Annotated in this window: 438 protein-coding genes, 5 tRNA genes, 4 pseudogenes and 1 riboswitch (1 of these 448 cut by a window edge); of the genes and pseudogenes, 241 read left to right on the top strand and 206 right to left on the bottom strand. The window is 67.0% G+C overall.

Annotated elements, in window-relative coordinates; all coding sequences use genetic code 11:
- The first annotated feature begins 74 nt into the window (after positions 1-74).
- The 6 genes from hslO to A6W98_RS03265 all read left to right on the top strand — a co-directional run bounded on the left by hslO (position 75) and on the right by A6W98_RS03265 (position 6515).
- Positions 75-1079, top strand: a complete 1005-nt coding sequence (gene hslO / locus A6W98_RS03290) for an Hsp33 family molecular chaperone HslO (protein ID WP_042457881.1) — start codon at positions 75-77, stop codon at positions 1077-1079.
- The gene (locus A6W98_RS03285; protein ID WP_042457878.1) at positions 1069-1665 is read left to right on the top strand and encodes an NUDIX hydrolase; all 597 of its coding nucleotides are present in this window, start codon (positions 1069-1071) and stop codon (positions 1663-1665) included. The genes hslO and A6W98_RS03285 overlap by 11 nt, the downstream gene beginning before the upstream one ends.
- Positions 1662-2831 (top strand): CCA tRNA nucleotidyltransferase, encoded by a 1170-nt coding sequence (locus A6W98_RS03280; protein WP_042457875.1) that lies wholly within the window; start codon positions 1662-1664, stop codon positions 2829-2831. Before A6W98_RS03285 ends, A6W98_RS03280 begins: the two co-directional genes overlap by 4 nt.
- Positions 2832-2902: 71 nt before the next feature.
- Entirely contained in the window at positions 2903-4744 is a 1842-nt protein-coding gene (locus tag A6W98_RS03275) for an ABC transporter ATP-binding protein (RefSeq protein WP_042457872.1), read from the top strand.
- Positions 4741-5952 (top strand): class I SAM-dependent RNA methyltransferase, encoded by a 1212-nt coding sequence (locus A6W98_RS03270; protein WP_042457869.1) that lies wholly within the window; start codon positions 4741-4743, stop codon positions 5950-5952. Before A6W98_RS03275 ends, A6W98_RS03270 begins: the two co-directional genes overlap by 4 nt.
- 68 nt (positions 5953-6020) lie before the next feature.
- Positions 6021-6515: a L,D-transpeptidase family protein gene (locus A6W98_RS03265; protein ID WP_155734702.1), complete on the top strand. Its 495-nt coding sequence runs from the start codon at positions 6021-6023 to the stop codon at positions 6513-6515.
- Positions 6516-6554: 39 nt separating this feature from the next.
- Here the strand turns inward: A6W98_RS03265 and dalA are convergent, their stop codons facing one another.
- Positions 6555-7091, bottom strand: coding sequence for a divisome-associated lipoprotein DalA (gene dalA / locus A6W98_RS03260; protein WP_042457866.1), 537 nt, complete (start codon positions 7089-7091; stop codon positions 6555-6557).
- A gap of 171 nt (positions 7092-7262) precedes the next feature.
- On the opposite strand from dalA, the gene A6W98_RS03255 reads away from it, so the two are divergent.
- Entirely contained in the window at positions 7263-7850 is a 588-nt protein-coding gene (locus A6W98_RS03255; RefSeq protein ID WP_042464462.1) for a L,D-transpeptidase, read from the top strand.
- 135 nt (positions 7851-7985) lie between these two features.
- Positions 7986-8174, top strand: coding sequence for a hypothetical protein (locus A6W98_RS03250; protein WP_042457864.1), 189 nt, complete (start codon positions 7986-7988; stop codon positions 8172-8174).
- 109 nt (positions 8175-8283) lie between these two features.
- Here A6W98_RS03250 and hemH read toward each other — a convergent pair whose 3' ends face one another.
- Both hemH and A6W98_RS03240 read right to left on the bottom strand, forming a co-directional pair.
- Positions 8284-9375, bottom strand: a complete 1092-nt coding sequence (gene hemH, locus A6W98_RS03245; protein WP_143540815.1) for a ferrochelatase — start codon at positions 9373-9375, stop codon at positions 8284-8286.
- A gap of 76 nt (positions 9376-9451) precedes the next feature.
- Positions 9452-10297, bottom strand: coding sequence for a methyltransferase domain-containing protein (locus tag A6W98_RS03240; RefSeq protein WP_042457861.1), 846 nt, complete (start codon positions 10295-10297; stop codon positions 9452-9454).
- A gap of 60 nt (positions 10298-10357) precedes the next feature.
- Here A6W98_RS03240 and A6W98_RS03235 point away from each other — a divergent pair, with 60 nt between their 5' ends.
- Genes A6W98_RS03235 through A6W98_RS03220 form a run of 4 tightly spaced genes read left to right on the top strand, consistent with a single transcriptional unit; the run spans position 10358 to position 12624 of the window.
- Positions 10358-11062 carry a double zinc ribbon domain-containing protein gene (locus A6W98_RS03235; protein ID WP_231098357.1) on the top strand — a complete coding sequence of 235 codons (705 nt, stop codon included), beginning with the start codon at positions 10358-10360 and terminating at the stop codon, positions 11060-11062.
- Positions 11063-11097: 35 nt separating this feature from the next.
- Positions 11098-11355 carry a glutaredoxin 3 gene (grxC, locus tag A6W98_RS03230; RefSeq protein ID WP_042457855.1) on the top strand — a complete coding sequence of 86 codons (258 nt, stop codon included), beginning with the start codon at positions 11098-11100 and terminating at the stop codon, positions 11353-11355.
- 4 nt (positions 11356-11359) lie between these two features.
- Positions 11360-12190 (top strand): carbon-nitrogen hydrolase family protein, encoded by an 831-nt coding sequence (locus A6W98_RS03225; protein ID WP_042457850.1) that lies wholly within the window; start codon positions 11360-11362, stop codon positions 12188-12190.
- Positions 12191-12237: 47 nt separating this feature from the next.
- Complete coding sequence (locus tag A6W98_RS03220; protein ID WP_202923993.1) at positions 12238-12624, top strand: MarR family winged helix-turn-helix transcriptional regulator; 387 nt, start codon at positions 12238-12240, stop codon at positions 12622-12624.
- A gap of 41 nt (positions 12625-12665) precedes the next feature.
- On the opposite strand, the gene ubiG is transcribed toward A6W98_RS03220, so the two are convergent.
- The gene (gene ubiG, locus A6W98_RS03215) at positions 12666-13412 is read right to left on the bottom strand and encodes a bifunctional 2-polyprenyl-6-hydroxyphenol methylase/3-demethylubiquinol 3-O-methyltransferase UbiG (protein ID WP_042457843.1); all 747 of its coding nucleotides are present in this window, start codon (positions 13410-13412) and stop codon (positions 12666-12668) included.
- 71 nt (positions 13413-13483) lie between these two features.
- On the opposite strand from ubiG, the gene pip reads away from it, so the two are divergent.
- The 6 genes from pip to infB all read left to right on the top strand — a co-directional run bounded on the left by pip (position 13484) and on the right by infB (position 20644).
- Entirely contained in the window at positions 13484-14473 is a 990-nt protein-coding gene (gene pip / locus A6W98_RS03210; protein ID WP_042457840.1) for a prolyl aminopeptidase, read from the top strand.
- A 2-nt stretch (positions 14474-14475) separates the two neighbouring features.
- A complete protein-coding gene (locus A6W98_RS03205) occupies positions 14476-15105 on the top strand; it encodes a class I SAM-dependent methyltransferase (protein ID WP_042457837.1) in 630 nt (209 codons plus the stop codon).
- A 149-nt stretch (positions 15106-15254) separates the two neighbouring features.
- Positions 15255-15848 carry a ribosome maturation factor RimP gene (gene rimP, locus A6W98_RS03200; protein ID WP_042464457.1) on the top strand — a complete coding sequence of 198 codons (594 nt, stop codon included), beginning with the start codon at positions 15255-15257 and terminating at the stop codon, positions 15846-15848.
- Between the two features lie 3 nt (positions 15849-15851).
- Positions 15852-17471: a transcription termination factor NusA gene (gene nusA, locus A6W98_RS03195; RefSeq protein WP_042457835.1), complete on the top strand. Its 1620-nt coding sequence runs from the start codon at positions 15852-15854 to the stop codon at positions 17469-17471.
- Between the two features lie 22 nt (positions 17472-17493).
- Positions 17494-18114: an RNA-binding protein gene (locus A6W98_RS03190; protein ID WP_042457833.1), complete on the top strand. Its 621-nt coding sequence runs from the start codon at positions 17494-17496 to the stop codon at positions 18112-18114.
- Between the two features lie 7 nt (positions 18115-18121).
- Positions 18122-20644 (top strand): translation initiation factor IF-2, encoded by a 2523-nt coding sequence (gene infB / locus A6W98_RS03185; protein ID WP_042457831.1) that lies wholly within the window; start codon positions 18122-18124, stop codon positions 20642-20644.
- 175 nt (positions 20645-20819) lie between these two features.
- On the opposite strand, the gene mutT is transcribed toward infB, so the two are convergent.
- The 3 genes from mutT to A6W98_RS03170 all read right to left on the bottom strand — a co-directional run bounded on the left by mutT (position 20820) and on the right by A6W98_RS03170 (position 23473).
- Positions 20820-21218: an 8-oxo-dGTP diphosphatase MutT gene (gene mutT, locus A6W98_RS03180; protein WP_042457829.1), complete on the bottom strand. Its 399-nt coding sequence runs from the start codon at positions 21216-21218 to the stop codon at positions 20820-20822.
- Positions 21215-22504 (bottom strand): bifunctional glutamate N-acetyltransferase/amino-acid acetyltransferase ArgJ, encoded by a 1290-nt coding sequence (gene argJ / locus A6W98_RS03175; RefSeq protein WP_042464456.1) that lies wholly within the window; start codon positions 22502-22504, stop codon positions 21215-21217. Before argJ ends, mutT begins: the two co-directional genes overlap by 4 nt.
- 123 nt (positions 22505-22627) lie before the next feature.
- A complete protein-coding gene (locus A6W98_RS03170; RefSeq protein WP_042457826.1) occupies positions 22628-23473 on the bottom strand; it encodes a peptidylprolyl isomerase in 846 nt (281 codons plus the stop codon).
- 177 nt (positions 23474-23650) lie between these two features.
- Between A6W98_RS03170 and secA the strand changes: the two genes are divergently transcribed.
- Positions 23651-26392 carry a preprotein translocase subunit SecA gene (secA, locus tag A6W98_RS03165; protein ID WP_042457823.1) on the top strand — a complete coding sequence of 914 codons (2742 nt, stop codon included), beginning with the start codon at positions 23651-23653 and terminating at the stop codon, positions 26390-26392.
- A gap of 91 nt (positions 26393-26483) precedes the next feature.
- A complete protein-coding gene (locus A6W98_RS03160; RefSeq protein WP_042457820.1) occupies positions 26484-28088 on the top strand; it encodes a substrate-binding domain-containing protein in 1605 nt (534 codons plus the stop codon).
- A gap of 13 nt (positions 28089-28101) precedes the next feature.
- Here A6W98_RS03160 and radC read toward each other — a convergent pair whose 3' ends face one another.
- The 3 genes from radC to dnaK all read right to left on the bottom strand — a co-directional run bounded on the left by radC (position 28102) and on the right by dnaK (position 32120).
- On the bottom strand, positions 28102-28869 hold the full coding sequence (gene radC / locus A6W98_RS03155) for a RadC family protein (RefSeq protein ID WP_081251741.1): 768 nt from the start codon (positions 28867-28869) through the stop codon (positions 28102-28104).
- A gap of 85 nt (positions 28870-28954) precedes the next feature.
- Entirely contained in the window at positions 28955-30118 is a 1164-nt protein-coding gene (dnaJ, locus tag A6W98_RS03150) for a molecular chaperone DnaJ (protein ID WP_042457817.1), read from the bottom strand.
- 73 nt (positions 30119-30191) lie between these two features.
- On the bottom strand, positions 30192-32120 hold the full coding sequence (gene dnaK / locus A6W98_RS03145; RefSeq protein ID WP_042457814.1) for a molecular chaperone DnaK: 1929 nt from the start codon (positions 32118-32120) through the stop codon (positions 30192-30194).
- 170 nt (positions 32121-32290) lie between these two features.
- On the opposite strand from dnaK, the gene A6W98_RS03140 reads away from it, so the two are divergent.
- From A6W98_RS03140 to galE (A6W98_RS03120), 5 genes are all read left to right on the top strand, one after another.
- Positions 32291-32923 (top strand): alpha-ketoglutarate-dependent dioxygenase AlkB family protein, encoded by a 633-nt coding sequence (locus A6W98_RS03140; RefSeq protein WP_042457811.1) that lies wholly within the window; start codon positions 32291-32293, stop codon positions 32921-32923.
- A 165-nt stretch (positions 32924-33088) separates the two neighbouring features.
- On the top strand, positions 33089-33886 hold the full coding sequence (gene cysQ / locus A6W98_RS03135; protein WP_042457808.1) for a 3'(2'),5'-bisphosphate nucleotidase CysQ: 798 nt from the start codon (positions 33089-33091) through the stop codon (positions 33884-33886).
- Entirely contained in the window at positions 33886-34686 is an 801-nt protein-coding gene (locus A6W98_RS03130; RefSeq protein WP_042457805.1) for a 3-deoxy-manno-octulosonate cytidylyltransferase, read from the top strand. Before cysQ ends, A6W98_RS03130 begins: the two co-directional genes overlap by 1 nt.
- A gap of 236 nt (positions 34687-34922) precedes the next feature.
- Positions 34923-35825, top strand: coding sequence for a UTP--glucose-1-phosphate uridylyltransferase (locus tag A6W98_RS03125; RefSeq protein ID WP_042457799.1), 903 nt, complete (start codon positions 34923-34925; stop codon positions 35823-35825).
- Positions 35826-35829: 4 nt separating this feature from the next.
- Positions 35830-36813: a UDP-glucose 4-epimerase GalE gene (galE, locus tag A6W98_RS03120; protein WP_042457796.1), complete on the top strand. Its 984-nt coding sequence runs from the start codon at positions 35830-35832 to the stop codon at positions 36811-36813.
- 330 nt (positions 36814-37143) lie between these two features.
- On the opposite strand, the gene A6W98_RS03115 is transcribed toward galE (A6W98_RS03120), so the two are convergent.
- From A6W98_RS03115 to A6W98_RS03080, 8 genes are all read right to left on the bottom strand, one after another.
- Positions 37144-37608 carry a PTS sugar transporter subunit IIA gene (locus A6W98_RS03115; protein WP_042457793.1) on the bottom strand — a complete coding sequence of 155 codons (465 nt, stop codon included), beginning with the start codon at positions 37606-37608 and terminating at the stop codon, positions 37144-37146.
- Positions 37609-37668: 60 nt separating this feature from the next.
- Positions 37669-38226: a ribosome hibernation-promoting factor, HPF/YfiA family gene (gene hpf, locus A6W98_RS03110; RefSeq protein WP_042457790.1), complete on the bottom strand. Its 558-nt coding sequence runs from the start codon at positions 38224-38226 to the stop codon at positions 37669-37671.
- 333 nt (positions 38227-38559) lie between these two features.
- The gene (gene lptB / locus A6W98_RS03105) at positions 38560-39324 is read right to left on the bottom strand and encodes an LPS export ABC transporter ATP-binding protein (protein ID WP_042457788.1); all 765 of its coding nucleotides are present in this window, start codon (positions 39322-39324) and stop codon (positions 38560-38562) included.
- A complete protein-coding gene (locus A6W98_RS03100) occupies positions 39324-39860 on the bottom strand; it encodes an LptA/OstA family protein (protein ID WP_042457786.1) in 537 nt (178 codons plus the stop codon). The genes lptB and A6W98_RS03100 overlap by 1 nt, the downstream gene beginning before the upstream one ends.
- The gene (lptC, locus tag A6W98_RS03095; RefSeq protein WP_042457783.1) at positions 39844-40458 is read right to left on the bottom strand and encodes an LPS export ABC transporter periplasmic protein LptC; all 615 of its coding nucleotides are present in this window, start codon (positions 40456-40458) and stop codon (positions 39844-39846) included. Before lptC ends, A6W98_RS03100 begins: the two co-directional genes overlap by 17 nt.
- A 3-nt stretch (positions 40459-40461) precedes the next feature.
- Positions 40462-41421, bottom strand: coding sequence for a KpsF/GutQ family sugar-phosphate isomerase (locus A6W98_RS03090; RefSeq protein ID WP_042457780.1), 960 nt, complete (start codon positions 41419-41421; stop codon positions 40462-40464).
- A 4-nt stretch (positions 41422-41425) separates the two neighbouring features.
- Positions 41426-42037, bottom strand: a complete 612-nt coding sequence (locus tag A6W98_RS03085) for a ribonuclease D (protein WP_042457776.1) — start codon at positions 42035-42037, stop codon at positions 41426-41428.
- Between the two features lie 42 nt (positions 42038-42079).
- Positions 42080-42166: transfer RNA gene (locus A6W98_RS03080), tRNA-Leu, on the bottom strand.
- A 140-nt stretch (positions 42167-42306) separates the two neighbouring features.
- Here A6W98_RS03080 and A6W98_RS03075 point away from each other — a divergent pair.
- A complete protein-coding gene (locus A6W98_RS03075) occupies positions 42307-43293 on the top strand; it encodes a complex I NDUFA9 subunit family protein (RefSeq protein WP_042457773.1) in 987 nt (328 codons plus the stop codon).
- On the opposite strand, the gene A6W98_RS03070 is transcribed toward A6W98_RS03075, so the two are convergent.
- Complete coding sequence (locus A6W98_RS03070; protein ID WP_042457770.1) at positions 43294-44097, bottom strand: undecaprenyl-diphosphate phosphatase; 804 nt, start codon at positions 44095-44097, stop codon at positions 43294-43296.
- Between the two features lie 229 nt (positions 44098-44326).
- Here A6W98_RS03070 and A6W98_RS03065 point away from each other — a divergent pair, with 229 nt between their 5' ends.
- From A6W98_RS03065 to A6W98_RS03030, 8 genes are all read left to right on the top strand, one after another.
- Positions 44327-45760: an NAD(P)-dependent oxidoreductase gene (locus tag A6W98_RS03065; RefSeq protein ID WP_042457767.1), complete on the top strand. Its 1434-nt coding sequence runs from the start codon at positions 44327-44329 to the stop codon at positions 45758-45760.
- Between the two features lie 11 nt (positions 45761-45771).
- Positions 45772-46236 carry a GFA family protein gene (locus A6W98_RS03060; protein WP_042457764.1) on the top strand — a complete coding sequence of 155 codons (465 nt, stop codon included), beginning with the start codon at positions 45772-45774 and terminating at the stop codon, positions 46234-46236.
- Positions 46233-50774, top strand: a complete 4542-nt coding sequence (gene gltB, locus A6W98_RS03055; RefSeq protein ID WP_042457761.1) for a glutamate synthase large subunit — start codon at positions 46233-46235, stop codon at positions 50772-50774. Before A6W98_RS03060 ends, gltB begins: the two co-directional genes overlap by 4 nt.
- A 141-nt stretch (positions 50775-50915) precedes the next feature.
- Positions 50916-51422: a DUF1269 domain-containing protein gene (locus tag A6W98_RS03050; protein WP_042457759.1), complete on the top strand. Its 507-nt coding sequence runs from the start codon at positions 50916-50918 to the stop codon at positions 51420-51422.
- A 98-nt stretch (positions 51423-51520) separates the two neighbouring features.
- Entirely contained in the window at positions 51521-52312 is a 792-nt protein-coding gene (gene mtgA / locus A6W98_RS03045) for a monofunctional biosynthetic peptidoglycan transglycosylase (RefSeq protein ID WP_081252019.1), read from the top strand.
- Positions 52313-52367: 55 nt separating this feature from the next.
- Entirely contained in the window at positions 52368-53033 is a 666-nt protein-coding gene (gene fzlA / locus A6W98_RS03040) for an FtsZ-binding protein FzlA (protein ID WP_042457756.1), read from the top strand.
- A complete protein-coding gene (gene queG, locus A6W98_RS03035; RefSeq protein ID WP_072071639.1) occupies positions 53030-54070 on the top strand; it encodes a tRNA epoxyqueuosine(34) reductase QueG in 1041 nt (346 codons plus the stop codon). The genes fzlA and queG overlap by 4 nt, the downstream gene beginning before the upstream one ends.
- A gap of 76 nt (positions 54071-54146) precedes the next feature.
- Positions 54147-55073 carry a DMT family transporter gene (locus A6W98_RS03030; protein ID WP_042457752.1) on the top strand — a complete coding sequence of 309 codons (927 nt, stop codon included), beginning with the start codon at positions 54147-54149 and terminating at the stop codon, positions 55071-55073.
- Between the two features lie 33 nt (positions 55074-55106).
- On the opposite strand, the gene A6W98_RS03025 is transcribed toward A6W98_RS03030, so the two are convergent.
- Positions 55107-55973, bottom strand: a complete 867-nt coding sequence (locus tag A6W98_RS03025; protein WP_042457750.1) for a branched-chain amino acid aminotransferase — start codon at positions 55971-55973, stop codon at positions 55107-55109.
- Positions 55974-56157: 184 nt separating this feature from the next.
- Between A6W98_RS03025 and A6W98_RS03020 the strand changes: the two genes are divergently transcribed.
- The 6 genes from A6W98_RS03020 (at position 56158) to dxs (ending at position 61488) form a co-directional block, all read left to right on the top strand.
- Complete coding sequence (locus tag A6W98_RS03020) at positions 56158-56673, top strand: MarR family winged helix-turn-helix transcriptional regulator (protein ID WP_042457747.1); 516 nt, start codon at positions 56158-56160, stop codon at positions 56671-56673.
- The gene (locus A6W98_RS03015; protein WP_042457744.1) at positions 56670-57374 is read left to right on the top strand and encodes a response regulator; all 705 of its coding nucleotides are present in this window, start codon (positions 56670-56672) and stop codon (positions 57372-57374) included. Before A6W98_RS03020 ends, A6W98_RS03015 begins: the two co-directional genes overlap by 4 nt.
- A 103-nt stretch (positions 57375-57477) precedes the next feature.
- A complete protein-coding gene (locus A6W98_RS03010; protein WP_042457741.1) occupies positions 57478-58413 on the top strand; it encodes a histone deacetylase family protein in 936 nt (311 codons plus the stop codon).
- Positions 58410-58652: an exodeoxyribonuclease VII small subunit gene (locus A6W98_RS03005; protein ID WP_042457738.1), complete on the top strand. Its 243-nt coding sequence runs from the start codon at positions 58410-58412 to the stop codon at positions 58650-58652. Before A6W98_RS03010 ends, A6W98_RS03005 begins: the two co-directional genes overlap by 4 nt.
- A gap of 5 nt (positions 58653-58657) precedes the next feature.
- Entirely contained in the window at positions 58658-59527 is an 870-nt protein-coding gene (locus A6W98_RS03000) for a polyprenyl synthetase family protein (protein WP_042457735.1), read from the top strand.
- A 29-nt stretch (positions 59528-59556) separates the two neighbouring features.
- Positions 59557-61488: a 1-deoxy-D-xylulose-5-phosphate synthase gene (dxs, locus tag A6W98_RS02995; protein WP_042457724.1), complete on the top strand. Its 1932-nt coding sequence runs from the start codon at positions 59557-59559 to the stop codon at positions 61486-61488.
- Positions 61489-61587: 99 nt separating this feature from the next.
- On the opposite strand, the gene A6W98_RS02990 is transcribed toward dxs, so the two are convergent.
- Positions 61588-62448: an SDR family oxidoreductase gene (locus A6W98_RS02990; protein WP_042457720.1), complete on the bottom strand. Its 861-nt coding sequence runs from the start codon at positions 62446-62448 to the stop codon at positions 61588-61590.
- Positions 62449-62670: 222 nt separating this feature from the next.
- Here A6W98_RS02990 and A6W98_RS02985 point away from each other — a divergent pair, with 222 nt between their 5' ends.
- Positions 62671-64149 (top strand): AMP nucleosidase, encoded by a 1479-nt coding sequence (locus A6W98_RS02985; RefSeq protein ID WP_042457717.1) that lies wholly within the window; start codon positions 62671-62673, stop codon positions 64147-64149.
- Positions 64150-64495: 346 nt separating this feature from the next.
- Complete coding sequence (locus A6W98_RS02980) at positions 64496-64783, top strand: HU family DNA-binding protein (protein ID WP_042457714.1); 288 nt, start codon at positions 64496-64498, stop codon at positions 64781-64783.
- Between the two features lie 239 nt (positions 64784-65022).
- Here the strand turns inward: A6W98_RS02980 and A6W98_RS02975 are convergent, their stop codons facing one another.
- Entirely contained in the window at positions 65023-65793 is a 771-nt protein-coding gene (locus A6W98_RS02975; RefSeq protein WP_042457711.1) for a DeoR/GlpR family DNA-binding transcription regulator, read from the bottom strand.
- Positions 65794-66066: 273 nt separating this feature from the next.
- Here A6W98_RS02975 and hisN point away from each other — a divergent pair, with 273 nt between their 5' ends.
- From hisN to eutC, 10 genes are all read left to right on the top strand, one after another.
- Positions 66067-66861 carry a histidinol-phosphatase gene (gene hisN / locus A6W98_RS02970; RefSeq protein WP_042457708.1) on the top strand — a complete coding sequence of 265 codons (795 nt, stop codon included), beginning with the start codon at positions 66067-66069 and terminating at the stop codon, positions 66859-66861.
- A 72-nt stretch (positions 66862-66933) separates the two neighbouring features.
- Positions 66934-68508, top strand: a complete 1575-nt coding sequence (locus A6W98_RS02965) for an ABC transporter substrate-binding protein (protein ID WP_042457705.1) — start codon at positions 66934-66936, stop codon at positions 68506-68508.
- Positions 68509-68585: 77 nt separating this feature from the next.
- A complete protein-coding gene (locus A6W98_RS02960; protein ID WP_042457701.1) occupies positions 68586-69566 on the top strand; it encodes an ABC transporter permease in 981 nt (326 codons plus the stop codon).
- The gene (locus A6W98_RS02955; RefSeq protein ID WP_042457699.1) at positions 69566-70477 is read left to right on the top strand and encodes an ABC transporter permease; all 912 of its coding nucleotides are present in this window, start codon (positions 69566-69568) and stop codon (positions 70475-70477) included. The genes A6W98_RS02960 and A6W98_RS02955 overlap by 1 nt, the downstream gene beginning before the upstream one ends.
- A 1-nt stretch (position 70478) precedes the next feature.
- On the top strand, positions 70479-72362 hold the full coding sequence (locus A6W98_RS02950) for an ABC transporter ATP-binding protein (protein ID WP_042457698.1): 1884 nt from the start codon (positions 70479-70481) through the stop codon (positions 72360-72362).
- Positions 72355-73629: a Zn-dependent hydrolase gene (locus A6W98_RS02945; protein ID WP_042457696.1), complete on the top strand. Its 1275-nt coding sequence runs from the start codon at positions 72355-72357 to the stop codon at positions 73627-73629. The genes A6W98_RS02950 and A6W98_RS02945 overlap by 8 nt, the downstream gene beginning before the upstream one ends.
- Positions 73626-74570 carry a phosphotransferase gene (locus A6W98_RS02940; protein ID WP_042457694.1) on the top strand — a complete coding sequence of 315 codons (945 nt, stop codon included), beginning with the start codon at positions 73626-73628 and terminating at the stop codon, positions 74568-74570. The genes A6W98_RS02945 and A6W98_RS02940 overlap by 4 nt, the downstream gene beginning before the upstream one ends.
- The gene (locus A6W98_RS02935; RefSeq protein WP_081251740.1) at positions 74567-75511 is read left to right on the top strand and encodes a choline/ethanolamine kinase family protein; all 945 of its coding nucleotides are present in this window, start codon (positions 74567-74569) and stop codon (positions 75509-75511) included. The genes A6W98_RS02940 and A6W98_RS02935 overlap by 4 nt, the downstream gene beginning before the upstream one ends.
- A gap of 17 nt (positions 75512-75528) precedes the next feature.
- Positions 75529-76908 (top strand): ethanolamine ammonia-lyase subunit EutB, encoded by a 1380-nt coding sequence (locus tag A6W98_RS02930; protein ID WP_042457691.1) that lies wholly within the window; start codon positions 75529-75531, stop codon positions 76906-76908.
- Positions 76905-77642 carry an ethanolamine ammonia-lyase subunit EutC gene (gene eutC / locus A6W98_RS02925; RefSeq protein ID WP_042457689.1) on the top strand — a complete coding sequence of 246 codons (738 nt, stop codon included), beginning with the start codon at positions 76905-76907 and terminating at the stop codon, positions 77640-77642. The genes A6W98_RS02930 and eutC overlap by 4 nt, the downstream gene beginning before the upstream one ends.
- Positions 77643-78062: 420 nt before the next feature.
- On the opposite strand, the gene nikE is transcribed toward eutC, so the two are convergent.
- The 6 genes from nikE to A6W98_RS02895 form a co-directional block, all read right to left on the bottom strand.
- On the bottom strand, positions 78063-78947 hold the full coding sequence (gene nikE, locus A6W98_RS02920) for a nickel import ATP-binding protein NikE (protein WP_081251739.1): 885 nt from the start codon (positions 78945-78947) through the stop codon (positions 78063-78065).
- A complete protein-coding gene (locus tag A6W98_RS02915) occupies positions 78944-79708 on the bottom strand; it encodes an ATP-binding cassette domain-containing protein (RefSeq protein ID WP_042457681.1) in 765 nt (254 codons plus the stop codon). The genes nikE and A6W98_RS02915 overlap by 4 nt, the downstream gene beginning before the upstream one ends.
- On the bottom strand, positions 79705-80562 hold the full coding sequence (gene nikC, locus A6W98_RS02910; RefSeq protein WP_042457675.1) for a nickel ABC transporter permease subunit NikC: 858 nt from the start codon (positions 80560-80562) through the stop codon (positions 79705-79707). Before nikC ends, A6W98_RS02915 begins: the two co-directional genes overlap by 4 nt.
- Complete coding sequence (gene nikB, locus A6W98_RS02905) at positions 80559-81503, bottom strand: nickel ABC transporter permease subunit NikB (RefSeq protein WP_042457672.1); 945 nt, start codon at positions 81501-81503, stop codon at positions 80559-80561. Before nikB ends, nikC begins: the two co-directional genes overlap by 4 nt.
- A 4-nt stretch (positions 81504-81507) precedes the next feature.
- Positions 81508-83097 carry a nickel ABC transporter substrate-binding protein gene (gene nikA, locus A6W98_RS02900; RefSeq protein ID WP_081251738.1) on the bottom strand — a complete coding sequence of 530 codons (1590 nt, stop codon included), beginning with the start codon at positions 83095-83097 and terminating at the stop codon, positions 81508-81510.
- Between the two features lie 772 nt (positions 83098-83869).
- On the bottom strand, positions 83870-84358 hold the full coding sequence (locus A6W98_RS02895) for a MarR family winged helix-turn-helix transcriptional regulator (protein WP_042457669.1): 489 nt from the start codon (positions 84356-84358) through the stop codon (positions 83870-83872).
- A gap of 95 nt (positions 84359-84453) precedes the next feature.
- On the opposite strand from A6W98_RS02895, the gene A6W98_RS02890 reads away from it, so the two are divergent.
- From A6W98_RS02890 to A6W98_RS02855, 8 genes are all read left to right on the top strand, one after another.
- Positions 84454-85614 carry an MFS transporter gene (locus tag A6W98_RS02890; protein ID WP_196760235.1) on the top strand — a complete coding sequence of 387 codons (1161 nt, stop codon included), beginning with the start codon at positions 84454-84456 and terminating at the stop codon, positions 85612-85614.
- A gap of 23 nt (positions 85615-85637) precedes the next feature.
- Positions 85638-86444 carry an alpha/beta fold hydrolase gene (locus A6W98_RS02885; RefSeq protein WP_042457663.1) on the top strand — a complete coding sequence of 269 codons (807 nt, stop codon included), beginning with the start codon at positions 85638-85640 and terminating at the stop codon, positions 86442-86444.
- 473 nt (positions 86445-86917) lie between these two features.
- A complete protein-coding gene (galE, locus tag A6W98_RS02880) occupies positions 86918-87919 on the top strand; it encodes a UDP-glucose 4-epimerase GalE (protein WP_042457658.1) in 1002 nt (333 codons plus the stop codon).
- The gene (locus A6W98_RS02875) at positions 87903-89768 is read left to right on the top strand and encodes a glycosyltransferase family 2 protein (RefSeq protein ID WP_081251737.1); all 1866 of its coding nucleotides are present in this window, start codon (positions 87903-87905) and stop codon (positions 89766-89768) included. Before galE (A6W98_RS02880) ends, A6W98_RS02875 begins: the two co-directional genes overlap by 17 nt.
- A gap of 12 nt (positions 89769-89780) precedes the next feature.
- Complete coding sequence (locus tag A6W98_RS02870) at positions 89781-90707, top strand: glycoside hydrolase family 26 protein (RefSeq protein WP_042457655.1); 927 nt, start codon at positions 89781-89783, stop codon at positions 90705-90707.
- Between the two features lie 779 nt (positions 90708-91486).
- On the top strand, positions 91487-92614 hold the full coding sequence (locus A6W98_RS02865) for a capsular polysaccharide export protein, LipB/KpsS family (RefSeq protein ID WP_042457652.1): 1128 nt from the start codon (positions 91487-91489) through the stop codon (positions 92612-92614).
- A gap of 78 nt (positions 92615-92692) precedes the next feature.
- Positions 92693-93715 carry an aspartate-semialdehyde dehydrogenase gene (locus A6W98_RS02860; RefSeq protein ID WP_042457649.1) on the top strand — a complete coding sequence of 341 codons (1023 nt, stop codon included), beginning with the start codon at positions 92693-92695 and terminating at the stop codon, positions 93713-93715.
- A gap of 382 nt (positions 93716-94097) precedes the next feature.
- On the top strand, positions 94098-95738 hold the full coding sequence (locus A6W98_RS02855; protein ID WP_042457647.1) for a DUF4139 domain-containing protein: 1641 nt from the start codon (positions 94098-94100) through the stop codon (positions 95736-95738).
- A gap of 51 nt (positions 95739-95789) precedes the next feature.
- On the opposite strand, the gene A6W98_RS02850 is transcribed toward A6W98_RS02855, so the two are convergent.
- Complete coding sequence (locus A6W98_RS02850) at positions 95790-96440, bottom strand: carbonic anhydrase (RefSeq protein ID WP_042457645.1); 651 nt, start codon at positions 96438-96440, stop codon at positions 95790-95792.
- A 148-nt stretch (positions 96441-96588) separates the two neighbouring features.
- Between A6W98_RS02850 and A6W98_RS02845 the strand changes: the two genes are divergently transcribed.
- From A6W98_RS02845 to A6W98_RS02835, 3 genes are all read left to right on the top strand, one after another.
- A complete protein-coding gene (locus A6W98_RS02845; protein ID WP_143540293.1) occupies positions 96589-96969 on the top strand; it encodes a hypothetical protein in 381 nt (126 codons plus the stop codon).
- Positions 96970-97039: 70 nt separating this feature from the next.
- Positions 97040-98425 (top strand): leucyl aminopeptidase family protein, encoded by a 1386-nt coding sequence (locus tag A6W98_RS02840; protein ID WP_042457640.1) that lies wholly within the window; start codon positions 97040-97042, stop codon positions 98423-98425.
- Positions 98422-99282 carry a C40 family peptidase gene (locus A6W98_RS02835; RefSeq protein WP_042457637.1) on the top strand — a complete coding sequence of 287 codons (861 nt, stop codon included), beginning with the start codon at positions 98422-98424 and terminating at the stop codon, positions 99280-99282. Before A6W98_RS02840 ends, A6W98_RS02835 begins: the two co-directional genes overlap by 4 nt.
- On the opposite strand, the gene A6W98_RS02830 is transcribed toward A6W98_RS02835, so the two are convergent.
- Complete coding sequence (locus A6W98_RS02830; protein ID WP_042457634.1) at positions 99279-99623, bottom strand: DUF2794 domain-containing protein; 345 nt, start codon at positions 99621-99623, stop codon at positions 99279-99281. The genes A6W98_RS02835 and A6W98_RS02830 overlap by 4 nt on opposite strands.
- 612 nt (positions 99624-100235) lie before the next feature.
- On the opposite strand from A6W98_RS02830, the gene A6W98_RS02825 reads away from it, so the two are divergent.
- Complete coding sequence (locus tag A6W98_RS02825) at positions 100236-100682, top strand: c-type cytochrome (RefSeq protein WP_081251736.1); 447 nt, start codon at positions 100236-100238, stop codon at positions 100680-100682.
- A gap of 111 nt (positions 100683-100793) precedes the next feature.
- Complete coding sequence (locus A6W98_RS02820; RefSeq protein ID WP_042457628.1) at positions 100794-101522, top strand: NYN domain-containing protein; 729 nt, start codon at positions 100794-100796, stop codon at positions 101520-101522.
- A gap of 355 nt (positions 101523-101877) precedes the next feature.
- Here A6W98_RS02820 and A6W98_RS02815 read toward each other — a convergent pair whose 3' ends face one another.
- Positions 101878-102117, bottom strand: a complete 240-nt coding sequence (locus A6W98_RS02815; protein WP_052677894.1) for a TetR/AcrR family transcriptional regulator — start codon at positions 102115-102117, stop codon at positions 101878-101880.
- Between the two features lie 133 nt (positions 102118-102250).
- Between A6W98_RS02815 and mbfA the strand changes: the two genes are divergently transcribed.
- The 7 genes from mbfA (at position 102251) to zapE (ending at position 108333) form a co-directional block, all read left to right on the top strand.
- Positions 102251-103228, top strand: coding sequence for an iron exporter MbfA (gene mbfA / locus A6W98_RS02810; RefSeq protein WP_042457625.1), 978 nt, complete (start codon positions 102251-102253; stop codon positions 103226-103228).
- 140 nt (positions 103229-103368) lie between these two features.
- Positions 103369-104199, top strand: a complete 831-nt coding sequence (gene fghA, locus A6W98_RS02805) for an S-formylglutathione hydrolase (RefSeq protein ID WP_042457621.1) — start codon at positions 103369-103371, stop codon at positions 104197-104199.
- An 18-nt stretch (positions 104200-104217) separates the two neighbouring features.
- Positions 104218-104667, top strand: coding sequence for a YaiI/YqxD family protein (locus A6W98_RS02800; protein WP_042457618.1), 450 nt, complete (start codon positions 104218-104220; stop codon positions 104665-104667).
- A 73-nt stretch (positions 104668-104740) separates the two neighbouring features.
- The gene (locus A6W98_RS02795; RefSeq protein WP_042457615.1) at positions 104741-105382 is read left to right on the top strand and encodes an HAD family hydrolase; all 642 of its coding nucleotides are present in this window, start codon (positions 104741-104743) and stop codon (positions 105380-105382) included.
- A complete protein-coding gene (locus tag A6W98_RS02790) occupies positions 105375-106289 on the top strand; it encodes an ornithine cyclodeaminase family protein (protein WP_042464440.1) in 915 nt (304 codons plus the stop codon). The genes A6W98_RS02795 and A6W98_RS02790 overlap by 8 nt, the downstream gene beginning before the upstream one ends.
- Positions 106286-107203: an alpha/beta fold hydrolase gene (locus tag A6W98_RS02785; protein ID WP_042457612.1), complete on the top strand. Its 918-nt coding sequence runs from the start codon at positions 106286-106288 to the stop codon at positions 107201-107203. The genes A6W98_RS02790 and A6W98_RS02785 overlap by 4 nt, the downstream gene beginning before the upstream one ends.
- A gap of 50 nt (positions 107204-107253) precedes the next feature.
- On the top strand, positions 107254-108333 hold the full coding sequence (gene zapE, locus A6W98_RS02780; RefSeq protein WP_042457610.1) for a cell division protein ZapE: 1080 nt from the start codon (positions 107254-107256) through the stop codon (positions 108331-108333).
- Positions 108334-108373: 40 nt separating this feature from the next.
- Here the strand turns inward: zapE and A6W98_RS02775 are convergent, their stop codons facing one another.
- From A6W98_RS02775 to A6W98_RS02760, 4 genes are all read right to left on the bottom strand, one after another.
- Entirely contained in the window at positions 108374-109648 is a 1275-nt protein-coding gene (locus tag A6W98_RS02775) for a bifunctional folylpolyglutamate synthase/dihydrofolate synthase (RefSeq protein WP_042457608.1), read from the bottom strand.
- On the bottom strand, positions 109645-110649 hold the full coding sequence (gene accD, locus A6W98_RS02770) for an acetyl-CoA carboxylase, carboxyltransferase subunit beta (RefSeq protein WP_042457605.1): 1005 nt from the start codon (positions 110647-110649) through the stop codon (positions 109645-109647). The genes A6W98_RS02775 and accD overlap by 4 nt, the downstream gene beginning before the upstream one ends.
- 81 nt (positions 110650-110730) lie before the next feature.
- Positions 110731-111606: a CPBP family intramembrane glutamic endopeptidase gene (locus A6W98_RS02765; protein WP_042457602.1), complete on the bottom strand. Its 876-nt coding sequence runs from the start codon at positions 111604-111606 to the stop codon at positions 110731-110733.
- 116 nt (positions 111607-111722) lie between these two features.
- Complete coding sequence (locus A6W98_RS02760; RefSeq protein ID WP_042457599.1) at positions 111723-112607, bottom strand: CPBP family intramembrane glutamic endopeptidase; 885 nt, start codon at positions 112605-112607, stop codon at positions 111723-111725.
- 111 nt (positions 112608-112718) lie between these two features.
- Here A6W98_RS02760 and A6W98_RS02755 point away from each other — a divergent pair, with 111 nt between their 5' ends.
- The 4 genes from A6W98_RS02755 (at position 112719) to A6W98_RS02740 (ending at position 118217) form a co-directional block, all read left to right on the top strand.
- Positions 112719-113414, top strand: coding sequence for a hypothetical protein (locus A6W98_RS02755; protein WP_155734700.1), 696 nt, complete (start codon positions 112719-112721; stop codon positions 113412-113414).
- A 129-nt stretch (positions 113415-113543) separates the two neighbouring features.
- Complete coding sequence (locus A6W98_RS02750) at positions 113544-114338, top strand: DUF6478 family protein (RefSeq protein WP_042457593.1); 795 nt, start codon at positions 113544-113546, stop codon at positions 114336-114338.
- An 808-nt stretch (positions 114339-115146) separates the two neighbouring features.
- On the top strand, positions 115147-117171 hold the full coding sequence (locus A6W98_RS02745) for an NADPH-dependent 2,4-dienoyl-CoA reductase (RefSeq protein WP_042457590.1): 2025 nt from the start codon (positions 115147-115149) through the stop codon (positions 117169-117171).
- A 143-nt stretch (positions 117172-117314) separates the two neighbouring features.
- Positions 117315-118217 (top strand): LysR family transcriptional regulator, encoded by a 903-nt coding sequence (locus A6W98_RS02740; protein WP_042457587.1) that lies wholly within the window; start codon positions 117315-117317, stop codon positions 118215-118217.
- 29 nt (positions 118218-118246) lie between these two features.
- Here the strand turns inward: A6W98_RS02740 and A6W98_RS02735 are convergent, their stop codons facing one another.
- From A6W98_RS02735 to A6W98_RS02720, 4 genes are read right to left on the bottom strand one after another with little or no spacing between them, the layout of a single operon-like run.
- Complete coding sequence (locus A6W98_RS02735) at positions 118247-119230, bottom strand: OmpA family protein (protein WP_052677893.1); 984 nt, start codon at positions 119228-119230, stop codon at positions 118247-118249.
- Positions 119227-119802 carry a peroxidase-related enzyme gene (locus A6W98_RS02730; protein WP_042457584.1) on the bottom strand — a complete coding sequence of 192 codons (576 nt, stop codon included), beginning with the start codon at positions 119800-119802 and terminating at the stop codon, positions 119227-119229. Before A6W98_RS02730 ends, A6W98_RS02735 begins: the two co-directional genes overlap by 4 nt.
- Positions 119803-119805: 3 nt before the next feature.
- Positions 119806-120531 (bottom strand): GNAT family N-acetyltransferase, encoded by a 726-nt coding sequence (locus tag A6W98_RS02725; RefSeq protein ID WP_042457581.1) that lies wholly within the window; start codon positions 120529-120531, stop codon positions 119806-119808.
- Positions 120528-121259 (bottom strand): competence/damage-inducible protein A, encoded by a 732-nt coding sequence (locus A6W98_RS02720; protein WP_042457578.1) that lies wholly within the window; start codon positions 121257-121259, stop codon positions 120528-120530. The genes A6W98_RS02725 and A6W98_RS02720 overlap by 4 nt, the downstream gene beginning before the upstream one ends.
- Positions 121260-121434: 175 nt before the next feature.
- Between A6W98_RS02720 and map the strand changes: the two genes are divergently transcribed.
- Entirely contained in the window at positions 121435-122298 is an 864-nt protein-coding gene (gene map, locus A6W98_RS02715; RefSeq protein WP_143540295.1) for a type I methionyl aminopeptidase, read from the top strand.
- Between the two features lie 79 nt (positions 122299-122377).
- On the top strand, positions 122378-123910 hold the full coding sequence (locus A6W98_RS02710; protein ID WP_052677892.1) for a dienelactone hydrolase family protein: 1533 nt from the start codon (positions 122378-122380) through the stop codon (positions 123908-123910).
- Between the two features lie 128 nt (positions 123911-124038).
- Here A6W98_RS02710 and A6W98_RS02705 read toward each other — a convergent pair whose 3' ends face one another.
- From A6W98_RS02705 to A6W98_RS02695, 3 genes are read right to left on the bottom strand one after another with little or no spacing between them, the layout of a single operon-like run.
- Positions 124039-124983, bottom strand: a complete 945-nt coding sequence (locus A6W98_RS02705) for a DUF6635 family protein (protein ID WP_042457572.1) — start codon at positions 124981-124983, stop codon at positions 124039-124041.
- A gap of 41 nt (positions 124984-125024) precedes the next feature.
- A complete protein-coding gene (gene rsmD / locus A6W98_RS02700) occupies positions 125025-125585 on the bottom strand; it encodes a 16S rRNA (guanine(966)-N(2))-methyltransferase RsmD (RefSeq protein ID WP_042457570.1) in 561 nt (186 codons plus the stop codon).
- Complete coding sequence (locus tag A6W98_RS02695; protein WP_042457567.1) at positions 125582-126787, bottom strand: NAD(P)/FAD-dependent oxidoreductase; 1206 nt, start codon at positions 126785-126787, stop codon at positions 125582-125584. The genes rsmD and A6W98_RS02695 overlap by 4 nt, the downstream gene beginning before the upstream one ends.
- Before the next feature lie 81 nt (positions 126788-126868).
- On the opposite strand from A6W98_RS02695, the gene A6W98_RS02690 reads away from it, so the two are divergent.
- Complete coding sequence (locus tag A6W98_RS02690; RefSeq protein WP_042457564.1) at positions 126869-127357, top strand: peroxiredoxin; 489 nt, start codon at positions 126869-126871, stop codon at positions 127355-127357.
- A 148-nt stretch (positions 127358-127505) separates the two neighbouring features.
- Here the strand turns inward: A6W98_RS02690 and A6W98_RS02685 are convergent, their stop codons facing one another.
- The 4 genes from A6W98_RS02685 to A6W98_RS02670 form a co-directional block, all read right to left on the bottom strand.
- Positions 127506-127799: a 4a-hydroxytetrahydrobiopterin dehydratase gene (locus tag A6W98_RS02685; protein ID WP_042457561.1), complete on the bottom strand. Its 294-nt coding sequence runs from the start codon at positions 127797-127799 to the stop codon at positions 127506-127508.
- A complete protein-coding gene (locus A6W98_RS02680) occupies positions 127796-128962 on the bottom strand; it encodes a GNAT family N-acetyltransferase (RefSeq protein WP_231098424.1) in 1167 nt (388 codons plus the stop codon). Before A6W98_RS02680 ends, A6W98_RS02685 begins: the two co-directional genes overlap by 4 nt.
- Before the next feature lie 93 nt (positions 128963-129055).
- Positions 129056-129835, bottom strand: coding sequence for a glycerophosphodiester phosphodiesterase family protein (locus A6W98_RS02675; protein ID WP_042457556.1), 780 nt, complete (start codon positions 129833-129835; stop codon positions 129056-129058).
- A complete protein-coding gene (locus A6W98_RS02670; protein WP_042457553.1) occupies positions 129832-130296 on the bottom strand; it encodes a RidA family protein in 465 nt (154 codons plus the stop codon). The genes A6W98_RS02675 and A6W98_RS02670 overlap by 4 nt, the downstream gene beginning before the upstream one ends.
- 185 nt (positions 130297-130481) lie before the next feature.
- On the opposite strand from A6W98_RS02670, the gene A6W98_RS02665 reads away from it, so the two are divergent.
- Both A6W98_RS02665 and A6W98_RS02660 read left to right on the top strand, forming a co-directional pair.
- Positions 130482-131249 (top strand): MlaA family lipoprotein, encoded by a 768-nt coding sequence (locus tag A6W98_RS02665; RefSeq protein ID WP_052678132.1) that lies wholly within the window; start codon positions 130482-130484, stop codon positions 131247-131249.
- Positions 131239-131871, top strand: coding sequence for an MlaC/ttg2D family ABC transporter substrate-binding protein (locus A6W98_RS02660; RefSeq protein WP_042457548.1), 633 nt, complete (start codon positions 131239-131241; stop codon positions 131869-131871). The genes A6W98_RS02665 and A6W98_RS02660 overlap by 11 nt, the downstream gene beginning before the upstream one ends.
- Before the next feature lie 93 nt (positions 131872-131964).
- On the opposite strand, the gene A6W98_RS02655 is transcribed toward A6W98_RS02660, so the two are convergent.
- On the bottom strand, positions 131965-134127 hold the full coding sequence (locus tag A6W98_RS02655; RefSeq protein WP_042457544.1) for a transglycosylase domain-containing protein: 2163 nt from the start codon (positions 134125-134127) through the stop codon (positions 131965-131967).
- Positions 134128-134388: 261 nt separating this feature from the next.
- Here A6W98_RS02655 and A6W98_RS02650 point away from each other — a divergent pair, with 261 nt between their 5' ends.
- Positions 134389-134727, top strand: coding sequence for a P-II family nitrogen regulator (locus A6W98_RS02650; RefSeq protein WP_042457541.1), 339 nt, complete (start codon positions 134389-134391; stop codon positions 134725-134727).
- Positions 134728-134760: 33 nt separating this feature from the next.
- Complete coding sequence (locus A6W98_RS02645; RefSeq protein WP_042457537.1) at positions 134761-136092, top strand: ammonium transporter; 1332 nt, start codon at positions 134761-134763, stop codon at positions 136090-136092.
- A 99-nt stretch (positions 136093-136191) separates the two neighbouring features.
- Here the strand turns inward: A6W98_RS02645 and A6W98_RS02640 are convergent, their stop codons facing one another.
- From A6W98_RS02640 to smpB, 3 genes are all read right to left on the bottom strand, one after another.
- Positions 136192-137376: an amino acid aminotransferase gene (locus tag A6W98_RS02640; RefSeq protein WP_042457534.1), complete on the bottom strand. Its 1185-nt coding sequence runs from the start codon at positions 137374-137376 to the stop codon at positions 136192-136194.
- Positions 137370-138242 (bottom strand): 3-mercaptopyruvate sulfurtransferase, encoded by an 873-nt coding sequence (sseA, locus tag A6W98_RS02635; protein ID WP_042457531.1) that lies wholly within the window; start codon positions 138240-138242, stop codon positions 137370-137372. The genes A6W98_RS02640 and sseA overlap by 7 nt, the downstream gene beginning before the upstream one ends.
- Positions 138243-138309: 67 nt before the next feature.
- Positions 138310-138786 (bottom strand): SsrA-binding protein SmpB, encoded by a 477-nt coding sequence (gene smpB / locus A6W98_RS02630; protein WP_042464435.1) that lies wholly within the window; start codon positions 138784-138786, stop codon positions 138310-138312.
- 630 nt (positions 138787-139416) lie between these two features.
- Between smpB and A6W98_RS02625 the strand changes: the two genes are divergently transcribed.
- The gene (locus tag A6W98_RS02625; RefSeq protein ID WP_042457528.1) at positions 139417-139869 is read left to right on the top strand and encodes a DUF4399 domain-containing protein; all 453 of its coding nucleotides are present in this window, start codon (positions 139417-139419) and stop codon (positions 139867-139869) included.
- A 2-nt stretch (positions 139870-139871) separates the two neighbouring features.
- Here the strand turns inward: A6W98_RS02625 and A6W98_RS02620 are convergent, their stop codons facing one another.
- Together A6W98_RS02620 and dapA are read right to left on the bottom strand one after the other, a co-directional pair.
- Positions 139872-140357 carry a TrmO family methyltransferase domain-containing protein gene (locus tag A6W98_RS02620; RefSeq protein WP_063490868.1) on the bottom strand — a complete coding sequence of 162 codons (486 nt, stop codon included), beginning with the start codon at positions 140355-140357 and terminating at the stop codon, positions 139872-139874.
- Positions 140358-140371: 14 nt separating this feature from the next.
- Positions 140372-141247: a 4-hydroxy-tetrahydrodipicolinate synthase gene (gene dapA / locus A6W98_RS02615; protein WP_042457521.1), complete on the bottom strand. Its 876-nt coding sequence runs from the start codon at positions 141245-141247 to the stop codon at positions 140372-140374.
- 164 nt (positions 141248-141411) lie between these two features.
- Here dapA and A6W98_RS02610 point away from each other — a divergent pair, with 164 nt between their 5' ends.
- Entirely contained in the window at positions 141412-143337 is a 1926-nt protein-coding gene (locus tag A6W98_RS02610) for a lytic transglycosylase domain-containing protein (protein ID WP_042457517.1), read from the top strand.
- Positions 143338-143627: 290 nt separating this feature from the next.
- Here A6W98_RS02610 and A6W98_RS02605 read toward each other — a convergent pair whose 3' ends face one another.
- Both A6W98_RS02605 and mnmC2 read right to left on the bottom strand, forming a co-directional pair.
- Positions 143628-144521 carry a DMT family transporter gene (locus A6W98_RS02605; protein WP_042457514.1) on the bottom strand — a complete coding sequence of 298 codons (894 nt, stop codon included), beginning with the start codon at positions 144519-144521 and terminating at the stop codon, positions 143628-143630.
- Between the two features lie 10 nt (positions 144522-144531).
- Positions 144532-145182 (bottom strand): tRNA (5-methylaminomethyl-2-thiouridine)(34)-methyltransferase MnmC2, encoded by a 651-nt coding sequence (gene mnmC2, locus A6W98_RS02600; RefSeq protein WP_042464432.1) that lies wholly within the window; start codon positions 145180-145182, stop codon positions 144532-144534.
- A gap of 74 nt (positions 145183-145256) precedes the next feature.
- On the opposite strand from mnmC2, the gene A6W98_RS02595 reads away from it, so the two are divergent.
- Positions 145257-146303 (top strand): NAD(P)/FAD-dependent oxidoreductase, encoded by a 1047-nt coding sequence (locus A6W98_RS02595; RefSeq protein WP_042457511.1) that lies wholly within the window; start codon positions 145257-145259, stop codon positions 146301-146303.
- Positions 146304-146306: 3 nt separating this feature from the next.
- On the opposite strand, the gene A6W98_RS02590 is transcribed toward A6W98_RS02595, so the two are convergent.
- The 6 genes from A6W98_RS02590 to phnD form a co-directional block, all read right to left on the bottom strand.
- Positions 146307-146546, bottom strand: coding sequence for a GlsB/YeaQ/YmgE family stress response membrane protein (locus tag A6W98_RS02590; RefSeq protein WP_042457507.1), 240 nt, complete (start codon positions 146544-146546; stop codon positions 146307-146309).
- 619 nt (positions 146547-147165) lie between these two features.
- Positions 147166-148110 (bottom strand): HAD-IIA family hydrolase, encoded by a 945-nt coding sequence (locus A6W98_RS02585; protein WP_231098354.1) that lies wholly within the window; start codon positions 148108-148110, stop codon positions 147166-147168.
- Positions 148107-148940 (bottom strand): phosphonate ABC transporter, permease protein PhnE, encoded by an 834-nt coding sequence (gene phnE / locus A6W98_RS02580; RefSeq protein WP_042457504.1) that lies wholly within the window; start codon positions 148938-148940, stop codon positions 148107-148109. The genes A6W98_RS02585 and phnE (A6W98_RS02580) overlap by 4 nt, the downstream gene beginning before the upstream one ends.
- Positions 148937-149746, bottom strand: a complete 810-nt coding sequence (gene phnE / locus A6W98_RS02575; RefSeq protein WP_042457502.1) for a phosphonate ABC transporter, permease protein PhnE — start codon at positions 149744-149746, stop codon at positions 148937-148939. Before phnE (A6W98_RS02575) ends, phnE (A6W98_RS02580) begins: the two co-directional genes overlap by 4 nt.
- Positions 149743-150543: a phosphonate ABC transporter ATP-binding protein gene (gene phnC, locus A6W98_RS02570; protein WP_042457498.1), complete on the bottom strand. Its 801-nt coding sequence runs from the start codon at positions 150541-150543 to the stop codon at positions 149743-149745. Before phnC ends, phnE (A6W98_RS02575) begins: the two co-directional genes overlap by 4 nt.
- A 76-nt stretch (positions 150544-150619) precedes the next feature.
- Positions 150620-151591, bottom strand: coding sequence for a phosphate/phosphite/phosphonate ABC transporter substrate-binding protein (gene phnD, locus A6W98_RS02565; RefSeq protein ID WP_155734699.1), 972 nt, complete (start codon positions 151589-151591; stop codon positions 150620-150622).
- Between the two features lie 108 nt (positions 151592-151699).
- Between phnD and A6W98_RS02560 the strand changes: the two genes are divergently transcribed.
- Positions 151700-152500, top strand: coding sequence for a DeoR/GlpR family DNA-binding transcription regulator (locus A6W98_RS02560; RefSeq protein ID WP_331250186.1), 801 nt, complete (start codon positions 151700-151702; stop codon positions 152498-152500).
- A gap of 355 nt (positions 152501-152855) precedes the next feature.
- On the opposite strand, the gene fmt is transcribed toward A6W98_RS02560, so the two are convergent.
- From fmt to def (A6W98_RS02540), 4 genes are read right to left on the bottom strand one after another with little or no spacing between them, the layout of a single operon-like run.
- The gene (gene fmt, locus A6W98_RS02555) at positions 152856-153770 is read right to left on the bottom strand and encodes a methionyl-tRNA formyltransferase (RefSeq protein WP_042457489.1); all 915 of its coding nucleotides are present in this window, start codon (positions 153768-153770) and stop codon (positions 152856-152858) included.
- Positions 153761-154273, bottom strand: a complete 513-nt coding sequence (gene def, locus A6W98_RS02550) for a peptide deformylase (RefSeq protein WP_042457484.1) — start codon at positions 154271-154273, stop codon at positions 153761-153763. Before def (A6W98_RS02550) ends, fmt begins: the two co-directional genes overlap by 10 nt.
- Positions 154270-154764, bottom strand: a complete 495-nt coding sequence (gene def, locus A6W98_RS02545; protein WP_042457481.1) for a peptide deformylase — start codon at positions 154762-154764, stop codon at positions 154270-154272. The genes def (A6W98_RS02550) and def (A6W98_RS02545) overlap by 4 nt, the downstream gene beginning before the upstream one ends.
- Positions 154761-155282 carry a peptide deformylase gene (gene def / locus A6W98_RS02540; RefSeq protein ID WP_042457478.1) on the bottom strand — a complete coding sequence of 174 codons (522 nt, stop codon included), beginning with the start codon at positions 155280-155282 and terminating at the stop codon, positions 154761-154763. Before def (A6W98_RS02540) ends, def (A6W98_RS02545) begins: the two co-directional genes overlap by 4 nt.
- Before the next feature lie 102 nt (positions 155283-155384).
- Here def (A6W98_RS02540) and A6W98_RS02535 point away from each other — a divergent pair, with 102 nt between their 5' ends.
- From A6W98_RS02535 to A6W98_RS02525, 3 genes are all read left to right on the top strand, one after another.
- Positions 155385-156557: a MalY/PatB family protein gene (locus A6W98_RS02535; protein ID WP_042457476.1), complete on the top strand. Its 1173-nt coding sequence runs from the start codon at positions 155385-155387 to the stop codon at positions 156555-156557.
- Between the two features lie 91 nt (positions 156558-156648).
- Positions 156649-157638 carry a glutathione S-transferase family protein gene (locus tag A6W98_RS02530; RefSeq protein WP_042464428.1) on the top strand — a complete coding sequence of 330 codons (990 nt, stop codon included), beginning with the start codon at positions 156649-156651 and terminating at the stop codon, positions 157636-157638.
- Between the two features lie 78 nt (positions 157639-157716).
- A complete protein-coding gene (locus A6W98_RS02525; RefSeq protein WP_042457473.1) occupies positions 157717-158910 on the top strand; it encodes a lytic murein transglycosylase in 1194 nt (397 codons plus the stop codon).
- A gap of 15 nt (positions 158911-158925) precedes the next feature.
- On the opposite strand, the gene A6W98_RS02520 is transcribed toward A6W98_RS02525, so the two are convergent.
- From A6W98_RS02520 to A6W98_RS02510, 3 genes are all read right to left on the bottom strand, one after another.
- A complete protein-coding gene (locus tag A6W98_RS02520) occupies positions 158926-159396 on the bottom strand; it encodes a YbjN domain-containing protein (RefSeq protein ID WP_042457470.1) in 471 nt (156 codons plus the stop codon).
- Between the two features lie 107 nt (positions 159397-159503).
- On the bottom strand, positions 159504-162962 hold the full coding sequence (smc, locus tag A6W98_RS02515; protein ID WP_042457468.1) for a chromosome segregation protein SMC: 3459 nt from the start codon (positions 162960-162962) through the stop codon (positions 159504-159506).
- Between the two features lie 598 nt (positions 162963-163560).
- A complete protein-coding gene (locus A6W98_RS02510; protein WP_052677891.1) occupies positions 163561-163854 on the bottom strand; it encodes a hypothetical protein in 294 nt (97 codons plus the stop codon).
- A 158-nt stretch (positions 163855-164012) separates the two neighbouring features.
- Here A6W98_RS02510 and A6W98_RS02505 point away from each other — a divergent pair, with 158 nt between their 5' ends.
- On the top strand, positions 164013-164705 hold the full coding sequence (locus A6W98_RS02505) for an aspartate/glutamate racemase family protein (protein ID WP_042457465.1): 693 nt from the start codon (positions 164013-164015) through the stop codon (positions 164703-164705).
- A gap of 33 nt (positions 164706-164738) precedes the next feature.
- Here the strand turns inward: A6W98_RS02505 and A6W98_RS02500 are convergent, their stop codons facing one another.
- Positions 164739-166412 carry a thiamine pyrophosphate-binding protein gene (locus A6W98_RS02500; RefSeq protein WP_042457462.1) on the bottom strand — a complete coding sequence of 558 codons (1674 nt, stop codon included), beginning with the start codon at positions 166410-166412 and terminating at the stop codon, positions 164739-164741.
- Between the two features lie 124 nt (positions 166413-166536).
- Here A6W98_RS02500 and A6W98_RS02495 point away from each other — a divergent pair, with 124 nt between their 5' ends.
- Both A6W98_RS02495 and A6W98_RS02490 read left to right on the top strand, forming a co-directional pair.
- A complete protein-coding gene (locus A6W98_RS02495) occupies positions 166537-167079 on the top strand; it encodes an NADPH-dependent FMN reductase (protein WP_042457459.1) in 543 nt (180 codons plus the stop codon).
- Between the two features lie 86 nt (positions 167080-167165).
- On the top strand, positions 167166-168032 hold the full coding sequence (locus A6W98_RS02490) for an HTD2 family dehydratase (RefSeq protein WP_231098351.1): 867 nt from the start codon (positions 167166-167168) through the stop codon (positions 168030-168032).
- Positions 168033-168199: 167 nt separating this feature from the next.
- Here A6W98_RS02490 and rnhA read toward each other — a convergent pair whose 3' ends face one another.
- The 7 genes from rnhA to A6W98_RS02455 form a co-directional block, all read right to left on the bottom strand.
- Positions 168200-168652 carry a ribonuclease HI gene (gene rnhA / locus A6W98_RS02485; RefSeq protein WP_042457456.1) on the bottom strand — a complete coding sequence of 151 codons (453 nt, stop codon included), beginning with the start codon at positions 168650-168652 and terminating at the stop codon, positions 168200-168202.
- A 113-nt stretch (positions 168653-168765) separates the two neighbouring features.
- Positions 168766-169362, bottom strand: a complete 597-nt coding sequence (locus A6W98_RS02480; protein WP_042457453.1) for a class I SAM-dependent DNA methyltransferase — start codon at positions 169360-169362, stop codon at positions 168766-168768.
- Positions 169359-169811 (bottom strand): DUF3429 domain-containing protein, encoded by a 453-nt coding sequence (locus A6W98_RS02475; protein ID WP_042457450.1) that lies wholly within the window; start codon positions 169809-169811, stop codon positions 169359-169361. The genes A6W98_RS02480 and A6W98_RS02475 overlap by 4 nt, the downstream gene beginning before the upstream one ends.
- Positions 169808-170422, bottom strand: a complete 615-nt coding sequence (locus A6W98_RS02470) for a LysE family translocator (RefSeq protein ID WP_042457447.1) — start codon at positions 170420-170422, stop codon at positions 169808-169810. Before A6W98_RS02470 ends, A6W98_RS02475 begins: the two co-directional genes overlap by 4 nt.
- Positions 170422-171372, bottom strand: a complete 951-nt coding sequence (gene ispH, locus A6W98_RS02465; RefSeq protein WP_042457444.1) for a 4-hydroxy-3-methylbut-2-enyl diphosphate reductase — start codon at positions 171370-171372, stop codon at positions 170422-170424. Before ispH ends, A6W98_RS02470 begins: the two co-directional genes overlap by 1 nt.
- A gap of 64 nt (positions 171373-171436) precedes the next feature.
- A complete protein-coding gene (locus A6W98_RS02460) occupies positions 171437-171883 on the bottom strand; it encodes a YqaA family protein (protein ID WP_042457442.1) in 447 nt (148 codons plus the stop codon).
- A gap of 108 nt (positions 171884-171991) precedes the next feature.
- On the bottom strand, positions 171992-172564 hold the full coding sequence (locus A6W98_RS02455; protein WP_042457440.1) for a LabA-like NYN domain-containing protein: 573 nt from the start codon (positions 172562-172564) through the stop codon (positions 171992-171994).
- Positions 172565-172682: 118 nt separating this feature from the next.
- On the opposite strand from A6W98_RS02455, the gene folK reads away from it, so the two are divergent.
- The 5 genes from folK to A6W98_RS02430 all read left to right on the top strand — a co-directional run bounded on the left by folK (position 172683) and on the right by A6W98_RS02430 (position 177375).
- Positions 172683-173321 carry a 2-amino-4-hydroxy-6-hydroxymethyldihydropteridine diphosphokinase gene (folK, locus tag A6W98_RS02450; protein WP_042457437.1) on the top strand — a complete coding sequence of 213 codons (639 nt, stop codon included), beginning with the start codon at positions 172683-172685 and terminating at the stop codon, positions 173319-173321.
- A 37-nt stretch (positions 173322-173358) separates the two neighbouring features.
- Complete coding sequence (gene rpoZ, locus A6W98_RS02445) at positions 173359-173721, top strand: DNA-directed RNA polymerase subunit omega (protein WP_042457434.1); 363 nt, start codon at positions 173359-173361, stop codon at positions 173719-173721.
- Positions 173722-173784: 63 nt separating this feature from the next.
- Positions 173785-175914, top strand: a complete 2130-nt coding sequence (locus tag A6W98_RS02440) for a RelA/SpoT family protein (protein WP_042457431.1) — start codon at positions 173785-173787, stop codon at positions 175912-175914.
- Between the two features lie 32 nt (positions 175915-175946).
- On the top strand, positions 175947-176591 hold the full coding sequence (locus tag A6W98_RS02435) for a DUF2062 domain-containing protein (protein ID WP_305954939.1): 645 nt from the start codon (positions 175947-175949) through the stop codon (positions 176589-176591).
- Between the two features lie 31 nt (positions 176592-176622).
- Positions 176623-177375 carry a pyridoxine 5'-phosphate synthase gene (locus A6W98_RS02430; RefSeq protein ID WP_042457425.1) on the top strand — a complete coding sequence of 251 codons (753 nt, stop codon included), beginning with the start codon at positions 176623-176625 and terminating at the stop codon, positions 177373-177375.
- A gap of 281 nt (positions 177376-177656) precedes the next feature.
- On the opposite strand, the gene era is transcribed toward A6W98_RS02430, so the two are convergent.
- The 5 genes from era to acpS form a co-directional block, all read right to left on the bottom strand.
- The gene (era, locus tag A6W98_RS02425; protein ID WP_042457422.1) at positions 177657-178565 is read right to left on the bottom strand and encodes a GTPase Era; all 909 of its coding nucleotides are present in this window, start codon (positions 178563-178565) and stop codon (positions 177657-177659) included.
- A gap of 77 nt (positions 178566-178642) precedes the next feature.
- Entirely contained in the window at positions 178643-179128 is a 486-nt protein-coding gene (locus A6W98_RS02420; RefSeq protein ID WP_042457418.1) for a bacterioferritin, read from the bottom strand.
- A 211-nt stretch (positions 179129-179339) separates the two neighbouring features.
- On the bottom strand, positions 179340-180029 hold the full coding sequence (gene rnc / locus A6W98_RS02415) for a ribonuclease III (RefSeq protein WP_042464422.1): 690 nt from the start codon (positions 180027-180029) through the stop codon (positions 179340-179342).
- Between the two features lie 2 nt (positions 180030-180031).
- A complete protein-coding gene (lepB, locus tag A6W98_RS02410) occupies positions 180032-180823 on the bottom strand; it encodes a signal peptidase I (protein ID WP_042457415.1) in 792 nt (263 codons plus the stop codon).
- A 364-nt stretch (positions 180824-181187) separates the two neighbouring features.
- Complete coding sequence (acpS, locus tag A6W98_RS02405; protein WP_042457412.1) at positions 181188-181607, bottom strand: holo-ACP synthase; 420 nt, start codon at positions 181605-181607, stop codon at positions 181188-181190.
- A 598-nt stretch (positions 181608-182205) separates the two neighbouring features.
- On the opposite strand from acpS, the gene A6W98_RS02400 reads away from it, so the two are divergent.
- Complete coding sequence (locus tag A6W98_RS02400; protein ID WP_042457409.1) at positions 182206-183309, top strand: alkene reductase; 1104 nt, start codon at positions 182206-182208, stop codon at positions 183307-183309.
- Positions 183310-183360: 51 nt separating this feature from the next.
- On the opposite strand, the gene A6W98_RS02395 is transcribed toward A6W98_RS02400, so the two are convergent.
- The 5 genes from A6W98_RS02395 to A6W98_RS02375 all read right to left on the bottom strand — a co-directional run bounded on the left by A6W98_RS02395 (position 183361) and on the right by A6W98_RS02375 (position 191211).
- The gene (locus A6W98_RS02395) at positions 183361-184422 is read right to left on the bottom strand and encodes a glycerophosphodiester phosphodiesterase family protein (protein WP_052677890.1); all 1062 of its coding nucleotides are present in this window, start codon (positions 184420-184422) and stop codon (positions 183361-183363) included.
- 406 nt (positions 184423-184828) lie between these two features.
- Positions 184829-186727, bottom strand: a complete 1899-nt coding sequence (locus A6W98_RS02390; protein ID WP_042457406.1) for an acyl-CoA synthetase — start codon at positions 186725-186727, stop codon at positions 184829-184831.
- Between the two features lie 260 nt (positions 186728-186987).
- Positions 186988-188781, bottom strand: a complete 1794-nt coding sequence (locus tag A6W98_RS02385) for an ABC transporter transmembrane domain-containing protein (protein WP_042457404.1) — start codon at positions 188779-188781, stop codon at positions 186988-186990.
- A gap of 166 nt (positions 188782-188947) precedes the next feature.
- Positions 188948-189802 carry a DUF4172 domain-containing protein gene (locus tag A6W98_RS02380; protein WP_231098349.1) on the bottom strand — a complete coding sequence of 285 codons (855 nt, stop codon included), beginning with the start codon at positions 189800-189802 and terminating at the stop codon, positions 188948-188950.
- A gap of 185 nt (positions 189803-189987) precedes the next feature.
- Positions 189988-191211, bottom strand: a complete 1224-nt coding sequence (locus A6W98_RS02375; protein ID WP_042457398.1) for a hypothetical protein — start codon at positions 191209-191211, stop codon at positions 189988-189990.
- A 547-nt stretch (positions 191212-191758) separates the two neighbouring features.
- Between A6W98_RS02375 and A6W98_RS02370 the strand changes: the two genes are divergently transcribed.
- Entirely contained in the window at positions 191759-192226 is a 468-nt protein-coding gene (locus A6W98_RS02370) for a hypothetical protein (RefSeq protein ID WP_042457394.1), read from the top strand.
- An 80-nt stretch (positions 192227-192306) separates the two neighbouring features.
- Positions 192307-192750, top strand: coding sequence for a nucleoside diphosphate kinase regulator (rnk, locus tag A6W98_RS02365; RefSeq protein WP_042457391.1), 444 nt, complete (start codon positions 192307-192309; stop codon positions 192748-192750).
- Positions 192751-193608: 858 nt separating this feature from the next.
- On the opposite strand, the gene A6W98_RS20100 is transcribed toward rnk, so the two are convergent.
- Positions 193609-193992, bottom strand: coding sequence for a tyrosine-type recombinase/integrase (locus A6W98_RS20100; protein WP_231098348.1), 384 nt, complete (start codon positions 193990-193992; stop codon positions 193609-193611).
- A gap of 56 nt (positions 193993-194048) precedes the next feature.
- On the opposite strand from A6W98_RS20100, the pseudogene A6W98_RS22260 reads away from it, so the two are divergent.
- Positions 194049-194213: pseudogene (locus A6W98_RS22260) on the top strand (IS5/IS1182 family transposase); the annotation flags it as partial.
- 194 nt (positions 194214-194407) lie between these two features.
- Here A6W98_RS22260 and A6W98_RS21785 read toward each other — a convergent pair.
- The 18 genes from A6W98_RS21785 to A6W98_RS02280 all read right to left on the bottom strand — a co-directional run bounded on the left by A6W98_RS21785 (position 194408) and on the right by A6W98_RS02280 (position 210238).
- On the bottom strand, positions 194408-194728 hold the full coding sequence (locus A6W98_RS21785) for a hypothetical protein (protein ID WP_231098347.1): 321 nt from the start codon (positions 194726-194728) through the stop codon (positions 194408-194410).
- Between the two features lie 247 nt (positions 194729-194975).
- A complete protein-coding gene (locus A6W98_RS21780; protein ID WP_231098345.1) occupies positions 194976-195230 on the bottom strand; it encodes a hypothetical protein in 255 nt (84 codons plus the stop codon).
- A 154-nt stretch (positions 195231-195384) separates the two neighbouring features.
- A complete protein-coding gene (locus A6W98_RS02355; protein ID WP_042457388.1) occupies positions 195385-196608 on the bottom strand; it encodes a phenylacetate--CoA ligase family protein in 1224 nt (407 codons plus the stop codon).
- Between the two features lie 37 nt (positions 196609-196645).
- Positions 196646-197470, bottom strand: coding sequence for an ABC transporter ATP-binding protein (locus tag A6W98_RS02350; RefSeq protein ID WP_042457385.1), 825 nt, complete (start codon positions 197468-197470; stop codon positions 196646-196648).
- A gap of 59 nt (positions 197471-197529) precedes the next feature.
- Entirely contained in the window at positions 197530-198810 is a 1281-nt protein-coding gene (locus A6W98_RS02345; RefSeq protein WP_042457382.1) for an ABC transporter substrate-binding protein, read from the bottom strand.
- Positions 198811-198874: 64 nt separating this feature from the next.
- Positions 198875-199951, bottom strand: a complete 1077-nt coding sequence (locus tag A6W98_RS02340) for a branched-chain amino acid ABC transporter permease (protein WP_042457380.1) — start codon at positions 199949-199951, stop codon at positions 198875-198877.
- A complete protein-coding gene (locus A6W98_RS02335; protein WP_042457377.1) occupies positions 199952-200323 on the bottom strand; it encodes a VOC family protein in 372 nt (123 codons plus the stop codon).
- Positions 200320-200553 (bottom strand): hypothetical protein, encoded by a 234-nt coding sequence (locus A6W98_RS21630; protein WP_042457374.1) that lies wholly within the window; start codon positions 200551-200553, stop codon positions 200320-200322. The genes A6W98_RS02335 and A6W98_RS21630 overlap by 4 nt, the downstream gene beginning before the upstream one ends.
- Before the next feature lies 1 nt (position 200554).
- Positions 200555-201547, bottom strand: a complete 993-nt coding sequence (locus A6W98_RS02325) for a branched-chain amino acid ABC transporter permease (RefSeq protein ID WP_042457371.1) — start codon at positions 201545-201547, stop codon at positions 200555-200557.
- Entirely contained in the window at positions 201540-202364 is an 825-nt protein-coding gene (locus A6W98_RS02320; protein WP_406678826.1) for an ABC transporter ATP-binding protein, read from the bottom strand. Before A6W98_RS02320 ends, A6W98_RS02325 begins: the two co-directional genes overlap by 8 nt.
- Before the next feature lie 5 nt (positions 202365-202369).
- Positions 202370-202723, bottom strand: coding sequence for a hypothetical protein (locus tag A6W98_RS02315; RefSeq protein ID WP_042457364.1), 354 nt, complete (start codon positions 202721-202723; stop codon positions 202370-202372).
- Positions 202720-204885, bottom strand: coding sequence for an AMP-binding protein (locus tag A6W98_RS02310; RefSeq protein ID WP_042457361.1), 2166 nt, complete (start codon positions 204883-204885; stop codon positions 202720-202722). The genes A6W98_RS02315 and A6W98_RS02310 overlap by 4 nt, the downstream gene beginning before the upstream one ends.
- 371 nt (positions 204886-205256) lie before the next feature.
- A complete protein-coding gene (locus tag A6W98_RS02305; RefSeq protein ID WP_042457358.1) occupies positions 205257-205589 on the bottom strand; it encodes a DUF3775 domain-containing protein in 333 nt (110 codons plus the stop codon).
- Positions 205590-205658: 69 nt separating this feature from the next.
- The gene (locus tag A6W98_RS02300) at positions 205659-206402 is read right to left on the bottom strand and encodes an SDR family NAD(P)-dependent oxidoreductase (RefSeq protein ID WP_042457355.1); all 744 of its coding nucleotides are present in this window, start codon (positions 206400-206402) and stop codon (positions 205659-205661) included.
- A complete protein-coding gene (locus A6W98_RS02295) occupies positions 206399-206953 on the bottom strand; it encodes a DUF3833 family protein (RefSeq protein ID WP_042457352.1) in 555 nt (184 codons plus the stop codon). The genes A6W98_RS02300 and A6W98_RS02295 overlap by 4 nt, the downstream gene beginning before the upstream one ends.
- Complete coding sequence (locus A6W98_RS02290) at positions 206950-208185, bottom strand: MFS transporter (RefSeq protein WP_042457348.1); 1236 nt, start codon at positions 208183-208185, stop codon at positions 206950-206952. Before A6W98_RS02290 ends, A6W98_RS02295 begins: the two co-directional genes overlap by 4 nt.
- Complete coding sequence (locus A6W98_RS02285; RefSeq protein WP_042457345.1) at positions 208185-208949, bottom strand: DUF1365 domain-containing protein; 765 nt, start codon at positions 208947-208949, stop codon at positions 208185-208187. Before A6W98_RS02285 ends, A6W98_RS02290 begins: the two co-directional genes overlap by 1 nt.
- Positions 208946-210238, bottom strand: a complete 1293-nt coding sequence (locus A6W98_RS02280) for an NAD(P)/FAD-dependent oxidoreductase (RefSeq protein WP_042457343.1) — start codon at positions 210236-210238, stop codon at positions 208946-208948. Before A6W98_RS02280 ends, A6W98_RS02285 begins: the two co-directional genes overlap by 4 nt.
- 321 nt (positions 210239-210559) lie before the next feature.
- Here A6W98_RS02280 and A6W98_RS02275 point away from each other — a divergent pair, with 321 nt between their 5' ends.
- Together A6W98_RS02275 and A6W98_RS02270 are read left to right on the top strand one after the other, a co-directional pair.
- Positions 210560-211075 carry a sigma-70 family RNA polymerase sigma factor gene (locus A6W98_RS02275; protein ID WP_231098422.1) on the top strand — a complete coding sequence of 172 codons (516 nt, stop codon included), beginning with the start codon at positions 210560-210562 and terminating at the stop codon, positions 211073-211075.
- 17 nt (positions 211076-211092) lie between these two features.
- Positions 211093-211758, top strand: a complete 666-nt coding sequence (locus A6W98_RS02270; RefSeq protein WP_042457340.1) for a ChrR family anti-sigma-E factor — start codon at positions 211093-211095, stop codon at positions 211756-211758.
- Positions 211759-211771: 13 nt separating this feature from the next.
- Here the strand turns inward: A6W98_RS02270 and A6W98_RS02265 are convergent, their stop codons facing one another.
- The 9 genes from A6W98_RS02265 to A6W98_RS02225 all read right to left on the bottom strand — a co-directional run bounded on the left by A6W98_RS02265 (position 211772) and on the right by A6W98_RS02225 (position 223489).
- Positions 211772-212944, bottom strand: coding sequence for a DNA recombination protein RmuC (locus tag A6W98_RS02265; protein ID WP_042457338.1), 1173 nt, complete (start codon positions 212942-212944; stop codon positions 211772-211774).
- On the bottom strand, positions 212941-214815 hold the full coding sequence (gene mutL, locus A6W98_RS02260; RefSeq protein WP_042457334.1) for a DNA mismatch repair endonuclease MutL: 1875 nt from the start codon (positions 214813-214815) through the stop codon (positions 212941-212943). The genes A6W98_RS02265 and mutL overlap by 4 nt, the downstream gene beginning before the upstream one ends.
- Positions 214816-214857: 42 nt before the next feature.
- Entirely contained in the window at positions 214858-216174 is a 1317-nt protein-coding gene (locus A6W98_RS02255; protein WP_042457331.1) for a M16 family metallopeptidase, read from the bottom strand.
- A complete protein-coding gene (locus A6W98_RS02250; RefSeq protein WP_052678130.1) occupies positions 216171-217550 on the bottom strand; it encodes a M16 family metallopeptidase in 1380 nt (459 codons plus the stop codon). Before A6W98_RS02250 ends, A6W98_RS02255 begins: the two co-directional genes overlap by 4 nt.
- A gap of 123 nt (positions 217551-217673) precedes the next feature.
- Complete coding sequence (locus A6W98_RS02245) at positions 217674-218189, bottom strand: DUF3035 domain-containing protein (protein ID WP_042457328.1); 516 nt, start codon at positions 218187-218189, stop codon at positions 217674-217676.
- Positions 218190-218242: 53 nt separating this feature from the next.
- Positions 218243-218713, bottom strand: coding sequence for a signal peptidase II (lspA, locus tag A6W98_RS02240; protein ID WP_042457324.1), 471 nt, complete (start codon positions 218711-218713; stop codon positions 218243-218245).
- 3 nt (positions 218714-218716) lie between these two features.
- Entirely contained in the window at positions 218717-220306 is a 1590-nt protein-coding gene (gene purH / locus A6W98_RS02235; protein ID WP_042457321.1) for a bifunctional phosphoribosylaminoimidazolecarboxamide formyltransferase/IMP cyclohydrolase, read from the bottom strand.
- A 4-nt stretch (positions 220307-220310) separates the two neighbouring features.
- Positions 220311-222098, bottom strand: a complete 1788-nt coding sequence (locus A6W98_RS02230; protein ID WP_042457318.1) for a heparinase II/III family protein — start codon at positions 222096-222098, stop codon at positions 220311-220313.
- A gap of 98 nt (positions 222099-222196) precedes the next feature.
- Positions 222197-223489 (bottom strand): RsmB/NOP family class I SAM-dependent RNA methyltransferase, encoded by a 1293-nt coding sequence (locus A6W98_RS02225; RefSeq protein WP_042457316.1) that lies wholly within the window; start codon positions 223487-223489, stop codon positions 222197-222199.
- A gap of 70 nt (positions 223490-223559) precedes the next feature.
- Between A6W98_RS02225 and A6W98_RS02220 the strand changes: the two genes are divergently transcribed.
- Entirely contained in the window at positions 223560-223757 is a 198-nt protein-coding gene (locus A6W98_RS02220) for a DUF1674 domain-containing protein (protein WP_042457314.1), read from the top strand.
- 160 nt (positions 223758-223917) lie between these two features.
- Here A6W98_RS02220 and A6W98_RS02215 read toward each other — a convergent pair whose 3' ends face one another.
- Together A6W98_RS02215 and dapB are read right to left on the bottom strand one after the other, a co-directional pair.
- A complete protein-coding gene (locus A6W98_RS02215) occupies positions 223918-224148 on the bottom strand; it encodes a YrhK family protein (protein WP_042457311.1) in 231 nt (76 codons plus the stop codon).
- A 425-nt stretch (positions 224149-224573) separates the two neighbouring features.
- Positions 224574-225383 (bottom strand): 4-hydroxy-tetrahydrodipicolinate reductase, encoded by an 810-nt coding sequence (gene dapB / locus A6W98_RS02210; RefSeq protein WP_042464416.1) that lies wholly within the window; start codon positions 225381-225383, stop codon positions 224574-224576.
- Positions 225384-225484: 101 nt separating this feature from the next.
- Here dapB and rbfA point away from each other — a divergent pair, with 101 nt between their 5' ends.
- The 3 genes from rbfA (at position 225485) to truB (ending at position 227637) form a co-directional block, all read left to right on the top strand.
- Positions 225485-225883: a 30S ribosome-binding factor RbfA gene (gene rbfA, locus A6W98_RS02205; protein WP_081251730.1), complete on the top strand. Its 399-nt coding sequence runs from the start codon at positions 225485-225487 to the stop codon at positions 225881-225883.
- Positions 225867-226616, top strand: coding sequence for a phosphodiester glycosidase family protein (locus A6W98_RS02200; RefSeq protein ID WP_042457307.1), 750 nt, complete (start codon positions 225867-225869; stop codon positions 226614-226616). Before rbfA ends, A6W98_RS02200 begins: the two co-directional genes overlap by 17 nt.
- 112 nt (positions 226617-226728) lie before the next feature.
- A complete protein-coding gene (gene truB / locus A6W98_RS02195) occupies positions 226729-227637 on the top strand; it encodes a tRNA pseudouridine(55) synthase TruB (protein ID WP_042457304.1) in 909 nt (302 codons plus the stop codon).
- Positions 227638-227646: 9 nt separating this feature from the next.
- On the opposite strand, the gene A6W98_RS02190 is transcribed toward truB, so the two are convergent.
- Positions 227647-228969, bottom strand: coding sequence for an ABC1 kinase family protein (locus tag A6W98_RS02190; RefSeq protein ID WP_042457301.1), 1323 nt, complete (start codon positions 228967-228969; stop codon positions 227647-227649).
- A gap of 612 nt (positions 228970-229581) precedes the next feature.
- On the opposite strand from A6W98_RS02190, the gene A6W98_RS02185 reads away from it, so the two are divergent.
- The 3 genes from A6W98_RS02185 (at position 229582) to A6W98_RS02175 (ending at position 233693) form a co-directional block, all read left to right on the top strand.
- Positions 229582-230793 (top strand): hypothetical protein, encoded by a 1212-nt coding sequence (locus A6W98_RS02185; RefSeq protein ID WP_052677889.1) that lies wholly within the window; start codon positions 229582-229584, stop codon positions 230791-230793.
- Positions 230794-231193: 400 nt separating this feature from the next.
- Positions 231194-232309: an AAA family ATPase gene (locus A6W98_RS02180; RefSeq protein ID WP_042457294.1), complete on the top strand. Its 1116-nt coding sequence runs from the start codon at positions 231194-231196 to the stop codon at positions 232307-232309.
- Between the two features lies 1 nt (position 232310).
- Complete coding sequence (locus A6W98_RS02175) at positions 232311-233693, top strand: vWA domain-containing protein (protein ID WP_042457291.1); 1383 nt, start codon at positions 232311-232313, stop codon at positions 233691-233693.
- A gap of 3 nt (positions 233694-233696) precedes the next feature.
- Here A6W98_RS02175 and A6W98_RS02170 read toward each other — a convergent pair whose 3' ends face one another.
- The 4 genes from A6W98_RS02170 to A6W98_RS02155 all read right to left on the bottom strand — a co-directional run bounded on the left by A6W98_RS02170 (position 233697) and on the right by A6W98_RS02155 (position 238039).
- The gene (locus A6W98_RS02170; protein ID WP_052677888.1) at positions 233697-234254 is read right to left on the bottom strand and encodes a DUF1643 domain-containing protein; all 558 of its coding nucleotides are present in this window, start codon (positions 234252-234254) and stop codon (positions 233697-233699) included.
- Positions 234255-234368: 114 nt separating this feature from the next.
- Complete coding sequence (locus tag A6W98_RS02165; protein WP_042457288.1) at positions 234369-235136, bottom strand: metallophosphoesterase; 768 nt, start codon at positions 235134-235136, stop codon at positions 234369-234371.
- A gap of 74 nt (positions 235137-235210) precedes the next feature.
- Positions 235211-236806 (bottom strand): phosphoglycerate dehydrogenase, encoded by a 1596-nt coding sequence (serA, locus tag A6W98_RS02160; protein WP_042457286.1) that lies wholly within the window; start codon positions 236804-236806, stop codon positions 235211-235213.
- A 78-nt stretch (positions 236807-236884) separates the two neighbouring features.
- A complete protein-coding gene (locus A6W98_RS02155) occupies positions 236885-238039 on the bottom strand; it encodes a phosphoserine transaminase (protein WP_042457283.1) in 1155 nt (384 codons plus the stop codon).
- A gap of 198 nt (positions 238040-238237) precedes the next feature.
- Between A6W98_RS02155 and A6W98_RS02150 the strand changes: the two genes are divergently transcribed.
- On the top strand, positions 238238-238729 hold the full coding sequence (locus A6W98_RS02150; protein ID WP_155734698.1) for a hypothetical protein: 492 nt from the start codon (positions 238238-238240) through the stop codon (positions 238727-238729).
- Between the two features lie 115 nt (positions 238730-238844).
- Positions 238845-239045 (top strand): hypothetical protein, encoded by a 201-nt coding sequence (locus tag A6W98_RS21425; RefSeq protein ID WP_168161795.1) that lies wholly within the window; start codon positions 238845-238847, stop codon positions 239043-239045.
- On the opposite strand, the pseudogene A6W98_RS20095 reads toward A6W98_RS21425, so the two are convergent.
- The 4 genes and pseudogenes from A6W98_RS20095 to A6W98_RS02135 all read right to left on the bottom strand — a co-directional run bounded on the left by A6W98_RS20095 (position 239003) and on the right by A6W98_RS02135 (position 242215).
- A pseudogene (locus A6W98_RS20095) lies at positions 239003-239819 on the bottom strand (transposase). The gene A6W98_RS21425 and the pseudogene A6W98_RS20095 overlap by 43 nt on opposite strands.
- A 179-nt stretch (positions 239820-239998) precedes the next feature.
- Entirely contained in the window at positions 239999-241741 is a 1743-nt protein-coding gene (locus A6W98_RS02145) for a PHA/PHB synthase family protein (RefSeq protein ID WP_231098344.1), read from the bottom strand.
- A 183-nt stretch (positions 241742-241924) separates the two neighbouring features.
- Complete coding sequence (ykgO, locus tag A6W98_RS02140) at positions 241925-242050, bottom strand: type B 50S ribosomal protein L36 (protein WP_010141322.1); 126 nt, start codon at positions 242048-242050, stop codon at positions 241925-241927.
- A 90-nt stretch (positions 242051-242140) separates the two neighbouring features.
- Positions 242141-242215, bottom strand: a tRNA-Val gene (locus A6W98_RS02135).
- 148 nt (positions 242216-242363) lie between these two features.
- Between A6W98_RS02135 and A6W98_RS02130 the strand changes: the two genes are divergently transcribed.
- Complete coding sequence (locus A6W98_RS02130) at positions 242364-243245, top strand: N-formylglutamate amidohydrolase (RefSeq protein WP_042457271.1); 882 nt, start codon at positions 242364-242366, stop codon at positions 243243-243245.
- A 181-nt stretch (positions 243246-243426) separates the two neighbouring features.
- On the opposite strand, the gene A6W98_RS21775 is transcribed toward A6W98_RS02130, so the two are convergent.
- Complete coding sequence (locus A6W98_RS21775; protein ID WP_063490867.1) at positions 243427-244704, bottom strand: threonine/serine exporter family protein; 1278 nt, start codon at positions 244702-244704, stop codon at positions 243427-243429.
- 247 nt (positions 244705-244951) lie between these two features.
- On the opposite strand from A6W98_RS21775, the gene A6W98_RS02120 reads away from it, so the two are divergent.
- Positions 244952-246847, top strand: coding sequence for a glycosyl hydrolase (locus tag A6W98_RS02120; protein ID WP_063490866.1), 1896 nt, complete (start codon positions 244952-244954; stop codon positions 246845-246847).
- Positions 246848-246865: 18 nt separating this feature from the next.
- Here A6W98_RS02120 and A6W98_RS02115 read toward each other — a convergent pair whose 3' ends face one another.
- From A6W98_RS02115 to A6W98_RS02095, 5 genes are all read right to left on the bottom strand, one after another.
- The gene (locus A6W98_RS02115) at positions 246866-248461 is read right to left on the bottom strand and encodes an OpgD/OpgG family glucan biosynthesis protein (RefSeq protein WP_042457268.1); all 1596 of its coding nucleotides are present in this window, start codon (positions 248459-248461) and stop codon (positions 246866-246868) included.
- 242 nt (positions 248462-248703) lie between these two features.
- Entirely contained in the window at positions 248704-250275 is a 1572-nt protein-coding gene (locus A6W98_RS02110) for a GMC family oxidoreductase (RefSeq protein WP_042457265.1), read from the bottom strand.
- A gap of 27 nt (positions 250276-250302) precedes the next feature.
- The gene (locus tag A6W98_RS02105; protein WP_042457262.1) at positions 250303-250827 is read right to left on the bottom strand and encodes a twin-arginine translocation pathway signal; all 525 of its coding nucleotides are present in this window, start codon (positions 250825-250827) and stop codon (positions 250303-250305) included.
- Positions 250828-250889: 62 nt separating this feature from the next.
- The gene (locus A6W98_RS02100; protein ID WP_042457259.1) at positions 250890-251285 is read right to left on the bottom strand and encodes a VOC family protein; all 396 of its coding nucleotides are present in this window, start codon (positions 251283-251285) and stop codon (positions 250890-250892) included.
- Between the two features lie 105 nt (positions 251286-251390).
- On the bottom strand, positions 251391-251684 hold the full coding sequence (locus A6W98_RS02095; RefSeq protein WP_042457257.1) for a ribbon-helix-helix domain-containing protein: 294 nt from the start codon (positions 251682-251684) through the stop codon (positions 251391-251393).
- 189 nt (positions 251685-251873) lie between these two features.
- On the opposite strand from A6W98_RS02095, the gene cobU reads away from it, so the two are divergent.
- A complete protein-coding gene (gene cobU, locus A6W98_RS02090) occupies positions 251874-252380 on the top strand; it encodes a bifunctional adenosylcobinamide kinase/adenosylcobinamide-phosphate guanylyltransferase (protein ID WP_042457256.1) in 507 nt (168 codons plus the stop codon).
- 23 nt (positions 252381-252403) lie between these two features.
- Here the strand turns inward: cobU and mntR are convergent, their stop codons facing one another.
- A complete protein-coding gene (mntR, locus tag A6W98_RS02085; RefSeq protein WP_042457254.1) occupies positions 252404-252829 on the bottom strand; it encodes a manganese-binding transcriptional regulator MntR in 426 nt (141 codons plus the stop codon).
- 205 nt (positions 252830-253034) lie between these two features.
- Between mntR and A6W98_RS02080 the strand changes: the two genes are divergently transcribed.
- Positions 253035-254336 carry an Nramp family divalent metal transporter gene (locus A6W98_RS02080; RefSeq protein WP_063491301.1) on the top strand — a complete coding sequence of 434 codons (1302 nt, stop codon included), beginning with the start codon at positions 253035-253037 and terminating at the stop codon, positions 254334-254336.
- Positions 254337-254368: 32 nt separating this feature from the next.
- Here A6W98_RS02080 and A6W98_RS02075 read toward each other — a convergent pair whose 3' ends face one another.
- From A6W98_RS02075 to A6W98_RS02005, 15 genes and pseudogenes are all read right to left on the bottom strand, one after another.
- A complete protein-coding gene (locus A6W98_RS02075) occupies positions 254369-254632 on the bottom strand; it encodes a hypothetical protein (RefSeq protein WP_042457249.1) in 264 nt (87 codons plus the stop codon).
- Positions 254633-255388: 756 nt separating this feature from the next.
- Positions 255389-256153, bottom strand: a complete 765-nt coding sequence (locus tag A6W98_RS02070; protein ID WP_042457246.1) for an ATP-binding cassette domain-containing protein — start codon at positions 256151-256153, stop codon at positions 255389-255391.
- Positions 256153-257448 (bottom strand): sugar ABC transporter permease, encoded by a 1296-nt coding sequence (locus A6W98_RS02065; protein ID WP_042457243.1) that lies wholly within the window; start codon positions 257446-257448, stop codon positions 256153-256155. The genes A6W98_RS02070 and A6W98_RS02065 overlap by 1 nt, the downstream gene beginning before the upstream one ends.
- Positions 257449-257535: 87 nt before the next feature.
- Positions 257536-258552, bottom strand: coding sequence for a D-xylose ABC transporter substrate-binding protein (xylF, locus tag A6W98_RS02060; RefSeq protein ID WP_042457240.1), 1017 nt, complete (start codon positions 258550-258552; stop codon positions 257536-257538).
- A gap of 835 nt (positions 258553-259387) precedes the next feature.
- A complete protein-coding gene (gene xylA / locus A6W98_RS02055; protein WP_042457237.1) occupies positions 259388-260695 on the bottom strand; it encodes a xylose isomerase in 1308 nt (435 codons plus the stop codon).
- 127 nt (positions 260696-260822) lie between these two features.
- Positions 260823-262280 (bottom strand): mannitol dehydrogenase family protein, encoded by a 1458-nt coding sequence (locus tag A6W98_RS02050; protein ID WP_081251727.1) that lies wholly within the window; start codon positions 262278-262280, stop codon positions 260823-260825.
- An 890-nt stretch (positions 262281-263170) separates the two neighbouring features.
- Positions 263171-264184, bottom strand: a pseudogene (locus A6W98_RS02045) (IS110 family RNA-guided transposase).
- 487 nt (positions 264185-264671) lie between these two features.
- A complete protein-coding gene (locus tag A6W98_RS02040; protein ID WP_042457233.1) occupies positions 264672-265175 on the bottom strand; it encodes an RNA pyrophosphohydrolase in 504 nt (167 codons plus the stop codon).
- A 44-nt stretch (positions 265176-265219) separates the two neighbouring features.
- The gene (locus A6W98_RS02035; RefSeq protein ID WP_042464404.1) at positions 265220-266569 is read right to left on the bottom strand and encodes a S41 family peptidase; all 1350 of its coding nucleotides are present in this window, start codon (positions 266567-266569) and stop codon (positions 265220-265222) included.
- 15 nt (positions 266570-266584) lie between these two features.
- Positions 266585-267706: a murein hydrolase activator EnvC family protein gene (locus A6W98_RS02030; RefSeq protein WP_042464402.1), complete on the bottom strand. Its 1122-nt coding sequence runs from the start codon at positions 267704-267706 to the stop codon at positions 266585-266587.
- Between the two features lie 56 nt (positions 267707-267762).
- A complete protein-coding gene (gpmI, locus tag A6W98_RS02025; RefSeq protein ID WP_042457231.1) occupies positions 267763-269283 on the bottom strand; it encodes a 2,3-bisphosphoglycerate-independent phosphoglycerate mutase in 1521 nt (506 codons plus the stop codon).
- 176 nt (positions 269284-269459) lie between these two features.
- Positions 269460-269930 carry a 23S rRNA (pseudouridine(1915)-N(3))-methyltransferase RlmH gene (rlmH, locus tag A6W98_RS02020; protein WP_042464400.1) on the bottom strand — a complete coding sequence of 157 codons (471 nt, stop codon included), beginning with the start codon at positions 269928-269930 and terminating at the stop codon, positions 269460-269462.
- Positions 269930-270298, bottom strand: a complete 369-nt coding sequence (gene rsfS / locus A6W98_RS02015) for a ribosome silencing factor (protein ID WP_042457228.1) — start codon at positions 270296-270298, stop codon at positions 269930-269932. The genes rlmH and rsfS overlap by 1 nt, the downstream gene beginning before the upstream one ends.
- A gap of 157 nt (positions 270299-270455) precedes the next feature.
- A complete protein-coding gene (locus A6W98_RS02010) occupies positions 270456-271049 on the bottom strand; it encodes an SOUL family heme-binding protein (RefSeq protein WP_052677887.1) in 594 nt (197 codons plus the stop codon).
- Positions 271050-271062: 13 nt separating this feature from the next.
- The gene (locus A6W98_RS02005) at positions 271063-272418 is read right to left on the bottom strand and encodes a mechanosensitive ion channel family protein (protein ID WP_042457225.1); all 1356 of its coding nucleotides are present in this window, start codon (positions 272416-272418) and stop codon (positions 271063-271065) included.
- Between the two features lie 737 nt (positions 272419-273155).
- On the opposite strand from A6W98_RS02005, the gene leuC reads away from it, so the two are divergent.
- From leuC to A6W98_RS01950, 12 genes are all read left to right on the top strand, one after another.
- Complete coding sequence (gene leuC, locus A6W98_RS02000; protein WP_042457222.1) at positions 273156-274571, top strand: 3-isopropylmalate dehydratase large subunit; 1416 nt, start codon at positions 273156-273158, stop codon at positions 274569-274571.
- Between the two features lie 147 nt (positions 274572-274718).
- Complete coding sequence (locus A6W98_RS01995) at positions 274719-275252, top strand: HdeD family acid-resistance protein (RefSeq protein WP_042457220.1); 534 nt, start codon at positions 274719-274721, stop codon at positions 275250-275252.
- 48 nt (positions 275253-275300) lie between these two features.
- Positions 275301-275906, top strand: coding sequence for a 3-isopropylmalate dehydratase small subunit (gene leuD, locus A6W98_RS01990; RefSeq protein WP_042457217.1), 606 nt, complete (start codon positions 275301-275303; stop codon positions 275904-275906).
- An 80-nt stretch (positions 275907-275986) separates the two neighbouring features.
- Positions 275987-277024: an endonuclease/exonuclease/phosphatase family protein gene (locus A6W98_RS01985; RefSeq protein WP_319801168.1), complete on the top strand. Its 1038-nt coding sequence runs from the start codon at positions 275987-275989 to the stop codon at positions 277022-277024.
- A 58-nt stretch (positions 277025-277082) separates the two neighbouring features.
- Complete coding sequence (gene leuB, locus A6W98_RS01980; RefSeq protein ID WP_042457211.1) at positions 277083-278186, top strand: 3-isopropylmalate dehydrogenase; 1104 nt, start codon at positions 277083-277085, stop codon at positions 278184-278186.
- Between the two features lie 144 nt (positions 278187-278330).
- Complete coding sequence (locus A6W98_RS01975; protein WP_042457208.1) at positions 278331-279281, top strand: DMT family transporter; 951 nt, start codon at positions 278331-278333, stop codon at positions 279279-279281.
- Positions 279282-279328: 47 nt separating this feature from the next.
- Positions 279329-279405: transfer RNA gene (locus tag A6W98_RS01970), tRNA-Pro, on the top strand.
- 134 nt (positions 279406-279539) lie between these two features.
- Positions 279540-279890, top strand: coding sequence for a hypothetical protein (locus tag A6W98_RS01965; protein ID WP_042457204.1), 351 nt, complete (start codon positions 279540-279542; stop codon positions 279888-279890).
- Positions 279891-279990: 100 nt separating this feature from the next.
- Positions 279991-280290 carry an ATP-dependent Clp protease proteolytic subunit gene (locus A6W98_RS01960; RefSeq protein ID WP_052677886.1) on the top strand — a complete coding sequence of 100 codons (300 nt, stop codon included), beginning with the start codon at positions 279991-279993 and terminating at the stop codon, positions 280288-280290.
- Positions 280291-280340: 50 nt separating this feature from the next.
- Positions 280341-280838: a hypothetical protein gene (locus tag A6W98_RS20765; RefSeq protein ID WP_042457203.1), complete on the top strand. Its 498-nt coding sequence runs from the start codon at positions 280341-280343 to the stop codon at positions 280836-280838.
- 158 nt (positions 280839-280996) lie between these two features.
- The gene (locus A6W98_RS01955) at positions 280997-282094 is read left to right on the top strand and encodes an integrase (RefSeq protein ID WP_042457200.1); all 1098 of its coding nucleotides are present in this window, start codon (positions 280997-280999) and stop codon (positions 282092-282094) included.
- A gap of 60 nt (positions 282095-282154) precedes the next feature.
- Positions 282155-282234: transfer RNA gene (locus A6W98_RS01950), tRNA-Ser, on the top strand.
- A gap of 52 nt (positions 282235-282286) precedes the next feature.
- On the opposite strand, the gene A6W98_RS21770 is transcribed toward A6W98_RS01950, so the two are convergent.
- The 14 genes from A6W98_RS21770 to A6W98_RS01880 form a co-directional block, all read right to left on the bottom strand.
- Positions 282287-282523, bottom strand: a complete 237-nt coding sequence (locus tag A6W98_RS21770) for a hypothetical protein (RefSeq protein WP_231098343.1) — start codon at positions 282521-282523, stop codon at positions 282287-282289.
- A gap of 405 nt (positions 282524-282928) precedes the next feature.
- Complete coding sequence (prpB, locus tag A6W98_RS01940) at positions 282929-283840, bottom strand: methylisocitrate lyase (protein WP_042457195.1); 912 nt, start codon at positions 283838-283840, stop codon at positions 282929-282931.
- Positions 283841-285013: a bifunctional 2-methylcitrate synthase/citrate synthase gene (gene prpC, locus A6W98_RS01935; RefSeq protein ID WP_042457193.1), complete on the bottom strand. Its 1173-nt coding sequence runs from the start codon at positions 285011-285013 to the stop codon at positions 283841-283843.
- Between the two features lie 3 nt (positions 285014-285016).
- Positions 285017-286549, bottom strand: coding sequence for an MmgE/PrpD family protein (locus tag A6W98_RS01930; RefSeq protein ID WP_231098342.1), 1533 nt, complete (start codon positions 286547-286549; stop codon positions 285017-285019).
- Positions 286546-286914: an acyl-CoA thioesterase gene (locus A6W98_RS01925; RefSeq protein ID WP_042457191.1), complete on the bottom strand. Its 369-nt coding sequence runs from the start codon at positions 286912-286914 to the stop codon at positions 286546-286548. Before A6W98_RS01925 ends, A6W98_RS01930 begins: the two co-directional genes overlap by 4 nt.
- 450 nt (positions 286915-287364) lie before the next feature.
- Positions 287365-287829: a pseudoazurin gene (locus tag A6W98_RS01920; protein WP_042457190.1), complete on the bottom strand. Its 465-nt coding sequence runs from the start codon at positions 287827-287829 to the stop codon at positions 287365-287367.
- Positions 287830-287844: 15 nt separating this feature from the next.
- On the bottom strand, positions 287845-288606 hold the full coding sequence (locus tag A6W98_RS01915; protein WP_042457188.1) for an ABC transporter ATP-binding protein: 762 nt from the start codon (positions 288604-288606) through the stop codon (positions 287845-287847).
- Positions 288603-289643 carry a FecCD family ABC transporter permease gene (locus A6W98_RS01910; protein WP_042457186.1) on the bottom strand — a complete coding sequence of 347 codons (1041 nt, stop codon included), beginning with the start codon at positions 289641-289643 and terminating at the stop codon, positions 288603-288605. Before A6W98_RS01910 ends, A6W98_RS01915 begins: the two co-directional genes overlap by 4 nt.
- Positions 289640-290650 (bottom strand): ABC transporter substrate-binding protein, encoded by a 1011-nt coding sequence (locus tag A6W98_RS01905; RefSeq protein WP_042457183.1) that lies wholly within the window; start codon positions 290648-290650, stop codon positions 289640-289642. Before A6W98_RS01905 ends, A6W98_RS01910 begins: the two co-directional genes overlap by 4 nt.
- A gap of 148 nt (positions 290651-290798) precedes the next feature.
- Positions 290799-290998: riboswitch (cobalamin riboswitch) on the bottom strand.
- A gap of 521 nt (positions 290999-291519) precedes the next feature.
- Positions 291520-292428 carry a DMT family transporter gene (locus A6W98_RS01900; RefSeq protein WP_042457180.1) on the bottom strand — a complete coding sequence of 303 codons (909 nt, stop codon included), beginning with the start codon at positions 292426-292428 and terminating at the stop codon, positions 291520-291522.
- 50 nt (positions 292429-292478) lie between these two features.
- Positions 292479-293243, bottom strand: coding sequence for an ABC transporter ATP-binding protein (locus A6W98_RS01895; protein ID WP_042457177.1), 765 nt, complete (start codon positions 293241-293243; stop codon positions 292479-292481).
- Complete coding sequence (locus A6W98_RS01890; RefSeq protein ID WP_042457174.1) at positions 293240-294277, bottom strand: FecCD family ABC transporter permease; 1038 nt, start codon at positions 294275-294277, stop codon at positions 293240-293242. The genes A6W98_RS01895 and A6W98_RS01890 overlap by 4 nt, the downstream gene beginning before the upstream one ends.
- Positions 294277-295284 (bottom strand): ABC transporter substrate-binding protein, encoded by a 1008-nt coding sequence (locus A6W98_RS01885; RefSeq protein ID WP_042457170.1) that lies wholly within the window; start codon positions 295282-295284, stop codon positions 294277-294279. Before A6W98_RS01885 ends, A6W98_RS01890 begins: the two co-directional genes overlap by 1 nt.
- 403 nt (positions 295285-295687) lie before the next feature.
- On the bottom strand, positions 295688-296557 hold the full coding sequence (locus A6W98_RS01880) for a LysR family transcriptional regulator (protein WP_042457167.1): 870 nt from the start codon (positions 296555-296557) through the stop codon (positions 295688-295690).
- A gap of 138 nt (positions 296558-296695) precedes the next feature.
- Between A6W98_RS01880 and bla the strand changes: the two genes are divergently transcribed.
- Complete coding sequence (bla, locus tag A6W98_RS01875; protein WP_042457165.1) at positions 296696-297577, top strand: class A beta-lactamase; 882 nt, start codon at positions 296696-296698, stop codon at positions 297575-297577.
- A 939-nt stretch (positions 297578-298516) separates the two neighbouring features.
- Here bla and A6W98_RS01870 read toward each other — a convergent pair.
- A complete protein-coding gene (locus tag A6W98_RS01870; RefSeq protein WP_052677885.1) occupies positions 298517-299035 on the bottom strand; it encodes an ATP-binding protein in 519 nt (172 codons plus the stop codon).
- Positions 299032-299376, bottom strand: a complete 345-nt coding sequence (locus A6W98_RS01865; RefSeq protein ID WP_042457164.1) for an STAS domain-containing protein — start codon at positions 299374-299376, stop codon at positions 299032-299034. Before A6W98_RS01865 ends, A6W98_RS01870 begins: the two co-directional genes overlap by 4 nt.
- A gap of 350 nt (positions 299377-299726) precedes the next feature.
- On the opposite strand from A6W98_RS01865, the gene pheT reads away from it, so the two are divergent.
- Both pheT and A6W98_RS01855 read left to right on the top strand, forming a co-directional pair.
- The gene (gene pheT / locus A6W98_RS01860; RefSeq protein ID WP_042457162.1) at positions 299727-302126 is read left to right on the top strand and encodes a phenylalanine--tRNA ligase subunit beta; all 2400 of its coding nucleotides are present in this window, start codon (positions 299727-299729) and stop codon (positions 302124-302126) included.
- 29 nt (positions 302127-302155) lie between these two features.
- Positions 302156-302800 carry a phosphoribosyltransferase gene (locus tag A6W98_RS01855; RefSeq protein ID WP_042457160.1) on the top strand — a complete coding sequence of 215 codons (645 nt, stop codon included), beginning with the start codon at positions 302156-302158 and terminating at the stop codon, positions 302798-302800.
- Positions 302801-302816: 16 nt separating this feature from the next.
- On the opposite strand, the gene pheS is transcribed toward A6W98_RS01855, so the two are convergent.
- The 3 genes from pheS to A6W98_RS01840 all read right to left on the bottom strand — a co-directional run bounded on the left by pheS (position 302817) and on the right by A6W98_RS01840 (position 305077).
- Positions 302817-303890 carry a phenylalanine--tRNA ligase subunit alpha gene (pheS, locus tag A6W98_RS01850; protein WP_042457157.1) on the bottom strand — a complete coding sequence of 358 codons (1074 nt, stop codon included), beginning with the start codon at positions 303888-303890 and terminating at the stop codon, positions 302817-302819.
- 69 nt (positions 303891-303959) lie between these two features.
- Positions 303960-304688: a DNA repair protein RecO gene (gene recO / locus A6W98_RS01845; RefSeq protein WP_042464392.1), complete on the bottom strand. Its 729-nt coding sequence runs from the start codon at positions 304686-304688 to the stop codon at positions 303960-303962.
- Positions 304689-304750: 62 nt separating this feature from the next.
- Entirely contained in the window at positions 304751-305077 is a 327-nt protein-coding gene (locus tag A6W98_RS01840) for a DUF1491 family protein (protein WP_042457155.1), read from the bottom strand.
- A gap of 72 nt (positions 305078-305149) precedes the next feature.
- Between A6W98_RS01840 and A6W98_RS01835 the strand changes: the two genes are divergently transcribed.
- From A6W98_RS01835 to A6W98_RS01820, 4 genes are all read left to right on the top strand, one after another.
- Complete coding sequence (locus tag A6W98_RS01835) at positions 305150-305371, top strand: hypothetical protein (RefSeq protein WP_042457152.1); 222 nt, start codon at positions 305150-305152, stop codon at positions 305369-305371.
- A gap of 263 nt (positions 305372-305634) precedes the next feature.
- Positions 305635-306279: a pseudouridine synthase gene (locus tag A6W98_RS01830; RefSeq protein ID WP_042457149.1), complete on the top strand. Its 645-nt coding sequence runs from the start codon at positions 305635-305637 to the stop codon at positions 306277-306279.
- A gap of 113 nt (positions 306280-306392) precedes the next feature.
- The gene (locus A6W98_RS01825) at positions 306393-307046 is read left to right on the top strand and encodes a peroxiredoxin (protein ID WP_042457146.1); all 654 of its coding nucleotides are present in this window, start codon (positions 306393-306395) and stop codon (positions 307044-307046) included.
- Positions 307047-307121: 75 nt separating this feature from the next.
- Positions 307122-307976 (top strand): glycosyltransferase, encoded by an 855-nt coding sequence (locus A6W98_RS01820; protein ID WP_042457143.1) that lies wholly within the window; start codon positions 307122-307124, stop codon positions 307974-307976.
- A 56-nt stretch (positions 307977-308032) separates the two neighbouring features.
- Here the strand turns inward: A6W98_RS01820 and A6W98_RS01815 are convergent, their stop codons facing one another.
- The 3 genes from A6W98_RS01815 to pnp all read right to left on the bottom strand — a co-directional run bounded on the left by A6W98_RS01815 (position 308033) and on the right by pnp (position 311922).
- Positions 308033-308641: a LysE family translocator gene (locus A6W98_RS01815; RefSeq protein ID WP_042457140.1), complete on the bottom strand. Its 609-nt coding sequence runs from the start codon at positions 308639-308641 to the stop codon at positions 308033-308035.
- On the bottom strand, positions 308638-309090 hold the full coding sequence (locus A6W98_RS01810) for a GAF domain-containing protein (protein WP_042457137.1): 453 nt from the start codon (positions 309088-309090) through the stop codon (positions 308638-308640). The genes A6W98_RS01815 and A6W98_RS01810 overlap by 4 nt, the downstream gene beginning before the upstream one ends.
- 690 nt (positions 309091-309780) lie before the next feature.
- Entirely contained in the window at positions 309781-311922 is a 2142-nt protein-coding gene (pnp, locus tag A6W98_RS01805; protein WP_042457134.1) for a polyribonucleotide nucleotidyltransferase, read from the bottom strand.
- A 369-nt stretch (positions 311923-312291) separates the two neighbouring features.
- Between pnp and A6W98_RS01800 the strand changes: the two genes are divergently transcribed.
- The gene (locus A6W98_RS01800; RefSeq protein ID WP_042457131.1) at positions 312292-312750 is read left to right on the top strand and encodes a hypothetical protein; all 459 of its coding nucleotides are present in this window, start codon (positions 312292-312294) and stop codon (positions 312748-312750) included.
- Between the two features lie 84 nt (positions 312751-312834).
- On the opposite strand, the gene rpsO is transcribed toward A6W98_RS01800, so the two are convergent.
- From rpsO to A6W98_RS01785, 3 genes are all read right to left on the bottom strand, one after another.
- Entirely contained in the window at positions 312835-313104 is a 270-nt protein-coding gene (gene rpsO, locus A6W98_RS01795; protein WP_042457129.1) for a 30S ribosomal protein S15, read from the bottom strand.
- Between the two features lie 198 nt (positions 313105-313302).
- On the bottom strand, positions 313303-313941 hold the full coding sequence (locus tag A6W98_RS01790; protein ID WP_042457127.1) for a hypothetical protein: 639 nt from the start codon (positions 313939-313941) through the stop codon (positions 313303-313305).
- Between the two features lie 304 nt (positions 313942-314245).
- Complete coding sequence (locus tag A6W98_RS01785) at positions 314246-314932, bottom strand: hypothetical protein (protein ID WP_042457124.1); 687 nt, start codon at positions 314930-314932, stop codon at positions 314246-314248.
- 233 nt (positions 314933-315165) lie between these two features.
- On the opposite strand from A6W98_RS01785, the gene pncA reads away from it, so the two are divergent.
- A complete protein-coding gene (pncA, locus tag A6W98_RS01780) occupies positions 315166-315774 on the top strand; it encodes a bifunctional nicotinamidase/pyrazinamidase (RefSeq protein WP_042457121.1) in 609 nt (202 codons plus the stop codon).
- Positions 315775-315777: 3 nt separating this feature from the next.
- Positions 315778-317070, top strand: a complete 1293-nt coding sequence (pncB, locus tag A6W98_RS01775; RefSeq protein WP_042457118.1) for a nicotinate phosphoribosyltransferase — start codon at positions 315778-315780, stop codon at positions 317068-317070.
- 136 nt (positions 317071-317206) lie between these two features.
- Here the strand turns inward: pncB and A6W98_RS01770 are convergent, their stop codons facing one another.
- From A6W98_RS01770 to A6W98_RS01760, 3 genes are all read right to left on the bottom strand, one after another.
- Positions 317207-318193 carry a phosphotransferase enzyme family protein gene (locus A6W98_RS01770; RefSeq protein WP_042457115.1) on the bottom strand — a complete coding sequence of 329 codons (987 nt, stop codon included), beginning with the start codon at positions 318191-318193 and terminating at the stop codon, positions 317207-317209.
- Positions 318190-319464, bottom strand: coding sequence for an aspartate aminotransferase family protein (locus A6W98_RS01765; RefSeq protein ID WP_042457112.1), 1275 nt, complete (start codon positions 319462-319464; stop codon positions 318190-318192). Before A6W98_RS01765 ends, A6W98_RS01770 begins: the two co-directional genes overlap by 4 nt.
- A 66-nt stretch (positions 319465-319530) precedes the next feature.
- A complete protein-coding gene (locus A6W98_RS01760; RefSeq protein WP_042457109.1) occupies positions 319531-320526 on the bottom strand; it encodes an asparaginase in 996 nt (331 codons plus the stop codon).
- Positions 320527-320690: 164 nt separating this feature from the next.
- Between A6W98_RS01760 and A6W98_RS01755 the strand changes: the two genes are divergently transcribed.
- Positions 320691-321224 carry an invasion associated locus B family protein gene (locus tag A6W98_RS01755; protein ID WP_042457106.1) on the top strand — a complete coding sequence of 178 codons (534 nt, stop codon included), beginning with the start codon at positions 320691-320693 and terminating at the stop codon, positions 321222-321224.
- 60 nt (positions 321225-321284) lie between these two features.
- Here the strand turns inward: A6W98_RS01755 and A6W98_RS01750 are convergent, their stop codons facing one another.
- Complete coding sequence (locus A6W98_RS01750) at positions 321285-322271, bottom strand: hypothetical protein (protein WP_042457104.1); 987 nt, start codon at positions 322269-322271, stop codon at positions 321285-321287.
- Positions 322272-322491: 220 nt separating this feature from the next.
- On the opposite strand from A6W98_RS01750, the gene rlmN reads away from it, so the two are divergent.
- Both rlmN and A6W98_RS01740 read left to right on the top strand, forming a co-directional pair.
- On the top strand, positions 322492-323715 hold the full coding sequence (gene rlmN, locus A6W98_RS01745) for a dual-specificity RNA methyltransferase RlmN (protein WP_042457100.1): 1224 nt from the start codon (positions 322492-322494) through the stop codon (positions 323713-323715).
- A gap of 109 nt (positions 323716-323824) precedes the next feature.
- Complete coding sequence (locus tag A6W98_RS01740) at positions 323825-324745, top strand: DMT family transporter (RefSeq protein WP_042457098.1); 921 nt, start codon at positions 323825-323827, stop codon at positions 324743-324745.
- On the opposite strand, the gene A6W98_RS01735 is transcribed toward A6W98_RS01740, so the two are convergent.
- Positions 324742-325560, bottom strand: coding sequence for an LOG family protein (locus A6W98_RS01735; RefSeq protein WP_042457095.1), 819 nt, complete (start codon positions 325558-325560; stop codon positions 324742-324744). The genes A6W98_RS01740 and A6W98_RS01735 overlap by 4 nt on opposite strands.
- 91 nt (positions 325561-325651) lie before the next feature.
- On the opposite strand from A6W98_RS01735, the gene dapD reads away from it, so the two are divergent.
- The 5 genes from dapD to A6W98_RS01710 all read left to right on the top strand — a co-directional run bounded on the left by dapD (position 325652) and on the right by A6W98_RS01710 (position 331953).
- Positions 325652-326479, top strand: a complete 828-nt coding sequence (dapD, locus tag A6W98_RS01730; protein WP_042457093.1) for a 2,3,4,5-tetrahydropyridine-2,6-dicarboxylate N-succinyltransferase — start codon at positions 325652-325654, stop codon at positions 326477-326479.
- Positions 326472-326816 (top strand): hypothetical protein, encoded by a 345-nt coding sequence (locus A6W98_RS01725; protein ID WP_042457091.1) that lies wholly within the window; start codon positions 326472-326474, stop codon positions 326814-326816. The genes dapD and A6W98_RS01725 overlap by 8 nt, the downstream gene beginning before the upstream one ends.
- 225 nt (positions 326817-327041) lie before the next feature.
- Entirely contained in the window at positions 327042-328190 is a 1149-nt protein-coding gene (dapE, locus tag A6W98_RS01720) for a succinyl-diaminopimelate desuccinylase (RefSeq protein ID WP_042457090.1), read from the top strand.
- Between the two features lie 67 nt (positions 328191-328257).
- Positions 328258-330513: a ribonuclease R gene (gene rnr / locus A6W98_RS01715; protein WP_042457088.1), complete on the top strand. Its 2256-nt coding sequence runs from the start codon at positions 328258-328260 to the stop codon at positions 330511-330513.
- Between the two features lie 105 nt (positions 330514-330618).
- On the top strand, positions 330619-331953 hold the full coding sequence (locus A6W98_RS01710; RefSeq protein ID WP_042457086.1) for a lytic murein transglycosylase: 1335 nt from the start codon (positions 330619-330621) through the stop codon (positions 331951-331953).
- Between the two features lie 336 nt (positions 331954-332289).
- Here the strand turns inward: A6W98_RS01710 and A6W98_RS01705 are convergent, their stop codons facing one another.
- Positions 332290-333198: a LysR family transcriptional regulator gene (locus A6W98_RS01705; RefSeq protein WP_042457083.1), complete on the bottom strand. Its 909-nt coding sequence runs from the start codon at positions 333196-333198 to the stop codon at positions 332290-332292.
- 174 nt (positions 333199-333372) lie between these two features.
- Between A6W98_RS01705 and A6W98_RS01700 the strand changes: the two genes are divergently transcribed.
- The 5 genes from A6W98_RS01700 (at position 333373) to ggpS (ending at position 338311) form a co-directional block, all read left to right on the top strand.
- Complete coding sequence (locus tag A6W98_RS01700; protein WP_196760232.1) at positions 333373-333738, top strand: CidA/LrgA family protein; 366 nt, start codon at positions 333373-333375, stop codon at positions 333736-333738.
- Positions 333713-334435, top strand: coding sequence for an LrgB family protein (locus A6W98_RS01695; protein WP_042457079.1), 723 nt, complete (start codon positions 333713-333715; stop codon positions 334433-334435). Before A6W98_RS01700 ends, A6W98_RS01695 begins: the two co-directional genes overlap by 26 nt.
- Before the next feature lie 466 nt (positions 334436-334901).
- Positions 334902-336026 (top strand): NAD(P)H-dependent glycerol-3-phosphate dehydrogenase, encoded by a 1125-nt coding sequence (locus A6W98_RS01690; RefSeq protein ID WP_081251726.1) that lies wholly within the window; start codon positions 334902-334904, stop codon positions 336024-336026.
- On the top strand, positions 336023-336805 hold the full coding sequence (locus tag A6W98_RS01685; protein ID WP_042457076.1) for an HAD-IIB family hydrolase: 783 nt from the start codon (positions 336023-336025) through the stop codon (positions 336803-336805). The genes A6W98_RS01690 and A6W98_RS01685 overlap by 4 nt, the downstream gene beginning before the upstream one ends.
- A gap of 3 nt (positions 336806-336808) precedes the next feature.
- On the top strand, positions 336809-338311 hold the full coding sequence (ggpS, locus tag A6W98_RS01680) for a glucosylglycerol-phosphate synthase (protein ID WP_063491298.1): 1503 nt from the start codon (positions 336809-336811) through the stop codon (positions 338309-338311).
- 211 nt (positions 338312-338522) lie between these two features.
- On the opposite strand, the gene gyrB is transcribed toward ggpS, so the two are convergent.
- From gyrB to mutM, 8 genes are all read right to left on the bottom strand, one after another.
- Positions 338523-340940, bottom strand: a complete 2418-nt coding sequence (gene gyrB / locus A6W98_RS01675) for a DNA topoisomerase (ATP-hydrolyzing) subunit B (protein WP_042457070.1) — start codon at positions 340938-340940, stop codon at positions 338523-338525.
- 78 nt (positions 340941-341018) lie between these two features.
- On the bottom strand, positions 341019-341615 hold the full coding sequence (locus A6W98_RS20760) for a hypothetical protein (RefSeq protein WP_155735148.1): 597 nt from the start codon (positions 341613-341615) through the stop codon (positions 341019-341021).
- Positions 341616-342003: 388 nt separating this feature from the next.
- Positions 342004-343131 (bottom strand): DNA replication/repair protein RecF, encoded by a 1128-nt coding sequence (gene recF, locus A6W98_RS01665; protein ID WP_042457067.1) that lies wholly within the window; start codon positions 343129-343131, stop codon positions 342004-342006.
- Positions 343132-343210: 79 nt separating this feature from the next.
- Positions 343211-344329, bottom strand: a complete 1119-nt coding sequence (gene dnaN / locus A6W98_RS01660) for a DNA polymerase III subunit beta (RefSeq protein ID WP_042457064.1) — start codon at positions 344327-344329, stop codon at positions 343211-343213.
- A gap of 123 nt (positions 344330-344452) precedes the next feature.
- Positions 344453-345826 (bottom strand): chromosomal replication initiator protein DnaA, encoded by a 1374-nt coding sequence (dnaA, locus tag A6W98_RS01655; protein WP_042457061.1) that lies wholly within the window; start codon positions 345824-345826, stop codon positions 344453-344455.
- 588 nt (positions 345827-346414) lie between these two features.
- Positions 346415-346681 carry a 30S ribosomal protein S20 gene (gene rpsT, locus A6W98_RS01650; protein ID WP_042457058.1) on the bottom strand — a complete coding sequence of 89 codons (267 nt, stop codon included), beginning with the start codon at positions 346679-346681 and terminating at the stop codon, positions 346415-346417.
- Positions 346682-346863: 182 nt separating this feature from the next.
- Positions 346864-347640, bottom strand: coding sequence for an enoyl-CoA hydratase (locus A6W98_RS01645; RefSeq protein ID WP_042457055.1), 777 nt, complete (start codon positions 347638-347640; stop codon positions 346864-346866).
- A gap of 62 nt (positions 347641-347702) precedes the next feature.
- On the bottom strand, positions 347703-348554 hold the full coding sequence (mutM, locus tag A6W98_RS01640; protein ID WP_042457052.1) for a bifunctional DNA-formamidopyrimidine glycosylase/DNA-(apurinic or apyrimidinic site) lyase: 852 nt from the start codon (positions 348552-348554) through the stop codon (positions 347703-347705).
- Between the two features lie 87 nt (positions 348555-348641).
- Here mutM and ubiE point away from each other — a divergent pair, with 87 nt between their 5' ends.
- Together ubiE and ubiB are read left to right on the top strand one after the other, a co-directional pair.
- Positions 348642-349394, top strand: coding sequence for a bifunctional demethylmenaquinone methyltransferase/2-methoxy-6-polyprenyl-1,4-benzoquinol methylase UbiE (gene ubiE, locus A6W98_RS01635; protein WP_042457049.1), 753 nt, complete (start codon positions 348642-348644; stop codon positions 349392-349394).
- Positions 349395-350927 (top strand): 2-polyprenylphenol 6-hydroxylase, encoded by a 1533-nt coding sequence (ubiB, locus tag A6W98_RS01630; protein ID WP_072071636.1) that lies wholly within the window; start codon positions 349395-349397, stop codon positions 350925-350927. It abuts the gene before it with no gap.
- A 30-nt stretch (positions 350928-350957) separates the two neighbouring features.
- Here the strand turns inward: ubiB and A6W98_RS01625 are convergent, their stop codons facing one another.
- A complete protein-coding gene (locus tag A6W98_RS01625) occupies positions 350958-351620 on the bottom strand; it encodes a flagellar hook capping FlgD N-terminal domain-containing protein (protein ID WP_042457043.1) in 663 nt (220 codons plus the stop codon).
- 12 nt (positions 351621-351632) lie between these two features.
- Entirely contained in the window at positions 351633-353324 is a 1692-nt protein-coding gene (locus tag A6W98_RS01620) for a flagellar hook-length control protein FliK (protein ID WP_168161801.1), read from the bottom strand.
- Positions 353325-353441: 117 nt separating this feature from the next.
- On the opposite strand from A6W98_RS01620, the gene A6W98_RS01615 reads away from it, so the two are divergent.
- The 6 genes from A6W98_RS01615 (at position 353442) to A6W98_RS01590 (ending at position 357673) form a co-directional block, all read left to right on the top strand.
- The gene (locus tag A6W98_RS01615; RefSeq protein WP_081251725.1) at positions 353442-353750 is read left to right on the top strand and encodes a rod-binding protein; all 309 of its coding nucleotides are present in this window, start codon (positions 353442-353444) and stop codon (positions 353748-353750) included.
- On the top strand, positions 353737-354075 hold the full coding sequence (locus tag A6W98_RS01610) for a hypothetical protein (protein ID WP_042457037.1): 339 nt from the start codon (positions 353737-353739) through the stop codon (positions 354073-354075). Before A6W98_RS01615 ends, A6W98_RS01610 begins: the two co-directional genes overlap by 14 nt.
- Positions 354076-354283: 208 nt before the next feature.
- Positions 354284-355483 carry a flagellin gene (locus tag A6W98_RS01605; RefSeq protein ID WP_042457034.1) on the top strand — a complete coding sequence of 400 codons (1200 nt, stop codon included), beginning with the start codon at positions 354284-354286 and terminating at the stop codon, positions 355481-355483.
- 80 nt (positions 355484-355563) lie between these two features.
- Positions 355564-355944: a flagellar biosynthesis regulator FlaF gene (flaF, locus tag A6W98_RS01600; protein WP_042464387.1), complete on the top strand. Its 381-nt coding sequence runs from the start codon at positions 355564-355566 to the stop codon at positions 355942-355944.
- Positions 355941-356351 (top strand): flagellar biosynthesis repressor FlbT, encoded by a 411-nt coding sequence (gene flbT, locus A6W98_RS01595; protein ID WP_042457031.1) that lies wholly within the window; start codon positions 355941-355943, stop codon positions 356349-356351. The genes flaF and flbT overlap by 4 nt, the downstream gene beginning before the upstream one ends.
- Positions 356348-357673, top strand: a complete 1326-nt coding sequence (locus A6W98_RS01590; protein WP_052677884.1) for a DUF1217 domain-containing protein — start codon at positions 356348-356350, stop codon at positions 357671-357673. Before flbT ends, A6W98_RS01590 begins: the two co-directional genes overlap by 4 nt.
- Before the next feature lie 45 nt (positions 357674-357718).
- Here A6W98_RS01590 and A6W98_RS01585 read toward each other — a convergent pair whose 3' ends face one another.
- Positions 357719-359086: a FliI/YscN family ATPase gene (locus A6W98_RS01585; RefSeq protein ID WP_042457028.1), complete on the bottom strand. Its 1368-nt coding sequence runs from the start codon at positions 359084-359086 to the stop codon at positions 357719-357721.
- Positions 359087-359170: 84 nt separating this feature from the next.
- On the opposite strand from A6W98_RS01585, the gene A6W98_RS01580 reads away from it, so the two are divergent.
- From A6W98_RS01580 to A6W98_RS01540, 9 genes are read left to right on the top strand one after another with little or no spacing between them, the layout of a single operon-like run.
- Complete coding sequence (locus A6W98_RS01580; protein WP_042457025.1) at positions 359171-359560, top strand: FlgB family protein; 390 nt, start codon at positions 359171-359173, stop codon at positions 359558-359560.
- Positions 359561-359581: 21 nt separating this feature from the next.
- On the top strand, positions 359582-359974 hold the full coding sequence (flgC, locus tag A6W98_RS01575; protein ID WP_042457022.1) for a flagellar basal body rod protein FlgC: 393 nt from the start codon (positions 359582-359584) through the stop codon (positions 359972-359974).
- A gap of 12 nt (positions 359975-359986) precedes the next feature.
- The gene (gene fliE / locus A6W98_RS01570) at positions 359987-360277 is read left to right on the top strand and encodes a flagellar hook-basal body complex protein FliE (protein ID WP_042457019.1); all 291 of its coding nucleotides are present in this window, start codon (positions 359987-359989) and stop codon (positions 360275-360277) included.
- Between the two features lie 4 nt (positions 360278-360281).
- A complete protein-coding gene (locus A6W98_RS01565) occupies positions 360282-360548 on the top strand; it encodes a flagellar biosynthetic protein FliQ (RefSeq protein WP_042457015.1) in 267 nt (88 codons plus the stop codon).
- A 3-nt stretch (positions 360549-360551) separates the two neighbouring features.
- Entirely contained in the window at positions 360552-361274 is a 723-nt protein-coding gene (locus A6W98_RS01560; RefSeq protein WP_042457012.1) for a flagellar hook-basal body complex protein, read from the top strand.
- Between the two features lie 19 nt (positions 361275-361293).
- Positions 361294-362079, top strand: a complete 786-nt coding sequence (flgG, locus tag A6W98_RS01555) for a flagellar basal-body rod protein FlgG (RefSeq protein ID WP_042457010.1) — start codon at positions 361294-361296, stop codon at positions 362077-362079.
- The gene (gene flgA / locus A6W98_RS01550; protein ID WP_042457007.1) at positions 362079-362516 is read left to right on the top strand and encodes a flagellar basal body P-ring formation chaperone FlgA; all 438 of its coding nucleotides are present in this window, start codon (positions 362079-362081) and stop codon (positions 362514-362516) included. Before flgG ends, flgA begins: the two co-directional genes overlap by 1 nt.
- A 15-nt stretch (positions 362517-362531) precedes the next feature.
- Entirely contained in the window at positions 362532-363269 is a 738-nt protein-coding gene (gene flgH, locus A6W98_RS01545) for a flagellar basal body L-ring protein FlgH (RefSeq protein ID WP_042457004.1), read from the top strand.
- An 8-nt stretch (positions 363270-363277) separates the two neighbouring features.
- Entirely contained in the window at positions 363278-363811 is a 534-nt protein-coding gene (locus tag A6W98_RS01540; protein ID WP_042457002.1) for a flagellar basal body-associated FliL family protein, read from the top strand.
- A 267-nt stretch (positions 363812-364078) separates the two neighbouring features.
- On the opposite strand, the gene A6W98_RS01535 is transcribed toward A6W98_RS01540, so the two are convergent.
- From A6W98_RS01535 to A6W98_RS01475, 12 genes and pseudogenes are all read right to left on the bottom strand, one after another.
- A complete protein-coding gene (locus A6W98_RS01535; protein ID WP_042456999.1) occupies positions 364079-364900 on the bottom strand; it encodes an IS3 family transposase in 822 nt (273 codons plus the stop codon).
- On the bottom strand, positions 364897-365214 hold the full coding sequence (locus A6W98_RS01530) for a DUF1153 domain-containing protein (protein WP_042456997.1): 318 nt from the start codon (positions 365212-365214) through the stop codon (positions 364897-364899). The genes A6W98_RS01535 and A6W98_RS01530 overlap by 4 nt, the downstream gene beginning before the upstream one ends.
- 2 nt (positions 365215-365216) lie before the next feature.
- Positions 365217-366435, bottom strand: a pseudogene (locus A6W98_RS21420) (IS3 family transposase).
- Between the two features lie 136 nt (positions 366436-366571).
- On the bottom strand, positions 366572-366916 hold the full coding sequence (locus A6W98_RS01515) for a hypothetical protein (protein WP_042456990.1): 345 nt from the start codon (positions 366914-366916) through the stop codon (positions 366572-366574).
- Positions 366916-367995 carry an EscU/YscU/HrcU family type III secretion system export apparatus switch protein gene (locus A6W98_RS01510; protein ID WP_042456986.1) on the bottom strand — a complete coding sequence of 360 codons (1080 nt, stop codon included), beginning with the start codon at positions 367993-367995 and terminating at the stop codon, positions 366916-366918. The genes A6W98_RS01515 and A6W98_RS01510 overlap by 1 nt, the downstream gene beginning before the upstream one ends.
- Positions 367992-368762, bottom strand: a complete 771-nt coding sequence (locus A6W98_RS01505) for a flagellar biosynthetic protein FliR (protein ID WP_042456983.1) — start codon at positions 368760-368762, stop codon at positions 367992-367994. The genes A6W98_RS01510 and A6W98_RS01505 overlap by 4 nt, the downstream gene beginning before the upstream one ends.
- Entirely contained in the window at positions 368759-370846 is a 2088-nt protein-coding gene (gene flhA, locus A6W98_RS01500; protein WP_042456980.1) for a flagellar biosynthesis protein FlhA, read from the bottom strand. Before flhA ends, A6W98_RS01505 begins: the two co-directional genes overlap by 4 nt.
- A gap of 355 nt (positions 370847-371201) precedes the next feature.
- Positions 371202-373586: a hypothetical protein gene (locus A6W98_RS01495; protein WP_042456978.1), complete on the bottom strand. Its 2385-nt coding sequence runs from the start codon at positions 373584-373586 to the stop codon at positions 371202-371204.
- The gene (gene motA / locus A6W98_RS01490; protein WP_042456976.1) at positions 373583-374452 is read right to left on the bottom strand and encodes a flagellar motor stator protein MotA; all 870 of its coding nucleotides are present in this window, start codon (positions 374450-374452) and stop codon (positions 373583-373585) included. The genes A6W98_RS01495 and motA overlap by 4 nt, the downstream gene beginning before the upstream one ends.
- Before the next feature lie 64 nt (positions 374453-374516).
- The gene (locus A6W98_RS01485; protein WP_042456974.1) at positions 374517-375128 is read right to left on the bottom strand and encodes a MotE family protein; all 612 of its coding nucleotides are present in this window, start codon (positions 375126-375128) and stop codon (positions 374517-374519) included.
- The gene (locus A6W98_RS01480) at positions 375125-375559 is read right to left on the bottom strand and encodes a hypothetical protein (protein ID WP_042456971.1); all 435 of its coding nucleotides are present in this window, start codon (positions 375557-375559) and stop codon (positions 375125-375127) included. Before A6W98_RS01480 ends, A6W98_RS01485 begins: the two co-directional genes overlap by 4 nt.
- A 10-nt stretch (positions 375560-375569) precedes the next feature.
- On the bottom strand, positions 375570-376076 hold the full coding sequence (locus A6W98_RS01475; protein WP_042456968.1) for a flagellar basal body-associated FliL family protein: 507 nt from the start codon (positions 376074-376076) through the stop codon (positions 375570-375572).
- 143 nt (positions 376077-376219) lie between these two features.
- On the opposite strand from A6W98_RS01475, the gene fliF reads away from it, so the two are divergent.
- The 12 genes from fliF to A6W98_RS01410 all read left to right on the top strand — a co-directional run bounded on the left by fliF (position 376220) and on the right by A6W98_RS01410 (position 388459).
- The gene (gene fliF, locus A6W98_RS01470) at positions 376220-377842 is read left to right on the top strand and encodes a flagellar basal-body MS-ring/collar protein FliF (RefSeq protein WP_231098420.1); all 1623 of its coding nucleotides are present in this window, start codon (positions 376220-376222) and stop codon (positions 377840-377842) included.
- The gene (locus A6W98_RS01465) at positions 377842-378438 is read left to right on the top strand and encodes a FliH/SctL family protein (RefSeq protein ID WP_052677883.1); all 597 of its coding nucleotides are present in this window, start codon (positions 377842-377844) and stop codon (positions 378436-378438) included. Before fliF ends, A6W98_RS01465 begins: the two co-directional genes overlap by 1 nt.
- Entirely contained in the window at positions 378431-378724 is a 294-nt protein-coding gene (locus tag A6W98_RS01460) for a FliM/FliN family flagellar motor switch protein (RefSeq protein ID WP_042456962.1), read from the top strand. Before A6W98_RS01465 ends, A6W98_RS01460 begins: the two co-directional genes overlap by 8 nt.
- 5 nt (positions 378725-378729) lie before the next feature.
- Complete coding sequence (gene fliP, locus A6W98_RS01455) at positions 378730-379467, top strand: flagellar type III secretion system pore protein FliP (RefSeq protein ID WP_042456959.1); 738 nt, start codon at positions 378730-378732, stop codon at positions 379465-379467.
- Positions 379468-380163: 696 nt separating this feature from the next.
- Positions 380164-381276 (top strand): S-(hydroxymethyl)glutathione dehydrogenase/class III alcohol dehydrogenase, encoded by a 1113-nt coding sequence (locus A6W98_RS01450; RefSeq protein ID WP_042456957.1) that lies wholly within the window; start codon positions 380164-380166, stop codon positions 381274-381276.
- Between the two features lie 974 nt (positions 381277-382250).
- Positions 382251-383051 carry a S49 family peptidase gene (locus A6W98_RS01445; RefSeq protein WP_042456952.1) on the top strand — a complete coding sequence of 267 codons (801 nt, stop codon included), beginning with the start codon at positions 382251-382253 and terminating at the stop codon, positions 383049-383051.
- Between the two features lie 189 nt (positions 383052-383240).
- A complete protein-coding gene (locus A6W98_RS01435) occupies positions 383241-384215 on the top strand; it encodes a calcium/sodium antiporter (RefSeq protein WP_042456946.1) in 975 nt (324 codons plus the stop codon).
- Positions 384212-384994, top strand: coding sequence for an SDR family oxidoreductase (locus tag A6W98_RS01430; protein WP_072071635.1), 783 nt, complete (start codon positions 384212-384214; stop codon positions 384992-384994). Before A6W98_RS01435 ends, A6W98_RS01430 begins: the two co-directional genes overlap by 4 nt.
- Before the next feature lie 310 nt (positions 384995-385304).
- Positions 385305-387182, top strand: a complete 1878-nt coding sequence (gene uvrC, locus A6W98_RS01425) for an excinuclease ABC subunit UvrC (protein WP_042456941.1) — start codon at positions 385305-385307, stop codon at positions 387180-387182.
- Positions 387183-387199: 17 nt separating this feature from the next.
- Complete coding sequence (gene pgsA / locus A6W98_RS01420) at positions 387200-387766, top strand: CDP-diacylglycerol--glycerol-3-phosphate 3-phosphatidyltransferase (protein WP_042456938.1); 567 nt, start codon at positions 387200-387202, stop codon at positions 387764-387766.
- A complete protein-coding gene (gene moaD, locus A6W98_RS01415; RefSeq protein ID WP_081251724.1) occupies positions 387763-388011 on the top strand; it encodes a molybdopterin converting factor subunit 1 in 249 nt (82 codons plus the stop codon). Before pgsA ends, moaD begins: the two co-directional genes overlap by 4 nt.
- Before the next feature lies 1 nt (position 388012).
- On the top strand, positions 388013-388459 hold the full coding sequence (locus tag A6W98_RS01410) for a molybdenum cofactor biosynthesis protein MoaE (protein ID WP_042456935.1): 447 nt from the start codon (positions 388013-388015) through the stop codon (positions 388457-388459).
- Positions 388460-388567: 108 nt separating this feature from the next.
- On the opposite strand, the gene A6W98_RS01405 is transcribed toward A6W98_RS01410, so the two are convergent.
- Positions 388568-390166, bottom strand: a complete 1599-nt coding sequence (locus A6W98_RS01405; protein WP_042456932.1) for a phosphoenolpyruvate carboxykinase — start codon at positions 390164-390166, stop codon at positions 388568-388570.
- 331 nt (positions 390167-390497) lie between these two features.
- On the opposite strand from A6W98_RS01405, the gene A6W98_RS01400 reads away from it, so the two are divergent.
- Genes A6W98_RS01400 through A6W98_RS01370 form a run of 7 tightly spaced genes read left to right on the top strand, consistent with a single transcriptional unit; the run spans position 390498 to position 395837 of the window.
- Complete coding sequence (locus tag A6W98_RS01400; protein WP_042456929.1) at positions 390498-391199, top strand: response regulator transcription factor; 702 nt, start codon at positions 390498-390500, stop codon at positions 391197-391199.
- A gap of 24 nt (positions 391200-391223) precedes the next feature.
- Complete coding sequence (locus A6W98_RS01395; RefSeq protein WP_042456927.1) at positions 391224-392918, top strand: sensor histidine kinase; 1695 nt, start codon at positions 391224-391226, stop codon at positions 392916-392918.
- A 10-nt stretch (positions 392919-392928) separates the two neighbouring features.
- Positions 392929-393381, top strand: a complete 453-nt coding sequence (locus A6W98_RS01390; protein ID WP_406678832.1) for an HPr kinase/phosphorylase — start codon at positions 392929-392931, stop codon at positions 393379-393381.
- Positions 393381-394307: an RNase adapter RapZ gene (gene rapZ / locus A6W98_RS01385; protein ID WP_042456922.1), complete on the top strand. Its 927-nt coding sequence runs from the start codon at positions 393381-393383 to the stop codon at positions 394305-394307. Before A6W98_RS01390 ends, rapZ begins: the two co-directional genes overlap by 1 nt.
- The gene (locus A6W98_RS01380) at positions 394304-394696 is read left to right on the top strand and encodes a PTS sugar transporter subunit IIA (protein ID WP_042456919.1); all 393 of its coding nucleotides are present in this window, start codon (positions 394304-394306) and stop codon (positions 394694-394696) included. The genes rapZ and A6W98_RS01380 overlap by 4 nt, the downstream gene beginning before the upstream one ends.
- Positions 394697-394703: 7 nt before the next feature.
- On the top strand, positions 394704-394985 hold the full coding sequence (locus A6W98_RS01375) for an HPr family phosphocarrier protein (RefSeq protein ID WP_042456915.1): 282 nt from the start codon (positions 394704-394706) through the stop codon (positions 394983-394985).
- A gap of 12 nt (positions 394986-394997) precedes the next feature.
- Positions 394998-395837, top strand: coding sequence for a lysophospholipid acyltransferase family protein (locus A6W98_RS01370; RefSeq protein WP_042456912.1), 840 nt, complete (start codon positions 394998-395000; stop codon positions 395835-395837).
- 89 nt (positions 395838-395926) lie between these two features.
- Here the strand turns inward: A6W98_RS01370 and A6W98_RS01365 are convergent, their stop codons facing one another.
- Positions 395927-396802, bottom strand: coding sequence for a 3-hydroxybutyryl-CoA dehydrogenase (locus A6W98_RS01365; protein ID WP_042456909.1), 876 nt, complete (start codon positions 396800-396802; stop codon positions 395927-395929).
- Between the two features lie 151 nt (positions 396803-396953).
- On the opposite strand from A6W98_RS01365, the gene A6W98_RS01360 reads away from it, so the two are divergent.
- Positions 396954-397787, top strand: coding sequence for a DUF6473 family protein (locus A6W98_RS01360; protein ID WP_042456907.1), 834 nt, complete (start codon positions 396954-396956; stop codon positions 397785-397787).
- 82 nt (positions 397788-397869) lie between these two features.
- Here A6W98_RS01360 and A6W98_RS01355 read toward each other — a convergent pair whose 3' ends face one another.
- From A6W98_RS01355 to A6W98_RS01345, 3 genes are all read right to left on the bottom strand, one after another.
- Positions 397870-398796 carry an electron transfer flavoprotein subunit alpha/FixB family protein gene (locus A6W98_RS01355; RefSeq protein ID WP_042456904.1) on the bottom strand — a complete coding sequence of 309 codons (927 nt, stop codon included), beginning with the start codon at positions 398794-398796 and terminating at the stop codon, positions 397870-397872.
- A gap of 1 nt (position 398797) precedes the next feature.
- Complete coding sequence (locus A6W98_RS01350) at positions 398798-399559, bottom strand: electron transfer flavoprotein subunit beta/FixA family protein (protein WP_042456901.1); 762 nt, start codon at positions 399557-399559, stop codon at positions 398798-398800.
- Positions 399560-399750: 191 nt separating this feature from the next.
- A complete protein-coding gene (locus A6W98_RS01345; RefSeq protein WP_042456896.1) occupies positions 399751-400581 on the bottom strand; it encodes an SDR family NAD(P)-dependent oxidoreductase in 831 nt (276 codons plus the stop codon).
- Between the two features lie 53 nt (positions 400582-400634).
- Here A6W98_RS01345 and A6W98_RS01340 point away from each other — a divergent pair, with 53 nt between their 5' ends.
- The 3 genes from A6W98_RS01340 to tuf (A6W98_RS01330) all read left to right on the top strand — a co-directional run bounded on the left by A6W98_RS01340 (position 400635) and on the right by tuf (A6W98_RS01330) (position 404997).
- Positions 400635-402938, top strand: a complete 2304-nt coding sequence (locus tag A6W98_RS01340; protein ID WP_042456893.1) for a DNA topoisomerase IV subunit A — start codon at positions 400635-400637, stop codon at positions 402936-402938.
- 69 nt (positions 402939-403007) lie between these two features.
- Positions 403008-403733 (top strand): hypothetical protein, encoded by a 726-nt coding sequence (locus tag A6W98_RS01335; protein WP_063490865.1) that lies wholly within the window; start codon positions 403008-403010, stop codon positions 403731-403733.
- An 88-nt stretch (positions 403734-403821) separates the two neighbouring features.
- Positions 403822-404997: an elongation factor Tu gene (tuf, locus tag A6W98_RS01330; protein ID WP_042456853.1), complete on the top strand. Its 1176-nt coding sequence runs from the start codon at positions 403822-403824 to the stop codon at positions 404995-404997.
- Between the two features lie 221 nt (positions 404998-405218).
- Here the strand turns inward: tuf (A6W98_RS01330) and A6W98_RS01325 are convergent, their stop codons facing one another.
- Positions 405219-405665: an Lrp/AsnC family transcriptional regulator gene (locus A6W98_RS01325; protein ID WP_042456889.1), complete on the bottom strand. Its 447-nt coding sequence runs from the start codon at positions 405663-405665 to the stop codon at positions 405219-405221.
- A 106-nt stretch (positions 405666-405771) separates the two neighbouring features.
- Here A6W98_RS01325 and A6W98_RS01320 point away from each other — a divergent pair, with 106 nt between their 5' ends.
- The 49 genes from A6W98_RS01320 to A6W98_RS01075 form a co-directional block, all read left to right on the top strand.
- The gene (locus tag A6W98_RS01320) at positions 405772-406371 is read left to right on the top strand and encodes a LysE family translocator (RefSeq protein WP_042456885.1); all 600 of its coding nucleotides are present in this window, start codon (positions 405772-405774) and stop codon (positions 406369-406371) included.
- A gap of 247 nt (positions 406372-406618) precedes the next feature.
- Positions 406619-406694: transfer RNA gene (locus A6W98_RS01315), tRNA-Trp, on the top strand.
- 467 nt (positions 406695-407161) lie between these two features.
- The gene (gene secE / locus A6W98_RS01310) at positions 407162-407353 is read left to right on the top strand and encodes a preprotein translocase subunit SecE (RefSeq protein WP_042456882.1); all 192 of its coding nucleotides are present in this window, start codon (positions 407162-407164) and stop codon (positions 407351-407353) included.
- A gap of 173 nt (positions 407354-407526) precedes the next feature.
- Positions 407527-408063, top strand: a complete 537-nt coding sequence (gene nusG / locus A6W98_RS01305) for a transcription termination/antitermination protein NusG (protein WP_042464377.1) — start codon at positions 407527-407529, stop codon at positions 408061-408063.
- Between the two features lie 106 nt (positions 408064-408169).
- Entirely contained in the window at positions 408170-408622 is a 453-nt protein-coding gene (rplK, locus tag A6W98_RS01300; protein ID WP_042456880.1) for a 50S ribosomal protein L11, read from the top strand.
- Positions 408623-408627: 5 nt separating this feature from the next.
- Complete coding sequence (gene rplA, locus A6W98_RS01295; protein WP_042456877.1) at positions 408628-409326, top strand: 50S ribosomal protein L1; 699 nt, start codon at positions 408628-408630, stop codon at positions 409324-409326.
- Between the two features lie 265 nt (positions 409327-409591).
- A complete protein-coding gene (rplJ, locus tag A6W98_RS01290; protein WP_042456874.1) occupies positions 409592-410110 on the top strand; it encodes a 50S ribosomal protein L10 in 519 nt (172 codons plus the stop codon).
- A 72-nt stretch (positions 410111-410182) separates the two neighbouring features.
- Complete coding sequence (rplL, locus tag A6W98_RS01285) at positions 410183-410563, top strand: 50S ribosomal protein L7/L12 (protein ID WP_042456871.1); 381 nt, start codon at positions 410183-410185, stop codon at positions 410561-410563.
- Positions 410564-410812: 249 nt separating this feature from the next.
- On the top strand, positions 410813-414949 hold the full coding sequence (gene rpoB / locus A6W98_RS01280; RefSeq protein ID WP_042456869.1) for a DNA-directed RNA polymerase subunit beta: 4137 nt from the start codon (positions 410813-410815) through the stop codon (positions 414947-414949).
- Between the two features lie 94 nt (positions 414950-415043).
- Positions 415044-419288 (top strand): DNA-directed RNA polymerase subunit beta', encoded by a 4245-nt coding sequence (rpoC, locus tag A6W98_RS01275; RefSeq protein WP_042456865.1) that lies wholly within the window; start codon positions 415044-415046, stop codon positions 419286-419288.
- A 985-nt stretch (positions 419289-420273) separates the two neighbouring features.
- The gene (gene rpsL / locus A6W98_RS01270) at positions 420274-420645 is read left to right on the top strand and encodes a 30S ribosomal protein S12 (RefSeq protein ID WP_042456862.1); all 372 of its coding nucleotides are present in this window, start codon (positions 420274-420276) and stop codon (positions 420643-420645) included.
- A 12-nt stretch (positions 420646-420657) separates the two neighbouring features.
- On the top strand, positions 420658-421128 hold the full coding sequence (rpsG, locus tag A6W98_RS01265; protein ID WP_042456859.1) for a 30S ribosomal protein S7: 471 nt from the start codon (positions 420658-420660) through the stop codon (positions 421126-421128).
- Positions 421129-421154: 26 nt separating this feature from the next.
- Positions 421155-423278, top strand: coding sequence for an elongation factor G (fusA, locus tag A6W98_RS01260; RefSeq protein WP_042456856.1), 2124 nt, complete (start codon positions 421155-421157; stop codon positions 423276-423278).
- Positions 423279-423344: 66 nt separating this feature from the next.
- Positions 423345-424520, top strand: coding sequence for an elongation factor Tu (tuf, locus tag A6W98_RS01255; protein WP_042456853.1), 1176 nt, complete (start codon positions 423345-423347; stop codon positions 424518-424520).
- A 57-nt stretch (positions 424521-424577) separates the two neighbouring features.
- On the top strand, positions 424578-424886 hold the full coding sequence (gene rpsJ / locus A6W98_RS01250) for a 30S ribosomal protein S10 (protein WP_042456850.1): 309 nt from the start codon (positions 424578-424580) through the stop codon (positions 424884-424886).
- Between the two features lie 14 nt (positions 424887-424900).
- On the top strand, positions 424901-425626 hold the full coding sequence (rplC, locus tag A6W98_RS01245; RefSeq protein ID WP_042456847.1) for a 50S ribosomal protein L3: 726 nt from the start codon (positions 424901-424903) through the stop codon (positions 425624-425626).
- Positions 425623-426243: a 50S ribosomal protein L4 gene (gene rplD / locus A6W98_RS01240; RefSeq protein WP_042456844.1), complete on the top strand. Its 621-nt coding sequence runs from the start codon at positions 425623-425625 to the stop codon at positions 426241-426243. The genes rplC and rplD overlap by 4 nt, the downstream gene beginning before the upstream one ends.
- A complete protein-coding gene (locus A6W98_RS01235; RefSeq protein WP_042456841.1) occupies positions 426240-426536 on the top strand; it encodes a 50S ribosomal protein L23 in 297 nt (98 codons plus the stop codon). The genes rplD and A6W98_RS01235 overlap by 4 nt, the downstream gene beginning before the upstream one ends.
- A gap of 125 nt (positions 426537-426661) precedes the next feature.
- Entirely contained in the window at positions 426662-427501 is an 840-nt protein-coding gene (gene rplB / locus A6W98_RS01230) for a 50S ribosomal protein L2 (RefSeq protein WP_042456838.1), read from the top strand.
- A gap of 3 nt (positions 427502-427504) precedes the next feature.
- The gene (gene rpsS / locus A6W98_RS01225; RefSeq protein WP_042456835.1) at positions 427505-427783 is read left to right on the top strand and encodes a 30S ribosomal protein S19; all 279 of its coding nucleotides are present in this window, start codon (positions 427505-427507) and stop codon (positions 427781-427783) included.
- Positions 427784-427788: 5 nt separating this feature from the next.
- Positions 427789-428169 (top strand): 50S ribosomal protein L22, encoded by a 381-nt coding sequence (gene rplV, locus A6W98_RS01220; RefSeq protein WP_042456831.1) that lies wholly within the window; start codon positions 427789-427791, stop codon positions 428167-428169.
- On the top strand, positions 428169-428873 hold the full coding sequence (rpsC, locus tag A6W98_RS01215) for a 30S ribosomal protein S3 (protein ID WP_042456829.1): 705 nt from the start codon (positions 428169-428171) through the stop codon (positions 428871-428873). The genes rplV and rpsC overlap by 1 nt, the downstream gene beginning before the upstream one ends.
- A 19-nt stretch (positions 428874-428892) precedes the next feature.
- The gene (gene rplP / locus A6W98_RS01210) at positions 428893-429306 is read left to right on the top strand and encodes a 50S ribosomal protein L16 (RefSeq protein ID WP_042456826.1); all 414 of its coding nucleotides are present in this window, start codon (positions 428893-428895) and stop codon (positions 429304-429306) included.
- Between the two features lie 223 nt (positions 429307-429529).
- Positions 429530-429730 (top strand): 50S ribosomal protein L29, encoded by a 201-nt coding sequence (gene rpmC / locus A6W98_RS01205; RefSeq protein WP_042456823.1) that lies wholly within the window; start codon positions 429530-429532, stop codon positions 429728-429730.
- A 14-nt stretch (positions 429731-429744) separates the two neighbouring features.
- The gene (gene rpsQ / locus A6W98_RS01200) at positions 429745-429975 is read left to right on the top strand and encodes a 30S ribosomal protein S17 (protein WP_042456821.1); all 231 of its coding nucleotides are present in this window, start codon (positions 429745-429747) and stop codon (positions 429973-429975) included.
- A 64-nt stretch (positions 429976-430039) separates the two neighbouring features.
- Positions 430040-430408 carry a 50S ribosomal protein L14 gene (gene rplN, locus A6W98_RS01195; protein WP_042456818.1) on the top strand — a complete coding sequence of 123 codons (369 nt, stop codon included), beginning with the start codon at positions 430040-430042 and terminating at the stop codon, positions 430406-430408.
- Complete coding sequence (gene rplX / locus A6W98_RS01190; protein ID WP_042456815.1) at positions 430408-430722, top strand: 50S ribosomal protein L24; 315 nt, start codon at positions 430408-430410, stop codon at positions 430720-430722. Before rplN ends, rplX begins: the two co-directional genes overlap by 1 nt.
- Positions 430715-431278, top strand: coding sequence for a 50S ribosomal protein L5 (gene rplE, locus A6W98_RS01185; protein ID WP_042456812.1), 564 nt, complete (start codon positions 430715-430717; stop codon positions 431276-431278). The genes rplX and rplE overlap by 8 nt, the downstream gene beginning before the upstream one ends.
- A gap of 21 nt (positions 431279-431299) precedes the next feature.
- On the top strand, positions 431300-431605 hold the full coding sequence (gene rpsN / locus A6W98_RS01180; RefSeq protein WP_042456809.1) for a 30S ribosomal protein S14: 306 nt from the start codon (positions 431300-431302) through the stop codon (positions 431603-431605).
- 12 nt (positions 431606-431617) lie between these two features.
- Positions 431618-432016, top strand: a complete 399-nt coding sequence (gene rpsH / locus A6W98_RS01175; RefSeq protein WP_143540306.1) for a 30S ribosomal protein S8 — start codon at positions 431618-431620, stop codon at positions 432014-432016.
- Positions 432017-432028: 12 nt separating this feature from the next.
- Positions 432029-432562, top strand: coding sequence for a 50S ribosomal protein L6 (gene rplF / locus A6W98_RS01170; protein ID WP_042456806.1), 534 nt, complete (start codon positions 432029-432031; stop codon positions 432560-432562).
- Positions 432563-432573: 11 nt separating this feature from the next.
- A complete protein-coding gene (rplR, locus tag A6W98_RS01165; RefSeq protein ID WP_042456803.1) occupies positions 432574-432933 on the top strand; it encodes a 50S ribosomal protein L18 in 360 nt (119 codons plus the stop codon).
- Positions 432934-432944: 11 nt separating this feature from the next.
- A complete protein-coding gene (gene rpsE, locus A6W98_RS01160; RefSeq protein WP_042456799.1) occupies positions 432945-433508 on the top strand; it encodes a 30S ribosomal protein S5 in 564 nt (187 codons plus the stop codon).
- 12 nt (positions 433509-433520) lie between these two features.
- Positions 433521-433709: a 50S ribosomal protein L30 gene (rpmD, locus tag A6W98_RS01155; RefSeq protein ID WP_042456796.1), complete on the top strand. Its 189-nt coding sequence runs from the start codon at positions 433521-433523 to the stop codon at positions 433707-433709.
- Between the two features lie 227 nt (positions 433710-433936).
- Positions 433937-434413, top strand: a complete 477-nt coding sequence (gene rplO / locus A6W98_RS01150) for a 50S ribosomal protein L15 (RefSeq protein ID WP_042456793.1) — start codon at positions 433937-433939, stop codon at positions 434411-434413.
- Between the two features lie 118 nt (positions 434414-434531).
- Entirely contained in the window at positions 434532-435890 is a 1359-nt protein-coding gene (gene secY / locus A6W98_RS01145; RefSeq protein WP_042456791.1) for a preprotein translocase subunit SecY, read from the top strand.
- Complete coding sequence (locus A6W98_RS01140) at positions 435887-436531, top strand: adenylate kinase (protein ID WP_042456788.1); 645 nt, start codon at positions 435887-435889, stop codon at positions 436529-436531. The genes secY and A6W98_RS01140 overlap by 4 nt, the downstream gene beginning before the upstream one ends.
- A 404-nt stretch (positions 436532-436935) precedes the next feature.
- Complete coding sequence (rpsM, locus tag A6W98_RS01135) at positions 436936-437304, top strand: 30S ribosomal protein S13 (protein WP_042456785.1); 369 nt, start codon at positions 436936-436938, stop codon at positions 437302-437304.
- Between the two features lie 15 nt (positions 437305-437319).
- Positions 437320-437709, top strand: coding sequence for a 30S ribosomal protein S11 (gene rpsK, locus A6W98_RS01130; protein ID WP_042456782.1), 390 nt, complete (start codon positions 437320-437322; stop codon positions 437707-437709).
- Positions 437710-437825: 116 nt separating this feature from the next.
- Entirely contained in the window at positions 437826-438842 is a 1017-nt protein-coding gene (locus tag A6W98_RS01125; protein ID WP_042456779.1) for a DNA-directed RNA polymerase subunit alpha, read from the top strand.
- 122 nt (positions 438843-438964) lie between these two features.
- Positions 438965-439384 (top strand): 50S ribosomal protein L17, encoded by a 420-nt coding sequence (rplQ, locus tag A6W98_RS01120; protein WP_042456775.1) that lies wholly within the window; start codon positions 438965-438967, stop codon positions 439382-439384.
- A gap of 392 nt (positions 439385-439776) precedes the next feature.
- The gene (locus A6W98_RS01110) at positions 439777-440388 is read left to right on the top strand and encodes an autoinducer binding domain-containing protein (RefSeq protein WP_042456769.1); all 612 of its coding nucleotides are present in this window, start codon (positions 439777-439779) and stop codon (positions 440386-440388) included.
- Between the two features lie 55 nt (positions 440389-440443).
- Entirely contained in the window at positions 440444-441034 is a 591-nt protein-coding gene (locus tag A6W98_RS01105; protein WP_042456767.1) for an acyl-homoserine-lactone synthase, read from the top strand.
- A gap of 135 nt (positions 441035-441169) precedes the next feature.
- Entirely contained in the window at positions 441170-442558 is a 1389-nt protein-coding gene (locus A6W98_RS01100; RefSeq protein ID WP_042456765.1) for a trypsin-like peptidase domain-containing protein, read from the top strand.
- Between the two features lie 23 nt (positions 442559-442581).
- The gene (locus A6W98_RS01095; RefSeq protein ID WP_042456763.1) at positions 442582-443898 is read left to right on the top strand and encodes a replication-associated recombination protein A; all 1317 of its coding nucleotides are present in this window, start codon (positions 442582-442584) and stop codon (positions 443896-443898) included.
- Positions 443899-443929: 31 nt separating this feature from the next.
- Positions 443930-444310, top strand: a complete 381-nt coding sequence (gene crcB, locus A6W98_RS01090) for a fluoride efflux transporter CrcB (protein ID WP_042456760.1) — start codon at positions 443930-443932, stop codon at positions 444308-444310.
- On the top strand, positions 444307-445350 hold the full coding sequence (locus A6W98_RS01085; RefSeq protein WP_042456756.1) for an RluA family pseudouridine synthase: 1044 nt from the start codon (positions 444307-444309) through the stop codon (positions 445348-445350). Before crcB ends, A6W98_RS01085 begins: the two co-directional genes overlap by 4 nt.
- The gene (locus A6W98_RS01080) at positions 445347-446018 is read left to right on the top strand and encodes an HAD-IA family hydrolase (protein ID WP_042456754.1); all 672 of its coding nucleotides are present in this window, start codon (positions 445347-445349) and stop codon (positions 446016-446018) included. Before A6W98_RS01085 ends, A6W98_RS01080 begins: the two co-directional genes overlap by 4 nt.
- A protein-coding gene (locus A6W98_RS01075) for an ATP12 family chaperone protein (RefSeq protein ID WP_042456751.1) crosses the window boundary here: on the top strand, positions 446015-446242 show its start. Its footprint extends 489 nt past the window's final position; the window shows 228 of its 717 coding nt (coding positions 1-228); the start codon lies at positions 446015-446017; its stop codon lies off the right edge, out of view. The genes A6W98_RS01080 and A6W98_RS01075 overlap by 4 nt, the downstream gene beginning before the upstream one ends.

The raw sequence follows: 446242 nt of genomic DNA, 5'->3' as shown, positions 1-446242 counted from the left end.
GCCGCCTCTTTGTGCTTGCCTTTCCGCCTCTATATAAGGCGGGTATGGCAAGGCCCAGACCCCAAGGAAACCCCATGTCCATCGGATCGCAGATCGCCTGGGACGATACCGTCCTGCCCTTCCAGCTTGACCGCAGCGATGTGCGCGGACGGGTCGCCCGTCTGGACGGCGTGCTCGACCGCGTGCTGGCGCAACATGACTACCCGCCCGCCATCGAGGCGCTGGTGGCCGAGACCGCCTTGCTGACCGCGCTGATCGGCCAGACCATCAAGCTGCGCTGGAAGCTCAGCCTGCAGGTGCGCGGCGACGGTCCCGCGCGGCTGATCGCGACGGATTACTACGCGCCCACCGAAGACGGTGCCCCGGCGCGGATCCGCGCCTATGCCAGTTTCGACGAGGATCGGCTGGATGCTGGGGCCGACCCGTTTTCGCAGATCGGTCAGGGTTATTTCGCCGTGCTGCTCGACCAGGGCGCGGGGACGGTGCCTTATCAGGGCATCACGCCGATTTCCGGGGGCTCGCTTTCGGCCTGTGCAGAGACCTATTTCGCGCAGTCCGAACAGCTTCCCACCCGTTTCGCGCTCAGTTTCGGCCGCGCGATCCTGCCCGGGGCGGACAAGGACGAACACTGGCGCGCGGGCGGGGTGATGCTGCAGATGATGCCCAAGGCCTCGATCCCGCAGACCCCCGAGGGCGGCAGCGGCGACGAGGGTCTGCTGCAGGCCGAGGACATGCTGGAAGGCGATCAGGCCGAGAACTGGAGCCGCGCCAATATCCTGCTCGACACGGTCGAGGAGATCGAGCTGGTCGGCCCGCGCGTGCATCCGACCGATCTGCTGGTGCGGCTGTTTCACGAGGAACGGCCCCGCGTCTTCGACCCGCAGCGGGTGCAGTTCGGCTGTACCTGCTCCGAGGACCGGGTGCGGCAGAGCCTGTCGATCTATTCGGCCAAGGATATCGGTCACATGACGACGCCCGAGGGTATCGTCACCGCCGATTGCCAGTTCTGCGGCGCGCATTACGAGCTTGACCCCGCGACGCTCGGCTTCGAGGCGGAGAAGGACCCCGATGCCGAGTGATCCGTTCGACGGGCTCGCCGCGGCGCTGGCCCGGCCGGGATGCGAGACCTCGGATCATGACCTGAACCCCGGTTTCGTCCTGCCCGAGGGCCGGGTGCTGCGCCCGGCGGCGGTGCTGGTGGCGTTCTGGCCCGCGCCGGGCGGGACCCGGCTGGTGCTGACGAAACGCTCGTCCCGGCTCAAGCATCATCCCGGCCAGATCGCCTTTCCCGGCGGCAAGCTCGAGCCGGGCGAGGATGCGCCCCGGGCGGCGCTCCGCGAGGCCCGCGAAGAGATCGGCCTGCCCGAGGCCGGCGTCGAGATCCTCGGCACGATGCCGCCGCATGAGACCGTGACCGGCTTTACCGTCACCCCCGTTCTGGGCCGGATCGCCGAGGATTTCCCGCGTATCCCCGAGGCGGGCGAGGTCGACGAGGTGTTCGACGTGCCTTTCGCGCATGTCAGCGACCCGGCCCGCTTTTCGATCCAGTCCCGGATGTGGCGCGGCCAGCGGCGCTATTATTACACGGTGCCCTACGGCCCCTATTACATCTGGGGCGCGACCGCGCGCATCCTGCGCGCGCTGGCCGAGCGGGTCTCTGCGTGACCCGGGTCTCGGGCGACCCATTCTTCGCCGATCACACCCAGGCGGTCTGTGCGCTGCTGACGGATGCCGGATACCGGGCGCTGTTCGTCGGTGGCTGCGTGCGCAACGCGCTGCTCGGCGTCGCCGTGAGCGATATCGACATCGCCACCGATGCCCGTCCCGGCAAGGTGATGGAGCTGGCCCAGGCGGCCGGTCTGAAGGCGGTGCCGACCGGGTTCGACCATGGCACGGTGACGGTGGTGGCAGCGCATGTCCCGCATGAGGTGACGACCTTCCGCCGCGATGTCGAAACCTTCGGGCGTCGGGCGGTGGTGGCCTTTGCCGACAGCCCCGAGGAAGACGCCCGGCGCCGCGACTTCACCATGAACGCGCTTTACGCCACCCCCGCGGGCGAGGTGCTGGACCCGCTGGGCGGCATGCCCGACCTGCGGGCGCGGCGGCTGCGCTTCATCGACGATGCCGATGCCCGCATCCGCGAGGATTATCTGCGGATCCTGCGTTTCTTCCGGTTCCATGCCTGGTATGGCGATCCGTCGAACGGGCTCGACCCCGAGGGGCTGGCCGCCTGCGCCACGAATTCGGCCGGAATAGAGACGCTTTCCTGCGAAAGGATTGGCGCCGAACTGAAGAAGCTGCTGGCCGCGGCCGATCCGGGGCCGAGCATCGCGGCGATGGCCGCGACGGGCGTTCTGGCGCGGACCCTTCCCGGAGCCGATCCGCGGGTGTTGCCGGTCCTGATCCATTTCGAAGCGGCGCTGGCGCTCGCCCCCGATCCGATCCGGCGGCTGGCGGCGCTGGGCGGCGAGGACGTGGCCGGGCGGCTGCGGCTGAGCAAGGCCGAGGCCAGGCGGCTCGGCCGTATTGTCGAGGGCGCGGCGGCGGGCGAGGGACCGGCGGTGCTGGCCTATCGTGTCGGGCCCGAGGTGGCACGGGACGCGGCCCTGCTGCGTGCGGCTTCGCTGGGTTTGGACTTGCCCGAAGGTCTCGGGGCCGAGATCGCGCGTGGCGCCCAAGCGCGCTTTCCGGTCGCGGCCGCCGATCTGATGCCGCGGTTTTCCGGACCCGCGCTGGGACAGATGCTGAAGCGTCTTGAGGCGGACTGGATCGCGTCGGACTTCCGGCTCGACCGCGCGGCGCTGATCGCCCTGGCGGGGCGCGGCGACTAGGACCGGGAACCTGGTTTCCCGGGGGCGGGGGCGGCGCTAGAGTGCGGCGAGTTTCCGCGAGGCGTGATCCCATGTTCCGGTATTTCGAAAACCTGATCGACCCCTATGCGCCGCATGCGCAGACGGACACCCCGCCCAACCGGTTATGGCCGTTCCTGGCGGCCTATATGCGGCCCTTCCGCAAGGTCTTCGCGATCGCCGCGGTGCTGTCGCTGCTGAGCGCCTTCGTCGAGATATGGCTGATCGACGTGATGGGGCGGCTGGTCGACATTCTGTCCTCGGGCGCGCCCGAGCAGGTCTGGCACGAGCACGGGGCGGCCCTGATCGGTCTGGCGCTGTTCATCCTGATCCTCCGGCCCTTGATACAGGCCCTGGACGCGGCGGTGCTGAACAACGCGATCATGCCGAATTTCGGCGCGCTGATCCGCTGGCGGGCGCATTCCCATGTGTTGCGTCAGTCGGTCGGCTGGTTCGAGAACGACTTTGCCGGTCGCATCGCCAACCGGCAGATGCAGACCCCGCCCGCGGCGGGCGAGGCGGTGTTTCAGGTCTTCGACGCGATTGCCTATGCGCTGGCCTATTTCGGCGGCGCGCTGGTTCTGCTGGGCCAGGCCGATCCGCGGCTGATGCTGCCCTTGCTGATCTGGCTGGGGCTTTACGCGGCGCTGGTGCGCTGGACGATGAAAAATGTCGGCGTGGCCTCGAAGGCTTCGTCGGATGCCCGAAGCACCCTGACCGGGCGGGTGGTCGATGCCTATACCAACATCCATTCGGTCAAGATGTTCGCCCATCACGACCGCGAACTGACCTATGCCCGCGAGGCGATCGAAGGGTTGCGCAAGGCCTTCGGCACCGAGATGCGGATCATCACCACCATGGATGTGGCGCTGGTGGTGCTGAACGGGCTCTTGATCGTGGGGGTCGTGGGCTGGGCCATCGCGCTGTGGATGCAGGGGCAGGCCAGCGTCGGCGTGGTGGCGGCGGCGACGGCTCTGACGCTCCGGCTGAATTCGATGACCGGCTGGATCATGTGGGCGATGTCGAGCTTCTTCCGCTCGCTCGGTGTCGTCGCCGAGGGGATGGAGACCATCGCCCAGCCGATCGCTCTGGTCGACGCCCCCGACGCGACCGACCTGGAATTCCGCGAGGGGCGGGTCGAGTTCCGGTCCCTGACCCATCATTACGGGCGCGGCTCGGGCGGGCTCGAGGGGGTCGAGCTGGCGCTGAAACCGGGCGAGAAGGTGGGGCTGGTGGGCCGCTCGGGCGCCGGTAAATCGACCCTCGTCAAGCTGCTTTTGCGGTTCTACGATCCCGAGGCCGGGCAGATCCTGATCGACGGTCAGGACATCTCCCGCGTCACCCAGGAAAGCCTGCGCCGACAGATCGGCATGGTCGGTCAGGATGCCAGCCTGATGCATCGCTCGGTGCGCGAGAACATCCTCTATGGCCGCCCCGAGGCCGGCGAGGAGGAGATGATCGCGGCGGCGAAACGGGCCGAGGCGCATGACTTCATCCTCGATCTGAAGGATCCCGAGGGGCGCCGCGGCTATGACGCCCATGTCGGCGAGCGGGGCGTCAAGCTTTCGGGCGGCCAGCGGCAGCGGGTGGCGCTGGCCCGGGCGATCCTGAAGGACGCGCCGATCCTGGTGCTGGACGAGGCGACCTCGGCGCTCGATTCCGAGGTCGAGGCGGTGATTCAGCAGACGCTGTACCGGGTGATGGAGGGCAAGACCGTGATCGCCATCGCGCACCGGCTGTCGACCATCGCCCATATGGACCGGATCGTGGTGCTGGAGGACGGTCGCATCGCCGAGGATGGCAGCCATTCCGAGTTGCTGGCGAAAGACGGGCTTTACGCACGGTTCTGGGCACGGCAATCGGGGGGCTTCATCGGCACGGAGGCGGCGGAATGAGTCATCTGGTGGAGCGGTTGTCGCTGCGGGGAGAGGGGCTGACCGGCGACGGTCTGACCGTGGCGCTGGCCTTGCCCGGCGAAGAGATCGAGGGCGTGCCCGAGGAGGGCCGCATCGCCCGGCCGCGGATCGTGACGCCGGTCGTCGAGCGGGTGCGGCCGCCCTGTCGCCATTTCGCCTCCTGCGGTGGTTGTGCGCTGCAGCATGGCTCGGACGCCTTCGTTGCGGGCTGGAAGACGCAGGTGGTGGAACGGGCGCTGACCGGGCAGGGGCTCGGGGCATCCGTGCGGCCGATCCTGACCTCGCCCCCCGCCAGTCGGCGGCGCGCGGTGCTGTCCGGGCGGCGGACCAAGAAGGGTACGCTGGTGGGGTTTCATGCCCGCGCCTCGGAGGTGCTGGTCGAGATCCCCGATTGCCGCCTGCTGCATCCCGACCTGATGGCCGCTCTGCCTGCCTGCGAGGCCGCGACCCTGCTGGGCGCCTCGCGCAAGGGCGCGCTGAGCATCGCACTGACCCGGTCGGAGGACGGGGTCGACATGGCGGTCGAGGAGGCCAGGCCGCTCGATACCGGGCTGCGGATGGATCTGGCGGCGCTGGCCGAGACCCACGATCTGGCACGGCTGAGCTGGAATGGCGAGCAGCTGGCCGAGCGGCGCCCGCCGCGGCAGGCAATGGGGCGCGCCCATGTGGTGCCGCCCGCGGGCGCCTTCCTGCAGGCGACCGAGGCCGGGCAGGCGGCGCTGACCGACGCGGTCGGCACGGCGCTGGGCGGGGTGCGGTCGGTGGCCGATCTGTTCGCGGGCTGCGGAACCTTCACCCTGCCGCTGGCCGCGACCGCCGAGGTTCATGCGGTCGAGGGATCGGCGCCGATGCTGGCCGCGCTCGACCGTGGCTGGCGCGGCACGCCGGGGCTGAAACGGGTGACGACCGAGGCCCGCGACCTCTTCCGCCGCCCGCTGCTGGCCTCGGAACTGGCCCGGTTCGAGGCGGTGGCGATCGATCCGCCGCGCGCCGGGGCCGAGGCGCAATGCGCCGAGATCGCCCGGTCGGACCTGGCCCGGGTGGCGATGGTTTCGTGCAATCCGGTGACCTTCGCCCGCGACGCGAAACGGCTCTGTTCCGGCGGGTTCCGGATCGACTGGGTGCAGCCGGTCGACCAGTTCCGCTGGTCGGGCCATGTCGAGCTGGTGGCGCAGTTCTCGCGCTGAACCCGCTTTCTGCCGAGGGCCGTATCGGCTAGACTATGGCAAAACACCAAGGGCGCGAGCAGAGCCACATGATCGACCGACGCGCGTTTCTGACGCTGACCGCCATGGCGGCCCTTGCGGGCTGCGGTTCGAAATTCAAGACCTATCGCGGCCCCGAGGTCACCCGTGTCGTGGTGATGAAGGGCCAGCGGATGATGTACCTGCTGCATCACGATCAGGTGCTCAAGGCCTATCCGATTTCGCTGGGATATGCGCCCGCGGGACCGAAACAGGTCGAGGGAGACGGCAAGACGCCGGAGGGGCGCTATCATATCGACCGCCGTAATCCCGACAGCCAGTATCACCTCTCGGTCGGGATCTCCTACCCGAACGAGGCCGATATCGAGACCGCCAAGGCGCTTGGCATGAAGCCGGGCGGCGACATCTTCATCCATGGCCGGGCGAAGGAAAACCGCCGCCGCACGGATGACTGGACGGCGGGCTGCATCGCGGTCAGCGACAGCGAGATGGAAGACATCTATGCGATGGTGCGCGACGGCACGGTGATCGACATCTTCCCGTGAAAGACGCCCGGGGACGGAACAGGCCTGTCCCCGCCGCGATCAGGCGTCGGGGGCGGCCGCGTCGCGCTGGCCGGTGACCAGCGTCCACCAGATCTTGCCGTTCATTTCCTGATAGAAGGCGAAGCCCAGATCGGTCGCCTGCGGATCGAGGATGATGTTCCGGGTGTCGGATTCCTCCATCCAGGCGGCCAGCGTCTCGAGTTCGGTCTCGTAGGTCTCCGAGATGTTCTCGCCGCGCAGATGGCCCTGATAACCGGCCCGGGCCACACGCTCGAGCGGCGAGGAGCCGTCCGATCCGAAATGCCAGGGCCTGTTCTGCACCGACATGTCGCGCGAATGGGTGGCAGCGGCCGCGTTCAGCCGCGAGTCGAGTTCGAGCGGCGCGATCCCGCGAGCCTGGCGAAGCGCGTTGACCGAGTCGAGCATCCGGTACTGGATCTTGCCCTGGTCGGCGCGCGAGATCCGGTAGACCTGCGGCAGGGGTTTTCCATCCGGTCCGATCCGGACCTCGTTTCCGGTCGAGCAGGCGGAGAGCGCGAAGAGAACGGCCAAGAGGCCCAGAGCCGATCGTATCATAAGAAAAACCCCAACAGACGTTCCTTCGGTCTTTAGCGGCTTAGGGGTGTGTGTTCAAACGCTTCGCGCGGCGATCCGCCGGAAGTGATGCCGGATTGAATTGCTCTGCCCGGTGCGTGATCCTATGGTCTGACCGGACTGCCAGAAATGATGCGACATGCGGAGCGCAAGATGACGACCCGTTCGACCCGCGGCCTCAGCCGCCGCAATTTCCTTGCCGGGACGGCCCTGGCCGTAACCGCCGGACCTGCCCTGGCCAATACCACCGAGATCGAGCCCGAGCTCACCGACATGGTGCGCCGCAACATCTCGAGCTTCAGGGCGCTTGACTGGCGGCCCTATTTCGCGAGCCTGAAGAACGGCGCGATCCTCGTCGACGTCAAGTCGCGGGCGCTGCATTTCTGGTCGGAGGACGGCACGATCTACAAGCTGTACCCGACCTCGGTGCCGCTGTCCGAGGACCTGACCCGGCTCGGGCGCACCAGCGTCGTGCGCAAGGTCGAGGGCCCCAGCTGGCGGCCGACCCCGGCGATGAAGAAGCGCAATCCCGAATGGCCCGACTTCGTGCCGCCGGGCCCGGAAAACCCGCTGGGAACGCATGCGCTCTATCTCGGCTGGACCTATTACCGGATCCATGGAACCCACGACACCCGCAAGATCGGGCGGCGCTCGTCGAACGGCTGCATCGGCCTTTTCAACGAGGACATCGCCGAGCTCTTCGGCCTGGCCAAGGTGGGCACGCAGGTGTTGCTAATTTGACGACATCGGCCGGTGTCTTGCGGGCAAGCCGTTCGGGCCGATTGCTAAAATCCGGGCCCATCCCTTACAGAGAAATTACATGTGTAGGATGCCGCGCAGGGAAGAGCCTTTGCGCTGCTGTTACAGGAGAGACAGATGAAGAAACTCGCCCTCGCCGCTGCTTTTGCCGCGACCGCCGCGACCGCCTCGACCGCCTTCGCCGGCAGCTATGCCGAGCCCGTGATCGAACCGGAAGTGATCGTCCAGGACACCTCGTCCTCGGCCCAAGGCGTGATCGTGCCGCTTCTGGCCCTGATCCTCGTCGCCGCCGTCGCGTCGAACTGAGATCTGTCCGAAAGGACGGGAAAAGGCGGTGGCCGCGTGCCACCGCCTTTTTCTTTGCCCATTAACTTGTTTTGCCGTTCCTATGCCCGGCCGTCGGGCCGGGCGCGCCTCAGTCGGCCCAGCCGCGCAGGTTGACCTTCACGATCTCGCTCAGCGCCCGGATATGGGCGTCGTCATCGTTGAGGCAGGGAATATAGGTGAACTTCTCGCCACCGGCCTCCTCGAAGCTCTCGCAGATCTCCTCGTTGATCTCTTCGAGCGTCTCGATGCAGTCGGCCGAGAAGGCAGGCGCGATCACCGCGATCCGCTTCTTGCCGGACTTTGCCAGCCGCGCCACTTCCTCGACGGTATAGGGCTGAAGCCATTCCTCGGGACCGAAGCGTGACTGGAAGGTCGTGGTGATGCGGCTGTCATCCCAGCCGAGCCGTTCCTTCAGCAGCCGCGTCGTCTTCAGGCAGTGACAGTGATAGGGGTCGCCCTCGGTCAGATAGCGCTGCGGCACGCCGTGATAGGAACAGACCAGGATGTCGGGTTCCTGCTCGGCCGCGGCATAGGCCCGCTCGACCGAGGCGGCCAGCGCCGAGATGTAATGCGGGTTGTCGAAATAGGTGCTGACGGTACGCGCGTCGGGTTGCCATTTCTCGTCCATCAGCGCCTCGAAGAAGCTGTCGCAGGCGGTGGCCGAGGTGGTGCCGGAATATTGCGGGTAGAGCGGGAAGAACAGGATCTTCTGGCAGCCCTTCTTCAGCATCGAGCGGACCTTGGCCCGGGTCGAGGGATTGCCGTAGCGCATGCAGAAATCGACCACGATCTTCTCGCCATAGGCTGCCTTCAGCTCGGCCTCGAGCTTGGCGGTCTGGGCCTTGGTGATCGTCATCAGCGGGCTTTCGTCGGCCTCGTGATTCCAGATCGAGCGGTAGTTCTCGCCCGAGGCGAAGGGCCGTTTGGTCAGCACCACCAGCTGCAGGAGCGGCTGCCAGATCCAGCGCGAATAGTCGATCACCCGCTTGTCCGAGAGGAATTCGTTCAGGTAACGGCGCATCGACCAGTAATCATAGCCGTCGGGCGTGCCGAGATTGGCCAGCAGAACGCCGATCCGCTCGGGGGGAACCGGCGGATGGTCTTCGGGCCCGTGCTCGGGCCGGGCCCCTGTCAGGCCGGAGGTCGCGGAGCTGGCTCCGCCCTCTTTGGAATCGAACATCTTTTCGGTCCCGGTATCGCTTCTGTCGAGCCTCAAACTCTGAATCCTCCCGGAAATATACAGATTCCAACGCGGGTCAATCGGAACCACCGTCGTTGCGCTCGCCGGGCTGCGGCGCGGCCCTGTTCAGCGCATCGGCCAGACGCATGCGCGCCGAACCGGGTTTCAAAGCCTGCGGTTGGGTTTCGGCGGGCGCCCACCCGGTAAGGTAGATCATTTCGACCGTTGCGGGGATGCGGCCATCCGGCATGGTATGGAATTCCGCATAGCGCCTGGCGGCCTCGGAAAACAGCCGGCGCGGCGCGGTGCGGCGGTGGCGCGCGGCCAGGGCATTGGTCTCTCCCATCGCGCGGAGATCGCGCATCAGGTGATAGGCGCTTTGATAAGTCACGGAAAATTCGGCGCAATCCGCAACCGGAAGGGCAAGGCCCGCGCGTTGCAGCAGGGCACCGAGATCGCGGATCTCGGCCATGGGCAGCACCCGGGGCGAGAGCCCGCCCAGCGTGGCGGCCTCGGCCTCGGCAAGCACCGCGCGCAGTTCCTGCAGGCTGCGGCCGCCGAACATGACCCCGAGGAAAAGCCCGTCGGGCTTCAAGGCGCGGCGGCACTGGATCAGCTGACCGACCGGGTCATTGGCCCAGTGCAGGGTCAGGGCATGGATCACGAGATCGTGCGCGCCGGGGGCCAGGTCGAGCGTCTCTTCGGCCGGAACCATGCGTGCTTCGGGCAGGAGCCCCTGCCAGGCTTCGGCGAAAGGGGTGACCACGGCGGGTGCCGTAAAGGTTCTGTTAACCTCGATCAGCCTCTCCTTGATCTCGTCGGCCGCCGCCTCGTGCAGGAACAGCGCGGGCCCTGCCTTCAGGGCCCGGGCGCGGTGAAGCGCAAGGGCCTGGCGGTCGGTAAGGTCGGGCGGTCGGGTCATCTTGGCTCCGGCAGGTTGCCCGGCGCTATGTAGGGGACCGGGACGATGTTGCAAAGCGCGATGCGACTCATCTACCCGCCGCGCTGTGTGGCCTGTGGCGAGCCGGTCGAGCGTGACCACGCGCTTTGCGCCCGCTGCTGGGGCGAGCTGGACTTCGTGACCGGGCTGGTCTGCGACGCCTGCGGGCTGCCGCTGCCCGGCGAGGAGGCGGATGATCCGGTCTGGTGCGACGACTGTCTGTCGGCGCCCCGGCCCTGGGCGCGGGGGCGGGCGGCGTTGCTGTATCGCGGCCGGGCGCGGGGGCTGGTGCTGGCCTTCAAGCATGGCGACCGCACCGATCTGGCCCGGGCCGCCTCGGGCTGGATGCTGCGCGCCGGGCGGCCGATCCTCGGGCCCGGCATGCTGGTCGCGCCGGTGCCGCTGCATCGCTGGCGGCTTTTGCGGCGGCGCTACAACCAGTCGGCGCTGTTGTCGCGGGGCGTGGCCGAGGGCGCCGGCGCCGAGCATTGCCCCGACCTGCTGGTCCGGCTGCGCGCCACCCGCCCCCAGGAAGGCATGAATGCCGAGGCCCGCGCCGCCAACCAGGCCGGGGCGATCGCGGTCGGGCTGCGCCACCGCGGGCGGGTTGCCGGGCGCACGGTCCTGCTGATCGACGACGTGATGACCTCGGGGGCGACGCTCGGCGCCGCGGCCGGGGCCTGTCTGGCCGCCGGCGCCGCCGAGGTGCGGGTGCTGGTTCTGGCCCGCGTTGCGAAAGCCGACTGAAAACCTATAGTCTCGGCAAAACTTCAGGAGCCTTCATGCAAACGGTTGAAATCTACACGACGTCCAGCTGCGGCTATTGCCATGCCGCCAAGCGGCTGCTCGACGGCAAGGGCGTATCCTATGCCGAATTCGACGTGACCGCCGATCCGGGCCTGCGCCAGCAGATGATGGAACGGGCCGATGGCGGCTATACCGTGCCGCAGATCTTCATCGGCGAGACCCATGTCGGTGGCTGCGACGACCTCTACGACCTTGAGCGGGCGGGTAAACTCGACCCGCTCCTGGCGGGATAGGCCGATGCGCGCGGCGCTGATCCAGATGACGTCCTCGGACCTGCCGGAAGAGAATATCGGCCAGGTGCGCGAGCTGGTGCGCGAGGCGGCGGCGGGCGGCGCCGGGATGGTCCTGACCCCCGAGGTGACCAACTGCCTTTCGACGAGCCGGGACTGGCAGCGGAATGTGCTGACGGAAGAGGCCGAGGATCCGACCCTGGCGGCGCTGCGGCAAGAGGCCGCGTCGCTGGGGATCTGGCTGCTGATCGGTTCGCTCGGGCTGAAGACGACGGATCCGGACGGTCGCTTTGCCAACCGCTCGATCCTGATCGAGCCCGGCGGCGGCATCGTCGCCCGCTATGACAAGATCCACATGTTCGATGTCGAGATCAGCGCGACCGAGACCTTCCGCGAATCCGACGGCTACCGCCCCGGCGCGCGCGCGGTCCTGGCGCCGACGCCGTTCGGGGCGGTCGGCATGGCGATCTGCTACGACCTGCGCTTCGCGCATCTGTTCCGGGCGCTGGCCAAGGCGGGGGCCGAGATCCTGACCGTGCCCGCCGCCTTTTCGCCGGTGACGGGCGCCGCCCATTGGGAGCCGCTGCTGCGCGCCCGCGCGATCGAGACCGGCTGCTATGTGCTGGCGCCTGCGCAATGCGGGCTGCATCCGGCCTCGCAGGGGCAGTCGCGGCGGACCCATGGCCACAGCCTGGCGGTCTCGCCTTGGGGCGAGGTGCTGGCCGATGGCGGCGAGGCGCCGGGGATCTCCTATGTCGAGCTCGACCGCGAGGAGGTGGCGCGGGCCCGGGCGCGGGTGCCCTCGATCACCCATGACCGGGGTTTCGAGGGGCCGTGAACGAGATCAGCGAGAGCCTGCTCGTGACGCTGTTCAGCGAGATCTTCATGGCCGATCAGCTGGCGCGGAACCGGATTTCGAAGGCCCTGCCCAAGGGGATGGAGATCAGTCACTTTTCCGTGCTGAACCATCTGGCGCGGCTGAACGAAGAGCGCAGCCCGGCGCAGCTGGCGGCGGCCTTCCACGTCACCCGGGGCGCGATGACCAACACGCTGACCCGGCTGGAATGGGCGGGGCATGTGCATATCCGGCCCGACTGGGACGATGCGCGGCGCAAGATGGTCTCGATCAGCCCGTCCGGGCGCTCGGCGCGGGAGGTCGCGATCCAGGCGGTGGCGCCGGTCCTGGCCGAGGCGGTGGCCGATATCGGCGAGGACCGGCTGAAGGCGGCGCTGACGGTGTTGCGGATGCTTCGGCAGAAGCTGGAAGGCTAGGGGCGGCGGCCAGGCAGGTCGGGCCGCCCCTGCACAAGGCGTCAGGCGGGCTTGCGGGCGGCGGTGACGTAGTTCACCGACAGGTCGCGGCTCGAGATCGACCAGTCCCAGGTCAGCGGGTTGAACACGAAGCCGCTGCGGTCCAGCAGTTTCAGCCCGGCCTGTTCCAGAAGGCTGCAAAGCTCGTCGGGGGTGATGAACTTCTGGTATTCATGGGTGCCCTTCGGCAGCCAGCGCATCACGTATTCGGCGCCCAGAATGGTCATCATGAAGGCCTTCGGGTTGCGGTTGATGGTCGAGCACAGATGCAGCCCGCCCGGTTTCAGAAGCGCGCGGCAGGCGGTCAGATAGGCCAGCGGATCGGCCACATGTTCGACCACCTCCATGTTCAGCACCACGTCGAACTGCTCGCCGGCCTCGGCCAGCGCCTCGGCGGTGGTGTGGCGATAGTCGATCTCCAGCCCCGACTGCTCGGCATGGATCCGCGCGACCGGGATGTTGCGCTCGGCCGCATCCGCGCCCACGACCTCGGCGCCGAGGCGCGCCATCGGTTCGGACAGAAGCCCGCCGCCGCAGCCGATATCGAGCAGGCGAAGCCCCTTGAACGGCGCCTCGGCGGCCAGGTCGCGGTCGAATTCCGCGGCAATCTGGCGCGTGATATAGTCCAGCCGGCAGGGGTTCAGCATGTGCAGCGGCTTGAATTTCCCGGCCGGGTCCCACCATTCGGCGGCCATGGCCTCGAATTTCGCAACTTCGGAAGGGTCGACGGTTGTCTCTGCAGCTTGCATCGCGGGCTCCGTTCCTGTCTTCTGTCTGCACCCCCTTGGGGGGCCGCTTTCGGGGGTTATATAGACGGGTCATGGACAAATCCGCAGGCCAAAAGCGCGCATCGCAGCATCTTTACCCGCCGATCGATCCTTTCGACCAGCGCATGCTGGACGTGGGCGACGGTCACCGGATCTATGTCGAGCAATGCGGGCATCCGCAGGGCATTCCGGTGATCGTGCTGCATGGCGGTCCGGGCGGCGGCTGCAGCCCGGCGATGCGGCGCTATTTCGACCCGACGGAATACCGGATCGTGCTGTTCGACCAGCGCGGCTGCGGCCGGTCGCGGCCCCATGCCAGCGTCGAGAACAACACCACCTGGCATCTGATCGCCGATATCGAGAAGATCCGCGAGATGCTGGGCATCGACCGCTGGGTGCTGTTCGGCGGCAGCTGGGGGGCGACGCTGGCGCTGGCCTATGCCGAGACCCATCCCGACCGCGTCGCCTATATGGCGCTGCGCGGCGTCTTTTTGATGACCGGGGCCGAGCTCGACTGGTTCTATGGCGGTGGCGCCGGGCAGTTCTGGCCCGATCTCTGGGCGCGGTTCTCGGCCCCGATCCCGGCTGACGAGCGGTCCGACATGATCGCGGCCTATCACCGGCGGCTGTTTTCCGGAGACCTGCTGACCGAGACCCGCCATGCCCGGGCCTGGGCCGCCTGGGAAAACGCGCTGGCCTCGATCCAGCATGAGGGCCCGGCCGGAGAGGCGCCCGCCGATTACGCCCGCGCCTTTGCCCGGCTCGAGAACCACTATTTCATGAATCGCGGTTTTCTCGAACGCGACGGCCAGCTCATCGAGGATGTGCCGCGGATCTCGCATGTGCCCGCGACCATCGTGCAGGGCCGCTATGACATGGTCTGCCCGCCCGGCTCGGCCTACCGGCTGGCCGAGCGCTGGGGCCGGGCCGAGCTGAAGATGGTGCCGATGGCCGGGCATGCCCTGTCTGAACCGGGAATCAGTGCCGAGCTGGTGCGCACCATGCGCGGCGTCCAGCGTCTGGCCGTGGCGCTGGGGCTTTAGCCATGCATGTCAATGCCCGCTTCTGGGACCGGCTGGCGCCGCGCTATGCCCGGATGCAGCTGCGCGATCCCGAGGCCTATGAGAAGAAGCTGGCGATGACGCGGGCCTGGCTGGGGCCCGGGGCGCAGGTCTTCGAATTCGGCTGCGGCACCGGCACGACGGCCCTGAAGCACGCGCCCCATGCCGGCCATGTCACCGCCATCGACTGCGCCCCCGCGATGATCGGGATCGCGCGGCAGAAGGCGGCCGAGGCGGGCATCGGCAATGTCGCGTTCCGGGTCGGCGATCTGGCCGACATGCCGGACAGCCCCGCGGCCTTTGACATGGTGATGGCGCATAACGTCCTGCATCTGCTGCCGGATCGGGCCGAGGCGCTGGCCCGCGTTCACCGCATGCTGAAGCCCGGCGGTGTCTTCGTGTCCTCCACCGCCTGCGCGGCCGGGGCGCCGCGGCTGTTTCGCTGGGTGCTCGCGGCCGGGCATGCGCTGCGGCTTCTGCCGCTTTTCAACCCGCTGACGGCCGACGCGCTCCGGGCCGAGATCGCGGCGACGGGGTTCGGGATCGTCGAGGACTGGCGCCCCGAGGGCGGCCGGGTGCCGGTGCTGTTCCTGATCGCGCAGAAACCGGGATAAGCGGGCGCCTGCGCGACTACCCTTGCCTTTCGCCCGGTCGGGGCGTATATGACCGATCAACAACGGTGGTTCGGCGTCCAAACCCGAACCTCCACCGGATAGCTATGTGCGGGCCGTTGGCCCGCTTTTTTGTTTTTGGAACGCTGCCCATGTCCGAACTCATCGCCAAGACCGCCATCGACCGGCGCCTGGCCGAGATCCTCACCCCCGCCATCGAGGGGATGGGCTTCGAGCTGGTGCGCGTCCGTCTGATGGGCGGCAAGACCAAGACCCTGCAGGTGATGGCCGAGCGGCCCGATGGCGGGATCGAGGTCGATGACTGCGCGAAGATCTCGACCGCGATCTCGGCGCTGCTCGATGTCGAGGACCCGGTCGAAGAGGCCTATACGCTGGAGGTCTCGTCGCCCGGCATCGACCGCCCGCTGACCCGGCTGAAGGATTTCGGCACCTGGGAGGGCTACGAGGCCAAGCTGGAAACCGTCGAGCTGATCGACGGCCGCCGCCGCTTCAAGGGAATGCTGCAGGGGGTAGAGGATGAAGAGGTGCTGATCGAGATCGACGGCCCCGAAGGCGATCCGGTGATCATCGGGCTCAAATATGACTGGCTTTCGGATGCCAAGCTGGTGCTGACCGAAGAGCTGATTCGCGAGATGCTGAAGGCGCGCAAGGATGCGGGCCTCATCGACGAGAGCGACTTTGACGAGATCGAGGCGGACGACGGGTCCGCCCCGCAGGAGGACTGAGACATGGCGATTACCTCTGCCAACCAGCTCGAACTGTTGCAGACCGCCGAGGCGGTGGCGCGCGAGAAGATGATCGACCCCGATCTGGTCGTGCAGGCGATGGAGGAATCCCTCGCCCGGGCCGCCAAGTCCCGCTACGGCGCGGAAATGGACATCCGCGTGGCGATCGACCGCAAGACCGGCCGCGCCACCTTCACCCGGGTCCGGACCGTGGTCGAGGACGAGCTGCTGGAAAACTATCAGGCCGAGCTGACCGTCAAGCAGGCCAAACAGTATCTGGCCGATCCGCAGATCGGCGACACGGTGGTCGACGAGGTGCCGCCGGTCGAGCTGGGGCGGATCGCCGCGCAGTCGGCCAAGCAGGTGATCCTGCAGAAGGTCCGCGAGGCCGAGCGCGACCGCCAGTACGAGGAATTCAAGGACCGCGCGGGCACGATCATCAACGGTCAGGTCAAGCGCGAGGAATACGGCAACGTCATCGTCGATATCGGCCGGGGCGAGGGCATCCTTCGCCGGAACGAGAAGATCGGCCGCGAAAGCTACCGCCCGAACGACCGCATCCGCTGCTACATCAAGGATGTGCGCCGCGAGACCCGCGGCCCGCAGATCTTCCTCAGCCGCACCGCGCCGGAATTCATGGCCGAGCTGTTCAAGATGGAAGTGCCGGAAATCTACGACGGCATCATCGAGATCAAGGCGGTCGCGCGCGACCCCGGCTCGCGCGCGAAGATCGCGGTCATTTCCTATGACAACTCGATCGACCCCGTCGGCGCCTGCGTCGGCATGCGCGGTTCGCGCGTGCAGGCGGTGGTGAACGAGCTGCAGGGCGAGAAGATCGACATCATCCCGTGGAACGAGGATCAGGCGACCTTCCTCGTGAACGCGCTGCAGCCGGCCGAGGTCTCGAAGGTCGTGATCGACGAGGAGGCCGGCAAGATCGAGGTGGTGGTGCCGGACGAGCAGCTTTCGCTCGCGATCGGGCGCCGCGGCCAGAACGTGCGGCTGGCCTCGCAACTGACGGCGCTCGACATCGACATCATGACCGAGGCCGAGGAAAGCCAGCGTCGTCAGGCCGAGTTCGAGCAACGCACCAAGCTGTTCATGGATACGCTCGATCTCGACGAGTTCTTCGCCCAGCTTCTGGTCTCGGAGGGTTTCACCAATCTCGAGGAGGTGGCCTATGTCGATCTCGACGAGCTTCTGGTGATCGACGGGGTCGACGAGGACACCGCCGGCGAGCTGCAGGCCCGGGCCCGCGACCATATCGAGGCGATGAACCGCAAGGCGCTGGAACATGCGCGCGAGCTTGGCGTCGAGGACAGCCTGGTTGACTTTGGGGGTCTGACCCCCCAAATGATCGAGGCACTGGCCGAAGATGGCGTGAAGACGCTGGAAGATTTTGCGACCTGCGCCGACTGGGAGCTTGCCGGTGGCTGGACCACCGTCAATGGCGAGCGTCAGAAAGACGAAGGCCTCCTCGAGAAATTCGATGTTTCGCTCGAAGAGGCCCAGACGCTGGTGATGACGGCGCGCGTCCAGCTTGGCTGGGTCGACCCGTCCGAGCTGGAGCCGGAAGCCGAGCCCGAGGAAGACGAAGGCGGCGAGGAGGAGGCCGGGGCCTGAGGCCCGGCCCCGGAGAGCGGCCATGGCCCGAGGAGGCGCAGGCAGACCGGCGGACGAGCCGGAGAGGCGGTGCATCGCCACGGGCGAGGTGACGCCGAAAGCGGGGCTGATCCGGTTCGTGGTCGGCCCTGACGACGCGGCGGTGCCCGACCTGTTGGGCAAGTTGCCGGGCCGCGGCATGTGGGTCGCGGCCGACCGCGACGCATTGGAGAAGGCGGTGAAGAAGCGCCTGTTCTCGCGTGCGGCAAAACGGCCGGTGACGGTGCCCGAGGACCTGCTGGAGCAGGTCGAGGCGGGGCTCCTGCGCCGGGTGGTCGACAGCCTGTCGCTGGCCCGCAAGGCGGGTCGCGCGGTGGTCGGCTACGAGAAGGCAAAAGGCTGGCTGGACAGCGGGCAGGCGGCAGTCCTGATCCAGGCCAGCGACGGGTCGGAGCGGGGCAAGGCCAAGCTCCGCCCGCCCCGCGAAGACGATGGATTCATCGGCTGTCTGACGGCCCGGGAATTGGGTTTGGCTTTCGGCCGGGAACATGTGATACATGGCGCGCTTGCGGCTGGCGGACTCACTGAACGTGTAGTAGAGGATGCCGCCAAGCTTTCGGGCGTGCGCAAGAAGGACGGGGGAGGGACCCCCGGAAAGGGTTGAAGACCTTATGGACGATACTGACGGCAAAAAGACTTTGGGTTTGCGCGGGGGTTCGCGGTCCGGCCAGGTGAAGCAGAGCTTCTCGCATGGACGGACCAAGAATGTGGTCGTCGAGACCAAGCGCAAGCGCGTTGTCGTGCCCAAGCCAGGAGCCGCGAAATCTGGCGGGGCTGGGGGCGGGCGTGCCGGAGGCGATCCGTCCAGGCGCCCGGCCGGGATTTCCGATTCCGAGATGGAGCGTCGGCTGAAGGCGCTGCAGGCCGCGAAGCTGCGTGAGGCCGACGAGGCCCGGCAACGCGAGGAACACGAGCGTCAGCGCGAGGCAGAGCGCCAGCGCCGCCGCGATGAAGCCGAGGCGAAGGAGCGCGAGCAGCGCGAGATCGAAGAGGCCGCCCGCCGCAAGGCCGAAGAGGAAGAGCGCAAGAAGCGCGAGGAAGAGGACGCCGCCAAGAAGAAGGCGGCCGCCGCCGAACGCGCTGCCTCGGCCCCTGCCAAGCCCGCGCCCTCGGCCGGGCCCGAAGAGACCCGTGGCCCTGCCAAGACCTCTTCGCCGCGCAAGGTTGATCGCGAACGCGAGGGCGGCGCCGACCGTCCGAACCGCGGCAAGACCTCGCCCGGCAAGGGCGACCGTCGCTCGGGCAAGCTGACCGTCAGCCAGGCGCTGACCGGTGGCGAGGGCGGACGCCAGCGCTCGCTCGCGGCGATGAAGCGCAAGCAGGAGCGGATGCGCCAGAAGGCGATGGGCGGTGCCGACAAGCACGAGAAGGTCGTGCGCGACGTGCAGGTGCCCGAAACCATCCTGGTGCAGGAACTGGCCAACCGGATGGCGGAACGTTCTGCCGATGTGGTCAAGTCGCTGATGCAGATGGGCTTGATGGTCACGCAGAACCAGCCGATCGATGCCGATACCGCCGAGCTGATCGTCGAGGAATTCGGCCACAAGGTCGTGCGCGTGTCCGATGCCGATGTCGAACAGGTGATCGACTCGGTCGAGGACAAGGCCGAAGATCTCAAGCCGCGCCCGCCGGTCATCACCATCATGGGCCATGTCGACCACGGCAAGACCTCGCTGCTGGACGCGATTCGCAACGCCAAGGTCGTGGCGGGCGAGGCCGGTGGCATCACCCAGCATATCGGCGCCTATCAGGTGAAAACCGATAGCGGAGCCGTGCTGAGCTTCCTCGACACGCCCGGTCACGCGGCCTTCACCTCGATGCGGGCGCGTGGCGCCCAGGTGACGGATATCGTGGTTCTGGTGGTGGCGGCCGACGACTCGGTCATGCCGCAGACGATCGAAGCCATCAACCATGCCAAGGCCGCGGGCGTTCCGATGATCGTGGCGATCAACAAATGCGACAAGCCCGCCGCCGACGCACAGCGTGTCCGGACGGAACTGCTTCAGCATGAGGTGGTCGTCGAGGCGATGTCGGGTGAAGTGCAGGATGTCGAGGTCTCGGCCAAGACTGGTCAGGGGCTCGACACGCTGCTCGAGGCGATCGCGCTGCAGGCCGAGATCCTGGAACTCAAGGCGAACCCCGAACGCGCCGCCATGGGCGCCGTGATCGAGGCGCAGCTGGATGTGGGCCGCGGCCCGGTCGCGACGGTTCTGGTGCAGAACGGCACGCTGAAGCAGGGCGACATCTTCGTCGTCGGCGAACAGTGGGGCAAGGTCCGCGCGCTGGTCAACGACAAGGGCGAGCGGGTGCAATCCGCCGGTCCGTCGGTGCCGGTCGAGGTGCTTGGCCTGAACGGCACGCCCGAGGCGGGCGACGTCCTGAACGTGGTCGATACCGAGGCCCAGGCCCGCGAGATCGCCGAATATCGCGAGCATGCCGCCAAGGACAAGCGCGCCGCCGCCGGTGCCGCGACCACGCTTGACCAGCTTCTGGCCAAGGCCAAGGAAGACGCCAATGTGGCCGAGCTTCCGATCCTGATGAAGGCCGACGTGCAGGGTTCTGCCGAGGCCATCGTCCAGGCGATGGAGAAGATCGGCAACGACGAGGTGCGCGTGCGCGTGCTGCATGCCGGGGTCGGTGCCATCACCGAAACCGATGTGGGCCTCGCCGAAGCCTCCGGCGCGCCGATCATCGGCTTCAACGTCCGGGCCAATGCCCCGGCGCGGAATGCGGCGAACCAGAAAGGTGTCGAGATCCGCTATTACAGCGTGATCTACGACCTCGTGGACGATGTGAAGGCGGCGGCCTCGGGCCTCCTGTCGAACGAGATCCGCGAGAACTTCATCGGCTATGCCCAGATCAAGGAGGTCTTCAAGGTCTCCGGCGTCGGCAAGGTCGCGGGTTGTCTGGTTACCGAGGGCGTTGCCCGTCGCTCGGCCGGGGTGCGTCTGCTGCGCGACGACGTGGTGGTCCACGAAGGCACGCTGAAGACGCTCAAGCGCTTCAAGGACGAAGTGGCCGAGGTCCAGTCGGGCCAGGAATGCGGCATGGCCTTCGAGAATTACGACGACATCCGTGCCGGCGATGTCATCGAGATCTTCGAGCGTCAGGAAGTCGTCCGGACCCTCACCTGATCGGGCCGGGACCGACCGAAACGCAAAAGAGGCGCCTGCGGTAGCAGGCGCCTCTTTTCATTCCGGCGCGCAAGATCGGCGCCTGGGCGCCCCGCTAAAACCGTCGTTACGGACCCGGGCCCCCGTTTCCCCGGAAGCCGGATGGACCGGTTCCGGGGTCAGGAGGGCGCCGGGATCAAAGCAGGTCCTGCAGGACCGGGATCAGCGGAATATCGGCCGGCGGCATCGGGAAATCGCGCAGATCCCTTGCATGGGCCCATTTCAGCACCTGGCCCTCGCGGGGCTGCGGCTGGCCCTGCCATTTGCGGCAGGCATAAAGCGGCATCAGCAGGTGGAAATCGTCATAGGAGTGACTGGCGAAGGTCAGCGGCGCCATGCAGCTTTCCCAGGTGTCGATGCCCAGCTCTTCCTTCAGCTCGCGCTTCAGCGCGGCTTCCGGGGTCTCGCCCGGCTCGATCTTGCCGCCGGGAAATTCCCAGAGGCCCGCCATCGACTTGCCCGCCGGGCGTTGGGCGAGAAGAACCCGCCCATCCGCGTCGATCAGGGCAACGGCTGCCACGAGAACGATCTTCACGACCGGTAATCCGCGTTGATCTCGATGTAGCGCTTGGTGAAATCGCAGGTCCAGACCGTCGAGCTGCCCTTGCCAAGGCCCAGATCGACGCGGATCGCCAGTTCTTCGCGCTTCATGTAGGCCGCGCCCACCTCTTCGGCATAGCTTTCGGCGACCCAGCCCTTCTCGGCGACGAGGATGTCGCCGAAGCGGATCGAGATCAGGTCGCGGTCGGCCTTCGCGCCCGACTTGCCGATCGCCATCACGATCCGGCCCCAGTTCGGGTCCTCGCCCGCGACCGCGGTCTTGACCAGCGGCGAATTGGCGATGGCCATGGCGACCTTGCGGGCATCGGCCGGGCTGGCCGCGCCGGTCACCGCGACCTCGACGAACTTGGTCGCGCCCTCGCCATCCTTCACCACCTGCTGCGCCAGATCCAGCATCACGCCCCTCAGCGCCTCCTGGAAGGCGCGTCCGGCGGCGCTGCGCAGATCGGTGATCTCGGGCGCTTCGGACTTGCCGGTCGCGGCCAGGATCAGCGTGTCCGAGGTCGATGTGTCGCCGTCGACGGTGATGCTGTTGAAGGTTTCGTCGGACAGCTTGCCCAGCATCCGCTGCAGAAGCGGCTGCGCGATCTTCGCATCGGTGAAGACATAGGCCAGCATCGTCGCCATGTCGGGCGCGATCATGCCCGAGCCCTTGGCAATGCCCGCGATCCGGATCGGCTGGCCCTCGACCTCGATCACCGCCGCCGCGCCCTTGGGGAAGGTGTCGGTGGTCATGATCGCGCGCGCGGCCATCGGCAGCGCCTCGGGCGAGAGCCGCTCGGTCAGATCGCCAAGCACGGCCGTGATCCTCTCATGGGGCAGCGGCTCGCCGATGACGCCGGTCGAGGCGGTGAAGATCCGCGCCTCGGGCACGCCCGCGGCCTCGGCCAGGCCGGCCGAAATCGCCTTGACCGCCTCGGCGCCCGACGCCCCGGTGAAGGCGTTGGAATTGCCGGAATTCACCACGATCGCCGCCCCGGCCTCGGGGTCGGGCGTGGCCGCAAGCTTGGCCTCGCAGTCGAGCACCGGCGCCGAGCGCGTGGCCGAGCGGGTGAAGACGCCCGCAATCGCCGTGCCGGGCGCAAGCCGGGCCAGCATCACGTCGGGGCGCCCCCGATAGCGCACGCCCGCCTCGGCGGCGGCGAATTCGGCGCCCTCGATCACCGGCAGCGCCGGGAAGCCGGCCGCCGGGGCGAGGGGCGAGATGACCGGCGTCTTGGCCGGCACCTTCTCGGAAAGCGCCACGATCTGCGACCGCATGCGCTTGACCTCGCGCTTGAGCGACTTGATCCTGGCCTTCTTCTTTTTCTTCTTGCCGGGCTCTTCCACCTCGACCTTTTTCTTCTTCTTGTCCTTGGCCATCTGTCCCTCTTCGCTTGGCTCTTACCGGTCGAGCACCGACTGGTCCTTCAGGATCGCGGGGTCGACCTCGATCTCGGGGCGGGAGACATCGGCCTCCTCGGTATATTTCTCGAGCGCCTCTTCCATCGCGTCGCGCTGGATCTGCTGCACCAGTTCGCCGCGCACATCCGCAAGCCGCGGTGCATCCTTCAGCCGGGTCTCGTAAAGCTTGATCACATGCCAGCCGAACTGGGTCTGGACCGGGGCCGAGACCTCGCCGGGTTCAAGCACGGTCACGGCCTCCTCGAAGGGCTTGACCATCATGCCTTCCGAGAACCAGCCCAGATCGCCGCCATTGGGGCCGGAGGGGCCGGTGGATTTCTCCTTCGCGAGCTGGGCGAAATCGGCGCCGTCCCTGAGCTGGGCCTCGATCGCCTGGGCCTCGTCCTCGGTTTCGACGAGGATATGGGCGGCGTGATATTCGTTTGTCGGATCGGCTTCGCCATAGGTGGCGTTATAGGCGGCCTCGACCGCCTCGTCGGTCACCGCGGCCTCGGCCAGCCGCGACAGCGCCTCGCCCGCCACGAAGGAGCGGCGCTCGTTCTCCAGCGCCAGCCGGGCGCCGGTCGAAAGCTCCTTGCCGATGGCCTCGCCGACGGCGGTCTGGCGGATCAGCTGGTCGAGCACGGCCTGATACAGCACGTCATCGGGAAGCTGCTGGTATTCGGCCGGCAGCTGGGCGCGCAGGACGATCATGTGACCGATCGTGATCTCCTGGTCTCCCACCCGCGCGACGACCGTGTCGGGTCCGATCTCGTCGGCCAGCGCGGGCAGCGCGAGCGTCGCCCCGAGGGCAAGAACGGCAAGCGGTCTGAGGGCAAATGACATGGGCACTCCTTTCGGCGGGCGCTCGGCGGCGTTGACACCATTCCGGCCTCCCCTTACATCGCAACTGGTTCTCGGGGTCGGCCTTATTTCCTTGGCCACTTCTATTGCCGCATTCTCAGGCGGGCAAGCGGTCCGTCGTACAACATCCTGTCAGATACGCATCCGCGCGGAGAGAACATGCTGGGCATCGGAACACTCACCCGTAAGGTCTTCGGGACCCGGAACGACCGGCTGGTCAAGAAGGTGCGCCCGCTGGTCGCCCGGATCAATGCGCTGGAGCCCGAATTCCAGGCGCTGGACGATGACGGACTGAAGGCCAAGACCGTGGAATTCAGGCGCCGTATCGCCGAGGGCGAGGCGCTGGACGACATCCTGCCCGAGGCCTTTGCCAACTGCCGCGAGGGCGCGCGCCGGGCGCTGGGGCTGAGGGCCTTCGATACCCAGCTGGTGGGCGGCATCTTCCTGCACCGCGGCAATATCGCCGAGATGAAGACCGGCGAGGGCAAGACGCTGGTCGCGACCTTCCCGGCCTATCTGAACGCGCTGACCGGCCTGGGCGTGCATATCGTCACCGTCAACGACTACCTGGCCAAGCGCGACGCCGAATGGATGGGCAAGGTCTATGGCATGCTCGGCATGACCACCGGCGTCGTCTATCCCTGGCAGCCCGAACCCGAAAAACGCGCCGCCTACCGTGCCGACATCACCTACGGCACCAATAACGAGCTGGGCTTCGACTATCTGCGCGACAACATGAAGTCCGAGCTCAAGGACATGGCGCAGCGCGGTCACTATTACGCCATCGTCGACGAGGTCGACTCGATCCTGATCGACGAGGCGCGCACGCCCCTGATCATCTCGGGGCCGAGCCAGGACCGGTCCGAGCTGTACATGACCCTCGACAAGGTCGTGCCCGATCTGACCGACGAGCATTACACGCTCGACGAGAAGATGCGCAACGTGACCTTCACCGAGGAAGGCAACGAGTTCATGGAGAAGCGGCTCCATGAGATGGGCATCCTGCCCGAGGGCCAGTCGCTTTACGATCCCGAAAGCACGACCATCGTCCACCATGCCCAGCAGGCGCTGAAGGCGCATACGATGTTCCTGAAGGACAAGGAATACATCGTGCGCGACGGCGAGGTGATGCTGATCGACGAATTCACCGGCCGGATGATGCGCGGCCGGCGGCTTTCCGACGGGCTGCACCAGGCCATCGAGGCCAAGGAAGGCGTGCAGATCCAGCCCGAGAACGTGACCCTGGCCTCGGTCACCTTCCAGAACTATTTCCGGCTTTACGACAAGCTTGCGGGCATGACCGGGACGGCGGCGACCGAGGCCGAGGAATTCATGCAGATCTACGGGCTCGGCGTGGTCGAGATCCCGACCAACCGTCCCATCGCCCGGATCGACGAGCATGACGCCGTCTACCGGACCGCGGCCGAGAAATACGCCGCCATCGTCGAGTCGATCAAGGAGGCCCATGATCGCGGCCAGCCGGTTCTGGTCGGCACCACCTCGATCGAGAAATCCGAGATGCTGTCGGAGATGCTCAAGAAACAGGGCATCCCGCATAACGTCCTGAACGCGCGTCACCACGAGCAGGAAGCCCAGATCGTGGCGGATGCGGGCCGCTTCGGCGCCGTGACCATCGCCACCAACATGGCCGGGCGCGGCACCGACATCCAGCTGGGCGGCAATGCCGAGATCAAGGTGATGGAGGCGCTCGACGCCGATCCGACCGCCAATCCCGACGAGGTGCGTGCCCGGATCGAGGCCGAGCATGCCGAGGAGAAACAGAAGGTGCTCGAGGCCGGGGGGCTTTACGTCCTGGCCACGGAACGCCACGAATCCCGCCGCATCGACAACCAGCTGCGCGGCCGCTCGGGCCGTCAGGGCGACCCGGGCCGGTCCTATTTCTTCCTGTCGCTGGAAGATGACCTGATGCGGATCTTCGGCTCCGAGCGGCTCGACAAGGTGCTGTCATCGCTGGGGATGAAGGAAGGCGAGGCGATCATCCACCCCTGGGTGAACAAGTCGCTTGAAAAGGCCCAGGCCAAGGTCGAGGGCCGCAACTTCGACATCCGCAAGCAGCTGCTGAAATTCGACGACGTGATGAACGACCAGCGCAAGGTCATCTTCGGCCAGCGCCGCGAGATCATGGAGGCGGACGACCTGTCGGATATCGTGCAGGACATGCGCCATGAGGTGATCGAGGATCTGGTCGAGGCTCATATTCCGCCGCGCTCCTATGCCGATCAGTGGGATGCCGAGGGGCTGCAGCGCGCGGTGGCCGAGACCCTCAGCCTCGACCTGCCGGTCGTGGAATGGGCCGAGGAAGAGGGCGTCGACGACGAGATCATCTCGGAGCGGATCGAAAAGGCCTCGGATGAGGCGATGGCCGCGAAGGCGGCGCAGTTCGGCCCCGAGGCGATGCGCAACATCGAGAAACAGATGCTGTTGCAGACCATCGACACCAAATGGCGCGAACATCTGCTCAAGCTCGAACATCTGCGCTCGGTCATCGGGTTCCGCGGCTATGCGCAGCGCGATCCGCTGAACGAATACAAGACCGAAAGCTTCGCGCTGTTCGAATCGATGCTGAACAGCCTGCGCGAGGACGTGACCCAGAAGCTGGCGCAGATCCGGCCTCTGACCGAGGACGAGCGCAACGACATGATCCGCCAGCTCGCCGAACAGCAGGCCCAGCTGGCCGAGGCGACCGCCAAGGCCCAGCCGTCGCATGCCGAGGCCCCCGCAGACGGGACCGAGGCCGCCCCGGCAGCCGCGCCACTGGCGGCGGCGCAGTCTGGTTTCGACGAATCCCGGCCCGAGACCTGGGGCAATCCAAGCCGCAACGATCCCTGCCCCTGCGGCTCGGGCAAGAAATTCAAGCATTGCCACGGTCAGCTGGTCTAAGCCGGGCGGCCGTTCGCCCGGACGGTTGAAATCGGCGCGGCCAGGTCGGACACTTGCTTCGAACAGAGGCAATCACTCCGGTCCGGTCGCGATGCGCTTTCTCACCGGCGCCGTGCTCTTCTGCGCGGCGCTCTTCCTTTCCGCCGCCCGGCCCGCTTCGGCCGGAGAGGTGACGCTGGTGCCGCGCGAGGATGGCGCGGTCGAGATCGGCGGTCGCCTGCTCGGCTTCGACGGCGAGGTCTACCGGCTCGACACCATCTACGGCCCGCTGGCGGTCAACGCGGCCGGTGTGACCTGCGCGGGCGCGGCCTGTCCGGGAGAGCAGGTCACGCGGATCGCGCTGTCGGGCAGCCCGGCGCTGGGCGACATGCTGATACCGGCGCTGATCGAGGGCTTCGCCGCCGCGCGCGGGCTGGTCGTCGAGCGCGGGGCCGAGGGCCGGGACCGGCTGTTCCGCCTGCGCCTGCCGGATGGCGGCCCGCTGCGCGCCGAGATCGCGCTGGCCTCGGGCAGCACCGGCGAGGGCTTTGCCGACCTGCTGACCGGCGCGGCCCAGATCGTGGTGGCCGACCGCGAGATCCTGCCCGAAGAGATCGACCGCGCCCGCGAGGCGGGTCTCGGCGACCTGTCAGCGCCGTTTCGGCGCCGGATCGTCGCGCTTGACGCCATCGTGCCGGTGGTGGCCCCCGATACCCGGCTGGGCGACCCGGCGGACGGGCTTTCGCAGGCGGCGCTGCTGGGGCTTCTGACCGGCGAGATCGCCGACCGGTCCGTGCCTGGCGGGCCTGAGGCACCGGTCACCGTCCATCTGCCGGAGCAGGCCGGTCAGGGGCTGCGCCAGCTGCCCGAGGCGCGGGTCCTGGGTGGGCGGAGGCCGGTGGCGTCCGCGCGGCGCCATGGCCGCGCTGCGGCTGTCGCGACGGCGGTGGCCGCCGACCCTGCGGGTCTTGGCCTGGCGCGGGTCTCGGCGCTGGGGGACGCGGTGCAGGTGCCGCTGGCGGATGGCTGCGGCACGCGGCTGCTGGCGTCGCACCAAAGCGTGAAGACCGGCGACTACCCGTATGTGGCGCCGCTTTCGCTGTATCTCGGCAGGCCCCGGCTGCCCCGGCTCTCGCGGGATTTTCTCGACTATCTCGCGACGCCCGCCGCCCAGATCGCGATCCGCCGGGCAGGGTTCGTCGATCTCTTGCGCGACGAGATCCCGCTTGGCCGGCAGGGCGACCGGCTGGCTCTGGCCGTCGCCGAGGCCCGGCCCGGGAACGGTCTGCGGGAATTGAAACGGCTGGTTGCGACGCTGGGCGGGGCGGTCCGCCTGTCCGAGACCTTTCGCAGCGGTCCCCGCGGGCCTGATGCGCGCTGGCGGGCCAATGTCGCGGCGCTGGCCGAGGCGCTGGAGGCGGGCCATTTCGACGGCCGCAGGCTGATCCTGGCCGGATTTGCCGAGGGATCGGGCGGTTCGGAGGCCAGTGCGGCGCGGGCCCGGCGCGAGGCCGAGGCGGTGCGCGATGCGATCCGCACCGCCGCGACCGCCGCCGATTACGACCGGGTCCGCCTCGAGGTCGCCGGGTTCGGCGATCTGCTGCCGGTGATGTGCGACGGCGGCAGCGGCAAAGCCGGGCCCGAGCAGAGCCGCGACCGGCTGTCGGGCGACTGGGCGCGGCGGCTCAACAGCCGGGTCGAGGTCTGGCTGCGCTGAGCCGCAGCAGCGTCTAAAGATAGCCTTCGGACCGGAAGCTGAGATCGCGCGCCTTGCCGACGATCAGGTGGTCGTGCAGCACCAGCCCCAGCGCGGCGCAGGCGGCCTCGATCTGGGTCGTCATGACGATGTCGGATTGCGAGGGTGTCGGATCGCCGGAGGGGTGATTGTGGACCAGGATCAGGGCCGAGGCGTTCAGTTCCAGCGCGCGCTTGACCACCTCGCGCGGATAGACCGGCACATGATCGACGGTGCCGCTTGCCTGTTCCTCATCGGCGATCAGCACGTTCTTGCGGTCGAGAAATAGCACCCGGAACTGTTCGGTCTCGCGATGGGCCATGGCGGTGCGGCAATAGTCCAGAAGCGCGTCCCAGCTTGACAGCACGGGCCGGTGCATGACCCGGGTCCGGGCCAGCCGCTGCGCCGCCGCCTCGACCAGCTTCAGCTCGACGATGACCGAGGGGCCCACGCCGCGTACCTCCTGCAACCGCGCGACCGGGGCCGAAAGCACGCCGTTGAAGTCGCGGAAGCGATCAAGCAGCAGCCGGGCCAGCGGCTTGACATCCTGCCGCGGCAGGGCGCGGAACAGCACCATTTCAAGCAACTCGTAATCGGGCATCGCCGCCGCGCCGCCCGCCATGAAGCGGTCGCGAAGCCGCCGGCGGTGGTCGCGCAGATAGGAGGGCAGCCGCTCGCCCGGGGCGAGGGCGCGAACCGGCGCCTCGGCGAACAGCGGCAGGGCCGGTTCTTCGGGGGAGGGCGGAGGCGTCGGGCGCGGCATGGCCCCAGGGTAACGGGGCCAAGGTGAATGAAAGGTTAAGGCGACAGTCGAGCCTGAAGGGGAAACGCGGGCCGGGGGGCCCGCGTCAGCTCTTCATCCCGTCCCAGAAGCTTTTCACCTTCGTGAAGAAGGACGATCCTTCCGGATTGTTCTCTTCGCTCAGTTCCTCGAATTCGCGCAGAAGTTCCTTCTGGCGGGTGGTGAGGTTGACCGGCGTCTCGACCGCGAGTTCGATGAACATGTCGCCCTGGGCATTGCCGCGAAGCGCGGGCATCCCCTTGCTGCGCAGCCGCATCTGCTTGCCGGACTGGCTGCCGCCGGGCACCTTCACCCGCGACCGGCCGCCATCGATGGTCGGGACCTCGATCTCGCCGCCAAGCGCCGCGGCGGTCATCGAAACCGGCACCCGGCAGAACAGGTTCAGCCCGTCACGCTCGAATAGCGGATGACCACCCACCTCGATGAAGATATAGAGATCGCCCGCAGGCCCGCCCCTGAGCCCTGCCTCGCCCTCGCCCGCAAGCCGGATCCGGGTGCCGGTCTCGACACCCGCGGGGATGTTGACCGACAGCGAGCGCTCGCGCTCGACCCGGCCCGCGCCGCCACAGGACTTGCACGGGTTCTTGACGATCTGGCCCATGCCGCCGCAGGTCGGACAGGTCCGTTCCACGGTGAAAAAGCCCTGCTGCGCCCGGACCTTGCCCATGCCCGAACAGGTCGGGCAGGTGGCCGGTTCGGCGCCGCCCGCAGCCCCGGTGCCGTTGCAGACATCGCAGGCCACCGAGCTTGGCACCTTGATCGTCTTCTGCAGGCCCGAATAGGCTTCCTCGAGCGTTATGCGCAGATTGTAGCGCAGATCCGAGCCGCGCGTGGCGCGCTGGCGCCCGCCGCCGGGACCCGCCCCGCCCATGAAGTCGCCGAAAAGGTCGTCGAAGACGTTGGAGAAGGCCGAGGCGAAATCGCCCTGACCGCCGAAGCCACCGCCCATGCCGCCCATGCCGCCCGGGCCGCGACCGCCGCCCTGTTCGAAGGCGGCATGGCCGAAGCGGTCATAGGCGGCCTTCTTGTCGGGGTCCTTCAGCGTCTCGTAGGCCTCGTTGACTTCCTTGAACTGCCCTTCCGCCTTGGGATTGTCCGCATTGCGGTCGGGATGCAGTTCCTTGGCCTTCTTGCGATAGGCCTTCTTGATCTCTTCGGCCGAGGCGCCGCGGGCTATCCCGAGAACCTCGTAGAAATCGCGCTTTGCCATCAGCTAACCCTCTTCCCGAAACACGCTGGCCGGCCCGGTTTCCCGGACCGGCCGCCTTGGGTCTGGTCGCGCGTCACGAGCGCTTGCGATCGTCGTCCAGGTCCTCGAACTCGGCATCGACGATCTCGTCGTCCACACCGCTCGGTTCGTCGCGCTGGTCCTCGGGCTCGCTGCCGCTGTCCGGGGCGTCCTCCTGCTGGGCCTTGTAGATCGCCTCGCCCAGCTTCATCGCGGCCTCGGACACGTTCTGGATGCCGCCCTTGATCTTGCCGGCATCTTCGGTTTCGAGCACGTCCTTCAGCGCGGCGACGGCCAGTTCGATCGCCTCGACGGTCGAGGGGTCGACCTTGTCGCCATGCTCCTCGATCGATTTCTCGGTCGAGTGGATCAGGCTTTCGGCCTGGTTCTTGGTCTCGACCAGTTCGCGGCGCTGCTTGTCGGCCTCGGCATTGGTCTCGGCCTCGCGCACCATCTTGTCGATCTCGTCATCCGAGAGGCCACCCGAGGCCTGGATGGTGATCTTCTGTTCGCGACCGGTGCCCTTGTCCTTGGCCGAGACCGAGACGATGCCGTTGGCGTCGATGTCGAAGGTCACCTCGATCTGGGGCATGCCGCGCGGCGCGGGCGGGATTTCCTCGAGGTTGAACTGGCCGAGCATCTTGTTGTCGGCCGCCATCTCGCGTTCGCCCTGGAAGACCCGGATCGTCACGGCGCTCTGGTTGTCCTCGGCGGTCGAGAAGATCTGGCTCTTCTTGGTCGGGATCGTGGTGTTGCGGTCGATCAGCCGGGTGAAGACGCCGCCCAGGGTCTCGATGCCCAGGGACAGCGGGGTGACGTCAAGCAGCACCACGTCCTTGACGTCGCCCTGCAGAACGCCGGCCTGGATCGCCGCGCCCATGGCCACGACCTCGTCGGGGTTCACGCCCTTGTGCGGCTCCTTGCCGAAGAACTTGGTCACTTCCTGGATCACTCGCGGCATCCGGGTCATGCCGCCGACCAGCACCACCTCGTCGATATCCGAGGTCGAGAGCCCGGCATCCTTCAGCGCGTCCTGACAGGGCTTGATCGATTTCTTGATCAGCTCGCCGACGAGGCTTTCCAGCTTGGCGCGGGTCAGCTTCATCACCAGGTGCAGCGGCGTGCCGGCCTGCGGGTCCATCGAGATGAACGGCTGGTTGATTTCGGTCTGGCTGGAGGAGGACAGCTCGATCTTGGCCTTCTCGGCGGCTTCCTTCAGCCGTTGCAGGGCCATCTTGTCCTTGGACAGATCGACGCCGTGTTCCTTTTTGAACTCGTCGGCCAGGTAGGCGACGATGCGCATGTCGAAATCCTCGCCGCCGAGGAAGGTGTCCCCGTTGGTCGATTTCACCTCGAACAGGCCGTCGTCGATTTCCAGGATGGTGATGTCGAAGGTACCGCCGCCGAGGTCATAGACCGCGATGGTGCGGGTTTCCTTCTTGTCGAGCCCGTAGGCCAGCGCGGCGGCCGTCGGCTCGTTGATGATCCGCAGCACCTCGAGGCCGGCGATCTTGCCCGCATCCTTGGTGGCCTGACGCTGGGCGTCGTTGAAATAGGCCGGAACGGTGATGACCGCCTGCGTCACGTCCTCGCCGAGATAGCTTTCGGCGGTTTCCTTCATCTTCTGCAGGATGAAGGCCGAGATCTGGCTGGGCGAGTATTTCTCGCCGCGGACACTGACCCAGGCATCGCCATTGCCGCCATCGACAATGGAATAGGGGACGTGCTTCTTGTCCTTCTCGACTTCGGCATCGTCGACGCGGCGGCCGATCAGCCGCTTGACCGCAAAGACGGTGTTCTCGGGATTGGTGACAGCCTGACGCTTGGCAGGCTGACCGGCCAGACGCTCGTTGTCGGTGAAGGCCACGATCGACGGGGTCGTCCTTGCGCCTTCGGCATTCTCGATGACCCGGGGCTGCGCCCCGTCCATGATGGCGACGCAGGAGTTGGTGGTCCCGAGGTCGATCCCGATGACTTTACCCATGATATCTTACCTCTTCATTCGGCGATGTTGTGGGGAGCAGACCCTCAGGAGGCCTCTGCGCCCCGATCCCAGGGGCCACGGTAGCCCGGGCCCGTTTCTCGGGCGTATATAAGGAGGGGTGTGGGACCCTGCAAGCGCAGCCTATTGCAGAAATGTGAGTGTGGTGAACGATGTCTGAGACGGAAAGACCGGGCCGGCCGGTGCCGGGGCTGGTGGTGCGGGGGGTCGAGATCTTTCCCGGCCTGCTCGATTCCGCGGCCCAGGCCGGGATCATGGCCGAGATCGAGGCGGTGATGTCGGCGGCGCCGCCGGTACAGCCCGAAACCCGGTTCGGGCGCAAGATGAGCGTTCGGATGACCTCGGCCGGAAAATACGGCTGGGTGTCGGACCGCCGCGGCTACCGCTACGAGACCCGGCACCCTTCGGGGGTGGCCTGGCCGCCGATCCCGGCGCCGGTGCTGGCGCTGTGGCATCGGGTGACCGGGCTTGCGCGCGCGCCCGATTGCTGCCTGGTCAACCTTTACCGCGACGGTGCAAAGATGGGCCTGCATCAGGATCGCGACGAAGCCGATTTCTCCTGGCCCATCCTTTCGGTCTCGCTGGGCGACGAGGCGCGGTTCCGGATCGGCGACGTGACCCGGGGCGGGCCGACCGAAAGCCTCTGGCTGAAATCCGGCGACGTTCTGGCGATGCTGGGCGCGGCCCGGCTGATCCATCACGGCATCGACCGGGTCCGGGGCGGCAGCTCGACCCTGATCGAGGGCGGCGGCCGGATCAACCTGACGCTCAGGGTGGTGGACTGACGGCGGGTGGCGCCGCGGTCCCGCCCGGCGTCCGGCCGGGAAGGGAGCGGTTGTTCGCCAGTTGGAGCATCACCTTTTCCGTGTGTTCTTGCTGTCGCGTGGCAAGCCGAGCATAACAAGCCTGCGAATTTGCTTTGTCCCGCGAGACGATGTCAGGAGGAAAATTTGGATTACGCTCAGCTTGAAACCGTGATGCGCAAGACAGCGCTTCTGGCCGGGGCACGTATCATGGAAATCTACGGCGCGCCCGATTTCGAGGTGCGTGCCAAGGCCGATTCCAGCCCCGTCACCGAGGCCGACGAGGCCGCCGATGCGCTGATCACGGCCGAGCTGAAACAGGCCTTTCCGGACCTGCTGATCGTGACCGAGGAGCAGGCCGACACCCATGCCGAGCGCGCCGCCGATTTCCTGATCGTCGATCCGCTCGACGGCACCAAGGAATTCGTCAAGCGCCGCGGCGATTTCACCGTCAACATCGCCTGGGTCGAGGCCGGGGTTCCGGTGCGTGGCGTGGTCTACGCTCCGGCGCGCGGACGGATGTTCTATACCCGTGCCGACGGCTCCACCGTCGAGGAAACCGGCGATCTGGCGCTGGACACGGTCGGGCCGGTCACGCCGCTGTCGGTCTCGACCCCCGATAACGGCGCGCTGATGGTCGTGGCCTCGAAATCGCATCGCGATCAGGCGACCGATGATTACATCGCGAAATATGCCGTCCGCGACATGACCTCGGCCGGGTCGTCGCTGAAATTCTGCCTCGTCGCCACCGGCGAGGCCGACCTTTACCCGCGGCTCGGACGCACCATGGAATGGGATACCGCGGCCGGGCATGCGGTGCTGGCGGGCGCGGGCGGCACGGTCGTGCGTTTCGACGATCACAGCCCGCTGAGCTATGGCAAGCCGGGCTACGAGAACCCGTTCTTCATCGCCCTCGCGCCGGGCGTCGACCTGAAAGGCGCCTGATGTCCGTCGTCATCGTGATTCCCGCGCGCCACGCTTCGTCGCGCTATCCGGGCAAGCCGCTGGCGCTGCTGAAGGGCGCTTCCGGGCAGGAAAAGAGCCTGATCCAGCGGTCATGGGAGGCGGCGCAGGCGGTCTCGGGCGTCGATCGGGTAGTCGTCGCGACCGATGACGACCGTATCCGCGCCGCGGCCGAGGCCTTTGGCGCCGAGGTGGTCATGACCTCCGAAACCTGTGCCAACGGGACCGAGCGTGTTGCCGAGGCGCTCGACCTGCTGGGCGGCGAGGTCGAGATCGCGGTCAATCTGCAGGGCGATGCGCCGCTGACGCCCGCCTGGTTCGTCGAGGATCTGGTGGCGGGGCTGCGCGCCGATCCCGGCGCCGATCTGGCGACCCCGGTGCTGCGCTGCGACGGGCAGGCGCTGACGGCGCTTCTCGAGGATCGCCGCGCGGGCCGGGTGGGCGGTACCACCGCCGTTTTCGGCGCGGGCAACCGGGCGCTCTATTTCTCGAAAGAGGTCATTCCCTATACCGGGCAAAGCTATGCCGACAGGGCGCCGACGCCGGTCTTTCACCATGTCGGCGTCTATGCCTATCGCCCGGCCGCGCTCGAGACCTATCTTCGGCTTGCGCCGGGGCCGCTGGAAGGGCTCGAAGGGCTCGAACAGCTGCGCTTCCTCGAACACGGGCGGCCGGTGCTCTGCGTCGAGGTGGAGGCGCGCGGCCGCCAGTTCTGGGAGTTGAACAACCCCACGGACGTTCCGCGGATCGAGGCGATGATGGCCGCGATGGGGCTCGCCTGACATGCGCCCCGCCTGCCCGGCTCCTGCAGGCAACCGGGGCGGCGGGGCTCTCCGCTGTCTTTGGGGGATGCTGTCTTTTTCGGGTGGCGTGGAAATCGGCATGCGTCATGGAACTGTTCCGGAGATTGGAATAAACTCGCCGAATTACCCGAGTTTTTAATAAATTATGTCGAAGTTACAAGTTGGCCCGGGCAATATGGGCCGGAATGAAATGAAAGAGACAAGCGAGTGAGATCATGAACCGGGAAGTTACGAAGGCGATTTTTCCTGTAGCGGGTCTTGGGACTCGTTTCCTTCCTGCGACGAAATCGATCCCGAAGGAGATCATGACGCTGGTCGACCGCCCGCTGATCCAATACGCGATCGACGAGGCGCGCGCGGCCGGCATCACGGATTTCATCTTCGTGACGTCGCGGGGCAAGAGCGCGCTCGAGGATTATTTCGACCATGCGCCGCATCTGGAGGATTCGCTGCGCTCGAAGGGCAAGGACGACCTGCTGGAGATCCTGCGCAGCACCGACATGGAAAGCGGGGCGATCGCCTATATCCGCCAGAAGAAGGCGATGGGGCTTGGCCATGCGGTGTGGTGCGCGCGGCGGCTGATCGGCAACGAACCCTTCGCGGTGATCCTGCCCGATGACGTGATCGCGGCCGAGACGCCCTGCCTGCAGCAGATGACCGAGGCCTATCGCGAGACCGGGGCGAACATGGTCGCGGCGATGGAAGTGCCGCCCGAGAAGGCCTCTGCCTACGGCATTCTCGACATCGCCCGGGACATGGGCGACCGGGTGCTGGTGAAGGGGATGGTCGAGAAGCCCGCGCTGGAGGAGGCGCCCTCGAACCTGGCGGTGATCGGGCGCTATATCCTGACGCCGAAGGTGCTGCACAATCTCGACCAGAACCTGCGCCACGAGCGGTTCGGAGCCGGGGGCGAGCTGCAGCTGACCGATGCCATCGCCCAGGAGATCGACGGCCAGGGGGTCTACGGCTACCGCTTCGGCGGCCAGCGCTTCGATTGCGGCTCGAAGGCGGGTTTCCTGCAGGCGACGGTGTCCTTCGCGCTGGCGCGGCCCGAGCTGAAGGGCGAGTTCGAGGACTATCTGCGCGACATGTTCGCGCGGCCGGAGGCGGCGGAATAGGACGATGGCGCATGTCCTGGTGACGGGCGGTGCGGGCTATATCGGTTCGCATGCCTGCAAGGCCCTGGCCCGGGCGGGCCATGTGCCGGTCTGTTACGACAATCTTTCGACCGGCTGGGCCGAGGCGGTGAAATTCGGCCCGTTCGAACGGGGCGATCTGGCCGACCGGGCGCGGCTCGACGCGGTCTTCGCGGCCTACCGCCCGGTGGGGGTGATGCATTTCGCGGCCTTCAGCCAGGTCGGCGAGGCGATGCGGGATCCGGGCAAGTACTGGCGCAACAATGTGGGCGGGTCGCTCGCGCTGATCGAGGCGGCGGTGGCGGCGGGCTGCCTGAACATGGTCTTTTCCTCGACCTGCGCGGTCTATGGCGACCAGGACGGGGTCAAGCTGGACGAGGACAGCGCACAGGCGCCGCTGAATGCCTATGGCGCGTCCAAGCGCGCGATCGAGGACATGCTGCGCGATTTCGAGGCCAGTCACGGGCTGAAATCGGTGATCTTCCGCTATTTCAACGTGGCGGGCGCCGATCCCGAGGCCGAGATCGGCGAGGCGCATGACCCCGAGACGCATCTGATCCCGGTGATGCTGGAGGCGATCGAGGGCCGGCGCCCGGCGCTGACGATCCACGGCACCGATTATCCGACGCCCGACGGCACCTGCATCCGCGACTATATCCATGTCAGCGATCTGGTTGCGGCGCATGTTCTGGGGCTCGACCGGCTGCTGGCGGGCAAGGGCAGCCGGGTCTTCAACCTCGGCAGCGGGACCGGCTATTCGGTGCGAGAGGTGATCGAGGCGGCGCAGGGGGTCACCGGCCGCGCGGTGCCCCATTCCGAGGGCCCCCGCCGCGGCGGCGATGCGGTCCGGCTGGTCTCGGGCAGCGCCCGCGCCGAAACCGAGCTCGGCTGGGTCCCGACCCGCTCGGACCTCCCGACCATGATCGAGGATGCCTGGAAATGGTTCCGCAGCGGAGGCTACACAAGCTGAGGCGGCGCCAGAGGCAAGCGGCGCCTGTTTAGGGCCCTGCGCGCGCATTCCGGCACGGGTGATCCCGATGCCCAGGTCCGGGCCTGAGGTTCGGGCAGAAGGGCCGGTTCCGCAGATCCGGCGCCTGCAGGCGTCGTGACGCTTCTGGCCGGACGGTTTGATCTGCGAAACCCGGTTCGTCCTGTCGGGGGTCAGGTCACTGGCGCCAAACGGTGGGTGTTCCGGGTGCTTCTCGATATGTCGGGGCTGTTGTCAGCGGCCTGTCGCCGCCAATTTCCGGGTCTTCTGTCTGGGGCTTTCGGAGGTGGCAGTCGGCGCCGTTCGGGCCGATCAGGCTGCCTGCGACGCCGCTGCTTCGGTCAGGACCGCATGCAGCGTGGCCGGGTCGGTATTGGCACGCAGCTTGGCGCAGATCGTGTTGTCGCGCAGGGTGCGCGAGACCAGCGCCAGCGCCTTGAGGTGATCGACGCCGGAATCCTGCGGCGCGAACAATGCGAAGATCAGATCGACCGGCTGGCGGTCGACAGCACCGAAATCGATCGCCTTCTCCAGCCGGATGAAGGCGCCCCGGACTCGGTCGATCCCGGAGAGCCGGGCATGCGGCAGGGCGACGCCCTGGCCGACACCCGTCGGGCCGAGGCTCTCGCGTTCCTGCAAGGCGTCGACCGCGTCGCCCGGGGGAAGGGTATAGGCCGCATGCGCGACCTCTCCGAGTTCCTGAAACAGGCGCTTCTTGCTGGACATGGTGCCAAAGACGCGGACGGCTTCGGGGGTGATGAGCGTGGATAGCTGCATGTCACTCTCGCTTCGGACGCGCCGCGCCCGGGATACGGACGCGGCCGGGTCAGCTGCGGATCAGGGCTCGATCCAGCCCACATTCCCGTCTTCGCGGGCGTGCACGACGTTGATCTTGCCCGTCTTCTCGTTGCGGAACACCAGAAGCGGGGCGCCTCTCAGTTCCATCTGCATGACCGCCTCGCCCACGGAAATCGACGGAATCTGCGTTTCCATCTCGGCGATGATCATCGGCTGAAGACTGTCGGACTCGTCTCCTTCCTCGGTCGAGGCAAGGATATAGGCCGAACCGCCGGAAAGTTCCACCGGTTCCGAGCGCTCGCGATGATGGTCTTTCAGGCGGCGCTTGTAGCGGCGCAGCTGTTTTTCCATCTTGTCGCAGCAGCTGTCGAAGGCGGCATAGATCTCTGTCGCCTGGGCGCTCGCCTGGGCGGTCAGGCCGGTCGACAGATGCACCGTCGCTTCGCAGACGAATTGATGCGCGTTGCGCGAGAAGACGACATTGGCGTCGGTGGCCCGGTCGGCATATTTCGACACGGCGACGGTCAGCTCGTCCTTGACGTGGGTCTGCAGAGCCTCGCCGATATCAATCTGTTTGCCGCTGATCTGGTACAGCATTGTTCCTCCTGAGATTGCCTGCAGACGCAGGGTTGCCCTCCGTTAAGGCCGAGGCGCGGCGGGGTCAACGGGAACAAGGACTTCGGTCACCGTGTTCAGCCGTTCCGGCGCCTGCGGTCGGCACATGGCGGAAGGATCTGGCGCCAGCCGCATTTGGCGCCAGATCGCCCGGCGATGTCAACGGTCCCGCCATGGCGCCGGCCGGCGATGTCGCTGCCGGACAACACAGGTCGCTGCCGGTCGTCGGCGATGGAAAGGGGGCGGGTGCGCGACACCCGGCCGGGTCCGGTCGCGGCGGGCAGGAGGGGGCGATTCGATCCGGTCGCGGCGGGGTCAGGTGATGCGGAAACTCTGGCCGAGATAGACCCGGCGCACATTCTCGTCGCGGATCACCTCCTGGGTGGTTCCGCTCATCAGCACCTTGCCGTCATGCAGGATATAGGCGCGGTCGACGATCTCGAGCGTTTCGCGGACATTGTGATCGGTGATCAGCACGCCGATGCCCCGGGTCTTGAGATCGGCGACCAGCGCGCGGATCTCGCCGACCGCGATCGGGTCGACCCCGGCGAAGGGCTCGTCGAGCAGCAGATAGCTCGGATCGGCGGCAAGGCAGCGCGCGATCTCGACCCGGCGCCGCTCGCCGCCCGACAGCGACAGCGCGGGCGCGCGGCGCAGATGCTCGATGGAGAATTCCGACAGCAGCTCTTCGAGGCGTTCGCGGCGCTTGTGGCGGTCGGGCTCGACGATCTCGAGCACCGCCTTGATGTTGTCCTCGACATCGAGCCCGCGAAAGATCGAGACCTCCTGCGGCAGGTAGCCGATGCCCAGCCGGGCGCGGCGATACATCGGCAGCGTGGTCACGTCGCGGCCGTCGAGCATGACCTTGCCGCCGTCGGGCGTCAGCAGCCCGGCCACCGCATAGAAGCAGGTGGTCTTGCCCGAACCGTTCGGGCCGAGCAGCGCGACCACCTCGCCGCGGTCGAGCCTGAGGCTGACATCGCGTATCACCGGGCGGCGGCGATAGCTCTTGCGCAGGTCGACGATCCGCAATCCGTCGGCGGGTCCGGGCAGGTCGAAGGCTGCTGTGCCGTCGGCCATCACGGCTTGTCCGAAGGGGTCAGAACGGTGCGCACGCGGCCCTCCATGGAGCCGGTGCCGCGGGTGAGATCGACCACCAGCCTCTGGCCCTCGATCGCGTTGCCATCCTGGGTCAGGAGCACATTTCCGGTCATCACGATGGTTGCCGCGCCGATATCGTAGACGGCCTTGTCTGCTTCGGCCGCTTCGGCGTCGAGCGTCAGCACGACAGAGCCCGAGGCTTCGAGCCGCGAAATCCTGCCGCCGCCCGCACCGCCCGCGCCATAGACCACCAGCATCCGTCCGGCCGCGAGCCGCATCTGGCCCTGGCCCACCACCACATCGCCGGTGAAGACCGCGGTGCCGTCGCCCTGATCGACGCTGAGGCTCTCGGCGGTGACCTCGACCGGCAGCGAGGAATCGTGGTTGAGCGACCCAAAGGCGATTTCGGCTCCCTGCGCCCCGGCCCCTGCCGGGATCGTCAGGACCAGAGCCAGCGCCGCCAGACCTGCGCGTACCGACAAAACCAGATCCTTTCCGCTAGTTTCGAGGCTCATATACCAGCCTCACGCCATCCTTGAAAACCAGAAGATACCGGCCCTCGTGTTCGGGGTCGGGGCCGAGCGTCATGCTCCCTGCCTCGATCCGGCCGGGCGGCCCCTCCGCATCGACCGGCCCGTCGGCCTCGACACGGGTATCCGCGAAGGCCGAGCGCAGGCGGTCGGTCTCGATTCTGTAACCTGTCGAGGTCGAGATCCGGGTGTCGCCCTCCAGCACGGCCACCTGATCGTCGGTTTCGATCGCGCCGGTCCTGGCTTCGATTTCGGCCGAGCTGCCATCGGGCAGATCCAGCCGCGCCTGGATGTTCGAGGCCTCGCTCCGGCCGGGAGTGTCGGGATCGGTCCGGGCCGTGTCGGCGCGCATCGAGATCGCGGTGCCGTCGCGGGTGACGCCGGCATAGTTCGGCGCGCCGAGCCTTTGTTCGCGCAGGAGGCCCTCGATCTCGACCCGCGTCCGGGGCGGCAGGCCGTCATCGCCGCCGCCATGGTCGCGCGAGATCATGAAAAGTGTCGACAACAGCCCCAGCGCGGCCAGCGGCAGCACGATCTTGGCCGCCGCGATGAACCGGGAATAGGCGTTGTCATGGGCCTGCATGCGTCATGCGACCCCGGCGCGCAGGCAGTCATGGATATGGAGGATGCCGCCCGGCCGCCCGTCCGCCCCGACGGCGAAGAGGCAGGTGATCTTGCGCTCGTTCATCAACGCCACCGCCTTCTCGGCCAGCACGTCGGGCGAGATGGTCAGCGGGTTGGCGGTCATCACCTCGTCGACGCTGCGTTCGAGCAGGCCCGCCATGTGGCGGCGAAGGTCGCCATCGGTCACGACCCCGGCCAGTCGGCCGTCGGGGGTGGTCACGCCGACCACGCCGAAGCTCTTGCGGCTCATCACGATCAGCGCCTCGGCCATGCCGGTGCCCGTCGCGACCAGCGGAATGTCCTCGCCCTTGTGCATCAGGTCGGCGACCTTCGACAGCCGCGCGCCCAGCTTGCCGCCGGGGTGGAATTCGCGGAAATGCTCGGGCGTGAACTGGCGGTGCTCCATCAGCGCCACGGCCAGCGCGTCGCCAAGCGCCAGCGTCATCGTCGTCGAGGTGGTGGGGGCCAGGCCCATCGGGCAGGCCTCGTCGGCGGATGGCAGCAGCAGTGCCACATCGGCCTGCCGCAACAGCGTGCTGCGGGGCCGGCCCGCGACCCCGATCAGCGGAATGCCGAAGCGGCGGGTATAGGCCACGATATCGGCCAGCTCGGGCGTCTCGCCCGAATTCGACAGGACGAGGCAGACATCGCCCCGCGCCACCATGCCCAGATCGCCATGGCTGGCTTCGGCAGGGTGGACGAAATGGGCGGGCGTTCCGGTCGAGGCGAAGGTCGCCGCGATCTTGCGCGCCACATGGCCCGACTTGCCCATGCCCGAGACGATGACCCGGCCGGTGGCGCCGAGGATGGTCTCGACGGCGCGGATGAACTCCTGGTCGAGGCCCTCGGCCAGGCGATGGACGGCGTCGGCCTCGATCCGCAGGACGCGGCGGCCGATGGACAGGCAGGTTTCGGGTGTCATGGTCTCAATGTGCGAAGATGTCGGTCTCGGGCCAACCGGAAAGGTCGAGCCGGGCCCGGGTGGGCAGGAAATCGAAACAGGCCCGGGCGATCTCGCTGCGGCCCTCGCGGGCCAGCATGCCGTCCAGCACCTCTTTCAGACGGTGCAGGTAAAGCACGTCCGAGGCGGCATAGTCGAGCTGCGCCGGGCTCAGCGCGGCCGCGCCCCAGTCCGAGCTTTGCTGCTGTTTCGAGATGTCGATCGCCAGCAGCTCCTGCAGCAGGTATTTCAGCCCGTGCCGGTCGGTATAGGTGCGCACCAGCTTCGAGGCGATCTTGGTGCAATAGACCGGCGCGGTGGTCACGCCGAAGGTATGTTCGAGAATCGCGATGTCGAATCGGCCGAAATGGAACAGCTTCAGCGTGTCCGGGTCGGCCAGCATCCGCGTCAGATTCGGCGCCTCGGTCTGGCCCTGGGCGATCTGCACCATATGGGCGTCGCCGTCGCCCGCCGACATCTGCACGAGGCAGAGCCGGTCGCGATGCGGGTTGAGGCCCATCGTCTCGCAGTCGATGGCCACCATCGGCCCGAGATCGAGATCGTCGGGCAGGTCGTTCTTATGAAGGAAATTCGCCACGTCTTCCCCTGACTTTAGGGGAAATCCCCTGGCTATTGGGGTTGGTGCCCAGGAGAGGACTCGAACCTCCACGTCCTTGCGAACACTAGCACCTGAAGCTAGCGCGTCTACCAATTCCGCCACCTGGGCAGGTGTCGTGAGGCGGTGATCTATAGGTGCCCGCAGACGGTGTCAACGACGATTTTCGCCTCGCGATACGATCTCTTGCTTGGGGCGCCCGGCCCCTATATTCGGTTGCATACCATCATATGCCAGGGAGGCGTCTCTCCATGTCCAAGCTTGTCACCATCTTCGGCGGGTCGGGCTTTGTCGGCCGCTATGTCGCGCGGCGCATGGCCCGCGCCGGCTGGCGGGTGCGCGTGGCGGTGCGGCGCCCCAACGAGGCGCTGTTCGTCCGCACCTATGGCGCCGTCGGCCAGGTCGAGCCGGTATTGTGCAATGTCCGCGACCGCGAGTCGGTCCGGCGGGCGCTGCAGGGGGCCGAGGCCGCGGTGAACTGCGTCGGCATTCTCGCCGAAACCGGGCGCAACACCTTCGGGCTGGTGCAGCATTACGGCGCGCTTCATATCGCCGAGGAGGCGCGGGCCGCCGGTGTGGAACGGCTGGTACAGATCTCGGCGATCGGCGCCGACATCGAATCGGACAGCGGCTATGCCGAGACCAAGGGTCGCGGCGAGGCGGCGGTGCGCGAAAGCTTCCCCGACGCGGTGATCCTGCGGCCCTCGCTGGTCTTCGGCCCCGAGGACCAGTTCTTCAACCGATTCGCGCAGATGGCCCGGTTCTCGCCGGTCCTGCCGGTGGTGGGCTGCTACACCCGGTTCCAGCCGGTCTATGTCGACGATGTGGCGGCCGCCGCGGCGAAGGCCGCGATGGGCGAGGCCGCGCCCGGCATCTACGAGCTCGGCGGCCCCGAGATCCGCACCTTCGGCGAGCTGATGGAAGAGATGTTCACCGTGATCGGCCGTCCGAACCGGATCGTGCTGCCGCTGCCGCTGGCGCTGGGCGCCGCGATGGGGACGGTCTTCGACCTGGTGCAGTCGCTGTCGCTGGGGCTGATCGAGAACAAGGTCGTGACCCGCGACCAGGTCCGCAATCTCGGGCGCGACAATGTCGTCGGCGAGGGGCTGCCGGGGCTGGCAGAGCTTGGCATCCAGCCCACCGCGATGGAGGCGGTGCTGCCGGAATATCTGTGGCGCTACCGCCCCGCGGGTCAGTTCTACGACGTCCGCGAGGCGGCCAAGCGGCTCAAGTCCTGATCAGGTATATGCGATCCAGAGCAGGACGAGGCCGAGGATCACCCGGTAGATCACATAGGGCGTGAAGCTGACCGACCGGGCGAGCCGCATCATCACGGCCAGCGCGGCCAGCGCCGCGACGAAGGTGAAGCCGGCGGCGATGGCGCCGTCGCGCAGCACCGCCATGTCGGCCTCGGTCGCGGCCTTTCCGCCGACCAGCACCGCCGAGGCCAGGATCGTCGGGATCGACATCAGCATCGACAGCCGCGCGGCGCCGACCCGGTCATAGCCCAGCATCCGCGCCCCGGTGATGGTGATGCCCGAGCGCGAGGTGCCCGGGATCAGCGCCAGAACCTGCCATAGCCCCATGATCAGGGCGTGTTTCAGCGTCCAGCTATTGGCCTTTCGGGTCGCGGGGAAACGGGTGTCGGCGACCCAGAGCACGAGGCCGAAGATCAGCATCGTCCAGCCGATCACCGCGATGCTGCGCATCATGTCCTCGAGCCCGGTCAGCTCCAGCACCAGCCCGACCGCCATCACCGGGATGGTGGCGATGATCAGGCACAACGCCAGAAAGGCGCCGGGCGTGTCGATCTGGCCCCGGGCGACCCGGGTCAGCCCGCCAAGAGCCAGCATCGCGTCCTTGCGGAAATAGAGGATGACGGCGGCAAGCGTGCCCACATGCACCGCCACGTCGATGATATGGCCCTGATCGGCCATGCCGGTCAGGCCGGGCAGAAGAATCAGGTGGCCCGATGAGGAAATCGGAAGAAACTCGGTGATGCCCTGGATCACCGCGATCAGAAACAGGTGGAAAAGCGTCATGGGATGGCCCGGAGGTTCAGGTTCGCGCTCAGCATAGGGGCGTGATTCGGAAAGGGAAGACTCCAGCATATGGAAACTGTGCTGACCTAAAAGCGCAGATTTTTTTGCCTCCGGGGGCGCTGAGGTCGAAATTTCTTGCAAATAAGACAGCAATACTGACTTTTCATGATGGGGCGTCCTTCGTATAGAAGCGTCCCGAAGGTCCCGACCCATCCTGGAAGGAAAGGCAATGGCGCAGCAAAAGATGCTTCAGTTCGTCCGTGTGGCGAAAGAGACGCCGGAAAAACGCGAGGCCGATGACCGTGCACAGGATTTCGGCGAGATCTACGCCGAATTCGCGGCCGAGAAGGCCGCCGAACAGGCCTCGCGCTGCAGCCAGTGCGGCGTGCCGTTCTGCCAGTCGCACTGTCCGTTGCACAACAACATCCCCGACTGGCTGCGGCTGACCGCCGAGGGTCGTCTGGAAGAGGCCTATGCGATGAGCCAGGCCACCAATACCTTCCCCGAGATCTGCGGACGGATCTGCCCGCAGGACCGGCTTTGCGAAGGCAATTGCGTGATCGAGCAGTCGGGCCATGGCACCGTGACCATCGGCGCGGTCGAGAAATACATCACCGACACCGCCTGGGAAGAAGGCTGGGTGCCGCCGATCGCACCCGTCGAGGAGCGCAGCGAAAGCGTGGCCATCATCGGCGCCGGCCCGGGCGGGCTGGCGGCGGCCGACCGGCTGCGGCGCGCGGGCCTGCAGGTGACCGTCTATGACCGGCATGACCGGGCGGGCGGGCTGCTGACCTATGGCATTCCCGGCTTCAAGCTGGAAAAGGACGTGGTCATGCGCCGGGTCGAGCAGCTTGAGAAGGGCGGCGTCGAATTCGTGCTGAACTGCAATGTGGGCACCGATATCAGCTTCGACGCGATCCGCGGCAAGCATGACGCGGTCCTGATCGCGACCGGCGTCTACAAGGGCCGCGACCTGACCGGCCCGGGCGCGGGCGCGCAGGGCATCGTTGCCGCGCTGGATTACCTGACCGCCTCGAACCGGGTCAGCTTCGGCGACGAGGTGCCGGAATACCTGTCGGGCGCGCTCAATGCCGAGGGCAAGCGGGTGATCGTGGTCGGCGGCGGCGATACCGCCATGGACTGCGTGCGCACCGCGATCCGTCAGGGCGCGGTCAGCGTCAAATGCCTTTACCGCCGCGACCGCGCCAACATGCCGGGCTCGCAGCGCGAGGTGCAGAATGCCGAGGAAGAGGGCGTCGATTTCGTCTGGCTCTCGGCGCCGAACGGTTTTGCCGGCGATCCGGTGAGCTCGGTCATGGTGCAGAAGATGCGGCTTGGCCCGCCGGATGCCTCGGGGCGGCAATCGCCCGAGGTGATCGAGGGCGCCGATTATGCCGAGCCCGCCGATCTGGTGATCAAGGCGCTGGGCTTCGAGCCCGAGGATCTGCCCGCGCTATGGGGCGAGGAGGCGCTGGAAGTGACCCGCTGGGGTACCGTGAAGGCCGATTTCCGCAGCCACGAGACCTCGCTGCCGGGCGTTTTCGCGGTCGGCGACATCGTGCGCGGCGCAAGCCTCGTGGTCTGGGCGATCCGCGACGGGCGCGAGGCGGCCGACAGCATTCTCGACTTTCTGGCGCAGCCCGCCCAGGTCGCCGCGGAATAGGAGGCAAGCCGATGTCCGACACCACTCTGAAGGGGCACTGTCTCTGCGGCGCCGTCACGGTCGAGATCGACCTGGCGCATCGGGTGCTTGGCGCCTGTCATTGCGGAATGTGCCGCAAATGGACCTCGGGGCCGCTGATGGCGGTCCATACCACGCAGCCGATCCGGGCCGAGGGTCCGGTCAAGACCTATGCCTCGTCGCAATGGGCCGAGCGCGCCTTCTGTTCGGAATGCGGCTCGTCGCTCTGGTACGCCTTCACCGCCGAAGGCGCGCATAAGGGGCATGGCTTCGTGTCGGCCGGGCTGTTCGAGGGCACCCTCGACCTGCCGCTGAACTCGGAGGTCTATATCGAGAGCAAACCCGCCGGCTATGCCTTCGCCGGCGATCACGTGCGGTTGACCGAGGTCCAGATGATGGCCTCTGCCGCAGACGGAATGAGCATGGGCTCGACGGGCTCCGAAGGAGAACAGCAATGACCAAATACGATGCCGCCTGGGTTGCCCGGGAAGAAGCCAAGCGGGCTTTCGTGGCCGAGAACGGTCTTTACAGCCCCGAAGATGAACATTCGTCCTGCGGCGTGGGCCTGGTCGTCTCGATCGACGGCAAGCCCTCGCGCAAGGTCGTCGAGAACGGGATCGACGCGCTGAAGGCGGTCTGGCACCGCGGTGCGGTCGATGCCGACGGCAAGACCGGCGACGGCGCGGGCATCCATGTGCAGATCCCGGTGCCGTTCTTCTACGACCAGATCCGCCGCACCGGCCACGAGCCCCATGCCGACCGGCTGATCGCCGTCGGTCAGGTCTTCCTGCCGCGCACCGATTTCGGCGCGCAGGAGGTCTGCCGGACCATCGTCGAGACCGAAGTCCTGCGCATGGGCTACTATATCTATGGCTGGCGCCACGTTCCGGTGAATACCGACGTGCTGGGCGAGAAGGCCAATGCGACCCGGCCCGAGATCGAGCAGATCCTGATCTCGAATTCCAAGGATGTCGACGAGGAGACCTTCGAGCGCGAGCTTTACGTCATCCGTCGCCGGATCGAGAAGGCCGCCGCCGCTGCCCATGTGCCCTCGCTCTATATCTGCTCGCTCAGCTGCCGCAGCGTGATCTACAAGGGCATGATGCTGGCCGAGCAGGTCGCCGAATTCTATCCCGATCTCAAGGACGACCGCTTCGAATCGGCCTTCGCGATCTATCACCAGCGCTATTCGACCAACACCTTCCCGCAATGGTGGCTGGCCCAGCCGTTCCGGATGCTGGCCCATAACGGCGAGATCAATACCCTCAAGGGCAACCTCAACTGGCTGAAAAGCCACGAGATCCGCATGGCCTCCTCGGCCTTCGGCGAGCTGGCCGAAGACATCAAGCCGATCGTGGCGCAGGGCTCGTCGGACTCGGCCGCGCTCGATTCCGTCTTCGAGGTTCTGGTCCGCGCCGGGCGCAATGCGCCGATGGCCAAGACCATGCTGGTGCCCGAGGCCTATTCGAAACAGACCACCGACGAGATGAAGCCCGCCTGGCGCGACATGTACGCCTATGTGAACTCGGTGATGGAGCCCTGGGACGGTCCGGCCGCGCTGGCCATGACCGATGGCCGCTGGGTCTGCGCCGGGCTCGACCGGAACGGCCTGAGGCCGCTGCGCTATGTCGTCACCGGCGACGGGCTGCTGATCGCGGGCTCGGAAAGCGGCATGGTGCCGACCGAGGAATCCGCCGTGCTCGAGAAGGGCGCGCTGGGTCCGGGGCAGATGCTGGGCGTCGACATGGCGACCGGCAAGCTGTTCCGCGACAGCGAGATCAAGGACATGATGGCGGCCAGCCAGCCCTTCGGCGAATGGCTCGACACCGTGTCCGAGATCGACGAGGTGCTGGGCGACCTGCCCGAGAATGTGCTTTTCGACGGGGCGGATCTGCGGCGGCGTCAGATCGCGGCCGGCTATACCATCGAGGAAATCGAATCGATCCTGATGCCGATGGCCGAGGACGGCAAGGAGGCGCTGGCCTCGATGGGCGACGACACGCCCTCGGCGGTCCTGTCCGAGAAATACCGCCCGCTCAGCCATTTCTTCCGGCAGAACTTCAGCCAGGTGACGAATCCGCCGATCGACTCGCTGCGCGAATACCGGGTGATGAGCCTCAAGACCCGGTTCGGCAACCTGCGCAACGTGCTTGACGAGGATGGCAGCCAGACCCGGATCGTGATCCTGGAAAGCCCCTTCCTCGGCAATGCCCAGTTCAATGAGCTGGTAAAGCATTTCTCGGTGCCGATGGCCGAGATCGACTGCACCTTCCCGCCGGGCGCGGGCCCCGAGGCGCTGCGCCTCGGTCTGCAGCGGATCCGCAACGAGGCCGAGGACGCGGTGCGTTCGGGCGCGGGCCATATCGTGCTGACCGACCATCACCAGGGCGAGGACAAGGTCGCGATGCCGATGATCCTCGCGACCTCGGCGGTGCATAGCTGGCTGACCCGCAAGGGGCTCCGGACCTTCTGCTCGCTGAACGTGCGCTCGGCCGAATGCGTCGATCCGCATTACTTCGCGGTGCTGATCGGCTGCGGCGCGACCACGGTGAACGCCTATCTGGCCGAGGACACGCTGGCCGACCGCATCAAGCGCGGCCTGCTGGATTGCAGCCTGACCGAGGCCGTCAGCCGTTACCGCAAGGCCATCGATCTGGGCCTTCTGAAGATCATGTCCAAGATGGGCATCTCGGTGATCTCGTCCTATCGCGGCGGGCTCAATTTCGAGGCCGTGGGGCTGTCGCGCGCGATGTGCGCCGAATATTTCCCGGGCATGCACAGCCGCATTTCCGGCATCGGCGTCACCGGCATCCAGCGCAAGCTGGAAGAGGTGCACCGGCTGGGCTGGAAGGGCGGTCAGGACGTGCTGCCGATCGGCGGGTTCTACAAGGCCCGTCGCACCGGCGAACGTCACGCCTGGGAAGCCAGCAACATGCACATGCTGCAGCAGGCCTGCAACACGGCGTCTTTCGAGGTGTGGAAGCAGTATTCGGCCGCGATGCGCTCGACCCCGCCGATCCATCTGCGCGACCTGCTCGACATCAAGTCGCTGGGCAAGCCGGTGCCGCTGGAGGAGGTCGAATCGATCACCTCGATCCGCAAGCGCTTCGTGACGCCGGGCATGTCGCTGGGGGCGCTGTCCCCCGAGGCGCACAAGACGCTGAATGTCGCGATGAACCGGATCGGCGCCAAGTCCGACTCGGGCGAGGGCGGCGAGGACCCGGCGCATTTCTATCCGGAACCCAACGGCGACAACCCCTCGGCCAAGATCAAGCAGGTGGCCTCGGGCCGGTTCGGCGTCACCGCCGAATACCTGAACCATTGCGAAGAGCTTGAAATCAAGGTGGCCCAGGGCGCCAAGCCCGGCGAGGGCGGCCAGCTTCCGGGGATGAAGGTCACCGACCTGATCGCGCGTCTGCGGCACTCGACCAAGGGCGTGACCCTGATCTCGCCGCCGCCGCATCACGACATCTACTCGATCGAGGATCTGGCGCAGCTGATCTACGACCTCAAGCAGATCAACCCGCGCTGCAAGGTGACGGTCAAGCTGGTGGCCTCTTCGGGCGTCGGCACCATCGCCGCGGGCGTCGCCAAGGCCAAGGCCGACGTGATCCTGATCTCGGGCCATAATGGCGGCACCGGCGCCTCGCCCGCGACCTCGATCAAATATGCCGGTCTGCCCTGGGAGATGGGCCTGACCGAGGCGCATCAGGTCCTGTCGATGAACAACCTGCGCGAGCGGGTGACGCTTCGGACCGATGGCGGTCTTCGGACCGGGCGCGACATCGTCATGGCGGCGATGATGGGGGCCGAGGAATATGGCATCGGCACCGCCGCGCTGATCGCCATGGGCTGCATCATGGTCCGTCAGTGCCAGTCGAACACCTGCCCGGTGGGCGTCTGCACCCAGGATGAAAAGCTGCGCGGCAAGTTCACCGGCAATGCCGACAAGGTGGTGAACCTGATCACCTTCTATGCCCAGGAAGTGCGCGAGCTGCTCAGCCAGATCGGGGCGCGCTCGATGGACGAGATCATCGGCCGCTCGGACCTTCTGAACCAGATCAGCCGGGGCTCGGCGCATCTCGACGATCTCGACCTCAATCCGCTGCTGATCCAGGTCGATGCCAATGACCGCCCGACGCTCGACCGCACCCGGTCGCGGACCGAGGTGCCGGATACGCTGGATGCCGAGATCCTGCGCGATGCGGCGCCCTTCTTCGAGGATGGCGAGAAGATGCAGGTGTCCTACGCGGTGCGGAACACCGACCGTACCATCGGCACCCGGGTTTCCAGCCTCATCGTCCAGCGCTTCGGCATGCGCAACAAGCTTCAGCCCGACCATCTGACCGTGAAGCTCGCGGGCAGCGCCGGGCAGTCGCTGGGGGCGTTCGGCGCGCCGGGGCTCAAGATCATCGTCGCGGGCGATGCCAACGACTATGTCGGCAAGGGCCTGTCGGGGGCGACCATCGTCGTGCGCCCGCCGCTCAGCTCGCCGCTGGTGGCCTCCGAGAACACCATCATCGGCAATACCGTTCTTTACGGTGCGACCGAAGGGTATCTCTTCGCGAAGGGCCGGGCGGGCGAACGTTTCGCGGTGCGGAACTCGGGCGCCAGGGTGGTGGTCGAGGGCTGCGGCTCGAACGGCTGCGAATACATGACCGGCGGGATCGCGGTGATCCTCGGCACCATCGGCGCCAATTTCGGCGCCGGCATGACCGGCGGCATGGCCTATCTCTACGATCCCGAAGGCGCGGCGGCCGAGAAGATCAATCCCGAGACGCTGGTCACCTGCAGGATCGCGGTGCAACATTGGGAGGCCGAGCTGAAGGGGTTGATCTCCCGTCATTTCGATGAGACCGGCAGCCCCAAGGCGCGCGACCTTCTCACCCATTGGGAGCTTGAGAAGGGCAACTTCCTGCAGGTCTGCCCGAAGGAGATGCTGCCGCATCTGTCCCATCCTCTGGGGATCGAGGAACGCGCGGTTCCGGCGGAATAGAGCCTGTTCCGGCCTGAAAGCTTCGACCCCTGCCGCCGAGAGGTGCGCGGGGGTCACTCGTTTTTGACCCCGCGGGGGGTTATTCGGGGGCCCGCGGAACCCCACCTTTCCTGGTAACCGAAACCAAGCAAGGAGGGCGATATGGCCGATCTGATTGCCGTGGCCTTCGACGATGAAAGCAAGGCCTTCGACATGCGGGGCGAGATGGTCCGGATGCAGAAGGACTATCTTCTCGACATGGAGGATGTGGTCGTCGTGACCCGCGACGCCGAGGGCAAGGTCAAGCTGCACCAGGCGGTGAACCTGACCGCGGCGGGCGCCGTGGGCGGGTCGTTCTGGGGCCTCTTGATCGGGCTTCTGTTCCTCAATCCGCTGCTTGGCCTTGCGGTCGGGGCGGGGGCGGGCGCCATCAGCGGTGCGCTCAGCGATATCGGTATCGACGACGGCTTCATGAAGGAGCTGGGCGAGACCCTGACCCCCGGCAGTTCGGCGCTGTTCGTGCTGGTGCGCAAGGCCACCGGCGACCGCGTGATCGAGCGGCTGCGCGAGGTCAATGTCGAGGGGCGCATCCTGCGGACCTCGCTGTCGAAGGAAGACGAGGCGACGCTGCGCGAGGTGCTGGAAAAAAGCCGCGCGACGGCGGAGTGATCCGGCCCGCCTGCTGCGACGGCCGGGCGCGGACCGGCTGAGCTTTCCGGGGCTGCGGAGCGGTGGTCAAGCGCCGCGGCCTCGGCTATCACCCGGGCATGGCGAAACCGACGAAAAGCACCGGGACGAGACGTTCCGGAACCAAGACTACCGGAACCAGGAATGCCGGGGCGAAAGCTGCCGGAAAGAAGCCCGCGCGGCGCGACAGCGTCCCCCTGCCGCTGGCCCAGAGGCTGCGTCGGGCGGCCCGGCGCGGGGCGCTGGCGGTCCTCGCGCTCGTGGCCCTGGTGCTGATCGCACCAAGTCTCGTCAACCCGCCAACCACGCCCACCATGATGGCGGAGCGGATGCGGCTTGGCGATATCGACCAGCAATGGGCCCCGATGCGCGAGATCGCACCGGCCATGCAGCGCGCGGCCGTGGCCGCTGAAGACGCGAATTTCTGCCGCCACTGGGGCTTCGACATGGGCGCGATCCGCGGCGCGCTTGAAGCCGGCGGGCGCTACGGCGCCTCGACCATCAGCCAGCAGACGGTCAAGAATGTCTATCTCTGGCAGGGGCGCAGCTGGCCGCGCAAGGCGCTCGAGGCGGTGCTGACGCCGATGGTCGAACTGACCTGGTCCAAGCGGCGCATCCTCGAGGTCTATCTCAACGTGGCCGAATTCGGCGAGGGTGTGTTCGGCGTCGACGCCGCCGCCTGGCATTATTACGGCATCCCGCCCTCGAAGCTGTCGCGCTCGCAGGCCGCGCGGCTGGCTGTGCTGCTGCCGAACCCGAAGGACCGCGATCCGAATCATCTGTCGCCGACGCTGTTGCGCCGGGCCGATCAGGTCGAGGAGGGCGCTGCGACGATTCTTGCCGACGGCCGATCGGATTGTTTCGACCATTGAAAATCCGGATCCGAGGGGCCATGAAGACCGACAGGTCAACCGTCAGGGAGTCCGCATGAACCGCCTCTACCACATGCCGCTGTCGCCCTTCTGCCGCAAGGTTCGCCTGGTGCTTGCCGAGAAGCGCATCGAGGTCGAGCTGGTCGAAGAGCGCTACTGGGAGCGCGACGCCGATTTCATGCGCCGCAATCCGGCCGGAAAGGTGCCGGTGCTGCGGATGGACGGGCGCATCATGGCCGAAAGCCAGGCGATCTGCGAATATCTCGACGAGAGTTTCCCCGACCCCTGTCTGTTGCCCGGCAGCCCGGCCGAACGCTGCGAGGCGCGGCGGCTGGTGTTCTGGTTCGACGACAAGTTCCACCACGAGGTGACCTCGAAGCTCTTGTATGAGCGGGTGAACAAGAAGGTCACCAAGTCGGGCTATCCCGACAGCCGCAACGTCAAGGCCGGGGCGACGGCGATCAAGTACCATCTCGATTACATGGGCTGGCTCCTGGATCAGCGCCGCTGGCTGGCGGGCGATGTGATGACACTGGCCGATTTCGCGGCGGCTGCGCATCTGTCCTGTCTCGACTACATCTCGGATGTCGACTGGAACCGCAACGCGGCGGTCAAGGACTGGTATGCCAAGATCAAGTCGCGGCCGGCCTTCCGCAATATCCTCGCCGATCAGGTGCCGGGCTTCCCGCCGCCCAGGCATTACGCGAATCTCGACTTTTGACCGCGGCGCTGAAAGACCGCCTCGCCGCCCGGGCCCGCGAAGAGGGGCTGGCGGCGATGGGGGTCTGTCGGCCCGACGCGATCCCCGAGGCGGCCGGGCGGCTGGCCGAGTTCGTGGCCAAGGAGCGCCATGGCCAGATGGGCTGGATGGCCGAGCGAATGTCCTGGCGCGGCAATCCGGCGGCGCTCTGGCCCGAGGCGCGGTCGGTCGTGATGTTCGCCGAGCCCTATACCCAGGCCCATGACCCGCTGGCGGCGCTGGACCGGCCCGACCGCGCCGCGATCTCGGTCTATGCCCAGAACCGCGACTATCACGACGTGCTGAAGAAGCGGCTGAAACGGCTCGGGCGCTGGTTCCTCGAACAGGCGCCGGGCCATGAGATCAAGGTCTTCGTCGATACCGCCCCGGTGATGGAAAAGCCGCTGGCCCAGGCCGCTGGGCTGGGCTGGCAGGGCAAGCATACCAACCTGCTGGGCCGGCGCCTCGGCAACTGGTTCTTCCTCGGCGTGATCTTTACCACCGTCGAGCTGCCCGCCGATGCCCCCGAGACCGGGCATTGCGGCAATTGCACCGCCTGTCTCGACGCCTGCCCGACCGGTGCCTTCCCCGCGCCCTTCCAGCTCGATGCGCGGCGCTGCGTTTCCTACCTGACGATCGAGCACAAGGGCCCGGTCGATCCGGAGCTCAGGCCGCTTCTGGGCAACCGGATCTATGGCTGCGACGACTGCCTCGGCATCTGTCCCTGGAACAAGTTCGCCGTCGCCGCGACCGAGACGAAATATGCCGCCCGCCCCGATCTGATCGAGCCGCCCCTGGCCGAGCTGGCCGGGCTGGACGATGCCGCCTTCCGCGCGCGCTTCTCGGGCTCGCCGATCAAGCGCATCGGGCGCGGCCGTTTCGTGCGCAATGTCTGCTATGCGATCGGCAATTCGGGCGACAGCCGGCTGCGGGGCGCGGTGGCGCGACTTTCGGAGGATGCCGACCCGGTCGTGGCCGAGGCCGCGCGCTGGGCCGTGGCGCGGCTGTCTCGGGGCTGAGCCGCCGAACCGCCCTTGCAAAACGTGCGGGCGGGCTTATGGACGACGCGGTCCCCCCTCAAGATCCGAGCCTTTCATGAACCCGTCCCGCGCCATCGGCCTGAAACTTACCTCCGTCACGCTTTTCGTGGTGATGTCGGCCCTGATCAAGGCCGCCTCCGAACAGGGGGTCCCGCCCGGTGAGACGGTGTTCTTCCGGTCGTTCTTCGCGCTGCCGGTGATCCTGGTCTGGCTGGTCTGGACCGGGCAGCTGGGCGCTGGGCTGAGAACGAAGGACCCGCTGGGCCAGTTCTGGCGCGGGCTGGTGGGCGGCACGGCGATGGTGCTGAACTTCGCGGCGCTGGGCATCCTTCCGCTGCCCGAGGCGACGGCGATCAGCTATTCCTCGCCGCTGCTGGTGGTGATCTTCGCGGCGATGTTCCTGGGCGAGAAGGTGCGGCTGTTCCGGCTGTCGGCGGTGGCGCTGGGGCTGCTGGGGGTTCTGGTCGTGATCAGCCCCCGGCTGTCCTCCTTCGGCACCGATGCCGTGGACGCGCGGGCGACGCTTGGCGCGGTGGTGGCGCTGGGCGGGGCCAGTTGCGCGGCGCTGGCCCAGGTCTTCGTGCGCAAGCTGGTCCAGACCGAACGGACCTCGGCCATCGTGTTCTGGTTCTCGGTGGTCGCGACGGTCCTGTCGCTGTTCACCATCCCCTTCGGCTGGGTCATGCCCTCGCCCGGGGCGGCCGCGATGCTGATCCTGGCCGGGCTTGTCGGCGGGCTGGCCCAGATCTGCCTGACCTCTGCCTATCGCCATGCCGAGGCCGGGCTGGTGGCGCCCTTCGACTATGCCTCGATATTGCTGGCGCTGGTGATCGGCTATTTCGTCTTTGCCGAGGTGCCGACCCCGATGGTGCTGATCGGTGCCGGTCTGATCATCTCGGCTGGCGTCTTCATCATCTGGCGCGAACGCCAGCTTGGGCTGGAGAGGGGCCGCGCGCGCAAGGGGATCACGCCCCAGGGCTGACGCGCGGCCGCCGGTCCGGCCGGTTCGTCCGGATCAGGCCCGGACGAAGGTCTCGTAGGTTTCGGCGATGTCATGGGTCAGTGCGCCGACCTCGAAATTGTAATCGCCGATCTCGGCCACCGGGGTCACCTCGGCCGCGGTGCCGGTCAGCCAGCATTGCTGGAAGCCTTCCAGTTCCGCGGGCTCGATATGGCGCTCATGCACCTTGATCTGCTTGTCCTTCAGCAGGCCGATCACGGTCTGCCGGGTGATCCCGTTCAGGAAGCAGTCGGCCTTGGGCGTATGCACCTCGCCATCCTTGACGAAGAAGATGTTCGCCCCGGTCGCCTCGGCCACATAGCCGCGATAGTCGAACATCATCGCGTCGGAACAGCCCTTGGCCTGCGCCGCATGCTTGGACATGGTGCAGATCATGTAAAGCCCGGACGCCTTGGCCTGGCTCGGCGCGGTCGCCGGATCGGGCCGCTTCCATTTGGCAATGTCGAGCTTGGCGCCCTTCATCTTGGCCGCGCCGTAATAGGCACCCCATTCCCAGACGGCGATCGCCATCCTGACCGGGTTCTGTGCCGCGGCCACGCCCATGTCCGGACCCGATCCGCGCCAGGCCAGCGGACGCACATAGCAGTCGGTCAGCCCGTTCGCCTTCATCACCTCGGCCTTGGCGGCGTCGATCTCCTCGACCGAATAGGGGATCTCGAAGTCGATCATGTTCGCCGAACGTTTCAGGCGCTCGGAATGCTCGTGCGACTTGAAGATCTTTCCGCCATAGGCCCGCTCGCCTTCGAATACCGCCGAGGCGTAGTGCATGGCGTGGGTCAGGATGTGCACATTGGCGTCGCGCCAGGGCACCAGTTTCCCGTCCATCCAGATAACGCCGTCGCGGTCGTCGTAGCCAGTCATGGCCTTCGTCCTTTTCTTTTCCCCTCCGGGGTTTCGATTTGCGAAAATTGCCAATCTTAAGTCCGCTTCGGACATAATGTTGCGCAAATTTCAGCGCTGGCTAGCAGTTGAGTCTTGGAAAGTCAACAAGGCTGACATAAGATTGCTGAAAATTCGGTCACGATGCGAAGGACGGGAGGTCGCGATGGCCCAGATCGCCCCGGCGGTTACCCAGAAGAGCGGTGAAAGCCTGCTGTTTCTGACAGATGAACAGTTGCGAAAGGGAATCGAGGCGATGTTCTTCGCCTATCGCGGCTTCACCGCGGATCCCGACAGGATTCTCGAGGAACGGGGGTATGGCCGGGCGCATCATCGGGCGGTCCATTTCATCCACCAGGCGCCCGGGACCACCGTGAACAACCTGCTCTCGATCCTCGGCGTGACCAAGCAGTCGCTCAACCGGGTGCTGCGCGCGCTGATCGAGGACGGGCTGGTCGAAAGCCGGGTCGGGCATCGCGACAAGCGCGAACGCCACCTGTATCTGACCGAGGCCGGGCTCGATCTCGAACATCATCTCTCCGACGCGCAGCGCGCGCGGATGCGCGATGCCTATCGCGCCGCGGGTCCCGCCGCGGTGGCCGGCTTCCGCCAGGTGCTCGAGGCGATGATGGATCCCGAGATGCGCCGTCATTTCCACAGGATCACCGAGCGCGGGGCATGACGGGCGAGGCCGAGCTTCATCTGCTGATCGTCGACGACGATGAGCGGATCCGCGAGTTGTTGCGCAAGTTCCTGATGCGGCAGGGCTTCTGGATCAGCACCGCGCGCGATGCCGATCATGCCCGCAAGCTGTTGCAGGGGCTCGAATTCGACCTGATCGTGCTGGACGTGATGATGCCGGGCGAGGATGGCATCGCGCTGACCCGCGCGCTTCGGCAGGAGATCGCGACGCCGATCCTGTTGCTGACCGCGCGCGGCGAGACCTCGGACCGGATCCGGGGGCTCGAGGCCGGGGCCGACGACTATCTGCCCAAGCCCTTCGAGCCGAAGGAACTCCTGCTCAGGATCAACGCCATCCTGCGCCGGGTGCCGCAGGTGCGCTCCGAGATCGAGCTGCCGCAGGTGCTGCAACTGGGCCCGGTGCGCTACGATGTCGGCCGGGGCGAGCTCTGGCAGGGCGAGGAGCGGGTCCGGCTGACCGCGACCGAGGCCCAGCTGATGAAGATCTTCTCGGCCAATCCGGGCGAGGCGGTCAGCCGGACCCGGCTGGTCGAGGAACTGGGCCGCGATGGCGGGCAGGCGCAGGAGCGTGCGGTCGATGTGCAGATCACCCGGCTTCGGCGCAAGATCGAGAACGACCCGAAACAGCCCCGCTACCTGCAGACCGTGCGGGGCGAGGGCTACATGCTGGCGCCCGACTGATCCCGCACCCGGTGCCCGGTCCGTCCGCGTCCACCCTGGCCCGACAGAGGCCGCCTGCGCGCGGGGCTTGCCCGAAGGCGGCGCGCCCGCGTAGCCTTCGGACATGACCACGGCGTTCCTGACCCATCCCGACGGCCTCGACCATGCGACACCGCCCGGCCATGCCGAATGCGCCGACCGGCTGCGCGCCGTGACCGGGGCGCTGACGACCGAAGGCTTCGCCGGTCTGCTGCGCGAGGAGGCGCCGCTGGCCGACGAGGCCGAGCTGCTGCGCGCCCATCCGCAAGACTATATCGACGCGGTGAAGGCGGCGATCCCGGCCGAGGGCACGGTGCCGCTCGACCCCGATACCCATGTCTCGCCGGGCTCGTTCCGGGCCGCGCTCCGGGCGCTGGGCGGCACGCTGCGCGCGGTCGACATGGTGATGGCGGGCGCGGCCGCCAATGCCTTCGTCGCGATGCGCCCGCCCGGACATCACGCCGAGGCCGCCCGCGCCATGGGCTTCTGCCTGTTTTCCAACATCGCCATCGCCGCGAAATACGCGCTTGACCGGTACGGGCTGGCGCGGGTCGCGGTGGTCGATTTCGATGTGCATCACGGCAACGGCACCCAGGATCTGCTTTGGTCCGAGCCGCGCACGCTGTTCGTCTCGAGCCATCAGATGCCGCTTTATCCCGGCACCGGCGAGGCGGCCGAGACCGGGGCCGCGAACAACGTGCTGAACCTGCCGCTGGCGCCCCGCAGCGACGGGCGGGCCTTCCGCGCCGCCTTCGAGGCCCATGCGCTGCCCCGGCTCGAGGCCTTCGCGCCCGAGCTGGTGCTGGTCTCGGCCGGGTTCGACGCCCATGCCGCCGATCCGCTGGCCGAACTGGCCTGGCGGACCGAGGATTTCGCCTGGATCACCCACCGGCTCTGCGACATCGCGGAGACCCATTCGGGGGGGCGGCTGGTCTCGACACTGGAGGGCGGATATGATCTTGAAGCCCTTGGGGCCTCTGCGGCGGCCCATGTGGCGGTGCTGATGGAGCGGGGGGCATGACGGAAAAACCGATCGGGGAAATGACCTTCGAGGATGCGATGCGGGCTCTGGAAGAGGCCGTGGCCGCGCTCGAACGCGGCGAGGTGCCGCTGGAAGAGTCGATTGCGCTCTCGGAACGCGCGATGAAGCTGCGGCAGCATTGCGAAGCCAAGCTGCGGGATGCCGAGGCCAAGATCGAGGCGATGACGCTTGACGGCGCGGGCAACCCCACCGGGACGAAACCGGCCGAAGGTCTTTGACAGCGATGTTCCAGTCCAGCCTGAAATCCGCCGCCGAGCGGATCGAGACGCGTTTGACCGAGGCTTTGGCCGGCGCCGCCGACCAGCCCGTCACGCAGGCGATGCGCTATGCCGTCTCGGGCGGCAAGCGGCTGCGCGGGTTCCTGGTGCTCGAGTCGGCCGCGCTTTACGACATCGCGCCCGAGGCGGCGGTCGATGCCGCGGCCGCGGTCGAGGCGCTGCATGCCTACAGCCTTGTTCATGACGACATGCCCTGCATGGATGATGACGACCTGCGCCGCGGGCAGCCGACCGTGCATGTGAAATGGGATGACGGCACCGCGCTGTTGACCGGCGACGCGCTGCAGACGCTGGCCTTCGAGCTGCTGTCCGCGCCCGCCTGCCATCCCGACCCGGCGGTGCGGATCGATCTGGTGGCCTCTCTGGCCCGGGCCTCGGGCATCGACGGCATGGTGCTGGGCCAGGCCCAGGACATCGCCGCCGAGACCGCCGGCCGGTCGCTGACGCTCGATGAGATCACCGAGCTGCAGGCCAACAAGACCGGTGCGCTGATCCGCTGGTCGGCCGAGGCGGGCGCGCGTCTGGCCCGCGCCGATATCGCGCCGCTCACCGCCTATTCCACCGCGCTGGGCCTTGCCTTCCAGATCGCCGACGACATTCTCGACGTCGAGGGCGATGCCGCCAAGACCGGCAAGCGGGTCCACAAGGATGCCGAGGCCGGCAAGGCGACCTTCGTGTCGCTTCTGGGGCTCGACGGCGCCCGCGCCCGGGCCCTGGCCCTGGTCGAAGAGGCCGAGGCCGCGCTGGATCCCTTTGGCGGGCGGGCCGATCCGTTGAAGGCCGCCGCCCGTTTCGTCATTTCCCGAGAGTCGTAATCAGGTAACGCCCAAGGAGGGCTGCCCCAGTGAATAAACGCCCGAATACCCCGCTTCTCGACGGGATCGTCAGCCCTTCGGATCTCAAGGCGCTCTCGGATGCCCAGCTTGGGCAGGTCGCGCAGGAACTCCGGCAGGAGGTGATCTCGGCGGTCTCGGAAACCGGCGGGCATCTGGGCGCGGGGCTGGGCGTGGTCGAGCTGACGGTGGCGCTGCATGCGGTCTTCGACACGCCGCGCGACAAGCTGATCTGGGATGTCAGCCATCAGTGCTATCCGCACAAGATCCTGACCGGGCGCCGCGACCGCATCCGGACCCTGCGCCAGCAGGGCGGGCTGTCGGGCTTCTGCAAGCGCTCGGAAAGCGAATACGACCCGTTCGGCGCGGGCCACAGCTCGACCTCGATCTCGGCGGCGCTGGGCTTTGCCGTCGCCCGCGACCTGGGCACCGCGCCCGAGGCGGGGGTGGGCGATGCCATCGCGGTGATCGGCGACGGCTCGCTCTCGGCCGGCATGGCCTATGAGGCGCTGAACCATGCGGGCCATCTGGGCAAGCGGCTGATCGTGATCCTGAACGACAACGAGATGTCGATCGCACCGCCCGTCGGCGCCATGTCGCGCTATCTGAACCGGCTTTACGCGGGCGCCCCGTTCCAGGAATTCAAGTCCATCGCCAAGGGTGCGATCCGCCACCTGCCCGAGCCGTTCCAGGAGGGCGCCAAGCGCGCCAAGGATCTGGTCAAGCAGGTCACCGTCGGCGGCACGCTGTTCGAGGAGCTGGGCTTTTCCTATGTCGGCCCGGTCGACGGTCACGATCTCGACCAGCTGCTGGCGATCTTGCGCACGGTCAAGACCCGCGCCACCGGGCCGATGCTGATCCACGCCATCACCAAGAAGGGCAAGGGCTATGCGCCCGCCGAGAACGCGCCCGATTGCGGCCATGGCGTCTCGAAATTCGACATCGAGACCGGGGTCCAGAAGAAGACCCCCGCCAATGCCCCGAGCTATACCAAGGTCTTCGCCGAGGCGCTGATCCGCGAGGCCCGCACCGAGCGCAAGATCGTGGCGGTCACCGCGGCAATGCCCGACGGCACCGGTCTGAACCTCTTTGCCGAGCGCTTCCCCGAACGGATCTTCGATGTCGGCATCGCCGAGCAGCACGCCGTCACCTTCTCGGCCGGGCTGGCGGCGGGCGGGCAGAAGCCCTTCTGCGCGATCTATTCGACCTTCCTGCAGCGCGGCTATGACCAGATCGTCCATGACGTCGCGATCCAGCGCCTGCCGGTGCGCTTTGCCATCGACCGCGCCGGGCTTGTGGGCGCCGACGGGGCGACCCATGCGGGCGCCTTCGATACCGCTTTCCTCGCGAACCTGCCGGGGATGGTGGTGATGGCCGCCGCCGACGAGGCCGAGCTTGTGCATATGGTTGCCACCGCCGTCGCCCATGACGAGGGTCCCATCGCCTTCCGCTATCCGCGCGGCGAGGGCGTCGGCGTCGAGCTGCCCGAGAAGGGCGTGCCGCTTGAAATCGGCAAGGGCCGCATCATCCAGGAGGGCAAGCGCGTCGCGCTTCTGAGCTTCGGCACCCGGCTGAAGGAGGTCCGCGAGGCCGCCCAGGCGCTGGCCGCCGAAGGGATCGAGCCCACCATCGCCGATGCCCGTTTCGCCAAGCCGCTGGACGAGGATCTGATCCTGCGGCTTGCCCGCGAGCATGAGGCGCTGATCACCATCGAGGAGGGCGCCATCGGCGGCTTCGGCAGCCATGTGGCGCAGCTTCTGGCCGAGCGGGGCGTCTTCGACAACGGGCTCAAGTTCCGCTCGATGGTGCTTCCGGATACCTTCATCGACCATGCCAGCGCCGAGGCGATGTATGCCGATGCCCGGCTGAATGCGGCCGATATCGAGGCCAAGCTGCGCGAGGTTCTGGCCGGCGGTGCGGCGCAGGCCGCGCTTCGGGCCTGATAAACCGGGTTTGAAAACACGGGCCTGAGAACCAGGGCCGGAGAACCGGCCCGCAAGGCGGGTGCCCGCGGGGCACCCGTGCCGATCCCGGCGCTGACGTCAGCGGATCATTGCGGCGCGTTCCGTCTCCAGCAGAGCGGCCAGACCGGCGCGATAGTCGGGATGGCGCAGATGGACCCCGAGCTCGGTCTTGATCCGGTCGTTCCGGACCCGCTTCGATTCCGCGTAGAAGCTTCGGGCCATCGGGCTCAGCTCGGCCTTTTCGAAGGGAATGGCGGGCGGCACCGGCAGGCCCAGCATCTCGGCGGCGAAGGCGATTACCTCGTCGGGCGGGGCGGGCTCGTCATCGGCGAGGTTGTAGATCGCGCCGGGATCGGGCGCGGCCATCGAGGCGGCCAGCACCTGGGCGATATCCGCGACATGGATGCGCGAGAACACCTGGCCCTCCTTGACGATGCGCTGGGCGCGGCCCTCGCGCACCCGATCGAGCGGCGAGCGGCCCGGCCCGTAGATCCCCGCCAGCCGGAAGATATGCAGCGGCAGACCCAGCGCGGCCCAGCCCGCCTCGGCCGCGACCCGGGCCTCGCCGCGCGAGGTCGCGGGGGTCAGCGGCGCCGTCTCGTCGACCCAGTCGCCGCCATGATCGCCATAGACCCCGGTGGTCGAGAGATAGCCGACCCAGCGCAGGTGCCGCGCCGCGCGCAACGTCTCGCCGAGGGCGGCCAGCACCGGATCGCCCGAGGCGCCGGGCGGCACCGAGGTCATGAGATGCGTGGCCGCGGCCAGATCGGGGCCGAGATCGTCTCCGGGCCAGATCCGGGCCTCGATGCCGGTCCGGCGGAGCGCCTCGGCGCCCTCGGCGCTGCGGCTGGTGCCGATCACGCGCCAGCCCGGTTCGAGGCTCTGCGCAAGCTCGCGGGCGGAATATCCATGCCCGATGGAAAGAAGTGTCCCTGTCATGTCCCATAGATTGTTCCGCGCGGCGCCGCTGGCAAGGGGGCGGGGTCTGTCGAGGTCCCGGGCCTTGGGTGGGCGGCCCCGCGTTTGCCAGGGGCGAGGCTTCGCCCCGTGTCTGGTAACGGCGAGGCTTGCGCCCCGTGTTTGCGACGGGCGAGGCTTGCGCCTCGCGGGCAAAGCGTGACACTTGGCCCAACCCCGCCCCAGCCGACCGGAGACCTGCCCATGCCGGACCAGAGCGACCTTCCGCTTTCCAGCCCCAGCCTGCCCGACGCCGAAGCCTTCACGGATGCGGCCGCAGCCGTCGGACGGCTGGTCGAGCTTTATGAGACCGCAACCGGTTTTCTTCGGGCCCGCTTCGCCGAGGTGCTGTCCGGATCGGCCCCCCATGCCCGGTTCCGCGCGGTCTATCCCGAGATCCGCTTCACCACGGTCAGCCATGCCCTGGTCGACAGCCGCCTGTCTTTCGGTCATGTCGCCGAGCCCGGCACCTATGTCACCACCGTCACCCGGCCCGATCTTTTCGCCAATTACCTGCGCCAGCAGATCGGGCTGCTTCTGGAAAACCACGGCCAGCCGGTGATGATCGGCCCCTCGACCACGCCGATCCCGATTCATTTCGCGATGGGCAGCGCCGGGGTCACCGTGCCCCAGGACGGCGCGCTGGAGGTGCCCTTGCGCGATCTCTTCGACGTGCCGGACCTGACCACGACCAATGACGACATCGTCAACGGCACCTGGACCATGCCCGAGGGCGCGGCCCGGCCGCTGGCACCCTTTACCGCGCAGCGCGTGGATTATTCGCTGGCCCGGCTCGCGCATTACACCGCGACCGCGCCCGAGCATTTCCAGAACCACGTCCTGTTCACCAACTACCAGTTCTATGTCGAGGAATTCGAGGCGCTGGCGCGGCGGGCGCTGGCCGATCCCGACAGCGGCTATACCGCGCTGGTCGGTCCCGGCAATGCCGAGATCCGGGCGCCCGAGACCCAGCTGCCGGTGCCGCTCAAGCTGCCGCAGATGCCCTCCTATCACCTCAAGCGCGCCGACGGGCAGGGCATCACGCTGGTCAATATCGGCGTCGGCCCCTCGAATGCGAAGACCGCGACCGACCATATCGCGGTGCTGCGCCCGCATGCCTGGCTGATGGTGGGCCATTGCGCGGGCCTGCGCAATTCGCAGCGGCTGGGCGATTTCGTGCTGGCCCATGGCTATCTGCGCGAGGATCATGTGCTGGACAACGACCTGCCGCTCTGGGTGCCGATCCCGGCGCTGGCCGAGATCCAGGTCGCGCTGGAGGATGCGGTCGAGGAGGTGACCCGGCTCGAGGGCTACGGGCTCAAGCGGATCATGCGCACGGGCACGGTCGCCACCATCGACAACCGCAACTGGGAACTGTCGGACCAGACCGGCCCGGTGCAGCGGCTGTCGCAGTCCCGCGCCATCGCGCTCGACATGGAAAGCGCCACCATCGCCGCCAACGGCTTTCGTTTCCGGGTGCCCTACGGCACGCTGCTTTGCGTGTCCGACCGGCCTTTGCATGGCGAGCTGAAGCTGCCGGGCATGGCGTCTGATTTCTACAAGACCCAAGTCGCGCGGCATCTGGCGATCGGGGTGCGGGCGATGGAGCTTCTGCGTGACATGCCGCTGGAACGCATTCACAGCCGCAAGCTGCGCAGCTTCGAGGAAACCGCCTTTCTCTGACATCGGCGCAACGCCCGGGCCCGGGCTTTAACCGTGCTTGGACCGCGCAGGGATCGCCCGGCGCCGGTGCCCGGGAGCCGCGTTGCGGGACGGCGCCGCTATGGGCCGGAGCCGGTATCGGGATCCGCCGTTCCCGGCCCCGGATGAGGCGTTCGGGCCCCCGATAGGGGGAAAAGCGCCGGTGCGGTCGGCTTCGGCTTGCGCATTGCCTCCGATGGGCCGAAAAACGGTCGCAGAACGCTATGAAATACGGTTGTTTGCCCCACAAATGGTTGTGTGGGCCCGCAATACTGAGTTAAATACACGCGACACGCCCCCACAGAGGGCAGGAACGAGGAGACCATACATGGCCAAACCCATGACCAAGACCCAGCTGGTTGCGGCCCTCGCCGAGGAGATGGAGGCCGACAAGAAAACCGCCTCCGCCGCCCTCGAAGCGATGACCGCGATTATCACCCGTGAGGTGGCGGCCGGCGGCTCGGTGACCCTGCCCAGCGTGGGCAAGATCTACTGCCGCGAGCGCCCCGAGCGCATGGTGCGCAACCCGGCCACCGGCGAGCAGTTCAAGAAGGACGCCGACAAGGTGGTGAAGGTCACCATCGCGAAGGCCCTGAAGGACAGCGTGAACGGCTGATCCACCAGCGTCAGGTCGATAGTTTACGGTTCAGGGCCGCCCAGGGGGCGGCCCTTTCGTTTGGGCAAGGTCCGGGGGTGACAGGTCGCGACATGGCGACCCTGATGGCCGGAACCCCATGCCCCGGGTTGGCAGGACGGGCGGCGAAACCGCCGGTCGGCAGGTAGCCTGTCAAGACCCTGATGAAAGGCCCTTTCAGGCGTTTCCGCGCTGTTGCCCGTGGCCTGACCGGGAAGGACTCAGAGGCCCGGGCGCGTCTCTGCGTAATGGATCTCGCCGCGGGGCAGGCGCAGGCTGCGGTCGGCGGCGTCATCGGTGACCAGATGGTCGATTTCGTCGAGACGGCAGATCGAGACCCGGCTTTCGGTGCCGATCTTCTCCGAATGGCACAGCATGATGCAATCGCGCGAGCGCCGCATCATGGCGCGGGCGACCTCGGCCTCGTGCAGTGCGTAATCGGTCGCGCCCCGGTCGGCATGCAGTCCGACCGGCGAAAGCACGGCGTAATCGGCAAGGAAGCGGTCGATCTCGGACAGGGTCATCTCGCCATAGGTGGCGGGCACGTCGGTATGGGGGCGTCCGCCCAGCAGAAGCGTGTCGCAGTCCCGGGCGGGGCCGGCGAGCTGTGCGATCTCGATGGAATTGGTGATGATCCGCATCTCGCCCTCCCGCGCCAGCGCCCGGGCGAAGGCGCAGGTCGTGGTGCCCGCGTCGATGAAGACGGTCGAACCCGGCGGGATCAGGGTCGCGGCCAGCGCGCCGATGGCGGCCTTCTTGTCCGCATGGACGACGCGGCGTTCCGAGAAGGCGGGCTCTGGCAGGATCTCGCGATCCGCCGCGACGGCGCCGCCATGGACCCGGGTCAGGCTGCCGCTCTGTTCCATCTCGAGAAGGTCGCGGCGCACGGTTTCATGCGAGACGTCGAACATCCGCGCCAGCTGGGCGGTGAAGACCCGGCGGTCATGGCCGAGCCGCTCCAGGATCTTCGCGTGTCTTTCGTAAGGCTGCATCCCGGAACTCTCCTCATATCCCTTGTGTCTTTTTAGCAGGCCCTGCGGGATTCGCCACATTTGCGTGGGAAATTTGTGGGACCTGGGGGCGGAATGTCGCGGAGCTTGCCTGTTTAATCGCGTATTCCACACGCTTTCGGGCGTGCAGCACGCTTATCATCTAGGCTATTTGTGAATTATGGGGATTTATGTGCGTTTTTCTTGACGTTTTCCGTCCTGACTGTGGAAGCTGGAGAAAGAACATGTCGAATTGCAAGGCCGGGGTTGGTACTTATGGGCGAGTTGGGCGATGCGCTGCGTTTCGCGAATGACACGGCAGACGAGGCGGGCCGCGTCGCGCTGAAGCATTTCCGTCAGGCGCTGGATGTCGAGAGCAAGGCCGATGACAGTCCCGTCACCCTGGCCGACCGCGCCGTCGAGGCGCTGATGCGCGACCGGATCATGGCGCGCTTTCCCGGCCATGGCATCTTCGGCGAGGAACAGGCGCCGCTGCGCCCCGACAGCGACCACCTGTGGGTCGTCGATCCGATCGACGGCACCAAGAGCTATGTCACCGGCAATCCGCTGTTCGGCGGGCTGATGGCGCTTCTGAAGGATGGCGCGCCCTGTCTGGGGCAGATCGACATGCCCGCGCTCGGCGAGCGCTGGTGCGGGGTCGAGGGCCAGGCCACCACCCTGAACGGTCGGCCTTGCCGCACCAGCGCCTGCACCGATCCGGCCGAGGCCTTCGCCTATACCACCGATCCCATGCTGTTCTCGGGCGCCGATAGCGAGGTGCTGGAGATGCTGCGCCGGTCGGTCCGGATGCTGCGCTTCGGCGGCGATTGCTATGCCTATGCGCTTCTGGCCTCGGGCCATTGCGATCTGGTGCTGGAAACCGGGCTGCAGCCTTACGACTACCTGCCGCTGGTGCAGGTCATCCGCGGCGCGGGCGGGGTCATCACCGACTGGCAGGGGCAGGCGCTTGGCGTCGGCTCGGCCGGCGAGGTGCTGGCTGCGGCCACGCCCGAGCTGCACCGGGCCATGCTGGACCGGATCGCGAGGCTGCGGGCAGGCCAGGCGGCCTGAGGCAGCGATCCCGGATCAACCGGGGCCTGCCGTCATCACGACAACAGACAGACCAACAAGGAGAGCACCACCATGGACAGACGGAGTTTCCTTCGATACGGCGCCCTGGCCGGAACGGCCCTGGGCGCGGCGCGCATCAATCCCGACTTCTTCTTCAGCTCGGCCTTTGCGCAGGAGGCCCGCCCGCTGGTGTTCCTCTCGGCCGAGAACATCACCGGCAACTGGGACCCGACCGCGCATACGACGCTGTCCCAGACCAATATCGAGGGCTTCGTCATGGGTTACCTGACCCGGGCCCCGATGCGCCCCGACGATCCCGAAAAGGTGGTCTACGAGCTCGCCACCGAGATCACCGAACTGGATGCCCACCGGCTGCAGATCAAGCTGCGGGACGGCATCACCTTCCATGACGGCAAGCCCTTCACCGCCGAGGACGTCAAGGCGACCTTCGAATATGGCGCCCAGCTCGACCGGCCCAAGCAGGTCTATCCGGGCGGCCCCGACACTTTCGCGGTCGAGACCCCCGACGATCATACCGTGATCGTCGACACCTCGAAGGGCGGCTATGGCGCCTCGCTGTTCATCTTCCTTGCCTCCTATCTGCCGATCCTGTCGGCGAAGGACGTGGCCGGGGGCCCCAAGGGGCCGCTGTCGCAGCGGCTGAACGGCACCGGCCCCTTCCGCTTTGTCGAGCAGCGCGGCAACGACACCGTGATGGAAGCCTATGAGGGCTATTTCCGCGGCGCGCCCAAGGTCACGGGCGTCACCTTCTCGTTTGTGGGCGATGCCACGACCCGGATGCTGTCGCTGATGAACGGGCAGGCCGATGTCATCGAACGGCTGGAGCCCGAACAGGTCGAGACGCTGGAGGCGCGCGACGACATCAAGATCTCGCGGCTGGTCTCGGTCGAGAACAAGTACCTGTGGTTCCGCTGCTCGAAGCCGCCCTTCGACGACTGGCGCGTGCGCAGGGCCGCCTGCCATGCCATCGACCGCAGCATGATCATGGAGATCATGGGCTCGGCCGGCGAGGCCTCGTCGAATTTCATCTCGCCGATCAAGTTCGGCTATATCGATCTGGAGAATTACCCCGAATACGATCCCGACGAATGCCAGCGCCTGCTGGCCGAGGCGGGCTATCCGGGCGGCGAGGGGCTGCCCGAGCTGGAATACATCACCTCGACCGGCTTCTATCCCAAGACCAAGGAATATGGCGAGCTGATCGCGGCGCTGCTGCAGGAACAGGGCTTCCCGGTCAAGCTGAACGTGATGGAGGTCGCGGCCTGGAACGAGCGGCTCTACGACCGCCCAGGCGGCGGCCCGGGCCATATGGTCGATTGCGGCTGGTCCACCGGCTCGCCCGAGCCCGATCTGGTCCTGCGCACGCATTTCCATTCCAGCGCCAAGCGGATCTGCGGCATCGTCGATCCCGAGATCGACGCCGCGCTCGATGCCGAACGCGACGCGCCCTCGCTCGAGGCGCGCAAGGAAAGCCTGCAGACCAACCTGATGCCGATGCTGGCCGACAAGGCCCCGGCGCTGAGCCTGTTCACCTCGGTGCTGATCCACGGGATGCGAAGCAATGTGGACGGGCTCTTCATCTATCCGGATGGCCAGTCGGACGCATCCCGGACGACGCTGAGCTGATCGGCCGGCCGGAGCCCCGCCACTCATCCGGGGGCTCCGGCCATCGACGGGAACGCCACGCATCCGGGAGCTTGCCGATGTTCATCCTAAGATTCCTCGCGCGACGGCTGGGGCAGGGCGCGATCATCATCTTTCTGGTCTCTGCCCTGATCTTCACGCTGTTGCGCGTCGTGCCGGGCGATCCGGTCCGGCTGATGGTGGGGGGCATGGCCCCCGATACCCTGGTCGAGGAGATCGCCGCCGAAATGGGGCTGCGCGATCCGATCTACGTCCAGTTCGGCCGCTACATGGGCAATGTGCTGCAGGGCGATCTGGGCGAATCCTTCGTGCGGCCCGCCAGCGGCGCTGCCGTGGGGGGCGCAAGCTTCGACGATTCCACCCGCGGCGAGCGCGCCAAGGTGCTTGACCTGATCGCCGAGACCGCGCCGATGACGCTGCAGCTGGCGCTGCTGGCGATGGTCTTTGCCCTGATGATCGGGGTGCCCATCGGCGTCTGGGGCGGGCTTTACCCGGGGCGGCTGCCCGACCGGCTGGCGCTTTATAGCTCGTCCCTGTTCGTGAGCCTGCCCAATTTCTGGCTGGGGATCGTTCTGGCGCTCTTGTTGTCGGTCAAGCTGAACCTGCTGCCCGCCATCGGCTACAAGGGGTTTTCCTACACCATCCTGCCGGCGCTGGTTCTGGCGGTCGAGATCGCGCCCTTCATCATCCGCACCCTGACCGTCTCGGTGGCGGGGGTGATGGGGCAGAGCTTCATCGACATCGCCCGCGTGCGTGGCCTGTCGCGCAACCAGATCGTCTTTCGCCATGCGCTGAAGAATTCGGCAGTGCCGCTTCTGAACCTGCTGGGCGTGCAGTTCTCGATGCTTCTGGGCGGGGTTCTCGTGATCGAGTTCATCTTCGACTACCCGGGGCTCGGCCTTCTGACCATCAATGCCGTGATGCAGCGCGATTTCCCGCTGATCCAGGGCATCGCCATCGTCACCGCCGCCGTCTTCGTCCTGATCAACATCGCCGTGGACCTTCTGGCCACCGCCATCGATCCGAGGCTCGACTACTGATGACCAGCACCGATATGCCCCTTGCCATGACCGGCCCCGAGACCGGGCGCCGCGTGTCCACCCGGATCTGGCAGACCGCCTTCGCCTCGGTCGAGTTCCGGATCGGGCTGACCGTCTTCGTTCTGCTTCTGCTGGCGGCGCTGCTGTATCCCGAGCTCAGCGGCATCGACCCGACCAAGATGAACATCCGCGCCAAGCTGACCCCGCCCGTCTTCATGGGCGAGGGCTGGAGCTGGGCGCATCCGCTGGGCACCGACCAGCTTGGCCGCGACATGCTTTCGCGCGCACTTGTGGGCTTGCGCTATTCGCTTCTGATCGGGGTCTCGACCACGGTCCTGATGCTGCTGGCGGGGGCGATGATCGGGCTGTTCTCGGGCTATTTCGGCGGCCGCACCGATACCGTCCTGATGCGGCTGACCGATGCCCAGCTGTCGATCCCGATGATCATCCTCGCGATCACCATCTTGGGCGTCTCGCGGCCCACGATCCCCTCGATCATCCTGGTGCTGGGGCTGGCGGGCTGGCCGGTCTATGCGCGGGTGATGCGCTCGACCGTGATGTCCGAGCGCAAGAAGGAATATGTGCGCGGCGCGATGGTGCTGGGGGCCACCGATCTGCGGATCATGTTCACGCTGCTGCTGCCGCTGGTGCTGCCGCCGATGGCCTTCGTAGCGGTCTTGGATATCGCGCGGATGATGATCTTCGAAAGCGTGCTGGGCTTTCTGGGTCTGGGCGTGCAGCCGCCCACCCCCACCTTCGGCAATGTCATCGCCGACGGGCGCAAGTACCTGATGAACGCCTGGTGGATCGCCACCATGCCCGGCGTCTTTCTGGTGCTGACCCTGACCAGCATCAACCTGATGGGTGCCTCTCTCGAACGCGCCCGGAACGCGATCTACGGAGGAGCGTGAGATGGCCCTGGACATGACCGCAACCCCCGACAGGCTGCTGCCCGATACCCTGCTCAGCGTGCGTGGCCTGAATGTCGTCGCCGGCGACAGGCCGATCCTGACCGACATCTCCTTCGATCTGGCGCCGCGCTCGATCCTGTCGGTGATCGGCGCCACCGGCGCGGGCAAGACCGTGCTGGCCCGTGCGCTTGCCAGCTGGCTGTCGGCGCCGCTCCGGGTGACGGGGGGCGAGATCCGGTTTCGCGGCCGCGACCTCGTGGCCGACCCCGCGCATGCCCGCAATCTTGCCGGGCGCGAGATCGCCTATGTCGGCGGCAACCCGGCGGGCGCGCTCGACCCGACCATGACGGTGGGCGCGCAGCTGGTGGAAAAGCTCCGCGCGGTCCGGCCCGACATCTCTGCCGAGGCGGCGCGGCAAAAGGCGATCCGGCTGCTGGAGGCGGTGCATATCCCCTCGGCCGCGCGCCGCTTTCACGAATATCCGTTCCAGTATTCGGGCGGCATGATGCAGCGGGCGATGATCGTCGATGCGCTGATCTCGGACCCCGCGCTTCTGATCGCCGACAACATCACCCAGCCGCTGGACGTGACCGTGGCCGCCCAGATCCTCAAGCTGATGCGCGAGCTGAATTCCGAATTCTCGACGGCGATCCTGTTCATCTGTTCCTCGCTGCCGGTGGCCTGCGATGCCTCGGACGAGGTGATGGTGCTGCATGAGGGCCGGGTGGTCGAACGCCAGACCCCGGCGGCGCTGGTGGCAGGTCCGGAACACAGCTACACGCGCGCGCTGATCGCCGAGCTGCCCACGCTCTGGCAGGACGGGCAGACCGGCGCGGGTCGCGATATCGACCGGAACCGGCGCGCGATCATGTCGGTCCGGGGGTTGGCCAAGGCCTATGAGGTGCGCGCGCGCGGCCAGGCCGGCGTGTCGCGGGTGCAGGCGGTCCGCAATGTCGAATTCGACGTCTTTCCGGGCGACAATTTCGGTGTCGTCGGCGAATCCGGCTGCGGGAAATCCTCGCTGATGCGGCTTCTGACCGGGCTGGAACGGCCCGATGCGGGCTCGGTCTTCTTCGAGGGCGAGAATGTCGCCGCCGCCAGCCCCAGACGCCTGCGCGAACTGCGCCGCAGGTTCCAGCTGGTGCTGCAGGACCCTTACGGCTGCCTGCCGCCGCAATCCGCGATCGGCGCGATCCTCGAGGAGCCCCTGAAGATCCACCGGATCGGCAATGCGGCCGAGCGGCGCGACCGGGCGCGGGCGGTGATGGCCGAGGTGGGGCTTGACGACAGCCTGTACCGGTCGCTGCCCACCGGGCTTTCGGCCGGCCAGCGCCAGCGGCTGAACGTGGCCCGCGCGATGATCCTGGAACCCCGGCTTCTGATCATGGACGAGACGCTGTCGGCGCTTGACCAGACCGAACAGGGCAAGCTTCTGGATCTGTTCGACAAGCTGCAGGCCCAGCACGGCTTTACCTATATCTTCATCTCGCATGACCTGACCATGGTGCGGCAGGTCTGTTCGCGGATCGCGGTGATGTATCTGGGCGAGACGGTCGAGGTCGCGCCCAATGAGCGGCTGTTCTTCGACCCGGGCCATCCCTATAGCCGCGCGCTGCTTTCGGCCGCGCCGACGCTGGAGGAACGCCGCTACCGGCCCGAGGACTGCCTGCTGGAAGGCGAACCCCCAAGCCCCATCGACCTGCCCCCGGGCTGCGCCTTCGCCAGCCGCTGCCCGCAGGCCTTCGACCGCTGCCGGGCCGAGAACCCGGCCCTGCGCGCGCGCGGCGGTCATGCGCTGGCCGCCTGCTTCCTGAACCCCGAACCCGACATCGCCCTGCCCGAAAATGCCCTGCCCGAGACTGCCACGGAGACCCCCCATGCCTGAAATGCCCAGCCTTGCCCGCATCGACGCCGATCTTCTGCACGGGCTCATGGAGAAGGTGTCGGAATTCGGCTCGACCGGCGATGGCGGTGTCGACCGCCCGGTCCTGACCGATGCCCACAAGGCCGCCCGCGACTGGTTCCGCTCCGAGCTGACCGCCCGCGGCTATACCGTGCTGGTCGACGCGATCGGCAACCTGTTCGGGCGGATCGACCTCGCGGGGCCGGACGCGCCCCTGGTGATGATCGGTTCGCATCTCGACAGCCAGCCCAGGGGCGGGCGGTTCGACGGCGCCTATGGGGTGATGGCGGCACTGGCCGCGATCGAGAGTTTCCGCCGCGATGTCAGGAAGCCGCGCTGCAACTATGTCATCGCCGACTGGATGAACGAGGAGGGCGCGCGGTTCCAGCCCAGCCTTCTGGGCTCGTCGGTTTTTGCCGGGCTTGTCGATCTCGACTGGGCGCTGGCGCGGCGCGACCGCGACGGGAAAAGCGTCGGCGAAGAGCTGGTCCGGACCGGCTACAAGGGCACCGACCCCGCCCCGCGCCCCGATCTGTATCTCGAGATCCATATCGAGGGCGATGCCAAGATGGAGACAGCGGGCGCCCGCATCGCCCCCTTCCTGCGCCATTGGGGCGCGCTGAAGGTGCGGATCGAGGTCACAGGCGAGCAGAACCATACCGGCCCGACGCCGATGGAGGACCGCAAGGATGCGGTTCTGGGCGCGGCCCATATCATCGCCGAGATACGGCGGCTGGCCGATATCGCCGAGGACACGCTTTATACCTCGGTGGCGCGGGTCGACATCTCGCCCAATTCACCCAATATCGTGCCCGGGAAAGCCGTGCTTTTCTGCGAGCTTCGGGCGCCCGAACCGGCGATGCTGGACTGGTCCGAGGCCAGCCTGCGCGCCGCCTTGCCGGAACTGGCCGCGAAGGCCGCGACCCATGCCGAGATCGTCTCGATCGACCGTCGCCCGGCCGGAAAGTTCGATCCGCGCCTCGCCCGGCTGACCGAACGCGTTGCCGACGATTTCGGGCTGCCCCGGATGCAGCTTGACACCATCGGCGGCCATGACGCGGTGGCGGTGAACGCGATCCTGCCCAGCCTCGTCTTCGCGGTGCCCTCGGTCGGCGGCGTGATCCACCGCAATGACGAATATACCAGCCCCGAGGATCTGGCCGCGGGCGGCGACGTGCTGACCGACATGGTCCGCCGGATCGACCGCGCGGGCGGCGATCTGGATTTTGCCCTGGGGGCGAATGCATGACCGGGGCGCTTGTCACAGACCAGATGATGGCCGCCGCCTGTGCCGCTGCGGGCCTGTCGGATGCAGACGCCCGGCCCGGGCCCGCGCCGCTGGCCTCGCCCAGCTACCTGGCGCTTGAAAGCGCCTCGATCCTGACCGCCGGGGGCGTCTTTCTCAAGGTCATGCATCCCGAGATGCGGGAAGGTTTCGATCTCGACGCTGCCATGACGCTGGCCCGGCAGGCGGGCGCGGCGGGGGTTGGGCCCAGGGTGCTGTGGTCGGACGCCGGGCAGGGCGCCATCGCCATGGAGGCGCTGACCGAGGCCGGGGGCTGGCGGCGCGCGATGCAGAAGGACTTGCAGGAGGCGCCGGTTCTGGCCGGGGCAATGGCCGCGCTGAAGGCGCTGCACGCGACGCCTGCGCTTTCCAACCGCTTCGATCCCTTCGCGCAGATCGACGCCCTGATCGCCGAGTATCGTCGCCTCGGCGCGCCCCTGCCCGACGATATCGACTGGCTGCGCCGTCTGATCGGCGCCGCCGAGCCGGTGCTGAGGGCGGGTGCCACGCTGGCGCCCTGCCGGAATGACGGGTCCGCCTCGAACCTGATGCTGGGGCCGGACGGCGCCGTCCTGCTGGTGGATTACGACCGGGCGGGGATGAACGACCCGCTTTACGACCTGGGCGCGCTGCTGGCCGAAACCACCGATTTCGAACGCGACATGCAGGCGGGCTTCGTCGCCTATGCGGGGTGCTTCGACGAGACCGGCTTTGCCCGTGCCCGGCTCTGGTCCTTCGTCGACGACATGCTGCATGCGCTCTGGTCTAGGCTGAAGGCGCGGACCTCGGTCCGGGGCGGCGTCGAATGGCTGAAATACGGCGAATGGCGGCTGATGCGGCTGCGGATGGCGCTGAACCATCCCGGCTTCGAGCAGAAGATCCGGCTGGCAGGAGGGGCGGCATGAGCATGAAGACGCTGGGCTGTGCCTCGCATCCGATGGAAGAGGCGATCGAGGCGGTGATCCGCAAGGCGCCCTTGTTCCGGGGCGGGGCGGGCATGGTCTATGGCCCGGTCTCGGGCGGGATCAGCAACGAGAACTGGCGGGTCACGGCGACCGATGGCAGCGGCGACTGGTTCGTCAAGATCCCCGGCAACGGCACCGAGATGTTCATCGACCGCAAGGCCGCCTTCGAGGCCTCGCAGAAGGCGGCGGCGGCGGGGCTCGGGCCGGGCGTCTATGGCGATCTGGCGGCCGAGGGCGTCGAGATCAACGATTTCATGGCCGACCGCCGCCCCGCGACCCATAGCGATTTCGCCGATCCCGCCAAGCGGCGCGCGGCCATCGCCGCCTATCGCAAGCTGCATGGCATGCCCGGGCTGGCCGCGACCAAGACCGTCTTCGACATGATCGACGAACATGCCGCGCAGGCCGCCGATCTGGGCGCGCCGCGCTTTCCCGACCATGACTGGATCATGCTGAACGAGCGGCTGGCGCGCGAGGCATTGATGGCTTCCGGGCTCGATCTTGTACCCTGTTTCAACGATCCGATGCCGGGCAATTTCATGGTGGGCGAGGACGGTTCGATCCTGCTGATCGACTATGAATATGCCTCGATGAACGATCGATGCTATGATTTCGGCCTGCTCTTCGGCGAGATGTTCTTCACCCCCGAACAGGAGCTGGAGCTGATCGAGGCGTATTTCGGCGAGGTCCGCCCCGAGATCGTGTCGCGCGTCATCCTCCACAAGGCGCTGGCCGATGTGAAATGGGCGCTTTGGTCCATGGTACAGCTGCGGGTGTCGCGGCTGGCCTTCGATTTCCACAAATACGGGATGTGGAAGCTGATGCGGTTCCGCCAGATCACCGGCCATCAGGACTGGCCGAAGCATCTGCGGACGGTCTGAAACGGGAGGGCGGAAATATGCCCCGATACAGTGCCACAGCCGGGGGCGAGCGGTTCGTCTTCGGGTCTCTGGCCCGGCTTCTGGCCGCGGCCACGCCCGAGCGCTCGGGCGACCAGCTTGCGAGCATCGCGGCCGAAAGCGCGACCGAACGCGTCGCGGCGCGGCGGGCGCTGGCCGATCTGCCGCTGGCCGAGTTCCTCACCGAGGCGGTCGTGCCCTATGAGGAGGACGAGGTCACGCGGCTGATCCTCGATACCCATGACCGCGCCGCCTTCGCGCCCTTCGCGGCGATGACGCTGGGCGATTTCCGCGCCTGGCTCTTGTCGCCTGCGGCCGATGCCGCGCGTCTTGCCGAGGCCGCGCCGGGGCTGACGCCCGAGATGGTTGCCGCGGTGTCGAAGCTGATGCGCAACCAGGACCTGATCCGGGTGGCGCGGAAGGTCGAGGTGGTGACCGGCTTTCGCAACACCATCGGTCGGTCGGGGACGCTTTCGACCCGGTTGCAGCCCAATCACCCGGCCGACGACGCGCGCGGCATCGCGGTCGCGACCCTTGACGGGCTGCTGTTCGGGGCAGGCGACGCGGTGATCGGGATCAACCCGGCCTCTGACAATCTGGAGAATTGCGCGGGCCTTCTGTCGGCGCTGGACGAGATGGTCGCCAGCCTCGCCATCCCGACCCAGACCTGCGTGCTGACCCATGTCACCAACGCGCTCCGCCTGATCGAGGGGGGCGCGCCGGTCGATCTGATCTTCCAGTCGGTGGCCGGGACCGAGGCCGCCAATGAGGGCTTCGGCGTCAGCCTGTCGGTGCTTGCCGAGGCGCATGAGGCGGGCCGCGCGCTGGGGCGCGGCACGGTCGGCGACAATGTGATGTATTTCGAGACCGGGCAGGGTGCGGCGCTGTCGGCCGAGGCCCATCACGGCGTCGATCAGCAGACGCTGGAGGCCCGGGCCTATGGCGTCGCGCGGGCCTTCCGGCCGCTTTTGGTCAACACCGTCGTGGGCTTCATCGGGCCGGAATATCTTTATGACGGCAAGCAGATCATCCGCGCCGGGCTCGAGGACCATTTCTGCGGCAAGCTGCTGGGCCTGCCGATGGGGGTCGATGTCTGCTATACCAACCATGTCGAGGCCGATCAGGACGACATGGACGTGCTGATGACGCTGCTGACCCGGGCGGGGGTGACTTTCCTGATCACCGTGCCCGGGGCGGATGACGTGATGCTGGGTTATCAGAGCCTCGCCTTCGAGGATATCGGCTATCTGCGCGAGGTGACGGGGCTGCGGCCGGCGCCCGAATTCGAGGCCTGGCTGGCGCGGATGGGGCTGGCGCAGGGGGCGGCCGCGCTGCCCGACCCGGCGGCGCTTGGCAAACGGATGGGGATCCTGACATGAGCGACAGCGTCAGCACGGGGTTCGGACGGCTGCGGGCGATGACGCCCGCCCGGGTGCGGCTGGATGCGGCGGCGGGCCCCACGCCGCTTGGCGCTCTTCTCGATTTCCAGGAGGCGCATGCCGGTGCCCGCGACGCGATCCACGCCCGGCCCGACTGGGACGCGCTTGCGGCGGCGCTGGCCCCGCTTGCCACGATCCGGGTGCAAAGTCAGGCGGTCGAGCGCAGCATCTATCTGCGCCGTCCCGATCTGGGCCGCCGTCTGGCCGAGCCGGTGGATCTGCCCCGGGCGGGCCATCCGCTGGTCGTGGTGGTCGGAGACGGGCTGTCGGCCCCCGCGCTTGCCCATGCGGCGCCGGTGATTGCGGCCCTGCGCCCGGCGCTGCCCGAGCTGGACACCACGCCCGTCATCCTCGCCGAGGGCGCGCGGGTGGCGCTTGGCGACGACATCGCCCGCCGGATGGGGGCCGCGATGTGCCTGATGCTGATCGGAGAGCGCCCGGGGCTCAGCGTCTCCGACAGTCTCGGGGCCTATCTCACCGCCAACCCTGTGCCCGGCACAAGGGACAGCGCCCGGAACTGCGTGTCGAATATCCACCGCATGGGCGGGCTTTCGCCCGAGGCGGCGGCCGCGCGCATCGCCTGGCTGATCGACGCTGCCCGCAAGCTGGGCCGGACCGGCGTCGCGCTGAAGGATGAAAGCGGGACGCGCCCGGTCGGGACACTTGCCCCCTAGCGCCGCCGCCCGGTGAGGGCCGGGGCGTCCGGATCCTGTTCCGCGAGGCCGGTCCGTCGCAAGATCGCGCGCTTGGAGGTGTGCCTCTCTCATGCCGTCGCCCGGGCTTCTGTCGCGGCGATCTCCGTCACCGCCCGGCGAAAACGGTTCGGCGCGGCGCGCTGCCGGGCGACTTGGCGCCGATACCGCCGGGCAGGACGGATGGGCCGGGCAAGCGCGTGGGGTCAATCGCAGACGGAGGCGCCTCCGGAGGGAATGTTCGGGATGTCCCGTTGTGGTTGCGTCCGCTGGGCGGGCCTCGGCGACTGCCTAATTTTTAGTCAGGCCAGCAATGGTTAAGGAAGAGGTCGTTTGCGGCAGGTTACCCACAGGTTCTTCCCCAGATTCTGGGGATAGGATTTGCAGCCCGGCTCGCGGCGCTCAGGGGACGGGGATCGGGCTGGGGACAGCGTCGGCCTCGACAGGCGCCGTCGGGATTTCGCGCGGGTTTTCAGGCAGGGTCACGGCCTTGCTGGCGGCCGGGCGGCCGGGAAATGGCGGCAGAATGGCCTCGCGGAGGGCGCGCGAGGCGGGATGCGACAGCGTCGCGAGCTCTCCGGAGGGGGCTTCCTCGACGATCCGGCCCCGGTCCATCACCAGCACGCGGTCGGCGAAACGGCTCACCAGACGCAGGTCATGGGTGATGAAGAGGCAGGCGATGCCGCTTTGGCGGCGGATGTCGCCGAGGAAGGCCAGCGTGCTGGCCTGCAGGTGCAGATCGAGGTTCGACACCGCCTCGTCGAGAATGACCAGCCGGGGTTCGGGGGCAAGGGCGCGGGCGATGCAGACCCGCTGCAACTGGCCGCCGCTCAGCTGGCCGGGGCGCATTCCGGCGGTCCGGGGCGGCAGCTCGACCAGATCGAGCAGCTCGGCGACGCGCGCCTCGCGGCCCTTGCGGTCCAGCCGGGTCAGATGGCGCAGCGGCTCGGCGACGATCCGGCCGACGGTATGGCGGGGATTGGTGGCATCGGGCGAATCCTGAAACACCATCTGCACCGCGCGCCGCATCTTCAGCCGCGCCGCGCCGCGTGCCGCGGCCAGCGGCGTACCCCGGAACAGGATCTCGCCCTCCGTCGGCCGCTCGAGCCCCGAAATCAGCCGCGCGAGGGTGCTCTTGCCGCAGCCCGAGCGTCCGAGCAGGGCCACGGTCTCGCCTTCGGCGATCTCCAGCGAGATATCCGACAGCGCCTCATGCGTTCTTGCCGGGCCCAGCAGCGGATGGCTGCGATAGCTGTGCGACAGGCCACGGGCGGCAAGCAGGCTCATGCCGGCAGCTCCTTTCCGTAAAGGGCAAGATGCGCCGCGACCAGCATCCGCGTCACCGGATGGCGCGGAGCGTGGAAGATCTGTCCGACCGGGCCGCGCTCGACCACGATCCCGGCCTCCAGCACGGCCACCTCATCGGCCAGCCGCGCGACGACGCCCATGTCATGGGTGATCAGCAGCAGCCCCAGCCTCGCCCGGTCGCGGCTGCGTTCCAGCAGATCGAGGATGCGCGCCTGTACCACCAGATCGAGATCCGTCGTCGGCTCGTCGGCGAAGAGGAACGGCGCCCCGCCGAGCAGCGCCAGCGCGATGGCCACGCGCTGCAGCATGCCGCCGCTCATCTCGAAGGCATAAAGGCCGAGCACCCGGTCGGGGTCTTCGAGACCCACCTCGGCCAGCAGGTGCCGCGCGGTATCCTCGGCCCAGGGCCGCTCCAGCGCCCGGCAGGTCTCGCGCATGTGGTCGCGCATGGTCCGGAGCGGGTTGAAGCCGCTGCGCGGGTTCTGCAGGATCGAGGCCACGACCCGCCCCCGCAGCCGGTCGGGCGGCACCGGATTGCCGTCCAGGCAGACCTGTCCGCTGACCTCGAGATTGCCTGCCTGCACCCCCAGCGCCGCGGCGCAGGCGGTGGACTTGCCCGATCCGCTGGCGCCGACCAGCGCAAGCGTGCGGCCCTGCGCGATCTCGAGGCTGAGGTCGCGCAGCAGCGGCCGGGCGGCGGCGGAAACGCTCAGCCCCTCGATCGTGAGAACCCGGGTCAATGGGCGGCCTCCCCGACCAGGCCGGGATCCAGCCGGTCGCGCAGCGCGTCGCCCAGCATGTTGAAGGCCATGACGGTCAGAAACAGCGCGAGCCCGGGCCAGAAGATCAGCATCGGCGCGGTCCAGACGAATTGGCGGGCATCGGCGATCATCACCCCCCATTCCGCGGTCGGCGCCTGCACGCCCAGCCCCAGGAAGGACAGCCCCGAGACATGCAGCATCATGTGCCCGACATCGAGCGTGGCCAGAACGATCATCTGCGAGAAGGTCGCGGGCAGCAGGTGCTCGATGAAGATGCGGGCGCGGCTTGCCCCGGCCAGCCGCGCCGCCAGCAGGAAATCGCGGTGACGCATCGACATGACGATGCCGCGCGCGATCCGCGCATACCAGGCCCAGTGGGACAGGGCGATGGCGATGATGACATTGACCAGCCCGGTGCCCAGCATGCCGATCATGAAAAGCGCCAGGATCAGCGTCGGGAAGGTCATGAAGATGTCGGCGACGCGCATGATCGCCTGGTCGATCCGCCCGCCCGCATAGCCCGACAGTCCGCCCAGCCCGAGCCCCATGATCAGGATCAGCACCAGCGTCGCCGCGACGCAGCCAAGCGAGGTCCGGGTGCCCGCGATCAGCCGCGAGAAGATGTCCCGCCCGAGATGGTCGGTCCCCAGAAGGTGGCCTTCGCCGGGCGGTTGCAGCCTGTGGACGATGTCGACCGCGTCGGGCTCGAACGGCGCGAGCGCCGGGCCGACCAGCGCGGCCAGCACCAGCAGCGCGACGATCAGGCAGGCCGCGCCCAGACGCAGCCTGCGCCAGACCGGCCCGGCCTGTCGGCGGTTCAGCGCCAGGCTCATTGCGGCGCCTGCGTGGCCTGGCGGATGCGCGGATCGGCCAGGGCGTAGAGAATGTCGACGATGAGATTGCAGAGCACGAAGATGACCACCATCAGGAGGGTGAAGCACTGGATCACCGGATAGTCCCGGTTCAGGATCGCCGAGACCGCGTAGCGCCCGAGGCCGGGCCAGCCGAAGATGCTCTCGATCACCAGGGTGCCGCCCAGAAGCTCTCCGATATGCATGCCGGTCGCGGTGATGACCGGCAGCCAGGCATTGCGCAGCACGTGGCGGCGTTCGACCATGCGCGGCGGCAGGCCGCGCAGCCGGGCATAGCGGACATGGCGCTGGCCCGCGACCTCGAGCATGCTGGCGCGCAGCAGCCGGGCATTCACGGCCAGCGACATCAGCGCCACGGCGATGACCGGCATCACCAGGCTTGCCGGACCCTCGCGCCCCATCGGCGGCAGCCAGCCCAGATGGACCGAGAAGACCAGCACCAGCAGGAAGCCCAGCCAGAAATTCGGCACCGAGACGCCCAGGAAGGCGACCAGCCGCACCGCATGGTCGGGCCAGCGGTCGCGGTAGCGCGCGGCCCAGATCCCCAAGGGCACCGATACCAGCAAGGTGAAGGCCAGCGCCGTCCCGGCCAGCTGCATCGTCGCCGGCAGGAAATGCAGGATATCCGGCAGCACCGGACGCTGCAGGGCGTAGGAGGTTCCGAAATCGCCCCGCAGCGCGCGGCCGATCCAGTCGAGATATTGCGTCGCCAGCGGCCGGTCGAGCCCCAGCATCTCGCGCGCATCGGCCAGCGCCTGCGGCGTCGGCGGCAGCTTGGACAGGCGCAGATAGTCCAGCGCCGGGTCGCTGGGGCCCAGCCTGAGCATCAGGAAGATCACCAGCGAGGCCCCGAACAGCATCGGGATCAGCAGGAGCAACCGTCGCAGGATGAAGGCTTTCATGGGGTCAGGCGTCCGGGGTCAGCATCTCGAAGGGGATCTCGCTCGACATGGCGCCGAAGCGCAGCGGCCCGATCCCGGGCCGCGCCACGGCCATCGCCGTCAGATGGGTCAGGGGCAGATAGACCGCGGCCTCGTGGAACCGGGTCAGCAGGTCGCGATACAGCGCCTGCCGCGTGGCCTCGTCGGTCGAGATCAGAACCTCGCCGATCCGGCGGTCGATCTCGGCCTTGTCGGGCAGGCCCAGCTGCGCCTGGTAATCGGCATGCGCGGGCACCCGCATCGCGCTGAGGAAGGCATGGGGGTCGTAGGGCGCGCCCCAGGTCCGGTTGAAGATCATGTGGAACCGGCCGTCGCGCTGGCGGGCATAGATGCTGCTTTCCTCCTCGCCGATCAGGCTGACGCCGATGCCGACGGCGGCCAGGTCGGCCTGCAGGATCTCGGCCTTGGCCTTGGCCACCGCATCGGTGCCGACGAAGCACAGATCCAGGATCAGCGGCTGGCCGTCCTTCTGCCGGGGCTGGCCGGCCCGGGTCGCGACCCAGCCATCGGCCTCCAGCAGCCCGGCCGCGGCGGCGGGATCGAAGCGGTAGGGCTCGAGCCCGATATCGGCATAGGGCACGTTGGGCGCGAACAGGGTATCGGCGCGCTTCTCGGTGCCGTGCAGGACGGCCGCGATCAGGGCATCCTTGTCGACGGCATGGTTGATGGCCCGGCGCACGGAAAGATCCCGTGTCCCGCCCCGGGCGGTGTTCAGCGCCAGCGAGCTGGTTTCCATCGGTGCCGACAGGCCGGCCTTGAAATCTCCAGAGCGCGCCAGCTCTGCGAACGTGTCGGGCGACAGCGGCCCGTCGATGCCGTAGACCATGTCGATCTGCCCGGTGCGAAGCGCGATGGCGCGGGTATTGGGGTCGGGAATGACCTTGACCGTGACCCCAGCAAAGGCCGGGCGCGCGCCCCAGTAGCGGTCGTTGCGGCGGAAGACGTCATGTTCGCCCAGCGACGTTTCGGTCAGGACCCAGGGCCCGGTGCCGATCGGGGCCAGGATGCCGTCCCTGGTCCCGCCATCCACGAATTGCGACGGCGCGATGAAGCGGAACGGGCGGGGCAGGGCCAGTTCCTGCAGCGTGGGATAATAGGCGTCCTTCAGGCGCAGTCTCAGCGTGAAGGGCGCGACGACCTCGGCCGCCACGATCTGGTTGGCCAGTTCCAGCCAGGCATGGCGCGACCGGTTGGCCAGCACCGCGTCGAAATTGGCCTTGGCCGCGGCCGCGTCGAAGATCTCGCCATTCGAGAAGACGACATCCTCGCGCAGCGCGAAAGTGTACTCCCGGCCATCCTCCGAGACCGTCCAGGAGCGGGCCAGCCAGGGCACCACGCGGCCGTCGGCCCTGTAGCGCACGAGCGGGTCGTAGAGCATGTTCTGCGCGAACATCTGGTTCGGCGAATAAAGATGCGGGTTCAGCGGCCCGGCATTCAGCGGCCAGGCAAAGCGCAAGACGGTCTCGCCGCTGCGCCCGGCGGCCAGGGCGGTCAGTGGCGTGGTCAGACAGGCACCGTAGAAGGGCAGGGCCAGAAGGGAACGACGGGACAGCACGGCCCTCTCCGATATGATAAAGAACAAGATTTATCATACTTTCATCTCATCGCGGCGCCGCCATGTCAAATGCTCAGCGTCGCGGCCCTGGCAAATGGGCTCGGTCGGGGCCGCCGGTATCGCGGCCGAGGACGCGGGCGGTTGCAGGCCGGCCGGTCTCGCGCCGGAAGGCTGGGCGCGCCTTCGACAGGGTCATGCGTCGCCCTTGTGGCAGCGGGCAGGCAAGTGGCTCTTCGGTCGGTCCGCAAGCGTCGGCGGTACGACATGGCGGCCCTGTCGCGGCGCCGGGCGGCGATGGCCCGGCTGCAGCCCGTCTGGCGGCGGCAGATCCCGCCCGGCCGTGGTCTCGGCCTGCAACAGTGTCCCGTAGCGGTGCCTCCCCCCATCGCGCCTTCCCGGGCAGGAGGATCCGGAAGGCGTTCGGGGCAGAGTGCCCCCGGCTTGTCCCTGTGCCGACCCGTTCGACGGTTTCCACGCCGTGCCGCCGGCGGTCTGGAAGACCTGCCTCGTCCGGTTCGAGTACAAACGCCATTCGTTCTGCCGCTGTCACGCGCTACAACGACCACGGCCACGACCCCACCCCGCGGACGCCCTCCTGCCTCGGGCGCAGCCGTCCACCGGACTGCCGCAGGGTCCCTTCGCTCCTGCAACCTCGGGCGCAGGCTCACGACCCGCAGCGGGCCCGCGCCATGCGCATATATCTGCAAGATCCGGGCGTCCGGGCAGATCGGAGGCATCCTCGCCCCGATCCGGCCGATGCCGGGCTGAGCCGCTAGGAGCCCTGAGACGCCAGCAACTTTTCCAATAGCTGGGAAAGCTGGTCCTGCTCTCGCTCTGTCAGACCGGAAACGATGGTGCGCATATTGGCGACATGGCTCTCGACCGCCTTGTCGATCAGGGCAAGGCCGCCCGGTGTCAGCGCGACAAGCGTTCCCCGCCTGTCCTCGGGATTGGGCTGCCGTTTCACCCAGCCAGCCTGTTCGAGCCGGTTCAGACGGTTCGTCATGCTCCCGGAGGAGATCATCGCCGCCTCGTAGAGATGGGTCGGCGTCATGGCGTAGGGCGCTCCGCTCCGGCGTAGCGTCGCCAGGACATCGAACTCGCCCGGCTGAAGGTCGAACTCGGCAAAGACCGGGTTGAGCCGGTCGCGGGAAATGACAAGCGCCGCCTCCCCCAGCCGGCCAAGAAGCACCATCGGCCCGATATCGAGATGAGGCTTTTCCCGTGCCCATTGCCCGGCAGCTTTGCGTGCTCTGTCCATCCCTGCACCTGTCTTGACATCAAGATAATAATATCTCTACGTAGAGATATATTCGGAATTCTGTTCCGTGGCAAGCCGCCATGGAAGGAGGTAACTTGTCCAGGTTTTCAGAGCGGTTCCTGTTCTCGGCCGCCATTCTCGTGGTCGGTATCAATCTGCGGCCGACGATGGCGGCCATCGGGCCGATGCTTGACGTCATTCAGCGCGATACCGGCCTGAGCGATACCGGCGCCAGCCTGCTGACCACGCTGCCGGTGGCCCTGATGGGGATCTGCCTGCTTTTCACGTCCCGGCTGAAGACCCTGTTCGGCGCACGGAACGGCATCATCCTCGGTCTGGCGCTGATCCTTCTCGGCAACCTGCTGCGCTGGCCCTGGTCGAGCGCAGCCTTGCTGCTGGTGACCGCCATTCTCGGCGGGATCGGCATCGCGATGGTGCAGGCATTGCTGCCGATCATGATCAGGCACCGCGCAGGCGCGTCTGCCGCCGGGCTGATGGGGCTCTATTCGACCGCGATCATGGCTGGGGCCTTCCTGTCGGGAACCTTCAGCCCCTGGATCGCCCAGGCCTCGGACTGGCAACCGGCCCTGGGGATCTGGGCCGTTCCCGCCCTGCTCGGCGGCCTGATCTGGTGGCGTGTGACCGACCCGCGCGCGCGTGTGCCGGAAGACAGGCCGTATTTCCCGGTCTCGCGGGCGCCGCGCGCATGGCTGCTGCTGGCGTTTTTCGGACTTGGAACGGGGGCCTACACGCTCGTTCTGGCATGGTTGCCGCCCTTCTATACCGGTCTGGGCCGCTCGGCCGAGACGGCGGGGTTGATGCTTGGCGTGGTGACGCTTGCCGAGGTCGTCGCCGGTCTTGTCGTATCCTGCTGGGTCAGCCGATCGACCGACCGCCGCCCGGCAATCTTCACCGCCATAGGGGCCTTGTTCGCGGGCCTCCTCGGGTTGATCTTCGCCCCGCTTGCGCTCGCCTGGCCGGCAGCGGTCTTCGCGGGCCTCGGGATCGGAGCGCTTTTCCCCCTGAGCCTGATCGTCGCCATGGATCACGGAGACAATGCAAGCGCCGCCGGGGCCATCGCGGGTTTCGTCCAGGGCGGCGGCTACCTGGTTGCGGCCGCGCTTCCGCTCATCGCGGGGCTGCTGCGCGAATACCTGTCCGATCTCACGCTGGCCTGGGGGCTGATGGCAGGGCTCTGCGTCGTGCTCTGGCTGATCGCGATCCGGCTTCGGCCCGGCCAGCGCATCACCTTCTGAAACCATCGACGAGGAGCCTTCCCATGGCCTGTTATGAGGTAAAGGGGCGCAACAACTACTACATCGAGTTCGGGCAAGGTCGGCCGATCCTGCTTTTGCACGGCATCAGCAATTCCGGCCGGGCCTGGGGGCCGCAAATCCCGGCACTGGTCGCAGCGGGATATCGCGTCATTGTTCCCGATCACGCCGGGCACGGGGCCTCCGATCCCCTGACCGCGCCATTCGGGGTCGCGGATATTGCCGACGATACCGAACAGCTGCTGGCCCGGCTTGGCATCGAGACGCTCGATGTCGTGGGGTTGTCTCTCGGCGGCATGGTCGCGTTCGAGCTCGCGCTTCGGCGTCCGACCGGGATAGGGCGCCTCGTTGTGGCCAACAGCTTCGAGAACACCGCGACGCCCGAGTTCAGGGCGATGAGCGAGGGCTGGGCCATCGTCTTCGAGCAGCCGCATGGCCCGGTGACGCGCCTTGAGCAGAACTGGCTGGTTTCGGTCTCGGAGGCTTTCCGGAATACGCCGGAGGGGATGCGGACCTATCAGGTCTGGCACGGCATCGCAGCGACCTCGCATGGCCCCTCGCTTGCGCATGTCGCGCGCGGCATCGCCGGTTTCGACATCTCCGGGCGTCTGGCCGAGCTTGCCATGCCGACGCTCTTCATTGCCGGAGAGCTCGACAGGATGTCTCCGCCGGATCTGAGCCGGCGCATGGCGGAAAAGACGCCGCAGGCGAAACTCTGCGTCATCGAGGGGGCGGCCCATATCTCCAATGCGGATTCTCCGGAGGACTTCACGGCCCGCCTGCTGAGATTTCTGTCGTCGCAGCCCGAATGAAGGACAGGCCCTGATCCCCGCAACCGTCCGCCCGCCGTGCAGGAGGGCGCGCCCCGCCGGGTGATTGCCCCCCTGCCAATGGCGAAGGCAACAGGCGGGCGTCGGCCCATCGCCGCGCCGGTTTCCGGACCCGTCTGTGGCAAGCGCCTTCCGATGGTCTGCCTCTGGCCAATCGATCCCCGTCAGCCGCGGCGCGCCTTGCCTGCGCCGCCGCCGAGGTGGGCCGCCGGACCCGGTCCTTTCCCGTGCCGACGATCCGGTCGGCGTTCCGGTCCGGCTGAGGGCGGCGCCCGACTGGGGGCCGGGGCGGGTCAAACCGGAGGCTGCCCGTCGACGATCCCCGCCAGCGCCACCCCGGTATCGGGCGGGCCGGGCGCCGAAGGCCGAGGATTTTGCTCGACGCGGAGCGCGCCCGGACGATACCCTGTTTCGAGGAAGCGATGACGCTGACCATTTCCGGAGCCTGACGCGCCGTGTCGAAGCCGGTTCCCGTTCTCGTCACGGGTGGGGCGGGATATATCGGAAGTCACACCTGCCGGCGCCTGTCGGACGCCGGATACCGTCCTGTCGTCTTTGACAATCTCAGCACAGGTCATGCCGACGCGGTGCGCTGGGGGCCGCTGGTCGAGGGCGACACCCGCGACCGCGCGGCGCTGGTGCGGGCGATCCGCAGCCATGCGCCGGTGGCGGTGATCCATTTCGCGGCCGCCGCCTATGTCGGCCAGTCGATGCGCGATCCGGGCTTCTATTACGACAACAATGTCGGCGGCATGACGGGGCTGCTGTCCGCCTGTGCCGAGACCGGGCTGGGCCGCGTGATCTTCAGTTCGAGCTGCGCGAGCTATGGCCTGCCCGCGGCGCTGCCGATCACCGAGGCGACGCCGCAGGCGCCGATCAACCCCTATGGCCGGACCAAGCTGATCGGCGAGCAGATGCTGGCCGATTTCGGCCGTGCCCATGGGCTGCGCCATGTCGCGCTGCGCTATTTCAACGCCTGCGGCGCCGATCCCGCGGCCGGGCTGAGCGAGCGCCACGACCCCGAAACCCATCTGCTGCCGCTGGCGCTGTTCGCGGCGGCCGGGCGGGGGCCTGCGCTCAAGATTTACGGCACCGACTATCCGACGCCCGACGGCACCTGCATTCGCGACTACATCCATGTCGCCGATCTGGCCGAGGGCCATCTGCTGGCACTTCGCCATCTGGAACGCGGCGGCGGCGATCTGCAGGTCAATCTGGGCACCGGGCGCGGGCAGTCGATCCGCGAGGTGCTGGCGGCGGTCGAACGGGTCACCGGTCGCCCGGTGCCGGTGAGCCTGCATCCGCGCCGGCCGGGCGATCCGCCCGCGCTGGTGGCCGATCCGAGCCGGGCGCGTGCGGCGCTGGGCTTCGAGGCCCGGCACCGCGATCTCGACGGCATCCTGCGCGACGCGGCGCTGGCCTTGGGACTGGAGGTGGCCGATGCCGGGAGCGCCTGAGGCGAGGCAGGGCGGGCCGCCGCCGGGGGCCGGTAATGGCGGCCCGTTTCTGGTCTCGCTCTTCACCCGCGGCCAGCGCTGGCGCTACGGGCTGGCGGCGCTGGCCTGGCTCGGGGCCGCCGTCTTCTTCTGGGGCTGGTGGCTGCAGCCCGCGCATGATATCGGCGCGATCCGCTTCGCGATCTGCTCGGCGCTTCTGGGCTGGCTGACCTTCCTGCAGGCCTATTTCCTGATCTTCTTGCTGCAGGCCCGGCGGCCGGTGGGCGATCCGGCCGGGCTGAAAGGCGCCCGCGTCGCCATGGTGGTGACGAAAAGCCCCTCCGAGCCCTTCGATATCCTGCGCGGCACGCTGAGCGCGATGCTGGCCCAGGACTGGTGCCGGGATTGGCCTCATGACACCTGGCTGGCCGACGAGGATCCCGCGCCCGAGACTCTGGCCTGGTGCGCGGCCCATGGCGTGCAGGTCTCGACCCGCAAGGGCCGGGCCGATTATCATCGTCCGGACTGGCCGCGCCGGACCCGCTGCAAGGAGGGCAACCTTGCCTTCTTCTATGACAGCATCGGCTATGAGCGCTACGATTTCGTGGTCCAGCTCGATGCCGATCACGTGCCGCAGCCGGGCTATCTGCGCGAGATGCTGCGCCCCTTCCTCGATCCGCGCGTGGGTTATGTCAGCGCGCCCTCGATCTGTTCCTCGAACGCCGCCGACAGCTGGTCGGCACGGGCCCGGCTTCATGCCGAGGCGGCGTTTCACGGCGTCCTGCAGGCGGGATATTCCAACGGCTGGGCGCCGCTTTGCATCGGCTCGCATTACGCGGTCCGGACCCGGGCGCTGCGGCAGATCGGCGGGCTCGGGCCCGAGCTGGCCGAGGACCATTCCACCTCGCTTTTGATGAATGCCGGGGGCTGGCGCGGGGTGCATGCCATCGACGCCATCGCGATCGGCGCCGGGCCGGCCAATTTCGCCGACATGCTGACCCAGGAATTCCAGTGGTCGCGGAGCCTCGTGACGATCCTGCTGCGCCACACCCCGGGCTGCCTGTCGGACCTGCCGCTGCGGCTGCGGCTGCAATTCCTGTTCACCCAGAGCATCTATCCGGGCCTCGCCGCCTTCATGCTGGCCGGGAGCCTGCTTCCGGCCGTGGCGCTGGTCTTCGACATGCGCTTCGTCGGGGTGACCTATCCCGCCTTTTTCGGCCACAGCCTGCCGATCCTCGGCATCTTTCTGGGCATCGGCGCGATGCTGCGTCGCGACGGGTATTACCGGCCTTCCGATGCGCCGGTGCTGGGATGGGAGCGGGTCCTGTTTCCCTGCGCGCAATGGCCCTGGGCGGCCTGGGGCATGCTGATGGCGCTGCGCGACCGGTTATGGGGCGGCTTCGTCGATTTCCGGATCACGCCCAAGGGCGCGGCGGCCGAGGCGCGGCTGCCGCTGCGGCTGCTCGCGCCCTATTTCATGCTCGCGGCGCTGGCGCTGGCCCCGGTGCTTGCGCGGTCGAATGTACAGGAGGCCGCGGGCTTTTACCTGCTGTCGCTGCTGAACGGCGCGATCTATGTCCTCCTCGTCGCGGCCGTCCTGCGGCATCACCTGACCGAGAACCGGATCCGGCTGAGGACGGGATGGCGGGCCTACGGACCCCATGTCGGCATATTGGCGGTGCTGGCGATGCTGAACGCGGGCGCGGTCTGGGCGCGGGGGGTGGAGAGTCTGCATTTCCTGACTGTCGGTCTCGGCCGGTTTCAGGTCACCTCGGCCCAGCATATTGTTTCGGGAGCGGGGCAGGGGGGGCGCAAGAGGCTGCATTACGTTCTGGATTTCGGCCGCAGCTCTGGAGCCCGGCGACCATGAGGACCAGCATCGATGAGACCTGACCCGGTCATTGCCACCCCGGGCCTTGTTGCCCCGAGACTTGCCGCGCTGGGCCTGGCCGCCCTGATCCTTGCGACCGCCGCGCCGGCCGAACCGGTCGAGGCACCGCCGGGCGAGATGCCCTTCGGTGTCTACGATCCCGACGGCGCCTTTGCCGACGATCCCGAGGTGTCGATCGAGCACCTGTTCCTGCCCTGGGAAGACGTGTACCTGCCCAGCCTGATCGACGCCGATGCCTATGCCCGGGCGCGTGGCCGCTCGGTTTTGGCCACGATCGAGCCTTGGACCTGGAACCGGTCCGAGCGCAACACGCCCGACATGCTGCAGGAGGGCATCGCCTCGGGCGATTACGATCGCTACATGGCCTCGATCTGCGCCGTGCTGAACCTGTTCGAAAGCCCGGTCACCGTGCGCTGGGCGCAGGAGATGGAAGACGATAGCGGCCAGTTCATCTGGGCGGGCTGGGACCCCGAAACCTACAAGGCGGCCTATCGCCGGATGGTCGATATCTGCCGCGAGACGGCGCCCGAGGTGGCCTATATGTGGTCGCCGCTGGGCGAGGAGGGGCTCGAGGCCTATTACCCGGGCGACGATTATGTCGATATCGTCGGGCTCTCGGTCTTCGGGCTCCAGCCCTGGGAAACCGCGATCCTCGGCGAGGAACAGTCGTTCCGGTCGATCCTGGCGCCGCGTTATGCCCGGGTCGCAGCTTTCGGCAAGCCGGTGGTGGTGGCCGAGCTCGGCTATTCGGGGCGGGAGGACTATGTCGCGAAATGGACCTCGGAGGTCCGCCAGATCTTTCCCGAATTCCCCAATCTGGTTGCGGTGATCTATTTCAACCAGATCGAGGTCTATCCTTGGCCCGACGGTTACGGCCTGCCCGACTGGAAGGTCGGCGACCGCATCATCGCGCCCTGAGAGGATTTCCAACCGGCTGTCCAGGCGTCGTTTTCGGCGGAAGCTGACGCATTCGGCCTGCCCGGGTTCGTCCCGGAGAGCGCCGGATGCGGTCTGGATCCGCTCTTTGCCCTCCCGGTGCCACAGAAACGAACCGTTTACCGGATAGCCTGCTTCGCGACTGTGGGACCTTCAGCCCGGTGCGCCGCATGCGTGTCGGCTCCGGAGGTGTCGGGCGGTCAAGGGTGGTGGGCACGGGTGGTGGGTGTCCAGAAGGCGAGGGGGACGAGTCATGTCGTGTCGCGAACACGCTTCTTTCTTGCGTCCGGCGGGCCGATTGACTGCGGCCCGGCGTCTGGCAGGTTCGTATCTGGCAGGGTTGCGCTCGGCTTGCGCTGTATTGCTGCTTGGGGTGGCGATCTCGGGCCTTGCCGGAGCGGCTTCGTCCGAGGGTGTCCGCGAGGGCGTCCGTTCGGAACAGGCTATTGTCGGCGCGTCGGCAATGCGCTGGCTCGCCCCGGAACCGAAGTCAAAGCCCTCGCGGTCGAGCAAGTCCGGGCGCAAGGCGGCCGCTCTGGTGCTGGATCGCCGCCTGGGTCGCGGCTCGCATATCTGTTCGGCCTCGGGCTTCGGTCAGCGCCCCCGCTGCGTCGCCCGCTGATCATTTCCCGCCGGAGTGGAGCCTTGGCAAGCGCTGCCCCTTTGCCGCCGCGCCAGAGCTGGTCTATGCCCGGGGCGCGAGGATCTGAAAGGGGGCCCCCGATGACAGCCGACAGACGCGCAGGTCCGGAGCCCGGCCGATGATCGCCTATCTGGCCGGCTGGACCCGCCGCAAGGACGCGATCTTCCGCGCCATCGCCGCTGCCGCCGGCGGCGGCCACAGGCTGCCGCTGATCGGGCTGTCCTTTCGCGGCTTTCCCGAAACCCGCACCCGCACCGCCGAGGCGCTGGCCGTGGCCAAGCGCCAGCCGAAGGGACGTTTGGGCCGCGCGCTGAAGCGGGCGCTGATCGCGGCGCAATATAACTGGTCGCGGCGCTATTTCTCCCGCCATCCCGAGCGGCTCGCGGTCTGCTGGAACGGGCTGACCGGCTCGCGCCGGGCGTTCATGGAGGGCGCGGCCGATGCCGGTGCCGGGCGGATCTTCGCGGAACTGGCGCCGTTTCCGGGGCGGGTGACGCTGGACCCGGCGGGGGTCAATGCGCGCAATGGCCTGCCGCGCGATCCCGGCTTCTATCTCGACTGGGCCGCCGCCGATCCCTCGCGGCAGGGCGAGGCGTGGCGCGGGCTGGGCCGGGGGCTGGTGGCGCGGGCCTCGCGTCGGGCCGATGTCGGGCAGGCGGGGGCCGGGGCCCTGAGCGATACGGGGCCGTTCCTGTTCTGTCCGCTGCAAGTGCCCAATGATAGCCAGATCACGATGTTCGCGGGCTGGGTGGAAAGCGTCGAGGGCATGATCGCGGCGCTTGCCCGCGCATCGGCGGCGCTGCCCCCGGGCTGGCATATCCGGCTTAAGGAGCACCCTTCGGCGAAGACCTCGCTGGCCGAGCCGCTGGCTGCGGCCCTTGCCGATGCGGGCGGGCGGCTGGTGATCGACAATGCCACCGACAGCTTTGCCCAGCTTGCCGCCTCGCAAGGGGTCATCACCATCAATTCCTCGATGGGGCTGCAGGCCTTCTTCCATGACAAGCCGGTGATCGTGCTGGGCGAGGCCTTCTTCGCCATTCCGGGGCTGACCTCGCCCGCCGAAAGCGAGGCCGCGCTGGCCGCGCTGCTGGCCGCGCCCGGCGATCTGGATTTCGACCCGGCGCTGCGGGCCGCCTTCATGACCTATCTCGACCGGGTCTATTACCCGAAGATCGAGGAGACCCCCGACGGCGTCCATATCGACGCGGCCGCGCTGGCCCGCATCCTGGCTGCGGCGCGGTCCTGAACGGGCCTTTCGCGCCATCCGGCTTTCCTGTATGGCTCCCACGCACTGAAATCAGGACTTGCCTGAAGGGAGCCAGACATGGGCTACAAGGTCGCTGTCGTCGGCGCCACGGGGAACGTGGGCCGCGAAATGCTGAACATCCTCGCCGAGCGCGAGTTTCCGGTGGACGAGATCGCCGCGCTTGCCTCGCGCCGCTCTCTCGGCACCGAATGCAGCTTCGGCGACAAGATCGTCAAGACCCAGGATCTGGCCACCTTCGACTTCACCGGCTGGGATATCGCGCTGTTCGCTATCGGTTCGGATGCGACCAAGGAATATGCGCCCAAGGCCGCCAAGGCCGGCTGCATCGTGATCGATAACAGCTCGCTCTACCGCTACGACCCGGATGTGCCGCTGATCGTGCCCGAGGTGAATGCCGACGCGATCGAGGGCTATTCGAAGAAGAACATCATCGCCAATCCGAACTGCTCGACCGCGCAGATGGTGGTGGCGCTGAAGCCCCTGCATGACCGCGCGAAGATCAAGCGCGTCGTGGTCTCGACCTACCAGTCGGTGTCGGGCTCGGGGAAAGAGGCGATGGACGAGCTCTGGAACCAGACCAAGGGCATGTATGTGCCGGGTCAGGAGGTCGAGCCCTCGGTCTATCCCAAGCAGATCGCCTTCAACGTGATCCCGCATATCGACGTCTTCCTCGATGACGGCTCGACCAAGGAAGAGTGGAAGATGGTCGCCGAGACCAAGAAGATCGTCGATACCGCGATCAAGGTCACCGCGACCTGCGTCCGGGTGCCGGTCTTTGTCGGCCATGCCGAGGCGATCAATATCGAGTTCGAGGAGTTCCTCGACGAGGACGAGGCGCGCGACATCCTTCGCGAGGCGCCCGGGATCATGGTCGTCGACAAGCGCGAGGATGGCGGCTACGTGACGCCGGCCGAATGCGTGGGCGATTTCGCCACCTTCATCAGCCGCATCCGGCAGGATTCGACCATCGAGAACGGTCTGAACCTGTGGTGCGTCTCGGACAACCTGCGCAAGGGCGCGGCGCTGAACGCGGTTCAGATCGCCGAAGTCCTCGGCCAGCGGGTGCTCAAGAAGGGGTGAGCCGCGATCCGGGGCATGAGCCCCGGCAAACGCTCCGGCGGAGCGTTTGAGCGGCGAACGGGCGGAGCCCCGGCCAGGCCGCGATCCGGGGCATCCGCTCCTCCGAAAGCACCGGTAAAACACTCGGACGGCGAAGGGGCGGAGTTCCAGCAATACTCCGTCCCGGCCGGGACGCCCGTATTCCCGCGCCATCCCCGTGGCGCGGTCAGGGGCACCGTTCGGTGTCACCCGTAACAGGACCGGTTTCTGGCCTTGCGCACCACGCGGCCGGGATTCCGGTCTGCCTTGCCGGCGGCGCTTTGCCGATGCTTGCGTTTCGCTTGCGCCCGCCCCCGCCTGTGCCGCAGTCTTCTCTCGGATCCCCAGCTTTCGGAGCGACACGATGCGAGCCCTTGCCCTTTGCCTGATCCTCGTCCCCCTGCCGGGCTGGGCCGATGACATTCTCGTTTCCAGTCGGGTCGAGGCGGTCACGCTCTTTCCCGACGGCGCGGCGGTGACGCGCAGCGCGGATTTCGAGCTTCCGGCCGGGACCCATCGCCTGATCCTGGCGGATTTGCCCAGAACCACGCCGCTGGCCACGGTCCGGGTCTCGGTCGAGGGGGCGACGCTGGGCAGCGTCTCGTCTCGGCGCGATTTCGTGCTGCCGCGCGGCGCGGAGACATCGCCCGAAGTCGCGGAAGCCGAGGCCGAGGTCGAGCGCCGCCGCACCGCGCTGGACGCCGCCATGGCCGAGATCTCGCGGATCCGGGCCGGGGCGCAGGGCGCCGAGGCGCGCGCGGCCTTCCTCGGACGGCTGGGCCAGGGCGAGGGCGCGGCGGCGATGGGCGTCGAGGATCTGCAGGCGCTGGCGCGGATGATCGGGGCCGAGACCGAGACGGCGCTGACCGATTCGATTGCCGCCCGGGGCCGCGCCGCCGCGGCCGAGCGGGGGCTCGAGCCGCTTCGCGAGGCGCTGGCCGAGGCCCGGCAGGCGCTGGCCGCGCTGGTGCCCGAGGAGGAGGCGCGGGCGATGCTGGCGATCACGGTGACGGCCGCGGATGGCCCGGCGGAGGGGTCGACCGAGGGCAAGGTCACGGTCGGCTACACCGTCAACACGGCGCGCTGGATGCCGGTCTACGATATCCGGCTCGACCGCGCCGAAAGCAGGGTCACCATCGAGCGCGGGGCGCTGGTGTCGCAGGAGACCGGCGAGAGCTGGACAGAGGTCGCGCTGGGCCTGTCGACGGCGCGTCCAGGCGGGCAGACCGGGCCGAGCGAGCTGCGGCCGCTCTTGCGCCGGATCTCGGACCCGGGCGAGGAAGCCGAGGCGTCGATCGTGGCCGGCGAAGTATTGCGCCTGGCAACGGGCAGGGGGGCAATCGCAGCGGCGGCGCCGCCGGTGCGGGCCAGGGCGACCGCCTTCGACGGGCTCGCGGTCCATTACGACTATCCGGTGGCCGTTGATATCGCGACCGGCGCCGACAATCTGCGGCTCGCGCTTGGCGATCTCGAGATGCCCGCCGACCTGCTGGCCGAGGCCGTGCCCGAACGCGACGACAGCGCCTATCTGATGGCCTCCATCGTCAACGGCTCGGACGAGATCGTGCTGCCGAGCGCACAGGCGATGTTCTATCTCGACGGCCGCTTCGTCGGCCAGCAGCCGATCGAGCTGATCCCGGCGGGCGGCAAGGCCCTGCTGCCCTTCGGCCCGATCGACGGGCTTCGGCTGACCCGCACAGTGCAGGACCGGAACGAGGGCGACCGTGGCGTTCTGACGAAATCCAACGAACGCTCCGAGGTGGTGCGGATCGCGGTCGAGAACCTGACCGACGAGACCTGGCCGCTGCGGCTTCTCGACCGGGTGCCTTATTCGGAACAGGAGGATCTGAAGATCTCCTGGCAGGCCGATCCGGCGCCCTCGGAGACCGATCCCGACGGGCGGCGCGGCATTCTGGAATGGCGTTTCGAGCTTGCCCCCGGCGCGACCCGCGAGGTGGCGCTGAGCCACCGCATGGTCTGGCCCGAGGGCAAGGTTCTCGACTAGGCCTTGTGTGTCGCCGGGCGCGCGATTGCGGGGCGCGCCCGGCGGCCGGGATCAGACCGGCAGGAACCGGGCGCTGTCCGGGTCGTAGCATTCCACCACGCCCTCGCCGATATCGTTCCAGAGCCCGTGCAGGGTCAGCGATTCGGACTCGACCGCGGCCTGGACGAAGGGGAAGGTCATCAGGTTCTCGATCGAGACCAGCACCGCCTCCTTTTCCATCGCCCGCAGCCGCTCGGTTTCGTCGGCGATCCCGGCCTGACGCTCGTAGCTGGGGCGCAGAAGGTCCATCCAGCGGCCGATGAAGCTGGTCTTTTCCTCCAGCTGCGGCGCGAGCCCCGCGCACATGTCATGGCAGCCGCGGATCCCGCCGCAATTGGAATGGCCGACCACCAGCAGGTTGGCGACCTTGAGCACCGTCACCGCGTATTCGAGCGCGGCCGAGGTGCCGTGATGGTCGCCGTCGGGCGCATAGGGCGGTACCAGGCCGGCGATGTTGCGGTGAATGAAGAACTCGCCTTCGTCGGCCCCGAAGATCGAGGTGACATGGATGCGCGAGTCGCAACAGGAAATGATCATCGCGCGGGGGCGCTGACCTTCCTCGGCAAGGCGGCGGTACCAGGCCTTGTTCTCGGCATGGGTGGTGGCTTTCCAGCCGTGATAGCGCTGGACAAGATAGCTGGGCAGCGGGCGTGCGTTCTTCATCTCTGCGGCTTCTCCCCGATTTCCTATCCGGCTGCATAAGGCGCAATTTCCGGAAATTCGAGCTATTTCCGGTGCCGCTGGCAACGCTTTCTTGACGCTGCTGCGCGAGGCTGCGGGCCAGAGGTGTGGTGACCGGAGGGTGCGCAAGGTGTCCAACGTCGTAACGATGCGCCAGGACGAGCCCTTGCGGCTGGATTCCGAGCGCCTGGCTGACATGTTCGTCGATTTGGGCGAGGTAAGGGCGTCTCATCTGATCGTCCTGTCGATCGACCGGCTCGAGACGCTGATCGAGGGATTGCATCTGGCGATAGGCCAGATGCCCCCGGGCGATTGCATCGATCTGACCGGGCAGATTCGCGCCCTTGGCGATGCGATGGGGATGATCAGCCTGTCTTCCGCCGCCCGCAACGTGTCGCGCGCGGCGCAATCGGGCGACCCGGTTGCCATCGACGCCACGCTGGCCCGGCTCAAGCGGGTCGCCGTGCGGTCGTTCCGGCTGGCCGAGGAACTTCAGCACCGCTCGGGTTGAACCCGCTTGCGGGGCGCGCGGAAGAGGCTAGGGTCTGGGCACATCCCGATCAGACCCGAAGGACCGCTCCATGTGCCCCCGCTTTGCCGACCCCGCCGCACCGTCGCGCCCGCTTTTCGTCGTCGATGAGACGGCTTTTGAGACCTGGCGATCCGGTCGGCCCGCGGCCGAAGCTGCCTGGCTCGAAGCCACGGGCTTTGCCGCCGGTCTGGGCGAGTTGCAGCTTTTGCCCGGTCCGGACGGTAGCGTCGCGGGGGCGGTCGCGGGCCATGGCACGGCCGCGGCCCGGGCCCGCGGCCGGTTCCACCTGGCCGCGATTGCGGGCCGCCTGCCCGAAGGCGCCTGGCATCTCGAAACGGCGCTGACCGGCGCCGATCTCGAGGCCGAGGCGCTAGGGCTGCTGCTCTCGGGCTATCGCTTCGACCGCTACCGGGCGCAATCCGCAGCCCCCCGCGCCAGCTTCACGGCGCCTTCGGGCGTCGATGCGGCCCGGCTCGAGGCGATGGCGGCGGGCGAGGTGCTGACCTGCGACCTGATCAACACCCCGGCCTCGGATATGGGGCCCGAGGCGCTGGAAGAGGCGGTGGCCGAGCTGGCCGCGCGCCATGGCGGGACGCTCGAGGCGATCCGGGGCGAGGCGCTTCTGGCGCGGAACTTCCCGATGATCCATGCCGTGGGCCGCGCCGCCGCCCAGCCGCCGCGGCTGCTCGATCTGCACTGGGGCACGTCCGGGCCGCGGCTGACGCTGGTCGGCAAGGGGGTCTGCTTCGATACCGGCGGGCTGAACGTCAAGCCCGCCAGCTCGATGGGGCTGATGAAGAAGGATATGGGCGGCGCGGCCACGGTGCTGGGGCTGGCCTCGATGATCATGGCGCTGGACCTGCCGTTGCGGCTGCGGGTGCTGATCCCGGCGGTCGAGAACAGCATCGCGGGCAATGCGATGCGGCCGCAGGACATCCTGACCGCGCGCAACGGGCTGACGGTCGAGATCAACAATACCGATGCCGAGGGGCGGCTGGTGCTGGCCGATGCGCTGGCCTATGCCGCCGAGGAAGAGAGCGACGCCCTGATCTCGATGGCGACGCTGACCGGGGCCGCCCGGGTTGCCGTGGGGCCCGACATCGCGCCCTTCTATACCGATGACGAGGCCGTGGCCGGGGCGCTTGGCCGGGCGGGCGGGCTTCTGGCCGATCCGGTCTGGCGGATGCCCTTCCATGCCCCCTACGAGACGATGATCGAGCCGGGCATCGCCGATCTCGACAATGCGCCGAAAGGCGGCTTTGCCGGGTCGATCACCGCCGCGCTGTTCCTGCGCCGTTTTGTCGGCGCGGCGCGCTACACCCATTTCGACATCTATGGCTGGCAGCCCGCCGATGCCCCGGCCCGTCCCAAGGGGGGTGTCGGACAGGGCGCGCGGGCGATCCTCGGGGCGCTGCCCGGGGTTCTGGAGCTGTGAGCGGTCCGGCTGGCCGCGACCGGCGCGAGACCCCGGCCAATGACCGGGTCGCGGCGGCCCGGCTGAGGGGCGTGGTCGAGGCGCCGCGCTATGCGGAGCCCGAGCGCTGGCGGGTGACCCGGCCGGTGACAGATCTGCTGCGCGCGCCGGAGGGCCCGCGCGAGCGCCAGCTTGTGCTGGGCGAGGCCTTCGAGCTGCTCGAGATGCATGACGGGTTCGCCTTCGGCTGGGCCGCGCGCGACGGTTTCGTCGGCTATGTCGCCGAGGCGGCGCTGGCGGCGGACGGACCCGCGCCCACCCATCGCGTGGCGGTGCCGGCAAGCCACGCCTATTCGGCGCCCGACCTCAAGGCGCCCGAGCTGATGGGCCTGTCCTTCGGCTCCGAACTGCGCGTGGTCTCGGCCGCGGGCGGGTTCTTCGAGACCGCCGAGGGCTGGTTCGTGCCACGGCCGCATCTGCGGCCGCTGAACGTGCCGTTCCGCGATCCGGTGACGGTGGCGCAGCTCTTTTTCGGCGTGCCCTATCTCTGGGGCGGCAATTCGGTCTGGGGCATCGACTGCTCTGGGCTGGTCCAGGCCGCCTGGCGCGCGGCCGGGCTGGACTGCCCGGGCGACAGCGACCAGCAGGAACGGGTATTGGGCGAGGCCCTGCCCGAGGGCATGCCGTTTCAGCGCGGCGATCTGCTGTTCTGGCGCGGACATGTCGCGCTGGCGGTCGATGCCGAGGTGCTGATCCATGCCAACGGGCACACGATGTCGGTGGCCTATGAGCGGATCGCCGATGCCGTGGCCCGGATCGAGGCCCAAGGCGAGGGCCGCCCGACCGCGCATCGCCGCATGCCCGTCGGCGCGGACTAGTCGACCGGCCGGATCAGCTTGCGTTCGAGAACCCGCAGCACGCCGGGCAGGTCATGGCCGCGCTTGAGGATCCGGCCGTCCATGCCGATCACCGAATACATGCCCTGTCGGCTGCGCAGCCGCGGGCGCTTCTCGATGCGGTAAAGCGGGTGTTCGGCGGTGCGCCGGAAGATCGAGAAGATCGCGACGTCGCGCAGGCAGGAAATACCGTAATCGCGCCACTCGCCCGCGGCGACCATCCGTCCGTAAAGGGGGAGGATGACCCCCAGCTCGCTGCGGTGAAAGGCGACCTGTTCGGAAGGGCGTTCGGCCGGGGTTGGCATGGGGGGAATGACGCTCATGTCCCGAAGGTGCCGCCGCGCCGGGCGCAAATCAAGAGCCGCCCGGGTTTTGCCCCGAAAAGACCCGGGCTTCGGCGTCCCGGCATCGCGACGGTGCCCGGAACCCTGTCCATAACGGCGTCACAGCGAAATGCTGGACCCGGTGTCGCGGCGATACAGCCCCCACCCAGCTTGCGGCGCCGAGGAAATGCCTCCCACTCCGGTCGGCCATGTCAAAATTCTTGCAAAGAATTTTGTCCCCTGGCCGGCCGTTTCTTCTCGACTTGCGGTCAGACGCCAGTTTTTGGTCAGACGCTATGGCATCGTCTCCCGGGCCCATCGCAGGCCCCGGATCGCAGGCCCTGGGCAGAAAATTCCTTGCAGGAATTTTCGGTCTCTTCGCCGCCCGGCGGGTTTGACGGGCCCGCCGCTGTCCGGTCCGGATCGCTCAGGGGCAACCTCCTGCCGCCATTCCGGCGACTGCCGAATGGGCCCGGGCTTCCCCCGGCCGGGGGCGGCGGGCGGCTGCATCGTGCCGATTCGGGCCGCACCCTCCGGTTGACCCCACGGCGATGTGACCGACCTTTGTCACAAATCCGGCTTAGGCTGGGCAGGTCAATCAGGAGGACCCGAATGACCACAAGGCGTATGACCCGAGTGACGATCTTCGCGCTGGCCGCCGCGGCGGCCACGCTGGCCCATGCGGCCGATGCCACCGATCCGGCCGTGAAGGCCCGGCAGGAAGCCATGGAGACAATCGGCAAGAACATGAAATCCATCGCCGACATGGCCAAGGGAAAGGCCGACTTCGACGCCCAGGCCGCAGGGGCCGCGGCGGCGGTCATTGCCGAGACCGCCGACAAGGTGCCCGGCCTGTTCGAGACCCGGGCCGACGATCCGGAATCGGAGGCCAAACCCGCGATCTGGGACGATTTCGGCGATTTCACCGAAAAGTCGGAGGCGCTGCAGGCAGCGGCCGGATCGGCCGACATGGCCTCGCTGGACGCGCTGCGCAATTCGGTCGGCGAGATCGGCAGGACCTGCAAATCCTGCCATGACGATTACCGCGTCAAGAACTGACCGCTTGCGCCGGGGCCGGCCCGGCCCCGGCTTTCGTCTCCGAGCCGGTTGAACTATAGGTCGGTCCGGGCGATACAGCGCCCGGATCGCAACCAGGACCCAGAGACAGCCATGCCCGAGACCAAGCCGCCGCTTCTGGCCGTCCTGATCGACGCCGACAATATCCCCGCCCGCCATGCCGAGCCGATCCTCAAGGAGATCACCGGCTTCGGCGAGCCCGCGCTGCGCCGGGTCTATGGCGACTGGTCCTCGGACCGGCTCAAGCCCTGGGCCGACAAGGTCCTGACCCTGGGGCTGGTCGCGCATCAGGAAACCGCCAATACCAAGGGCAAGAACGCCTCCGATATCGGGCTGGTGATCGACGCGATGGACATTCTGCATTCGGGCCGCTTCGACGGGTTCGTGCTGGTCTCGTCCGACAGCGATTTCACCCGCCTGGCCAGCCGGATCCGGGAACACGGGCTGGACGTAATCGGGATCGGCGAGGCCAAGACGCCGGTTTCGTTGCGCAATGTCTGCAACCGCTTCGTGCTGATCGAGAACATCGTCGAGGAGCCCGCGCCTGCCGCCCCCCGCGACAAGGCACAACCGGCTCCGACAGCCGCAGGCAAGCGCCCGCCGCAGGAAGTGTCCGAGCTGATCATCCGCGCCATGGACAAGATCAACCAGGAGGACGACTGGTTCACGCTGGGTCAGATCGGCCAGTTCATCACGGCGGACAATCCCGATTTCGATACCCGGACCTATGGCAAGCGCAAGCTCTCGGATCTGGTGCGCGAACTCAAGCGCTTCGAGACCAGACAGGTCGGCAACCAGCTTCTGGTCCGGCGGCTCGACTGAGCCCGGGCGGCCGGTGCCACAGCGCGCAAGGAACGTCGCCACCGCGCCCTCGATCCCCCGAAGATCTCGACCTTTTTGAAGTCGTTGTCGCGCCGGAGCACCCGGCGGGTGTAAGGATTGACCTTGCAGAGTACGACGACCCGGTCTGCGGCCAATGCCTCGTCCCCGATCGCGAGATTGCGCTGCCGGATCGCTGAGCAACCGCATCGGGGCGGAGCGGTGGCAGGTCTCGCCGAGATCCGGGAAGCGGCCGGAGACGCCTCCGCAGATCCGGAACACCGCCTGGTAGAGCCTAGAGAGCAGCGCCGAGGAAATATGCCGGGCTGCTGTCTTCAGCACGGTTTCCGCCGGGGTGCTAAGGTCGATCTCGTGCCGCGCCGGTCAGGCGGTCGCATTCACGCTGCATCACCTCGGAGAACAGCCGTCGCTTGTCGGGGACGTCGCTGTAAAGCGTGGCTTTCGAGACCCCGGCGCGGCGCAGGATGGGGGCGACCGAGGCAGGCTTGAAGCCGTCGCGCAGAAACGCTTCCCGGGCCCCTTCGAGCCCCTGGTCGAATTTGCGTTTCTTGTGGATCCGGTCGGTTTTGGCGGTCATGGGGACCTGCGGTTTCGGGGTCATGCCAGGCGGGCTGGGTCAGGTCGCACAGGCGGAGGCTGCGGCATTCCTGCTCTTGCGGGGGGAGGGCGGAATGCTATAGATTAGAACTATTATAAACTGGAGCCTCCCGATGATCCCCGGCCTTTCCCAGCGCCGCCGCTTTTCAGACCTGAGCGAACAGGAAGTCCTGGCGCTCGCGATTTCCTCCGAAGAGGACGATGCCCGCATCTATCGCAGCTATGCCGAGCAGCTGCGCGCCGATTATCCCGATTCCGCCCGGGTCTTCGATGCCATGGCCGAGGAGGAGGACGGCCATCGCCGCCGCCTGATCGACACCCACCGCGCCCGGTTCGGCGAGGCGATCCCGCTTTTGCGGCGCGAGCATGTCGCCGGATATTATGCGCGGCGACCGGTCTGGCTGATGCGCAATCTCGGCATCGAGCGCATCCGCGAAGAGGCCGAGAGGATGGAGCGCGAGGCGCATGACTTCTACATGCGCGCGGCCGGGCGGGCGACGGATGCGGCGACGCGCAAGCTGCTGGGCGATCTGGCCGCCGCCGAGGCCGGGCACGAGGCCGCCGCCGACCGGCTGGTCGAGACCCAGCTCGATACCGATGCGGTCGAGCGGGAGCGCCGGACCGCCCATCGCCAGTTCGTGCTGACCTGGGTCCAGCCGGGGCTGGCCGGGCTGATGGACGGCTCGGTCTCGACCCTGGCGCCGATCTTCGCCACCGCCTTCGCGACCCATGATACCGGCACCACGTTCCTTGTCGGGCTGGCGGCCTCGGTCGGGGCCGGGATCTCGATGGGCTTCACCGAGGCCGCCTCGGATGACGGTGCGATCTCGGGGCGGGGCTCGCCGCTGAAACGCGGGATCGCCTCGGGCGTGATGACGGCGCTGGGCGGGCTTGGCCATGCGCTGCCCTATCTGATCCCGCATTTCTGGACCGCGACCGGCATCGCCATGGCGGTGGTGTTCTGCGAACTCTGGGCGATTGCCTGGATCCAGAAGAAATACATGGACACGCCGTTCTTCCGCGCCGCCTTCCAGGTTGTGCTGGGTGGGGCGCTGGTCTTCGCCGCCGGGGTGCTGATCGGCTCGGGCTGAGCGCGCGCGACTTTTCTGCGAAAAGTCGGGGCCCGTGGCACGCGTTTCGCCGGCAGGGCGGCGGCGGTCGGTGCGGGGCGCTTGCCCTGCCTGCCGTGCCGCGCTAGCCCTGTTGGCAGCGAGCGAGGGGAGTATGCCGAATGGAAACGGTTTCCGAGAACAGATGTTACAACGGGGTGCAGGGCGTCTATCGTCATGCGTCCGAGGCCTGCGGCTGCGACATGACCTTCGGGCTGTTCCTGCCGGAAGAGGCCACTCTCGGCCCGGTGCCGGTCCTGTGGTATCTTTCGGGGCTGACCTGCACCCATGAGAACGCGATGACCAAGGCCGGGGCCCAGCAATGGGCGGCCGAGCAGGGCATCGCGCTGGTCTTCCCCGACACCTCGCCCCGCGGCGAGGGCATCGCCGACGATCCGATGTACAATCTCGGCACCGGTGCGGGCTTTTACGTCAACGCGACCGAAGAGCCGTGGTCGAAGAACTACCGGATGTGGGATTATATCGCCGAGGAACTGCCCCGTGTCCTGACCGCGAATTTCGCCATCGACGCCGAACGGCAGTCGATCTGCGGCCATTCGATGGGCGGCCATGGCGCGCTGACGCTGGCGATGGCCTATCCCGAGCGCTATGCCGCCGTATCGGCATTTGCCCCGATCACCCATCCCAGCCAGTCCGACTGGGCCAGGAAGCCGATCCATGCCTATCTGGGCGAGGGCAAGGTCGACTGGACCCGCCACGATGCCTGCCTGTCGCTGCGCGCCAACGGCTATGCCGGGCCGATGCTGATCGACCAGGGCACGGGCGACCAGTTCATCGATGCGCTGATGCCCGAGGCGCTGGCCGCAGCCATGACCGAGACCCGCCATCCCGGCTTTTTCCGGATGCAGAAGGGCTATGATCACAGCTATTTCTTCATCTCGACCTTCATGGAGGACCATGTCGCCTTCCATGCCGAGGCGCTCTATCGCTGAGGGCGCGGAGGGGCGGTCGTGACGGTTTATGTCGATGCCGATGCCTGCCCGGTCAAGGCCGAGGCGCTGCGCGTGGCCGAGCGCCACGGCGCCGAGGTGCTTTATGTCGCCAATGGCGGGCTGCGCCCCGTCGATCATCCGCTGGCGCGCATGGTCTATGTGCCCGAGGGGCCCGACGAGGCCGACAAGTGGATCGCCGAGCGCGCCGGGCCCGGCGATGTGGTGATCACCGCCGATATCCCGCTGGCCGCGAAGGCCGTGGCGGCGGGGGCGCGGGTGCTGAACCATACCGGCGAGGCGTTCACCCAGGCCAATATCGGCCAGAAGCTTGCCACCCGCGACCTGATGGCCGATCTGCGCGCCGCCGATCCGTTCCGGCAGGGCGGTGGCAAGGGCTTCGGCAAGGCCGACCGGTCGCGCTTTCTCGATGCGCTGGAACGCGAGCTGTCAGCGGCGACACGCCGCTGACGGCGCTTCGGGCTTCAACAATCCGCGGTCGGGGGGTAGCCTGCCCGCGCAGGTCCGGCCTTCAGGAGACATCATGCCCATCGACGCCGTCGTTTTCGATATCGGTCGCGTGCTGATCGACTGGCAGCCCGAAGCCTTCTACGACCGCCGCATCGGCCCGGATCGCCGCCGCGCCCTGTTCGCCGAAGTCGATCTTTACGGCATGAACGAGGGCGTCGACCGGGGCGACGATTTCGGGGCTGCGGTCGCGGCGCTGGCGGCGCGCCACCCCGGCTGGGAGGCCGAAATCCGGATGTGGCAGGATGACTGGCTCGAGATGGCGAGCCCGGCCCTCCCGGAGAGCGTCGCGGTTCTGAAGGCGGTGAAGGCGGCGGGGCTGCCGGTCTTCGCGCTGAGCAATTTCGGCAATGGCCCCTTCGAGATCGCGCGCCGCGCCTATCCCTTCTTCGAGCTGTTCGACCGGCTCTATGTCTCGGCCCGGTTGCGGGTGCTGAAACCCGACCCCCGGATCTACGAGATCCTCGAGACCGACAGCGGCATCGCGCCGGAACGGCTGATCTTCACCGATGACAAGGCCGAGAACATCGCCGCGGCCGCCGCCCGCGGTTGGAAGACGCATCTTTTCGAGGGCGGGCGGGGCTGGGCCGCGCGGCTGGTTGCGGAAGGCGTGCTGGATGCCGCCGATCTGGCGGACGGGCCGCTGGCCCATGCCTGAGAGCATCGGTTTCGAAGAGGGCGAGCGCGTCCTGACCTGGCCGGGCCTTTGCGCGGCCCTGGCGCGTGGTCACGCGCTTCCCCGCGCCGAAATCGCCGACAGCTTTCTTTATCGCGGGGCGGATACGCTTCTGAATCGTGCGGCCTGGATCGACGGGCTGGGGCTCGCGGTGAAAACGGCCACGATCTTTCCGGGCAACGGCGCCTCCGGCAGGCCTGCGGTCAATGGCGGGGTCTGTCTGTACTCGGATGCCGACGGCACGCTTGAGGCCATGGTCGATTTCCATCTTGTGACGAAGTGGAAGACCGCGGGCGACAGCCTGCTGGCCGCCACCCGGCTGGCCCGGCCCGACAGCCGCCGGATTCTGGTGCTGGGCGCGGGCAATGTGGCGCGCTCGCTGGTCGAGGCCTATCGGAGCGCCTTTCCCGAGGCGGAATTCACGATCTGGAGCCGGAGCGGGGACAGTGCCCGGCGGCTGGCCGATCCGCTCGGGCTGGCGGTCGCGACCGATCTGGAGGCTGCGGTGAAGGCCGCCGATATCGTGACCTCGGCGACGATGGCGACCGACCCGCTGATCCGGGGTGACTGGCTGCGGCCGGGCCAGCATATCGACCTGATCGGCGCCTTCCGGCCCGACATGCGCGAAGCCGACGACCGGGCGCTGCAGCGGGCGCGGGTCTTTGTCGACAGCCGCGAGACGGTGCTTGCGCATATCGGCGAACTGAAGATCCCGCTGGCCTCGGGGGCGATCGGGCCCGAGGATGTGCTGGGCGATTACTACGATCTGGCCGCGGGCGGGGTCCGGCGCGAGGACAGGGACGAGATCACGCTTTTCAAGAATGGCGGCGGCGCGCATCTCGACCTGATGACGGCGCGCCATATTCTCGACGCCTGGCGCGGCGCATGATCTGGGCGGGGCTTCTGGTGTTGATGCTGCTGGCGGCCTGGCCGCTGGCAGAGGCGCTGCGCCGACCGATGGCGGCGCGCGCGCGGTCGGAGGCCCCGGGAGAGATCGCCGCTCTGCCGCGGGGGCGGACCCATCTGGTATGGGAGGGCCCGGCCGACGGGCCGGTTCTGGTCTTGCTGCACGGGCTGACCATCGGCAGCCATATGCTCGACCGGCTGGCCGGGGGGGTGGCCGACAGGGGCTATCGCGTGCTGCGCTACGATCTTTACGGGCGGGGCTTTTCCGACCGGCCGCGCGGGCCGCAGGACCGGGCGTTTTTCCTGTCCCAGCTCGAGACGCTTCTGGAGGCGCGCGGCGTCGGGGGCGAGCTGACGCTGGTCGGCTATTCGATGGGTGGCGCCATCCTGACCGCCTTTGCCGCGGCGCATCCCGGCCGGGTGCGGCGGCTGGTGCTGCTGGCACCGGCTGGGCTGGGCCAGACCCCGCCCCGGCTGGCCGATCTGGCGGTGCGGCTGCCCGGCGTTGGCGACTGGCTGATGGCGGTGATCGGCGGGGTGGTGCTGCGGCGGATGGCGCGGGCGGCGGACAGGGCCTACGGACTGCCCGGGACCCTGATCGCGGCGCAGGGCGCCGAGACCCGGTATCGCGGCTTCCTGCCCGCGGTGCTGTCGAGCATGCGGCACATGCTGGCCGAGGATCTGTCGGGGGCGCATCGCCGTCTGGCGGAAGCGGGGGTGCCGGTCCTGGCGATCTGGGGCGGGCAGGACGAGGTTATCGCGGCGGGCGCGCGCGCAGGGCTGGCCGCGATCAATCCCGCGGCCCGTCAGCTTTTGTTGCCGCAGGCCGGCCATGGCCTGCCGGTCACCCATGCCGACGCGATCCTGGCCGAAATTCCCGCTGCGCCCGTGCAGTGAGGCGGTGCGTTCCGCTTTTCTTCCGCGCTGCGGCATTCTAGATCCGGGCCATGAGCGAGACATTGAAAGACCTCTACGATGCGCGCGCGGCCGGGGGCGATCTGCGCCCCGACCCGGCCCAGATCGAAGCGCTGGTGCCGCTGGAGCGGATCCGGCAGGCGCTGGAAAACCCGCCGCCGGCACCGCGGGGCGGGTTCTTCCGCAAGGCGCCGCCACCCGAGCCGGTGCGCGGGCTGTATCTCTGGGGCGGCGTCGGGCGCGGCAAGTCGATGCTGATGGACCTGTTCTTCGAGGCGGTCGCGATCGAGGGCAAGCGGCGCGTTCATTTCCATGCCTTCATGCAGGAGGTGCATCGCGGGCTGCATGCGGCCCGGGCCAAGGGGGCCGACGATGCGCTGAAGCCCGTCGCGGCCGGCATTGCCGAGGGGCTCAAGCTGCTCTGCTTCGACGAGATGCAGATCGTCGACATCACCGATGCGATGATCGTGGGCCGGCTGTTCGAGTTTTTGTTCGCCGCGGGGGTGACGGTGGTGACCACCTCGAACCGGGTGCCCGACGAGCTTTACAAGGACGGGTTGCAGCGCGAGCGCTTCGTGCCCTTCATCAAGATGCTGGAGGAGCGGCTGGAGGTGATGGAACTTGGCTCCGCCACCGATTACCGGCAGAACCGGCTGACCGGGGAGGGGGTTTATTTCAGCCCGTCCGACCGTGCCGCGCGCGCCCGGATGGCGGCGATCTGGGAGGATTTCACCCATGGCGCGGGCCGGCCGCTGGTCTTGCGGGTGCAGGGGCGGCAGGTGGAGCTGCCGCTGTTTCATAACGGGGTGGCGCGGGCGACCTTCTGGGATCTATGCGCCAGGCCGCTGGGGCCTGCCGATTATCTGGCGGTGGCGCAGGCGGTGCGGGTGCTGATCCTCGAGGATATCCCGCGGCTGTCCTCGGAGAATTACAACGAGGCCCGGCGCTTTGTGACCCTGATCGACGCGCTTTACGAGGGCAGGGTCAGGCTGATCGCCTCGGCTGCGGCCGCACCGGAGATGCTGTATCTGGAGGGCGAGGGGAGTTTCGAGTTCGAGCGCACGGCCAGCCGCCTGCGCGAGATGCAGGCCGCCGACTGGGCGAAAGGCTGAGCGGCGGGGACGAATTTTCGTCGAAAATTCGACGCCCGGGTCAGCCGTTTTCGCGCAATACGCGGCCGGCGAGATAAAGCGAGCCGCAGATCAGTATCCGGGCGCCGGGCGTTCTGGCCGCGATCCGGGAGACCGCTTCCTGCACGTCCCCGGCGGTTTCCGCGTCGAGCCCCGCGCCGCGTGCCGCGCTGCAGGTCTCGGCAGCCGGAAGGGTGGCGGCCTCTCCGGGGATCGACACGGCCGTCAGGCTTTCGGCGACGGCGGCCAGCGGACGCATGAAGCCGGTCACATCCTTGGTGTTGAGCATCCCGCAAACCAGATGCAGCGGGCGCGTGGGCAGGCGCCTCACGGCTTCGGCCAGCGCGATGCCGGCGGCCGGATTGTGTCCGCCGTCGAGCCAGAGTTCGGCCGGGCCCGCGGTCTCGACCAGCGGTCCGTGGCGCAGCCGCTGCAGACGGGCGGGCCACTCGGCACGGGTCACCGCGGCCTCGCAGGCGGTCTCGTCCTGGCCGAGCGCGCGCAGGGCGGCCAGCGCGGCGCCGGCATTCACGACCTGATGCGCCCCGATCAGCCGCGGCATCGGCAGGTCCAGCAGGCCGCGTTCGTCCTGGAAGACCAGCCGTCCGCGCTCTTCCCAGACATGCCAGTGCTGGCCATGCGCGATCAGGGGCGCGCCCAGCCGGGCAGCGCGGGCCCCGATCGCCTCCATCGCCGCCTCTTCCTGGGGGCCCACCACGCAGGGCACGCCGCGCTTGAGGATCCCGGCCTTCTCGGCCGCGATCTCGGCCAGGGTCTCGCCCAGATATTGCTGATGGTCGACCGAGACCGGCGCGATCACCGTCAGCCGCGGGGCCTCGATCACGTTGGTCGCGTCGAGCCGACCGCCAAGCCCGACTTCCAGCAGGCAATAGTCCGCCGCCTCGCGCGAAAATGCCAGCAGCGCGGCGCAGGTGGTGATCTCGAAATAGGTGATCGGGGCGCCGGCATTGGCGCGCTCGCATTCCTCGAGCACCGCGGCCAGTGCGGCTTCGGCGATCGGCCCGTCGGCCATCCGGACCCGTTCATGGAACCGGGCCAGATGCGGCGAGGTATAGGCCTGCACCCGCGCGCCCGCGGCTTCGAGCCCGGCGCGGATCATCGTCAGCGTCGAGCCCTTGCCGTTGGTGCCGGCGACATGGATGACCGGGGCCAGCCGCGTCTCGGGATGGTCGAGCGCCGCCAGCAGGCGCCAGACCCTGTCCAGCACCAGATCGATCACCTTGGGATGCAGCGCCATCATCCGTTCGAGGAGGATGTCGCTGGAGGCCGCGCTCACGGCTTTGCGCCTCCGGCCGGAGGGACGGCATCGGGCGGCGCGGGGGATCTGTTCGGCAGATCGGGCTGGGTCTCGGCGCCATTGTCGCCATCGTCCCGCGCGGGCCCGTGCGAGAAGCTGGCAGGCGGCGGCAGATCGGCGATCACCGCGGGCGGCAGCCCCATCAGCATGCGGATGATGGTGATCAGCTCCTCGCGGAGCTTGCCGCGCGGCGTCACCCGGTCGAGCATGCCATGGTCGAGCAGATACTCGGCCCGCTGGAAGCCCTCGGGCAGTTTCTCGCGGATCGTCTGTTCGATCACCCGCGGCCCGGCAAAGCAGATCAGCGCCCCCGGCTCGGCGATATGCACATCGCCCAGCATCGCGTAGGAGGCGGTGACGCCACCGGTCGTCGGATGGGTCAGCACCACGATATAGGGCAGCCCGGCCTCTTTCAGCATCTGCACGGCGACGGTCGTGCGCGGCATCTGCATCAGGCTGAGAATGCCCTCCTGCATCCGCGCGCCGCCCGCGGCCGAGAACAGGATGAAGGGCCGCCCCAGCGCCACCGCGCGCTCGGCGCCCGCGATAATGGCATTGCCGACATACATGCCCATCGAGCCGGCCATGAAGCTGAAATCCTGCGCCGCGGCGACGACCGGGGTGCGGCCGATCTCGCCCTCGGCGACCAGCATCGCCTCTTTCTCGCCGGTCATCCGCTGGGCGCTGCGCATGCGGTCGGGATAGCGCTTCTGGTCGCGGAACTGCAGCGGGTCGGCAACCGGCACCGGCACCTCGACCTCGGAGAACACGCCGCCATCGAACAGGGTGGTGAAGCGGTCTCTCGGCAGGATCGCCATGTGATGGCCGCAGGAGGTGCAGACATTCAGATTGTCCGACAATTCCCGGTGGAACAGCATCGTCCCGCAGGCATCGCATTTCGACCACAGGTTCTCGGGCATCTCGCGACGCGAGAACAGCGAGTTGATCTTGGGCCGGACGTAGTTGTTGATCCAGTTCATCGGGGGCCTCTCGCACGGATGGGCCGTCAGATAAGCCGCGCGGGCCGGAAATGCAATCGCGGCCCGCGCCCGCCGCCCCGGTCAGATCAGCGCGCGCAGCAGCCGCCAGAGCAGCAGGATCGCGATCAGGTCGAGCGCCATGGCCCAGGGCGCGGTCGCGGTATCGGTGACGTCGAACGGGGTGACGAACAGCGCGAGCCCCGTGATCGTGCCCTTGACCGAGGTGAACAGCAGCGAGCTGACATTGTTGACGAAATGCCAGCCCATCGCGGTGCCGAGACTGCCCGAGCGCTCGGTCAGGTCGGCGGCGGCCAGCGCGAAGGCGAGGATGCCGACCAGACCGATCGCGTTGTTCATCCCCGCCGCCGGGTTGTAATGCAGCGCGGTGAAGATCAGCGCGGGCAGGCCCATCCAGACCGCGCGCCAGGCGAAACGGGCGGCCAGCTGCTGCTGCAGGTAGCCGCGGAACAGCAGTTCCTCCGATCCGGTCTGGATCAGGATCAGCAGAAGCGCCAGCGGCAGCATCCGCGCCCAGGTGCCCGGGTCGAGATTGGCCTCGAGCGGCATCGTGACAAAGGCCAGCCCGAACAGCAGCGCATAGGCCGGGATCAGCACCTTCAGCGCGCCGAAGAAGCCCCGCGCCCAGTCGCGCGCCGGTCCGAACAGCGAGCCCGGCTCGCGGTAATGCAGCGCGGGCGTCGCGATCAGGACGCCGAGACCCATGCCGAGGAAACTGGTCAGCACGAACAGCGTCTGGCCCGGGGTCGCGGGCGCGGCAAGACCCATGATCCAGCCGAAATAGGCCATCGGCCCGAGCGCCGGATAGGCCGCGACCAGCATGGTCGAGAACACGCCGACATAGACCAGCAGGACCACCAGCAGGCCGACGACCAGGCGCCAGGTTTCGGGATAAAGCCGGGCCGGCTCGATATAGGCCTCGAACAGGGGGGACCGCATCGCTCTCTCTCTTGTGTTTATTTCTTTTCGGTAATTTCTTTGTCGCGACGGTGGGCGGTGCGGCGGCAATCCCCGCTCCGGGGCTCAGGCTAGTGCCTTGCGGCGCCGGCTTCAACTCAGACCCGCAGCGCCACCCGCGCCGCCAGCCAGGACAGGCCCAGCACGGCCAGATCGACCGCGATCAGCGGCCCCAGCGCCGGGTCGTCGGCGCCGAAGCCGTAGGTGTAAAGCGCAAGCCCCGAGACCGGGCCGGGCAGGGCGACGATCAGCACGGCCATGGCGTTGTTGACGAAGTGAAGCGCCACTGCCGCGCCCAGCGTCCCGGTGCGCGCGGTCAGATCAGAGGCGGCGACCGAGAAGGCCGCAGCCCAGAGCGCGGCGGGCAGGGCATTGTCGCCGGCGGCGCCGGGGCTGTAATGGGCCAGCGCGAACAACAGTGCGGGCATCCCGATCCAGAGCAGCGGGCTGCGGAACCGGGCGGCAAGCTGCTGCTGGAGATAGCCGCGAAACAGCATCTCCTCGGCGAAGGTCTGGATCGCCAGCGCGGGCAGCGCCAGTGGCAGCAGGGCCAGCCAGGCGCCGAGCGGGCGATGGGCGATCTTTTCGGGGCCTGCGGGCAGGACGATCCAGAGCACCAGGTAAAGCAGCGCCACCGCGCGCAGCACCCGGACGAACTGGCCGAGCGCCGCGCCGGGCGGGCCGGTCAGCGACCGGAGGCTGCGGCCCTGCATCAGCTGCGCCGCGACCGCGGTGCCGCAGATCAGGCACAGGAACGAGGCCAGCAGCCAGAGCGTGTCCGAGGCGGTGGCGGTGGTGACGAAGACCCCGCGGAACGCCGCCTCGGCGATGCCCGGCCCGCGCAGGGCCGAGATCAGCCCGTAGACGGTGTAGGTCAGCCCGATCTGCACCGCTGCGATGACCGCAAGCCCGGCGGCGAGGCGCCACAGGGCAGGCTGGCCGCGCGCGGCCGAGACAAGCGTTTCATGCGGGTCGTAACGCATCGGGCGGCCCTTTCCGCCGAGACCCTAGACCGGCCGGAGGCTGTCCTTCAATGGCTTGTCTCGCCTTCTGCCCGCCTCTATTGCGGGCCCGAACAAGCCGCCGAGGACATGATGCCAGAGCAGACCCCCGACATATTCCGCAAGATCCTTCCCCTGCGCCGGGCCGTCGCGCGGGCCTTGCCGTGCTGGCTTTTCGCGGCGGTGTTGCTGGCCTTGCCGGGCTGTGTGACCGAGGGCGGCGGCGTGCATCGCACCATCGTGGCCGATGGGCGCGTGGCGATTGTCGCGCCTTACGGCTTCTGTGTCGATGAAGGTGCCAGCCGGGACGACGGGGATGGCGCTTTCGTGCTGTTGGCAAGCTGCGCCGCGCTGGCCCGGGGGGCGGAGGCCGCGGTGCCGGCTGAGGACGCGATTCTGACGGTTTCCGTCGCGCCGAGCCCCGGTCCGGGCGGCAGCCCCAAGGACCGCGCCCTGGTGCTGCAACGCTATTTCGCGTCCGAACTCGGCCGTGCCGCGCTGGCCCGAAGCGGCGATCCTGCCGATGTCGAGGTGCTCGAGACCGATACGCGCGGCGCGCTGTTCCTGGTGCATTCGGTCGACCGGGGGCCGGGCCTCGCCAAGGGGTTGCGCCCCGATACCTGGCGCGCGGTTTTCGAAGCCAATGGGCGGATCGTGACCGCTGCGGCGACCGGCTTCACGTCTCGGCCGATCGGCGATCAGGCCGCGCGCGCGCTGTTGCAGGATCTGGCCGGGCGCAGCCGTGCCGCGACCGAAAGCCTGCCCGATCCGACGATGGCACAGCCCTAGTCCTCCTGATCGGCTGCGCCCGGTGCCCGTCCCGATTACGGGCGTCGCGCATGGTTTCGGCGCTGCGTTAACCTTGCGGAATGAGGCCCGGGCCTAGGCTGTCGGTGTCACGAACAGCGAAGTGGACCGATGCCGATATTGCTCAAGCGCGATTCCCTTGCCGACCGTTCTCTTGCCGACCGTCTGCTGTTCCGGCCAGCCCTGGCCGCCTGGGGGCGGGCCGGGGGCGCCGCCGAACGGCTCGATATCCCCGATCTCACAGCCTTGCCCGGCCGCGCCTGGCGGTTGCGGCACCGGCGCGACCGGGCGATCCACGGCGCCGATGCGCGGCGCGCGGCCTTCCATGCGGCGGCCGAGACGGCGCGACTGCCGCTCGGGTCCGACTGGGGGTTCCGGCCCGCGCCCTTCGCCGAGCGCGTCACGCCCTGTGCGGCGACCGATATCGGCACCGCGTTTCGGCTCGGGCCGCAGGTGACGTTGCTCCACGATGCCGCCCGGGCCGGGATCGCGTTTCGCCAGGTCGCCAACAGCCATGGCGGGGAGGGCGCACCCTTCGGCCTGGCGCTGGAGGTATCCGGTTTCGACGGCGGCTTTCTTTCGGTCGTGTTCGAACTGCCGTCGCGTGCGGTCGAGGGGCTTGGGCGGCATCATCTGATCCGGCTGGATGCCGCGCTTGAAACCGAGGCGCCGGTCGATGTCTTCGCCCGGATCAGCATCCGCCATGGACCGAATCTCGCCCAGCTGGTGCGCGCGGTGCCGCCCGACGAAGCCCGGATCGCGCTGGATTTCGATCTTGCCGCCAGCGACCTGCACGGCCATCGCGCCGACAGGATGTGGCTGGATCTGCTCTTCGACGGGCCTGGCATGAACCGTATCCTGTTGTCCGATATCGTGCTGAGCCGCCGACCGCGGGCCGAGGCGTGAAACCGCCCTAAGAACGGTTGCAGGCCGGGTTGCGGGGGTCTGTCGCCCGGGGGACCGCCGCCTTGGCCTGAGCCGCCGCATCGCGGCCCGGTTCTGCCGGGCGCCGCTGTCGGGCCGGACCCGGATCGTCGCGAACGGTGCCGTTTGCCGGTGTCGTTTATCGGTGCCGGTCCCGCCCGGAGAGCGGCGCGGATAGGGGTCGTAGCATTCTAGGTGGCTATTGGCCCTGGTCCCGGACCTGCACAGGGCGCGATCTCTGCAGGGTGAGGGATAGGAGCCCGCATCCCGACCGGATGCGGGCGGGGATCGGGCCGCTCGGAGGGATCTTCCGTGATCGACGCCGCGCCGGGGTGCAGCGGCCCGGGTTCCTCCCGCTCGAATGGCCGAAGCCTGCCTGAAGCGCCGGACCGTCGAGAGGCCCGGCCCCCCCGCGCCGGGCTGTCGCGTTGCCATGACGCGGCCTTGCGGGACCCTTCTCCGCGGGCGCGTGGGCTTTTCGCTTCGGCAACACACCGCCTTTCAGCGCGCCGGAGATATCGGCGCGCCGGTTCCGTTTCGCGTGGGAAGGCGCGCGGCGCTGGAGGGCAGACCGCCGCTCGCCTGCCGGGATCGACAGGGCTAGAATGATGCGGGTGCGGCCCGGGCAGCGGTCCGCCCGCGCCCGGCCGACCTTACGTCGCGTCCCCGGTGACAGCGGTCCTGCGGCGCGACAGGCTGGGTTCTGGCGGTGGCACGGGACAGCTTCGCGACAGGCCCGCAGAAGGCCCGGAAAGATGGCCCGCGACAGGCTTTGGGGAGGACCGAGGACATGACCGACTATCCGCATCTTCTTGCGCCGCTTGAACTCGGCTTCACGCGCCTGCCGAACCGGGTGCTGATGGGGTCCATGCATACCGGGCTCGAAGAGCGCGGCGACTGGGACCGGGTGGCCGAATTCTACGGGCTGCGGGCGCGGGGCGGCGTCGGGCTGATCGTGACCGGCGGCATGGCGCCGAACCCCGAGGGCGGCGTGTTTCCGGGCGCGGCCGGGCTTTATTCGCCCGAGGACATCGCCAATCACCGCCGGGTCACGGACCGCGTCCATGCCGAGGGCGGGCGGATCGCGATGCAGATCCTGCATGCCGGGCGCTATGCCTACAGCCCCGATTGCGTCGCGCCGAGCGCGCTCAAATCGCCGATCTCGCCCTTTCCGCCGAAGGCTCTCGATGCGGGGGGCATCGAGAAGCAGATCGCCGATATCGCCACCGCCGCCGCCCGCGCCCGCGAGGCCGGCTATGACGGGGTCGAGGTGATGGGCTCGGAAGGCTATTTCCTGAACCAGTTCCTTGTGCGCCATACCAACCGCCGCGAGGACGACTGGGGCGGCAGCTACGAGAACCGGATGCGGCTGCCGCTGGAGGTCGTGGCCCGGGTGCGGGCCGCGGTCGGGGCCGATTTCATCCTGATCTACCGGCTGTCGATGATCGATCTGGTGCCCGATGGGTCCAGTTTCGACGAGGTGATCGAGCTGGCGCAGCGGGTCGAGGCGGCGGGGGCCACGATCATCAATACCGGCATCGGCTGGCACGAGGCGCGGGTGCCGACCATCGCGACCTCGGTGCCGCGGGCGGGCTTTGCCTGGGTCACGCAAAAGCTGATGGGCAAGGTCGGCATCCCGGTCGTGACCTCGAACCGGATCAACACCCCCGAGACCGCCGAGCGGCTCCTGGCCGGGAGCGCGGCCGACATGGTCTCGATGGCGCGCCCGTTCCTGGCCGACCCCGATTTCGTGGCCAAGGCGCGCTCGGGCCGGGCGCGCGAGATCGCGCCCTGCATCGCCTGCAACCAGGCCTGCCTCGACCATACCTTCAGCGGCAAGGTCTCGACCTGCCTCGTCAACCCGCGCGCCTGTTTCGAGACCGAGCTGCGCTACGAGAAGGCCGAAACGCCGCACCGGATCGCGGTGGTGGGGGCGGGGCCCGCGGGCCTGTCGGCGGCGCTGATCGCGGCCGGGCGCGGTCATGCGGTGACGCTGTTCGACAGGGCCGGGGCGCTGGGCGGGCAGCTCAACATGGCGCGGCGGATCCCCGGCAAGGAGGAATTCGACGGTCTGGTCGACTGGTTCGCGACCATGGTCGAGAAGGAGAGCATCACGCTGAAGCTGGGCGCTGCGCCCGGGCCCGAAGATCTGCGGGGGTTCGACGCGGTGGTGCTGGCGACGGGCGTACTGCCGCGCGATCCGGGCATCGAGGGGCAGGATCTGCCGCATGTCCGGTCCTATGTCGATCTGCTGGCGGGCGGGGCCCCGGCCGGGCCAAGGGTCGCGGTGGTCGGCGCGGGCGGCATCGGCTTCGATGTCGCCGAATACCTGGTGACGGGCGACAGCCCGACCTGCGATCCCGCGCTCTGGCGCGCGGAATGGGGGGTGGCCGATCCGGCGGCGCATCGCGGCGGCCTCGCGCCCGAAGGCCCGCGCCCCGAGCCGCCGCGGCGCGCGGTGACGCTGTTGCAGCGCAAGGCCGAGAAGCCCGGGCGGCGGCTGGGCAAGACCACCGGCTGGATCCATCGCGCCGCACTGGCGATGAAGGGGGTGACGATGCTGTCGGGCGTGAATTACGAGCGGATCACCCCCGAGGGCATCGAGATCAGCTTCGGTCCCGAACGGCGCGAACCGCGGCTGGTGGCAGCCGATACCGTGGTGCTTTGCGCCGGGCAGGAACCCGAGCGCGGCCTCGCGGCGGAACTGGAGGCGGCGGGCATCGCGCATCACGTGATCGGAGGCGCGGATGTGGCGGCCGAGCTTGACGCCAAGCGGGCCATAGACCAGGGCGCGCGGCTGGCTGTCACGCTTTGAACCGGGCCTGGGCGCCTGTTTCCATTGGGATGACGATTCGGCCTGTTACCAAAGTATTGTCTGGGGCCTTCCCAAATCCCGCCCCATTCCGGCGGCATCTTGCGAAACGGTGGTGAGAGGGGCACGCGAGCAAGGAAGAAAGCATGGACAGACTGACCGAGATGGAGGCCTTTGCCAACGTCGTGGATCAAGGCGGCTTTACCGATGCCGCCAGGAAGATGGGCATTTCGAAATCGGCCGTCTCCAAGCATGTCTCGTCGCTCGAGGCGCGGCTGGGCGCGCGGCTTCTGAACCGCACCACCCGGCGCGTCAGCCCGACCGAGATCGGTCTGGCCTATTACGACCGCGCGCGGCGGGTTCTGAACGATGCGGGCGAGGCCGATGCGCTTGTCTCGGCGATGCAGTCGGCGCCCTCGGGCCTGTTGCGCATTTCGGTCGCGACCGATTTCGGGGTCAATCACCTGTCGCCGCTATTGGGCGCGTTCCTGCAGAAATATCCCGACATCACCGTCAACATGGTGCTCAACAACCGCTTCGTCGAACTGATCTCGGAGGGGTTCGACCTGGCGATCCGGGTGGGCGAGCTGGAAGACAGCACGCTGCGCGCCCGCAAGCTGGCCGACACCACCCGGCGGATGATCGGCTCGCCCGAGTATTTCCGGAAATTCGGGCGGCCGCAGAAGATCGATGACCTGAACGGGCACAAGCTCTTGCATTATTCCAACCAGGCCAGCGGCAATGTCTGGAAGATCACCGCGCCCTCGGGCGAAAAGCGGCAGGTGCGCACGGCGGGCTGGCTGACGGTGAATGACGGCCAGTCGCTGCTGAACGCCGCCGTCGCCGGGCTTGGCATCGCCTATCTGCCGAGCTTCCTGTTCCGCGAGGCGCTTGAAAAGGGGCTGGTCGAGGAGGCGATCCCGGGTCTGCCGATGGAACGGCTGGGCATCTATGCGGTCTATCCGCCGGGGCGGTTCACCCAGCCCAAGGTGCGCGCCTTCATCGACTTCCTGCTGACGCATTTCGAGGGTGACGGCATCATGATCTGAGCCGGGCCGCCATGCCCGGCCTCACGGGCTCACTGCGAGGTGTCGAGCACAGCCTCGACGCGGCGGTTCTCGGTCCGGCCCCGGTCGGTCGCGTTGCTGGAAAGCGGGGCGAGAAAGCCCACGCCCTCGGCCGCCACCTGCGCGGCCGGGATGCCCAGCTTGGTGACGAGATGGTCGCGCACCGCTTCGGCCCGTTTCTTCGACAGCGCGATATTGCCGGCCAGTCCGCCCTGGGTGTCGGTATGGCCGACAAGCACGACCTTGCTGCCGGGATGGGCGCGCAGATAGTCGGCGAGGGCCGCCAGCGCGGGGAAGGGGCCGGTGCCGAGCGTCGCCGCGGCCGTCGCGAAGTCGATCCCGGCCAGCACCGCATGCCCGTCCCGGGCGAGGCGCTCGGCCAGCGCGGTCTCGTCTTGTGCGGATGCGCTCCGCCCGTCTGCGGTCTCGATGCGCAGGCTGTCGCCCGGTGATTTGGTCGATTGTACCGCGGGCGCGGGGTCTGGCCGGCCGACCTGCGTCACCTGCACGAAGGCGCGCTCTTCCGAGCGGCTGACCATCAGCGTGACGTGATCGGTGCCGTCGGGCCGGGCCTTTTCCGCGGCGAGAAAGCGGAAATCGCCCAGATCCACATGCATCGCGGGCTCTGGCAGGGTGTCGGTGGCAAAGCGGAAATCGAACCCGCCGCAGCCCGCAGCCGCGCATTGGAAGGCGATCCGGTAGCCGCCCGCGATCAGGTCGGCCTTGAGCGGGTCGATCACCTGCAGCGTGCTCCGTCCGTCCAGCGGCGCCTGCCAGACCAGCCGCCGGATCGCGCCCTCCGCGCGTTGGCTCGGCACGACTTGGCCGTCATAGGGGCCGGTCGGAATGCGCAGGCTTGACGCGGCTTCGGTTTCGTCGGCCGCGACGGTCGCCATTTCGGGAATTTCCGGCACCATCGCCCCGGCCAGTCCCGGCCATACAAGCAGCCCCGACCAGAGAAGCGCCAGCGCCAGCAGCGGGCGCCGGGCCCTCATCGGTGCGATCCGTGATAGTCGGGATTGGGCTCCATCCCCGAGGCCGAGGCGACCCGGTTGGTCATGTTGAAGAACCCGGCCACGGCGGCGATGTCCCAGATGTCGCGGTCGCTGAAACCCGCCTCGCGCAGCGCCTGGCGGTCGGGCTCTTCGACCCGGTGGCTGGCCTCGGTCAGCTTGGCCGCGAAATCGAGCATCGCGCGCTGGCGCGGGTCAAGCGGCGCGACCCGGTAATTCATCACCAGCGCCTCGCCCAGTGCGGGATCGCCCGACAGCGCGCGTACGGTGGCACCATGGGCGACCTGACAATACCAGCAGCGATTGATCGACGAGACCACGACCGCGATCATCTCGCGTTCGAGCTTCGACAGCCCGCTCTCGCCCAGCATCAGGTCGTTATACATCGCCGTGAAGGCGTTCAGCTTGCCGATGTCGAAGGCATAGGCCGCCAGCACGTTCGGCACGAGCCCGAGCCGTTCGGCACAGAGGTCGAAATATTTCCGGGTCTCGGGCGGCAACGGGTCGACCATCGGCAGATCGAGAGCCGTCGGACGCGTCTTGTCATGGGTCACTGCTCAGGCCTTTTGCGGCGCCATCATTCGGTAATGATACTGTCCCACATTGGTCATGTTCAGGGAAGCATAGAGCGCAAGCGCCGCGTGATTGTCTTCTGTGACCAGAACGTTAAGCGTGCTGGCGCCGCCATCTAGGGCCCATTGGGCGGCAGCCCGCATCATGTTGACGGCGGTTCCTTGCCGACGATGCTCGGGCGAGACAGCGACCGCATGCACGAAGGCCATGTCGCGATCCAGCGCCACGAAGGCCGTGCCCGCGGCGCGGTCCTTGCGGCGGCCCAGAACGGCGGTTTTCGGCCCCTGCACGCGGTCCATCACCGCCATCCGGGCCGGGCCGATGCCGTTCTCGGCCCAGAGCTCGGTCATTATCGCGAGCGGCTCCCAGATCGTGAAGGTCGACAGCGGCGCGGGCGGATCGGCGGCGATGGCGGCGGCGGGCCCCGACAGGATCGTCACCGGATCGACCCTGAGATAGCCGCGCGCCTCGAGCGCGTCGTCAAGCGCGTCCTCTCCCGGCCTCACCATGAAAAGCGGCGTCTGGCCGAGCCGGACCATGCCGGTCTCGGCCCCGGCAATGGCCTCCGGGTCGAAGCCGCCCTCGAGCGTCGCGGCCGAGACCCGCTTGCCGCCCGCCTGTCCGTCGCGCAGGCACCAGGGGCCGGTGACATGGCGGGCAGCCGGCGGCCAGGTCGCCTCCTGCCCCTCGAACAGCCTGTCGACCGTCACGCCATCGCCTCGGGGAACAGATCGCAAAGCTCGGCCATGGCGGCGTCAATCCGGCGCGCCTCGGTGCCGCGCACGACGATATTGGTGCCATAGACCCCGTCGCGGCTGAACGGGTAGGACCCGATCGAAAGCTCGGGAAAGCGGTCGGCCAGATCGCGCAGCTCGCCCGCGATGTCGCCCTCGGGCCGCTCGACGCAAAGCGTCTGCGACATCAGCGGATCGCCGCTTGCCAGCCCGGGCAGCACGGCGGCGACCATCGCCTGGAACACGCTGGGCACCCCGGCCATGACATGCACATTGCCGAGCACGAAGCCGGGTGCGGCCGAGATCGGGTTCGCGATCAGCGTGGCGCCGTCGGGGATGCGCGCCATGCGCAGCCGCGCCTCGTTCAGATCGCGCCCCATCCGTGCGCAGTGCTCGGCCAGAAGCGCGCGGGCATCCTCGCGCACCCCGATGCCGATGCCGAAGGCCGCCGCCACCGCATCGGCGGTGATGTCGTCATGGGTCGGCCCGATCCCGCCGGAGGTGAAGACGATGTCGTAATCGGTCCGAAGCGCGTTCAGCGCGGCCACGATCCGGTCCTGCCGGTCGGGAACGATCCGGACCTCGGACAGGCGGATGCCATGCTTGATCGCTTCGCCTGCAAGGTAATGCATGTTGGCATCGCGGGTGCGCCCCGACAGGATCTCGTCGCCGATCACCAGCATCGCCGCGGTGGGATTGCTCATGGCTCTCTCCTTGTTCGGATTGTCCCGTCCCCGGCCACGGTATAGGAGCGTGCCTGCGGCTTTCAAAGCCCTCTCGTGCGCCTGGGCGTCGGGCGGCGGGCCGCGCGTCTCTTCGTCCTCTGGCCTTTGCCGACCCGGGGGCGTATCTCTGGGCCAGGCCATGAAGGAGTGGGCATTGGACGAGAAGACCCGCGGCAGGCGGACGAAAGACAATATTCGCATCTACGAGCCCGAGGATTTCGCCGGCATGCATGCCGCCGGACGCATCGCGGCCGAGATCCTCGACGAGATCGCGCCCCTGGTCTTCCCCGGCCAGACGACGGGCGAGATCGACCGCGTCATCACCGAACTGGTCGAGGCGAAGGGCTCTGTTTCCGCCACCATCGGCTACAAGGGCTACAAGCACGCCAGCTGCATCTCGGTGAACCATGTGGTCTGCCACGGCATCCCGGGATCCAAGGTGCTGAAGGACGGCGACATTCTCAATGTCGACGTGACTGTGATTGTCGATGGCTGGTACGGCGATACCAGCCGGATGTATGTGGCGGGCAAGCTCTCGCGCAAGGCCGAGCGGCTGATCCAGGTCACCCATGATTCGCTGTTGAAGGGGATCGAGGCGGTCAGGCCCGGCAACACCTTCGGCGATATCGGCGCGGCCATCCAGGCCTATGTCGAATCCCACCGCATGAGCGTGGTGCGCGATTTCTGCGGCCACGGGCTGGGCCGGGTGTTCCACGCGCCGCCGAACGTGCTGCATTACGCGCCGTTCCGGCTGAACGCGGAGGGCCAGAAGGTCACGATCTCGGGCAACCCGACCCGCGACCCGACCCCGGTTCTCGAAGAGGGCATGTTCTTCACCATCGAGCCGATGGTCAATCTGGGCCGGCCCGAGACCAAGATCCTGGCCGATGACTGGACCGCCGTGACCCGCGACAAGTCGCTGTCGGCGCAGTTCGAGCATTCGATCGGCGTCACGGCCGATGGCTGCGAGATCTTCACGCTCTCGCCGGGCGGGCTGTTCCACCCTACCTACGGCTGAGCCGTCCCTTCCCGGGGCGGCGTTCCGAACGACAACCCCGGGGAGGCCGCCGCCGGAATGGCGGCGAGAGAGGCGGATCATGATCGAACTCTTCGCACGTCTGACGCCGATGCGCTGGATCGTCGGCATCGCGGCACTGGTCGCGATCGCGGTCTCGGTCTGGCAGCTCGAGGCCGAACGCCGGGGCGTGGTCATCGCGCCGGTCCCGGGCACCGGGACGACGCCTGCCACGGTCTACCGGCTGAAGGACGCGCCGCCCGCCCCGGTGGTGATCGTCTCGCACGGTTTCGCCGGATCGCGCCAGCTGATGCAGGCCTGGTCGCTGACGCTGGCGCGGGCGGGCTATGCTGCGGTCGCGTTCGATTACGAGGGGCACGGCCGCAACCCGGTGCCGATGTCGGGCGATCTCGACAGCCCGGAGGGCACCGCGCTTCTGCTGATGGCCGAGACCCGGCGGGTGACCGATGCCGCGCTGGCCCAGCCCTGGGCCGACGGGCGGGTCGCGATCCTGGGGCATTCCATGGGCAGCTATATCGCCGTCCGCGAGGCGCGCGAGGACCCGCGCATCGCCGCCACCATCGGGATCGCGGCGGCCAACGATTCGATCACCGCGACCGAGCCGCCGAACCTTCTGATGATCAACGGCGCGTGGGAAACCCGGCTGGCAGAGGCCCCGCTCGAGGCGCTGCGGCTGGCCGATCCCGAGGCGCAACTGGGCGACACGGTGGGCGATCCGGCGACGGGAACCGGGCGGCGGGCGCTGCTGGCCCCGGATGTCGAGCATATCGGCGTGATCTGGTCTCCGACCGCGCTCCGCGAGACGCGGGCCTGGCTCGATGCGACCTTCGGGCGGACAAGCGGCGGGCCGGTCGTCGAGATCGGCGGCTGGATCGCGCTTCTGCTGGTCGGCATCGTGGCGCTGGCCTGGCCGCTGGCGCGGATGCGCGGGCAGACCGAGGCGCCCCGGCCCGCGCCCCTGCCGCGCCGCCGCTTCCTGATCGTGGCGCTGCTGCCCGCGGTGGCGGTGCCGCTGATCCTGGCGCCGTTCCGGACCCAGTTCCTGCCGGTTCTGGTGGCAGATTACCTCGCCGTCCATTTCGCGCTTTACGGGGCGATGGTGCTGGCGCTCCTGGCCTGGTGGGGCGAAATCCGCTGGGCGGGCTGGCGCGAGATCGGCCGGATCCTGGCGCTGGCCGCGCTGGTGGCGCTTTACACGATCGGGGTCTTCGGCTTCGCCATGGACCGCTACGTGACCTCGTTCTACCCGATCCCGATCCGCGGCCTCATCATCGCGGCGATGGCGGTGGGGGCGGTGCCCTACATGCTGTCGGACGCGCTGATGGTCGAGGGCGGCCGGGCGCCGGTCTGGCGCAGCCTGGTCTCGCGCGGCGCCTTCCTGGTCTCGCTCGGGATCGCCACCGCGCTCGATTTCCACCGCCTGTTCTTCCTGCTGCTGATCCTGCCGATCATCCTGATCTTCTATCTGCTCTTCGGCACCATGGGCGGCTGGATCGGCCGCGCCACCAACCGGCCCGCAGGTGTGGGGCTGGGGCTCGGACTGTTCCTGGCCTGGGCGCTGGGCGTGACCTTCCCGATGTTCCAGGCGGTCTGATCCGGCCGCATCGCGGGACGGAGAGCGTGGCGGGGGTATTTTCGCCAAGAAGAAGAGACGGTCGTGTTTCTTCTTGGCGAAAATACCCATGACGCGACAGGCGCCACCGGGCCCGGCTTGGGGGCGGCTCAGCTGCGTATCAGCCGGATCGCGGCGAGCCCGGCATCGGAAAGATCGAGCAGCCGTGCGAAATAATGCTCGCGGGCGGCGAAGCCGCGGCGGCCGCTGCCGGTGAAGGCATCCTCCATCGCGTCGATCAGCCGGTTGAGGCGGCGCTGATGCATCCCCAGCATGACCTGAACCGGGTCGGCGATGACGCCAGCGAAGGCCGCCACCAGCGCGCCGAGGCCGATCAGCGGCAGCGTGATCGCCAGGGTCATCCAGGCGGGCGCGGCGGCGGGAAAGATCCCGTACCAGGCGGTGCCCAGAAGCCCGCCCAGCGGAAAGGCGGCAATCGCCGCCTGATGCGCGACGATGGCGGCAAGGCCGGGCGCGAAGGAGGCCATTCCCGGCGTCAGCGACTGGAAGGCGAGCGCGCCCGCTCCCATCGTGCCGAAGGCCGTGGTCATCTCGGCCACCGCCGAGCGGGTGCCGCCATAATCGCCCAAGGCGCGGGCGCTGAGCGCGGGGGCATCGCTGCGGGCCTCGACCAGGGCCGCGAGATCGGGCCGGGCGAGGATCGCGCGGGCCAGCGCGTCCTTGCTGCTGGTGCCGCCGGGGCCCTCCCATGGCAGTTCGAGCAGGTCCACCACCACGGCGCGTTCGGCTGCGGTGGCGACATCGGTCGGCAGCAGGATCCGGCGCGCGCCCAGCCAGCCTGCAAGCCGGGGCGCGCGGCTTCGTGCGGCGGCCGCAGCGCCGAGCCGGGTCAGGATCAGCACCGGCGAGAGCAGGACGTTCAGCGGCGCGCGCAGCACATCCCAGCCAAGCGCGTGGCGGTGCAGCGCGAGCGTGCCCGCCAGACCGAACCGGCGGCGCGCGAAGGCGGGCACGCGGGCACGCCGCGCCGCGAAATAGCTGCGGGCGGCGTCAACAAGCGCGGCATCGGCATCGCGGGGCAGAGGCTCGGTCATGCTCGCTCAGATGGGGTGAAACGCCCCGTTCGGCAAGCCGCTCAGGCGGCCTCGAGAATGGAAATAGCGGTTTCGCCGTAGCGGCGGCTGTCGAGCAGCGCGAGCCCCTCGGGCGGGGTCACCGCCGCGCCCTCTTCCCAGACGATCAGCGCGCCCGGCGCGATCCAGCCATTCGCGAGGCTCGCGGCCAGCGCCTTCTCGCCAAGACCCTTGCCATAGGGCGGGTCCAGAAAGACCAGCGTGGCGGGGGCGCCGGGGGCGGGGCCGGGCCGGGTCGCGTTCCGGCGCAGGATCGCGGTTTCCGCCTCTGCCCTGCACAGCGCCACATTCTCGCGGATCAGCGCCAGCGCCTTGGTGCCATCCTCGAGGAAGGTGACATGTGCGGCCCCGCGCGACAGCGCCTCGAGCCCCAGCGCACCGGTGCCCGCGAAGAGGTCGAGCACGCGCGCATCGCCGACCGGATCGCCATAGCCGCCATTCATGAGCAGGTTGAACAGGCTTTCCCGCACCCGGTCGGTGGTGGGGCGCAGATGCGCCGCCGGATCGCCCTTGCCGACCGAGGCAAGCGCCCGGCCCCGGAACCGGCCCGCCACGATCCTCATGCCGCCATCAAGGCCTTGAGATCGCCAGCCGCAACGCTTTCGGGGGCGGGCGAGCGGCCTGCCTCGATCAGGCGCTTGGCGGTCATATAGGCGCGGGGGTCGTTCATCGCATCGAGCGCCAGCAGCTCGGCCCCGCGATAATACCAGTGGCTGACGCTGCCATCGCGGTCGCCGGGGCGGATCACGACCCGGTCATAGCCCGAGTTCAGCCCCGCGATCTGCAGCTTGACGTCATACTGGTCCGACCAGAACCAGGGTTTCGGGACATAGGGCGTTTCGGCGCCCAGCATGTTTGCCGCCACCGCCTCGGCCTGGTCGATGGCGTTCTGCACGCTTTCAAGCCGGATCCGGCCGCCGCGATAGGGCAGGCTGGTACAGTCGCCCGCGGCCCAGATCGCCGGGTCCGCGGTCCGGCCCATCGCGTCGACGGCGATGCCCGCCTCGGTCCTCAGCCCGGCCGCTTCGGCCAGCGCGGTCGCCGGGGTGACGCCGATCCCCGCGATCACGAAATCGGCCGCGATCACCGAGCCGTCGGCCAGTTCGGCGCCGGTGACGCGGGTCTCGCCCAGCAGGCGGACGAGCCCGGTCGCCTCGCGGATCTGGACGCCATGGGTGGCATGGAGCGCGCGGAACCAGTCCGAGGTCTCGGGGGCGGCCACGCGCTGCAGGATGCGCGGCGCGGCTTCGGTCAGGGTGACCTGCAGCCCCTGGGTTGCCGCCACCGCGGCAGCCTCGAGCCCGATATAGCCGCCGCCGACGATCAGCGCCCGGGCGCCGGGCCTGAATTCGGGGGCCATCGCATCGACATCGGCGAGGCGGCGCACGACATGGACGCCCCCGAGCGCGCCGCCGGCTTCCGCGGGCAGGCGCCGGGGCGCGGCGCCGGTGGCAAGCGCCAGCATGTCATAGCCGATCTCGCGGTCGCCCAGAAGCACGCGGCGGCGGTCGCGGTCGATGCCGGTCACCGTCTCGCCCAGCCGCAGATCTATCCCGGCCTCGGCATAGAAGGCCGGCGGGCGCAGGTAGAGCCGGTCGACCGGCATCGCGCCCAGCAGGTATTTCTTCGAGAGCGGCGGCCGCTGATAGGGCGGCGCGGCCTCATCGCCGATCAGGGTCAGCGGCCCGTCATGGCCGAGCGCCCTGAGTTTCGCGGCCAGCGCCGCGCCTGCCTGGCCGGCGCCGATGATGACGATGTGGGACATGGGGGTTCCGCTCTGGCACGATCCGGCCTTCACACTATCTGAGCCGCGAAACGCAATGCAATGGATCAGGAGGAAGAAGTCATGGCGATTTCCGAAGGCGACCGTCTGCCCGAGGCGAACTTTACCGAAATGGGCGCGGATGGCCCCGGGGCGGTGTCCCTGTCGGACAAGCTGAAGGACCGCAAGGTGGTGATCTTTGCCGTGCCCGGCGCGTTCACGCCGACCTGCCATTCGGCGCATATGCCGAGCTTCATCAAGGCGAAAGACAAGCTGGCTGCGAAAGGCGTCGACGAGATCGTCTGCGTCGCCGTGAACGACCCCTTCGTGATGAAGGCCTGGGGCGAGGCGACCGGGGCGCATGCGGCGGGCATCACCATGCTGGCCGATGCCGATGCCAGCTTCACCAAGGCCATCGGCATGGAGTTCGACGCGCCGCCGGCCGGGCTGATCTCGCGCTCGAAGCGCTACGCGATGCTGGTCGAGGACGGTGTGGTGAAGAAGCTCAATGTCGAGGCGAGCCCGGGCGAATGCTCGATCTCGGCCGGCGAGACGCTGCTGGAGCAGATCTGAGCCAGACCCGAGACGTTTCGGCGGGCCACGCGCCCGCCGCCGACCGCCCGTCCCCCGTCGGGGGCGGGCGTTTCCGGGCCTCGGGTCCGGTAGCAGTCCGCTGCGTTCTGGCCCGCGCCTTCAAGTCAGGGCATTCAGGCCGATATGTTCAGGCCAGCGCGTCCATCTTCCGCGCCAGCTCGACATCCTTCATCGTCAGCCCGCCGGCATCATGGGTCGAGAGCGTGACCTCGACGGTCTTGTAGACATTCTTCCAGTCGGGATGATGATCCATCTTCTCGGCCCAGAGCGCGGCGCGGGTCATGAAGCCGAAGGCCGAGACGAAATCGCCGAATTCGAAGGTCTTGACGATGGCGTCGCCGCCTTCGGTTTCGGCCCAGCCATGGGCCGACAGCGACGACAGTTCGAGCCTGCGCTGGTCCTCGGTCAGTTTGGCGGTCATTGCTGTTCCTCCTCCTGGTCTTTCGCGGTCTTGCGGAACGGCCCGTAGGCGGTGATCACCTCGATCTCTTCGGCCACGGCCTCGCGTTCGGCGCGCAGGAAATGGTCGACCGCGGCGCGCAGCCCCGGATCGGCGATCCAGTGCAGCGAATGGGTGGGTGTCGGCAGATACCCGCGCGACAGCTTGTGCACGCCCTGCGCCCCCGCCTCGACGGTATCGAGCCCCTGGGCGATGGCGAAGTCGATGGCGCGATAGTAGCACAGCTCGAAATGCAGGCAGGGATGGTCCTCGATGCAGCCCCAGTAGCGCCCGTAAAGCCGCGACCGGCCGATGAAGTTCAGCGCGCCCGCGACCGGTCGGCCGTCGCGCTCGGCCAGCACCAGCAGCATGTCGTCGCGCATCGTCTCGTGCAGCCGGTCGAAGCAGTCGCGGGTGAGATAGGGCATGCCCCATTTCCGCGCGCCGGTATCCTGGTAGAACCGCCAGAAGGCGTCCCAGTGGTCGGGGCGGATCTCGTCGCCGGTCAGGGCACGGATGGTGCCGCCGAAGGCCCGGGCGGTGGCGCGTTCCTTGCGGATGTTCTTGCGCTTGCGCGAGGAGAGGGTGGCGAGGAAGGTCTCGAAATCGGGATAGCTGCGGTTTTCCCAGTGGAACTGCTGGGTGACGCGGTGCAAGAGCCCGATCTCGCGGCCCGCCTCGGCCTCGGCCTCGGTGCAGAAGGTGACATGGACCGACGAAAGCGCGTTCTCGGCCGCGAGCCGCACCGCGCCTTCGATCAGCGCCGCCCGGCCGCGCGTCTCATGGCCGGGACGGGCGAGAAAGCGGCGGCCGGTGGCGGGGGTGAAGGGCACCGCGATCTGAAGCTTGGGATAGTAGCGCCCGCCGGCGCGCTCGTAGCCGTCGGCCCAGCCATGATCGAAGACATATTCGCCCTGGCTGTGCGACTTGGCATAGAGCGGGGCGACGGCGAAGATGCCGTTGGCGTCGCGGGCCACCAGATGGTGCGGTTGCCAGCCGGTCCCGGCCCCGACCGAGCCGCTGTCTTCGAGCGCGGCGAGAAAGCGGTGGGTCGTGAACGGGTCTTCCGGGCGCCCGCCGCCGGAGGCTTCCGGGCAGGCGCAGCCATCCCAGTCGGTTGCCTCGATCCGGTCGATCGAGGTCATGACCTCGATTTCGACCTGCTCTGCCTCGACGTGATCCGCGCGCATCTCTCCTGACCCGGCTTTCCCCTTGAGGTGGGGCGCCCGGGGGCGGGGTCAAGCGGCGGGCGGGACCGGATGCGCGGGGACATAGCCTTCGAAGGTGACATTCGCGGCGACGCTGCGGGCGATGCGCTCCTCGTCCGGGCTGCGCACGGTCCAGCACAGGATCGCGGCGCCCAGGGCCTTTAGCTCGGCCACCCGCGGCCGGGCCAGGTCGCGCCACAGATGCGAGATGAAGGACGCGCCGACGCGGTCGTAATCGGGGATCTCGCGCAGCATGTCCCGCATCGGGGCCTGCAGGGTCGGCCAGTCCCGCGCCGCATAGGCGCAGGTCGTGAGCCCGCGCGGCCGCTCGGGCGCGGCCTCGGCCAGCACGGCCACGCTGTGCGGGTTGAAGGACATCAGCGCGACCGGGCCGTCATAGCCCCCGAGGCCTGCGGCCACCGCGCGTTCCAGCGGGCCCACGGCCGCGCCCATCGCGCCGTCCTGATCCTTGATCTCGATCAGCAGCGGCACCCGGCCTGCGACTTCTTCGAGCACCCGGTCGAGCGTCGGGATGCCCTCAGTGCCGCCACTCAGCGGGATCGCGCCCAGTTCGGCCGCGCTCCGGCCCGCGACCGGGCCGGTCTCGCCCGTCAGCCGGGCGAGGTCGTAATCGTGAAACACCATCGGCACGCCATCGGCCGAGGGCTGGATGTCGATCTCGATGCCGTAGCCCCCGGCGATGGCGGCGCGCACCGCCTCGACCGAGTTCTCGGGCCGCCCTGCGGCGCGGTCATGCAGCGCGCGATGGGCGAGGGGGGCCGTCAGGAAGGCCGGGGGCAGCGGGCTCATGCGATCTCGAAGATGCCTTCGATCTCGACCGCGACGCCGAAGGGCAGCGAGGCCGCGCTGACGGCCGAGCGCGAATGCCGCCCGGCATCGCCGAGTGCCTCGACGAAAAAGTCGGACGCGCCGTTGATCACCTTGGGCTGGTCGCCGAAGTCGGGCGTCGAATTGACGAAGCCGGTCAGCTTGACCACCCGGACCAGCCGGTCGAGATCGCCGCCGCAGGCCGCCTTGACCTGGGCCAGCAGCGAGATCGCGCAGGCCCTGGCCGCCGCGGCACCGGCCGCGACGTCGAGATCGGCCCCGAGCTTGCCCGGAATCAGCGCGCCATCCGCCGCCGAAACCTGGCCCGAAACGAAGACGAGATTGCCCGAAATCACATAGGGCACGTAATTCGCCGCAGGGGCGGGGGCGTCGGGCAGGGTCACGCCAAGCTCGGTCAGCCGGGCCTCGTATTTGCCGCTCATTTGGTCTCTCCGAAGGAAAATCTGGGACGGATCAAGGGTTCGGGCCGAGGCTAGCGCCCCGCCGTGCCGGGCGGAACCCGTAAAATTCGGGCCATGATCAGGACGATCCGGGCCTGTGGGCTCTTGTGATCCGGGCCCGGGCGTGTTTCCTTGGCGGGGTCTCGATATCAGACTGGATCCAGATCGTGTCGTCTTTGCGGAAAGCCACCCTGTGGACGGGCCGTCTTGCGGTTCTTTCCACCATCCTTTTTCTGTCCGCCTGCGCGCATCCCGAGGCGCCCGGCACGATCCGCGACCCCTATGAGGCGCGGAACCGTCAGATTCACGAAGCCAACAAGACGCTCGACCGCAGCGTGTTCCGGCCGGTCTCGACCGCCTATGGCAAGTCCGTGCCGCGCCCGGTCAGAAGCGGCGTCAGCAATTTCGCCTCGAACCTGTCGCTGCCCGGCGCCGTGATCAACAGCCTGTTGCAGTTCCGCCCGGGCGACGCGGCACAGAACACCACGCGTTTTCTGATCAACACCACCATCGGTCTGGGCGGGATCTTCGATCCGGCCTCGCGGATGGGGGCGACCAAGGTCAATACCGATTTCGGCGAAACGCTTTATGTCTGGGGCATGCGCGAGGGCGCCTATGTCGAATTCCCGGTGCTGGGCCCGATGACGGAACGGGCGATGGTCGGCCGGGCCGTCGACTTCGCGATGAACCCGCTCAGGCCGCTGGCCGATTCCGAAGAGCGCAACGTCATGGCGGGCACCGGTGTGCTTCGGGGTGCAAATGCACGTTATGAAAACTCGGATCTCGTAGATTCGGTCCTATATGACAGTGCGGACAGTTATGCCCAGTCGCGCCAGATCTATCTGGACAGCCGGCGGCACAAGCTGAGCCGTAACCAAGAGACCGATTATTTCGACCCCTACGAGGACCCCTATGCAGACTCCAATGCCGAGTAAGGCCGCCGCTTCCGCCCCGACCCGCCGCAGCCTGCTGCTGACCGGTCTGGCCGCGGGTGCCGCCCTGACAGTGACCGGCCTGACCTCCGGCCGCGCGTTTGCGCTGACCACCGACGAGGCGTCGCGGCTGATCGACCGCGTGATCGGCGATATCAACCGGGTGATCAATTCCGGCAAGTCCGAAGCCCAGATGATCCCGGAATTCGAACGGATCTTTTCGCGCTATGCCGATGTGCCGGTGATCGCGCGTTCGGTCCTGGGCGTTGCCGCGCGGCAGGCCAGCCAGGCGCAGCTGAACGCCTTTACCGATGCCTTCCAGGGCTATATCGCCCGCAAATACGGCCGTCGCTTCCGCGAATTCATCGGTGGCGAAATCAAGGTCGACCGGGCGCGGCAGGTAAAGACCTTCTACGAGGTGAAATCGACCGCGCAGCTGCGCGGCCAGTCGCCGGTCGAGGTCGTCTTCCTGGTCTCCGACCGCTCGGGCAAGGACAAGTTCTTCAACATCTTCATCGAAGGCGTGAACATGCTGGCCAGCGAGCGGACCGAGATCGGCGCCATGCTGGACAAGCGGCGCGGCGATATCGGCGCGCTGACCCGCGACCTGCGTTCGGCGGGCTGACGCCCCTTCCGGTTTCCGAAAAAACGTAAAAGGCCCCGGCGCATCTGCCGGGGCCTTTTCTGTTCTGCCTGGCGCCCTTGGCCGTAGGGCGCCTCAGTTGCGCCCGGTGAAGGCGCCCAGCACGCTGCGCAGGATGTTCTCGGCGACATTGCCGCCCCGATCGCCGCCGTCCCTTGCCGCGACCGCCGAAGACGGCTCTTGCGGCACCAGCATCGGCAGCGGATGCGGCGGCACGCCCTCCTGGACGCGTTGCATGGTCTCGTGCCAGATCTCGGCCGGAAGCCCGCCGCCGGTCACGCCCCGAAGCGGGGTGTTGTCGTCATAGCCCATCCAGACCCCGGCCACGTAATCCGCCGAAAAGCCGATGAACCAGGCGTCGCGGGCGGCCGAGGTGGTGCCGGTCTTGCCCGCGACCTGTCGGCCCGCCAGCTTGGCGCGGTGGCCGGTACCCGCCTCGACGGCCCGCCACATCATGTAGACAAGGCTGCGCGCCGCCCGCTCCGAGATCACCCGCTCTCCCATGCCGCCTTCCTGCCCCATCAGCGGCTCGCGGTCGCCCTTCAACTTCAGCTCGGTCAGCCCGTAGGGGGTGACGCTCGAGCCGCCGTTGAGGATGCCCGCATAGGCGCCGGTCATGTTGATCAGCGTCGATTCCGAGGCGCCGAGGGCCAGGGCCGGCCCGTCGGCCAGATCCGCCTTCAGCCCGAAATCATGCGCGATCCGGCGCACATTCTCGCGGCCGACGGCCTCGGAGACCTTCACCGCGGGAATGTTCAGCGAATGCTGCAGCGCCTCGGTCAGGGTGACGCGGCCGCGGAACTTGTGGTCGTAATTCTCGGGCGAATAGGGGCCCGAGCCGGGCACGTTGATGGTATAGGGCTCGTCCACCACGGTCGCATTGGGCGTGTAGCCCAGATCGAGCGCGGCGGCATAGACGAAGGGCTTGAACGCCGAGCCGGTCTGCCGGAGCGCCATCGTTGCCCGGTTGAACCCGCCGATCGCGGTCTTGCGGCCGCCGACCATGGCCCGGACCGCGCCGTCGGCCGACATCACGATGATCGCCGCCTCGGCCTTCGAGCCCTCCTTGACCTTGTTTTCGAACACCTCCTTCAGCGCGGTCTCGGCGGCTTTCTGGATGCGCGGGTCGAAGGTGGTGCGGATGATGACATCCTCGGTGGTGTCGCGGGTCAAAAAGTCGGGCCCCGCCCCCATCACCCAGTCGGCGAAATACCCGCCCGCGCGGGCTTCGGCGGCTTCGGACAGCTGCGCCGGATTGGCCTTGGCAAGGGCGGCCTGCTTGGGGGTGATATAGCCCTGGTCCTGCATCAGGCCGACGATGAGGTTCGCCCGGTTGCGCGAACGCTTGAGGTTGTTGGTCGGGGCATAGGTGGTGGGCGCCTTCAGCAGCCCGGCCAGCATCGCCGCCTCCGAGATGTTCACCTGGTTCGCGGATTTGCCGAAATAGCGCTGGGCGGCGGCCTCGAAGCCGCGGGTGCCCGCGCCCAGATAGGCGCGGTTGAGGTAGATCGTCAGGATCTCGTCCTTGGAATACTTGGCCTCCATCGCCATCGCATAGAGCGCTTCCTTGATCTTCCGGCCCAGCGTGGTGCGGCGGCAGTCGGCCTCGTAGGCGGTCTCGTTCTTCCAGGTCTTCGAATCATAGGGCACGCCGAGGCAGAGCAGCTTGGCGGTCTGCTGGGTGATGGTCGATCCGCCATTGCCCGAAAGCGGGCCGCGGCCCTCCGAGAGGTTGATCCGGATCGCGCCGGCAATGCCGCGCGGGCTGATGCCGAAATGGCGGTAGAAGCGCCGGTCCTCGGTCGCGACCACGGCATTCTTCAGCGCCGGGGCGACGGTGGTGGCGGTGATCTGGCCGCCGAACTGTTCGCCGCGCCAGGCGAAGACCTTGCCGTCGCGGTCGAGCAGGGTGACCGAGCCGCGATTGCGCCCGTCAAGAAGCGCCGTCATCTCGGGCAGTTGCTGATAGAAATAGAAGACCGCGCAGCCGAGCGCGAGCGCGCCCAGCAGCGCCAGCCGCAGACCGGTCCCGAGGATCGAGCGGAACAGCCTGCGAAAGAACGCCCTGATCGCGCGCAGGATCGGATTGCTGCGCCGGACCCCGCCGCGTCGCCCGCCTCCGCCGCCGCCATTGCGGGATCGGGGCTTGCGGTTGCGCGGCTGCGGTTTGCGCTTGGTTTTCTTCGGATAGCGCCGATCCGCCACCAGCGGCGGCGGCCTGCGTCCCGTGCTGCCCATAACTGTCGACTGCCTCGTTTGCCTTTTGGCGGCACCATATCCCGGAAGGGCCGGATTGTGGAGGTCGAAGGCGTCCCGTGATCGGTTCTCGAACTGCCCAAAATGCAGGCGAAAGGCCGCGTTTGTGCAAAAGTTGTGCAACAACTCCCGTTTTGCGTTCGGCTTGCGGCCTCGATCAGCTTGTCTCAAGGCGGCTTCGCGGCCCTTCCTTGCCCCTGTGAAAACCCGCAGGGGCGACCTGCTCAACGGAAGGGGCACAACGTGAAACTCATCATTGCTGCAATCAAGCCGTTCAAGCTGGAGGAGGTGAGGGAAGCTCTCACTGCAATCGGCGTGCGCGGCATGATGGTGACCGAGATCAAGGGGTTCGGTTCGCAGTCCGGACACACCGAGATCTACCGCGGTGCGGAATATGCCGTGAACTTCGTTCCCAAGGTGAAGCTCGAAATCGTGGTGACCTCGGCCATGGCTGACCAGGTCGTCGAAACCATCGCCAATACCGCCAAGACCGACAAGATCGGCGACGGCAAGATCTTCGTCCTGGACGTGAACCAGGCGGTGCGGGTCCGGACCGGCGAAACCAACGAAGACGCGGTGTGACGCGGACGTATCAGGGATAGAGAGACAACGAACATGGCGAATATCAAACATATTCTCGGCCTGGCGGCGCTGACCGCGACGGCCGCCGCGCTTCCGGCGCTGGCACAGGAGGTCGCCGAGGCCGCACCGATCATGGACAAGGGCGATACCGCCTGGATGATGACCGCGACCATCCTCGTCCTCTTCATGACCATGCCGGGCATCGCGCTGTTCTACGGCGGCCTCGTGCGCCAGAAGAACATGCTGTCGGTGCTGATGCAGAGCACGCTGATCGCCGGCATGATGATGGTGATCTGGGTCTTCTGGGGCTATTCCTTCGCCTTCGGCGGCGGCAGCTCGCCGTTCTGGGGCGGCTTCGGCAAGCTGTTCCTGTCGGGCGTCACCGTCGATTCGACCGCCGCGACCTTCACCGACGGCGTCGTCATCCCCGAATATGTCTTCATCGCGTTCCAGATGACCTTTGCCGTCATCACGCCGGCGCTGATCGTCGGTGCCTTCGCCGAACGGATGAAATTCTCGGCCGTGCTGCTGTTCGTCGGGCTGTGGACGACCTTCTGCTATTTCCCGATCGCCCACATGGTCTGGGACGGTGCGGGCCTGCTGTATAACCTCGGCGCTCTCGATTTCGCGGGCGGCACCGTGGTCCACATCAATGCCGGTATCGCGGCGCTGATCGGTGCGATCCTGATCGGGCCCCGCATCGGCCTGGGCAAGGAGAACATGGCGCCCCATTCGATGACCCTGACCATGGTCGGTGCCTCGATGCTGTGGATCGGCTGGTTCGGCTTCAATGCCGGGTCCAACCTGGAAGCCAACGCCTTCACCGGCCTGCCCTTCATCAACACCTTCGTTGCCACCGCCGCCGCGATCCTGTCCTGGGCCGCCGTCGAGGGTCTGACCCGCGGCAAGGCCTCGATGCTTGGCGCCGCCTCGGGCATGGTCGCGGGCCTCGTTGCCATTACCCCCGCCTGCGGTCAGCTCGGTCCGGTCGGTGCCATCATCCTGGGCTTCGTCGTGTCGCCGATCTGCTACTTCTTCGTGTCGACCGTGAAGACCAAGTTCGGCTATGACGACAGCCTCGACGTCTTCGGCGTGCATGGCGTGGGCGGCATCGTCGGCGCTCTGGGCACCGGTCTGCTGGGCGGCGAGGCGCTGGGCGGCCAGGGCTTTGCCGAGGGTGTCGGCACCATCGGCCAGACCATCATCCAGGCCGAAGCCGTGCTTGTGACCATCGTCTGGTGCGGTGTCGTCTCGTTGATCGCCTACAAGATCGTGGACATGATCGTGGGCCTGCGGGTCGATGCCGACAGCGAACGTCAGGGCCTCGACCTCACCAGCCATGGCGAGGCGGCCTATCACAGCTGAGCCGGGACCCCCGGGGTGAAAATGGGAACGGCGGGGAATTCCCCGCCGTTTTCTTTCGTGGCTGTCATGCCCGTGGGCTGTGAAAGCGTCCCGGGCCTGTCAGAGCCCGGCGGCCAGCATCGCCTCGGCCACTTTCGGGATATTGGTCTCGGACAGTCCGGCGAGGTTGATCCGTCCGTCGCCGATCAGATAGACGCCATGGGTCTCGCGCATCGCCGTGACCTGATCCGGGGTCGCGCCGATCAGCGAGAACAGCCCCTTCTGCCCGGCGAGGAAGGCAAAGCGGTCGGAGCCGCTCGTGTCGCGCAGCCGGTCGGCCAGCGTTCGGCGCAGGGTCTCGATCCGGCTGCGCATGGTTTCCAGCTCGGCGGCCCAGTCGGCCCGCAGCGCGGCATCGCCCAAGATCCCGGTCACCACGCGGGCGCCGTGATCGGGCGGGAAGGCGAAGTTCTGGCGGTTGAGGTTCGAGAGGTTCCCCCGCACCAGATCGCGCGCCGCCGCATTCGGGGACAGCGCCAGAACCGCGCCCACGCGTTCGCGGTAAAGCCCGAAATTCTTCGAACAGCTGACCGAGATCAGCATCTCGGGCAGCGCCCCGGCCAGCAGCCGCAAACCGGCGGCATCGGCCTCGAGCCCGTCTCCGAAGCCCAGATAGGCCAGATCGACCAGCGGCAGCGCGCCGGTGCGGCCCAGCACCTCGGCAATCGCGGCCCAGTCCGCCAGCGTCAGCTCGGCGCCGGTGGGGTTGTGGCAGCAGCCATGCAGGATCACCACATCGCCCGGGCCGGTGGTCTCGAGATCGGCCAGAAGGCCCGGGAGGTCGAGCGCATGGGCCGCGCCGTCGTAATAGCGGTAGGCGGCCTCGCCGAGCCCGAGGAAATTCACGATGGCGGCATGGTTGGGCCAGGACGGCGCCGGGATGAAGACCCGTGCCCCGGCATCGGCCAGCCGCACCAGCTCCAGCGCCTGCCGCACCGCGCCGGTGCCGCCCGGCGTCCCGACCGCGGCGATGCGTTCCGCGGGCACGGCATCGCCCAGAACCAGCGTCCCGATCGCCTCGAGAAAGGCCGGATCGCCCTCGATCCCGACATAGCCCTTGCTGTCCTGGGTCCGCCACAGCGTCTCTTCGGCGGCCTTGACCGCCCGCATCACCGGGGTCCGGCCTTGGGCATCGCGATAGACGCCGACGCCAAGGTCGATCTTGTCCGCGCGCGGGTCGGCGCGGAACTGCTGCATCAGCCCGATGATCTTGTCGGGGCTTTGCGGGGAAAGTCGGCTCAGCATCGGGCAGGTCCCGTCTCGACCGGAAGGTCGCCATACATGCCCCATTCCGACCACGAGCCGTCATAGAGCGAATGGTTGCGATGCCCGATCACCTCGAGCGCGAGGCTGAGGATGGCGGCGGTCACGCCCGAGCCGCAGGAGGTGATGACCGGTTTCCGAAGGTCGACCCCGGCGGCCTCGAACACGGCTTTCAGCGCCTCGGGGCTTTTCATCGTGCCATCGGCATTCAGCAGGGTGGCGAAGGGCACGTTCTTCGAGCCCGGGATATGGCCCGAGCGCAGCCCCGGCCGCGGTTCGGGGTCGGTGCCCTCGAAGCGCGAGGCCCCGCGGGCATCGACGATCTCGTAATCGCCAAGCTTCGAGGCGGCGGCGACCTGGGTCACGTCCTTGATCAGCCCGGCCTGGCGCTGCACCGTCATGTGGCGGTCGCGCACGACCGGCGGCATGTCCTCGAGCGGACGCTCCTCGGCCCGCCATTTCGGCAGGCCGCCGTCCAGCACCGCGATGTCGGTCTTGCCCATCAGCCGGAAGGTCCACCAGACGCGGGCGGCCGAGAACAGCCCCGCGCTGTCATAGACCACCACCTGGTGGCCGTCGCCCACGCCCATCGCGCGCAGACGGCTGATGAACTTTTCGGGCGGCGGCGCCATATGCGGCAGGTCCGAGCGTTGGTCGGAGATCTCGTCGATATCGAAGAAGCGCGCGCCGGGGATATGGGCCGCCTGATATTCGGCAACGGGATCGCGCGGGGTGTCGGTGGGAAAGACCGGCCGACAGGAGGCATCGAGGATCCTGAGATCGGGATCGTTCAGATGCGCCGCAAGCCAGTCCGTCGAGACCAGCGTTTTCGGATCGTCGTAGCTCATGACCTCCCCCTCCGGCTGCGCAGACACCGTTTTCCTTAAAACGGCGCCAGAGCCGAGGCAAGGCGGGTCAGCCGTGATCCTTCAAAAGCCGGGCCTTCTGGCGCTGCCAGTCGCGCTTGGCCTCGGTATCGCGCTTGTCCTGGGTCTTCTTGCCCTTGGCGATGCCGATCTTCAGCTTCACCAGGCCCTTGTGGTTGAAATACAGCACCAGCGGCACCAGCGTGAAGCCCTTGCGCTGGGTGTCGGACCAGAGCCGCGCCATTTCCTTGCGGCTGACCAGAAGCTTGCGGCGGCGGCGTTCGTCATGGCCCCAGGTCCGGGCCTGCTCGAAGGGCGGAACATAGCCGTTGACGAGCCAAAGCTCGCCATCCTCGACCGAGGCATAGCTTTCGGCGATATTGGCGCCGTTCTCGCGCAGCGACTTGACCTCGGAGCCCTGCAGCATGATCCCGCATTCGAGGTCGTCCTCGATGGCGTAATCGTAGCGGGCCCGCCGGTTCTCGGCGATCACCTTGTAATTCGGATCTGTCTTCGCTTTGGCCATGGTGGAGGCGATATAAGCCATCGCGGTCGGGCTTGAAAGGGCCGCATCCGCGTTGGAGCTGCTGTTGCGTTTCGAAAAACCGGGCGGAGCCGGTCTTTCGCTGCTGAATTGCGGCGCGGATGCGGCGGGCTCACCGGTTCCGGGGCCGAAACGGGTCCGGATCTGTCCGGGCGCAACGCGCCGGTCCGCGCGCACGGACGCCCTGCATCACCCGCATAAGAAGGCGCTCCGCTGCGGAAACGGCTGCCCAAGGTGACGCAGGGTCACGGCCAGCGGCTCTTAGAAGACGTCTTAAATTTTATCATAATTCTTCCCGACCAAGGCCCGAATCGACGTGCTATATGGCGGTCATGGATCGACGTGGTGTTGCCGATCCTGTGTAAGGGTCGCGTATCTGGCCCTGTATGCGGTGCAATGGTACTTGGGGCGCGCCACGTGAATGGTGACAGTCGGTTGTGGTGCCGGTGCGCCCCAAGGTATTTGCCTCCAGCATGCCCGACGGGCATGTCCGACCGGCCTTTCCGGAATGCGCGCCGGATTGATCCGGTCCGGGGCCGGGCTAGCTGATATGCACAGGCCGGTCCGGGCAACCGGATCGTCCTTTCGGCATGCACTGGAAGGGAGGAACCCATGCAAGCTCGCTCCGCCGCTTCATTCGCTGTCCCGTCTCTGGCATTCGCCGCGCTGACGGCGCTGGCGCTGCCCGCGCTGGCCGAGGATCTCCGGACGCCCTCGCCCGAGGGCGCGCGGGTGTTCATCATCAGCCCCGAAGACGGTGCCACGGTCTCTTCGCCGGTGACGGTGGTCTTCGGCATCGAGGGCATGGAGGTGGTCCCGGCCGGTACCGACACCCCCGCCAGCGGCCATCACCACCTGATCGTCGATCTGCCGCAGGACGAGGTCGATGTCGCGCATGCGATCCCCGCCGACGATCATCACATCCATTTCGGCGGCGGCCAGACCGAAACCACGCTCGAGCTCGCGCCCGGAACCCACAGTCTCTGGCTGCTGCTGGGCGATGCTAACCATGTGCCGCACGATCCGCCGGTGATGTCCGAGCCGATCGAGGTGACGGTCGAGTAGGGCTAGCCGGGTTCGCCCGGCGGCAGGTCGATCGACGGCAGCCATGGCTTGATGTCGATGAGCGGCGTGCCGTCGTAACAGTCAAGCGCATCGATCTCGACCTGCCCGGTCTCGGCGTCGAGCGCGGTGATCCTGACCGTCGACTGGCTGATGGTGTTCGGCCGGTTCGGCGAGCGCAGGGCAAAGCTGCCGCGCGGCCCGTCGACATGGCGGGGCGCCTGCACCAGCAGGTCGCGGCGCGCCCGGTCCATCCAGTACAGCACGATCACCGGCTGGCCGACGGACAGCCCCCTCAGCGCCGGGGCGAAGGCGGGGTCGATCTCGAGTGTGGCGGGCGCGCCCCTTTCGCGCGCCCTGCCGATATTCTTCGGGCAGTCATCCGGCCCCCATGGGGTCCGGGCCCGGCCGATGACGCGCAGCGCCGGGCCGTCGGCGGGGCCGAGATCCCCGGCCGCCAGCTCGCCCGGGCGCAACGCGTCCGGTCCCACCTCGCCAGGCCCGCTCAGTTCAGCAGGCCGGCATGCCGCAGGGCGGCGTCGATCCGGTCCTTGGTGCCCTGGGTCAGCCCGACCAGCGGCGAGCGGACCTCGTCGCTGCACTTGCCCAGCCGGGACAGCGCGTATTTCGCCGCGGACACGCCGGGTTCGAGGAAGATCGCGATATGCAGCGGCATCAGCCGGTCCTGCAACTCCAGCGCCTTTGCGTAGTCGCCCGCAAGCGTCGCCTCCTGGAACTCGGCGCAGAGCCGGGGCGCCACATTCGCGGTGACCGAGATGCAGCCCCGCCCGCCATGGGCGTTGAAGCCCAGCGCGGTGCCGTCCTCGCCCGAAAGCTGCAGGAAATCGGGGCCGCAGGTGATCCGCTGTTTCGGCACCCGCGCCAGATCGCCGGTCGCGTCCTTGACGCCGACGATGCGCGGCAGCTTGGCCAGTTCGCCCATGGTCTCGGGGGTCATGTCGACGACCGAGCGGCCGGGGATGTTGTAGATGATGATCGGCAGGGTGCAGCAGTCATGCAGCTCGGTGAAATGCCGGATCATGCCGGCCTGGGTCGGCTTGTTGTAATAGGGCGTGACCACCAGCGCGGCATCGGCCCCGACCTCTTCGGCATATTGCATGAAGCGCACCGCCTCGGCGGTGTTGTTCGAGCCCGCGCCCGCGACCACCGGCACCCGGCCATCGACGGTCTTCACCACCGCCTCGATCACGGCCTCATGTTCGGCATGGCTGAGCGTCGGGCTTTCGCCGGTGGTGCCGACCGGCACGAAACCGTGGCTGCCTTCGGCCAGCTGCCACTCGACCAGACGCTTGAGCGTGTCGAAATCCACCGCGCCGTCCTTGAACGGCGTCACCAGGGCTGGAAGGGACCCTTGTATCATGACACGCTCCTCATCACTTGTGTGTTTCATCGGGGCGCGAGTCGCGCGCCCGCGCAGCGCGCCGGACCCTATAGCGCCGGCGGGCCGTTGCCAAGTTTGTGAATCGCCTGCATGGAGCACCGCGTGAGACTTTGCCCCTCTTTCCCTGCCGATCCCGTTCCGACATGCGCGTCCTGATCCTTGCCTTCCTGATTTCGCTCGCCTCTCCCGTGTGCGCGGCCGATCAAAGCGCGCTGGCCAAGGCCATGGTCGCGGTGCGCGCCGACCGCTGGGCCGAGGCCCGTCAGCTTGCGCGCCCGGCCGGTCAGGTCGCGCTCGACATCGTCGAGTGGCGGCGGCTTCGGGCGGGCGAAGGCCGCCTTGAGGAGTACCGCGCCTTTCTGGCCCGCAATCCCGACTGGCCGGGGCTTGGCAAGGTCCGGAGCGAGGCAGAGGGCGTCATCGCGGCCAGCGACGATCCGACCGCCATCGTGGCCTTTTTCGGGTCCCGCGATCCGGTGACCGGCGAGGGCGCGCTGCGGTTGGCCGAGGCCGAGGCCGCGCTGGGCCGCAGGGGCAAGGCCGAGGCGGTTGCGGTATCGGCCTGGCGCAGGCTGCCGCTTGCCGAGCCGGTGCAATCGGCGTTTCTGGCACGCTACGGCCGTGCGCTTGCGGGCCATCACACCGCCCGGCTCGATGCGCTGCTCTGGGACGGGCATGACATTTCGGCCGGTCGGATGCTGAGCCTCGTGCCCGAGGGCTGGCAGAAGCTTGCCGCGGCGCGGATCGCGCTGCGCAACCAGACCCCCGGCGTCGATGCCCTTATCGCGGCGGTGCCCGCCTCGCTGAGCGACGATCCGGGGCTGGCCTATGAGCGTTTCATGTGGCGCACCCGCAAGGGCCGGGGCGAGGATGCGATCGCGCTTCTGGACGCGCGCAGCGGATCTGCCGAAAGCCTCGGCCGTCCCGCGCGCTGGGCCGGGTGGCGGCGGTACTATGCCCATCAGGTGCTGCGCGAGGGCGACCCGAAGCTCGCCTATCGCCTCGCCGCCCGCCACCACCTGCGCGCCGGGGCAAGCTATGCCGAGCTGGAATGGCTGTCGGGCTTCATCGCGCTGCGCTTCCTCGACCGGCCCGAGACCGCGCTGAAACATTTCCGCGCCTTCGAGGCGGCGGTCAGGACCCCGATCAGCCTTGGCCGGGCAGGGTATTGGGAAGGCCGCGCGCTCGAGGCGATGGGCCATCCGCAGGAGGCCCGCGCCGCCTATGCGATGGGGGCGCAGTTCCAGACCAGTTTCTACGGGCTTCTGTCGGCCGAGCGCGGCGGCATTGCCATGGACCCCTCGCTGACCGGGAAAGACTATTACCCCGACTGGCGCGCCCAGCCCTTTGCCCGCAGCTCGGTGATCGCGGCGGCCCTGCTGCTGCATGAGGCGGACGAGCAGAACCTCGTCGAGATGTTCCTGACCCATCTGGCCGAAAGCGTCGATCCGGCCGGGCAGCGCGCGCTGGCCGGGCTGGCGCTGGAACTGAACGACCACCATATCGCGCTGCGCATCGCCAAGACCGCGGCCGCGACCGGCAATGTCATGGTCGAGGCCTATTTCCCGGTCACCGGGATCGCCCGCAGCCGCCATCCGGTCCCGACCGAGCTGGTGCTGTCGATCGTGCGCCGCGAAAGCGAGTTCGACCCGAGCGTGGCCAGCGGGGCGGGGGCTCTGGGGCTGATGCAGCTGATGCCGACCACCGCCAAGGCGATGGCCGACGAATTGTCGGTGCGCTATTCCAGCTCTGCCCTGACCGCCGATCCGGCCTATAACGCGCGTCTCGGTGCGGCCTATCTGTCGCATCTGGTCGAGGAGTTCGGGCCCAATCCGGTGCTGGTCGCCGCGGCCTATAATGCCGGCCCCAGCCGGGCGCATCGCTGGATCGCCGAACAGGGAGATCCGCGCGCGGCCGGGGTGGACGTGATCGACTGGATCGAGCTGATCCCCTTCACCGAGACCCGGAATTACGTGATGCGGGTCACGGAATCGCTGCCGATCTACCGGGCGAGGCTGGCGGGCAGGACCGGGGCGCTCAGCCTCTCGAAAGAGCTGAAGTCGAACTGAGTGCCGGTCTTCGGGGGCGGGGCCGCGTCGGCCGGCTGAGGTGCCCCGGCTGTGCTTTCGGTCCTGCCCGCCCAGCCCTTGGCCTCGCCTGCCCGGCCCTGTGCCTTGCAACGCGAGAGCCTGCAAGTGCTCGCGCGCCCGGGCCGGGCGCGCCTTTGGGTTCAGGTCCCGGGACAGTGGCCTCAAGGGCTTGCCGTCGTTCGCGGTAGGTCCCCCTCGTTGATCGGCCGGGGATCGGGCCGGCTGGATGCTTGGTCCGGGGCCTCTTATGGGCGCCCCCGACCCGGAGCTCAGGACGGCCCGGATCCGGCCGCCCGCCTTGCCCGCACCCTCTCGCGCCAGGCGGTGAACAGTCCCGCCGCCACCACGATGGCCCCGCCTGCCACGACATTGGCGCGCAGTGTTTCGTGGAAGACCGCCAGCCCGAAGGCAGAGGCGAAGACGAGCTGCAGATAGGCGAAGGGCTGCACCGCGCTCGCTTCGGCCACTTCATAGGTCTTGATCAGAAGGAAATGCCCCAGCGCGCCCGAGATGCAGAGCCCGGCCATGAAGCCCCAGTCGGGGCCGGTCATCGGCTCCCAGCTCCAGACCCCGGCGAGGGTGGCGGCGACGGCGCCGGTGGTGCCGGTCCAGAAGAAACTGGTCGCGGCACTGTCCTCGCGGGCGACATAGCGGGTGAGAAGCCCGTAGATGGCGAACAGCGTCGCGGCCGCCAGCGGGATCAGCGCCAGCGGCGAGAACACCCGCAGTCCCGGCGCGAGGATCACCAGAACGCCTGCGAAGCCGACGCCGATCGCGCACCAGCGCCGCCAGCCGACCTTCTCGCCCAGGACCGGCCCGGACAGCGCCGCGATCATCAGCGGGTAGGAGGCAAAGACCGAATGGCTCTCGATCAGGCCGAGATGGGTGAAGGCCGCGATCATCACCCAGATCTCGGCCACCAGCACCAGCCCGCGCAGCGCCTGCAGCACCGGCATCCGGGTGCGCGCCGCCGCCGACAGGCTGCCCGCGTTGCGCCGCGCCAGCACCATCACGAAGGCGGCGAAGAACCAGTAGCGGATCATCACCACCATCGGGATGTTGTAGTGATCCGCCAGATGCCGCGAGAGCACGTCCTGCGCCGAGAAGACGAAGGTCGTGGCGATCATCAGCAGGATGCCGAGCCGGGTGTTCTGCTGGGTCATCGGGGTCGGGTCATGGCAGGCGGGCCACGCTCATGTGGCGCTTGCGGCCGAAGCCGGGCTGGCGGGTCACCTCGAAGCCCGCCTCGGCCAGACCGCGGCGGACGAAGCCGGCCGCGGTATAGGTGGCGGCGGTGCCGCCGGGGGCGGTATGGCGGGCAACCTCGGCCATCAGCTCGGGCGACCAGAGCTCGGGGTTCTTGGCGGGCGAGAAGCCGTCGAGAAACCAGGCATCGGCCCGGCCGTCCCAGGCGGGCAGGGTCTCGCGCGCATCGCCCTCGACGATCTCGGCGATGAGCCCGTCGGTCTCGATCCGGCGCGCGCCCTGCGCCCAGGCGGCGATCAGCGGGTCGGCCACGGCGCGGGCCTCGGGAAAGGCCGACAGCGCGCGGTCCATGGCCTCGGCGCTCATCGGGAAGGCCTCGAAACTGGTAAAGCGCAACGGGCCTTTCCCCCCCGCCCCGCGCCAGGCGATCAGCGCCGCCAGCAGGTTCAGCCCGGTGCCGAAGCCCAGCTCGGCGATGTGAAAGCCCGGGGCAAAGCGGCCGGGCAGGCCATTGCCATCAAGAAAGACATGGCGGGTCTCGGCCAGCCCGTCGGCGATCGAGAAATAGGGATCGTCGAACCGGGTCGAGACCGGCACCCCGTCCTCGCGCCAGTCGATCCCGGCGCGCTGGTCACGGGGCCGCGGATCGCCTAGACCGCTGGCGGATTCTTCGGGGCAAGAGGGCGGAACGGATGGCACGGGTCGACGTAACTGTGATGGGGGCAGGGGTTTTCGGGCTCTCTTCGGCCTATGCCTGCGCGCGGCGCGGCGCAAGGGTGCGCGTCGTCGAATGGTCGCATCCCGGGGCGGGGGCCAGCGGCACGCCGGTCGGCGCGCTCAGCCCGCATGTGCCCGAGCAGTGGAACCCCAAGAAGCAGTTCCAGTTCGAAAGCCTGATCGCCTCGGCGGCGTTCTGGGCGGAGGTCGAGGCCGAAAGCGGCCACAGCACCGGCTATGGCCGGGTCGGGCGCTATCAGCCGATCGCCGGTGAAAAGGCGCTGGCCCGCGCCCGCGACCGTGCGCTCGAGGCCGGGACGCTCTGGCAGGGGCAGGCAAGCTGGCAGGTGATCCGCGCCGACGAGGCCCGGGGACTGGTGCCCGAGACGCCCTCCGGCTGGCTGGTCCATGACACGCTCTCGGCCCGGATCGCGCCCCGGGAGGCCTGCGCGGCGCTGGCCGAGGCCGTCCGCGCGCAGGGCGGCGAGGTTTCCTGCGGCGCCGAGGGCCCGCTTGAGGGGCGGGTGATCTGGGCCACCGGCTACCCGGGGCTGGCCGAGCTGTCGGCCGATCTCGGGCATCAGGTCGGCAGCGGCGTCAAGGGGCAGGCGGCGATCCTCGCGCATGACGCGGGCGCGGTGCCGCAGGTCTATGCCGAGGGCGTGCTGATCGTGCCCCATGCCGATGGCACGGTCGCCGTCGGCTCGACCTCCGAGCGCGAGTTCGACGATCCCTACAGCACCGATGCCCGGCTCGACGCGGTGATCGACCGGGCGCGGGCGGTCTGTCCGGCGCTGGCGGGTGCCGAGGTGATCGAGCGCTGGGCCGGGGTGCGGCCGCGCGCCAGGACCATCGCGCCGATGCTGGGCGGCTGGCCCGGACGGCCGGGGCATTTCGTGGCCAATGGCGGCTTCAAGATCGGGATCGGGCTGGCGCCGAAGGTGGGCGAGCTGATGGCCGCTCTGGTGCTGGAGGGCCGGGACGACATCCCCGAGGGGTTCCGGGTCGAAGCGAGCCTCTGAGCCTCAGCGCCGGCCGATATAGGTCTGGTAGGCCCAGATCAGGGCCATCGCGCCCAGCACCGCGCCGACAAGACCGGCCAGCGCGCCGGTGATGGTCAGCAGGATGCGGATCAGCAGCCCGCCGATCAATGCGCCGAACACGCCGAGCGCGACGGTCGTCAGGATATCGGCCTCGACCCGCATGATCCGGGTGGCAAGGAAACCGGCCGCAGCCCCGACGATGAGAAGAAAGACAATGCCCATGGCCCGAATATGGGGCGCGCGCAGGGGTTTTGCCAGAGCGGTTCGGCAGAGCGCGCGTTTCGGGGCGCTGCGCCGGAAAACGCCGGCGTTTTCGAACCGAGGCTGTCATGATGCCGGTCGCATCCTGCCGCGCCCAGGCTCCGGTCCTTGAGGCCGCCTAAGACGATCCTGATCCGACGGCGGCTGTCGTCTTTTCACGACTTTCCCGTGCGGTTTGCCTTCCCCGAGGCAGGCTTTCCATCGTTTTCACGGCCCCGGATTTTGGCGCCGAATTTTCGTCGCGGGTCCGTTTCCTGAAAGCTGTGCTGCCCCGGACCCGGCCCGCCGTTCCGGCCGCAGCCCGACGCCCTTGCGCCGGTTGGTGGCTTGCGAAAGACCGCGCAATGGCCGCCAGTGCCGCCGGGCGCTGCGACAGATGAAGATCGCGCCACCTCCGGTCTCCGCGCCACGCAATCGGCTCTCAGGACCGTTGCCGGATGCGTCGCGAAGACCGGAAGGCCGCATTGGGCCATCCGGCGCATCGTCATTGCCCTTTCCCGAAAGCCCGTCATGACCGCGAAGACGCCGCGAACATCCGACGGGTCGGGGCGGTTGCCGGATACCGCGCGCCGTCGTGGTCTCAGATCGACGTCATCACGAAATCCGGATGGATGCCCGCCTCGCGACAGCAGGACTGGCATGACAGGGATTTCAGCGCGCCATGACCCGTCACCAGAGCGCTGCGATAGCCAAGCGCCTGGGCGCCGAGGATATCGGTATGCAGCGTGTCCCCCACCATCAGCACCCGGTTTGGCGGAATGCCCGCTCCGGCGCGCAGGCGGGCCAGGTCGAAGACCGACGGGAAGGGCTTGCCGCAGAAGGCCGGCGCCTGTCCCGTGGCATCGGCCAGCCGGTGCGCCCAGTAGCCCGGTTCCAGCGACAGCCCGGCCTCGCGCGGGGCCACCAGATCGGGATTGCCGCAGAAGACCGGCCGCGGCCGGGCGGCAAGGGCTTGTGCCAGAAGGCTCTGGCGCGCCTCGTTCCAGCCCGAGGCACCGATCAGCAGGAAGCCGTCGACCCGGGCATAGGTCCCGGGATCGTCGCCGAGAAAGCTGACCCTGAGATCTCCGAGATCCTCGCTGCCGTGCGCGTCGTCCAGCATGATGCCCCAGTGTCGCGTGTCGCCCGCGAGGGTCTCCAGCATCGCCTCGCGGCTGGAGGTGACTTCGGCGACCGAGAAATCGAAGCCGAGCCGCTGCCAGCGGGCCATCATGTGGCGCTTGGGATAGCCGGCCGAATTCGAGACCACCGCGACGCGTTTGCCCGCGGCGCGGAGCGCCGAGATCCGGGCGGCGGCGCCGGGGATCGGGGTCTCGCCCACATTCAGAACGCCATAGGCATCGAGCAGGACCAGGTCGACATCCTCGGCCGCCTCCGAGAGCGAGGCGACCTCTCGTGCGGCCCCGCCTGCCTGCGCGTCGGGCAGCCGCGGCCGGATCGCCTGATAGGCGGCGAAGGCCCAGGCCGCATCGCGACTGCCCGCCTCAGCTGCGTCGGGCAGCAGGACCTCCGCGCCCAGCCTCACAGGATGCGCCGCCGCAGCCAGGCCGAGACGATCTCGCCCAGGAGGACCAGCCCGAGGATGCACAGCAGCACCGTCGCCGCCTCCTGCCATTTGAAGGTGTCGATGGCCGATTGCAGGATGAGGCCGATGCCGCCCGCGCCGACCAGGCCCAGCACGGTGGATTCGCGCAGGTTGATGTCCCAGCGCAGGATCGCCACCGCCCAGAAGGTGGGCATGACCTGGGGCACGATGGCATAGAGGATCACCTTGGTGCGCGAGGCGCCGGTGGCCTGCAGCGCCTCGACCGGACGGGGGTCGATCTCTTCGATCGCCTCGCCCAGAAGCTTGCCGACGAAGCCGACCGACCGCAGCATGATCGCGGCGATGCCCGCCACGATGCCCGGGCCGAAGATCGCGACGAAGAGCAGCGCCCAGATGATGGTGTTGATCGAGCGCGACGACACCAGGATGATCCGGCCGAGCCACAGCGTGGCGCGGTTCGGCGTGGTGTTCTGCGCCGCAAGCCAGGCCACCGGCAGCGAAATCAGCACCGCAAACAGCGTGGCGATGGTGGCGATGTTCACCGTCTCCCACAGCACAAGCAGAATGGTGCCGAGATTGGTGGTATCGGGCGGCACCATGCGGCCGAAGAGATCGGCCATCTGCACCGGCGCATCCCAGACCCATTCCCAGATCACGTCGATCGAGGTGATGGACCAGCCGATCACCAGCGCGGCGAAGAGCAGGCCGAGATAGCGTGCCATCTGCTGGCGCGGCGTGTAGCGGTGCCAGTCCTCCGGGAAGGCCTCGCGCAGCGGCGCGGGCCGGGTCGTCAGGTCCTGCTCGGTCATATCCGCTTCCTGATCTGTCCGCTGATCGCCTCGCTGACGAGGATCGCGCCGACGATGACGATGGTGATGGCGAGGGCGAAATCGTAGTCGTAGCGTCCGAAGGCATTGGCCAGCGTCGCGCCGATGCCGCCCGCGCCGACGATGCCGATCATGGCCGAGGCGCGCAGGTTGCTGTCGAGCTGGTAGATCGACAGCCCGATCAGCCGCGGCAGGATCTGCGGGAAGATGGCGTAGAACAGCACCGACAGATAGGGCGCCCCGGTGGCGCGCAGCGCCTCGACCTGGCCGAAGTCGATCTCCTCGATCCGTTCGGCCAGCATCTTGGCGACGAAGCCGATGGAATAGACGATCAGCGTCAGCACGCCCGCCAGCGGCCCGAAGCCCACCGCCTTGACGAAGAGGATGGCCACGATCACCGGATGAAAGCTGCGCGCCACGATGATCAGCGCGCGGCCGAGATAGAAGACCGGCAGCGGGGCGATGTTGCGCGCGGCCATGAAGGCGGCGGGAACCGAGATCAGGACCCCGCCGAAGGAGGCCAGGACCGCGATCTTGAGGCTTTCGAGAAAGCCGTCGACCAGCAGCCCGCTGCGCTCGAAATTGGGCGGTATCGAGCCGCCGAAGATCCGTGCGGCGCGGCTGAAGCCCTCGGAGACGCGGGTCCAGTCGATCGGCAGCGTGGCGATGGTGCCGACGATATAGGCGGCGACCACCAGCCACAGCGCCCATCGCAGCACCGGGTTGCGGATCATCCTGGGCTTCGACCAGCGGTCGGGCAGGGCGGCGGGACCGGCGGGCGCGCTCATGTGGCAAGCCTCGGGGCCGCGGCGGCATCCGCGGCCCGGTCCTGCGCCCGGTCCTGTGACGGGATGCCGGAATAGATCTCGTCCATCGCCGCGTCGGTCAGGTCGCCCGGCACGCTGTCGAAGATGATGCGGCCATAGCGCATGCCGACGATCCGGTCGGTATAGAGCCTGGCCTCGTTGACATTGTGGATATTGATCAGCACCGGCAGTTTCAGTTCGCCCGCAAGGTCGCGCAGCAGCTGCATGATCTGTTCCGAGGTCTTGGGGTCGAGCGAGGCGGTCGGCTCGTCGGCCAGCAGGATCTCGGGGCGCTGCATCAGCGCGCGCACGACGCCGACGCGCTGGCGCTCGCCGCCCGACAGCTCGTCGGCGCGCTTGTCGGCGTAATGGGCGATGCCGACCCGTTCCATCAGTTCATAGGCATGGCGGATTTCCTCGCGCGGGTAGCGCCGGGTCAGCGCCGCCCAGGTCGAGAGATAGCCCAGGCGCCCCGACTGCACATTCTCCATCACCGTCAGCCGGTCGACGAGGTTGAAGCCCTGGAACACCATGCCGATCTTGCGCCGCGCCTCGCGCAGCTGGCGGCCGGTCAGCCCGGTCAGCTCGGTGCCGTTCAGCACGATGCTGCCCGAGGTCGGTGCGACCAGCTTGTTGATACAGCGCAGAAGCGTGCTCTTGCCCGCGCCGGAGGACCCGATCACCGAGACGACGGTCTCGCCCTCGATGGTCAGGTTGAGGTCCTTCAGCACCGGGTCGCCGGTGCCGTATCGTTTGACGAGATCGGTGATCTTCAGCATGCATGCGCTCCGTCGGGACGGCCGGGTTCGGGAAATGGCAGGCGGGCCGCCCGGGCCCGCCCGGAGGGCGATGCCCTCATTCGGCGGCAAGGCCCTCGGGGGTGTATTGGACCCCGTTCGCGGCCTGGATCTCGCGGATCACCGCCCAGTCCTCCTGGTAGGTCACCGGCACGAATTTCGAGACCCCCGAGAATTCCTCGCCCAGCGCGGTCCCCGAGAAGTCGAAATCGAAGAAGGCCTGCCGGATCTTCTCGACCAGCGCCGGGTCGAGATCATGGGCATAGGTGAAGGATGTGGTCGGGAAGGGTTTCGATTCCCAGACGATCCTGACCTCTTCTGGATCGTAGAGCCCGCGTTCGGCCATGCGGTCGACCACTTCCGAGGCGACCGGGGCGGCATCGTAATCTCCGGCGACGACGCCCAGCATCGACTGGTCATGCGAGCCGGAATAGACCACCTCGTAATCCTCGCCCGGCGTCACCCCGAGATTGGGAAACAGCGCGCGGGGCGCCAGGTTGCCCGAATTCGAGGTCGGCGAGGTATGCGCGACGCGCTTGCCGGCAAGGTCCTCCATGCTGTCGATGCCGCTGTCCTTGCGGGTATAGACCTGCAGCTCGTAGCCGAACTCGCCCTCGTCCGAGCCCATGATCGCGAAGGGCACGGCGCCCGCGAGGTTGACGGCAAAGGGCGTGGGGCCGGTCGAGAAGCCCGCGATATGCAGCCGCCCCGAGCGCATCGCCTCGACCTCGGCCGAATTCGACTGCACGGCGAAGAACCTGACATCCTTGCCGGTGGCCTCCTCGAGATGCTCGATGAAGGGCTCCCAGATATCGGCATAGATCGCCGGGTCCTCGACGGGCGTATAGGCAAAGACCAGCGTGCCGGGATCCTGCAGCCCCTCGGCGGGCGCGTCGGCGACCAGGTCGCCGTCCCGGTCGCAATACATCGGATCGAGATCGCCATGCGGGCAGTCCTGGGCCTGGGCCGTTCCGGCGATCATGGCGATGGCGGATGCCGCGGCGAGGCCGCGGAACGTGGTGTCGAACATGCTTTCCTCCATATGCATCATCCCTCCGCTCCTCCGGAGGAATGTGGCACCTGCCACATGATCAGCATCAATTTGTGGTAACTGCAATATTTTTGTTGCAGGATCGGGATGTCGTTTCTTGCAAGAGGACTGCCGATGCCTCCCCCGAGCCACCGTCTGCGCAAGGCGGAGCGACATGAGAGAATTCTCATGGAACTGAAGCTGAGATCGCATCTTCGGATCAGCGATCTGGCCCGGGATTTCCATGTCGCGACCGAGACCATCCGGCGCGACGTGGCCGAGCTGCAGGCGACGGGACAGGTCACGAAAGCCTTCGGCGGCGTCATTCCGGTCGGGCCGGGGCAGCGCCCGGATGTGGACGCGCGCAGCCGCGACCGCCAGCAGGAGCGCGCCGAGATCGCCCTGCAGGCCGCGACGCTGGTGCCGCCCGGAGCAACCATCATGCTCGATGCCGGGTCCACGACCCAGGAGCTGGCGCGGCGGCTGTCGCTTGGCGGCACGCCGGTCACGGTGCTGACAAACAGCCTGAATGTGGCGATGATTCTCGGCCGCAGCGACGCCGCCACCGTGCGGCTGTGCCCCGGCGATTTCCTGCCCCGCGAGGCGGCGGTGATCGGCCCGGACACGGTCGACTTCCTGCGCCGCTTCCATGTCGGGCGCGCCTTCATCGGGGCCTCGGCGGTCAGTTGCAACGGCGTCACCGAGGCGGTGCCGGGCTTTGCCGCCGTCAAGCGCGCGATGATGGCCCAGAGCGACGAGTTGGTGGTGATGACCGATCAAAGCAAGATCGGTCGCACCGATTGCGATCTTGTGACGTCGTTCCGGCCGGGCCTGACGTTGGTCACCGATGCTTCGCTGCCTCGGGAGCTTGGGGGCGCGATCTCCAAAGGCGGTGCGCGGGTGCTCTGACGCGGCTGGCACGGGCCGGGAGATGTCCGCCAGTCGCAGCAGACCGCCCCCGGTCGCGCTGTCACCTGTGGGGCGAGGCCCTGAAGGCTGCGCCGGTCGTGTCGTCTTGCCAAGGCAGGCTCTGCATGATCGGGAACGCGGCCCGGTGATGGTCAAGCTCTTGATGCGAATTCATGAACGTTGTTGGAGGCGGTGCCCGACAGAGGCAGGGCGAGGCCATCCTGCCGTCAGGATGCGGAACGAGGCGCCTTCCCCGCGCCTTGTTCGCGTTTTGTTCGGGGGCCTGCGCCCCGGGGCATGGGCCGATTGTCGGACAACATCACCGGCAGAGCCGGGAAGGCTTTCGGGGTTGGGGTCAGTCCAGCCGTTCGGGCAGGGGAAAGCCGCGCAGGATCTCGGCGGCGCTCATCGGGCGCTTGCCCTGGCGCTGGGCCTCTAGGATCTCGACCGCGCCCTCGCCGCAGGCAATGGTCAGCCCGTCGAGAACCGTGCCGGGGGCGGCGCTGTCCTCCACCATGCGGGCCTCTACTGCGCGGGCGCGCAGGAGTTTCAGCCTTTCCCCCGCCACATCGCACCAGGCACCGGGGAAGGGCGAGAGGCCGTTGATATGGCGCGCGACCTCAGGGGCGGGGCGGGTCCAGTCGACCTTTGCCTCGGCCTTGTCGATCTTGGCGGCATAGGTCACGCCCTCGGCGGGCTGCGGTTCGCGGGGCAGATCGCGCAGCCGCTCGAGCGCCTCGACGACCAGCCGCGCGCCCATCGTCGACAGCCGGTCATGGAGCGCGCCGGTGGTGTCTTCGGGGCCGATGGCCGTGGTCTCGCGCATCAGCACCGGCCCGGTATCGAGCCCTTCCTCCATCTCCATGATGCAGACGCCTGTCTGGGTATCGCCGGCCATGATCGCGCGGTGAATGGGCGCCGCCCCGCGCCAGCGCGGCAAGAGCGAGGCATGGATGTTGAGACAGCCCCGGCAGGGCGCCTCGAGCACCTCGCGCGGCAGGATCAGCCCGTAGGCCACCACGACGGCGACATCGGGGTCGAGCGCGGCGAAGGCCGTCTGTTCCGGCGCGGCGCGCAGCGATTTCGGGTGGCGGACCATCAGCCCCAGCTCTTCGGCGCGGGCCTGGACCGGGCTCGGGCGGTCCTTCCTGCCGCGGCCCGCGGGGCGCGGCGGCTGGGTGTAGACGCAGGCGATCTCGTGGCCTGCCGCGACCAGCGCGTCGAGCACCGGCACCGAGAAATCGGGGGTTCCCATGAAGATCACCCGCATCGGCCTGCCCCCAGTTTCCGGGCCTTCTTCAGAAGGCGGTCGCGTTTCAGCTTTGAAAGATTGTCGAAATACATCCGGCCCGCAAGATGGTCGAGCTGATGCTGGGCCGAGGTCGCCCAGAGACCGGAAAATTCGCGCGTCTCGGGCTGGCCCTGCTCGTTCAGGAAGCGCAGCGTGACCCGGGCGGGGCGGGTGATGGTGGCATCGACCCCGGGCAGGCAGGGGCTGGCCTCGTCATGGGCCGACAGATCGTCCGAGACCGCCACGATCTCGGGATTGGCCAGCCTTACGGCCGCGCCGCGGGTCTCGTTGCAGTCGAGCACGGCCAGGCGCAGCAGCACGCCGATCTGGTTGGCGGCCAGGCCCACGCCATGGCCGGGCATCGCCTCCATGGTGTCGACCATGTCGGCCCAGATCGCGCGGATCTCGTCGGTGACGGCCTCGACCGGCGCGGCCGGGGTGGCGAGGCGCGGGTCGGGCCAGGGCAGGATCGGCCGGATCATGCGCCGTAGGCCGCTTCCAGTTCGCTGCGCTGGCCGGCATCGACCCGGTTCAGGGTGACGATGCCGTCGAGATGGTCGATCTCGTGCTGGGCGCAGACCGCCGAGATGCCCGACAGCACCTCGCGCCGGCGGGTGCCGTCGAGATCGGTCCAGCGCAGCGTGATCTCGATCGCGCGCTGGACTTCGGCGACAATGCCGGGAAGCGACAGGCAGCCCTCGGGGCCGACCATGGTTTCGGAGGCGCGCTCCTCGATCACCGGGTCGATGAAGATCCGCGGATTGCGCGGCCCGGCGGCGCCGTTCACATCCATCACGAACAGCCGTTTCAGCACGCCGACCTGCGGCGCGGCCAGCCCGCGCCCCGGCGCCTCGTACATGGTGTCGAGCATTTCCTGTGCCAGCCGCGCGATCTCTGGCGTCACCTGGCCTATCGGCGCGCAGGCGGTGGCCAGGCGCGGATCGGGCCAGCGCAGGATCGGCAGCACGCTCACGATCGGCTCCGTCCGCGTTTCAGCTTGACCATCTTGCGGGTGATGAGCTGGCGTTTCAGCGGCTTGAGGTAGTCGATGAAGAGCTTGCCGTCGAGATGGTCGATCTCGTGCTGGACGCAGGTCGCCCAGAGCCCGGAGAACCGGTCTTCCTTGGGATCGCCCGAGGGGTCGGTCCAGCGCACGATCACCTCGGCGGGGCGGGTGACCTCGGCATAGGTCTCGGGGATCGACAGGCAGCCTTCCTCGTGGATGTTCTTGTCATCCGAGGCCCAGACCACCTCGGGGTTGAACATCGCATAGGGCTGGGGCCGGGCGCCCTCGTCCTTGGCGCAATCCATCACGATCAGCCGCGAGAGCACGCCGATCTGCGGCGCCGCGAGCCCGATGCCCGGCGCGTCATACATGGTTTCCAGCATGTCCTCGGCGAGCTTCTGCAGCGCGTCCGAGATGTCGGGCACGGCATCAGCCACCGTTTTCAGGCGCGGGTCGGGATGGATCAGGATCGGTCGAATGCTCATGATCGATGGATTTAGGCGAAGCCGGGGGCCCGCGCAATGCGGCGTGTCTTGCACCCGGCGGCCAAGACGCTAGCTTGGCGCGCGCATGACAGGAGAGGCCCCATGAATTTCGACGAGATCATCGACCGCCGCGGCACCCATTCCTCGAAATGGGACATGATGGAGCCGATCTACGGCGTCTCTCCCGAAGAAGGGCTGGCGATGTGGGTGGCGGACATGGATTTCCGCCCGCCGGCCTGCGTCTCGCAGGCGCTGCAATCGATGGTCGATCACGGCATCTACGGCTATTTCGGCGACGATGCCGCCTACAAGGCGGCGATCGGCTGGTGGATGAAGTCCCGGCATGGCTGGGATGTGGACCCGGCCGCGATCTTCACCACGCACGGTCTTGTGAACGCAACCGCGCTCTGCATCGAGGCCTTCACCGCGCCGGGCGACGGGGTGGTGCTGTTCACGCCGGTCTATCACGCCTTCGCCCGGGTGATCCGTGCCGCGGGCCGCGAGGTGGTGGAATGCCCGCTGGCCAAGCGCGACGGCCGCTACGAGATGGATTTCGCGGCCTATGATGCGCAGATGACCGGTCGCGAGAAGGTCGTGATCCTCTGCTCGCCGCATAATCCCGGCGGCCGGGTCTGGAGCCGCGAAGAGCTGCAGGCCGTCGCCGATTTCGCCCGGCGCCACGATCTGGTGCTGATCTCGGACGAGATCCATCACGATCTGGTCTATCCGGGCCAGCGCCATACCGTCATGGATCTGGTCGATGACCGTATCCGCGACCGGCTGGTGATCCTGTCGGCCACCACGAAAAGCTTCAACATCGCGGGCGTCCATAACGGCAATGTCATCATCCACGATCCGGCGCTCCGGACGAAATTCGCGGCGCGTTTCGCGGCCATGGGCATGTCGGCCAATTCCTTCGGCATGATCATGGCGACCGCCGCCTATTCGCCCGAGGGCGCCGAATGGATCGACGCGCTGATGGGCTATCTCGACGGCAACCGCAAGCTGCTGGACGAGGGGATCGCGGCGATCCCGGGGGTAAGCTCGATGCCGCTCGAGGCAACCTACCTGTCCTGGGTCGATTTCTCGGGCACCGGCATGGCCGCCGACGAGTTCACCCGCCGGGTCGAGAAGGAGGCGAAGATCGCGGTCAACCACGGCGCCAGCTTCGGTACCGGCGGCGAAAGCTTCCTGCGTTTCAACATCGCCACCCCGCGGGCACGGATCTCCGAGGCGGTCGAGCGGCTGCAGAAGGCCTTCGCCGACCTGCAATAGCGGTGCGGTGACGCAGGGGGGATGCGCGGAGAGAGGCGATGCCCGGGCCGCGCATTCCGCTATCTCTTCCGTCAAAGAAATGGAGGAGATCATGGGACAACTGATCGATGGTCGCTGGGACAGCGGCTGGTACGACACCGAAAGCCATGGCGGCCGCTTCGTCCGCTCGACCGCGGGGTTCCGCAACTGGATCACGGCGGATGGCGCGCCCGGCCCCGAGGGCGAGGGCGGGTTCAAGGCCGAAAGCGGACGCTATCACCTTTACGTCTCCTATGCCTGCCCCTGGGCGCACCGGGCGCTGATCTTCCGCGCCATCAAGGGACTTGCGCCGCATATCGGCGTCTCGGTGGTGCATCCCGACATGCTGGAGGACGGCTGGAGCTTTGCCACCGACTTTCCCGGCGCGACCGGAGACAGCCTTTACGGCCTGCCCTTCCTGAGGGACATCTACATCAAGGCAAAGCCCGATGTGTCGGGCCGGGTCACGGTGCCGGTCCTGTGGGACAGGCAGCGCGAGACCATCGTGTCGAACGAATCCTCCGAGATCATCCGGATGTTCAATTCGGCCTTTGACGGGATCACCGGCAATCGCGACGATTACTGGCCCGAAGAGCTGCGCGAGGGCATCGAGGCGGTGAATGCGCGGGTCTACGACACCGTCAACAATGGCGTCTACAAGGCCGGGTTCGCCACCTCGCAGGACGCCTATGACGAGGCGGTCCGGGCGCTGTTCGACAGTCTCGACTGGCTGGAAGAGCGGCTTTCGACGCGGCGCTATCTGATGGGCGAACGCGTCACCGAGGCCGACTGGCGCCTCTTCACCACGCTTTTGCGTTTCGATCCGGTCTATCACCTGCACTTCAAGTGCAACCGCAACCGGCTGATCGACATGCCCAATCTCTGGGGCTATGCGCGCGAGCTCTATCAATGGCCGGGCGTGGCCGAAACCGTGCATTTCGACCATATCGTGCGGCATTACCATTACAGCCACGACACCATCAATCCGAACCGGATCATCCCGATCAACCCGCGGATCGACTGGACCGGGCCGCATGGGCGCGACCGGCTGAAAGCCGCCTGAGCCAGCTTGCCTGCCGGTCGGGGCTTGGTAAGGTGGCGGCCTCAAATCGGTTTTGTCTGAAATGGTCCGGAGCCCTTCATGCGCCTCTCACCGTCCCTGTCCGCCCTTTGTCTGCTGTCGCTGGCCCTCGCCTCCGGGGTGTCCGACAGGGCCCTGGCGGCCTGCGGCGGGAATTTCGGCGGTTTCGTCGCCGGGCTGCGCGACGAGGCGGTGCGTCGGGGCCATGACGCAGGGGCGGTGCGGAATTTCTTCGCGGGCGTGCGGCAGGATCCGGCGGTGATCCGGGCGGACCGGGCGCAAGGGGTGTTCCAGCGGGATTTCATCGATTTCGCGCGCCGCCTGATCAGCCGCTCGCGGCTCGATAACGGCCAGCGCAATGCCGGCCGTTACAGCGCCGTGTTCGATGAAATCGAGCGCAGATACGGCGTCTCGCGCGGCGTGTTGCTGGCCTTCTGGGCGTTGGAGACCGATTTCGGCGCGGTGCAGGGGGACTTCAACACGCGGGACGCGCTGGTGACGCTGGCCCATGACTGCCGCAGGCCCGAGCTGTTCCGGCCGCAGATCTTCTCGGCCCTGACCCTTTACGAACGCGGCGATTTCGACCCGGCCAGAACCACCGGCGCCTGGGCGGGCGAGATCGGGCAGGTCCAGATGCTGCCCGCCGACATCCTGGAAAACGGCGTCGATGGCGATGGCGACGGGCATGTCCGGCTGAAGGCCTCGGCGCCCGATGCGCTGATGTCGGCGGGGCGGATGCTGAAGGGGCTTGGCTGGCGCGCGAACGAGCCCTGGCTGCAGGAAATCGTCATTCCCGGCAATCTCGACTGGGCCGAGACCGGGCTCGACCATGGCAAGCGCGTCTCGGACTGGGCGCGGCTGGGGGTGCGGCCGCGCAGCGACAATCTGGGCCCCGGCAACCTGCGGGCCTCGGTCTTGCTGCCGATGGGCCGGAACGGTCCGGCCTTCCTCGCCTACCCGAATTTCCGGGTCTTTTTCGAGTGGAACCAGAGCCTCGTCTACGTCACCACCGCCGCCTATCTGGCGACCCGCTTCGAGGGCGCCCCGATCTTCGATCCGCGCGCGCCCGATCCGGGGCTTGCGGGGGCCGAGATGAAGGCGCTGCAGCGGAAACTGGTGGGACGCGGCCATGATGTCGGCGGCATCGACGGCATTCTCGGCGAGAAGACCCGCGAAGCCGTTCAGAAAGAACAGATCCGGCTTGGTTTTCCCGCCGATTCCTGGCCGACGCGGGCGCTTCTGGACCGGCTCTGACCGCGTCCCGGGGCCTTACCAGTCGATATAGTCCTCGAACGCGTCGATCGATTGCTGCCAGATATCGACCGTGGTCTTGAACAGCTTCCTGTCGATGCCGGGATCGGCCAGGATCACGTCCATTTCCAGCCCCGGATCGCCCTCGTCGTCAAGCGTGGCCTTGGTGAACAGCCATTCCCGGTTCCACTGGTTCATCTTCAGCGCGGTCACCGGATCCTTCATGTCATAGGCGACATAGAACTGGATCGAACTGCAGTCGACATTGTCGGTGCAGCCATAGAACAGCACGACGAATTCGGTGTTCGAATCGCCGGTCAGATGGCTGACGATCTTGGGATCTCCCAGGTCGTCGGTCTCCATCGTGGCCGCGAGTCCCTGGTCGCGAAGCACCTTCAGCACGCTGTCGGGGTCCGATGCGATCACATCGGCCGAGGCTGCCTGGGCGGCGAGGGGAAGGGCCCAGAGGGCATGGACGAGGCGCTTCATCGGTTCTCTCCTTGTTCGTTCGCACGCGCCGGGGAGTGAGGGGGCTGGCGGGAAGTGTCAAGCCGGGGGCGGGCGACCGGCGATCTCCTGCCGAGACGCGCGGCGGATCAGGCGACCAGCGCCTCGGCCTTCTTCAGGTCGACCGATACCAGCTGGCTCACCCCCTGCTCGGCCATGGTGACGCCGAACAGCCGGTCCATCCGGCTCATGGTAAGCGCATGGTGGGTGATGATGAGAAAGCGGGTATCGGTGCGCCGGGTCATCTCGTCCAGCATGTCGCACATCCGGGTGACATTGGCGTCGTCGAGCGGCGCGTCGACCTCGTCGAGCACGCAGATCGGTGCCGGATTGGCCAGGAACACCCCGAAGATCAGCGCCAGCGCGGTCAGGGTCTGTTCGCCCCCCGACAGCAGCGACAGCGTCGACAGCTTCTTGCCCGGCGGCTGGCACATGATCTCGAGCCCCGCCTCCAGCGGATCGTCGGATTCGACCAGCACCAGCCGGGCCTCGCCGCCGCGGAAGAGATTGGTGAACAGAAGCGCGAAATTCGCGTTCACCTGCTCGAAGGCGGTCAGCAGCCGTTCGCGGCCCTCGCGGTTGAGACCGGCAATGCCGGCGCGCAGGGTGCGGATCGCCTCGTCGAGATCGCTCTTCTCGGCCACCAGCGTGTCATGTTCCTCCTGCACCGCGCGCGCATCCTCCTCGGCGCGAAGGTTGACCGCGCCCAGCGACTCGCGCTGACGCTTGAGCCGGGTCACCTCATGCTCGATAGCCTCGGCCGAGGGCATCCGGTCGGGATCGTCGCCCAGCTTTTCCAGGAGGTCGGCAGGCGTCGTTTCCAGGTCTTCGGCGATGCGGGCCGCGGCCTGGGCCACGGTTTCGCGCGCGGCCTCGGCCCGGGCCTGGGCGACGGCGCGGGCCTCGCGGGCCTCGCCGGCCCGGCGCTCGGCCTCGCGGGCGGCATGATCGGCCTCGCGGGCCCGGCTCTCGGCGGCGGCCAGCGTCTCGGCGGCGGCCGCGCGTCGGGTCCCGGCGGTCTCGATCTGCCCGGCCAGCGCTTCGCGCTGCTCGGCGATCTCCTCGGGCAGGGCGGCGGCGCGGTCCAGTTCTTCCTCCGAGGCGGCCTTGCGATCCTCGAGCTCGGCCACCCGGGTTCCGGCGGTGTCTAGCCGCTGGCGCCAGGTCTGGGCGTCGCGGGCGATCTGGGTCAGCCGCTTGCTGCGCGCCTCGCCGTCGCGTTTCAGCTCGTCATGGGCGGCACGGCGGGCGATCATCGTCATCCGCGCTGCCTCGACGGTGGTGCGCACGTCTTCAAGCTGTGCCCTTGCCGCGTCGAGATCGCCCAGCGAGGCCAGCTGGCTCTCGGCCTCGCTAAGCCTGAGCCGGGCGCCGGTCGCCTCGTCCTCGTGGCGCGAGACCGACATCCGCGCGGTTTCAAGCCGGCTTTCGGCCATCTCGCGTTCGGCTTCCGAGCGCGACAGGGCGCGGCCCAGCTCGGCCAGGGCGCGGTCGGCCTCGCGCCGGGCCTCGCGCGCGGCGCGGTCTGCCTCGGTCGCGGCCTGCAGCTCGCGCGACAGCGCCTCATGCGCCTCCGATGCGGTTTCGGCCCGGATCTCGGCCTCGTCGAGATCGCGCCGCAGATCGGCCAGCCGGTTGAGCTGTTGCAGCCGGAGCGCGGCGGCGCTGGGCGCATCGGCGGCAGAGGCGCGAAAACCGTCCCAGCGCCAGAGATCGCCGTCCGGGCTGACCAGCCGCTGGCCGGGGCCAAGCGCGGGCTGCAGCCGTGCCCCGGTCCCGGCATCGGGCACCAGCCCGATCTGGCCGATCCGCCGGATCAGCGCCTCGGGCACCGCGACATGATCCGAAAGCGGCGCGGTGCCCTCGGGCAGCGGCTGCTCGGCCGGGTAGGGCGGCAGGGCAAGCCAGCCCGAGGCCGTGCCGTCCTGCACCAGCGGCGCGCGCAGATCGTCGGCCAGGGCCGCGCCAAGCGCCTTTTCATAGCCCTTGTCGACGCCCAGCAGATCGAGGATCTGGCCGCCCTCGGCAGTGTCGCGCTCGACCAGCCGGGCCAGCGCCGAGACCTCGGCGCGCAGCGCCCCGGCCTCGCCCTCGGCCGAGGATTTCTGCGCCCGCGCCTCGGCCTCGCGGGACTGGATCTCGGCCCGGGCCTCGTCGGCCGCGATCAGCCGGGCCTCGGCCTCCTCGGCCATGTCCTGGGCGGCGTCCTGCCGGGCCGCGGCCTCGTCCATCCCGGACCGGGCGGTTGAGAGGTTCGCCTCGGCCGCCGCGACGGTGGCGCGCGCCTTGGCGGCCTCGTCCTCGTTGCGCTGAAGCGTGCGGGCGGCATCCTCGCGCAGGCGCTGGGCCGACTGGTGGCGGGCGACCAGCCGGGCCAGGTCCTCGGTCATCTGGCTTTGCGCCTCTTCGCGGTCGCGCAGCACCTCGGCGGCGGCATGGGCGGCCTCGGCGGCCTCGTCGAGCGCGGCGTCATGGCCTTCATGCTCGGCCGTCAATTCGGCGGCCTCGGCCTCGAGCCGCTCCAGCGTTTCGCCCGCATCGCGGTTCAGCGCCGCCTCGCGCTCGATGTCGCGGCTCATCTGCTCGATGCGGCCGGTCAGGGTGCGGATGGTCTGGCGCGCGCGCTCTTCCTCCTGCACCAGCGCATCGCGCTGCGCGCCCAGGCGCTGCAGCACGGCGGCGGCGATGGCCTCTTCCTCGCGAAGCGCGGGCAGGGCGGTCTCGGTCTCGGTCCGCAGCCGGTCGGCCTCGCGCGCGGCGGTTTCGGCGCGGCCGGCCTCGCGGGCATGTTCGGTCAGCGCGGCCTCGGCCTCGGCCCGGCCGGTATCGGCCTCCTGCCAGCGACGGAACAGCAGCATGCCCTCGGCGCGGCGCAGATCCCCGGCAATGGCGCGGTAGCGCGCGGCCTGTTTCGCCTGCCGCGCCAGCTGTGTCAGTTGCTGGGCCAGCTGTTCCAGCACGTCGTCGACCCGGGCGAGGTTCTGTTCGGCCGCGTTCAGGCGCAGCTCGGCCTCGTGGCGGCGCTGGTACAGCCCGGCGATCCCGGCCGCGTCCTCGAGGATGCGGCGCCGGGCGCGCGGCTTGGCGTTGATCAGCTCGGAAATCTGGCCCTGGCGCACCAGCGCGGGCGAGGTCGACCCGGTCGAGGCATCGGCGAACAGCATCTGCACGTCGCGCGCGCGCACGTCCTTGCCGTTCAGCTTGTAGGCCGAGCCCGCATCGCGGGTGATGCGGCGGATCACGTCGATCAGGTCGCTGTCGTTGAAGCCCGCGGGCGCCAGCCGGTCGGCATTCTCGATCTGCAGGCTGACCTCGGCGAAGTTCCGCGCCGAACGGGACGAGGTGCCGGCGAAGATCACGTCCTCCATGCCGCCGCCGCGCATCGCGGTCGGACGGCTCTCGCCCATCACCCAGCGCAGCGCCTCGAGCAGGTTCGACTTGCCACAGCCATTCGGCCCGACGACGCCGGTCAGGCCATCGGCGATCACCAGATCGGTGGGGTCGACGAAGCTCTTGAAGCCGTTCAGCCTGAGCCGGGTGAAATGCAAACGGGTCTCCTGATTCCGCGTGGTTTTGCGATCCTTCGGCCAAGGGCCGGGCCTGTCAAGCCGGGCGCCCCTGATATCGAGGCGGGCAAAGGGTTGTCCACAAGATATTGCGTGATCGCCAAGCGCCTCGATGCATGGCGGTGGCCTTCGCACAGCGACAGGGCGCGCGCATGGGGCTGAGCATCGCGATCGAAGAACCGACCCCGGTCGATGGCTGCGCGCCGATCGCGGGCGGCGAGGCTATGCCGCCGGAGGTCTGTCCGCCCGAAGAGCGCTTTCCATGACGGCCGAGGATCTGGCCAGCCCGGGGGCCGGTTCCTGGGGGCGCGTCTCGGCGGTCGGGCTGTCGGAGGCGTGGCGCTGCTGGGGCGGCGCGGCTATGGCGACATCAAGCGGCTTTAAGTGGAGGAGAGGACGCGGTCAGGGCGTCGGCCGCGCGCCGATGGTCCCGCCCCGGGCAGAGAGGGCGGCTTGAAACCGGCCCCGAGCTGGCCGCCGCAATGTGGCTTTCCCGGGATTTCGGCCATAAGGATTGCGGCGACTTCGGCGGTTCCGCCGGCATCGCGCCGATTCTCTTCATGGAACGTCGCTTGCCGCTTCAGGATCCGGTGCAGGTGAGCTTGGCATAGGCCATCGCCGGATCGCCGCTGAGCGTATCGGGCCGGATCACGCAGCCGGTCCCGGTCTCGATCGCGCGGAAAGCCCGCTGCATCGCGCCCTTCCGGTATTCGCGATTGAGCCGGATGGCCTGGGCCTCAGGGCCCTTGCGCCGGACCGCGAAGGTCGAGCCCTCGACCTCGACCATGACCGGCGGAATGCCGGCATAGTCCATTCCGGGCGAGTCGCAGGCCGACAGGGCGAGACTCAGGGCAAGAGCGAGGATACGAAGCATTGTCCCATTCCATCCGAACGTCCTTTACGAAAGGTAAACGTGCGGTTGGGGCCACAGTCTGCCCGAGACGCCGCGGGCGCGCGGCGTCTGACCCGCTGTTGTCTTGCGCGGGGCCTTAGCCGGCGCGAGCATGCGGAAAAAGGCCGAGGGGCGGGCAGATGAAGACCATTGGCATACTTGGCGGCATGTCGGCCGCTTCGACGGCGCTGTATTACGATGTGCTGAACCGGGGCGCGCGGGCACGGCTTGGCGGGTTGCACTCGGCGGATCTGCTGATCCGTTCGCTCGATTTCGCCCTGGTCGAAGAGATGCAGGCGGCAGGCGACTGGGACGCGGCGGGGCAGATGCTGAACCGCGAGGCAAGGCGGCTTGAGGCGGGCGGCGCCGATTTCCTGATGCTGGCCACCAACACGATGCACAAGCTGGTCGGGCCGATGCTGGAGGGGGTGTCGATCCCGTTCCTGCATATCGCCGACGCCACCGGGCATCAGATCGGTGCGGCGGGGCTGAAGCGGCCGGGGCTGATGGCGACGGCCTACACGATGGAGCAGAGCTTCTATACCGACCGGCTGCGCGCCGCCGGGCTCGAGCCGATGCTGCCCGGCCCCGGGGACCGGGCCGAGACGCATCGCATCATCTATGACGAGCTCTGTATCGGCGTGCTGCGCGAAGAAAGCCGCCAGAGCTATGTCGAGATCGCCGGGCGTCTGGCCAAGCGCGGTGCCGATTGCGTCATCCTCGGATGCACCGAGGTCGGCCTCTTGCTGAATGCCGCGAATGCGCCGCTGCCGGTTTTCGATACGACCGAGATCCATTGCGCGGCCGCGCTGGAAATGGCGCTGGCGGCCTGAGCTCCGGCGCCGGACGTTCAGCCTTCCTGCGGTTCAGTCCTCCGATTGCGCCGCCTCGCCCATCGCCCGCGCCCCGGACAGGGTAAGCCCCGTGGCCAGCGCCTCGGGGTCGAGCCGGAGCTCGATCACGAAGGGGCGGTCGGAGGCCAGCGCCCGCTCCAGGGCCGGGGCGAAGCCGGCCTGCTCGGTCACGGTCTCGCCCTCGCCGCCATAGGCCCGCGCCAGTGCCGCGTAATCGGGATTGACCAGATCGGTGCCGCTGACCCGGCCGGGATATTTCCGCTCCTGATGCATGCGGATGGTGCCGTAGCGGCCGTTATTGGCGACGATCACCACCACGTTCGCGCCGTGCTGCACCGCCGTCGACATCTCGTTCAGGGTCATCTGGAAACAGCCGTCGCCTGCAAGGCAGATCACCGGCAGCTCGGGGCGGGCCAGCTTGGCCGCGATCGCCGCGGGAAAGCCGTAGCCCATCGAGCCCGAGGTCGGCGCCAGCTGGGTGCCGGGGCCGCGATAGCGGAAATAGCGGTGCAGGAAGGCGGCGTAATTGCCCGCGCCATTGGTCAGCACCGCGGTCTCGGGCAGCGTTTCCGACAGCCAGGCCACGACCTCTTCCATCCTGACCGCCCCCGGGGTCGGCTTGGGCGTGGTCCAGGCCTCGTAATCGGCGCGGGCGGCGCGGGTCCAGGCCGACCAGCGCGGCGGCGTTGCGGGCGGGCCCGAGCGGGCCAGCGCCGCGACCACGTCAGGCGCGCTCAGCGCGATGCCGGGATCGGGGCGCCAGATCCGGCCAAGCTCGTCGGGGTCGGGATGGATATGCACCACGCGCTTGTCCTGCACCGCGGGGTCCATCAGCGAATAGCCCGCCGTCGCGGTGTCGCCGAGCCGGGTGCCCAGCGCGATCACCAGATCGGCGTCGCCGAGCCGTTTGCCCAGCGCGGGGTTCATGCCGACACCGAGATCGCCGACATAGTTCGGGTGGCGGTTGTCGAGCCGGTCCTGACGGCGGAAGCTGACCGCGACCGGCAGGTCGTGGCTTTCGGCGAAGCCCGCCAGATCGGCCGCCGCCTGCGCCGACCAATGCGGCCCGCCGACGACGACCAGCGGCCGCTCGGCCTCGTTAAGCGCGGCCAGCACGGCGGCGACCTGGGCCGGGGTCGGGTCGGGTTCGGGCCAGATCCGGGCCGGAATGTCCGGCACCTCGGCAATGCCGCTCAGCATGTCCTCGGGCAGGGCCAGCACCACCGGGCCGGGCCGCCCCGACTGCGCCGCCTGAAACGCGCGCGAGACATATTCGGGCAGCCGCCGGGTCTCGTCGACCTCGGCCACCCATTTCACCAGCGGGCCGAAGAAGCTGCGATAGTCGAGCTCCTGGAACGCCTCGCGGTCGCGGTCGCGCCGGGCGATCTGGCCGACGAAGACCACCATCGGCGTCGAATCCTGTCGCGCCACATGCAGCCCGCTGGCCGCGTTGCAGGATCCCGGGCCGCGGGTGACGAACAGGACCCCGGGGCGGCCGGTCAGCTTGGCATGGGCCTCGGCCATCATCGCCGCGCCGCCCTCGTGACGGCAGACCACATTGGGGATGCCGACATCGTAAAGCCCGTCGAGCGCGGCCAGAAAACTTTCGCCGGGCACCGAGAACACCCGCTCGACTCCCTGGATCGCCAGTTGGTCGGCCAGGATCTTTCCGCCGTGACGCCGCATGATTTTCCCTTTCCTCCGCTCGCCATCGGGAGCAGCCTGCGCCAAGCCTGCGGCAGGAGCAAGGCGCGCCTCGTGCAGGACTGGGCCGCGCATCTGCCGGGCGGAACCGGAACGGAGAAAGAAGATGTCCGATCACAAGCTGTTGGGAATCGCGGGGTCCCTGCGCAAGGGATCGTATAACAGGATGCTGCTGCGCGAGGCGGCGCGGATCTTCGATCCGGCCGAATTCGTCGAGGCCGATCTCAGGCTGCCGCTGTTCGATCAGGACCTGGAGGACGCAGCGGGCATTCCGCCCGCGGTGCAGCGCCTCGCCGAGCAGATCGCCGCGGCCGATGCGGTGGTGATCGCGGGCCCCGAATACAACAAGAGCATCACCGGCGTCTTGAAGAACGCGCTCGACTGGGTCAGCCGGACCGGGGGCGCGCCCTGGGTCGACAAGCCGGTGGCCATCGTCTCGGCGACGGGCGGCCGCGCCGGGGGCGAGCGGACGCAATTCGCGCTGAGGCTGTGTCTGGTGCCGTTCCGCCCGCGGGTGCTGGCCGGTCCCGAGGTTCTGGTGGGGCTGGCCCCGGACCAGTTCGACGCGGCGGGGCGGCTGACCAACGCGATCAACCTCGAGGCCCTCGAGGCGCTGATGCAGGCGCTGAAGGCGGAAATATCTCGTTAATCGGTCTCGTGCATAGTCCCTGCGCAGGCGGGCGGTCGTCGTGACCGCCGCTGTCAGTCCAGAGGCCGCAAGAGAGACCGCGAAGCATGTCAGAGCCTGCCGACACCAGTGGCGCCGGTGAGGACGCCCCGAAAGCGGCCGTCGGGAAGTCACAGGTCGCCACGGATGTCCTCGACCCCACCCGGATCGTGGCGCTGTTCGTCGCCCTCGGTCTCGACGGCAAGCCGCCGGGCCATTACGACCCGCTGCCGCCCTATTTCCATCAGGTCTATTTCTGGGATGTGCACCGCCCCGACGAGCTTGGCCGGGATGGCCTCCCGCATATCGGGGGCGACGGGTTCATCCCCGATCTGGGCCTGCCGCGGCGGATGTGGGCGGGGGGGCGGCTGACCTTCTACGGGCCGCTGCGCCAGGGCCTGCCCGCGCAGAAGACCTCGACCATCGAGAAGGTCCAGCTCAAGAAGGGCCGGTCGGGGCCGCTGGCCTTCGTCACGCTGCGCCATGACATCGTCGAGGGCGGCATGCTGCGGGTCACCGAATACGAGGATCTGGTCTATCTGCCCGATCCCGACCGCGGCCGGCCGCGTCCACCCGCCCCGGTCGCGCCCGAAACCTGGGAAGACGCGGTCGAGCTGACCTTCACGCCGACGCTGCTGTTCCGGTATTCGGCGCTGACGCTGAACGGCCACCGCATCCATTACGACCGCGAGTATTGCCAGCGGGTCGAGGGCTATCCGGGGCTGGTGGTTCAGGGGCAGCTTCTGGCGCAGTTCCTGATGCTGCGGGCCAATGCCCATGGCACGATCCGGCATTTCAGCATGCGCGCCTATGCGCCGGTCTTCGATTTCGAGACGGTGCAGCTCTGCCGCGCGGGCGACCGCTACTGGATCCGCGGAGAGGACGGCCGCCTGGCGGTGATGGGAGAGGCCGTTTTCGCGCCGGGCGCGCTTTGATCCGGCCATCTGGCGCCTGGCAGGCTGCCGATAAACGTCGTCGGGCGGTAGATTTCGCCTAGCTGATCGGCCCCTGACGCGGGCGAAATCTGTCAGCGCCGCGAGATCGTTTCCAGGTGGGGGCCTCAGCCCCCGCCGGTGCCTTGCCGGGCTTTCCTGGCAGCCGGCTAGCGCTTGTAGGGCGCCATGCCCGCCCGGGCCAGTTCGTCGGCGCGTTCGTTCTCGGGATGGCCGGCATGGCCCTTGACCCAGGTCCAGGTCACCTTGTGGCGGGCCTGCGCCGCGTCAAGCCGCTGCCAGAGCTCGACATTCTTCACGGGCTTTTTCGCCGCCGTCCTCCAGCCGTTCTTCTTCCAGCCGTGAATCCAGCCGGTGACGCCGTTTTTCACATAGGCGCTGTCGGTGACGACGGTGATTTCCGAGGGACGGCTCAGGCTCTCCAGCGCGTTGATCGCGGCCAGCAGTTCCATCCGGTTGTTGGTGGTCGCCGCCTCGCCGCCCGAAAGCTCGCGCTGCTTGACCACGCTGTCGCCCTCGCGGGCCTGCAAAAGCGCGCCCCAGCCGCCCGGTCCCGGGTTTCCGCTGCAGGCGCCGTCGGTATAGGCGAAAAGCTCGGCCATGATGCTGTCCTTCCCGGTCTGGCCTCCGTCTGGCCACGGAGGGGCCAAGGTCGGGCGGGTTTAGGGCGCGCCGCGCGCGGGGTCAATCGGGGCCGGGTCACGGCCCGGTGTCCTCAGCCGGCGCGGCGGGCCAGAAGATAGAGGCTGGCGAAGGGGCTGCCGTCAAAGCCTGTGCCGGGCTCGGTCTCTTCGGCCTCGACCGTCAGGCCTGCGCGCTCCAGCTCCGCCCGGAAGCCCTTGGGGGTGACATAGGTGTAGAACCGCCCGAGCCGGTCCCGCGCCTCGCCGTCGCCCTGTTTCATCGCGACCGCGAAGACCCCGCCGGGGCGGAGCGCCCGGGCGATGGCGGCCAGATGGGCGGGCAGGGCGGCGCGCGGGGCGTGCAGCAGGCTGAAATGGGCCCAGATCCCGTCAAAGGCGGCCTCGGCCTGAAGATCGGCAAAGCCTGCGACCTCGACCTTTATCCCGTAGCGGGCCCGGGCGGCAGCGGCCATTTCCGGGCAGGCATCGAGCGCGGTCACGCAGAGCCCCGCGGCCGCCATCCCGGCCGCCGCCCAGCCCGGTCCGCAGCCGAGATCGAGCGCCGTGCCGCCCGCGGGCAGGCGGGCGATGAAGGCGGCCAGTCGGTCCTGCGCGACCCGGCCGTGATGGATCGCCGAATAGGCCTCGGCCCGGGCCGCGTAGACGGCCAGCGTGTCGGCGTCGCTCACAGCAGCAGCGGCAGCGCGAAGCAGCCGGTCGCGATGGCGGTCAGCGGCAACCGCAGCCGCAGCCACCAGCCCGGCGCAAGCCCGAGCTTCCAGAAGAAGAAATCAAGCAGCAAAAGACCCAGATAGCCCGCGATCAGCGCGACGATGCTGCTTTCGGGGCCGCCGCCCACCATCAGGAAGGCCCAGATCGCGGGCAGCACCGACAGCCCGTAGGCCGGGCCTGCGACCGGCCCGTCGGCCTGGCCGGCAAAGCCCCAGAGGATCCCCGACATGAAGGCCAGCAGCACCGTGCCGTAGAAGTTCAGCAGGTAGATCCCCATGAAGCGGGGGCCGACGGTTTCGATCCCGATATCGAACAGGCCCGGCATGGTCGCGCTGAGCGCGCCCCACAGAAGCGGCACCAGCCCGGCGAGGCCCAGAAGAAGCGGCGTGCGGGGAATGTCGGTCATGCTTTCTCGAAGGCCAGTTTCAGGCCGAGCCCCGCGAAGACGGCGGCAAAGCCCCGGTTGAGCCAGGTCATGGCGCGGGCGCTGGCCAGCAGCCGGTCGCGGGCGGCGGCGGCGAACATCCCGTAGCCGAGGAAGACCGCGAGGGTCAGGGCCATGAACACCCCGCCCAGCGCCAGCATCTCGGCGGTGGCCGTGGCCGGGTTGCCCGACAGGAAGGGGGGCAGGAGCGCCAGGAAGAAGAGCGAGAGCTTGGGATTGAGGATGTTGATCAGGGCGCCGCGCAGGCCGATCCGGAAGGCTCCGTCATGCCCGTCCCGTTCACCGATCTGCAATGCGCCGCCCTGCCGGACCGCCTGCCAGGCGAGATACATCAGATAGGTGACGCCCGCGAATTTGACGATCTGGAACAGAAGCGCCGAGGAATGCAAAAGCGCCGCCAGCCCCAGCATGGCGGCGGCCAGATGCGGCAGGATGCCGAGGGTGCAGCCCAGGGCTGCGGGCAGAGCGGCCCGGCGGCCCTGTCCCAGCGACATCATCAGCGTGTAGACGACGCCGGTGCCCGGGGCCAGAACCACGACCAGCGCGGTCAGCAGGAACTGCGCCGAGATCATCAGGCCAGCTCGCGCACGATGCGGGGCAGGCGGAACTCGATGCTCTCGTCGGCGGTGACGACTTCCTCGACGGTCAGATCGAAGCGGTCGCGGAAAGCCTGGACCACCTCCTCGATCAGCACGTCGGGCGCCGAGGCCCCGGCGGTCAGCCCGATGGCCGAGACGCCCTCGAGCGCGCGCCAGTCGATATCGGCGGCGCGCTGCACCAGCTGGGCATAGTCGCAGCCCGCATTGGCGGCGACCTCGACCAGACGGCGCGAATTCGACGAGTTCGGCGCACCGACCACCAGCAGCGCCTGCACCTTCGGCGCCACCGTCTTGACCGCGCCCTGGCGGTTGGTGGTGGCGTAGCAGATGTCTTCCTTATGCGGCCCCTCAATGGCGGGGAAGCGCGCCCGCAGCGCCGCGACGACGCCCTCGGTGTCGTCGATCGACAGCGTGGTCTGGGTGATATAGGCCAGCCGGTCGGGATCGCGCACCTCAAGCCCCGCGACCTCGTCGGCGGTCTCGATCAGCAGCACCTCGCCCTCGGGCAGCTGGCCCATGGTGCCGATGGTCTCGGGATGGCCGCGATGGCCGATCATCACCATCTGCCTGCCATTCTCGTGATGGCGCTGGGCCTCGAGATGGACCTTGGAGACAAGCGGGCAGGTGGCGTCGACATAGACCATGTCCCGGCGCTTGGCCTCGGCGGGCACCGCTTTCGGCACGCCATGGGCCGAGAAGATCACAGGCCGGTCGGGCGGACAGTCCTCCAGCTCCTCGACGAAGACGGCGCCCATGTCGCGCAGCCGGTCGACCACGAACTTGTTGTGGACGATCTCGTGGCGGACATAGACCGGGGCGCCCCATTTCTCGAGGGCGGCCTCGACGATCTTGATCGCGCGGTCGACGCCGGCACAGAAGCCCCGGGGGGCGGCGAGAAAGAGAGTCAGCGGCGGCTTGGTCATGGGCTTTGTCTCCTGTTCGACTGTCAGAGGTAAACCCGGCAGGGGCGCAGGTAAAGTCCGCGGCTCAGCCCGTAGCCGCCGCTGTGGCCCAGGCAAGCGCGGCATATCGCCCGGTCTTGGCCAGCGTGACCAGCAGCACGAACAGCCAGACCGGCGTGCGCATCATGCCCGCGACCACGGTGAAGGCATCGCCGAAGGGTGCCCAGCTCAGCAGCAGCGTCCAGACTCCCCAGCGCCGGTACCAGCGCTGGGCCCGGTAAAGCTGGGCCTCGCTGGCGGGGAACCAGCGGCGGTGGCGGAACCGCTCGATGCCGCGGCCGAGCAGGTAGTTCACGACCGCGCCCAGCACGTTGCCGATGCTGGCGACCAGGATCAGCCAGCCGATGCCGATCTGCCCGGCCAGCTGCAGCCCGACAAACACCACCTCGGACTGGAACGGCAGGACGGTGGCCGCGCCGAATGCGGCGGCAAAGAGCGCGAAAAGCTGAAGCAGGAGGCTCGAGGCGGGCATCGCTTTTCTGAAATGAACTGCGATGCCCGGGTTTCAAGCATATCGGGACCGGTTTGCGGGCTCGCAGGGGGGGGGGCGAAGCCGCGCCGGTTTCAGGGCCTGTCGGGCTCAGTCGTTCTGGGCGGCTTCCGAGCGCGGTTCGGCGCGAGGTTCGCGCGGGGGGCGACCGATCACCTCTTTCAGCTCGTCCAGCTCGATGAAATTGTCGGCCTGACGGCGAAGCTCGTCGGCGATCATCGGCGGCTGGCTGCGGATGGTCGAAACCACCGACACCCGGACGCCTTGGCGCTGGAGGCTCTCGATCAGCGGCTTGAAATCGCCATCGCCCGAGAACAGCACGACATGATCGACCCGCGGCGCAAGCTCCATGGCATCGACGGTCAGTTCGATATCCATGTTGCCCTTGACCTTCCGGCGGCCCTGGCTGTCAGTGTATTCCTTCGCGGGCTTCGTCACCATGGTGAAGCCGTTGTAGTTCAGCCAGTCGACAAGCGGCCGAATCGGAGAGTAGTCGTCGTTTTCCAGGAGCGCAGTGTAGTAGAACGCCCGCAAGAGCTTGCCTCTGCGCATGAATTCCTGTCGGAGGAGTTTGTAGTCGATGTCGAATCCCAGCGCCTTCGCGGCCGCATAGAGGTTCGATCCGTCGATGAATAGCGCCAAGCGCTCGTCTCTGTAAAACATCGTTGGTCCTTCTGGTCAGCGGCCGCCGGACGAACGCCGAGAGTGGTTTGAAGGGGGGGGCGTTTTTGAAAAACGTAGTCCTGCGGGCCGTCGAGTGAACATGTAAGGATCGCGCCATATGCCGCAACCTGAAAAATCAACGCCACACAGGCCAAAAGGCCTGCTTGCGCTCGGTGGCAATGTCGGATCCGGAGCGGGGGCGCCCGAAGCGACCCTTGCGGCAGGTCTTGTCGCGCTTGACAGCGAATCGGTCCGGGTCACGAAAATCAGCAAATTCTATCACACGCCCAGCATGCCGGAAGGGTCCGGACCCGAATTCGTGAACGCAGTTGTCGAGATCGCGACCGATCTTCCCGCCAATGCCTTGCTGGCCCGGCTGCACGAGATCGAGGCGCGTTTCGGCCGGGAACGCCGCGTCCGCTGGGCGCCGCGCACGCTCGATCTCGACCTGCTCGACCTGGATGGCGCCGTGTTGCCCGATGCCGCCATCCAGGCGCGCTGGATGGGGCTGGCGCCGGAGGCGCAGGCCCGCGAGATCCCAGACCGCACGATCCTGCCGCATCCGCGGATCCAGGATCGCGGTTTCGTGCTGGTGCCGCTGGCCGAGATCGCGCCGGACTGGCGCCATCCGGTCTCGGGCCGGACCGCGCAGGAGATGCTGGCCGCCCTTCCCGCGGCCGAAATCGCGCGCATTTCGCCGTTTGCCGGGCCGTGGGCAGGTGTATCCGCTCTTGTCAAGAGCTATCCAAGTCCATAGATAGGGGGTTCAACTTTCCAATGGAGCGGAGAGACCCATGGCCCGCGTGACGGTCGAAGATTGTGTCGACAAGGTACCGAACCGGTTCGAGCTGGTGATGCTTGCCGCCCATCGCGCCCGCGAGGTGACGTCGGGTGCCAGCCTCACCGTGGACCGCGACAACGACAAGAACCCGGTCGTCGCCCTGCGCGAGATCGCCGACGAGACCCAGCTGGCCGACGATCTGCGCGAGCGGATGATCGAGGCGCATCAGACCCAGATCGAGGTCGATGAGCCCGAAGAGGATTCGATGGCGCTGCTGATGGGCGGTGCGGCCAGCGAACCCGACCGTCCGGCGGATGACGACATGTCGGAAGAGAAGCTCCTGCGCGCTCTGATGGAAGCCCAGGGTCAAAGGTAGTACGGTCGGGGCGCGCGGACGGGCCTGTCTGCTCGCGGCGCCCCCCTTCAAGATGGCGGCCAGATGATCGACGTCGAAGACCTGATCTCGCTGGTCCGCAACTATAATCCCCGTACGGACGAAGACCTGATCCGCCGCGCCTATGCCTATGGGCGCGAGATGCATGCCGGGCAGCGGCGCCGGTCGGGCGAGGAATATTTCATGCATCCGGTCGCGGTCGCCGCGATCCTGACCGAGCAGCGGCTGGACGACGCGGCCATCGTCACGGCGCTGCTGCATGACACCGTCGAGGACACCAAGTCCACCTTCTCCGAGATCGAGCGGCTGTTCGGCCGCGAGGTGGCCGAGCTGGTCGATGGCGTGACCAAGCTGACCAATCTGCAACTGGCCTCGAACGAGACCAAGCAGGCCGAGAACTTCCGCAAGCTGTTCATGGCGATGTCGAAGGATCTGCGGGTGATTCTGGTCAAGCTCGCGGACCGGCTGCACAACATGCGGACGATCAAGTCGCTGCCGATCGAGAAGCAGGTCCGCAAGAGCCACGAGACCATGGATATCTACGCGCCGCTTGCCGGCCGGATGGGCATGCAGTGGATGCGCGAGGAGCTGGAAGACCTGGCCTTCCGGGTGCTGAATCCCGAGGCGCGCAACTCGATCATCCGCCGCTTCATCACGCTGCAGCGCGAATCGGGCGACGTGATCCAGAAGATCACCCAGGACATCCGCAAGGAGCTGGATCGCGAGGGGATCGAGGCCGACGTGTTCGGCCGCGCCAAGAAGCCCTATTCGATCTGGCGCAAGATGGAGGAGAAGGGCCAGGGCTTTTCCCGGCTGTCCGATATTTACGGCTTTCGCGTCATCACCCAGAGCGAAACCCAGAGCGAGGGTGACTGCTACCGGGTTCTGGGGGCGATCCACCAGCGCTGGCGGGCGGTGCCGGGCCGGTTCAAGGACTATATCAGCCAGCCCAAGTCGAATGGCTACCGCTCGATCCAGACCACGGTGTCGGGGCGCGACGGCAAGCGGGTCGAGGTGCAGATCCGCACCCGGCAGATGCATGAGGTGGCCGAATCGGGCGTCGCCGCGCACTGGTCCTATCGCGACGGCGTCCGGGCCGAGAACCCGTTCGCGGTCGATCCGGCGAAATGGCTGGCCTCGCTGACCGAGCGGTTCGAGACCGAGGACCATGACGAGTTTCTCGAGCATGTGAAGCTCGAGATGTACTCCGACCAGGTGTTCTGCTTCACGCCCAAGGGCGATGTGATCAAGCTGCCCCGGGGCGCGACGCCGCTGGATTATGCCTATGCGATCCACACCCGGATCGGCGACAGCTGCGTCGGCGCCAAGGTCGACGGCATCAGGGTGCCGCTCTGGACGCGGCTGAAGAACGGCCAGTCGGTCGAGATCATCACCGCCGAGGGTCAGCGCCCGCAGGCGACCTGGATCGACATCGTCGTCACCGGCCGTGCCAAGGCCGCGATCCGCAAGTCGCTGCGCGAGGAAGACCGCGAACGCTATATCAAGCTCGGCCGCGAGCTGGCGCGGGTGGCCTTCGAGCATCTGGGCAAGAAATCCACCGACAAGGCGCTGCGGACCGCGGCCAAAACCTTCGGCCTGGCCAATGCGAACGAGCTTCTGGCCCGGCTCGGCTCCGCCGAGATGCGGGCCCAGGACGTGGTCGAGGCGCTTTATCCCGAACTGGCCAACACCACCGGCGACGAGATCGACGCGACCCGCGCGGTGATCGGCCTCTCGCCCGACGAATCCTTTACCCGGGCGCCCTGCTGCCAGCCGGTGCCGGGCGAGCGCATCGTCGGCATCACCTATCGCGGCCGGGGCGTGGTCGTGCATGCGATCGACTGCCCGGTGCTGGAGAAATTCGAGGAACAGCCCGACCGCTGGATCGACCTGCACTGGCATTCGGGCAAGCATCCGGCGGTGCACAATGTCGGCTTCCTGCTGACGATCCGGAACGATGCCGGTGTGCTGGGCCGGATCTGCACGTTGATCGGCGAACAGAAGGCCAATATTTCCGACATGGAATTCGTCGACAAGAAGCCAGATTTTTACCGCTTGCTGGTTCAAGTGGATTTGCGGGACGTCGAGCATCTTCACACCGTGATGACTGCCCTTGAGGCCGAAAGCGACGTGGCCGAGTTGGAAAGATACCGAGACCCCGCGCGCACGATGTAAGGGGCCACCCGCTGGAAAGGACCCAAGGCTTGGTGTTCAAGCGCCGCGACAAGCGAAGCGTCGGCAAGCTTCTGCTCGACAGCGTCTATCCGCGCGGCGGATGGGGGCGGGCGGCGTATTATATCTCGCACCGCCTGCGTCGCCTGCCCGACACGCCCCGCAAGATCGGGCGCGGCATCTTCGCCGGCGTCTTCGCGGTCTTTACCCCGTTCTACGGCCTGCATTTCCTGATCGCGGCGCTTCTGGCCAAGGCGATGCGCGGCAATATCCTGGCCTCGCTGCTGTCGACGCTGGTCGGCAATCCGCTGACCTATGTGCCGATCGGGGTGGCGTCGCTGAAGCTGGGCCATTTCCTGCTGGGGACGCGCTTCGACGAGAATGTCGACGAGACGCTGGTGGCGAAATTCACCGGGGCGGCCTCGGATCTCAAGAACAACTTCGTTGCGCTTTTCACCGATGCGGTGCCGCATTGGGCGCGGCTGTCGACCTTCTATCACGAGGTCTTCCTGCCCTATATGGTGGGCGGCATCCTGCTTGGCCTGGTCGCGGCGCTGATCTCGTACTATGTCAGTGTGCCGCTGCTGTCGGCCTATCAGAACCGCCGCCGCGGGCGGCTGAAGAAGAAGCTGAGCGAGTTGCGGGCCAGTGCCGCGGCGAAGGCCGAGGATCGCGGCTGAGGCAGGTTCGGGCTTCGGGGAGGGCACGGGCATGACGGCAACCGGATGCGGGCTCCGGCTCGGGGTGAACATCGATCATGTGGCCACGCTGCGCAACGCCCGCGGCGCGGCCTATCCCGATCCGCTGCGGGCGGCGCTGCTGGCCGAGGCTGCGGGGGCCGACGGCATCACCGCGCATCTGCGCGAGGACCGGCGCCATATCCGGGATGCCGATATCGACGCGCTGATGGCGGGGCTGAGCGTGCCGCTGAACCTTGAGATGGCCGCGACCGACGAGATGCAGGCGATCGCGCTTCGGCATCGCCCGCATGCGGTCTGTCTCGTGCCCGAACGGCGCGAGGAACGCACCACCGAAGGCGGGCTCGACGTGGCGGGCGATGCCGCGCGGCTGGCGCGCTTCATCGCGCCCCTGTCCGGGGCGGGCTGCCGGGTGTCGCTGTTCATCGCCGCCGATGCGGCCCAGGTCGAGGCCGCGGCAGAGGTCGGCGCGGCGGTGGTCGAACTGCATACCGGGGCCTATTGCGATCTGCATCACGAGGGCAGGCTGGCCGAGCGCGATGCCGAGCTTGCGCGGTTGACGGCAATGGCGCGGCATGCGCAGGGGCTGGGGCTCGAGGTGCATGCGGGCCATGGGCTGACCTACGAGACGGTGGCCCCGGTGGCGGCGCTGCCCGAAATCCGCGAACTCAATATCGGGCATTTCCTGATCGGCGAGGCGGTCTTCCTCGGGCTCGAGGCCTCGATTGCCGAGATGCGCCGCCGGATGGAGGCCGCGCGCGGCTAGATGTCCGTCCCGCGCTTCGGTGCCCGGTCTGCCGTCATCCTCGGGGCGGGTCTCCGGCATCACGCGAAGCCCGTGTGGGGGCGTTCGGCGCCGCCGAAACCTGTGCCCGAGAGCGACGGCCCGGGCGGCGATATGGCCCCCGGGTCTCCCGGGATGACGGATGCCGGAATGTTGCCGCTTCGCCGGGGCCTGCCGCCCGGAGCCTCGACGGCCGCGGGCGTTCCCGGGTCTGCCCGGCCATGGCCGGGCGGCCCTTCTGCGGTTCATTCTTTCCGGGCGGCTCAGTTTCCGTCGCGGAAATCGAGGCCCATCTCGGAATAGCGTTCGGCCTCGTCCAGCCAGTTCGGCCGCACCTTCACCTGCAGGAAGAGATGGACATTGCGCCCGAGGAACTCGGCGATCTCGGCCCGCGCGGCCTGGCCGATGGCCTTCACCGTCTCGCCCTTGTGACCCAGCACGATACCCTTGTGGCCGTCGCGGGCGACATAGATGATCTGGTCGATCCGGGTCGAGCCGTCCTTGCGGTCTTCCCAGCGTTCGGTCTCGACGGTCAGCTCGTAGGGAAGTTCCTGGTGCAGCCTCAGCGTCAGCTTCTCGCGGGTCATCTCGGCCGCGATCATCCGCATCGGCAGATCGGCGATCTGGTCCTCGGGATACAGCCAGGGACCCTCGGGCAGGGTTTCGGCCAGCCAGCCGCGCAGGTCGTCGACCCCGTGGCCCTTCTCGGCCGAGATCATGAAGGTCCGGACGAAGGGATAGGCCGCGTTCAGATCGGCCGACAGCGCCAGCAGCGCCTCGGCCTTGACCCGGTCGATCTTGTTGATGGCAAGCGCCACGGTCTGGCCCGCGGCGGTGCGCTCGTGCAGCGTTTCGAGAATGCTGTCGACCCCCTCGGTCCGGCCGCGATGCGCCTCGATCAGCAGCACCACGATATCGGCATCGGCGGCGCCCCCCCAGGCGGCGGCAACCATCGCCCGGTCGAGCCGACGCCGCGGCCGGAACAGCCCGGGCGTGTCGACGAAGACGATCTGCGCATCGCCCTCCATCGCCACGCCCCGGATCCGGGCGCGGGTGGTCTGCACCTTGTGGGTGACGATCGAGACCTTGGCCCCGACCATCCGGTTCAGCAGGGTGGACTTGCCCGCATTCGGCTCTCCGATCAGGGCGACGAATCCGCTGCGTGTGCTCATGCGTGTAAACCTCCGGGTCAGGCCCGGGCTTTACGCGATAAGTCGCCCCGGCGCCAGCCGGATGCGGGCAGGAAGCCTCAGTCCTCGCCTGCGCCCGGTCCCGAGACCTGCTTGGCGCTGTAGGCCTGTTCGCCCAGCCGCCGGATCAGCGCCAGCTGGGTGTCGAGCCAGTCCTTGTGGCCTTCCTCGTCCAGCACGATCTTCTCGAACAGCGTCCGGCTGCCGATATCGCCGACCTCCATCGCGCGCTGGGCGGCCTTGCTGTAGACGTCGATCGCCTCCTGCTCGTCGGCGGCATCCAGCTCGAACATCTGCTCGAGGCTCTCGGCCCGCACCGGCTGTTTCTGGAACCGGATCTCGGGCGTGCCGCCAAGGAAGATGATCCGCTGCATGAACAGGTCGGAATGGCCGATTTCCTCCTGCATCTCCTCGCGCATCTTGGCGGCCAGCAGGTCGAGCCCCCAGTCGTCGAGCACCTGCGCATGCAGCTGGTACTGATGGCCTGCGGTCATCTCCATTTCGAGCGCGGTCTGAAGGTCCTTGATGGTCTGGTCATTCGACATGAGCTCTGCCTTTCCTGTCATGGATGCGGGGACTGGGCGGCCCCCGCCTGGCTCCGCATGTAGGGCGGATCGGCGCGCGCGCCGCCGCGCAGGTTGTCGCATGAGGGCCGGGGCCCGCCCGAACCGGGCCGAACCGGCCCGGAAGGTCAAACGGCAGGCAGCCGCCCGGCCCGCTGCCCGGCTTTCGCGCAGCAGCGGCATGAGGAAAGGGTCAGGACGGCGACCGGTGCAGGGCCTTGAGCAGCGCGGCGGCGGCGGCCTGTTCGGCCTGCCGCTTGGCACCGGCGGTAGCCTTTGCCTCCTCGCCGGTTTCAAGCCGCGCGGCGATGGTGAAGACGGGGGCGTGGTCGGGGCCCTCGCGCGCGATCTCGACATAGCGCGGCGGCTGCTGACCGCGGGCCTGGGCCCATTCCTGCAGCGCGGTCTTGGCGTCGCGGGCATCGGGCTTGACCTGCTCGATCCGCGCGCCCCAGAGCCGCAGCACCATATCGCGGGCGGTCTCGAAGCCGGCATCGCGATAGACCGCGGCGATCACCGCCTCCATCGCATCGGCCAGGAGCGCCTCCTTGCGCCGTCCGCCCGACATCATCTCGGATCGGCCCAGCTTCAGCACGTCGCCAAGCCCGATCTCGCGGGCCACATCGGCGCAGGCCTCGCGGCGCACCAGCGCGTTGAAGCGGGGCGCGAGCTGACCTTCCGAGGCGGCACGATCGGCCTTCAGAAGCGCCTCGGCCATCACCAGCCCCAGCACCCGGTCGCCGAGGAATTCCAGCCGCTGGTTGTCGGGGCGGGTCGGGCTCGACAGCGAGGAATGGGTGACGGCGCGCAACAGCAGCTCGGGCCGGGCGAAGTCATGGCCCAGGCGCCGCGAGAAGGCGATCAGATCTGCGGCGAGTTTCACGGTCACTCGATCGCCTTGAAGAACCGGTCCGGACGCCAGGTCCAGATGAAGAACAGCGACCGGCCTGCGGACGAGAACATGATCCGGTCGGCCCGGCCGATCAGGTTCTCGGCGGGCACGAAGCCGACGCCGCCATTGGCCTGGGCATAGCGGCTGTCGCGGCTGTTGTCGCGGTTGTCGCCCAGCACGAAATATTCGCCCTCGGGCACGGTATAGACCGGGGTGGTGTCGCGCGCGCCGCGGTCGGTGATGTTCAGGATGTCATGGCTGACGCCATTCGGCAGGGTCTCGATCGAGCGGCCCTTCATGCAGGTGCCGCCGATGCCGACCGGTGCGTTTTCGCATTCCGGATAATAGCCCATCGGCCCCTGCTTCTGGTAGGGCTCCTTGAAGATCCCGGCGGGTTCGACCTCGACCGGCGCGCCGTTGATGTAAAGCACGCCCTCGCGCATCTGCACGGTGTCGCCGGGCAGGCCGACCAGCCGCTTGATATAGTCCGAATTGCTGACCGGGTGGCGGAACACGACGACATCGCCGCGCTCGGGTTCCGAACTCAGGATCCGGCCCGAGAACGGGCAAATGCCGAACGGGCAGGAATAGCGCGAATAGCCATAGGCCATCTTGTTGACGAAGAGGAAATCGCCGATCAGCAGCGTGTCCTTCATGCTGCCCGACGGGATCCAGAACGGCTGGAAGAACAGCGTCCGGAACACGCCCGCGATCAGCAGCGCCCAGAAGATCGTCTTGACCGTCTCCCAGAGACCGCCGCCCGCCTTTTCGTCCGTCTTCGCCATATGCCCGGTCCTGCCTTGTAGCTGCGCCGCCAGACGGCGCCGGAAATGCCCCCGCTTCATGGGCGTGCCCGCCCGGGCTGTCAAGGCAGCGGGGCCGGGCGGCCTGCCGCCGGTTTTCAGCAATGATCGCCCGTCGGACGAAAAGCGCCGTCCCTTTCGCAAATGGCGGGAAAACGCCGATGACGCCGCCGCCGGAGGCCGAGGAAAAGCCGGGGAAGCCTTCTGTCGGTCGCCCGGCAACACCCGCCATGGCGGCGGCAGTCGACAGCACCCCGGCAATGGATCGAACCTCTCTGCGAAGACGGCCGGGGACCTGGTCCCGTTGCGCCAGCGGCAGCCCGAAGCGGCAGTGCTGGGGCGGGGATTACCGCGTTGGGGGCGCTGCGTGTCGCGGTCGCGCCTCGATCACCACGAAGGCCTGCGCCCAGGGGTGGTCGTCGGTCAGCGAGACATGCACCAGCGCCTCATGCCCGGGCGGGGTCATCTCGGCCAGCCGCTCGGCCGCCCAGCCGGTCAGCGCCATCACCGGCTGGCCGGTTGGCAGGTTGGTGACCGCCATGTCCTTCCAGGAAATGCCCATCCGGAGCCCGGTGCCCAGCGCCTTCGAGCAGGCCTCCTTGGCGGCCCAGCGCTTGGCATAGGTGCCCGCGGCATCGGCCCGGCGCTCGGCCTTGGCCTGCTCGGCCTCGGTGAAGACGCGGGTCCGGAACCGGTCGCCGAATCGCTCCAGCGTCGCGGCGATGCGGTCGATATTGGCCAGATCGGTGCCGATGCCGAGGATCATGCCCGCGGCCTCCGCGGCCCGGCCCAACCGGAGGCGCCGCGGCAGCGGCAAGGGCGGGCGGGAGCGCCCCCGCCACCGGCGGAACGGGTTTTCGGAACGGGCATGACGCAGCGCATGGGGCCTCCGGATCGGTTGCTCTGCCCGGATCTACGCCACCCGGCCCGATCAGGCAAATGCCGGCCTGCCGCCCCGGTCCGCAGCGATGGCGCCTGACGGGGAACAGGCGGCAGGAAGGTGGGGCCGCGGTGCCCGTCACTTCCCTGCCCGCATCCTGTCCCGTGCGGGGCCGAGCCGGTCCCCGGTCAATGCGCGCGGGCGGGTCCCGAAACCGCGTGGCGCAAGCTCCGTTCACGCAAGTTTCGGCTCGAACGGGCGGTGTTGCCCAGAGATCGCGGGGCCGGAAACGAGGGCGTCGTGGTCACCGCCAGCGATCTGGCGCGAACTGCCGACCGGCAGGGCAATGGCAAGGACCCGGCGCTGGTCCCAGGCCGGATTGTGCATCAGCGCGCAGGGCCGTGTTCCCGAAAGGGCCTCTTGCCCGGTCGCGGCCGATACCTACCTCCATCCTGCACCCTTCGAATGTCAAAGGACATTTCCCATGACCGAGCCCAAGCTCTTCACGCCCTTCGCCGCCGGCGACATCGCCTTGGCGAACCGCGTCGTGATGGCACCGCTGACCCGCAACCGCGCCGAGCACGAGACGCTGGCGCCGACCGATCTGCATGTCACCTATTACACCCAGCGTGCCGGGGCCGGGCTGATCGTGACCGAGGGCGCGCAGATCTCGCCCGAGGGGCAGGGCTATCTCGACACGCCCGGCATCTATTCCGACCTGCAGGTCGAGCGCTGGCGCAAGGTGACCGACGCCGTGCATGCGGCGGGCGGGCGGATCGCGATCCAGCTCTGGCATGTTGGGCGGGTGTCGCATGTCTCGCTTCTGCCCGGCGGTCAGGCGCCGGTCGCGCCCTCCGCCGTTCCGGCCGACGGGGTCAAGACCTTCACCGCCGAGGGCTTCACCGATGTTTCGGCGCCGCGTGCGCTGGAGACGGCCGAGATCTCCCGGATCCTTGGCGATTACCGCAAGGCCGCCGCGAATGCGATGTCGGCGGGGTTCGACGGGGTCGAGATCCATGGCGCCAACGGCTATCTGATCGACCAGTTCCTGCGCGACGGCACCAATCGCCGGACCGACGGCTATGGCGGCCCGATCGAGAATCGCTGCCGGTTCCTGTTCGAGGTGGTCGAGACCGTCGCGGACGAGATCGGCGCGGGTCGTACCGGGCTGCGGCTGAGCCCGTTCTCGAACGCGAACGGCATTTCCGACAGCGATCCCTTCGCGGTCTTCTCGCAGGCGATTTCCGGGCTGAACCGCTTTGGTCTTGCCTTCCTGCACATGGTCGAAGGCCAGACCGGCGGGCCGCGCGACTGGCCCGAGGGCCGCGGCATCCCCGAGCTGCGGGCGATGTTCGAGGGGCCCTATATCGCCAATAACGGCTATGACCGGGCCTCGGCGCTGGCCGCGGTCGAGAGCGGCGCCGCCGACATGGTGGCCTTCGGCCGCCCGTTCATCTCGAACCCCGATCTGGTCGAGCGGCTGCGGCAGGGCGCCGGGCTGGCCGAGCCGAACCGGGAGACCATGTATGGCGGCGGCGCCGAGGGGCTGATCGATTACCCCGCGCTCGACGCGGCCCGCCCGGCCTGACAGGGGCTGGCAGGGGGCCGCGTCCGGCACGGCCCCCTGTTATATCGCCGATCAGGCGGCGGCGCGGCGGCGGCGCAGGGCGGCGAGCCCGCCCAGACCGGCCAGCATCAGCGGCAGCGTTGCCGGAACCGGCACCTCGGCGGCTTCGTAGCGGTCGAGCACCTCGACGCCACGCTGGGCGTAATCGGTGAAGAAACCGTCCATCCCGGCTTCGATCCAGGGCAGGAACATCTCCCAGGCGGCTTCGTCGGTCCTGGGGCGGAAGGTCCAGCCATGCACGCTCAGCCCAAGCTCATGCGCGGCGGCGATGAAGGTGGCATCGAGATCGTAGCCGAGATAAAGCCCCAGCCCGTCTGCGAACCCGGCGAGATCCTCAAGCGCGGTGACGCTGCCGGTGGTGGCGTCATAGACACCGAAGCCGTCGCCCAGATCCAGCGCATAGCCGAGCGCGGCGATCGCATTGTCCATGCCGATCTCGGTCTGCAGCGCGGCGAGCTGGCGCGCGCCCTCATGGCTGAAGGTCTGCACGAAGGTGTTCGGCACCGACCCGTCGAAGCCGTTGCTCTTCATCTCTTCGAGGATCTGCCGGTTCATCGCCAGGCTGTTCGGGGTCTTCGCCTCGGGATAGATGCCGATCCCGGCGCCGGTCGCGGCATTATGGGCGGCGACCAGATCCATCACCTCCTGAAAGGTCGGCACCTTGTAGGGATCGGCCATCGTGGGCGCGAAACCCGGATAGTCGGTCGAGGCGGTGGCGCCGGTGGGCTCGACCGTCAGCGACTTGATTTCGGCCAGGGTGAAATCGGACACCCGGTAAGCGCCGTTCCGGGGGGCAAACAGCGCCTCGACATTGGTGGTGCGGGCCAGCGTCGCGTCATGCATGGCGACCAGAACGCCGTCGGCGGTCATCTGCAGGTCGGGTTCGATCACGTCGGCGCCCATTTCGAGGGCAAGTTCATAGCCGCCCAGCGTATGTTCGGGCAGGTAGCCGCTGGCGCCGCGATGGGCGACGATCAGCGGCGCGTTTCCGTCGAGCGTGTTGTAAAGGCTGGCGGCCCCGGCGGGCGCGGTCGCGAACAGCCCCAGCGAGAGGGCCGCGATAATGCGTTTCATATCGAAGATCCTGTTCGTCGCGTTTAAGGAATTCGGGTGTGATATGGCCGTGGCTCCGGCCATAGGCAGAGATTGAAACGTCCGGGTCACCGTCTTGCGACAGAAGGATGAAAACCGGCCGTGGCAGTTGATGCCGCCGATGCGGTCCGCGTCCCGTGCCGGTGCCGTCCGGGGGGCTTCTCGAGCGCGATCCGGTTTTCGTGCAGCCCGCGCCCGAAACCGGGGCGTGTGGGCGGGGCTCGGGGGCTTTCTCGGCGCGACTGACGCGGCACGCCAAGGGGGTGGCGCCGTCCCCCATGGCCGAATGTCTAGCCGACGGAGGGCGGACCGCCTGGCAGAGGTCGGGCAAGGCTGGGATCGCCTGGCCCGCGCGCGGTCTGAGGGAGGGCTGCGGCGGTCCCGGGGCTCAGAGGTCGGACCATTCCCAGGGGCGGGTGAAATTGCCCAAGAGATGCACGACGGCCTCGTCGTCCACCGGTCCCTGGCGTTCCAGCCGGGCGACGAGGCCGCGCTTGCGGTCCTCGACCACCTCGCAGACCCTGACCATATGGCCCGCCTCTGCCAGCGCCGTGTCATAGATCCGCTGGATCGCCAGCTTGCGCAGCGCGGGCTTGAACACCTTGCCGACCGCGGTCTTGGGCAGCTCGTCGAGGATCTCGACATGTTTCGGGATCGCGGCGCGCTCGTGGATATGCACCCTTGCATGGGCCATCAGATCCTCGGGCGTCGCGGTCGCTCCGGCGACAAGCTCGACATAGGCGCAGGGCAGTTCGCCGGCAAAGCTGTCGGGCTGGCCGATGGCGCCCGCGAAGGCGACATCGTGATGCGACAGCAGCGCCTCCTCGATCTCGGCCGGGTCGATATTGTGGCCGCCGCGGATGATCACGTCCTTGGCGCGGCCGGTGATGAACAGATAGCCGTCGCTGTCGATCCGGCCCAGATCGCCGGTGCGCAGGAAGTAGCCGTCGGCGAACAGGCCGAGATTCTTCGCCTCTTCGGTATAGGTCGAGCCCGGCACCACCCCGGGATTCGAGATGCAGATCTCGCCGACCTCGTCGGTCTCGCATTCGCGCTGCACGGTCCCGTCGCCGTCGCATTTCAGGATGCGGACCTCGGTATAGGGGAAGGGCAGCCCGACCGAGCCGATCTTCTTCTGCGCGTCGGGCGGGTTGATCGAGACGAGGCAGGTGGCCTCGGTCAGCCCGTAACCCTCGCAGATGGTGACGCCGGTCGCGGCCTCGAAGCGGTTGTAAAGCTCGACCGGAAGCGGCGCCGAGCCCGAGAAGGCATAGCGCAGCGTCGAGACGTCGGCATCGACCTTGCGCTGCATCAGCGCGGCGATGGCGGTGGGCACGGTGATGACGAAGGTCACGCCCCAGCGTTCGATCAGCTTCCAGAAATTGTCGAAGACGCCCTCGCCGCGATAGCCCGCAGGGGTCGGCATCACGAAATGCGCCCCCGCCGCGACCACCGACATCAGCACCGGATAGGCGGCGAAGACGTGGAACAGCGGCAGCGGGCAGATCAGCGTGTCATTCTCGCGGAACAACAGCCTGTGTCCGAGCCAGCCGTTATAGATCATGCCCGAGACCCGGTGCTGGGCGACCTTGGGCATGCCGGTGGTGCCGCCGGTATGGAAATAGGCGGCGATGCGGTCTTCCTCGGTGTCCTCGAAGGTCAGCCGGTCGGCGGGTTCGGCCGCCAGCGCGCGGTGGAAATCCAGCACGTCGGCATGGTAGTGCCCGGGCGATTTCTTGCGGATCAGCGGCACGATCAGCCGCTTGGCCCCGGTCAGGTAACGGACCAGGTCGACCTCCAGCACGGTCTGCACCCTGGGCGCGTGCCGCACCGCCTCGGAGACCTTCTGCGCGACATCGGTCTTGGGGAAGGATTTCAGCGTGACCACGACCTTGGCCCCGGTCTCGCGCAGGATCGCGGCGATCTGCTCGGCCTCGAGCAGCGGGTTGATCGGGTTGACGATGCCCGCCACCGCGCCGCCCAGAAAGCAGATCGCGGTCTCGTTGCAGTTGGGCAGGATATAGGCCACCACGTCGTCGGGGCCGATCCCGAGCCCGCGGAACAGGTTCGCGGCCTGGGTGATGCGGCCCTGGAATTCGGTCCAGCTCAGCGTCTCGGCCGGGTCCCTGGGGCCGGAGAAGATCTGGAAGGACACCGCCGGACGGTCCGGAAAGGTCGCCGCGGTGCGCGCGACGAAGGAATAGATGGTCTTCGGCCGGTCGCGTTCGTTCCACGGCGCCTCGGCGGCGATGGCCTGCCACTCGTTCCGAGCGGACTCCATGCTCATGCTGTTCAAGATGTAATCCTCCCATGCGACCCGTTGTGATCGGGCCTGCTCTCCCATGACCCGGAAGGATGGGGCGAAATGCCGCCCGTCGCAAGATGTCCGCACTGCGGCAACTCTGCGCCCGAACCGGGCCGGTCCGACGGCCTTGCGGCGCCGCCGCTGTTGTCATCCCGACCGGTCCGCCCATCCTTCACGATCTTTCCACCTGTCCTGCGCCGCCTTGCCGGGGGCAGGGGCCCGACAGGCAGGCGAAATCCGGCTCAGGCGGCGGTCTCGACCCCGGCGGTGAACTGAAGCCGGGCAAGGCGCGCATATAGCCCGTCCTCGGCCACCAGCGCGTCATGCGTGCCCTCGGCCACGATCCGGCCGCGATCCAGCACGACGATCCGGTCGGCCTTCTTCACCGTGGCCAGCCGATGGGCGATGATGATCGTGGTCCGGGTCGCGGCCATCCGGTCCACCGCCTGCTGCACCGCGCGTTCGGATTCCGCATCGAGCGCCGAGGTCGCCTCGTCCAGCAGCAGCACCGGTGCGTCGCGCAGGATCGCGCGGGCGATGGCAACGCGCTGTTTCTGGCCGCCCGACAGCATCAGCCCGCGTTCGCCCACCTCGGTGTCGTAGCCCTGCGGCAGCGCGCTCAGGAAGTCATGCGCGGCGGCGGCACGGGCGGCTGCCTCGACCTCGGCATCGGTGGCGCCGGGCCGGCCGAAGCGGATGTTCTCGCGGGCGCTGGCGGCGAAGATCGCCGGGTCCTGCGGGACCAGAGCCAGACGGTTGCGGAAGGCCTCGCGCCCCAGGCTGCGCAGATCGGCGCCGTCGAACAGCACGCGGCCCTGTTGCGGGTCGTAGAAGCGCAGGATCATCTGCATGACCGTGGTCTTGCCCGCCCCGGAGGGCCCGACCAGGGCCACGGTCTCGCCGGCGCGCACGGTCAGGTCGATGCCGTTCAGCGCCGGGCTGTCGGGCCGGGTCGGATAGGAAAACCGCACATCCTCGAAGCGGATCTCGCCGCGCGCGGGCTCGGGCAGGGGGGCCGGGCGCTCGGGGTCGGTCACGCTGTCCTGCGCGGTCAGCAGCTCGACCAGCCGCTCGGTGGCGCCCGCGGCGCGCTGCAGCTCGCCCCAGATCTCGGTCATGGCGGCGACCGCGCCCGCGACCATCACCGAATAGATCACGAACTGCACCAACTGGCCCACGCTCATCTCGCCCGCCCGCACGTCATGGGCGCCGACCCAGAGCACCCCGACGATGCCCGCGAAGACGAGGAAGATGACGATCACCGTCATCACCGCCCGGGTCCCGATCCGCTGGCGGGCGGATTGGAAACTTTGTTCGGTCACGCCCCGGAACTGCGCCCGCGCCCGCGCCTCGTTGGTGAAGGCCTGCACCGTCTGCACCGACAGGAGCGCCTCGGAGGCATTGCCGGAAGAGGCCGCGATCCAGTCCTGGTTCTCGCGGCTCAGCTGCCTCAGCCTGCGCCCCAGAAGCACGATCGGCACGATCACCGCGGGCACCAGCAGCAGCACCAGCCCCGACAGCTTGGTCGCGGTCGCCAGCATCAGCACCAGCGCGCCGAAGAAGACCAGGATGTTGCGCAGCGCGAACGAGGCCGAGGAGGACAGCACCGACAGGATCAGCGTGGTGTCGGTGGTGATCCGGCTCAGCACCTCGCCGGTCATGGTCTTTTCGTAGAAGGACGGGCTCATGCCGATCATGCGGTCGAAGACGGCGCTGCGGATGTCGGCCACGACCCGCTCGCCCAGCCGGGTGACGAGGTAGTAGCGCAGCGCCGTGCCGACGGCCAGCAGCGCGACGATGATCAGGGCGAAGCCGAAATAGCGGTCGAGCAGGGCCGCGGTCTCGGTGTCGAAGGCGTCGACCACATGGCGCACCGCCACCGGCATCGCCAGGTAGACGATCGAGGTCAGCACGAGCGCCGCAAGCGCCGCCGCCAGCATCCGCCGGTAGGGCGCCAGAAAGGGCCAGAGCGCGGAGAGCGCGCCGATCCGTTTCGATCTGGCGCGGTCGTCCTGTGGCTGGGGGGCTGGTGGCATGGGGGGCACTCCTTGGCTCCCTGCGCAGGTAGTCGGCGAAGGGGGGGCGGTCAACCGGCCACCGCCGCCGGACGGCGCCGCATGGTTCCGCCCCTTTCGCCCGAAGCGGTGCCCGTGACCGCGTGGCCCATGGCGAGGCGACCGTTATTTCCCTGTCTAAAGGCTTTCAGCGAAGCTGCAGGTGAATATGGTCGTTGTGGCGGGCTGCGCGGCAGCCCTGAAAACCGATGACATTGCCTGTCGCGCCAAGGCTTTCTGCGAGATGCGGTTCAACGAATATCCTGCCCACGCGCGGATCCTTCGACAGCACGTCCAGAACAGCCCGATTGCGGTCGGGCTCCAGGCGGAAGTCACGCCAAAGCGGTTGGAGGGCATTGAAATCCCACCGAAGCGTTGGCCAGGCGGACGGGCAATCTGTGGGGCCTTGTTCGAATGCGAAATACCCGATGGGAGAGCGCACCGCACCCGGCCTGTAGCCGGAGGAATCGGCATAGTAGAAGGCCAGGTCGGCTTTCTTCCCATCGTCATGCGAGAGATGGGGAAGCAGCGGAAACCCATCGAAAAACGGAAAGTTCGCGTCCAGAAACAGGGTTATTGTGCCCGGATGGCGCCGGTGCATCTCTTCTGCCGTGTCCGACAGCACATCGGCAAGTTCGGGCGTCACATAGTTGCGGTTCAGCGCACAGGAGATCCAGCTTTGCGCTGCCAGAGGCCCGCGCTCGACGCAGCTCAAGGGAACCCGTCCGAAACCTGGCGCGATCCAGACGGCGGCGGCTGACAGGCCGACATAGAACAGGACGAATGCCAGCAGCGTCCTTCGGAACGCCAGGGCCATGAGCCAGGCAATCCCGCCGATCTGGGTCAGCAAGGTGAGAAAGACGATGACGCCGATATGCAGAAGGGAACGGAGCATGTCTCGGTGCTGGTCGAACTGGCCGCCGAAAGCAACGGCGCTCGCCTGGCGGTTAGCTGGCTTGTTCGGCGGGTTGGCTGAACGGCCGCGACGCGTGACGCGGCGCATGAGAGACAGACCTTTCCGTTAGCAAGGGCAATCCCGGCTATGTGCCGAGATCCCGTCGCTCTGTTTTCAGGCCGTGTTTTCCGTAAAGGGGGGCCGCACCTCGTGATCCTTGCCAGCCGTCCCGGCCCGGATCGGGCGATGGGCTGCCCACGCGGTCCGGTCGCGCCTCGGCTCAGGACCCGCGCTCAGGAATTGCCGACGATTTCCGCCACACGGTCCGAGATTTCCTCGAAGCGCTGACGCAGGACCGTGTCGTCGAAGGGTTCGAGGTCGGGCAGCTGCCGGGTCATGATCTCGCCGAACAACCGGTCGGTCTCGTCGATGAAATTAAGCACGTTCATCGAGTTCACCGCGGTGTCATAGGTCGAATAGGTGACGTCGAGCCAGGACCGGGCCTTCTCCATCGCCTCGGCCGAGCGTGCCTTCTGGCGGTCGAGGATCCGTTCATAGCGTGCGATCACATCGAGCGAGAGCGCGTTGGCGGCGATGTTCTTGGCATAGATGTCCTGCTGTTCGGGCGTGGCCGTGGTCATCCGCTCGCGGGCAAAGGCGACGGTGGCGTCGATCTCGCCCTTGATGGTCTCGAGCGCGGGCAGATATTCCTCGTCGAGCCGGCGCATGTATTCGCGATGCACCATCACCTGCAGCTCGGCCATCACCACGAAGACGCCGTAATACTGGATCTGCATCGCGGGCGAGGGCGAGGTCTCGGCCATCAGCGCCTTCAGCTCGTCGGTGATCTTGCGGGTGATGTCGAAGACCGCGAACATCCTGAGCAGATCGTCGCCATCGGCGCGCGAGGTCAGGCTGTCGATCTCTTCGGGGCCAAGGGCGGCGCCCGCCTCGGCAAAGCTCTGCTGCAGCGCCTGCTTGCGCGCGGCGACCTCGCCTTCGAGCGCAGCCATCTCGGCCTCGCGCCTGGCGATCCGGCCCTCGATCCGGTCGGTTTCGTCCGGGTCGGGCGCGGCGGCCTGCCGGGCGAGATAGAGATCGCGGCGCAGCACCTCGATCTCGCGCCCCAGGCCCGCGATTTCGGCCCTCAACCGCCGGATCTCCTCGATGGCGCCGACATTGCCATCCTGCAGAAGCGCCTTCTCGATCTCCAGCACCAGCGCGTCGACATCGCGTTCGAGGCCCTTGGTCGAGCGCCCCAGCAGCCGGAAGCCGCTGCGCTCGCGGCTGTCCTCGATGCGGTCATGCAACTCGGTCAGGTCCTCGCCGCCCTCGATCAGCCGGTCGAGATGCTGCTCGAGCGCGGTGCCGGGGGGCTCCGCCTCCCAGAGCGTCCAGGCGGCAGCCGGACGCCCCGCGATGGCGGCGATGCAGGCCAGGACAAGGCAAGTCGAAGCAAGGCCGGTCGAAGCAAGGCCGGTCGAAGCAAGGATCGGGCGAAGGAACGGTACGGTCATGCGCTCGCTTTCGGAGGGCGGACCCGGGATCCGCACAGTCGGACGGAATATTTATTCTATCACGGATCTGTCCGCCGCGCATCCTTTCCCGCTGCGCGGTCCTGTCCCGGTTCGCAAGCCGATCCGAGGACCATCGCCCCCATATCATGGCCAAGGGCAGGGTCGGGTGCCGTCACCTGCCCGGCCCCGTGTCGGGAGGCGGTCACATCGTCAAGGCCCGCCAGATCCAGTCCGGCCGGGATCGTGGGCGGCATGACCGCCTCCCGATACGGCGTATTGCGAGCCCGCCCCGGCATATCGATCCCGCAGGCGGGCGGTTGCGGCATAAAGGCCACCGTTCCGGATGGGGACCGGTCTCCAAGATTGACAGTTTGCGCTTAATGGCTAGGTTCTCCTCATGGTCACGCACGAGATCCTTTTCCGGTTTCTGCTTCTGAACCGCCCGGGTCCCCGGGCGGTCTGCGTTTAAGCGCGTCTTCGACCACCCGGGGCTTTTCTCACATTCTTGAATTGAGAACGCGGCTTTCGCCGCCCTGGGAGACACATCATGACCATTACCAGGATCACGCATCTGCCTCCTGGCAGTGACTTTCGGCCGCTGTTCCCGCGCTCGGCTGTCGAGACCGGTTTCCTGCTTACCGTCGAGGACCGGCGGGGTATCGAGCGCCTGCTCCGCCATGACGGAACCAGGAATGCGGCCAATCCCGCGCTTCTGAACGGGTTCCTGCGCCACAAGCTGCGGATCTCGCGCGAGGCGCCCGAACCGCCCCCGCCCGGGCTTGTCATGGCCGGATGCCATGTCACCTACATGATCAGCGGTGAGGGCGCGCGCTCGGGCGTGCTGTCCATGAGCCCGGCGCCGGTCCCGGGACATCTTTCCATCATATCCCTGCTCGGGGCGACCCTGATGGGGATGCGGAAGCTTCAGAAGGTCCCGCTTTTGCGGGATGACGGCCGGATCGAGACGGTCGTCGTGCTGGATGTCGGCCTGCCGCCAGACCGCCACGCGGCCTGACCGTCCTTCCGCCACCGGCGGCCCGAGAGATCGCCGTTTCACGACATATCATCGCCCTCAGTGGCGGAAAGGAGACCCCAATGACCGAACAACGTCCCACCTCACGCGGCACCGGGCGGCGGCCCAGGGTCGTCATCGCCGACGACTGCCTGGACAAGCTCGAAGCTCTTGCCGAAGGTGCCATCCATCGCAATCCCGACCTTGCCGACCGGCTGCTCGGCGAGCTTGGCCGGGCCCGTATCGTTGCTGCCGCGAAACTTCCGGCGAACGTGGTGGCGATCGGCCGCGCGGTCACCTATCGCGACGAATCGACGGGACAGGAAAAGACCGTCACTCCGGTCTTCCCCGAGGCGGCCGACATCTCGCGCGGCCGGGTCTCGGTCCTGACCCCGATCGGGATCGCCCTGATCGGCCTGGCCGAGGGCGCATCGCTTCCCTGGGACACCAGGGACGGAAAGCGGCGGGTGCTGACGGTGCTCCGGGTCGCTCCGCAGGAGGCCACCGAAGGGCTGGAGGCAGGATGATCCGCTGTTGCCGGGGGCTGGCCGAGGCCCATGACCTGCCCGGGAGGGGTCGCGCGATGCGTTGACGACGCCAGGAGGCTCCTTCCGGGACATCGACTGCCAATGCTCTGGCGTCCTTATCTCCCATCGAAAGAGGGCCTCATGAACCGTCACCTTCCGCCTGCCTGCCCGTCCTGCAAGGCACCGCTTCCCCGCGCGGCCGCGCATCGCTGTCCCAGCTGTCGGCATATCCTTGACGGCGGGCCCTTCCTCATCCGGGTTTCCTGCCGCCGCTGCGGCGCGGCTGTCGAGCGACGTGCCGGCGCCGCCGCGATCTGCCTCCGCTGCCGGTCCCTTCGCCCCTCCCGGCTCCTGCAAAAGGGCTGACGGGAAGAGCTCGGCCTGTCATCCCCGGCGGCGGCTCTGGCCGCCGGCCTGACGATTCTCGAGCAGGGGGCTGGCGGGCCTTCGGCATCGACGGAGGCCTTGCCGCGGCTTGGCGGCCGAGCCATTCGCGCTGTCCGGTTGTGGGACGGCGCGTGGTATTTCAAGATCGCGGACACCCTCGTTCCCGAACGGTCTTGCGCGCGAAATCCGGCAACTTCGGAGGGGTTTCGAGCGCTGTTGCCAGGGCGGTCGTGGCGGCGTTTCCCTTTGCCTGACGGGCGTTCCGGGGCGTCTTTCGGGGCAACTCATGTGGATCAAGAGGCGCCGGATTTGTGCCGATCTGCCGATACGGAACGTGCATCTTTCCGCGCCAGGCTGTCCGATTCCGCATGATCAACTGCAATGAGGCTTGCTGTTTTTTCCGGGCAGGCGTATGTCCGGCGGTGGGACACCCCTACCAGCGAGGGACGCTGTCATTTATATTTTTCCATTCTATTTCAAATAGATGATAGATTCTTGCGCCGTTTTTGCACCGAAAAGCACATTGGTGACGCTCGGGTCTTTCATCGCGTGAGAGTAGGTGCGTAGCACTGTTGTTGCGTCCTTCCACCCGCCCATATCCGCCACAGTCTTCACGTCGATACCGGCCTGCAGCATGGAAGTGGCAAAGCCGTGCCGACAGCAGTGCGGTGTAAGGCGCTCAATCTTCGCTCGCCTGCAAACGTTGTTCCAATGTCCCCGAACGCTGCCCCTCCCGGCGTAGCCGAACACGGGGTCATCCGGATTCCGGTTGCTGGGAATGTTCGCTAGCGACACCACAATTTCGGGCGGCAGATGTGCGATGCGCTTCCAAGGTGTCGGCTTGAACAGGTGCAACTCCACCCTGGCCGCGTTGAGGTCAACATGGCGCCACGTCAGGTTGCACGTCTCGCCAAGGCACCATCGGCAACGCCATCTTCGCTGTCCTATGCAGCTGCGGCCACGACATCCGCAAGATCCTCGTCCATCTCAGGGCTCTCTTGCTTCTGTTGCTCACCATGATCCGGGCTCAAGCCGCCCGGCCAGATGATCACAGGCGCACCCTCGTGGCGGCATGATCACGTTGTTCAGCAGGGACCAAGTAGAGGACCTCCCGAAAGGGGCCGATGGCGATTGCATCCGCCTCAGGGAAGGTCTGCGGCTCCGGGTACAGGCTCCTTGCGTCCCGCCACGAAACGCCCTCCGATAAGATCATGACGGGTGGCGGCAAGGAACCCTAGGAGGTCAATGCAGCGCCATGATCGAGCGGTGGCTATCGCTTCTGGGTGCTCAAGGGCTTTTCGGCCAGGAGGCAATAGCTCATCGGAAGCTGTGCGGCGCGGACCTCATAGATATCATACTCCGGCTCGCGGATGGTGTGCCCGTATTCTCGCAGCTCGACGATCCCGAGCCCGGACCGGACACAAACCGTCACGATACCGCCCGGAGGGGGAATGAACCAGTAGGCCGGGCTGCCTTCGCCGTGATCCTTGCTGTCATAGGTGGTCAGCATGGGCTCCTCCAGCGGACGCCGCTCGAAATAGCTGCAGGCGGGCTCGAATGGGATGGGGCTTGCCGGGTCGGGAATCTCCATAAATCGGTGCGTTTCGTAGATGACCAGACGGCCACCCCCTCCGAGAAGTTCGGACGCGATGCGGAAGAACTCCGGTAAGTCCGGCTATCCAGCCAAGAGCACCGACGGTGATGAGCGCGAGGTCGAACTGGCCGACATCCGAGGGCAAGTCTCAGATGTCCGCTTCCACCAGGCGTGGATTGACGCCGACAGCATCCGCGAGTTGCCGCGCTTGGGCTAGGAAGCCGCCCGCCTGATCGACGCTCATTTAGGGACGGATGCCGAGAGAGGAGAGGGAAAACAGCTTGCGCGCATTGTTGCAGGCGGTCTGCACGGCAGAGCGCCCCTTGAGGCCAAGACCTTGCAGGGGCGAGGTCAGAAACGGGTCGAGCACCGAGAAGCCCGATTGGGCCGCCTCTTCAAGAAGCTTCTCCCAAGTCTCGCCTTCCCCATGCAGGGGCACCGAAGCGTTCCACGCCGCTCGGTTCGCCGAGATGATTTCCTTCTGGGTCATGTCGGCCATAGAACGCAACCCTGCTTCAAACATCGACTTGTGGCAGCCCAGGGTAGACCTTCGAGAGATTGCATTGCAGGTCGGTATTCGGCAGCGCCGCCGCTCGGACAGGCCATCCGACCGCCCCCCGAGCCCTTCGCCGAAACCGCCCCAAACGCAGGCCTCAGTCGTAGCTGCGGGTATCTTCGATCACCAGACCGTCATTGGGCAGGCTGCCCGGCGCCACCAGCTCGACCGTCCCTTTCAGCTTCAGCACCTCGGCCACGCTGGCGGCGAAGGGGGCGGGGTCGGTCGCCTCGGTCTCGAGCCGCACCGTCATCGTGTCGCGCTCGCCCGCGCGACCCGCCACGACCCGCGCCTTCGCCACTTCGGGATGGCGCGCGACGAGATCGGCGACCTGTTCGGGACGGACGAACATGCCCTTGATCTTGGTGGTCTGGTCGGCCCGGCCCATCCAGCCCCGGATGCGCATGTTGGTGCGGCCGCAGGGCGATTTCCCCGGCAGCACCGCGGACAGGTCTCCGGTCGCGAAGCGGATCAGCGGATAGTCGGGGTTGAGCGTCGTCACCACGACCTCGCCCACCTCGCCATCGGGCAGCGGATCGCCGGTGCCGGGGCGCACGATCTCGACGATCACGCCCTCCTCGACGATCATCCCCTCCATCGCCGGGCTTTCATAGGCGATATTGCCCAGATCGGCGGTGGCATAGCATTGCAGGCAGGCGATGCCCCGGTCGGCATAGTCCTGACGGAGCGACGGAAACAGCGCGCCGCCCGACACCACGGCGCGCCGGAGGCGCGACAGGTACATCCCCAGCGCGTCGGCCCGGTCGAGCAGTACCTTGAGGAAATCCGGCGTCCCGGCATAGGCGGTCACGCCGACGTCACGGGCGGCCCGAACCTGCAGCTCGGTCTGGCCGGTGCCCGCCGGCAGCACCGCCGCCCCGACCGCGCGCGCGCCATTCTCGAACATCATGCCGGCGGGCGTCAGGTGATAGCCGAAGCAGTTCTGCACGATATCGCCCGCGCCGATCCCGGCGGCATGCAGGAAGCGCCCCAGCCGCCACCAGTTGGTGCTGACGCAGCCCGGTTCGTAGATCGGCCCCGGCGACTGGAAGACATGATCGAACTGCCCCGCCTCCCAGGCGGTATAGCCGCCGAAGGGGGCCTCGGCCGATTGCGCGGCGACAAGCCCCGACTTCCGCAGGACCGGCAGTGCCGCCAGAGCCTCGCGCGTGGTCAGCGTCAGCGGGTTCACCTCGGCCAGCGCCCCGGCATATCCCGGCAGCGCACGGGCCTCGGCGACCAGAGCGGGCAGGCATTCGGCCAGAGAGGCGGCGCGCTCGTCCTCCGAGCGGGTCTCGAGATCGTCGAAATGGACAGACATCGGCACTCCTTCGGTCACAGATGGCATTCAGGTCGGGTCAGCTGAGCCAGCGCTTGCGGCGGCGATAGGACCGCACGTCGCGAAAGCTCTTCCGGCCCTGATCGGACATGCCCAGATAGAACTCCTTCACATCCGGGTTCTCGCGCAGATCGGCGGCCGGGCCGTCCATCACGATCCGGCCCGATTCCAGGATATAGCCGTAATGGGCATAGCGGAGCGCGACATTGGTGTTCTGCTCGGCCAGAAGGAAGGTCACGCCCTCGTTCTCGTTCACCGATTTCACGATCTCGAAGATCTGCTGCACCAGTTGCGGCGCCAGCCCCATCGAGGGCTCGTCCAGCAGGATCATCTGCGGCCGGCTCATCAGCGCGCGACCGATCGCCACCATCTGCTGTTCGCCGCCCGAGGTATAGCCCGCCTGAGACTTCCGCCGTTCCTTCAGCCGCGGGAAATAGCCATAGACCATCTCCAGATCGGCCTGAAGCGCGGCGCGGCTGTCGCTGCGGGTATAGGCGCCGGTCAGAAGGTTTTCCTCGACGGTCAGATGCTCGAAGCAATGCCGCCCCTCCATCACCTGGATCACGCCCGCCTTGACCAGATCGGCGGGGTTCAGATCCTGCACGCGCGCCCCGCGATAGAGGATCGAGCCCTTGGTGACCTCGCCCCGCTCGGAGCGCAGGAGGTTCGAGATGGCCTTGAGCGTGGTGGTCTTGCCCGCGCCATTGCCGCCCAGAAGCGCCGTGATGCCGCCCTTCGGCACCGAGAGCGACACCCCCTTCAGCACCAGGATGACGTGATTGTAGATCACCTCGATATTGTTCAGCTCAAGCAGGGTCTCGTCCTGCGGCGCGGTATCGAACATGGGCGTCCTCCCGGGAAGCGAACGCCCCCGGCCGGGTCGCGGCCGGAGGCGGACAGGGCCTAGTCGCAGCGCGGCGCGATGCCGTTCTCGGCCGCGAAAGCCGTGGAATCGGCCTCGATGAGCGGCGCGATCACCTCGGCATCGGGGGCGATGAAATCGGTCAGCGGCACCCAGGTCTTCTCGGCCGCGTTCCATTGCTGGACGATGGCCATGCCCGAGCCGCCATGATCGGCACAGCTCACGGTGAATTCGGGGCCGATCCCCGGCATGCCCAGCGCCTCCATCCGCGCATCGGTCATCTCCAGATGCTCCATCCCGTCGCGCATCATCGCCGCGTCGATCTGGGCGGTGCCGGTCATCTCCTGCGCCGTCTTCGCCGCCTCGACCGCCAGCATCGCCGCATACATGCCGCGGGTGTACAGCACCGAGCCGACATAAGACCCGTCGCCCGCCGCCAGCCCCTTGTCGATCACATGGCTGCGGATATCGGCGAAGACCGGGTAATCGACCACCCGGTTCATGTTGAGCGCCTTGTAGCCGTCGGCGGCCATGCCGGCGGGGGCCACGTCATGCTCGGCCCCGGCCCACCAGTTGCCGATGAAATGGTCCATCGGGAAGTTGATGTTGGCGGCCTCCTGGATCGCGACCTGGTTCATCACGCCCCAGCCCCACATCACCACCACATCGGGCCGCTCGCGCCGGATCTGCAGCCATTGCGACTTCTGCGACTGGCCGGGGCTGTCGACCGGGATCAGCGTCAGCTTGAAGCCGTGCTTCTTCGACAGCGCCTCGAGCGTCGGGATCGGCTCCTTGCCATAGGCCGAGTTGTGATAGAGCAGCGTGATCTTCTTGCCCTCGAGACTGCCGCCATTCTCGTCCATCAGGTATTTCACGATGACCGAGGCCCCGTCCCAGTAATTGGCCGGGTAGTTGAACACCCATTCGAAGACCTTGCCATTGGCGGCCGAGGTCCGCCCATAGCCCATGGTGTGCAGCGGAATGTGATCGGCCTCGACCTTCGGGATCAGCTGATAGGTGATGCCGGTCGACAGCGGCTGGTAGATCAGCGCGCCGTCGCCCTTGGTGGCCTCGTAGCACTCGACCCCCTTCTCGGTATTGTAGGCGGTCTCGCATTCCGGCACCCGGGCCTTGACCCCGCCGATGCCGCCATCGCGCTCGTTCACCAGGGTGAAATAGTCCTGATAGCCGTCCGAGAACGGAACGCCGCCCGCCGCGAAGGGCCCGGTACGGTAGCTGAGATCGGGAAATACCAGATCGGCCGCGGCCGGGCCCGCGGCCAGCAGGACGCCCAGTGCAAGCGGGGCCAGTCGGTTGGTCATGTCGTCACTCCTCCCTTGAAAATGCGTGCCGGGTTGGCCCGGTCGGTCGCGCCTGCCCTGCCCGTCAATGCGGGAATGGCCAGAGCCTCAGCTTTTCCTTCCCCACCCGCCAGAGCTGGGCGAGCCCGTGCGGCTCGGCGATCAGGAAGCCGATGATCAGCGCCCCCAGGATCATCAGCTGGACATGGGCGGTCAGATCGGTGGGCCATCCCAGCGTGCCCACCAGCACGTTCTTCAGCAGAACCGGCAGCAGCACCAGAAAGGCCGCGCCCGCGAAGCTGCCGAAGATCGAGCCGAGCCCGCCGATGATGATCATGAAGAGGATGAGAAAGCTCTTCTGGATGCCGAAAGCCTCGCCGACCTCGACCGCGCCCAGATAGACCGCGAAGAACAGCGCGCCCGCGATGCCGATATAGAAGGACGAGACCGCGAAGGCCGTCAGCTTGGCCTTGAGCGGGTTCACTCCGATGATCTCGGCCGCGATATCCATGTCGCGGATCGCCATCCAGGACCGCCCGACCGTGCCCCGCGTCAGGTTGCGCGCGGCCCAGGCCAGAACGACGGCGAAGACGAGGCAGATCATGTATTGCGCCCAGGCCTCGACCCCGGCGCCGGTGACGGGCTGGCCGAAGACGGTGCGGGCGGGCGCCGAGATCTGCCCCGAGGCCGAGTGGTTGTAGAACCACGGCACCTTGTTGAAGAGCCAGACCAGGAAGAACTGCGCCGCCAGCGTCGCGACCGCCAGATAGAAGCCCTTGATCCGAAGCGAGGGCAGACCGAACAGCACCCCGACCGCGGCCGTCACCAGCCCGCCGCCCAGGATGCAGAAGACGATGTTCAGATCGGGAAAGGCGGTCATCAGCTTGTAGCAGGCATAGGCCCCCACCGCCATGAAGCCGCCGGTGCCCAGCGACAGCTGGCCGCAATAGCCGACCAGGATGTTCAGCCCGATGGCGGCGATGGCATAGATCAGGAAGGGCACGAAGATCGCGCTGGCCCAGTAATCGTCGATCGCGAAGGGCACGACCGCGAAGGCCAGCACCAGCACCGCGTAATAGCGGTAGCGGTCGAAGCCTATCGGAAAGGTCTGGCTGTCATCCCGGTAGGAGGTCTTGAAATCGCCGGCCTCGCGGTAGAACATTCAGTCGACCTCCATGGCATCTTTGGGAAAATTCCCTTCGGGCAGGACCGGACAGAAGCGGTGCCCGCTGGGCGCCTGCCTCACCACCCGGTCCCTGACCCGCGTGACCTCGACCGCGCCGAGGCCGGTCAGCCGGGCGCATTCGGCCTCGATATCGTCGGTCTCGATATCGAGATGCATGCGGGGGTCGTGGCCGACCGCCTGCAGGATCACCTGCGGCGCGGCGGGCGGGCCGCTCGGCCAGCCAGAACGGGCGTCTTCAACAAGGGCGCCCTCGCGCCCCGACGCCGCCGACCGGAAGGCCAGGGCCGGACCCGAATCCTCGGTCCGGCAATCGATGCAGAGCCCGCCGATCCGGGTGCGGTGGCTCACAGCGGTCTCCGGACCCGGGCAGCACCCTTCGGCACGGTCCGGATCACCGGGCGCTTGCCGCGCACCAGCCGCACCCAGGACAGCATCCCCGCGACGAAGCCCGCGAAGGCCAGAAGCCCGTAGGCCACCGACATCCATTGGGCATCGTTGACCGAGGCCAGAGCAAGATAGGCGAACACATAGAAGACCCCCCAACCGATCACACAGGTAATGGCAAAGAGCTTTTGCATGTCAGACCCTTTCGATGATCCTCTCTCCGAAAAGCCCCTGCGGCCGGAACACCAGAAACACCAGCGCAAGGACATAGGCGAACCAGTTCTCGGTGGCGCCGCCGATCATCGGGCCGACCGTGAATTCGAACAGCTTCTCGCCGACCCCGATGATGAGCCCGCCGACGATGGCGCCAGGGATCGAGGTGAAGCCGCCCAGCATCAGGACCGGCAGCGCCTTCAGCGCGATCAGCGACAGGCTGAACTGCACCCCAGACTTGGCGCCCCACATGATGCCCGCGACCAGCGCGACGATGCCCGCGATCGACCAGACCAGCACCCAGATGAAGCGCAGCGAGATGCCGACCGACAGCGCCGCCTGATGGTCGTCGGCAACGGCGCGCAGCGCCCGGCCCTGCTTGGAAAACTGCGAGAACAGGGTCAGCGAGATCACCAGAACCGCCGCGACCAGCGTCGCCACGATATCGAGCCTGTCGATGAAGAAGCCGTAGAATCCCTCGCCACCCCAGCCCGCGGTGGCCTGTTCAAGCCAGGCGCTGCCCCCCTGCGGCAACCCCACGTCCAGCGTCTTGATGTCGGCGCCCCACATGATGTCGCCGAACCCTTCGAGGAAATAGGCCAGCCCGATGGTCGCCATGAACAGGATGATCGGTGCCTGATTGACCAGATGCTTGAGGATCAGCCGCTCGATGGCGATGGCCAGCAGCACCATCACCCCCACCGTCAGCACGATCGCCACCACCGCCGGAAGCTGCCAGCCGAAATGGTGCAGATCGGTGCCGAGCGCCGCGTTGATCAGATGGGCGAAGGGCACCTGTCCCTCCTGCAGCCCGACCAGCGTCAGCGCCGCGAACAGCGCCAGCACGCCTTGCGCATAGTTGAAGATGCCCGAGGCCTTGAAGATCAGCACGAAGCCCAGCGCCACCAGCGCATAAAGCACGCCCGCCATCAGCCCGTTGATCATCACCTCGACGGCGTAAAGCAGATCAGTCATGGGCCACCCCCAGATAGGCGTCGATCACGTCCTTGCTGGCGCGCACCTCCTCGGGCGGGCCGTCGCCGATCTTGCGGCCGTAATCCATCACCACCACCCGGTCGGAAAGGTCCATGACCACGCCCATGTCATGCTCGATCAGGACGATGGTGGTGCCGAATTCGTCATTCACATCGAGGATGAAGCGGGACATGTCCTCCTTCTCCTCGACATTCATCCCGGCCATCGGCTCGTCCAGCAGCAGAAGCCGGGGCTCGGCCGCCAGCGCCCGGCCCAGCTCCACCCGCTTCTGCAAGCCATAGGGCAGACGGCCCACCGGGGTCTTGCGGATATGCTGGATCTCGAGAAAGTCGATGATCTTCTCGACCGCGGCGCGGTGCTCGCTTTCCTCGCGCTCGGCCGGTCCCCACCACAAAGCCTGGGACAGAAGCGAGGATTTCATCCGGGTGATCCGCCCGGTCATGATGTTGTCGAGCGTCGACATGCCGGAAAACAGCGCGATGTTCTGGAAGGTCCGGGCGATGCCCTGCCGCGCGACCTTGTAGGGGCGCATCTGCGGACGCCGCGCGCCCTCGAACCAGACCTCGCCTTCCGAAGGCCGGTAGAACCCCGAAATCACGTTCAGCATCGAGGATTTGCCCGCGCCGTTCGGGCCGATGATGGCGCGGATCTCGCCCTCGCGGATGTCGAAGGAGATATCCTTGATCGCGACCACCCCGCCGAAACGCAGCGTGATGTTCCTCAGCTCCATCAGCACCGGGCCGATGGCGCGGCCATCCTCGGTCGGCAGACCCTCGTCCGGTTGCGGGGGCGCCATCCGGTTCATACCACGGCCAGAAGTTTCGTCATGGCCATGCGCAGCCCCGAGCCCAGCACGGTCGCGGCGCCATAGACGAAGACCATGGTCACGAGATTGGCCAGCCCGTAGCGCAGTGCATGCGACAGCGGCGCGAGGCGGCCGCCTTCGGGCGTCGGCGGTTCCTGCGGCACCCGGATCTGGGCGAAGACCGCCAGCGCCAGCGAGAAGACCGCGGCCAGCGCCCAGAACCCGGCCCCGAGCGCCACCATCGCCGTCAGCAGGGCGAAGCTGGCCCAGAGCACATCCTTCTGGGCCCGTCCGAACGGGATCTGCCAGTCGAGCGAGGGCATCGGGATCGTGGGTCGGTTCTCGGTCATTCGGCGGCCACCTTGTCATGGGAGTGCACCGGGAAGCTGCGCGCGTCCCGGATCTTGAGGGTGGCCCGGATGCGCCCCTTGCGCCCGTCCTCGTAGGTCACCTCGGTTTCGGTATATTGCTCGGCCGAGCCGTCATAGAGCGCGGCCACCAGATCGGCGTATTTCTCCTCGATGATGCGGCGGCGGACCTTGCGGGTCCGGGTCAGCTCGCCATCATCGGCATCAAGCTCCTTGTGCAGCACCAGAAACCGGCGGACCTGGCAGCCCGACAGCATCTCGTCCCCCGCCAGCGAGCGGTTGACCTCCTCGACATGCGACTTGATGGTTTCCAGCACGCGCGGATGCCCCGCCAGCTCCTGATAGGAGGCATAGGCGATGTTGTTGCGCTCGGCCCAGTTGCCGACCGCGGTGAGGTCGATATTGATGAAGGCGGTACAGATCTTGCGCCCGGCGCCGAACACCACCGCCTCGAGGATATCGGGGAAGAATTTCAGCTTGTTCTCGACATATTTCGGCGCGAACAGCGCACCATCGGCCATCCTTCCCACATCCTTCGCGCGGTCGATGATCCTGAGATGCCCGCTGGCCTCTTCGAAGAAGCCGGCATCGCCGGTCGCGACCCAACCCTCGGGATCCTTGGTCGAGGCGGTGCTGTCGGGGTTCCTGTAATATTCGACGAAGGTGCCGGGGCTTCTGTAATAGACCTCGCCGCTTTCGCCGATCTTCACCTCGACGCCCGGGCTCGGCACGCCCACCGTGTCCGACCGGACCTGCCCGTCGGGCTGCTGGGTGATGAAGACGCTCGCCTCGGTCTGGCCGTAAAGCTGTTTCAGGTTGATCCCGAGCGAGCGGTAGAACTCGAAGATCTCGGGGCCGATGGCCTCGCCCGCGGTATAGGCCACACGGATGCGCGACAGGCCCAGCGTGTTCTTGAGCGGCCCGTAGATCAGGACCTCGCCGGTGCGATACTCGAAATAATCCCGCAGGGGTCTGGGATAGAGGTTCAGAAGCGGCCCCCGCGCCCGGAAATACTTGCGGGCCTCCAGCGGATGGCGGAGCCGCACGAAGAAGCCCCGCACCGCATTCTCGGCCAGCGTCTCGACCGCGAAGCCGATCCCCATCGCATAGCGGTAGATCCAGCGCAGACGGCGCCGCAGCGTCGGGCGCGACTGCCTGCGGCGATAGCGCGGCATCCCGAAGCGTTCGCCGGTGCCCTTGGCGAACTCCATGAAATGCCTGAACAGCGCGTGTTTCAGATCGCCCGCATCCTCCATCCGGATCATCACGCTGGTCAGCATGGTCTCGAAGATCCGGGGCGGCGCGAAGAAATAGGTGGGCCCGATCTCGCGCAGATCGGTCATCATCGTGTCGGGGCTTTCGGGGCAGTTGACGCAGAAACCCGCGACCATGGCCTGACCGATGGAGAAGATGAAATCGCCGACCCAGGCCATCGGAAGATAGGCCAGAACCTCCTCGTCCTGGCCCAGATGGTCGAAGGCGACCGAGGCCTTCGCGGTCTCGATGATGTTGCGGTTCGACAGCACCACGCCCTTGGGCTTGCCGGTGGTGCCCGAGGTGTAAAGCATGACGCAGGTCGTGTCCCAAGTCTGCCCGGCGATGCGCGCGTCAAGCTCGGGTTCCAGCCGACGATGCGCCGCGCGGCCCTCCTCGCCGATATCGTGCAGCCAGTTCAGACGGGTGTGGTCGTATTTCCGCATGCCCCGCTTGTCGTTGTAGAGGACATGCTCGACGCCTGGCGCGCGGTCGCGGATCTCGATGACCTTGTCGACCTGTTCCTGATCGCCACAGACGACGAAACGGGCGCCGCAATGGTCCAGCACATAGGCCATCTCTTCGGCCACCGCGTCCTGATACAGCGGCACCGGCACCGCGCCGCACATCTGCGCGGCCACCATCGCCCAGTAATGCGCGGGCCGGTTGCGGCCGATCACGGCGACATGGTCGCCCGGCGCCATCCCCAGCGCCAGAAAGCCCAGCGCCATCGCCCGGATCTCATCCGACGCCTCGGCCCAGGTCCAGGCCTGCCAGATGCCGAATTCCTTCTCGCGATAGGCGGGACGGTCGCCGTAAAGGGCGACGTTGCGGGCCAGCAGCGCCGGAATGGAACATAAGCCGTCCGCCGACACGCCGCGTGTTGCCAAGATCCGTCCTCCCCCTGCGTCGGCGGCCGGTCATGTCCGCGTTGATCGCGGATCGGACTGACTCCGGATCGGCGGGCCCGGATCGACCGGACCTCACCGACCGGGCCGGATATTCCGGCCGCCTCGGCGGCGTTTCATGCGCCAGGTTTCCTCATCGCGCTTCGGATAACGGGCCCCTCGGGGCCTCCTCCACACCGAAGCGTCAACGCAGAGTTGCGCATGCCCAAAGGCCGGTCAAGGGAAAGGTTATATAATTGCGCAAGGTCAGGCTGCGTAGGAAATTATTCTATACGCTGCGGCGACATATGCAAAAGCTGCGGCCGGAAGGCTGCATGCGGCCCGGGCAGATCCCGACCGGCCGCATCACGCCTTCAGCGGTCGAAGAATTCCTCTTCGACATCGGCCGGGCTGATCCCGATGGCTTCAAGCCCGGATTCGAGATAATCGGCGAAAAGCGGCATGTTGACGAGGTAATCCTCGGTCGGCGAGGTCGCCTCGGCCTTGGCGGTCGTGATCGCCTCTTCAAGCTCGTCCGCCTCGAAGGTCTCGCGGCCGATCCAGGTCAGCGCCACCAGGCTGGCCTTCTCGTCATCGTTCATGGCCGCGATGAAGCCGCGCAGCTCGGCCTCGCCCAGACGCTTCTCGCGGGCCTGAAAGATCACCTGCACCACCTTGCTGGGGCTGATTTCCAAGAGCTCTTCCATGGGTCGTCTTACTCCTACGGCACGGGCGCTCAGTGTCGCCCGCACCCGTCGCAGAGGCAAGGGCAAGTATCAGCTCTTGCGCCCGAAAAGCGGAAAATAAAGCCAGTCGGGCAGAAGCTGGGACAGGCGCATGATCCAGGAGAAAAGCGTCGGGAAGCTGCGCGACATCGCATCCGACATCATCAGCTCGACATATTCATGCGCGACATCCTCGGGCGACATGATGAAGGGCATCTTGAAGTCGTTCTTGTCGGTCAGCCGGGTCTTGACGAAGCCCGGGCTTGCGATCTGGACCTTCACCCCGGTGCCGCGCAGATCGACCTGCAGGCTTTCGCCCAGCGACATCAGCCCGGCCTTGGAAGCGCCGTAGCCGATCGCCCCCGGCAGGCCGCGATAGCCCGCGAGGCTGCCGGTCAGAACGATATGGCCGCGGTCGCGCGCCACGAACCAGGGCACGACATGGCCCAGCACCCGGGCCGCGCCCATCAGGTTGACGTCAAGCATGGTCTCGACCTGCTCGGCATTCCAGTCCCCGGCCGTCATCGGCCAGTAGGTGCCCGAGACATAGATCACGCCGTCGATCTCTCCGACCGCCTCGACCGCCGCCTTGACCGCGGCCGCGTCGGTCACGTCGACCGGCACCACATCGGCCTTGCGGGGCAGCGATGCGGCCAGTTCCTTCAGCCGGTCCTCGCTGCGGGCGCTGAGCACGAGATTGACCCCGAGCGCCCCCAGCCGTTCTGCCAGAGCGCGGCCGATGCCCTCGCTCGCCCCGATGATCCAGTAGCGTTTTCCGATCCAGTCCGTCGTCACGCGGCCTCCTTCGGGCGCATCGTCGCCACCAGTTCGGCAACCAGGAAGCCGAACTTGCGGAACTGGCTGCGATTAATGATCGCCCCGTTTTCCATCAGATACATCCAGTCGGTCACCGCCAGCACATGCCCGCCCGAATCCTCGGGCAGACGGATGCGGTAGCGGAGGTTTACCCCCGATCCCTGCTGCATTCCATGCCCGGAGCCAACCAGATCCGGAGCATCGGCCGCAATCGAGCCGTCGTTTGCAAGTTTGAAGGACCATCTGCGACTTTGGGTAGCACCGCTGTCATAACGGAACTCCTCGGTCATCGTTCCCGAATTGCCCTCCCATTGGGCAAGGAAATCTCCGGTGAAGCGCGATACCACCCGGCCGGTCGGCCCGTAGACCACGCCCTCGCAGAGGATCGGCCCGTCCAGATGGCGCCGCAGGTCGAATTCGGGGCCCTGGCCGCTGTAATCGGCGGGCTTCTGCGCCGGAAATCCGAGATAGCGGACCTTGGCCGCGACCAGGGCCAGCGCCAGAGCCAGCCCGAGAACGAATGCGATCATCCGATCGTCTCCCTGTTGAGCGGCGTCGCGGCCAGAAGCGCGAGCGCCACGAGTTTGAGGGCACAGGGCAGGGCCGCGTAAAGCAGGCTCAGCAGCACCAGCGCCCGCTCCGGAGAGGCCGTCTCCCCGGGCTCGAACCCCGCCGCCTGCAGCAGCGGCAGCACCGCCACCGCCGCGAGGGCGAGGGTGAATTTCGACACGAAGGACCACAGCCCGAAGGCCTGCCCGGCATTGGGCGCGATCCGCGCCATGCGCCCGGCGAAGATCGCGGGCAGAAGGGTCATGTCGGCGCCGAGCGCCGCACCCGAGGCGACGCAGATCGCGGCGAAGGCCAGCCCGTCGCCCGTGCCCAGGAGGGTCGCGAAGCCGAAGGCCAGGATCGACAGTCCCATGCCCGCCAGCAACGCGGGCTTCTCGCCGAACCGTCGTGCCGCCCGCCCCCAGCCGGGTGCCGAGGCCGCCGCCGACAGGAAGAACAGCACCAGCAGCGGCCCCTCCCATCCCGGCAGGCCGAGACGGCTTTCGACGAAGAACAGGAACAGCGTCGAAGTCACGGCGACGGGCGTGGCATTGATCAGCGCCAGAAGCAGAAGCCGCCGTGCCACCGCATCGGCCAGAACCTCGCGCCAGCCCGTTGTTTCGGCCGCGGCGGGCAAGGACCAGTCGCGCCACATCGCCAGCGCCGCCACCGCCGCCAACACCCCGAAGCCCAGCGCAAAGGCGGCGAAGGGTGCCGCCGTGACCGTCATCAGCACGGTCGGCGCCACCGCGGCGACCGAGACGCCCAGAAGCCCGCCGGTCTCGCGCCAGGCCGCAAGCCGGACATGCCCGCCCGGCCCCATCCGCCCGGCCCGAGACACGCCCTGGGCGTAGAAGGTGATGGTGAGGAAGCTGAAGGCGGTGAACAGCCCGGTCAGGCTGAGCGCGAACCACAGCAGCGGCGCGACCGGCGGCACGACCGCGAACAGCGCCGCCATCGAGGCCACCAGCAGCGCCACCGCCGCCAGCACCGCAAGGGACCGCCAGCGGTGCAGACGCTCCGACAGCCAGCCCAGCGCCGGGTCCTGCACCACGTCGAGCAGCCTCAGCCCGAACAGCACGCTGCCCAGCGCGGCAAGGCTCACCCCGTACTGGTCGACATAGAATTTCGGCGCGTGGATATAGATCGGCAGCCCCGCCGCGGTCAGCATCGCGGCAAAGACCGCATAGCCCGACAGCGGTGCTGCCCGCATCAGCTCAGCTCTTCGGCGGGCGGTTCGGGCCGGGCCCGGTATTTCGCCCCTTTCAGGAACAGCACAAGCGCATGCCAGTGGATCAGCACCAGCACCCGGCGCGACCCGAACGGCCGGCGCAGCGCGCTTTTCAGCATCGACCAGCGGCTGAGCGGCCGCCGCGGGCCGGTCAGGGTCGCGTAAAGCCCCTCTTCGGCATCGGCGGAATAGTCGATCCAGATCCCCACCTTGTCGGGCCGGATGTCGAAGCGGAAGCGGTAGCCCCCGGCAATCGGCAGGAATGGCGAGACATGCAGGATCTTGGTCGCGGTCAGGATGTCCGAGGGCTCGATCGGGCGCTGGTCGGGATGACAGCACAGATAGCAATGCCGGTCGCCGAAGGTGTTGTTGACCTCGGCGATCACCGCGCGCAGCTGATCCTCGGTATCGTGACACAGCCAGAAGCTGACCGGGTTGAATTCATGGCCCAGCACCCGCGGCAGGGTCATCAGCTCGATCTTGCCGCGGATCGCGAACAGATCGCGCGCCTTCAGCACCTCGCGCACCCAGGCCGCGCCCCGGCCCTGGCCCTTGGGACCGCCATGATCGCTGTCGAGCACCGCCATCGGCTTGCCGGGCACCCGTCCGAACCAGCCCGGCGCCTTCAGCTCCTGCGCCTCGGCGTCGAACAGCACGTAATCGACCGTATGGGCCAGCTTGTGCGCGACCCGGCCGCGCCGCTGGTGAAAGGTCTTGCCCCGGATATGCTCTACAACTGCCGTCATGCCGCCACCGCCTCGGGTCCGCCGCGCTGGATGGCCTCGGCCACATCCACCGCGCTGGCCAGCCCGTCCTCGTGAAATCCGTTCCGCATCCAGGCGCCGCAGAACCAGGTGCGGTTGGTCCCGTTCATCCGCCGCACCGTCTGCTGCGCCTCGAGCGCGCCCCGGTCATAGACCGGATGCCGGAACGTCGCCGTGTCATAGATCAACTCGTCGCGGACCGGCCGCCGCGAATTCAGCGTCACGAAAAGCGGATCGTCCTCGGGGATCGGCTGCAGCGAATTCATCCAGTAAGTCAGGTCGATGCGGTCGGCCCGGGCGCCGGACTCCTCGGTGTAGTTCCAGCTCGACCAGACCGCGCGGCGTTTCGGCATCAAGGAGGGATCGGCATGCAGCACCGCCTCGTTCGGCTGGTAGCGCACCGCCGACAGCGCGGCGCGTTCCTCGGGCGAGGCATCGGCCAGCATCGCCAGGCTGTCATCGGAATGCGTCGCGAAGACCACCTCGTCGAAGCTTTCCCACGCGCCGCCCCGGGCCCGGATCTCGGCGCCCTCGGCGCCCCGGCGCACCGCCTCGACCGGCGCGGCCTTGCGGATCTCGACATCGGCCGCGGCCAGCGCCGCCTCGAGCCGGCGCACATATTCGACCGACCCGCCCTCGACGGTATACCACTGATGCTGGCCCGAGGTGCTGAGCAGCGCGTGATTGTCGAAGAAACGGATCAGCGCCTGGGCCGGAAAATCGAGAATGTCCTGCGAAGGCGTCGACCAGATCGCCCCCGAAAGCGGCAACAGATAGCGGTCGCGGAACCAGTCGCCGGTGCCGAGCGCGGCCAGGAAATCGCCCAGGGACACCGACGGATCGCGGGCCTCGTCCAGCGCGCGGGCATTGAAACGCGTGACATCGCGCAGCATGCCCCAGAAGCGCGGGTTCAGCGCATTGGCGGGCTGGGCGAACACCGCGCGCAGGTTTTTCAGCCCGTATTCGAAGGCCCCGCCATCGAAGGAGGCGCCAAAGCTCATGTCGGATTTCGCCACCGGCACGCCCAGCTTTTCGAACAGCCGCACCATATGCGGGTAATTCACCCGGTTGAAGACGATGAAGCCGGTATCGACCGGCCGGTCGCCATGCCGCCCGGCCAGCACCGTGCGGGCATGGCCGCCCAGACGCCCCTCGGCCTCGAACAGCGTCACCCGGGCCGTTTCGGCCAGAAGATGTGCGGCGCCCATCCCCGAGATGCCGCCTCCGATCACGGCGATCCGCCGCCGCCCGCCCGCGCTGTCGATTGGCATGTGACTGTTGCTCCTGTCTGTCCCGTCGGTCGGATATGGGCTTCGGGCGGCCCCTGTCCAGCACCTGGGCGGCTTTGTCCGACCCGGGACCGGACAAGGCGATTTCCTGCGACCGGATTTCACGACCGGGCGATTTTTACCCCCGAAAGTGATCCGGACGGCCGCTTGCCCCGTAACAATGACATGTTGCACGGCTCGCATGCCAGCCAGAAACCGGATGAAGCCGGGGCGCTGCCGCCCTATCTTGGCTTCGATGAGGGACCTGTCAGCACTGCCGAGGCAAGAGTCGTGACCGAAAGACAAACCGCCGACACCCAGTGGGTGACATGTGTGGACCGGATCGGGGCGTCGCGGGACCAGGCCGCCTTTGCCCGCCTGTTCGCGCATTTCGCCCCCCGGGTGAAGGCGTTCCTGATGAAATCCGGGGCCGACGAGGCCCTTGCCGAGGAATGCGCGCAGGAGGTGATGGCGACGGTCTGGCACAAGGCGCATCTGTTCGACCCGGAACGGGCCAGCGTGGCGACATGGATCTTCACCATCGCCCGCAACCGCCGGATCGACGTGCTGCGCAAGCAGCGGCGCCCCGAGCCCGAGGATCTGCCCTGGGGGCCGGATCACGCGCCCGACCAGTCCGAGACCGTCGCGCTGCAACAGGAAACCGAACAGCTCGGACGCGCTCTCGAGGCGCTGCCCGAGGCCCAGAGGGTGCTGATCGAACGGGCCTATTTCGGCGAGCTCTCGCATCGCGAGATCGCGGCCGAGACCGGTCTGCCGCTTGGCACGATCAAGTCGAGGATCCGGCTGGCGCTGGACCGCCTGCGCCATGAAATGACATGAGGAAGACGACCCGAGCCATGACCACGCGCATCACCCATCACCTGAACGACGCCCTGCTGATGTCCTATGCCGCGGGCAGCCTGCCCGAGGCCTTCTCGCTGGTCGTCGCGACCCATGTCTCGCTTTGCGACGAGTGCCGGGCCCGGCTGGCCGGGTTCGAGGCGGTGGGCGGCGCGGTGCTGGAGGCCGAGGAACCGGCCGCCGCCATGGCCGAGGACAGCCTTGCCGCCACGCTTCGGCGGATCGCGGCCATGCCCGGGGAAACGCACGTAACGGCGCCCGAGCCCGACGCTGCGGCGGATCCGGTCTTCCCGATGCCGCTGCGCGACTATGTCGGCGGCGATGCGCAGGACGTCCATTGGCGCGCGCTCGGCGGCGGGGTGCGGCAGGCGGTGCTGCCCACCGAAAAGGATGCCACCGTCCGGCTGCTCTACATCCCGGCCGGAATGGCGATGCCCGATCACGGCCATGGCGGGATGGAGCTGACGATGGTGCTGCAGGGCGCCTTCGAGGATGCCGGCGGGCGCTACGGGCGCGGCGATGTCGAGGTCGCGGGCGAGGATCTCGACCATACCCCGGTCGCGGCGCCGGGCCCCGATTGCATCTGCCTCGCCGCCACCGATGCCCCGCTGAAATTCCGCGGCATCCTGCCGCGCCTGGCCCAGCCCTTCATCGGGATCTGAGCCTGGGCCTGCGCTATTCCGCCGCCCCCGGCAGGCGGGGCATCATCTCGTCCTGATCGGCGCCGAGATCCTCGAAATCGAGATTGTCCAACCGGGCCGCGCGCTTGCCCGCGCGCTCGGCGGCAAGGCCGATGCCTTCCAGATCGGCGCGGGCCTGGCCGAAATGGGTGGTCAGCCGGTCGACCCGCTCGGCCACCAGCTCGACATCGCGGTGCAGCAGTTTCAGCGTCTTGCGGATCGCCCCGGCCTGATCGCGCATCCGCGCATCCTTGAGGATCGCCCGCATCGTGTTCAGCGTCGCCATGCAGGTGGTGGGCGACACGATCCAGACCCGCGCCTCGAAGCTCTCGCGCACGAGGTCGGGGAAATTGGCGTGCAACTCGGCATAGACCGCCTCGGAGGGCAGGAACATCAGCGCCCCGTCGGCGGTCTCTTCGGCGATGATGTATTTCTGCGAGATCGCCCGGATATGGGCCCGGACCGAGGTCTTGAAGGCGCGCACGGCCTCCTGCCGGTCCCATTGGGTCTCGGCCCGGCGCAACGCCTCATAGGCTTCCAGCGGAAATTTCGAATCGACCACGATGGGCCCGGGCGGCTTCGGCAGCCGGATCAGGCAATCGGCGCGCCGCCCGTTCGACAGCGTCGCCTGCAGCACATAGCTGTCCTTGGGAAGCGCCTTGCCGACGATATCGGCCAGCTGGATCTCGCCGAAGGCGCCCCGGGTCTGCTTGTTCGACAGGATGTCCTGCAGCGACAGCACATTGCCCGACAGCTTCTCGATGTTTTCCTGCGCCCGGTCGATGGTGGCCAGCCGCTGCTGCAATTCGCCCAGCGACAGCGCGGTGCGGCGCGAGGCGCCTTCGAGATTGCGGTTCATCTGCTCGCCGACCTCGGCCAGACGGCTTTCCATCAGCCGCAGCATGTTGGCCTGCGAGGCCGCCTGCGCCTCGGACACATGGGTCAGCCCGCCCGCCAGCCGCTGCTGCCCCTCGCCCAGCTGATCGACCCGCCGCGTCAGCCGGTCCATCTGGTAGATCAGCGGCGCGGCCATCTCGGCCGAGCGCCCGGCCCGGCGCACCGCCGAGATCAGAAGCCCCAGCACCAGGAGGATCAGCGCTGCCGCCCCACCGGCCGCCAGCACCATTGGGTCGTCCCAGGCATGGGCCCTGCCGAAGACCTCGATCATGTGCGCCCGAACAGCCGCTCGATGTCGGACAGCCTCAGCTCGACATAGGTGGGGCGGCCGTGATTGCACTGGCCCGAAAGCGGCGTCGCCTCCATCTCGCGCAGCAGCGCGTTCATCTCGTCGGCGCGCATCCGCCGCCCCGAGCGGATCGAGCCATGGCAGGCCACCCGGCTGAGGATCGCATCGAGCCGCGCCTGCAGGGTCTGGCTGTCGCCCTGATCGGCCAGTTCGTCGAGGATGTCGCGGATCAGCGCCCCGGCATCGACCTCGCCCAGCAGAGCTGGCGTCTCGCGCACCGCGATGGCACCGGGGCCGAAGGGCTCGACACTCAGGCCCATGCGGGTCAGATCGGCGTCGTGTTCCATCAGCCGGGCGATGTCGCCTTCGGAAAGCTCGACGATTTCGGGGATCAGCAGCGCCTGCGCCGCGACGCCCCGCTCGGCCATCTGGCGTTTCAGCTTCTCATAGACCAGCCGTTCATGGGCGGCATGCTGATCGACGATGACCATGCCGCGCTCGGTCTGGGCGATGATGTAGTTCTCATGCAGCTGCGCCCGCGCCGCGCCCAGCGGCAGCGCCTCGGCCCCGGGGGCGGGCTCGGCCGCCTCGAACCGCGCCGAGGGATCGGCAAAGCCTTCGGCCAGCGGTGCCTCGGGCGGGGCCTGGGAGGGCGCTTCGAACGGCATGGCGGGGGCCTGGGCGGCATGGGACATGCTCAGCGCGCGGGGCGAGGGCCGGTCCATCTGGTAGACCCGGGGCGGGCCGGAAGGCTCTGGCCGCATCGCGCCCAGCGTGGCGCCCGCCACCGTGCTCGAGGCGCGGTGCCCGGCCCCGGCCAGCGCATGGCGCAGCGCCGAGACGATCAGCCCGCGCACGATGCCCGGCTCGCGGAAGCGGACCTCGGCCTTGGCGGGATGGACGTTGACGTCGACCAGATGCGGATCGCAATCGATGAACAGCGCCGCCGCCGGATGCCGGTCGCGGCTGAGCACGTCCATATAGGCCGCGCGCAGCGCCCCCAGCAGCTGCTTGTCGCGGACCGGGCGGCCATTGACGAAGAAGAACTGCGCCACCGCGGCCCCGCGCGAATAGGTCGGCAGGGCAGCAAAGCCGGTCAGGGCAAAGCCATCGCGCTCGGCCTCGATCCGCAGCGCATTCTCGGCGAAGTCGCGGCCCAGGACCGAGATCACCCGGCCGTAAAGCGCGTCGAACAGATCGCCGGTCCCGGCATCGGCGCGGAACAGCACCCGCCCCTCGCCGCCATCGCTGACATCGCGCAGGGTGAAGCCCACCAGCGGCTCGGCCAGCGACAGCCGCCGGACCACATCGCCGATGGCCTGGGCCTCGGCCCGGTCGCTGCGCAGGAACTTGAGCCGCGCGGGCGTCGCGAAGAACAGGTCGCGCAGCTCGACCACGGTTCCGCGGTTCAGCGCGGCGGGCGTCACCGGCCCGGGCGCACCGCCGGTCACCGCGATCCGCACGGCCTCGGCGCCCTCGCGGCGCGAGGTGATGGTCAGCCGTCCGACCGCGCCCAGCGAGGGCAGCGCCTCGCCGCGAAAGCCGAAACTGCGGATGTCGAGCAGGTCCGAGCCGTCGATCTTCGAGGTGGCATGGCGCGACAGCGCCAGCGGCAGATCCTCGGCCGCCATCCCCCAGCCATCGTCGGTGACGCGGATCAGCCCCTTGCCACCCTGGGCATAGGCGACCTCGATCCGTCGCGCGCCGGCATCGATGGCGTTCTCGACCAGCTCCTTGACGGCCGAGGCCGGACGCTCGACCACCTCGCCCGCAGCGATGCGGTTGATGGCGGCCTCGTCAAGCTGACGAATTCTGGGGATATCACGGTGAATGTTGGGGGCGGGGGAGGTCATGCCACAATTTCTAGCACGCCCCCCGCCGATTCGACCATGGGCTCAGTTGGTGGTCCGAAGCCCCTGCGGCTGGCCCACCACGACGAATTGCAGATGCGCCGGATCGAGCAATTCGGCCGCCACCTGGCGGACATCGTCAAGCGTCACCGCGCGGATCCTGTCGTTGCGGGTCTTGACGTAATCGGGCGTCAGCCCCTCCATCTGCATGCCGACGAGAATGCGCGCGATCGGGGCATTGCCGTCGAAGCGCAGCGGATAGGCGCCGGTCAGGTAGGTCTTGACCTTGTCGAGCTCCTCCTGGGTCGCGCCCGCCTCGGCCATCCGCGCCCATTCGGCCCGGATCACCTCGACCGCCTCGGCGATCTTGTCATTGCCCGAGGCCACCCCGCCCATGATCAGCGCGGCATGATCCATCGGCATCAGGTAGGAATAGACGCCATAGGTCAGCCCGCGCTTGACCCGGACCTCTTCCATCAGCCGGGCGCCGAAGCCGCCGCCGCCGAGGATCTGGTTCATCACGAAGGCGGCGAAGAAGTCGGGATCGTCGCGGTCGAGCCCGCGCTGGCCGAAGGTCGCGACCGATTGCGGCGTGTCGAAGGGCACCACCGTGACGCCGCCCTCGAGGTTCAGGGGCGCGGGCCCCGGCATCGGCGCGCCGGTCTCGGGCAGATCGCCAAGAAGCGCATCGAGCAGCTTGCCCAGATCCTCGGCCGAGATGTCGCCGGCGGCGGCCACGAACAGCCGGTCGCGGGCGATTACCCGGTCGCGGGCCGCGACCAGATCGTCGCGGGTCAGGGCATTCACGCTGTCCTCGGTGCCGCTGATCGGGGTGGCATAAGGGTGATCGCCGAAGACCATGCGGTCGAAGGTCTCGCCCGCGATGGCATTGGGATCGGTCGCATCCGAGCGGATGCCCGAGATCACCTGCGCCCGCACCCGCTCGATGGCCTCCTCGTCGAAACGCGGCGCGACCAGCGCCTGGCGCAGAAGCCCGACCGCCTCGTCGCGGTTCTCGGTCAGCATCTGCGCCGAGACCGCCAGCGAATCCGCGCCCACATCGAAGCGGTAGCTGGCCGCCAGCGCATCGCGTTCGCGCGCGAAGGCGCGGGCATCCATCTCGCCCGCCCCTTCCTCGAGCAGCCCGGTCATCAGGTTGATGGCGCCGCGCTTGCCCGGCGCGTCTAGGCTCGCCCCGCCCTGGAAGCGGATCTCGAGCGAGACGAAGGGCACCTCGTGGCTTTCGACCAGCCAGGCATGGATGCCGCCGGGCGAGGTGACCTCCTGGATATCGACCTCGGCCCGCAGCGGCAGCGCTGCGAGAAGGACGAAGGCAAGGCTGCTGAAGACGGCGCGGATCATTGGGTCACCTCCTGCGAGCCCGTGGGAATCGTGGCGGGCGCGTCGGAGGGCGCGACGCCGGGCGGGGTTTCGAGCCAGCCGGTGACCGAGGTCCGCGGGTCGAGCACGGCACGCGCGGCCTCCATCACGTCCTCGGGCGTGACCTCCTGCAGGACCTCGGGCCAGGATTGCACATCCTCGACGCTCATGCCGACCGCGAGCGCCGCGCCATAGCGCCGGGCCAGCCCCTGGATATTGTCGCGGGCATAGATTTCCGAGGCGCGCAGCTGGGTCTTGATGCTTTCGAACAGCGCCGGATCGACGCCCTGGTCGAGGAATTCCGCCAGCGCGCGGTCGAGCCCGGCCTCGGCCTCGCCCAGCGACACGCCCTCGGCGGGCATCACCACGAAGCCGAAGGTGGTCTTGTCGAGCGACAGCCCGTTATAGAAGGCCGAGCTGTAGATCGCGGTGCGGCTGTCGAATTGCAGCTTGTCGCTGAGCACCGAATTGGTGCCCGAACCGCCGAGGATCTCGGCCAGGTAGGTCAGCGCGGCGGCCTGTTTCTGGTCGCCCGGGTCGCGTTCGGGCGCCAGATAGGTGCGGATCACATAGGGCTGGGCGACGCGCGGATCGTCATAGGTCAGATGCCGGGCGGCCAGTTGCGGCGGCTCCTGCGGGCGCAGGCGGGGCGGCAGGGTTTCGGAGGGCGCCAGTGGGCCGTAATGGGCTTCGGCCATCTCCTTGACCGCGTCGGGCTCGACATCGCCCGCGACCACCAGCACCGCGTTGTTGGGCGCGTAATAGGTGCGGTAATAGGACAGCGCATCGGCCCGGCTCAGCCCCTCCATCTCGTGGCGCCAACCGATGATCGGGATGCCGTAAGGGTGGTTCAGATACTGCGCGGCGCGGCGCTGTTCGGAAAACAGCGCGCCGGGGTCGTTCTCGGTGCGCTGGTTGCGTTCCTCGAGGATCACGTTGCGTTCGGTCGCGACATCCTCTTCCGAGAGCTTGAGGCCGGTCATCCGGTCGGCCTCGATCTGCATCATCAGATCCAGCCGGTCGGCGGCGACACGCTGGAAATAGGCGGTGTAATCCCAGGAGGTGAAGGCGTTGTCGGACCCGCCGTTTTCCTCGACGATCTTCGAGAAATCGCCCGGGCCGACCGCATCGGTGCCCTTGAACATCAGATGTTCCAGGAAATGCGCGATCCCGGACTTGCCGGGCGGTTCGTCGGCGGCACCGACCTTGTACCAGACCATCTGCACCACGACCGGGGCGCGGTGATCCTCGATCACCACCACCTCCATGCCATTCTGCAGCGTGAAATCGGTCACCTTTTCGGCACGGGCAATCCCGGCCGTCGCGATCAGGGCCAGGACGGCCAGCCGGATCGGCATCATCGCTTGTCTCTCCTCGGGTCAGCGGCTCGAGGCAAGCTACCGCGGCGCCCGGGGTTTGCAACCGGCGCCACGCAGATGTGAGCAGGCGGGATCGCTCGTCTTGCGGGATCGTCTGTCGGCCTAGTCCTTCGGCGGGGCGCTGACATTGCGCACGCCGCGTGCGCGCCAGCGTTCCAGCTCGGCATATTGGTCGAGCGACTGGCGGCTATAGGCGTTGTAATAGACGGTGACGTTGAACCAGCGTTCCAGCAGCCGGCCGTCATGCTTGCGGCGATAGTCGAGATCCTCCTGCGCCAGCGTCTGGCGGATCGAGGGATCGACGCCGAAGCGGCTGACCTGGGCCATAAGCCCGGCATCGCCGGGGGTGCCGCGCGCGATATTGCCGCCCAAAGCGGCCACGGCATCGGCCTCGGGCGTCGGATCGACGAGGTTCGAGCCACCCGGCGTCGGCGCCGGCAGCGCCGCCATGTCCTTGGGCATTTGCAGCGGCTTGTTGGGAACGACCGAGAATTCGTCCGGGCCGCGCTCGGCGCCACGCAGGTGCATCAGTTTCGGCTGATAGTCGTCCCCACGGCTGCAGCCCGCCAAGGCCGCCGTCACCGCCGCTCCAAGAACCAGTATCCGTGCCGATCGCATGCGCAGTCCCCTTCGTCCGATCTGGCCCTCTTTAACGCAGCTTGCAGGGCGCGTCACGGGGTCTTGTCCTTCCCGGTGTAAAGCACGAGCCCCAGCGCGCCCGCGAAGATCGCGACATCGGCGATGTTGAAGGCATAGGGATTGTCGATGCCGCAGCAGGACATGTTCAGAAAATCGGCCACCGCGCCGTAAAGCACCCGGTCCAGCGCATTTCCCAGCGCGCCGCCGATCAACAGCCCGGCCGAGACCCGCGCCGCCGGGCGGTGCCGCCCGCGCGCCATCCAGATCGCGACGCCGCCAGAGATCGCCAGCGACACCGCGATCAGCAGCCAGCGGGCCAGATCGGCATCATGCGCGAGAAGGCCGAAATTGACCCCCCGGTTCCAGGCCATCCGGAAGGTCAGATAAGGCGGCCAGACATCGATGCGCTGATCGAGCGCAAGGCCCATGTGGAAGACCACATAGACCTTGCTGACCTGGTCAATCAGGAAGACCAGCGCCGCGACAAGCCCAAGCCGCCGCATCGCTCAGTGCCGGAAATGGCGCATGCCGGTCATGACCATGGCAAGCCCGGCCTCGTCGGCCGCCGCGATCACGTCCTCGTCGCGGATCGAGCCGCCGGGCTGGATCACCGCCGTCGCCCCCGCCTCGACCGCGGCCATCAGCCCGTCGGCGAAGGGGAAGAAGGCGTCGGAGGCCACCGCGCAGCCCTTCGTCAGCGGCGCATCGAGCCCCAGCGCCTCGGCCATGTCCTCGGCCTTGCGCGCCGCGATGCGGCAGGAATCGACCCGGCTCATCTGGCCCGCGCCGACACCGACGGTGGCGCCGTCCCGGACATAGACGATGGCGTTCGACTTGACATGCTTGGCCACGGTCCAGGCGAACAGCATGTCGGCGATCTCGGCCTCGGTCGGGGCGCGCTTCGTCACCACCTTCAGATCAGAGGCCTCGATCCGGCCATTATCCTTGTCCTGCACCAGAAGCCCGCCCGAGACCTGGCGATAGGTCAGCCCCGCCGCCGCCGGATTGGCCAGCCCGCCGGTGGTCAGCAGCCGCAGGTTCTTCTTGGCGGCGAAGACCTCCTTGGCGGCATCGTCGGCGGCGGGCGCGATCACCACTTCGGTGAAGATCTCGCTGATCGCCCTGGCGGTCGGCTCGTCAAGCTTCATGTTCAGCGCGACGATGCCGCCGAAGGCCGAGGTGCGGTCGCAGTCGAAGGCGCGCCGATAGGCCTGTTCCAGGGTCTCGCCGCGGGCCACGCCGCAGGGATTGGCATGCTTGATGATGGCGCAGGCCGGGCCGTTCGCGGGCAGGAACTCGCTGACCAGCTCGAAGGCGGCATCGGTGTCGTTGATGTTGTTGTAGGACAGCTCCTTGCCCTGCCACTGCCTGGCGGTGGCGATGCCGGGCCGTTCCGAGCCGTCGATATAGAAGGCGGCCTGCTGGTGCGGGTTCTCACCATAGCGCAGCCCCTGGGCCAGCGCGCCCGCGAAGACGCGGCGGCGCGGCTGGGCATCGCCCAAGGCCTTGGCCATCCAGGTCGAGACCGCGGCATCATAGGCACCGGTCCGGGCATAGGCGATCTGCGCCAGCTTCCTGCGGAACTTCAGGCAGGTCGCGCCGTCATGGCGGTCGAGCTCGCCCAGCAGCCGCGCGTAATCCTCGGTATCGACGACGACATTGACGAAGGCGTGGTTCTTGGCCGCGGCGCGGATCATCGCCGGGCCGCCGATATCGATATTCTCGATGCAGTCGTCATAGTCGGCCCCCTTCGCGACGGTCGCCTCGAACGGGTAGAGATTGACCACCAGCAGGTCGATCGGGCCGATGCCGTGCTCTTCCATGGCCATCACATGGGCCTCGTTGTCGCGCAGCGCCAGAAGCCCGCCATGCACCATCGGGTGCAGCGTCTTGACCCGGCCGTCCATCATCTCGGGAAAGCCCGTGACCTCGGAGACGTCCTTGACCTCGAGCCCAGCCTCGCGAAGCGCCTTGGCGGTGCCCCCGGTCGACAGGAGCTCGACCCCCCGGGCGGCCAGCGACCGGCCGAGATCGATCAGCCCGGTCTTGTCGGATACGGAAAGAAGCGCACGGCGCACGGGCACGAGTTCGGTCATCGGATCAGTCCTTCGTCATTGAATGGGGGCGAGTCCAGGGGGCTGCTGTATCGTCGAATTCGTCTTCGCGCTCAAGGTCCCGCGGGGCCTGCGCGCCTTCATGGGCCTTGGCCAGCGTCCAGCCGACGACGCAGGCCGTGTCGGTCATCCGCGCCGACAGCAGGATGGCCTGGCTGGCGCGGGGCTCGGCACGGCCGGTTTCCAGATAGACGCTGGGCACAAGCGACAGGCTGGCCGCGCCGTCATGGCGAAACACCCAGATCTCGCCGCTTTTCGGGGCCAGCGAGACCGCCGAGCCGCCAAGGTCGAGTGCTGCATCGATCTCGGGATGCAGGTGGAACCGGATCGAGAAGGCGATGCCCGCGCCGCCCGCGCGCTCCATGGCGCGTTCGAAGGCCGCGCGTTCCTCGGGGGTGAAGGCCGCCAGCGTGTCCTCGCCCGACAGCGCCCGGCCGTCATAGGCCAGGTTCAGCTGGCGCACATGGATCAGCCCATGGGTGGCCGCGTAGCCGTCATGCCAGGCGGTCAGCGCATGGCCGCCCTGTCCGGTCTCGGCCCGCCAGTCGACAGACCCCGGAATCTCGGCCAGCAATTGTGGCCGCCCGCGCCGCCGGGGCGCCAGGCGCGACGAGGAAAAGCCCTCGATCGCCAGCGTCGAATGCGACGAACTCGCCCGCCCGGCCAGCCGCCAGCCCGGCCCGAAGGCACCGCCCGCGCCGCAATTGACGATCACCGGCCGCCGCCCCGAGGTCAGCTCGAAGGCCAGCGTCGAGGCATGCGCCTCGGCCGAGGCCGGGCCCGAGGGCGGCCGGGCCGCGTCGACGATCACCGTGGTGCGCCCCGAGGCCAGCCGGGCATAGCCCATCGCCAGCCCCCTCAGCGGGCGCGGCTTGACCCCGGCCGCCGCCAGCGCCTGATCAAGCCGCCCCTCGGTGCCGTGGCCACCGCCATGGAACCGCGCCAGCCCGCCATCGGCATGGCGCAGCGCCCGCAGCACCGGCGCGATCCGCTGGATCGCCGCGCGATGCCCCTGCCAGGCGGGGCGTTTGGCCGCCGCCATTGCCGACTCGACCCATCCCAGAAGGGTCAGGACTTCCAGCAGCTCCTCGGGATTGCGGGAGCTCAGCGCCCCGTCATCGGCGATCTCGGTGTCGCAAGCCCGCTCGAGCGCGGCCTGGGCCCCGGGCAGATGACGCCCCATTCCTTCAAGGCAGAGCGCGCCGTAGATCAGCCCGGCCAGCGCCTCGAACCGCGCCAGCCCCGGCGGCGCGTTGCGCCAGCGCCGGGCCAGAAACGCCGTCTGCCGCGCCAGCGCGAGATGCAGCCGGTCGCAGCGGGCCGCGTCGAGCCCGGCCTCGAGGAACCTTGCGTGATGGATCAGCCGGATCGTCCGGCGCCCGGCCAGTTCGGGCGTCCAGCCCGGGCCCCCGCCGCGCCCGAAGCGGTCGATCCAGCCCAGCACCCAGTCCTGCGCCACCGTCCGCGCCTTGCCATCGGCGGCGGCGGCCAGATCGTCGAGCCAGCCGAACCCCTGCCGCGCCGCCTCGAAGCGGAGGCCCGGGCTGTCGACATCCCAGATCGGGAGACCGGGCGCCTCGACCGCGCCGCCATCGAACAGGAAGCGGCCCGCGCAAAGCTGCCGCCCCCGCGCGAAACTGCCCACCGAGCGCGGCTCGGGCTGAAACACCAGACGCGAGGCGGGCCGGCCGAGCGCACACAGCCGGGCATGGAGACGGTTCCTCCATGCACCGCGCCGCAAGGGCGGGAACTCGATTTCGGTCTGGCCTGCCATGGTCGGGCTTCGTTCTGTCGGGCTCTTGCCTGCCGCCGGACCATACCGGGCCGGCTGACGGGTGTCACCGGAGAATTGCGTCCGAAACGGGGCAGGCGTCAGGCAGGCATCTGCAGCCCGGCGATGAAGAACCCGTCCATGCCGCCGCTTTCGGTCCAGAAATCGGGCCGGAGCCGCAGCGCACCATGGGCCGCGCGCCAGCCGGGTTCGATCCAGGGCGCCTCGAAGGCGATCGGGGACAGGTCCGGGTGCCGTTCGAGCGCCGCCGCCAGCTGCGCCTCGCCCTCCTCGGGCAGAAGCGAACAGGTGCAGAAGATCAGCCGTCCGCCGGGGGCCAGCAGGCCGAGCGCGCGGTCGATCAGCGTCGATTGCAGCGGGAAGAGCGGCTTGACCGACGCGCCGTCCTTGGCGAGGGGCAGGTCGGGATGGCGCCGGATCGTGCCGGTCGCCGAACAGGGCGCATCCAGCAGGATCGCGTCGAACCGCAGGTCACCGCCCCAATCCAGCGCATCCGCGACGACCAGCTCGGCCTCGAGCTCGGTACGGGCGAGGTTCTCCTCGAGCCGCGCCATGCGCTGCCCGGAAATGTCGAGCGCGGTGACCTGCGCACCCGCCGCGGCCAGCTGCATGGTCTTGCCGCCCGGCGCGGCGCAGAGATCGAGCAGCCGCTCGCCCGGCCGTGCCGCCAGCAGCCGCGCGGGCAGCGCCGCCGCCGCGTCCTGCACCCACCAAGCGCCCTCGCCATAGCCCGGCAGCGCCGAGACCTGCACCGGGCCCGCGATCCGGACCGAGCCGGTCGGCAGCGCCACACCGCCCGTGGCCCCGGCCAGCGCCGCAGCATCGCCATCCTTCGGCGTCAGATCCAGCGGCGCGCCCGCGGCATGGGCGGCCTCGATCCCGACCACGGCCGCCCGCCCCCAGGCGCTGTCGAGCCGGCCGCGCAGCCAGCCCGGCAAACGCGGCGGCGGCAACGCCTGCCAGTCGCTGGCGGGCAGATCGGCCACCTTGCGCAGGACCGCATTGACCAGCCCCGCCAGCGCCTCGGTCTTGCGGTCGGCCCGGGCCAGCGCCACGGCCGCATTGACCGCGCCATGGGCCGCGGCCCCGCCGTCCAGCATCTCGACCGTCGCGAGCCTGAGGATGGCGCGGATCGGCGGCGGCGGCGGCCGGCGCAGGAACGGCTTCAGCACCGCATCGGCGCGGCCCATATGGCGCAGCGTCGACACTGCCAGCCGCCGGGCGCGGGCGCGCTCCGAGGGCTCCAGAGGCTCCAGCGGGCCCTCGGGTCCGGCCAGTTCGGCGATCAGCCGCCGGTCTTCCAGCACCGCGCGGATCAGCTCCAGCGCCGCCGCCCGCGTGCGCTCGGTCCCGCGTTCCCGTGCTTCGTCCATCCCGGCCCCCGCTTGCTCCATGCCGCGCCCCCGGTATATCACCGGATCGCAACCGGCAAGGAGGCGCCCGATGTCCGACGACGCAGAAAACACCGCCCGCAAGGATCTGCCGCCCGCCGCCCGGCGTGCGCTGGCCGAGGCCGCCGAACGCCGCAAGGCTGCCGAAGCCGCCGAGGCGGCGCGCCCCGTCGAGCTGGGAGGCCGCGACGGCCCGGACCCGGCGCGCTATGGCGACTGGGAAAAGAAGGGCATCGCCATCGACTTCTGAGCTCCCGCCCCGAGACCCCGGGCAGAACGGGCCCCCGGGCAAAGGGGCGCCGTTCGGGACGGGCCAGGCGGCGGCAGGCCCGGTCTCGGAACCGGCCTTCGCATCTTCATTTCGACAGGCCCGTCAAGCGGGACAGAGCCGTCACATGCGGCCCTGTCGCTTACATCCGATCGCGCTCATGTTTCTCGTAAACGGCTTTCGCGACTTCTCCGAAGGCCCCGATCAACATCAGGAACGATCCGACGATGAACATCCACACCCCCGCGGTTTCCCAGCTTGAAAATGTCGGCAGAAAGAGAACGGAGCCCACAAGGAACAAGAAGTTGCCTGCCACGGCGACACTGAGGTGCCAATGTCGGTAGACCCGTACGGTCCGCTCCAGTCCTGTCATTCCAACTCCGTCAAATCAAAGGTCTCGTCATATCCTGCGGGACAAGCTCGTGCGTTGTTCAGGCATTTCTATCTGACGGGGGCCGGTTAAACAAAGCGTATGTGGGGCCGGAGTTCCGACGACAGGTCCGCATAGGCGCTCCGGTGCCGCTCGCGCCCTTGGCCTCGCCCGAATCGCGGCTTCGGCGCTCGCAACGACCAGCCCGGCTGGTGCCCCCTGGCTGCTCCGGCACTGCACCGCGGCTCCCCCTTCGACGTCACGCGGCGTATCGGCCAGGGCGAGGGGCATCCCGAAAGACGCTGCATCTCCATCTGCATGTCGATGAGGACCAGGGCTTTCAACCATCCCTTCTGCCACGGGGGACTGCCGGGCGCCGAAACGGGTGCCGAGCAGATGGCAAATGCACTCCCATGATCGGGCGGGCCCTAAAGCCCCAGCACGTCGAGCATGTCATATTCGCCGGGCTTCTGGTCCTGCCCCCAGAGCGCGGCCTTCAGCGCGCCGCGGGCGAAGATCCGGCGGTCGGTCGCGACATGACGCAGCACGATCCGTTCGCCCTCTCCGGCAAAGATCACGTCATGTTCGCCGACGATGTCGCCGCCGCGAATTGCCGAGAAGCCGATCGCGCCCTTCGCCCGTTCGCCGGTGATGCCGTCGCGGCCGCGCTCGGAGCAATCGTCGAGCGCGATGTGCCGGCCTTCCGCCGCCGCCTGACCCAGCATCAGCGCGGTGCCCGAGGGCGCGTCGACCTTGTGACGGTGATGGGCCTCGACGATCTCGATGTCGAAATCGTCGTCCAGCGCGGCGGCGACCCGGCGGGTCAGCTGCATCAGCAGATTGACACCGAGGCTCATGTTGCCGGCCCGCACGATCACCGCATGGCGGGCGGCGGCCTTGATCTTCTGCAGATGCTCGGGCTCGAACCCGGTGGTGCCGATCACATGCACGGCGCGGGCCTGCGCGGTCAGGGTCGCGGTCGCGACCGTGGCCTCGGGCGTGGTGAAGTCGATCACCGCCTGGGCCTTGGCGATCACCGCCAGCGCGTCGTCGGTGACCTTCACGCCAACCGCCGGGCCGCCCATCGCCTCGCCCACGTCGCGGCCGATCCAGGGATGGCCGGGCCGTTCGACGCAGCCCGCAAGCCGGGCCTTCCCGCTTTGCAGCACGGCCCCGATCAGCATCTGACCCATGCGCCCCGAGGCGCCCATCACCACGATGCCCGGCAGGCTGTCCATCATACTTACTCCTTCGACCCGACTGGGCCCGATGTAGCCCATGGGCGGGCGCGCGCAAAGCCCCGCTTGGCAAAGCCCTTCGGGTGGCCTAGATGCAGCCCATGTCCAGATCCTCCGCCCCGTCCCAAAGACAGCTTCGCGTCGGCGAGCTTATCCGCCGCAGCCTCTCGGAAGTGCTGGCACGCGGCGACGTGCACGACCCCGAGCTGACCGCGCTCTCGATCACCGTGGGCGAGGTCCGCGCCTCGCCCGACCTGAAGGTCGCGACCGCCTTCGTGCTGCCGCTGGGGGGCAATCATGCCGAAGAGGCGCTGGCCGCGCTGCGCCGCAACCGCGGCGAGCTGCGCCGGGCTGTCGGCAAGAAGACCCAGCTCAAGTTCACGCCCGAACTGCGCTTCACCCTCGACGAGACCTTCGACCGGATGGACGAGACCCGGCGGCTGCTGGCCGACGAGACCGTGCGCCGCGACCTGGCGGCCCCCGATGGCGATGAGGATTAGGGCCGCCCCCCTTCTTCTGGCCGTCCTTCTTCCCCTGCCCGCCGCGGCAGAGCCCGCCTGCCACCCCCTGACCCATGAGGGCCGTGGCTATGTCATCTGCAGCGCCGATCCGGCGACCGACGATCTGCGGCTGTTTCTCAGGACCGAGCAGGGCGGGATCTATGGCAGCTTCGGCCGGGTGAACCAGGCGCTGGCGGCCGGGGGCGAGACCCTGGCCTTTGCGATGAATGCCGGGATGTACCATCCCGACCGCCGGCCCGTGGGGCTTTATGTCGAGAACGGCAAGCAGGAGATGCGCGCCGTGGCCCCGGCCGGTCCGGGCAATTTCGGGATGCTGCCGAACGGGGTGCTCTGCCTTGAAGACGGCCGCGCCGAGGTGATCGAGACCCGCGCCTATCTGGCCGACCCGCCCGATTGCCGCTACGCGACGCAATCCGGGCCGATGCTGGTGATCGACGGCGCGCTGCATCCGCGCTTCCTGCCCGACAGCACCTCGCGCCATGTCCGGAACGGCGTCGGGGTCGATGCCGCGGGCCGGGTGCATTTCGCGATTTCCGACGCGCCGGTCAGCTTCCACGAATTCGCCCGGCTCTTCCGCGACGTGCTGGAAACCCCCAACGCACTTTACTTCGACGGCAAGGTGTCGAAGCTTTACGCCCCCGCCCTGGGGCGCCACGATGCCGGGCTGCCGATGGGGCCGATCGTCGGCGCGGTCGTGCCCGCCGGGGACTAGACGGCCGCCACGGGATCGCGCGCCGGATTGACGGATGCTCCGGGCTTCGCTAGCAGGCGTGCCTCGTACAAGCATCCGGGTCGTTCGGACCGCATCGCAGGAGCCAAGGCATATGGGACGCAGCCGCAAGGGACGCGACATTTCGGGCTGGCTGGTCGTGGACAAGCCCGAGGGCCTGACTTCGACCGCCGTCGTCAACAAGGTCCGCTGGGCCTTCAACGCGAAGAAGGCGGGCCATGCCGGCACGCTCGACCCGGCGGCGACCGGGGTTCTGGCGGTGGCGCTGGGCGAGGCCACCAAGACGGTGCCCTTCGTCACCGATGCGCTGAAGGCCTATCGCTTCACCATGCGCTTCGGCGCGGCCACCAATACCGACGATGCCGAGGGCGAGGTGATCGCGACCTCGGAAAAGCGGCCCTCGGATGACGAGATCCATGCCGCCCTGCCCGCCTTCGTCGGCGATATCGAGCAGGTGCCGCCGCAATTCTCGGCGGTCAAGATCGACGGCGAGCGTGCCTATGCGCTGGCCCGCGCGGGCGAGGAGGTCGAGATCGCGGCCCGCCCGCTTTATGTCGAAAGCCTCGAGATGGTCGAGCGCCCCGATGCCGATCACGCGGTGCTGGAGATGATCTGCGGCAAGGGCGGCTATGTGCGCTCGATCGCCCGCGACCTGGGACAGGCGCTGGGCTGCCATGGCCATGTGGTCAGCCTGCGCCGGGTCTGGGCCGGGCCGTTCGAGATCGAGGATGGCGTCACCTTCGATCTGATCGAAAAGCTTGCACGCGACCCCGAGCTCGACACCCATCTGCGCCCGCTCGAGGAAGGTCTGGCCGATCTGCCCGAACTGCGCACCACGCCCGACGGCGCGACCAAGCTCCGCAACGGCAATCCCGGCATCGTGCTGGCCTCGGATGTGGAATATGGCGACGAGGCCTGGGCCTCGCTCGATGGCGAGGCGGTGGCGGTCGGCATCTACAAGGCGGGCGAGCTGCACCCGAGCCGGGTCTTCGTCAAGGGCTGAGCCGGGCCGCTAGACATAGGGCGCCAGGATCTCGCGCAGGTCGATCCGCGCCCTGAGGCGGCTGGCCAGCAGGTACATGCCGCCGAACTTGCGCTGCATGAACAGCGTGTCCATCGGCGGCACGTGCCAGAAATCGCGGTCCTGGCCCAGAGCCATCCCGGCATCGCGCATCCGAAGCGCCACATCGTTCTCGGCGAAATCGAAGGCGCCGGGACGGTGAAGCGGCTCCATCGACATCTCGAACATGTCGATCATCAGCTGCTGGTGGCGGGCCGCGGTGTCCTCGGCGAAGAACCCGATCTCGAGGATCGCCTGCCGGATCGCGGCGCGATCGCCCGCAAGCCCGGCCCGCATCAGCCCGCGAAAGGCCTCGGTCATCGCCGCCGGAAATTCGCGCGAGGCGCCGAAATCCAGCAACACCACCCGGCCGGTTTCGGGCTGATAGCGGTAATTGGCAAAATTCGGATCGGTCTGCATCAGCCGGAACTCGAACAGCTCGCGGAACAGAAGCGAGACCAGAAGCCCCATCACCCGGTCGCGCTCGGCCTGCGGCGCGTCGGTCAGGGTCTCGATGCCGACGCCTTCGACGAAATCCATCGCCAGCACGTTTTCGGTGGTCAGGTCCTCATGCCGCCCCGGCACCACGAAATCGGGCGCCCCGGCCAGCAGATCGGCGAAACGGCCCAGATAATGGCCCTCGCGCGCGTAATCGGCCTCTTCATGCAGCTGCCGCTTGGCCTCGTCCAGAAGCGGCGCGATGTCCATCTCCTTCGGCATCGCCCCCGACAGCCTCAGCAGCGCCGCCACATTGTCGACATCGCTGTCGATCGAGCGGCGGACCCCCGGATATTGCACCTTGATCGCCAGATCGCGGCCATCCTTCGTCTGCGCGCGGTGCACCTGTCCGATCGAGGCGGCGGCAACCGGGCGCACGTCAAAGCGGACAAAGCGTTTCAGCCAGCCCTCGCCCCAATTGGCATTCAGCACCTGCTTGAGCTGACCGCCCGGCATGTAATGGGCATCGGCCCGAAGCCGCGCCATGATCTCGGCCAGCTCGGGCGGCAGCATGTCGCCGGCATCCATCGAGACGAGCTGGCCGACCTTCATCGCCGCGCCACGCATATGCGCCAGCCGGTCGGCGACCTTGCGCATGTTGGCGGGTGTCAGGAACAGATCGCGCGCCTTCGGCCGATGCCCCTGCGCAAGCTGCTGCATGCCGTTGATCGCCGCCGTTCCCGCCAGGTTGGAGGCCAGCCCGCCGAACTTGGCCATCCTTGCGAACCGGCCCGAGGGCACGGACAGCGGACGGGACTCGAACTTGGAATCGGACATGCGGGCAATCCTTTGCAAAACGCTTGGAGATCGCATAGCGACCCCGCCCCCGCCTGGATGTGACATAGGCACAGAGCCGGGCCCGGCAAGCCGCACAACCGCGTGAGCAGCCCCCGTGAAACGCCCCAGTGAAAAGCCCAACCCCGGAGCCCGCCCAATTGGCACGGATCAAAAGGACCCGCCTTTCGGGCGGGAAATATCGTTTGAAACCAGAGCGAACAAATCTCGGCGGGGGTCCGGGGTTGCCCCTTGCGTCGGAAGGGCCTGCCTCTCATGGCCCGCGCTCGCCAGCGCCTGAAGCTGCCGTCAAGGCAGCAAGCGACGAAGGGCCGGAAGGAGCCCTCTTTGACCGATACTGCGCGATCCTGGAATGTCCTGGGACGGGCGGAACGCGGACGTTTACCGCGTTGCCACTGGGGAGGTCATCGACTTTGCGCGCGGCCTTTCCCACCACCAAAATTGACGTAACGTAATGTGGAGCTAGATGATCTGATGTGGTTGCGTGTGTTCGGAGGAAAGCTTGGTGCCGGAATAGCCGGAGAATGACAGGGACGTCTCGATTTCGAAGCAGCAATCCGAACTGATCGCCTGCGACAAAGGGGGGGAATTCGAATGTCGTCCAGAGAGATACCGCTTTTCAGTTGGTGGAGTGCCGCGCGCAAGGACAACTTCGCGACCACGGATAGAGCTTGGGCCGCCGCGCCCGGGACCAGCATCGAAGCCCACGACGGCTACACGATGTACCGGATCGAGGGCGCACTCTTCGCCCCGGATGATCCACAACCCGGCGGGACGGTTCGGGTGTCCCGTTTCTACAGCCCCAGCCGAGGTGACAATTTTCTCACCACGGATCCGCGCCATCTGCCAGGTGATATCCTGGCGCCGGACTACCATCATTCACGGCACGAAGGGTATCTCTACGACCCCAAGCGACCGCAGCCAAGGGGAACCGTGCCAATCTTTTCGTGGTGGAATTCAGATCGCGGCGACAATTTCGCAACCTCGAACCCCGACTGGTCCATGCCCGTGGGCGAAATCGAGTGGGCCGGCGAGCATGTGTCGAACGGCCCGGTGCGCGAGGGATACCGACTTTACAGGCTGGAAGGCTTCGCGAAGACCTTCGATCTCGATACCTTGGACGATTTCGTCCGTGATCGCATGAAGGTCTGCTACAAGCTGATCATCGATATTCATGAAGACAACAACCGTGACGAGCCGCGGCTCGACCTCGTCGTCGCGTCGTTCGGTGGGTATTACCAGATCGAGGCTCACACAACGGGTACCCTGGCGAACCACTCCGGGCTGGATATTGGATCCGGCGGATCGATCCAGCCTCTGCCGGGCGAGGACGTACGCAATACCTATCGCGGCTGTTTCGATGTCGAGCACCCGGCGAACGGCGCGGATCCTCACCTGGCTCTGGCGATCAGGGCCGTGGACGAGGACAATTCAAGCGACGAGAACCGGGGAAAGGACCTGAATTATTTCAAGCGCGGCATAAGGAACGCGCTCGAACGCGCGACTTCCGGTGGCGTCATATTGACGGAGCCGGTTCTTCAGAGCGCTGCGGGCGAGGAACTGATCGACCGCTTCGGAAGGGACGACGACGACAAGATCGGCGTCGCCGTTGCCGTCATTACCGATTGCTATCGACAGTCCGTCGCTGTGTGCAGGACGCCCCCCCTCGGAAACAACGAGGGGGTGAGGGAGGACTTCCCCGGCAGCCTGCCGCATATCCTGCTCGTACGGCAGTACACCCTGGAAGGGGACGGAGCCCGCTACCTTCTGGACATCGTGATATCGGTGGATCATTTCTCGGAATGAGACTTCCCGATGATCCGTCTGTCGGGCACGATCTGCCTGGCGGGCGCCTCGCAACCGGCGGCGTGGGCGACCTGCCCGTGCCGCCATTCGCCTGCGGCCGACACCAAGACGGCTGGCTGACCGAATTCCGCAGCTGAGCGAACGACGGCATCCGAACGTCCGATCCGGCAGCTTCGTCCCGCACTGCGAACCCTCGCGGCCGTCGCGGCGAAAGGCCACTTCGGCATGGCCAGCCCGGTCAGAGGCACCGCTTCTGACGGAAATGACGAAACCATGCGGGGCCTTCCACCAATGATGCGGCCCCGTGCCGCCAACCAATGATCCCCCCAACGATCCGACCCCGTGATCCGGCCGCGCGCCGCGCTAGGTTCAAAAGGGCGAGGACATCACAGGAGGCGGAATGAGTGTAAACGCGATGACCGTGCCGGCCGGCGAGGCACTCGAGGTGCTGCGCGCCGGATGGGAGGCGCAGAAGGCCGGGCATATCACGGCCTCCTACATGCTGCACGGACGCCCCGGCGTGGGCAAGACACAGGTGGTCGAGCAACTCGCGCGCGAGATCGGCGCCCGGCTTTTCGATCTTCGGCTGACCACCATCGAGCCGCAGGACCTGCGCGGCCTGCCCTATTACGACCACGAGACCCGCAAGACCCGCTGGTATCGTCCCGAGGACCTGCCCGACGACCCGGACGAGCCCTCGATCCTGTTTCTCGACGAACTGACCGCGGCCTCGCCGATGCTGCAGCCCACTGTCTACGGGCTGTTGCAGGAACGCAGGGTCGGGCGCCATGTGCTGCCCCGGACCGTGTTCATCGTGGCGGCCGGCAATACCGTCGAGGATGGCGCCATCGCCTATCAGATGAACACCGCGCTGTCCGACCGGCTGATCCATCTGCATGTGCAGGCCGCCGCCGCCGACTGGCTCGACAATTACGCGGTGCCGAAGGGGCTCGATGCCAGCGTCGTGGCCTTCATCAAGACCCGGCCCGACCTTCTGGACACCACCGAACGCGCGGTGGCCGAGGGCCATCTGATCGCCACCACGCCCCGCAGCTGGGAACGGGTGAGCCGGATCATGGCCGCGGTCGCCGAACGGCGGGTGCGCAACGTGCTGATCGCGGGCACGGTCGGCGAGGCGGTCGCGGCCGAATTCGCGCTGATCGCCGATGACATCGCGGCAACGGTGCAGGTGCAGGAGATGCTCGAGGCCGACCGCAAGGCGCGGATCGCGCTTTATCCGGCCTCGATGCACGGGCTGAACGCGCTGATCTACGGGCTGATCGGCGTGCTCGATGCGCGCAACGTCCAGGAGGTGATCGATTGCATGGCCGAGATCCGGAACCTGGCCCGCCACCGCCCCGAAGAGGCCTTTGCGCGGATGCCCCTGGGCGAGCTCTGCACCTACGGCTTCGAGGGGCTGATCCGCAAAGGGCTCGAGATCGGGCTGGGCGAGCATTTCCTCGGCAACGAGGCCTATCGCGCCTATGCCGCCGAGCGGAAGGCGGCGGGGCTCTGAGATGACGGCCGAGGGACATTCGCGCCGCGCCACCCGCGCGCTGCAGAAGCTTGCCGAGCAGGACCCGGCCTTCGCCGCGCTGGCGCTGTGGTGCAGCCATCGCGACAGCGACGCGCGCCCCGACGCGGCCTGGACCGATGGCCGGGCGATCCGCTACGGGCCCGGCTTCGAGGCGCTGAGCCTGCCCGAGCAGATCGGGCTGGCGGCCCATCACATCCTGCATGTCGCCTTTCGCCATGCCGCCCGGATGCAGGCCATGCAGGCGCGTTTCGGCGACCGCTTCGATGCCGAGCTGTTCAACCTCGCGACCGATTCCATCGTCAACGAGACGCTGATGCTGACCGGCTATATCCTGCCGCGTCCGGCGGTCCGGCTGACCGGGCTGCTGAAGGACGCCGCCCGCGAGGAGATGGGCGGCGAAGAGGCGGTGACGCGCTACGATGCCGAGCGGCTTTATCTGCGTCTGTTCGAGGCCGAGGCGCCGCCGCCCCGCAGCCGTCTGCGCCTTGTCGACCGCTCGCCGCCGGGCGACACCGGCCAGGGCGGGGGCGAGGCCGAGGGCAAGGGCCGCGGCACGGCCGGCGACAGCCGCCCCCGGCCCGGCGGCGCGGTGGCCGAGGCGGCGCGCGACTATGGCCGGCGGCAGGGCTTCGCCCCCGATATCGAGGCCGAGGGCGACGAGGGCGATCAGGGCGCGGGCAGCGAGGAAGAGGCCGAATGGCGCCAGCGCGTGGCCCGGGCGATGGAAGCCGGGCGGGTGGCGGGCTTCGGGCTTGGCATGCTCGGCCACCGGCTGGCCGACCTGCCCGAGGTCCACACCCCCTGGGAGCGCCACCTGCGCGCGCTGGTCAGCCGCGCGGTGATGATCCGGCCCGCACCGCAGACCACCCGCCCGGCCCGGCGCTGGATTGCCCGCGACAGCGATGCCCGCGCGACCGGCGCCCCCGAACCCGCCTTCGAATTCGCCTGGTCCCGCGCCCGCGAGATCCCTCGGATCGTGGTCGGCATCGACAGCTCGGGCTCGGTCGAGCCGGTGCTGCTGGCCAAGTTCGCGGCCGAGGTCGCTGCGATTTCCAAGCGCACCGGCGCCGAGACCCATGTGCTGGTCTTCGACACCAGGGTCCATGGCCGCCATGTCATGGGCGGCGGGATCTGGGAGGGGCGGATCACCGATGTGCTGTTCTCGCGCGAGGGCGGCACCTCCTTCATCGAGGTGATGGAAGAGGCGCTGGCGCTGAGCCCTTCGGCGGTGGTGATGCTGACCGACCTGATGGGCCCGTTCGGCCCGCCCCCGCCCCGGCGGCTGCCGGTGATCTGGGCGGTGCCGGGCGAGCCCCCGCCCGCGGGCGCGCCCTTCGGCCGGGTGCTGTCGCTGGCGCGCTGAGGCTCAGAACGGCAGAAGCGGCGCGTCGTTGCGCAGGTAAAGCGGGTGCTTGGCCGAGCCGTCCTGGTTGAGACCGAAGCAGTAAAGCGGCTTTCCGGTCTGGCGAAGCGCGGCGATGATGCCCCCGACCACCCCGGCATAGCGCTTGTGAAGCCGGCCATAGGCCATCACCACCAGCTCGGCCTCCTCGGCCATGGCCAGGATCGCGGGCAGGTTCCCGGGGCTGCAGGCAAGGTCCGGGTCCTTCGGCAGGTCTTTCGGCTTGGTGACCCGATAATCCAGCACATTGCCCTTGAGATAGCGGGTGAAGCCCAGCGCCGCGGCGCGCCTCGTTTCCTTGGCGCAGGTATTGTCCTGCACCAGCGCATCGGCGGTCGAGGGGTTCATGCCGCAGAACAGGATGGTGCGGCCGGGCTGACCCTCGGGGGTCCAGTCGCGCTCGAGCCGGGTCCGGTAGCGCCCGCAGGGCGAAAAGACGGCGCTGCCACGCATGCCGGGCGGCAGCGACCAGCGGGTCTTGCCGCCGGGATCGTGCAGGGAGGAGGGGTCGGTTTCGGTCATGGCGTCGGTCTTAGCGGATCCGTCCCGGCAGGGGGAGCGGGTTTTCCCTGAGCCAGCTTCCAAGGGCAGGTTTTCCCCTGAGCCGGGTTTCCCAAGGCGGGCCGCCGCCGGGCCTCACCCGGCTTCGCAGCGCGCCTCGGGCGGCATCTCCGGCGGCACCGGCACCCGTCCGCCGGGGGTCAGCAGATACACCTTGCGGCCCTCGATCGCGACGACCGAGAGCGGCCGGCCATAGCCCGCACCGGTATCGAGATTGACCCGGTTGCCGAAATGGGTGACCCGGTCGACCGGCGTATGGCCATGCACGATCAGCGCCCCGTGCTCGCGGGTATCGCGGTGAAACTCGCCGCGGATCCAGATCAGGTCGGTGACGCTCTGCGCCTCGAGCGGCACGCCGGGCCGGATGCCGGCATGGCAGAAGAACGCCTCGCCATGGCGGAAGCTGGGCAGAAGCTCCGCGAGGAAATCCAGATGCGCAGAGGGCACGGCCGCGCGGGCCTCGGCATGGATCGCGCCAAGCGCGCGATGCGGATCGGCATCGACACCGTAGGAGGCCAGCGTCGCCCGCCCGCCGACCGCATCCTCGAGCCACAGCATATCGGGCCGGGCCGGTTCGGGCTCGCAGCCGGGGCGCAGGAAATGCTGCATCCAGCGGTCGTGATTGCCCAGCAGACAGATCCAGGGACGCCCCGCGGCCCGGCCCTCGATCAGCAGATCGAGCACGCCGCGGCTGTCGGGTCCGCGATCGACATAATCGCCGATATGGACGACCGGCGCCCCGGTATCGCCGACCTGCCGCCGATCCTCGGCGATCAGCGCATGCGCGGCCTCGAGCCGCGCCCGCTGGCCGTGGATATCGCCGATGGCATAGCTGAGTGACATGAAAGCTCTCCTGAAAAGGCAAGAGGCCCGCCGCAGGGTCTGCGGCAGGCCCCCGGACTGTCAATCCGGTCGGGTCAGCCGATCTCGAATTCCAGCGGCCGCACCTGCTGGAACAGGCCGGTCTTGTCGAGTTCCTCGACCACATGGACGGGCATCGGCTGGTCGAGATACATCAGCGCGATGGCATCCTCGCCGACCGTGGTGCGGCCAAGCGTGAAGTTCGCGATATTGACCCCATGCGCGCCCATCGCCGCGCCCAGTGCGCCGATGATGCCCGGCACGTCCCGGTTGGTGGTGTAAAGCATGTGTTCGCCGATCTCGGCATCGATGTTGATGCCCTTGATCTGGATGAAGCGCGGCTTGCCATCCGAGAACACGGTGCCCGCGACCGAGCGTTCGCGCTTGGCGGTGACGACGGTCATCTTCACATAGCCGTCGAAGGTGCCCGACTTGCCCTGGGTCGTGGTCGAGACCGCGATGCCACGCTCCTTGGCGACGACCGGCGCCGAGACCATGTTCACGACCGGATTGGCCTGCTTCATCACCCCGGCAATGGCCGAGGCGTTCAGGGCGGCGGTGTTCATCTCGGCGGCGAAACCGTCATAGAGAACGTTGATCGCCTTGATCGGCTCGTCGGTCATCTGGCCGATGAAGGCGCCGATATGACCGGCAAGCTTGATCCAGGGGCCCATGACCTTCGCCTCTTCGGCGGTGATCGAGGGCATGTTGATGGCATTGGTGACGGCGCCGGTCAGCAGGTAGTCGGACATCTGCTCGGCGACCTGCAGGGCCACGTTTTCCTGGGCCTCGGTGGTCGAGGCGCCCAGATGCGGGGTGCAGACCACGTTGGGCAGGTTGAACAGGACGTTGTCCTTTGCCGGCTCGACGGCGAAGACGTCGAAGCCCGCGCCCGCGACATGGCCCGATTGCAGCAGCTCGGCCAGCGCCGCCTCGTCGACGAGACCGCCGCGCGCGCAGTTGACGATGCGGACGCCCGGCTTGGTCTTGGCGAGGTTCTCGGCCGAGAGGATGTTGGCCGTCTTCTCGGTCATCGGCACGTGCAGGGTGATGAAATCGGCCTTGGGCAGCAGCTCTTCCAGCTCGACCTTGGTCACGCCCAGCTTGTCGGCGCGCTCTTCCGACAGGAAGGGGTCATAGGCCAGAACCTTCATCTTCAGGCCGATGGCGCGGTCGGCCACGATCGAGCCGATATTGCCGCAGCCGATCAGGCCGAGGGTCTTGCCGGTGAGCTCGACCCCCATGAAGCGGGATTTCTCCCATTTGCCGGCATGGGTCGAGGCATTGGCCTCGGGGATCTGCCGGGCAACGGCCATCATCATCGAGATGGCGTGTTCGGCGGTGGTGATCGAGTTGCCGAAAGGCGTGTTCATCACGATCACGCCCTTCTTCGAGGCGGCCGGGATGTCGACATTGTCGACGCCGATCCCGGCGCGGCCGACAACCTTCAGGTTGGTGGCGGCTTCGAGGATCTTCTCGGTCACCTTGGTGGCCGAACGGATGGCGAGGCCGTCATACTGGCCGATCACCTCAAGCAGCTTGTCCTTGTCCTTGCCGAGATCGGGCAGGAAGTCGACGTCGATGCCGCGGTCGCGGAAGATCTGGACGGCGGTTTCGGAAAGCTTGTCGGAAACGAGAACCTTGGGGGCCATTGCGGGCGCTCCTCATGGAAATGGGGGAAAGGGCCGGGCGCGTCCCGCCCGGCCACGAATTTTCGACGAAAATTCGCGTCAGGCGGCGGCGGTCTGCGCCTCGATCTCGGCCTCGAAGGCCCATTCGATCCAGGGCATCAGCGCCGCGACATCCGCCGTCTCGACGGTGGCGCCGCACCAGATCCGCAGGCCCGCGGGCGCGTCGCGATAGGCGCCGATATCATAAGCCACGCCTTCCTTCTCCAGCCGCTTGGCCACGGCCTTGGCGAAGGCGGCCCCGTCCTTGATGCGCGCATCGTCGAATTTCAGGCAGACGCTGGTATTCGAGCGGGTCGCCGGGTCGACGGCCAGGTTCTCGATCCACGGCTTGGTGTCGACGAAATCCTGCACCGCCCTGAAATTCGCGGTCGAGCGCTCGATCAGTTTCGGCAGGCCGCCGATCGACTTCGCCCAGTCGAGCGCGACGAGGTAATCCTCGACCGCCAGCATCGAGGGCGTGTTGATCGTCGCACCTTCGAAGATGCCTTCGTTCAGCTTGCCGCCCTTGGTCATGCGGAAGATCTTCGGCAGCGGCCAGGCCGGGCTGTAGCTTTCCAGCCGCTCGACGGCGCGGGGGCTCAGGATCAGCATCCCGTGCGCGCCCTCGCCGCCCATCACCTTCTGCCAGGAGAAGGTCACGACATCGAGCTTGTCCCAGGGCAGATCCATCGCGAAAGCGGCCGAGGTGGCGTCGCAGATCGTCAGACCGGCACGCTCCGCCGGGATCGCATCGCCATTCGGCACGCGCACGCCCGAGGTGGTGCCGTTCCAGGTGAAGACCACGTCCTTGTCGAAATCGACCGCACCGAAATCGACGATCTCGCCATAGGGCGCCTCGCGCACGGTGGCGTCGAGCTTGAGCTGCTTGACGACATCGGTGACCCAGCCCGCGCCGAAGCTTTCCCAGGCCAGCATCTCGACGCCGCGGGCGCCCAGCATCGACCACATCGCCATCTCGACGGCGCCGGTATCCGAGGCAGGCACGATGCCGATCCGGTAATCGGCGGGGATGCCGAGGATCTCGCGCGTGGTTTCGATGGCGGCCTTCAGCTTGGCCTTGCCGATGGCGGCACGGTGCGACCGGCCAAGAGCGGCATCGGCGAGCATGTCGAGAGAGAAATCGGGGAGTTTGGCACAGGGGCCGGACGAAAAACGCGGATTGACCGGACGCGTTGCCGGGGTAGCGGTGACCATCACTGGTATCCTTCCAGATATACGCCCCTCGTTGGGGAGGGGTGTCCCGCCGCCGGACATACGCCTCCCCATAAAAAACAGCAAGTATCAATAGGGCCTGCCACGCAGATTCTTGCGGCTTGCGGCGGCACGATACGTGAACAGACACGGATTGCACATGCAAATCCGGTGCAGTTTGTTCCCCTTATGTCCCGAGACATGACCAAAGAAAACGCCTCTGCGGCTGGTCCCCGCAACGGCGCTGAAAACGCATGTGAAGCCTCACAACTTCCGGAGAAAGACGCCCCGAAGACCAGCGCCTCGGCAACGTTGAAGTACGCTTCCGACGCGCACCAGTGGGCCGCTCGCTTGCTGGCCGCTGCGCTCACCCTTGAGGACTTCGGCGGCTGGGCAGCGGCTTCGGCGCTCTGGGCAGCGAGACTCACGGCGCGCGCGCGGGCCTCGCTGGCCTATGCGGCGTTGCGGTCGCTGGAGCCCGAGCAGGCCGAGATGACGGCGGCCACGGTGCTGCGTGCGGCTGGGGCACCCATGCCGCCGTTCCTTCGCGGGATGGAGGAAGCCCGGTTCTGGGCCTCGCTCGCCAATCGGGCCGAGCTGAAAGCCTTCGCGCTGGCCTCTTTCGAGGCGATGGCGCCGCACGATCAGACCGCGTTCCTCCGGCATATCTCGGAAATCGAGGTGGCGGCATGAGGCGGCTTGCCGATCCGAAGCGCCAGCGGCCGAGCCGCAGTTGTCCCGACGGTCTTTCCTCTGCCGCCGCTCCTTCGGCGCAACCGCAACAGCCCCCCAAAGCTCAGGTATCAGAATGACCGAAACCCTTCATATCTACGGGCCGATTGGCGAGGGCGAGAATACCCAGCCCCGGATCGGCGCGTTCCTGGATGATAACGCGGGCGTGCCGGTGATCGCGGCTCTGTTGCACAAAAGAGGTGATGGCGGTGGTTCCCCTTTTCGCGGACAGACCTATCCCACGGCCTCTGTGACAGGGATGCCGAGCGCGGTGTAGCGGTTCAGAACGGCGATACGGACCTGAAGCTCGGCGACCTGTCGGTCGAAGTCCCGTGCCATGAGGCGCTGTCCCAGCAGTTTCACACAGTGCATCTTCGTCTCGACACGGCTTCGGCGGTGGTATCCGCTCCATCGTCGCCAGAGGGCACGACCGAGGTATTTCGATGCCCGCAGTGCTTCGTTTCGTGCGACCGCGCCGGCGGTGACTGTCTTCCACGGTTTGGCGTTCTTGCTGGGCGGAATGACAGCGTGGGCGCCGCGGTCAGTAATGGCATCGTGGCATTTGCGGGTGTCGCAGGCACCGTCGGCGGTGACGCTGCCGATCTGCTCGTGCGCCGGGATCTGTTTGAGCAGGTCGGGTAACGATGTGGCTCCCTGTGATCTCCACGGCCCGAATTGAACCCGCGATACGGTATGTTCACAGTCAGGGTCTTCTGGCGGCGGGACAGGGTGCTGAAGTCAGGCGCCGTCCAGTCGAGGCCAACCAGCTGCAGCAGGCTCTCGACGAAGCCGGTCGTCTGCCTGAGCGCCATGCCGAATAGCACCTTCATCGAAAGGCACGTCTGAATGGCAGCATCGCTGTAGGTCTGCTGGCGGCCACGCCTGCCTGTCGGAGCGGCATCCCAGCTCATCTCGGGGGCGAACCAGATCGTCAGCGAGCCCCGGCGCTTGAGCGGGTGCGCCGGTGGGCTCGGACCAATGGCGCCCTCACCGGCTTACTGTAGGCTGGCCAGTTCCTGGTCCTGTAGGTCGGGGATGTGGGTCTGCTCATGCATCCCAGCTACCGCACTGGATTCAAAAGGTGAATCCCTCACAGGATTTGTGCAACAGAGCCTCGGGCTGGAGCCAGCGCGGGTGTCGTCGCGGTGCGGTTCGACAGCATGAGCTTCTGCAGGAATGGCCCGCCTTCCCTGGCACATGTGCCGGGGTCGAAACTTCGCAGAAGTTTCGCTATGTCATAAAGACATAGGTGCCGGGCGCGGGGCAAAGCGGCGGCAGGCCGGCATCGGGGGCGCCCATCGCGGGCGGGGCCGCCTCGGCCGGGCCGGTCCTTGCGGCCAGCCAGCCCGCCCATTCCTGCCACCACGATCCCTCCTGCGCCGGGTGGCGCGCATACCAGCTGTCGGGGTCCATGTAGCGGGTGTCGGGCGTCCGGCAGCCGATGCGGTAATAGCGGCCCTTGTGGCCCGGCTCGGACAGGATGCCGCCGTTATGGCCGCCCTTGGTCAGCACGAAGGTCAGCTCGTTCTGGGTGAAGAGTGCAACCTTGTAGACCGAATGCCAGGGCGCGATATGGTCCTTCTCGGTGCCGATCACGAACATCGGCGCCCGGATGTCCTTCAGCGCGATCACCCTGCCGTCGACCGCGAACCGGCCCGAGGTCAGGCGGTTGTCGAGAAACAGCGCCCGCAGATAGTCGGAATGCATCCGCGCGGGCATCCGCGTCGCATCGGCGTTCCAGGCCGAGATGTCGAAGGCCTCGTCTTCCTTGCCCATCAGGTAGCGCCGGACCGCGCGGGTCCAGACCAGATCCTCGTCGCGCAGCGCCCGGAAGGCGCCCGCCATCTGTTCCTGCGCCAGATAGCCCTGATCCCACATCATGTCCTCGAGGAAGGCCACCTGGCTTTCATCGAGAAACAGCATCAGCTCGCCGGCCTCGGTGAAGTCGGTCTGCGCCGCCAGCAGCGTGATCGAGCCCAGCCGCTCGTCGCCGTCGCGCGCCATGGTGGCGGCGGCGATCGACAGGATGGTGCCGCCGAGGCAATAGCCGCAGGCATGGATCTTCTGTTCGGGCACGATCCGGCCCACCGCCTCGAGCGCGGCCATCACGCCGTCGCGGCGGTAATCGTCAAGCGACACCTCGCGGTAATCGGCGGTCGGGTTCACCCAGGACATGGCGAAGACGGTAAAGCTCTGCTCGACCAGATAGGAGATCAGCGAGTTTTCCGGGCTGAGGTCGAGGATATAGTATTTCATGATCCAGGCGGGCACGATCAGCACCGGCTCGGGATGCACGGTCTCGGTCCGGGGCGCGTATTGGATCAGCTCGAACAGATCGTTGCGGAACACCACCTCGCCCTTGGTGACGGCGAGGTTGCGGCCGACCGCATAGCCCTCCGGGGCGGGGGCGGGATTGCCGGCGGCCTGTGCGCCCATATCCTCGGCCAGGTGCTGCAGCCCCTGCATCAGGTTGGCCCCGCCGGTGCGCAGCGTTTCCTGCAGGATTTCGGGATTGGTCAGCGGCATGTTCGAGGGCGACAGCACATCGAGCATCTGCCGGGCCATGAAGGCGACCCGGTCGCTGCTATGCGGGTCGGTGCCGCGGGCCGGTTCGGCGGCGGCGTCCCACCAGTCCTGCGCGGCCAGAAAGGCCTGCTGCCACAGCGAGAAGGGCGGGCGCGACCAGTCCGGATGGGTAAAGCGGTGATCTTCCGCCCGGGGCCGGAATGGCGGGTTCCGGGCCGACCAGCCCGCGGCATGGGCCGCCAGTTTGGCGCCGTTGCGCATGGCGCGCTCGGCCAGTTCCATCTGGCGGCCGGGGGCGCGGGCGAGATGGCTGGCCCAGTCGGCCCAGGCGGCCACGGCCGCGTTCGGCGAGGCGCCCGAGGTCATCCGGGCCTGTATCGCGCGGCCGGCCCGGTCTGCGGTCTCGTAGGGATGGTCGGATTTCGGATGGCCGTTCGGTGCGGTCATGGCCTGCCTCTTCATCGCTTTGCTCCGGCCGGTCTGGCGCAACGGCCGGTCCGAACCGCGATAGCAATCGGGTCATGGCACGACAATCCTGTCGCGACGTAAATGCTTTCGGTACGCAAAAACGCTCCGGATCGGGATCCGGAGCGTTCAGGGTCACGAAGTGACCCGATACTATGGCGGCGCTCAGCCCTGGCGGGCTTTGAAGCGGCGCTGGGTCTTGTTGATCACATAGACCCGGCCCTTGCGGCGCACAACGCGGCAGTCGCGATGACGCTGCTTGAGCGAGCGGAGCGAGTTGCGGACCTTCATCGGCCTTCTCCTCATGTCGCGGCGCGTCCATGCGCCTGGCGGGTTTCAAGGGCTGTCCCCGGGCCTTGCGCCGCGGGGGCAGAAATTTGATGGTGGGCGGTACTGGGATCGAACCAGTGACCCCTACGATGTCAACGTAGTGCTCTACCGCTGAGCTAACCGCCCGTTCCCGAGACCATCCTGCCTGTCCTAAAGAAAACGGACGCGGGCAGGACCGCGTCGGTTCGCAGGTCTATAAAAGGAGTCGGAGGAGGGTGCAAGGGCTTTTGGTCTTCTCGAAAATGCCGTTATAAATGTCTTCAGGATGACCCAAATGTCCGGAGGGGGATCTGGCGGCGTGCAGGCGTTCAAGCTTTTCCGGCCGGACTGGCCGACCACCAGCGTTGTGTTTTCCTCGCCCCATAGCGGGCGGGATTACCCCCTGTCATTCCTGCGCAAGACGGTGCTCGACGACCGCACCATAAGGTCTTCCGAGGATGCCTTCATCGATATCCTGTTTTCCGACGCGCCCGGACAGGGTGCGCCGCTGCTGGCGGCCTCGGTGCCGCGCGCCTTCATCGATCTCAACCGCGCTGCCGAAGAGCTCGATCCGGCGGTGATCTCCGGGGCCCGGATGTCCGGGCACAATCCGCGGATCAGCTCGGGGCTCGGGGTGATTCCCCGGGTTGTGGCAAACGGTCGCGGCATCTATCGCGGCAAGCTTGCCATGACCGAGGCCGAATCGCGGATCGAGACCTGCTGGCGTCCCTATCACCGTCAGCTCGAATCGCTGGTCGAGGAGGCGCTGGCCCGGTTCGGCCAGTCGATCCTGATCGATTGCCATTCGATGCCGCGCGAGGCGATCGAAAGCGCGCGGGCGGGCGGGCGGCAACGCCCCGAGGTGGTGCTTGGCGACCGCTTCGGCACCTCGGCCGGGGCCGAGATTGTCGACCGGATCGAGCAGGCCTTTTCCGGCGCGGGGCTTCGGGTCGGGCGCAACGCGCCCTTTGCCGGCGCCTATATCACCCAGCGCTACGGCCTGCCCTCGCGGCGACGTCACGCGGTGCAGGTCGAAATCGACCGCTCGCTTTACATGGACGAGACCGAGATCCGGCCCAATGCCGGGTTCGACCCGCTGCGGCGCGTGCTTGGCGAGGTCGTGGCGTCCCTGAGCGCGATCGGCCGTCCGGACGACGTGCCGCTGGCGGCCGAATAGGCCCGGCCTTCAGACGATTGTGTTGAAAAACTCCGGCAGCGGTTGAGAGGTCGCCTGGATTTGGAGCGCCGTTCTTCACAGCGGCAGGCAAGGTCCGTTTACGAGTCGGGATCGCAGAAAAGCGGAATTATGTTCCATGAGCTTGTGCTCTGCGACCCCGCAAGCGAGTTTTTCAACAGTATCAGACGAAATCCGACCGCCGGAACAGGCTTCGCACGATGGTCAGCCCTGCGCCGATGGCGCCGATGGTGAAGGCCACGCGCAGCCCGGCCGAGGCGGTCATGCCCAGCGTTTGGGCCGCGGTGGCCGGGTCCTGCGCGGTCAGGTTCAGCAGGCCGATGATGCATTGCGTGGCCGCGCCGCCCGGGATCATCGGGATGCAGCCCGCCACGGCCAGCGCGGTTCCCATCCGCGCCACCCGGAGCCGGGGCAGCGACAGCACCTCGACCCCCAGCGCGACCGAGGCGGCGGCGGCGAAGGAAGCGGCCTCGAGGCTCCAGCCCAGATCCAGTCCGAGGGTGCGCACCGCCAGCGCCAGCGCGCCGGCCGCCGCCGCCCAGGCCAGCCGCAGCCAGTCGAAGTTGAACAAGACGCCGAAGCCCGCCGCCGCGACCGCGCCGAACACCGCCTGATGCAGGACCGAGCGTTGCGGCTCGAACACCGCGTCGGGCGCCTCGGGCACCAGAAGCCGCGCCGCCGAGATGCCGACGGTGATGAAGACGAGAATCATTCCCACCGTCACGAATCGGGCGCTGCCGGTGGTCGGGTGACCCTCCATGATGTCGGTCTGGGCATTCATCGCGGGCACCCCCGGCACCAGCAAGAGGACCGCCGCCGTCATCGCCGTCTCGACCATGTGGCTCCCGGTCGGTATTGCCATGACCCCGGCCAGCGTCGCCGCGAGGCAGGCGACGATTGCGGTCAGGACGAAGGGGTTGGCGCCGTGGCGCACCAGGCTCACGCGGACCCATTGCCCCGCCGTGCCGGCCGCCAGCACCGGACCGAAGGCGGCCCAGTCGACCCCCAGAAGCCGGCCGAAGGCGGCGCAGGCGATGCCGGCGGCCAGCGCGATCAGCAGCCGCGGGTGATGCGGGGTATGCGCCCGGAGCCGGGCCAGCGCGTCGCGGACCTCCTCGGCGGTGGCGCCGTCCCGTTCGACCGCGACGCAGAGATCGCGGATGGCATGGTTCAGCCGCATGTTGACCCCATGCGCGCCGGTGCCGGTCATCCGGGTGATGCTGTTTCCGCCATGGGTCACGGTCAGCGCCAGCGAGGCGAAGCCCACCCGCACATGCACGTCCTCGGCGCCAAGCCCGAGGGCGATCTTGCGCATGCCGTCCCTCACCACCAGCGACTTGCCCCCGGTCTCGGTCAGAAGAACGCCCGCCTGCAACGCGGTCATCGCGATCTGTTCGAGATGGCGGTGGCGCAACACCACCGGGTCAGTGTTTTCAGTCATGGCCTGTCTGCCTTCCGGTCGTCGTCTTGCCCCTCCAATTGTCGCCTTCGGCGCCGGGGGCAAGGTCAAACTGCCGTGCAGACCGGCTGCGATGGCCTCTGCCCGGAACGCGGGCGGCTGCCCGGCAACGGCTAAAAATCGACGTGATATCCACGATCTGGTTGCATTTCCGGCGCCTCGGCGGCGCGTCCCGATGTCATTTCGCGTGCCCGGCGCGGCAGCGCGCCGGTTCCGACAGGACACAGGCATGAGCATCGCACATCCCGAAAAGATCGGTCTCGGAACATGGGACCGCGACTCGCGCGGCAGCGCCCTCGACGATCTGGGGAAGCTTGGCCTTGCCTGGTACTACACCTGGAGCGACTGGGCGCTTTACGACGCCGACCCGAGCCCCGATCCGGCCGAGTTCGTCGGCATGGTCTGGGACGAGCAACTGGTCAGCCAGGCCGCGCTCGACCGCATCCTTGCCGCGGGCGCCGAGACGCTGCTGGGGTTCAACGAGCCCGATCTTGCCCGTCAGGCCGGGGTGAGCGTCGAGCAGGCGCTCGATCTCTGGGGGGCGCTCCAGGCGACCGGGCTTCGCCTCGTCTCGCCCGCCGCCTCGCAGGAGCAGACGCTGGGCGACAGCTCCTGGCTCGGCCGCTTCATGGCCGGGGTCGAAACCCGCGGCATGGGCGTCGATGTCATCGCGGTTCATTACTATTCCGACAGCGGCGACATCGCCGCATTCGAGACCTGGCTGAAAGCGGTCCATGACCGGTATGGCAAACCGGTCTGGGTCACCGAATGGGTGCTGGCCGACTGGACCGGAGCGCGCAGTTTCAGCGCCGCCGAACAGGCCGCCTTCGCCCGGGCCGGGGCCGAGATGATGGATGCCCTCGATTTCGTCGAGCGTCACGCCTGGTTCGCGGCCTATGAGGGCGGAGATGGCTGGTATCTGAACAGCGGCCTTTTCGATGCGGCGGGCAATCTGACCGAAGTCGGCCGGGTCTTCGCCGATCTGGCGGCGCCGGTTGCGCCCCCGACGGTTGCCGGCAGCGACGGTAACGACCGGCTGAGCGGTGGCGCCGCGGCCGAGCTGATGCTGGGCGGGGCGGGCGACGACCTGCTGACCGGCGGCGGCGCGGATACGCTTTGTGGCGGCACGGGCAATGACACGCTGCGGGGCAGCGCTGCGGGCGATCTGCTGAAAGGCGGGGCGGGCGACGATCTTTACATCGTCGTTTCGACCGCAAGCGCCGTTCTGGAAGACCCGGGCGCGGGCCGGGACCGGGTTCATGCCACGGTCGGCTGGACGCTGGGGGCCGATCTCGAGGATCTGACCCTGGGCGGCGGTGCGCTCGAGGGCACCGGCAACGGGCTGGGCAATCGGCTTTCGGGAAATGCGGCGGATAACCGGCTGGACGGGCTTGGCGGCGATGACACCCTGCAGGGCGGCGAGGGCAATGACTGGCTGCTGGGCGGCGAGGGGGCGGACCGGCTTTGGGGCGGGTCGGGCGGCGATCTGATGGAGGGCGGTACGGGCGACGATCTGTATGCCGTCGACACCTCCTCGGACCTTATCCTCGAGCGGCCCGGCGAGGGCTGGGACCGGGTCTGCGCCGGGATCGACTGGACGCTTGAGGACAATCTCGAACATCTCACCCTGACCGGGACGGCCGCGCTTGAGGGCACCGGCAACGGGCTTGCCAATGTGCTGTCGGGCAATCCGGGGCAGAACCTGCTTTACGGGCTGGACGGCGAGGATACGCTTCTGGGCGGGGCCGGGGATGACGGGCTGATCGGGGGTGCGGGCGCGGACCGGCTCTGGAGCGGCGAAGGCAATGACTGGCTCGACGGCGGGGAGGGGGATGACGTCTTCGATGGCGGCGCGGGGTCCGACCTGATGATCGGCGGTGCCGGGGCCGATCTCTTCATCTTCGGTGGCGGCTGGGACCGGATCGCCGATTTCGAGGACGATATCGACACGCTCCGGCTGGACCATGGGCTTTGGGCGGGCGCCGCGCCCGGCCCCGATGCGGTGCCGGATCTGGCCTATGCGACGGCCGAGGGCGTCTTTCTCGATTTCGGCGACGGCAATGGCATCCTGATCGAGGGGCTGGGCACGGTCGGGGCGCTGATCGACGATCTGCAGATCCTCTGAGCGCCCCGCCGCAGGGACCTATCGCAACCGCTCGATCTGGTCGGGATGGATCTGGCCGAGCCAGGTCTCGGTCAGGGGCCTGCCGTTCCTGGTCAGGAAGGCGCGCAGGTCCACCGTCTCGGTGCCGGGCGGGGCCTTGAGGTCGAACACCATCCGCCAGCGATCGGTGCCCACCACCGGCAGCACGAAGGGGGTGACGATCTCGACGCCCTCGGGGGCCGAGACTTGGGGCAGGATCGCGTCCTTCCGGGTCAGCCCGTCCAGCGCGGGCCCCTCGAAATCGACCACGACCTTGATCTGGTCCTCGGGCCGCGGCTGGCCGGGCACGCCGCCATTGCCGATCCGGGTGGCGACGGTGCGGGCCAGCTTCATCTCGACCGGCGGGCTTTCGGTCCAGTGCAGCCGGTAGGAAAACGCCATCTCGTCGCCGGCCTGCGGCTTGGTCTCGGGGTTCCAGAACGCCACGATATTGTCGAAGATCTCGTCATCGGTCGGGATCTCGATCAGCTGGACCGCGCCCGCGCCCCAGGGCGAGGTCGGTTCGACCCAGACCGCGGGGCGCTTGTCGTAGAAAACCCCGTCATCCTGGTAATTCTCGAACTCGCGATCCCGCTGGATCAACCCGAATCCCCTGATGTCGCGGTCGAAATAGCTGGAGGTCACGACCCGGTCGGGGTTGTTCAGCGGCCGCCAGATATGCTCGCCCGCGCCGGTCTCGATCATCAGCCCGTCAGTGTCATGCACCTCGGGCCGCCAATCCGCCGACTGGAAGCGGTTGCTTTCGGAATACCAGAACATCGATGTCAGGGGCGCGATCCCCAGCCGCTCGACCGGTGCGCGGAAGAACAGCCGCGCGGTGATGTCCATGACCTGGCCCTGGCCGGGCTGGTCGCCAAGCACCATCCGGTAGGCGCCCGTGACGCTTGGCCCGTCCAGCAGGGCATTGACGATGGTGCGGCCGTCCGGGCCCGGTTCGAGGTAGAATTCGCTGAAGCGCGGGAATTCCTCGGGCACCGACATGCCGGTATTGAGCGCGATGCCGCGCGCCGACAGCCCGTATTGCCTGAGCGCGCCGTCCGAGCGGAAATAGGCCGCGCCCAGGAACGAGATCCAGTCTGTCTTCATGTCGGGCCGCATCAGCCGGAAGCCGGCAAAGCCCGCATCGGATTTCAGCGCATGGGCCGGGCTGTCCTCGGGCATGTCGAAGTAATCGGTGCTGTAGACCACCTCGCGGGCGGTGCCGCTCTCGACCGCGAAGATCTTCACCGGTTCGCGGAAATAGGTGCCGAGATGGAAGAACTGCGCCGGGGTGTTGCCCAGCATGAGCGTGGCGTCGCGGCGGAAGCGGATCTTCCAATGCGCGTCATAGTCGATCTTTTCCAGCACGTCGGGCTGATGCACCGGCGTCGGGACATGGGGCCGGGCGGCCAGCGCGGCGGCGCGGTCGGCCAGCATGTCGAAGCTGAAAGCTGTGGGGGCGCCGAGCTCGGGGCCTGCAATCGCCGGTGCGGAAACCTGATCTGCCAGGGCGAAGGGGGCGGCGGCGAAAGACGTGGCGGCGGCGAAGAGGATACTCGTGAGAAAACGGTGGGCGGTCGGGCGGACAGTCGGCACGTTGGGCTCCTTGGCGGCGGCCCCGGCTGGGGCGTCGTCCGAGGAATTTGGTGGATTTGCGGGCCAAATCAAGCTGAAGATCTGGCCGTCGGCGGGGCCGTGCCGTCCGGTCGCGGCGCCAGGGAAGGCGCCTTGTGCCACGGCGAAACGGGCCGGGGCTTGCGCCCCGGCCCGCCGGTTTCTGCAGGACCCGCCCGGAGGCCCGGTCCGGTCGCCGACCGGAATGACTGCCGGAACTGCGGTCAGATTGTCCGGGCCGACATCTCGCGGGCGATGTGGTCGGCCTGACGGATGGCAAGCGCCACGATGGTCAGGGTCGGGTTCTCGGCCGCACCGGTGGTGAATTGCGAGCCGTCCGACACGAAGAGGTTCGTCACGTCATGGGTCTGGCCCCAGCGGTTCACCACCCCGTCGCGCGGGTTTTCCGACATCCGGTTGGTGCCCAGGTTGTGTGTCGAGGGATAGGGCGGCGTCGGGAAGGTCCGGGTCGCGCCGACCGCCTCGTAGATCGCGCGGCCCTGGGCATAGGCATGGGCGCGCATCGCCCGGTCGTTCGGATGGTCGTCGAAATGGACATCGACCACCGGCAGGCCGTGCTGGTCGGTGACATCGTGGTTGAGGGTGATGCGGTTGGTTTCCTGCGGCATGTCCTCGCCGACGATCCACATCCCGGCCATGGTCTCGTAGGCGTCGAGCGCCGAGGTGAATTCGCGCCCCCAGCCGCCCGGATCGAGGAAGGCGGCCATGAAGGGCAGCCCGAGGCTGATCGTCTCGAATTCATAGCCGCCGACGAAGCCCCGAGAGGGATCGTGCCGGACCTCGTCGCGGATGATGCCGGCCATGGTGGTGCCGCGCCACATCCGGACCGGCTGCTCGAAGCTGGCATAGACCGATCCGGTCATGTGCCGCATGTAGTTGCGCCCGACCTGGCCCGAGGAATTGGCCAGCCCGTCGGGGAACATCGACGAGGCCGAATTGAGCAGAAGCCGCGGGCTTTCGAACGAGTTGCCGGCAACGCAGACGATCCGCGCCTTCTGCATCTGCAGATTGCCCTCGGCGTCGAAATATTCGACCCCGGTCACCTTGCCCTTGGCATCATGCAGGATGCGTGCGGCATGGGCCTTTTCGCGGACCTCGAGATTGCCGGTCGCTTCGCCATTCGGGATCTCGGTATAGGCCGTGGACCATTTGGCGCCCCATTTGCAGCCCTGAAAGCAGAAGCCGGTCTGCTGGCAGCTGAGCCGCCCGTCGCGCTCGACCGAGTTGATCGCCATCCGGCCGGTGCTGACCTCCTTGTAGCCGAGCGCCCGCGCGCCCGCCTCGAAGACCTTGTAGTTGTTGTTCCCCGGCAGGCCGGGCAGGCCGTTGGTGCGGGTCACGCCCATCTTCTTCTCGGCCAGGTCGTACCATTTCTCCATCTCGGCCGCGTCGATCGGCCAGTCATGCAGGTTCGCGCCCTGCACCGGGCCGTAGGTGGTCTTGGCCTTCCATTCATGCTCCTGGAACCTCAGCGAGGCACCGGCCCAATGGGTGGTGGTGCCGCCCACCGCCTTGACGATCCAGGCGGGCAGGGCCGGGAAGTCGCGCGCCACCCGCCAGTCGCCCGAGGTGCTGCGCGGGTCGGTCCAGGCGAGCTGGCCGAAGCTTTCCCATTCGTCGTTGATGTAATCCTCGGGCAGGTAGCGCCCGCCGGCCTCGAGTGCCACGACCTTGATGCCCTTCTGGGCCAGTTCGTTGGCCAGCACCCCGCCGCCCGCGCCGGTGCCGATGATGACGACCACGCTGTCGTCGGTCTTGTCGAATTTTGCAGCCATATCCGTTCCTCCCTGACTGGCTATGGCTCAGAGCCAGGCGATGTCGTCGAAGCCGCGGTGCAGATAGCCGCCCTTCGAATAGCTTTCGCCCTCGTAGCCGAAGAGCGGCCAGACGGCTTTCTGGTTGTAAAGCCCGGTCACGAGCCCGCCGCGGATGGTCTGGAAGAAGACGCTGTCCTCGATCTCGCGCAGGATCTCGGCCCGGTCGCGTTCCCAGCCGGTGCCAAGGTAGTCCGGAAAGCCGTGGCCCCGCGCCAGTTCGTCAAGCGCGGCGATGCCCGCCTCGATCGCCGGAGCGGCTTCGGCCGTGTCGTAGCCCTTGACCGCGACCACGTAATATTCGGTGCCGATCCGGTCATGGGGATAGATGTCGCGCGCCATCTGCACGAGGGTCGCGAAGGTCTCGGGTTTCAGGGCGGTGGTCTCGAGCGCCCAGGCGGCGTCTGGCGCGGCGACGAAGCCCGCCCCCACCATCAGGGTCGCTCCTGCCGCGCTGGCGCGGGCAAGAAGCTGGCGCCGGGTCAGGGCCCGGACGGCTTGCTGGTCTGTCATATGGTCTCCTCCCTTGACAGACGGGCGGTGTCCAGCCGCCCGGTCTTTTCTCGATTATCGGGTCATTTGAAGCGGCCGCTGCGTTCCAGCACCTCGATCTGGTAGCCGTCGGGATCGGCGACAAAGAAGAACCGCCCGACCAGTTCGCCCGCCGGGGCGAATTCCACCAGCTTGCGCGGCGCCAGCCCTTCGGCCTCGAAGCGCGCATGTTCGGCATCGAGATCCTCGACCGACACCGCCAGATGACCGTAGCCGTCGCCCAGATCGTAGGGCTCGGTGCGGCCCTTGTTCACGGTCAGTTCGAGTTCGAACTCGGTTTCCGGGTTGCTCATGTAGATCAGCGTGAAGTCCGGGAAATCGAGTCGCTCCGCGACCTTGAGCCCGAAGGCCTTGTCGTAGAACGCCACCGACCGCTCTTCGTCGAGCACCCGGATCATGCTGTGGATCGCCTTGGCCAAGATGGTCCCCTTCTTGCTGGGTCTTCCGTTCCGGAAGATCCTAGCGCGGGACGGTCAGGGCCGGGGTAGTAGCGCGATACTACCGTGCGGGCTTTGCGCGCGGGCCTATTCGGCGGCCATCGCCATCGCGCCTGCGGCCGGGGCGGTCTCGCGGAAGATCAGGCAGGTGCAGCGCAGGAGCGAGCTGAAATTCGAGGGCTCGCCATGCAGTTCCAGCACCTCGGCATGAAGCTTCGAGATGAAGGCGGGCGTCGTCGCGCCTTCCGAGGCCGCGATCTCGTCGAGGATGGCCCAGAAGCTGTTTTCCAGCCGGATGCTGGTGCTTTGTCCGTTGAGCCGCAGCCGCCTGGTGGTCGACTGGTAACGCTCGGGGTCCTGTCCGGCAAAGATCTGGCACATCGCATGTCTCCTTCCCTGCGGCGCGGTCTTGAAACGGCGGCTGGCGTCGCCGCCCTCCTGTCCGGTTCGGAGTTTATACCAATTCGAGAGTGCGGCCCAAGCAAGAAGCGTACCATCCTTGCCGTGACGCCGCGATTGAAGCGCCACGCCACGCGGGCTATGCAGCGCCTTGGGCCGAAGGAGAGCGCGATGGGACGGATCATCCTGGTGACCGGCGGAGCGCGGTCGGGCAAGAGCAGCCATGCCGAGGCACGGGTCCGGGCGATGCCGGGCGCGCCGGTCTATATCGCCACGTCCGAGCCGCAGGATGACGAGATGCGCGACCGCGTGGCCCGTCATCGGGAGGCGCGGGGGCCGGGCTGGACCCTGATCGAGGAGCCGCTCGATCTGGTCGGCGCGCTTGACCGCAGCGATGGCACGGGGCCGCGGCTGGTCGATTGCCTGACGCTGTGGCTGGCCAATTACATGTTCGCCGAACGGGACTGGGAACCCGAGGCCGCCCGCCTGACCGAGGCGCTTCTGCGTCAGAAATCGCCGGTGGTGCTGGTCTCGAACGAGGTCGGCATGGGCATCGTGCCCGAAAACGCCCTGGCCCGGGCCTTCCGCGATGCCCAGGGCTGGGTGAACCAGCGCGTGGCCAAGGTTGCCGACGAGGTCGAATTCGTGGTCTCGGGCCTGCCGCTCAGGGTGAAATGATCCGGGTGAAATGATCCGGCCGCTCAGCCGCTTCGGGTGAGATAGCGCTCGAAGGCATGCAGCGTTGTGTCCGAGACATGGTGCTCGATCCCCTCGGCGTCGAGCTCGGCCGCCTCGCGCGGCACCCCCACCGCCACCAGCATGTCGACCACCACCCGATGGCGCTGGCGCACCCGTTCGGCCAGCGCCGCGCCGTCCTCGGTCAGGAACACGCCGCGATAGGGGCGCGACACCGCCAGCCCCTCGCGCTTGAGCCGCGAGACCGCCTTGGTCGCGGTCGGATGCGCGACGCCCATGCGCTGGGCGATATCGGCCACCCGCGCCTCGCCATGTTCGGCGATCAGATCGCCGATCATCTCGACATAATCCTCCAGCAGCGCCACGGCCTGCGCCTCGCGGGCGCGGAGGAAGCGGTCGGCATCGGCTGGCGGGGGGGTATCGGGCGGCATCTGGGCTCCTTTCCCGGACCGGCGCCGCGGCCGACCGGACTGTCAGGACCGGATATATAGCCGGGACGCTGCGCCCAGGCCAGAGCCCGATGATGCTTGCGGAAGAAAGAAAAGACAATGCATCACGATAAAGACACTTGCATGAAATGAAGCCTTGGCTAAATTTCGTTCGTCATCCGTTTCCACCCTGCCTCAGGACGATACCATGAGCCCCAGCGACCGTACCCGCCTGGAAATGTCCGCCTTTCTGTCGGGCAAGCGGCATGGTCTTCGGGCCCGGCTGCTGTTCGTGGGGCCGGCCGTGATCGCCTCGGTCGCCTATATGGATCCGGGCAATTACGCGACCAATATCCAGGCCGGGGCGGGGTATGGCTATGCGCTCCTGTGGGTGGTGTTGCTGGCGAACCTGATCGCGATGCTGTTCCAGGGGCTTTCGGCACGGCTCGGCATCGTCACCGGCAAGAATCTGGCCGAGCTTTGCCGCGACCACTTTCCGCGCCCGCTGGTGGGGGTGATGTGGGCGGTCAGCGAGGTCGCGGCCATGGCCACCGATCTGGCCGAGTTCCTTGGCGGCGCCATCGGGCTGTCGCTGCTGTTCGAGCTGCCGCTGATCGTCGGCATGGCGATCACCGCCATCGTCACCTATGCGATCCTGCTGGTCCAGGGCCGCGGCTTCCGCCCGATCGAGCTGATCATCGGGACGCTGGTCGGGGTGATCGGGCTTTGCTATCTGGCCGAGATCCTGATCGCGCCGATCGACTGGGGCGCGGCGGGGCTGGGGCTCGTGACGCCCGCCATGCCCGATGCCGCCGCGCTGACCATCGCCGTCGGCATCATCGGCGCCACGGTCATGCCGCATGCGATCTACCTGCATTCGGGCCTGACCCAGAGCCGGGCCGAGATCCACAGCGAGGCCGAGCGGGCCAAGGTGCTGCGCTTTTCCGATATCGAGGTGGTGGCGGCGCTGGCCGTGGCCGGGATCGTCAACATGGCGATGGTGATGATGGCGGCCAGCGCCTTTCACAGCGGCCATAGCGAGGTCTCCGAGATCGAGACCGCCTATCACACCCTGACCCCGCTGCTGGGCGCGGCGGCGGCGGGGGTGTTCCTGCTGTCGCTGATCGCCTCGGGCATTTCCAGTTCGGTCGTCGGCACGATGGCGGGGCAGATGATCATGCAGGGCTTTCTGAGGATCCGCATCCCGATCTGGCTGCGGCGGCTGGTGACGATGCTGCCCGCCTTCGCGGTGGTCGCGGCCGGGGTCAATGCCACCCAGGCGCTGGTCGTCAGCCAGGTGATCCTGTCGATCGCCCTGCCGGTGCCGATGATCGCGCTGATCGTCTTTGCCGGGCGGCGCGACATCATGGGGGACTATGCCACCGGGCCGCTGCTGCGCGCGCTGGCCATTGCCGGGGCGGCGATGGTTCTGGGCCTGAACGCGGTCCTGCTGGCCGGGGCCTTCGGGGTCGACCTGCCGTTCCTCGGCCCGATGAGCCTGGGCGCCTGAGCTTGTTTTCCCGAGCCGCGGGCGGTTCGGGTTCAGTGCTGCGGCCGTCGGGCAAGCAGGACCAGAGCCGCCAGCGCCGGGCCGCAGATTGCCAGTCCGCGCAGTCCGAGACTGCAGAGATCGGGCAGGGCCGGATGGCCGTCACCGCCCGAGCCCAGCCAGAGCAGACCGGCGCCAAGTCCGATCCAGAGGAAGACCGAGGCCGCCAGCGCCACGGCGAGGATCGGCAGAGCCTGCGCGGGGGGCAGGGTGCAGAGGCTGCGGCAGGAAGGCTCGGTCCTGTCGGGCTTGGGCATTGCGGGCGGTCTCCTCGGCGGTCGCGTCGTCTGGCGGTCTTGGCGGAAACAGGACAACTGCCCCCCGCGGCCCGGCCGCGGCGGTGCGGCCCCGTCCGCCCGTGTTCCGGTACGATGCCCGGGCCGTTGCCGCAACCCGCGTTTCTGCCGGATCGAGGCCTGGGTGTCATGCCGGGGACGCTGCCCCCTGCCAACCTCGGTTCCGCGCGGCCCGGCAACTGACACCCGGCAAGGTACATGATGCCGTCCTTCATTCGCCCCCGCCTGTTGCGGTCCGGCCATGTCGGCGGGTCGGTGTCGCGGCTGTTCGTGACGGTTGCGGGGCTGGGGCCTCTGCCGGGCGATCCGGTGGGGGATCGGCGCTGCCATCGACATGGCCGGCGTCCCCCATGGCTTCGACCGGCCCGGAGGCGAGCTGCGCGATCTGGCGCGCTGCGGCTCCGGGTCAGCCGGTTTGCATCCAGACCGGGGATCTCGATGCGGCGGGACAGATCGTCGGAAGCTGCGCCGCCGATGAAGGCCCGACGGCAAGGACATGCGTCATGCCTTCGGCGGAACGACCGTGGCGAGGTGGTGGACGACATCGCTGCCGGGCTGGGCGGGGCCGGTCTCAACGGCTGCATCGATCCCGCCCGCCGCTCGGATCTGGTGCGGGCCAGAGGTATCTCCGCAAATGGCCGGAGCAGGGGCCGTGGCATCGCACCGAAGGGCGCGCCTGTGACGTAGCGCCCCGCCCGGAATGCGGCCGCGTCCGGTTCAGGCGGCCAGATGGGCAGGCGTCTTGCCGGCGATGATCATCGCGAGGATGTCGTCGGTCGAGACCTCGTCCACCCTGACGATGCCGACGAGCCGGCCGTTCTTCATCACCGCCGCCCGGTCGCAGAGCGCCTTCACCTGATGGACGTCATGATCGATCAGGAAGATCCCCAGACCCTGCCGTTTCAGCTCGCCGATCAGCTCGGCCACCATCTGCGTCTCCTGCGGGCCGAGGGCGGCGGTGGGCTCGTCCATGATCAGGATGCGGGCATTGAAATAGACCGCCCGGGCAATGGCGACCGACTGCCTCTGGCCGCCCGACAGCGCCGAGACCGGCGCCGCGAACTTGCGGAAATTGGGGTTGAGCCGGGCCATGATCCGGCGGGTCTCGGCCTCCATCGCGGCATCGTCCATCAGCCCCAGCGGGGTGGTCAGTTCGCGCCCCAGAAAGAGGTTCGAGGCGGCGTCGAGATTGTCGGCCAGGGCCAGCGTCTGGTAGATGGTCTCGATATTGTAGCGCCTGGCATCGCGCGGGTTCGAGATCGTGGCGGGGCGGCCGTCGATCAGGATCTCGCCCGCGTCGCGCCGGTAGGCGCCCGAAAGGCACTTGATCAGGGTCGACTTGCCCGCGCCGTTATGGCCCAGAAGCCCCACGACCTCGCCCGGATAAAGATCGACCGAGACATGATCGACCGCCTTGATGCCGCCGAAGGAGACCGAGATGTCCTTCATCTCGACCAGGGGCGTGCCGCGTTCGCCTGCCATCACCGTTCTCCCGTCCGTTTGCGGTAGAGGATGTCGACCAGCACTGCCAGCACCAGCACCGCCCCCACCACGATGTTCTGGAACGGCGCGTCGACCCCCACCATCGCCATGCCCGATTGCAGCGACTGCATGATCAGCGCGCCGAGGATGGCGCCGTAGATCGTGCCCGAGCCGCCCGCGAGCGCGGTGCCGCCGATCACCGCGGCCGCGATCACGCGCAGTTCGTCCAGCGTGCCGATATCGTTCGAATGGAAGGTCAGCCGGGCCGAGGCCACCACCGCCGACAATGCGCAAAGCACCCCCATCAGCGCGAAGACCTTCACCGTCAGCCAGCGCGTGTTGATCCCCGACAGGGCGGCGGCATCGGGATTGCCGCCCGTCGCGAAGACATAGCGCCCGAACCGGGTGCGCCGGGCGATGACCGTCATCCCGGTCGCGATCAGGACCAGCAGGATCACCGAGAAGGGCAGCCCGTAGCCCGCGCTGTAGCCCTCGGGCAGGACCTCGCCCCGGGCCTCGAAGATCCGCGCCAGCCGCCGGGCGGGCACGTCATAGGCGTTCAGCACCGCGACGAAGCCCAGGATCGCCCCGGCCGCGACAAGGCCCAGAAGCGCCTCGGCCCAGCGCGGTTTGACCGGGAAATCATGCGCCCGGCGGTTGCGGCGGTTCGTGGCCATGTAGACCAGCGCGAAGACCGTCGCCGCCAGCCCGAAGCCCCAGGACAGGCTTTCGCCGAGGGTGCCGTTGATGCCGCCCAGAAGCTGGTAGGTCGGGTCGAGCGGGCCGATGGTCTGCCCGTTGGTCAGGTACCAGGCGACATTGCGCCAGACCAGAAGCCCGCCCAGCGTGACGATGAAGGCGGGAATGCCGAGAAACCCCACCAGCCAGCCCTGGACCCCGCCGATCAGCGCGCCGGTCGCCAGCCCGGCCGCGATCGCCAGCGGCGCGATTGCCCAATGGCCCAGCCCGAGCCCCAGCCAGGTCGGCAGCACCACGGTCTGCGCCATCGCCATCACCGCCGAGCAGGTGGCCAGAAGCGCGCCGACCGAGAGGTCGATATTGCGGGTGACGATGACGAAGACCATGCCGGTGGCCATGATCGCCACGCTGACGGTCTGGATCGTCAGGTTGAAGATGTTCCGGGGCGTCAGGAAACGCCCGTCGGTCACGAAGTTGAACACCAGGCACAGCACCACGAAGGCGCCGATCATGCCAAGCAGGCGCGTGTCGAGATCCAGCGAGTCGAGGATCGACTTGCGGGCGCGCGCATCGCCGCGGGTCTGGGCGTTGTCCATTCCCTGCCCCCTGTTGGACGGATTGAGACGGCGCCCCGGCGGAGGCCGGACGGCCGGTGCCGATGACAGTGCCGGGGCGCCCGGGGCTCAGTTGCAGGGCGCGGGGCCGTCGGTGACGCCCTGGCACAGCGCCTCGACGCCGATCCATCCGGCATCGGTGACGGTGGTCAGGTTGTCCTGCGTGACCGGGATCGGCTCGAGAAACCTCGCCCAGAGCGTGGTGCCCGCGGGCGAGGTCCATTGCGCCGCGCCCGCGATGTCGCTCATCGGGGTGCCGCCCGCCAGCTCGATGGCGATCTCGGCCGCGGTCCTGCCAAGCTCGCGCGCGTCCTTCCAGACCGAGACCGTCTGGGTCCCCTTGGCGACCCGGTTCAGCCCGGCATGATCGCCGTCCTGGCCCGAGACCGGGATCCCGGCCATGCCCTGGGCCGCCAGCGCCGCCACCGCGCCGCCCGCGGTGCCGTCATTCGAGGCCACCACCGCGTCGACCTCGTTATCGTTGGCGGTCAGGATCTGTTCCATGTTGCGCTGGGCGTTGGCGGGCAGCCAGCCGTCGGTATAGGCCTCGCCCACGATCCTGACCTTGCCCGCGTCGATGGCGGGTTGCAGCACCTCTTGCTGGCCGGCCCTCAGGAAATCGGCATTCGGGTCGGTCGGCGAGCCCTTGATCATCACGTAATTGCCCTCGGGCGCCTTTTCCAGCACGGCGCGGGCCTGCATCCGGCCCACCTCGAGATTGTCGAAGGTCAGGTAGAAGGCGCGGGGGTCCTCGATCAGCCGGTCATAGGCGATCACCGGAATGCCCTCATCGTCAGCGGCCTGCACCGCGGGAATGATCGCCGAGGTGTCCTGCGCCAGGATCAGCAGCGCGTCGACCCCCTGCGCGATCAGGCTTTCCGCATCCGACAGCTGCTTGGCCGATGACGATTGCGCGTCTGTCGAGACATATTCCGCCCCGGCCGCGTCCAGCGCGTCCCTGATCGCGGCCTCATCGGTCTTCCAGCGTTCCTCCTGGAAATTCGACCAGCTCACCCCCACCGTCAGATCCTGCGCGCGCAGCGGCCCGCCAAGACAGGTCGCGGCCAGAAGGCCCGCGATCAGCATTCTTCCCTGCATCTGATACCTCCCAAGCATCGCCGGCCCGGGGCAGTAGCCTGCCGCGGCGCCTTGGCCGCAAGCATGACACCGATCTTTCACCTGTCAAAATAAAAGGGACTTGTCGCGTCAGGGCCGGGATTCGGAACCAGCAGATGACGACGGCTGCGCGTGCGATGGCCGAAGGAAGCTCCCTTTACAGCGGTCATGGCGGGTTGCCGCGCCTCCGGTCCTCGAGCCTGCCTGAATTTCAACGCGGTTGCGCCGCTTGTCGTGTTTGACGGGGGTCATGCGGTGCTACCGGCCCGGAATGCCGGCGCGTATCCCTTTGGCTTGTGATCCCTTCCGGAACCGCTCCGCGTCATGGCCGCGATCCCGGGCAGCCGGTCGACTTCGGGGCGGTTGGATGTGCTGCGTTTGACGGCGGGGCGGCGAGCATGCGGAAGCTTCCGTAAAGCGGCCCCCTGACAAGGCGCGGCCATCTCGTCGGGTGAGAGCAGCAGAAACATGGTCCACGCCAAGGGGAGGTTGGGGAAATCCGTCCCATCGGCATGCGAAGGCCGGTGGCGCGGCTGGCCTCTAAAGCGCCATCACCCCGGTCGCGCCCATGTTGAAAGCGGTGGCGCTTGCGGGAGATCCGCCGCGAGGGCGGGGTCGTCGGATCGACGTGGCGCTGAGGTCCTGGCCCCGGCCCGTCGGCGGTCGCGATGCGCCGATGGTGACAGCTGGCACGGAAGATGTTGCCCCAGCCTTAGCCCTGGCCCGGCCTCGGGGGCGGTGGCGTGATCGGCATCGCCAAGCGGCGCCGCCAGCCCGGCGCGGGTAGGCTGGCGCGTCAGGCCTTTCAGACGAAGCGGTTCACGAGGCCCTCGAGATATTCCTGCCGCCCCGAGCGCGGTTCGGGCTCGCGTTCTCCGGCGAGGACCCGTTCTGCGATCTGATCGAGGCTGCGCTCGCCTTTCAGCATCGCCTGCGCCTCGGGCGCCTGCCAGCCTTCGTAGCGTTCGGCCAGCGCGGCATCGAGGCTGCCCTCCTCGATCATCGCGGCAGCGGCCTTCAGGCCGCGGGCGCAGGTATCCATGCCGAGGATATGGCCATGGAAAAGATCGGCCGGGTCGATCGACTGGCGCCGGAGCCTGGCGTCGAAATTGGTGCCGCCGGTGGTGAAGCCGCCCGCCTTCAGGATCTCGCGATAGGCCAGCGCCACCGATTGCGGGTCGTTCGGGAAATGGTCGGTATCCCAGCCGCATTGCGGATCGTTCCGGTTCATGTCGATCGAGCCCAGCACCCCCAGCGCCGAGGCCAATGCCAGCTCATGCTCGAAGCTGTGGCCCGCGAGGAAGGCATGGCCGACCTCGATGTTCAGCTTGACCTCGTCTTCCAGCCCGTAGCGCCTGAGGAACCCATAGCAGGTGGCGACGTCGTAATCATATTGATGCTTGGTCGGCTCCTGCGGCTTCGGCTCGACCAGGATCGTGCCCTTGAAGCCGATCTTGTGCTTGTACTCGACCACCATCGACAGCATCCGGCCCATCTGGTCCATCTCCTGGCCGATATCGGTGTTCAGCAGCGTCTCGTAGCCCTCGCGACCGCCCCAGAGCACGTAATTCTCGCCGCCCAGCCGGTGGGTCACGTCCATCATCGCCTTGATCGAGGCGGCGGCATAGGCAAAGACCTCGGGGTCCGGGTTGGTGGCCGCGCCCGCCATGTAGCGGCGGTGGGAAAACAGGTTCGCCGTGCCCCAGAGCAGGCGGATGCCGGTCGCTTCCATCTTGTGGGCAAAGACCTCGGCGACGCGGTTCAGGTTGGTGACCGTGTCGACCAGCGTCTTCCCTTCGGGGCGCACATCGGCGTCGTGAAAGCAGAAATAGGGAACGCCGAGCTTGGAAAACAGCTCGAAGGCGACATCGGCCTTGAGGAAGGCCCGCTCCATCCCGTCGCCATACCAGGGCCGCTCGAAGGTGCGGCCGCCGAACGGGTCGAGCCCCTCATAGGCGAGGCTGTGCCAGTAGGCGGCGGCAAAGCGCAGATGGTCCTCCATCCGCTTGCCCAGCACCAGCGCGTCCGGGTCGTAATGGCGGAAGGCCAGCGGGTTGGTGCTGTCGGGGCCTTCATAGGCGATCTTGTCGATGCCGTGGAAGAAGTCGGTCATATGCGGGTCCTCCTGTCCTGGGCGCGCACGCCCCTCCCCGCATCTTTGGTAGCCCCGATCCGGTGACGGAACAATCGCCATGGGGCGCGTCTTCGGGGGCCGGCCAGGGTGGCGGGCCCCCGCCGCGTCAGTCCGCCTGCGCTGTCTCGCGGCAGACGGCCTCGGCCGTCGCCCGCGCGCCCTCGCTCAGAAGCCGGGAATAGGCCTCGGCAAGCTGGCGCTTGAGGGTCAGGGCCAGGGCCTCGGGGAAGACCTCGCGGACCGACAGCAGCGCCTCGACCTTGCCTTCGGGCGTGTCGGCGCCGTCGCTCAGCGCGCGCAGCCGGTCGGCCAGCGGGTCGCGCAGGTCGATGGGCTGGCCCGCCTCGTCGATGCCGCCGACATAGCGCATCCAGGCCGCGACGGTCAGGATCAGCCCGGGGCTCGCGCGGCCCTCGACGAGATTGTCCGACAGGGTGGCCAGGATACGCTGGGGCAGCTTCTGGCTGCCATCCATGGCGATCTGCCAGGTGCGGTGGCGGATCGCCGGATTGGCAAAGCGCGCGGCCAGGGCCTCGGCATAGGCCGAAAGCGACACGCCCGGCGGCGCGGTCAGCACCGGGGCGATTTCCCTGGCCCAGAGATGGCGCACGAAGCCCCCCAGCGCCGGGTCGGCCACGGTTTCGGAAATGGTCTCGTGCCCGGCCAGATAGCCCAGATAGGCCAGCGCCGAATGCGCGCCGTTCAGCATCCTCAGCTTCATGTGCTCGTAGGGGGTGACATCGGTCACCAGCTCGGCGCCGACCGCGCCCCAGTCGGGCCGCGCGCCATCGACGAAATCATCCTCGATCGCCCATTGCCGGAACGGCTCGTGCATCACCGGGGCGGCGTCGTGGCACCCGGTCAGCGTCTCGACCCGGGCGATGTCCTCGGCGCTGGTGGCGGGCACGATCCGGTCGACCATGGTGGCGGGGAAGCGGCCCTCGTTGCCGATCCAGCCGGCAAGCGCGGGGTCGATCCGCGAGGCCAGCGCCAGCACCACGCCCCGCACCAGGCGGCCGTTATCGGGAAGGTTGTCGCAGGTCAGCACGGTGAAGGGCCTGAGACCCCGGTCGCGGCGCAGCTGCAGCGCCCGAACCAGATAGCCCGGCGCCGAGACCGGATGGGCCGAGTCCAGATCGTGAAGAATGTCGGGATGGTCGAGATTCAGCGCCCCGGTCGCGGGGTCGTGGCAATAGCCCTTCTCGGTGATCGTCAGCGTGACGATGCGGATCGCCGGATCGGCCATCGCCTCGAGCACCGCCTGCGGGTCCTCGGGCGCGACCAGCACCTCGCGGACGATCTCGACCGGATGCGCGACGGCCCCGTCGGGGCCGAGTTCCAGCGCGGTATAGGCACAGCCCTGCGGCGCCAGCGCGTCGCGGGTGCCGGGCGATTTCAGCGAGACGCCGATGATGCCCCAGGCGCCGCCCGAGCGGGCCACGGCCTCTTCGGTATAGATCGCGCCATGCGCACGGAAGAAGGCGCCGAGGCCGAGGTGGACGATGCCGGCTTCGGGAGCCTTCGCGGTACGGGTCATTCGGTCAGCGGGCAAGCCTGCCTCCATCTACGTTCAGGTCCGCGCCACGACCGCCGGGCGCGGAGAAACAGGGAAAATCGACGGTTCGGGCGATGACCCCGCTGCGGTCTCGGGGGGGCCGGGCGGTCGACCGGGCCACCGGCCAGGGCGGGAAGCGGGGGGCTGGTCCCGGGCGCCGGGATCGCGCGCAAAGAGCGGGCCGGGGTCGCGCGGCGCCATGACATACTCCCCTGAAACCGTCCGGGTCTTCGTTACGCGATCCGCCATCTCGGACGCGACTGCGGTGGATGCGGGCCCCTGCCGCAACTGACATTCTAGTATATCACCTTTGGCTGGCGCTCAATACCGGTGACGGCGCGGATGGTGCGCCCGGGGTTGCCGGTGGCGCCGGTAGCGTCGTCGCGGAGGAGCCGTGCCGGGTTTTCCGCTGCGGGTCTTGGTCCGGCGGCAAGGCCGACGGCGAAGCCGCCGTGGATCGGGAAGGCGCGGAGGACGGGGCGCTTTCGAGGACTGAAAGGCGATCTGCCGGGACGGGTTCTGCGCCTGAAGGGCCATCGGGCCAGAGTGGCACGGCCGTCGCGAAGCCGTCCGATAGGGCCTCGTCCTTTCCCGAGCATGACGCGCAGCATCAAGCCGTGGGAGCGAACAGCGAGCGGTCGTCGGACTGGGCCCGGACGGTGTTGTTGCACAATCGAAGAAATCAGCCGCTGCAGCGGCTTGTACGAAGGGTTTCTTGCTCGCCAAGCAGCGCAATTTCCTGCCTAGAAAGCCACTCGGCGACGTAAGATCCTTCGATTATGCAACATGTATAACCGCCCTTTGCGCAAGAGGAGTCTTCAGAGCTGATTCTGGCGCGTCACCGGTTGCTGACATGTATCCGGCCTCTGGTGCGACCGTCGTCGCGACTAACGGACGGCTTACGCCGCCGTAGCCGGAGCCTTGTAGACGCCGCCCCGGGCCATCAGGGCCCAGACGATCCGCGCCATCTTGTTCGCCAGCGCGACCCGCACCAGTATCGGCGGCTTGCGCGTCAGCATTCCACCGAGCCAGGTGCCCGGTTGGGCGCTTGTATGGAGGTGCCGCTTGATGATGACGCTGTTGGCCCCGATGATCAGCAGACGCCCGAGCGATCGTTCGCCCATCTTCGTCGTTGCTTCCCGCCGGTCGAATGCTGTCGCGGAACCAGCCCTAGCCAGGCTGCAAAATCGCGGGCCTTGCGGAACGTCTCGGGCGGCGGCGAAAGCGTTGCTATGGCCGTGGTGATCAACGGCCCGATGCCCGGCACCGTCATCAGCCTTCGGGCGACAGCGTTCTCTCCGGCGCAGCGGACAATCCGGGCGTCGAGTTCCGCGATCTGCGCTTCGAGCTGAGCCAATGTCCCGATCAGGACCTGCAATGTGGCCGTCGCCTCGGCGGGCAAGCCGCTTTCCGGATCATCGACGATGGCAATCAGCTTCGATGCATTGGCCGCCCCCTGCGGCGCCACCTGTCCGAACTCGGCTAGGTGCCCCCGTAGAGCATTGATCAACTGGGTGCGCTGACGGATCAGAAGTTCGCGGACCCGGAACACCATGGCTGCGCACTGTGTCTCCTCACTCTTCACCGGCACGAAACGCATCGTAGGCGCATCGCCGCTTCGCAGATCGCCTCGGCATCGGCAGTGTCATTCTTCTGACGTTTGGCGAAGGGCTTCACGTAAGCTGGCGGGATCAGCCGCACTTCATGGCCCTGCTTGCCGATCTCGCGGCCCCAGTGATCGCGCTACCGCAGGCTTCCATGGCCACGACGCAGGACGGCAGCTGTCCGAAGAATGCCAAGACCTGGTCTCTTCTCAGCTTCTTACGCAGCACCGCCCGGCCCGCAGCGTCGGCTCCGTGAAACTGAAACACATTCTTCGCCAGATCGAGCCCGACCGTGATAATCCCTGACATGACCGCTCCCCTTTGTGGGTCGTTGCAGACCCACCTTGGCACATCGATGCCGTCGGGGGGGGCGGTCACAGCAACAAAGCCGACCCGGACCGTCAGTCGGGCCTGACGCGAGAGGCGTGTGCGACCCGATAAACCAAGCGCGGCACGACCGGCCGGAGGCCGCGCGATCATAACCCGAAGGGCCGGCTCGTCGCGGGCAAGGCAGATGAGCGCACCGATCTCGCGCGCTTCGGGGCGGTCATGCGGGATGCGTCCAGCCTGCTGAGCCCAGACTGCTGAGGACAGCCTGCGCCAGGACGCGCTCTTCGCGGTTCTGGAGGTTCGCGGGGCTTCCCGTGCAGGGCAAATGAAACCGCCCCGAGAGGGCTCCCGGGGCGGTCCGTTCCCTCCGGGGGCCGGAGGGCATGCTTGAACGGGCTCTGACATCAATGCCCGCATGTCTGCGGGCGGGGCCGATCCGGGATGCGCCCGGATCGGGGCAAACGGCTCAGGCGGCGCCTTCCTGCGACGGAATGCGCGGCGCGAGCTCGGCCACCACGCGTTCGTAGAGCGCGCGCTTGAAGGGCACGATATGAGCGACCAGCGCCTCGGCGTCGATCCAGGTCCAGGCCTCGAATTCGGGATGCTCGGTCGCGATGTTCACCTGATCGTCGCTGCCGAGGAAGCGCAGCAGGTACCAGAGCTGCTTCTGGCCGCGATATTTTCCCTTCCAGACCCGGCCGACCAGCTCGGACGGCAGGTCGTAGTGGATCCAGTCGTCGGTGCGGGCAAGGATCTCCACGAGATCGGCGGTCACCCCGGTCTCTTCCCAAAGCTCGCGCAACAGCGCTGTTTCCGGTTCTTCGCCCTTGTCGATGCCGCCCTGCGGCATCTGCCAGGCGGGTTCGGCCCAGTCCTTGCGCTGGCCGACGAAGACCTTGCCCTCGCCATTGACCAGCATGATCCCCACGCCGGGGCGATAGGGCAGTTTCTCGATCTCTTCGCGAGTCATCCGATACCTTCGGGGCCGGTGCGACCCGGCCCCCTCCCTTCCTGTCACTTGTGTTCGGGGTCGAGCGCCGAGAGGCCCTTGAGGATGTCGACCGCATAGGCCAGCTGGTAATCCTCTTCGCGCAGCTTGGCGGCGGCTTCGGCCTTGGCCTGTTCTTCCTCGGCCTGCTTGCGCTCGTCCTCGGTCATGCTGTCATTGTCGAGCGCCCCGCGCAGATCGGCCTCGGAGCGCATGTGCAGCGCAGACGAGGGTTGATCCTCGGTCTCCTCTGCGGCTGTCCGGTCGCGCCGCGGCTGTTCCACCACGATGTCGGGAGAGACGCCCAGCGCCTGGATCGACCGGCCCGAGGGCGTGTAGTAGCGCGCCGTGGTCAGCCGCATCGCGCCCTCGCCCTTCATCGGCATCACCGTCTGGACCGAGCCCTTGCCGAAGCTGCGGGTGCCGACGACGATGGCCCGGCGATGGTCCTTCAGCGCGCCCGCCACGATTTCCGAGGCAGAGGCCGAGCCGCCATTGATCAGAACCACCATCGGCAGCCCGCCGGTCAGATCACCCTTGGTGGCATTGTAGCGGTCGCTGTCCTGCGGCTCGCGCCCCCGGGTCGAGACGATCTCGCCCGCATCGAGGAAGGCATCCGACACCTTGATCGCCTGCGGCAGCAGCCCGCCGGGATTGTTGCGCAGATCGAGCACGACGCCGTTGACGTTCTCGATGCCGTCCAGTTCCTCGACCGATTTCTTCCATTCCTCCTTGAGATTGGAATAGGTCTGGTCGTTGAAGGTGGTGACGCGCAGCACGACCGTGTTGCCCTCGACCCGCGACCGCACCGCGGTCAGCTTGATGGTGTCGCGGGTGATGGTGACATCGAAGGGTTCGTCGACGCCCTTGCGGACCACGGTGATGACGATCTCGCTGCCGACCGGGCCGCGCATGGTCTCGACCGCGTCGTCAAGCGTCAGCCCCAGCACGCTCTCGCCATTCACATGAGTGATGAAATCGCCCGACTCGATGCCCGCCTCCTCGGCCGGGGTGCCGTCGATCGGCGAGACGACCTTGACGAAACCGTCCTCCTGGGTGACCTCGATCCCGAGCCCGCCGAATTCGCCGCGGGTCTGGACCTGCATGTCGTCGAAATCCTTCGGCGGCAGGTAGCTCGAATGCGGATCGAGCGAGGTCAGCATGCCGTTGATCGCGGCCTCGATCAGTTTGGTCGGGTCGACTTCCTCGACATATTGCGAGCGGATCCGCTCGAACACGTCGCCGAAGAGATCGAGCTGTTCGTAGACCGAGCTGTTCGACTTGGCCTCATCGGCCAGAAGCGGGCCGGCCACCTGCGTGGCGACGAGCGTTCCGGCAACCACGCCGCCCAGTGCGGCGACCACGAATTTCTTCATCGGCATCCTCAATCCTTACTGTCGCGCGAACCACGGCGCCGGGTCCACGGGGCTGCCGCCCTGTCTCAATTCCATATAAAGCGTTTCCGGCCGGTCATTGCCACCGCCTTCTGCCGCCGCGTCCAGAAACGCCGCCCTGTTGGGATCGGCGCCGCCCATGAGCCCGACCGGCGCGCCGCCGGGCAGGACCTGCCCCTCGCCACCATAGACCTGCGCCATACCGGCAAGCACCAGCAGATAGCCTTCGGCGGGTTCCAGCACCATCACATTTCCGTAGTCGAGCAGCGGCCCGCGATAACGGATCGTGGCCGCGACCGGCGTCGTCACCAGCGCCAGCGGCCGGGTCGCCAGCACCAGCCCGGGGCGCTCGATGCCTGCGGCGTCGGCCTGTTCGAAGCCGCGCAGCACGGTGCCCTCGACCGGCAGCGGCAGCGTTCCGCGCAACGCCTCGAAGCCCGGAGGCGCGCTGCCTTCGGGCGCCATCCCCCCGACCTGAGCCAGCCCTTCGGCAAAGCCGTCCAGCGTCTCGCTGCTGAGCGCGAGATGGGACAGCCGCTCGGGATCGGCGGCAAAGCGCTGCGGCAGGTCGCGGCGCTCGGCGATGGCCTGGCTGAGCTCGGTGCGGGCGGTCTGCACCCCCGCAAGCCCCGCGGCCAGGTCGTCGGCCGCGCTTTCCTGCAGGGCGCGGATCAGCGCGACTTCGTCCATCTGGCGACGCAAGGCTTCGGCCTCGGCCTGCAGCGCCGGGGTCACCTCGCCCAGCATCATGCCCGCCCGCGCCGCGCCGAGCGGTCCGGTCGGATGCAGAAGGACCAGTGTCTCGGGATTGCGCTCGATGCCTGCAAGCACACCGACCAGCCGGGCGATCTCCTCGCGCCGGGCATCGAGAACGGCGGCGATGGTCTGTTCGCGCAGGGCCGCGCGCCGCAGCCCCTCGCGCAGCGCGGTCAGCCCTTCCTCATAGGCACGGACGGTCCCGGTCAGGGCCGCGACCCGGTCACGGGCCCCGCCCGCGGCCCGAAGCCGTTCGGCCGCCGCGCGAAGAGCTGTGGCCGCCTCGCGCGCGGTCTCGGCCGGATCGGCGCTGGCGGCCAGGGCCGGGCCCGAGGAAAAAGGGCCGGAAAACGGGCCGGGCAGCCCGGCCAGAACGGCCCAGGCGATCAGAAGGGCACGCCCCGGACCGCCCGCCCGTCTCACGCGCCGATCAGGGTCTCGCCCGTCATCTCGGGCGGTTTCGGAAGGTTCATCAGCGCAAGCACGGTCGGTGCCAGATCGGCCAGCCGGCCGTCGCGGAGCCGCGCGCCGTCGGGGCCGCCGAACAGGATCACCGGCACCGGGTTCAGCGTATGGGCGGTATGCGGACCGCCGGTGGCGGGGTCGATCATCGTCTCGCAATTGCCGTGATCGGCGGTGACGATCATGGCGCCGCCGACCTCTTCAAGCGCGGCAAGCGCCCGGCCGAGGCCCTTGTCGACCGCCTCGCAGGCCTTCATCGCCGCGGCGACGATGCCGGTATGGCCGACCATGTCGGGATTGGCGAAATTGACCACGATCAGGTCGTAGCGGGCCTCGATCGCCTCGACCAGGCTGTCGGCGACCGCCTCGGACGACATCTCGGGGGCAAGGTCATAGGTCGCGACCTTGGGGCTCGGGGGCATGAAGCGGTCCTCGCCGGTCTCGGGCGCTTCCTTGCCGCCATTCAGGAAGAAGGTGACATGGGGGTATTTCTCGGTCTCGGCGAGGCGGAACTGCCGGAGTCCCTGCTTTGCCACCCATTCGCCGAGGGTGTTGACGATCTTGCGCTTGGGAAAGACCGTGGTCATCCAGGCGTTGTGCTCGACCGAATATTCGACCATCCCCAGCGCCGCCGCGAAATCGGGCCGGGTGCCGGTGTCGAAATTGTCGAAATCGGGCTGGACGAAGGCACGCAGGATCTCGCGGGCGCGGTCGGCGCGGAAATTGAGGCAGAACAGCCCGTCGCCATCCTTCATGCCGTCATGGCCCGCCACAACCGAAGGGTGGATGAACTCGTCGGTCTCGCCGCGGTCATAGGCCTTCTGCACCGCCTCTGCGGCGCTGGCGACCTCTTCGCCGAGCCCGTTGGCCATGGCGTGATAGGCAAGCTTCACCCGCTCCCAGCGATTGTCGCGGTCCATGGCGTAATAGCGCCCGATCACGGTGGCGATGCGGGCGCCCTCGGGCAGGCCCTGTGCAAGCTCGGGGATGAAGCGGTCGGCCGATTGCGGCAGCACGTCGCGGCCATCGGTGAGGGCATGGATGGCGACCGGCACGCCGGCCTCGGCGATGCAGCGGGCGGCGGCGAGGATATGGGAGATATGGCCATGCACGCCGCCATCGGAGACAAGCCCTATCAGATGCGCCGTCCCGCCCGAGGCCTTCATCTTCCCGATGAAATCGGTGAGGGCGGGCCGGGCGAAGAAGCTGCCATCCTCGATTGCCAGATCGATCTGGCCCAGATCCATCGCCACCACCCGGCCGGCGCCGATATTGGTATGGCCGACCTCGGAATTGCCCATCTGCCCGGAGGGCAGGCCGACATCGGGTCCGAAAGTGGTCAGGACGGAATGCGGGCAGCTCTGCATCAGCCGGTCGAAATTCGGCGTCTCGGCCAGAAGCGGGGCATTGTCGTCATGGGTGGGGCCGATGCCCCAGCCGTCGAGGATGCAAAGAACGACGGGTTTCGGTGTGGTCATGGCAAGGGCCCTTCTGCGGTTGAGTCCCTTCTAAAAGCCGAGGGGCGCGAGAACAACAGCGGGCTTATATGCCGGCCCGTCACATGACCGGGCAGAGGGTGGGATCAGGACCCGTGGTTCCGCGCGGGCCGCATCCCGGCGGGGGCGGTTTCCGGGTGTCTGGATCAGGAAGAAGGTCAGGCGCGATGATAGGGCAGGCCGGCGAGGATGGTGGCGGCACGGTAAAGCTGTTCGCTCAGCATGGTCCTAGCCAGCATGTGGGGCCAGACCATCGGGCCGAAGGACAGCACCGTTTCGGCCCGGCTCACCAGCGCCGGATCGAGCCCGTCGGCGCCGCCGATCACGAAGGCCGCATCGCCGCGCCCGGCATCGCGCCAGCGCGCGAGCAGCGCCGCGAGGTCGGGCGAGCCGAGGGTCCGGCCACGCTCGTCGAGCGCGCAGATCGCCGCGCCCTGCGGCAGCGCGCGGGTCAGCAGCGCGGCTTCGGCGGCGGGGCCGCCGCCCTTGCGGTCCTCGACCTCGGCAAAGCTCAGCGGGCCGAGACCCAAGCCGCGGCCCGTCCGGTCGAACCGGGCGGTGTAATCCTCGATCAGGTCGCGCTCGGGGCCCTTGCGCAGACGCCCCACGGCGCAGACATGGACCCGCATCAGGCCCGGGCGGGGGCCATTGCCGCGGCGGGCATCCACATTTTCTCGAGCTGGTAGAACTCGCGCACCTCGGGCCGGAAGACATGGACGATCACGTCGCCGATATCGACCAGCACCCAGTCGCCCTGATCCTTGCCCTCGACCTTGCAGCCGCGGCCCAGCTCTTCCTTGAGCCGGTCCTTCAGCTTTTCGGCGATGGCCGAGACCTGACGGGTCGAGCGGCCCGAACAGATGACCATGTAATCGGCCACGCTGGACTTGCCGCGCAGGTCGATCCGGACCACGTCCTCGGCCTTGTCGTCGTCGAGAGAAGCGAGAATGCGTTCGAGGAGCTCTTCGCTCGACACATCAGGGAGCAGCCCGCTCATGGCTGCCTTTGCTGCGGCCCCGTCAAAGGCCACCTCAAGATTGTGAGACAGGACATTGTCCTCCTACGTGGCGCGCCGTCGGTGCCCCGGCGCTGGGCATGAGACATATTTAGCATCGGATGGCCGAAATCTCAATGCGCAGGGCGGCCGGGCGGCGTCATCGTGCCACCGGATAGGCGACCTCGTTGCGCCGGTTCCAGGGCATCGTGAAGGGGTCGTCGTAGAACATCAGCCGCGCAGGCCCGCTCAGGCGCAGCCCCTGCGCCTTGGCCTCGGCCACCAGTTCGCGCCCGGCGGCATTCAGCCTCTCGGCCGTGGCGCGGCCGGAAAAGCGTGCCACCAGAAGGGTTTCGGGCGGCAGACGACGCAGCCTGACCCAGGATTCGGTGGGCTCGGGCAGGGTCTCGGGCGCCGCGCCCTCGGGCATGGTGAAGCGGATCGCCCAGCCCAGATCGGTTCGGGTCTGGCCGACCGGCACGGTCATGGCGATCTTTTCGCCTGCGGCATTCTCGCCGAAGATATAATGCGCCAATTCGCTGAAGCCGCGATTGATGGCGGCAAAGCGCGTCCCGTCGACGACCACTTCGGCGATGGTGCGGGCCGGATAGCGGCGCAGCTCGAAGGCTCCGGCCTGGCGCTCGACGCTGTAGGGCACTTCGGGATAGCCGCGATAGGTCTCGGCGCGGGCAAGGCCGCCCGCGAGCAGGGCGCCGGCGAGGACAAGTCCGGTCGGAAAGGCGGAAAGGCGCATCGGTCAGGGCTCCTTACTCTGGAAGAGGGTCGTCGGAAACGGTGTCGGGCAGAGGGTCCGCGGCAAGCCGGCTGCCGGGCAGAACCGTCACCTCGCGCTGCGGGAAGGGAATGGTGACGCCATTGGCCTTGAACGCATCCCAGAGCGCGAGGAACACCGCGCCGCGCACATTGGTCAGGCCTTCGCTCGGGTCGACGATCCAGAATCGCAGGATGAAATCGACCGAGCTGTCGCCGAAGCCCACCACATGGCAGACCGGCGGGCGCTCGGCCAGCACCCGGTCGACCCCGGCGGCGGCCTCGACCGCCAGCCTGCGCACCAGATGCGGGTCGTCGCCATAGGAGGTGCCGAAGAAGATGTCGAGCCGGACGAATTCGTTGGAATGGGACCAGTTGACCACCTGGCTGGTGATCAGATCCTCGTTCGGAATGAGGTATTCCTTGCCCTCGCGGGTGACGACCGAGACATAGCGCGCGCCGAGCGCGTTGATCCAGCCGAAGGTATCGCCAAGCGAGATCACGTCGCCTGGCTTGATCGACTTGTCGAGCAGGATGATCACGCCCGAGACGAGGTTCGAGACCACTTTCTGCAGCCCGAAGCCGAGCCCGACCCCGATCGCGCCCGACAGCACGGCCAGGCCGGTTAGGTCGAACCCGGCCAGCTTGAGCCCGAGGAAGACCGCGGCGCCGTAAAGGCTCATCTGCAGGATCTTGACGATCAGCACCCGCATCGAGGGCGAGATGTCGTCGTCGCGCCGGATGCGCGCGGCCGAGGTGGTGGCGATCAGCCGGGCGCCGGTGAAGAGCACGCCGGTCACCACCGCGGCCCTGATCAGGGTCAGCGCCGAGAGGTGCAGATCGCCCATGCCGAGCCGGAGCGAGTCGAGCACGGCCGCGGCCTCGTCGTCCAGGCCGATGACGTAAAGCGTGACATAGACCCAGAGCCCCCAGGTCACGAGCCGCCGCAGGAAGGGGTTGCGCACCAGTCGCGCGGCCAGGCCGACGAAAAGCCAGGCCGAGGCCAGGGTCGCGCCGATGGCCACCAGATAGCTGCGCGACGGCCATGTCAGCTCGCGCATCGCCCAGACCGTGATCCAGGCCAGTATCACCAGCAGGATGATCCGGAGCCGGCGCAGCAGGATCAGCGCGGTGCGGAAACGCCAGATCGGCCAGCCCTCGCGCGCCCGCAGCCAGCCGTAAAGCCGCCGGTAAAACATCCAGGCCCCGATCTGGGCCAGCGCGAAAAGCCCCAGCAGGATGCCGATCTGATACATCCGCCAGCCCGGGCGGGTGAGGCTCTGTCCGAAGCCCCGGGCCTGCTCGGCCAGCATTTGCAGCTCTTGCAGGATCGGGGAGGGATCGCTCTCCATGGGGGCTCCTTTTTTCCCAGATTAGGTCAGGTGGGCAAAAAGCCAAAGGCTGCATGCAGCGGATCGCAGGCGCGGGCGTCCACGTGGCGGAGAGGGTGCAGGCGACCGGGGTCTGCCGTTCACCTTTCCCCTTGCCGCCTTTCGGCGTCACGGTCCGCTTATGGAGGATTGGGTTGAAAAGCTCCGGCAGCGGTTGAGGTGTCGCCTGAGGTTGGAGCCCCGTTCTTCACAGCGGCAGAAAAGGTCCGTCTACGAGGCGGGGTCGCAGAAAAGCGGAGCCATGTCCCATGAGCTTGTGCTCTGAGACCTCGCAAGCGAGTTTTTCAACAGTATCGGATGGTGGCGGGCGCGGAGCTGAGCCTGGCAGCGGAGGCGAGCCGCCCGGTCGTGGTGCCTGTGTTGGTGGCCTTCGGGAGGCTCCGGAACGACATGCAACAAAAATGCGCGTTTTCCCTTCGTGGCGTCATGCATTTTGTCATTGGACACTAAATATGGGGCGAAGAGCCCTCGGTATGCCTATATCGTCAGCGTGACCTGCCGCCCCGGCATGCGCTTGCCCTTGATCGGCCCCGGGCAAAGGAGTATCCCGCTTTTATGAAACGCGTCTTCGACATGGACGACCGCGCCCGCCTGCCCTGGCGATTCTTCGGCGCGGCACGCTCGGTGCTCGCCCGCCTATAAGGCGGCGCCTGCACCCGTTTCTCCATTTGCCAAGTGACATAGCCGCGGAGAATTCCATGACCGGCAAGACCCTCTATGACAAGCTGTGGGATGCCCACCTGGTCGACCAGGCCGAGGACGGCACCTGTCTTCTGTATATCGACCGCCATCTCGTGCATGAGGTGACGAGCCCGCAAGCCTTCGAAGGGCTCAGGATGACGGGCCGCACCGTGCGCGCGCCCGAAAAGACCATCGCCGTGCCCGATCACAACGTGCCCACCACCGAAGGGCGCGACACCAAGATCGACAACGAGGAAAGCCGCATCCAGGTCGAGGCGCTCGACAGGAATGCGCGCGAATTCGGCGTCAACTACTATCCCGTCTCGGATATCCGGCAGGGGATCGTGCATATCGTCGGTCCCGAACAGGGCTGGACCCTGCCCGGCATGACCGTGGTCTGCGGCGACAGCCATACCGCGACCCATGGCGCCTTCGGGGCGCTGGCGCACGGGATCGGCACCTCCGAGGTCGAACATGTTCTGGCCACCCAGACGCTGATCCAGAAGAAATCGAAGAACATGAAGGTCGAGATCACCGGCACGCTGCCGCCAGGCGTCACGGCCAAGGACATCACCCTTGCGGTGATCGGCCGGACCGGCACCGCGGGCGGCACCGGCTATGTCATCGAATATTGCGGCGAGGCGATCCGCGCGCTGTCGATGGAAGGCCGGATGACGGTCTGCAACATGGCGATCGAGGGCGGCGCGCGCGCGGGCCTGATCGCGCCCGACGAGACCACCTTCGACTATGTCAAGGGCCGCCCCCATGCGCCGAAGGGCGCGCAATGGGAAGCCGCGCTTGCCTGGTGGAAGACGCTGAAATCCGACGATGACGCCCATTGGGACGAGGTCGTGACGATCCGGGGCGAGGATATCGCGCCGGTCGTGACCTGGGGCACCTCGCCCGAGGACGTGCTGCCGATCACCGGCACCGTGCCAGCCCCCGAGGATTTCGAGGGCGGCAAGGTCGAGGCCGCGCGGCGCTCGCTCGACTACATGGGCCTGAAGCCGGGCACGCCGCTGACCGAGATCAAGGTCGATGCGGTCTTCATCGGGTCCTGCACCAATGGCCGGATCGAGGATCTGCGCGCCGCGGCCGAAATCCTCAAGGGCAAGAAACTGGCGCCGGGCTTGCGCGGCATGGTCGTGCCGGGCTCGGGGCTCGTGCGGGCGCAGGCCGAGGAAGAGGGGCTCGACAAGGTCTTCACCGAGGCGGGCTTCGAATGGCGGCTTGCCGGCTGTTCGATGTGTCTGGGCATGAACCCCGACCAGCTGTCTCCGGGCGAACGCTGCGCCGCCACCTCGAACCGCAACTTCGAGGGCCGCATGGGCCGGGGCGGGCGCACCCATCTGATGAGCCCGGTCATGGCGGCGGCAGCGGCGGTCGCGGGGCATTTGACCGACGTGCGCGAATTGCTGGCCGAGACGGTCTGAGCCGGAGGCGTCGAAGGAAGTGACGGGCCGGATCCCTCCCTGTTTCAAGGCCGCCCGGGCGGCCGCCGGGCGGGATCCGCGCGCGGGAACCCATCCGTCGCCGCGGCCGTTGATTTGGCGACACAATCTCACATCAAGGAGGTTCCCATGAAAAACTGGCTCATCTACACGTTGATCGGCCTTGCACTCCTCATCGGCGGGGTGGTGGCGCTGGCCAACCCCTTCGCGGCCACCATCGCGGCAACGCAGATCGTCGGGCTCGTCTTCCTGATCGCCGGTCTGCTCCAGATGATCACGGTGATGCGGGGCGGTCCCGACTCGCATCGCTGGGTCAACGGCTTCGTCGGCATTCTGTTCCTGCTGGCGGGCCTGTCGATCCTGATCAACCCGCTGGTCGGCGCGGCCTGGATGACGCTTCTGCTCGGCCTGCTCTTCGTGGCCATGGGGGTCATGCGGGCGATGCTGTCCTTCACCTTCCGCCATACCAGCCTGTTCTGGCTGCTGCTTCTGACCGGGGCCGCCTCGATCCTGATCGGGGTCCTGATCTTCTCGAACTTCTTTGCCGCCGCCGAGACGCTTCTGGGGCTGCTGCTGGGGATCGAGCTGATCGTGGACGGCATCGGCCTCATCGCCTTCGGGATTGTGGCGCGGCGCCCGCGCCATGTCGAAACACCTGCCTGACCCAGCCGCCCGCATGCGGCGCGCCAGGCCATAGGAGACCTGAAACGAATGGACAAATTCGAGAAAATCACCGGCATCGCCGCGCCGCTGCCGCTCGTCAATATCGACACCGACATGATCATCCCCAAGCAATACCTCAAGACGATCAAGCGCGAGGGGCTGGGGGTGAACCTGTTCGACGAGATGCGCTACGATCAGGATGGCAACGAGATCCCCGATTTCGTGCTGAACAAGCCCGCCTATCGCGAGACCCAGATCCTGGTCGCGGGCGAGAATTTCGGCTGCGGATCCTCGCGCGAACACGCCCCCTGGGCGATCAAGGATTTCGGCATCCGCTGCGTGATCGCGCCCAGCTTTGCCGACATCTTCTTCAACAACTGCTTCAAGAACGGCATCCTGCCGATCCCGCTGCCGCAGGAGCAGGTCGACATCCTGATGAAGGATGCCGAGAAGGGCGCCAATGCCCGCATGACCGTCGATCTGGAAAGCCAGGTGATCACCACCTCGGACGGGGTCGAGATCGCCTTCGAGGTCGACCCGTTCCGCAAGCACTGCCTGCTGGAAGGGCTCGACGATATCGGTCTGACCCTGAACAAGGCGCCGGCCATCGACGGCTTCGAGTCGAAGATGGCGCAGGAACGGCCCTGGGTCTGACCCGGATGCGCAGGCCCGCCGCCTTGGTGCCGGGCCTGCTTGCCCTTTGCCTTGCCGCCCCCGCCCTGGCGGATATTCGCGTGGCAAGCTTCAATACCGATCTGTCGCGCAAGGGCCCCGGTCTGCTGTTGCGCGACATCCTCTCGGGCAAGGATTCGCAGGTGGCGGCCGTGCTCGACGTGATCACCGCCGCGCGCCCCGACATAATCGCGCTGCAGGGCATCGATTACGACCTCGACGGGCTGGCGCTGAGGGTGCTGGCGGACCGGCTTCGCGCCCGCGATCTGGACTATCCCCATCTCTTCGCGCTGAGGCCCAATACCGGCCTGCGGACCGGGCTCGATCTCGACGGCGACGGCCGTGTGGGCGGGCCGGGCGATGCCCAGGGCTTCGGATATTTCGCGGGGCAGGACGGCATGGCGATCCTGTCGCGCTTTCCGGTCCTGACCGACCGGGTCCGCGATTTCTCGGCGCTCGTCTGGCGCGACCTGCCCGGCGCCACGCTGCCCGAAATGGACGGCGCGCCCTTTCCCTCGGCCGAGGCGCAGGCGGTGCAGCGGCTCTCGACCACCGGGCATTGGGACGTTCCGGTCGATCTGGGCGGCAGCGTCCTGCATCTGCTGACCTTCCATGCCAGCCCGCCCGTCTTCGACGGTCCCGAGGACCGCAACGGGCTGAGGAATCGCGACGAGCTTCGGCTCTGGACGCTTTATCTCGACGGCGCGCTGGATGTGGCGCCGCCCCGGGGCCCCTTCGTGGTTCTGGGCGATGCCAATCTCGACCCCGAGGATGGCGACGGCCGCAGCGCCGCGATGCGCGCCTTCCTCGCCGATCCGCGCCTGACCGACCCGTTGCCCGAAAGCCCGGGCGGGGCCGCCGCCCCGCAGACCGGCGCCAATGCCGCGCAGCGGGGCGAGCCGGCGCGTGACACCGCCGAATGGGACGACACCCCCGAGGACGAGGCCCCCGGCAATCTTCGCGTCGATTACGTGCTGCCCTCTTCCGGGATCGAGGTGATCGGCGCGGGCGTCTTCTGGCCCGCCGATGGTCCGCTGGCCGAAACGGTCCGGACCGCCTCTCGCCACCGTCTCGTCTGGGCCGACCTGGCCTTGCCTTGACCCGACGGGACCGGCCCGCTACCCCACCCATAACCCTTCAAGACAAGGATTTTCGCCCATGAACAACACCCTTCTGATCCTGCCCGGCGACGGCATCGGCCCCGAAGTGATGGCCGAGGTCACCCGGATCATCGACTGGTTCGGGGACAAGCGCGGTCTCAAGTTCGACGTGACCGAGGATCTGGTGGGCGGCGCGGCCTATGACGCCCATGGCAAGCCGCTGTCGGATGCCACCATGGCAAAGGCGCAAGAGGTCGATGCGGTGCTGCTGGGCGCGGTCGGCGGGCCGAAATACGACACTCTCGATTTCAGCCTGAAGCCCGAACGCGGTCTGCTGCGGCTGCGCAAGGAGATGGATCTTTTCGCCAACCTCCGCCCCGCGCAATGCTTCGACGCGCTGGCCGATTTCTCGTCGCTGAAGCGTGACGTGGTCTCGGGCCTCGACATCATGATCGTGCGCGAGCTGACCTCGGGCATCTATTTCGGCGAGCCCCGCGGCATCGTCGAGGAGGGCGGTCAGCGCGTCGGTCTGAACACCCAGCGCTATACCGAGGCCGAGATCGACCGGGTGGCGCGCTCGGCCTTCGAACTGGCCCGCAAGCGCGGCAACAAGGTCTGCTCGATGGAGAAGGCCAATGTGATGGAATCGGGCATCCTCTGGCGTGAGGTGGTCCAGAAGGTCCATGACGAAAGCTATCCCGATGTGGAACTCAGCCACATGTATGCCGATGCGGGCGGCATGCAGCTTTGCCGCTGGCCGAAACAGTTCGACGTAATCGTGACCGACAACCTGTTCGGCGACCTCCTGTCGGACGTGGCCGCAATGCTGACCGGTTCGCTCGGCATGCTGCCCTCGGCAAGCCTCGGCGCGCCGATGGAGAACGGCCGGCCCAAGGCGATGTACGAACCCGTGCACGGCTCGGCCCCCGATATCGCGGGCCAGGGCAAGGCCAACCCGATCGCCTGCATCCTGAGCTTTGCCATGGCGCTGCGCTATTCCTTCGATCAGGGCGCCGAGGCCACCCGTCTGGAAAAGGCGGTCGAGCAGGTGCTGGCCGACGGTGTCCGCACCGCCGATCTGATGCAGTCCGACGGCGGCAGCCCGGTCTCGACCTCGCAGATGGGCGACGCGATCCTCGCCGCGCTTGACGCGAGCCTCTGATCCGACCCTGGGCGTGCGCCTGCTCGTGGCGCGCGCCCGTCCCTGCCCCTGGCGGCAGCGTTCCGCGCGGGCCTGAACGCCGCGCTTGCCCGGGCCCCGCAAATGCGGAAGGGTGAAGACCTACCGGTTTCACGAGCATGTCCCATGGCCGCATCGACCATCCGGGGCGCGGGATTCGCGCTGGCAGGCTTCGCCGTCTATTCCGGCCACGATGCCGTGGTGAAGGGGCTCGGCGTCCATTACGACGCGATCCAGATCCTCTTCTTAAGCGCACTCCTGGGCTTTCCGCTGATCGCGCTGATCCTCATCCGCGAGGGCGACGGCGGCAGCCTCTGGCCGCGCCGCCCGGGCTGGATCGCGCTGCGCACCGTCGCGGTTATGATGAACATCCTGATGGCCTTCTATGCCTTCTCGGCGATTCCCCTGGCCGAAACCTACGCGATCATCTTCTCGACACCCCTGATCATCACCGCGCTCTCGGTGCCGATCCTCGGCGAGCGGGTCGGCTTCCGGCGCTGGGCGGCCGTGGTGCTGGGCCTGATCGGCGTGCTGATCGTGCTGCGCCCCTGGGGGGCATCGGAGCTGAGCTTCGGCCATCTCGCGGCCCTGATCTCGGCGGGCAGCAGCGCGCTGGTCTCGGGGATCGTACGAAAGATCGGGAACGAGGAACGCAGCGTGGTGCTGTTGCTCTATCCGCTCCTGGTCAATGTGGTGCTGATGGGATGTCTGCTGCCGGTCGTCTACCGGCCGATGCCGGTCGTGCATCTGGGCGGCATGGCGCTGGTCGCGATCGGGGCGCTGACCGCCATGTGGCTGATGATAAACGCATATCGCGCGTCCGAGGCGGCGACGGTGGCGCCCATGCAATATTCGCAGATGATCTGGGCGGTGCTGATCGGTTCCCTGTTCTTCGACGAGACCCCGGATGCCACCACGCTGATCGGCGCGACGGTGATCGCCGCCAGCGGCTCGATTCTGTTCCTGCGCGAGGGCCGCGCGCAGGTCTCCGGGAATCGGCCGGCGCTCCATGCCACCGACCGCGCCGGGGTCGCGCCGGGCCCGGTGCTTCCGGGTGTCGAAGAGCCCCCCGAATGACCTCTTGCCAAAGCAGGCAGAGCGCGTTAAGTCCCCCGTCACACGGTCGGAGTGTAGCTCAGCCTGGTAGAGCACTGTCTTCGGGAGGCAGGGGCCGGAGGTTCGAATCCTCTCACTCCGACCAAGTTAAATCAACAAGTTAAGGCCAATCCCAGATCCACAGAAACGAGTGGAAACTGTGAGGCCTCACAGATTTGCGCCAAAGACGGTCGCAAATCCAAGATTCTCTCCAAAGATATCAAGCCCGCGCATAAGCGGATGGCGCGGGTTCTCGGCTATGCGCTGACCTATGCGTCCTTCGATGGCTGGGACTGGTTCCGCCTCCTGGCCATGGTGCGACTCACGGCGCGCGAGCGGGCCTCGCTGGCCTATGCGGCGTTGCGGTCGCTGGAGCCCGAGCAGGCCGAAATGACGGCGGCCACAGTGCTGCGCGCGGCCGGGGCGCCCATGCCCCCGTTCCTGCGCGGGATGGAGGAAGCCCGGTTCTGGGCCTCGCACGCGAATCGGGCCGAGCTGAAAGCCTTCGCGCTGGCCTCTTTCGAGGCGATGGCGCCGCGCGATCAGACCGCGTTCCTCCGGCATATCTCGGAAATCGAGGTGGCGGCATGAGACGGCTTGCCAATCCGAAGAGCCAGCGGCCGAGCAGCAGCTACCTCGCCGCCGCTCCCTCGGCGCAACCGCAACAGCCCCCCAAAGCTCAGGTGTCAGAATGACCGAAACCCTTCATATCTACGGGCCGATTGGCGAGGGCGAGAATACCCCGCCCCGGATCGGCGCCTTCCTGGACGACAATGCGGGCGTGCCGGTGGTGATCGCCGTCAACTCCTATGGCGGGATTGCCTCGGACGGGGCCGCGATCCTGGCGCAGCTCGACCGGCACGGGCAGGTCCGGGTGGAAGTGTTGGGCGTGGCGGCGTCTGCCGCGTCGCTCCTGGTGATGGGGGCGGCCGAGATCGCCATGCACCGCGCGGCGCATCTGATGATCCATGAGCCGTCCAATCTCGCCTGACGGTTCGCGTCCTTCGCGAAGCCGGACTGTTCACAACTGGCGCTCGGGGCGTGAATGCCCCGGACATCACTCTTCTTGACGCCGCCCGCGTAATTATTGCCGTAGTGGCATCCACCTCACCCAGTCGCGCGGCGCGTGACGTGACGTATTTCGGGGCGCTCAAGCCGGATCTCCGTCGCGGAAGCGATATCGACGAAATGGGGTTGGACCCCGAAAAGACACTTGAGGAGGCTTTGGTGAGCTTTCTTCAAGATGGGCTACCTCCTTCCGCCACTTTTGTGGGGGAAGGTCTTCGTCTCTCAGACTGCGGGCAAGCTGCTCTCTATTTCGGCGGCGGATGGGTGGAATATCACCAGCGTGAACGGTGGGAAGCCTTCATGGCGGAACGTGCGGCCAGCCACGGTACATCTCGAAAGTCTCCGCTCGCGGACGATACGGATGACCTCCTCCGCTCAAACGCTGCTTCCAAGATCAACAGATCGGCCGACTTTTCCTTGGTTCAGATCTTGGAAATCGGCGTTGAGATGACGGGCCGAGAAGTCGGATAGATGACGGCCACGCTAACAATTACGGTCATGGAAGCCGCGAAGCGATTAAACGCCCCCAGAGCGACCGTCGCGCGCGTAGCGGAGCAGCATGGACTGATTATCCGTTTCGGAAACCGGAAGCGGATCGACCCCAACGACCTTCCGGAGATCATGGATCTATGCCGCAGCAAGCCAAAGGGCCGCGTCTCTACCGCCGCAAGGATACCGGAATCTACATCATCCGCGACACGGGACGCGGGGAGCGTTCAACGGGCACTCGCGACCGCCGACAAGCTGAAGCAGCTCTCGCGCAATACCTCGCAGACCGCGACCGGCCAAGCGGCCCGGCTACACCAGACGAAATAACGGTGGCGGAGGTGTTGAGTATCTATGCCTCCGAACACGCACCCACGGTCGCCGACCCGGCACGCATAGCTTACGCGATTGAGCCATTGGTCAGGTTCTGGGGCGATCTTCCTGCGTCCGCGATCAAACGCGAAACCTGCCGCGCCTATGGGCGTCAGAGGCGGAAAGTCACGAAGCGCGACCCAAAGACCAAGGAAGTTCTGGAGACTGCGCCGGTCAGCGTTGGCACTATCCGGAAAGAGCTCGGAACCCTAGCCGCCGGGGTCGGCTATTGCGCAAGCGAGGGCTATCTGGTCAATCCGCCTACCGTTCACCTCCCGACAAAGCCCCAGCCCAAAGACCGCTGGTTGACAAGAGGGGAGGCTGCCCGGCTCTTGTGGGCCGCTTGGCGAAATCCCGAGGCGAAGCACATCGCGCGGTTTATCCTGATCGGCCTCTACACCGGCACCAGGAAGACCGCGATCCTACGCCTCCGCTTCATGCCGAACACGACAGGCGGCCACGTCGACACCCTGAACGGGCAGATGTATCGCCGCGGTTCGGCCCAATTGGAAACGAAGAAGCGTCAACCGCCCATCCGGATTGCTCCGCGCCTTCTCGCACACCTTCGCCGCTGGGAAAGCCGACAGGATCGCTGGGTTATCGAGTTTCGAGGGCAAGGAGTCGGTTCGATCAAGACGGCTTGGGCTACGGCTGTGCGCGACGCTGGGCTCAGCAACACGGGCGTCACTCCCCACACGCTGAGACACACGGCGATTACTTGGGCGATGCAGGCGGGAGGCGACATCTACGAAGCCGCCGGATACTTCGGCGTCAGCATCGAAACGATGTTCAAGGTCTATGCCCACCACCACCCGGACCACCAGTCCGACGCCGTGGCCGCCGTTGGCAGGGGTGGGCGGAAACTGTGATGCCACACAAGTTCAACACGGAATTCGCCGATCAAGGGCGAACAAAAGCAGGGGCGAAAAGGGAATGCAGGGTGAACAAATGGCGTTGAGTTGTCTTCGGGAGGCAGGGGTCGGAGGTTCGAATCCTCTCACTCCTACCAATAAAATCAGTGGCTTAGAGAATTCCGAAATCTCGCCCTGCAAGGAAACCCCTCACTTCCAGCCGTCCAGGGTCTTCGCGGTAGCTTCCTGGAAGCTCGGGTGATGGTGCAGGTATACCGATTCGAGCGTGACGAAGGCGCCGCCGTCCCAGGCGCCATGGGCGCGCAGGAACTCGGCCACCTCGCGCGCCCTCGCCTCGTGTTCCGGGGCGAAGGGCGGCGCGGCCAGATCGGCCTGCATATGCCCCATGCGGTCCTTGACCGTCACCGTGTGGCAGGGCGCGTCCACCCGGGCGCCGTCGCCGGTGCCGTAGTGCGTCGCGAACCATGCCGCGACCGGCGTCTGGTGGCTGCCGCGGGCGGCGACCGTCGACAGGGGCGCGCGCGGGTCATGCCCGGCATGGGCGGCTCAGCCTCGCGCGCAATCGCGTCGAGGGTTTCATACGAGCAGCTGGTCCGGGCGTTGGATTGCTTGCTCGCCCCGCCCCGGCAGCTTTCCGCCTGGCAGGGCTTTGCCAGCTCACCCGGCCGATAAGGGCCGGCCGGGTGACGATTTCCGGCGTCATGATTTCATAGACGAGTTCCCAGCGGGGCAGAGAGACGAGGAGGCCGTCGGTCGGTTCGGGCAGCCGCCGCAAGGGCGGTGCGCCCGATTTCCTGACGGGCTTCATCCCCCTTGCCGCGCAGGCCTCTCTCAGACGGGTTCCGGCGCCACGCTGGCCACGATCGAGCGGTCGAGCGTCTCATAGGCATTCAGCCCGATGGTCTCGTACAGCTCGGCGCGGGTCTGCATCTCGGGGATCTGCCGGGCCGTCGAGCCAGAGCGCACCAGTTCGGCGTAAAGCCGCTCCTGCGCCTTGTTGGCCACGCGCAGCGAACTGACCGGCCAGATCACCATGTCATAGCCCAGCTCCTGGAATTCGGTCGCGGTCAGGGACGGCGTCCGGCCGAATTCGGTCATGTTGGCCAGAAGCTTCACCCCCGGCAGCCGGGCGCGGACCTCGCGGAACATCTCGACCGAGGTCAGGGCTTCGGGGAAGATCGCCTCGGCCCCGGCCTCGACATAGAGCTTCGCGCGGGCGACCGCCCCCTCGATGCCTTCGGAGGCCGCCGCATCTGTGCGCGCGATGATGAAGAGATCGCGCCTCGCGCGGGCGGCGGCGGCGATCTTGGCCGCCATGTCCTCGGGGCGGGCCAGCTTCTTGTCGTTCAGATGGCCGCATTTCTTGGGCAGAAGCTGGTCCTCGAGGTGGACGGCGGCAGCGCCCGCCTCCTCGAAGGTGCGGACCATGTGCATGACGTTCAGCGCCTCGCCATAGCCGGTATCGCCATCGACCAGAAGCGGCAGGCCCGAGGCGCGCGCGATCTGGCGGATGAAGAAGGCGACCTCGTCCACCGTGATGATGCCGAGATCGGGCAGCCCCATCTGAGCGGTCATCGCCGCCCCCGACAGGTAGAGCCCCCCGAACCCGGCGGCCCTGGCCTGCAAGGCTGCCATGCCGTTATGGGCGCCGGGCAGGCGGTAGATCCCGGGCCGGGCCAGCGCTGCGCGGAACCGCGCGGGCGCCGGGCGATCGGGAAGGTCATTCGCAACGAGATAGGGCATTTATGCCTCCGTCTGATCGGTCAGAAGCCCGCCGCGCTGGTCGAGCGGCAGGAAGCGGCGGTTCTCGGGGCCGATGTAATTGGCCGAGGGGCGGATGATCTTGCCATCCGCGCGCTGTTCGACCACATGCGCGCCCCAGCCTGCCGTCCGCGCGATCACGAAGATCGGCGTGAACAGCTCGGTCGGCACGCCCAGCAGGTGGTAGGACACCGCCGAGAACCAGTCGAGATTGGGGAACATGCCCTTGGCATCGGCCATCACCTCCTCGATCCGCTCGGCGATGTCGAACCGCCGGGTCGCGCCCTCATGCTCGGCCAGATGCCGGGCCACGCGCTTGATGACCACGTTGCGCGGATCCGACACGGTATAGACCGGGTGGCCGAAGCCGATGATGACCTCCTTCGCGGCAACGCGGCGGCGGATATCCTCCTCGGCCTGGTCGGGCGTGGCATAGCGCTTCTGGATCTCGAAGGCGGCCTCGTTGGCGCCGCCATGCTTGGGGCCGCGCAGGGCGCCGATGGCCCCGGTGATCGCCGAATAGATATCCGCCCCGGTGCCCGCGATCGAGCGCGCGGTGAAGGTCGAGGCGTTGAACTCGTGCTCGGCATAAAGGATCAGGGTCGTGTGCATCGCGCGCACATGTTCCTGGCTGGGGGCCGCCCCGTGCAGCAGGTGCAGGAAATGCCCCGCCACGGTCTCGTCCTCGGTCTCGACCTCGATCCGGCGGCCGTTCCGGGCGTAATGCATCCAGTAAAGCAGCATCGAGCCCTGGACCGCGATCAGCCGGTCGGCGATGTCGCGCGCGGCGGCCGGGTTCTGGTCGGCGGGTTCGGGCAGCACGCATCCCAGGGCCGAGACGCCCGAGCGCAGCACATCCATCGGATGGGTCGCGGCCGGGATCGCCTCCAGCGTCTGGCGCACCGCCGCGGGCAGGCCGCGCAGCCGGCGAAGCTTGCCCTTGTAGGCGGTCAGCTCGGCGGTCGAGGGCAGGTGGCCGTGGATCAGAAGATGCGCGATCTCCTCGAAATCGCAGGCCTCCGCGATGTCGAGGATGTCATAGCCGCGGTAATGCAGGTCGTTGCCGGTCTGGCCGACGCTGCAAAGCGCCGTATTGCCTGCGACGATGCCCGAGAGGGCCACGGATTTCTTCGGTTTCCTGATGATGCCGGTCATGGATCAGCTCCGGTCGAAAAGGCCACGGGGACGCGGCGCGCCCAGCTTTTCGGGCGCGACGGTGAAATTCAGGATGCCAAGCCCGGCCTCGGGAATATCCGCGAGGTTCTCGGCGGCATTGAGGAAGCGGTCCTGCTCCTTCGGGTCGAGCACGCCCTCGGAGAGTGTCAGGAACTTCTTGACGTAATTGGGCCGCTCGAAGGGCCGGGCGCCATGCGGATGGGCATCGGCCAGCGCGATCTCGTCCTCGATCACCCGGCCGTTCTTCAGCGTCACCACCACGCGGCCGCCGAAGGCCTTCTCCTGCGGGTCGCGGCTGTGATAGCGGCGCGTCCATTCCGGGTCTTCCCGGGTCGAGATCCGGTGCCACAGATCGACCGTCGAGGGCCGCGCGGCGCGTTCTGGCGCATAGGATTTCTCGTGATGCCAGGCGCCGTCCTCGAGGGCCACGGCGAAGATGTACATGATCGAGTGATCCAGCGTCTCGCGGCTGGCTGTGGGGTCCATCTTCTGCGGGTCGTTCGCGCCCGTGCCGATCACGTAATGGGTGTGGTGGCTGGTATGGATCACGATGCTCTCGACCTGGCGCAGATCGCCGATCTCGCCACGCAGGCGGCGGGCAAGATCGATCAGTGCCTGGCTCTGGTATTCGGCCGAATGTTCCTTGGTATAGGTGTCGAGGATCGCGCGTTTCGGCGCGCCCTTGCCGGGCAGCGGCACCTCGTAGACGGCCTCGGGACCCGACAGCATCCAGGCGATGAAGCCGTCCTCGCCCTCCCAGGCCGGGCTGGGCGCGCCTTCGCCGCGCATCGCCCGGTCGACGGCCTCGATCGCCATCTTGCCGGCGAAGGCAGGCGCATAGGCCTTCCAGCTTGAAATCTCGCCCTTGCGCGATTGCCGTGTCGTCGTGGTGACATGCAGCGCCTGCTGGATCGCCTGATAGATCACCTCCTTGGGCAGGTTCAGCGCGGTGCCGATCCCGGCCGCGGCCGAGACGCCCAGATGCGCGATATGGTCGATCTTGTGTTCGTGCAGACAGATCGCCTTGACCAGATTGACCTGGATTTCATAGCCCGTCGCGATGCCGCGCAGCAGCGCCTGGCCCGACAGCCCGCAATGCTGGGCCACGGCGAGGATCGGCGGGATGTTGTCGCCGGGATGCGAATATTCCGCCGCCAGGAAGGTGTCGTGGAAGTCGAGCTCGCGCACCGCCACGCCATTGGCCCAGGCCGCCCATTCGGGCGACACGCGGGTGTCCTTGGGCATCCCGAAGACCGTCGCGCCGCGCTTGTAGGGATGGCACAGCGCCTGCGCCCGGGCCGAGGCCACCGGACGGCGCGCCACCGAGGCCGCCGCCACTGCCGCGTTGTCGATCACCCGGTTCACGATCATCTCGGCGGTGTCGTCGGGAACCGAAACCGGATCGGCGGCGAGCTCTGCCAGTTTCCAGGCCAGCTGCTCCTCGCGGGGCAGGGCCTCGGCCGATTTGTGCATGCGCAGCCGGTGCAGTTCAATCTGCGGTGCTCCGTCCTTCATTGGGTCTTCTCCTCCTTGGGGATGGCTATCGGGGTCGGGCGACCGTTCTCGTCGACCGCGACCATCTCGAAACGGCCGGTCATCGCCAGATGGCGCGCGCCGGTCGTCAGTGTCTCTGCCTCGCCCGTCACCTCGACGCTCATCGAGCTGCGCCCGATGCGGGTCACGACGGCGGTCAGCTCCAGCGCCTCGCCGGGCAGGACGGGGGTCCGGAAATCGATCTTCTCCGATCCCGCCATCACCACCGTGCGGCGGGCGCGGCGGCTGGCGACCAGGAAGGCGGCCTTGCTCATCATCGCGAGCCCCGCCCCCGCGAAGAGCGTGCCATGGGGGTTGACCGTCTCGGGAAAGATCAGCGCGGTCATCCGGGCGGATCCGGCCGCTACGCCTGTGTCCTGCGGTGATGACAGGGGCATTGTTTGCAACCTTTGCATTTCTCAGAAGCTCTCTTCGGCTTAGCCAGAGGGCTTAAGCCTGGGAAGGACTGAAAATGCGAAGGAATGCGAGCATATCGGTGCGATATGCGAAGGTTGCGAATTCCGGGGTGGCGTGAAGACGGCTGTTTCCGGTGGCAGGCTGCGGCCGCTCCGCGAGACCCGGGGGGCTTGGCCGCGCGGCCCGGCTATCTCGACCGGGTCGAGCGCAACCAGCGCCCGCTGGTGATGCAGGCGCTGCTGAAGATCAACGCGGTTTCACGCGATATGTTCGGGAAGGGAAACCGCTGTGCTGAATACGCGCGCGGCCCGCCTCTGCCTTTTCGGGCCGCAGGCCGGGGTCGCGCGCGGATCACGTCGGCGTTTTGCGCCGACGTGATGTCAGGGATGTGCCTCTGCCTGCTCGGAACCGGTGTCCTGGCGGGCGATGATCTCGCGCAGGCGCTTGTCGGCCCGCGTCGGAAGTCCGGCGGGCAGATCCGCCTCGGCCGCGGGCTGGGCGCCAACCTGGATCAGCATGACCATGCCCATCGCGAAATGCGGCGAACATTTGATCCCGTAGATGCCGGGCTCGGTCAGGGTGACCTCGATCTCTTCGTTGATCTGGCCCTTGAAGGGCTCTGCCCCGGCCGGGAGCATCTCGTCGATGGTGCCGGCATTATGGCCCGGCGCGGTGGGCAGGAACCGCACGGTATCGCCGGGCTCCATCACCAGATAATCCGGCTCGTAGACCATCGGCCCCGAGGCATTGCGGTTCAGCATCTTCACCTCGACCGTCTTTGCCGCCGCGAAGGGGGCGGAGAGGATCATGGCGGGCAACAGGACAGAGAGAGCAAGTCTTCGCATCGTTTGCGTCTTTCATCAGATAGGCTTGAAACGGAGAATGCGGACCCCGTCGGCGGGGTCCGTCAAAAGATGGGCCTCGACCCCGAACACCTTGCGCAGCAGGGGCGGGACGAGGATCTCGTCGGGCGGGCCGAGCGCGATCAGCTGCCCGTCCTGCAACACGGCCAGCCGGTCGCAGGCCATCGCCTCGTTGAGGTCGTGCAGCGCGGCGATGGTCGTCACCGGCAGCCCCTCGACCAGGGCCATGATCGACAGCCGCGAGCCGATATCGAGATGGTTGGTCGGTTCGTCGAGGATCAGCACCCCGGGCCGCTGCGCCAGCGCGCGGGCGATATGGACCCGCTGCCGCTCGCCGCCCGAAAGCGTATGCCAGTAGCGGGCGGCAAAATCCTGCATGCCGACCGCGACCAGCGCCGCCTCTACCGCGGCCTCGTCCTCGTCCGAGAACGGATGCAGGGCCGACAGCCAGGGCGTGCGGCCCAGTTCGACCGCGTCGCGGACGGTGATCCGCTCGGTCGTTTCGGCCTGCTGCTCGACCAGCGCCACGCGCTGCGCGACGTCGCGGCGGGGAAGGCGGCTCAGGGGCTGGCCCTCCAGCCGCACTTCGCCTTCGCTTGGTGCCCGGATGCCTGCCAGCATGCGCAGCAGGCTCGATTTTCCCGACCCGTTCGGACCGATCAGCCCGAACCTTTCGCCGCGCCTGACCGACAGGGTGACGTCAGAGACGATGGCCCGTCCCTGCACCCGCCAGCCAAGGCCTTCACCGCTCAGGATCATTTCCGGGCCCTCCCCCGGATCAGGATCGCCGCGAAGGCGGGCGCGCCGATCAGCGCGGTGATCACGCCGATGGGCAGCACCTGTCCCGGGATCAGGATGCGCGAGACGATATCCGCCGCGATCAGGAACACCGCCCCGGCCAGTGCCGAGGCCGGCACCAGCAGGCGGTGGCGCCCGCCGACGAGAAACCGCATCGCATGGGGGATCACCAGCCCGACAAAGCCGATGGCGCCGACCAGCGACACGATGAGCGCGGTGACCAGAGCCGCGGCCCCGATCAGCACCGCCTGCACCCGGCGCACGTTGATGCCGAGCGAGGCCGCGCTGTCCGCCCCGAAGGTGAAGGCGTCGAGGCTGCGCACATGCCAGAGACAGACCCCGAGCCCCAAGGCCGCGGCGGGGACGGCAACCAGGCTGTCCTGCCAGCGGGCACCGGAGAGATTTCCCAGAAGCCAGAACATGATGCCGCGGGCCTGTTCGGCATTGGCGGATTTCGCGATCAGGAAGGCGGTCATCGCGTTGAAGAGCTGTGCCCCGGCAATCCCTGCCAGAACGATCACGCCTGCCGCCTGCAGCCCGGTGCCGCCGCCCGCCGCGCGCGCCAGGGCCGCGACCATGACGAAGGCCAGCAGCGCCCCGGCGAAGGCGCCTGTCGAGAGCGAGAGCGCGCCCGCGCCGAACCCGGCGACGGTGACCGCGACCGCGCCGGTCGAGGCTCCGGCGGAAATCCCCAGCAGATAGGGATCGGCCAGCGCATTCCTCAGCAATGCCTGCAGCACGACACCCGACAGGGCGAGCCCCGCCCCGCAGGCGGCCGCCACCACCGCGCGGGCGAGGCGGTAGTTCCAGATGATGCCCTCATCGATCCGCGCGACCGGGTAGACGGTGCCGAACAGCTTGTTGCCCAGGACCTGAAGCACGGTCGAGGCGGGTATGCGGGTCTCGCCGATCGCGGTTCCGGCGATCAGCGCGGCCAGCAGCACCGGGGGTGCGATCCACCCCCAGTGCCAGCGGGCCCGACGGGCGCGCGACCTCATCCTTGCAGATCGAGTCCGGCCAGGGCCGCAGACAGTTCTTCCAGCCCGTAGACCGCCCGCACGGTCGCTTCCATCGCCTGGAGATCCATCACCACGATCCGGTTCTCGCGGACCGCCGTCATCTCTTTCGCGACCGGATCGGTGCGGAGAAACTCAAGCTTCTTCTCGACATCGTCGGCGGGGAAGCGGCGGCGGGTCATCTCGGCCAGCACGATCACCGTCGGATCGGCCTTGGCGATGCTTTCCCAGCCGACGGTGGGCCATTCCTCGTCGGAGGCCACCACATTCTCGATCCCGAGCTGTTGCATCATGTAGCCCGGCGCGCCCTTCCGCCCGGCCACATAGGGGTCGATGTCCATTTCGGCGGAGGAGTACCAGAACACCGCCGAGACCCCTTCGGGCAGATCCAGCGCCCGGGCATGTTCGATGGCCGCGGCCTCACGCGCCTTCAGCTCGTCGACCAGCTCGGCGCCGCGATCCTCGACATCGTAGATCCGCGCCAGTTCCTCGATCGACCGGTGGATCGAGGCGGTCGAGAACATCTCGCTCCGGGTGCCGTCCGAGCCGCGGCTGTTGTCCTTGCTTGCGCAGTCGCTGGGCAGCACATAGGTCGGCACGCCGATATCATGGAACATCTCGCGGGTGGCGACGATGCCCTGGGGGCCGACATGCCATTCATGTTGCACGGTCACCAGATCGGGCGTCTCGGCCGCCACGCTTTCAAAGCTGGGATCGTTGTCGGCCAGCCGCGGGATCCCGGCATTCAGCTCGGCGAATTGCGGCAGGACATTGGTGAACCAGACCGAGGTGCCCGTCACGGTGGGCCCGAGCCCCAGCAGGTAGAGGATCTCGGTCGTGGCCTGGCCGACGGTGACGGTGCGCGCGGGGGCGGCGTCGAAGGTCAGGGTCTGGCCGCAATTCTCCAGCGTCAGGGGATAGTCGGTGGCCTGGGCCGTGCCCGCGCAGACCAGAAGGGCCGCCGAAAGGAGGGCAGTCTTGGTGTTCATGGAAATTCTCCGGAAATTGGCTTCCGGGCCCCGGGGTTCGCGGGTCGGGCGGATGTCAGTTCTTTGGCTGGCGCAAGCTGCGCCTGGCTGAGCACGGCCGAAAGATCCGGGCATGAACATCGCTTTCCCCGGGCAACCCCGCCCGGTTGATAGTGGTTTCATGCCGGCAGGTCTCCTGACTGACGGGTCGTCCGCCGGTCCGGCCTTCCCAGGCAAATGCCCAGTGGCGTTGTCGGACCGTCGCTCGCCGCCTACAGTTGCGGGGGCAGTTTCGGTTCGCGGGCCAAATGGCCTGCGGCGAATTCCCTTTTAATTCCCAAGCGGGAAACCAGCGACCGAGCAGAGAGCATGAAAGCCCTATCGGGTCAACTGCCCGCCGGTCGCAGTCTGCGCGCCGGAAAACCTTACCTTGACAGGCATATAGCTTCTGATGCGTCGAGATGCCCCGGCCCCGAAGCGGCAGGGGGCGGAACGTTGCCAGCCCGGCGGCTTCCTTTGCATCTATGGCGCGGCATGGCAGGCTGGAAACGGTCAGGCGAGATGGGACCTGACGTCGGCATACGGTTCGCTTTGCCGGGCCGTTCGACGGCTGCCATACGGTGCCCGCCGCGGTGTTGAAAACCTGCCGCTTCGGCCCTGCCCGCGACCGCTGTTGCATCAATGCCCGCGCGGGCGGCAAGCCGGTCGGGGCGATCTGCGCCGAGGCGCTCGGGCGGCGAAAGGAGCGGAAGCGTCAGGCAACCCGCCCCGATGGCGATCCAACGGCCCGGCTTCCGGCCATCGCCCGCCTTATCCTTCTTGACCGCAGGATTGCCGGAACTTGCCGGTTAAAGCCGTTCAGAACTTGCGTAGACCACGCGCGCCGTGGGTCATTTCGGCTTTGCCGGACGGGCAATAAAGGCGCCGGTCAGGATCAATGGCCCTGCCAGCAGGAAGGCCAGGCCCGGCAGCTCGGCGAAAAAGGCAAAACCCAGCGCCACGGCCCACAGAACCGAAAGATATTCGAAGGGGGCAAGCGCCGAGGCATCGGCATGGCTGAAGGACAGCGTCATGAGGATATGGGCGATCCCGCCTGCCAGGCCGGTTCCGATCAACAGCAGGAGGGTTGCCGGACCGGGCCAGACCCAGCCCCAGGGCAGCGTCGCAAGGCCGATGAGGGCCGAGACCACGGCGAACCAGAAGGCGATGGCCCCGGCGCCTTCGCCGAGCAATGTCAGCCGGCGCACCTGGATCAGGGCCCCGGCCGTCAGCGCCGCGGTCACGAGCCCCAGAACCACGCCCAGCGCCCCGCTATCGGGCAGGGCACCGGCAATGGCGGGCAGACAGAAGGCCGCCGCTCCGGCAAGGCCAAGCACGACACCGCCGATCCGGCCCGCGCTCGGGCGTTCTCCGAGCAGGGCCCAGCCAAGCAGGGCCAGCATCACCGGCGCGAGATAGGCCAGCATCGTCGCTTCGGCCAGGGGCAGAAGGCGGATCGTCGCGAAGGAGGTGAACATCGCGACCGCGCCCATCAGGCAGCGGCCGACATGCCCCATGGGGCGGGACGTCGCCAGACCGCGAGGCCACTCGCCGCGCCACCACAGGAAGGCGATCAGAGGCAGCAAGGCCACGGCCGAGCGGAAGAACACCACCTGTCCCAGCGGGACCGCATCTCCGAGCGCCTTCACGCAGACGCCCATCATGGCGAATGCGAGGGTCGAGAGCACCCGCAACGCGATGCCAAGCCGTTCGTTCCGGACGGGATGCAGCGGCGCTGCGAGGGAGGACCGGGCCGTCATTTCACTTTCATCCGCACCAAAACCCCGGCCACACGTCCCCCCGGACCGTCTCATTTCGCGCTGAACCGTATATGGGGCCGAGACGCGTCCTGCAATCTGCAGACATGCGCCGTGACGCGGAACACATCGCGCAGGATCTCCCGGGTCAGAACGGCATCCGGTGTGCCGCAGGCGCGCATGACACCCCGTTCCAGAACCACGATCCGGTCGCAGAACATGGCCGCCAGGTTCAGGTCGTGCAGGGCGATGACGCTGGTCAGGTCGAGATCGCGGACCATGCCCAGGATCTCGATCTGGTGATGAATGTCGAGATGGTTCGTCGGCTCGTCGAGGAACATCACCTGCGGTGTCTGCGCCAGCGCCCGCGCGATATGGACCCGCTGCCGCTCGCCCCCCGAAAGGGTCTGCCAGGCCTGTTTCCTGTGCGCGGCCATTTCCACGCGCTCCAGCGCCTGCGTCACCGCCGCCTCGTCGGTCTCGGACCAGCCCGCCAGCGCCGAGCGATGCGGAGTCCGTCCGAGCCGCACGACATCGCTGACCGTCACATTGGTGTCGGTGGCTGCGCTTTGCTGGACAAAGGCCACCTGTCGCGACAATGCCTTGCGCGAGACATGCGCGATGTCCTGCCCGTTGATCCGGACCCGGCCGGAGATTGGCCGCCGCAGCCCTGCCAGCAGCCGCAACAGGGAGGATTTGCCCGATCCGTTGGGGCCGATCAGGCCCAGTGTCTCGCCCGGCGCGACCCTCAGCGAGACGTCCGACAGGATGGTCCTGCGCTTCACGCCCCATGTCAGGTTCTCGGCCAGGATCGTCATGCCTGCGGCCTCGCGCGGTAGAGGATGATCGCGAAGAAGGGCACGCCGACCAGCGCCGTCACGACCCCGATGGGCACGGTCTGCTGGGTTGCGATCATGCGCGAGGCGATGTCGGCGATCACCATGAAGACCGCGCCCACCACCGCGCAGGCCGGAAGCAGCCGCATATGCAATGGCCCGACGATGTAGCGGGCCGCATGCGGCACGACCAGACCGACGAAGCCGATGGCGCCGACCATGCTGACAATGGTCGCGGTCAGCAGCGCGGTCACGCCGAACAGCACCAGCCGGATACGCGCCACCGGCACGCCAAGGGCCGCGGCGTCTTCATCCCCGAAGGTGAAGGCGTCCAGCGACCGCGCCATCCAGATGCAGATCGCGAGGCTGAGGGCGACCACGACCAGCAAAAGCTGGACATCCGGCCAGCGCACGCCGCCGAAGCTGCCCAGAAGCCAGAACATCACATCCCGCGCCTGCTGGGCATTGCCCGAGGTCGTGACGATATAGGAGGTCAGCGCGTTGAAAAGCTGCGATGCCGCGACCCCGGCCAGGATCGTGTGGTTCGGCCCGCTGGTCGCGCCGTTGGACAGGAGCGCCACGAGGGCGAAGGCCGCGAAGGCCCCTGCGAAAGCCCCCAGCGACAGGGACAGGCCGCCCGCCCCGATGCCCAGAACGATCACGCAGACCGCCCCGGTCGAGGCGCCCGCCGACACGCCCAGCACGAAGGGTTCGGCCAGCGCGTTGCGCAAGAGCGCCTGCAGGATTGCCCCGCAGATCGCCAGCCCTGCCCCGGACAGGGCCGCCACCAGCGCGCGGCTCAGGCGCAGGTTCCAGACGACGCTCTGTTCGATCGGCGTGATCTTGGCGCCGGTCAGGCCAAGCTCGTTCGTGACCGACAGGAAGACCGTCCGCAGGCCGATATTGTAATCGCCAAAAGCCGTTGCGGCGGCGATGGCGAAGATCAGGGCGATCAGCGACAGGCAAAGAAAGACGACGAGGCGCGCGCTGCCTTCTTCTGAAACTTCAAAGGACATCACGGCAGATCAAGCGACTTCAGCTGTTCGGCCACCTGCTCGGCGCCGTAGAGGGTGCGGATGCCGGGGTTCATCGCCGCGCCGCTCATGACCACGATCCGACCGTTTCGAACCGCTGGCATCTGGCTGACGGTCGGATCGGATGTCAGGAAGTCGATCTTGTTTTGTGCGGCATCCAGATCCCAGCGATTGCGGTCGACCTGCGTCGCGACGAACACGGTCGGATCCGCCGCGATGATGCCTTCCCAGCCAAGCGCGGGCCAGTCTGCCTCGGTCTGGATGGCGTTGGACCCGCCGAGGAGATCCGCGATATAGCCCGAGGGGCCGTTGCCGCCGCCAAGAAAGGCATCATCGGCGGGCGACGGGCTGGAGAACCAGAACAGGAAGGTCAGATCCTCGTTCCTGGCGAATTCCGCGCGCAAGGCCGCCTCGCGCGCCTTGAAATCCGCGATTACGGCCTGTCCCCGGTCGGTCACATCGAAGATGCGGGACAGGTCCTCGATCTCCTTGTACAGCAGATCCATGTTCCAGAGCTTGTCGCGCGAGCCATAGGCGTCGCCCGCATCCAGCGTCGTCGAGCAGGCGCTTGGCGACAGGTAGGTCGGAATGCCGAGCTCTTCGAAATCCGAGCGGCTGGCGACCTTGCTGTCGGCGCCAAGCAGTGTCGTCAGCATGGCCGCAACGAAATCGGGTTGCTTCGACAGAACGGATTCCAGTGTCGGGAATTCGACGGTCAGCACCTCGACCCCGTCATTGGCCTCGGCCAGTTCTGGCAACACGGCATTCGGCCAGAAGGCGGTGGCCGCCATCCGGTCTTCCAGCCCCAGAAGCAGCATGATCTCTGCGCTGTTCTGGCCCAGAGCCACCGCGTTTTGCGGCGCCTGGCTGAAAGTGACGCTCTGGCCGCAATTCTCGATCGTCAGGGGGTAGTCGGTTGCGGCCTGCACCGCCACGCCGGAGACCGCCAGCACGGCGCTTCCCAGCGCAAGGATCGCCTTTTTCGACATCGGACGATGTCTCCATCAGTGAGCAAATTGGTCAGGAAGCCGGTAATTCGATCCGGGGTGCGGTTACAAGAGAGATTTTGTCGGGATTTGCCCGGGTCGGCGGTCCCATGCCTGCGTATGCCGAACAAGGCGCGATCAAGCCCTGAGGGGACGATGAAATGGCCGGGCCTTGATGCCCTGTGCGGAAGAGGATGCATCCCGGCTGGCTCAAGGACGAAGGCAGGGATGCGCGCATCCCGCGCGGGTATCCGCCTCGAACGGTGCCGCGCGGGGCAGATGCAGCAAGACCTGCTGTGGCGCTGGTCGGTCGGGGATGATGCTCTGCCACTTTCGTCCTGCAGGATCGGTTTGTCATGAGGCCTGGCGCGGATCTCCTGCGCTCGCGACGCTGGAGGGCAACGGGTCACAAGGCGCTTTTGCCCGACAGCCAGCTTGAGAAAATACGCATCGCGGGGGTTGCAGGCCTGTCCGATGGCCAGGCGAGATAGTAGCGTCCGGCCGAGACGGTGATGCCGAAGGGCTGTGCCAGTCGGCCCTGCGCGATGTAGCTCTCGAACATCGTGATCGGCAGCAGCGCCGTGCCGGCGCCTGAAGCGGCCAGTTCGGCAAGCGCTATCGAGCTGTCGAAGACCGGTCCGGTGATCGGCGGGCAGGCCACGCCCGCGGCCTCGAACCAGCCCGGCCATTCCGCACTGCGATAGCTGCGCAACAGCGTCATCTGGCCGAGATCTGCCGGATGCAACAGATGCGCCGCCATTGCCGGGGCGCAGAGCGGCGTAAGCGGTGCCTCGATCAGCGGGATCGCGTCATGCCCTGTCCAGCCGCCGGTGCCGAAGCGGATCGCCATGTCGAGACCTTCGCGCAGGATCTCGACCCGATTGTTGTTGGTCGAGATCCGCAGATCGATCTCGGGATGCGCCTGCGCGAAGGCCGCCAGTCGCGGCATCAGCCAGCCCAGCGCAAAGGTGGTGTTGACGCCGACCTTCAGGACCTCGACATCGCGCCGCCCGCCAAGCCGGCCCAGCACCCGCGCCATCGCATCGAACCCGTGTTCCAGCACCGGGAACAGCAGCCGCCCCTCGTCGGTCGGGACCAGCCCCTGCGACGTGCGCAGGAACAACACCACGCCCAGCAGGTCTTCGAGCCGCGCGATCTGGTGGCTGACGGCGGCCTGGGTCACGCGCAACTCGATCGCGGCTTTGGTGAAGCTGCCCTGCCGCATCGCGACCTCGAACACCCGCAGGGCATTGAGCGGCAGGTCGGGACGGTCCATGGGATTACCTTTTCTAATGTCCAGTCATAAGATTTGTCGTTTGCGGCGTAAGTTCAAGCCGGAATATGAGATCTGTCATGACATCACATGATGTCTTCCCCTGAGCGCCTCAGGCGCGAATCTCAAAAGGACGATCCCATGCGAATTCCCGCATCGGTTCTGTCGCGTGTCGCGGCAGGGCTCTCTCTCGGCCTGTGTCTGGCCTCCGCATCGCTTGCGCAAACCCCTCTGGAAACGCTCGCCGATACCGTCGAACGGGTTGAAAGCCGGCTTGGCGCCCGCATCGGCGTTTCGCTGGTGGATACCGGCTCCGGGCTGTCCTGGACGCATCGCGAGAACGAGCGTTTCCTGATGAACAGCACGATGAAGGTCCCGCTTTGCGGTGCCGTTCTGGCCCGTCGCGATGCGGGGGATCTGTCGCTGCAAACCGAGCTGCCGGTCCGGAAATCGGACCTTCTGGCCTATGCGCCGGTCACGGAGAAACGGGCCGGTGGCGAAATGACCATCGCGGAGCTTTGCCTGGCCGCGATCGACATGAGCGACAACACCGCCGCAAACCTGCTGCTCGCCCATCTGGGCGGCCCGCAGGCCGTGACCCGGTTCTTCCGCAGCGCCGGAGACACGATCAGTCGGCTGGACCGCAACGAACCCGAGCTGAACACCTTCAACGCCGCCGATCTGCGCGACACCACGACCCCGGCCGCCATGACGGAAGCCCTGCGCGGGCTGCTGCTGGGGGATGTCCTGTCCCGGTCTTCGCGCGGTCAGCTGGCAGAGTGGATGAGCCATGGCGGGGTGACGGGCAATCTGTTGCGTGCCGAGGCGCCGGAGGGCTGGGTGATCCTCGACAAATCCGGGAGCGGCACCCACACGCGCAACCTTGTTGCCCTGGTCACCCCGGTCGACGGATCGCCCTGGATCGTCACTATCTTCGTTTCGGATGTCGATGCCGATTCCCAAACACGCAATCGTGCCCTGCAGGATGTCGGCCGCGCCGCGATGGCGGTCATGCGGGATTGAAATGATCCTGCCCGGAGTACCGTCATCGCTCCGGGCAGGATGTCGTCGGTTCTCCCGTGGCTGCACCCGGCCCCTTCCTTTGAAAACGCGCCGCGCCGGGATGGGCCTGAACGGCATGGCCGCGTCGCGTGTCATCGGCATTATCGGCGGGGTCCATGGCCAGATCGACCTTGTGCCATTGGTACCGTTCCTGAACCTGCATGCGTGCCATTCATCGTCGCCCGGGAGCTCAATGCCATTCGGCACTGTCCCCGAACCAATGTCGGCAAATGACCTATTGTCCGCCAACGGTTTGAGAAAGCCCAGTGCTCGGCGGCTCGAGATCTCGAGGGTTCACGGGAAGACCTCGGGAATCTGCCAGTTCAGTCAGGCCAGTCTGGTCCCGCCAGTCCAGCAGGCTGGCGGGAATTCGGGCAGTCTGCCGCGTGGCAGGGCAGGTCGGACGTGACCGCGATCGACAGACAAAGCCGGGTCGCGGCATCCGGGAACACCGTAGGGTGGCCGGGGCTGGGGTCATGCGGCGCGAGAAAGGTCGTCACTTTGCCCGGCCAGATCGACACTGACCCGCGCCTGCGCAGCGAAGCAGAATGGATGAGCCCGTTGGTTGTGCTGGGGCGGGTGACTGAGGGCTTGCTTGTACCGGCCGCTTGACCGCAGGGATTCACTTTGTGAATTCTCAGCGGTCAAATTCTGCGAGGGACAATTTCTGAGAAATGTCCACCCAAAGGCATGCGCCGCTGGAAGCGGTGAATGGTCTCATGAGCAACCACGGCTGGGTGCAGGGGGTAATCGGTGAAGACCTCGGCGCCACGTTCTGGGTGGGGGCTGATATCGAACGTGACGCCGAGGGAAGCCAATTGCAGCTACCCTTGCAGTATCTCATCGGATTTGGGCCTGTAGGGGGAAGGTTGGCGGTTTTTTTGCGACTAGCAGCGCGATCTAGCAGTCTTCGTTCAGCGGCACGGTGAAGCGCAGCCGGTTCTGGTTGCCGTTGCGGCTGTAGTCGAGGTCGCGCGCGAAGGCGCGGATCAGGAACCAGCCGAACCCTCCTTCCGGGGCGGTCTCGGGCCGGAACTCCGCGCCGGCCATGTCTGCGTTGATCTTTTCTGCGTCGGGGAGGCTTTCGCCGGGCATCGGGCGGCCGTAATCGCGCACGTCGACCCGCAGCCAGATCCCGGCGCGGACAAGCCGGAGCTCGATCGGGCCGCTGCGACCCCCGGAATAGGCATGTTCGACGATGTTGTTCAGGACCTCGGCCAGCACGATCTCGGCCATGCCGAGCGACCCGTCAAAGGGCATCGACGGGCCGAAGCGTGCCCGCATCTCCAGCAGGGCGGCCCGTACGCCGAGCGGTGTGGCCTCGACGATCACGGGTGGCGGGCTGTCGGCAGGCAGCCGGGACGACGTGTCTTCCGCCGCCGGAGACGCCTCGCCACGGGGCGCGCGCGACAGGGTCATGCGATGCCTTGCCTTTCGGGGAAGGCGCTATCGAGGCTGTCATGGATGGTGAAGACGCGGTCCATGCGGGTCAGGCGGAAGACCTTGTCGACATTCGGCGTGAGGTTGCACAGCTCGAGCTTGCCGCCCGGCCCGATCAGCTTCATCACCGAGACCACGGCCCCGAGGCCGCTGCTGTCCAGGAAATCGACGCGGCCGAGGTCCAGCACGACCCGCCCGGGGCCGTCGGCCGCCTGTTCGCGCACCGCCTCCTTGAACCGGATGGCGACCGCTGAATCGATCCTTTCCTCGTCGACGACAATGTGAAGAGCGTCGCCGCGCAGTTGGGATTGCAGTTTCATGCCGTCCTGACTCCTGCTGACATGTCGGCGAGGCTAGACGCCATTTCTTACCGTCCAGTAAGCGTGGATCGGGAAAATGACGCGAGAATGGCATGGAGGAGGTGGTTGTCTGCGGTGCCGGGCGCAGTCCGGTGACGCTTCTTCATGGGCCCGAAACGCGGTGCCTCCGCCGCGCTTGGCCGCGATCTGCATCGGCGGTAGCGAGGATGCCGCCATCGGCCGGGTCCGAGAGCCCGGGCGCAGGCCGGCCCGGCCGCGGCGCCATGCCCGGTCGGGCCTTGGCTCTTTCGCAAGGGCGCCCTTTGGGCTAGAGACAGGCCCGACCCGCGACCCCAGAAGGCTCATCCACGATGAAATTCACCCTGTCCTGGCTGAAAGAGCACCTCGAGACCGAGGCCACGCTCGACGAAATCCTCTACGCGCTGACCGATCTCGGGCTCGAGGTCGAGGGCGTCGAGAACCCGGCCCGGGCGTTGCAGGAATTTACCATCGGCAAGGTCCTGAAGGCCGAGCAGCATCCCGATGCCGACCGGCTGCGGGTCTGTCAGGTCGCGACCGGGCAGGGCGAGAAACAGATCGTCTGCGGCGCCCCCAATGCGCGCGAGGGCATCACCGTCGTGATCGCCCATCCCGGCATGTATATCCCCGGCATCGACATCACCATCCAGGTCGGCAAGATCCGCGGCGTCGAGAGCCACGGCATGATGTGTTCGGAGCGCGAGATGGAGCTGTCGGACGAACATGACGGCATCATCGAACTGCCCTCGGGCGAGGTCGGGCAGAGCTTTGTCGACTGGCTGGCGGCGAACGATCCGGCCAAGGTCGACCCGGTGATCGAGATCGCGATCACGCCGAACCGGCCCGATGCGCTGGGCATCCATGGCGTCGCCCGCGATCTGGCCGCGCGCGGCGTCGGGCGGCTGAAGCCGGTCGAGGTGGCGCCCGTCGCAGGCAGCTTCCCCTGTCCGGTCACCGTCACCATCGACCCCGAGACCCAGGCCAACGCCTGTCCGGTCTTCTACGGCCGTGCGATCCGCGGCGTGAAGAACGGGCCGTCGCCGCAATGGCTGCAGCAGCGGCTGAAGGCGATCGGTCTCCGGCCGATCTCGGCGCTGGTCGATATCACCAACTACTTCACCTATGACATGAACCGCCCGCTGCATGTCTTCGACATCGCCAAGCTCGGGGGCGGGCTCAAGGTCCATGCAGCAGCGGGCGACGAGCAGTTCCTCGCGCTCGACGGCAAGACCTATGTCATCGAGCCCGGCATGACCGTGATCTCGGACGCGACCGGTGTCGAGAGCCTGGGCGGGGTGATGGGCGGCGAGACCACCGGCTGCACCGAGGCGACCGTCGATGTCTTCCTCGAGGCGGCCTATTTCGACCCGATCCGCACCGCCATGACCGGCCGCGCGCTGAAGATCAACTCGGATGCGCGCTACCGCTTCGAACGCGGCATCGATCCGGCCTGGACGCCCGAGGGTATCGAGGCCGCGACCCGGATGATCCTCGATCTCTGTGGCGGCGAGGCCTCCGAGCTGGTGGTCGCGGGCGCCGTGCCCGATATGGCGCGGGCCTACCGGCTGGATACCGACCGGGTCGAAAGCCTGGTCGGCATGGAGATCCCGGCTGAAACCCAGCGCGCCACGCTGACCGCCCTTGGCTTCCGGATGGAGGGCGACATGGCGCATGTGCCGTCCTGGCGCCCCGATGTGCTGGGCGAGGCCGATCTGGTCGAGGAGGTGGCCCGCGTCGCCTCGCTGACGAAGCTGGAAGGCAGGCCGATGCCGCGGCCCCAGCCCGGCGTGCCGACCGCGATCCTGACCCCGATGCAGCGCCGGTCCTCGGCCGCGCGGCGGACCTGCGCGGCGCTGGGCTATAACGAATGCGTCACCTATTCCTTCGTCGACCGCGCCAGTGCCGTGCTGTTCGGCGGGGGCAGCGACGCGATGGCGCTGGAAAACCCGATCTCTTCCGAGATGAGCCATATGCGGCCCGACCTGCTGCCGGGGCTGTTGCAGGCCGCGGCGCGGAACCAGGCGCGCGGCTTCGCCGATCTGGCGCTGTTCGAGGTCGGCCCCGCCTTCCAGGGCGCCGAACCGGGAGAACAGCATATCCAGGCCACGGGCCTTCTGGTCGGTGCCGCGGCGCCGCGCGACCCCTACGGTTCGCGTCGTCCGGTCGATCTTTACGATGCCAAGGCCGATTGCGAGGCCGTGCTGGCCGCCATCGGCGCGCCCGCCAAGGCGCAGATCCTGCGCGCGGCCCCGGACTGGTGGCATCCGGGCCGGTCGGGGCGGGTCTGCCTCGGGCCGAAGAAGGTGCTGGCCAGTTTCGGCGAGCTGCATCCCAAGGTTCTGGCCGAGATGAACGTGAAGGGTCCCGCGGTCGCCTTCACCGTCTTCCTCGAAGAGACGCCGATGCCGCGCCGCAAGGGCGCGACCCGCGCTGCGCTGACGGTCTCGGACCTGCAGGCGGTCGAACGCGACTTCGCCTTCGTGCTGGAGGAAGGCGTCGAGGCGATGACGGTGGTCAATGCCGCGACCGGAGCCGACAAGGCTCTGATCGAGGAGGTCCGGGTCTTCGACGAATTCGTCGGCGGCGCGCTCGGCGAGGGCAAGAAGTCGCTGGCGATCACCGTTCGGCTGCAACCGACCGACAAGACCCTGACCGAGAAGGATATCGAGGCTGTCGGTCAGAAGATCGTGGCCAAGGTCGAAAAGGCGACGGGCGGTACGCTCCGGCGCTGAGCTGCCTGGCCGCAAAGGGAGGGTGCGCGATGTTTCAGTCCCGAGAGGCGGCCGGACGGCTTCTGGCCGAAAAGGTTCTGGCGGCAGAGCCGGAAAACCCGCTGGTGCTGGCGCTCGGCCCCGCAGGGGTGCCGGTCGCGGCGCCGGTGGCCCGGGCGCTGGGCTGCCCGCTGGACCCGATTTTCGTGAAAGGCATCGAAGCACCCGGCACTCCCGCACTGGCGGTGGGGGCCGTGGTCGACGGCGCGGCGCGCGAGGTGCTGTTCGAGGCCGACAGCCTTGCCGCGGCCGGGCTGTCCCAGGCCGATTGCGCGGTCGGGGTAGAGGCCTGCCTTGCGGAAACCGCCGCTGCCCGTTGCCGCCTGCTTGGCGGGCGGGCGCCCCAACGGGTTTCGGGCCGCACCGCCATCCTTGTCGCCGACGGGCTTGCGAGCGGCGCCTCGACCCGCGCGGCGCTGCGGGCGCTGCATAATCGCGGCCCGCTCGAGATCTGGCTGGCGGTCCCGGTCGGTCCGCAGGAGGTGGTCTGGAAGATGCGCGGCATGACCGACCGGCTGATCTTTCTGGAGGCCCCGCGCGATTTCCGCGGGGCGGCCGCCCATTACGCCGATTTCGCTCCGGTCGGGGATGACGAGGCGGTCCGGCTGCTCGACGAGCTGCTTGCGCGGCGCTAGGGCCGCGCCGCCCGTATCAGGCGCTGAGCCCGCCCTGCAGCGTCGGCACGTCCAGCGCCGAGAAGCCGTAATGCCGAAGCCAGCGCAGATCGCTGTCGAAGAAGGCGCGCAGATCGGGAATGCCGTATTTCAGCATGGCCAGCCGGTCGATCCCGATGCCGAAGGCAAAGCCCTGCCACTGTGAGGGATCGACGCCCGCTGCGCTCAGAACCTTGGGATGCACCATCCCCGAGCCCAGGATCTCCATCCAGTCGTCGCCCTCGCCGATCTTGAGGCTGCCATCTGCCCAGGAGCAACGGATATCGACCTCGGCCGACGGCTCGGTGAAGGGGAAATGCGAGGCGCGGAAGCGCAGCTCGACGCCCTCGACCTCGAAGAAGGCGCGGCAGAACTCTTCCAGCACCCATTTCAGGTTGGCCATGGAAATGTCGCGGCCGATCGCCAGCCCCTCGACCTGATGGAACATCGGTGTATGGGTCTGGTCGTAGTCGCAGCGATAGACCCGGCCCGGCGCGATCACCCGGATCGGCGCGCCGGTCTCCTGCATCGCGCGGATCTGAACCGGCGAGGTATGGGTGCGCAGCACATGCGGCGGACGGTTGTCACCCTCGGCGCGGCTCATGAAGAAGGTGTCATGCTCCTGCCGGGCCGGGTGCTCGGGCGGGATGTTCAGCGCATCGAAATTGAACCAGTCGGATTCGATCTGCGGCCCCTCGGCAACCGAAAAGCCCATATCGGCGAAGATCGCGGTGATCTCGTCGGTGACCTGGCTGACCGGATGGATCGTGCCCTGCCGCCGCGGCCTCCCGGGCAGCGTCACGTCCAGCCATTCGGCCCGGAGCCGCTCGTTCAGCGCGGCATCGGCCAGCGCCGCCTTCTTGGCCGCCAGTGCCGAATTGATCTCGTCCTTCAGCGCGTTCAGCTTCGGGCCCATCTCTTGGCGTTCCTCGGGCGTCATCCTGCCCAGTTCGCGCATCTTCAGGCTGACCTCGCCCTTCTTGCCGACGGCCTGCAGCCGCAGCTCTTCCAGCGTCGGCTCGTCCGCCGCATCGGCAATCGCGCCAAGATATTTCTGCCTGAGCTCGTCCATGCCGGCCGCCCCTTCACATCCGTTCGGCGGCGTCGATAGCACAGCCCCCGGGGAAAGCAAATGCGCGGCTCAGCCGGGCGCGCGCGCCAGCAGCCGCACCAGCCGCGCCCGCGCGCCGGGCAGCGGCCGGTCGCCCAGCGCGGGCGCCAGCCATTTCGAGAGGAAATGCCCGGTCAGGCGCAGGCCGCCGGCAATCTCGCCGGGCATCGCCGCCCCCTGGCCCATCAGGCAGGGCGGCAGCGGCAACAGCCGGTCGGCCCAGTCGCCCGCGCCCGCCCGGCTTACCGCGCGGCCGCTTTTCGGCGAGACGAAGGCCAGATCGTCGCGCGCGCCGGTGACCGCGCAACGGCCGAGGTCAAGCCCGAACCCCATCTCCTCAAGGAGCGCCATCTCCCAGCGCAGATAGGCCAGCGGCCAGTCCCCGTCCGCGCCCAGAAGATCGAGCAGCGCGACCGAGCGGGCATAAAGCCCGGGATGCGGCGCCCGCTCGGGCAGGGCAAAGGCCAGAAGCGACGTCACCGCGTCAAGCCCGGCCAGTGCTGCCGGATCGCCCATCACATGGCCAAGACGGCTCCGCAGCGGCTCGACCGCGAAGGCGCCGAGGTGATCCTCGAGCCGTGCCTTCCACACCGCCGAAAGCTGTGCGCCCGGTTGCAGCACCGGCGCCAGCCGCCGCCCCGCGCCGCCCCGGACCACGCCCAGATGGCGACCATGGCCGGGGGTGAACAGCTCGACGATGGCCGAGCTTTCGCCATGCGGGCGCATCGCCAGCACCACCCCCTCGTCGCGCCACTCGATCACCGCCTTACCCCCGCTCCGGTCTTCTTCTTGGCGAAAATACCCATGACCCGACGCTGCCGTCACGCAAGGCCGTCGGCACCCAGCAGATGGCGGCCGTCCCGATCTTCGACCTCGATCACCCAGAGATCCGGGTCGAAGCCCCGCTGGCGTCCGATGGCGGCATCGACCTCGGCCTCGCCGCCTTCGGCCAGCTCCATCCAGCGCCGCTCGCCCGAATTCAGATCGAAGGCGCGCTGATAGGCGCGGGCCTGCCCGTCCAGCGTGTTGAGCTTGACCAGAACCGCCCCCGCGGTGTCGTCGCCATGCGCCACCACGAAGGCCGGGATGCCCTCGAGCCTGAGCCGCGCCAGATAGGCCTGCACCCAGAATTCCGCGGTCAGACGCATGGCGCCTCCCCTTGGCCTGTGCGGCGCTTCGCTCTAGGCTGCGGGAAGGATACAGAAAGAGGCTCGCGATCCATGAAGGCCATCCGCCATATTCCGCCGTTCTTCCTGATGATCTTCGGGGTCGGCATCCTGTTGAACCTCATCGTCCTGACCGGGCTGTCGCATGCGGCCATCCTCGTCATCCTGCAGCTTTTCGCAACGCTGGCGATGTGCGTGGCGCTTTATGTGCTGATCATCCGGCATTTCATGACCCGTATCGGCGGGGCGTCCGGGACCGGCGACTCCGACGCCTGAGGCCGCCTTCGTTCGGGCACCCCGCGCGCCGCCGGTTCTCTTCTGACCCGCATCCTGGGGCATTAGGCGATTTCATCGCCCGGTTACAGGGGGGGCTGTCACGTCCGCGGCATCGGAAAATACCAGCCCGGTCTTGCCGCGCAGCAGGACATCTCCCTGCCTCGCAGTATCGGGCGTTCCTCGATCCTCGCCGGACGCTCCGACCTTGCCCCGAGCTTGCTCCGACCTTGCACCGGCGGACCGAACCGGCTACCGCGCGGCGCATGGACAGCTATGCGCCCCCCGACACGCCGCTCGATATCCTGCATCACGACCATGAGCTTCTGGCGGTGAACAAGCCTCCGGGCCTGCTGTCGGTGCCGGGCAAGGGGCCCGAGCTGGCCGATTGCCTGCTGACGCGACTGCAGTCGGTCTTTCCCGAGACGCTGCTGGTGCATCGGCTCGACCGCGACACGTCCGGGGTGATGGTCTTCGCGCTGACGCCCCATGCCCAGCGCCATCTGGGGCTGCAATTCGAAAAGCGTCAGACGAAGAAGACCTATGTCGCCCGGGTCTGGGGCAGGCTCGCGCCGAAGACCGGCACCGTCGATCTGCCGCTGATCGTCGACTGGCCGAACCGGCCGCGGCAGATGGTCGACCATGAGAACGGTCGCCCGGCCGTCACAGACTGGCGCGTCGTTCGCTATGAAGAGACCGCGACCCGGGTTCGGCTGTTCCCAAAGACCGGTCGCAGCCACCAGCTGCGGGTCCATATGCGCGAACTGGGCCACCCGATCCTGGGCGATCCCTTCTATGCCGAAGGTCCGGCGCGTGCGGCGCCCAGGCTGATGCTGCATGCCGAGGCGCTCCGGCTGCGTCATCCCGATGGTGGCGCAGGGATGAATTTCACCTCCCGGGCTCCGTTCTGACCCCCCTGCGACATGTCGATTTCGCGGTTGCGGCGAAAAGGGGGATGCACCCGCAGCAATTAGAACCTATCTAAGAAGCGGAACGCATTTCTCATTTCGAAAGGAACCCGCCCATGTCCTTGCGCATCAATGACATCGCCCCGAATTTCACCGCCGAGACCACCGACGGTCCGATCGATTTCCATGACTGGATCGGCGACAGCTATGCCGTCCTGTTCTCGCATCCGAAGGATTTCACCCCGGTCTGCACCACCGAATTCGCCGCTGCCGCCCGGCTTTCGGGCGAGTTCGCGAAGCGCAATGCCAAGATCATCGGCCTGTCGGTCGATCCTGTCGAAGAGCACCTGAAATGGAAGGCCGATATCGAGACCCATGCCGGTTGCGACGCGTCCTTCCCGATCATCGCCGATGACGGGCTGAAGGTCGCCAAGCTTTACGACATGCTGCCCGCCGAGGCTTATCTGCCCGACGGCCGCACGGCGAACGATTCCGCCACGGTGCGGACCACCTTCATCATCAATCCCGACAAGAAGATCGAGCTGATGCTGATCTATCCGATGACGGTGGGCCGCAATTTCGACGAGATCCTGCGCGTGCTCGACGCGATCCGGGGCAACAAGACCGGTCCCTTCGCCACGCCCGCCAACTGGCGCCCCGGCGAGGACGTGATCGTCGGTCTTTCGGTCTCGACCGAGGAGGCGCGGGCCCAGTTCGGCGAGGTCGAGGAGATCTTCCCCTACCTGCGCAAGGTCAAGCAGGCGGGCTGAGCCCGGCCGCTCCTCCCGCTTGGCTTTGGCGGGGGGAGCGCCTATCTGGGGGGCTCACGTCCCCGGGGGCCAGCGATGCGATCCGAACTGATCCTTTCGACCTACAACAACCCGCGGTCGCTGGCGCTCTGCCTCGAGTCGGTGGCCTGCCAGCGGGTCGCGCCTGGCAGCATCTGCGTTGCCGATGACGGCTCGGGCCCCGAGACGAAGGCGGTGATCGAGGCCTTCGCGGCCCGCCATCCCGACCTGACCGTTCGCCATCTCTGGCACGAGGATCGCGGCTTCGAGAAGGGCGCGATCCTGAACAAGGCCATCGCCTCGTCCGGGGCCGATATCATCGTCTTCATAGATGGCGACGTGCTGATCCATCCCGATTTCGTCGGGCGGCATCTGGCGCTGACCCGGCCGGGGCGGTTCGCGACCGGCAGCCTGATCCGGCTTGACGCCGAGGCCACCGCCAGTGTCACCCCCGAGCTGGTGCAGGACGGCACCGTCTTCGACCGTCGCTGGCTGTCGGAAAACCGTGCGATCCGCAAGCTGTCGACTTGGCTCAAGACCCGGCCGTTTCCGGTGCCGGTCATGGCCGTGCTCGACCGGCTGTCGCCGGTGACGCGGGCGCTTTGCGGCGCCAATGCCTCGGTCTGGCGGGCGGATCTGCTGAAGATCAACGGCTATGACGAGACGATCAAATATGGCGGGCAGGACAAGCATCTGGGCGTGCGGCTGAACAATGCCGGGGTGAAGGGCGTGCATCTGCGCTATTCCGCCCCGCTGGTGCATCTCGATCACCCGCGCGGCTATGCCGATCCCGAGAAGATGCGCCGCCACAAGGCGCTGATCAGGGCCGCGCGAAAGAGCCATCTGTTCTGGACCCCCGATGGCATCGTCAAAGGCGAAGCCGGTGCGGACGGCTGGGGCGGGAAGGCCTGACCGGAACGGGGCCGTCGACGGGCGGGCGAGGCTGGCCAAGAGGGCCGGAGGCGGGTTCAGAGCGCCGAGGCGCCGAGAAGTATCCCGTAAAGGATGAAGCAGGCCGCCAGCACCTGCCGGAGCCGGGTATTCATCACCGCCCCGAGCGCCAGCCCGCCGAGCCAGGCGCCGAGCGCGGTATAGGTGCTGTAGGAAAGCGCCGTCAGCGTCAGCGCGGTCGGCACGATGGCGGTCATCTGCCGGGCGATCGGAACGCCCGGCTCGACGAATTGCGAGAAGGCGGCAAGATAGCCCGCGACGCTCTTGGCGTTTACCGTCGCGATCAGGAAGGCGCGGCCATAGATCGAGGCGCCGGAGGCCGGACGCGGGGCGACCGCGATGGCGGCATTGCGCCAGCCCCGCAGTCCAAGCCAGATCAGCACGGCCGCACCGAAAAGCTTGGCCCAGGCAAAGACCGTTGGGCTGGCCGCGATCAGCGCGGTGATGCCCGCCGCCGAAAGTGTCAGGAACAGCGCCGCCTGGGTCAGGATCGCCGCCACGCCCCAGAGCGCGCGCGGCAGCCCATGGGTCATGCCATTGGTGATGCAGTTGACCGCGTTCGGACCCGGCGTGGTGACGAAAAGCGCCCAGAACAGCGCGAAGACGGCCCAGGCCTCGAGGCTCATCGGGCGAAGGTCTGGGCCAGAAGCCGCGCCAGACCTTCGGCATCGGTGGCGTCGAAGGCGGCGGGGCGGTCGCTGTCGATGTCGAGCACGCCCAGAAGCGCGCCCGTCCCGTCATGGACCGGCAGCACGATTTCGGACCGGGTGGTCGAGGAACAGGCGATATGGCCCGGAAAGGCCAGGACATCCTCGACGATCTGAACCTCGCCGCTGCGGGCCGCCGCGCCGCAGACCCCGCGCGAGAACGGGATTGTCAGGCAGCCATGTCCGCCCTGATAGGGACCGATCTTGAGCATTTCGGCACCGACATTGCGGTAAAAACCGGTCCAGTCGAAGCGGTCATCGGCATGGTGCAGCTCGCAGGCCATGGTCGCCATGAGCGCCACCGGATCGGTCTCGCCTTCGGTCAGCGCCGCAAGCGTTTGCGACAGGGCATCATAATCAATACGCATCGTCCGCTCCGTTTCCTGCGGGCGCCCGGGCCGCCCCTTGCCGATCCTTGTATCGTCGCCCCCGCACGCTCTGCGTGCAGCGTGCCGCAATCCTCCGCCGCAGGTCCGGGCCTCTCTTAGCAGAATGGGGCATTTCCGCTACTCCTTCCGTATCGGGGCAGGCGCGGGCGATCCGGTGTCGGTCTGCTGCCATATCCGCAAGGACGACCCTTGTGGTCCCGATCCCGAGGCATCCCGGAAGGGACAGGGACGGCATGCGCGAAGGCGTCCTGGGCCGGAGCGCAAAGGCCGACAGCCTCAAGCACCGGATCGCGCGACCGACCGGCAGCAGGACAAGGATCGCAGCCGCGCGATCGTTCCGACGGCCCTGCGCCTGGCAGATCGCCGTCTTGCATCCGGGCCGCTGCCCGCGCCGCGCGGATTGCCCACGGGCGTCTGCCCCGGCCGCGCTCAAGGAGGCGGCGCAGGGGCTTGCGCGCCTGCCGACAGGAGCTTGGGGCGTGAAAACGGCCAAGGGCAGTTCATATCGGCATGGCCCTGGGCTGGAGGCTTGGGCCGAGCAGATGCTCCTTGTCGGAGCGTTGCCGTGACAGCCCGCCCCTTTCCCGGAGCCCGGCATCGGTGGGGGGAGACGGAAAGAGGCGCGGCCCTCGCGGACCGCGCCCCTTTTTTCCGGATATTCCGAAGCCCTTATTCGTCGGCTTCAGCTTCCTTTTCCTTGGGGGCTTCCTCGCCGGTCGCCTGGTCGATGGATTTCATCGACAGGCGCACCTTGCCGCGATCATCGAAGCCCAGAAGCTTGACCCAGACTTCCTGACCTTCCTTCAGCACGTCGGAAGGATGGTTCAGGCGGCGGTTCTCGATCTGGCTGACATGGACCAGACCGTCGCGCTTGCCGAAGAAGTTCACGAAGGCGCCGAAATCGACGATCTTGACGACGGTGCCCTTGTAGATCTTGCCTTCTTCCGGCTCGGCCACGATCGAGTAGATCATGTCATAGGCCTTCTTGATCGCATCGCCATTGGCCGAGGCAATCTTGATCACGCCATCGTCGTTGATGTCGACCTTGGCGCCCGAGACCTCGACGATCTCGCGGATGACCTTGCCGCCCGAGCCGATCACTTCGCGGATCTTGTCGGTGGGGATGGTCATCGTCTCGATCCGCGGCGCATAGGCCGAGAAATCGCCGGCTTCGGTCAGCGCCTTGGCCATCTCGCCGAGGATGTGCATCCGGCCGTCCTTGGCCTGGGCCAGGGCTTTCTCCATGATCGCAGGCGTGATGCCCGCCACCTTGATGTCCATCTGCAGCGAGGTGATGCCCTGCTCGGTGCCCGCGACCTTGAAGTCCATGTCGCCGAGATGGTCCTCGTCGCCGAGGATGTCGGTCAGGACCGCGAACTCGCCATCGTCTTCCAGCACCAGCCCCATGGCCACACCGGCCACCGGAGCCTTCAGCGGAACGCCCGCATCCATCATCGACAGCGAGCCGCCGCAGACGGTGGCCATCGAGGAGGACCCGTTCGATTCGGTGATCTCGGAGACCAGGCGGATGGTGTAGGGGAAGTCGGTGGGCGCGGGCAGAACCGCCTGCAGCGCGCGCCAGGCCAGCTTGCCATGACCGATCTCGCGGCGACCGGGGCTGCCCACGCGGCCGACTTCACCGACCGAATAGGGCGGGAAGTTGTAATGCAGCAGGAAGTTCGAGCGGAAGTTCCCGTGCAGCGCGTCGATGATCTGTTCGTCATCGCCGGTGCCCAGCGTGGTGACGATCAGGCCCTGGGTCTCGCCGCGGGTGAACAGCGCCGAGCCATGCGTCCGGGGCAGCAGGCCCACTTCGCATTCGATCGGCCGGACCTGGGTCAGGGCGCGGCCGTCGATCCGGCGGCCATGCTTGACCACGTCGGAGCGCAGCACGGTCGATTCCAGCTTCTTCATCGCCGAACCGAGATTCGTGTCCGCCAGTTGCTCTTCGCTGAGCGAGGCCTTGATCTCGTCCTTGGCGGCAGACACCGCGGCGACGCGGGCCTGCTTGTCGGTGATGGCATAGGCGGCGCGCATCTTCTCTTCGCCGACGGCCTTCACCGCTTCGTACAGCGCCGAATAGTCGGGCGGCGTGAAGTCGAAGGGTTCCTTCGCCGCCGCTTCGGCCAGGCTGATGATCAGGTCGCAGACCGGTTTGATGTTGTCATGGGCGAAGGTCACCGCGCCCAGCATCTCGGCCTCGGTCAGCTCGTAGGCTTCGGATTCGACCATCATCACCGCGTCGCGGGTCCCGGCGACCACGAGGTCTAGCCGCTGATCGGGATTGGTGCGCAGGCCCTGCATGTCGTCGACATCGGGGTTCAGCACATATTCGCCGTCCACGAAGCCGACGCGGCAGCCCGCGATCGGGCCCATGAAGGGCACGCCCGAAATGGTCAGGGCGGCGGAGGCCGCGATCATCGCCACGATGTCCGGGTCATTGACCAGATCGTGGGACAGCACGGTGCACATCACCAGAACTTCGTTCTTGAAGCCGGGCACGAAAAGCGGACGGATCGGACGGTCGATCAGGCGGGCGGTCAGCGTCTCTTTTTCGGACGGCCGCGCCTCGCGCTTGAAGAAGCCGCCGGGCACCTTGCCCGCAGCATAGTATTTTTCCTGGTAGTGGACGGTGAGCGGGAAGAAATCCTGCCCTTCCTTCTGTTCCTTGGCGAAGGTCACGTTTGCCATGACCGTCGTTTCGCCCAGGGTGGCGATCACGGACCCGTCGGCCTGACGGGCAACCTTGCCCGTCTCCAGCGTGAGGGTCTCTTCCCCCCACTGCATCGATTTGGTCGTCACGTTGAACATTCAGCGTATCCTGCAAGGGAGCACTCCCGGGCCCTCCCGGGTCTCCCGTTTGAAATGGCGGCCCCATTGCCGCCGACCCCTCCTATCCTTCTCGAGTGCCGGGGTCCGGGCACAACGTCTCAGATGCATGCGACATAAGGAAAAATGGGCCATTTGGAAAGGACGAAGTCGTTAAGGACGTCGTTCCCGGGGGGGGCGTCCCGGTGTTCCGGCTGCCCTGGTGAGGTGCCCGGCGAGTTGCATGGGCCGAAACCCGGCTATGCTCAGTTTGAGTCTGGAAGAGATGTAATTTTCGTGGATGGTGGCCGCAAATCAGGGACCATCGACTCGCCCGTGCATGCATGGTGCGAGTATACAGGAGCTAACCTCATGGAAACGAAAGCATTCGGGACAATCCCGCTGGAAGACGGCCAGGCCACGCTGCCGGTCGGTCCCGGGATCGTGCGTCCGGCCAGCCTTGACGCCTTGGCGACGCTGAAGGATCGCGAGGCGATGGCCGCGCTGTCGCAATTTCTTGATCGCCTGCCGCGGCATATCGAAAAGGCGCGCGAGCATTTCCTGGACAATTACGAGGCTGTGGCGGCCAATGTTCCGGCCTGGCTGCATGAGAACGAGCCCGAGGTCTTCCGGGCGATGTTCGGCGATGCCGCGCCTTCCGAGATCGACGCCGAGGCGCTTTGGACCGCGCTCGATCTCAGTTCGGTCTGGACCCGCGACGACACCGCGGTGGTGCTTGATCTGGGCTTCCGCGAGACGCCGATGACCCATGCCTTCGCGGCCGAATTCAGCTATGACGGCACCTTGACCGGGCTTGCTCTGGCCAGCTGACCGGGGCGGGCAACCGCATCTGTGGACATGAAAAAAAACCGCGTCCCGAGGGGCGCGGTTTTCGTTTCGGGCAAGATGCCGGGCTTAGCGGCGGATGCCGAGGCGTTTGATGAGGTCCTGATAGCGGGCCACTTCCTTGCCTTTGAGATAGTCGAGAAGCTTCCGGCGCTGGGCGACGAGCTTGAGCAGACCACGGCGGGAATGGTTGTCCTTCTTGTGGGTCTTGAAATGCTCGGTCAGCGTGGTGATCCGGCTGGTCAGGATCGCGATCTGGACTTCGGGCGAACCGGTGTCGCCGTCCTTCGATCCGAATTCCTTGATCAGGCGGGTCTTTTCTTCGGGAGTGATCGACATCGGGGTCTCCTTGTCTGAGAGGGTGATGGCGCAAGCCGGGATGTCGTCCAGCAGGGCCCTTGGAGAAAGCCCGCCCCGGCACGGGACGGATGCGGGCATATAGGAGATTCTCGCAGGTTTTGAAAGCGGAACCTGCGGGTCGCGATGCGGGCGCCTTGGCCTGCCCCGGCCCGGGCCGGTCGTTTCAGGCCTGGCGTTTCAGGCTCTGGCGGCCAGTGCGTCGGAGAGCATCGTATCGGGCACCAGGCTCAGATGGCCGAGCTGCAATGTGGCGGCGGCGCCGGTGACGATGGCCAGCGGCTGCCCGTCGATGCGGATCAACGCGTCCCCGGCGCCGGTTTCGGTCGCATCGATCGACAGGACAGGGGCGGGATGAGTGGTGCTGTCATAGACCACGAACAATGCATCGGCGGTCTGGTCGTAATCGTCGATCACCGTGGGCAGGGACCCGCCGTCCTCGAACAGATCCTGTACCGAGAAGATCTCGTCGACGGCGCCCAGGGCCGCGTCGGCAAGACATGTTTCCGCGACCGGCAGGTCCTTGTCGTGGACATGGTCGGCGGGGAAGGGAAGATCGTCGGCATCCATGCTGTCCGGGCCGCCGGACAGCCAGGAAAACAGCAGTTCGTCGGCGCGCGACATGCCGTCGATTGCGGGCCCGGCTTCGGCCGGTGCGGCGTGAAGGTCCATAACCGCCATCAGGTCGTCGGTCGCATGATCCGGGGCAGGCCCGTCGCCGGATCCGGTCCCGCCGGCGGCATGAGATCGGGTGCTGTCATCCGGATCGGCGCTGGCGCCGACGGCCATGACGCCCAGAAGATCCACCATGGTGATCATCCTTCGCTCCGTAGCAAGAGGTCGACCGCCGTTCTGCATGCGGTCCTCGCCAATTTCAGCCTATGTCCGGTTTCGGCCCACGGCTATCTCATTCAGGTTAAGTGGTTACCGTTCCCTGAACGACGCCGTCTCCGAACGGCATTCGTGACGATAGGGTCTCTCCGCAGCCGGGGCAGCGAGCCCCAAACTCGGCACAGAGGTTTCGGGCCGCGGAACGGCGCGGGTCTTGAAGTAGCAACGGCGCGGGGAGCAGCGGCGGTTCGGGGGCGACCTCCCCGCCGGGCCGGTGGTCAGATGCCGGGGATCACGCCGTGGCCAGCGCCTCGAGCCGGGCATGGGCCGAGACGCTGCGGGCATCAAGCGTCACGTCATGCAGGAAGCGGCCCAGCGCGAGGCTGGTCACATGCATCCTGTCCTCGGTGAACTCCGCGTCGAACAGCGTGTCGCGGATCAGCTGGCGTTCCTCGTCGTCCAGCTCGAGGATCTGCGGTTCGGGCGTCGCGGTTTGCAGCGAGACCAGAGTGATCGGCGGGATGCGTGCCAGCGAGGACTGTTCGATCACCAGATGCAGGTCGCCGCTGCGAAGCCCGCGCCGCGCCGCGATCCGGGTCAGGATCTGGCGCCCGCGGGCCCGTGCGATGTCGGCGCCGCGTTCGGCCTCTTCCTCGGGCATCAGTCGGTGGCGGCGTTCGGCATTGTCGACCGACAGCACCCGCGATTCGACCAGGTAGACCACGAGGAACATGAAGGCGGGGAACTGCCCGATCGGCAGCGCCGCCTCGGGGAAGAGCAGCATCGCCACCGGAAACGGCGTCAGCGCGGCGCAATAGCGCAGGAACGAGATCTCGGTCGCCATGCGCCAGAAGATCGCGCGTCCGAACGAGCCCGGAGGCAACAGCCCCATGCCGTGCCCGATCAGCTGGCGCGGCACTTTCCGGATCCGCATGATGGCCCGGTTGGTCACGGTCGACGGCGTCACGAGATGAAGCATCGGCAGGACTCCGCAAGCTTGGTCACCCGGAAATATCTAACCGCCCGACAGCCTGCGTCCAGCCCGGCGACCGCAACCATCGACAGGCACGGTGCGGGCCTGCTACGCTCCGGGCGCGAGTGAGAGCCGCGGCCGGGACCGGCCGCAGGCAACGGGACTGTGGCAAGAGCAGGGCATTGACCTGACGGGATCAGCCCCTTAACCCCTGATCGACAGAGACCGGAGGAACGCTCATGCGACCCGCGAACGAAGCCCTGATCGTCGTCGACATCCAGAACGACTTCTGCACCGGCGGCGCGCTTGCCGTTGCTGGCGGTGAAGACATCATTCCGCGCGTCAACGCCCTTCTGGACGAGTTCCAGCTGCGGGTGTTCACCCAGGACTGGCACCCGGCCGGGCACAGTTCGTTTGCCGAGAGCCGAGAGGGCTGCAAGCCCTATGAGGTGGTCGAGATGCCCTATGGGTCGCAGATCCTGTGGCCGGTCCATTGCGTCCAGGACAGCGCAGGGGCGGCCTTCCATCCCGATCTCGATGTCTCGAAGGCCGATCACATCGTCCGGAAAGGCTCCAATCCGGAGGTCGACAGTTATTCGGCCTTCTTCGAGAACGATCACGAGACGCCGACCGGGCTCGACGACTACCTTGCCTCGAAGGGGATCGAGAAGATCACCCTGGTCGGGCTCGCCACCGATTTCTGCGTGCTCTACTCGGCGCTCGACGCCAATCATCTGGGCTATGCCGTGACCGTGCTGGAAGGTGCCTGCCGGGGGATCGACCTCAATGGCTCGCTCGAGGATGCGCGGACCACGATGCTGGATGCCAATATCGTTCTGGAGCCCTGACCGATGGCCGATATCGCGACCCGGGTCTACAATCACAAGTGGAAAATCGACCCGATCGTGCGGTCGCTGCTGGATACCGACTTCTACAAGCTTCTGATGTGCCAGTCGGTCTACCGGAACCATCCCGAGACCCAGGTCCGGTTCTCGCTGATCAACCGCACGACCGACATCCGGCTGGCCGAGCTGATCGACGAAGGCGAACTGCGTCAGCAGCTCGACCATATCCGCACGCTCAGGCTGACCCGCGGCGAGTCGACCTGGCTTCGGGGCAACACCTTCTACGGCAAGCGGCAGATGTTCCGCCCCGACTTCATGGAGTGGTTCGAACAGCTGCGGCTGCCGCCCTACACGCTGGAAAAGCGCAACGGCCAGTACGAGCTGACCTTCGAGGGACGCTGGCCCGATGTGATGATGTGGGAGATCCCGGCCCTGGCGGTGCTGATGGAGCTGCGCTCGCGCGCGGTGCTGGAGACGTTGGGCAAGTTCGAGCTGCAGGTTCTCTATGCCCGGGGCATGACCAAGCTCTGGGAAAAGATCGAACGGCTGCGCGGGCTCGACGGGCTGAAACTCGCCGATTTCGGCACCCGGCGGCGGCATTCCTTCCTGTGGCAGGACTGGTGCGTGCAGGCGATGATCGAGGGGCTGGGCGACCGCTTCACCGGCACCTCGAACTGCCTTATCGCGATGCGCCATGACATCGAGGCGATCGGTACCAACGCACATGAGCTGCCGATGGTGCAGGCGGCGCTGGCCGGAACCGATGCCGAGCTGGCCCGGGCGCCCTACAAGGTCCTGGCCGACTGGCACGAGGAGCATGACGGCAATCTGAGGATCATGCTGCCCGACACGTTCGGAACCCGCGGGTTCCTGGAGAATGCGCCCGACTGGCTGGCCGGCTGGACCGGTATCCGGATCGATTCCGGCGATCCGGCCGAGGGCGCCGAGACCGCCATCGCCTGGTGGAAGGCGCGCGGCGAGGACCCTTCGCAGAAGCTGATCATCTTTTCCGATGGGCTCGACGTCGACAAGATCGTCGAGCTGCATCACCGCTTTGCGGGCCGGGCCAAGATCAGTTTCGGCTGGGGCACGCTTCTGACCAACGATTTCCGCGGTCTCGTGCCCGGCGACGGGCTGGCGCCGTTCAGTCTGGTCTGCAAGGCGGTCAGCGCCAATGGGCAGCCGACCGTCAAGCTCAGCGACAACCCGAACAAGGCGATGGGCCCCGCCGCCGAGATCGAGCGCTACAAGCGGGTCTTCGCGGTCGGCGCCCAGGCGCCGATGGAGGTCGTGGTCTGACATCCCGGCGGCCCGCCCTTGGCATGCCTTGCGCCATGGGTATTTGAGCCAAGAAGAAGCAGAGATACGCGCCTCTTTCTTCTTGGTCCAAATACCCAAGACGCGCCATCGGCCGTAGGCGCGTCGTTTGGGCGGCTCACCCGATCCGGAACAGTGGACGGCCTTCCATCACCGCATGGGCGGTGCGCACGGCGCGGTTCAGATAGGCACGGATACGCGGGTCGTCTGAGGTGAGCCGGGGCATGGTCCAGCCCACCGAGGCCAGTGTGCGCAGCATGACGAAAACCGGCAGCATCGCCAGGTCGTCATCGTTCAGCCCGCGTTCGTCTGCATAGCCCTCGAGCAGGCCGGTGGCGATGGCATCGAGCTCGGGCTCTTCCAGATTGGGCACGAGCGCGGTGCCGAGGTCGTAGATCCGGAAGCCGAAGCCGCAATCGTCGAAATCGATCAGATGGGCGCGCGGCCCGTCGAAAAGCACATTCTCGCGCATCAGATCGGCGTGGATGAGCCCGCGATCCCCGCCTGCGGCGGCATAGGCCGACAGCCTTTCGCGGGCGAAGCGGCGGGCTTCCTGCAGCAGGATCGCCTCGGCGTCGCTGGCGGCGGGATGGTCCCAGAACCGGCCCCAGAACGGAGCCGGGCCGAGCAGGCCGTCAATGTCCCAATGCGGGCGGGAAAAGCCCTGCGGCAGGGTCAGCCGGTCGGTCGCCACATGCAGCTTTCCGATCGCATGTCCGAGCTCGGTGAAGCGGCGCAGCTGCTCGGCGGCGTCGCCGTCGAGCGGCCCGGCGCCGGAGGCCAGCGGCGTGCCCGCGATCCAGCTCAGGACCGAGGCGACGCGACCGTCGTCGAGATGGGCGAGCAGCGCGCCGTCGCGCGTGGGTTCGGGGCAGGGGACCGCCACCCCGGCCCCGGCCAGCGCCTGCATCCACCACAGTTCCGAGCGGATCGCATCGGCGCTCTGGTAGCCGCGCCGGTGCAGCCGCAGCACGCCGCGGCGTCCGTCGGAAAGGGCAATGGCGAAGACCGCGTTCTCGCGATGGGACAGAAGCCGGGGCGCGGTGCAGCCCTCCCAATGGGCGATGGCCTCCTCGGCCAGAGACAGGGTTTCGGCCTCGGTCATCGCGGCACCTCCGTTCGGGCCAGGACGCGGTCCAGGCTATCGAGTGCGAGATCGGCATGCTCGCGCGAAAACGGCATCGGCGGGCGGAACTTGAGCGTGTTCATGGCGCGCCCGATGCGGCCGGTCAGAATGCCCTCGGCGCGGAGCCCCTCGACCAGCCGGATGGCGAATTCGGTGGCGGGCGCACCGGTCTCGTCGACGAATTCGGCGCCGAAGAAAAGCCCCCTGCCACGGGTCTCGGCCAGCCAGGGATGGCGAAGCGCCCCGAGCCGTTCGAGCGCGTAGGCGCCGACCGCGCGGGCGTTTTCCATCAGCCCCTCCTCCTCGATCACCTCGAGGGTCGCCAGCGCTGCGGCCATCGAGACCGGGTTGCCGCCGAAGGTGTTGAAATAGCCGAAGGCGCCGCGGAAGGCGGCCATGATCTCGGGCCGGGTCACCGCGGCACCGACCGGGTGGCCATTGGCCATCGGCTTGCCGAGCGTCACCACATCGGGCGCGAAGCCCAGAACCTCGTGCCCCCAGAAGGCCGTGCCGAGCCGTCCGAAGCCCGGCTGCACCTCGTCGGCGAGGATGAGCCCGCCCGCCTTGCGCACCGCCTCGACAGTCGGGTCGAGAAAGCCCGGGGCGAGGGTCGGGAAGCCCTCATTGGCGAAGAACGGGCAAAGCATGAAGCCTGCGAAGCCGTGGCCCGCTTCTTCCAGCTCGGCGATGGCGCGGGCGACATTGGCGGCGAAGGCTTCGGGCTGGGCCTCGGCGCTGCCGCCAAGCGGGGCGAGGCTGTCGGGGGCGGGCACCAGCCGCACATGGGGCGGGTAGCCGCCGATCGGCGGGCGCCGTGTCGAGAGCGCGCTGACCGCGGCGGTATTGCCGTGATAGGTGTTGTCGGTCGCGATCAGCCCGGTCTTTCCGGTCGCGGCCTGGGCCATGCGAAGCGCGACGTCATTGGCCTCGGACCCGGTGCAGACCATCACCGCCTGGCTCAGATCGTGGCCGAGGGTCGCGGTCAGCCGCTCGACATAGTCGAGGATGGTCTCGTGCAGGTAGCGGGTATGGGTGTTCAGCCTTGCGGCCTGGGCGGCGATGGCCTCGACCACCTTCGGGTGGCAATGGCCGACATGGGGGACGTTGTTATAGGCGTCGAGATAGCGCCGTCCGGCGGTATCCCAGAGCCAGACGCCTTCGCCGCGGACGATATGGACGGGCTCGTCGTAGAAGGTCGGCACGTTCGGGCCCAGCAGTCGGGCGCGCCGTTCGATCAGGGGGTCGGTCATGAAAGGGCACCTCGGGCGTCTGCGCGCCAATCAGAGCCTAGTGCCGGGGCGCATGCAAGGCCCAGTTCAGGCGAAGTCCGGTGCCAGCCGCATCGCGCCGGTCTCGATCCCGCGCCAGTTGACGATCGGGCCGACCATCCGCTTGCGCGCGGCCGGGTGCTCCGGGTCGAGCGCGCCCAGATAGACCAGAAGCCCGGCAATGGCCGCCTCGGCCGCGCGGGTGGCGCCGTCCTCGATCTTGACCGCGACGCCGAGACCGCGCTCGGGCAGGAAGGCCACGAAGACGCCTTCGGCCCCGGTCTTGACCGCGACCCGTCCCTCTGTCGCCCGCATCAGCTCGGTACAGGCCCGGCCCTCGCCCGCGACCAGATCGGGATGGCGCCGCATCGCCTCGCTCAGCCGACCGGCGGCGCGGGCGCGGGCATCGCCCGCATCGGGACGCGCCGCGGCAAAGGCCGCCATCGCCCGGGCAAGCCCTGTCACCGTGGTGGCGAAATTCGGCGCCGAGCAGCCGTCGATGCCGAAGCCCGGGCTTGTCATCCCGGTAACCTCCTCGAAGGCCGCGCGCACCGCGCGTTGCACCGGGTGGTCGGGGTCGACGTAATCGGGCCCCGCGCCCAGGTGCCGGGCGAGGGTGAGAAAGCCCGCATGCTTGCCCGAGCAGTTGTTGTGCAGCTGGCAGGCGCTTTCGCCGTCGCGGATCATTCGCGCGCGCTCGTCGCGGTCGCGGGTCGGCTGCACGCCGCAAAGCAGATCGGCTTCGCGTCGGCCGGTTTCCGCCAGCCAGGCGGCGACCTTCGCGACATGCAGCGGCGCGCCCTGATGCGAGGCGCAGGCCAGCGCCAGCTGTTCGGAACCGAGCCCGGCGGCATCGGCCGCGCCGCTTTCGACCAGCGGCAGCGCCTGCACCATCTTGCAGGAGGATCGCGGCAGGATCACCGCCTCGGGATCGCCCCAGGCGGCAACGGTCCCGCTGCCGTCACAGATCGCCGCGTGGCCGCGATGGCGCGATTCCACCATCCCGCCGCGCAGCACCTCCACCATGCCGACGGCTCCGGTCATGCCCTGCTCCCCTTCAAGTCCGGTTGACTTTGTGCCATGAAGACTTTCACATCCGCGCGTGGCTAGGCTAGGCTGCGCATATCGAGTTCGGACCTGCCGCGCCACCGGAAACGCTTCCCCAAAAGGCGGGCCGAGAGGCAAAGACAGCTGGAGGCTGTAAGACGATGACATCCCTTTTCAGAGCGGCCATCGCGGGCGGCGCTTTGGCGTTGGCGGTGACAGCGGCGCATGCGCAGGAGGAATCGACCAACAACGTGGCGGTCAAGACCGACTGGAACGTGTTCGTCGAGACCGATCCCACCGAATGCTGGAGCGTGTCTCCGCCGAAGAAGACCGTCAACACCCGTGGCGGCCAGGTCGTGTCGGCCCGGCGCGGCGAGATCCTGCTGTTCGTGACCTTCCGTCCCGGCGACGGCATCAAGGGCGAGGTGTCGTTCTCGGGCGGCTATCCGTTCAAGTCCGGCTCGACCGTGGCGCTGACCGTGGGCGACAGCAATTTCGAGCTCTTCACCGAAGGCGAATGGGCCTGGCCTGCCTCGAAGGCGGATGACGCGAAGATCATCGAGGCGATGAAGCGCGGCGCCGAGGCCCAGGTGGTGGGGATGTCCTCGCGCGGGACCAAGACCACCGACACCTTCTCGCTTTACGGCTTCACCGCGGCGATGGACGAGGCCGCGCGCCGCTGCTCGGCCAACTGATCCGGCCGATGCGGAGAGACGGTCGCCAAGGCATCGCGCGGATGCCCTGGCGTTCGCGGTTCAGGCGCGACGGCGTATGAGGCCGAAGGCCGCGAGCCCGGACAGCACCAGCGGCAGCGTGGCCGGGACCGGCACCGGGGCCGGGACCGGCACCGGGGCCGGGTCGTTTTCCAGGACGTAGCGGTACAGGCGCGTATAGCCGTCGAATTGGCCCTCGACGGCATCCGGGTCGATCACCATCTCGACAAACATCTCGAGGCCGCCATCGGCCAGTTCGCGCAGGGCCAGCCCCTCGGTTTCGAACCGGATATCGCCCTCGAAGATCGGCAGCTGGAACAGCTCTTCGACATGGCCTGTCGCCAGATCGAGGCTGTAGACGGATTTCGTGCCGATATCGGTCGAAAGATACATCATCCCGTCCAGAACCTTCGCGCCCTGAACCCGCTTCAGCTCCTGATCCATCTGCAGCGTGCCGAGATAGCTCCAGTCGGTCGTGTCATAGACGTTGAGCGTATCGCCCAGCGTCCATTCCTTGCCGTAGCCCAGCCCGGTCTCGTGGTCGATCGCCGTCCAGCTGGCGACATCGTCGCGCCGGTTGGTCGGCGCGCCCATCATTTCGTGAAGCGCGCCCGTATAGGACAGGGTCGCGGCATCGAAAAGCGCCACATGGCCGTTCTGATAGTGGTCATCGGCGCTGTCGAGAGGCACGTGGACGATCCCGTCCCTGATCTCGAAATCGCCGATATGGTCGAAGCCCCGATCGGCCAGCGCCGCGGGAATGCCGCTGACGATCCGCCCGGTTTCAAGATCGAACCGGCCGCTGGCCTCGATGAACTGCCAGTCCTCGGTGAAACGGGCCAGACCGTATTGCCAGGAGGTGACCCATTCATTGGCCTCGGCATTCCAGGCGACGCCCTGCGTCATCTGAAGCCCGGTCTGGTTGTCGTCGAGGAAGGCGTAATCGGCATGGCTGGCCAGGGTCCAAGTCGCGGCATGAACCGAGCCGGCCGCCAGGATGCCGGCGGCGGTGGTGAACAGAAGACGCATTCGTCTCTCCAAACTGTGAATCCTGCCCCGAGTGAAGGGCGCCGCCCGCGTTTAGGGGAGGCGAATGACGGTTCGGTAACGTTTCTGTAATAAGTGCCGGCTTCGCTGCTGCGATGCGCGCACAGAGGCATGAGCGCGCTGTGTCCTTTCAAAAGCCGGGCCCTTTCAAAACAGGCGCGACTCTGGTAAGGGCTGCCACTTCCCGAACAGGAGTCCTCCGATGTCCGCGCCCATCGTCCAGGATGTGCTGCCGCTGCCCCGCAAGCTGCCGGAACCTGACCGCATCAATCTGGTCGGCCTGACCCGCCCGCGCCTGCGCGAGGCGCTGATCGCCGCCGGAACGCCGGAGGCCCAGGCCAAGATGCGGGTGAACCAGCTTTGGCAGTGGATCTACCAGAAGGGCGTGCGCGATTTCGACGCCATGACCAACTTGGCCAAGGATTACCGTGCGCTCCTGAAGGCGCATTTCGCCATCGAGGTGCCCGAGATCGTCACCCGCTCGGTCTCGGCCGACGGCACCCGCAAATACCTGGTGCGGATCGCGGGCGGCCATGAGGTCGAGGTGGTCTACATCCCCGAGGACGGGCGCGGCACGCTTTGCATCTCGTCGCAGGTGGGCTGTACCCTGACCTGCACCTTCTGCCATACCGGCACCCAGCGGCTGGTGCGCAACCTCACCGCGGCCGAGATCGTGGGCCAGGTCATGCTGGCGCGCGACGATCTGGGCGAATGGCCGAAACCCGGCCGCCATCCCAAGGACGAGACCCGTCTCATCTCGAACCTCGTGCTGATGGGCATGGGCGAGCCGCTTTACAATTTCGAGGCGGTGCGCGATGCGATGCTGATCGCGATGGATGGCGAGGGCATCTCGCTCTCGCGCCGCAGGATCACGCTGTCGACCTCGGGCGTTGTGCCGGAAATCGCCCGCACCGGGGCCGAGATCGGCTGCATGCTGGCGATCAGCCTGCACGCCACCACCGACGAGCTGCGCAACAAGATCGTGCCGATCAACCGCAAATACTCCCTCGCCCAGCTTTTCGAGGCGCTCCGGGCCTATCCCAAACTCTCGAATTCCGAGCGGATCACGTTTGAATACGTGATGCTGAAGGACGTGAATGACAGCGATGCCGATGCTCGTCGGCTGGTCCGGCTGATTGCGGGCATTCCGGCCAAGATCAACCTGATCCCGTTCAACGAATGGCCCGGTGCGCCCTATCAGCGGTCGGACTGGGACCGGATCGAGGCCTTTGCCGACATCGTCTACAAGGCGGGCTATGCCAGCCCGATCCGGACGCCGCGGGGCGAGGACATCATGGCCGCCTGCGGCCAGCTGAAATCGGCGACGGAACGTGCCCGCAAGAACCGGTTCCAGATCGCGGCCGAGGCCGGTCTGCCCGAGCCCGAACGCATCGTCCGCCGGCCCGACGCCCCCGACGTCCACTGACCTCCGGCCAGTGCGCGCGGCGGTCTCTGGCCGCCGGTTTGCGCAGCTTTCGGGTCGCCTGCCCTGACCTGTCGCGCCAATCTGCGCGAAAGCGGCAGGAGGGCATGACATGACATCCATCGCGGAGACGGCCGGGCGTCTGACCATGGGGCGGGCGGAATGGGCGATGCTTCTGGCGCTGTCGGTGCTGTGGGGCGGGTCGTTCCTTTTCGTCGGCATCGCCGTGGCCGAGCTGCCGACCCTGACGCTGGTATGGCTGCGGGTGGCGCTGGCGGCGCTGGTGCTATGGGCGGCGGTCGCGGCGACCGGGCGGCGGCTGCCGCGCACGCCGAGGGTCTGGGCGGCCTTCCTCGGCATGGGGCTTCTGAACAATGTCATCCCGTTCAGCCTGATCGTGGCCGGACAGCACAGCATCGCCTCGGGGCTGGCCTCGATCCTCAATGCCACCACGCCGCTTTTCACCGTGGTGGTGGCCGGGCTTCTGCTGGCCGACGAACGGCCGGGCCGGCTCCAGCTGGCCGGGGTCGCGGCGGGGCTGGCCGGTGTGGCGGTAATGATCGGTCCCGACGCGCTGGCCGGTCTGGGCTCGAATGCGCTGGCCCAGCTGGCGGTGCTGGGCGGCGCGCTGTCCTATGCCTGCGCGGCGGTGTTCGGGCGGCGGTTCCGGCATATGGGGGTCGATCCGCTGGTGACGGCGGCCGGGCAGGTCGGTGCCGCGACGCTGCTCCTGAGCCCGGCGATGCTGATCGCCGACCGGCCCTGGACGCTGCCGATGCCCGGTGCCGGCACCTGTGCTGCGGTGCTGGGGCTGGCAGTTCTGTCGACGGCGCTGGCCTATCTGCTTTATTTCCGCATCCTCGCCCGCGCCGGGGCCACCAGCCTGTCGCTTGTGACCTTCCTGATCCCGGTCTCGGCGATCCTGCTGGGCGGGCTGGTCCTGGACGAGCGGCTGGTCCCCACTGATTTCGCCGGCATGGCCTGCATCGCGCTGGGGCTCGCGGCGGTCGACGGCCGGCTGTTCCGGCGCTAGCTGGGCGGGGTCCAGGCCTCGATGATCCGGACCGCCTCTTCGGCGGTCTCCACGAAGGAAAACAGCTTCAGGTCCTCGGGGCTGATGGTTCCGGCCTCGGCCAGCGCCTTCCAGTTGATGACCGTCTCCCAGAAGTCGCGGCCGAACAGCAGGAACGGCACCGGGTCCATGCGGTGGGTCTGGATCAGCGTCAGCGCCTCGAACATCTCGTCCAGCGTGCCGAAGCCGCCGGGGAAGATCGCGATGGCCGAGGCCCGCAGCAGGAAATGCATCTTGCGCATCGCGAAATAGTGGAAGTTGAAGCATAGCTCGGGCGTCACATAGGCATTCGGCATCTGCTCATGCGGCAGCACGATGTTCAGCCCGATCGACACGCCGCCCGCATCGGCCGCGCCACGGTTTCCGGCCTCCATCACCCCGGGGCCGCCGCCGGTCGCGATGACATGGTCGAGCCGCTTGCCCCGTTGTCCTTTCAGCGTCATCAGCCGGGCGAATTCCCGGGCCTCGTCATAGTATTTCGACAGGTCCGCAAGGGTTTCGGTCGGGGCGGTGTGGCGCTGCGACGGTTCGGGGATGCGGGCGCCGCCGAACAGGACGATGGTGCTTTCGATCCCGTATTCGCGCATCAGGATATCGGGCTTCAGCAGCTCGAGCTGCACCCTGACCGGCCGCATCTCGTCCCGGCACAGAAAGTCCGGGTCGGCGAAGGCCAGCCGGTAGGAAGGCGAGGCGGTCTGCGATGTCTCGGGGGTCTCCCGCGCGCTTTCGATATCGCGGAAGGCGTCGCGGAGCGGGCGGCGGGCGTCGTCATGCATGGGGATCTCGCTTGGATTGCGCGTTGGGCGCCTAGGGTCTATAGCCTGACCGCCAAAGAGACCAGAAACCTTTTGACGGGAGGTTACGCCCATGTCCAACGCCCAGCTCGAAACGGCCATCGAGGCCGCCTGGGAGGCTCGCGACACGATCACGCCCGCCACCCGGGGCGAGACCCGCGACGCCATCGAGGCCACGCTGGAGGCGCTGGACAAGGGCGCGCTGCGCGTCGCCGAAAAGCGCGATGGCGGCGACTGGCATGTCAATCAATGGGCCAAGAAGGCGGTGCTTCTGGGCTTCCGGATCAAGGACATGGAGTGTCACGAGGGCGGTCCCCAGGACGGCGGCTGGTGGGACAAGGTCGACAGCAAGTTCAAGGGCTGGGGCCAGACCGACTGGCGCGCCGCAGGCTTTCGCGCGGTGCCGAACTGCGTGGTGCGCAAATCGGCCTATATCGCGCCGGGCGTGGTCTTGATGCCCTCCTTCGTCAATCTCGGCGCCTATGTCGACGAGGGCACGATGGTCGATACCTGGGCCACGGTCGGGTCCTGCGCCCAGATCGGCAAGGGCGTGCATCTCTCGGGCGGCGTCGGCATCGGCGGCGTGCTCGAACCGATGCAGGCCGGCCCGACCATCATCGAGGATAACTGCTTCATCGGCGCCCGCTCCGAGGTGGTCGAGGGCTGCATCGTGCGCGAGGGCTCGGTCCTCGGCATGGGCGTCTTCATCGGCAAGTCGACCAAGATCGTCGACCGCGAGACCGGCGAGGTCATGTATGGCGAGGTGCCGCCCTATTCGGTGGTGGTGGCGGGCTCGATGCCCTCGAAGGGCGGCGTCAGCCTCTATTGCGCGGTGATCGTGAAACGCGTCGACGCGCAAACCCGGTCCAAGACCGGCATCAACGAGCTTCTGCGTGACTGAGAAACCCAGCCGCCGCCAGCAGGTCTACACCCTGCTGGTCGAGGTCGGGCGCAAACCCGATGACGGCCTGCCCGAGGGCGCGACCGGGGCGGGGCTGATGTGCTACGCCTCGGGCATCGACGAGCCCGAAGCCGTGCGCGAGACCGTGGCCGTGCTGAAACAGGCAGGCCTCGCGCCGCTCGATGTGACCGGCTACGGCACCCTGGCCGAGCGCCGCGACCAGGGCCATGAGATCGGCCCCGAGGAAGAGGCGCTGATGGCCCGTGCGCTTGCCGAGAACGCGGTGATCGTGGCCCAGATGGAGCCCTTCTTCGGCGAAGGCACCGGAACCGCCTGATCGCGACCGCCTCCCTCCGGTCTGTTGGCAATCCGGTATGATCAGGGGGCCGGAACGGAGCTCGTCCCCCCCGCATGGCACAAGGGCTCTTCCCGCTTCTTCTTGGCCGAAATACCCCGGGGGGTCCGGGGCAGCGCCCCCGGCCCTGTCCTCTCTACCCCATGCCGCCTTGCAGCATGGCTGTCGCAAGGGTATCGCTCGGGGAACCGAAAGCCGGAGCCGCCGATGACCCAGCCCACCGATCCCGTCGCCCTCACCGCCGAGCTGATCCGCTGCCGTTCGGTCACCCCCACCGAAGGCGGCGCGCTGGTGCTTCTCGCCGAGCGGCTGGCGGCCGCCGGGTTCGATTGCCGCCGGGTCGACCGGAACGGCACCGCGAACCTCTTCGCCCGCTGGGGCGCGAAGGGCCACGAGAAGACCTTCGGTTTCAACGGTCATACCGATGTCGTGCCGGCGGGCGATACCGCCGCCTGGACAGCCGACCCGTTCGGCGCCGAGATCCGCGACGGCCAGCTCTGGGGCCGGGGGGCGACCGACATGAAATCCGGTGTCGCGGCCTTCGTCGCCGCCGCCATCGACCTCGTGACCGACACGCCCCCCGACGGTGCCGTCGTGCTGGCGCTGACCGGCGACGAGGAGGGCGACGCCACCGACGGCACCATCGCGCTGCTCGACTGGATGCAGACCGAGGGCGAACACATGGCCTGCTGCCTCGTCGGCGAGCCGACCTGCCGCGAGACCATGGGCGACATGATGAAGATCGGCCGCCGCGGCTCGATGACGGCCTATTTCACTGCGCGAGGGGTGCAGGGCCATGCCGCCTATCCGCAGCGCGCGCAGAACCCGGTCCCGGCGCTGGCGCGGCTGGTGCAGCGGCTCGACGCCTACAGCCTCGATCAGGGCACCCGGCATTTCGACCCTTCGACCCTGGCCGTGACCACCTTCGATACCGGCAATCCGGCGACCAATGTCATTCCGGGCCAGTGCCGCGCCACCGTCAATATCCGCTTCAACGAGGCGCACAGCTCGGACAGCCTCGCCGACTGGCTGGCCGCCGAGGCCGCCCGGGTGACCGAGGAAACCGGCATCGAGATCGGGATCGAGATCAAGGTGTCGGGCGAAAGCTTCGTCACGCCCCCGGGGCCGCTGTCGACGCTGGTGGCCGATGCGGTCGAGGCCGAGACCGGCCGGCGGCCCGAATTCTCGACCTCGGGCGGCACCTCGGATGCGCGCTTCGTCAAGGATCTTTGCCCGGTCGTCGAATTCGGGCTGGTGGGCAAGACCATGCATCAGGTCGACGAGCGGGTCGAAACCGTCCAGATCGAAGAGCTCAAGCGGATCTATGCGCGCATCCTCGGGGGCTATTTCGGCTGAACCGTTTCGGTGCGGGCGGCCGCGCTTTCGGGCTGACGGCGAAAGGGCTGCGTGATAGGTCTCGGCCATGACCCGCATCCCCGCCAAGACCGAGATCCTCGACTGGATCGCCGCCCATCCCGGCCAGACCTCCAAGCGCGACATCGCCAAGGCGTTCGGGCTGAAGGGCGCCGACCGCATCGACCTCAAGCGCCTGCTGAAAGAACTCGAGGACGAGGGCCATCTCGAAAAGCGCAAGCGCAGCTATCGCGATCCCGAAAGGCTGCCCCCGGTCACGGTGCTGCAGGTCCTCGCGCCCAATGCCGATGGCGATCTTTTTGCCCGCCCGCTCGAATGGCATGGCGAGGGCGCGGTGCCCAGGGTGCTGTACCTGCCCCGGCAAAGCGACGCGGCGCTGGGCGAGGGCGACCGGATCCTGGCCAAGCTGCAGGAGGTCCGGGCCGAGGATCACCAATACGAGGCGCGGCTGATCCGCAAGATCGGCTCGAACCCGAAACGCATCCTGGGCATTTTCCGCAAGGCCACCGAAGGCGGCCGGCTCGTGCCCATCGACAAGGGCGCCGACAGGGAATGGACGGTGGCGGCCAGCCTCACCCATGGCGCCAGGGACGGCGAGCTGGTCGAGGCCGAACTGGCGGGGCCGCGCGGCCGGATGGGCCTGCCGAAGGCCCGCATCGTCGAGCGGCTGGGCGATCCGACCGCGCCGAGGGCGGTCAGCCTGATCGCCATCCATCAGCATGGCATTCCCGACGACTTCCCCGACGAGGTGATCGCCGAGGCTGACCGCGCCAAGCCCGCCGGGCTGGGCACGCGCGAGGATCTGCGTGCGATGCCGCTGGTCACCATCGACCCCGCGGATGCGCGCGACCACGACGATGCGGTGCTGGCAATGCCCGATGACGACCCGGCCAACCCGGGCGGCCATATCCTCTGGGTCGCGATCGCCGATGTGGCCCATTACGTGACCCCGGGCTCGCGGCTCGACCGCGAGGCGCGGCGGCGGGGCAATTCCTCCTATTTTCCCGACCGCGTCGTGCCGATGCTGCCCGACCGGCTTTCGGGCGATCTGTGTTCGTTGCACGAGGGCGTGCCGCGCGCCTGCATGGCGGTCCGGATGAAGATCGACGCCTCGGGCCACAAGCTGTCGCACCGCTTCACCCGCGGGCTGATGCAATCGGCCGGGGCCTTCGCCTATGAGGAGGTGCAGGCGGCCGAGGAGGGCAAGCCCTCGGACCGCACCGCGCCGCTGCTCGACGAGGTGATCCACCCGCTTTACGCCGCCTATCGCGCGCTGATCCGCGCCCGCGAGGCGCGCCAGCCGCTCGATCTCGACCTGCCCGAGCGCCGGATCGAGCTGTCCGACGAGGGCAAGGTGGCCTCGGTCAAGTTCCGCGACCGGCTGGATGCGCACCGGCTGATCGAGGAATTCATGGTGCTGGCCAATGTCGCCGCCGCCGAGGAGCTGTCTCGGCTGCAACGCCCGCTGCTGTTCCGGGTCCATGAAGAGCCGAGCCCCGAAAAGCTTGACGCGCTGCGCGAGGTGGCGGGCGCCTCGGGCTTCACGCTGGCCAAGGGGCAGGTGCTGCATACGCGCCAGCTGAACGACCTGCTCGATCAGGCGATGGGGACCGAGTTTTCAGAACTTATCAACCTCTCGACCCTGCGCTCGATGACCCAGGCCTATTACTTCCCCGAGAATTTCGGCCATTTCGGTCTGGCGCTGAAATCCTATGCCCATTTCACCTCGCCGATCCGGCGCTATGCCGACCTGATCGTGCACCGGGCGCTGATCTCGGCCCATGGCTGGGGCAGGGACGGGCTCAGCCCCGAGGATGTCGACGAGCTCGAGGCCACCGCCAAGCATATCAGCGAGACCGAGCGCCGCTCGATGGCGGCCGAGCGCGACACCACCGACCGCTACCTTGCCGCCTATCTGTCGGATCGGGTGGGCAATGAATTCGGCGGCCGGATCTCGGGCATCGCGCGGTTCGGCGTCTTCGTCTCGCTTGACGAGACCGGGGCCGACGGGCTCATTCCGATCCGCGAGCTTGGCAACGAATATTTCCACCACGACCGCGATGCCCAGACCCTGATGGGGTCCAATAGCGGGCTGGTGATCGGCATCGGCCAGCGGGTGACGGTGCGGCTGGCCGAGGCGGTGCCGGTGACCGGCGGGCTGACCTTCGAGCTGCTGTCGATCGAGGATCGGGCGCTGCCGCGCGGGGCCGCGCGCGGCCGGGGCAAGCCGGTGCGGCGCAAGGTGGTGCGGGCCAAGGCGAAATCGGACAAGGTCAAGCGCAAGGTCAAGCGGACCCGGCGCTGACCGGCACCTGCGATCGGCGGGACGGAAACGGCCGCCGAAACCCCGCTTTGCGGTTGCGCGGACCTGCGCTACACTGACTCAAAGCCTGACAAAAGGTGCGAGCAGATGACCCGATACAGATCCTTGGCCCCTGGCCTCGGGGTTGCCCTTGGGGCTGCCCTCGGCCTGGGCGGACCCGCAGACGCGATGCTGGAGCGCGTGCCGCGCCCCTTGCCCCGTCCGGACACGCTGGAAATGCGCCAGAGCCCCCGACCCGAGATCCGGTCCGCCGTTGTCGCCGCGCTGGCCCGGGCGGGCGCGCCCGATACCGTCGCCGACGAGGCGCGGGGCTTTCCGGGCTGGATCGCGGGCTTTCGCGGCCGGGCGCTTACGCAGGGCATCGCGCCGGGCGTCTTCGACCGGGCCTTCGAGGGCGCGCGCTTCCAGGCCGACGTGATCCGGCGCGACCGCAACCAGTCGGAATTCGTCACGCCGATCTGGGACTATCTCGACAATGCGGTCTCCGAGGCCCGGGTCCGGGACGGCCGCGCGGCGCTGACGCGATATGGTGCGGTGCTGGAACGGATCGAGGCGCGCTACGGCGTCGACAAGGAGATCGTCGCCGCGATCTGGGGCATGGAGACCTCCTATGGCAGCTATCGCGGCTCGGCGCCGATCATCTCGTCGCTGGCGACGCTGGCCTATGATGGGCGCCGCGCCTCGTTCTTCGAGGCCCAGCTGGTGGCGGCGCTGAAGATCATCCAGTCGGGCGATACCGATGCCCGGCACATGACCGGAAGCTGGGCCGGGGCGATGGGCCATACCCAGTTCATGCCGACCTCCTATCTCGAACATGCGGTCGATTTCACGGGTGACGGACGGCGCGACATCTGGTCGGAGGATCCGACCGATGCGCTGGCCTCGACCGCCGCCTATCTGGCGCATTTCGGCTGGACCAGGGGGCAGCCCTGGGGCGTCGAGGTGCAGCTGCCGCGGGGCTTCGATCACCGTCTGGCCGACCGCTCGGTCAAGCGGATGCCCTCGGACTGGGCACGTCTCGGGGTGCGCGACATGAATGGCCGGGCGGTCCGCGATTACGGCCGCGCGGCGATCCTGCAGCCCGCGGGCGCGCGTGGCGCGGCCTTCATGATCTTCGACAATTTCCGCGTGATCGAGCGCTACAACCCGGCCGATGCCTATGTGATCGGGGTCGGGCATCTGGCCGACCGGCTGAAGGGCGGCGGCCCGATCCGGGGCTCCTGGCCGCGCGACGACCGGGCGCTGGCCTCGGCCGAGCGCAAGGAGCTGCAGGAGCGCCTGACCCGTGCCGGGTTCGATACCGGGGGCGTCGACGGCCGGATCGGTCCGAACACGGTCTCGGCGCTGCGGGCTTATCAGAGCGCGGTCGGGATGATCCCCGACGGTTATGCAAGCATGGCGGTGCTGCGGCGGCTGAGATAGCCAAGGCGGGGGCGCCGCTGCGGTGGATGTTGTCCCTGACCTTGTCGGAGCGGCCGGTTGCCTGCGCCTGATACGCGGCGGCGGCATTAATCTGCGCGAGCGTGGTGACGTCCTGGGGCACAGCGACATCTGTCGCGCCGATCCGGGCGACCGAGGTCGAGACTTGCGGAGCTTGCTTCTGCTTCTTGACTTGGCGCGACGCGGAGGAGCGAAGTTCGGGCCTGACCTTCTTAAAGCCAAGTGTAAGACGTTTTCTCGTGAGGCAGGGGAGGCCACTGGCGGAGGACCGTCGGCCCATCCGGTCGCCACTGCCCGGAAGAGATTTCCGGTCTCGGCCTAGTCCGGCCCCCGGTCGGTGGCGGTCTGGGCGGGATCGCCCGCGGCGATGTCCAGCCAGGCGCGGGCGGCCTGGGGCAGGTAGGCGCCGCGTCGCCAGAGCGTGGCCATCGCCCAGTCGGTTTCGGGTTCGTCCAGCGGCATCTGCGCGACCGGCACATGCACCCGCGCCCGGGCGATCAGCCGGGGCAGGAAGGCCACGCCCAGCCCCGCCGCGGCCAGCCGGATGATGAAGTCGATCTGGCTTGACCGGGCCGTGACCTCGGGCTCGAAGCCATGCCGGGCGCAGGCGGCGCGGATGATCCGGTTGAGCGCGAAACCGCTGTCGAACAGGATGAACGGCATGGTGCGAAGGTCGGCCAGGGTGAGCGGCCCCGGCACCTGCGCCAGCGGCGCGTCGGTCGCCATCAGCGCGACCAGCGGATCGCGACGCATCGCCAGCCAGTCGAATTCCTCCGAGACCGGCAGCAGCGAGGCGGCGAGGTCGATCTCGCTGGCCCGGAGCAGCTCTTCCAGCCGGTCGCTGCCATGTTCCACCAGCTTGATGTCGACGCCGGGATAACGCTGCCTGTAAAGCGTGAAGACCGGCGCGAAAAGCTCGCTCGACCCGATCGGCGGCAGCCCGATCCGCAACAGCCCCCGTTTCAGCCCGGCCAGCTCCTGCAATTCGGTCTTCAGCGTCTCGCGGCCGGCCAGCAGGGTCTGGGCGCGCTGGAACACGATCTCGCCCGCCGCGGTGAGGGCGATCCCCGCCGGGCCACGGATCAGAAGCGGCATGCCGATCTCGTCCTCGAGCTGGCGCACCGCCTTGCTGATCGTCGACTGGGTGGCATGCACGCGCCCGGCCGCGGCCGAGAATCCCCCGGCACGGACCACCTCGACAAAGACCCTGAGTGTCCTGAATTCCATCGCTATTCAATTATCGACTGAATGGCATTCAAACAAGTCATTTGAAGAATGCCCCGGCTTGCCCACATGAAGCAGTAGCGGAGATGACCCGCTGGCAAACCCCCTGGAGGATTTATCGTGACGACGCGCCTTCTTGCGAGACGGCTTCGTGTTGCCGTGAGGCGGAGCCTGACGGTGCAGATCGGAATTCTGGTCGGCTTCTGGCTGGCCGGAGAGGCGGCGGTACGGCTGAGCGGGCTGTCGCTTCCGGGCGGGCTGGTCGGGATGGCCGCGGCCTTGGCGCTGCTTGGGTCGGGGCTTTTGCGCGCGGGCACGCTTCGGCGGGGCGCGAACTGGTTTCTGGCCGAGATGCTGCTGTTTTTCGTGCCGGCGGTTCTGGCGGTGCTGAACCACCGCGAGTTCCTCGGGCTGCTGGGGCTTCAGATCCTGCTGATCATCGTGTTGGGGACGCTGGCGGTCATGGCGGTGACAGCGCTGACGGTCGAGCTTTGCTGCCGCTGGAGGATCGGGGGCGATGGACAGCCTTCTGCACTGGACTGAGCCCTTCTGGCCGGTTTTCGGCTGGTCGCTGCTGACTGTCGGCTTCTATCTTCTGGCCAAGCGGGTCTACCGGCGCTGGCCGCGCTGGTGGCTGATGCCGCTGGCGCTGGCGCCCGCGCTGCTGACGATCACGGTGCTGGCGCTGCATGAAACCTATCGCGATTATATCCGCGGCGCGGGCTGGCTGATGCTGATGCTGGGCCCGGCGACCGTGGCCTTTGCCGTGCCGATCTATGAACAGCGCGCCATGATCCGACGGTATTGGCCGGTTCTGCTGATCGGGATGGTGACGGGAAGCGCGACGGCGATCGCGGTGAGCTGGGGTCTGGCCGGCCTGTTCGGGCTTGACCGGAGCCTGCAGCTGAGCCTTTTGCCGCGCTCGATCAGCACGCCCTTCGCGATGGAAGTGTCGGCCGATATCGGCGGGCTGCCCGACCTGACGGCGGTTTTCGTGGTGGTGACCGGGGTTCTGGGCGCGGCGCTGGGCGATCTGGTGCTGGCCTGGCTGCCGGTGCGCTCGGCGCTGGCGCGGGGCGCGCTGCTGGGTGTCGCCGCGCATGGGGCGGGCACCGCCCGCGCTCATCAGATCGGCCGGGCCGAAGGCTCGGTGGCGGGGCTGGTGATGGTCCTGGTGGGGCTGCTGAATGTCTGCCTGGCGCCGCTTGTGGTCTCGGCGGTCCGGGTCGTCTCGGGCTGAAATGCAGGCTGCGCGCAGCTGTTTTGTCATCGATATTGTTCGTGTGGCAAATTAAATTTCGGAAAATCCGGGGTCGCAGGCCCGCGTCGGGTTGGTTTCGTCGTCCCGGTACGGCTTTCCCCGAAAGCTGGCAGGCTGTTCAGGCGGGAATGACGGCGCCCTGTCGGTCGAATGATGGATCGAAAAGGCTGGTGAAGATGCCAAAATGCACAAGAAACACGCTGTTAGCATATTTCATGTGCGGATCTGCGAGCGGGAGGCCGGTTTCGAGCCGGCTTTGGCTTTGCATCGCGGCAGATACTTGATCTGACGAAGTATCCCTATAGGTTTGTCGGGCGAGCCCGCCGGACCGGTCGCCTTGGCCGTTCGGGTCTGGCGGCGCCGGGGCCAGCCGTTTCGCGGCGCGTCGCCGCCGCAGCGTCCCGGTTTGCGGCCTCAGATTGCGGGCAAGGAGATACGAACCGACATGAAAGACATCGCAGCCCCGGACCGGCAGTCCGCGCCCTTCGACACGGTCGCCGTGCTTGGCGCAGGATCCTGGGGGACGGCGCTGGCCAGGGTTCTGGTTCGCAATGGCCGCAATGTCCGGCTCTGGGCGCGTCGTCCGGCGCTGGCCCGGGAGATCGCCGCCACCGGGCGGAATTCGCAATACCTTCCCGGCATCGAGCTTGGCGATACGCTGAGCGCTACCGCCTCTCTGACCGAGGCGCTGGAGGGGGCCGAGGCCGTATTGATCGTCACGCCTTCGGCCACCTTGCGCGAGATGTGTCGCGCCGCCGCGCCGCATATGCCCGCGGGCATTCCCATCGCGCTCTGTGCCAAGGGGATCGAGCTCGGCTCGGGGCTGCTGCTGTCCGAAGTCGCGGCCCAGGAACTGCCGGGCCATCCGATCGGCGCGATCTCGGGGCCGACCTTCGCGCGCGAGACCGCGCTCGGCCATCCGACCGCGGCGACCGTCGCCTTTCCCTTCGCCTATGCCGACCGGCTGGCGCCCCATGACAGCCCCGCGGCGCGGATGGCGATGTCGGTCGGGGGGCATGGCTTCCGGCCCTATGTCTCGGACGATCTGGTCGGCGTCGAGGTCGGCGGCGCGGTCAAGAACGTGATCGCCATCGCCTGCGGGATGATGTCGGGGGCGGGCTTTGCCGAGAATACACGCGCCGCCCTGATCGCCCGGGGCGTCGACGAGATGAAAGTGCTGGCCGAGTCGCTGGGTGGGCAGCGCGAGACCGTGACCGGGCTTTCGGGCGCGGGCGATCTGACGCTGACCTGTTCCTCGACCACCTCGCGCAACATGGCCCTGGGCACCCAGCTCGGCCAGGGCATCGCGCGCGCCGATTGTTTCGGCGGACGTCCGGTCGTGGTCGAGGGCGAGGTCAATGCCCGCTCGGTCATCGACCTGGCCCGCCGGATCGAAGTGCCGATGCCGATCTGCGAGACCGTCAATGCGGTCCTGCATGAGGGCGCCGATCTCGAGCGCAGCTTCTCGGATCTCTGGACCCGGCCGATCGAGGCCGAGCCGCGTGCCCTCACGCTGTCGCTGGACCATCCCGCCCCGACCGTTCCCCTGCCTTTCGGAGGTTCCTCATGAATGTTGCCACCGCCCCCCACCCGCCGTTGTCGGACCGCCGCTTCGTGCTGGCGACCGATCTGGACGGCACCTTCCTGGGCGGCACCGAGGCCGAGCGGCGGCGCCTTTACGACTGGATCGAGGCCAACCGCGCCAGCGTGGGGCTGATCTTCGTCACCGGGCGCGACCCGGATTTCATCATGGAGATGTGCGCCGAACGGGGCCTGCCCTGGCCCGAATACGTGGTCGGCGATGTCGGCACCTCGATTGCCGAGGTCCATCCCGGCGAGGCGATCCGGCCGATCCCGGCGCTGGAAGAGGATATCTCGCGGCGCTGGGGCGACAGCGGCGCGCGGGTGCGGGCGGCGCTTGACGGCCATCCCGGGCTGACACTGCAACCCACCGAGTTCCGCTACCGCGTCAGCTTTGACATGGACGCCGAGACCTACGACCCCTCGGCCGAGGCGAAGGTCGAGGCGATGGGGCTCGACTGGCTGATCTCGGCCGATTGCTATTTCGACGTGCTGCCCAAGGGCGTCTCGAAGGGACCGTCCCTGCGCCGGCTGGTCGCGCATCTGGCCATCCCCGAAGGCCGGGTGCTGGCTGCGGGCGACACGCTGAACGATTTGTCGATGCTGGAATGCGGCCTGAACGCCGTCGCCGTCGGCAATTCCGAGCCCGCTCTGGTCGAGCGGGTCCGCGATCTCGACCATCTGCACATCGCCCGGGCGCATGGCGCCGCGGGTATCATGGAGGCCATCGCCGCTTTCGATCTTCACACCGTACCTACAGGAGCCTGACCCATGCCCTCGGATCTTGTCATCGTCTATCACCGCCAGCCCTACGAGGAGGTGGAGGAAGACGGAAAGATCGTCCTGCGCGAGAACAAGAGCCCGAACGGCATCGTGCCGACCCTGAAAAGCTTCTTCGGTCGCTTCGACAAGGGCGCCTGGATCGCCTGGAAACAGGCCGAGGACCCGGCCAATCCGGATTTCGAGCGAGTGATCGAGGTCGACGATGCCTTCGGCCAGTATACGGTCTCGCGGCTGCCGCTGACCGCCGAACAGGTCAGCAGTTTCTACCACGTCACCTCGAAGGAGGCGTTCTGGCCGATCCTGCATTCCTTCAAGGAACGCTACAATTACGACCCCGTCGACTGGCCGACCTTCCGCGAGGTGAACTGGATCTTCGCCGAGGCCGCCGCCGCCGAGGCCGCCCCGGGCGCCGTGGTCTGGATCCATGACTACAACCTGTGGTTGGTGCCGGGCTATCTGCGCAAGCTGCGCCCCGATGTGAAGATCAGCTTCTTTCACCACACGCCCTTCCCCTCGGCCGACATGTTCAACGTCCTGCCCTGGCGCAAGGAGATCCTGCAAAGCCTGCTGGCCTGCGACGTGGTTGGGTTTCACATTCCGCGCTATGTCTCGAATTTCGTCTCGGCCGCGCGCAGTCTGCTCGATGTCGAGGTGACGGGGCGCCAGAAGGTCGAGCCCGAATTCGCGGCGGAAGTGACCGCGCTGTCGGAGCGCAGCGTGCCGACAGAGCTGGAATACGAAGACCGCCGGATCACGGTGCAGGCCTCTCCGGTGGGGGTCGATGCCGATTATATCGACGCGGTTGCCCGGCGCGACGAAACCGCCGAACGTGCCGAGGAGATCCGCGCCGAGATGGGCGGCGCCAAGCTTCTGCTGTCCGTCGGGCGGACCGATTACACCAAGGGCGGGATCGACCAGTTGCTCAGCTATGAACGGCTGCTGGAGGCACAGCCCGACCTCTGTGGCCAGGTCCGGCTGATGCATGTCTCGGTGCCCGCCAATCGCAACATGACGGTCTACGAGAATATCCAGAACGATCTGGAACAGATGGCCGGGCGCATCAACGGCCGTTTCGGCAGTCTCGACTGGCAGCCGATCGTGCTGATCTCGCGGGCGATCCCGTTCGAGGATCTGGTCGCCTATTACAGGGCCGCCGATGTGGCCTGGATCACGCCGCTGGCCGACGGGATGAACCTCGTCTGCAAGGAATTCTGTGCTGCCCGGGTCGATGGCGACGGGGTGCTGGTCCTGTCGGAATTCGCGGGCGCGGCGGTCGAGATGGGCGCGGCGCTGCTGACCAACCCGTTTTCGCACCGCTCGATGGACAGTGCCATCGCCCAGGCGCTGGAGATGCCCAAGGCCGAACGGCGCGACCGCATGGCCGCGCTTCGCGACGTCGTCCATCGCCACGACGTCCGGTTCTGGGCCAATCATCAGATGGAGGCGCTGTCGGGCTCGGCGCCCGGGGCCGCCGCCATGCCCGCGGCCTGATCTTTTCCCGGCGGGGCGTCGTCACCCTCGCTGGGCGCGCCCTGCTTCGGCCGCTGTAAGAGGCGGCTGGCGACGCTGCGACTTGCAGGTCTGGCATGGCCTGAGCTTCGGGGTATCGAACGGCGAGATATGATCTCGCGATAGGCAAGCTCAAGGCAAGGCGCGCAAAGTCATGGGGATCGCGCCTTGTCGCACGCGATCCCGCACCGTGTCAGAAGTCGAGATTGGCCACGCTCAGGGCGTTCTGCTGGATGAACTCGCGCCGCGGCTCGACCACGTCGCCCATCAGCTTGGTGAAGATGTTGTCGGCCTCGGCCACATCCTCGACCCGCACCTGCAGAAGCGTCCGCGCCTCGGGGTCGAGCGTTGTTTCCCAGAGCTGCTCGGGGTTCATCTCGCCCAGCCCCTTGTAGCGCTGAAGCGACAGGCCCTTCTCGCCCTCGGTCAGGATCGCCTGCAAAAGTTCGGAGGGCGCGTGGATCGGCTGGTCGCGATCCTTGCGGATCAGTCTGGCCGGGTGCTGGTAAATCTCCTGAAGCTTGGCGGTGAAGGTGCCGAGCCTGGCCGCCTCGGCCGAGCGCAGAACCTGGCCGTCGAGCACCCGCACCTCCTCGACGCCGCGCACGACGCGCGAGAAGCGCATGCCCTTGTCCTGGGTCGGGCGGCCGAGCCAGCCGCGTTCGTATTCGAGCGCGATCAGGTCGAGCCGCTGCGCCACCGCATCGGCGGTGCCCTGCAGGTCGGCGTCGATCTGGCCGGGCCGGAATGCCCCGGCAATGGCGGCCTGTTCGAGGATATGGGCGGGGTAATGGGTCGGGAAGGCCTGCAGGACGCGGCGCATCTGCCGCGCCTCGTCGATCACCCGGGCGAGATCCTTGGCGACGATTTCCTCGCCATCGCCAAGCCGCAGCACGGCGCCGTCGATGCCCATCTCGACAAGGTAATCCTCAAGCGCGGGCTGGTCCTTCAGGTAGACCTCGGACTTGCCGCGGGCCACCTTGTAAAGCGGCGGCTGCGCGATGTAGAGGAAGCCGCCCTCGATCACCTCGGGCATCTGCCGGAAGAAGAAGGTCAGCAGCAAGGTCCGGATATGCGCGCCGTCGACATCGGCGTCGGTCATGATGACGATCTTGTGGTAGCGCAGCTTCGAGATGTCGAACTCGTCCCGCCCGATGCCGGTCCCCAGCGCTGTGATCAGCGTGCCGATCTCCTGGCTCGACAGCATCCGGTCGAAGCGGGCGCGTTCCACGTTGAGGATCTTGCCCCGGAGCGGCAGCACCGCCTGATTGGCCCGGGCCCGGCCCTGCTTGGCCGAGCCGCCGGCGCTGTCACCCTCGACGAGGAAGATTTCGGACTTGGAGGGATCGCGTTCCTGGCAATCGGCCAGCTTGCCCGGAAGCGAGGCCACATCCATCGCCGTCTTGCGCCGGGTCAGCTCGCGGGCCTTGCGCGCCGCCTCGCGGGCCAGTGCCGCCTCGACGATCTTGCCGACGATGCTGCGGGCCTCCTGCGGATGTTCCTCGAACCATTCGGCGAGCTTTTCGTTCACCAGGCTCTCGACCGCGGGTCGCACCTCGGAGCTGACAAGCTTGTCCTTGGTCTGGCTGGAGAATTTCGGGTCGGGCACCTTCACCGACAGGACGCAGGTCAGCCCCTCGCGGGCATCGTCGCCGGTAAAGTTGACCTTCTCGCGCTTGGCGATGCCGCTCGACATGGCATAGGCGTTGATGGTCCGGGTCAGCGCCCCGCGGAACCCCGCCATATGGGTGCCGCCGTCGCGCTGGGGGATGTTGTTGGTGAAGGGCAGGACGGTCTCGTGATAGCCGTCATTCCACCACATCGCGACCTCGACGCCGATCCCGTCGCGTTCGCCGGTCATGAAGATCGGTTCGGCCATCACCGGCGTTTTCAGCTTGTCGATGTAGCGGACGAATTCGCGGACGCCGCCCTCGTAGCACAGCTCGACGCGCTGGGGCTCGGCCCCGCGCTCGTCCTCGAGCACGATGCGCACGCCGGAATTGAGGAAGGCCAGTTCGCGCAGCCGGTTCTCGAGCGTCTTGAAGGAATACTCGAGATTGGAGAAGGTCTCGGTCGAGGCCATGAAGCGGACCTCGGTCCCGCTGCGGCCTTCGGACGGGCCGACGACGCGCAGATGCTCGGCGGTGTCGCCATGTTCGAACCGGGCGACATGTTCATGCCCCTCGCGCCAGATCCGCAGTTCCAGCCAGTCCGACAGCGCGTTCACCACCGAAACGCCCACGCCATGCAGGCCGCCCGAGACCTTGTACGAGTTCTGGTCGAATTTGCCCCCGGCATGCAGCTGGGTCATGATGACCTCGGCCGCCGAGACGCCCTCTTCCTCGTGGATGCCGACCGGAATGCCCCGACCGTTATCGCTGACCGAGACGCTGGAATCGGCGTGGATTTTGACGGTGACGGCGTCGGCATGGCCCGCAAGCGCCTCGTCGATGCCGTTATCGACCACCTCATAGACCATGTGATGCAGGCCCGAGCCGTCGTCGGTATCGCCGATATACATGCCGGGGCGTTTGCGGACCGCTTCCAGGCCTTTGAGAACCTTGATGGAATCGGCGCCGTACTCTTCGGCCGCCCGTGCGTTTTCGACCATGTGCAGGATCCTTTGTTCGTCGCCGGTTTTATACGGTGTCGTGGTGGGATTGTCACGCAGCAGCCACAAGATTTGGTGTCATGCGAGGGGAATGATCCGCCCCGCCGCGATCGGTATCGCACTCGGGCGGCGATTGATCTGTCGCGACGCGCGGGGCGAGGTCAGCCACCCCGTATCCGATCGATGAAACGCGCGAGAGCCAGGTTGCCGGGACAGGCGCAACGGGCCAGATCGCCAAGATGACGGCGATGTTGATGTTCCCAAGGCTGCCGAACTCGAAGAGGCGGGGAGAAGGCTCATATGGAACGGGAAATCCGTGGGGTGCCGATGCGCGGTCATACCATCGAAAAAGCCCGCGGGGGTGCCCGGCCGGGTCAGACGGCGGTCGGCCGCAGTGCTGTGGCCGGCTTGACGGTTCAGAAGCGTCCCCATGGTCAGGAAAAACGCCGAGGCGGCCGGTCGCAGCAGCGCGAAGATCGTGAGCGGCGGCGAGAACGCCTCGCCCATCGCCACGCCCGCGGCAGAGCCGCCCGACAGCGTGCGCCCGGTGATCGCCAGCCGGACCGGCCCGTGCGTCAGGAAGAGGGGCAGATCCGCGCCCGCATAACGCACCAGATCGAGGTGGCTGCTGTCATGATGCGGGCGGGCAGGAGGCGGTGAGCCGCCCCTCGGCATAAAGCGGCCTGAATGGGGTATGCGGCAGTTCCCGGACATGGCCGTCGGTATCGGCATAATCGCCCGAATAGGCGCCCCGGAACACCTCTTGTGGCGGCTTGAGTGGCTCGGCTCCGGTCCGGAGCGTGACCGCCTGGGCGGCATCGATGCCAATCCGGTCGGGAAAGCTCTGTGCCAGTGTCCTGTGCCGGAGGCATCGCCCCGGTGCTATGCGGCGCCTCGGGGCGCCCCTGATCGGTGACCAGCGCGGCTCGCTCGAAAAGCCCCGGGGCCATCCCGTAGGGGTGTAACAAAACGGGGCCCTCGCCGATCTCGGCGGGCCACCAGCCAAGGGCCTCGTAAAGACTGCGGGTGCAGCCAAGATCGCCCACGCCCGGTGTGACGCGGGTCACGCGCTTCGGGGGCACGCGCCCTCCATCCTCTCGATCTGGCTGGTGCCGTCGGTCTCCCGTACTTCAAGATACTGGGCGCGCGCGCCTAGCCCGGCGAAAAGCTCTGCCCCGGTCCCGGTCATGAAGGCCTGCGCTTTCAGCGCCGAGATCTCGTCGTAAAGCGCGGCCCGGCGTCCCGCATCGAGATGGGCCGCGACCTCGTCCAGAAGCAGCAGCGGCGGCGCTCCGAAATCCTGCGCCAGCGCCCGGGCATTGGCAAGGATCAGCGCGATCAGAAGCGCCTTCTGCTCGCCGGTCGAGCAATGCCGCGCCTCGATGCCCTTGGCGTCGAAAACCGCGCCCAGATCGGCCCGGTGCGGTCCGGCCAGCGTCCGTCCCGCCGCCATGTCGCGCCCCCGCCCGGTAGCCAGCGCTCCGGCCAGGGCCCCTGCATCCGCGGGATCAGACCCCTCGGGCCCGGCCAAAGCCAGCGTCGCGCGCGGAAAGGCGGTCTCGGCCTCGGCCTGCGCCGCCTCCAGCCGCATCAGCGCGGCGCGTCGGTTCGCGCCAAGAACCGCCCCGGCCTCGGCCATCTGCGCCTCGAGCGCGCCGAACCAGTGCGGGTCGCGCACCTCGTCCTTCAACAGCCGGTTGCGCTCGCGCATGGCCTTTTCATAGGCCAGCGTCGCTTCGGCATGGCCGGGTTCGAAACTCAGCGCGATCCGGTCCAGAAACCGCCGCCGCCCCTCGGCGCCCTCGATCCAGAGCCGGTCCATCGATGGCACCAGCCACAGCACCCGCGCGATCCGCGCCAGCGCCACCTGCGTAGCCGCCTTGCCGTCGAGCCGAACCTGCCGGTTGCCGCCCGGCATGGCCCAGGTCTCGATCTCGTGCCCGGACCTAGGACCGCTCAGCACCGCCGCGACCTTCCAGCCCAGCCGCCCCGGAGCCCGCGCTAGGTCCTCGGCCGCGGCCCGGCGCAGACCCCGGCCAGGCGAGAGCAGCGACACCGCTTCCAGCAGATTGGTCTTGCCCGCCCCGTTCGGTCCGAAGACCGCGACCGGGCGCCCGTCAAGCACCAGCCGCGCCCGCTCATGCGAGCGGAACTGCGAAAGGGTCAGCTCTGTCAGCAGAAGTCCGGGCACGGCCTGCCCTTCTTCTTGGCGAAAATACCCGCGCTTCAGGCACCCGGCATCAGCCGGGCCCCGCAACACGTTCTGGTGTTCAGACCCGCATCGGCATCACGACATAGACCGCCGAGGCATCGTCGCCCTCGCGCATCAGGGTCGGATCGCCGGATGAGTTGAACAGGAAGACGGCATTCTCGCGATCGACCTGACCGGCAATCTCCAGCAGGTATTTCGCGTTGAACCCGATTTCGAGCCGCTCGTCGCCATAGGCCACGACCAGCTCTTCCTCGGCCGCGCCGCTGTCGGGCGAGGTGACCGATAGCGTCAGTCGATCCTCCTCGAGCGCAAGCTTGACCGCGCGCGAGCGTTCCGAACTGACCGTCGCCACGCGGTCGACCGCCTTGGCGAATTCGGCCGCGTCGACCTCGAGCCGCCGGGCGTTGTTCACGGGGATCACCCGCGAATAATCCGGGAAGGTGCCGTCGATGACCTTCGAGGTCAGGGTGATTTCGGGCGTGGCGAAGCGCACCTTGGTTTCGCTGACCGACACGGCGATCTCGACCTCGTCATCCTCGAGCAGCTTGCGCAGCTCTCCGACCGTCTTGCGCGGCACGATCACGCCGGGCATGGTCTCTGCCCCGGGCGGCAGGGTTGCGTCGATCCGGGCGAGCCGGTGGCCGTCGGTCGCGACGCAGCGCAGCGCCTGGCCATCCTCGCCGGCGGCCACATGCATGTAGACGCCGTTCAGGTAATAGCGCGTTTCTTCGGTCGAAATGGCGAATTTCGACTTGTCGAAGAGCCGCCGCAGGACCGGTGCCTTGGCGGTGAAGTTGGACGTGTATTCCGAGGAGGCCATCACCGGGAAGTCTTCGCGCGGCAGCGTTGCCAGCGTGAAATGCGACCGCCCCGCCACGACCGTCAGCCGCCCCGATGCCCCGTCATCCGATAGCTCGACCAGCGCGCCATCGGGCAGCTTGCGCACGATCTCGTGCAGCGTCACCGCCGGAACCGTCGTCGCGCCGGCCCGTTCGACCGTCGCCGGCGCCTTGTCGACCACCTCGATATCGAGATCGGTCGCGCGGAAGCTGACCGTTGCGTCCTCGGCCTCGATCAGAAGGTTGGCGAGGATCGGAATGGTGTTGCGTCGCTCGACCACCGATTGCGCCTGGCCCACCGCCTTCAGGAGTGCGCCGCGTTCGATGCTGAATTTCATGCCCCTCGCTCCTCTTGCGCCCGGGAGGCGAACCCTAACGGTTTCGCTTCCCTGCTCAAGCGTTTTGTTGGACTGTCCGAGACTTTGACAAGGGCGTCAAGGGTCGCCCGGATATGCGGCCGGTCAGGCTTCGAGCATGCGGCGCAAAAGTTCCAGATCCTCGTCGATCTGGCTGTCCTTGCTGCGCAGATCCTCGATTCGCTTGACCGCATGCATGACCGTGGTGTGGTCCCGTCCGCCGAAGCGGCGGCCGATCTCGGGCAGGCTGCGCTGGGTCAGCTGCTTGGCGAGATACATCGCGATCTGGCGCGGCCGGGCGATGGTGCGGTGCCGCTTGGGCCCGATCATGTCGCTGAGGCGCATGTTGAAATGCTCGCTCACCTTGCGCTGGATCTCCTCGATCGTGACCTTGCGGTCCGAGGCGCGCAGGATGTCGGCCAGGCAGTCCTGGGCCAGATCCAGGGTGATTTCCTTGCCGACCAGCGAGGCGAAGGCGAACAGCCGGGTCAGCGCGCCTTCCAGCACGCGGACATTGGTGGTGATCCGGTAGGCGAGGAATTCCAGCACCCCGTCGGCGATCACGAGGCCCGGATACTGCATCCGGTACAGCTCGACCTTCTGCTGCAGGATGCCGAGCCGCAGCTCGTAATCCGTGGGATGCAGGTCGACGACGAGGCCGCATTGCAGGCGGCTGCGGATCCGGTCCTCGAGATCCTTGATCTCGCCCGGCGCGCGGTCGGCGGAAATCACGATCTGCTTGTTCTGGTCCACGAGCGCGTTGAAGGTATGGAAGAACTCTTCCTGGGTGCTGTCCTTGCCGGCGATGAACTGGACGTCATCGACCATCAGCACGTCGACGGAGCGGAACAGCGACTTGAACCCCATCATGTCGCGTTCGCGCAGCGCCTGCACGAAGCGGTACATGAACTGTTCGGCGGAAAGGTAGACCACCTTCTTTTCCGGCGCCCGGTGCAGCAGATCCCAGGCGATGGCATGCATCAGGTGGGTCTTGCCCAGGCCCACGCCGCCATAAAGGAACAGCGGGTTGAACGCGACCGGACCGCCTTCGCCGACGCGGCGCGCGGCGGCATGGGCAAGCTCGTTCGGCTTGCCGGTGACGAAGCTGTCGAAGGTGAAGCGCGCATCGAGCGGCGCGCCCGGCATGTCGCCCTCGTCGCGCGGCTCGGCCGCGGCCCGGCGGGCCGGAGCGGCCGCGGCCTCAGGCGCGGCAGCTGCCGCAGGGGCGACCCGCTTCGGCGCGGCGACGGCGAATTCGAGCCGGTCGACCTCGACGCCGCTGCGGGCGAGATGTTCGATGATCTTGTCGCCGAAATTGCGGTTGACCCAGTCGCCGACAAAGCTGGTGGGAACACCGAACCGCGCCACCCCGTCTTCAAGGGCGCGGAATTCCAAAGGGGCAATCCAGGTTACGAAGTTGTTCTTGCCGATCGATTTTTCCAAGTCATCTCGAATGCGTCCCCAGGTGTCGTCTGTCATCTTCTTTGCCCGCTCTTAGCCGATCCAGCGAAACCGGACGCCCTGCCCGACGCTCCGTCGTGGAGCGGCCGTCAGGACCCCGGTGCGCACCGACATGGAAGAGCGGACCCTTTGGCAAGAACGACACTCCCCGACCGGGAACCGCCATCGCGGCGCCCGGATTCACTCCAGTCGCTTTGCCTTTCACGGTCCTTTGGACATGAGACACAACCCGCGGACGGGACGAGGCCCCGTCTGGCTTGCGGCAGCGTTCGATCAGAGCGCATTCCCTGAATGCGCGCCCTGACCGGCAAGCCCCACCTCGATCTTCTTCCCTGCCGATATCGGCCGGCTCAAAAGAAGATCGTGCCGCGGGTTGTTCCGCGTCATGCCCCCCCAAGTCGATGTGAATCGCCTAGAGACGGTAGACCGGTGGTCGTGAGGGGTGCAACCGAACTTCGGCCTTGACTGCGCGCATGTGCGGAACGAATCCGGAGTGTGTTGCCGCAGGCCTTTCCGGGGGGGCAGAGCCGCCCCCAAAGAGAAAGGGCGCGCCCTTTCGGTCGCGCCCTTCCGAGCCCTTGTTTTTATGGCGCAAACGGCCTCGGATCAGGCGTTCAGCGCCTTCACGCGCGAGGCGAGGCGCGACATTTTCCGGGAGGCGGTATTCTTGTGCAGGACGCCCTTGGTGACCCCGCGCATCAACTCGGGCTGGGCCTCGCGCAGAGCAGTCGCAGCCGCCGCCTGATCGCCCGAAGCGATCGCTTCCTCGACCTTCCGGAGGAAGGTGCGGATGCGCGAACGACGCGCCTTGTTGACGGCATAGCGGCGCTCGTTCTGACGGGCGCGCTTCTTGGCTTGGGGCGAATTGGCCATGTGGTCCTTTTCCCTTTCCCGGGTCTCGTGGTCAAAATCTCTCGCGCAACGAGTCCCAGGCCGGGTTTTCCTGCCACCGGCTGATTCCGGCCAGAGCGGGCCTCACGCGCATATAAGGCGCGGCTTATAGCCAAGCTTGCCGCAAAAGGAAACCGGAAAATGCGCCGCCTCGGCGGTGCGCGTCACTTGTCGCGGAACTGGGGCTCGCGCTTCTCGACGAAGGCCTGCATGCCCTCGGCCCGGTCCTCGGTCGCGAACATCATGTGGAACATCCGCCGCTCGAACAGCAGGCCTTCGCGCAGAGTGGTCTCGAAGCTGCGGTTGACGCATTCCTTGACCGCCATCGTGGTCAGCGCCGATTTCTCGGCGATCTTCTGCGCCGCGGCCATCGCCTCTTCGATCAGCTTCTTGGCGGGTACGACGCGGCTGACCAGCCCAGCGCGCTCGGCCTCTTCGGCATCCATGAAGCGCCCGGTCAGGTGCATGTCCATCGCCTTGGACTTGCCGACCGCGCGGGTCAGGCGCTGGGTGCCGCCGATCCCGGCAACGACGCCGAGATTGATCTCGGGCTGGCCGAATTTCGCGGTGTCGGCGGCGATGATGAAATCGCACATCATCGCCAGCTCGCAGCCGCCGCCCAGCGCATAGCCCGCCACCGCGGCGATGATCGGCTTGCGGCATGCCAGCAGGCGCTCGGTCTCCGGCGTGAAGAGATCGCCCGCGAAGACGTCGACGAAGCTCTTCTCGCTCATCTCGCGGACATCCGCCCCTGCGGCGAAGGCCTTTTCCGTCCCGGTCAGGACGATGCAGCGGACCTTCTCATTGGCGTTGGCCTCGCTCACGGCCTCGGCCAGTTCGCCCATCAACTCGCCGTTCAGCGCGTTCAGCGCCTCGGGCCGGTTCAGGCGGACCAGCGCCACGTGGTCCTCTATCTCGACGATCAGCGTCTTGTAAGCCATGGACTGACGGCCTCCGTTCGGTTCGAACCCGAGTCCTTAACAGTCTCCTGCCAGCGATCAAGCTATCTTTGGCATTGCGGACAGTAGAAAGTCGATCGGCCGGACTGTACGACCCGGTGGATGCGACCGGCGCATCCGGGAGAGGGGCAGGGCGCGCCTTCCCGTCCATAGGCCCGGAAATTGTGCTGGAAATAGCCAAGTTCGCCATCGGCCTGGCGGTAGTCCTTTAGGCTCGAACCGCCGGCCTCGATCGCCTCCGAAAGGACCGTGCGGATCGCCGGAACCAGGGCGGCGACACGGGCTGCGGCAATCCGGCCCGCCTTGCGCAGGGGGGAGATGCCGGCCCGGTGCAGCGCCTCGCAGACATAGATATTGCCGAGCCCGGCGACCACATGCTGGTCGAGCAGCGCGGCCTTGATCGGGGTCTGCCGCCCCTTCAGTCGTCCTGCAAGGTAGGTCTCGTCGAAGCCGTTGCCCAGCGGCTCGGGGCCGAGCCCGGCCAGCAGCCGGTGGTCGGCCACCGCCTCGGTCGGGGTCAGGTCCATCGCGCCGAAACGACGCGGGTCGTTGAAGGTGACGCGTGCGCCGCCCTCGAGCTCGATCACCACATGGTCATGCTTCTGCGGCGCCGGATGCGGATGCACGAACTGCCCCAGCGCCACGCCAGAGATCAGCACCCGCCCGGACATGCCCAGATGCAGGATCAGGGTCTCGCCGGTCGAAAGATCGACGAGAATGTATTTCGACCGCCGCCCCAGCCGCAGCACTTGAGCGCCGGTCAGCCGCTCGGCCATCCGCTCGGGCAGGGGCCAGCGCAGGTCAGGGCGATTCACCCGGGTCGCGACGATCCTGCGGCCTTCCATCGCAGGCGTCAGCCCGCGACGCACTGTCTCTACCTCTGGCAATTCCGGCATCGGCCCCTTCCTTCCAGCGGGGAACACATTGTAGTCCCCGCAGAGCGCCCTATAAGAAGGGCCGTGAAAACGAACGGCAAGGCCCCCATGACCGAGAGTGCCCAGAAGACCACCCATTTCGGGTTCCAGACCGTCGCCGAAGAGGAAAAGGCCGGACTCGTCCACGGGGTGTTTACCCGCGTCGCCTCGCGTTACGACCTGATGAATGACCTGATGTCGGGCGGTGTTCACCGGGTCTGGAAGGACGCGATGATGGACTGGCTCGCCCCACAGCCGCATCAGCGTCTTCTGGACGTGGCGGGCGGCACCGGCGACATCGCCTTCCGCTTCCTCGGTCGCGCGCCGGGCGCGACGGCCGTGGTCTGCGACATGACGGAATCGATGCTGGTCGAAGGCCGCAAGCGGGCCGAGGCCGACAACCTCGCCGCCAGTCTCGACTGGGTCGTGGGCGACGGCATGGCGCTGCCTTTCGCCGATAACAGCTTCGATGTCTTCACGAATTCCTTCGGTACCCGGAATATCACCCGGATCCAGGATGCGCTGAACGAGGCCTACCGGGTGCTGAAACCCGGCGGACGGATGATGATCCTCGAATTCAGCCAGATGCCGAACCCGCTTCTGCAATGGGCTTATGACCGCTATTCCTTCAACGTGATCCCGCCGCTGGGCCAGTTCGTCGTCAATGACCGCGACAGCTACCAGTATCTGGTGGAATCGATCCGCAAGTTCCCCGATCAGGAGACCTTCGCGTCCATGATCCGCCAGGCCGGTTTCGAACAGGTGAAGTATCGCAACCTGTCGATGGGCATCGCGGCGCTGCATTCCGGGTGGAAAATCTAGGTGCGCGGTCCTCACAACATCTGGAGGCTGGTCCAGACGCTGGCCACTATGGAACGTACCGGCGCGAACCGTTTCGTGCTGGAACAGCTGGGGGCGCCCGCCAGCGTCCGGGCCGCGGCCCGGGTCATGGGCTGGCCGTTCAAATGGCTGGGCGAAAACGGCGACGAGGCATTGCCGCCGGCGACCCGCGCAATCACCGCGCTGGGGCCTGCCTATATCAAGTTCGGCCAGATCCTTTCGACCCGGCCCGACGTGGTTGGCGACGAGTTGGCGGTGCAGCTGCGGGTGCTGCAGGACAAGCTGCCGCCCTTCCCGACCGAAATTGCCAAGGAGACGGTGGCCCAGGAACTGGGCGAACCCGCCGACGAGCTGTTCTCGGAATTCTCCGAGCCGATCGCGGCCGCCTCCATCGCCCAGGTGCACCGCGCGCGCATCGCCCGGACCGGCGAACTGGTCGCGGTGAAGGTGCTGCGTCCCGGTGTCGAGCGCAATTTCCGCAAGGATATCGACGCCTTCTACTTCGCAGCCTCGACCATCGAGCTGCTGGCGCCGTTCTCGCGCCGGCTGCGGCCGACCGATGTCATTGCGCATTTCGACGGGGTGGTGACGGGCGAGCTGGATCTGCGGATCGAGACAGCGCAGGCGGCCGAATTCGTCGCCAATACCGAAAACGACAAGGGCTTTACCGTGCCCCGGGTGATCTGGCCGCTGTCGTCCAGGCGGGTCATGACCATGTCCTGGTGCGAGGGCGTCCCGATCGGTGACAATGCCGCGCTCGATGCCGCGGGCCATGACCGCCGCGCGATCGGCGAGCGGGTGTTGTCGATGTTCCTGCGCCACGCCCTGCGCGACGGCTATTTCCATGCCGACATGCATCAGGGCAACATGAAGGTCGGCGCCAGCGGCGAAATCCAGTGCTTCGATTTCGGCATCATGGGCCGGATCGACGAATATACCCGCCGGGTCTATGCCGAGATACTCTATGGTTTCATCCGGCGCGACTATCGCCGCGTGGCCGAGGTGCATTTCGAGGCGGGTTATGTCCCTGCCGACCGTGAGATCGACGAATTCGCCCAGGCCCTGCGTTCGGTTGGCGAACCGATCTTCGGGATGGACGCGACCCATATCTCGATGGCGAAGCTGCTGGCCTATCTCTTCGAGGTGACCGAACGCTTCGGCATGGCGACCCGGACGGAGCTGATTCTGCTGCAACGGACCATGGTCGTGGTCGAAGGTGTGGCGCGCTCGCTCAATCCGTCGATCAATATCTGGGAAGTGGCCCGGCCCATCGTCGAGGAATACATCAAGGAGAATATCGGTCCGAAGGCCGTAGTGCGCGACTTGGGTCGTACCGCGCGGGTCCTGTCCCGTTTCGGGCCCCGGTTGCCGGAACTGGCCGAGGCCGCGCTGATCCGTCAGTCGCAGACCCAGCCCGAACCGCGACGGCGGTCATGGGTCCAGCCGCTGCTCTGGATGGGGGCGGGCGCCGCCCTGACCTGGATCGGCGCAGGGCTGGCGCTGTTGCTGTCCTGACCTCGGTGGCCTGCTTTTTGTGCAGGCCGGTCAGACCGGATCGCGCAGCGCCGAGACGTCGTTCGAGTTTACGATGCTGCCGCTTTCGAACACGACGCTGACCTTGCCCGCCTCGGTCCTGACCTCGACGATGGGGGCATAGACTTGGCCGAGCGTCTCCGACATCTGGCTGCCATCGGCGGCATAGTTCTCGACAATGAAACTGTAGGTGTCGGCCTTTGCCTCGCTTTCGCCGGGCCAGGTGACGGTTTCCGCCGGGAGGTCGATTTCCCGGCTCTCGACGATACTGCCTTCGGAATTTCGTACCACCAGCTTGGCGAAGGAGGCGTCGGCCTCTATTTCGGGTAGGATGGTAAGCTGGGTCGAGCCGTCATATTTGACCGCTACAGGCGCTGCGGCCTCCATTCCGACCCAGGATCCGTATTGAGACAGGCCGCCGCCGCCCAGGTTCTCGGTCAGGTTCGTGAGCAGGTCATTGGTCAGCACCTGCTGTTCGACGCCGGAAAAGGTCGCGATCTGAAGCGCATATTCCGAGGATTCCATCGGATTGAGTGGATCCTGATTCTCGAGTTGGGTGGTCAGCATGTGCAGGAAGGTCTCGAAGTCGTTGCTGATGAGCGTCTTCGAATTTCCGCTGCTTGAGGAGGAGGAGGCGTTCGTGGCGGCGGTTGCGGCGGTTACGCTGTCGGTCATGGTATCTGTCCCTCAAAGCCGGAGATCTAGGCCGCCGCCCGCTGTCCTGGGCGAGGTCGTGTTCGCGGAAAGGAGGCCCGTCTCGGTCCCCTCCTCGTTCGGGGCCGGACCCGCGGCAGCAAAGCCGCGGCCCTGTCCGGGCGCATTGTTCTGTCGGCCGGTGAAGTCGAGAACGACTTCGCCGTAGCCGAGGTCGCGCATCGCATTCGCCAGCGTGTCCCCATGGCGCCGCATCAGGTCGAGCGTATCGGCTCGGTCGGCAGAGATGTTGACGGTGATGCCGTGATCGCCGGGTGTCAGAGACAGGCGCACCCGACCGAGTTCTTCCGGGCTGAGGGTGAGGTGGACCGATCCGTCGGAAGCCCGGTGGAGCGATTCGGCAATCTGGCGGATGGCGGTTCGCGGTGTGTCCGCAAGTGCGGGTGCCGCCGTGTGGCGGGCGGTTTCCGAGCCCCGGATCTGGTCTGAGCCGCTGCGTTCGGAAGCCCCCGAATCGGTCGCAGCCGTCGGATCGCCGCGTGACCCATCAATCGCGGTCTGGATATCGATGGCGGTCCCCGCGATAGGGGGGGCGCTGGCGGCGGCATCGGGCTTCGCGGCCATCGCATGCAGAGCTGTTGGTGCGGTCGGTGTTGCCGATGTGTTTTCCCGGTGCGCCGAGGCGTGCCCCTTCTGATCGCCCTTGGGCTCCGATGCCGGGTCATCCGAGGCGATGGCCCGCGCCGCCACCGCGACCGTCTGGCTTTGCGCGGCTTCGCGGCCCGGCAGCATGCTGTACCCTTGCCGGGATGCTGTCTGCCCGGAGGGGCCCTCCTTCGACGCGACGGCTTCCGGTGCGGCATCGGCTATTTCCGGAGAAGAACGGTTTGTCGTGCCGTCTTTCGGAGCGGTCGAGTTCAGCGCGGCGCCCTCCTTGTTGCCCGCCTGCAGTGCCTCGGGGGACGTTCCCGACAGGAGGGGCGCTGCGTTCGCCTGAGCCGCAGCGGTGGAAGATGATGCGGGGACCGCCTTTGCCTCTTTCGAGGCAGACGGAGCGGTCTCGGACTGTGGGGCGGTGTCTTCCGCTTGCTGCGCGGCGGTCTGCTGAGCTGTCGTGCCGCCGGTCGCGATCACCGGCCGGGCGTCGGCCAAGGGGGAGGATGCAAGAAGGGCGGCGTTGGGCTGAGATTCTGCCAACTGTTGTCTGGGATCGGCCGTCAGCGGCACAGATGTCGTCTTGGCCATGTCGCTGTCGGCGGACGCGGCGGTTGTGCCCGCCCCCGCTGCTGCCGTCTCTGTCGGGAGGGCCTGCGTCTTGGTGGCCGCTCCTGTCCCGGGCTGCGGGGCGGTGGAGAAGCCCGCCATCGCGGGAAGCTCCGCGATCGCGTCGTTCGCGTCGGCCGGATCGTTCTTCACGGTGTCGCTACCGGCCCTTGTCTCGGCGGTTTCGTCGACCTCCTCGGCGCTGTCCTCGCTGTTTTTCCGGGCGCCCGGCGGAGCGGAGGAGGGCGTTTCCTCAGCGCGGTCGGACGCGGCCGATGTCTTGGGAGTGTCCCGTCGCGCGGCCTCCCGGGCTGTTTCGTTCCGGTCGGAAGGCCTTGTATCGTCGAAGGCCGAACGGAAATCAGAGCCGTCCGGGTCGGCGGCCCCGGCGGAGGAAGCCGGCCTGTCGGGCCGGGAGGACGCGGAAGCGCCGAGCGTGTCGATGGGAAAGGGAACCTGCATGCTTTTGACCATACTTCTGTCGGAGTTGGCGGCAGATTGACCCGAAATCGGTTACCGGTCCTTTACCGGAATCCCCCAATAACTGAAAAAACGACTCGCAGTTTAGGGGTTCATGCCATGCTGCCTTCATCACCAACGCCGATCGGGCCGACTTTGCCGACGGATCGCGATGCCCGGCTCGCCCGGCTGCGCGAGGCCGCCGAGAAGCTGGAGGCTCGATTCCTCTCTGAAATGCTAGCCTCGGCGGGGCTGGGCAACGTTTCTGGCGAGCTGTCCAGCGGCACGTTCGGCGGCGGTATCGGAGAAACCCAGTTCACGTCTTTCTTGCGCGATGCCCAGGCCACGGAAATGGCCCGCGCAGGAGGTATCGGTCTTGCTGAAAGCATCTTCGAATCACTCAAGGAGCGAATGGATGACCCCGATTGACATGATCGCCGACCTGCTCGAGCGCGAATATCAGGCGCTCCGGCACAGCGACTTTGAAGCCCTGCGCGCATTGACGGACGAAAAGGAGCAACTGGTCGCGCGGTTGCAGTTGCCGTCCGAAGCCGACCGCGAGGCGCTGGATGGGCTGCGCAGCAAGGCGCGGCGCAATGATCGTCTGCTGGAAGCGGTCGAAAAGGGGCTCGAGTCGGCCCGGGTCTCGCTGAAGCGGCTGCGAGAACCTGCCGCCGCGCTCGATACCTACACCCAGCGTGGCGAGCGCACCCGCATCGGCGCCACGCCCTCGGCTCTGACACGCCGCGCCTGAGCCCTATTTTAGCCAAATCCTACGTTTAGAGATGTCTGCGATTAGTCGTCCCTTAACCCCGGGCTGGAAAGCTCGGGGCGCGCCCTGAGACGGGTGGCACGGCACGGAAAACTCCGCAGCCGTATGGGTCAGAAAGCCTTCAATTGCCGCTTATCCGCGGCTCAACCCCTTGGGCGCAAAGCGCCTTGTACTTGGAAGGACCATACCCATGTCCAGCATTCTGACGAACTCCAGCGCGATGGTCGCGCTCCAGACCCTCAAAGGCATCAACTCCAGCCTCGAAAAGACCCAGTCGGAAATCTCCACCGGCAAGTCCGTCGGCTCGGCCAAGGACAACTCGGCTGTCTGGGCCATCTCGAAGGTCATGGAAAGCGACGTGTCGGGCTTTGACGCCGTCTCCGACAGCCTTGCCACCGGTCAGGCGATGATCGGCGTGGCACGGACTGCCACCGAGACGGTCACCGACCTGCTGAAGGACATCAAGACCAAGGTTGTCGCCGCCCGTGACGCGACGTCCGATACCACCAAACTGCAGAACGAGACCGACGAACTGATCAGCCTGGTGGAAGCCACAATCGGTGCCGCCCAGTTCAACGGCGTCAACCTGATCGACTCCGGTACCGGGACCTCGGTGGTCGGGTCGATCGACCGCAATGGTGGCACGGTCACCGCGAACTCGATCACGATCAACGCTCAGAACCTGAACACTGCGGCTGCTGCCACCGCCGCCGGCCAGCTGGCCGCCGGTACCGCAGGCGGCAACCTCGTCGTCGCCGGCAACAACAACGACGGCGCCGTCGCCATCGGCTCCGGTGATCAGGAAGCCTTTGCCCTGTCGGCCGTGGCTCAGGACGAAACCATCACCGTCACGCTGGGCGATCAGAACTTCAGCTATACCGTGACCGCCGATGATGTGGCGTCGGGTAACGACGCGAACGAAATCGCGCTGTCGAATCTGCGCGATCTGATCAATGCGGCTGGCATCACCGGTGTCACGGCACTCTACGATCCGGTGGGCGCTGCCGGGGAACTCACCATCGATAACCAGGGCACCGACGATATCAACATGGCGGTGCGTGCGCGGGCCGACGGTGCGGGCGCTCTGGCCGGGCTGAACGGCTTCAGCATCACCGGCGGGACCGCGCTGGCCGATATCGAGACGATGATCAACTCCTCGATCGACGCGGCCGCGGCCTTTGGTGCGGCGGAATCCCGTCTGGAAACCCAGTCGGACTTCCTCTCGAAGCTGACCGATGCGCTGAAAACCGGTATCGGCGCCCTTGTCGACGCCGATATGGAGGAAGCTTCGGCCCGCCTCCAGGCGCTTCAGGTGCAGCAGCAGCTGGGCACCCAGGCTCTGTCGATCGCCAACCAGTCGCCGCAGAACCTTCTGTCGCTCTTCCGTTAAGGACGGTCGGCCGGGGCCAAAGTGCCCCGGCCTTCTCCGCCTGAGAGCTGAAAGCTACGTTAGGAATGGAAGGACAGAACGTGAACGCACTTCAGATGGCCCAATCGGCCTATTCCGCCCCGAACCAGAACAAGACCCGCAGCCCTCGCGCCACCGAATACGCCGCCTTCGTTCGCATTACGTCGCAGATCAAGCAGGCTCACGAGGCCGGACGGCGCGCTTTTCCCGCCCTTGCCGCCGCGCTGCACAAGAATCGCAAGCTCTGGCGCACGCTGGCAATCGACGTCGCCGACAAGGACAATGTGTTGCCCGCCGAGCTGAGGGCGCGCATCTTCTACCTTTACGAATTTACCGATTATCACACCGATGAGGTTCTTGCCGGTCGTGCCAAGCCGACCGCGCTGATCGAGATCAACACCGCCATAATGCGCGGGCTCGCCGAGCGGGAGCGCGTGTCATGAGCGGGGGGCTGGTTCTCAAGCTCGGTCCCAAGGAGCGTGTTCTGGTGAACGGCGCGGTGATCGAGAATGGTGATCGCCGTACGCGGCTGTCGATCAAGACACCGAACGCAAACATTCTGCGCCTGCGCGACGCGATCCATCCTGAAGAGGTCAACACGCCGGTTCGCCGGGTCTGTTATGTGGCGCAACTCGTCCTGTCAGGAGACTCGACCCCGGCCGAGGCGCGTCCGCAATTGTTGCGCGGTATCGAGCAACTCAGCCAAGCGCTGACCGACCCGGATAGCCGGGCGCAGCTTGCGGCCGCCACAGATGCGGTCCTGCAGGATCAGTACTATCAGGTACTCAAGGCGTTGCGTGGGCTCCTTCCGCGCGAAGAACGTTTGCTCACGGGGCTTCGAGACCAATGAGTTTCCAGCCGGTTCTCCCTCTAACGGGCTATGCCGGTTGGCGCTTCCTCGAACGCACGATGGAGCGCCAGCAGGAAGCTTTCAACAAAAGTCCGGCGACACAGAAGGAACTGGACTATTTTGCCGACAATATCGGCAAGGTAAAATCGGCGGATGAGCTGGTTTCAGACTATCGTCTGCTGAAGGTCGCTCTGGGGGCTTTTGGCCTGCAGGACGAAATCGGCAACAAGTATTTCATCAAGAAGGTACTGACGGATGGCGTCGAGGATAAGGGGGCGCTGGCCAACAAGCTGGCCGACAAGAGCTACTACAAGCTCGCCGAGGCCTTCAGATTCGTGTCCTCAGGCGCAACCGCTGCAACGGTCGAGAAGGATTTCGCCAATGAGCTGAGCCTCAAGATCGAAGGGGCCGGATACCTCGCGGTGACAACTCCGACCGGAGAAGTCGCTTATACTCGTAACGTCGGCCTGAAGCGTGCCGAAGATGGCCATATCGTCACTGCCGAGGGCTACACCGTTGCGTCTATTGCCGATACCAGCCTGTTGCGCGGCTCGGATGGCGAGGGCGAAACGGACAACGAAAAGATCGTCTTTTCCGGGATCACCATTCCCGACTTCGCCCAGTCTATCAGCGTCAATGACGAAGGACAGGTTCACGGCTATTTCGAGGATGGTGGGCAGGGCCTTCTGCTTGGCCGGCTTGCTCTGAGCAGCTTCGCCGACGACGAAAGCCTTGCCGTTCTTGGCGCCGACCAGATGGACGAGGGGGCGGATACTAAGCCCGTGGATCGGGAGACGGCTTACTTCGTTGCCACCGAAGAGTCGGGCGAACCGATCTCGGGGCGCCCGCTTCAGGACGGGTTTGGCGGTTTCGTGCGGGGCGAGGCCGTCGAGGCACAGGAGCTCTTCGATACCGAGATGATCGCAGCAGCCTTTTTGACCCGCAGCTTCGAGGTGGCTGTCGGTGAACAGGACGACAGCATGCGACTTGCGCTCAATATCGACCGGGAACTGGCGATGCTCACCGCTGACAACATGTCGGAGGATGCCAAGTGGTTTTCCATTATGGGGTCCGAGCCGATGCGCGCGGTGTTCGACACGGCCTTTGGCCTGCCCAGCTCCTTCGCATCGCTGGACCTCGACCGCCAACTCGATGTTTACAAGACCAAAGCCAGGGCCATGTTCGGGGAAACCAGTGTTGTGCAATTCGCCGACGACGCCATTCGTGACGAGCTGATCAAGTTGTACATGATCCGGTCCGAGGCCAATACCGGCGCCGGGTACAGCTCGGGTCAGATCGCTCTGAGACTTTTGGGCGGCTGATCCTGCGACCGATCCGCATCCCCGCGCCCGGTCCCGGGGGCGAGCTCAGCCTTGGATCGTACGTAGTCCCGGCTTGACCGGCGCGGTCGAAGGCTTCGCGCTATCGAGAATCGCGGCGAGGCGCGCAAAGCTTTCGGCAACGCCACCGGGTGCGTCCTCCGACAGGAACGCATCGAGCCCGGGCCAGACGGCGATGGCCGCGTCGATTTCGGGGTCGGAGCCTGCAGCGTAAAGCCCCGCCTGGATCATCATTTCCGCCCGGTCATAAGCTCCCAGCAACCGACGGGCTTGGGCGATGATCGCGTTTTCCTCGCCTGTGGCAGCTCGGGGGAGGCTGCGCGAGACAGAGCGCAACAGATCGACCGCCGGAAACCGTCCGCGTTCGGCTATACGGCGGTCGAGCACGATATGTCCGTCCAGCACCCCGCGCAGGATGTCGGCTACGGGTTCCTCCATGTCGGAGCCGGCGACCAGCACCGAGAACACGGCTGTGATGTCGCCGCTATCGGCCACGCCCGGACCCGCGCGCTCGGCCAGCGACATGATCGCCTGTGCCGTGGAGGGGGGATAGCCGCGCAGTGCCGCGGGCTCGTCGGCCGCCAGGGCCAGTTCGCGATGCGCTTCGGCGAAGCGCGTCACGGAGTCTGCGAGAAAGAGAACATGATTGCCCTGGTCTCGGAAATGCTCGGCCACTGCCATGGCGGCCCAGGCCGCGCGGCGGCGCACCATTGGCGACTGATCTGAGGTCGCGGCAATCACGACCGCGCGCGCCATGCCTTCGGGGCCGAGCACCTGGCTGACGAATTCGCCCACTTCGCGTCCGCGTTCGCCGACCAGCGCGATCACGGTCATGTCGGCCTCGACACCGCGCGCGAATTTCGACAGGAGCGATGACTTTCCGACGCCCGAGCCTGCAAATAGCCCGATCCTCTGGCCCCGAACGATCGGGAGCAGTGTGTCGAAGGCGGCCAGTCCGGTGCCTAGGCGCGAGCCAAGCGGGCGGCGTGCGGTGGCGGGCGGTGGTGCCGAGCGGAGCGGGCGCGGCACCGAACCCGGCATCAGCGGCCGTCCGTCGAGCGGTTGCCCGAACGGGTCGACCACCCGGCCGAGCCAGGAGCTGTGCGGCGCAATCTCGCCCGGCCCCAGCAGGACCGCTCGGTCGCCGACCGACAGACCCTCGGGCGTGCCGTCGGGGAGCACCGTGACCGTGCCTTGGGCTAGGGCCAGAACCTCGCCGCGCCGCCTTGTGCCGCGACCATGTCTGAACTCGACGAGATCGCCCAACCCGGCGCTTTCGGAGAGGCCAGCCACGGTGACGGTACCGCTGCCCGCGGCCACGACCCGACCCATGGTTCGCACCGGCGTCAGGGCGGAAATTCGGGCGATAAGCGATGAAAACGGGTTTTGCGGCATGAGGATTCTCCCGAAACGATCATGACTTACGGTTTCTAAAGGAATCAAGCTTAAGCATCGTCTGAGACCGAGGGAGAAACCCCGATGTTCGAGAAGCTTGAAATCTTCCGGATGGCGTCCGGGCTGGCCAAACATGCCGGCACACGTCAGACCGTCATTGCGCGAAACATCGCGAATTCCGACACGCCCGGCTATCGGGCGGAGGATGTCGCGGATTTCGCCAAGACCTATCGCAGGTCGGACACCGGCACCCAGATGCGTGCCACGCGGCCTGGCCACATGGCCTGGCGCGAGACTGCCTATGTCGCTCGGAACACCGACAGCGCCGATCCGGAAGAGCCGAATGGCAACACCGTTTCGGTCGAGGATCAGATGGTCAAGGCGGTCGAGACAAAGCGCCAGCACGACCTTGCGCTGGCGGTTTACCGAAGCTCGCTCGGGATCCTGAGAACCAGTCTCGGGCGGCAGAGATAACCAGAATGGTAGGAGCCCAGGATGAACGATCTTAGCCAGAGTTTCGGCCTGTCGGCCAGCGGCCTGAAGGCCCAAGCAACCCGGCTGCGGCTGGTATCCGAGAATATCGCCAATGCCGATACGCCCGGATATCGACGCAAGCTGACCACCTTCGAGACCGAGCTGACCTCGCATGGTCCGACCGGCGAGGTGCGGACCGGCCGGGTATCGCTCGATCAGTCGGATCTGACCAAAGTGCATGATCCGTCGCATCCGCTGGCCGATGCGACGGGCAGTTACGACGGCTCGAACGTGGATCTTGTCGTCGAGATCGCTGACGCGCGCGAGGCGCAGCGCAGCTACGAGGCGAACCTCAAGATGTTCGACCAGGCACGCCAAATGTCGCGCGGCCTGCTCGATCTGTTGCGTCGATAAGGAGAGACGGAGATGGATCTGAAATCCAGTACCGCCGCCCTTGGATATACCACGGCGCGTCCGGCGACCCTGCCCCAACCCGGAGATGACGGCGTCGAGAAGACCTTTGCGGCCGCGGCCCAGGGCTTGTCGGACACGATCCGGAATGCCGAGCAGACCGCGATGTCGAGCATGACCGGCGGTGCCGACCCGCATGCCCTGGTGCAGGCGCTGGCGCAGACCGAACTTGCGGTCGAAACCGCGATCACGATCCGTGACAAGGTGGTCGAGGCCTATCAGGAAATCCTGAGGATGCCGGTTTAGCGCCATGAATGAGCTCGTCTTCTACGACACTCTGCGTCAGGGCCTCTGGATCTCGGTCGTGATCTCGATGCCGATTCTGACGGCTGCGCTGGTGACCGGCGTGGCGATCGGCCTGTTTCAGGCTCTGACCTCGGTACAGGAGATGACGCTCACCTTCGTACCCAAACTTGCGGCGATCCTGATCGTGTTCTGGATCTCGATGGCGTTCATGACCGAAACGCTGGTCGGGTTCTTCACCGGACGGATCGTTCCCATGATCGCGGGGATCTGACGGATGCAAACCACCGGATATACCACGCTCACCCGGCAATCGGGCCTGATGCGCGAGATTCAGAGCATCGCCAACAATATCGCCAACAGCTCGACCATCGGCTATCGGCGCGAGGGGCTGATCTTTTCGGAATATATCGTCGATGTCGACGGGCCGGGCGGCTCCTTGTCGATGGCCGAGGCCAATGTGCGCAATACCGATTTTGGCCAGGCGCCGCTGACACAGACCAAAGGTACTTTCGATTTCGCCATCGAGGGCGAAGGATTCTTCCTGCTCGATACTCCGCAGGGCCAGCGTCTGACCCGGGCCGGCAGCTTCACGCCCGATGCGGCCGGCAATCTGGTTTCGCCCGACGGCTATCCGTTGCTCGACGCCGGCGGTGCGCCGGTCTTCGCGCCGCCGGATGCCGCCTCCGTGGCGGTTTCCGCCGATGGCACGATCAGTGCCGACGGCAGGCCGCTGACCCAGATCGGGGTCTATCTTCCTGCCGATCCGAACGCGATGACCCATGTTGCGGGCACGCTGTTCGACCCGGGCGGTGCGACCGAGGCAGTGCTCGAAAGCAGCATCCTGCAGGGTTTCGTCGAACAGTCGAATGTCGATCCGATGACCGAAATCTCGCGGATGATCGAGGTTCAGCATGCCTATGAGCTCGGCCAGAAGTTTCTCGAACGCGAGGACGAGCGCGTCCGCGACGTGATCCGGACCCTCGGGTCCAGCAGCTGATTCAGAAAGGACGAATTCCATGCGCGCTCTTCAGATTGCCGCGACCGGCATGTCGGCCCAGCAGATGCGGGTCGAGGTCATCTCGAACAACCTCGCGAACATGAGCACCACGGGCTACAATGCCCGCCGGGCCGATTTCGCCGATCTGCATTACCAGCAGGTCACCCGGCCCGGGACCATCAACGCCAATGACGGCACGGTGTTGCCGACCGGTGTTCAACTGGGCCTGGGCGTGCGGCCGGCCGCGGTGTCGGTGGTGCTGGCCCAGGGGTCGTTGTCGCAGACCAATGGCGACCTCGATGTTGCCATCGACGGTCGCGGCTATCTGGAGGTGACGCTGCCCTCGGGCCAGGCCGCCTATACCCGCGACGGTGCGCTGAAACGCACCGGCGACGGGCTTATCGTCACCTCCGACGGCTATACCGTGAGCCCCGGCATCACCATTCCCGACGATGCCCGCAGCCTCTCCGTCAATTCCGAGGGCGAGCTCTATGCGTATTTCGATGGTGAGATCCAGGCCCAGCTGCTGGGGCAGTTCAACCTCTCCATGTTCAGCAATGACAAGGGGCTCGAGGCGATCGGCTCGAACCTGTTCGTCGAGACCGAGGCCTCGGGCGCGGCGCTCGTCGGCACGCCGGGCGTCGATGGTTTCGGCACGTTACGTCAGGGCTATCTCGAAGACAGTTCGGTCGATGCGGTGCGCGAGATCACCGATTTGATCGAAGCGCAGCGCGGCTACGAACTGAACGCCAAGGTCATCACTGCCGCAGACCAGATGATGAGCGCGACGACACAGGTGCGTTGATGCGACTGCTTGTCCTCCTTGCCGTTCTGGGCGGTGCGCTGCCGGTCGTCGCCGATGCCGATATTCTGGTCGCGACCCGGTCGGTGCGGGGTCAGACAATCCTCGGTCCCGGCGATGTGACCGTGGTCGCCGGAGAGGCTGTCGGGACCCTGGTCGCCCCCGAAGAGGCCATCGGTCAGGAGGCGCGGGTCAATCTCTATGCCGGTCGTCCGATCCGCATCGGCGATGTCGGCCCGCCTGCGATCATCGAACGCAACGAGATCGTCACCCTGCGTTACCAGAGCCGCGGCCTCAGCATCGCCGCCGATGCCCGTGCGCTCGACCGGGCCGGTGTCGGCGATGCCCTGCGCGTCATGAACCTCGCCTCGCGCAACACCGTCACCGGATTTGTCGCGCCCGACGGCAGCGTGGTCGTCGGCGCCAGCCTGAAACCCTGAGGAGCCCTTCCGTCCATGAGACCCCTTGTCCTTGTTCTCTGCGCCACGGCGCTGCTCTTCCCGGCCGCCTGCGACCGGTTGAAGGAGGTCGGTCGGCCCCCGTCCTTCAAGCCCGTCGAGGGGTCCAACTCCTATTACGCGATGACGGACAGTGCGACACTGCCGATGGAGGTCGAGCGTCGCAGCCCGCTCGACAATTCCTCGCTCTGGGCCCATGGGCGCCAGTCGCTTCTGGGCGACCATCGCGCCGGACGCCGCGGCGACATCCTGACCGTGGTGATCGAAATCGACGAAAAGGCAGAAATTTCGAATACGACCGCGCGCAGTCGGAGCGGCGCGACGTCGATGGGCATCCCGCAGCTTTTGGGCATTCCGCAACGGATCAACAAGGCCCTGCCGGATGGAGTGACGATGGACAATGCCGTCGATGCGGATTCGAGTTCGAGCCATAGCGGGAACGGGTCGGTCAAACGCAAGGAGAAGTTGACGCTTCGGATCGCGGCCACCGTCACCGACGTCCTGAATAATGGCGTCATGAAGATCGAGGGCTCGCAAGAGGTCCGGGTCAATTATGAAATGCGCGAACTTCTGGTTAGCGGTTATGTTCGTCCCGAGGATATCTCGCGTCAGAACGAGATCACCTATGACAAGATTGCGGCCGCCCGCATCTCCTATGGCGGTCGCGGACAAATAATGGACGTTCAACAGCCACGGATCGGCCATCAGATTGCCGATATCATCCTGCCATTCTGATAAATGAAATGGGCAAGCTCTTACCTGTCGTCATTGCACTCGTCGGCCTTGCGATCGGCGGTGGTGCGGGGTTCCTTCTGAAACCTGCACCGCCCCCGCCTGACTCGACCGATCACAGTGCTTCCCAGGGTCTGGCCGAAAACGGCAGTCATATGACGGCCGATGGCCATGCTGCGGGTGCGCCGTCCGCCGCTGGGAATGGCGACGATCCTGCGGACAGTTCCGAATATGTGAAGCTCAGCAACCAATTTGTCGTGCCGGTTGTTCACGGCGGAAGAGTTGGTGCGCTGGTGGTCATGTCGATCAGTCTTGAGGCACCCACAGGCAGCAGCGAATTCGTCTTCGAACGCGAACCCCGGCTACGCGATGCCTTCCTGCAGGTCCTGTTCGACCATGCCAATGCAGGCGGCTTCGATGGCGCCTTTACCGAAAGCGGTAACCTGACGTTGCTGCGGCGAGCGTTGCTGGAGGCATCACAAAGCGTGCTGGGTCCGATTGTGTCGGACATCCTCATCACCGATCTGGTTCGGCAAGACGCCTAGCAGTTCCTTGCCGAATCCGCCCTTGTGCGGATCGGTCCGGATCGGAAGCCTGAGGAGGCGATGAGCTCTTTCCTTTACGAGCTAAGCAAGAAAGGTCCGGTCTTTTCGGCGCAGATTGAGCAGCCGCATATGAGCGGGATCGCCGCGCGGTTCGACTGGGCTCCGGAATGAGGCCATTACTGGCAGGATGCCCGGTGACCTGCTCTCCGTAGAGTCCGCGGTTATTAGTTCGCTCTGTTTGTATCGACCCAGCTGAATCTGCTCAGGTTAAGCCGCTAATGTGAATGCCTCGGCAGGCGTGCGCATGGCAAGGGCCTGATGAGGGCGGCGTTTGTTGTAGAAGCTGATCCAGTCACCGATGACGCGCATCGCGTGCTGGATGGTCTCAAAACGGTGGCGATGCACGCATTGCTCCTTCAGCGTCCGGATGAAGCGTTCGACCATGCCGTTCTGGTGGGGACAGTGTGGGGTGATGAACTCCTGCTTCAGACCGTAGCTGCGGGCGATCTTGGTGAAGTGGTGGCTGGTGAAGACCAGACCGTTGTCCGACCTCAGCAGGAACTCTTTCTCGACCTTGCCCAAAGTGCCGAACCTGGCGATCAGGGCGTGCTCGAGGGCGGCGCTGGCGGTCGTGGCTTTGCCGGACTTCGACAGATGCCAGCCCAGCAACTCTCGGTTGTGGCAGTCGATCACCAACGCCAAGGAAGCCCAGCCGTCCTTGCCCGTCCAGATACGGGCGAGATCCGTCGACCAGCGCTCGTTCGGCGCAGCCGCAACCGACGGCACGGCCTGGATGCGAGGCCGCATGCCCACGGCACGCTTGCGCACCTGCCAGCCCTTGATCTGGAAGATCCGCTGCACGGTGTTCTTGTTGAACCCCAGGAGCCAAGCCACGGTCCGATAGCCAAAGGACGGCTCTTCCTCGATCAGCTTCTTGATCGGCTCGGAAAAGCGGGCCTCGACCTTAGGCGCAGCCTTCACCGGCTTGTAGTAGACCGTCCGCCTCGGGATGCCGAACCAGGCACACAGCTTGGCGACGGACACAACGACGCCCTCGGCAATGAGGCCCTGCTGGGTGCGACGGATCAATTCCCGTCCTGCGCATCCAGCAGGGCCTGCAGCTTTTTTCGCGCCCGCAGCTCCAGCATCGCCTCTCCATAGGCTTCCTGCAGGTCCCGGAGCTGCTTCTCGTATTGCTCGCGGATGTCGAGCGGGTTGGCGCGCAGCGAGTTCTCCATGCCGCGCTTGGCATCCTCGACCCAGCCCTCGATCTCGGAGGGCGTCAGGTCGAAGGACCGGCTTGCCTCCGACGCGGTCGTCTTGCCTTGGATGATCTCGATGACGAGCGCCGTTTTACGCTTCGCCGTCAACCGCTTGATGCTGTCGTCCATCGTCTTACTCATGGCTACGTTCTCCCTTGTAGCATGAGCAGGTTTTCAGTGGGTCGATACATGTTCAGGTTTTGGTCCTCTACTGACCGTTGGTGATACTCCCGCGGGGTGAGCCCGTGGAGGCTCGAATGCGGGCGGTGGTGATTGTAATCCTCGCGCCAAGCCGCGATCAGGTCTCGGGCATGGCGCAAGTTGGCAAACATGTGCTCGTTCAGGCACTCGTCACGCAGTCGGCCATTGAAGCTTTCCACGGTGAGCGTCGCAGCGCCATCGGTTCGAGCGAGCCGCGAACGTTTTGCATTGGCTTGCCAGGGGCAATGTAGTGCCACTCGACCTTGCGACCCTCCTGCCATTTCAGGATGGCGTTCGACGTCAGTTCCGTTCCGTTGTCGCTGACCACCATGCAGGGGGAGCCGCGCAGTCGGGCGATGTTGTCCAGTTCACGCGCCACGCGTTGCCCGGAAAGGGACGTGTCGACCACGCAGGCCAGGCACTCCCGGCTGAAGTCGTCGATGACGCACAGAACCCGGAAACGACGCCCGTCTGACAGGCTATCCGACACGAAGTCCAGCGACCATCTTTGGTTCGGGCCTTGCGGGGTTGCCATCGGCGCACGGGTGCCAATCGCCCGTTTCCGGCCACCACGCTTGCGCACCGTCAGGCCCTCTTCGAGGTAGATCCGATAGAGTTTCTTCCAGTTCACTTTCCAGCCCTCCCTGTTCAGCAGAATGTGCAGGCGCCGATAACCGAACCGCCTGCGTTCCCCGGACAACTCTTTCAAACGCTGACGCAGCCCTTGGTCCTGCGGCCTGCTTGACCTTCGCCGATAGACACGCGGATCAAGCCCGGCCAAGGCACACGCCCTCCGCTGGTTATAGTTCTTCTCTGTCATGGCCCAGTCCACGGCACGTCTCCGAGCACCGGGCTTCAAAAGCGTCCGCAGGCTCACTCGAACGCATGGCGTTCGCCTGCTCCCATTCCCAACATCTCCTTCAGCGTCGCGGCGTCGAGCATGTGCTCCGCCAGCATCTTCTTCAGCTTGGCGTTCTCAGTCTCCAGGGCCTTCAGCCTCTTGACCTCGGACACTTCCATGCCGCCATACTTCGAGCGCCATTTGTAGAAGGTGCCATCGCTGATGCCGTGCTTGCGGAACAGTTCCTTGGCACCTATCCCGGCCTGATGCTCCTTCAAGATGCCAATGATCTGCTCTTCGCTGAAACGGCTTTTCCGCATCGTCTGTCTCCTCGTTTGGAGAACAGGCTAACCTCAAACCGCGGACTGTTCAGGGGAGCACGTCACCGGTTTCTTACTGATAAGCTGGGTTGCCGATGGTCGGCGGATGGGGCTGGACGTTCCCGAGCCGGACGGTTCAACGGTGTTTCCGGTCGAACAGGCCCCGGATAGCCTCGTCACGACCGAAAGCCCGGGCGGCTTCTCGCATCAATAGGGCCTCTTGCGCTCGAGCCCGGGCCAGTTCGGCATTCAGCGCGGTACGACGTTCACGGTGTCGGAGCGTCCGGCTGCGGTCGAAGACAGCGCGCATGGCGATATCGTCGTCGATTGCGGCGCGTTGGGCCTCGTCGTCGAGTTCCGCTATGGCGGCTTCGATCCGGCGGCACTCCTGCGCCGCTTGCCGCAGGCGGCTCAGCGCGGCGTCCTTCAGGATCGTGCCGATACGGACGAGACGTTCCGGCCTGTCGTCGCGGGTGTTCATCACAGCCCTTTGGCCCTGGTCCGCATTTCTTCCGCAAAGCGGATCGCTGCAGCCACGGCTTTGTAATGTTCCGGTTTGATCTCGTCGCCGATCTCGACGCTGCCATAGATCGCGCGCGCCGTCGGTGGGTCGCTGCGCATCGGCACGCCGGTCTCGACAGCAACCTCTCGGATCCGCGCTGCGACCTCGTCCACACCTTTGGCCAGGCAGAACGGGGCGCCGCGGCGAGCGCGGTCCCATTTCAGTGCGACGGCATAATGGGTCGGGTTGACGATCACCACATCGGCATCGGGCACATCACGCAGCATCTGGTTGGTTGCGATATCCATTGCGCGTTGCCGCCGCTGTTGCTTGATATGGGGGTCCCCTTCGGACTGCTTGATTTCTTCCTTGAGTTCCTCGAGCGACATCCGGTGGCGCCTGCGGTGTTCGGCGATCTGCCAAAGGTAATCGACCACGCCGATCGAGGCGGCAATGGCGACGACCACAGTAAGGAATTCGGCCGACATGCGCACCAGCTTGGCCGCAGCCATCGCAGGTGACAGATACATCGTGCCCAGCATTTCCTCGACATGATGGCTGAGATAGAGCGCAAGCAGGATGGTGTAGAGCGCGAGCTTTACGGTGCTCTTGGTGAACTCGAAAAGCCCGGAACGGCCGAACTTGTTCTTCGCCGTTTCGATCGGGTTGATCCGCGACAGCTTTGGCAGCAGCTTTTCCGGTGCGACAACCAGGCTGCGCTGCGCCAGAACCGAAGCAAGAGCGGCAAGGGCGGGAATCGCAAGCCAGGGCAGGACGACAAGGCCGAACTGTGCCATCAGGCCTCCTACCGGGGCGCTGCCATGCCCCTCCAGAAGTAGCGGTGCCAGCCGGTCGGCTTGACCGATCATACCTGCGCCGAGCTCGCCCATTTTGATCAGGCTGGTTCCGCCGAGTGCCAAGGCAGTCAGCGCGAACCCGGCATAGACTGCGGCCGTATTGATATCGGTCGACCGGGCGATCTCACCCTTTCTTCTTGCATCGTCGAGCTTTTTCTGGGTCGGCTCGAACTGCTTGTCGCCGGGATCCTCGTCGCTCATCCGCCTGCTCCGAACGGGGCCGCGAAAAGCGTCAGAAGTCTGTCCTGCCAGAATGTCAGCATCGGTGGCAGCGACAGAAACAGAATGACAAGCCCGCCCGCCGTAATGGCCGGCGCACCGACAAAGGCAACCATCAGCTGTGGCATCGCCTTGTTGATGACGCCGAGCGCAACGTTGTAGATGAGCGAGGCGATCACGAAGGGCATTGCCAGTGTGGCGGCGAGGGCGAACCCCTTGGCGATGCCACCGACACCCCAATCGGCCAGATCGCCGGCATCGGGGAACCGGCCCGCGGGCAACAGGTCATAGGACAGAATCATCGCCTCTGCCGCGCGCACATGCAGCCCCGACATTACGGCCAGTGCCAGTCCGGCCATCAGCATGAGCCGCCCCATTGCCGGTTGCGGGTCCATCGAAGCGGCGCCGAGGATCTGGGACAGAGAGGTGGCCTGCGCTGCGATTTCGCCCGCCATTTGCAAGGCAAGAATCATAAGCCGGAGGACCAGTCCGAGTGCGAGGCCGATCACGGTTTCGGTCGCGAAGGCCAGTGCCAGTGAAGGCGGGGTCTCTATGAGGCCGGGGGACACCGCCGGAGAGACCACTGCGGTGAAGGCCAGTGCGAGGCCAAGCCGAACCCGTATGGGCACCGCGCGTTCGCCAAAGGCCGGCAGCATGGCCATGATCGCACCGACCCGCAGGAAGACGAGGAAACCGGCCCAGGCCAGGGGGCGCCAGATCTCGAGGGCCGGTGCAAGTTCGAGCGTCATGCCGCGACCATGCCCACCAGAGCGGGTCGCGTATTGGTTCCGATCTCTTCGAAAGACAGCACCGGAGCGGCGATTCCTTTGGCCGAAAGCGCCATTTGGAGGAAACGGCGGCGTCGGCCCGATGTTGCGATCACCGGGAATATTCCGTTCTCGCCGGCCTTGGCCAGCTTTTCGGAAACGGCGCTGGCCAGACGGTTGAATTCTTCAGGCGGCAGCGCGACATCGGACACACCGGCTTCGCCGCCGACCTGATAGGTCGAGAACCGCGATTCCCATTCCGGCGACAGCTGCAACAGCGGCAGGGTGCCGTCTTCGCGGCGGTGTTCTGCGACGAGTTGGAAGCCGAGGCGCCGACGGACATGTTCACAGATCGCCTCTGCACCGGCATGGCTTGGTCGGGCTTCGGCGATGGCCTCGAGGATCAGCGGCATGTTTCGGATAGAGACTCGCTCCTCCAGCAGGAGTCTGAGGACTGCGAGAAGAAGGTCCGGCGGTACCTTTTCGGGGACAAGGTCGTCGATCATCCGACGATTGGCCTGGGCACGGGTCTGATCCGACAGGTTCTTCAGCTCGTCGAAGATCTGGCGCAGGGCCTTGTTGGTCAGAAGCCGCGCGAAATTGTTCTTGACCACCTCCAGCAGATGTGTGGCGAGCACTTCGGAGGCGTTGACCACGGTGACGCCCTGCAAGGCAAGTTCTTCGCGCCGGTCGGCCGAGACCCAGCGGGCAGGCGCGCCGTAGACCGGCTCGCGGACATCCTCGCCGGGCGGCAACAGGGTGATATCGCCGGCCTGAAGCGCCAGCACCCGGTCGGGTCTAAGCTGGTCGCGCGCCTGTTCGACCCCCTGGATGCGCACGACATATGTGCCCGGCGGCAGGGCTCCGTTATCGGTGAGCCGCATCTCGGGCAGGATCAGGCCAAAACTCTCGGCCACATGGCGGCGCATGGACACGATGCGGGCTTCGATCCCGGTGGAGGGGTCGAGCACCATTCCGACCAGGTCGGGTGCAAATTCCAGGTGGATGTCGTCGAGATCGAGCAGATCGCCCATGCGGTTGGCGGGCTCGGCCTTTTCTGCGGCTTCGGGCTGGGCCGCTTTCTCGGCTTCGTGCTGAAGGCTGCGCCAGCGATTGAAGGCCGCGGTTCCAAGCACCAGACTGCCGACGATGAAGGGCACGAAGGGGAGGCCGGGCACCAGAGCGAAAAGGCAGAGCAGGACCGATACCGTTCCAAGCGCGGCCGGATGCTTGCCGAGTTGAGTAAAAACGGCGAGATCCGTGGTCCCGGTCGTGCCGCCCCGCGACAGCAGAAGTGCGGCTGCGATCGAGATGATGACGGCTGGAATCTGGCTGACAAGGCCGTCGCCGACGGTAAGGATCGCGTAGGTCTCGAACGCGCCTCCAAGCGGCATGCCATGCATGATCACGCCGATGGCAAGCCCCATCAGCAGGTTCAAAAGCGTGATCAGCAGCCCAGCCACTGCATCGCCTTTGACGAATTTCGAGGCCCCGTCGAGTGAGCCGAAGAAGGTCGTTTCGGCCTGTTCACGCTCACGCCGCGTCTTCGCTTCGGCATGGTCTATGGCCCCGGCCGCCATGTCGCTGTCGATCGCAAGTTGCTTGCCCGGCATTCCATCCAGGGCGAAGCGCGCACCGACCTCGGCCATCCGTCCGGCGCCCTTGGTGATAACGATGAAGTTGACGATCATCAGGACGCCGAACACGACCAGTCCGAGGAAGACGTTCCCCCCCATGACGAACATGGCAAAGCCTTCGATAACATCGCCCGCCGCCCCCGTTCCGGTATGGCCCTGGCCGATGATGAGCTTTGTCGAGGACACATTGAGCGACAGCCGGAGCATCAGCGACGCCAGCAGGATCGTCGGGAAGGATGAGAAATCGAGCGGCCGTTCGATGAACAGAGTTACCGTGAAGATCAGGATCGCGATGGAAAACGAGGCGGCCAGCCCAATGTCGAGGACCCAGGCAGGCATCGGCAGCACCATCATTATGATGATCGCCATCAGGGCGAGTGCCATCAGGATTGTCGGGCGGAACAGTTCGGAAACCGAGAAGCCGGGCATGTGTCAGGTTCCTTCGGGCCGGAATGACAGGGAGAAGAAACGGTTGGTCCGGATGCTCGTGCAGGTCCGTCCGGTTTGCGCTCCCAGGACACGTGGAGGTGCCCTTCGACGTGCGTTTAGCGGAGGGACGCAAATAGCCGGTTTTTTACGCGGATGAGAATGCGGGATGGATGTTCCGCAATGTGTCGGCCGGTATCGCGCGCATCCAGTCGTCGTCGAGTCGGATTGCGCCGCTGGAATTTGGCTGATGTGGCCATGCAGGAGGGAAGGATGTGCCATTCTGGCCCACTCAATTCGAACTAACTTTGCCGGAGCCTAGGCCGTATGAATTGACAAAGGCTGAATGGGATACCGGTCAGGGCTGGGTGCCGGGCCGGTCGAGCAGTGCTCTCAGCCTTTCACGCATGATCTCGCTGGTGCCAAGGGCGTCGCGGGCCACTGCGAGGCTGGGGTCCATTGTGAGATCGGCAGGTTCGCGGTTGCGCCGGGTTTTCACGAAGGCGCGCTGGTTCGGGTCGCCCAAGGATTCGACGCCGCTCCAGTCCCGGGCACGCCAGGCCATAGCCGATTGCGCCTCGGCATCGCCGACCGCACCGAGATAATCGGCAGCCGACTTCAGATCGCCTTGCCGTTGGGCGATCAGGGCACGCAATGAGTTGGCTTCGGGGGTATCGATCCCCGCTATATATTGCTTGGCTTCGCCAGCATTGCCCTGGGCCAAGGCCAGCCGGGCGCGGACCAGTCGTTCGCGTGGCGTGCCCTGGGGCGCCAATGGCTGGAGTACTGTTGCGGCGCGATCCTGGAAGCCCATGGCGGTCAGCCGGTCTGCGACGGCCAGGCGTGCTTCGGTATCTGCGGACAAGTCGGGAAGTGTCAGCGCGCCCATATAAATCTCGCGCACGAATTCCTCGTCCGACCCGCTACGCGTGAGTTCGCTTAGAAGTTCGGAAGACAGCTCAGTCTGCCCTTCCAGACCGTGATGGGCCAGCATCGCGAAGGCCGTCTCGAAATCTCCGCGGGCGCCGTGGCCGCGGATTGCGAGCGTAAGGAGCCGGGTGCCGCTGGCCGTGCCACGGCGTTCGAAGGCGAGCGACTCGGCAAGAGCCAGCGAGTCCTCCGACGGTGGCTGGCCGCGGCTGAGCCCGGTTTCGATTCGAAGCGCCAGTGCGTCGGCCGTTCCGCTTCCACCAGAGGCAAGAACCTCATCGATTTTCCGGTCGGCTCTCGTGTCGGAACCGCGGGCAAGTTCTATCTGCGCCTCGACGATCGTCAGGTCTGTCGTCTGACCCTTCGCGCCGGTGCGCGCGACTGCGTTGCGGATTTGAAGCGCGGTTGCCTGATCGCCTGCCGCAAGGAACCGTTCGGCCAGTCTCGGACCGAGATGGCGGCGCAAATGGATGGGAAGCTCGGAAAAGCTCTGCAGAAGTGCGGTTCGGTTGAAGTCTGATAGATCCCCGAGCTTCGGCCGGGCCAGCGCGGCCCAAAGCGCTGCGCGGGTCGGGCAGGATATCTGGGAATCGAATAACTCGGGATGATTGGCCTGGCCTGTATCGACGATGGCGGCCATCTCGCGGAGCAATGGCACAACGGGCGTTTCGGTTGCGGTGGCGGCGAGAACGGCGCGCGCCTCGGCGCCGAAACCCATCGCGATATAGGCGCGGGCGAGGCCGATGACGCCGGAAGGGTCGGTGGCGTCGCGCATGTCGAGAAGTGCGCTCCGCTTCTCGGCGAGCAGGTCGCCGGGGGTGCGGTCGCCTCCCCAGCCGATCACGTCGAAATTGTCGTCCGATAGGCAACGGGTCCCATCTGCCGCGAGGGTGCTATCGTCAGAAAGAGTGTCGAGCCCACGATCCATGCTGGTTTCGACTCGCATGTTGCGCCAGTCAGAGGGGGTATGATCTTCCGCGATCTGCGTTTCGGCCTGGCCGCTGTCCTCTGCGCGCTGGCCGGGCTCCGGCAGCGCGTCCTGAGCGTTCGATACTGTCTCAGCAGGGCCAGGATCGGGTTGAGTTGGCAGGTCTATTGCTGGTTCTAGCAGGCCCTGTGCGGTGGCGCGGCCGATCTGCTTCATCAGTTCGGAGCGCATAGCCGCCACTCTCGGGTCGGTCTCTGCCGGGGGAATTTCAGGCTCCAGCATCTTTTCCACCATCGCGGCGGGAGGTTTCATGCCTGCGGACGGGTTGAGTCCCGATTTCAAGCCTAGGTCGATTGGAAGACGAACCGGCGGGGGTTCGGGGCTCGGGCTGGGGGACTGTGCGGCGATATCGACGGCTGAAGGGGCGTCGGGGCGGACCGGTTCGGCAGGCGCGGGCGGAACCTCTTCCTCGGCGGGGGTGTCTGCTGCGGATTGCAGGGCGGTTTCGAACGGAGAATCTTCCGGTGCGGGACCGGTGCGAAAATCCAGGACGAGAAGACCTGGGCGCAATTCGAAGGCCTCGACATGAGCGTTCTGGCCGATGCGCAGGGAAACCAGTCCTGGCGCGACCAGCGCGGCATCGGTCAGGCGGCGGCGCGGTATTCGGTCGAAGACACCGCCCAGATCGAGGCGAAGCGCGCGGTTGTCAAATCGGAGCAGATAGCCGTCCGGACCGCGTCCGAGCGTCCAAGCCTGCGGCGCGTCGGTCTCGAAGACCAGACGCGAATAGTCGGGATGCTCGCCCGAGCGGATCTCGACCTGCTGGGCGAGCGCTGGCTGGCACGCAAACAGGGCCAAGGCCAGAAAGATGTGGCGCGCGTTCATGCGGCCTCCTGTTTCGACGCTTTCAGCGCCTCTTCCAGTTCGGAGAAGCTCGGCCGACTGCCGCCGGGCGTGTTTTGCCGTCCGACCTCGATGCATATCGCCGGCGGGTGGTTGTGAAGATTGGCGACCAGGACCTCGCGGATCAGCAGGTAGAAATGCGCATCCTCTTCGACGACGACCTTCAGTTTCGAGGCGAAGGGCCCCATGAAGCCGTAAGCGAGGAACACTCCAAGAAAGGTACCGACGAGGGCGCCACCGATCATCTTGCCCAGAATCTCGGGTGGCTGGTCGATCGAGGCCATGGTCTTGATTACGCCCAGCACCGCAGCGACGATGCCGAGGGCAGGCAGCGCGTCGGCCACCGATTGCAACGCGTGGCTCGAATGCATGGAATGGTGCAGATGTGCCTCTAGCCGCTTTTCCAGGACTTCCTCCACCTGATGGGGATCATCATAGTTCATTCCGGCGGCGCGGAGCGTATCGCATATCAGATCGACGGCCTCGTGATCTGCCACGATCTTGGGGTAGCGGCCGAAGATGACGGAGTCGCCCGGAGCCTCGATATGTGTTTCCAGTTCAAGCGGGTTCTGGCGGGCAACGCGAATCAGCTCGAACAGCAGGCACAGGAGATCCCGATAGTCCTCGGGTTTCCAGTGGGGGCCTTTGAAAACCTTGGAAATATCCTTGAGTGTGTGCTTGATGGCGGCCATGTCGTTGCTGATGACGAAGGCACCGGCCGCGGCCCCGCCGATCATTGCGAATTCGAAGGGCAGCGAATGCAGGATGATACCCATCTTGCCGCCAGCCATAACGTAGCCGCCGAACACCATCACGAAGATGAGAATGATCCCGACGATACCAATCATGGATAGTGCTCCGCTACTCTGACCTTGCCGGGGACAGTCTCAGACCCGAGTTAACAAGGTGTGTTCACTCTTTTGGAGCCCTGGCGTTTCGTCCTGCCAAGATCACACTGATCGAATAGGCGACGTTCGGTTCAAGCCCCGACATCACCGCAGCGGCCAGATCGGGCCGCATGCGCCCGAGGAAGCCGGCGGCGAACTCCGGATCCATCTGGGCGAACAGCGCGGAGGCCTCTTCGGGTTTCATGCTCTCGTAGACGGCCGTCAGACGCGCGACATCGTTCTCGGCGGCCTGATCGGCCAAGGCGAGGGTCGATTTCAGAGAGTCTTCGGCCGCCTGCAAGGACGCCATCTGCTGTGCGATCTCTTCTCCGGCGATGTCGAGCGTTGCAGCCCTGTCGTTCAACGCCGCTTCGCGCGCGTCCAGCTCGGCGGCGCGGGTTTTCAGGGCCTCGAGCAGATCGGCGATGTCGGCGGGGGGCGGGCAGGGATCGGTCGCGGTATCATGCCCGCCATCGGTGCCGCTGTCTCCGGCAGGTGCGGTCATTTCCTGCAATTCCTGGGCCAGCGCCTGGGCGGTGCCGTCGCCGAAGCGGATCAGGCCGGATGCGAGGAAGAGCCCCGCGATGACCGGAAGGACAGCGCCGCTGGCACGTTTCGAACGCGAGGAACCTTTCATTCCGCGGCCTCCCGGGCAGTGCGACGGAACAATACCATGGGCTCGCCATCCGCGGTAGCGGTCGGGGGCTGCGCGGCCGGCGCCGTCTCCGGCGCCGCGGTTGCCGCAGGTTTCGGGGTCTGGCTGGCTGCCGTCTGGACCGTGTCCTCGGGCAGATCGTGCATCGCGGCCACCAGCAGTTCGAGACGTCGTGCGACATCCTCTGCGCGGCCGGTCAGGCTTTCGAGGCTGTCGGTCGAGCTTTTCGCCGAGAACTGGGCGCCCTTGAGGGCCTTGGTCATGTCGTCGACCTGGGCCGAAAGCACGGCGATCGCCCCGCCCATGCCCTTTTCCAAGTCGTTGAAACGCCGCAATCGCCTCGCCAGAACATAGCAGTAGAGCGTCGCTCCGAGTGCTCCGGCAATGAGCAGAATGTCCGAGATCAGCGCCATGGGATTCTCCTCAGTTCAGCACGAATTCGGTAATGAGCAGATCGCGCACCCGGCCGTTTCCGGTGACGAGCTGCACCCGGCGCAGCATTTGCGCGCGGAGTGTGATGAGCGTGGTCGGATCTTCGAGCTCGGCCATGTCGACTGCCCGCAGATAGCTGTTAAGCACGTCGAGAACGCGCGGCATCAGCAACGTGACGTCCTCCTGATAAGCGGGGGTCACCTCGAGTTGGGCCTCGAAGCGCAGATGACGGCTCGCGGATTCGGGACCGAGCGAGATGATCATTTTTTCGATCGGAACGAAAGCGACATCGAGCGGCCCCGATTCGGCCGCTTTTCCGTGACCGCCGTGAGCCCCCGCTGCTGTTTCGTCTGTCGGATCGCCGCCGAGAATCAGGCCGGAATAAAGCGCAAAGAATGCACCGCCGCCCAGGACGAGCGCGAGCGCCGCTCCGATGATGAGAGGTTTTTTCGAGGATTTCGCGGGTTCTTCCGCTTCGGCCATATCGGTCGCAGCCATGTCCTGGGCTCCTTCTGTGTTGGCTCCTCTATAGCCGGATGAGGGCTAACCGATTGTTAAGCCGGGCCTGCGAAGGATGTGAGGCAGAAACGGGGCAGAAGCCCCCCCGGAATGGGAGAAGTCACTTGCAGCAGCTGTTGTCCATGTGGACCGGGCTGAGCCCACGCAGAAGAGTGGTCGTGGCCATCGCAACCGTCGCCATGTTCGCGGCTGTACTCGCACTGTCACGAGTGGCCACATCGCCGCGCATGGCGCTGCTCTATTCCGGTCTCGATACCGCTGCCGCGGGCGATGTGATCCGCGCGCTGGACCAGTCGGGTGTGGCCTACGAGGTGAAAGGTCCCGCGATCTATGTCGATTCCAGCCAGCGCGACGCGCTGCGGATGACGCTGGCCAGCGACGGGCTGCCCGCGATCGGATCGGCGGGGTACGAATTGCTCGACGGCCTGTCGGGATTCGGCACGACATCGCAGATGTTCGACGCGGCTTACTGGCGCGCGAAGGAAGGCGAACTGGCTCGCACCATCGCTGGCAATTCCCAGTTCCGCAGCGCGCGGGTGCATATCGCCACGCCGAGTTCCCGGCCCTTTGCCCGCGACGTGCGGCCTTCGGCGGCCGTGACGGTGGCTGCGGCGGGCGGATCGGTCTCGGGGGCCCAGGCCAAGGCGCTCCGCTATCTGGTCGCGGCGAGCGTGTCCGGGATGAGGCCCGAGGATGTCTCGGTGATCGATGCCAATAGCGGCACGGTCGTGGCGGATGATTCGAGCCTCTCGGCGGCAGGCGAGGACCGTGCAGAGATCCTGAAAGCGCGTCTCGAGCGACTGCTTTCGGCCCGGCTCGGGCCCGGGCGTTCGATCGTCGAGGTCAGTGTCGATACCGAGACCCAGCGCGAGTCGATCCGCGAGCGGATCATCGACCCCGAGGGCCGGGTCGCGATCAGCGAGAACAACCAGCAGCGGCAATCGAGCTCCAGCGATACCAATGGCGGCGCGGTCACAGTGGCCAGCAACCTGCCGAATGGCGACGGTGAAACCGACCGTTCGTCGCAGCACAAGGAGAGCGAGACCCAGGAACTGGTCAATTACGAGGTTTCGCAAACAGAGCGCGAGATTCTGCGCGCGCCGGGCGCGGTCAAGCGGCTCAGCATTGCCGTGCTGGTCGAGGGCGTGACCTCGACCGCCGCGGATGGCAGCGAAACCTGGCAACCGCTGCCCGATGCCGACCTCGAGTCGCTGCGTGAGCTGATCGCTTCGGCGGCCGGTTTCGACGCCGAGCGCGGAGATGCGCTGACGATCAAGTCGATGCGGTTCGAGCCGCTCGATGCGGGCGGGAGCGGGCCGCAAAGCAGCCTGTTCGGTGAGTTCACGCTCGATCCGCTGACGCTGATCCAACTGGCGGTTCTGTCGGTGGTCGCTCTGATCCTCGGCCTGTTCGTCGTCCGCCCGATTCTTGCGGGTCAGGGCAAGGCGGCGGTTGCGGGACTGCCTGCGCCGGCTGGTGGCGGTCAGGACCAAACCTGGCTCAATGGCGAGATCGATCCGGCCGATGGTCCGCAGGACGGGATGGAGGACGATCTGGGCCTGCCCGCCATGACCATGGCCGCGATCGATCCCGCCGATTTCTCGGACCAACCGCTTGGCATGGACGGCTTCGGCGGCGGTGGCGACAGCCCGGTTGATCGCCTGCGCGACCTGATCGAAAGCCGCCGCGAGGAATCGATCGCGATCCTGCGCGGCTGGATGGAAGACCGGCAGGAGAAAGCCTGATGTCCCGGTTGTTCCTTGAGGATTTCTCCGATCATGAGGCCGGTCCTCAGATCGACCCCGAGCCGCCTGCAATAGATACCGAGGAGATCCGGCTCAATGCCTATGAGGAGGGCTATCGCGCTGGCTGGGACGATGCCAGCGCAGCCGAAGCCGCGGCGCGCGCAAGGATCGGTGCCGCTTTCGAGAAAACCCTGCAGGAATTGTCATTCGGCTATCACGAAGCCAGGGTCCACGTTCTTGAGGCCTTGGAGCCTCTGCTGAGCGTCATGGTCGAGCGCGTTCTGCCGGAACTGGCGCGGGGGGGGCTGGCCCCGAAGGTTGTCGAGATCGCCCGCGAGATGGCCGAAACCGAGGCCGATCGACCGCTGCAGTTGCAGGTCTGCCCCGAGAATCGCGAAGCTCTCGAAGAGCTTGTCGGGGCCGATCCGGGGCTGCCGCTGCGCATTGTCGATGATCCTGCGCTCGGACCCGGCCAGGCTGTGTTGCGCGGCGGCGCGGCAGAGCGCGAAATTGACATCGACGGCATGCTGGCGGCGATCCGCAGCGCGCTGAATGACTTCATGACCACCGAAGAGGAGGCACGCCGTCATGGCTGACACATCTTCCGACGCGCCGGGCGAAGGCCTTGGCGCCAAGTTTCTCGATCAGGTTCCGATCGAGATCACCGTTTCGGTCGGCAAGGCCCGGCCGCTGCTGCGCGATCTGCTGCAGATCGACCGTGGCGGGATCCTGCCCCTCGACCGGCGGATCGACGATCCGGTCGAACTCTATATCGGCGACCGTCTGATCGCCCGTGGCGAATTGCAGGAGGTCGAAGGCGCCCAGGCCGGTCAGATCGCGGTCCGCCTGACCGAGATCATCGACACCGTTTCGGGGGCCTGAAGGACATGTCCCTGCGCCTTGTTCCGGCCGTTCCGTTCCTGTTTGCCCTGGCTCTGCCCGCCCAGGCGCAGGAAATCTCGATCTCGCTCGGCGAGGGCGGGTCGCTGGCCGGGCGCGGGGTCCAGATGATCCTTCTGGTGACGGTTCTCAGTCTCGCTCCCGGTCTGGCGATCATGCTGACCTGCTTTCCGTTCATCGTGACCGTTCTGTCGCTGCTGCGTCAGGCGATCGGGCTTCAGCAATCGCCACCCAACATGCTGATCGTCAGTCTTGCGCTGTTTCTGACGTATTTCGTGATGGAGCCGACGTTCACCCAGGCCTGGCAGGCGGGCGTGGTGCCGATGATGAACGAGACGCTGCCGATCGACGAGGCCATCCCGCGCATTCTCGACCCGTTCCGCAATTTCATGGCCGGACGCGCCGATGCCGAAACCTTCGAGCGCCTGCTGTCGCTTCGGCCGCAGGCCGACCCCACAGCCGCGATCGCCGATGCGCCGCTTTCGCTGCTGGTGCCGTCGTTTCTGCTCAGCGAAATCCAGCGTGCATTCGAGATCGGCTTCCTGATCTTCCTTCCGTTTCTGATCATCGACCTCGTTGTGGCGGCCATTCTGATGTCGATGGGGATGATGATGGTCCCGCCGGCCGTGGTGGCGATGCCGTTCAAGCTGGCCTTCTTCGTCGTTGCCGACGGCTGGAGCCTGATTTCCGAAGCTCTCGTGCGCGGCTACTTCCCCGGGGGCTGAACCTGCGGCCTGCATCTCGGACTATCTGCCCGACGGATTGCGATCCACTCCTTCGGCCGGGCGCCTGGCCCAACGGGTGCAGCGCGGTCGGGTCATGTCTCGCCCGGGACAGATTTCCGGCCCGCCGAAGATTGCGGTGCCGCGGCGGCGGAACAGCGACAGCGTTGGTTCGACTGATGAAAGTCTGGCATGATAGCGCCGGTCGAGGGGGCGGCTCGCAAAGGCAGGAGCGCCGAGGCTGCGCTGGATGCGGCGACTGCGGTCGACGACGACCCGGTTCCGGTCCGGCGAAGTCGGCGATCCGCGAAGCGAGGTCATTGGGCGGGAGACGCCGCATAGAGAGCGGTGCAGCGCGATTGGCCAGAGTCTTGCAGATGTCGGGGGCGAGCCTGGCAAGTCCTTCGGGGTTGATGGGATGCGGCCAGATCAGGCGGGACGAGAGCCTCTCGATCTCGCGCGGGACGCAAGGCCAGGTCGGGGGCAAGAAATTGGCGGCCGCTGTTGGAGACCTCCGGCAAGCGCCCAACTGCCATCGCCGCAATGCTGCGCATATCGGATCCTGCTGCCGAGGCCGGGACCGCAGGTGTCCTGTGTCGGCCGGGAGACCAACCAAGGTCGCATTTGCCGGTGGCAGAGAGGGCTTCCATACTCTTAATATAATAAAACTATAAAAGCTGTCACCGGAGGAAATAACCCATGAGAACCCGTGCCGCTGTGGCGTTTCAGGCGGGCAAGCCGCTTGAGGTGACCGAGGTCGAGCTGGATGGTCCGCGCGAGGGCGAAGTCCTGGTCGAGATCAAGGCGACCGGCATTTGCCATACCGATGAATTCACCCTTTCGGGCGCCGACCCCGAGGGGCTTTTCCCTGCCATTCTGGGCCATGAGGGTGCGGGCGTCGTGGTGGATGTGGGCCCCGGGGTGAAAAGCGTGAAGAAGGGCGATCACGTGATCCCGCTTTACACGGCCGAATGCCGGGAATGCGAATACTGCCTGAATCCCAAGACCAATCTTTGCCAGGCGATCCGCACCACCCAGGGCCAGGGACTCATGCCCGACGGCACCTCGAGGTTTCGCACGCTCGATGGCGATCCGATCCTGCATTACATGGGGTGTTCGACCTTCTCGAACTATACGGTACTGCCCGAGATCGCGGTTGCCAAGATCCGCGAGGACGCGCCTTTCGACAAGGTCTGCTATATCGGCTGCGGCGTGACCACAGGGGTCGGTGCGGTCGTCAACACCGCCAAGGCGGAACCGGGCTGCCGGGCGGTGATCTTCGGTTTGGGCGGCATCGGGCTCAACGTGATCCAGGGCCTGCGGATGATCGGCGCCGACCAGATCGTGGGGGTCGATCTGAACCCCGCCAAGAAGGCCATGGCCGAGCGCTTCGGGATGACCGATTTCGTCAACCCGTCCGAGGTCGACGGCGATCTGGTGCCCTATCTGGTGGATCTGACCAAGGGCGGCGCCGATTACAGCTTCGACTGCACCGGCAACGTCAATGTGATGCGCACCGCTCTGGAATGCGCCCACAAGGGCTGGGGCGAGTCGATCATCATCGGGGTGGCGCCTGCGGGGGCCGAGATCTCGACCCGGCCGTTCCAGCTGGTCACAGGGCGGACCTGGAAGGGCACCGCCTTTGGCGGCGCGCGCGGCCGGACCGACGTGCCGAAGATCGTCGAGTGGTACATGCAGGGCAAGATCGAGATCGATCCGCTGATCACCCACACCCTGAGCCTCGACGAAATCAACAAGGGGTTCGATCTGATGCATTCCGGCGAGAGCATTCGCAGCGTCGTTCTCTATTGAGGCGGCGCGGCAGGGATGCGGTCGGTCGGCATGGCGGCGTCGACGGGGAAGAGGTTGACGGAGATGAGGCCGAGGGAGCAGGTCGTCTGCTTCCATCCGTCCAGTCCGCGGTCCCGATAGGGGCTTTCAGCTTGTCTGCTGCCGCAGAGCGGGCCTTGGCCGGTTCCGTGGGTCCTGCCGGGGCTGAGCTGTCCGCATGACATTGCGATGACCGGGGGCGGTCTTCACCAGCTGCCGCCCCCGGTCTGGATCCATTCCGCGACGACAGCGCATTGCGGAATGGAAGAGGGCGGATCACGAGGCCTCCGATCCGGTTCGGGGCGCGGAGGGGGCGGCTTGTATGCCTCCCGCGGCGCATTGGTCTGCGCACGCCAGAGGCAGGATGACGTCTCGACCGCGGCCCGCGATCAGTCGTCCGACAGTTTTTCGCACACCGCCCGCCACGGTCTTTCCCATGCGATCACGCTTCGGATCTTGACCGCTTCAAGCGAGAATTGCCCGATACAAAGCCCTGAAGAGATGTCCGAACTCCCGCCCTGATCGAATTGCTTTCGTGGTCGGCAGGGTGGGCCGCCTGACTGAACTGGAGAAACGGGGGCGCGATCACCCGGACCGGATGGCTTTGTGCCGCCAGTGCTGTGATATCGACAGATCCGAACGCGCGGACTGACAGAACGGGGCGGCAGTATTTTCCCGACCCTATCGGGATCGCCCGCCGTCCCCTGCATTAGGGCAGGGCGCATGGCCGTCCCGCCTGCGATGCTATCCGCCGATCTGGGGCCGCGGAACCGGGATAGGGGAGCTACTCGTTTAAGAGGCCGTTCTGACGGCGGGCGTGAAGGCGTGGCGAGACGGCATCATGCCCGGTCGAGCATGGCGGAGGACAGGCCGGAGGAGGGGGTGCGGCGCCGCAATCTGTCCGGTTTCGCACCGATACCTTGTTCGCCGCTTTCCGCCACTCTACATCCGATGACATGAAACGCTGGCTTCCCTTCGTAAAATCGGACCCGCTCGTCGCTGTCGTTCGCCTCTCGGGCACGATTGCCGCCTCGTCCCGCGGAAGCGCGCTTTCGGATGCCGGGCTTGCCCCGGTGATCGAGCGCGCCTTCAAGAAGGGCAAGCCCGACGCGGTCGCGCTGATCGTCAATTCGCCGGGCGGCTCGCCCGCTCAGAGCGCGCTGATCGCGGCCCGTATCCGGCGGCTTGCCGACGAGCATCAGACGCCGGTCTACAGTTTCGTCGAGGATGTCGCCGCCTCCGGTGGCTACTGGCTTGCCTGCGCTGGCGACGAGATCTGGGTCGATGCCTCGTCGATCATGGGCTCGATCGGGGTGATCTATGCGGGCTTCGGCTTTCAGGACCTGATCGCGCGCCATGGCGTCGAGCGCCGGGTCCATGCCGCGGGCGAAAGCAAGAGCTTCCTCGATCCGTTCAAGCCAGAGAAGCCCGAGGATGTGGCGCGGCTGATGCAGTTGCAGGAGCCGATCCACGCGGCGTTCAAGGATCATGTGCGGCAAAGACGCGGCGCCCGGCTTGCGGCTGACCGCGATCTTTTCACCGGCGATGTCTGGGTCGGCCAGCAATCGGTCGAGGTCGGGCTGGCCGACGGCATCGGGCATCTCGTGCCGAAGATGAAGGAGCGCTTCGGCGACAAGGTCCGCTTTTCGCTGCATGCGCCGCGGCGCGGGCTCTGGTCGCGGCTCGGGGCGCCGGGGGTCGTCGGGATTGCCGACGAGCTCGAGGCGCGGCTCCTCTGGTCGCGATATGGTCTGTAGCCGATGCTGTTGAAGGTCGCGCTTCTGTTTCTTATCGGCATGGCCGCGCTCGGCATGTTCGGAAAGCTGCGCCTGCCGCGCCCGCGCGGCGGCCTGCTGCCCGGGCGACGCAGGCCCGCCAAATGTCCGCATTGCGGGCGGTTCAGGATCGGCAGAGGGCCATGCCCCTGCGGCAAGGGGTAGGGCCGGATGGCGAGCGATCTGCTGCATGCGGGGCTGGGGCTGGCGCTGTTGCTGCTGGCCGGGGACAGTCTGGTCAAGGGGGCGGTCAACCTGTCGCTGCGTCTCGGGGTTCCGGCGCTGATCGTGAGCCTCACGATCGTGGCCTTCGGCACCTCGGCGCCCGAGCTGCTGATTTCGATCAAGGCGGTGCTCGACGACTCGCCCGGGATCGCGATGGGGAACGTTGTCGGCTCGAACATTGCCAATGTGCTGATGGTGCTGGGTATTCCGGCGCTGATGACGGGCATTCGCACCGATGAATGCGACACGAGGCGCACCTATGCGCTGATGATCGGCGCGACACTGATTTTCCTTTTCGTCTGTCTGATCGGGCCGATCACCTGGATTCACGGCATCGCGCTGATGCTGGTGCTGGGCTTCGTGCTGGTCGATGCCTTCCTGTCGGCGCGCAAGCATCGCCGCGACGCCGCCGAGGCCGCGCGCTGCGCCGCGCCCGACGCGGCTGAGGACGAGGTCGAGGGCGCCGACCCCTCGCTGGGCTGGTTCAAGATCTGCATGTTTTTGGTGCTGGGGCTTCTGGGGCTTCCGCTCGGAGCCGATCTGCTGGTCGATGCGTCGATCAGCATCGCGCGCGAGATCGGCGTGTCCGAGACGGTGATAGGCTTGACGCTGGTCGCGGTCGGAACCTCGCTGCCCGAGCTGGCAACCACGGTGATGGCCGCGCTGCGGCGCCAGGCCGATGTCGCGATGGGCAACGTCATCGGGTCGAACATGTTCAACCTGCTGGCCATCATCGGCATGGCGAGCTTTTTCGGCGATATCGCCGTGCCGCCCGAAATGCTGCGCTTCGATCTCTGGGTGATGCTGGGAGCCGCTCTGTTGCTGATACCTTTCGTCGTCTGGCGGGTCGCGCTGGGCCGGGCCTGGGGGGCCGTGTTCTTCCTGCTCTATGCGGCCTATGCCGGGGTGCTTCTGCTGTGAGCGGGCGGGCACTGGTTACAGGCGCCGCGCAGCGGTTGGGCCGGGCGATGGCGCTGCATCTGGCCGAGCGCGGTCATGACGTGGCGGTGCATTATGCAGGCAGTGCCGAGGCTGCCGCCGAGACCGTGGCAGAGATCCGGGCGCTGGGCCGGAGGGCAGTGGCGCTACGGGCCGATCTGCTGGACGAGGACGAGACCCAGGCCCTGGTGCCGCGCGCGGCCGAGGCGCTGGGCGGGCCGCTGACGGTTCTGGTCAACAACGCCTCGATCTTCGAATATGACACCATCCGAACGGCCACCCGCGAAAGCTGGGACCGTCATCTCGGCTCGAACCTGCGGGCGCCCTTCGTGCTGATGCAGGGCCTTGCCGCCGGCGTGACCGAGCCCGCGCGCGATGCGGCGGGCGAAGCGCTGGCAACCGGGCTGGTGGTGAATGTGATTGACCAGCGGGTGCTGAAGCCGACGCCCGAATTCATGACCTATACGCTGGCCAAGATGGGGCTGTGGGCGCTGACCCGCACCGCCGCGCAGGCGCTGGCCCCCGCGATCCGGGTCAATGCCATCGGCCCCGGGCCCACCCTGAAGGGCGCGCGCCAGTCCGAGGATCACTTCGCCCGGCAGCGCGCCAGCACGGTGCTCGAACGCGGAGCGGATCCCGGGGACATCTGTGCAGCGCTCGACTATCTGCTGACCGCGCGGGCGGTCACCGGCCAGTTGATCTGCGTCGATGGCGGCCAGCATCTGGGCTGGCGGACGCCCGATGTGCTGGGCGTCGAATAGGGGACGGGCAGGGTGACAGGGCGGCCGTCGCCTCGATTTGTCCACCTGTAACGGTAACGTCACAGTTTGGTAATGATTTATTAAGCAATATCAAGATTTTGTCACAGTCTGAAAAAATATGGCTGGAAATCAGCTGGTTGCGGGGGTGCCTAAAATTTAGGCAAACCAATGAATGAGGCGGAAAACAATGGAAATTTGCAGGTGCCCGCAGGTTATGCGCAAATTTATCCACAGAAGTCGTGGATTTGTTTTCCCTTGCCTCTGCCGGGAGACCGTTGCAGGGCGGCTTCGGAATCACGGATGCTGAGAGATGACCCCGACCGAGGATAGCGAAGCCGCCCCGCGCCCCCGCGGTCATGCCTGCATCCAGTCCTATCTGGCCACGCTCGACAACTCGCCGGGCGTCTACCGGATGCTCGATGCCGAAAGCCGGGTGCTGTATGTCGGCAAGGCGCGCAATCTGCGCAAGCGGGTCTCGAACTATGCCAAGCCGTCGGGGCATAGCGGCCGGATCGCGCGGATGATCTCGGAAACCGCGTCGATGATGTTTCTCACGACCCGGACCGAGACCGAGGCGCTGCTGCTCGAGCAGAACCTGATCAAGCAGCTCAAGCCGCGCTACAACGTGCTGCTGCGCGACGACAAGAGCTTTCCGAACATTCTGGTCGCCAAGGACCATCGCTTTCCGCAGATCCGCAAGCATCGCGGCGCCAAGACCGTGAAAGGGGCCTATTTCGGCCCCTTCGCCAGCGCGGGCGCGGTGAACCGGACCCTGAACCAGCTGCAGAAGGCGTTCCTGCTGCGCAACTGCTCGGACGCGATGTTCGAAAGCCGCACCCGGCCCTGCCTGCTGTACCAGATCAAGCGCTGCAGCGGGCCCTGCGTCGGGCGGATCTCCGAGGCGGGCTATGCGGCTGCGGTGCGCGATGCCGAGGATTTCCTGAAAGGCAAGTCCTCGGGCCTGCAGGAGGCGCTGGCCGCCGAGATGCAGGCGGCTTCCGAGGCGATGGAATTCGAGCGCGCCGCGGGCCTGCGCGACCGGATCCGGGCGCTGACCCAGGTGCAATCGGTGCAGGGCATCAACCCGCGCGGCGTGGCCGAGGCCGATGTGATCGCGCTGCACATGGAGGGCGGACAGGCCTGCGTTCAGGTCTTCTTCATCCGGGCGCATCAGAACTGGGGCAACCGCGACTATTACCCGAAGACCGGCAGCGGCGCCGAGCCGCCCGAATTGCTGCAGGGCTTTCTCGGCCAGTTCTATGACAACAAGGAGCCGCCCCGGCTGCTGCTTCTGTCCCATGACATCGAGGACCGCGAGCTGATGGCGGAGGCGCTGTCCCAGAAGGCCGGGCGCAAGGTCGAGCTTGCGGTGCCGCAAAGGGGCGAGAAGGCCGAGCTTGTCGAGAATGCCGCCCGCAATGCGCGCGAGAGCCTCGGGCGGCGGCTGGCCGAATCCGCGGCCCAGGGCAAGCTTCTGGCCGGGCTGGCCGACTCCTTCGGGCTGGAGGCGCCGCCGAAGCGGATCGAGATCTACGACAACTCGCATATCCAGGGCAGTCATGCGGTCGGCGCCATGGTCGTGGCCGGTCCCGAGGGGTTTCTGAAAAGCCAGTACCGCAAGTTCAATATCCGCGGCGACAGCCTGACGCCGGGTGACGATTTCGGCATGATGAAGGAGGTTCTGACCCGCCGCTTCCAGCGCCTCCTGAAGGAAGACCCCGACCGCCAGGGCGAGACCTGGCCCGATCTCTTGCTGATCGATGGCGGCGCGGGCCAGGTCGGGGCGGTGGCCGAGATCATGGGCGATCTCGGGGTCGAGGATCTGCCCGTGGTGGGGGTGGCCAAGGGCATCGACCGCGATGCCGGCAAGGAAGAGTTCCACCGCCCCGGCGAACGTCCCTTCGCGCTGAGGCATAACGACCCGGTACTCTATTTCGTCCAGCGTTTGCGCGACGAGGCCCACCGCTTTGCCATCGGGACCCATCGCGCGAAACGGGCGAAAGCCATGGGCGCGACCCCGCTCGACGAGGTGCCCGGGGTCGGTGCGACCCGCAAACGCGCGCTTCTGACCCATTTCGGCAGCGCCAAGGCGGTCAGCCGGGCCGGGCTCGCCGATCTGAAGGCGGTCGAGGGAATTTCCGACAGCCTTGCCGAAACCATCTACGGCTTCTTCCATGAGCGCGGCTGACGCGCTATGACCCGGCCATGAGATGGACACTCCCCAATATCCTGTCGGTGCTGCGACTCGCGGCCGCGCCGCTGTTCCCGCTGGTCTACTTCCTCTGGGACAGCCCCGTCGCCGACTGGGTCGCGCTGGTGCTCTTCATCGGGGCCTCGGTCACCGACTGGATCGACGGCTATGTCGCCCGGCGCTGGCATCTGACCAGCCGCTTCGGCGCGATGATCGACCCGATCGCCGACAAGGCGATGGTGCTGGCCGCTCTGCTGGTGGTGGTGGCCAAGTTCGGCATGCCGACCTGGCTGACGCTTGCCGCCACGGTGATCGTCTTCCGCGAGGTGTTCGTCTCGGGCCTGCGCGAGTTTCTCGGCGCCCAGGCCGGCCGGCTCAAGGTCACGAAGCTCGCCAAATGGAAGACCACGGTGCAGATGGTCGCGATCTCGGTGCTGATCGCCCATGGCATCCTGCCCCATGCCGCCATCGAGTGGCTGGGAACCGCGCTGCTGCTGGCCGCGGCGGCGCTGACGCTGATTACCGGGGCCGACTATTTCGCCAAGTCCTGGCCCTATCTCAAGGAGGAGAAGGTGCCATGATCGACGTGCTCTACTTCGCCTGGGTCCGCGAACGGATCGGCCTGCCGAAAGAGCGGATCGAGACCGGGGCCCCGACCGTTGCCGCCCTGGTCGATGAACTCGCCGCCCGCGAAGAGCGCTATGCCGCCGCCTTCGCCGATCTCTCGGCGCTGCGGGTCGCGGTCGATCAGGAACTTGCCGATTTCGATGCGCCGCTTGCGGGCGTGCGCGAGGTGGCCTTCTTCCCGCCGATGACCGGCGGCTGAGATGCGCATCCGCGTCCAGGCCGCCCCGTTCGATTTCGGCGCCGAATGCGCCGTCTTTTCCACAGGATGCGGCAATGCCGGTGCGGTCGTGACCTTCGCCGGTCTGGTGCGCGACGATGGCGGGCTCGCCCGGATGGAGCTCGAACATTATCCCGGTATGACCGAACGCGCGCTCGAGACCATCTCCGCCGAGGCGATGACGCGCTTCGGTCTCCTCGACTGTCTTGTCATCCACCGCCATGGCAGCCTCACCCCCGGCGAGACCATCATGATGGTCGCAACCGCCGCTCCGCACCGTGCCGATGCCTTCGCCGCGGCCGAATTCCTGATGGATTACCTGAAATCCCGCGCCCCGTTCTGGAAGAAGGAATTCGGCACGGACGGCGCGGCCTGGGTTGCGGCCCGCGATGCCGACGAGGACGCGCTTGCCCGCTGGTCGGACAGCTGATCGCTCCTTCTTCTTGGCGAAAATACCCATTCCGGGCCGCAAAGCGGCCCTCTTGAATGACAAAGGCCCGGTCGTCAGACCGGGCCTTTTCAATTCCGAATCGACGGATCAGCCGATCGCTGCTTCCTTCACGTCGTCGTCGATGAAGGGCAGGTACTGGGCGAAGTTCTCCGAGAACATCCGGACCAGCTTCTGCGCCTGCGCGTCATATTCCGCCGGCTCGGCCCAGGTCCGGCGCGGGTCCAGCAATTCCTCCGAGACGCCATGCAGCGCGAGCGGCACCTCGAAGCCGAAATTGGGATCCTTGCGGAACTCGGCATCGTTGAGCGAGCCGTCGAGCGCGGCGGTCAGCAGGGCGCGGGTCGCCTTGATCGGCATCCGCGAGCCGGTGCCATAGGCGCCACCGGTCCAGCCGGTATTGACCAGCCAGCAGGTCGCGCCATGTTTGGCGATCTTGTCGCGCAGCAGGTTGCCATAGGCCTCGGGGCGGCGCGGCATGAAGGGGGCGCCGAAGCAGGTCGAGAAGGTGGGCTCGGGTTCGGTCACGCCCTTCTCGGTTCCGGCCACTTTCGAGGTGAAGCCCGACAGGAAGTGGTACATCGCCTGCGCCGGGGTCAGCCGGGCGATCGGCGGCAGCACGCCGAAGGCGTCGCAGGTCAGCATGATGATGTTCTTCGGATGCCCGCCCAGCGAGGTCTCGGAAGCATTCGAGATGTAATGCAGCGGATAGGCGCAACGCATGTTGGCCGTCAGGCTGTCATCCTCGAAATCGAGCTCCTTGGTATGCGGATCGAACACCATGTTCTCGATCACGGTCGAGAATTTCGACGTGGTGGCATAGATCTCGGGCTCGGCCTCGGGGTTCAGGCTGATGGTCTTGGCATAGCAGCCGCCTTCGAAGTTGAAGGTGCCGTTATCCGACCAGCCATGCTCGTCATCGCCGATCAGCGTGCGGGCAGGGTCGGCCGAGAGCGTGGTCTTGCCGGTGCCCGACAGGCCGAAGAAGATCGCGGTATCGACCGGGTTGTCCTTGGCGTGGTTGGCAGAGCAGTGCATCGCCATGATGCCCTTGCCGGGCAGGATGTAGTTCATCAGGGTGAAGACCGATTTCTTGATCTCGCCGGCATATTCGGTGTCGCCGATCAGGATCAGCTTCTTGGCGAAGTTCAGCGCGACAACGGTCTTGGAGCGGCAACCATGGCGCTCGGGGTCGGCCTTGAAGCTCGGGCAGTTGATGATGGTGAATTCGGGTGCGAAGCTGTCGAGCTGGTCCAGTTCGGGGCGGCGCAGCAGGTGGCGCGAGAACAGGCCATGCCAGGCCATCTCGGTGATGATCCGCACATCCAGACGGTTGTCGGGATCGGCGCCGGCATAGAGGTCCTCGACGAAGACCTCGCGGCCCTTGAGATGCGCCAGCATGTCGGCATGCAGCCGGTCGAAGGCCTCGGGCTCCATCGGGCGGTTGTTTTCCCACCAGATATGCTCGACCACCTCCGGCGTGCGCACGACATGCTTGTCCTTCGGAGACCGGCCGGTATGCACGCCCGTGGCCACGAGGAGGCTTCCCCCCTTGCCGAGGGTCCCTTCGTTGCGCTTGAGGGCTTCCTCGACCAGAGCGGGTTCAAGGAGATTGTAATAGACCTTGCCCAGCCCATCGATGCCCTGGGCCTCAAGGCGCTGATTGGGGTTCACACGTCCGAATTCCATGGTCTGATGCTCCTTGCCACCGCATTCCGGTGGGCGCGGCTATACCATGACGTTTCCATGAAACAACAGGTGCCGTCAGAGCGTTAGCGCAATCATAGTTTGATTTTTTCTCTGGTAGCGCAATCATTTTACACCTTTTGGCAAAAAGCAGCGCAATTTGCACTGTCCCGGCGGCAGGGCGCTGTTAGCGGTTAGGTAAACGTTTTCCGGCTTCAATGTGGCGCAATGTGGTGCCGCGATTCGCATCGGGTCGGCGATTTGCGCTGTGGTGTGAGTAAATGTTTCGTAAAATCATATGGTTCCGCTTGCGGACAGGATAAGGAAATCTTCCATGTCTAGGATTGCGCTCGTCGACGATGACCGGAACATCCTCACTTCCGTTTCCATGACGCTTGAGGCCGAAGGTTTCGAGGTGGAAACCTATAATGACGGCCAGGCGGCGCTGGACGCCTTCAACAAGCGCATGCCGGACATGGCCGTTTTCGACATCAAGATGCCTCGGATGGATGGCATGGACCTGCTTCAGAGGGTGCGCCGGAAAAGCGCGATGCCGGTGATCTTTCTGACCTCCAAGGATGATGAGATCGACGAGGTTCTGGGCCTCCGGATGGGGGCCGACGATTATGTCAAGAAGCCTTTCTCGCAAAGGCTCCTGGTCGAACGCATCCGCGCCTTGCTGCGTCGGCAGGAGGTGATCGCCGCCGATGCCGGTCCGTCGCCGGAGGAAAGCAAGACCATGGTGCGCGGCCAGCTCACGATGGATCCGCTGCGCCATTCGGTGACCTGGAAGGGGCTCGACGTGTCGCTGACCGTGACCGAGTTCCTGCTGCTGCAGGCGCTTGCGCAGCGTCCCGGCTTCGTCAAGAGCCGCGACCAGCTGATGGATGTGGCCTATGACGATCAGGTCTATGTCGACGACCGCACCATCGACAGCCATATCAAGCGCCTGCGCAAGAAGATGCGCCAGGTCGACCCGGAATTCTCGGCGATCGAGACGCTGTACGGCATCGGCTATCGCTATAACGAGGAGTGAGGCGGATTGCCTGGGGCGGAGCCGGTGCGAGACAGCAAGCGGCGTGCCGATGGCGCGGCCGGACCCGGTGACGCCCCCTACGGCAGGTCGGGGGCCGACCGTCGGTCCCGTGGCACATGGCGCGGCTTCGTCTCGCTAAAACGCTCGCCGCTGGCGCGGCGGATCATCGCCGCCAACCTCATTGCGCAGATCGTGCTCATCTCTGGCGTGCTGTATTTCAACCCTGCGCGCGACAGCCTGCTCAGCCTTCGCGAAAGCGGTATGGTTGCCGAAACCAACCTGATCGCCGACATGTTCGAGGCGCAGATCCGGCGCAATGACCCGCTCGACCCCCTCGCGGGCAACGGCCTTGACCTCGATGCGATGCTGAATGGCCTCGAACTCGCTCAAGGAGCCGAGGTCTTCGTGTTTGACGCGGCTGGGAACCTGGTCGGCCATGCCCGCGGCCTTGTCCGGACCGACTGGGCGGTCGAAGAATATGAGGGTGACAGCTGGATCACCGTGATCACCGATGCGCTGTATCGTGCCTGGCTGGGCGGGGTGTCGCTTTTCGGGCGGGAAGAGGGGAATGATGCCGAGGGCGATCGGCAGCGGCGGCTGACCGATCAGGTCGCGATCACCCTGACCGACGGCCTGCAGGTCGCGACCGGGGTCGATGCCTCGGGGCATACGACATTTTCCGTCACAGCACAGATCCTTCGGGATCGGCAGGTGGTCGGGGTCGTGGCCATGGTTTCTGCCAGTGGCGAGATCGACCGGTTGGTCCGCATCCAACGCGAGCAGGTGCTGCAGGTCTTCGTGATCGCGCTCCTGGTTTCGGTCGGTCTCGGTCTCGTTCTGGCATCGACCATCGCCAATCCGCTTTCCGAACTCGCGGCCGCCGCCGAGATCGGGCAGAACCGCAACGCCCGATCGATGCGCCCGGGGCGGGTCCGCATCCCCGACCTGACGGCCCGGCCCGATGAGATCGGGCGGCTGTCGGGGGCGCTGCGCGGCATGGTGGCGGCGCTTTACGACCGGATCGACGCCAATGAACAGTTTGCCGCCGATGTCGCGCATGAGATCAAGAACCCGCTTGCCAGCCTGCGGTCGGCCACCGGCACGCTCCGGGGGGCCCGGCGCGAGGATCAGCGTGCCAAGCTGCTCGACGTCATTGAACATGACGTGCGTCGGCTCGACCGGCTGGTCAGCGATATCTCGAACGCGTCCCGGCTCGACAGCGAACTGGTCAAGGAAGAGGAAACGACGGTCGATCTGGTGCGGATGCTGCGCGGTCTTGCGGATCATCTCGGGCAGCAGGCGCGCGAACGCGGCATCGACTTCATCGCCGACCTGCCGCCGGATCCGATCGAGATCCAAGGTCTCGAGGCGCGGCTGGCGCAGGTCTTCGTCAATCTCATCACCAATGCGATCTCGTTTTGCGAGGCCGGCGATGCGGTGCGTGTCTGGGCGCGCAAACGCGATAATCGGGTGCTGGTCGTGGTGGAGGATACCGGGCCGGGCATCCCCGGAGAGGCGCTGACCAAGATCTTCAACCGCTTCTATTCCGAGCGGCCGGCCGGGCAGTTCGGCAATCATTCCGGTCTCGGACTTGCGATCTCGAAACAGATCGTAGAGGCCCATCGCGGTGTGATATGGGCCGAGAACATCCGCCCGACCGAGGCCGACGTTACGTCGGAACAACTGGGCGCCCGCTTCGTCGTGGGCCTGCCGATCTGAGGTCCGCCCCTTGCCGGAGAGATCCGCGACCGCCATGCCCGATGCGTCAAGCTGTATCCTTCATGCCAGTACCGTGGCCCATCGGGGCCGGGCCGTGCTGATCCGCGGCGCCTCGGGCGCAGGCAAGTCGGCGCTGGCGTTGCAGCTGATGGCCCTGGGGGCAGAGCTCGTCGCCGACGACCGCACCATCGTGACCCGAACCGGAAGCGGGCTTCTTGCCTCGGCGCCCGAGGCGATTCGCGGGCTGATCGAGGCCCGGTGCGTCGGGTTGCTGCGCGCCGAGGCGGTCGCCTCCGCGCCTGTGGTGCTGGCGGTCGATCTCGACACTTCCGAAACCGAGCGGCTGCCGCCGGCCCGCGTGACCGAGATCCTCGGAGAGACGCTGCCCTTGCTTCGCCGGGTGGATCGGCCATATTTTGCCGCAGCCATCCTGCAATACCTTATCGCCGGACCAAGCGACTGATGTCCAATCCCCTCGAGATCGACCCGCCCGCCCCGCGTCAGCGCATCGTGCTGGTGACCGGAGCCTCCGGGGCGGGACGGTCGACGGCGCTGGATGTGCTCGAGGATCTGGGTTTCGAGGCAATCGACAATCTGCCGATATCGCTGATCCCGCGCCTTCTCGAGGGGCCGGTGCCAGGTCCGTCTCTGGCGCTCGGGGTCGATATCCGCACCCGCGACTTTTCGGCCGGGGCGTTGGCCGACCTGATCCGCGCGCTCGCTGCCGCGCCGGGGTTCGAGGCAGATGTGCTTTACCTCGATTGCCGGCCCGATGTGCTGTTGCGCCGCTTCTCCGAAACCCGTCGGCGTCATCCGCTGGCGCCGTCCGAGAGTCCGGCCGAGGGGGTCGCGCGCGAGCTCGACATTCTCGGTCCGATCCGCGAGCTTGCCAGCAGTCTGATCGACACGTCGGACCTGACGATCCACGAGTTCCGCGCCGAGATGACCGCGCGTTTCGCCCCGGGTGGCGCCGCGCCGCTTGCGGTTTCGCTGCATTCCTTTTCCTACAAGCGCGGCCTGCCGTTGGGCATCGACATGGCCTTCGATTGCCGTTTTCTGCGCAATCCCTACTGGGAACCGTCGCTCCGGGCGCTTGACGGCCGCGATCCGGCGGTGGCGGCCCATATTGCCGCCGATCCGCGTCAGGCCGCGTTTCTCGACCGGATCTCGGATCTTGCCGCGCTGGTGCTGCCGGCGCATCGCGATGAGGGCCGCAGTCATATCTCGATCGGGTTCGGCTGTACCGGGGGGCAACACCGTTCGGTCGCCATGGCCGAGGCGGTGGCAAAACGGCTTGCGGCAACGGAATGGCAAGTGTCTATAAGACATAGGGAACTGGAGAGGCGGGCACAGGGCGTGTCCGCAATGCGAACGGGAACTGGCGCGTGATCGGAATCGTCATCGTCGCGCATGGGGGCCTGGCCCGGGAATACCTGGCTGCCATGGAACACGTCGTGGGCCCTCAGCCCGGGATTCGTGCCATCGCGATCGCTCCCGATGACGACCGTGCCGCCAAGCAGGACGAGATCTGCCGTGCCGCCGACGAGGTCGACGAGGGTGGCGGCGTCGTGGTGGTGACCGACATGTTCGGCGGCTCTCCCTCCAACCTCTCGATCCGTGCTTGCGCGCCCGGTGATCGGAAAATCCTTTATGGCGCCAACCTGCCGATGCTGATCAAGTTGGCCAAGTCGCGCCGGATGAGTGTCAGCGATGCCACCGCCTCGGCGTTGGCGGCCGGGCGCAAATATATCGACAGTTTCGACGCAGGCGGCCTGTGAGGACCCATTGACCAGCAACAGAGTGACCCGAATTTTCGAGATCGTGAACGAGAAGGGGCTGCATGCCCGGGCCTCGGCCAAGTTCGTGGAATGTGTCGAAGAACATGACGCAACGGCAGAGGTGCTTCGCGACGGGATGAGCGCGTCGGGCGATTCCATCATGGGGCTGCTGATGCTCGCGGCCTCGAAGGGCACCGCCATCGAGGTCTCGACCCATGGGCCCGAGGCGCTGAAGCTCGCCGATGCGCTGGAACGGCTGGTCGCGACCCGGTTCGGCGAAGACATGTAGGGTTGCGCGCGCATGCATGGCCAGTCCGCGGCCGAGCCGCCCCATGACGCGCGCGAGCTCTCTTATGCCCGCACATTTCCCGATCCGCTTCGCGCCCAGACGATCCGGGCCATCGAGATCCTGACCGGCAAGCTTACGCTGCTTCGGCTGCTCCGCGACTTCGAGGCCCGCGGCGTGCCCCGGGGGCAGGCGTTCTGGCGGCAGGCCCTCGACGTGATGGGCATCCGGGTCGCGACCCCGCCCGAGCAGGTGGCGCGGATCCCGCGCGAGGGGCCGCTGGTGATCGTGGCGAACCACCCGCATGGGCTGGTCGACGGCATGGTGCTGGCCGAACTCGTGGGGCGGGTGCGGCGCGACTACAAGATCCTGACCCGCTCGCTGCTGACCGACGTCGACGAGGTGGCCGAATTCATGATCCCGGTGCCCTTTCCCCATGCCGAGGATGCGCGCGAACGCAATCTCGAGATGCGACGTGCCGCGATGGACCATCTCGGTCAGGGCCGCGCCGTGGTGCTGTTTCCGGCCGGGGTCGTGGCGTCCTCGCAAACATTCTTCGGTCCCGCGGTCGAGGCCCTCTGGAACCCCTTCACCGCCAAGCTGATCCAGCGCTCGGGCGCACAGGTGCTGCCTGTCCGCTTCCAGGGACAGAATTCACGCTGGTACCAGATCGCGAACCGGCTGTCGCCGACGCTGCGCCAGGGGCTGCTGCTGCACGAGGTCGTTCATGCGCTGAACCGGCCCCAGGCCCCGGCGGTCGGTGCGCCGATCGGCCGCGACGAGATCGAGCCCTGGGCCCGCGACCCGCGCGGTTTCATGGCCTGGCTTAGGGCGCGCACTCTGGCGCTGACCTGACGGGCGCCACGGTTTTCCTCTTCTTCTTGGCAGAAATACCCATGCCGCATCTGCGGCCGTCCGCGCGGACCCTCGGGGCAGGGGCCGGCTCAGCGCGTGGGAACCGGCGTCTCGCCGCGATAGTCGTAGAACCCGCGATGGGTCTTGCGGCCGAGCCAGCCCGCCTCGACATATTTGGTCAGCAGCGGGCAGGGCCGGTACTTGGTGTCGGCCAGCCCCTCATGCAGCACATTCATGATCGCGAGGCAGGTGTCGAGCCCGATGAAATCCGCCAGTTCGAGCGGCCCCATCGGATGGTTCGCCCCAAGCCGCATCGACTCGTCGATGGACCTGACCGAGCCCACGCCCTCGTAAAGCGTATAGACTGCCTCGTTGATCATCGGCATCAGGATGCGGTTGACGATGAAGGCCGGAAAATCCTCGGCCGAGGCCGCGGTCTTGCCGAGCGTTTCCACCACCTTCAGCAGCGAGCGATAGGTCTCCTCATCCGTGGCGATGCCCCGGATCAGCTCGACCAGCTGCATCACGGGAACCGGGTTCATGAAGTGGAACCCCATGAATTTCTCGGGCCGGTCGGTGCGGCTGGCAAGGCGGGTGATCGAGATCGAGGAAGTGTTCGAGGTCAGGATGGTGGTCGGCGTCAGGTGCGGCTGCAGCTCTTCGAAAATGGCGGTCTTGACGGCTTCGCGTTCGGTGGCGGCCTCGATGATCAGGTCGCAGGCACCCAGATCGGTCAGCGCCGTGGTGATCGCGATCCGGCCGAGCGCGTCGCGCTTCTCGGTTTCGGTGATCTTCTCGCGGCTGACCTGGCGGTCCAGATTGTGGCCGATGGTGTCCAGTGCCCGGTCCAGCGCGTCGGCCGAAATGTCGTTCAGCCTGACCTCGTAGCCCGCCAGCGCGAAGACATGGGCGATCCCGTTGCCCATCTGGCCCGCACCGACAATCCCGACCGTCTTCACGTCCATCTGCTTCCCTCGCCCTTTTGGCGGCACCTTGGCCGATGCGGCGCTGCGGCACAAGGGTGACGTTATCCTTAAAATGCGAAGCTTAGCGACTTGGAAACGCGGCAGGCCCAGTCTGGCAGGCGGTGAGTCGCGAGAGGCCAGTGGGTGCAAGATGATCTTTGACAATCCGGGCAGCGGATCGCTTGCCTATTCTCCCTGCCGCTACGGCAATTCCAAACTGGAGTTCAGGGGGCCGAGACGGCCGCTGGAGCAGCCCTATTGTGCCGCGGTGGGCGGCACCGAGACCTATGGCAAGTTCGTGCCGAAGCCTTACCCGGCGCTGATAGAAGAGGCGACCGGACTGCAGATGGTCAATCTTGGCTGTATCAATGCCGGGCTCGACGTCTTCCTCAACGACGCCTCGTTGATGGATGTGGTCGCCGGGGCGCAGGTCACGATCTTTCAGGCGCTCGGCGCGCATAACATGTCGAACCGGTTCTACGTGGTGCATCCGCGGCGGAACGATCGGTTCCTCCGCGCCTCGGCGATGTTGAAGGCGCTTTATCCCGGTGTCGATTTCACCGAATTCCATTTCACCCGCCACATGCTGAGCGTGCTGAAGCAGAAATCGCCCTCCTCCTTCGAGATTGTGGTGGCCGAGCTGCAGATGGCCTGGCAGGCGCGGATGCGCAAACTTGCCGGGCGGGTCCCGGGAGACAAGATACTGCTGTGGCTGCCGGGCCGGCCCCCGGGATACGGACAGCCCTGCGACGGGCTGGGCGAGGACCCGTTATTCGTGACCCAGCACATGCTGGATACGGTCCGGTCCTATTTCACCCGGGTCGTCGAATTCGAGCCGAGCCCGGAGGCGCTGGCCCGCGGGGCCGAGGGCATGGTGCATGGCGAAGCGGATGAGGCGGCGGCCGCCTCGTTGCCGGGGCCCGCGGTGCATGAGGAACTGGCCGAGGTTCTGAGCGGGACGCTGCGCGACCTTCACGCGATCTGATCCCGTCCCGCCTTGGCATCCCTGGTTCGAAAAAGGCCCGCCGGAGGGAACCGGCGGGCCTTGCGATGCGCGCGGCGCTCTCTCAGAGCTTGGCGGTCAGGTCGGGCACGGCGTCGAACAGATCGGCAACGAGGCCGTAATCCGCGACCTGGAAGATCGGGGCTTCCTCGTCCTTGTTGATGGCGACGATGACCTTGGAATCCTTCATCCCCGCGAGGTGCTGGATCGCCCCGGAAATGCCCACCGCGATGTAAAGCTCGGGGGCCACCACCTTGCCGGTCTGACCGACCTGCCAGTCGTTCGGGGCAAAACCGCTGTCGACGGCGGCACGCGAGGCGCCGACCGCCGCGCCCAGCTTGTCGGCCAGCGCCTCGATCAGCTTGAAGTTCTCTTCCGAGCCGACGCCGCGTCCGCCCGACACGATCACGCCGGCCGAGGTCAGTTCGGGGCGGTCGCTTTCGGCCGCGGTGTCGCCAACCCATTCCGAGAGGGACGGATTGCCGGTCGCCGCGATATCCTCGACCGGTGCCGCGTCGCCTTCGCCCGCCGCCTCGAAGGTCGAGGTGCGGATCGTCATGACCTTTTTGGCATCCGAGGATTTCACGGTCTGGATCGCGTTGCCGGCATAGATCGGGCGGTCGAAAGTGTCGGCATCGACCACGGCCACGACATCCGAGATCACCATCACGTCAAGCAGCGCGGCGACGCGCGGCATGATGTTCTTGGCGTCCGTGGTGGCCGGCGCCACGATGTGGTCATACGCCCCGGCCAGAGACACGATCAGATCTGCGGTGGGTTCCGCCAGGCGGTGGCCATAGATCGCATCCTCGGCGACCAGCACCTTGGCCACGCCCTCGATCTTGGCAGCGGCCTCGCCCGCGGCCCTGGCATGTTCGCCGACGCAAAGCGCGGTCACCTCGCCCAGGGTCTTCGCGGCACTCACGGCCTTGGCGGTCGCGTCAAGCTGCAACTCGCCCCCGGTGACTTCGGCAAGCAGAAGAACGGCCATCTCAGAGCACCCCCGCTTCGTCTTTCAGTTTCGTCAGAAGCTCGTCCACCGAGGCCACCATGACGCCGGCCTTGCGCTCGCGCGGTTCGGCGGTCTTCAGCACGGTCAGCCGCGGCGCGGTATCGACGCCGTAATCGGCGGGCGTCTTCTCGTCGAGCGGCTTCTTCTTGGCCTTCATGATGTTGGGCAGCGAGGCATAGCGCGGCTCGTTGAGGCGCAAATCGACCGAAACGATGGCCGGCAGCTTGACCTTGATGGTCTGCAGCCCGCCATCGACCTCGCGCGTGACCTGGGCCGTGTCGCCGTCGATCTCGAGCTTGGAGGCGAAGGTGCCCTGGCTCCAGCCCAGAAGCGCCGACAGCATCTGGCCGGTCGCGTTCATGTCATTGTCGATCGCCTGCTTGCCGCAGAGCACCAGCCCGGGCTGTTCCTCATCGACCACCGCCTTGAGGATCTTTGCCACCGCCAGCGGTTCGATATCGTCATGGATATCCTCGGCCGCGACCACCAGGATCGCCCGGTCGGCGCCCATGGCCAGCGCGGTGCGCAGGGTTTCCTGGGCCTGCTTGACCCCGATCGAGACCGCGACGATCTCGGTGGCCTGGCCCTTTTCCTTCAGGCGGATCGCCTCTTCGACGGCGATCTCGTCGAACGGGTTCATCGACATCTTGACGTTGGCGAGATCGACCCCCGTGCCGTCCGCCTTCACGCGGACCTTCACGTTGTAGTCGATCACCCGCTTAACAGGCACAATGACCTTCATCGGCGTGTGTCTCCCTTGCAGTCGCGCCCCGCTCGCCGGGGCAAGTCAATGGTTCCGGAGAGTGTTAGCGAGTCTGAAACCGGCGGAACAGACAAAAAGCGTCGAGTAAGTATATTTCGCCGCAGGGGCTGCCTTTGGGCGTTTTGTTTCCCATGGGGCAGGGCGTCTCGAGGCGCTCCGCTGCGCCGCCCCTATCCCTTGTCGATCAGCCAGTCGAGCGCGGGGGTCGGCAGCAGGCGCCGGGCGAGGTTCATCAGATGGGTCGGCGCGGTCACGAAATAGCGCGGCCTCGGGCGCGGCGATTCCAGCGCATGGATCAGCTTGCGGCTGACTGCCGAGGGCGGCAGTTCGAAAAAGTCGCGGCCGCGATCCTCGTAAAGCCGGGTCAGCAGGGTATTCCGGTACTGGTCGGCCCGGGCGCTGTTCTGCCAGTCGATCCAGCGTTCGAAATGCGGGATCGAGTTCACCCGGATCTTCGAGGTCACCGGGCCGGGCTCGATCAGGATCACCCGGATCGGCGTGTCGCGCATCTCGAGCCGCAGCGTGTCGGTCAGCCCTTCCAGCGCGTATTTCGTCGCCGAATAGGCGCCGCGCCATTTCAGCGGCACGAGGCCCAGCACCGATGAGCAGTTGACGATCCGGCCGTGGCCCTGCGCCCGCATCGCGGGAATGACCCGCCGGGTAAGGTCATGGACCCCGAAGAGATTGGTCTCGAAGATCTCGCGCAGGGCGTCGCGCGGCAGATCCTCGACCGCGCCCGGGCAGGCGAAGGCGCCGTTGTTGTAAAGCGCGTCGAGCCTGCCGCCGGTGCGCGACAGAACCTCGTCGAGGGCCGTGGCGATGCTGTCCTCGCTGGCGTAATCGAGCTGAAGGCTCTCGAGCCCTTCGGCGGCGAGCCGGTCGCAATCGGCCGCCTGCCGGCAGGTGGCGAAGACCCGCCATCCGCGCGCTTTCAGGGCATGGGTGGCGTCATGGCCGATGCCCGAGGCGCATCCGGTGATCAGAACCGACTTTCCTGTCATTGCCCGCGCACTCGCCTCTGGACCCTTTCCGGGCTCCGCTTTACACACCCGCCATGTCCGACGCCACCGAAGATCCCAAGCACGACGCCCTGTCCGAACCGCTGCGCCGCGCCATCGGCGAACGGTACCTGACCTATGCGCTGTCCACGATCATGGACCGGGCGCTGCCCGATGCCCGGGACGGGATGAAGCCCGTGCACCGGCGCATCCTGTTCGCGATGCGTGAACTCAAGCTGACCGCGACCGGGGGCTTCCGGAAATCGGCCAAGATCTCGGGCGACGTGATGGGCAACTATCACCCCCATGGCGATGCCGCGATCTACGATGCGATGGCGCGTCTGGCGCAGGATTTCAACGTCCGTTACCCGCTGGTCGACGGGCAGGGGAACTTCGGCAATATCGACGGCGACAACCCCGCCGCCAGCCGCTATACCGAGGCCCGCCTGACCGCCGCCGCCGAGGCCCTGATGGAGGGGCTGTCGGAAAACGCGGTCGATTTCCGGCCCAATTACGACGGCACCCTCGAAGAGCCCGCGGTGCTGCCCGCGGCCTTCCCGAACCTTCTGGCGAACGGGTCGAGCGGCATCGCGGTCGGCATGGCGACGAATATCCCGCCGCATAACATCGACGATCTGGTCGGTGCCTGCCTGCACCTGATCAAGGCCCCCGACGCCCAGGACGACACCCTGCTGCAATATGTGCCGGGGCCCGATTTCCCGACCGGCGGCGTCATCGTCGAGCCGAAGGACAGCATCGCCCAGGCCTATCGCACCGGACGCGGCAGCTTCCGGCTGCGTGCCCGCTGGGAAATCGAGGATCTGGGCCGCGGCCAGTGGCAGGTGGTGGTCACCGAGATCCCCTATCAGGTGCAGAAGTCGAAGCTGATCGAGCGCATTGCCGACCTGATCCAGACCAAGAAGATCCCGATCCTCGCCGATGTCCGCGACGAGAGCGCCGAGGATGTGCGGCTGGTGCTGGAGCCCCGCTCTCGCAATGTCGATCCCGAAGTGCTGATGAGCACGCTGTTCCGGAATTCCGATCTCGAGATCCGGTTCAGCCTGAACATGAACGTGCTGATTGACGGCCGCACGCCCAAGGTCTGTTCGCTCAAGGAGGTGCTGCGCGCCTTCCTCGATCACCGGCGCGAGGTGCTGATCCGGCGCTCGCAGCACCGGCTCGACAAGATCGACCACCGGCTCGAGGTGCTGGCCGGCCTGCTGATCGCCTTCCTCAACCTTGACCGGGTGATCGACATCATCCGCTATGACGACGACCCCAAGGCCGCGCTGATGGCCGAGGACTGGACGCGGCCCCATGCCAGGGCGATGTCCGAGCGCGACTATGTCTCGCCGCTGCCCGCCGCGGGCCCCGGGGGCCTGACCGAGGTGCAGGCCGAGGCGATCCTCAACATGCGGCTGCGCTCGCTGCGCAGGCTCGAGGAGATAGAGCTGACCGCCGAGCGCGACCGGCTGACCGAGGAGCGCGCGGGGCTGCTCGAGCTGCTGGGGCAGGAGGAGATCCAGTGGAAGCGGATCGCCGAAGAGCTGCGCGAGGTGCGCAAGAACTTCGGTGCCAGGGCGCCGGGCGGGGCGCGGCGGACCGTGTTTGCCGAGGCCGCCGAGGTGGCCGAAGTGCCGATCGAGGCGATGATCGAGCGCGAGCCGGTGACGGTGGTCTGCTCGAAGATGGGCTGGATCCGGGCGATGAAAGGCCATCTGGCCGACGGGTCCGCGCTGAAGTTCAAGGATGGCGACGAGGGTCGCTTCCTGATCCAGGCCGAGACCACCGACAAGCTGATCCTGTTCGGGGCCAATGGGCGGTTCTACACCTTGCCCGTGGTGCAGCTTCCGGGCGGGCGCGGCATGGGCGAGCCGGTCCGGCTGATGGTCGACCTGCCGAATGAAAGCGAGATCGTCGCGCTGTTCATCCACCGCCCCGGCGAAAAGCTGTTGGTGGCCTCCAGTGCGGGCGACGGCTTCCTGGTGGCCGGCGACGATGTGCTGGCCCAGACCCGGGCGGGCAAGCAGGCGCTGAATGTCAGGGCACCTGCCGTGGCGCGGGTCTGCGTGCCGGTGCATGGCGATCACGTCGCCTGTGTCGGGCAGAACCGCAAGGTGCTGGTCTTCCCGCTGGAGGAGCTGCCCGAGATGGGGCGCGGCAAGGGCGTGCGGCTGCAGAAATACAAGGATGGCGGGCTTGCGGATGCCACCACCTTCACCCTGGCCGACGGGCTCAGCTGGCACGATCCTGCCGGGCGGACCCGCACCGAGACCGACCTGACCGACTGGCTGGGCAAGCGCGCGGGCAGTGGCCGGATGGCCCCGCGCGGCTTCCCCAGAGACAACCGCTTCACCTGAGTGCGGGCGTTGCGTGAGTGCCCTCGTCGGGGTATCCCCTGAGGACCATACCATATCTTGAGGACCCACATGCGCGGCCTGTTCACGACCCTCCGGCTCCTCCTGTTCGTCGCCGGTCTGGCGCTTGTCGCCGGCTGTGCCGGCAAGGACGATCTGGACGAGCCGCCGGTGCCGCTGGGTGACTTCCGGCTGGGCTACACCATCGTCGTCGCGAAGAACGCCAAGGACATTCCACCCTCGCGCCAGGCGACGGCGGAAGAGTGGGAGGCGGTGCTGAAGGAAGAGCTGCAGCGCCGTTTCAGTCGCTATGACGGCGACAGGATCTACCATTTCGGGATTGCCGTCGACGGTTACGCGCTGGCCGTGCCGGGGGTGCCGGTGATCCTGGCGCCGAAATCGATGCTGGTGCTGTCGGCCAATCTCTGGGACGACGCGGCGGGCAAGAAGCTCAATGCCGAGTCCGAACAGCTGTCGGTCGGCGAGGGGCTGAACGGCGCCACCCTGGTCGGGACCGGGCTGATCCGCACGAAGGACGAGCAGATGCGCGCGCTGGCGCGAAACGCGGCCAAGCGGATCGAACGCTGGCTGGTCGAGCATCGCGAGGAATGGCTGCATTACGATCCCGATACCGTCCCGCCGCTCGACGCTATGGCCGGAACGGCCTCGGATGAGGCCTCCGCCCCGGCGTCCGTTCCTGGTGCGGAGGTCGTCACGACCCCTCTCGATGACCCCCTCGATGCCCCGCCCGGGCCAAGCCCGGCAAAGCCTGACGAGGCCCCCTCGCGGGCGAACTGACGCTTGATTTCCGGCGGGCCAGCGACTAGAGAGCCCGCGGTGTTGAATCGGGCCAGGAGGCGGCCCCCTAATCCATGAGGCGCCCAAGATGGGTAAGGCAAAGTTCGAACGGACGAAACCGCACGTTAACATCGGCACGATCGGCCACGTTGACCACGGCAAGACGACGCTGACGGCTGCGATCACGAAGTATTTCGGCGACTTCAGGGCCTATGACCAGATCGACGGTGCGCCCGAGGAAAAAGCGCGCGGGATCACGATCTCGACGGCGCATGTGGAATACGAGACCGAGGCCCGTCACTACGCCCACGTCGACTGCCCCGGCCACGCCGACTACGTGAAGAACATGATCACGGGTGCGGCCCAGATGGACGGCGCGATCCTGGTGGTGAACGCGGCCGACGGCCCGATGCCGCAGACCCGCGAGCACATCCTGCTGGCGCGGCAGGTCGGCGTTCCGGCGCTGGTCGTGTTCATGAACAAGGTCGACCAGGTGGACGACGCCGAGCTTCTGGAACTCGTCGAGATGGAGATCCGCGAGCTTCTGTCGAGCTACGACTTCCCCGGCGACGACATCCCGATCATCGCCGGCTCGGCGCTGGCGGCGATGGAAGGCCGCGACCCGGAAATCGGCGAGAACAAGATCCGCGAGCTGATGGCGGCGGTCGACGAGTTCATCCCGACCCCGGAACGTCCGGTCGACCTGCCCTTCCTGATGCCGATCGAGGACGTGTTCTCGATCTCGGGCCGCGGCACCGTGGTGACCGGCCGTGTCGAGCGTGGCGTGGTGAATGTGGGCGACGAGCTTGAGATCGTGGGTATCCGCGACACCAAGAAGACCACCTGCACCGGTGTCGAGATGTTCCGCAAGCTGCTTGACCGCGGCGAGGCCGGCGACAATATCGGCGCGCTGCTGCGCGGCATCGACCGCGACCAGGTCGAGCGTGGCCAGGTCCTGTGCAAACCGGGCTCGGTGACGCCGCATACGGTGTTCGAGGCCGAGGCCTACATCCTGACCAAGGAAGAGGGTGGCCGTCACACTCCGTTCTTCGCGAACTACCGTCCGCAGTTCTACTTCCGCACGACGGACGTGACCGGGACGGTCGAGCTTCCCGAAGGCACCGAGATGGTGATGCCGGGCGACAACCTGAAGTTCAAGGTCGAGCTGATCGCGCCGATCGCGATGGAAGAGAAGCTCCGCTTCGCCATCCGCGAAGGCGGCCGCACCGTCGGCGCCGGCGTCGTCGCCAAGATCATCAAGTGATCTGTCTCGCCTGAGCGCGAGCCGGGGCCGCCCTTCGGGGCGGCCCTTTTTCATGCGGGCAGCAGTCGATCTGCGCCGACATGGCCGGGGCTCGGTTCGTCCCCTCCGGAAGGCGGAGTTCTGCCCGCTCGCGGACGAGAATGCAGCGAACAGCGGAAGAGGCCCGGACCGAGCCTTGCAGCGGCGCTGGATGCGGCTCTGCGGCCGACGCGCTGTTCAAATCATGTGGCGCGCTCGTCCTTGGGGGTTTCCATCACGATGCAGGACGTGATTGCATTGACGTGCGATTGCGTGCCCAGCACCTCCGTGTGGAAGCGCTTGTATTCCGAGAGATCGGCGCTCTCGACGCGCAACAGATACTCGAAGGCCCCGGCGATGTTATGGCACTCGACGACTTCGGGCGCGACGGCCATGGCGCGCTCGAACCGCTCCTGGGCCGCCTTTGTATGGGAGGAGAGGCCGACCATGACATGGGCGGCAAACCCGCGGCCCATGCGCTCGGGGCTGGTCACGACCCTGTAGCCCAGGATCACTCCGGTTCGCTCCAGCTCTTGAACCCGTCTCAGGCAGGCCGAGGAAGACAGGCTGACACGTTCAGCCAAGGCGACATTGCTGATCCGGCCGTCGCGTCGCAGCTCGCGCAATATCTTATGATCTTTGGCGTCCATGGGGCGTCAATAATTGTGTGTTCATGTCCTCGGCTGGAATATCAGGCGACATGTTGCGGCCTGTTCTCGATATTGTTGCGCGCCAGCAATGTCGGAGGTACGGGCGATGAGCTTCGCTATCCTGAGCGCCCTTCTGGGCTTCGCATTCGTCACGACCGTCACGCCGGGGCCGAACAACCTCATGCTGATGGCGTCCGGTGCGAATTTCGGGTTTCGGCGGACCCTGCCGCATATGATGGGGATCGTCGGAGGCATGTCGGTCATGGCTCTCCTCGTGGGGACGGGGCTGATGGCGCTGTTCGACGCGGTGCCTGCGCTGAACCTGGTGCTGAAGGTCATTTCCGTCGGCTACCTGCTCTGGCTGGCATTCAGGATCGCGACGACCGCTCCGCTGGAGGAGCGGGACGCGGACAGCCGTCCGATGACCTTTCTGCAGGCGGCCACTTTCCAGTGGGTGAACCCCAAGGCCTGGGCCATGTGCCTGTCTGCCGTCACGCTCTATGCGCCCGACCGCTCGCTTCTGTCGGTCGCCATCGTGGCTGCTGCGTTCACGCTGGTCTGCTTCCCGGCGATCTCGGTCTGGGCGTGGCTCGGGACCGTGGTCCGTCAATGGCTGTCGAACGCCACCCGGCTCAGGATCTTCAACTTCACCATGGCGGCTTTGCTGGTGACGTCGCTTTATCCCGTGCTCGGTTTCGGAACCTGAGCGGCGGCGTGGTCAAATCCGGCTTCGGCAAGGTAAGACGGAACTGGCTGCGCTATCCGGGGCTAGGGCCGGAAGGTCCTGCGATGCCGCTGCGGCGTCCGCTTGCGCGACTGGCGTCCGGAAGTGCAACCGGCGGGGAGGGCCGGTTTGCCGGACAATCGGCTGCGGCGCTTTCGCGAAACCGGCGCCCGGTGCGAAAAGCGCTCTTGATTCCCGCTGCCGCATATCTTAATCGGGCGCACGGCCTAGGGGTGTAGCTCAGTTGGTAGAGCATCGGTCTCCAAAACCGAGGGTCGGGGGTTCGAGCCCCTCCGCCCCTGCCAGGCCGCTTCCAGATATTTCGTCAAATGGCGTTTGCCCGTGAGCTGTGCCCAGCCATTGCCGAATGGTTGGGGGCGTGTCGGTGCTGTGATCGTCAGGGCTGGTCCGCGATCGGGCCCGATGGCCAGAAGGGGGCGGGTGTGGCGCGGGCGCCGACGGATCCGGCCTTGGCCAATTCGGCAGGGATCGTCACCGGCATCACGATATGCGCCCGGCCTGCGAACCGGTTCCCCGGGCGCCCTGGAGGGATGGCGTGCCTTTCCGAAACCGTCATGCGAATTCCCGGGCAGGGCAGGGCAGGGCGGGGCGGTCACGAATTGTAGTCTGGGCCCCGGATGCGCCCCGTCGGTGATGGCGAGGGGCAGGCAGCGCGTCGGTATGGGCCGAAGGGTCCGGTGCTGCCCTTGCAAACCGATGCCCAAGCGCGTATCTCGGCCCGGTTGACAGGCATAACGGACCCCGCAGGCCCATGGCGAACCCCCTTCAGTTCATTCAGCAGACCCGCTCGGAAATCTCCAAGGTGGTCTGGCCGACCCGGCGCGAGGTATTCCTGACCACGATCATGGTTTTCGTGATGGCGTCATTGACGGCGGTCTTCTTCTTCCTCGTCGACTCGCTGATCAGGGTCGGGCTGCAGGCTCTGCTTGCGTTTTTCGGCTGAGGCCGGATCTGTTACTGCGCCCCGGGCTTGAAACCGGACGGCTGGGGCGGTAAGGCCTACGCACTTTTCCGGGCGTCGGCGTGCATCGATTCGGGTTGCGCGCTGTTTTTTATTCCGGACAACGCAGGATCAGCGCGGCCTGAATGGCCGACGGACACGAGGTAACGGGCAACATGGCGAAGCGGTGGTATTCGGTAAGCGTTCTCTCGAACTTCGAGAAGAAGGTTGCCGAACAGATCAAGCAAGCCGTGGCGGATGCGGGTCTCGAGGACGAGATCGAGGAAGTCCTGGTGCCGACCGAAGAGGTCATCGAGATCCGGCGCGGCAAGAAGGTGACGAGCGAACGGCGCTTCATGCCCGGCTATGTGCTGGTGCGCATGGAGATGACCGACCGCGGCTATCACCTCGTCACGCAGATCAACCGGGTGACCGGGTTCCTCGGGCCGCAGGGCAAGCCGATGCCGATGCGCGACGAGGAAGTGAACCAGGTTCTCAACCGGGCCGAGGAAGGCGAGGCGCAGCCGCGTTCGCTGATCACCTTCGAGATCGGCGAGAATGTGAGCGTGACCGACGGGCCCTTCGAGGGCTTCGCGGGCATGGTCGAGGAAGTGGACGAAGACAACCAGCGCCTGAAGGTGACGGTGTCGATCTTCGGCCGGGCCACCCCGGTCGAGCTGGAATTCGCGCAGGTGTCCAAGGGGCAGCTCTGACGCGGATCCTGTGGGAGGCGAGCGGGCGCGCCCGCGGACCGGACCACTAAACCGAAGCGCCGCCCTCGCGAGGGGCCCGGCGCGGTGAATGGAAGGAGATGGCCAGATGGCCAAGAAGGTAATCGGGAAGCTCAAGCTTCAGGTGAAGGCGGGTCAGGCGAACCCGTCGCCGCCAGTCGGTCCCGCGCTCGGTCAGCGCGGCATCAACATCATGGAATTCTGCAAGGCGTTCAACGCCAAGACCCAGGACATGGAGCCCGGTGCGCCGTGCCCGACGGTCATCACCTACTACCAGGACAAGTCCTTCTCGATGGACATCAAGACGCCGCCGGCGTCTTACTACCTCAAGAAGGCGGCAGGCCTGAAGCCGATCGGCAAACGGAACCGTCCGAAGGGCTCGGAAAAGCCGGGTCGCGAGACCGCCGGCACCGTGACCGTTGCCCAGGTGCGCGAGATCGCCGAAGCGAAGATGAAGGATCTGAACGCCAGTGACGTCGAGGGCGCGATGCAGATCATCCTGGGGTCGGCCCGCTCGATGGGCATCGAGGTTAAGGGGTAAGCGCAATGGCGAAACATGGGAAACGTGTCCGCGCCGCGCGGGAAGCCTTTGCCGGCAAGGACAACCTGTCGGTCGAGGAGGCGGTGAGCCTCGTCAAGGAAAACGCCTCGGCCAAGTTCGACGAGACGCTGGAAATCGCGCTGAATCTCGGCGTCGATCCGCGCCATGCCGACCAGATGGTGCGTGGCGTCGTCACCCTGCCGAACGGCACCGGCAAGACCGTGCGCGTGGCGGTCTTCGCCCGCGGCGCCAAGGCCGATGACGCCCAGGCGGCCGGAGCCGATATCGTCGGCGCAGAGGATCTGATGGAGACCATCCAGGGCGGTGCGATCGAGTTCGATCGTTGCATCGCGACCCCGGACATGATGCCGATCGTCGGCCGTCTGGGCAAGATCCTGGGGCCCCGCAACCTGATGCCGAACCCCAAGGTCGGGACCGTGACGATGGATGTCACCTCGGCGGTGCAGGCTGCCAAGGGCGGTGAGGTCCAGTTCCGGGTCGAGAAGGCGGGCGTGATCCATGCCGGCGTCGGCAAGACCTCGTTCGATGCCGCCAAGCTGGCCGAGAACGTGCGCGCCTTCATCGATGCCGTGGTCAAGGCCAAGCCGGCCGGCGCCAAGGGCACCTACATGAAGAAGGTGAGCCTCAGCTCGACCATGGGCCCGGGCGTGTCGATCGACGTGACCTCGGCAACTGGGAATTGATCCGGGATAGGTGAACCCCTATCCTTGCGAAAGTTTCCGGGACTCTTGCCCGGGAATGGCGGGGCGGAAACGCCCCGTCCTGTCCGAGACGGAGGGTGCGGGGCCCGTCCCCGCTTAATATCCTTCCCGAGATGGGGAAACGAGACAGAATTCCGCGGGGAAACCCTCGGGCGATCCTGGCCTCGGGACCCATACGGACCCGAAAGCCGGCAAGCAGGCCGGCACATCTAGAGCCGGGGGGAAACCCCCAAATTGGAGTGAAACTGTGGATAGAGCCCAGAAAGAGAAAGTGGTCGAGGAACTCGGCCAGATCTTCGAAAGCTCTGGCGTCGTGGTGGTTGCCCACTACGCGGGTCTCACGGTTGCCGAGATGCAGGACCTGCGCGCACGCATGCGCGAAGCGGGTGGGTCCGTTCGCGTCGCCAAGAACAGGCTCGCCAAGATCGCCCTGGAAGGAAAGCCCTGCGCAAGCCTGGCCACTCTTCTGACGGGCATGACCGTTCTGACCTATTCCGAGGACCCCGTGGCTGCTGCCAAGGTCGCGGAAGGTTTCGCCAAGGACAACTCGAAATTCGAGATCCTCGGCGGCTCCATGGGTGAGACGGCCCTGGACCGGGCCGGTGTCAAGGCAGTGTCCGAAATGCCGTCGCGCGAGGAGCTTATCGCTTCGATCGCCGGCTGCATCGGTGCACCCGCCGCGAACATCGCCGGTGCGATTGGCGCGCCCGCTTCCAACATCGCGAGCATCCTCTCGACCATCGAGGAGCGTGCGGAAGCCGCTTGAGCAACTTGTGATCCCGCGTGAAGGGCAGATGCCTCGCGTTGGAACAGACAATGTGAAAGAACGGAACAGAACATGGCTGATCTGAAAAAACTCGCCGAAGAGATCGTGAACCTCACGCTTCTCGAGGCCCAGGAACTGAAAACCATCCTGAAAGACGAATACGGCATCGAGCCCGCCGCCGGCGGCGCCGTGATGATGGCCGGCCCGGCTGCCGGTGGCGAAGCCGCCGCTGCCGAAGAGCAGACCGAATTCGACGTCATCCTGAAATCGGCTGGCGCGAACAAGATCAACGTCATCAAGGAAGTCCGCGCGATCACCGGTCTTGGCCTGAAAGAAGCCAAGGACCTGGTCGAGGCCGGCGGCAAGGCCGTCAAGGAAGGCGTCGACAAGGCCGAAGCCGAGGACATCAAAGGCAAACTCGAAGCGGCTGGCGCCGAAGTCGAGCTCAAGTGATCGGGCTCGCGGGCGATGTGCCCGTGACCTGAAGAATGTTGGCTGGGTCCGGCGGTTTGTCCGGGCCCAGCCGAACCTGTCTTGGAAAGGGCTTGCTTTCTAAAGCCCTTTCCAAGGTGCGGTTCGAGGTTCGGGAGCGGCCGGTGGGACGGACCGCAGGAATGGAACCTTACCCCCCTCATCGCGAGCGGCGCGCCACCGGGGCCCGACGGTGGATGCGCCCGCGACAGACGAAAGGCGAGACCACAGATGGCGCAGAGCTACGTTGGCCACAAACGACTCCGCAAATACTACGGCAAGATCCACGAAGTTCTGGAGATGCCGAACCTCATCGAGGTCCAGAAATCCTCTTACGACCTGTTCCTGAATTCCGGCGACGGGCCTGTGCCCGCCGATGGAGAGGGCATCCAGGGGGTGTTCCAGTCGGTCTTCCCGATCAAGGACTTCAATGAGACGGCCGTGCTCGAATTCGTGCGTTACGAGCTCGAGAAACCGAAATACGATGTCGAGGAATGCCAGCAGCGCGACATGACCTTCTCGGCGCCGCTCAAGGTGACGCTGCGTCTGATCGTGTTCGATGTCGACGAGGATACCGGCGCCAAGTCGGTGAAGGACATCAAGGAGCAGGACGTGTTCATGGGCGACATGCCGCTCATGACCCAGAACGGGACGTTCATCGTGAACGGGACCGAACGGGTGATCGTGTCCCAGATGCACCGGAGCCCGGGCGTCTTCTTCGACCATGACAAGGGCAAGACCCATTCCTCGGGCAAGCTGCTCTTCGCCTGCCGGATCATTCCCTATCGCGGCTCCTGGCTCGACTTCGAATTCGACGCCAAGGACATCGTCTTCGCGCGTATCGACCGCCGCCGGAAGCTGCCGGTGACGACCCTGCTCTACGCGCTGGGGCTGGACCAGGAAGGCATCATGGATGCCTATTACGATACCGTGTCGTTCCGGCTGGAACGCAATCGCGGCTGGGTCACCAGGTTCTTCCCCGAACGCGTGCGCGGCACCCGTCCGACCTATGATCTGGTCGATGCCGATACCGGCGAGGTGATCTGCAAGGCGGGCGACAAGGTCACGCCGCGTCAGGTCAAGAAGCTGATCGAGGAAGGCCGGGTCACCGAGCTGATGGTGCCGTTCGATCACATCGTCGGCCGGTATGTCGCCAAGGACATCATCAACGAAGAGACCGGCGCGATCTACGTCGAGGCTGGCGACGAACTGACCTGGATCGTCGACAAGGATGGCGAGGTCACCGGCGGCTCGCTGAAAGAGCTGCTGGATGCGGGCATCACCGACATCCCGGTGCTCGACATCGACAACATCAATGTCGGCCCCTACATCCGCAACACCATGGCGGCGGACAAGAACATGGGCCGCGATACCGCGCTCATGGACATCTACCGCGTGATGCGTCCGGGCGAGCCGCCGACCGTCGAGGCGGCGACCAACCTGTTCGAGTCGCTGTTCTTCGATTCCGAGCGCTACGACCTGTCGGCCGTCGGCCGGGTCAAGATGAACATGCGTCTGAACCTCGATGCGCCCGACACCCAACGGACGCTGCGCCGGGAAGACATCATCTCCTGCATCAAGGCGCTGGTGGAGCTCCGCGACGGCAAGGGCGAGGTCGATGACATCGACCACCTCGGCAACCGCCGGGTCCGTTCCGTCGGCGAGCTGATGGAGAACCAGTACCGCGTCGGCCTGCTGCGGATGGAACGCGCCATCAAGGAGCGGATGTCTTCGGTCGAGATCGACACGGTGATGCCGCAGGATCTGATCAACGCCAAACCGGCCGCTGCCGCCGTGCGCGAATTCTTCGGCTCGTCGCAGCTGTCGCAGTTCATGGACCAGACCAACCCGCTGTCGGAAGTCACCCACAAGCGCCGTCTTTCGGCGCTCGGGCCGGGCGGTCTGACCCGCGAGCGTGCGGGCTTCGAGGTCCGCGACGTTCACCCGACCCATTATGGCCGGATGTGCCCGATCGAGACGCCGGAAGGCCCGAATATCGGTCTGATCAACAGCCTTGCCACCTATGCGCGGGTGAACAAGTACGGCTTCATCGAGACCCCCTATCGCCGGGTCGAGGACGGGCAGGTGACCGATGATGTCCACTACATGTCCGCGACCGAGGAGATGCGGCATACCGTGGCCCAGGCCAACGCCAATCTCGACGGCGAGGGCAAGTTCATCAACGATCTGGTGAACACCCGCCAGGCCGGCGAATACACCATGGCGCCGCGCGAAAGCGTCGACCTGATCGACGTGTCGCCGAAACAGCTGGTGTCGGTCGGGGCCTCGCTCATTCCCTTCCTCGAGAATGACGACGCCAACCGCGCGCTGATGGGCGCGAACATGCAGCGTCAGGCGGTGCCGCTTCTGCAGGCCGATGCGCCTTTCGTCGGCACCGGCATCGAGCAGGTGGTGGCGCAGGACTCGGGCGCCGCGATCATGGCGCGCCGCGGCGGGATCATCGACCAGGTCGATGCCCAGCGGATCGTGATCCGGGCCACCGAGGATCTCGAACCCGGCGATCCGGGCGTCGACATCTACCGTCTGCGCAAGTTCCAGCGGTCGAACCAGAATACCTGCATCAACCAGCGTCCGCTGGTGAAGGTGGGCGATACCGTCCAGAAGGGCGAGGTCGTCGCCGACGGTCCCTCGACCGACATGGGCGAGCTGGCGCTCGGCAAGAACGTGATCGTCGCGTTCATGCCCTGGAACGGCTACAACTACGAGGACTCGATCCTGATCTCGGAGCGCATCGCGCGCGATGACGTCTTCACCTCGATCCATATCGAGGAATTCGAGGTCGCGGCCCGCGATACCAAGCTCGGGCCGGAAGAGATCACCCGCGACATCCCGAATGTCGGCGAGGAAGCCCTGCGCAACCTCGACGAGGCGGGCATCGTCTATATCGGCGCCGAAGTGGGGCCGGGCGACATCCTTGTCGGCAAGATCACTCCGAAGGGCGAAAGCCCGATGACCCCCGAAGAAAAGCTTCTGCGGGCCATCTTCGGCGAAAAGGCCTCGGACGTGCGCGACACCTCGCTGCGTCTGCCCCCGGGCGATTACGGCACGGTGGTCGAGGTCCGGGTCTTCAACCGGCACGGCGTCGACAAGGACGAGCGTGCGCTGCAGATCGAGCGCGAAGAGGTCGAGCGTCTGGCCCGTGACCGGGATGACGAGCAGGTGATCCTCGAGCGCAACATCTATGCGCGTCTCAAGTCGATGGTCCTCGGCAGAGTCGCGGTGAAGGGTCCGAAGGGCGTGAAGCCGAATTCGGAAATCACCGAAGAGCTGCTCGAGACCCTGTCCAAGGGGCAATGGTGGCAACTGGCGCTGGAGGACGAGGCCGATGCCGGTCAGGTCGAGGCGCTGAACGCCCAGTTCGAGGCGCAGAAACGCGCGCTCGAGCACCGCTTCGAGGACAAGGTCGAGAAGGTCCGCCGCGGCGACGATCTGCCTCCGGGCGTGATGAAGATGGTCAAGGTCTTCATCGCGGTGAAGCGCAAGCTTCAGCCCGGCGACAAGATGGCCGGTCGGCACGGCAACAAGGGGGTCGTCTCCCGCGTGGTGCCGATGGAGGACATGCCCTTCCTGGCCGACGGCACGCCTGTCGATCTGGTGATGAACCCGCTCGGTGTGCCGTCGCGGATGAACGTGGGGCAGATCCTCGAGACCCATATGGGCTGGGCCGCGCGTGGCCTGGGACAGCAGGTCGAGGAGGCGCTTCATGAATATAAGCGCTCGGGCGATCTGACGCCGGTGCGGGATGCGATGCATCACGCCTATGGCGACGATGTCTATGACGAGGCGATCCGCGACATGGACGAGGCCCATCTGGTCGAATCCGCGTCCTCGGTCACCCGCGGCGTGCCGATCGCGACGCCGGTCTTCGACGGTGCCAAGGAGCAGGACATCAACGATGCACTGATCCGCGCGGGCTTTGACACCTCGGGCCAGTCCGAGCTTTTCGACGGCAGGACCGGCGAGCGTTTCGCCCGGAAGGTCACCGTGGGGGTCAAGTATCTGCTGAAGCTGCACCACCTCGTGGACGACAAGATCCACGCGCGCTCGACGGGGCCCTACAGTCTCGTCACCCAGCAGCCCCTGGGCGGCAAGGCGCAGTTCGGCGGTCAGCGTTTCGGGGAGATGGAGGTCTGGGCGCTCGAAGCCTACGGTGCCGCCTATACCCTGCAGGAGATGCTGACGGTGAAGTCGGACGATGTGGCGGGCCGGACCAAGGTCTACGAGTCGATCGTCAAGGGCGAGGACAATTTCGAGGCCGGCGTACCGGAATCCTTCAACGTTCTGGTGAAGGAAGTCCGCGGCCTCGGGCTGAACATGGAACTCCTGGACGCGGAGGACGAGGAGTAGGGGAGAATGAATTTTCGCGGAAAATTCGTGACGATTTTTCCGCGAAAAATCGCGCCCTTGCCCATCCCTTTGCGCTGATTTGAAGGACTTCAAGATGAACCAGGAACTGACCACCAACCCGTTCAACCCGCTGGCTTCGCCCAAGCAGTTCGACGAGATCAAGGTGTCGCTGGCCTCGCCCGAACGGATCCTTTCGTGGTCCTATGGCGAGATCAAGAAACCCGAGACCATCAACTACCGGACGTTCAAGCCCGAGCGTGATGGTCTCTTCTGTGCGCGGATCTTCGGGCCGATCAAGGACTACGAGTGCCTTTGCGGTAAGTACAAGCGCATGAAATATCGCGGCGTGGTCTGCGAGAAATGCGGTGTCGAGGTGACGCTGCAGAAGGTCCGCCGCGAGCGGATGGGCCATATCGAGCTGGCGGCGCCTGTCGCGCATATCTGGTTCCTCAAGTCGCTGCCGTCGCGCATCGGCCTGATGCTGGACATGACGCTCCGCGATCTGGAACGCGTGCTCTATTTCGAGAACTACGTGGTGATCGAGCCCGGTCTGACCGATCTGAGCTACGGCCAGATGCTGACCGAGGAAGAGTATCTCGACGCGCAGGACCAGTTCGGGACCGATGCCTTCACCGCCGGGATCGGCGCCGAGGCGATCCGCGAGATGCTGTCGCAGATCGATCTCGAGGCCGAGGCAGAGCGGTTGCGCGAGGAGCTGAAGGAAGCCACCGGCGAGCTGAAGCCGAAAAAGATCATCAAGCGGCTGAAGGTCGTCGAAAGCTTCATCGAATCCGGCAACCGTCCGGAATGGATGGTGCTGACCGTGATCCCGGTCATCCCGCCGGAATTGCGGCCGCTGGTGCCGCTCGATGGCGGCCGGTTCGCGACCTCGGACCTGAACGACCTCTACCGCCGGGTGATCAACCGGAACAACCGTCTGAAGCGGCTGATCGAGCTGCGGGCGCCCGACATCATCGTCCGCAACGAAAAGCGGATGCTGCAGGAATCGGTCGATGCGCTGTTCGACAATGGTCGCCGCGGCCGGGTCATCACCGGCGCCAACAAGCGGCCGCTGAAATCGCTCAGCGACATGCTCAAGGGCAAGCAGGGCCGGTTCCGCCAGAACCTTCTGGGCAAACGGGTCGACTTCTCGGGCCGTTCGGTGATCGTGACCGGCCCCGAACTCAAGCTGCACCAGTGCGGGCTGCCGAAGAAGATGGCGCTCGAGCTGTTCAAGCCGTTCATCTATTCGCGGCTTGAGGCCAAGGGGCTTTCCTCGACCGTCAAGCAGGCCAAGAAGCTGGTCGAGAAGGAACGTCCCGAGGTCTGGGACATCCTCGACGAGGTGATCCGCGAGCACCCGGTGATGCTGAACCGGGCGCCGACGCTGCACCGTCTGGGCATCCAGGCGTTCGAGCCGACGCTGATCGAAGGCAAGGCGATCCAGCTGCACCCTCTGGTCTGCTCGGCCTTCAACGCCGACTTCGACGGCGACCAGATGGCCGTGCACGTTCCGCTGAGCCTCGAGGCCCAGCTGGAAGCGCGGGTCCTGATGATGTCGACCAACAACGTGCTGTCGCCCGCCAACGGCGCGCCGATCATCGTGCCGTCGCAGGACATGATCCTCGGGCTCTATTACATCACGATGGAGCGCAAGGGCATGAAGGGCGAGGGCATGGCCTTTGCCGATGTCGAAGAGGTGCAGCACGCGCTCGACGCGGGCGAGGTGCATCTGCATGCCAAGATCATCGCGCGGATCAAGCAGATCGACGAGCATGGAAACGAGGTGCTCCAGCGCTTCGAGACCACGCCGGGCCGGGTCCGGCTGGGCGCGCTCCTGCCGATGAATGCCAAGGCGCCGTTCGAACTGGTCAACCGGCTGCTGCGGAAGAAAGAGGTGCAGCAGGTCATCGACACCGTCTATCGCTATTGCGGCCAGAAGGAGTCAGTCATCTTCTGTGACCAGATCATGGGGCTCGGGTTCCGCGAGGCGTTCAAGGCCGGGATCTCCTTCGGCAAGGACGACATGGTCATTCCCGAGCGGAAATGGACGATCGTCGAGGGCGTGCGCCAGCAGGTCAAGGAATTCGAACAGCAGTACATGGACGGCCTGATCACTCAGGGCGAAAAGTACAACAAGGTTGTCGATGCCTGGTCGAAATGCTCGGACGAAGTCGCCGCTGCGATGATGTCCGAGATCTCGGCCGTCCGCGTCGACGATGCCGGGGCCGAGATGGAGCCGAACTCGGTCTACATGATGGCCCACTCGGGCGCCCGGGGCTCGCCGGCGCAGATGAAGCAGCTGGGCGGCATGCGCGGCCTGATGGCCAAGCCCTCGGGCGAGATCATCGAGACCCCGATCATCTCGAACTTCAAGGAAGGTCTGACCGTGCTCGAGTACTTCAACTCGACCCACGGTGCCCGGAAGGGTCTGGCCGATACCGCGCTGAAAACGGCGAACTCGGGGTACCTCACCCGGCGTCTGGTGGACGTCGCTCAGGACTGCATCGTGCGCCGCGACGATTGCGGCACCGAGAACGCCATCACCTGCGAAGCGGCGATCAACGACGGCGAGGTCGTGGCGACCCTGGCGGAACGGCTGCTTGGCCGTGTCGCGGCCGATGACGTGCTGAAACCCGGCACCGACGAGGTTCTGGTCACCCGCAACGAGCTGATCGACGAACGCAAGGCGGATGCGATCGAGAAGGCCGGTGTCGCCACCGTCCGGATCCGGTCGCCGCTGACCTGCGAGGCCGAAGAGGGCGTCTGCGCGGCCTGCTACGGCCGTGACCTGGCGCGCGGCACCAAGGTGAATATCGGCGAGGCTGTCGGCATCATCGCCGCGCAGTCGATCGGCGAGCCCGGCACGCAGCTGACGATGCGGACCTTCCACATCGGCGGTATCGCCCAAGGGGGCCAGCAGTCCTTCCAGGAGACCAGCCAGGAGGGCCGGATCGAGTTCCGCAACGCCAACCTGCTGACCAATGCGGCGGGCGATCAGATCGTCATGGGCCGGAACATGCAGCTGGCCATCATCGACGATAACGATGTCGAGCGGGCGAGCTTCAAGCTGGGCTATGGTACCAAGGTCTTCGTGGCCGAGGGGGCCCGGGTGGCACGGGGCGACAAGCTGTTCGAATGGGACCCCTACACCCTGCCGATCATCGCCGAGAAGGCAGGGCGCGCCAGGCTCGTGGACCTCGTGACCGGGATCTCGGTCCGCGAGGATACCGACGATGCCACCGGTATGACCCAGAAGATCGTGTCCGACTGGCGCACCGCGCCCAAGGGCAACGAGCTGAAGCCCGAGATCATCATCGTCGATCCCGAAACCGGCGAGCCGGTCCGCAACGAAGCGGGCAATCCGGTCACCTATCCGATGTCGGTGGATGCGATCCTCTCGGTCGAGGATCAGCAGGAAATCCGGGCCGGTGACGTGGTGGCGCGGATCCCGCGCGAAGGTGCCAAGACCAAGGACATCACCGGCGGTCTGCCGCGGGTGGCGGAACTGTTCGAGGCCCGGCGTCCGAAGGATCACGCCATCATCGCCGAAATCGACGGCTATGTCCGGTTCGGCCGCGACTACAAGAACAAGCGGCGGATCACCATCGAGCCGGCGGACGAGACCATCCAGCCGGTCGAATACATGGTGCCCAAGGGCAAGCACATCCCGGTGCAGGAAGGCGACTTCGTGCAGAAGGGCGACTACATCATGGACGGCAACCCGGCGCCGCATGACATCCTCGCCATCATGGGTGTCGAGGCGCTGGCGAACTACATGATCGACGAGGTGCAGGACGTCTACCGGCTGCAGGGCGTGAAGATCAACGACAAGCATATCGAGGTGATCGTCCGGCAGATGCTGCAGAAATGGGAGATCTCGGATTCGGGTGACACCACGCTTCTGAAGGGCGAGCATGTCGACAAGGCCGAGTTCGACGAGGCCAATGACAAGGTGCTGGCGCGCGGCGGGCGTCCCGCAGAGGGTCAGCCGATCCTGCTGGGGATCACCAAGGCCTCGCTGCAGACCCGGTCCTTCATCTCGGCGGCTTCGTTCCAGGAGACGACGCGGGTGCTGACCGAGGCCTCGGTCCAGGGCAAGCGCGACAAGCTGGTCGGCCTGAAGGAAAACGTCATTGTCGGCCGGTTGATCCCGGCGGGCACCGGCGGGGCCAGCCAGCGCGTGCGCCGCATCGCGGCCGAGCGCGACCAGAAGGTCATCGACGCCCGTCAGGCCGAGGCGGTCTCGGCCGCGGCTCTTGCGGCTCCGATGGAAGACTTCGGCGCGTCCGACGATGACGATCTGGGGCTGGTGGAAACGCCCGAAAGCCGCGAATAAGCGAAGCCAGGACCCAAGGTCACAAGATCGCCCCCGCCCGTCATGGGCGGGGGCGTTTTCGTCGGGGCTCTGTCTCCGGCCGAAATGCCGAAGCCATGCAGAGCAAGCCGTTTGAAAAAGAATGGCGAAAATGCGCCAAGATCGGTGCGGGGGGCGCAAGCGGAGCGCGGCCCGCCGCTCTGGCGACGCAAGGCGTCTGTATCCTGCCCCTGTCCGACGCTGGCCCTGTCTGCGAGGTTGGTGTCGCGCATGGCCCGACGCGGCTTGCAGCGCCCTCCTGATCGGTCCTGCGCGCCATGCTCGGTCTGCGCCCCGCGTGGACGGCCTTGGCGGACCGGCGCAGGGGCGTCCTTGGCATGTCGGGCGATATGACGACGATCCTCCAGGTGATCGGGTCCTCCGGCATGCGGTGGGATCGGCAGTCCATGGTCGCCCGTCTTCGCCGTGTCGGTCCGCAGGCGCGGATTGCGGCCGACTTTGTCATCCTACGGGACATCGACACCCGGGGCTTCGGCGGCGGTTGCTGTACTGGTTCTGCTTCTGCTTCTGCCGGCGGCCACAGTCCTTGGCGTGCGCTCCGGCGAGATGGCTCCGGGTGCTGCGAGAGGCCTGGCGGGAGCAAGCGTCCGTTGCTTGCGCGACCGGTTCATGCAGCTCCGCGCTTATCCTTCGGAGGGCTTTGTTCGGGGCAGGGGCGTCGGGGCGGACCGGGCTGGGCGCGGTCATCGCGGCGGCACGGCCGCTGCGGTGTTGACACCCCTCTCGACTCGACATATACCGCTGCCACTTCGGGCTGGCGAACCAACCTGCCGTGTCTGATACCGAAACTGATGTGGTCATGATCCGGGCCCTATGCCCCGATCCTCTGGAACTCCACCGCGTCGTTCCCGCGAATAGGGGAACGAATGCGGTTTTCGCGTTGCCGTAGACCATTGCGGGCGCACCGAAGAAGAGATTTGAACGGGTTGCAATACGGGGAACCGGGATGCCGACAATCCAACAGCTGATCCGCAAGCCGCGGCAGCCGAAAGTGAAACGCCAGAAGTCGCAGCACCTGCAGGCCTGCCCGCAGAAGCGCGGCGTCTGCACGCGCGTTTACACCACTACGCCGAAGAAGCCGAACTCGGCCATGCGGAAGGTCGCCAAGGTGCGCCTGACCAATGGTTTCGAGGTGATCAGCTACATCCCTGGCGAGAGCCACAACCTGCAGGAGCACTCGGTCGTGCTGATCCGCGGCGGCCGGGTGAAAGACCTTCCCGGTGTCCGCTATCACATCCTCCGCGGTGTGCTGGACACCCAGGGCGTCAAAGACCGTAAGCAGCGCCGCTCGAAATACGGCGCGAAGCGTCCGAAGTAAGGAGAGACGTAGATGTCCCGCCGTCACGCTGCCGAGAAGCGCGAAATCCTGCCCGACGCCAAGTTTGGCGATCGTGTGCTGACGAAATTCATGAACAACCTGATGGTCGACGGCAAGAAATCTGCCGCCGAAAGCATCGTCTACAACGCGCTGGACCGCGTCGAGGGCCGTCTCAAGCGGGCCCCGGTCGAGGTGTTCCACGAGGCGCTCGACAACGTGAAACCCGCCGTCGAGGTTCGCTCGCGCCGGGTCGGCGGTGCCACCTATCAGGTGCCGGTCGAAGTGCGCCCCGAGCGCCGTGAGGCCCTTGCGATCCGCTGGCTGATCGATGCCAGCCGCAAGCGCAACGAGAACACCATGGAAGAGCGGCTCGCCGGCGAACTGATGGACGCCGTGCAGTCCCGTGGCACCGCGGTGAAGAAACGCGAAGACACCCACAAGATGGCCGACGCCAACAAAGCGTTCAGCCATTATCGCTGGTAACAAAACTTTAGCCTTAGGACCCTCCAATGGCCCGCGCTTATCCTCTTCAACGCTACCGGAACTTCGGGATCATGGCCCACATCGATGCGGGCAAGACCACGACGACCGAGCGCATCCTCTTTTACACCGGCAAGTCCCACAAGCTCGGCGAAGTCCATGACGGCGCCGCGACCATGGACTGGATGGAACAGGAGCAGGAGCGGGGGATCACCATCACTTCGGCTGCGACCACGACTTTCTGGCAGCGTCAGGAAGATCCGACGGCGGAAGGGACCTCCGACACCAAATACCGCTTCAACATCATCGACACCCCCGGCCACGTCGACTTCACCATCGAAGTCGAGCGGTCGCTGGCCGTGCTCGACGGCGCGATCTGCCTTCTCGATGCCAATGCCGGCGTCGAGCCGCAGACCGAGACCGTCTGGCGTCAGGCCGACCGTTACAAGGTTCCGCGCATCGTCTTCGTCAACAAGATGGACAAGATCGGCGCCGACTTCTTCAACTGCGTGAAGATGATCAAGGACCGCACCGGCGCCACCCCCTGCCCGATCGCGCTGCCGATCGGTGCCGAGGACAAGCTGGAAGGCATCATCGATCTCGTCTCCATGGAAGAATGGACCTGGAAGGGCGAGGACCTCGGGGCCTCCTGGACCCGTCAGGAGATCCGTGCCGAGCTGAAGGATGTGGCCGACGAGTGGCGGTCGAACCTGGTCGAGCTTGCCGTCGAGCAGGACGACGAGGCGATGGAAGCCTATCTCGAAGGCAACGAACCCGACACCGATACCCTGCACCAGTTGATCCGCAAGGGCACGCTGGCGCTGGCCTTCGTGCCGGTGACCGCCGGGTCGTCCTTCAAGAACAAGGGCGTGCAGCCGCTGCTGAACGCCGTGATCGACTATCTTCCCTCGCCGCTGGACGTGCCCGCCTATATGGGCTTCGCGCCGGATGACGAAACCGAAGAGCGCAACATCGCCCGTCACGCCAATGACGACGAGCCGTTCTCGGCGCTTGCGTTCAAGATCATGAACGACCCCTTCGTCGGCTCGCTGACCTTTACCCGGATCTATTCCGGCGTGATGAAGAAGGGTGAATCGATCCTGAACGCGACCAAGGGCAAGAAAGAGCGCGTCGGTCGGATGATGATGATGCACTCGAACAACCGCGAGGAAATCGACGAGGCCTTCGCGGGCGACATCATCGCGCTTGCCGGTCTGAAGGAAACCACCACGGGCGACACCCTGTGCGATGCCTCCAAGCCGGTGGTTCTGGAAACCATGAGCTTCCCCGATCCGGTGATCGAGATCGCCGTCGAGCCGAAATCGAAGGCCGACCAGGAGAAGATGGCTCTGGCGCTGCAGCGTCTTGCGGCCGAGGATCCGTCCTTCCGCGTCGAGACCAACATCGAATCCGGTCAGACCATCATGAAGGGCATGGGCGAACTTCACCTCGACATCCTGGTCGACCGCATGAAGCGGGAGTTCAAGGTCGAGGCGAATATCGGCGCCCCGCAGGTGGCCTATCGCGAGACCATCAGCCACAAGGCCGATGTCGACTACACCCACAAGAAGCAGACCGGCGGCACGGGCCAGTTCGCCCGCGTCAAGCTCGAGATCATGCCGACCGAGCCGGGCGAGGGCTACTCGTTCGAAAGCCGGATCGTCGGTGGTGCGGTGCCGAAGGAATACATCCCCGGCGTCGAGAAGGGCATCAAGTCGGTCATGGATTCGGGCCCGCTGGCCGGCTTCCCGGTAATCGACCTCAAGGTGGCCCTGGTCGACGGTGCCTTCCACGACGTCGACTCGTCGGTCCTGGCCTTCGAGATCGCGACCCGCGCGGGGATGCGCGAAGGCCTCAAGAAGGCCGGCGCCAAGCTGCTCGAGCCGATCATGAAGGTCGAGGTGGTGACGCCCGAGGAATATACCGGCAGCATCATCGGCGACCTGACCAGCCGTCGCGGCATGGTGCAGGGCCAGGATACCCGCGGGAATGCCAACGTGATCAGCGCCATGGTGCCGCTGGCCAACATGTTCGGTTACATCAACACGCTGCGCTCGATGTCCTCGGGCCGCGCCGTGTTCACGATGCAGTTCGACCATTACGAGCCGGTTCCGCAGAACATCAGCGATGAAATCCAGGCGAAATACGCCTGAACGTGACACGGTCCGGGCGCGCGCTGCGCGGCGACGCCCGGCATCAAGGAACTAGAGGAGACGACCATGGGTAAGGCAAAGTTCGAACGGACGAAACCGCACGTTAACATCGGCACGATCGGCCACGTTGACCACGGCAAGACGACGCTGACGGCTGCGATCACGAAGTATTTCGGCGACTTCAGGGCCTATGACCAGATCGACGGTGCGCCCGAGGAAAAAGCGCGCGGGATCACGATCTCGACGGCGCATGTGGAATACGAGACCGAGGCCCGTCACTACGCCCACGTCGACTGCCCCGGCCACGCCGACTACGTGAAGAACATGATCACGGGTGCGGCCCAGATGGACGGCGCGATCCTGGTGGTGAACGCGGCCGACGGCCCGATGCCGCAGACCCGCGAGCACATCCTGCTGGCGCGGCAGGTCGGCGTTCCGGCGCTGGTCGTGTTCATGAACAAGGTCGACCAGGTGGACGACGCCGAGCTTCTGGAACTCGTCGAGATGGAGATCCGCGAGCTTCTGTCGAGCTACGACTTCCCCGGCGACGACATCCCGATCATCGCCGGCTCGGCGCTGGCGGCGATGGAAGGCCGCGACCCGGAAATCGGCGAGAACAAGATCCGCGAGCTGATGGCGGCGGTCGACGAGTTCATCCCGACCCCGGAACGTCCGGTCGACCTGCCCTTCCTGATGCCGATCGAGGACGTGTTCTCGATCTCGGGCCGCGGCACCGTGGTGACCGGCCGTGTCGAGCGTGGCGTGGTGAATGTGGGCGACGAGCTTGAGATCGTGGGTATCCGCGACACCAAGAAGACCACCTGCACCGGTGTCGAGATGTTCCGCAAGCTGCTTGACCGCGGCGAGGCCGGCGACAATATCGGCGCGCTGCTGCGCGGCATCGACCGCGACCAGGTCGAGCGTGGCCAGGTCCTGTGCAAACCGGGCTCGGTGACGCCGCATACGGTGTTCGAGGCCGAGGCCTACATCCTGACCAAGGAAGAGGGTGGCCGTCACACTCCGTTCTTCGCGAACTACCGTCCGCAGTTCTACTTCCGCACGACGGACGTGACCGGGACGGTCGAGCTTCCCGAAGGCACCGAGATGGTGATGCCGGGCGACAACCTGAAGTTCAAGGTCGAGCTGATCGCGCCGATCGCGATGGAAGAGAAGCTCCGCTTCGCCATCCGCGAAGGCGGCCGCACCGTCGGCGCCGGCGTCGTCGCCAAGATCATCAAGTAACGCAAAAGGCCCGGGCGGGTCAGTTTGACCCGCCCTTCAGCCTGAGGGCAAAAAAACATGCAAAGTCAGAATATCCGCATTCGGCTGAAGGCCTTCGACTACCGCGTTCTGGATGCCAGCACGCAGGAGATCGTGAATACCGCCAAGCGGACCGGCGCCCAGGTGCGCGGGCCCATTCCGCTGCCGAACAAGATCGAGAAATTCACGGTTCTTCGTGGCCCCCACATCGACAAGAAGTCCCGTGACCAGTGGGAAATCCGCACGCACAAGCGGCTTCTCGACATCATCGACCCGACCCCCCAGACCGTGGACGCGCTCATGAAGCTCGACCTCGCCGCGGGTGTCGACGTCGAGATCAAGGTTTGAGGAGGGCACCCAGGATGCGCTCTGGTGTGATTGCAAAGAAGCTGGGCATGACCCGGCTGTTCATGGACGACGGACGTCAGGTGCCCGTCACCGTCCTGCAGCTTGACGGCTGCCAGGTGGTGGCCCAGCGGACCGTCGAAACCGATGGCTACACGGCTGTTCAGCTCGGCTCGGGCTCGGCCAAGGCCAAGCGGGTCTCGGCAGCGATGCGCGGCCATTTCGCCAAGGCCAGCGTGGCGCCGAAGCGGAAGGTCGCGGAATTCCGCGTGGCCCCCGAGAACCTGATCGGTGTCGGTGAGGAAATCACCGCCGATCATTACTTCGAAGGCCAGTTCGTCGATGTCTCGGGCACCTCGATCGGCAAGGGCTTTGCCGGTGCGATGAAACGGCACAATTTCGGCGGTCTGCGCGCCTCACACGGCGTGTCGATCAGCCACCGGTCGCATGGTTCGACCGGTCAGTGTCAGGACCCGGGCCGCGTGTTCAAGGGCAAGAAGATGGCCGGCCACATGGGCGCAGCCCGCGTGACCACGCAGAACCTGCAGGTCGTCAAGACCGATGCCGATCGTGGCCTGATCATGATCAAGGGTGCGGTTCCCGGCGCCAAGGGCGGCTGGGTGACGATCAAGGACGCGGTCAAGAAGGCGACCCCGGACAATCTGGTCCTGCCGGCTGCTCTGAAATCGGCCCAGGCCGAGGCGACCGCTGCCGAAGCGCCCGCCGAAGGAGGCGAAGAATGAAACTCGACGTGATCAAACTGGACGGCGCCAAGGCCGGCACCGTCGATCTCGGCGACGAGATCTTCGGCCTCGAGCCCCGTACCGACATCCTGCACCGCGTGGTGCGCTGGCAGCGCGCCCGTGCGCAGGCCGGCACCCACAAGGTCAAGACCCGGTCCGAGACCAGCTACTCGACCAAGAAGATCTATCGCCAGAAGGGCACCGGCGGCGCACGCCACGGTGACCGGAATGCGCCGATCTTCCGCAAGGGTGGCGTCTACAAGGGGCCGACCCCGCGCAGCCATGCCCACGACCTGCCGAAGAAATTCCGTAAGCTGGGTCTCAAGCACGCGCTCAGCGCCAAGCTGAAGGCGGGCGAGCTGATCGTTCTGGAGACGGCCGATATGGCCGCGCCCAAGACCTCGGAACTGGCCAAATCGGTCAAGAACCTGGGCTGGAAGCGCGTGCTGATCATCGATGGCGCCGAGGTGAACGAGAACTTCGCCATGGCGGCGCGCAACATCGAGGGTCTCGATGTGCTGCCGTCGATGGGCGCCAACGTCTATGACATCCTCCGCCGTGACACCCTCGTGCTCACCAAGGCGGGTGTCGAAGCCCTGGAGGCTCGACTGAAATGAGCGTGAAGCCGGAACATTACGACGTGATCCGCAAGCCGATCATCACCGAGAAAGCGACGATGGCCTCCGAGGCCAATGCCGTGGTCTTCGAAGTGGCGATGGATGCGAACAAGCCCGAGATCAAGGAAGCGGTCGAAAACCTCTTCGGCGTGAAGGTGAAGGCGGTCAACACCACCATCACCAAGGGCAAGGTCAAGCGGTTCAAGGGGATCCTCGGTCGCCGCAAGAACGTCAAGAAGGCCTATGTGACCCTCGAGGAGGGGAACACTATCGACGTGACCACGGGTCTCTGATAGAAGGCAACGAATCTTCGGCCCCGGCTTTAACCGGGGCCGGATTTTTTCCATCAAGGCGGGGTCTTCGGATCCCTGACGACAACCGGACCATTCTGGTCCGAAGCTGACGGAAGACAGAAAGCATGGCACTCAAGTCGTACAAGCCGACGACGCCGGGCCAGCGTGGGCTGGTTCTGATCGACCGTTCCGAGCTTTGGAAAGGCCGCCCGGTCAAGACCCTCACCGAGGGTCTGACCAAATCGGGTGGCCGGAACAATGCCGGGCGGATCACGGCACGCCGCCGGGGCGGCGGGGCGAAACGCCTCTACCGCATCGTGGATTTCAAGCGCACGAAGCTCGACGTGGGCGGAGCCGTCGAACGGATCGAATACGACCCGAACCGGACCGCCTTCATCGCCCTGATCCGCTACGAGGATGGCGAGCTGGCCTATATCCTGGCGCCGCAGCGCCTGGCCGTGGGTGACAAGGTCGTCGCCTCGAAGAAAGCCGACGTGAAGCCCGGCAACGCGATGCCCTTCACCGGCCTGCCGATCGGCACGATCGTCCACAATGTCGAGCTGAAGCCCGGCAAGGGCGGCCAGATCGCGCGCGCCGCGGGCACCTATGCCCAGTTCGTCGGTCGTGATGGCGGCTATGCCCAGATCCGCCTCTCCTCGGGCGAGCTGCGGCTGGTGCGTCAGGAATGCATGGCCACCGTCGGTGCCGTGTCGAACCCCGACAATTCGAACCAGAACATCGGCAAGGCCGGCCGCAACCGCCATCTCGGCAAGCGTCCGTCGGTCCGCGGTGTGGTCATGAACCCGATCGATCACCCCCATGGCGGCGGTGAAGGCCGGACTTCGGGCGGCCGTCATCCGGTCACCCCCTGGGGCAAGCCGACCAAGGGCGCCAAGACGCGCCGCAACAAGACGACCGACAAGTACATTCTCCGGTCCCGTCACGCGCGCAAGAAGGGTCGTTAAGCCATGTCTCGTTCTGTCTGGAAAGGCCCCTTCGTCGACTCTTATGTCCTCAAGAAGGCCGAGAAAGCCCGGGAATCGGGCCGCAACGAGGTCATCAAGATCTGGTCGCGCCGTTCCACCATCCTGCCCCAGTTCGTGGGGCTCACCTTTGGCGTCTATAACGGCCACAAGCACATCCCCGTGTCGGTGTCCGAAGATATGATCGGCCAGAAATTCGGTGAATACTCGCCGACCCGGACCTATTACGGTCACGCGGCCGACAAAAAAGCGAAGAAGAGGTAAGCGTCATGGGCAAGGCAAAGAACCCCCGCCGCGTGGCCGAGAATGAGGCGATGGCCAAGACGCGCATGCTTCGCACCTCTCCGCAGAAGCTGAACCTGGTCGCTGCGATGATCCGGGGCAAGAAGGTCGACCGTGCGCTTTCGGACCTGACCTTCTCGAAGAAGCGGATCGCCGACGATGTGAAGAAGTGCCTTCAGTCCGCGATCGCCAACGCCGAGAACAACCACAACCTCGACGTCGACGAACTGATCGTGGCCGAGGCCTATGTGGGCAAGAACCTGACGCTGAAGCGCGGTCGTCCGCGCGCCCGTGGCCGGTTCGGCAAGATCATGAAGCCGTTCTCGGAACTCACCATCAAGGTCCGCCAGGTCGAGGAGCAAGCCTAATGGGTCACAAGGTCAATCCGATCGGCATGCGCCTCCAGGTCAACCGGACCTGGGATAGCCGCTGGTACGCCGACACCAAGGATTACGGCGATCTTCTGCTCGAAGACGTCAAGATGCGCGACTTCATCCGCGCCGAGTGCAAGCAGGCCGGCGTCAGCCGCATCATCATCGAGCGTCCGCACAAGAAATGCCGGGTGACGATCCACACGGCGCGTCCGGGTGTGATCATCGGCAAGAAAGGCGCGGATATCGAGACGCTGCGCAAGAAGCTTGCCAACATGACCAAGAGCGAGCTGCATCTCAACATCGTCGAGGTCCGCAAGCCCGAGCTCGACGGTCAGCTGGTGGCGGAATCGATCGCCCAGCAGCTGGAACGCCGGGTCAGCTTCCGCCGCGCGATGAAACGCTCGGTGCAAAACGCCATGCGCATGGGGGCGCTGGGTATCCGGGTCAACGTGTCGGGCCGCCTCGGCGGCGCCGAGATCGCCCGGACGGAATGGTATCGCGAAGGTCGGGTGCCGCTGCACACGCTGCGCGCCGACATCGACTATGCCACCGCCGAAGCCACGACGCCCTACGGCATCATCGGCATCAAGGTCTGGATCTTCAAAGGCGAGATCATGGAGCACGATCCCAGTGCCCGCGACCGTCGTCAGGCAGAGCTCCAGGAGGGCGGGAGCGGCCCGTCCCGTCCGCGCCGCTGAGCCCTGAAGGAGAACAGAGATGCTGCAACCCAAGCGCACGAAATTCCGCAAGATGCACAAGGGCCGGATTCACGGCCAGGCAAAAGGCGGATTCGAGCTCAACTTCGGCCATTTCGGCCTGAAGGCGACTGAGCCCGAGCGAGTGACCGCGCGTCAGATCGAGGCTGCCCGCCGCGCCCTGACCCGCCACATGAAACGTCAGGGCCGGGTCTGGATCCGGATCTTCCCCGACACCCCCGTCTCGTCGAAACCGACCGAGGTCCGGATGGGTAAAGGGAAGGGCTCCGTCGATTTCTGGGCCGCGAAGATCAAGCCGGGCCGGATCATGTTCGAGATCGACGGTGTCAACGAGGCCATCGCCCGCGAGGCGCTGCGTCTTGCGGCCATGAAGCTGCCGATCAAGACCCGGATCGTCGAACGCGAAGACTGGTAATCCCGGTCGCTTGAAATCACGAAGGGCCCCCGCGCCAAGGCGGGGGCCTTTTCTTTCCGGTGGTTCCCGACGCGCTGCCCGGACGGGCGGATGCGATCGGGGCTTGCTTTATTCGGGTTTGGGGCTTATGCGGGCCTCTCATCCGCGAACCTCCATCGGAATCAGGGTGACCCTCGCGAGAGGCTTGGGGCCCTCCGTTGATGTTGAAAGGACGATACAGGCGATGAACGCCCAGGAACTGCGAGACAAAACGCCCGACCAGCTGCGCGAAGCGCTGGCGAGCCTGAAGAAAGAGGCCTTCAACCTGCGCTTCCAGCAGGCCACGAATGCGCTCGAGAACACCGCCCGCTTCCGCGAAGTCCGCCGCGACGTCGCGCGCGTGAAGACGGTGCTGAACGAAAAAGCCGCCAAGGCGTCGGAATAAGGGGAGCCTGACAGATGCCCAAACGTATCCTGCAAGGCACCGTGACCAGCGATCTGAACGATCAGACCGTCACCGTCCTGGTCGAACGCCGTTTCACGCACCCCGTGCTGAAGAAGACCATTCGTAAGTCCAAGAAATACCGGGCTCACGACGAGAACAACACCTTCAAGGTGGGCGACCGTGTGCGCATTCAGGAATGTGCGCCGAAGTCGAAGACGAAACGCTGGGAGGTGGTGCAGGCCTGACCTGTACCGCCTTTCGGTTTGAGCGAAACCCTGGGACTCGGTCCCAAAGGTCGGGAGTAACCCAATGATCCAGATGCAGACCAATCTGGATGTCGCTGACAACTCCGGCGCACGCCGGGTTCAGTGCATCAAGGTCCTCGGTGGGTCCAAGCGGAAATACGCTTCTGTCGGCGACATCATCGTCGTCTCGGTAAAGGAAGCCATTCCGCGTGGCCGCGTCAAGAAAGGCGATGTCCGCAAGGCTGTCGTCGTGCGCACCGCCAAGGAAGTCCGTCGCGAAGACGGAACCGCGATCCGCTTTGATCGCAACGCCGCCGTGATCCTCAACAACAACAACGAGCCCGTCGGCACCCGGATCTTCGGGCCCGTCGTGCGCGAGCTTCGTGCCAAGAGCTTCATGAAGATCATCTCGCTGGCTCCGGAGGTGCTCTGATGGCTGCCAAGCTTAAGAAGGACGACAAGGTCGTCGTGCTCGCGGGCAAGGACAAGGGCCGCGAAGGCACCATCCTCTCGGTCGATCCCAAGGCCGGCAAGGCCGTCGTCGAGGGCCTGAACATGGCGGTGCGTCACCAGCGCCAGACCCAGAACAGCCAGGGCGGCCGCGTGCCGAAAGCCATGCCGATCGACCTGTCCAACCTGGCCATCGTCGATCCCAAGGAAGGTGGCCCGACCCGCGTCGGCTTCCGCGTGGAAGACGGCAAGAAGGTTCGCTTTGCCAAGAAATCGGGGGAAGTGATCGATGCTTGATGCTGCCACCTATACCCCGCGTCTCAAGTCGCTCTACCGGGAAACCATCCGGGCCGCTCTGAAGGAAGAGTTCGGCTACAAGAACGACATGATGATCCCGCGGCTCGACAAGATCGTGCTCAACATCGGCTGCGGTGCCGAGGCTGTGCGCGATTCGAAGAAGTCGAAATCGGCGCAGGAAGATCTGAGCCAGATCGCCGGTCAGAAAGCCGTCGTCACCAAGGCCAAGAAGTCGATCGCCGGCTTCCGCGTCCGCGAGGACATGCCGCTGGGGACCAAGGTCACGCTTCGCGGCGACCGGATGTACGAATTCCTCGACCGCCTGATCACCATTGCGATGCCGCGTATCCGGGACTTCCGGGGCGTTTCGGGCAAGGCCTTCGACGGCCGCGGCAACTACGCGATGGGCCTGAAAGAGCACATCGTGTTCCCCGAGATCGAGTACGACAAAGTCGACGAGGTCTGGGGCATGGACATCGTCATTGCCACGACCGCGAGCACCGACGCGGAAGCGAAGGCGCTGTTGAAGCACTTCAACATGCCGTTCAACAGCTGATCGCGGGAGGGAGAACACTACATGGCTAAGAAATCTATGGTTCAGCGCGAGCTCAAGCGTCAGCGCCTGGTCGAGAAATACGCGACCAAGCGTGCGAAGCTGAAAGAGATCGCGACCAACGAGGATCTTCCGATGGAAGAGCGGTTCAAGGCGCGGCTCAAGCTTGCCAAGCTGCCGCGCAACTCCTCGGCTACCCGGCTGCACAACCGCTGCCAGCTCACCGGGCGTCCGCACGCCTATTACCGCAAGTTGAAAATCTCGCGGATCATGCTGCGCGATCTGGGCTCGATGGGCCAGATCCCCGGCATGGTGAAGTCGAGCTGGTAAGGAGGGGAAGAGATGTCCGTGAACGATCCTCTCGGCGATATGCTGACCCGCATCCGCAACGCGCAGATGCGTGGCAAATCGACGGTGCGTACACCCGCCTCCAGGCTCCGTGCCTGGGTGCTCGACGTGCTGAAGGATGAAGGCTACATCCGCGGCTATGAGGCCACGACCGGCAAGACCGGCCTGCCCGAGCTGGAAGTCAGCCTGAAATACTATGAAGGCCAGCCGGTCATTCGCGAAGTCAAGCGCGTCTCGACCCCCGGCCGTCGTGTCTACATGAGCGTGAAGGACCTGCCCTCGGTGCGCCAGGGTCTGGGTGTCTCGATCGTGTCGACGTCCAAGGGCGTGATGTCGGATGCGTCTGCGCGGTCGGCGAATGTCGGCGGCGAAGTGCTCTGCACGGTGTTCTGAGGAGGGAAGGCAATGTCTCGTATTGGTAAGAAACCGGTCGAGCTGCCGTCGGGTGTTTCCGCATCCGTCTCCGGCCAGACCGTCGAAGTGAAGGGGCCCAAGGGCACCCGCATCTTCACCGCGACCGACGATGTCACCATCGCGGTCGAGGATAACACCGTCAGCATCACGCCGCGCGGTACGTCCAAGCGTGCCCGCCAGCAGTGGGGCATGTCCCGCAGCATGGTCGCGAACCTCGTCAAGGGGGTGAGCGATGGTTTCAAGCGCGAGCTTGAGATCCAGGGTGTGGGCTATCGTGCCGCGATGCAGGGCAACGTGCTCAAGCTCAACCTCGGCTACTCGCATGATGTCAATTTCGAGGTCCCTCAGGGCGTCACCGTGACCGCCCCGAAACCGACCGAGATCGTGGTGGAAGGCATCGACCAGCAACAGGTCGGGCAGGTCGCCGCGAACATCCGCGAGTGGCGCGGCCCCGAGCCCTACAAGGGCAAGGGCATCCGCTACAAGGGTGAGTTCATCTTCCGCAAGGAAGGCAAGAAGAAGTAAGGGCGCGACAGATGGCAAACAGCAAAAGACACCTGTTCCTGAAACGCCGCCTGCGCGTTCGGAACAAGCTTCGCAAGATGAATGCCGGGCGGCTTCGCCTGTCGGTTCATCGCAGCAACAAGAACATCAGCGTGCAGCTGATCGACGACGTTCAGGGCACGACCCTGGCCGCGGCGTCCTCGCTCGAGAAAGAGCTGGGCGTTATCGGCAAGAACAATGTCGAGGCGGCTGCCAAGGTGGGCTCGGTGATCGCCGAGCGCGCCAAGAAAGCCGGTGTCGAAGAGTGCTACTTCGACCGTGGTGGCTTCCTCTTTCACGGGAGTGTCAAGGCTTTGGCCGACGCCGCCCGTGAAGGCGGCCTGAAGTTCTAAGGAGACGACATATGGCAGAACGTGAGCACCGCCGGGACCGCCGCGACCGCGACGAGAACCCGGAATTCGCCGATCGTCTCGTGGCGATCAACCGGGTGTCCAAGACCGTGAAAGGGGGCAAGCGCTTCGGCTTTGCCGCTCTCGTGGTCGTGGGCGACCAGAAGGGTCGTGTCGGCTTCGGCAAGGGCAAGGCCAAGGAAGTGCCGGAGGCGATCCGCAAGGCGACCGAGCAGGCCAAGCGCAGCCTGATGCGCGTGCCGCTGCGCGAAGGCCGCACCCTGCACCATGACATCGAGGGCCGCCATGGCGCGGGCCGCGTGGTGATGCGTACCGCCCCGCAAGGGACCGGGATCATCGCCGGTGGTCCGATGCGTGCCGTGTTCGAGATGCTGGGCGTGCAGGACGTGGTCGCGAAGTCGGTCGGTTCGCAGAACCCCTACAACATGATCCGCGCGACGCTGGACGGGCTCTCCCGTGAAAGCTCGCCGCGTCAGGTTGCGCAACGCCGTGGCAAGAAGGTCGCTGAAATCCTGAAGAAGGATGATGCGCCGGTTGCCGAAGCGGCTGAAGCGTAAGGAGACCCGAGCATGGCCAAGACCATCGTCGTCAAGCAGATCGGCTCGCCGATCCGCCGCCCCGACATCCAGCGCCGGACCCTGATCGGTCTGGGGCTGAACAAGATGCACAAGACCCGGGAACTGGAAGACACCCCCGCGATCCGCGGCATGGTTTCCAAGATCCCGCACCTGGTCGAGATCATCGAAGAGCGCGGCTGATCGTCCGCTCTCGGCTTTGAAAGGCGCTCCGGTCCTCCGGGGCGCCTTTTTCATTTCCTGAACGATGGCCGGGCAGGGTGGCAGGCCCGCGACTTGCGAATCCCTTGCTTCCGCGCGGTCCGGCGTCTATACGCCACCGGTGGCCCGTCAGGGCCGCCTCAGCCAGTCAAGAAACGCCGTGGCCGCCCAACTCGCTTCGGGGGCGCGTCCGGCCAAGGAGAAGCGACATGAAACTGAACGAACTGCGCGACAATGACGGCGCCGCCAAGAAAGCCAAGCGGATCGGCCGCGGCCCGGGCTCGGGCAAGGGCAAGATGGGTGGCCGTGGTATCAAGGGTCAGAAATCCCGCTCGGGTGTGGCGATCAACGGGTATGAAGGCGGCCAGATGCCGCTCTACCAACGTCTGCCCAAGCGCGGCTTCAACAAGCCGAACCGCAAGTCCTATGCGGTGGTGAACCTGGGCCTGATCCAGAAATTCGTCGAAGCCGGCAAGCTCGACGCTTCGGCGCCGATCACCGAAGATGCGCTGCTGGCCTCGGGGCTGGTGCGCCGCAAGCTCGACGGCGTCCGCGTGCTGGCGAAAGGCGAGGTGACCTCGAAGCTTTCGATCGAAGTCACCGGTGCGTCGAAAGCCGCGATCGAGGCGGTCGAGAAGGCCGGCGGATCGCTCAAGGTCGCGACCGTCGCGGCCGAGGCCGCGTAAGGCTTCGAATTAAGGGATTGTGGGCGGCGTCCGCGCCGCTTAAATCTCCCCTAGTTTTCCAATGCGCCGCCGGAGCCGGAAGACGGCCCGGCGGCGCTGTCCTTGAAAGAGGCTCAGCATGGCATCAGCAGCAGAGCAAATGGCGGCGAACATGAGCTGGGGGGCCTTCGGCAAGGCCACCGAGCTGCGCCAGAGGATCCTGTTCACCCTGGGGCTTCTGATCGTCTACCGGCTTGGCACCTACATCCCCGTTCCCGGCATCGACGGGGCGGCGCTTCGCGACTTCATGGAACGCGCCTCGACCGGGCTCGGCGGCATCCTGTCGATGTTCACCGGCGGCGCGCTGGGGCGGATGGGGATCTTCGCTCTGGGGATCATGCCCTATATCTCGGCCTCGATCATCGTCCAGCTTCTGGCGGCGATGGTCCCGCAGCTCGAGGCGCTCAAGAAAGAGGGCGAACAGGGCCGCAAGAAGATCAACCAGTATACCCGCTACGGCACCGTCTTCCTGGCGGCGTTCCAGGCCTATGGTCTGGCGGTCAGCCTCGAGGCGGGCAGCCTTGCGACCGATCCGGGCTGGTTCTTCCGGGCCTCTACCGTGATCACCATCGTCGGCGGCACCATGTTCCTGATGTGGCTGGGCGAACAGATCACCGCCCGCGGCGTCGGCAACGGCATCTCTCTGATCATCTTCGTGGGGATCATCGCCCAGGCGCCTGCGGCGCTGGCGCAATTCCTCAGCCAGGGGCGGTCGGGGGCGATCCATCCCGGCGTCATCATCGGCGTGCTGATCATGGTCGTGGCGGTGATCGCCTTCGTGGTCTTCATGGAACGCGCGCTGCGCAAGATCCATATCCAGTATCCGCGGCGTCAGGTCGGCATGAAGATGTATGACGGCGGGTCCAGCCACCTGCCCGTCAAGGTGAACCCCGCGGGCGTGATCCCGGCGATCTTCGCCTCGTCGCTTCTGCTGCTGCCGACGACGATCTCGACCTTCTCGGGCGCCCAGACCGGGCCGGTGATGTCGGTGATCCTGGCCTATTTCGGGCCCGGCCAACCGCTTTACCTGCTGTTCTTCTCGGCCATGATCGTGTTCTTCACCTATTTCTACACGTTCAACGTGGCCTTCAAGACCGAGGATGTGGCCGACAACCTGAAGAACCAGAACGGTTTCGTTCCGGGCATCCGGCCCGGCAAGCGGACCCAGGATTATCTCGATTACGTGGTCAACCGGGTGCTTGTGCTGGGCTCTGCCTATCTGGCGCTGGTGTGTCTGCTGCCCGAGATCCTGCGTTCGCAGCTTTCCATTCCGTTCTATTTCGGCGGCACGTCCGTCCTGATCGTGGTCTCGGTGACGATGGACACGATCCAACAGATCCAGTCCCACCTGCTGGCGCATCAGTACGAGGGGCTGATTGAAAAATCGCAACTCAGGCGCAAGCGCAAAGGCGCAAGAAAAGGGACAGCTCGCAGATGAATATCATCCTTCTGGGCCCCCCCGGAGCCGGCAAGGGCACGCAGGCCCGTCGGCTCGTGGAGGAACGGGGCATGACCCAGCTTTCCACCGGCGACATGCTGCGCGAGGCGCGCAGCTCGGGGACCGAGATGGGAAGGAAGGTGGCCGAGGTCATGGATCGCGGCGAATTGGTGACCGACGAGATCGTGATCGGTCTGATCGCCGAGAAGCTCGCGGGGGATGCCGGGGGTGGCTTCATCTTCGACGGGTTCCCGCGGACGCTGGGCCAGGCCGATGCGCTGGGTGCGCTGCTGGACCGGATGGGGCAGAAGCTCGATGCCGTGATCGAGATGCGGGTCGATGACGAGGCTCTGGTGGCGCGGATCACCGCGCGCTCGACCTGCGGCAATTGCGGCGAGGTCTATAACGACCTGACCAAGCCGATCCCGGCCGATGGCAAATGCAGCAAATGCGGCGGCACCGAGTTCAAGCGTCGCGCCGACGACAATGAAGACAGCCTGCGTCAGCGGCTGATGGAATATTACAAGAAGACCTCGCCGCTGATCGGCTATTACTACGCCAAGGGCGATCTGACCGGCGTGGACGGTCTGGGCGAGATCGACGAGGTGTCGGGCGCCATCAAGGCGGTTCTCGACGCCTGAACATTTCGGCCGGACGGTCGTGCCGTCCGGCCGGTCCCGCTTTCTGTGTCCGGGCCGTCTTGAGTGCAGGGCAGGCCGAGCTGGACCGGAAGGCGGATCGCCCCACCGCCGTTGGTTTCGTCCGGTCTTTTGGGACTGGACTGCCGGGCCTGGTTGGGTTGGATTTTGCCGCGGATGGGCTGCAAATCCGCGAGGCGGATCTTGACACGGTATTAATCCCCTTGACGGAGTGCCGGAATCGCCCTAGGCACAGCCTCTCGAATGAGAATCGACCAAATGCCGCAGGGGTGAAGCTGACCCGGCCCGGCGGTCATTCAAGGCGGCCCGGAGGCGACAGGCTTTCGGGCCATAGTTGTGAAAAAAGGTTCTGGAGCGACGGAACCGCAACGAAAGGAAGATAGCGCGTGGCACGTATTGCTGGCGTCAACATCCCCACCGGAAAACGGGTGCCGATCGCCCTGACCTATATCCATGGCATCGGGCATTCCGCCGCCGAGGCCATCTGCGAGGCCGTGGGCATCGAAAAAGGCCGCCGGGTCAATGAGCTCTCGGATGCCGAAGTTCTGTCGATCCGCGAACATATCGACGCCAACCTGACTGTCGAAGGCGACCTGCGCCGCGAGATTCAGATGAACATCAAGCGTCTGATGGATCTTGGCTGCTATCGCGGTCTGCGGCACCGCCGCAACCTGCCGGTGCGCGGCCAGCGGACGCACACCAACGCCCGTACCCGCAAGGGTCCGGCGAAACCCATCGCCGGCAAGAAGAAATAAGGGAGGGCTCGATATATGGCACGCGATAAAACCCGGGTCCGCCGCAAGGAACGCAAGAACATCGCCGCAGGCGTGGCGCATGTGAACTCGTCCTTCAACAACACCAAGATCCTGATCTCGGACGTGCAGGGCAACGCGATCTCGTGGTCGTCCGCCGGCACCATGGGCTTCAAGGGGTCGCGCAAGTCGACGCCCTATGCCGCCCAGATGGCCGCCGAGGATGCCGGCCGCAAGGCTCAGGAACATGGCGTCAAGACCCTTGAAGTCGAAGTTCAGGGCCCCGGCTCCGGTCGTGAAAGCGCGCTGCGCGCGCTGGCGGCTGTCGGCTTCAACATCACGTCGATTCGCGACGTGACCCCGATCGCGCATAACGGCTGCCGTCCGCCGAAGCGCCGCCGGGTCTGATCCCGCATCTTTCGCTCGGGCTGCGCGGTTGCCGCGTGGCCCGAGCCTGTCTTCATTGACCTCGGGCGTCTGCTGCTTCTGGACATGGGCTGCGGGCAGGAATTGAGGAGACACGCATGATCCATAAGAACTGGCAGGAACTCATCAAGCCGACCCAGCTCGAGATCAAGCCTGGCAACGATCCGGCACGGCAGGCGACGGTCGTCGCCGAACCGCTGGAACGGGGCTTCGGTCTGACGCTCGGGAACGCCTTGCGCCGGGTGCTGATGAGCTCGCTGCAGGGCGCGGCCATCACCTCCGTGCAGATCGACAACGTGCTGCACGAGTTCTCCTCGGTGGCGGGGGTCCGCGAGGACGTGACCGACATCGTGCTGAACCTCAAGGGCGTCGCGCTGCGGATGGATGTCGAGGGTCCGAAACGGCTGTCGATCTCTGCCAAGGGGCCGGGCGTGGTCACCGCGGGCGAAATCTCGGAAAGCGCCGGCATCGAGGTTCTGAACCGCGAACACGTGATCTGCCACCTCGACGAGGGCGCAGATCTGTTCATGGAACTGACCGTCAATACCGGCAAGGGCTATGTCGCCGCCGACAAGAACCGGCCCGAGGATGCGCCGATCGGTCTCATCCCGATCGATGCGATCTATTCGCCGGTCAAGAAGGTGGCCTATGACGTGCAGCCGACCCGTGAGGGTCAGGTGCTGGACTATGACAAGCTGGTCCTGAAGATCGAGACCGACGGGTCGGTCTCGCCCGACGATGCCGTGGCCTTCGCCGCGCGCATTCTGCAGGATCAGTTGTCGATCTTCGTCAACTTCGACGAACCGGAATCGGCCAGCCGCGAGGCGGACGATGACGGGCTCGAATTCAACCCGCTTCTGCTGAAGAAGGTGGATGAGCTCGAGCTGTCGGTCCGGTCGGCGAACTGCCTGAAGAACGACAACATCGTCTATATCGGCGACCTGATCCAGAAGACCGAGGCCGAAATGTTGCGGACCCCGAACTTCGGCCGCAAGTCGCTGAACGAGATCAAGGAAGTGCTTTCCGGCATGGGTCTTCACCTCGGCATGGATGTCGAGGAATGGCCGCCGGAGAACATCGAGGAACTGGCCAAGAAATTCGAGGACCAGTTCTGAGATCGGAAGTCGGGGCCGGGCGGCACGCCGTCCGGTCCCATCTGCCCCGGGCAATCCCGCCCCAAGGAGAGTGGTCCCTAACGCAGGGCCGCCGGACAAAGCAAAAGCCAGGAGACTGAAACATGCGTCACGCTCGCGGATACCGCCGCCTCAACCGCACCCATGAACACCGCAAGGCGCTGTTCGCCAACATGGCCGGCTCGCTGATCGAGCACGAGCAGATCAAGACCACTCTGCCCAAGGCCAAGGAACTCAAGCGCATCGCCGACAAGCTGATCACGCTGGGCAAGCGCGGCGACCTGCATGCCCGCCGCCAGGCCGCGTCGCGCCTGAAACAGGACGCCCATGTGGCGAAACTGTTCGATGTGCTGGGCCCGCGCTACGCTGAACGCCAGGGCGGCTATGTCCGCGTTCTGAAGGCCGGCTTCCGCTATGGCGACATGGCGCCGATGGCCATCGTCGAATTCGTCGACCGCGATGTCGATGCGAAAGGGGCCGCCGACCGGTCGCGTCTCGAAGCCGAGGACTCGGCCGAAGACTGAGCCGGTCAGACTGTTTGCCCAAAAATAAGGGGTCCTGCCAACCTGCAGGACCCCTTTCACTTTCTTCGCCACCCCTGGTTCTGAAAGTTTTTTGAAAGCCTCAGGCGGCGTGCAGCCGCCCGGTCAGACAAGTCCCGGTTCCGGTCTGACCCTCTTTCTCAATCAGAGCGCATATGTCGTCGAGCAGGGACTTGATCTGGCCGTCCGCCAGACTGGCTGCACCCGCATATTCCAGCACCTCGCTTCTAAGCGAGCGGGGCAAGCGCATGACACGATTGAATAAAATCGGATGCATCTGCCGCACTGGATAGTCCGTCACACTCGTAAAACACGTCACCTAACCGGGGCTAATTTAAGGTTGACGGGATCTCGGGCAACTTGTCTAAAAAGTCATGTTCGAAAAGTTGATCTTCGACCGGGAGTTGCGGATCCTCGATGCGCTTGCGCCTCAAGGATACAATATCGGCTTGCATATCCGCTTTACCTCGCCACTGATCGCGTTCCAGACCTATGCGGCCGAATGGCTGGCGCATTATACCGAACACGGCTACCTCCTGCGTGACCCCACGGTCGCCTGGGGTTTTTCAACCACCGGCGCGACACGGTGGAGCAATGACAGGATTCCCGACCCTTTCGGCATCTTCCTCAATGCCGCGCGGTTCGGTCTCAAGTACGGCGCAACGATCTCCTGGGGACCCATCACCTCCAGGACCATTGCGAGTGTGGCAAGAGCAGATCGGGAATTCGAGGATGCCGAGATCGCCCAGGTCGAAGCCCTCGTACGTCGTCTTCACGACATGACCGAGCCACCGCAGGAGCTGACCAAGGCTCAGATCGAAGCGCTGAAATGCATTGCGGACGGCGATCGCCACGCAGCTGCTGCCTGCAAGCTGGGAATCTCGGAAAGTGCGCTCAAGGCCAGGCTGTCCTCTGCCCGTCAGAGGCTGATGGCGCGCACCACGGCCGAAGCGATTCAGCGCGCAAAGGACTACAGGCTGCTTTGAACGCAGTCGCCCTCCGCACGGTTTTTACTCACCACCAAACCTGCAGGAGGCACCTATGCAGACCACGACTCTGTCTTTCGAGAACATCCACAACCATGGCGAACTTTTCGCAAACATGCTTCGCGCGAGAAGGGATCTTTTCATCGAGCGCAACAAATGGGATCTGCCCGAAGCGCTGGGGATGGAATACGACCAGTACGACACGCCGGCCAGCCGCTGGGTGGTCGTGCATGACGAACTGGGGCATGTCCTCGCCGGCAACCGGCTGACCCCCACCACGGCGCGTTGCGGCATCTATTCCTACATGATCCGCGACGCCCAGAAGGGGCTTCTGGACACGATCCCGTCGGAGCTCCTCTATGACGAGGCGCCGGTGGGCGAAACCGTCTGGGAAAGCTCGCGCGGCTTCGTCACCCAGAAGGTCCCGCTGCATCAGCGTCGGCCGATCTATTTCAACCTGGTCCAGGAACTGGCGCGCGCGGCGCGGAGCCTGGGCGCCAGCCAGTGTCTGGCATTGCTGAATGCCAATTGGCCGCTCTGGAACAAGCGGGTCGGGATCGACATGACCGCGATGGGCCCGGTGATGGAGATCGACGGGATCCGGAACCAGGTGATTTCCATGAACTTCGCCACCAACCTGCACTAGAGCATCCGGACCGGAAAGGGGGCGGGGCGCGCGTTCGAGACGGGCGCGCCCCGCCCGCGCCGCATCTGGCCGACGTTGAACTCGGGCGCTTGCGGTCGCATATGATCGGCCATGCCGCCGATCCGGAGCGTTCCGATGCCACGTCTTGCCACCCTTCTTTGCCTTCTTCTGATCGCCGGACCGCTTGCGGCCGAAAACCGTCTTCCCGAGAGCCGGGCCGAGATCCAGCTGAGTTTTTCGCCCGTGGTGCGCGAGGCCGCTCCGGCGGTCGTCAACGTTTTCACCAGCCGCGTGGTTGCCGACAGGCCGACGCCCTTCGCGGCCGACCCGTTCTTTTCCGACCTCTTCCGCAATTTCGGCCGGGCCCAGCCGAGGGTCGAGAATGCCTTGGGATCGGGGGTGATCGTGTCACCCGACGGGATGGTGGTGTCGAATTACCATGTCGTGGGTCGTGCCGATCAGATCCGGGTGGTGCTGGCCGATCGGCGCGAATTCGAGGCCGAGGTGCTGCTGGCCGACGAGGAATCCGACCTGGCGGTGCTGCGTCTCGAGGGCGCCCACGACCTGCCCTCCTTGCCGCTGCGGGATTCGGACGAGATCGAGGTCGGCGATCTGGTGCTGGCCATCGGCAACCCGTTCGGGATCGGCCAGACCGTCAGCTCGGGCATCGTCTCGGGGCTGGCCCGCTCGGGCCTCTCGATCGGGGGCGGGCGCGGTTATTTCATCCAGACCGATGCGGCGATCAATCCCGGCAATTCGGGCGGGGCGCTGGTCGACATGGCCGGGCGGCTGGTCGGCATCAATACCGCGATCCTGTCGCGTTCGGGCGGCTCGAACGGTATCGGCTTCGCCATTCCCGCCAATCTGGTCTCGCGTTTCATCGAACAGGCCGAGGCCGGGGCACGGCGGTTCCAGCGGCCCTGGGCCGGGCTTTCGGGCCAGCCGGTCGATGCGGCCCTGGCCGAGGCGCTGGGGATGGACAGCCCGCGGGGCGTGGTGCTGAACGCGCTGCATCCCGAAAGCCCGTTCCGGGCCGCCGGGCTCGGTGTCGGCGATGTCGTCCTGGCGCTGGGGGGCGATCCGGTCAACACCCCGCAGGAAATGCTGTTCCGGCTCTCGGCCGAGGGGATCGGGCGGCAGATCGAGGTCAGCTACCGTCATCGCGGCGCGGCCCGCCCGCAGACGGCCTCGGTCGATCTGGTGGCGCCGCCGGAAACGCCGCCGCGCGACCCGCTGACGATACGCAGGCAAAGCGTGCTGGCCGGGCTGTCTGTGGTGAATCTCAATCCGGCGGTGGTGCAGGAAAACGCACTTCCGGCCGGGCTGAGCGGTGTGCTTGTCACCGATCCGGGCGCGATCGGCGGCCGGGGCGGGCTTGCCCCGGGCGACATCCTGCTGCAGATCAATGATCGCGAGATCCGCTCGACGGCGGATGTGGCGGCGGCGGCGCGCAAGGGCGGGCGCCGCTGGTATGTCGAATATCTGCGCAACGGCCGCCGCGGCGTCTTGCGCTTTCGTGTCTGAGCGCTCTGGCATAGGCTGCCCCGATGACTGATCTTTTCGACCGCACCCCATCTGCCGCTTCCGACCGCGCCGGGCCGCGCCCGCTGGCTGACCGGCTGCGCCCGAGGCGGCTGGCCGAGGTGATCGGTCAGGAACATGTGCTGGGCCCCGAGGCGCCCCTTGGCGTGATGTTGGCGGCCGGTACGCTGTCCTCCCTGATTTTCTGGGGGCCGCCGGGCGTCGGCAAGACCACCATCGCGCGGCTTCTGGCCGACGAGACCGATCTGGCCTTCGTGCAGATCAGTGCGATCTTCTCAGGCGTGGCCGAGCTGAAAAAGGTGTTCGAGGCCGCAAGGCTGCGCCATGCCAACGGGCAGGGCACGCTTCTCTTCGTCGACGAGATCCACCGCTTCAACAAGGCCCAGCAGGACGGCTTCCTGCCGCATATGGAGGATGGCACCATCCTGCTGGTCGGCGCGACCACCGAAAACCCCAGCTTCGAGCTGAACGCGGCGCTTCTGTCGCGGTCGCAGGTGCTGGTGCTGGAACGGCTGGACCCCGCGCATCTGGAGCTTCTGGCGCAGCGGGCCGAACACGAGCTTGGCCGCCCGCTGCCCCTGACCGGCGAGGCCCGGGACGATCTGATCGCCATGGCCGATGGCGACGGCCGGGCGCTTCTGAACCTGATCGAGCAGCTCATGGCCTGGAAGGTGACGGGGCCGCTGGCGCCCGCCGATCTGGCCCGGCGGCTGCAGAAACGCGCGGCGCAATATGACAAGAGCGGCGACGGCCATTACAACCTGATCTCGGCGCTGCACAAGTCGGTCCGGGGCTCGGACCCGGATGCGGCACTGTACTGGCTGACGAGGATGCTCGAAGGCGGCGAGGACCCGCGCTTTCTGGCCCGGCGGATCGTGCGCATGAGCGTCGAGGATATCGGGCTTGCCGATCCGCAGGCGCAGACCGTCTGTCTTGACGCATGGTCGGTCTATGAGAGGCTGGGCTCGCCCGAGGGGGAGCTCGCGCTGGCCCAGGCGGTGGTCTATCTCGCGCTCGCGCCGAAATCGAATGCGGGTTACAGCGCCTACAAGGCGGCGCGGCAGGCCGCGCAGAAGACCGGCTCGGAGCCGCCGCCCAGGCATATCCTGAACGCGCCGACCCGGCTGATGAAGGAACAGGGCTTCGGCGCGGGCTATCAGTACGACCACGATGCCGAAGACGCCTTCTCGGGCCAGAACTACTTTCCCGAAAGCATGAAGCGGGGCGTCTACTACACCCCCGTCGAGCGCGGTTTCGAGCGCGAGCTGAAACGGCGGCTGGACTATTTCTCAAAGCTGCGCGAGCGGCGGCAGGACGGTTGACAAGCCCGCCCGGCGGGGCGATGGGAAGCCCATGACAGGCGCGACACTTCTGCAGGTGGCCCTCGGGGGCGCGATCGGCTCCGTGGGCCGGTATCTTTCCGGTGTGGCGGCCACGTCGCTCCTGGGGCGTGGCTTTCCCTGGGGCACGATCCTCGTCAATGTTCTGGGCTCGTTCCTGATGGGGGTGCTGATCGTGGTTCTGGCAAAAAAGGGCGGCACGTCCTTCGCGCCGTTCTTCCAGATCGGCCTTCTGGGCGGCTTCACCACATTCTCGTCCTTCTCGCTCGATGCGATGACGCTGTTCGAGCGCGGCCAGGCCGAGCTGGCGATCGCCTATGTGGCGGGCTCGCTGATCCTTTCCCTGAGCGCCATCGCGCTCGCCTTCTGGTCGATGCGGAGCCTGCTGGCATGAGTGGCGTTCAAACCCTGACAGTCGCGCGCGGCGATGGCGACCAGCGGCTGGACCGCTGGTTCCGCCGGCTGTTCCCCCATGTCTCGCAGGGCCGGATCGAGAAGCTTTGCCGCAAGGGCGAGATCCGGGTCGATGGCGGCCGGGTCAAGCCCGCGACCCGGCTGGAAGAGGGCCAGCAGGTGCGGGTGCCGCCACTGCCCGATCCGGGCGAGATCGAGGCCGCGCCCAAACCCAAGGTGTCCGAGGCCGATGCCGAGATGATCCGCAGCTGCGTGATCTTTCGCGACGCCCATGTCATCGCGCTGAACAAGCCGCCGGGGCTGCCGGTGCAGGGCGGCAGCGGACAGGCGCGCCATGTCGACGGCATGGGCGAGGCGCTGCGCTTTGGCTATGACGAGAACCCGCGGCTGGTGCACCGGCTCGACCGCGACACCTCGGGCGTGCTGATCCTCGCGCGGACCCGCGCCGTCGCCAGGGATCTGACCGCTGCCTTCCGCGCCCGCGAGACCCGCAAGATCTACTGGGCCGTGGTGGCGGGTGTGCCGCATCCGCGCATGGGCACGATCCGCTTCGGGCTGGTCAAGGCGCCGGGGCATGGCAGCAAGGGCGAGGGCGAGAAGATGCTTTGCATCCATCCCGCCAAGGTCGATCAGACCGAGGGTGCCAAGCGCGCCACCTCGGATTACGCGGTGCTCTCGGCGCTGGGAACGCGGGCCAGCTGGTGCGCGCTGGTGCCGGTCACCGGCCGGACCCATCAGCTGCGCGCGCATATGGCCGAGATCGGCCATCCCATCGTCGGCGACGGCAAATACGGTGGCTCGGGGCAGGAGAATCTGGGCGAGGGCTGGGGCGCGCAGCTGGGCGGCGAGATCAGCCGCAAGCTGCATCTGCATGCCCGCCACCTGTCGCTGACCCATCCGGTGACCGGCGCGCAGCTGAAGCTGACCGCGCCGTTGCCGCCGCATATGAAACGCACCTGGGACATGCTCGGCTGGTCCGAGGCCGATGTGCCGCTTGACCCGTTCGAGGATCTGGAATGACTGCCCGCCGCCTTGCGATCTTCGATGTCGATGGCACGCTCATCGACAGTCAGGCCCATATCGCGGGCGCGATGGAGGCAGCCTTCGCCGCCGAGGGGCTGCCGGTGCCGGCCCATGCCGAGGTTCTTGGCGTCGTCGGCCTGTCGCTGCCGCTGGCGCTCGGGGCGCTGGCCCCCGACGCCCCCGCCGAGCGGCTCGACCGCATGGTCGAGGCCTATCGGCAGGCCTTCTTTTCGCTGAGGGTGGGGCAGGCGGCCTCGCCGCTCTTTCCCGGCGCGGCCGAGGCGCTCGATGCGCTTCTGGCGGTCGACGGCATGGAGCTGGGCATCGCCACCGGCAAGTCCCGGCGCGGGCTCGACGCGATTCTCGCCTCGCATGAGCTCGGGGGGTATTTCGCGACCCGGCAGGTGTCGGACGACCATCCCTCGAAGCCGCATCCCTCGATGGTGCTGGCCGCGCTGGCCGAGACCGGCGTCGCGCCGGAACGGGCGGTGATGATCGGCGATACCGAATTCGACATGGAGATGGGCCGCGCCGCGGGCGTGCGTACGCTGGCCGTGGCCTGGGGCTATCACCCGGCCGAACGGCTGGGCGCGGCCGACGCGGTGGTCGAGCGTTTCGCGGACCTGCCCGCGGCGGTGCTGGCGCTGGTGGGAGAGACGGCATGAGCGAATGGGCGCTGAAACGGTTCTGGACCGAGGCGGGCGTTGCCCCGGCCGAGGATGGCTTTGCCGTCCTGCTCGACGGGCGTCCGGTCAAGACCCCCGCCAAGCGCTCGCTTGCGGTGCCGACCCGCGCCATGGCCGAGGCCGTGGCGGCCGAATGGGATGCGCAGGAAGATCAGGTTGCGCCGCTGAGCATGCCGGTCACCCGGGCGGCCAATGCCGCCATC

This window comes from Rhodovulum sulfidophilum DSM 1374 (assembly GCF_001633165.1).
Classification (GTDB): Bacteria; Pseudomonadota; Alphaproteobacteria; order Rhodobacterales; family Rhodobacteraceae; genus Rhodovulum; species Rhodovulum sulfidophilum.
This window is presented reverse-complemented; position numbering and strand designations above follow the sequence as displayed.

Coding starts and splice junctions, on each gene's coding strand:
- A6W98_RS01345 (WP_042456896.1), bottom strand. CDS start 400,581: ATGACAGGAAAGTCGGTTCTGATCACCGGATGCGCCTCGGGCATCGGC.
- A6W98_RS02740 (WP_042457587.1), top strand. CDS start 117,315: ATGGACAGACTGACCGAGATGGAGGCCTTTGCCAACGTCGTGGATCAA.
- A6W98_RS01905 (WP_042457183.1), bottom strand. CDS start 290,650: ATGAACACCAAGACTGCCCTCCTTTCGGCGGCCCTTCTGGTCTGCGCG.
- dalA (WP_042457866.1), bottom strand. CDS start 7,091: ATGATACGATCGGCTCTGGGCCTCTTGGCCGTTCTCTTCGCGCTCTCC.
- A6W98_RS02265 (WP_042457338.1), bottom strand. CDS start 212,944: ATGATCGAGGTCTTCGGCAGGGCCCATGCCTGGGACGACCCAATGGTG.
- ubiE (WP_042457049.1), top strand. CDS start 348,642: ATGACCGAGAGTGCCCAGAAGACCACCCATTTCGGGTTCCAGACCGTC.
- A6W98_RS02520 (WP_042457470.1), bottom strand. CDS start 159,396: ATGAAGCGCCTCGTCCATGCCCTCTGGGCCCTTCCCCTCGCCGCCCAG.
- A6W98_RS02945 (WP_042457696.1), top strand. CDS start 72,355: ATGCCTGAAATGCCCAGCCTTGCCCGCATCGACGCCGATCTTCTGCAC.
- A6W98_RS02625 (WP_042457528.1), top strand. CDS start 139,417: ATGCAAGCTCGCTCCGCCGCTTCATTCGCTGTCCCGTCTCTGGCATTC.
- A6W98_RS02440 (WP_042457431.1), top strand. CDS start 173,785: ATGATCGACGTCGAAGACCTGATCTCGCTGGTCCGCAACTATAATCCC.
- A6W98_RS03075 (WP_042457773.1), top strand. CDS start 42,307: ATGTCCAAGCTTGTCACCATCTTCGGCGGGTCGGGCTTTGTCGGCCGC.
- hpf (WP_042457790.1), bottom strand. CDS start 38,226: ATGCTGTACCAGATCAGCGGCAAACAGATTGATATCGGCGAGGCTCTG.
- A6W98_RS02935 (WP_081251740.1), top strand. CDS start 74,567: ATGAGCATGAAGACGCTGGGCTGTGCCTCGCATCCGATGGAAGAGGCG.
- A6W98_RS02825 (WP_081251736.1), top strand. CDS start 100,236: ATGACCACAAGGCGTATGACCCGAGTGACGATCTTCGCGCTGGCCGCC.
- A6W98_RS01560 (WP_042457012.1), top strand. CDS start 360,552: ATGCAAACCACCGGATATACCACGCTCACCCGGCAATCGGGCCTGATG.
- A6W98_RS02255 (WP_042457331.1), bottom strand. CDS start 216,174: ATGATCCGCGCCGTCTTCAGCAGCCTTGCCTTCGTCCTTCTCGCAGCG.
- A6W98_RS02010 (WP_052677887.1), bottom strand. CDS start 271,049: ATGCGCCTTTCCGCCTTTCCGACCGGACTTGTCCTCGCCGGCGCCCTG.
- dapB (WP_042464416.1), bottom strand. CDS start 225,383: ATGGACAGCCTGCCGGGCATCGTGGTGATGGGCGCCTCGGGGCGCATG.
- rplB (WP_042456838.1), top strand. CDS start 426,662: ATGGCACTCAAGTCGTACAAGCCGACGACGCCGGGCCAGCGTGGGCTG.
- A6W98_RS01765 (WP_042457112.1), bottom strand. CDS start 319,464: ATGACCGACCCCCTGATCGAACGGCGCGCCCGACTGCTGGGCCCGAAC.
- flgA (WP_042457007.1), top strand. CDS start 362,079: ATGCGACTGCTTGTCCTCCTTGCCGTTCTGGGCGGTGCGCTGCCGGTC.
- A6W98_RS02785 (WP_042457612.1), top strand. CDS start 106,286: ATGATCTGGGCGGGGCTTCTGGTGTTGATGCTGCTGGCGGCCTGGCCG.
- A6W98_RS02505 (WP_042457465.1), top strand. CDS start 164,013: ATGAAGACCATTGGCATACTTGGCGGCATGTCGGCCGCTTCGACGGCG.
- A6W98_RS02270 (WP_042457340.1), top strand. CDS start 211,093: ATGACCACGCGCATCACCCATCACCTGAACGACGCCCTGCTGATGTCC.
- A6W98_RS01790 (WP_042457127.1), bottom strand. CDS start 313,941: ATGATCACCATGGTGGATCTTCTGGGCGTCATGGCCGTCGGCGCCAGC.
- truB (WP_042457304.1), top strand. CDS start 226,729: ATGGGACGCAGCCGCAAGGGACGCGACATTTCGGGCTGGCTGGTCGTG.
- smpB (WP_042464435.1), bottom strand. CDS start 138,786: ATGGCCAAAGCGAAGACAGATCCGAATTACAAGGTGATCGCCGAGAAC.
- A6W98_RS03205 (WP_042457837.1), top strand. CDS start 14,476: ATGCATGTCAATGCCCGCTTCTGGGACCGGCTGGCGCCGCGCTATGCC.
- A6W98_RS01880 (WP_042457167.1), bottom strand. CDS start 296,557: ATGGACCGTCCCGACCTGCCGCTCAATGCCCTGCGGGTGTTCGAGGTC.
- prpC (WP_042457193.1), bottom strand. CDS start 285,013: ATGACCGGCATCATCAGGAAACCGAAGAAATCCGTGGCCCTCTCGGGC.
- A6W98_RS03265 (WP_155734702.1), top strand. CDS start 6,021: ATGATCGACCGACGCGCGTTTCTGACGCTGACCGCCATGGCGGCCCTT.
- A6W98_RS01320 (WP_042456885.1), top strand. CDS start 405,772: ATGAGCTTCGCTATCCTGAGCGCCCTTCTGGGCTTCGCATTCGTCACG.
- ykgO (WP_010141322.1), bottom strand. CDS start 242,050: ATGAAGGTCCGCAACTCGCTCCGCTCGCTCAAGCAGCGTCATCGCGAC.
- A6W98_RS03255 (WP_042464462.1), top strand. CDS start 7,263: ATGACGACCCGTTCGACCCGCGGCCTCAGCCGCCGCAATTTCCTTGCC.
- rpsQ (WP_042456821.1), top strand. CDS start 429,745: ATGCCCAAACGTATCCTGCAAGGCACCGTGACCAGCGATCTGAACGAT.
- rplN (WP_042456818.1), top strand. CDS start 430,040: ATGATCCAGATGCAGACCAATCTGGATGTCGCTGACAACTCCGGCGCA.
- serA (WP_042457286.1), bottom strand. CDS start 236,806: ATGGCCCCCAAGGTTCTCGTTTCCGACAAGCTTTCCGAAACCGCCGTC.
- A6W98_RS01930 (WP_231098342.1), bottom strand. CDS start 286,549: ATGAAGGACGGAGCACCGCAGATTGAACTGCACCGGCTGCGCATGCAC.
- A6W98_RS02660 (WP_042457548.1), top strand. CDS start 131,239: ATGCCGAGTAAGGCCGCCGCTTCCGCCCCGACCCGCCGCAGCCTGCTG.
- zapE (WP_042457610.1), top strand. CDS start 107,254: ATGAGCGAGACATTGAAAGACCTCTACGATGCGCGCGCGGCCGGGGGC.
- A6W98_RS02705 (WP_042457572.1), bottom strand. CDS start 124,983: ATGACCGAGCCTCTGCCCCGCGATGCCGATGCCGCGCTTGTTGACGCC.
- A6W98_RS02795 (WP_042457615.1), top strand. CDS start 104,741: ATGCCCATCGACGCCGTCGTTTTCGATATCGGTCGCGTGCTGATCGAC.
- A6W98_RS02145 (WP_231098344.1), bottom strand. CDS start 241,741: ATGACCGCACCGAACGGCCATCCGAAATCCGACCATCCCTACGAGACC.
- dapA (WP_042457521.1), bottom strand. CDS start 141,247: ATGATACAAGGGTCCCTTCCAGCCCTGGTGACGCCGTTCAAGGACGGC.
- A6W98_RS01870 (WP_052677885.1), bottom strand. CDS start 299,035: ATGACCCTGTCGCGCGCGCCCCGTGGCGAGGCGTCTCCGGCGGCGGAA.
- rnk (WP_042457391.1), top strand. CDS start 192,307: ATGACCGAACAACGTCCCACCTCACGCGGCACCGGGCGGCGGCCCAGG.
- A6W98_RS03005 (WP_042457738.1), top strand. CDS start 58,410: ATGACGGAAAAACCGATCGGGGAAATGACCTTCGAGGATGCGATGCGG.
- A6W98_RS02965 (WP_042457705.1), top strand. CDS start 66,934: ATGGACAGACGGAGTTTCCTTCGATACGGCGCCCTGGCCGGAACGGCC.
- rapZ (WP_042456922.1), top strand. CDS start 393,381: ATGTCCAATCCCCTCGAGATCGACCCGCCCGCCCCGCGTCAGCGCATC.
- A6W98_RS02370 (WP_042457394.1), top strand. CDS start 191,759: ATGACCATTACCAGGATCACGCATCTGCCTCCTGGCAGTGACTTTCGG.
- A6W98_RS03000 (WP_042457735.1), top strand. CDS start 58,658: ATGTTCCAGTCCAGCCTGAAATCCGCCGCCGAGCGGATCGAGACGCGT.
- A6W98_RS01360 (WP_042456907.1), top strand. CDS start 396,954: ATGATCTTTGACAATCCGGGCAGCGGATCGCTTGCCTATTCTCCCTGC.
- A6W98_RS01355 (WP_042456904.1), bottom strand. CDS start 398,796: ATGGCCGTTCTTCTGCTTGCCGAAGTCACCGGGGGCGAGTTGCAGCTT.
- A6W98_RS02560 (WP_331250186.1), top strand. CDS start 151,700: ATGTCGTTTCTTGCAAGAGGACTGCCGATGCCTCCCCCGAGCCACCGT.
- A6W98_RS01335 (WP_063490865.1), top strand. CDS start 403,008: ATGCGCGGCCTGTTCACGACCCTCCGGCTCCTCCTGTTCGTCGCCGGT.
- A6W98_RS01515 (WP_042456990.1), bottom strand. CDS start 366,916: ATGAACACCCGCGACGACAGGCCGGAACGTCTCGTCCGTATCGGCACG.
- A6W98_RS03220 (WP_202923993.1), top strand. CDS start 12,238: ATGGCCGATCAGCTGGCGCGGAACCGGATTTCGAAGGCCCTGCCCAAG.
- A6W98_RS03160 (WP_042457820.1), top strand. CDS start 26,484: ATGCGCTTTCTCACCGGCGCCGTGCTCTTCTGCGCGGCGCTCTTCCTT.
- A6W98_RS02535 (WP_042457476.1), top strand. CDS start 155,385: ATGAATTTCGACGAGATCATCGACCGCCGCGGCACCCATTCCTCGAAA.
- A6W98_RS01235 (WP_042456841.1), top strand. CDS start 426,240: ATGAGCGTGAAGCCGGAACATTACGACGTGATCCGCAAGCCGATCATC.
- eutC (WP_042457689.1), top strand. CDS start 76,905: ATGAGCGACAGCGTCAGCACGGGGTTCGGACGGCTGCGGGCGATGACG.
- A6W98_RS02855 (WP_042457647.1), top strand. CDS start 94,098: ATGCGAGCCCTTGCCCTTTGCCTGATCCTCGTCCCCCTGCCGGGCTGG.
- fzlA (WP_042457756.1), top strand. CDS start 52,368: ATGAACCGCCTCTACCACATGCCGCTGTCGCCCTTCTGCCGCAAGGTT.
- A6W98_RS02165 (WP_042457288.1), bottom strand. CDS start 235,136: ATGTCACTCAGCTATGCCATCGGCGATATCCACGGCCAGCGGGCGCGG.
- A6W98_RS01900 (WP_042457180.1), bottom strand. CDS start 292,428: ATGACGGCCCGGTCCTCCCTCGCAGCGCCGCTGCATCCCGTCCGGAAC.
- A6W98_RS02295 (WP_042457352.1), bottom strand. CDS start 206,953: ATGATCGCATTCGTTCTCGGGCTGGCTCTGGCGCTGGCCCTGGTCGCG.
- acpS (WP_042457412.1), bottom strand. CDS start 181,607: ATGATCCTCGGCATCGGCACCGATCTGGCCAATATCGACCGCATCGCC.
- pheT (WP_042457162.1), top strand. CDS start 299,727: ATGAAATTCACCCTGTCCTGGCTGAAAGAGCACCTCGAGACCGAGGCC.
- A6W98_RS02710 (WP_052677892.1), top strand. CDS start 122,378: ATGATCGAACTCTTCGCACGTCTGACGCCGATGCGCTGGATCGTCGGC.
- xylA (WP_042457237.1), bottom strand. CDS start 260,695: ATGACCGACTTCTTCCACGGCATCGACAAGATCGCCTATGAAGGCCCC.
- A6W98_RS01125 (WP_042456779.1), top strand. CDS start 437,826: ATGATCCATAAGAACTGGCAGGAACTCATCAAGCCGACCCAGCTCGAG.
- rimP (WP_042464457.1), top strand. CDS start 15,255: ATGTCCGAACTCATCGCCAAGACCGCCATCGACCGGCGCCTGGCCGAG.
- rpsE (WP_042456799.1), top strand. CDS start 432,945: ATGGCAGAACGTGAGCACCGCCGGGACCGCCGCGACCGCGACGAGAAC.
- A6W98_RS02940 (WP_042457694.1), top strand. CDS start 73,626: ATGACCGGGGCGCTTGTCACAGACCAGATGATGGCCGCCGCCTGTGCC.
- A6W98_RS02500 (WP_042457462.1), bottom strand. CDS start 166,412: ATGCGGCGTCACGGCGGAAAGATCCTGGCCGACCAACTGGCGATCCAG.
- A6W98_RS01960 (WP_052677886.1), top strand. CDS start 279,991: ATGACCGAAACCCTTCATATCTACGGGCCGATTGGCGAGGGCGAGAAT.
- phnD (WP_155734699.1), bottom strand. CDS start 151,591: ATGTTCGACACCACGTTCCGCGGCCTCGCCGCGGCATCCGCCATCGCC.
- A6W98_RS01460 (WP_042456962.1), top strand. CDS start 378,431: ATGGCTGACACATCTTCCGACGCGCCGGGCGAAGGCCTTGGCGCCAAG.
- A6W98_RS03010 (WP_042457741.1), top strand. CDS start 57,478: ATGACCACGGCGTTCCTGACCCATCCCGACGGCCTCGACCATGCGACA.
- A6W98_RS02675 (WP_042457556.1), bottom strand. CDS start 129,835: ATGAGCCCGCTGCCCCCGGCCTTCCTGACGGCCCCCCTCGCCCATCGC.
- A6W98_RS03015 (WP_042457744.1), top strand. CDS start 56,670: ATGACGGGCGAGGCCGAGCTTCATCTGCTGATCGTCGACGACGATGAG.
- A6W98_RS02355 (WP_042457388.1), bottom strand. CDS start 196,608: ATGTCTGTCCATTTCGACGATCTCGAGACCCGCTCGGAGGACGAGCGC.
- flgH (WP_042457004.1), top strand. CDS start 362,532: ATGAGACCCCTTGTCCTTGTTCTCTGCGCCACGGCGCTGCTCTTCCCG.
- dapD (WP_042457093.1), top strand. CDS start 325,652: ATGTCCAACGCCCAGCTCGAAACGGCCATCGAGGCCGCCTGGGAGGCT.
- A6W98_RS01770 (WP_042457115.1), bottom strand. CDS start 318,193: ATGACCGAGGCCGAAACCCTGTCTCTGGCCGAGGAGGCCATCGCCCAT.
- rlmN (WP_042457100.1), top strand. CDS start 322,492: ATGTCCGCGCCCATCGTCCAGGATGTGCTGCCGCTGCCCCGCAAGCTG.
- infB (WP_042457831.1), top strand. CDS start 18,122: ATGGACGATACTGACGGCAAAAAGACTTTGGGTTTGCGCGGGGGTTCG.
- mbfA (WP_042457625.1), top strand. CDS start 102,251: ATGATCCCCGGCCTTTCCCAGCGCCGCCGCTTTTCAGACCTGAGCGAA.
- A6W98_RS01505 (WP_042456983.1), bottom strand. CDS start 368,762: ATGACGCTCGAACTTGCACCGGCCCTCGAGATCTGGCGCCCCCTGGCC.
- leuB (WP_042457211.1), top strand. CDS start 277,083: ATGAACAACACCCTTCTGATCCTGCCCGGCGACGGCATCGGCCCCGAA.
- A6W98_RS03065 (WP_042457767.1), top strand. CDS start 44,327: ATGGCGCAGCAAAAGATGCTTCAGTTCGTCCGTGTGGCGAAAGAGACG.
- A6W98_RS21425 (WP_168161795.1), top strand. CDS start 238,845: ATGACCGAAACCCTTCATATCTACGGGCCGATTGGCGAGGGCGAGAAT.
- flbT (WP_042457031.1), top strand. CDS start 355,941: ATGAGCGGGGGGCTGGTTCTCAAGCTCGGTCCCAAGGAGCGTGTTCTG.
- nusG (WP_042464377.1), top strand. CDS start 407,527: ATGGCGAAGCGGTGGTATTCGGTAAGCGTTCTCTCGAACTTCGAGAAG.
- A6W98_RS02495 (WP_042457459.1), top strand. CDS start 166,537: ATGTCCGATCACAAGCTGTTGGGAATCGCGGGGTCCCTGCGCAAGGGA.
- A6W98_RS02375 (WP_042457398.1), bottom strand. CDS start 191,211: ATGACCGTACCGTTCCTTCGCCCGATCCTTGCTTCGACCGGCCTTGCT.
- A6W98_RS02035 (WP_042464404.1), bottom strand. CDS start 266,569: ATGAAGAAATTCGTGGTCGCCGCACTGGGCGGCGTGGTTGCCGGAACG.
- rpsL (WP_042456862.1), top strand. CDS start 420,274: ATGCCGACAATCCAACAGCTGATCCGCAAGCCGCGGCAGCCGAAAGTG.
- phnE (WP_042457502.1), bottom strand. CDS start 149,746: ATGAGCGCGCCCGCCGGTCCCGCCGCCCTGCCCGACCGCTGGTCGAAG.
- A6W98_RS01370 (WP_042456912.1), top strand. CDS start 394,998: ATGCATGGCCAGTCCGCGGCCGAGCCGCCCCATGACGCGCGCGAGCTC.
- A6W98_RS02285 (WP_042457345.1), bottom strand. CDS start 208,949: ATGACGGCAGTTGTAGAGCATATCCGGGGCAAGACCTTTCACCAGCGG.
- A6W98_RS01605 (WP_042457034.1), top strand. CDS start 354,284: ATGTCCAGCATTCTGACGAACTCCAGCGCGATGGTCGCGCTCCAGACC.
- A6W98_RS02385 (WP_042457404.1), bottom strand. CDS start 188,781: ATGCCACCAGCCCCCCAGCCACAGGACGACCGCGCCAGATCGAAACGG.
- fusA (WP_042456856.1), top strand. CDS start 421,155: ATGGCCCGCGCTTATCCTCTTCAACGCTACCGGAACTTCGGGATCATG.
- A6W98_RS01405 (WP_042456932.1), bottom strand. CDS start 390,166: ATGGAATTCGGACGTGTGAACCCCAATCAGCGCCTTGAGGCCCAGGGC.
- A6W98_RS01365 (WP_042456909.1), bottom strand. CDS start 396,802: ATGGACGTGAAGACGGTCGGGATTGTCGGTGCGGGCCAGATGGGCAAC.
- A6W98_RS02860 (WP_042457649.1), top strand. CDS start 92,693: ATGGGCTACAAGGTCGCTGTCGTCGGCGCCACGGGGAACGTGGGCCGC.
- rplV (WP_042456831.1), top strand. CDS start 427,789: ATGGGCAAGGCAAAGAACCCCCGCCGCGTGGCCGAGAATGAGGCGATG.
- A6W98_RS01785 (WP_042457124.1), bottom strand. CDS start 314,932: ATGCTTCATCTCGTGACGCCGTCGACCGTGACCAACCGGGCCATCATG.
- rpoB (WP_042456869.1), top strand. CDS start 410,813: ATGGCGCAGAGCTACGTTGGCCACAAACGACTCCGCAAATACTACGGC.
- A6W98_RS01925 (WP_042457191.1), bottom strand. CDS start 286,914: ATGACCGCGCTGATCTTTCCCGAGACGGTCAACCCCCATGGCACGCTC.
- rplK (WP_042456880.1), top strand. CDS start 408,170: ATGGCCAAGAAGGTAATCGGGAAGCTCAAGCTTCAGGTGAAGGCGGGT.
- A6W98_RS01995 (WP_042457220.1), top strand. CDS start 274,719: ATGAAAAACTGGCTCATCTACACGTTGATCGGCCTTGCACTCCTCATC.
- A6W98_RS02155 (WP_042457283.1), bottom strand. CDS start 238,039: ATGGTCACCGCTACCCCGGCAACGCGTCCGGTCAATCCGCGTTTTTCG.
- rpsK (WP_042456782.1), top strand. CDS start 437,320: ATGGCACGCGATAAAACCCGGGTCCGCCGCAAGGAACGCAAGAACATC.
- A6W98_RS21780 (WP_231098345.1), bottom strand. CDS start 195,230: ATGGCCGACATGACCCAGAAGGAAATCATCTCGGCGAACCGAGCGGCG.
- A6W98_RS03115 (WP_042457793.1), bottom strand. CDS start 37,608: ATGCAGCTATCCACGCTCATCACCCCCGAAGCCGTCCGCGTCTTTGGC.
- A6W98_RS02595 (WP_042457511.1), top strand. CDS start 145,257: ATGGCACGGGTCGACGTAACTGTGATGGGGGCAGGGGTTTTCGGGCTC.
- A6W98_RS03100 (WP_042457786.1), bottom strand. CDS start 39,860: ATGAGCCTCGAAACTAGCGGAAAGGATCTGGTTTTGTCGGTACGCGCA.
- A6W98_RS01750 (WP_042457104.1), bottom strand. CDS start 322,271: ATGCGTCTTCTGTTCACCACCGCCGCCGGCATCCTGGCGGCCGGCTCG.
- A6W98_RS02960 (WP_042457701.1), top strand. CDS start 68,586: ATGTTCATCCTAAGATTCCTCGCGCGACGGCTGGGGCAGGGCGCGATC.
- leuC (WP_042457222.1), top strand. CDS start 273,156: ATGACCGGCAAGACCCTCTATGACAAGCTGTGGGATGCCCACCTGGTC.
- A6W98_RS02605 (WP_042457514.1), bottom strand. CDS start 144,521: ATGACCCAGCAGAACACCCGGCTCGGCATCCTGCTGATGATCGCCACG.
- A6W98_RS01325 (WP_042456889.1), bottom strand. CDS start 405,665: ATGGACGCCAAAGATCATAAGATATTGCGCGAGCTGCGACGCGACGGC.
- A6W98_RS03020 (WP_042457747.1), top strand. CDS start 56,158: ATGGCCCAGATCGCCCCGGCGGTTACCCAGAAGAGCGGTGAAAGCCTG.
- phnE (WP_042457504.1), bottom strand. CDS start 148,940: ATGACCGAGCAGGACCTGACGACCCGGCCCGCGCCGCTGCGCGAGGCC.
- A6W98_RS01760 (WP_042457109.1), bottom strand. CDS start 320,526: ATGACCGGAGCCGTCGGCATGGTGGAGGTGCTGCGCGGCGGGATGGTG.
- tuf (WP_042456853.1), top strand. CDS start 403,822: ATGGGTAAGGCAAAGTTCGAACGGACGAAACCGCACGTTAACATCGGC.
- A6W98_RS02895 (WP_042457669.1), bottom strand. CDS start 84,358: ATGGACAGAGCACGCAAAGCTGCCGGGCAATGGGCACGGGAAAAGCCT.
- A6W98_RS02050 (WP_081251727.1), bottom strand. CDS start 262,280: ATGGAGGCAGGCTTGCCCGCTGACCGAATGACCCGTACCGCGAAGGCT.
- A6W98_RS03130 (WP_042457805.1), top strand. CDS start 33,886: ATGTCCGTCGTCATCGTGATTCCCGCGCGCCACGCTTCGTCGCGCTAT.
- hisN (WP_042457708.1), top strand. CDS start 66,067: ATGGGCGAGTTGGGCGATGCGCTGCGTTTCGCGAATGACACGGCAGAC.
- A6W98_RS03070 (WP_042457770.1), bottom strand. CDS start 44,097: ATGACGCTTTTCCACCTGTTTCTGATCGCGGTGATCCAGGGCATCACC.
- rplD (WP_042456844.1), top strand. CDS start 425,623: ATGAAACTCGACGTGATCAAACTGGACGGCGCCAAGGCCGGCACCGTC.
- A6W98_RS02220 (WP_042457314.1), top strand. CDS start 223,560: ATGTCCGACGACGCAGAAAACACCGCCCGCAAGGATCTGCCGCCCGCC.
- rbfA (WP_081251730.1), top strand. CDS start 225,485: ATGTCCAGATCCTCCGCCCCGTCCCAAAGACAGCTTCGCGTCGGCGAG.
- A6W98_RS01510 (WP_042456986.1), bottom strand. CDS start 367,995: ATGAGCGACGAGGATCCCGGCGACAAGCAGTTCGAGCCGACCCAGAAA.
- A6W98_RS02345 (WP_042457382.1), bottom strand. CDS start 198,810: ATGACCAACCGACTGGCCCCGCTTGCACTGGGCGTCCTGCTGGCCGCG.
- A6W98_RS02280 (WP_042457343.1), bottom strand. CDS start 210,238: ATGCCAATCGACAGCGCGGGCGGGCGGCGGCGGATCGCCGTGATCGGA.
- A6W98_RS01820 (WP_042457143.1), top strand. CDS start 307,122: ATGCGATCCGAACTGATCCTTTCGACCTACAACAACCCGCGGTCGCTG.
- flgG (WP_042457010.1), top strand. CDS start 361,294: ATGCGCGCTCTTCAGATTGCCGCGACCGGCATGTCGGCCCAGCAGATG.
- A6W98_RS02530 (WP_042464428.1), top strand. CDS start 156,649: ATGGGACAACTGATCGATGGTCGCTGGGACAGCGGCTGGTACGACACC.
- A6W98_RS01495 (WP_042456978.1), bottom strand. CDS start 373,586: ATGAACGCGCGCCACATCTTTCTGGCCTTGGCCCTGTTTGCGTGCCAG.
- A6W98_RS01755 (WP_042457106.1), top strand. CDS start 320,691: ATGACATCCCTTTTCAGAGCGGCCATCGCGGGCGGCGCTTTGGCGTTG.
- A6W98_RS01480 (WP_042456971.1), bottom strand. CDS start 375,559: ATGGCGCTGATCTCGGACATTCTGCTCATTGCCGGAGCACTCGGAGCG.
- flhA (WP_042456980.1), bottom strand. CDS start 370,846: ATGCCCGGCTTCTCGGTTTCCGAACTGTTCCGCCCGACAATCCTGATG.
- A6W98_RS02200 (WP_042457307.1), top strand. CDS start 225,867: ATGGCGATGAGGATTAGGGCCGCCCCCCTTCTTCTGGCCGTCCTTCTT.
- A6W98_RS01830 (WP_042457149.1), top strand. CDS start 305,635: ATGGACAGCTATGCGCCCCCCGACACGCCGCTCGATATCCTGCATCAC.
- rpmC (WP_042456823.1), top strand. CDS start 429,530: ATGAACGCCCAGGAACTGCGAGACAAAACGCCCGACCAGCTGCGCGAA.
- mutM (WP_042457052.1), bottom strand. CDS start 348,554: ATGCCGGAATTGCCAGAGGTAGAGACAGTGCGTCGCGGGCTGACGCCT.
- A6W98_RS01840 (WP_042457155.1), bottom strand. CDS start 305,077: ATGCGTCTGACCGCGGAATTCTGGGTGCAGGCCTATCTGGCGCGGCTC.
- A6W98_RS02340 (WP_042457380.1), bottom strand. CDS start 199,951: ATGTTCTACCGCGAGGCCGGCGATTTCAAGACCTCCTACCGGGATGAC.
- A6W98_RS01865 (WP_042457164.1), bottom strand. CDS start 299,376: ATGAAACTGCAATCCCAACTGCGCGGCGACGCTCTTCACATTGTCGTC.
- rplQ (WP_042456775.1), top strand. CDS start 438,965: ATGCGTCACGCTCGCGGATACCGCCGCCTCAACCGCACCCATGAACAC.
- A6W98_RS02250 (WP_052678130.1), bottom strand. CDS start 217,550: ATGCCGATCCGGCTGGCCGTCCTGGCCCTGATCGCGACGGCCGGGATT.
- A6W98_RS02225 (WP_042457316.1), bottom strand. CDS start 223,489: ATGGACGAAGCACGGGAACGCGGGACCGAGCGCACGCGGGCGGCGGCG.
- cobU (WP_042457256.1), top strand. CDS start 251,874: ATGGGACGGATCATCCTGGTGACCGGCGGAGCGCGGTCGGGCAAGAGC.
- A6W98_RS01685 (WP_042457076.1), top strand. CDS start 336,023: ATGAATGTTGCCACCGCCCCCCACCCGCCGTTGTCGGACCGCCGCTTC.
- A6W98_RS03275 (WP_042457872.1), top strand. CDS start 2,903: ATGTTCCGGTATTTCGAAAACCTGATCGACCCCTATGCGCCGCATGCG.
- galE (WP_042457796.1), top strand. CDS start 35,830: ATGGCGCATGTCCTGGTGACGGGCGGTGCGGGCTATATCGGTTCGCAT.
- A6W98_RS01825 (WP_042457146.1), top strand. CDS start 306,393: ATGTCCTTGCGCATCAATGACATCGCCCCGAATTTCACCGCCGAGACC.
- rplL (WP_042456871.1), top strand. CDS start 410,183: ATGGCTGATCTGAAAAAACTCGCCGAAGAGATCGTGAACCTCACGCTT.
- A6W98_RS01085 (WP_042456756.1), top strand. CDS start 444,307: ATGAGTGGCGTTCAAACCCTGACAGTCGCGCGCGGCGATGGCGACCAG.
- A6W98_RS02185 (WP_052677889.1), top strand. CDS start 229,582: ATGTCGTCCAGAGAGATACCGCTTTTCAGTTGGTGGAGTGCCGCGCGC.
- xylF (WP_042457240.1), bottom strand. CDS start 258,552: ATGCTGATCGCGGGCCTTCTGGCCGCGACCTGTCTTGGCGGGCCGCTG.
- A6W98_RS01465 (WP_052677883.1), top strand. CDS start 377,842: ATGTCCCGGTTGTTCCTTGAGGATTTCTCCGATCATGAGGCCGGTCCT.
- A6W98_RS02175 (WP_042457291.1), top strand. CDS start 232,311: ATGACGGCCGAGGGACATTCGCGCCGCGCCACCCGCGCGCTGCAGAAG.
- grxC (WP_042457855.1), top strand. CDS start 11,098: ATGCAAACGGTTGAAATCTACACGACGTCCAGCTGCGGCTATTGCCAT.
- rpsS (WP_042456835.1), top strand. CDS start 427,505: ATGTCTCGTTCTGTCTGGAAAGGCCCCTTCGTCGACTCTTATGTCCTC.
- A6W98_RS01585 (WP_042457028.1), bottom strand. CDS start 359,086: ATGCCGCAAAACCCGTTTTCATCGCTTATCGCCCGAATTTCCGCCCTG.
- A6W98_RS02950 (WP_042457698.1), top strand. CDS start 70,479: ATGGCCCTGGACATGACCGCAACCCCCGACAGGCTGCTGCCCGATACC.
- A6W98_RS02640 (WP_042457534.1), bottom strand. CDS start 137,376: ATGCTGAGCCGACTTTCCCCGCAAAGCCCCGACAAGATCATCGGGCTG.
- A6W98_RS02395 (WP_052677890.1), bottom strand. CDS start 184,422: ATGAAACGCATTATCGCGGCCCTCTCGCTGGGGCTGTTCGCGACCGCG.
- moaD (WP_081251724.1), top strand. CDS start 387,763: ATGATCGACGTGCTCTACTTCGCCTGGGTCCGCGAACGGATCGGCCTG.
- bla (WP_042457165.1), top strand. CDS start 296,696: ATGCGAATTCCCGCATCGGTTCTGTCGCGTGTCGCGGCAGGGCTCTCT.
- A6W98_RS01735 (WP_042457095.1), bottom strand. CDS start 325,560: ATGCATGACGACGCCCGCCGCCCGCTCCGCGACGCCTTCCGCGATATC.
- uvrC (WP_042456941.1), top strand. CDS start 385,305: ATGACCCCGACCGAGGATAGCGAAGCCGCCCCGCGCCCCCGCGGTCAT.
- A6W98_RS03025 (WP_042457750.1), bottom strand. CDS start 55,973: ATGACTGGCTACGACGACCGCGACGGCGTTATCTGGATGGACGGGAAA.
- leuD (WP_042457217.1), top strand. CDS start 275,301: ATGGACAAATTCGAGAAAATCACCGGCATCGCCGCGCCGCTGCCGCTC.
- rplA (WP_042456877.1), top strand. CDS start 408,628: ATGGCGAAACATGGGAAACGTGTCCGCGCCGCGCGGGAAGCCTTTGCC.
- folK (WP_042457437.1), top strand. CDS start 172,683: ATGCCGCAACCTGAAAAATCAACGCCACACAGGCCAAAAGGCCTGCTT.
- rpsC (WP_042456829.1), top strand. CDS start 428,169: ATGGGTCACAAGGTCAATCCGATCGGCATGCGCCTCCAGGTCAACCGG.
- A6W98_RS02380 (WP_231098349.1), bottom strand. CDS start 189,802: ATGCGCCGCGTCACGCGTCGCGGCCGTTCAGCCAACCCGCCGAACAAG.
- phnC (WP_042457498.1), bottom strand. CDS start 150,543: ATGCTGAAGATCACCGATCTCGTCAAACGATACGGCACCGGCGACCCG.
- A6W98_RS02760 (WP_042457599.1), bottom strand. CDS start 112,607: ATGCGTTACGACCCGCATGAAACGCTTGTCTCGGCCGCGCGCGGCCAG.
- A6W98_RS01080 (WP_042456754.1), top strand. CDS start 445,347: ATGACTGCCCGCCGCCTTGCGATCTTCGATGTCGATGGCACGCTCATC.
- A6W98_RS02455 (WP_042457440.1), bottom strand. CDS start 172,564: ATGTTTTACAGAGACGAGCGCTTGGCGCTATTCATCGACGGATCGAAC.
- A6W98_RS02470 (WP_042457447.1), bottom strand. CDS start 170,422: ATGATCTCGGCGCAGTTCCTGCTGACCGCGCTGGTCGTGGTTCTGGCC.
- A6W98_RS02040 (WP_042457233.1), bottom strand. CDS start 265,175: ATGACTCGCGAAGAGATCGAGAAACTGCCCTATCGCCCCGGCGTGGGG.
- rpsJ (WP_042456850.1), top strand. CDS start 424,578: ATGCAAAGTCAGAATATCCGCATTCGGCTGAAGGCCTTCGACTACCGC.
- A6W98_RS02695 (WP_042457567.1), bottom strand. CDS start 126,787: ATGTCCCACATCGTCATCATCGGCGCCGGCCAGGCAGGCGCGGCGCTG.
- A6W98_RS21785 (WP_231098347.1), bottom strand. CDS start 194,728: ATGGAGATTCCCGACCCGGCAAGCCCCATCCCATTCGAGCCCGCCTGC.
- A6W98_RS03285 (WP_042457878.1), top strand. CDS start 1,069: ATGCCGAGTGATCCGTTCGACGGGCTCGCCGCGGCGCTGGCCCGGCCG.
- A6W98_RS02460 (WP_042457442.1), bottom strand. CDS start 171,883: ATGCCCGCCTCGAGCCTCCTGCTTCAGCTTTTCGCGCTCTTTGCCGCC.
- A6W98_RS03235 (WP_231098357.1), top strand. CDS start 10,358: ATGCGACTCATCTACCCGCCGCGCTGTGTGGCCTGTGGCGAGCCGGTC.
- A6W98_RS03030 (WP_042457752.1), top strand. CDS start 54,147: ATGAACCCGTCCCGCGCCATCGGCCTGAAACTTACCTCCGTCACGCTT.
- A6W98_RS02290 (WP_042457348.1), bottom strand. CDS start 208,185: ATGCGGGCAGCACCGCTGTCGGGCTATGCGGTCTTTGCCGCGATGCTG.
- A6W98_RS02765 (WP_042457602.1), bottom strand. CDS start 111,606: ATGCGGTCCCCCCTGTTCGAGGCCTATATCGAGCCGGCCCGGCTTTAT.
- A6W98_RS01800 (WP_042457131.1), top strand. CDS start 312,292: ATGGAAACGAAAGCATTCGGGACAATCCCGCTGGAAGACGGCCAGGCC.
- rplC (WP_042456847.1), top strand. CDS start 424,901: ATGCGCTCTGGTGTGATTGCAAAGAAGCTGGGCATGACCCGGCTGTTC.
- fliE (WP_042457019.1), top strand. CDS start 359,987: ATGGATCTGAAATCCAGTACCGCCGCCCTTGGATATACCACGGCGCGT.
- hemH (WP_143540815.1), bottom strand. CDS start 9,375: ATGTTCGATTCCAAAGAGGGCGGAGCCAGCTCCGCGACCTCCGGCCTG.
- A6W98_RS02685 (WP_042457561.1), bottom strand. CDS start 127,799: ATGACCGCCAAACTGACCGAGGACCAGCGCAGGCTCGAACTGTCGTCG.
- argJ (WP_042464456.1), bottom strand. CDS start 22,504: ATGCGGTCGCAGATCGTGGCGCTTTCCGAGAAGGTGCCGGCCAAGACG.
- A6W98_RS02840 (WP_042457640.1), top strand. CDS start 97,040: ATGTGCCCCCGCTTTGCCGACCCCGCCGCACCGTCGCGCCCGCTTTTC.
- gpmI (WP_042457231.1), bottom strand. CDS start 269,283: ATGACCACACCGAAACCCGTCGTTCTTTGCATCCTCGACGGCTGGGGC.
- rplO (WP_042456793.1), top strand. CDS start 433,937: ATGAAACTGAACGAACTGCGCGACAATGACGGCGCCGCCAAGAAAGCC.
- fmt (WP_042457489.1), bottom strand. CDS start 153,770: ATGCGGGTGATCTTCATGGGAACCCCCGATTTCTCGGTGCCGGTGCTC.
- A6W98_RS02790 (WP_042464440.1), top strand. CDS start 105,375: ATGCCTGAGAGCATCGGTTTCGAAGAGGGCGAGCGCGTCCTGACCTGG.
- A6W98_RS03225 (WP_042457850.1), top strand. CDS start 11,360: ATGCGCGCGGCGCTGATCCAGATGACGTCCTCGGACCTGCCGGAAGAG.
- A6W98_RS01400 (WP_042456929.1), top strand. CDS start 390,498: ATGTCTAGGATTGCGCTCGTCGACGATGACCGGAACATCCTCACTTCC.
- A6W98_RS02990 (WP_042457720.1), bottom strand. CDS start 62,448: ATGACAGGGACACTTCTTTCCATCGGGCATGGATATTCCGCCCGCGAG.
- A6W98_RS01450 (WP_042456957.1), top strand. CDS start 380,164: ATGAGAACCCGTGCCGCTGTGGCGTTTCAGGCGGGCAAGCCGCTTGAG.
- A6W98_RS02070 (WP_042457246.1), bottom strand. CDS start 256,153: ATGGCAGGCGAACGCGGCACGCCCCTGGTCGAGATGAAGGACATCTCG.
- A6W98_RS01835 (WP_042457152.1), top strand. CDS start 305,150: ATGAAGGCCATCCGCCATATTCCGCCGTTCTTCCTGATGATCTTCGGG.
- mntR (WP_042457254.1), bottom strand. CDS start 252,829: ATGCCGCCCGATACCCCCCCGCCAGCCGATGCCGACCGCTTCCTCCGC.
- A6W98_RS02755 (WP_155734700.1), top strand. CDS start 112,719: ATGCCAGAGCAGACCCCCGACATATTCCGCAAGATCCTTCCCCTGCGC.
- A6W98_RS01705 (WP_042457083.1), bottom strand. CDS start 333,198: ATGGAATTCAGGACACTCAGGGTCTTTGTCGAGGTGGTCCGTGCCGGG.
- A6W98_RS01815 (WP_042457140.1), bottom strand. CDS start 308,641: ATGAGCCTCGAGGCCTGGGCCGTCTTCGCGCTGTTCTGGGCGCTTTTC.
- A6W98_RS02080 (WP_063491301.1), top strand. CDS start 253,035: ATGAGCCCCAGCGACCGTACCCGCCTGGAAATGTCCGCCTTTCTGTCG.
- A6W98_RS01625 (WP_042457043.1), bottom strand. CDS start 351,620: ATGACCGACAGCGTAACCGCCGCAACCGCCGCCACGAACGCCTCCTCC.
- A6W98_RS02095 (WP_042457257.1), bottom strand. CDS start 251,684: ATGTGCCAGATCTTTGCCGGACAGGACCCCGAGCGTTACCAGTCGACC.
- A6W98_RS02865 (WP_042457652.1), top strand. CDS start 91,487: ATGATCGCCTATCTGGCCGGCTGGACCCGCCGCAAGGACGCGATCTTC.
- dnaK (WP_042457814.1), bottom strand. CDS start 32,120: ATGGGTAAAGTCATCGGGATCGACCTCGGGACCACCAACTCCTGCGTC.
- rpmD (WP_042456796.1), top strand. CDS start 433,521: ATGGCCAAGACCATCGTCGTCAAGCAGATCGGCTCGCCGATCCGCCGC.
- def (WP_042457478.1), bottom strand. CDS start 155,282: ATGAGCATTCGACCGATCCTGATCCATCCCGACCCGCGCCTGAAAACG.
- A6W98_RS01435 (WP_042456946.1), top strand. CDS start 383,241: ATGGCGAGCGATCTGCTGCATGCGGGGCTGGGGCTGGCGCTGTTGCTG.
- A6W98_RS01565 (WP_042457015.1), top strand. CDS start 360,282: ATGAATGAGCTCGTCTTCTACGACACTCTGCGTCAGGGCCTCTGGATC.
- fliP (WP_042456959.1), top strand. CDS start 378,730: ATGTCCCTGCGCCTTGTTCCGGCCGTTCCGTTCCTGTTTGCCCTGGCT.
- hslO (WP_042457881.1), top strand. CDS start 75: ATGTCCATCGGATCGCAGATCGCCTGGGACGATACCGTCCTGCCCTTC.
- prpB (WP_042457195.1), bottom strand. CDS start 283,840: ATGCCCTATCTCGTTGCGAATGACCTTCCCGATCGCCCGGCGCCCGCG.
- nikB (WP_042457672.1), bottom strand. CDS start 81,503: ATGAAAGCCTTCATCCTGCGACGGTTGCTCCTGCTGATCCCGATGCTG.
- rsfS (WP_042457228.1), bottom strand. CDS start 270,298: ATGAGCGGGCTGCTCCCTGATGTGTCGAGCGAAGAGCTCCTCGAACGC.
- rpsT (WP_042457058.1), bottom strand. CDS start 346,681: ATGGCCAATTCGCCCCAAGCCAAGAAGCGCGCCCGTCAGAACGAGCGC.
- A6W98_RS01105 (WP_042456767.1), top strand. CDS start 440,444: ATGCAGACCACGACTCTGTCTTTCGAGAACATCCACAACCATGGCGAA.
- A6W98_RS02170 (WP_052677888.1), bottom strand. CDS start 234,254: ATGACCGAAACCGACCCCTCCTCCCTGCACGATCCCGGCGGCAAGACC.
- A6W98_RS02065 (WP_042457243.1), bottom strand. CDS start 257,448: ATGGACAACGCCCAGACCCGCGGCGATGCGCGCGCCCGCAAGTCGATC.
- A6W98_RS02120 (WP_063490866.1), top strand. CDS start 244,952: ATGAGCATCGCACATCCCGAAAAGATCGGTCTCGGAACATGGGACCGC.
- A6W98_RS02400 (WP_042457409.1), top strand. CDS start 182,206: ATGACCGAGCCCAAGCTCTTCACGCCCTTCGCCGCCGGCGACATCGCC.
- A6W98_RS02390 (WP_042457406.1), bottom strand. CDS start 186,727: ATGAGCATGGAGTCCGCTCGGAACGAGTGGCAGGCCATCGCCGCCGAG.
- A6W98_RS02820 (WP_042457628.1), top strand. CDS start 100,794: ATGCCCGAGACCAAGCCGCCGCTTCTGGCCGTCCTGATCGACGCCGAC.
- A6W98_RS02215 (WP_042457311.1), bottom strand. CDS start 224,148: ATGACAGGACTGGAGCGGACCGTACGGGTCTACCGACATTGGCACCTC.
- A6W98_RS01590 (WP_052677884.1), top strand. CDS start 356,348: ATGAGTTTCCAGCCGGTTCTCCCTCTAACGGGCTATGCCGGTTGGCGC.
- A6W98_RS02315 (WP_042457364.1), bottom strand. CDS start 202,723: ATGACCGAGAACCGACCCACGATCCCGATGCCCTCGCTCGACTGGCAG.
- A6W98_RS02350 (WP_042457385.1), bottom strand. CDS start 197,470: ATGTTCGATACCGCGCCGCAGGACGAGACCCTGCTTGAGCTGAACAAT.
- secY (WP_042456791.1), top strand. CDS start 434,532: ATGGCATCAGCAGCAGAGCAAATGGCGGCGAACATGAGCTGGGGGGCC.
- A6W98_RS01410 (WP_042456935.1), top strand. CDS start 388,013: ATGCGCATCCGCGTCCAGGCCGCCCCGTTCGATTTCGGCGCCGAATGC.
- rpsH (WP_143540306.1), top strand. CDS start 431,618: ATGTCCGTGAACGATCCTCTCGGCGATATGCTGACCCGCATCCGCAAC.
- A6W98_RS03090 (WP_042457780.1), bottom strand. CDS start 41,421: ATGACACCCGAAACCTGCCTGTCCATCGGCCGCCGCGTCCTGCGGATC.
- A6W98_RS21630 (WP_042457374.1), bottom strand. CDS start 200,553: ATGCAAAAGCTCTTTGCCATTACCTGTGTGATCGGTTGGGGGGTCTTC.
- A6W98_RS02645 (WP_042457537.1), top strand. CDS start 134,761: ATGGCGAATATCAAACATATTCTCGGCCTGGCGGCGCTGACCGCGACG.
- A6W98_RS02110 (WP_042457265.1), bottom strand. CDS start 250,275: ATGGCTGCAAAATTCGACAAGACCGACGACAGCGTGGTCGTCATCATC.
- ubiG (WP_042457843.1), bottom strand. CDS start 13,412: ATGCAAGCTGCAGAGACAACCGTCGACCCTTCCGAAGTTGCGAAATTC.
- rlmH (WP_042464400.1), bottom strand. CDS start 269,930: ATGCGGGTCCATGTCTGCGCCGTGGGGCGTCTGCGCAAGGGCCCCGAG.
- A6W98_RS02075 (WP_042457249.1), bottom strand. CDS start 254,632: ATGCCCAAGCCCGACAGGACCGAGCCTTCCTGCCGCAGCCTCTGCACC.
- A6W98_RS02430 (WP_042457425.1), top strand. CDS start 176,623: ATGACGGCAACCGGATGCGGGCTCCGGCTCGGGGTGAACATCGATCAT.
- A6W98_RS03240 (WP_042457861.1), bottom strand. CDS start 10,297: ATGACCCGACCGCCCGACCTTACCGACCGCCAGGCCCTTGCGCTTCAC.
- A6W98_RS03170 (WP_042457826.1), bottom strand. CDS start 23,473: ATGTCATTTGCCCTCAGACCGCTTGCCGTTCTTGCCCTCGGGGCGACG.
- A6W98_RS01140 (WP_042456788.1), top strand. CDS start 435,887: ATGAATATCATCCTTCTGGGCCCCCCCGGAGCCGGCAAGGGCACGCAG.
- accD (WP_042457605.1), bottom strand. CDS start 110,649: ATGAACTGGATCAACAACTACGTCCGGCCCAAGATCAACTCGCTGTTC.
- rplP (WP_042456826.1), top strand. CDS start 428,893: ATGCTGCAACCCAAGCGCACGAAATTCCGCAAGATGCACAAGGGCCGG.
- A6W98_RS02320 (WP_406678826.1), bottom strand. CDS start 202,364: ATGGCGCCCCCGCAACCGGACGAGGGTCTGCCGACCGAGGATGGCCGC.
- tuf (WP_042456853.1), top strand. CDS start 423,345: ATGGGTAAGGCAAAGTTCGAACGGACGAAACCGCACGTTAACATCGGC.
- dnaN (WP_042457064.1), bottom strand. CDS start 344,329: ATGAAATTCAGCATCGAACGCGGCGCACTCCTGAAGGCGGTGGGCCAG.
- A6W98_RS01690 (WP_081251726.1), top strand. CDS start 334,902: ATGAAAGACATCGCAGCCCCGGACCGGCAGTCCGCGCCCTTCGACACG.
- rplE (WP_042456812.1), top strand. CDS start 430,715: ATGCTTGATGCTGCCACCTATACCCCGCGTCTCAAGTCGCTCTACCGG.
- pncA (WP_042457121.1), top strand. CDS start 315,166: ATGCGACCCGCGAACGAAGCCCTGATCGTCGTCGACATCCAGAACGAC.
- A6W98_RS01475 (WP_042456968.1), bottom strand. CDS start 376,076: ATGGCTGCGACCGATATGGCCGAAGCGGAAGAACCCGCGAAATCCTCG.
- A6W98_RS02610 (WP_042457517.1), top strand. CDS start 141,412: ATGCGCGTCCTGATCCTTGCCTTCCTGATTTCGCTCGCCTCTCCCGTG.
- A6W98_RS01485 (WP_042456974.1), bottom strand. CDS start 375,128: ATGAAAGGTTCCTCGCGTTCGAAACGTGCCAGCGGCGCTGTCCTTCCG.
- pip (WP_042457840.1), top strand. CDS start 13,484: ATGGACAAATCCGCAGGCCAAAAGCGCGCATCGCAGCATCTTTACCCG.
- A6W98_RS02745 (WP_042457590.1), top strand. CDS start 115,147: ATGACCGACTATCCGCATCTTCTTGCGCCGCTTGAACTCGGCTTCACG.
- A6W98_RS01530 (WP_042456997.1), bottom strand. CDS start 365,214: ATGAGTAAGACGATGGACGACAGCATCAAGCGGTTGACGGCGAAGCGT.
- A6W98_RS01580 (WP_042457025.1), top strand. CDS start 359,171: ATGTTCGAGAAGCTTGAAATCTTCCGGATGGCGTCCGGGCTGGCCAAA.
- A6W98_RS01885 (WP_042457170.1), bottom strand. CDS start 295,284: ATGTCGAAAAAGGCGATCCTTGCGCTGGGAAGCGCCGTGCTGGCGGTC.
- pnp (WP_042457134.1), bottom strand. CDS start 311,922: ATGTTCAACGTGACGACCAAATCGATGCAGTGGGGGGAAGAGACCCTC.
- dnaJ (WP_042457817.1), bottom strand. CDS start 30,118: ATGGCAAAGCGCGATTTCTACGAGGTTCTCGGGATAGCCCGCGGCGCC.
- A6W98_RS03125 (WP_042457799.1), top strand. CDS start 34,923: ATGAACCGGGAAGTTACGAAGGCGATTTTTCCTGTAGCGGGTCTTGGG.
- A6W98_RS02850 (WP_042457645.1), bottom strand. CDS start 96,440: ATGAAGAACGCACGCCCGCTGCCCAGCTATCTTGTCCAGCGCTATCAC.
- A6W98_RS01110 (WP_042456769.1), top strand. CDS start 439,777: ATGTTCGAAAAGTTGATCTTCGACCGGGAGTTGCGGATCCTCGATGCG.
- A6W98_RS01615 (WP_081251725.1), top strand. CDS start 353,442: ATGCTGCCTTCATCACCAACGCCGATCGGGCCGACTTTGCCGACGGAT.
- A6W98_RS01895 (WP_042457177.1), bottom strand. CDS start 293,243: ATGACGATCCTGGCCGAGAACCTGACATGGGGCGTGAAGCGCAGGACC.
- A6W98_RS01855 (WP_042457160.1), top strand. CDS start 302,156: ATGTTTCAGTCCCGAGAGGCGGCCGGACGGCTTCTGGCCGAAAAGGTT.
- A6W98_RS01920 (WP_042457190.1), bottom strand. CDS start 287,829: ATGCGAAGACTTGCTCTCTCTGTCCTGTTGCCCGCCATGATCCTCTCC.
- A6W98_RS02670 (WP_042457553.1), bottom strand. CDS start 130,296: ATGAGCGGCAAATACGAGGCCCGGCTGACCGAGCTTGGCGTGACCCTG.
- lspA (WP_042457324.1), bottom strand. CDS start 218,713: ATGCGGCGGCTTGGGCTTGTCGCGGCGCTGGTCTTCCTGATTGACCAG.
- purH (WP_042457321.1), bottom strand. CDS start 220,306: ATGACCGAACTCGTGCCCGTGCGCCGTGCGCTTCTTTCCGTATCCGAC.
- A6W98_RS02305 (WP_042457358.1), bottom strand. CDS start 205,589: ATGGAAGAGCTCTTGGAAATCAGCCCCAGCAAGGTGGTGCAGGTGATC.
- rnr (WP_042457088.1), top strand. CDS start 328,258: ATGACCCGCATCCCCGCCAAGACCGAGATCCTCGACTGGATCGCCGCC.
- A6W98_RS01915 (WP_042457188.1), bottom strand. CDS start 288,606: ATGATCCTGAGCGGTGAAGGCCTTGGCTGGCGGGTGCAGGGACGGGCC.
- rplR (WP_042456803.1), top strand. CDS start 432,574: ATGGCAAACAGCAAAAGACACCTGTTCCTGAAACGCCGCCTGCGCGTT.
- A6W98_RS02680 (WP_231098424.1), bottom strand. CDS start 128,962: ATGACCTCGATCGACCGGATCGAGGCAACCGACTGGGATGGCTGCGCC.
- def (WP_042457484.1), bottom strand. CDS start 154,273: ATGATCCGGCCGATCCTGCCCTGGCCCGACCCGCGCCTCGCCACCCCG.
- rsmD (WP_042457570.1), bottom strand. CDS start 125,585: ATGAGGATCGTGGCGGGCCGGTTCCGGGGCCGGGCGCTTGCCTCGGTC.
- A6W98_RS21775 (WP_063490867.1), bottom strand. CDS start 244,704: ATGACTGAAAACACTGACCCGGTGGTGTTGCGCCACCGCCATCTCGAA.
- rnhA (WP_042457456.1), bottom strand. CDS start 168,652: ATGGCCGAGCTTTTCGCCTATACCGACGGCGCCTGCAGCGGAAACCCG.
- A6W98_RS20760 (WP_155735148.1), bottom strand. CDS start 341,615: ATGCCGAGGGGCGGCTCACCGCCTCCTGCCCGCCCGCATCATGACAGC.
- rplF (WP_042456806.1), top strand. CDS start 432,029: ATGTCTCGTATTGGTAAGAAACCGGTCGAGCTGCCGTCGGGTGTTTCC.
- fghA (WP_042457621.1), top strand. CDS start 103,369: ATGGAAACGGTTTCCGAGAACAGATGTTACAACGGGGTGCAGGGCGTC.
- A6W98_RS02975 (WP_042457711.1), bottom strand. CDS start 65,793: ATGCAGCCTTACGAAAGACACGCGAAGATCCTGGAGCGGCTCGGCCAT.
- A6W98_RS01890 (WP_042457174.1), bottom strand. CDS start 294,277: ATGTCCTTTGAAGTTTCAGAAGAAGGCAGCGCGCGCCTCGTCGTCTTT.
- A6W98_RS03050 (WP_042457759.1), top strand. CDS start 50,916: ATGGCCGATCTGATTGCCGTGGCCTTCGACGATGAAAGCAAGGCCTTC.
- fliF (WP_231098420.1), top strand. CDS start 376,220: ATGTGGACCGGGCTGAGCCCACGCAGAAGAGTGGTCGTGGCCATCGCA.
- A6W98_RS02510 (WP_052677891.1), bottom strand. CDS start 163,854: ATGCTTCGTATCCTCGCTCTTGCCCTGAGTCTCGCCCTGTCGGCCTGC.
- rplX (WP_042456815.1), top strand. CDS start 430,408: ATGGCTGCCAAGCTTAAGAAGGACGACAAGGTCGTCGTGCTCGCGGGC.
- A6W98_RS03270 (WP_042457869.1), top strand. CDS start 4,741: ATGAGTCATCTGGTGGAGCGGTTGTCGCTGCGGGGAGAGGGGCTGACC.
- era (WP_042457422.1), bottom strand. CDS start 178,565: ATGAGCACACGCAGCGGATTCGTCGCCCTGATCGGAGAGCCGAATGCG.
- rpsG (WP_042456859.1), top strand. CDS start 420,658: ATGTCCCGCCGTCACGCTGCCGAGAAGCGCGAAATCCTGCCCGACGCC.
- A6W98_RS02475 (WP_042457450.1), bottom strand. CDS start 169,811: ATGACCGACATTCCCCGCACGCCGCTTCTTCTGGGCCTCGCCGGGCTG.
- A6W98_RS01695 (WP_042457079.1), top strand. CDS start 333,713: ATGGACAGCCTTCTGCACTGGACTGAGCCCTTCTGGCCGGTTTTCGGC.
- A6W98_RS02985 (WP_042457717.1), top strand. CDS start 62,671: ATGCCGGACCAGAGCGACCTTCCGCTTTCCAGCCCCAGCCTGCCCGAC.
- lptC (WP_042457783.1), bottom strand. CDS start 40,458: ATGCAGGCCCATGACAACGCCTATTCCCGGTTCATCGCGGCGGCCAAG.
- rpsN (WP_042456809.1), top strand. CDS start 431,300: ATGGCTAAGAAATCTATGGTTCAGCGCGAGCTCAAGCGTCAGCGCCTG.
- A6W98_RS01095 (WP_042456763.1), top strand. CDS start 442,582: ATGACTGATCTTTTCGACCGCACCCCATCTGCCGCTTCCGACCGCGCC.
- pgsA (WP_042456938.1), top strand. CDS start 387,200: ATGAGATGGACACTCCCCAATATCCTGTCGGTGCTGCGACTCGCGGCC.
- pncB (WP_042457118.1), top strand. CDS start 315,778: ATGGCCGATATCGCGACCCGGGTCTACAATCACAAGTGGAAAATCGAC.
- rpoC (WP_042456865.1), top strand. CDS start 415,044: ATGAACCAGGAACTGACCACCAACCCGTTCAACCCGCTGGCTTCGCCC.
- rpsO (WP_042457129.1), bottom strand. CDS start 313,104: ATGTCGATCACTCCCGAAGAAAAGACCCGCCTGATCAAGGAATTCGGA.
- lepB (WP_042457415.1), bottom strand. CDS start 180,823: ATGGCGAAGACGGACGAAAAGGCGGGCGGCGGTCTCTGGGAGACGGTC.
- A6W98_RS02750 (WP_042457593.1), top strand. CDS start 113,544: ATGCCGATATTGCTCAAGCGCGATTCCCTTGCCGACCGTTCTCTTGCC.
- nusA (WP_042457835.1), top strand. CDS start 15,852: ATGGCGATTACCTCTGCCAACCAGCTCGAACTGTTGCAGACCGCCGAG.
- A6W98_RS02105 (WP_042457262.1), bottom strand. CDS start 250,827: ATGACAGACCAGCAAGCCGTCCGGGCCCTGACCCGGCGCCAGCTTCTT.
- A6W98_RS01445 (WP_042456952.1), top strand. CDS start 382,251: ATGAAACGCTGGCTTCCCTTCGTAAAATCGGACCCGCTCGTCGCTGTC.
- A6W98_RS01350 (WP_042456901.1), bottom strand. CDS start 399,559: ATGAAGGTCATTGTGCCTGTTAAGCGGGTGATCGACTACAACGTGAAG.
- ispH (WP_042457444.1), bottom strand. CDS start 171,372: ATGACCAAGCCGCCGCTGACTCTCTTTCTCGCCGCCCCCCGGGGCTTC.
- mtgA (WP_081252019.1), top strand. CDS start 51,521: ATGGCGAAACCGACGAAAAGCACCGGGACGAGACGTTCCGGAACCAAG.
- A6W98_RS02490 (WP_231098351.1), top strand. CDS start 167,166: ATGTCAGAGCCTGCCGACACCAGTGGCGCCGGTGAGGACGCCCCGAAA.
- A6W98_RS01965 (WP_042457204.1), top strand. CDS start 279,540: ATGGCGCGGGTTCTCGGCTATGCGCTGACCTATGCGTCCTTCGATGGC.
- A6W98_RS02245 (WP_042457328.1), bottom strand. CDS start 218,189: ATGCGATCGGCACGGATACTGGTTCTTGGAGCGGCGGTGACGGCGGCC.
- A6W98_RS02955 (WP_042457699.1), top strand. CDS start 69,566: ATGACCAGCACCGATATGCCCCTTGCCATGACCGGCCCCGAGACCGGG.
- A6W98_RS02870 (WP_042457655.1), top strand. CDS start 89,781: ATGAGACCTGACCCGGTCATTGCCACCCCGGGCCTTGTTGCCCCGAGA.
- A6W98_RS01540 (WP_042457002.1), top strand. CDS start 363,278: ATGGGCAAGCTCTTACCTGTCGTCATTGCACTCGTCGGCCTTGCGATC.
- A6W98_RS02875 (WP_081251737.1), top strand. CDS start 87,903: ATGCCGGGAGCGCCTGAGGCGAGGCAGGGCGGGCCGCCGCCGGGGGCC.
- gyrB (WP_042457070.1), bottom strand. CDS start 340,940: ATGGTCGAAAACGCACGGGCGGCCGAAGAGTACGGCGCCGATTCCATC.
- secA (WP_042457823.1), top strand. CDS start 23,651: ATGCTGGGCATCGGAACACTCACCCGTAAGGTCTTCGGGACCCGGAAC.
- A6W98_RS03250 (WP_042457864.1), top strand. CDS start 7,986: ATGAAGAAACTCGCCCTCGCCGCTGCTTTTGCCGCGACCGCCGCGACC.
- radC (WP_081251741.1), bottom strand. CDS start 28,869: ATGCCGCGCCCGACGCCTCCGCCCTCCCCCGAAGAACCGGCCCTGCCG.
- crcB (WP_042456760.1), top strand. CDS start 443,930: ATGACAGGCGCGACACTTCTGCAGGTGGCCCTCGGGGGCGCGATCGGC.
- A6W98_RS01100 (WP_042456765.1), top strand. CDS start 441,170: ATGCCACGTCTTGCCACCCTTCTTTGCCTTCTTCTGATCGCCGGACCG.
- A6W98_RS03060 (WP_042457764.1), top strand. CDS start 45,772: ATGTCCGACACCACTCTGAAGGGGCACTGTCTCTGCGGCGCCGTCACG.
- A6W98_RS01975 (WP_042457208.1), top strand. CDS start 278,331: ATGGCCGCATCGACCATCCGGGGCGCGGGATTCGCGCTGGCAGGCTTC.
- A6W98_RS03140 (WP_042457811.1), top strand. CDS start 32,291: ATGTCTGAGACGGAAAGACCGGGCCGGCCGGTGCCGGGGCTGGTGGTG.
- A6W98_RS02150 (WP_155734698.1), top strand. CDS start 238,238: ATGACCAAAGAAAACGCCTCTGCGGCTGGTCCCCGCAACGGCGCTGAA.
- motA (WP_042456976.1), bottom strand. CDS start 374,452: ATGATTGGTATCGTCGGGATCATTCTCATCTTCGTGATGGTGTTCGGC.
- A6W98_RS02180 (WP_042457294.1), top strand. CDS start 231,194: ATGAGTGTAAACGCGATGACCGTGCCGGCCGGCGAGGCACTCGAGGTG.
- A6W98_RS02830 (WP_042457634.1), bottom strand. CDS start 99,623: ATGAGCGTCATTCCCCCCATGCCAACCCCGGCCGAACGCCCTTCCGAA.
- A6W98_RS01710 (WP_042457086.1), top strand. CDS start 330,619: ATGACCCGATACAGATCCTTGGCCCCTGGCCTCGGGGTTGCCCTTGGG.
- A6W98_RS01610 (WP_042457037.1), top strand. CDS start 353,737: ATGACCCCGATTGACATGATCGCCGACCTGCTCGAGCGCGAATATCAG.
- A6W98_RS02655 (WP_042457544.1), bottom strand. CDS start 134,127: ATGGGCAGCACGGGACGCAGGCCGCCGCCGCTGGTGGCGGATCGGCGC.
- nikC (WP_042457675.1), bottom strand. CDS start 80,562: ATGAGCCTGGCGCTGAACCGCCGACAGGCCGGGCCGGTCTGGCGCAGG.
- A6W98_RS02815 (WP_052677894.1), bottom strand. CDS start 102,117: ATGACCGCCAAAACCGACCGGATCCACAAGAAACGCAAATTCGACCAG.
- A6W98_RS02230 (WP_042457318.1), bottom strand. CDS start 222,098: ATGGCAGGCCAGACCGAAATCGAGTTCCCGCCCTTGCGGCGCGGTGCA.
- A6W98_RS02420 (WP_042457418.1), bottom strand. CDS start 179,128: ATGTCGAATGACCAGACCATCAAGGACCTTCAGACCGCGCTCGAAATG.
- A6W98_RS02130 (WP_042457271.1), top strand. CDS start 242,364: ATGTCCGGAGGGGGATCTGGCGGCGTGCAGGCGTTCAAGCTTTTCCGG.
- rpoZ (WP_042457434.1), top strand. CDS start 173,359: ATGGCCCGCGTGACGGTCGAAGATTGTGTCGACAAGGTACCGAACCGG.
- dnaA (WP_042457061.1), bottom strand. CDS start 345,826: ATGACAGACGACACCTGGGGACGCATTCGAGATGACTTGGAAAAATCG.
- flgC (WP_042457022.1), top strand. CDS start 359,582: ATGAACGATCTTAGCCAGAGTTTCGGCCTGTCGGCCAGCGGCCTGAAG.
- nikE (WP_081251739.1), bottom strand. CDS start 78,947: ATGAGCCTGCTTGCCGCCCGTGGCCTGTCGCACAGCTATCGCAGCCAT.
- A6W98_RS02885 (WP_042457663.1), top strand. CDS start 85,638: ATGGCCTGTTATGAGGTAAAGGGGCGCAACAACTACTACATCGAGTTC.
- A6W98_RS03190 (WP_042457833.1), top strand. CDS start 17,494: ATGGCCCGAGGAGGCGCAGGCAGACCGGCGGACGAGCCGGAGAGGCGG.
- A6W98_RS01740 (WP_042457098.1), top strand. CDS start 323,825: ATGACATCCATCGCGGAGACGGCCGGGCGTCTGACCATGGGGCGGGCG.
- A6W98_RS01955 (WP_042457200.1), top strand. CDS start 280,997: ATGCCGCAGCAAGCCAAAGGGCCGCGTCTCTACCGCCGCAAGGATACC.
- mutL (WP_042457334.1), bottom strand. CDS start 214,815: ATGACCTCCCCCGCCCCCAACATTCACCGTGATATCCCCAGAATTCGT.
- pheS (WP_042457157.1), bottom strand. CDS start 303,890: ATGGACGAGCTCAGGCAGAAATATCTTGGCGCGATTGCCGATGCGGCG.
- A6W98_RS01810 (WP_042457137.1), bottom strand. CDS start 309,090: ATGCGTATTGATTATGATGCCCTGTCGCAAACGCTTGCGGCGCTGACC.
- A6W98_RS01645 (WP_042457055.1), bottom strand. CDS start 347,640: ATGGCTTACAAGACGCTGATCGTCGAGATAGAGGACCACGTGGCGCTG.
- A6W98_RS02980 (WP_042457714.1), top strand. CDS start 64,496: ATGGCCAAACCCATGACCAAGACCCAGCTGGTTGCGGCCCTCGCCGAG.
- A6W98_RS02720 (WP_042457578.1), bottom strand. CDS start 121,259: ATGAGCAATCCCACCGCGGCGATGCTGGTGATCGGCGACGAGATCCTG.
- secE (WP_042456882.1), top strand. CDS start 407,162: ATGGCGAACCCCCTTCAGTTCATTCAGCAGACCCGCTCGGAAATCTCC.
- A6W98_RS02190 (WP_042457301.1), bottom strand. CDS start 228,969: ATGTCCGATTCCAAGTTCGAGTCCCGTCCGCTGTCCGTGCCCTCGGGC.
- A6W98_RS02930 (WP_042457691.1), top strand. CDS start 75,529: ATGCCCCGATACAGTGCCACAGCCGGGGGCGAGCGGTTCGTCTTCGGG.
- A6W98_RS02735 (WP_052677893.1), bottom strand. CDS start 119,230: ATGAGGGCCCGGCGCCCGCTGCTGGCGCTGGCGCTTCTCTGGTCGGGG.
- A6W98_RS01620 (WP_168161801.1), bottom strand. CDS start 353,324: ATGCAGGTTCCCTTTCCCATCGACACGCTCGGCGCTTCCGCGTCCTCC.
- A6W98_RS02690 (WP_042457564.1), top strand. CDS start 126,869: ATGGCGATTTCCGAAGGCGACCGTCTGCCCGAGGCGAACTTTACCGAA.
- A6W98_RS02590 (WP_042457507.1), bottom strand. CDS start 146,546: ATGGGCATTGTCTTTCTTCTCATCGTCGGGGCTGCGGCCGGTTTCCTT.
- gltB (WP_042457761.1), top strand. CDS start 46,233: ATGACCAAATACGATGCCGCCTGGGTTGCCCGGGAAGAAGCCAAGCGG.
- A6W98_RS02005 (WP_042457225.1), bottom strand. CDS start 272,418: ATGGAGAGCGATCCCTCCCCGATCCTGCAAGAGCTGCAAATGCTGGCC.
- A6W98_RS02325 (WP_042457371.1), bottom strand. CDS start 201,547: ATGACTGATCTGCTTTACGCCGTCGAGGTGATGATCAACGGGCTGATG.
- A6W98_RS01340 (WP_042456893.1), top strand. CDS start 400,635: ATGTCCGACGCCACCGAAGATCCCAAGCACGACGCCCTGTCCGAACCG.
- dapE (WP_042457090.1), top strand. CDS start 327,042: ATGACCCAGCCCACCGATCCCGTCGCCCTCACCGCCGAGCTGATCCGC.
- A6W98_RS02525 (WP_042457473.1), top strand. CDS start 157,717: ATGCGCCTCTCACCGTCCCTGTCCGCCCTTTGTCTGCTGTCGCTGGCC.
- ggpS (WP_063491298.1), top strand. CDS start 336,809: ATGCCCTCGGATCTTGTCATCGTCTATCACCGCCAGCCCTACGAGGAG.
- A6W98_RS01910 (WP_042457186.1), bottom strand. CDS start 289,643: ATGAGGTCGCGCGCCCGTCGGGCCCGCTGGCACTGGGGGTGGATCGCA.
- sseA (WP_042457531.1), bottom strand. CDS start 138,242: ATGAGCTACGACGATCCGAAAACGCTGGTCTCGACGGACTGGCTTGCG.
- lptB (WP_042457788.1), bottom strand. CDS start 39,324: ATGGCCGACGGCACAGCAGCCTTCGACCTGCCCGGACCCGCCGACGGA.